Raw genomic sequence first — 461,373 nt, forward strand, 5'->3', positions numbered from 1 at the left:
ACACCCACCCGGTTCGCACTGACCTGTGCCGTGAAATCGCCAACCGATGTCACATCGCTCGCACTATCCTGCGATAAACTGCCAGCCGGCAGCCCCGCCAGCTTTTCCAATAATCCGAGCTGCCACTCACCTTTGCGAATCAGATAATCCGGAGCGATCACCACGCCTTCTTCGTGAAGATTACCGGATACCGGCATGGAACCCGGCGCACTGGCTCCAATATTGGCATGATGCGCACGGTTGGCGACAAAGGCGATGAGTGCACCGGCATCAAACACCGGAGCGATCACAGTGACATCCGGCAGGTGGGTGCCCCCCATAAACGGATCGTTCACCACCACCATATCACCCGCGGCCCATTCAAGTCGGGTCACGATAGACGCCATCGCGTAAGCCATGCTGCCCAGATGCACCGGAATATGGGCAGCCTGTGCAGTGAGATTACCTTTCGCATCAAAGATGGCGCAGGAGAAATCCAGACGGTCCTTGATATTGGGTGAAAAGGCAGCGCGCTTCAGCGCGGCACCCATTTCGTCGCAAATGGATTCAATTCTGCTGGAAAACACACTGAGTTCGATTGGGTTCATAGGTTCGGGTACACCGGATCGGAGAATCAAATGCAATTAGGGAAACACAACTTTGCGCGGCAGTCGATCTATAGTCGGCCATCAGGGTGGAGGATTCAACGGCGAAATGTGCCATGTTGATGCTGGCTGGCCCAGGTTATTCGCGCCGATGCATCGCTCCGTACCCACATTGCACCCGCCATGGAATCGGTCTATGATTAACGGTTTCATCGGCAGCAGCAGCTGCCTTTTTTTGTTTGCAGACCAGCGAAAACACCCTCACTGCAACAACATCTGGAGTTATCAGGAAACGTATTATGTCGGGAAGCGGTTTGATGACCACCTATCGCCCAATGTCGATTACCTTTGAAAGAGGCGATGGGGTTTGGCTATATGACAATGAAGGGAATCAATATTTGGATTGCATCAGTGGTATTGCCGTTTGCGGTCTCGGCCACTGCCATCCAAAAGTCACTCAAACACTGCAGGAGCAAGCTGCACGGCTGGTTCATACCTCCAACCTGTATCGTATATCCCACCAGGAAGAACTGGGTCGACGCTTAGCGGAAATTACTGGAATGGACGCGTGCTTTTTCGGTAATTCCGGGGCAGAGGCCAACGAGTGCGCAATCAAAATTGCCCGACTGTACGGCCATAACAAAGGGATTGAAAAGCCTAACATCGTAGTAACGGACGGATCTTTCCATGGCCGTACTCTGGCGACCTTGAGCGCCACCGGAAATCGCAAGGTGCAGGCGGGCTTTGAACCTCTGGTGCAGGGTTTTATCCGCGCTCCTTACAACGACCTTGAAGCGATCCGCAAGATTGCTGAAAATAACCCACATGTGGTGGCGATGCTGGTGGAGCCCGTGCAGGGCGAAGGCGGCATTCAGATTCCGGACGACCAATACCTGAGCGGATTGCGAAAAATCTGCGATGAAAATGGCTGGCTCTTGATGCTCGACGAGATTCAGACCGGCAATGGCCGCACCGGCAGCTACTTTGCCTATCAGCAGATGGGTTTTATACCCGATGTGGTCACAACCGCGAAAGGACTGGGCAACGGCCTGCCTATCGGTGCGTGCCTTGCAACCGGAGAAGCGGCGCTGACACTACAGCCCGGCAATCACGGGTCCACCTATGGCGGCAATCCGTTGTGTTGTGCCACCGCTTTAACCGTAGTGGACACCATCATGTCCGAACAGCTTCCGGCTAAAGCATTGGCATTGGGACAACGCATTGTTGACGGATTTAAAGATCAGCTAGGTGGCCAGTCGATCGTTCGTGAAATACGCGGCAAAGGGTTACTGATTGGCATAGAACTGACCAAACCCTGCGCAGATCTGGTGGGCTTGGCCCGCGAGCAGGGCTTGCTGATCAACGTGACTGCTGACAAGGTAGTGCGCCTGTTACCGGCCCTGGTGATGAGCGAGGATCAGGCGGACAAAATGGTTGCCAGTGTCAGCCAACTCATAAAGAGCTGGGCCGCCAATTAGTTTTGGGTTAATAGCCCAGTGAATTTAACCCCCGATTACGAGATGTAAAACCATGGCAACGAGCCATTTTCTAACACTTCTGGACATCGAATCCGCCACCCTGGAAAAGCTCATGCATCGCGCTACCGAATTGAAGCAGATGCAGCACCAGGGTGTAATTTACGAACCGTTCAGAAATAAGGTGCTGGGGATGATTTTCGAAAAGTCATCCACGCGCACCCGAGTCTCCTTTGAAAGCGCCATGATTCAATGCGGTGGCGGTGCCATTTTCCTGTCACCAAGGGACACCCAACTGGGTCGGGGAGAGCCGGTGGCGGATACTGCCCGGGTACTTTCTCGGATGGCCGACATCATCATGATCCGCACTTTCGAACACGAAAAAGTGGAAACCTTTGCACGCCACTCGCGGGTGCCGGTGATTAATGCGCTAACCGACACCTACCACCCCTGCCAATTATTGGCGGATATCCAGACCTACATGGAACATCGTGGCTCTATTAAAGGCAAAATCGTAACCTGGATCGGTGACGGCAATAACATGTGTCACTCCTATATTAACGCAGCTCGCCAATTCGGCTTTCAATTACGTGTCGCTTGTCCCAGCGGATTTGAACCCAACGAAACACTGGTGGCTGATAACAGCGACCGGGTGACAGTGACTCACAATCCCAGTGAAGCAGTTGCAGATTCGCATTTGGTGGTGACCGATGTATGGGCCAGTATGGGCCAGGAAGAACAGCAGCTGGAAAGGGTCAACGCCTTTGTTAATTTTCAGGTATCACCGAAATTAATGGATACCGCAGATAAGGATGCCCTGTTCATGCATTGCCTGCCTGCGCACCGGGGTGAGGAAATCAGCGAAGACATGCTGGACGATCCACGCTCTGTAGTATGGGATGAAGCAGAAAACCGACTCCACGCACAAAAAGCGTTGATGGAATATTTGCTCGGCACCTGGAAACCCTAGCGAAGACGTTATGAATCCGACACAGGACACCATGCAAAATCCTTTGTTGCAGCTGGACGCTGTCAGTTGTGCTTATGGTGACAGCAATGTCGTTCAGGAGCTTAGCTTTCACGTTAACAAAGGCGACATTGCCTGTTTGCTGGGCCCCAGCGGTTGCGGTAAAACCACCACCCTGCGCGCAATCGCCGGGTTTGAACCCATTCACCTCGGCCACATTTATTTGGATGGCGTCGAGGTATCGACACCGGCCCACCGCCTGCCCCCGGAAAAGCGAAAATTGGGCATGGTATTCCAGGATTACGCCCTGTTTCCACATTTGACCATCTGGGAAAACGTCTGCTTCGGGCTACGCAAATCCAGCACCCAGCAACGCAAATACACCGCTGATAAAGTGCTGGAGTTAGTGGGTCTTGAACAATACCGCCAGCGCTACCCTCATGAGCTTTCCGGCGGTCAACAGCAACGGGTAGCGTTGGCACGAGCACTGGCGCCTGAACCCAATCTGATATTACTGGACGAACCGTTCTCTAATCTCGATGTGGATCTGAGACGACGCTTGAGCCTGGAGGTCCGGGATATCATTAAGGCTCAGGGCACTACCGCATTACTGGTGACCCACGACCAGGAGGAAGCCTTCGCCATGTCGGACAAAGTGGGCGTCATGTCAGACGGCTATCTGCAACAATGGGACACGCCATACACTATCTATCATGAACCTTTGAACCGTTTCGTGGCGAACTTTATCGGACTGGGCCATTTCATTCGCGGCAAAGCATTGTCGCCGGAATTAGTGGATACGGAGATCGGTGTTATACGCGGCGACCGGGCCTATCCCTGGTTAAAGGATTCCCCGGTCGATATCCTGCTCAGACCGGACGATATCCTACCGGACATAGACAGCGAATTGCAGGCCGAAGTGTTGCAGAAAACCTTCACCGGCGCGTCTATGCTGTTCAAACTGAAACTACCCACCGGCAGCATTATCGAAGCGCTTTTTCCCAGTCACAATGACTTTGAAGTGGGTGAGCACGTTGGCATACGCCTGGAAGCGGATCACCTGGTGGCGTTCCCCGCTCCCACCCAATAGCAGCGATGCAACGGCGCAGACGCACTAATCCATAGTCCGCACGCGCTGCACTGCATTAATCCAACCGTCATACAGCTTGGCACGCTGCGATGCAGACATCTGCGGTGTGAAATGGCGCTGGCAATGCCAGAGCCCGGCTATTTCCTCCAACGAGTTATAAATACCGACCTGCAACCCGGCAAGATAGGCTGCGCCCAACGCCGTGGTTTCAATCACCTCGGGCCGGTCCACCTCCACATCCAGAATGTCACTCAAAAACTGCACGACCCAATTATTTGCCGCCATGCCGCCATCCACCCGCAAGGTTGTGGTCTGTTCGGCGCCATCCGCCTGCATAGCGACAATCAGGTCTTTGGTTTGATACGCCACTGACTGCAAACCCGCTGCCACGATCGCTTTAATACCCGTATCACGGGTCAGACCGAATAACGCGCCCCTGGCCTCCGGATCCCAATAGGGGGCACCCAACCCGGTAAACGCCGGCACCATATAGACGCCATGATCCACCCCGACTTCCTGCGCCATGGCCTCCGTGTCTTTTGCATTTTCGATCAACTCAATGCCATCACGTAACCATTGAATAGCGGCCCCGGCAATAAAAATACTGCCCTCCAAACCGTAGGTCACCTCTCCTTTCAAGCGATAGGCTACCGTCGATAACAGGCGGTGCTCCGAAGTCAGCGCGCGGGTACCTGTATTCAGGATCATGAAACAGCCGGTACCATACGTACTTTTTATCATACCGGGCTTGAAACCGGCCTGCCCGATCAAGGCCGCTTGCTGATCCCCTGCGATCCCCGCAATCGGAATCGCACTACCGAGCAATTCCGGTAAAGTTTCGCCAAAATCCGCCGCGCTATCTTCCACTTCCGGCAGCATCGCCCGAGGCACTTTGAATAAGTCCAACAGGCGGTCATCCCAATCCTGCAGGTGTATATTGAACAAATTGGTTCGCGATGCATTGGTTGCATCCGTCTTGTGACTTTTTCCACCGGTCAGACGCCACAGAAGAAAACTATCGACCGTGCCAAACGCCAGCTCACCTTGCTCTGCCCGTTGTCGTGCGCCATCCACTTCGTCCAGTATCCAGGCCACTTTGGTGGCTGAGAAATAAGGGTCCACCAGCAATCCGGAAATGGACTGGACCAGTTGCTCCGCATGACTGTTTTCTTTTTTTAATTGCAGGCAGGTTGCTGCGGTACGCCGGTCTTGCCAGACGATCGCCCGGTGGATAGGCTTGCCGGTGGCGCGATCCCAAACAATCGCGGTTTCGCGCTGGTTAGTGATGCCGATGGCGGCAATACTCCCTGCGCTAGTGTCGGATTTCTTCATCACTTCTCGACACACAGTCAATGTACTATCCCAGATTTCCTCTGCATCATGCTCCACCCATCCGTCAGCCGGGAAGAACTGTGTGAACTCCTGTTGTGCCGAATCGACGATGTTGCCTTGAGTGTCAAATAAAATAGCCCGAGTACTCGTAGTCCCCTGGTCGATAGACAATATGTACTGACTCATAGTAAAACATTCCCTAATTCGCGTAAAAAACCTTAACCAGAGCAAGGTGTAATGGATTCCATTGGGTATCGTGTATCATAGACTCCCCTATACTAATGAATTCAGAGAAGAGTGAGAAACAATCGTGGCAAATTTGTCGCAAACTGCCCGACATGAACAAATTGTTGAGATCGTCACTGCAAAAGGTTTTGTCTCGGTTGAGGATCTGGCGCTCCATTTCGATGTTACCCCGCAAACCATGCGCCGGGATATTAACGCCCTGGCCGGAGAGAATCGTGTACGTCGTTTCCATGGTGGGGCCAGCGCGGCGCCGAGCACGGAAAATACGGAATATGCGCAACGGAAATTATTACAATCACCGGAAAAAGCCAGAATCGCCCGCCTGGTAGCCGAGCACATTCCGGATCACGCCTCGCTGTTTATCAATATCGGCACCACCAATGAAGCCATCGCCAAGGAATTGCTTAATCACACCGGCCTGAAAATCATTACCAACAATCTGCATGTGGCTGCCATCGTCAATGGCAAGGCGGATTTCGAAGTTATCATCGCAGGGGGAAAAGTGCGCAGCCGGGACGGCGGAATTATCGGTGAAGCTACCCTGGATTTTGTTTCCCAGTTTCGTACTGACTTCGGCATCATCGGCATATCCGGAATCGATGAAGACGGGACCTTACTGGAATTCGACTACCAGGAAGTGCGGGTGGCCCAGGCGTTAATCCGCAATTCACGTCAGGTTTTATTAGCCTGCGATCATACCAAATTCGGACGCCACGCGATGATCAATCTGGGTGACGTACGGGATGTGAATATTCTGGTTACAGACCGCCAGCCAGAGCAGCAGTTTACCGATTTACTAAAGGATCGGGGCGTTAAGTTGCTGATCGCCAATGAAGAAAATAATGAAAAAAGCCTGCAATAAACCGCTCAACCGGGCGAACAATTCATTCAAAACCAGCCAAAACGATCTTGCCGCGGGATTTTCCGGACTCCAGAAGTGCGTGTGCTTTAATTAAATTGGCTGCATTGATGGTGCCAAACTGGTGTGCCACTGTGGTGCGGATTTCTCCGCTGTCCACCATAAATGCGACGTTCGAAAGCAATCGATTCTGCTCAATCATATCGTCCGTGGAAAACAGCGAGCGGGTGAACATAAACTCCCAATGCACTGACACACTCTTTTGCTTGAATGGCATAACATCCAGGGTGACCGGATCATCAATCACCCCTAACTTGCCCTGTGGTGCAACCAATTCGATTATATCCGGCAAATGATTGGCGGTATTCGTCAGGCTTGCTACGTAGTTTACATGCTTGACACCTAATGCTTTGAACTCATCCACCAGACTGTGATGATGATTCACTACATGGTGTGCACCCAGCTCTTTTACCCAGGCTTGGGTTTCCGAGCGCGATGCAGACGCCACGATAGTCAGGTTTGTTAATCGCTTCGCAAGTTGAATCATTACGGACCCAACGCCGCCGGCTCCGCCAATTATCAGGAGCACCCCGCGACTTTCCGCATTCAGGCCAAACCGGTCGAACAACATTTCCCATGCCGTGATAGAGGTAAGAGGCAATGCCGCAGCCTGTTCAAAATCCAGGGAATCCGGAGCCTGTGAGACTAGGCGCTCGTCCACCAGATGGAATTCCGCGTTGGTGCCGGATCGGTCAATCGCTCCAGCATACCAAACTCGGTCACCCGGCCGGAACATGCGTACCCCCTCGCCTACCGCCTCCACTGTACCCGCGGCATCCCAACCCAAAACTTTGTATTCGCCCTGTGCCGGCGACGCACTGGCCCGCACCTTGGTATCAACCGGGTTAACTGACACCGCGCCCACCCGCACCAGCAAATCACGCCCCTGGGCAACCGGAACAGGCAACTCGATATCGATCAAAGCATTGGAGTCCGTGACGGGAAGGGCTTTTTGTAAACCTATGGCTTTCATTATTCTTTCCTTGTGAGGGTAGAGTTGCAGGCTGGGCTCACCTTATCGGTTAAGTATAGGCGACCCAATGGATTCAATTCGACATTCCCGCGATGGCAAGGTGGAAGCAAGATCAACCCCTACGGCTTGCCGGCCGGTTCAATCCACGACTCAATGTTCGAAAACGAACAACCACAAAGTACTCAAGGGTAAAGCGCTTGCAATCGCGACGTCACAGTGGCACGACTTTAAGTGAAAAATAAAAAAGGCGTGGAGGCCCGAGCGTTCAGACAGACATATAATATTCATAATTATTCGTTTGTGAAACATAACGAAAACAAATACACTATTTTTAGTTTCGTTTCAGCTTTGGACTACTGCTCTATGACCCCTTCAGCAATTGCGCATCATCACACCGACCAAGCCCCTTCCAGTGCCGTGGACCTGTTTATTGTGGGCGGTGGCATCAACGGCACCGGCATCGCGGCGGAGGCCAGTGCACGGGGACTGAAGGTCACTCTGTGTGAACAATCCGACCTTGCCGCCGCCACTTCATCGGCCAGCAGCAAGCTGATTCACGGGGGCCTCAGATACCTTGAGCATTACGAATTCAGACTGGTACGCGAAGCCCTGGCAGAGCGGGAAATATTGCTACAACAAGCACCTCACCTGATCAAACCCTTGCGCTTTGTTCTCCCCCACCGCCCCCACTTGCGGCCGGGCTGGATGATCCGCATCGGATTGTTTCTTTATGATCACCTATCCACCCGCAATCATTTGCCACCTTCCAGAGCATTAAGCCTGGCTGGAGATGACAACAACAATCCCTTGCACCCAGACATCAGCAAAGCCTTTGAATATTCAGACTGCCGGGTAGACGATGCGCGACTGGTGGTCACAAACGCCCTTGCAGCGCGCCAGCAGGGGGCAGAAATTCTGACGCGAACCCGTTGTATTTCAGCAAAACGGGAACAGGGAATCTGGAAAATCAACGTAATGGATTTAACGAGCGGTCAACGGCGTTGCTTTGAAGCACGCGCGCTGGTGAATGCCACGGGTCCCTGGGCACAACAATTTATTGAACACCATATCCAGGAAAAATCACCCCGCCGGATACGTTTGATCAAAGGAAGCCATTTCGTTACCCGAAAGCTGTACGAGGGCGACCATGCCTATATTCTGCAAAACGAAGATCAGAGAATTGTGTTTGTAATTCCCTATAACGACGACTTCACATTGGTCGGCACCACCGACAAGGAATACTCCGGCAATCCCCAAAATGTGGCCATGGATACTGAAGAAGAAAACTATCTGCTTGATGTCGTAAACCGGCATTTCAAACAATCCATCTGTTGCGGGGACATTCTCTGGCGTTATTCCGGCGTGCGTCCATTGTGTGATGATGAGTCCGCTTCTCCGTCCGCCATCACCCGCGATTATACTTTGGAAATACAGGCTGACGAACAGGATCGCGCGGCGCTGATGAGCGTGTTCGGTGGCAAGATTACCACCTATCGCAAACTGTCTCGGTCAGCACTGTCGTTGCTGCAACCGTTTCTTCCCCGCATGCAGCCTCCGGCACCAGAAACCACCCAATTACCCGGCGGAGACATGGACGCCGCGCACTATCCCATGTGGGTTGCCCTCACCCAGGATCACTTCCAGTGGCTGGACCCCGACCTCTGCAAACGCCTATGCGATGCGTACGGCACCCGCATACATCGTTTACTGCAAGGTTGCACCCGAAGGTCCGATCTCGGAGTGCATTTCGGGGCGGGACTGTATCAGAGAGAAGTGGAGTATCTGATGGCAGAAGAATGGGCTCAAACGGCAGAGGATATCCTCTGGCGCCGAACCAAATTGGGATTGCGACTAACAGCGGCGCAAAGAGCGGAGCTGGAGAAACAGATCGCACCGGCGGAGAATAATTCCGTTTCGGGCCAAAAGTTTGCTGATACACTAATCCGGTCAATGGCAGTATAAAACCTAAACCCCGACGGATTATTCATGGCACGAATCGAAATTAAGCATTTACGGACTCTGGTTGCACTCAGAGACTGCGGCAGTTTGGTGGACGCTGCACAACAGGTGCACTTGACCCAATCCGCCTTGTCTCATCAACTGAAAGAGTTGGAGGATCGACTGAATCAACCGGTGGTGATACGAAAATCCAAACCCTTGAAGTTTACTGAAACCGGTAGCCGGTTATTGCAGCTGGCCGATACGGTACTGCCTGCAGTTGAACAGACCGAACAGGACATCTCAATGCTGGCTTTGGGAAAGCAGGGCCGGTTGCATATCGCCATCGAGTGCCACAGCTGCTTCGACTGGCTGATGCCGACACTGGATGAATATCGGGAGCACTGGCCGGACGTGGAAATAGATTTGATTAGCGGCTTCAATTTTGACCCGTTACCGGCGCTGGCCCGGGCTGAACTCGATTTGGTAATCACGTCTGACCCGCAAAGTCTGTCCGGGGTGCGCTATATCCCGCTATTTCAATACGAATGCTTACTCTGCGTTGCCAAAGACCACCCGCTAGCAAAAAAAGAACTCATTACACCCCAAGATTTAAGCAATGAAACCCTGATTATCTACCCGGTTGAACAGGCACGACTGGATATCTTCAAGTACTTCCTATTACCGGCCAACGTCCTTCCGAAGGTGACTCGCAGCGCCGAGCTCACCATCATGATCATTCAACTGGTGGCTTCCGGACGCGGCGTTTGTGCGTTACCTAACTGGGGTATTGTGGACTACCTGGAGAAGGGTTACGTGTTAGCACGATCACTGGGAGAAAGCGGCGTCTGGAGTACGCTGTATGCGGCGGTTCGTGAAGAGCAGGCTGATGCACCGTATATAGAAGAGTTTATTAATACTGCGCGCAGCTGCAGTCAGCAAACACTCAAAGGCATCCAGCCGCCGGAATGAATAATTGTGAGTGGGTCCAGCACCAAACCCTACCGGCGGCAAGCCACTAATTAGATTCGCGTAAGCTCTGCAATCGCGGCCACAAAAAACTAAATTGCGCCCCGCCCAACTCACTCTCGCCTACGCGAACCCGACCGCCATGCCAATATGCGATGCGATTAACAATGGAGAGACCCAAGCCATAACCGCCCGATGCCCGGGTGCGGCTGTCATCCAATCGAGTAAAGGGTTGAAAGACCCGTTTGCGGTCGGCATCGGGAATGCCGGGGCCGTCGTCACTGACATCAATACGGAAAACATCGCCCATGGCGGTAAAACTGATTTCGACGCGCCCCTGGGCATAACGCAATGCATTCCCCACCAGGTTCTGGATAACGCGATGAATATAGCGCTCTTCCCCCTCGGCAAAGCAACGTTCTTCCGCCAGTTCCGGTGCTATATAGACAACCTGCTTTTCTCCGGATAATGCTTTGCTCTCCTGCTCAATCCTGCGCATCAACGCATCCAGATCAATCATCACGAAGTCAAGCACCGGGGTGCCCTCTTCCAGCTTGGAGTAAGTTAGAATCTCATCAATCAATTTATCCAACTGCTCGATGTCCTGATCGATCAGCTCAACATTGCGTAAGCGTTGCTCGTCGTTCTCTGCATCCATCAACATTTCCAGACCAAAGCGGATGCGTGCAACCGGCGTGCGCAACTCATGGGACACTGCCCGAGTCAGCTCCTTTTGAGAACTCAGCAATCGTTTAATATGCTCGGTCATTCCGTTGAGCGTGCCGGCAAGCTGACCAATCGCGTCCGATCCTTCCACCGGCGCCTTCGCATTCAGATCACCGCCACGTATACGTAAAACGGCTTTTTCCAAACTGGATAAACGACTTTCAAGCGGCTTCACCAACAAAAACACGGCAAAGCCCACCATTCCCAGCGAAATCACGACCATCACGGCCATCAGTTCGAACGGATACCAATTGAACATGTTCTGCGGGCCTAGCTGCAGCACTTCACCGGTTTCGTTCAACAGTTTATAGGCAGTAATCTGGGTGTTATTGCCGCGATTTCCACCAAAATTAACCACCGCCTGCTCTTCATTAAACAGCCGGTGCTTTTTATCGTCATCAAGATTTATTTCAAACGGCGGTACGCGACGCACGGGAAAGCCAAATGTTTTGTTCAGCTCTTCTAACCGATAATTCCAGTCGGTGATAGGAAATTTAGATAGGTATTGAGACACCAGCTCAGCCATGCCCCGGCCTTGCTGCTCTGTCAGATATTCGCCGGAGGCAACCAGATAGCGGGTATCATCCTGCTCATTAATCGCGATGATGGCTTCCCCTTCACGATTAAATTGGTCGGTCAGCCGCAACAGAATTTTATTCTTGTTCAACTCCCGTAATTCGGACTGACTTAAACTGATTGCGTCCGCGCTGACCAGTTCCATATTTGCATCGAGCAAGCGTCCGACATCGCTAACCCAGCGGGCCCGGTAATCAGCGGGCTGATCTACCGTTAGTTCTGCAATCAGCTTGACCGGCCCTTCAACCAGCGTGGTTCGATAATACTGAAGCCGGAAAAAATTGATGGCTTCGAGCGAAATATAAAAGATAATCCCGATAACAATACAGACCAGGACCATGCCACCATAAATCCGGAGAAAAATACTGTTCAAGCGCCCTCAACCCACGTTGTTGTAGCCCGGTAAAGCCGAAAGCTGGCTTAACTCAGGTCCCGCACGAACAAATAGCCTTTACTCCGCACAGTCTTGATTCGGCGCGGATTCATCGGATCATCACCCACTTTGGGACGAATGCGTGACACCCTGACATCAATCGATCGATCCTGGCCGTCATACTGAATCCCGCGTAAGCGTTCGAAAATTTCTTCACGCGATAGGATGGTGCCTGCATTCGACGCCAACAACCAAAGTAAATCGTATTCCGCGCTGGTCAGATCCACGGAGTCACCCCCTAACCAGACTTCACGAGCGCTGTTATCAATGACCAGATCCCCAAACTCCAGACGATTCTGGGTTCCGTCGGCACCGGATTTATCATTTTGGTTATCGATGCTGTCTGCCCGCCTTAACAAGGCACGAATGCGGGCCAGCAGAACGCGGGGTTTGGCGGGCTTCGCCACATAATCGTCAGCGCCCATTTCCAGACCAAGCACCTGATCCACATCGTCAGTACGGGCGGTCAGCATCAAAATGGGTTTTTTGTACTTTTCACGAACGCTTTTGCAGACTTCAAGGCCATCGGCCCCCGGCAGCATAAGGTCGAGCACCACCATATCCGGCTGTTTCTCGATAATAGCGTCAATGGCAGTGTTACCATCGCCGATGATATCCACTTTCAAGCCATTGCTGCGAAGGTATTCTGCGGTTAAATCCGCCAATCGTTCATCGTCTTCGACAATGATGACATAGGGCTGCATATTTTCTGTTGCATCTGTTCGCATTAGTGCGACCTCTTCACCTGCAAGTGCTGTAAATCTATTGTTTTTTTAACGACTTAGAATAAAAGATAGGTTGTATACGACAACTGCGCCAGTTTTATCAAGCTTTAACAAAAATAATCCGGGGCAAAGCAAAGCGACCTGAGCACTAGGGTATAACAGCCCGATCTAATTGGGCTAGGCAAATATTTGTTATCTCACAACTTTTTCACATTTTATCCACAGGTTATCCCCGAAAAACCCGCTTGCGGGAAGTTAATCCCGTCACTACTTTTAATGAGCAACCTTAACAGAGCCTTCCCAATTTACACCCGACAATAACTATAACGTGAAAAACCGCGCTACTATGACCCCGACTCGTCCCCGCGAATGTCGGGGTTTTTTTTGAAAAATTAAAGGAGGCTGTATGCCGCTCAAACGATGTGGCTGGTGCGGAGAAGACGAGCTTTACCAGCATTATCACGATGTAGAATGGGGCGTACCCTGCTTTGACGACGCCATTTTATTTGAATTTTTATTATTGGAAGGCGCGCAAGCGGGCCTTAGCTGGATAACCGTATTACGTAAACGTGAAAACTACCGCAAAGCCCTGAGCGGGTTCAACGCAGCCAAAATAGCCCGCTTCACGCCGGCCAAAGTGGAGAAATTACTAGAGGATCCGGGCATCATCAGAAATCGGCTAAAAGTACAAAGCGCGATACGAAACGCCAAAGCCTATTTGAAAATCCAACAACAACATGGCACTTTTAGTGACTACATCTGGCAATTTGTAGACGGAGCGCCTATCCAGAATCGCTGGAAAACAATGTCACAAGTCCCCGCCAGCACACCGGAGTCGGATGCCATGAGCAAACAATTAAAAAAAGACGGCTTTAATTTCGTCGGCACGACCATCTGCTATGCCTACATGCAGTCCATGGGCATGGTGAATGATCACCTTGTGGATTGCTTTCGCTATAAGGAGTGCAAAACGCATCAGGAGAACCCGCCCCTTGGCAGACATTAAAAAGCCCGTTTCCAAACGCAAAATCCTGCCCGCCCTACTGCTTTGCCTGATATTCGGCTATTTCGGTACGCACCGGTTTTACGTGGGCAAAGTCGGCACCGGCATGCTGCAGATGCTGACCCTGGGCGGGCTGGGGTTATGGATGCTGTACGATGCGATCGTCCTGGTATTGGGTAAATTCTGCGACTGCGACAATGCGGCCCTGTCCGACTGGACCTGATGCGGGAGTCAGTTTACCAGGTCATAAAAACGCTCAATAAGGGTATTGTGAAACGGCCCTCTTCGACCGTCCACATGCTCTGCGGCCCGGATAATGGCGCTATTTATAAAAGCTAAACGGGTATCACCGAACGGTGAAGTGGCAGCACCGCTGCTGTTCACAGTGAACCCCATACTCAGGCCTCGCGAGGGATCAGCCCAAGCACCGGAGCCGCCCCAACCGAAATGTCCGAAGGCATGAGGAGTGCGGGGCCCGTGGGTAAAGACCCGGTGGTAGCCCAGCCGCCAATGCATCGGTATCGGCACCACCTTGTCTATTTTCCGGCTATGGATCCGGCTCAATTCCCGCACCCGGAAGGGTGTCATAAGACGCACCCCTTGCAGCTCCCCGCCCTCCGCAATCGCGGCATACATTTTAGCCAGCGAACGTGCCGTAAACATGCCGTTGGCAGCCGGAATGCAACTCTTGACCACCCGTTCATCGTTAAAGCTGAACCGGCTCATCCCTCTGGGTGCCAGCCCATTCGCCAGATCCCGCGCATCCAGTCCTAGCACTTGCAGCCCGGTCGTAATCATCTGTCCCCGTATCCGCTTCTGCATGCTGGGCTTACGACGCACTCTTCCCGACTCTGAGGCTTCAACCGATCGTTTAGGATAAGCGGTCAATATCGCCCGGCGATGCATCTCCTGTTCCGGTAAACCCACGTACATACCGTCCAGACCCAGGGGATCCACTAATTCCGACTGCAGTAGCTGAGCAAAATTCTTACCGCTGGCTCTGCTCATGGTTTCTCCCAGCAGCCAGCCGTAGGTCAATCCATGGTAGCCATGCTCCACGCCCGCTTTGTGGGAAGGCGTCGCCTGGGCCAGGCGGCTGGTCATATACTCCCAGTCGGTCATTTGCATGGCATCGCCTATCAGGTCGCGTATGTTGTATAAACCCGCTTGATGAGTCAGCAGATGCCGGATGCTGATGCCACCTTTACCGTTTGCACCAAACTCTGGCCAGTAATGGCAAACTGGCTGGTCGTATTCCAATACACCACGATCGACCAGAATATGCATTAATGTCGACACCACGCCTTTAGTGGTGGAAAACGATAATGCCAAGGTATCTTCTGTCCAGGGCGCAGCGGACGCGTCACGTTTGCCTGCCCAAATATCAATAACGCTATGCCCATGATGATAAACGGAAAGAGCAGAACCACTTTTTCCGTCGTCACGGATATGCCGCATAAATTCCGCAGCGACCGATGTAAAGCCGGGATGTACATAGCCTTCGTATTGCATTTGCCTTCTCCATACAGCATCCGGACGGCGTCCGGTCTACGGGTTAACCTGACAGAAAAAACCTTCTAACTGCTTGCACATCCCTTCATTCAGGTAGCACTTAACAAATTTGCCGCTACGTTCCACCCGGATCAAATCTGCGTTGACCAATTCCTTGATATGATGGGAAACGGTGGGTGCGCCTATGTTCAACGCATTGATAAAGTCGGTTAGTGCGCAGCCCCGTAAATCTTTCGAATCCAACGATTGCTGGCGCAAGATTTCGGTATACATTTGCAGTCGGTTAGGGTGAGACAAGGCTTTGAATGCCTTCGCCAATATACGGTCGTCCATCAACCGGCCTCTTCATCTGAGTATCATAATGTGACAAGTATAGAATTGTAGCAGATTACCGAACAGGCTATCCCCCGCATTAGCCCTATCTTATAATGCGGCCCTATTTCGCGAGCAAGAAGGTTGCAGTATCTATGCCGTCACAGGAATATCTAAATCGGTTTGCAGGCATCGAACGCCTATACGGTGCGGGCACTCTGGAGATACTGCAACACACCCATATTTGTGTTGTGGGTATTGGCGGCGTCGGCTCCTGGGCTGCTGAAGCGCTGGCCCGCTCCGGGATAGGTGAGATCACCCTGATGGATCTGGATGATATCTGCATCTCAAACACCAACCGGCAGATCCACGCCACCGCAGATAATTATGGGCAGTTGAAAGTGGATGCTATGGTGCGCCGTCTGCTCAGTATTAATCCTGAATTAAAGTGCCACGGGGATGCCGACTTTGTCACTGCAGGAAACGTATCAGAGAAGCTAACCCCTCGATTCCATTACGTTTTAGATGCGACTGACGCAGTGAAACATAAGGTAGCGATGATAGTGCATTGTAAACGCAATAAAATCCCTGTTTACGTAGTTGGCGGGGCCGGTGGCCAGATCGACCCGACCCGGATTCGCTATGCCGATCTGACCCGGGCCGAGCAAGACCCCCTGCTGGCACTAGTGCGCAAAAAATTGCGCCAAGACCACGGTTATAGTAGTAACCTTAAACGTCGCTTCAGTATTGAGTGTGTCTATTCTGATGAGCCCCTGATGTTTCCTCAGGCCGATGGCAGCGTCTGCAGCAGCCGACCGCAGCGCCAGGAAACAAATAGTCTGCGGCTGGATTGCAGCGGCGGAATCGGCGCCTCAACCTGTGTCACTGCCAGTTTTGGATTTGTCGCTTGTTCGCGTATTATTACCCGACACCTGTCTAAAGCTCGTACAACCGGTTCCGTCAAAGGGACATTAATAAATCAGTAAGCCGGACATTGAGCCGCGCAGAGAATAATGATAATGAAATTGAAGTTTTCCGCATCGCCCCTTAGCAATGCATCGAGCAAACGTTTTCTTTTCCGTGCGACATTAGGTTTTCTTTTTGCGGTGATATGCAGCCCGCTCCTGGCCGCCGATTCAGAACCGATGAGCAAGTTTATGCTCATCGGCTCCGACGCCTACGAAGTCGTGCTGGAACCCCGGTCGCTGGATCAATACGGCGTGAACCCAGCAGATTATTCCCACCCGCATTACCATATCCATCTACAGAAGTACCCGCTCAGTGTTGGCCGGGTTACTGAAATCGACGGGCAATGGCAAGGTATGCTACTGCACCGGGATCAGGTTTTACTCATTAACGATCTGACCGACGATAAACCGCAGGCATTGCTGCAACAACGTTATGCAGCCACACCGGTTCCAGCAGAGTTGCCCCTCGGGGAATGTGGCAGTAGCCCTGCGCTGCCGGAGCAACTTCAGCAAAAGTCACAGCAATACCAATCGCAACCCGCGAGCGCGTCGCTGGCCACCATGCTGGCCAGCCAGGTAAACTACGATTCCATTTGCAGCACCCAGGTCGATGGTATCTGCCTGGTCGCCGAGCTGACCGTCATTTTTGATACCAAATTCAGAACCGAACATTTTGGCACCAGTTTTAAAACTCAGGCCATTGCAATTCTGGAAAACGTGGACCTGCTGTTTAAGCAAAACTTTCATATCATCTTCAATCGCATCAATATCGATTACACTGCGGGCGATACGCTGGGGAATAGCCTTGAAATTGATGAAGTGCTCAGCAACCTGGGTATTGCCCGTATCAATGACCCGAGACCTCAATACGATGTTAATACGAATTCGGTCATGCATTTTATTACCGGCCGTGATTTCACATCCAGCGGTGATTCAGCCATCGGTCTTGCTTATACGTCGGATTACTCGGACAGTGGCAGACTTGATGAGCCCAGATTATGTACGCCCATCGCCTCCGGTGTATCACAGGTATCCGGCTCATCCCAAAACGAAAAAATCACCTTCACCGCACTGACTGTCGCTCACGAAATCGGGCACAATTTCGGTTTTCTGCACGACGGTGACGACAACCCGATTGCGAAAAACTGCAGCGACGATGAGTTCATCATGGGGCCCTTTCTAACATCCGGCCTGGATGAGTTTTCGATCTGCTCCCGCAACGCACTAAAAGCCAACATCAATGCCATCAGCCGAATTGAAGACTGTTTCGATCTGCCTTTTGACTTAACCCTCAGCGAACGAACGGATACGGTGAAAAACGTCGGCTCACTGCAACCCTTTAGCACCGCATACGACGTCAATTTCGAAAGCAACAGCAGTCTCGCGACGGTTGCAGTCACCGGCACCCTGAGCGGCAGTGGCGCTACGTTCGCCGCGGTGACGACCGGCGGTACAGCCTGCACCTTGAGTAATGCGGATCAAACCTATAGTTGTACGTTATCTAACCCGGAAGCAACAACACCGGTAAACCTGACGATCAATCCAACAGGCCCGGAAATCTCTCTGCAACAACGGGTTAATATCGTTAACGGGCAAAATCTGTTCGAGACCGACTCCACCAACAACCAACTTGACTCGACTATTGAAGGCCCCCAGCCAGGCTTGGCTCCGATTAATTTGACCGTCAGTGGCAATGAGACTGCCGCCACCATTTCCTGGCAGGACCGATCCTACGATGAGACCGGGTTTAACCTTGAGAAAAGAATCAATCAGGGCAACTGGGAAATTATCGCCAACCTGGCTCCGGACACCCAGACCTACACCGACACCACGCTAACCGACGGCAACCGCTTCTATTACCGGGTCACTGCCACCTTCAGCGATGGCAATACTGGCACCAGCAATGAAGCCGACATACTGATCGACACGCCCCCAATTCCGATCGTCGCACCCGCGGCGTCCGGTGGTGGCGGTGGCGGGCTCGGCTGGCTCAGCCTCGCCCTACTCATGATATTCTCGCCGCTACGCAGAGCAATCGACAAACGGGTTTGATCACACATCGATGCTTTTGTGACCAAATCCACAAAAGCATCTCGCTTATAGGCGCTTTTAAACCCAGGTGTGATCCAAATAGCGGTTCCGACCCACGGGATTTCCCCGGACGTACTACACTGTTCAAAACAGATTCTTGAAGAGTTCTAGTCATGTCCATATTTCATCAGGATGCTTTCTTCTGGCGACTGATTCATTTGACCCGTTCCTTATCCAATGAAACCGACAAATGGAAGTTGTTCGGCAGCATTCTGGACGAATGCCAAAACGTCACATTTTGCGATGGCGCCACCTTATACCTTTTGGAAGAAGACGAAGAAGGTATGCGCCTGGACTTCGCTATGGCGCAAAACAAATCGTTGGGATTAAATCAGAAATTTTGTGAGCCGGGCCAATCCGCCTTGACCCCCATTAACATACATCCCAGCGATTCGGATACCAGCCAAACACAGAGCATTGCTGCCTATTGTGCCCTGCAAAATAAATCGGTCTGTGTTGAAGATGCCTATTGCACAAACCAATTCAATGTCAGTGGCATCAAAAATTTTGATGACCTGTTCGATTATAAAACCCGTTCGGTGCTGTCGGTTCCGGTCGCCAAGCCCAACCAAAAAGTGTTGGGCGTCATTCAGCTTATTAATCCGCAAAACCCACTTTCCGGCACCGTCGCGCGTTACAGTGAGAGCCAGATCACCATCGTGGAAGCACTAGCGTCCTTGTTGGCGACGATTCTGGAAAGCGCCAAATTAGAACAGTCGGAAGGCGAACTGTTGATACGGTTATCACAGCCCAAAGCGGCAGATGCCATTTTTGAACGGGTACTGGATGAAGCCATGCGGGTGAGTCGGGCCGACGGGGCCACTATCTATTGGCTGTGCAAGCACCCCCCCCAGCGGCTGGAATTTGTCGCATTAAAAAACACCAGCCTAAACCTGAGCCTATCCCCGGCAGAAAGCGAAGCAAACACCATCGCTCCATTACTATTGGAAATCAACGGCGAAGCCAACCTGCATAACGTTGCTACTTTCACCGCCATCAGCAAGCAAGTGGTGAATATTGACGATGCCTACAACAACACCACGTTCGATTTTTCCGGTATGAAAAGCTTCGATCAACAGCACGGCTACACCTCCCGATCTTTTCTAAGTGTCCCGCTAATGAACCACGAACAGGAAGTGATTGGGGTCATGCAATTAATCAATGCCCGCAATGCGTTCACCCAGGAGGTCGTGCCTTTCGCGCCAAGGCTGGAACCGATCGTCAAAGCACTGGCGTCTTACGCGGCAATGACTCTGGAAAATGATCTGTTACTGCACCCCGTAAGCGAGGAAAAGAACCCGGGCTTCAGGGCTCAGCGCTAGCCTTTAGGCTGCGCCATCGATGTGCAGTGTTACGCACTGCCCCCAATCAAAAATAATACGATCCCGTCATTCTGGTAATTTGTCACAAAATAGGGTGGCATTTTGCCCATAATAATTATCCAGAATTACAACTACTATGTAGCCAGATGCTCTGGAAGCGGGCGAATTCCCTCTGCTCCCGAGCATCCGACCCGGAGTGCTAATCCGGGGATCAAAACTATGAGAGCACCACGCTGGCCATGAGTACGGACGCTCTGGCAAGGTCAGTATGTGCTGGTAAGGGATGCGAGCCCCTTGCCAGCACTTTTTTACCCACTTTGAGGCACACACTTTGGTCTCATTGAGCAATATCAGGGGATATTTGTACTGTTCCTAGTCAGCCTGCGAGACACACGTTTATGTTAGCACCCTCATTCGATTCCGATATTCAAAGTGCCGTTGCCGCAGCTCAAGCCTGGTTAGCGTATGAAGGTGTCGCTCATGTTTCCTCATCCAGAACCAGCACTGGCGATACCATTGTGGTATTAACAACCTGTAATCCGGCTGCAATCACAGCTCCAATACCGTCCACCTTCCAGGGCTTTTCCGTCATTTTCTGTCAAACTTCTGCAAACTAGGCTACATTGGCAAGCTATATTGGGCAGTTTATACTAGCTCCCTTACGTCATCGCCCCGCTCGCATCTAATGGGGCACGAGGTGCTTTCAAGCAGCACGAGTCTATAACGGACGGGATTCGAGAGCTTTATGCATTGCCTATCATGCGGATCTGACAATCCGGCTTTTCACACCTTTTGTTACCACTGTGGTGCTGTCCTGAATCCCTCACAAGAAGCGGGCGAACAGGCTACGCCCGCCCCTAACACCCGGGACCTAATGCCCGAACTTAAAAAAGTCTCCATTCTTTTTGTTGATATTACCAACTCTGTTCACTTGATACATAAGCTCAAACCGGAAGAAAGTACCGACTACCTCGACCCCACCATAACCAGTCTTAAGCAATGCGCTCACCGATACGGAGGCATGATCAACCGAGTGGATGGCGACGGCATGATGGTGATCTTTGGTGCCCCTGTATCCTATGAAGACCACGCCACCCGCGCCTGCTACGCCGGGCTGGATATGCTGTATGCGGTTCAGGCCGAGTTCGAACAGACGCAAATCGCCGTGCGCATCGGAATCCATTCTGGCGAAGTATTGATGAAACCGTTCTATAACGATTTCTCGGTCGACTACGAAGCCCTGGGGCCCACCGTTTATCTCGCGCATCGAATGGAAGTGCTGGCGCCCCCGAACAGCGCCATCATTTCGCGGGAAACCTTTAATCTGGCCAAAAAGTCCATCAAAGTACTGGATCAGGGACTGACCAATATAAAAGGCCTGGAACAACCGGTTGAGGTTTATCAGCTACAGGGCAAAATCTATCAAACCGACGGCGAAAAACGCCTTTTGGATGACTCCCCGTTTATTGGTCGCGAGCAAGAACTGACCCAACTTTACAAATATTTGCGGGATGCACCGCTGCCACAAGGACACTGTGTCGCTATCTGTGCAGAACCCGGTGTTGGCAAGTCCCGTCTGCTATCGCAATTTGAACAAATTATCGATCTACAACAGTTTCAGGTGCTGCGCTCGGGATGTGATTCCCATAACCGCCATGCATCCTATCTGCCCTTCTCCAATTTATTACGCAACTGGCTGAATGTTCTGGAAACCGATACGCAGCTGCAGATCGCACAAAAACTCAGAGACCGGATCCGCGTTTACGGAGACGTTCTCAGCGCCTCTTTGTCAGCCTTCCACTTCTTGCTGGATTTGCCGATCCAAAACAAAAGCTGGAATAGTCTCGAACCGGTGCAAAAAAGACAGCAGGCGCGTGATGCTTTCCGAACCCTGCTTGGCATCATTGCCGATGCCTGCCCCTTGGTGATCGTACTGGAAGATCTGCACTGGATTGACGCCGAAAGCCAAACCTTACTGGAACAGATTGCTGAAGTTGTAAATGACCACCCGTTATTTCTGATTGTCACCTTCCGGCCGGAATACCAATCCCCCTGGCTGGAGAACAACGCGGTAATAATCGAGCTGAATCCCTTCACTGCGCACGAATCTAACGACTACTTGCAGGGTGTACTGGGAACGGATCCCGGCATCGTGCCCTTGTGTGACGAAATCAGCGTACGCTGTGAAGGCAACCCGCTGTACATAGAAGAAATGATCCATCACCTGATGGACAGCAACCTAATTTGGGGCGGACCCGGTAAATATTCCTCCACCCTGGCAACGTTGCCCAAATCTTTGCCTCTCACCATTCACTCGGTCATCGCAACCCGTATCGACCGACGCTCCAAATTAGCCAAGAATATCCTGCAAGCGGCTTCTGCTGTTGGGCAGCGTTTTTCTTCCGTTTTACTGGACTACATTACCGATATCCCAAGAGATTACGCCAAACGAGCCATCGATGAATTAATTGAATCCGGTTTAATCGTTAGCCTGGGGGACTCGCCAACGGATGACTTTGAATTCAAACACGCCCTGGTTCACCAGGTTACCTACGACACCATTCCCCGGGAACGCAAACGTCTGACCCACGCCAGTTTGGTCAATGCTATGGAGTCCCTGTATAAGGAACGGCTGGAAGAGCATATCTATCGTTTGGCAGAACATGCGTATCTGGGCCAATACTGGCACAAAGCGGTAGAGTACTATCTTAAATCCTGTTATCACGCAATAGGGCGATCCTCGCATCAGCAAGCGGTGTTGCTCCTGGATCGCGGGCTGGAAGCTCTGCGTCATTTACCCTTAAACAACGACACCCTTGGCCAGCGCATTGATTTTCTGGCCGTGGGTATGAATGCACTCATTCCGTTGGGGGAACAAGATCGCTTGGTGCGGGATTTGCGGGAAGCTGAAAAACTGTGTGATGCAGTTGGGGAACCTCGCCGCACTTGTTCAATACTCTGCCAATTAAGCAACGCGCTATGGATGGTTGGCGAGCACCCGGAAGCCCTCGATGCATCATTGCGCGCAGTGGCACTGACCCACGAAATTGATCACACCCCCTTGCGAATCGCAGCGAATTACAACCTTGCCATGGTTCATCATGCCATGGGCAACTTTGATGACTGCATTGCTCTGGAAAAAACCATCGTCAGCGCCTTGTCCGGCGATATGGAAGTAAGTCGTCTGGGCTGGACCGGCTATCCATCGGTTTTCTGCCGCACCTTTTATGGGAATAGCCTGGTGGAACTGGGCCGGCTCGCGGAGGCTAAACAGGTCATTGGGCGCGGTATCGAGATTGCCGAAGGTGCGCAGCACCCCTATTCCCAAGCCATGATTTACGACACCCATGGCTACTATTTATTGGCCATCGGCGAGTTTGAGAAGGCGCGGGAAATCCTGCAGCTCGCTCTGCGTATATGTGAAGAATATGCCATTCTTACCATGGTTCCTGCTGTCTCGGCTAAACTCGCGGAAGCCCTGGTCGGGTGCAATAAGATGACTCAATCCGCGCAGTTGCTTGAGCAGGCACTGCAACCCGCCTGCTACCGAAAAGGGGGGCGCTACACCTGGTTTTATTTATACAAAGCCATGACAGATCTTCAATTGAACCTGAATGAGCCGGACAAAGCACTTGGCTACGCCAAAAAAGCCTTTACATTAACCAGAGAAACCAACGAAAAGGCGCATCACGGTTGGTCCAGCCTGCAGTTGGCAAAAGTGCAGGCCACACTTAACCAGAGTGTGCACAGTATTCAGCTCGTTGATATTGCACTGGACATTGCGAACCAGAAACGCATGGCATTATTGGGATATCGAGCGTCTGCATTTGCCTGTGAGATGCAATTCCGCAACAATCAACCCGACACCAGCCTGACCTACCTGGATATGGCGCACTCATACGCCCAGAGAATCGACCACCCCTATTATTTTGAGCATTTTAATTTACTCAAGCGGTTGACCGGCTCACTCACAACGTAAACTCATACTGGCCGGCATTTTGTATTTTTCCTGCATCAGGCCTGCTTTGCCGGCGGCAGGCCGAACGTTTTTGAACTCCAGCAATAACTTCAACGCTTGCCTGATTTCCAGCAACGCAATGTGAGCCCCCATGCAGGCATGAGGTGTCCCGTCCAAAAATATAAGGGGTTCATTATCCGGTGCTGGCACGCCATTAACGGCGGCCTCCCTCAGCGTCGCCGCCATGCTTACCTGAGGCAGCAAACAGATGACCGCTCCCGGCTCAATATTCAGAACATCGCCCAATGTGGTGGTATAAGTTGCTCCACTGGTACAATATCTTGGCACCAACGGAGCCACCGGATTCAAGCGCAAACAATCCGTAATAACCGGATTCAGCAAAGTATCGATGGCAGCTTCGGTTTTGTCATCCCGGGCACCTTGTTGCCAAGACGTCAGCAGACGGGTGCACTCGTCCGAGCCCCGCGCCATAGCACAGATACCTGCGGCAAGATCCTGCCCCATCCCCAAAAGCGTGGACACTACCAATGCAATCCCCTTACTCGTTGTGTCGGTGCTGCCGACCATAAACTCCAGCATTGATTGCCGAACGGTTGCCACCAAATCTGCATCATTAATATTGTCATCGGATTGATACAGTTCGATTAATCCGTGCAACACCGTGGGCTGTTTGGTCCCCTCTATCGCCTGACGTATTTGGTGATCAATAACGGGTACAAATTCTTTGGCGGCGTTAATTGCCAGATGCGCAATGTGTGGAACATTGTATTGATTCAGGAAAACCTCCAGAAACAACATACGGACCCAGAACAAAAACGTGTCATCCTCGGTTGTTTTGAAACCGAGTTGCGCGTAGTTTTCCTGCCACGCCGCGGGCAACATTGAAAAATCCGAGCGATCAAAATAATGTGCAATCTGAGTACGGGAAACTGGCGCCCCCTGTTCTGCTGTTACCGGCCGGATTCCGTAAAACGCCTTAATCACCGCCAGTGGAAGTCTGCGTGACAAGCCTTCGACCAAGTCAATAGACTGTGTCTTCCGAAGTATATTACGGGCACGCTGCAGTTCCGGTTCCAATATACGATCCAACATCGAAAGCGCCGGTCTGAGCAAGGTCTGCAATCGTTCCTTACGCTCCGCCCGCTGTTGAGAGACGGGCGAAGATAACAACATATCCGACCCCGTAAGAGCGCTGATTCGCTTTCGATAAAGATCATTGGTGAACAGATTGGGCAGCGACAGGATACGGTTCAACTCCTGACGATGCGCAAAATAGTAATAAGGGGTACGCGCTCCGTTCTCTTTATCCACCCACAGCTTGACAAAACGCTTACCCTGGATCAGTTCTGTTGAATCCACATAGCGAGCAACCTCCAATGGGTCAGACTCATTTGGATCAAACGGGTCAATTCTCTGCTTGAACACCCTGAACGGGTTAGTGGTTTCTGCTAGTGACGCAATCCGGGCTAATCCGCGTTTGCCGGGCGTTAGAAAATACTCCCCTCCCCGAACGAAAACAAACTGCTGCAAACCGCTAACAGGCATCGACTCCTGATCAACAGGAAACGAAGAGGCGCCCCCCTGCTGCCGATTTCCGACTATGGGGTCCACGACCGGAGAAGGGAAATACATAAAGTCGCAATTATTGATCCAGTTTTTCTGGATAAATTCGAATTGGGAATCCAGTCGGGCGTTATAGCAAAAAAAATGCAGCCCACGAACCGCATCCGGCGCCTGCTGGGGCCGGGTGCCTGGCTCGATAAAAGGCCCGTAAGCCATGCCCCGGCGGATAATCCGGTGCTGATCCACACGAAAGGTGCCCTCATTGACGCCACGGGTCAGTGTCAATCGCGGGTTTACGCGGCGCATGTGGGACGCGAATGGGCAGACCTTTCCGTCAGGATCATCACCAAAATCAAATTGGTTGTCGCGGATTCCGGTTGCCTTTTTCGTTAGCGGCTCCCCATTTAATTTTCTACCGACCATTTGCTCCGCAACGACATTGCCGCCTTTATTTGCACAGAATGCGCGAAATCCTTTCACATCCTGTTCAAGCTTCCTATATACAAGAAACGAACCATTCATGGTTAAGGCGTGATAAGCACGTTCAATCGCATCTGCCGGTACCGGCAATGTCGGATCGGCCTCCGGGCTATTCTGGCGTCCAAGATTCGCCGTCGCCAGTTCATCATAGTAACCCATCACGAATTCGCCCAGCGCCAAAGGATACCACTCACCATCGTTGCTTCGCTTTTTTCCGACACTGCCATAATATGCCTGGGCTCCGGCAACCTGGGGTTGCGATATGCCGTCATCAAACCCGAAGTGCTCTTTCAACCGGGTGCCGTAACGAATCACGTGAGCCTGTTCCCGTTGCAGGATTTCTGCCCCTGGAATCGTTGCAGCGCCATCTAACAGGGCATTCCAGCACCGATCGATTTTCTCGAAATGCAGCTCCTGCTCTCGCGCGGACCATTGATCCGGTGCTTTGAATTTTCCGGGCGTGGCACATTTCGCTTTCAACCAGGGCATATAATTAACTGCAATCAAACCATGCAAATGTGCATTCCCGTAGTAACCCTCCCAAACGGAAGGCGAATCAACACCGCTGTCACCTATAAATCGCGCCCGCTCCGCCATACCCTCCCGGAAAGCCACAGGAAACTTGTCCAACAGCGTTTGAGGCAGCCCCAGCCGAGCCAAGCCATTGAAGCTGAAAGCAATATTCGTGAAGCACTGATAATCCCCAGCCAGCCTAATAGCTTGCGGATGCTGGATATCGAACTCACTTAACGTCAAACCATTCAGCAACTCGCTTGCAAGAAAAGCTGAGAAAGCAGAAGGGTCACGGATATGGAAGAAGAAATATTTTGCTGCGGCAGGTCTGGCACTGCTGATTACGTGAGCCTGAATATCGTCTAGCTGAATGGCCGATTCGGTGGTGTTCACAACGTTGCCCCGTTGTTTCTATTCACTAAGATACGATTGGTTGCTCAGAACAAACTGCTGAAATTGCTTATAAAAACCTTCTGGATCAGATTGGCCGGACTCACCGTAACGCACCACAAACTGGTCGAAGTTGGTTTTAAACCGCCGCAAAGAATCCCGCCGGCGCAAAGTTTGCTGAGGCAGCGCAGCATAGAACGCGCTGGTTGCAACCTGATGCTCCACCACATAGGCCCAGAAACTATCGAAATCGCGACATCCGCCAGGCGGATAGCCCTCGCAGTTGCTCCAGACACGATCAATATCGGTAGCAATCGTGTTCGAGAAGTCCCGTAGGTATTGCCACATACTGCCATCGTAATTGGAAGTGAAAATCAGCTTACTGGATTCACCGTGTTGCCAGATAACCCAACGTGCAAAATGGATTGTTTCGATAAGCCTGATGGGGGTCGGGATACCTCTTTCCTCTCGGTTCTGAACCGAATCCAGCACGCGTTGCAACATTTGCTTATAGGTCAGTACGCCATCGGGGGTCCTGCCTTTTTTAATATCGGTGATGATGGTGAGCTCGTTGACTCCACCCAGATAACGAGAATCCTGAACGCTTCCCACGGATGATCCCCTTACGTAATGTGTCGATACAAGCAGACATGATGTATAAATTGCTGAAATAATTCGCTAAACCGAGCGATGCACATTGGAGCAGGAGCGTATCCTTACTAACCATCAGCGCCACCAAAGCGGTGGCTAATAAATGGATTCTACTCGCTATCGAAACAATCGCAACAGAGTGACCGCTACGGCAGTTGAGACATTTTAGCCGGTTAACTCATTTTTTACCTAAATGACCTACATTTCATTACCTTATTTAAAATTGCGAACTACACTTAAGACGCTGAGTTTATTGTATCTTTGTATAGGTATTCCGATTTTCCGAGAGTAGTAGGTGTGGGTGAATGTCAAAGACCGTAGTAGCCTTTAGCCTGGGCATTTTGCTCGAGCTCCTGTTGCTGATGCCAATCAGCGCGGCTGCTGCACCGACCTATTCGCCTCTTGAAGCTGATGAAGTCGGTGATCTGGTGTTAGGGCGCCATTTGTATATGCTGGAGGACAGTTCAGGCACCCTGACCCTGGATGATGTGCGCTCTCGTGACACCCAACAACAATTTGAACCGGTTTTTTCTGATTCTCCCTATCTGTCTAGAACCCATTCCACCTTCTGGTTTCGCTTTCAGACCCGGTTTGATGTAAACGCTTTACCCCTGATATTGGAAATAGGCTACCCCCACCTTAGTCATATCACCCTGTATCAAATGAACGGAGATCAGCTGGTTTCCAAGATCCGCTCCGGCTACACCCAAAAAGATACCCGCATCAACTGCACACGGTTCTGTTTTCCGGTTAAACCCGCAGAAGGTATTAACACTCTCTATATTGAAGTGAACAGCGATTCCCCGGTTTTTGTTCCAATTAACCTGAGAACCGCACCGGAACAACTGGTCCACGAACGTTTAATCATGGGAATAACCACCCTATTCTATGGTGCGTTCATCGTCATGGCGCTGTTCAATCTCTTTCTCTACTGGTCCACCAGGGAAAAGAGCTACGTCTATTATGTTTTCTATATCGTCACGTTATTCTTATGGACGCTATCCCACGATGGCTTGCTCCGCGATCTGCTTTTTTATCGTAATGATTGGCTGTCGTCGTATAAAACCCATTTCATAATCACGTTACTCAGTGTCAGTGGAGGGGCCATATTCAGTCAGGAGTTTCTTAAAACAAAAGTACTGATGCCCATGTTGCACAAAGCATTCGGCTTCCTGGTGCTGGTAAGTTTGGCTGATATTGCCCTTATCATCGTATCCGGCAAGGTGATGCTGCCCAATTCTGCCAATATGCTGACCTTTTTTCTTAGCCTGCTGGGGATCAGCGCTGGCTTCGTGGGCATACAAAGAGGCATTAAAACAGCCCGCTTTTATCTGATCGCCTGGATCAGCGTCATCATCGGCGCAATGTGCTGGATACTCACCATATCCGGTATATTCCCCCTCAATCTGCTAACCGCATTCAGTGTACAAATCGGTGCGCTGCTGGAAACCATATTGCTAGCACTGGCATTGGGGGACCGTATCAATGTGCTACAGGCGGAACGCATCCAATTTGAACGAGACGCCAACAAAGCTCTGGAAGAAAGCAACCGCAGGCTGGCCGCCAGCAACCGCTTCAAAGATGAATTCCTATCGACGGTAAGCCATGAGTTACGCACCCCCATGAACGGTATTTTCGGGGCGTCCGAGCTACTGGAGCACACCCAACTGGATACCGTGCAAAATAAATACCTGACCACGATTGTACGCTCCAGCCGTGACATGATGGGCATGATTGAAAACATCCTGACCTATACACAACTTGAATCCGGTATCGCAGCCGCAGATAACCACCCCTTCCCTATCCGCAATTTCCTTGAGGACACGGCATCGCACTACCGCTCACGAGCGGTTATACAAAACCTGGGCTTTGAATTCGCACTGGATGAAACCGTACCCACAATCGTCAACGCTGATGAAGATAAGCTGAAGTTGTTACTCGATCACCTGCTGGACAACGCCTGCAAGTTCACCGACCAAGGGGAGATCAAGCTGGGAATAACCCTGAGTGAGACCGAACCGGCCAGTGACCAGGTTAAACTAATTTTCACCATCAAGGATACCGGTTGCGGAGTTCCAGATTCGCTTCAGTCTGAGATTTTCGATTCCTTCAAGCAAGCGGATGGCTCCCTTACCCGCCGCAAAGGGGGCCTGGGGATTGGCCTGGCGCTGTCCCAAAAAATCATCAGTATATTGGATGGATCCATGGAGTTTCATTCCGTTGTGGGTAAAGGGACAGAAGTAACACTGAGCTTACCCATGCAGCGCTCTGAAGCCGCGGCCGACAACCAACTGGGCTTTATCGCCGACGACATCGACCCCGAAGACATTGAAATCCTGGTGGTGGAGGACAACTACGTAAACAAGCTCGTGATGGAAGGTCAACTGCGGGTATTGGGTTTCCAGGTGGATTCGGCTAATAATGGTAAAGAAGCCGTGACCATGATGGAACGAAGAGTGTATGACCTGGTATTTATGGACTGCCAAATGCCCATCATGGATGGATTCGAAGCGACCAAGCTGATCAGAAAACTGGGCAACCAAAATGCGGACATCCCCATCGTTGCCGTTACTGCCAATACCAATATGGGCGATCGTGAAAGTTGTCTGGCGGTCGGCATGAACGACTACATTAAAAAGCCTTTTAACCAGTCGGCATTAATCAATGCCATCAACCGTTGGCTGAGCAAGGGCGACAATTCACCACCCCAAATCTAAGCGAATCAGAAACCGTGCGCCACCTGCTTCGGACGCTTCAATACTAAGGTCACCTTCTGAGTTTTCAACAATATCCGTCACAATAGCCAGTCCGATACCCTGCCCAGCGACCTGCTCATCTTTACGCGCCCCCCGTCGCAACACCAGGTTACGGTCTGCTTTTGCAATGCCCGGCCCATCATCATCAACGGTAATCCAAAGCGCACCATTGGCTATCCAGCCTCTCACTTTTACGCGGCTGGCGCCGAATTTACAGGCGTTATCCATCAGATTACCCAACACCTCCAGGCTATCTGCCTCATCCCAGGGCAACCTCAGCCCTGGACGAATATCCTGCTCAAATTCGATTGCCTTTTCCGCATAGACTTTACCGAGCACGGTGGCCATTTTGTGGTACACCGATAGCAACACCGCCCCCTGTGCGCTGCGGTTCGGTACCGCTGAAATGGCCCGACGCAATTGATAATTGACAATTTCGTCCATGCGTTCAATTTGCTGCAGAAAAACCTTATCGCTTTCTTCATCCTGATTAATTGACTGGCGAACCCCTTTCAGTACGGCCAAAGGGGTTTTCAAACTATGCGCCAGATCACCCAGGCTATGCTTGTAGCGCTCCCTGACCTGACGCTCATGCTCAATCAATCGGTTAAGGTTACGCACTACCGGCATCACTTCTACCGGATAGATTTTAACGAGCTGCTGCCGGGCTCCGTTTTCCACTTCACTCAATTCCCGGGCGAGCTTTCTGAAAGGTCTGAACCCAATATTCAGCAAGAAAAAAACCAGAGCGATAGAGACTATTTCGAGCCCGCCCAGCCAAGCCCAAAGAGTCGCTTCAAAGCTCTGGATCTGGGCAACGTAGGGTTGGTCTGACTCCCAAACAACAAATGTAAAGGGCAAATCCTTGCCCTGGTGCTCCCATAAAACCGTAAAACTGAGCTGGTAGAACTGCGCCTTATCCGGGGTTTCGTACTGAACCATATTCCATCGTCCAGGCTGGCCGAATTCAATGGGAGGTACATTATTTAACAGGTATGACTGGGAGTACCAAACAGGATCTTCCCCCTTAAACACCAGTGCAAAAAGCCCTGATTGCAAACGGTTAAAGCGTGGCTCTGAAAGCAGCTGCGGCAATTGGAGTTGGCCATCTTTGAATTCTGCTGCCGCCAGCATCCCATAAATCTGCAGTTTCAACTGTTCCTGGGCACGATCCTGGATACTGGCTTCAAAGGATTGCCGCAGAATCCAGCCCGCACTCATGGAGAACACCGCAAGAATCAAGGCCGCAACAAACAGAAACCGAATCCTTAGCGACGGCAAACCCTAACGCTCCAGCGCAAACCGGTATCCCCGGCCTCTTAACGTTTCAATCGGTTTGATGAGATTGTCCGGATCCAGTTTTTTCCGCAACCGGCCAACAAAAACCTCGATCGTATTGCTGTCACGGTCAAAATCCTGGGCGTAGATATGTTCGGTTAACACGGTTTTCGACACCACGTCCCCGGGATGAAGCATCAGGTATTCCAGCACTTTGTATTCAAAGCTGGTGAGTTCAACCGGTTGATTATTCAATCGGACTTGCTGGCTCGACGTATCCAAGGCAATCGGACCCACCGATATAACAGGAGACGCATGTCCAGCGGACCGCCGTATTAGTGCGTTCAATCGCGCCAGCACTTCTTCGATTTCAAACGGCTTAACCACATAATCATCGGCCCCGGCTTCCAGGCCGTTAACTTTGTCCTGCCAGTGTCCCCGGGCGGTTAGGATTAATATAGGAAACCGAATACCCTGCTCTCGAATACCACGCACAAGTTCAATGCCGTTCAGTTTGGGTAAACCGATATCAACAATAGCAACATCGTATTGATATTCCGTAGCCAGGTAGCGACCTTCTTCACCATCTTCCCCGCAATCCACACTGTAATTTTTTTGCTGCAATGCAGATTTTAATTGCTGCCTTAAATTTTGTTCATCTTCGACCACCAGAACACGCATATCACATCACCCTTCCCGCACGGCACCGGTCTGTTTATCGATAAACAGGGTTCTGATGCGCCCTTCGGGTAACAAAACTTTCACCCGATAAACCCGACTACCACCACGCTCTTCTTCGCTCACCGCCAAGACCCTGCCGCCGGTCCGGCTTTCGATCAAACGCGCCGCACCGGCATTATCCAGCTCCGCCAACCGGAGTATGGCTTGCGTATGGGTTACGAAAGAAAATGGATTGCTTACCGCAGACACAGCCGGAGCGCTAACCCCCAACACGCCAACCAACAGTAACGTGCATTTGTTAGCGCTTTCGCAACTGCCACGACTTAAAAGACCAAGCTTAAACATCTATTTTTTTACCTCGTCCCTAGATTAGCGCACCGATTATGAACTACAACTGAACCCACTGCGCGGTTTCGATTCATGGAGTCATAGGATTTACCGTGCAATATATAGACTAGTTAGAAAAATATTGCGGTAATTCATTACCTTAGCGTTTATATCAATTATGGCATAGGTGTTGCTAATTCTCCTGTAGGGAAGCAAATACGGCTTGACCTGATGACTAGATAAATACTGGAGGTACGACATGGGTATTAAAGATTCCGCATCATTCTTATTCGAGCTCACTCATCCGGAACAAACGGCAACGTTTAACGCGTTGAAAGATTATCTGGACAACATGTATTTCGCCTGACGCGACGTTTATTTCGCATCAGAGACGCTGCTCTAGACACAAGGCTGTGTGCATTCAGAGCAGAAAGCAGTATAAGCAACGTTAAGCAGTACCCCGCACCTATTCCCTCCCGCGAGTAAAGAGCCGGTAGCCCTGCCGGCTCTTTCCAAATTGCCAGGCTCCATTGACCCATGGTTCAAGTGCGCTTAGGATGTCCGGATCATTCTAACCCAGCGCCGAGGACCCCTAACATTATGCCGATGGACGCCCGTCCTCCCTTACATGCAATGTGGTTTCGCAACGATCTCAGAATCCTCGACAATCCCGCACTTCAGGCCGCCTGCTCTTCAGGCAGCAAAGTCTTAGCCATTTATCTCTATACGCCGGATCAGCACAAGCTTCACCATGCGGGCGATACCAAGCTGCGGTTTGTACTTGAAAATGCCGTGAGCTTGCGTAGGGATCTGGAACAGGCGGGCATCACCTTTGCTGCATTGCGTTGCACCACTTATTCAGACAGCGTGAACACGCTGGTCAAACTCTGCAAACACCACAATGTAACGCGGGTGTTTGCCAACCGTGAGATGGAACTAAACGAAATCCGTCGGGATCGCTCTGCGCAGCAAGCATTAGCCGCGGCCGGTACCGAACTTCAGTTCAGTCATGATCAAACACTTTTAAAACCGGGTTCCGTACTAACCGGTGCAGGTACTCCGTTCAAGGTTTTTTCGGCGTTTAAACGCGCCTGGCTGAAGGATATTTCAAACTGTGAACTCACGCCGTTCTCTGCGCCCAAAAAACAGACACCCGTCGAGATGGACTCCACCGCAGAAGAAGAAATCCTTTCCTGGGCACCAAAACAACCAGCAAATCAGTGGTGGCCCGCCGGCAGCCAGGTGGCGCAACAACAATTGGATTCATTTGTTCAGCGTTCCATTGAACAGTATAAAGAAACCCGCGATACCCCTTCAATTGACGGTACCAGTCGTTTATCACCGTACCTTGCTGTGGGTGCTTTGTCCCTCCGGCGCTGTTTTTACGAGGCTCTGCTTGCGAATAATATGGAGTGGGATTCCGGCAGTGTAGGCATACGAACCTGGATCAACGAGCTTATCTGGCGGGAGTTTTATAAACACCTAACCTGCTTAAACCCGGATCTCAGCAAAGGTTGCGCCTTTCAGCCCAAAACCGAGGCCATACCCTGGCTGCACGACCGCCAGCGACTGCAATGTTGGCAACAAGGTAAAACCGGTTATCCCCTGGTCGATGCCGGAATGCGGCAACTTAACGAAACAGGCTGGATGCACAACCGTTTGCGCATGGTTACGGCCATGTTTCTAACGAAGCATCTTTTCGTAAACTGGCGCCTGGGTGAAGCGTATTTTATGCAGAAGCTGGTGGATGCTGATTTCTCTGCCAATAACGGGGGCTGGCAATGGTCTGCCTCCACTGGAGCAGACGCAGTTCCGTACTTCCGCGTGTTCAGCCCGCAGCGCCAATCTGAACGTTTTGACCGCGACGGTGACTTCATTCGACAGTGGGTACCGGAATTGTCGACGCTGAATAGCAAGCAGATTCACAACCCGTCTGCGGCGCAAAGAGAAGCCTGCGGATACCCCGCTCCGATCGTCGATCACAAAACAGCGGTGGATCAGGTAAAGGCCGCGTTCAAAGATCAATTAAACTGACCTTGTTCAACGGTTGAAATCCCGACTAACGCACTCATATAGAAGTAAATTTCTAACCAATAACAGGTGGTTGTCCCCAGTGAGTAAAACAGACCCAGATACCCCTGACATTATTGAAGTGGACGAACTCCACTCTGACACTCGTTTGGCGCTCACCGATTCTTCGCTTCCCGATCGTCTTTATGTCATCCCCATTTCCAACAAACCGTTTTTTCCAGCCCAGGTACAGCCTATTGTGGTAGATGAAGAACCCTGGGCATCCACCATTGAACGTGTATCCAAAACCTCCCACCGCTGCCTGGCTTTGAGCTACGCACCGGAACCCGATGACGAAATGCTGCTAACCGATCGCTTTGAGCGTATGGGGTGCGTGGTACGGATTCACAACGTAGTGCGGGACGAAGGTAAAATTCAGTTTATTGCACAGGGTATCCGCCGCACCTGGGTGCATCAGTGGCTCCATAAAACACCTCCCCTGCTGGCCAGCGTCACTTATCCGCAGCCGCGGGAAGAAGACGCCCAGGAGGTCAAGGCCTATGCGATCGCGATTATCGATTCCATTAAAGAACTGGTATCGATTAACCCGCTTTACACCGAGGAGCTACGGGACTACCTGGATCGTTTCAGTCCCAACGACGCGTCTCCGCTGACCGATTTTGCTGCCGGCCTGACGACGGCTGACGCCGACGACCTGCAAGATGTTCTGGATGCCGTTGCCTTATTGAAACGCATGGAAAAAGTGCTCCTGTTGCTGAAAAAAGAACTGGAAGTAGCGCGGCTTCATTTGCAGATCAATCGTCAGGTCAACGCCAAACTGGAAGAACACCAGCGCCAGTTTTTTCTTCGTGAGCAGCTCAAAATCATCCAGAAAGAATTGGGCATCATTAAAGACGACAAGGAAAGCGACGTCGACGAGTTCCGTAAGCGTATGGAAAATTACGTGATCCCGGAAGCCGCGATGAAAAAAATCGATGACGAACTTAGCAAACTCGCGATGCTGGAGCTGGGCTCACCGGAATACGCTGTCACCCGCAACTACCTGGATTGGGCAACCTCCGTTCCCTGGGGTGTAACTTCAGAGGACAAACTGGACATAGATAACGCCCGCGTCACTCTGGACAAGCATCACGACGGCCTGGATGACGTCAAAGATCGCATTGTGGAATTCCTCGCGGTCGGTGCCTACAGAGGCCAGATCAGCGGCTCTATTTTACTGCTGGTAGGCCCACCCGGTGTCGGTAAAACCTCCATAGGGCGCTCCATTGCCGATGCCCTGGGTCGGAAATTCTATCGTTTCAGTTTGGGCGGAATGCGCGACGAAGCTGAAATCAAAGGCCATCGTCGAACCTACATAGGAGCCATGCCAGGTAAGCTGGTACAGGCTTTCAAGGATGTTGAAGTGAGCAACCCGGTCGTGATGCTGGACGAAATCGATAAGATCGGCAGCTCATTCCAGGGCGATCCCGCATCAGCGCTACTGGAAGTGCTGGACCCGGAACAGAATAAAGAATTCCTGGACCATTACCTCGATATTCGACTGGATCTGTCGAATGTTCTGTTCGTTTGTACCGCAAACCAGATGGACACTATTCCAGCCGCTCTGCTCGACCGGATGGATGTGATTCGCTTGTCCGGGTATATCACAGAAGAAAAAGTGGCCATCGCCCGCAATCATTTATGGCCCAAATGCCTATCCAGGGCCGGCGTCAAAAAATCCCAGCTAAAGGTGTCCAACCCCGCGTTACGAACCATTATTGAAGGCTATGCCCGAGAAGCCGGCGTACGCAACCTCGAAAAGACGCTGAATAAAATCGTCCGTAAATCGGTTGTGAAACTACTGAAAAAAACCGAATCGAAAATCAGTATTACGCCAGCGAATCTGGAAACGTATCTGGGGCCACCTATTTTCCGCGACGAGAAGCCACTGAAAGGAGTCGGAGTCATAACCGGCCTAGCCTGGACCTCCCTTGGCGGTGTCACCCTGCCGGTCGAAGCTACCGAGATTCACCGTCGCGATGCCGGGTTTAAAATTACAGGCCAGTTAGGCGATGTCATGAAAGAATCCGCCCACTTGGCTTATAGCTACGCCTCCTCGCGCATTACGGATTATGGTGGTAGCGGTGAGTTTTTTGAAAAAGCACATATTCACTTGCATGTTCCGGAAGGTGCTACTCCGAAAGACGGCCCCAGTGCCGGTGTCACTATGACCACAGCGTTAATCTCGCTGGCCTGTAATATGGCTCCAAAACGGCCTTTAGCCATGACCGGAGAGATTACCCTGACCGGCCAGGTGTTGGCGGTGGGCGGTATCCGAGAGAAGGTCATCGCCGCCAAACGGCAAAAGATCAAGGAACTGGTTTTACCGGAAGCCAACCGCAGAGACTACGACGAACTGCCGGACTTTATCCGCAAAGGCATGGTCGTCCACTTTGCCGAGCACTATCGGGACGTTTATAACGTAGTTTTCGGTAAGTAAATGTAAAAGCCCCGCAAAATAAAGCGCCCCCCGATGTACCAAATTCGACATCCGGGGGACAGGTCATTAAAATCTTGGGAATAAAATTTTATTCAGTGGCAGACAGATCCCATGCATAGACTACATAAGCTCCTTGAAAACAATCAAAAATGGTCAGAGAACATCACACGGGAAGACCCTCAGTTCTTTCAGCGACTATCCGAGGCACAAACCCCGGAATACCTCTGGATCGGCTGCTCCGATAGTCGGGTACCCGCAAACGAAATCGTAGGTTTATTGCCAGGCGAAATTTTTGTGCATCGCAATATCGCAAACCTGGTGGTCCACACCGATTTCAACTGCATGTCAGTTATTGAGTTTTCCGTGGCGGTACTCAAAGTAAAACACATAATTGTCTGCGGGCATTATGGTTGTGGCGGTGTCAAAGCTGCACTGGAAAACACCAGCCACGGACTTATCGACAACTGGTTGTATAGCATTAAAAACTTGTATTACCGCAACAAACACCGGTTTGAGTCACTGGCCTCGGAAGAGGATCGCCACAACTATCTGTGCGAGTTGAATGTTAAGCAACAGGTAAAAAATGTAGCGCACTCCCACGTCGTACAAAAAGCCTGGGAAAATGGGCAGGATCTTACGGTACATGGCTGGATCTATAGCCTGAAAGACGGCATGGTGAATGACCTGAAATACAGCATTCACTCTCAAGCCGACCTGGCTGATGAATACAGAGTTGCCAGTCCCAATAAGGAAGATGAATAATCCACTGGAGAACTCGGGGTAAAGTAAGAAAACCAAAAAAGGGAAGGCTTTCGCCTTCCCTAACTTTGTCTGGATAATGCATGTGAAACACTGCCCAGCTTTTAGATGGCGTAGGTCGCAGTAATCCAAACCTTTTCAACATCGTTTGGCGTCAGGCCATCGTCTTCCCCACTGAAATCGGCGTACTTTAATTGCAGGGTTGCGCCATTCTCGAATTTCTTCGTCAAAGCCGCATCGATCTCGGTGCCATAATCGGAACTTCCGACAGCAATGTCTTCGGCACTTTCAAACGAATGAAAAACCGCAACGAAGTTCATTCCCCACGGCAAACCAGCTTTAAACGTTACGTAACTGTCTTCCACCCCAGCGCCCGGTGTCACCAGAAACTGATCAGCCCACCCTTGAAACATGTGCAGGGTTGCCAGTGAGGTGGTGAATCCGACACCAGCGTCGGCATCAGCACCCAAGGTTTCCATAGCAAATCCCAGAGTGAAGTTGCTGATGGTACCGCTCACACCGATAAGCGAATAATCCGCTGAATAGCTATTCGGATTATTCGCAGAATCCTCCTGATCAGCGTATTCCAGCTCATAACCGAGACTGAACGAATCAAACTTCGTATCACCGGCAAAACGGACACCATAGGTTACGGAGGAAAGCGCGGCGGCTGATTCGTTCTCAATATCATAATAATACGCCGACAAAGCACCAATGCCTTCAAACTTATAATTCAGGTTCAGCAGATTGGTATCTTCCCGGTGGTCACCACGTCGTGCCGCTGGATAGCTGTCGTCGTTTCCTTCGCCGAAAATCCGGTTGACATCAGTAACGTGCGCATAAAACATCGACAAGCCACCGAAGCTGGTATTCGTCACTGAGAGCGCATCATAGGTTTGTTCGTTTTGACGCCAGGCCACGCCTCCGACAAAACGCTGATTGTCGAGCACAATACGTTGTCGTCCCCAACGAAAATCTGTGCTATCCAATCCGGAATAAGACAAGTAGGCCTGGTTAACCTCCGTGCCTTCGGGATCAATAATCGCAGGACCAGGCCCGGCAAAAGAGCCATCATCATAGTCGACCGACTTCATCGATGTCACATCATCAAATTCCAAGACCGCCGAAACATCGTAGAAATTTCCGGTGGTGAACGTAAGTCGAGATAATATCGTCGCAGCTTCCGAAATACCGGCACCCTCTTGTTCCACCTTTTCGTATCGTGGGCGCAAGCTTAGCTTGGTGGTACTCGCCTTCAACGCATCCTGCAGAGAATCTGCTGCCATTAGTGATTGCGGGACAACCACACCCATCGTACTGACTACGACACCTGCCAACGAGATTGGAACCGTTCTGCGCGAAACTTTTCTATTAGCCATGGTGATACTACTCCTTAAACAAAAAGATAAATGAGTTAAAAAAGAAACGTATTGGTCTTTCGTGCCCCCCGACACTCACCACGCTAAAACGTTGACTGGAATCAACGTTCTATTGGCCTAACGCTTGATGCGACTGTCATCGCCCTGAAACAATACAGTCATCGAATAGCAAAAACGGGGCCAGACCTCTCTTTAAAAGCAGCTACCCAAAACGGTGCAGGCGTGTAAAGTTGCCCGTATTTACAGTTTATTCACCCTGGCGGGCAGACGGTTTTTAGGCTGCGGAAAGTGGACTATAGTGAGCCACCTATACACTGCTAAAACGAGGACAGCGGACTATGTCAACTCTTAAAAACAAGACTCTATTTATCACCGGTGCGAGCCGGGGAATCGGCAAAGAAATCGCCCTTAAAGCCGCGAAAGACGGGGCTAACATCGTTGTTGCCGCAAAGACTACTGAAGCCCACCCCAAGCTGCCGGGCACCATCTATAGTGCAGCGGAAGAAATAGAGGCAGCGGGTGGTAAGGCACTACCTCTGGTTGTGGATGTGCGAGAGGAGGAAACGGTTGCGGCGGCCATGCGTAAAGCCGTAGAAACGTTCGGCGGAATCGATATTCTTGTGAACAATGCTAGTGCAATAAATTTGACTGGCACCCTGGATGTTGAGATGAAACGCTTCGATTTGATGCATCAAATTAATTTTCGAGGCACTTTTTTGTGCTCTAAACTCGCAGTACCGCACCTTAAAAATGCAGAAAATCCTCACGTACTTAACCTTGCGCCTCCTATTAGCACTAATTCGCGCTGGTATGCCCCTCACCTTGCCTACAGCATGGCTAAATTCGGAATGAGTTTTTGTGTTCTCGGGATGGCGGAAGAATTTAGCCGGGATAACATTGCGTTCAACGCACTCTGGCCCAGAACGGCTATCGCAACGGCTGCGGTGCAAAACCATCTGGGGGGCGACGCCACGATTAAATTGTCACGCACACCCGCCATCATGGCCGACGCAGCATATGAGATATTTAAACGACCCAGTGCAGAGTGCAGCGGCAACTTCTTTATCGACGATGAAGTACTGGGTGAAGCAGGTGTAACCGATCTCAGACAATATCAGGTTGATCCCAGCCTGGATGTCAATCAACTGATTCCCGATTTTTTCATCGATGTATAGTCGTCAATAGCCGGACATCCATTTCACAAGTTTGTGGGCAGCGCGATCCGGTAAACATTTTCTAGCCGCCCGCAACACCTTGTATTCCCTGCTCACCGCATTATGGAGTCGCTCACCCTGAGCCGCTTGAAACACCTGAACCGCAATATCCTCGGCAACCAATTTCACGCCAAGGCGGCGGATAATTTGTGCCTGTTTATTCGCGAGCATTGGGGTGTTCACAAAAGGGGGCTCTATATCCATCACCTGAATCCCATATCGTGCCCACTCCAGGTTCAACGCTTCAGTAAATCCTTTAACCCAGAATTTTGACGCCGAATAGCTGGCAAACCCGGGAATACCATAGAGCGAAGACGCCGATGACATGTTAATAACCCGACTACCGGGATTTTGTTTCAGATAAGGAAAGGCAAAATAACAACAATTCAGAACCCCCTTGTTATTAATATCCAGAATCCGATGATGGCGGTCCAATGTGATCGCCTCAAAATCGCCGACTTCCAAAACACCGGCGCAATTGAATAGGACATCCGGTAACCTGATCGATTGCATAATCTGTTGCAGTGCCGTTTCAACCTGATCAGGATCAGTGACATTCGCAGCAACAATACAATAGCGTGACTTATCCCAATCTTTCACCGTGTCCTGTAAGGGGGTCGGATTCAGATCCAACAATCCTAACTGCCAGCCCTCTGAATAAAATAGCTCCGCAACCGCTTTACCGATTCCGGACGCGGCCCCGGTAATTATGATCGTTTTCATTTTCATGCCTTCTGCAATCAATTTAATTATTCGTAAAATAACCCACCAGTCGTTATCCTTAACCACGAACGGCAACAGGAGACCCGAATTATGCCAGATTTAAAACGTGTACATGCCATTGTCCACGGCCGGGTTCAGGGTGTCTATTACCGGGCATCTACCAAAGATAAAGCACTCTCTTTGCATCTGACCGGGTGGGTTCGGAATATGGCCGACGGCAATGTGGAATTTGAAGCCCAGGGCAGCGCGGGAAATGTCGATGCCCTGGTCGCTTGGGCGCTACTGGGGCCGCCGGACGCTATTGTCAACAAAGTGGATACCGGGCCATTGAGCCCAATCCCCACGGAAAGTCACTTTGAGATTACCTACTAATACGAACCGGCATCGCTTTCCGCGTGCCATGGTCAGGCTGCAATCCAAACCGGCCCGGGATCAACGTATCACAATGAGAACATCGCCCTCCTGGTGCCAGTGACCAGCTGTTGAGCTGATACCAATCCCGCTGAATTAACTCAGAATGACAATTCGGACAGTAGGTACAATCACCCGCCTGATCGTGTACATTTCCCGTGTACACGTAATTTAATCCCTGCTCCATTGCAATTTTCCGCGCCCGGTTCAAGGTCGCTCTCGGGGTCGCCGGTATATCTTTCATTTTATAATCCGGATGAAACGCGGAGAAGTGCAACGGCACATCGGCACCTAAATTGTCCATAATCCAGCGGCTCATCGCTTCAATTTCCCCAGGCTCATCGTTCTGGCCGGGAATAAGTAACGTTGTGATTTCAAACCAGACGGCTGTTTCATGTTTCAAATAGCTCAGCGTGTCCAGAACGGGAGAAAGATGTGCCCCGGTAACGTTCCAATAGAACCGCTCACTAAACGCTTTTAGATCGATATTTGCTGCTGATATAGACTGATAGAACTCACTACGCGCTTGCGCGCTATGATAACCTGCGGAGACGGCGACGGATTCCAGCCCCGCCGCCCTGCAAGCCTGAGCCACATCAACCGCATACTCCTGAAATACAACCGGATCGTTATAGGTAAATGCGACACTTCTACAGCCGGTGTCCAGCGCTGCCTGGACAATTGCTTCCGGTTGTGCCCGGCTTGCCAGCGTGTCCATTTGCCTCGATTTCGAAATGTCCCAATTCTGGCAAAATTTGCAGGATAAGTTGCATCCGGCAGTACCGAAAGACAATACCGACGATCCCGGATAAAAATGGTTGAGCGGCTTTTTTTCGATAGGATCGACACAGAAACCACTGGAGCGGCCATAGGTGGTTAAGACAATTTGATTACCGACGTTCGCGCGTACAAAACACAAGCCTCTTTGCTGATCCCGCAATTTACATTGCCGTGGGCATATATCGCATTGCACACGACCATCTTCAAGGCTGTGCCAATATTTGGTTTGGCGTACGAACGGGTTATGAATGTCGAGTTCAGGATTGGATTCATGCATAGATTCAGAGCAATCTGATTCAACCATTAGGCTTCGCCTCAGTCATACGGCACCCCCGCACTCAAGCAACAAAGCCTCAACCTCTCCGAGCTGGCTAAACGTTGGGTACTTGGCCTTGACGAATTTAAGGTATTGCGAGGCTTTGCTCTCGTTGTTAAAGCCATCCAGTAAAGAACGTGCCATAAGTAAATACGCATCCGGAAGCAGATCAAAATCAGGCGCGGACTTATGCATATTAGCCAGTAACTGGCAAACCTGTTGATACTTGCCTCGCAGAAACAACTGTTCCGCCAAACATAAACAAACTCCAGGTTGCTCCGGTTTAAACCCCTGGTCCAATTCCAGATAGCGGGAGAACAAAAAATACAACCTGGCATCGTCTCCCCTCTCACTCAGCAGATTGAGAAAGAACTGCCCATGGGCCAGCGCCTCGTTTCTGTCTCGCAATGCCAGCAGCAGCTTGGCAAGATTTTCGTGATGCCTGATACTATCCGGGTTTTGTTTCAGGTACTTGGTAAGCACCTGAACAGCCCGCTCATACTGACCTTCTTTTATCATTAATTCTGAAACCGCATTGACTGGCTCTACTTTAAGCCTGCGTTTTTCCTTCGCGAGCTGATCCTCTGCGACAAAACCTATATCAGACTGATACTGAAATACGACATACCCCATCAGATGGAAGCTCACTATCAGGAAATAAAACATCAAGCCGACGAATCCAGGCAGCAATAAACGCGGCGGAATCTCCTGAACAAAAACCTGAAACAGGGTTGCTTGTGCACCTAAAAGCAAGAACAGGAATGCATATAGCAATAAATAAGCCCAGCCGATACTGCGAATCAAATGCCAGATAGCGCTGGGATTAACAGCAAGAGTAATCGAACGCTCCATGGCCAACAACATCATGCTGGCGGGCCAGATTAGCACCACCAACGCACTGGCAATCGCATTCAGAAAACCACTTTCCAGAAAGCTAACCACCACCGTAAATCCCACAAAAATAATTTGCACCGCAATTTGCTGAAACAGGATATTGAAACCCGACCCGGAAAACGCCTCCCCTAATGTGGGTGGATGAAAGCGCCCTTCTGCACTTTGCTCCAGCACCAGAAAGCCGTAACGGGCGATAAACGCAAGCACGAAAATTCCTCCGACGACAGCAACGAAAATCGAAGGAGCACCGACGACGCTGATAAGCACCATCAGTAGTATCAACAGCCCCATGATTATTAAACTCGCCCGTTTGAAGGGGAATCGAAAGAACGCTCCAAGCCTTTCCCAAAATGGCTGAGCCGTATTTGCACTGCCCAGATAGGTCAGCTCGTTTCCGTATAGATAACACTTGGCCTGCCCGACCCCACCCAGAGTTTCACCGCTATCGACACAGCGTTCACAATAAGCAGCGTGGCTGCGCGGGTCATACCACAACGCAGGCTCCAAAGGATGGTATTTACAATATTGGCGGGGCATCGTGTTTCCTGGTTAAACACACTCAGGGAAAGTATAGTTCGCACCTACAAAGAGTCCAAAAGTGCAGGAAAACGCAATAAAAAAGCCCGCCGCGAACCAGGAGTCCGGACGGGCTTAGTGCTTAGACTAAATTAATCGTAGGTTTCGTTCTTTTCCGCTTTCTCAACCAGCGAGGACGGTGGAGTAAACCGATCACCGTATTTATTCGTCAAATCCTGAGCCCGCTCAACAAATTGACGCAGGCCATACTGGTTAATAAATTGAATCACTCCCCCGGTCCATGGGGGAAATCCAATGCCCATAATGGAGCCGATATTAGCATCTGCGATGGACTCGATAACCCCCTCATCCATACAACGTACAGCCTCAAGGGCCTGGACAAAGAGAAATCGTTCCTCCATATCCTTGAACGGAATTTCCTTGCTGCCAGCACCAAAATGCTCAATCAGTCCGGGCCACAGCGACTTTTTACCCGACTGCGGGTAGTCGTAAAACCCTTTTCCGGCCAGCTTTCCGCCGCGATCATATTGGTCCAACATCCTATCGATAATATCGTCGGATGCCGATTTCGGTAATGCTTTACCTTCTTCTTTCAAAGCCGCGGCTGTAGCCAACCGTATATTGCGCATGGTTTGCAGATTCAGCTCATCGCTGATCGCCAACGTACCTATAGGAAAACCGGCTTTAGCCGCAGCCATCTCGATCGATGCTGCACTAAGTCCTTCCCCCAACATACCCAGACCTTCATTGACGAAGGTACCGATAACGCGAGTAGTAAAGAAGCCGCGGGAATCGTTTACTACAATGGGGGTCTTGCGGATTTGTAGCACATAATCCAGTGCTTTCGCCAAGGTTTCATCGGATGTCTCTTTGCCACAGATGATTTCGACTAAAGGCATTTTGTCAACGGGCGAGAAAAAATGCAGACCAATAAAGTTAGCCGGGCGGCAAGACGCGTGCGCGAGGCCGGTAATCGGCAGGCTGGACGTGTTGGAAGCCATAATGCCACTGGCCAGCATTTGCACTTCAGCTTCTTGTGTAACCGCCGCTTTCAATTCCTGTTTCTCAAATACGGCCTCGATCACCAGATCACAGCCCTGCAAATCTTCTGCGTTGGCAGTGGGCTTGATCAACGCCAACACGGCATCCGCCTTCTCCTGACTCATCTGCCCGCGGGAAACCCGCTTTGCCAGCAATTTTTCACTGTAGGCCTTACCTTTAGCCGCAGCCTCTTCCGAAATGTCTTTCAATACTACCGAAATACCGCTCGTTGCACTGGAATACGCAATACCGGCTCCCATCATACCCGCACCCAGGATTCCTACCTGCTTCGTGGTGTATTGATCAATTCCTTTGGGACGGCTGCTGCCTTTGCTGATTTGTTGCAGCTGGAAAAAAAAGGCTTTGATCATGTTGGTAGAAATCGGACCCGTCGCCAAGCTGGTAAAATAACGACCTTCGATCTTAAAAGCGGTATCGACGTCCACCTGCAAAGACTCGACTGCCGTGCTCAAAATAGCCTCAGGTGCCGGATAGCACCCTTTGGTTTTATTTTTCAGCATGGCCGGAATCATCGGCAACTTCATTGCCAACGCGGGATTGGAAGGGGTGCCGCCAGGAACTTTATAGCCGCGGGTATCCCAAGGTTGCATAACACCCGCATTCGATTTACACCAGGCTTTGGCTTTCGCCAGCATTTCCTCAGCGCTCTCCGCCAACTCATGAATCAAACCGGCTTGCAATGCTTTCTCCGGGTTAACCTGTTTACCTTCCAGTAAGAAAGGCGCAGCCGCTTCCAAACCCAGCAATCGGGTTAGCCGCACCACACCGCCACCACCGGGCAACAAACCCAAGGTGACCTCAGGCAGGCCGATCTTGGTTTTCGGATTATTAATGGCGACCCGGTGATTACAGGCCAGACATATTTCGTATCCCCCGCCTAATGCTGCCCCATTTATCGCAGCAACTACCGGCGCTTTTAGTAATTCCAAGCGACGCAATTGCGCTTTAATGGCAGTCACACTATCCATAAACTCTTGAGCTACTTCCGGAGTTGCTTTGACCAGGTCGTTGAGGTCTCCACCCGCGAAAAAAGTGCTTTTAGCGGACGTGATTACAACGCCTGCCAGCGCTTCTTCCTGCTCCAGGCGATCGATACACTCATCCATCGACACCTTGTATTTTTCGTTCATTGTATTTGCGGACTGACCTGGCATATCCATGGTCAAAACGACGATGTTATCGCTGTCTTTTTCGTAACGTATTGCTTCACTCATTGCTTTTCTCCCAGTCCTTAAACGCGCTCAATGATGGTGGCGATACCCATACCGGCACCCACGCACAAGGTACACAGGCCTCGCTTCAGGTTACGGCGCTCCAGCTCATCCAGCACCGTGCCCAGGATCATGGCGCCAGTTGCACCCAGCGGGTGGCCTAGCGCAATGGAGCCGCCATTTACATTTATTTTCTCAAGCGGCACACCGGTCTCGCGCATAAACCGCATAACAACAGACGCAAACGCCTCGTTCACCTCAAACAGGTCAATGTCTTCATAGGTCAGACCCGCTTTTTTCAGTGCTTTATCAGAGGCGGGTGCCGGACCCGTCAACATGATAGTTGGATCCGTGCTCGTGATCGCAGTGGCGAGAATCCGGCCGCGGGGTTTCAGGCCCAGCTCGTCACCTTTGGCTTTCGAGCCGATCAAGACCAAAGCAGACCCATCAACAATGCCAGACGAATTGCCGGGCGTGTGAACGTGATTGATACGCTCCACGCTGTGGTATTTTTGCAGTGCAATACCGTCAAAGCCCATTTCACCCATCATTAAAAATGACGGGTTCAATTGAGCCAGACCTTGCAGAGTCGTCTCCGGACGAAGAAATTCATCCTTAGCCAGGACCGTCAAACCATTGATGTCTAAAACCGGGATCACCGACTTGTCGAAATATCCGCTTTTTTGCGCGGTCCCGGCTTTCATCTGTGACTGGTAAGCAAATTCATCCACCTGATCGCGAGTGAAACCTTCAACAGTAGCGATCAGGTCAGCCGAGATACCCTGGGTCACAAAGTCAGTCATCATGTTCGTTTGCGGGTCCATCGCCCAGGCACCGCCATCGGATCCCATCGGCACACGGGACATTGACTCGACACCACCTGCAATAACCAGATCTTCCCACCCGGACGCCACCTTCTGAGCTGCCAGATTGACCGCCTCCAATCCGGAAGCGCAAAAACGGTTGATTTGTTGCCCTGCAACCTGTGTATCCCAGCCCGCTTTCAGTAAAGCGGTTTTAGGCAGAACTGCGCCCTGATCACCCACCGGACTCACAATGCCCATCACGAGGTCGTCAACCTGGGCGGTATCGAGCCCTGGATTCCTTTGCTTCAGTGCGTTCAATAGATTTACCACTAGGTCTATTGGCTTCACTTCGTGAAGTGAGCCATCCTTTTTGCCTTTTGCACGCGGCGTTCTCACCGCATCAAAGACATAGGCTTCTGTTGTCATGCAACCATTCCTCTTTTTTATGTTTGGGGATCGTGTTTTTCCGAACTTCGGCGTCAGGGGCCACACAGCAACCTCGACTCGCCGGACACTCTGGCAAACTACATTGCTCTTTTTAACTAATGATCGCAATGACCGTACAGCTCAGGGCTTATGACAAAAACAACCATAACTTTCCACCATATCAGGTTGATATTTCATCAAACCTAATCTAATTTTTAATCGGGCCTGACAAAGTGTTACTTGTTACCATTAGAAACACATAAATGTGATTCAGTTACTAGACTTCCCATAATTCTAGTGTACACTTGTAAACAATGAAGCAGAGAGAAGAGTATTTTCTAGCCTCATTAGAAGATAGACACCTTGATTTAGAAGGCTTTAGGCGGATTATTCTAATTTAAATCAATAGACTTAATCCTGATTCTCACTAGAGGGTCTCTATAAGCCAGAACTAAGCAATAAAGCTTACAAAATGGTTTTTAGGTCTGACTTTTAGATTGGCAGTGTCAGATTGTTATGGAGGAGTTCATTATGAAACTGGCAACACCCACTGTTAGACAATTAGCGATAGACAGCTTGTCTTTTATGGCAGTTACCGCTCTTACCGTAGGCGGATTCTGGGGATTGTTCCTTGTGAATGCATCACTGTTCACAATGGTTGTGTTCGGATTGCTAATGGTACCTGCCCTGCTGAGCAGCACTTACTACCTCGGCAAGGACATCAACGAAGCCACGCATAAGCTGATTGCGTGAGACAATTGTCGCGGCCAGCGCCCTATTAACAGCGCGGCTGCGACTTTTGCATTTCTCTTTCTAATTCAGGCACTCCCTGCCTAAATCTTTTGCCCCGACCCCACATTTGTGCATTCAAACGGCCTATTGCTGCGGCGCTTTCAGGGTGATCACAATATCTTGCGGCTGTTCCTGCCAATTATTGTAATTGAAACGGACTCGAGCCAAATAGCTGATGTCGGCGGCGGTGTCTACGCTTGGCAGTGGCAGTATATTTTCCGACTGACAGAATACTTTTTCATACAATGCCGGGTTGGTCGAACTCACCACCTCACCCCAATTACATAGGTCATCGGTCGCGTTGGCGGGATTTACCGGCGCCATGGTCAGTTTGAAGTTATTCGGATCGAACATTTCAAAACCCGGCTCAAACAGGCGTTCGCCTCTGAATTCCAACCTATTCGGACCACTCACATTTTGACTGGGAAAGGCTTCCCCCGGATTCAGCACCACATTTCCGCTGAGGTTAGGATCAAAATTATCGAGTTCATAGCCGATATCATTAAAACGTTCTATTTGCAGTTGCGCATAATAATCTGAGTTCCACACTTCATCACCGATAATACCGGACGCTTTGTCGTACTCATATAAATGAATGGTAAACCCCTGACCGGTATATGCCAGTTCCAACGGTTCGTACCCGGCATTAAAATACTGAACGGAAAAAACCACGCTGGCTAAGGTGATTTCAGTGCTGCAGAATGCGGCGTCTTTGGACTGTACATCGGCCGCGTTTTCGAACAGCGCCGGGTCACAGGGGTTATAATTATCCGCACCCACAGTATGAATCCGATTTACGGTCACTTCTGTGGGATACAAAATATCGTTCACCCTGAATTCCACAAAGGGGTCGGGCGAGGGTTCCACAGTGGGGTCACCCCCTCCGCACGATGCTAATACAGCGACTGCAACAAAACCCGACGCCAAACGACTAAATAACATTCAAAAAACTCCGAAACCAATTAGGGGGCCAGCTCTACGGCAAGCCGGAGGATTTAAGCAGCCCCACTGGCAAAACTCAACCCGTATTACGCATTCCTGCCGCAATTCCGGCAACCGTAATCATCAGGGCACGGGTCTCGTCCGGTGTTTCCTGTTGCTTAAGCCTTGCGGATCGCATGAGCTCCACCTGCAACATATGCAGTGGGTCCAGGTAGGGATTGCGAACCTCAATAGACCGCCGAATTACCGAATTGTTCTGCAGCAACACGCTGTGGTCCGTTATATTTTTAACCAAATCAATCATCTCTGCTAAGCGTGACTGCAGTTCCTGGCCTAGCGACCTGTCCTCCGGTTGTGCCAGCCTGCGTTCGTAATAAGCGGCAATCTGGGCATCGGATTTGGCTAACACCATTTCCAACATACCCATTACCATTCGGAAAAACGGCCAACGCTCATACATTTCATGAAGCAGATCGCCCTTTCCTTGCTGAAGTGCTTTCTGGAAGGCGACATCAGCACCCAACCATCCCGGTAACATCAATCGCATCTGTGTCCAGGCAAATACCCAGGGAATCGCACGCAAAGTTTCGATGCCTCCACTTTGGCGCCGTTTGGCGGGCCGGCTTCCAAGAGGCAAGCGCTGCAATTCCTGTTCAGGCGTAGCGTGATGAAAATAACTGAGGAAGCGCGGGTCTCCCCGCAACATATCACGATACGATTGAGTGCCGTTTTCCGACAACGAGGTCATCATATTCCGCCATTGTTCGTCCGGCTGCGGTCGGTCAATCAGAGTGGCTTCCAGCGTGGCCGCAACGTAGCGCTGCAAAGTCCGGATCGCCACACCGAACGGCGTGAACTTGGCCCTTATCACCTCGCCTTGCTCAGTAATACGGATTCGCCCGTTAACAGCCCCAGGCGGTTGCGATAATATCGCTTCATGGGAGGGGGCTCCGCCACGACTGGTTGAGCCACCACGACCGTGAAACAAGGTGAGCTGGACGCCATATTGTTTGCACAACCGGGTTAATTGTTCCTGCGCTTGGTATTGAACCCATGCCGCCGCCAAGAAGCCCGCATCCTTGGCCGAGTCGGAATAACCGATCATGATCTCTTGCTGGCCCTGGATATGCTCCCGATACCAATCAATATCCAATAAACACTTCAGAGTGGCTTCGGCATTCTGCAAGTCTTCAAGGGTTTCAAATAACGGCACTACCCGCATCAGGCTTTTCATGCCAGCTTCTTTTTGCAGTAAAATGACAGCCAGTACATCCGAGGGCAAGTGAGCCATAGAGATTACATAGGCCCCCAATGCATCTATGGATTGCCGGGTCAACATATTGAATGTATCCAGCACTTCCTGAACTTCATCTGAGCACTTCAGAAATTTCGGAATTAACGGCCGGTCACTGGTGAGTTCACTGATCAAAAAGCGTTGTTTTTGTTCTTCATCCCACTGGCTGTAGTCACCCATGCCGATCGCTTGGGTAATCGTCGCAATTGCATCCATATGGCGGCTTGACTCCTGCCGCACATCCAGACGCAACAACGTGACACCGAACGAATTTAGCCGCCGGATTGTGTCCAGTAAATCACCGTTGGCGACCTCTTTCATTCCGCACTCGGTCAGCGATTGGTGGCACAGTTTTAACGGCTTCATCAATTCGTCAATGGTCAGAATCGGCGTATCTCCGTACCATTCCATTTTATTCAGCTGAGCATTAAGATAACTCTTGGTGTTGAATAGCCGATCACGAAGCGGTTTCAGATACGCCCGATAGGGTTCCGGATGATCACCCACCCATTGCCGTAATTCATCACTACAATGAGTTACCGACAATTTTGTGTATAGATTTTCAAAGTCACGATTCAGTAAATCGGCTGCCATCCAGCGCGCCAGCAACAGCACCTCTTCGGTAACCACCGCGGTAACATTGGGATTGCCGTCTCTGTCTCCCCCCATCCACGAAGAAAACGTAAACGGAGCGAAATCCATAGGCAAACTGCGTTGCAGATTTTCTTCACACCAATGGTTTAATTCCCGCATGTATTCCGGAACAGCGCTCCACAACGTCTGCTCAATGGTGACAAAACCCCAACGGGCCTCATCCACCGGCGTCGGGCGCTGTTGACGGATTTCATCGGTATTCCACGCCGATACGATATTACGCTTGAGGTTCTCGATCACCCGGTTACGTTCGATATCGGTCAGATTCACCGTATCCAGCGTTTCCAGACTCTGGGTAATGTCATCGTATTTTTGTATTAGAGTGCGGCGGGTAACTTCGGTTGGATGCGCAGTCAACACCAGATCAATCGACAGGGTATTCAATGTTTCGAAAATAGTATCTGTATCTATGTTGTCTCTTTGCAGGCGGGGATACAGTTCGGACATCGTCGCACGTTGGTTTTTGCGCTGTGTTTGTTGGTATTCTCTGCGCCGCCGAACCCGGTGATACTGCTCAGCCAGGTTCGCCAGATTAAGGAAATGGCTGAATGCCCGAGCCACCGGTACCAATAACTCCGGCTCCAGCTTGGATAATTTTTCGAATAATTTGGGGTATTGATCCTCGTGCCCTGCCCTGGCATCTTTCGCTAATTTGCGAATATCCTCCACCAGTTCCAGCAGTACGGGGCTTTCTTGTTCCTGAAGTGTTTGACCTAATAACTGTCCGAGCAGGCGGACATCTTGTCGCAGTGGGGCATGAGCATCAAGTTCAGACATCGTCGAGATCCTATTTTCACCCTGTTTGACAACATCATGAAGAGATAGCGGGCGTTAATCAAGCCTTAAGCGGATCTAAACCATGGCGATACACCTCAACCCGATTGCGACCTTTACGTTTCGCCGTATACAGGGCTTCGTCGGCCTTCAACAACAATGATTCCGCATCGTCGGTAGCATCAGGAACGCTCACATGCACCCCCACACTGACTGTGAGCCTGATCTCCTTTCCCTGAATGGACAAACTATCCGATTCGATCGATTGCCGGATTTCCTCGGCAATGGTCAGCACACCATTAGAATCGGTCGCTGGCAGTACAAGTATAAATTCCTCCCCTCCGTAGCGAACCAGTAAGTCCAGGTTACGCCGAGCAGAACGCTGTAGAATCGATGCGATGTGCTGCAGACAGCGATCACCCACCAAATGCCCGTGCATATCGTTTACACGCTTGAAATAGTCAGCATCAATCACTAACACCCCCAGTGACGTACGATGCAGCTGGCATTGGTCAATCACACCCTGAAAGCTGGCATCCAGAAACCGGCGATTACCAATACCGGTCAGGGAATCCGTAATCGTGGCATGCTCCAGTTTTTTGTTACTGCTTTGCAATTGCCGTAGCATCAGATTCAGGGTCTCGGTTTTTTGCTCCACCCGCCGCTCCAGTTCCTCGCGGGCAGAAGCTTCCATCTGTTCTTTTTCAAGAGTCAGCTGGGTCACTTCCTGAGCCAGATGGAGTGCCTTTTCCAGCGCCAGGTGCTTACCAATGCGCTCCTTTTGTATTCTGGCGGCCAGGGCCGACGTTACCAGCAGATTACCAAAAGAAAAGCCCGCCGCATGCAGGTACTCAATGGCCGGCGTATATTCGATCCAGGCTATTCGGGAGGCCACAAAGGACAGCGCGCCCAAGATGAGAATGGACCAGCCTGCGAGCAAGTATCTAGCCCAGTAATTGCCGGTAAGGCATTGGTGAACCAATACGGCAATTGCGTAAAAACACACTGAAGTTTCCAGAAAATAAATGATACCCACCACCCGGTGTTCGGGCAACAGCAGCGCGGGCACCAGCATGAATAGAAATATCTGCAAAAAGTAGAACGTGAATCTTTCCAGTCGCGGTAGCCGGCTCCGCAGATCCAGAAAGCGAATAGCAAAACGGCCGGCAAAATACATGGTTAGCAAGGTTCCAACCATATACGCTTTCTGATTTATTGCCGCATTATTTTGCCATAAATAGAACGAGCCAAAGCCGTTGATCGTGCTTTGGTACAGCATCGCGAAGACGATAAACGCCATGTTATACAGATAGGCACGCTCACGCAGGAATGCCCAAACCATGCCGTTATAAAAGGCCAATACGAACATCATTCCAAAAAACAAACCGTAAAAAACCTGAATCTTCGCTTCTTCAGGAAAGAAGGCCTCGGGCCTTTTAAAGTCCACCGGAAAAATAATCGAGCTGGTAGTGCTTACCCGTACAAATACCTGGTAATCACCCGGCTGCCTAAGGTTGGTCGCGAACAAGGGAAAGCGATGTTTGAGCAAGGCATTGCTGTTACCGAGCTGATCACCGGTAACGCGCGAACTCAGGACGCTTACCGCACCATCCTGGATTTGGGTGAGATAGAATTCCACCTGATCGAGATGGGATGAACCCAGTTCCATCAGCAATTGGATGTTTTGGGGATGGAATGCTTTCACATCGAAGCGCAGCCATACCGGTTGCTGCTGATAACCCAGGTTGACTGAGGCTTGGGGCCGATGAACCCAGCTTCGTGATTGCAGTGCCACCCGTGAAATAGCATCCGCATTTTGTCGCGTATCAATCCAGTAAGAATAACCATCAGCCACCCGGAATAGAGGCGCACTCCTGCTGCTGTCCCCATAGGACAGGCACGGGAAGATAATAAATATCCCAACAAGACTGAAGACCAAACCCCAAAAACTGCGACTGCTCATTATGTGAATACTTAGCGGTTAAATAACCAAAATAGTAATATGCCTAAACAACTCATATTATTCTTTAAAAACCATAGCCTGATACACTGCATCACGGTATACATATAATGTTTATTTTGTTAACCGTGTGTAATTTTTGATCAGAAAGGACGCTGGCACGGCAATTGCGTTAATTTTGCTCTAACAGGGCTAACACGTCAGCAGCCTGCTTTTAAATGGAGCCGGGAATGGGTCAGGTGGAACACTGTCTGAATACTGAAAAAAACAAGGAAAAAGGCACTGAAGGGGGCACGTTGGCGCAAAAGCTGTTCGATATGCACACACGGCGCATTGCCCAACAGGATTTGTTAGTCACCAATTTAAGCCTGGGTCGGTTTATTCAGCGCCATCGTGGTGCAACTTTGGCACTATTGGGGGGCGACGCCAGTTTCCGTTCTCAGGTGGATGCACTGCAAAAACAAACCAATATCCAGATTGAATATCTGAACTGCCTGAACTCATCTTCAGGTAACCCGCTTCCGGACACGGATTATCAACAGTTAACACTGAGCTGGCTGACCATCATTAAGGACTGGGAAAACGACGATATACACCACAGCTTCGAATTCCATTCTCACCTTATTGAGCTGATATTGCGCATAAGCCGCCAACTGGCCGAATCAGTGCTCCGCTCACCTGAACTACTTATCAGAAACGAGGCCCTTAAAAACCGGTTTGATATCAGCTACTTGCAGCCGTTAACGAGCCTGAGCCAAACCTGCGTTATAGAATTGTACGAACTAGTAGAATATCTGGCGCGCATCCGAGGTTTGGGCACCCACATGGCCGTTATAGGCGCCAGCAACCCAGACATGGGAAAACGGGTTTCTTTCTGGCTACAGGAATTTCGATATCGCAAAGAACGCTTCGATCAAAACATCCAGTTGATTGCCAGTAACTATCTGCCCTGCATTCCCGGTTTAAAACATCTGCCCAATCTGAATATGAAACTGAATTATTTTACCAGTTTGCTCGGCCATGAAATGACCTCTGAAAGAACGTTTCAGGTACCAAGCCATAAACTGTTTCTGATGGGTACAGAGATCATTGATGGCTACCTCGCCGTCATGGATCAGGCCAATGCGGTCATCCGCGACCAGCTCTATCATATGAACCAGGTGTGTATTGAACGCTTATCCACTGACCCGGAGGGCATTTCGGATCGGGATTAAGCAGGCACCAGCTCAAATCACGTACAGAATCAACACGGGTATGGTCACAAACGAGAGCAAAGTGGATATCATCACCATGCCCGCGACCACCTGGGGTTCACGCTCATAACGCAGGGCGAATAGATAATTGAATACCGCGACCGGCATGGCACTCTGCAAGATTAATACGCCGCGAGCAACCCCCTGAAGGTTGAATAGTTCAGCCATGCCCCATCCGGCCGCCACACCGATACCCAACCGCGTTAATGCGAAATACAGGCTCTTTCCTAAATTCTGAATTTTAAGCGTCGCCAAACTGACACCCAACGTTAGAAGCATTAACGGAATCGTCATATCCCCGAGCAGATTAACGGTATTCTGCGCCCAAAGTGGTAACCGGTAATCCGTATAAAGCATAAAAATCGCAACGGCAATGGAATAGATTATCGGATTACTGACGAGTTCACGCAGCACACTGCGCCCACTGACTAACGCGATTCCCAACGTGAAGTGCAATAGCGACAGCACCATAAACACCGCCAATGCCAAAACCAGGCCACGCTCGCCGAAGGCAAACAAACACACCGGCAACCCCATATTTCCGGCATTAGGAAAGACCAGAGGCCCAAGAAAGGTTCGCAGGGGTTGCCCTGCAAGTCGGATTAAGAGAGCTGCAGCGAGAAGACTGGACGCAATCACCGACAAGGTTACCCAGAACATTTCCTGAAGAATGCTATGTGAAATATCAGACTGCGTCAGGGCAGACACAATCAGACAAGGTGCTCCGATACACATAACCAACCGGGTGATCATGTCCGTGTCATAAGGCCAGTTGAACTTGATCCATAAAAAACCGATCAGTACGCACACCATAACGGGGCCGGTGACCGGCAACAGAGTGTTTAACATAGACTGCTCTCTCAGGTTATTGGTGCACTATGATATGATGCGACGCCGCAATATACGAAACTTTATAACCATCCTCATGAACCACGACGACATCCACAATCACCCCATCCAGGTAGCAGACATTGATTGGCAGGACGCGGCACCCTTGTCCCCTCGTTTTGGTGACGTCTACTATTCCCGTGACAACGGTATTGAAGAAACCAATCATGTCTTTCTGTTGCAGAACCGGTTACACGAACGCTGGCAGCAAAACACGACCGATCGCTTCACCATCGCCGAAACCGGCTTTGGCACCGGGCTAAATTTTTTTTGCGCTGCTACGCTTTGGTATTGCAGTCCAATGCAGAACAAACACCTGCATTTCATTAGCGTCGAGAAGTTTCCTTTGTCATTAACAGATATGACATTTTCTTGCGCCAAACACCCGCAGTTCGATTGGATTTCAGCTTCACTAGTAGAACAATACCCAGCGCCGGTAGCCGGTAGCCACCGGCTTTTTTTTGCTGAGCACAACATTACGCTCACTTTATTATATGGTGACGCCGTCGACTGCATGAGGGAGCTGGATGGTTGTGTAGACGCTTGGTTTTTGGATGGATTCGCACCGTCAAAGAACCCCGAGATGTGGAACCAGGCGCTCTATGACAGCATGGCCAAGTTAAGCCACAGCGACACCACCTTATCCACTTTTACTGCCGCAGGCGAGGTTAAGCGAGGTCTGCGCCGGGCCGGTTTTCAGGTTGAGCGTTGCCCCGGTTACGGCAGAAAACGCCACATACTGCGCGGGCGGTTCGGACAGTCCCCGGGCAAACCGACGACCGCGCCTGCGGAGCAAAAACCCTGGTTCCAATTCCGTTACACGCCGCAGACAGCCAGGCGAATAGCGGTTATCGGAGCCGGATTGGCTGGCAGCAGCGTGGCAAGAAAAATGGCTGAACGCGGCTGGGACGTTACCATTCTGGAAGCGGAAAGCGAGATTGCAAGCCAGGGCTCAGGAAATCCCACCGGCATCACGTTTACCAAACTCAGCATTCATAACACACCCCAGAACCGGTACTACCAGTCCGCCTACCTCTATGCTTGCCGATATATTCGAAGTCTGTTTATGCATCACCAGGTTGCCGAGGGTGATGACTGGTCTTTGCAAGGGGTTTTGCGCCTGGCCTACGACGATAAAGAGAGGGATATCCAACAACAACTCATTGCCGCCCGGTTCTGGCCGCAAGAATTGATGGTAGGGTTGAGTCCCGAGGACATCTACCATCAATTCGGTATTGTTTCACCCGTATCGGGAATACTGCTTAAAGGTGGCGGCTGGCTAAACCCTAGACAGTTGTGTGACACATTGCTATCACACAAAAACATTAGTCTGGTCACCGATTCCCGCGTTACCGGACTGCAACAATCGGACACCGGTTGGAGCATTGAAACGGAAGGCCAGTCAACCCAAAACCGTACTCCTTCACCGGCTTCGTATGAGGCTGTAGTACTGGCAAATGCCTTTGGTTGCCAGCAGTTTCAACTCAACGGGTATTTTGATTTACGCGCAGTACGCGGGCAGATCAGCTATTTGCCTGCGACTGAAGAGAGCCGTGTCCTGCCGGTACCGCTCAATTACGAAGGCTATGTGAATCCGGCACGCAATGGCTTCCACAGCGTTGGAGCCACTTTCAATCCGAAATTGGACGATCCGCAGGAACGGGTTCAAGACCACAAATGGAACTGCGACCAGCTACAAAATACCGTTCCGGATCTGGCACGGCAACTGAACCTGCAACCTGCAGACACGCTGCGGGGGCGCGTGGGCTTTCGCTGCCAAACTCCGGACTACCTGCCTTTGGTGGGCCCGGTTGCAGACGCCCAAGCGTTTCAGCAGCAATACCGGCAGCTGGGAAAAGGGTTTTTAAAGCGAGAGTTCCCGGTCGCACCGAACTTACCGGGATTATACATTTCCACCGGGCACGGCTCGCGCGGTATCACGTCAACCTGCTTCGCTGCAGAAATACTGGCAGGTTACCTGTGTGGCGAACCGCAAATTATTGATCGATCAGTACTGCACGCTATTCATCCAGCGCGCTTCCTGATACGTAAAATCATCCGCCGACAACTATGAAACAAAGTGATTAAATAGGTTACTAAGCACCATCGAAACGTCACCAAAAAGCGGTTGCCGGATAGAAAATAGCTTGGCAAGATGATCCGACATGTCCAATAAAGTTAAAGGGAATTTGCATTGAATCGGTTACAACCTGGTGGGGTTCACGGCCGAAAAGTTAACTTTAGCCAGTCTGAGCAGCATGTGAAAAAAAAAGATAACCAGAAATTCACTGTTCTCGTGGTGGATGGAGATCGCCATTCCCGTATTACTACCAGCGAAATCCTCAGCCAGGCTGGGTTTAATACCGTTGAGGCCAGAAGCGGAAGACTAGGCTACCTTTATTTTCATCAATTGCAGCCCGATATGGTGTTGATGAATCTGATGTTGCCGAGAACCTCTGACGGTCTCGATTTGTGCCGCCAGATTCGCAAACACGCCAAGGGTGGCTCGGTACCCATTCTCATCATGTCTTCCTATGTCGAAGCGGATTCCATAAGCAGTGCTTTTGATGCCGGAGCCACGGATTTCATCACCAAGCCAATCAATCATTTGCTATTGATCCAGCGCACTCAGTATTTAATTCGCGCCTATCAAACACTGCGTTCGCTGGAGAATCGTGAGCGGGTACTTGAACAGGCTGAACGGATCGCTAACCTGGGCAGCTGGGAGTGGAGCAGCAAGAGCAACACGCTTTATGTGTCCAAAGAATTTAATCGAATTCTGGGGCTGGCGGCAGATGCACATCCGACCATAGAAGATATTCTGAATCTGGTTCCAGAGACAGAACGCATCAAATTAATTAAGTCCTTTCGCCGCAAGGACAGCAAACACCAGGGCACAATCACGATCAATCACAAACTGCATACTGAAGCCGGTGTTATGCGCATCTTACGCCATGAAGCTCAGTTCAAGTTACTCAATGAGGTGGATTATTCGATTTTCGGTACCATTCACGATGTTACCGCTGAAGTCCTGCACAAAGAGCAAATACTACAACTTGCTTACTACGATTCACTTACTCGATTGCCCAACCGGACTTTCTTTAAAGCGCACCTGGAATTTGCAATCCGGGCTGCCAGAAAATCAGGTAACTTGTTAGCCATTCTGGTGTTCGATCTGGATTTATTTGCCCGTATTAACAATTCATTGGGGCACGAGGCAGGCGACGAGCTATTAAAGAAAATTACTGATCGCTTGCAGCACACCTATCCTGACAAACATTGCACTAAGCTCAATATGAGCGCCATTGATCCCATGGCACCCCATGAGCATATGAGCGATAAAATTGCTCGCCTCGAGGGCGATCAGTTTGCTGTTCTGATTCACAATTTCACCCGATTAGATGCCGTTATATTGGCAACTCAGGCCATACTGCGGCAGGTTTCAACACCGTTTTCCCTGCGCGAAAATAATATTGTGCTTACCGCAAGTGCGGGAATCGCGCTGTACCCCGTGAATGGGCAAAGTGCAGAAACTTTGTTGCGCAATGCGGACGCTGCAATGCACTTCGCCAAATCCCAGGGGCGCAATAATTTTCATTTTTATTCCAGCGAAATTGATTTTAAATCCAAAGAGCAATTGTCGATTGAAAGCGATCTGCGCCAGGCTATCCGCCACAATGATCTGGAATTGTTTTTCCAGCCAAAAGTGCATCTGAAGACCGGAACGATTCGCTCAGTGGAAGCGCTGGTCCGCTGGAATCACCCCAGCAGGGGGGAGATTACCCCGTCTGACTTTGTACCCATGGCGGAACAAATTGGTCTGATCAGTGAACTGGGCAATTGGTTAATAAACAAAGCCTGCCAGCAAGCCCGTAGCTGGAATGATGAGGGGTTGCCTCCGATAAGGGTCGCGATTAATCTGTCTCCCATTCAGTTTCGCAGCGGAACGTTAACGGGCAACATCAAAAATGCCCTTGCCAAACACAAAATTGCTCCGTCCCAACTGGAAGTGGAAATTACAGAAACCGTATTGCTGGAAGATACCAGCCGGGTAATGAAAACGCTGGAAGGTATTCGCAAGCTGGGCGTGAGAGTCGCCCTGGATGATTTTGGAACCGGTTATTCATCCCTGAGTTATCTGACCCGGTTTCCTTTTAACACATTGAAAATCGACCGTAGTTTCGTGTCACGCTGCATTAAACACAGCCAGTCTGCTGCAGTCATTCACACCATCATCCAGCTGTGCAAAAACCTGAATCTTGAAGTAGTCGCTGAAGGCGTGGAGAACGAAGAGGAACTGCGCTTTCTGATGGACCACCGATGCGACTACATCCAGGGGTTCTACTTTAGTCAGGCTCTCAGTGCCACAGAGCTAAGCCGGTATATTAAACGACAATCGTGGGAACAGTTGCTGGGGCAGTTCAACTAACAAGTACAATGTCTGACAGCGAAATCAGCCCCGGAACGGCCCCGGACAAATGTGCGCGCTGCCCTCTTCCTGATTAAATACAATAACGTATTCCTTACATTTAATGCCCTGAATAACCTGATTAACCTTGGTTTCAGACGACACTTCATGCTCGCCATAGTCAGTGCCGTCACGGGTAACGAATTCTTCTACCAGACGGTAAAAAGTGTCTTCAGGTAAGTCTTGCCAGGGAATTTCAAGTAGATTTTGCAACCGCGCTCTCTCCTAACAAATCAAGTATGGTGTCTTCGCCGAACGCTTCGATCAACTTGGTGCGCACCTTCGCATCCAGAATACGGATGTTTTTAAGGTTAACCATGCGGCTCAGCTCTTTATCGATCTGGGTAAGGATCTGAGTGCGCGCATAATCTTTGTTGTCTGCCGGAATGGCATACCAGGGTGCAAAATCTGCGGCTGTTTTATTGAGCATGTCTTCATAGGCTTCCTGGTATTGATCCCAGTACTGCCGGCTTTCCAGATCGGACGTGGTAAGTTTCCAGCGTTTAGTGGGTTCTTTCACCCGGTCCATAAAGCGCTTTAACTGCTCCTTTTTTGAAAGGTGCAAATAAAATTTCAAAATAATAACACCGTCGTCCGCTAACTGGCGCTCGAATTCAAGGAGTTCACGATAAGCCCGCTTCCATTCCGGCTTTTCTGCAAATCCTTCAACACGCTCCACCAAAACACGACCATACCAGGAGCGATCCATAATGGTAATTTCACCTGGTTGCGGTATTTTTTGCCAGAACCGATACAGATAATGGCGTGCCTGTTCACTTTTATCCGGTGCGCCAATGGGCCACACCCGCACTCCCCGCGGATCAAGGTGCCGGGTTAAACGACGGATTACCCCACCTTTACCTGCAGTATCAGTGCCCTCAATCAGAATGATGACACGCCGTTTTTCCCGGAAAATAGCCTGCTGAACACGCAATAAACTGAACTGTAAACGGTGTATTGTTTCTTTGGTGTCTTTCGGCTTTTTAGCCGGCTTGGTAACCAGATCTTTTAGCCTGATTGAGTCACCCGTCAATTTAATTACGCTCATTTTCGCTTCCTTTTTGCGTTTGCTCGTTGGAGAAAGGTTTAAATAACAAGGGATATAAATAACTTTGAAAGTCTTCAAGCATCCGGTTCATCGTTGCCTTATCTTCCAGCACCAAACCATCATGCTCTACTTTATCCGAAAGCAGTTGTTGAGCCAGATTATGATAAATGGCAATACGCTTCTGCAGGTAATGCCGGCCACCCTCTTCCAGAAACGGCTCTAATGCATAATAGGACTTGGCCAGTTTTTGCAGCGAATCCTCCAGCAGTTGCTTGTCTTTCCGATTGACGCTAAGCCAGGTATCCGACAACGCCGCCATGAACTCCGCATAGTGTTGTTGCCGTGCCATAAAACTTTTTTCGAAGCGGGTCACTCGGGCTTGTTTATCCAAGAATCCCGCGTATTGTGCCTGGGCTCTTGCCAATGCTTGTTCCTGCACTTGCTGCGCCTGAATAAGTTGTTCCCCGGATACCCGACCGGTTTTATAGTTCAGATAAGAAACAAAGCCGGTCATAACGATGGCAGCTAAAACCAAAACAAAGCCGAACAAAATAACACGGTTCTCTTTATTAGCGAAGGTCGGTGACGTTGATGAGCTCTGCTTCGGCTCGGAGTATCCTGACATTACTGCCTCCGTTAGGTTTGAACAATGCCGTGGTGCTTGAGTAAATTGATAAAGTCGGATTCCGTTAACACCGGAACGTCCAGACTTTCCGCTTTGGTTAATTTGGAACCGGCTTTTTCGCCGGCCACCACAGCGCTGCTTTTTTTAGACACACTGCCGCTTACTTTTGCTCCTAATTTCTGCAAATACGCTTTGGCTTCATCCCGGGTCATTTCAGCAAGCGTTCCGGTTAGCACGAAGGTTTGCCCTGCCAACGGCTGCTCACCCTGTTCCGCAACCTCAATGTCTTCCCACTGCACGCCCGCCTGCTGCAGTTTTTCAATTACATCCAGGTTGTGTGCTTGCTGGAAAAAGGTCTCAATATAATCTGCAACGACCGGCCCGACATCCTGTACCTGTAACAGGGTCTCGTGATCGGCCGACTGCAACTTTTGCAGGCATCCGAAGTGCGTTGCCAGATTCAATGCTGTCGCCTCCCCCACTTCGCGAATGCCCAGGGCAAACAGGAATCGAGGTAACGTCGTGTGTTTACTGGCTTCCAGCGCATTAATCAGGTTCTGTGCGGATTTTTCACCCATGCGCTCCATAGCAGCCACCTGCTCTGCGGTCAGCAGATACAGATCGGAGACCTGGCTAATCAATTCCAGATCCACCATTTGCTCCACCAATTTGTCGCCCAATCCATCTACATCAAGCGCCTTGCGCGAAGCGAAATGTTTGATGGCTTCCTTAACCTGTGCCCGGCAGAATAAGCCACCGGAACACCGTGCCACCGCCTCACCATCGGCTTTCACGATATCCGACTGGCACACCGGGCATTGTTGCGGTAACTGCACCGGCTCTGTTTTTTCAGGTCGGCGTTCCAGCACTACTTTTACGACCTTCGGAATAACGTCGCCGGCGCGGTGCACAATCACCGTATCACCCACCCGAACGTCCATTCTGGCGACTTCATCCATATTGTGCAGTGTGGCGTTGCTAACCGTAACTCCGCCGACAAACACCGGCTCTAACCTGGCAACCGGAGTGATGGCGCCCGTGCGTCCAACCTGAAACTCAATGCCCAATAGCTGGGTCAACTCTTCTTGCGCCGGGAATTTATGTGCGGTAGCCCAGCGTGGCGCCCGTGATACAAATCCCAGCTCAGCCTGCAATTTCAGGCTATTGACCTTATACACTATGCCGTCGATTTCATAGCCGAGCGCGTCTCGTTTATGCAATATCCGGTCATGATAGGATTGCAACGCGGCAGCGCCGGTGACCCGCTCAACCTCGGAGTTAATCCGAAAGCCCCACTGTTTTAATTGTATTAAATTGTCATAATGGGTTTTGGTGAGCGCACCACCTTCTACGAAGCCGACGCTGTAACAATAGATATCCAGCGGGCGCAAAGCCGTGATTCTGGAGTCCAATTGACGCAGACTGCCAGCCGCTGCATTACGCGGGTTAGCAAACGTTTTTTCACCTCGCGCCGCTGCCTGGCGATTAAATTCGTTGAATCCATCCAGGGGCATAAACACTTCTCCACGCACCTCCAGCAGATCAGGATACCCCTGCCCGCGCAATCGTAAAGGCACGCTATCGATGGTCCGTATGTTCTGGGTTATATCTTCACCTGTTTGACCATCGCCGCGGGTCGCAGCCTGCACCAATACACCCTGCTCATACAGCAGGCTTACGGCCAATCCGTCCAGTTTCGGCTCACACACAAATTCTATTTCGTCTTCTGTGCCGAGACGTTCACGAATACGCCGGTCAAACGCCACCAGCTCGTCGGCATTGAACACATTATCCAGAGATAACATAGGGAGGCGGTGCCGGATCTGATTGAAAGCCGTGAGCGGAGTATCCCCTACCCGCTGCGTTGGTGAATCCGGCGTAATTAAATCCGGATTCTCTTGCTCCAATGCTTTCAGCTGCTGAAACAGGCGGTCGTATTCCACATCTGGAACCGAGGGATCATCCAGAACATAATAACGATAGTTATGCTCGCGTAATTGCTCGCGCAGTGCGTCAATCTGCTGGGAAATTGATAGCATAGAAGAATCCAATCCAGTCGCTAAACCAAAAATCGCCGGTCAGGATACCGGCTGTTGCAAGTGAGTTACCAGGATCGGGATTATACACCCAGGGCGTTGTATCGACGACGCCCTGGGTAAGGGGAATACTAATATTGCCGCTTTCCACCGCGATAAGAAAGCAGCTTGCGCTCAAAATCGAGCACACGCTGGCGATAATGTTCTGCCGTTTGCTGGCGCAGTACATTATGGTTCTCGTCTTTGATATCTGCATCCAGCAACTTGGAAATTTTGCGCGCTGAATCCATCATGATCTCAAATGCGTGAATAGGACGTTTGGGGCCGGGCAATTTCATGAAGATACAAATACCCGGTGTGCTGAATTCTGACATGGTATCCAGATCAAATACGCCGGGCTCCACTACATTGGCGGCACTGAATAACAATCCGCCTTTTCCACTATGCTGTTCATAGCGATGGAATATATTCATTTCACCGAACCGGAAACCACAAGACAACATCACCCGTAGTAACTCGGCACCGTTCAATTCGCCCTGCTTCGCCATCACGTTAATAACGAACACTTCCTGCAACGACGGGTCAAGTTCAACTTCCGCCGGGGCTGGTTCACGCTGCCGCGCGGGGGCTGTCTTACGATTCAATTGCGCTTGCTGCTCGGCACGGGATGCCACTAGCAAATCATCATCGGTAAACAAATCGGATTGGTCTTGCTCGACTGGTTCCGGCTCCGGCTCATAGCCGTCGGTGTCATAATCGTCCGCTTCATACGCTTCATGGTGTTCAGCATAGGCCTGCTGATATTCTTTATCGTCTGCGAGCTTACGCCCCGGTATCGTATAACTGCGTTTCTGAGGGCGCTCATCGGGCATCCCCGGATCTCCGAACGCCAGTTCAGCGTCGTCGATCGCAGAGCCGAAACCATCGTCGTCCTCAGCCCGGTTAGAATGATCTTCACCAATCGATTGGCGCACACTCAAAGGAATTTTACGGGCACCCCCATTGGGCAACTCTCCGCGGAAATATTCCCACTCATCTTCGCAGCTGCCACCCAGCTCTGAAGGCAGCTTGAGTTCACCAATTCTGGATTTCCGCATTCGCCGGTATCCGTCAAGGGCAATCCCTGCAATAACTACTAACCCTACTAATATAAGTACCAGTTGTAGGTCAAATTCCATCAGTCGAATCCTCGCGTATTCTCTGTGGCTTCTGATAGATCAAGCCCTGATCGCAATTTTGTCACTTCTATCAAAAACATAGAGCATATCCATTAAAAATAAAGCCAATTCGTCAATATTTTGCTAATTAGGCAACCGCCATCGCTGCGGCTTGCTCAACATCCACCGTTACCAATCTGGAAACACCTGGCTCGTGCATGGTGACCCCCATCAATTGATGTGCCATTTCCATCGCAATTTTGTTGTGGGTGATATAGATAAACTGCACTTTCGCTGACATTTCTTCCACCATGCGGGAGTAACGCCCCACGTTGGCGTCATCCAGTGGTGCATCCACTTCGTCCAAAATGCAGAACGGGGCCGGATTAAGCTGGAAGATGGAGAACACCAACGCGATTGCAGTGAGCGCCTTTTCACCCCCACTGAGCAAATAAATGGTGCTGTTTTTCTTGCCTGGCGGGCGAGCCATAATGGCAACACCGGTATCCAGCAGATCATCACCGGTCAACTCCAGATAGGCATGGCCACCACCAAACACTTTGGGGAACAATTCCGACAACCCTGCTGAAACTTTATCGAACGTTTCCTTGAAACGGGTGCGGGTTTCACGGTCGATTTTGCGAATTGCATTCTCCAGGGTTTCCAGAGCCTGCATTAAATCCTCGTGCTGTGAATCCAGATAATTCTTGCGCTCGGACTGGGATTTATATTCGTCAATTGCCGCCAGGTTAATCGCGCCCAAACGGGAAATTTTACCACCCAGCCGGTCCAGCTCGGCAGACCATTCCGCTTCGTTTGCTGCTTCGGGTAATTCATTCACAACGACCTCAATATCAAATTGAGATTCGGTCAATTGGTTTTGCAGGTTTTCACGCTGCACCCGCATCCCCTGCCACTCCATACGGTTCCGCTCCAGTTGCGAGCGCACCCCTTGCGCGGACTGTTCGGCTTCCGCACGCTTTTTCTCGGCAGCCCGTAATTGATGGTCACAATCTTCCTGGGTACGACGCGCGGTAGCCAATTCTTCTTCCACCAGCAATCTTGATTCCAGCTTTTCTTCCAGCTCCGCCTGTAGTTCCACAAACGGATCATCGCCCAGCGACAGCTGTTCTTCGATTGCCGAGCGCCGTTCCTGTAAGGTGGTGAGCTGTTGTGTTAACCGTGCCAACCCCTGTTTTACGGAATCGCGCCGGGACTGCAATTGCTGAACCTGCAGCGCCAGCTGGTGGGCTTTATCTTTGCCGCCCCGCGCAGCTTGCTTTACCTGATCCAAGCGCGCTCTGTTTTCATCACGCTGCTTTAATAATTGCTCGCGCTGATCGGTGTCCGTGGCCATCAAATCCATAGCGTCCTGCAACACCAGGCGCGCTTCTCCCAATGCTTCCTGCTCAAGGGTTTGTTGCTCTTTGCACTCTTCCAACTCCTTGCTGATACGCTCACGGCGCATGTTAAATTGTTCCAGGCGTACTTGCTTGGCACTCAATTGGGCTTTCAGGTCTGACAACGAACGATTGAATTCGCTCAATTCCCGTTGTGATTCTTCCCGACGTTCTTCCATCGCACGCAATGCTTCACGACCTTCGGTCAGCGTTTCGGTGAGCTGTTCGACCCGAGCTTCCACTTCCTCCAAGCGCAGATTAGTGTCTTCCAATACTTTCTGGCGCTTCAGAACGCTGTCTTCTTGAGAGGAATCTCTTGCTACCCGCATCCAGTTGGGTCCGATCCAAATCGAATCCGGAGTTATCAGGGACTCACCGGCATTCAGTTGTGAACGCAGTTGCAGGGCTTGTGCCAGATCCTCTGCTATATAGACTCCCGCCGTAAGCGCTTTAGCTGCCGCTTCACCTTGAAGTTTGCCGGACAGAGGAACCAGTGTCTGATTACAGATCTGATTCGGCTCCGTGCCGGTTTCCAAAAACGATACCACCCCTTTTTCCAAGCCGCTGACCACCGCAGTTACCGCGTCCAGCCCATTAATGCACACAGCCTGCAGATAGTCACCCAACACCGTTTCTACGGCTTTTTCCCAGCCACTTTCCGCCTGAACTTTTTGCGCCAGACGAGGTTGCTCGTTCAGTTGATGCCGAGTTAACCATTCCACCAGATCAGACTCACCCATCGCCGCTTGCTGCAACGCTTCCAATGAGGCATGACGGCCTTTCAAAGTTTGTAATTCGCTTTTGGCATTATCCAGTTCCAGATTGATCTGGTTGTTGGATTCACGGCGGCTTTTCATCGTTTCCTGGATCGTCAGCGCACTGCCTTGCATGTCTTCGATTTTCATATCCGCTTCTGCCATACGCTCTTCCAGCATCGCCACTTCTTCTTCCAGCGGTCCGGCGGACAAGGTCTCACGCTCACCTTTCAGGCGCTCGATGCGATCCCGTAACCGCTCAACAGACTGCTCCAGATGCTGGATCCGGGATTGCTCCACCTGGGCTCTTTGCCGCGGCTCATTTGCCTTCTGGTTGAACTCGTCCCATTTATGTTGCCAGTCCTGCATCTTCTCTTCGGCATTATGCAGGTTATCATTTGCGGCATCGGCTTCTGCTTTAACCAGTTCGTATTCCGGCTCAATTTCCGCTAATTGGATATTGGCCTCTTCCAGCTGCTCCTGGTCTATACGCTGCTGATCCTCACCCTGACGACAGGCTTCGATGGTTTGCTGCAAGTCCTGGCGCAACTGGTTGCCGCGTTCTTTGGTGTGTTGGATGGTTTGTTCCACCCGGGCAATATCGGCTCCCAAACCATAAAAGCGACCCTGGACTTCATTGAGTTTATCGCTGAGTTCATGGTGCTGTTCCCTCTGCTGCTCGATCGTGGCGTCCATTGAGCGCTGATCCGCCATAAAGGCTTCCAGTTTGACCTCCAGATCACGAATGGTGGATTCGCTGTTTTCCACCTGATCATTGAGGCTTTTCCATTTCAGTGCCTGCAGTTGCGCTTTTACCAGACGCTCTTCTTCCTTAAATTGTTTGTATTTTTCGGCGGCGGCGGCCTGGCGTTCCAGATGTTGCAATTGGCGGCCTAATTCATCGCGCAGATCTTCCAGGCGATCCAGATTCTCGCGCGTGCGACGCATACGGTGCTCGGTTTCTTTACGGCGCTCTTTGTATTTCGAAATGCCTGCCGCTTCTTCAATAAACACCCGCAATTCTTCCGGTTTGGCTTCTATCAAGCGGGAAATCATGCCTTGTTCGATGATGGCATAACTGCGTGCCCCGAGACCGGTTCCCAGGAAGATATCGGTGATGTCCTTGCGTCGGCATTTGGTGCCGTTAAGATAATAGTTTGATTGCCCGTCACGGGTGACCAATCGCTTGATGCCAATTTCGTTGAAGCTGACGTACTCGCCACCCAAGCTGTTGTCACTGTTATCAAACACCAACTCCACAGAGGCCTGGGTCGTGGGTTTGCGGGAACTGGAGCCATTAAAAATCACATCCGCCATGGATTCACCACGCAGATGTTTGGCGGAGCTTTCCCCCATCACCCAACGTACAGCATCAATTACATTGGATTTTCCGCAACCATTTGGGCCGACAATGGAAGTCAGATTATCGGGGAAAGACACCGTGGTGGGATCCACAAAAGATTTGAAACCCGCAAGCTTGATCGATTTAAGACGCATGAATGGATGCTTATCCTTATTAGAATCGGGGGCCTGTTAAGTCACTGTACAGTTTTGAACAGTTTGGGCCGGTTTGAGGGCCATTCACGGCATCACCCTCGCAATTAAACCCCCTATTGTAGCGAGTTTTATCATGAGCACCAGTCCGCGAGCCCTGTAAAAATACCGAATGTTTATAGGACGTTAAAAGCACGACGACCTGGAATTTCAGTTAACAGCAGCCGATCGGGTGTGTTAGGGTTCGGCCTTTACGGTAGTCGGAGTAAGCGCGATGATCAAAGAGCTACGGGATGGTTTGAGCTATGTGGGTGAAGGCTTTGCGCTGGCACGCCAACCCGGTTTGCGGCCGTATCTGGTGGTACCTCTGATCATGAATTTCCTGCTGTTCGGGGTCAGCGGCTATCTGGTGATGTCTTACGCCTACGAATGGATTGCCGGCTGGGGTGCCGCTGTCGACCTGTGGAGCTGGCTGGATTGGCTGGAACCGGTTATCGACCAGCTGTTGGGGGCGCTGAAATGGGTGATCTTCGCGGTAATTATCCTGGGGTTGCTGTTTATTATGGGCTCAACCTTTACTATGTTTACCCATCTGCTGGTCAGCCCCTTTATCGGGATTCTGGGCGAAAAAGCCGAACTCGCATTACATGAGCCAAGCTATCCCCAGCATACCCTGGGCCAGATCGCCTTGCGCACCATTACCCGCGAATGTCGCAAAATGTTGTACTGGATCGTACGCGCCGCGGGCCTGGCACTTATCTCGGTGATTCTTTACTTTATCCCGGTAGTCAATGCCGCTGTACCGGTCTTGTGGTTCCTCTTCGGTTCCTGGATCCTGGCGATGCAATATATTGATGTGGCGGCAGATAATAACGGTATTCCGTTTAAGGATTTGCTGATGCTGATGCAAAAGCACCGAACATCTGTGATGGCGTTTGGTGCGGTCATTATGGCGCTTACCTCTATTCCCATCGTGAATCTGTTTATTATTCCGGTCGCCGTGTGCGGAGGCATCGTATTTTGGGTGAAGAAAATTCAGCCTGCATTAGGAACCGTTGCGCTGCGGACAAAATAACCCATCAGGCGCGTTCTGATGCCGCTTTAGGGGACTGAGTTGAGGTCCGGACCGGAGCGGGGTCCAGACGCGCCAGCACCGTTTGACACTGATGTTTGGCAAACTGTTCCAGCTTAGCCACTGCCCCTTCTGCATCCCGTTGCATGATGCTCGCCATCAATTCACGGAAAAAAACCATTGAACGTTCCCGCTCCTCTTGGCTCAGGTTAATCGCAAAATAATAGGTCCGGCGTACCGCCGGTTGCAGATCTTCCAGCATATCTTCCAAATAGGGGTTATCGACAAAGCGGTAGGCCATTCGGGCGAATTCGAAAGTCGCCTCGTAGAAATCCATCACCCTGTTTTCGGCTGCATAGCTTTCCATCAGTTTCAGTAACTCAAGAAACGGCTGTAGTTCGCCTTCCTTCCACACCAATGTCGCCCGGCGGCACAATTGACCGATCAGAAGAATATTCATTTCGTAGACGTCACGCACGTGCTTCGGGGTCATGGCCGATACCACGGCCCCTTTTCGCGGGACGATATTGATAAGGTAACGACGCTCAAGAATAAGATAGGCTTCGCGTACAGAGCCCCGGCTGACATTAAGCTCACTAGCCACCCTCAGTTCCTGAATCCGGTCTCCCGAGTTAAGTTCACCGTTTACGATTAATTGTCCTAAATGTTGCGCAATTTGCTCAGCTAAGCTTTCCGGGGCTTTAAAACTCATGTTGATGTAACTACTTTTTATGCTTTTAAGGGGGGTCCTGTCGGAATGTCGAGAGGAATGTCAGCGTGGAGTTTCCCCATTGATCCCTGTCCAGTCAAGTAATTCACACGGATTACAACGAACTAATTTTTGACATGCCCTGGCTGGGCGTGCGCTGCCCTAAAACCGAACCTGTATCTCGCAAGTTCACACCCATTTTTTAAATCACTAGGAAAAACAACCGAATATGATCCTGTTCCCGCCAATTCCCCAGTTCGGACATTGTGCTATATCTGCTGCTACCGTTTTAGCGCCAATTGATAACTGAATTTCATAGGGGTTTAGGGTGCTTAACCAAACAAACTGATGAACGAAGTCCGTATTGGGGCGGTGAAAGCGGGCTGCCGGGACGGATGATCAAACTACAACGACGTATCCGTTGCAAATTTGATCCTTCACGCGCTGAATGCGCAAAGCCCCGCGATGCGCTTTAATATGCCGGTTTAGTAACACCCTGGGCATCTGCGCCTTTGGGATGGCCGGCCTTTTCGATCGCCTCCTGCACTTCAGGGGGCACATACTTTTCATCGTGCTTGGCCAGCACTTCGTCGGCCATTACCGTGTTGGCCGAAATAAGCTTCCCATTGGCAATAATGCCCTGCCCTTCGCGAAACAGATCCGGCAGAATGCCTGCGTACTTCACCGTAATGGTTTCGGCGTTATCGGTAATATCGAATGACACATGCAGATCTTCACCTCGAATCACTGAACCGGTTACCACCAAGCCACCAACCCGGATACGGCGCTCCATGGGCGCGTTTCCCGCCACCACTTCAGTGGGGCTATAAAATAAATTAATATTCTCTTTCATTGCAAACATGATCAGTGCGACCGACAGCGCCACCGCAATCAATACGCCCACTATAATGATCAATCGTTGCTTCCGGATGGGGTTCATAAACCTGCCTGCTCCCGTTTTATTTTTCGCTGAATGGTTTCAATTACATTCTTTTTGCGGCGCCGAATGGCGATTAGGTTACCCAAGATCACGACCAGAGTGATGCCATAGGCAGACCATACGAAAGCGCCGTGCTTGCCCATCTGCATAAACGCCTGAAAAGAGTCAAACTCCACCGTTATACCGCTCCAACTGTTTTTTTAACCCAATTGCTACGCTGCTCCCGTTGCAGAACTTCGCAACGGGTTGAATTGATTAACAACACTGCGAACAAGCAATAGAAACCGCCAATGCAACTTAACAACGTGAACAACATTTCCGGGTCGATCGCGGAGCTGGTCATTTTTATCGAGGCCGGTTGGTGCAGCGTGTTCCACCAATTGACTGAATATTTGATAATGGGTAGGTTCACCGCGCCGACAATACTCAACACCGCGGTCGCCCGCGCGGCAGACTGTGCATTGTTAATGGCTGAATTCAACGCCATGACGCCAATATAGAGAAAAAGTAACACCAGCATGGAGGTCAATCTTGCATCCCAGACCCACCATGTGCCCCAAGTGGGTTTGCCCCAGATGGAACCGGTGACCAGACAAATGAAGGTAAACGATGCACCAATCGGCGCCAGGCAACGGGCCACCATTTCCGCCATTTTCATACGCCACACCAACACCACCACACCGGCTACGGCCATCATGATATAGCCACCCATAGCAATACTGGCAGCCGGAACATGGATGTAGATAATGCGGTAGCTGTCTCCCTGATAGCGCTCCGGTGGCGCAAACGCCAATCCGTAGATTAAACCCGGCACCAGCAACAACACGGTAGCAGCAATCAGCCAGGGCAACATTTTCCCGGTCATCTCATAAAAGTATTTTGGCGAACCCAATTTATGGTAAAGCCGTTTCAAAGCCTGGAACACAATCACCTCTATCCGTTAACGCTGATCCGCAGCCCGGTTGCAATGGCAAAGGGAGCGAATGTGAATGCGAGTATTAAGAACGCCGCCAGATAAGCCAACTGCCCTGCGAATGGGTGCCCCATGGCAGCCGCCTCGACCGCGCTGGTGCCGAAAATCAGCACGGGAATATAAAGCGGCAACGCAATCACCGCGACCAATACACCGCCTTTGTGCAGACCGACCGTTAACGCCGCGCCGATGGCGCTAATCATACTCAGAACCGGTGTTCCCAAAAGCAGGCTATAAAGCGTAACCTTGATCGTATTGACGTCCATAAACATCATCACACCCAGCACCGGCGCCACGCAGATTAGCGGCAACGCGGTCACCAGCCAGTGTGCCAGCACCTTCCCGAATGCCAGAACAAAAAGCGGCTGCGGGCTCATCAAGGTTAATTCCAGAGCACCGTCATCGAAATCCTGACGGAACAAACTATCCACCGATAATAAGGTAGACAGCAAAGCGGCGATCCAGATCACTCCCGGGGCAATTTTTTGTAGCGTACCGGGTTCCGGCCCCATGCCCAGCGGAAACAGCGCAATGACCATAATAAAGAAGAACAGCGGGTTCACCATGTCGCCGCGCTGACGAAAAGCAATCACAATGTCCCGCTTGATAATGGCCAGCATCCCGGACCACATCGCAGGTTCTAATTGATTTGCCATGCACCTCTTCCCAGGCCTAATTGCAGTGATCGCAGGCCATTCAACTCCAGCGCATGGTGACTGGTGATTAGTACCGATCCACCCTTGGCAGCGTGCCCCTGAATCAGGCCTTCCAACTCAGCCACACCGTGGCGATCGATTGCAGTAAAGGGCTCATCAAGCACCCATAAGCGAGCAGGCTCTACCAATAGACGAGCCAGTGCGACCCGTCGTTTCTGTCCCGCCGACAGGGTGTATACCGGCACATCCTCGAAACCACCCAGACCGACGTCATGTAATGCCTGATCTAAACTTGGTTGGGCCGGGGCGTCAGCAGCGGATACTCCTTTTACCTGAAGAATCCAGCGTAGGTTTTCTCTGGGGGACAACGCCATCTTGATGCCGGTAAGATGCCCGCAATAAAGCGTCTGCCGGCGAAAATCCGCCTCCACCCGACGCCGCGGCCGGCCACACCAGGTCAACTCCCCTTGGAACTCGTCAGACAGCCCGCACAGCACCCGCAGCAACGTGGTCTTACCACTGCCATTGGCTCCTTCCACCTGCAGGATTTCGCCGTTATATAGCTCAAAGGAGAGGTTTTTGATCAGCACCCGGTCGTCCCGCTCACACTCTAACTGTTCGACTTGTAGTAAAGGTGCTGTCACAAAACCGCCTAAGTATTTCATTCTTCGGATGTTATTCTTGAAAAGCGGCACATTATAACCAATCTTTATTCGCAGTGCCGATTTGCTTTGCCTTAAAATACCCAGGCACCGGGGCCTCACCATTGATGATGGATACACTGTATATTGTTCTGTTAATCGTTTCCGGCATTGTCGCGGGTTTTGTCAACACGGTGGCCGGCGGCGGTTCGATTTTTACCCTTCCGGCGCTGATGTTACTGGGTATGCCCGCCGATATCGCCAATGGCACCAACCGCGTCGGCGTATTCCTTCAATCGCTGGCCGGTGTGCGAGGATTCCGCCAGCACGGCAAACTGGATCAGAAGGCCATTATGCCGATTCTGCTGCCCACCGTGGCAGGGTCACTGATCGGATCATGGGTTGCATCCGTCATCCCGGTGGAGGTCCTGAAGCCGGTTTTGCTCGGTACCATGATCGCCATGACACTGCTGATCGTTTTGAAACCCGGCACACTACCGGCTGTTGACGAACAAATTCTGACACTAAAAGAGAAACCCATCGTCAACCTTTGGCTGTTTTTGGCGGGCTTGTATGGGGGCTTTGTCCAGGCCGGAGTGGGATTTATTCTGCTAACCGCACTCGCGGGGGTCCTGCGCTATGATTTGGTGCGGGCCAATGCGCTTAAAATGCTCTGTACCCTGGTGTTTGGAGGCGTTGCCCTGCTGGTCTTTATTGTTCAGGGCCAGGTTCTGTGGGTGCCGGGGTTGATTTTGGGGGCCAGCACCATTATCGGTGTGCAACTCAGTGTCCGCTTCGCTATCAGTGCCAAACAACAAACCCTGAAATGGATTCTATTGGGGATGGCTTTGCTGGTGTGTGTCGCGGCCCTGATCAAATAAGGCGTCGGGATCAACGTCTATACTGTAAGCCATACTTCGCATTGCTCCCAGGTAGTCATGATCGAATTTCCATCCAACCCCGGAAAAACCACCCGTAACCTGGAGACCGGACTCTCTAACGCCGCAGCGAAAGCGTCAGCGGGTGCAGACGTGAATGCAGCGAAGCTGGCGCAGCAACAGGTAAAACAAACGGTTGAAGCCGTTGTATTGCAGGCCAAGTTGATTGAACAGTCCGGCACCACACAAAAAGCAGTGTATGAAATGCTGGTGCGCGTTTCCGCGCAGCCGGGCACCACTCAACCCCCGCCCGCGCAATTGCCTCAGCCTGCACCCACGACGCAGCCACCGATTCCGTCAAGCACCTCCACACCCGTTACCCGAATCACCGCCGACGTACTCCGGGCTTTGCAAACAGGGCAGACGCTGATCGTGAAGGTGTTGTCGGACTTTTCACTGTCCCCATCCACTCGCCTATTGGCCACGGCCTCCATTGACCGGGGATTGCAAATACACAAGACCGATGCACCGGGACTGATCTCGACCCATGGCTCCGCCTTCAAACAGCTGATTCCACTTCAGCGTAGTCTTGCTCATCTTATGGGGACCCTGGAAATGGTCTCGCAGCCACAAAGCGGATCCGGCAACACCCAATCTTTACCGTTACCTGTTCGTTCCGCACTTCAGGAATTGGCGGCGCTGTTGCCGCGAATTAACCAGATTAGGGAGCCCGGCTACCTGCAAAATAGTATTCGCAATAATGGTACGTTCTTAGAGAGCAATCTGAACGCAGTGATTAGCCCGCACCTTGCCAAGTCGCCAGACAACCGCAGTCTCACCGATTCCCTGCGCAATCTGACTCAACGGCTACTGGATTCGGCTGGCGGCACCAAACCCGTCGCGACGAGCCCCAACGCCGCTTCCCCGGATAGCCCGAAATCGGTAGAAAACACGTTAAAATCGGCCCTTGCCCAGGTAAACGATGCGGATTTTAAATTGGCGTTACAGCGGGTGCATCAGGCGTTGCAGCAAGCTTCAAGCACAGGAACCGGCGCCCCTTCAGGCGCTGCGGGTATTACCGCAGAGGCAGCAAAGGGAGCCACCGAGGCCGGTGAAAAAATCAAACACACAGCCTCCCAGGGTCTCGATGTTAATAAACCCAATGCAGGCCAGAAAGCGGAAACATCCCCCCCAAGCCGGACACAATTAATGCAGGGGCGCCTGGATACCCAAATCAGATTGGGCGCATCCAGCATCGCAGATGAGAGTATTAAACCTCACCCGTCGCTGCGCCACTACAGTCAGTCCGCCAGTGCCAGCCCGTCGGTAGCAAGCTCAACGGCATCCGCATCGGCCCAGGAACCCTATTTACTGCCACCGTTACCCGGCCAGGTAATGATTCAGCCGCAATCCCGACAACTCTCGAATTCAAAAAAAGACGATATGGCACAGGCATTGGTCGCGGTTTTATTGAAGCAGGTAAAAGGGGCTTTAGCCCGTACCACTTTGCATCAATTGGCGTCCCACACGCGACAAACCGACAGTTCACCAACACCCACCCTGCTCAGTTTCGAATTGCCTTTTTTGCATAACCAGCAAATTCAGGTTTTTCAATTCCGTATCGAAGAAGAAGCCACTGGTGAGACCAGCGAAGAGAAAAATCAACAGAAGCGCTGGGTGGTGCAGATGGGATTTGATATTGAGGGCATGGGCCCCATGTTGTGCCAGATAAATCTGGTTGGCGTCAGCGCCTCTGTTTCGTTCTGGGCGGAATGGGAGCATACCCTGGAACACACAAAATCCCATTTTGAATTTCTGCAGAAAACGCTGACCGATATGGGACTCAGGGTGGATAAATTGCAGGGGCATTTGGGTATTCCTGTGAATGAACGCACCCTATTGAGTAACCAATTGGTGGACATTCGTTTATGACCCATAAGCCCTCATCCGAATCCAATTCCGCTCATAACCCAACCCAGGCAGTGGCGCTGAGTTACGATGGTCAAAGCGCGCCATTTATCAGCGCTTCCGGCGGCGCGGACCTGGCAGAAGAAATCCTGCGTATCGCGCGGGAACATGAAGTGCCGATATACGAAAATCCGGAGCTGGTGGATATTCTGGCGCGATTGGAAGTAGGTGATGAAATTCCTGAGCTGCTGTATCGCACTATCGCCGAAATCATTGCATTTGTTTATATGCTGAAAGGCAAGGTGCCGGAAGGTTTCGGCAACCCGCGCGCTGGTGATACACACAAATCTATAGAATATCGAACAGAGCCGGCGCAAAGCCATGATCCGGAAAGGCCTACTCCGGAGAGCCCTGCCCCGCAAAGCAATTCGGGCCAGAACCCGGATTAGTTCAGCTTGAGTTTTGCCCGATTCGCCACAACACACCACACGGGTCTTGCAGTGTAAAATCCCGCATTTGCCAGGGTTGATCCGGTACCTTCGACAGCCTTACCGCGTACTTTTCGGCAACACCGGCCTGCGCTATTCTCTGGTGCCAGTGATCCACATCTTCCACCAGAAGATGCATCATCAGATTATTCGCCAACTCTGCTTGATAGAAATTTTGTAATAGAAAGCCGGTCTATCCCAGACGCAAATGCGCAGCCTATTAGCGTACAACGGTGTCCGAGGATACCGTGCGTCCTGCCATTTTCAGGTTCACCGGCATATCAGCCGCCATCCAGGAATAAAAGCCTTCGCGAAAATAATACACATTGCTGTATCCCCAGGTTGAAGCAAAGTAGCTGGCCATTGCGCTGCTGGGGTTGAGAGGACTGCTGGTGTAAAACACGATCGGGGTACTGCGATCCAGCTCTTCCGAAATATACAATACTGCGAACTCAGAAGCATTGAAATCCAGATTTACAGAACCTTCGATATGACCCAAACTCCAAGACTGCTGATCACGCACATCAATGAAAACAGCACCTTCATCAAATAACGATTTGGCTTTATTAAGGGTAACGGTTTCGACTCCATTCACTTCTGCAGGCGCTTCTGCCAACGCCTATGCGGAACACCATGTCAAAGCCAAAACACTAACTATCTTCGCAACTGCCTTCATACGATCTACCCGAACCGGCTACTGATTTATTATTTAAGTATAGTTGTGCGTACAGTGAAGGGATGGAACGATTCGCTCTAAAAACAAAACGCCCTATTCACAAGATATTGATTTTTATGATGTTATAGAGAAACAAACGCCAATGGTATGGCTGTTCTAAAAACCTTAGTTATTGTCCTGATGCTTTTTTCCAACCAGTGCCATTAATTTGGCTTCCGAGCGGGTTACCGCGTCGCTTTCCTGAACGTTGATAGAGCTGTTTTTTAGTAGCCGGTCTGCCTGCCTACGATACAGCTGTTCGCTATTGTTGTGCACCAGCTCGTCTTGTTTTTCCAAACTATGGGTTAGCCGTTTTTCCGTACTCATCAATCGCTGACCCAAGCCGAGCGAGCCGGCGTTGAGAAATTCGATTTTACTTTGCAGTTTCTTGAGGGACGTTTCCAGCATCAAATTCTGCTGCTGCAATTCGAGTTGGATTTTGCTGACCTTTTTGGTCTGCAAAAATGTATAAATGGACAACGCCAAAATGACCACGGCGACAAGCAGACTGACACCAATAATCAGATACGTAGACTCAGTCATAATTGCCTCGTTTAGCCATTCGCCTAAAAACCGATTGCAACATTCGTCATGCTGGACTTGGAATCGATCATCCGTTCCAAATCAATCAGTATCAGTAACTCATCGTTTTTGTTGCACACGCCGGTAATAAATTTGGCGGTTTCTTCATTGCCCACATTAGGGGCCTTTTCAATTTCCGCGGCTCGCAGATACGTGACTTCTGCAACGCTATCCACCAGCATACCCACGACTTGTTTATCCACTTCAACGATCACAATACGTGAGTTATTATCGACGTCCACCCGCTGCAAAGCGAAACGGGTGCGGGTATCGATGACCGTGACGACGTTACCCCGCAGATTAATGATGCCTAGAACATAATAGGGCGCACCGGGAACTGGAGTTATCTCGGTATAACGCAACACTTCACGAATACGCATCACATCAATGCCATAGATTTCCTCACCCAGGCGAAAGGTACCCCATTGGGTAACCTGATCATCCGCTTTTGATTCGTCTCTTGCCATCGCCGGAAAGCTCTCCTAATGTATTGCGCCAATATAACGTCAGTTGAACCGCGTTCGTTATATATATGCAGCTAATGTGCCAAACATTCCACGGCACCACCTGAACCGATTTACAGCGAATCCAGTTCCGACCATTCTTCATCGGTTAACAATTTTTCCAATTCGATTAAAATAAGCAGTTCGTCGTCTTTGTGGCAAACCCCCTGAATGTAACGGGCGCTTTCATCGTTGCCCACATTCGGCGACGTTTCAATTTCTGATTGCCGCAAATAGACGACTTCTGCAACGCTATCAACCAGTATGCCGACAACATGGGAACTTGCTTCGATTATCACAATACGGGTGTTGTCGTTGGTCTCTTCTTGCGGTAAACCAAACCGCAGACGGGTATCAATGACCGTGACTACCCTGCCCCGCAAATTGATGATTCCCAGTACGTGGTGAGACGATCCGGGTACTGGCGCGATTTCCGTAAAACGTAATACTTCCTGCACCTGCATTACGTTAATACCGTATGTTTCACCCGCCAGACGAAAGGTAACCCATTGAATTACCGGATCATCGCCGGTGCGGGTTTGCACTGAATTAGCCATAATAATACGCCACGAAAATAGAAAGATTGGAGCTGCGATTGACCTGCCGATTGGGTACTTAATGTAACTATAGTGCAGAGGGGTTTAGATGTCAGATGATGAACTGTTGAAAGCCATCTGTATCCACCAGCGAACACATATATTCCACAACGGTACCGGCCAACCAGGGGCGCTTGCTTCGCTGGGTACGCCACTTCACCTGCTCTGGCTGCAAGGTAATGGATTTTTCAACCGTATCGCAGGCCAGCCCCCAGGCAAAGCCATGAATGCTGATGACGTACTGCAATGCACTGCGACTGTCTGCCTGGTAACGTTCCGGCATCACGCAGAGCGCAGTATTCAGCACCTTTAAATTACCCTGGGCTGTGTCCGGTAAAATTCCCATAAACCAATCTGGCTGTCCCGGCAGCCCGGTTAGTTTTTTATTCAGTGGCTGAATAGAACCAAGGCTGATTAGCGGCACCGCCAGTTTAAGCCCGTTCACTTTGAATATCAGACATTCGAAGGCTTTCTGGGCCCACACCGGTCGACCGTTTTCACACCAGGGTTGCGATTGCGGAATCGCTTCTGCTTGCGGCTCCGGTTGAGGAGTGTGTTGAGCAAGATCGGTCGTAGCGTCCGTTTGCCTAGCTTCGACAGAAGGGGTTTTGGGGGGTTCCGGCTTTTTCGATTCCGAAGACGAAGGCTGATGAGCCGCCGTTAGTAACGACGGTGACAACCAGGACGCACGTTGCAGCCCTGACCCGGATAAGTCGATTGTCGCCACTTTAATATCGCGGTTTGATTTAGACCCGGCCCGCGCGCCGATGGGCATTTTGTTCCCGGCGTTACCAGCCTCCGACTCGGAACCCGCCACCGCAGGTGCACTGCGCAGCGCTTTACGGCCTGCGTCGAACACATGAACGTTATCGGTTAATTTGTTTTTATCAGAAGCAGAAACCGGCTTTTCCGCCGGCGCAGACGAACCTGCCGCCGGATCATGGAGCAAGTCATCCAGATATTCAATCAGCGCCCCTTCACCGTCAGGGTGCGGGGCGGTCTCGTGCTTTTCGTCTTTCATTCTTTTGGTACAACCCGGTTCGCTGGCTGATGCCCTCGCCTAAGCGGTTTTGCAATTCAGGCGATTGGTTCGCGAACCACCTCCAAAGGTGCATGTGCTAATAGATATTTTAGCAGAGAGCTGTAAGCTGCGACGCCTCGTGCTCCAGGTTCATAAAAATTAGGCGCAACCCCGGCTTTGCTGGCATCCCGGAACCGGGTATCCACCGGAATGGCTGCAGGCCAGATATTGCCTTCATAAGTTTGCCGGAGCACACGCAAGCTGTTTACCGATGCCTGGGTTCGCCGATCAAACATCGTCGGAACTACCCAATAGGGCAATCTGCGTTTTTGCGACCGCATCACCATTTGTAATGTTCGCATCATGCGTTCCAGACCTTTAATCGCCAGGTGCTCGGTTTGAACCGGTAATAACAAAGACTGGCAGGCAGCCAACGCGTTAATCAGCAATACACCCAGAATCGGCGGCGTATCCATGAGCACAAAATCGTAATCGTCCCATAGCCAGGCCAGGGTTTTGGATATAACCAGGCCTGCTCCGCCCTGACTGATCGCCTGCCGCTCCAGCATGGCTAATGATGTGGAAGCCGGCATTAGATCCAGGTGCTCGACCCCGGTGCTGTAAATCATTTGCGCCGGTAATCCTTGCGGTACTTCACCCCGGTGCTGAAATAACTGGTAAACAGATCGATCCAGCTCATCGGGGTTAAGTTGGAAATAGCTGGTGAGGGAACCATGGGGGTCAAGATCGATCATCAGCACACGCTGTCCTCCAGCGGCCAGTATGCCGCCAAGTGACACCACGCTGGTGGTTTTCCCGACCCCGCCCTTTTGATTTGCTGCTGCCCAGATCTTCACCGCGCCAACCTATTCCGCTGTCGGATTTTGAGATGAAAACAACAGGCCACCGTCCTTGAGCCTGATGATACGCAAAGGTACTTCTGCTTCTTTTCGCTGCCGATTCTGAAGGCCGCTGGCGGCCGGCTTTTCTTCGCTAGCACCCATTTTATAATCCGCTGGGGCAGCACCCTTGTCTGGCGTTGCTTTTACGGATTCATTTTTTGAAATCACCAACGCAATACGCCGGTTTTTACTGCGCCCGTCTGCAGTATCATTACTGGCAATCGGGTGAAATTCGCCATAGCCTACGGCGGCCATACGGCCAGGATCAACGTCCATATACGAAAACAGGCGCACCACACTGGCCGCCCGTGCCGCTGACAACTCCCAATTCGATGGGTATTGCGCGGTTTCAATGGGAACGTTGTCGGTATAGCCTTCGACGTGAATGGGGTTTTTCTGCCCTTTCAGGATGTCTGCAATTTTCTCCAGCACGGTTTCTGCTTCGGCGGACAACGATGCGCTGCCGCTGGGATACAGCACGCTGGCCCGGATGTTGACTTCAATCCACTCATCGTTACTGCGGATTTCTACATCGTTGTTTGCGATTTGCTGTTGCAACGAAGTCGCCAGCTGATCAGATATTTTCGACAATCGGGCCACTTCGTTATCACGCAGTTTTCCCTGCCTGAACGATTTGGATTCGACGTCATCAAAAATACCTTCGATTCCATATTTAAAGTCATCATTACTCGGGTATTCGCCAGGGATCGGTAATTTAATCAAACTGTCGTTACTTTGTTGAAGATCCTTATCGCCCACCGACGTTGGATCGTAGGTTTTTGGTTGGGCATTAAATACAGCAACCAAGGAATCCGATAGAACTTTGTATTTACCTTCATTAACTGACGAGATCGAATACATGACAACGAAGAAAGCGAACAACAACGTAATAAAATCCGCGTAGGAAATCACCCAGCGTTCATGGTTTTCAGGTTCTTCCGGCTCTCGTTTTCGTATCATGATCTGCCCCTCACTTGTTGAGGTAGCCTTCGAGTTTCATTTCAATGGTACGCGGATTTTCACCATCGGCAATGGCGATCAAGCCTTCGATAATCATTTCCCGCAGATTACTTTGCGACTTGACCGTCGATTTTAATTTGGCAGCAACAGGCAGGAATAGCATATTTGCAAGCCCCACACCATAAATAGTAGCGACGAATGCAGTGGCGATTCCGGCCCCCAATTTACTGGGGTCGGCCAGATTACCCATCACATGTATCAGCCCCATAACCGCCCCAATAATGCCAATCGTGGGTGAGTAACCACCCATCGCTTCAAATACCTTGGCCGCATGCAGGTGCCTGTCTTCCTGGGTAATCAATTCCACTTCCAGAATACTGCGGATGGATTCAGGTTCACCGCCGTCCACCAGCAATTGCAATCCCTTTCGGGAGAACTCATCGCTCTCGGTTTCTGCCAGCGCCTCCAGACCGAGCAATCCTTCTTTGCGCGCAGTAGTACTCCAGCTTATAACGCGGTCGATACTGCCCCGCATATCCAGTGCTGGAGGGAAAACAATCCATCGCGATACTACGAACGCGTGACGAAAGGTTGCCATCGGGGTTTGCAGCATAGCGGCGCCCAACGTGCCCCCTAAAACAATCACCGCAGCAGGACCGTTAGCCAAGCCGGACAGATGGCCGCCCTCCATCGCATTACCACCAACTATGGCGATAATTCCGACTAACAACCCGACAACACTCAATACATCCATAGTAATTAATGTAACTCGCTGATAAGCGTTCCCATATTCTTAATATCGATAACCGCATCGGATAAACCGGCAGATTCCACGGCCATCGGCATTCCGTACACCACGCAACTTTGTTCGTTCTGGGTCCAGATTGTTGCCTTTCCCCGTTTTAATAATTTACACCCTTCCCGGCCATCACTGCCCATTCCGGTAAGCACCACCGCAAGAATTTTTCCACGTACGCTGCGCGCAGCCGAGCCAAAGGTGACATCCACACTGGGCTTATATTGAAACTGGTTATTACCTTCGATGATCGATACGCTTTGGCCGTTATCGCTAACCAGCATCTGCTTGCCACCGGGGGCCAGCAGAGCAAGACCGGGGCGAATTTGGTCGTTTTCTTCCGCTTCTTTTACCCGTATTTTACATAAGCGATCGAGCCGCTCAGCAAACGCTGAGGTGAACGTGCCGGGCATATGCTGAACCAGTAAAATCGGTAATGGAAAATTCGCCGGTAGCGCGGTTAGAATGTTCTGCAGAGCCACCGGGCCGCCGGTTGAAGCACCAATCAGCAGCATCCTTAAACGTTCACTGCCCAGCGAATCCAACGGCGATCGCGAGCGACGCCCTGCTTGCGCAGAGCTAACGTCTGTGGTGACCGGGTTTACCTGCCTGGGCGACGGGCTGGCGGTTGACGTGGACGTTATCGTGGACGGTGCAGAACTCGCCACTGGAGCGGATGTTGTAGCAGTATTATGACGCAGATAAGAACGCCGCCCTGCAATAGCAATGACCCGGTCTTGCAACAGTTTGACGCTGTCACAAGCATCGCCGGACATAGACTCGAAACTTTTCGGCAAATAATCCAGCGCGCCCGCCTCCAACGCATCCAGTGTCACCCGGGCACCTTCATAACTCAGCGAAGAAAACATTAATATAGGCGTTGGCATTTCTGCCATGATGACCCGCACAGCACTGATGCCATCCATCATCGGCATCTCGTAATCCATGGTAATCACATCGGGTTTTAACTGCTTGACCTGGTCGACTGCTTCTTTACCGTTTTCAGCAAACCCCACCACTTTTAAATTGGGGTTTTTTTCAAGAATTTCCTTTATACGGCGACGAAAAAATGCAGAATCGTCAACAACTAAAACACTAATGGGCATTCATCATCTCCGGCCTACACCCGTTGGGCATAAGCTTTAAGCATACTCGGGATGTCCAGAATCAGTGCGATACGACCATCTCCGGTTATAGTGGCACCAGCCATTCCCGGCGTACCATTGAGCATTTTACCGAGGGGCTTTATAACAACCTCTTCCTGACCGATAAGCTGATCCACCACGAAACCCACTTTTTGGGTGCCCACGCTGACAATGACCACGTGGGCTTGCTGATTCTCACTTTCGACACCGTGTATGAGCCAGCGCTTTAGATGAAACAACGGCAATGCTTTCTGCCGCACCACCACCACTTCCTGCCCATCCACCACGTTGGTGCGTGATAAATCCAAATTAAAAATTTCGTTCACATTCACCAACGGCAACGCAAACGCCTGCTTACCGAGCATCACCATTAACGTTGGCATAATCGCAAGCGTCAGAGGTACTTTTATGGCAATACGTGACCCCACCCCTTTTTCGGAATGAACTTCAATAGTACCGTTTAACTGGCTGATTTTGGTTTTCACCACGTCCATGCCGACGCCGCGGCCGGATACATCGGAAATCTGGTCTTTGGTGGAAAAGCCCGGATGAAAGATTAGATTGAAGGCCTCGGTATCATCCAGGCGGGCAGCGGCCTCTTCGTCCATCAAACCTTTATCAATGGCTTTTTTGCGCAACATATCCGGGTCCATACCACCGCCATCGTCGGTGATTGAGAGCACGATATGATCCCCTTCCTGCTCCGCAGACAACACCACTTTGCCCATCCGGGGTTTGCCCATCATCTCCCGCACGTCCGGTGCTTCGATGCCGTGATCAACACTGTTTCTCACCAAATGCACCAACGGATCGGCCAAAGCCTCCACTAGATTCTTATCCAGATCGGTTTCTTCGCCTTCCAGCTCCAGGCTGATTTCTTTTTTCAGGTTGCGGGCCAGATCGCGAACCACTCGCGGAAAGCGTCCGAATACTTTCTTGATCGGCTGCATTCGGGTCTTCATCACTGCGGTTTGCAAATCGCCGGTGACCACGTCCAGATTCGCGACGGCTTTCGACAAATCTTCATCCGCGGTCCTTAAGCCCAGACGCACTAATCGGTTACGCACCAACACCAGTTCGCCCACCATATTCATGATTTCATCCAGGCGCTTGGTATCGACCCTCACGGTATTTTCTGCCGCCGGAGCGGATTCTTTGCCCGCAGGCGGGCGCGCGACCGGCTTTTTCTCGCCGCTTGCAACGGCTGCTTTGGCTACCGGCTCTGACTTGGCTTCCGGCGTCGCATCAGGTGCAACTTTGGCCGGTTTGGGAGAATGCGCGGCCGTTGGGCCTTTGCCTTTTCCATGCATTTGGTCGAGGATCGACTCGAATTCGTCATCGGTGATTTCATCAGACGATGTCGCACCGGTTTTCGGTGCGGCGGCGGCTGTTGAAGCGGATTTTTTCGCTGCTGTTTTGGGACTCGCCTTAGCGGCCGTTTTCGATTTTGCTTTTGCTTTTGGCTTGCCGCTTTCCGCTGCGGGTACCCCGCCGTGTTTTCCTTTGCCGTGCAAGTCATCTAGTAATTTTTCGAATTCGTCATCGCTGATCGAATCCGACGCCGCTACCGCTGTATCGGCTTCTGATTTTTCCTTACTGGCTACAGCAGGACCACCAAATTTTCCCTTACCATGCAACTGATCAAGTAGCGCTTCGAATTCATCATCCGTGATCTCGTCACCGGCGCCGGTACCCGCAGCCGACGGAGTTTCCACAGGTTTACTCTTTTCTTCATCCAAGGCGTCCAGAAATTGCTCGAACTCTTCGTCTGTAATATCGCCTTCAGAAACAACGCTCTCCGCTGTGTCTGCATCCGGGATCGCAGCAACAGCAGGTGACCCGCCCTCCAGAATAGCGTGTAACGCATCCATTAAAGCCGGATCCGCTGCATCGGGGTATTGGCGTGCATGCACTTGAGCGAACATGGAATTGACGGAATCCAACGCTTGCAAGAAGGTGTCCATCAACTCAGCATTGAGTGATAGCTTATGATTACGAAGTAAATCAAAAATGTTCTCAGCGGCGTGACAAAGATCTACCAGGGTATCGAGCTGCAAAAAACCCGCTCCCCCTTTTACCGTGTGAAAACCGCGAAAAATCGCGTTCAGAAGATCGGCGTCGTCAGGGCGATTTTCCAGATCCACCAATTGCTCGGATAGCAGTTCGAGTATCTCACCGGCCTCGACCAAAAAGTCCTGTAAGATTTCCTCGTCGGCGTCGAAACTCATACCTTACTCCTTAAAATCCGAGGCTGGACAACAAGGCATCGACATCATCCTGGCCGGAAACCACGTCGTTGCGTTTTTCCGGTTCCATGATCGGACCTTCCGGCCCGATATCAGGTGCGTTTGCTTTTTCCGTGTTCGGGGTCAGGTCATCGTGCTTGACACCGGTGATCTCATCAATGGAACCGGCCATAGCGACCAGGTTGACCAGTTCCACTTCAACTTCCTGAACCAGCTCAATAACCCGTTTGATTACCTGACCGGTTAAATCCTGAAAATCCTGAGCCAGCATAATGCCGGACAGATTGGCATTGATCGTCGCGCTTTCTTCCGTGGCTGTTGTCAGGAAAACGCCGACTTTTTTTGACAGCTCGCGGAATTCTTCCGGCCGCATTTCACGGCGTATTAAACGATCCCACTCTAACTTCAACGCTTTTGCTTCATTCGCCAATTGCGCAGAGATCGGCATGGTTGACTCAACCATGTCCATGGTTTTATTGGCTGCACTCTCTGTTTTTTCGATTACATAGTTGAGGCGCTGGGAAGCATCTTGCATTCGCGACATCTCTTCGCGCATTTGTGAATTGGTGGTATCTATGGCAAAGTTTTTTATCGATTCATGCAGACTTCGGGTTAACCGTCCCACCTCATGAAACAGCACTTGATCACGCTTCTGATGCAGTTGAGCAATGGTCTGCATCGCTTCGTTGGCTTCACCACTTTCGAGCTGTTCTAACAGAGTTTTGGCATACTCGACTAACTGTTCCTGTTGCCCTTGTTCCGTCATGCTGTTCTCACATCTGATGTTCACGGTGACTGTAATCAGGCGTCCACTCGTTCAAATATCTTTTCGATCTTTTCTTGTAGCGCCTGCGCCGTAAATGGCTTCACCACATATCCGTTTACCCCGGCCTGAGCAGCTTCAATAATCTGTTCACGCTTGGCTTCTGCCGTCACCATCAATACCGGCAAACTTTGCAGCTTGGCATCGGCTCGAACCTCTTTCAGTAAATCGATCCCGGTCATACCCGGCATATTCCAATCGGTAATAAGGAAATCAAAATCCGAAGATTTGAGTAACGGAAGCGCAGAAGTGCCGTCATCCGCTTCCTGGGTGTTGGTAAACCCCAGATCCCTAAGAAGATTCTTTATAATTCGTCTCATTGTAGAAAAGTCATCAACAATAAGAATTTTCATGTTCTTGTTCAAAGTTGCCTCCACTGAACCCAGTTCACTACGTCTAATGTGCAAACTACGGTGGTTAACATGCTGTTGGAATCCGTCGAGCAGGCAGCACCCGCTGTTCTATCTCTCAACAGACTTTTTACTAAGTCTAGTTGTAGATCTAGCCGTATCCAGTTTTTGTATAAATATCAAAGCCACTCTTGTAGGCGGGTTCGCAATCGTTGAGCAGCCTGACTGTGAATTTGACTCACCCTCGATTCACTAACGCCCAGTACTTCACCGATTTCCTTCAGGTTCAGCTCTTCGTCGTAGTAAAGCGAGATAACCAATTGTTCACGCTCAGAAAGTTGCTCGATTGCCTTAGCCAGGTGATTGCGGAAATCCCCATGCTGCAGTTCTTCAAAAGGGTTCAGGGATTGCTCTTGTTGGCGCTCACTGTCAATAAAATCGTCCGGCGATTCCATTTCATCCAGGCTGAACAAACGTGTCGCCATGCTGTCCTGAAGCATGGCATGGTATTCGTTCAGGGAAATACCCAATTCGTTGGCGATATCCCGGTCATGGGCATCGGCACCGGTGCGATTCTCGACACTGCGGATGGCTTCCTGGATACGGCGCGCATTACGGTGTACCGAGCGCGGCGCCCACTCGCCCTTCCGCACATCATCCACCATCGCCCCGCGAATGCGGATACCGGCGTAGGTTTCGAAGCTGGCGCCCTTGCTATTATCAAAACGCTTGATCGCGTCCAGCAGGCCAATCAAACCAGCTTGATATAAATCTTCAACCGCAACCGAGGACGGCATTCGACCCATCAGGTGATGAGCAATGCGCCTGACCAAGGGCGTGTACTGCTCCACCATCGCATCCAGTTGAGGTGCCGATTTATCGTTATACATATGCTGCTGTCTTTGACCCAACATTGCTTTTGCCTGTCTAACGGGCGGCTACGCCCTGCACCAGACGATCCACGAAAAACTCCAGATGGCCGCGCGGCGTAGTAGGAAGCGGCCATCCGTCAACTTTATTTGCCAGGGTTCGGAATGCCAATGCCGCTTTACTGCGGGGATAGGCTTCCACCACCGGTTTTTGACGCATCACGGCTTTGCGAAGGTATTCATCAAACGGAATGCAACCGCTAAATTGCAACGCGACATCCAGAAAGCGGTCGGTTACTTTGGTGAGCTTGGCGTAGATTTCCCGGCCTTCCTGTTGCGTGCGAACCATATTGGCCAACACATTGAAACGGTACATGCCGTGCTGTTGATTGAGCAGTTTCATCAACGCATACGCGTCGGTAATAGAGGTGGGCTCGTTGGTTACAACAAAAAGGCTCTCCTGGGCTGCCGTAAGAAAACTGACCACCATTTCGGAGATACCTGCAGCGGTATCGATCAGCAATACGTCCACCTGATCGCTCAGCTCACTGAAAGCGTGAATCAGACCGGCGTGCTCCCGCGTGCCCATGCTCACCAATTCCCGGGTGCCTGATGATGCCGGTACGATTTTAATTCCGCCGGGGCCGTCCACCAGGATTTCGGACAAGCTGCATTCGCCATTCAAAACATGGGATAAGTTTTTACGCGCCGTAATACCCAAAAGGATGTCCAGGTTTGCCAGCCCCAGATCGGCGTCCATCAACACCACCCTGCGCCCCATCTCCGCCAGACACACGCCCAGGTTGATTGAGACGTTGCTCTTGCCGACACCACCTTTACCGCCCGTTACTGCGATAACCTGTACAGAATGATTGCTCATAAAATTTTTGTATGCACCTTGGTTCAGTTTGCTAGGCGTAGGCCAGCTCCGCTTCCGCATCCGAAATGGCATCGCTGTAATAATCTGCCACCTCCGCTTCGTCCATTCTGTACCCCTTCGCGAGTGCAATGGCATGATTCAGAAGACGCGTCGCATTCGGTCGCTGTAAGTCATCAGGGATATTCTGACCATCCGTGGTATAGGCTATGGGCAGCTGAGATTCAATGACCATGCTTAAAGCCTCGCCCAAACTTGCGGATTCGTCCAGTTTTGTGAGAATACAACCGTCTAGATTCAGATGTTTATAATCCGCAACCGCTTTATCCAAAATTCTGCGTTGCGTGGTGGAAGACAACACCAACCAGCGCTGCACGTGATCACCCAGGGTTTCCAGCATATCCATCTGTTCCCGGTGAACCTGGTCTTTGTGGCTTAAACCCGCAGTATCGATCAGAACCAGTTTTTTGCGGGACAATCCCCGTAAAATTTGCTCCAGGGACTGTTGCTCAGTGACCACCCGTACCGGTACGTTCAGAATGCGGCCCAACGTGCTGAGCTGCTCATGACCCGCAAGGCGATAACTGTCCGTTGTGACCAGTGCCAAATTCTCGGCGCCGTGTTCCAATACATAGCGTGTGGCTATTTTAGAAATGGTGGTGGTCTTACCCACACCCGCCGGTCCGACGAAGGCAAAAACACCACCGTGGGCCACAATGTCCGCCTGCATTAACGGCAGATCGTCACTCAGCTCCACCAGGCAGGTTTTCCAGGCCTGTTTGATATCGGTATCGGCACGCACATTACGAACCAGCTTCCGGCACAGCGCCGGGGACAAACCCAGGCGCGCCAATTTTTTGAATACGGAGGCGGATAATGGGTTCTGGTGGTTAAAGCTGCCCCAGGCCACATTCGCCATCTGGATATTGAGCATCTGACGCAACTGGCTCAGTTCGCCGCGCATAGCCGCCAGCTCGCTACCGGATTGCGGTGCTTGCTGCTGCGCAACAGGCGCAGGTTCTGCAACCCGGGGAGCCGCCGATTGGGCCTGCATTCGCTGCCGCGCGCGGGCACTGATTTGCACTTGAGGCTCTTGAGTCGATACACCCGACTCCTGCTGCTGACGTTGCTTTAACAACGCGTCAAATTGCTCGTTAGCCTGACCGCGCCGTTGTAGCGCTGCCATTAATTCTGACTTTTCTTCTTCCGTCGGAGCATACCCGTTATGGGCCTCTTTCAGCACCCGGGCAGGATCACCCATTTTGGGTGGTTGCGCGCTGTTATCCATATAATCCGGCATGTGGTTCGCCTTGCGTTCGCGCTCTTTATGCTGTTCCAGCACCTGGTTGTAATCGACGGCGGCAATGATTTCGATGCCGCTCTCGACCTTGCGATTAGACAGAATCACGGCATCAGCACCCAGTTCATCACGCACCAGGTTCAACGCTTGGCGCATATCTGCTGCTATGAATTTTCGTGTGTTCATGGTTTGTTTCCTCATTTGACCGATCCCGTTTATTGACCAACAGAAGCGGTAATCGTGATCTGTTTATTGTCAGGTACTTCGTTGTAAGACAGGACATTCAAACCGGTGACGCTGAAGCGGAGGAAGCGTGACAACATTGGTCTGATGCCCGCGGATACCAGCAATACGGCCGGGTTACCCTGTAATTCCTGCTTCTGTGCCGCATCTGAAACCGATCGCTGTAATTTTTCTGCCAGCCCCGGCTCTATCACTGCGTCACTTGCGTTACCGCCAGAATTTAGTGCCTGTTGTACTGCTTGTAGCAACAACTGTTCCAACTCTGGCTGGAGCGTGATAACAGGCAGCTCATGGCCCACGCCGTATATGGTCTGGACGATCATGCGGGATAATGAAACCCTCGCTGCCGACGTCAGCGCGTCAGCATCTTGACTCTTCGGCGCGACTTCCGCCAACGCCTCTGCAATGGTTCGTATATCGCGGATAGGTACACTTTCCTGCAACAGGTTTTGCAGCACTTTATGTAGCTTGCTCAGGGGCAATGGATTCGGAACCAGGTTTTCGACCAGCTTGGGTGACGCTTTCTGCAGGTTTTCCAATAGTTTCTGTACTTCTTCAAAACCCAAAAGTTCGTGGGAATGCTTTAACATCACCTGATTAATATGAGTTGCAACCACGGTGCTGGCATCCACCACGGTATAACCCATGGTTTGCGCCTGATCCCGTTGATTCGCTTCGATCCAGGCAGCATCCAGTCCAAACGCCGGGTCCTTACATTCAATACCATTAATTTTTCCGAATACCTGACCCGGGTTAATTGCCAATTCACGATCTGCGTGAATTTCGGCTTCGTCAATGGCCACCCCCATCAGGGTAATGCGGTAGGCGTTCGGCAACAGATCCAGGTTATCGCGTATATGCACCGAGGGCATAAGAAACCCCAGTTCCTGAGACAGCTTTTTGCGCACACCCTTGATACGCCCCAGTAACTGCCCTCCTTGCTGCTTGTCTACTAATGGAATCAAGCGGTATCCCACTTCCAGACCGATGGCATCCACCGGCTGAACATCTTCCCAGCCCAGCTCTTTAAATTCACTTTCACGCTGCTGGGCCAATTCTTCCATTTGCTTTTCTTTCACTTGATCATCTTTGTTCGAGATGCCTTTACTCTCACGCTTCTTATGAATCCAATAGGCACCGCCCCCGCAAATAGACGCCAGACCCAGAAAAGCAAAATGCGGCATACCGGGTATCGCCCCCATGATTCCAAGAATCAATGCCGATATACCCAGCGCCTGGGGCGACCCGAACATCTGTGACATCACCTGATTACCCAAATCCTGCGAACTGTTGACCCGGGTAACAATAATCGCCGCCGCAGTAGACAATAACAGTGAGGGAATCTGAGCTACCAGACCGTCGCCGATGGTGAGTAACGCATACACCTTTAAGGCCTCTGAAAAGCCCAGATTGTATTGCGCCATACCGATGCCCAGCCCACCGACTATATTGATAATCAGAATCAGGATACCCGCCACCGCGTCCCCACGGACAAACTTGCTGGCACCGTCCATGGATCCGTAAAAGTCCGCTTCCTGGGTCACTTCTTCGCGGCGTATTTTGGCTTCGTCCTGATTAATTACACCGGCGTTCAGATCCGCATCGATGGACATTTGCTTACCGGGCATCGCATCCAGCGTGAATCGCGCACTGACTTCGGAAATGCGACCGGCGCCTTTGGTGACGACCACGAAATTGATGATCATCAGGATCGCAAAGACCACCAGCCCCACGGTGTAATTACCGCCGATAACCACTTCACCAAAGGATTGAATTACCTTTCCTGCCGCATCCCCCCCTTCGTGACCGCGTAACAAAACAACCCGCGTTGAAGCGACATTGAGCGCCAGACGTAACAACGTCGCTACCAGCAAAATAGTGGGGAAGATAGCGAATTCCAGCGGCCGCATGGTGTAAACCGAAACCAGCAACACCACCAGCGCCAGCGCAATATTAAATGTAAACAGAACATCGAGTAATACTGACGGCATCGGCAATGTCATCATTGCCATAACCACCAAGAGGAAGATTGGTGCGCCCCAACTGCCCCGTTTTAAGATGCCGCCTGCCTGTGTTAATGCTCCGCTTGCCATAGTACCTACGCTTGGTTAACAACAATATTTTGACGCTATTGAAGGAATTTATCTCCGGTTTTGTTAACGCTCGCAAAGATTGTGCCCAAACAACAAAAATCGTTCGAAATCGCTGTGGTTTCGCTTTTGATCGAGATTTTATCCGGGATTATGAAAACGGCGTGGGGCATGACATAACAACGGCACTGCTTATAAACTATAGCGCTATTACTCGTCTTTGCGCATGTCCTCCGGTACCACAAAGTCAGGCGTAGTACCGGGGTTGGGGCCCTTACCTTGCTGGAATTGCTCCAGCTGAAAAACATACGCCAAAACCTGAGCGACCGAAACATATAAACCCTGCGGAATTTCCCGATCCAGCTCAGAATGGTAATATATGGATCGCGCAAGCGGCGGCGAATTGAGGATTATCACGTCGTTGGCCAGCGCTACTTTTTTGATTTGTAACGCCACAAAATCGGCGCCCTTTGCCACCAGTATCGGCGCTAACATTTTTTTGGAATCGTATTTCAAGGCAACTGCATAATGGGTGGGGTTGGTAATCACCACGTCGGCTTCGGGAATGGCTGACATCATACGACTCTGTGCCATTTCCCGTTGTTTCTGTCGAATTTTTCCTTTAACTTCCGGCTTACCTTCGGTGTCCTTGTATTCGTCTTTGACCTCCTGCTTGGTCATTTTCAATTGCTTTTTGTGTTGATAAATTTGGAACGGCACATCAATCGCCGCGATCAACAGCAGGGAACAACACAAATAAAAAAACGCCCAGGCAACCAATATCACACCGCTGGTCATGGCTTCGTCCACGGGTTGGAACCCCAGGGCCAGGTAGCGATCCCAATCGTACTGCATAATCAGAATCGCAAAAGTGCCGACCAATAAAAACTTAGCGATGGCTTTTGTCATTTCCATCAGGGCCTGTACCGAAAACATACGCTTAAGGCCGCTGAACGGATTCAGCTTATTAAATTTAGGCGCCAGCGCCTTAGTGGAAAAATTAAAGCCGCCAACCAGCGGTGGCACGAATAAAGCCGCAGCAAACACCAGGATATAGAACGGAACAAGTGCCGAGAACGCCAGCTTTGCAGACGCGATTAAATTGCCCGACATCACATCGGGGCTCATTAGCTCATCCCGGGGAATCTGATAATTCAGTTCAAATACCTCCCGACCGATGTCGTACAGCATACTGCCGGACATAATTATGCCTGCGGCACCGCACATAGTAACCGCCACACTGCCCAGTTCCTTGGAGCGGGCGACCTGGCCTTTCTCTTTGGCCTCCTGCTCCTTTTTGGCGGTGGCGTCTTCTGTCTTTTCCTGCCCGTCTTCGTTTTCGGCCATGCTATCTCACCATTTCCTGAAGATAGTCAAAAGCATCACCGCTGAGCTTTTCGTATTGCGGCAACACATTACCCAAACCCAACCAGATGATCACCAGGCCCAGAACCATAGTAAACGGAAAGCCGATGGCAATAATATTCATTTGCGGCGCAGCACGACTGATCACACCGAACGATAAATTCACCACCAACAACGCAATAATGGACGGTAACGCCACCAAAACAGCGCCGGTGAACATCCAGCTGGCAAGACGCACTAGCTCCAGTAGATTCTGGGCCGGTAGCCCCACCGTCGACACCGGCATGTGCTCGAAGCTGCTGCCCAATAAATACATCACCGCAAGATGACCATTCAGGGCGAAAAACAACAGGTTCACCGTCATCAGATAAATCTGACTGATGGATGCCACATTAACACCGTTCACAGGATCCACCAGCGTGGCAAATCCCAACCCGTTTTGCATCGCCACCATTTGTCCACCTACGACAAAGATCTGGAACAACAACTGCAGAACAAACCCCATCGCTAGCCCCACCATAATTTGTTGGGCAATTATTAAAAAGGAATGCAGTGAAAGCAGCTCCACCATCGGCACCGGATCAACCAGAGGCGCTACCACCAAAGTCACCGCCAAGGCCAGACCCAGACGTATGCGCATGGGTACCAGCTGCGTGCTTAGAATGGGCATAATGGTAAAAAAAGCGCTGATGCGGCAAAACGGCCAGAAATACTGGCCGATCCATTGATAGATCTGAGGTACGGTTACGTCAAACATGGATCAGCCGATCAAGGTCGGCATGTCCATCAATAACTTGTTGGTAAAATCGTGCACCAGGCTCCCCAGCCAGGGCCCCAATACCACCAGCGTCATCAAGGTAATTAACAGGCGGGGTAAAAAACTTAAGGTTTGTTCATTGATCTGGGTTGCGGCCTGAAACACCGAAACCACCAAACCAACACACAGGCTGGGAACAATAATAACGGAGACAATAAGCATCGCAATATAAAGGGCTTCGCGCATAATGTCAGATATCACTTCCGGAGACATGGACTTTTCCTCTTGTTCGCAATGAGCTAAATTCCAAAACTCGCGGCCACCGTGCCCACGACCATGGCCCAGCCATCCACAAAAACAAACAACATAATCTTAAAGGGCAAGGATACGATCATTGGAGAAAGCATCATCATACCCATGGCCATCAATACGCTGGCCACCACCAGATCAATAATCAGAAAAGGGATAAACAGAAGAAAGCCGATCTGAAACGCCGTTTTCAATTCACTGGTAACAAATGCAGGGATCACGATGGTAATGGGTACTTCTTCCAAAGAGCGGTAGGTTTGATCTTTTCCGGACAACTCCACAAACAAATTCAAATCCGCCTCACGGGTCTGGGCCAACATAAATTGGCGCATGGGAATACTGCCTCGCTTGACTGCTTCCATTGCACCGAGTTGCTCATTCATATACGGCTGAATAGCGGCTTTATCCACTTCCTGGTATACCGGAGTCATAATAAATACGGTCAGGAACAATGCGAGCCCGATGAGGATTTGATTGGAAGGCGTTTGTTGCAAACCTATTGCTTGCCGTAATATTCCGAACACCACGATAATCCGGGTGAAAGCGGTCATCATCATCACGATAGCCGGCAGGAACGACAGCATCGTCATGAGAATCAGCACTTGCAGGGTGACCGAATAACTTTGCGTACCGTCGTCGTTGGTCACCAGGTTAACCGCCGGCATGGTCAGCGGATCTGCGGCAAATGCACCCGCTGTCATTAACAACATCGGCGCCAGGATAATTAAACGAATCAGCCCCCTTCGATCAACTGTCATGGGTGGTCCCCGCTTTCAACAGCAACTGCATTTTGTCCGAGAATTCACTTTGCTTAGGCTTCTGGTCACCGCCTTCGAAATTTTTAATCAGCGTCACCTGTTGCGGTGTAACACCCAGCAGCAGCTTGCTGCCCTCCACTTCTACCAAAAGCAGCTTTTCCTTCGACCCTATACTCATTGCACCAAGCAGCTTCATATCGGATGTCGCTCCGGGCAAATTCAGATTAAAACGTTTACTGAGCCAGGCCAGACCGGCAATGACCGCTAGCACGGCAAACAGTCCCAGCACCATGTTCAACACACTCTGGCCGCCGTCGGTGCCGGAACGGCTCTGCGGATCATCTTTAAGACGGAATTTTGGATTCAGCTCCGAACCCGGTTGCGATGTGCGATCCGCCTCGGCCTGCTCGTCATGAGTATTTTGCGCAACCGGTGCAGACTGTTGTCGGACTGCCCCTGTCGGTTCTGCCACGGCGACAAGACTGAACAAGCCCCACAAAATCGCAGCGAAACCAGCTCGGGAAAGCATGCAAAGGGTGACAGATTTCACCGCTTAACCCAGCTTCTTAATACGTTCGGCGGGACTGATGACGTCCGTTAATCGGATACCGAATTTTTCATTAACCACCACCACCTCACCATGGGCAATCAGCGTTCCGTTCACCAACACGTCCAAAGGCTCGCCCGCCAAGCGATCCAACTCTATGACCGAGCCCTGATTGAGCTGCAATAGGTTACGGATACTGATGTCGGTGCTACCCACTTCCATAGACAGGGTCACCGGAATATCAAGTATCACATCCATATTGGGACTGTTGGCGCTGGAACCGCGAACACCGGTATCCTGCAGGTTTTCCAGCTCCACCGGTTGTGCCTGCGCCGGTGCATCCACCTCATCATCATCCTGTTCCGCTAACGCAGCGGCCCACTCGTCTGCCAATGCTTCATCATCAACGGGTTTTTCGTCTTCGCTCATCATCTACACCGCTATTTCGTGAATTTATTCGTCATCGAGCTTAACCTGTTCTTTTAACCAGGAAAGCCTCGATTCTTTACCCACTTCCGAAGAGGGGCGTTCAACTCGTCCCACCACTTTCAATGCCAGGTTGCCATTGGCTTCACCCAATTTGCCACGAAATGCCGGAATGCCATTGGCCAGCATTAACAAACTCTCGGGCATTTCTATCGGAATGATGTCGCCTTTTTTCATCTTGGCTAAATCCGTTAAGCGAATTTTTTTGTCGAGTAATTTACCTTTCAGGGTGACCTTCGCTCCCATTACTTCATCCCGAAGCGAATTCATCCACCGCTCATCCTGATCACCGACATCACTCTGCACACCGGCATCCAGCACTTCACGTAAGGGCTCAATCATCGAATACGGTAGGGTCAAATGCATTTCTCCACCACCACCATCCAGCTCGACGTGAAATGAGTTCACCACCACCACTTCACTGGGGCTCACGATATTAGCGAGCGAGGGATTTACTTCTGAACTCAGAAAATCGAATTTCACCGGCAACACGGCTTTCCACGCTTCCTGCATATCAATAAAGGCCTGCTGCAGAACCATTTGCACCACGCGGTTTTCAGTCGGTGTGAATTCACGCCCTTCAATCTTGACGTGTCGTCCATCGCCACCAAAAAAGTTGTCCACCAGTTTAAATACCAGCTTGGCATCCAGAATAAATAACGCAGTGCCCTTGAGCGGTTTGATTCGAATCATATTCAGTGAAGTCGGCACGTAGAGACTGTGTACGTACTCGCCAAATTTCAACACCTGAACGCCACCCACTGCCACGTCCGCTGTCCGGCGTAACAAATTAAACATGCTTATGCGGGTATAGCGGGCGAATCGTTCGTTGACCATTTCCAGGGTGGGCATGCGCCCGCGCACTATCCGGTCTTGCGTACTCAAATCATAGGACTGAATACCACCATCCGGTTCGTCACCGCCGGTTTCTATGTCGCCGTCATCAACCCCGTGTAACAGAGCATCAATTTCGTCTTGTGATAATAAATCCTGAACTGCCATGGCGCGCTGTCGTTACCCTATTGCATCACAAAATTAGTAAACAGAACCTTTTCAATTCCCGGTTCACCCATTTCTTCTGTCAGTATTCGCTGCACTTCTTCCAGCACACTTTCTCGTACTGCTTCTTTTCCTTCCGGTGTCCGTAATACTTCAAAATCCTGTGCCCCCAAAATCATCACCAGATTGTTGCGAACTAACGGCATATGGGCTTGTAATGTTTCGACGACGTTCTCGTCTCGAGTCATTACCGAAATACTGATCTGCACGTAACGTTGACGACCTTTCCATTGATAATTCACAACGAAGGCGGGTTTCAAATCAAAATAAATGGCAGGCTTCTGAACCGGCTCTTCGGTTTCCACCGATGCGTCGCCGCCCTCATCAGAACCGGAAAGCAGGAAATAGGCAGCACCACCACCGCCTGCCAAAATAACAACCACTGCAATAATGATGATCAACATCAACTTTGACTTGGGTTTAGCTGCCTCTTCATTATTATTTTCTTCTTCGTTGTCTGCCATAAACCACCCTGCCGATTGCGCGCCCGATACTTGCCACCAACGGGACACTATTCACTTTATTCACTCTCGTAAAACCTGTATAGCAAGCCGCATACCAAAAAATATTTATCATAACTTTCAGCTGGTTAACTCACCTGCACTGGATCACATCGCAATCCCGCCAAAAAAATGGCCTGCAATAAGCAGTTTAGTCAAGAATTCCGGACACGCCTGTCAAATTCCTGCCAAGTGTCAGAAATAGCTAATAAAAATTTTTACCACGGATTTGAAAGAGAGTTTCGCGGAACCCATATCGAGGGGAAGATTAAAAACAGAAAAAATAGGTGAGGCAGATTTCATCCTTCTTGCGAAGGGCGAACTCCGCCCACTTACCAGGGCCGGACTGAACTGATGTTGCGCGGGCTATTCCGGGCTTGGCTGGCCGGGCCTGACCAAAGGTCTGTCAGCAAAGGATTCAGGTCAGTTTGTTAAGCGTAATAATCCACAATTCCCACCTGCTGAACAGACACCCGCTCAACGCCGGTATCGGCGGCGGCGACTGACTCGTGGTGCTCACTGCGACCCTGCTGTTGCCGATCCTGACGCTGCCCGGATTGATGGGTACCCTGGTCGCGCACATCGGCGTTGCCCATCTCGATTCCGTTTTGGTCCAGCATTTCCCGTAACTTAGGCAACGCTTGTTCAAGCACATCCCGGGTTTGAGCAACCTGGCTGGTGAACACCACGTGAGCCTGATCTTTTTGCATCGATACTTTGACATCAATCGGCCCCATGTCGCCGGGGCTTACTTGTATCTGCGCAGATTGAATCTTACTGCTTACCATCATCATTAATTTCTGGCCCATTTCCCCAGCCCATTCTTTCTGGTTCATGGGCATTGGAATTGACGTAGCCAGCGGCTTAACCGCATTAGTCTGTAATCGGCTTAGCTGATCAACGCTACGCTGGAAGGTACTGCCTTTTGTTGCATCTACAGCTTCACTGGCTTTGCGTTGGAAAGGGGAAGCGCCTTCTTTGGCGGGCTTTTCAAGGGATTTCGCCAGCGCTGCAAGCCGCTCCTGCACCGGGCTTAACAACGTACCTTCATTGTTGGTAGCGGCTTTTTTGACAGTATCTGATTTCGATGCCTCTAGTGCATCGGTAATTTTCTCGCTGGCTTCGGAGAACAAGTCCGCGCCAGCAATATCCGGGTTATTCTGCGCGATGGTATTTGCAGTATCCGTTTTCTGGGGGCTGGCATTGCCATTCATCGTCAGGTTTACTGTCGCGGCCTGACTGGCCTTTTCCGTGGACGCGGCCTGAGTTGCGGGTTGAGATTCCTGTGCCGGATTAGCCAGTACTTCTTCAATCAACGCTGCAGCATCCGCCGTTTTGGAATCGGCACCCCCCTCTACACCGGTATCACTATCCTTAGAAGCCAGATCCTGCTGCACCAAAAGTTCCGTATCCACCCATCTATCGCCATCAGCATCAACATGCGAGTCATGGCCCGACTCCGACAGCTCGTTAGCAACCTCCATCTCGGTCGACTCATTGGCTTCTTCAACAGCGCTGATACCGGCTTTTTCAGATTCAGTGTTGGCTGTTGCTTGCGCGTCTGCGTTGGCTTCTACACCTACTTTAGTGTCGGTGTCGGTTTCGGAACTGGAATCAGAACCGGTCCCTTCTGTATTGCCTGCCAAGGAGGAGGCCTCACCCGGTGCGGCAGGTTGTTCCGCTTCTGACTCAGCCGTGACCGCTTCTGTGGCCACCTCTGTATCGTCCTTGTGCCCGGCTGTGCGGGCCGTCTGATCCGCCGTCTGCTCGGCTTTTTCTGCCGCGCGCGCGTCTTTCCTGGACTCACTATCCAGCTTTTTCTGCTGCCTGTCCTGCAATGCGGCCTGTTGCTGACGTTCTGCCTGGGCTTGCTTCGTAGCCTGGTGCTTTTCTAAACGTTGTTGATGACGGTCCGCCGGCAATGAATTGCCGCTTTCCGCCGGCGTGCTTGCCTTTTTTGACGCAGATGAAGACTCATTATGGCGTTGTGAACCCGCTGAAGGTGTTCGCCCAGCGCTTTGTTGGGTGAAGATCTGATCAAACGATTGATCACCCCGGCCAACGTTAAACAGTTGATTATCCAGGTTAATATTCTGAAATGACGATTTTGCCGTCGTCGCCTTCAGAGTTTCGTTTGAACCATTTTCCGTGCGCATGAACGCCCTCCTTCAAATACTTCGCGAATTGCCGCATTTTTATGTATTTAAAAGGAGAGCAAGGGCTATGCCATTTTTAAACTGGTTGTCGATTTGTTGGGAATGCATCGGTAGCGAACGAAAAGTCTAGAGACCAATTCCGTTTAGGGTGGTAATGATCTGGGATATCACCCGGGCCATCACGGGATGTTCTTCTTCGTACTGGATAACCCGTTTTTCCAGTTCGTCCATAACCCCTTCTTCCCAATGCTCTCGGGATTCGTTCATCATCAGCTCAACCCGGACCGCGAGCGCATGAAGTGCTTCCTTATCTTCCGCTTGAAACTGTCCGTCTTTATCCAATCGAGATCTGAGCTCGGCAACCGCATCTTTAAGGCTGTCTTGTGGCATAAATCACCTCGGTCAATGTGCATTTCAGCCTGCAGTATACGACATAAGCGATGGCTAAACAGAGCCGGACGCCATTTCCCGCCACTTTATAAAAAATAGAATATTTTTACGGTGCGGGTGTCTTTATAGAATATGTCTTAAAACCATGTACCTCAGGAGAACACTATGCCCCTCGCTGCCCGCTTTGGAGACCTGCACATTTGTGGAGTACCACCCCACGTGGGTGGCCCAGTCATGCTTGGAGATTTGACCGTGCTGATTGAAGGGCTTCCGGCTGCCCGTATGGGCGATGTGCTGCTGTGTGTCGGGCCACCGGATATTATTTCCCTGGGGAGCACCACCGTTATGATCGGTAACCTGCCTGCTGCTCGTTTCGGCGATACCACGGCGCATAACGGTACTATGGATCTGTGTTCACTCACCGTCACCATCGGCGGCTAAATACCAGCCCGGCACCCCATTGCGAGATCAGAGCGCATGGCTTGGCGCGCTTAATTCTCGCAGTAGGTAATCACCCCTACCTCGACAGGGCTACCGCCGCAATAGGCCGGTGCAGAAACAAAGTCAACCGGGCTATTCGTTTCCTGGCTCTCAGCGACCTTCATAGAGATAATCCAGGGGTTTGCGTTTGAATCTACCACTTCAAAATAAAAGCCCCCCAATCCATGCAGACTGCCCCGATTGCACACCGCCTGGGGTAATAACATGTACCGCTGGCTATTCGCTTTAAAACACTCCGGCTGTTCCACCTCAAAAGGCGCACTGCCACCCACTCCGTCGTCTGTCAGGGTAACAGTGGTGAATTCGTAACTTTGGGCGGCTCGCCGCGGCTGGGAAACATAGTGTACCAGTACCGGATTGCCCTCCGCGGTGTCGTCAAGGCGGGTTGATGTGGGCAAATAAGACAACAACATATCCGCATTTTCGCCAGCCCCGACCGGGAACAGAACCGTCACTTTGAGCACTCTGCCAATGTCGTCGTCTTCCACACAGCTGAAACTGAGGGTGACATCGGCCATCGCAATATAATTTGCTGGAAATGCATCGGCATCGACTAACGTCTGCATCAAAAACTCGCAGTCGTTCTCTTCCTGGTTCGGCCAGACATTATGGGCGGTACTGACATAATAGGAAACCGATGCATTGGTTATCGACAGGATATCCTGCGCCAGTGCCTCAACGGTATCCCGCTGCACTTTCTCGAGTTGATGCTGAATAAAATAAAGCACCACGACTGAAATCAAAGCCACTGACACCAGTACTTCGACCAGGGTAAACCCGGTGTGTGTTTGCTTCTTCAGTGACATTAAACGCTACTTCTCTTCTTTTTCATTCATGAACTGGTGAAGGCTGTGTGCCGCCAACAAACCCCGTGCTGCATCCGGGATCACGGTATAACGCACTGACTGAAAATTATCATCCGCGTCGTTGGCAATGGAACGGGCGGCAGCCGGAAACTGAATGGATTGGAATCGCGCATCGTCCATTGAGAACGAAACAAAAACAGTATGCGGCCTTACCCTAATATCGAAAAAAGTGCTCTGGGGCCTGTCCAATATTTCGCGGGTCGTGTCCAGATCCCCCAGGATATCCCAAACGTCGCTGCCCTTATTGGCGTTCAGAAACCTGCCGAGATTCCCTTCGTAAATTCCCACATCCTCACTCGAACGACGGGCAAACTGGATAGTGGTGGCAATCACTTTGGCCCTTTCTACCGCCTCACGCGTTCGCTGAATTTCAAAGCTTTCCGCTAAGGAATACGACAATAAGACACCAATCACCGACACCATCAGGATAACGGCGACCAATTCAACCAGGGTCAAGCCCGCTTGTGACGCCCGCTTTAGAGACGGCATTTAGCCCCCGACATTGGAGGCAGCTCCGGCCAACGGCAAATAGAAACCCAGAACAGCCATAACCGCTGCGGACACCATCAAGGTAAAGCCAATACGGGACAAAAACTTTGAGATCTGACGGCTGGTGTGTACATTCTTCAGATGCAACGTTTCTTTTACCGCGGTCAGCAAAAAGTCCTGCTGCTCATCATCCACTTCGTTAAACACTTGCATGGCTTCGATTAAGGAATCGTCCCACTCTTCTTCCGTTAATGCAGAACCTAAATCTTCCGATTTTGCCAGATGGGCATAGACACGCTGATACACACTGCGTAATTCCCCACGGCTGGCGTGCATTAATTCCGCGATAATTTCTGAATCCACATAACCAGCCACCTGCAGCATTTCATAAACGGAAATAAATTCGATGGAGCGTTCTTCTATCCGCTTGCGTTCCATTAAATTGAACAACGGCAAGCGCTTTAGCAGTGCCCACACATAACGGCGATAAAACAAACCCAACACGAAAGCAATGGGGAAAATCCAGCCATAGGATTTAGTAAATTGCCCCAGGCCCATCAGAATATTGGTAAAGCGGTTCGGTTTGATAAAGCCGGATGAGCCGGTGCCCATCAGGGTTTGAAGTGAATGATCCAGAAAGGCCGGCACCAGAAAGAAAAACGCCAGCCCGACACAGATATAGACAATGCCGGTACGTAGCTCGGCACTGACTTCGGATTTGATTTTTTCACGAGCTAACAGGTATTGACCGGAGCGTCTTAGTGCCGATGAATAGTCCCCTGCTTTCTCCGCCGCCCGCGCCATCAATACCGCGAAATGGTCGAAGCGAAACAAATCCAGATAGTCCGCCAGACTTTCACAGCCCTCAAGTTTTTCTTTATCAATTTTGATCCAGCGATTTTTCGTTACCAACTGCTCAACGCTTTGCTTGGCGGTTTTGCCGCTGGATAAGGAGCTGCTCAACGACTGTAAAAACAGCGCCTGGTTTTTGCGGTCCGGACCCGGGGGTTCCAAGGCGAAGGCGATCTGCCCCAGCACATCTTCGCGCACGGTGATAATTCGCCGCTCGGGAATACGGGAATGCCAGCGCGCTTCCTCGCGGGTGCCGGCCTCAATTTTTATTGAGGCCTGTTCGCCTTTGGAGTCGAGATATTGGACGACGTAGTGCATGGGTCAGGAGCAGCTGTAGGTGACAGTTAATCCAGTAGCTTCGTCACTGGTCACACTGATTACTTTACCTACATCGGTCAAATTGAACTCCATGTCTTCAATTATTTCTTTTGAATTTTGCCCACTAACCGGGTATTCAATGATGACTAATTTATCTTCGTATTTTACAGACCAAAAATCATCCCAAGGTGTGGTCGGTGCCAATCCTCGTAGAACCAACCTTTTCTTCATTGCAGTTGCATCGGTATCACCCGTCAATTCAGGTAAGTCTTCGTTTGAGCCTACATTTACGTCATCGAACCCCCGACAACTGCCATTATGCCGGGAACGATAAGAAGAAATAGCCCCGGGCACATTCGAAGCCAGGAACGCCGTCGCCAAACCGACCTTGGCATCATCCGTAGATTGGTTTATCTCGATAGTCACATAGATTGCGATCATGGCAATAATCGCAACAACTGCAATCAATTCCACCAGGGTAAACCCCTGCTCCCTTTTCTTCAGTGTGTTTAAAGTCCTGTTCAATCGCATGCTGCCCATGGTGGATCCTCAAAAAATAATTGGCGGATAAAAGAGTGAAATAATGCTGATTACTAAGCTCGTTCAATCATCGAATCTTCAAACGTTTTTTCAAAGTTGTCTTCTGCCGGTTTGCTGTGACTATCCCGCTTGACGGTTTCCGGCTTCATGCCCCAGCTCACCGCTTTCTGGTCAGTGGATTTGCGGTAAGCCCGGGCAACCCGCAGCGGATTGATCCTGGATTCCAATGCTTCCAGGGTGGTGACGCCTTCACGGACCAACCGGATACCATCATGCCAAAGATCATCAAACTCATTCCGCCGGGCCTGATCACGCCGGATTTCATTGGACGGAACACCTTCTATGATCTGCAACTCAGCGTCCGGCTCGTTCATAAATAATTCGCACACTAAATGCCGACCGGTGTAGCCATAATTACAGTATTCACAACCTTCTTTATTAGACACCACCGGCACTAAAATTCCGGGGGTTTTCAACTCGTTAACGTGTTTATATTTGGCCCAGAGTTCTTGTGACTGAGTGATCGGCACCATGGTTGAGCAATGCTTGCAAACCCGGTTTACTAAGCGCTGGGCAGTGACCGCCATCAGATTCTCTGCCAGCAACGCATTATCTAATCCCAGATTGCGCAGGCGGTTAATAGCACCGTGGGAATCGTTGGTGTGCAGCGTGGTCAGCACCAGATGACCGGTCATACTGGCGCGCAACGCCAGCTCTGCGGTTTCTGCGTCCCGGATTTCCCCCACCATGATCACGTCCGGATCATGGCGCAGCAGCGAGCGCAGTGCTTTGGCAAACCCCATGTGCTTGGTGACCTCCAGGGAGGTAATACCGTCCAGCTGGTCTTCCACTGGATCTTCGATACTGAAAATGGCTTTTTCAGGAAAGTTATCCCGTATATCCCGCAGGATTGCTTTGAGTGTGGTGGACTTTCCGCTGCCGGTGGGGCCGGTCACGATGAGCATGCCGTTGGCGCGGTGCCCCAGGCTCCGCAACTGCTCCACATGAGCTGTACTTAAGCCCAGACTTTCCAGTTTATTAATGCCACGCTGATTATTCAGCAAACGGATGGTGATCTTGGGCTGAATTTCGGAATAGATTTTTACCGGCGCCATCTCCAAGCGCATGCTCACCTGCTTATGCGCAGCCTGAAATACCAAATACCCGCTGGTGGGCTCCAGATAGTTATTCTGCTTGCCGACCCGCTCCATCAGGTTGTTTGCCACCAGCCGAAAACGCTCACGTTCAATGGTCTGCAATCCCGGCACCCGGCACACCTGACAACGGCCATCCATTCGCAGTTTGATCACGCCACCGTGGGATTCCGGATTAATGTGAACATCACTGGCCTTTAAAGCCACAGCCTCATTCAGCAGCTCGTCTACAAAACCTTTAGCCCAGGCGCCGGATACTTCGCTGGTGCTCACGCCCTGATCCAAATTAGCCTGCACAATCAGGTCAGAATCAAAATCCGACATGGCCAGAATACCCAGGCGCTCAAAACGCAACGGATCTTTGGGATCATTCTTGCGGCGCATCAACGGTTCAATTTGACTGCGATCAAAGGGGTTGGACACATACAATACCCGATCCACGATCAACCACGGACAACGGTCGTCGCTGCTGCGCACCAGGCTGTCCCGATCGTGGATCACGCCATTGAATAAATCACGCTTAAATAAATCCGATAAACACTGGGCCAATTTAACATCATCAATGCCCGCTTCCCACAGCCGTGGCACGATGTCCCCGTGTTCCGTGGGCAACGGCAAATTACGCGCCGACTGCTCGGTGATGGCGTTGCGCCGAGTCAGGTGCGTAAGTAATTGTTCAAACTGCTGATGCAGCCTGCTTACCTGTTGTTCTGCCATTTATTTACCAGGCCACATCTATGTCGTATTTCATGCCGTTTTTCTGAAGTCGAACCCCATCGCGTATGCTCATTGACACAATACGGTATCCACCAGGCAGGGTTTGCCCCACACGACCAAAAACCTTACCGCGATCTGTATTAAAGGCTGCCCGATCGGCTTCAATCTGCAGTAACACCGGCAAGCCTTCGCTACTGCTGACCCGGGCCGAGCTAACGGAAGCGGGCTCCGCGGGGCTGGCGGGTTTGCGGGAAGAAGCGATAAACGAGCCCAGGTCACTGGCATCACCGCCGTTCTCACGGATCTGGTTGGCGTACTTTGCTATTTCTGCCCGCTGTTTTAGCAATTCCGCCTGATGCTGCAAACGCTGAACTTCTTTTGCTCGCTCAGCCTCTTCCATCAGAATTTTGGAACCTTCCATATCGGCATGAACAGAGCCCACCGCTACCAGACCGATGCTGGCAGTCGCTGCCATTACCCAACTACGTCGCTTCATATTTGTCACCTACTCACTGCCGATAATGGAAAAGCCCAGTTGCGCTTTGCCATCTTTTATTTGAATTTGATAGAGAAACGCGGGAACCGTTTTCTGAATTTCCAATGCGGCGACCAGCACCGACCCCACTTTACCCGTGATCTCGCCGTTCCATGCGGCTAAGGGACCGTCGTACATACGGTTACCTTCACCATCGTTCTTTAACACCTTTAGTTCCACGCCGTAACGCGTGGCGATCGCAGGAATGTATTGCCATTGGTTTTTGACCGGTGGTAACACTTCCAGCTGGTTCAGGCGCTCGGCCATGGTGTTGAATTCCTGGATGTTTTCCTCGATCACTTCCACCTGATCGGTTTCCAGACCCCGCACCCGCTGCACCTGATTGTCATACACTTTTTTGACTGACAGCACCGTAACCAGAACCAGCAATAACCAGTGCATCCAGGTCCAGTGAGCCCAGAACCCTTTCCGTAAAACACCGCCGTTCATAAGGTGCTTCCTTCTGATGCCGATGTGAACCGCAGAGTCCAAACCCCGCTGGGCTCGTAGCTGGTTTGCAGCCATTTGAGCTTTTCCGCCGGGTCTTCATCCGGCGTTCTGGCAAAAAAAGTAAAATCAGGCTGGGCAAACGATTGGTTATTATCCGTAGACAAGTCCGGATACAGATTCCACAACACGGCCAAACGCTCCAATTCCGCCTTGTTGTTCGGCACTTCCGTTAACCGGGTGGTCCGAAGCTCATCAACGCCGGTCTGCAGGTCTTCCAGCATTTCCGTTTTACTTTGAATTTGTTGATGGGCTGCATCGTAAATGCGCGCCAGGGCCAGGTTGCTGCCAAACGCCACGCCCACCACGGTCACTAATGCAATGGCAAGGTAAGACCAGCCCTTGCGCATCACCAGCTGGCGTTCAAAGCGTAATTCCGCTGCCAACTTGGCTTCTATTTCCGGTAACACAAGCTGGTCTGGCTCTGCTGAGATCTCCTGCGCTTCGTCCAGGGTAAAGCCCGCATCCGCAGCAAAGAACCCCGATTCATAAATACCGGAATAGGCCGCCCGCCCCAAATCGCAATGTATGTAATAGCCATCCTCGGCCGTGACCGGGACCACTTGCAAAGTGCGCTTGACGGACACCAATCCGCTTTCAATTAACACACTCCACAGACCAAATACCGGGTGTTCAGGAAAACGTTCACGGATGTCTTCTATGTCCGACTCGCGCACATGTATGGTCGGGCAGGTATTTGTAGCCACCACGGATTCCACATACTGGTGTTGCTCACTGATGGGCACCGGGCCTACCAGGTCCGCCACCAATACCACTTCACGCCCCTGAATCGTGATCGGACGCTTCATATAATCCGCTAACGACCCCACCGTTTACACTCCCTCGACGATGGTGGGTGTCACTGTCAGAACTAACTCCCGTCGCGACAGTTCGTTGTCTTCCGATTTAAAGATGGGGTTCACGAATGATTGAGTCATCTTATCTTTCCAGGGCAGATCCTGTAGATTCTTTTCAATAGATCGACGGATAAAGCCCCCCAGTTGAATCGGCTTACCGCTTTCTGTGATCACCTCAGTCGACAATTCGTTCAGGGCAATACTCGGCACCGAAAATTTCAAGCCTTCAAAGGTGTATTCTTCTTCCCCGGAAATGGAACTGATAACGGGCCATATTTCCAGCATGATGCGACCGTCATTCAAAATTCGCGGGGTGACCGCCAGGGTGACACCCACCCGCACCGAATTCAGTTTGGCGGTAGTCCGATCGTTGTTATTGTTGCCTTCCTCGGTTTCAATCTCACCGATAAACGTCAATTCTTCGCCGGTAGAAATATAAGCGTAACTGCCGTTGCGCACGGTTACGTTGGGTTGATTGAGCAACTCAACCTCGCCGTAGGTACTCAGGAACCGCAACATCATATCGGCTTTTATGCTGGAGCTTTCATAGTTAACGTTATTCTGGAAAATGCCGTTTGCATTGTTCACTACATTGCGGCTTCCGCCATCGATGCTGCTGAAATCAAAATTAAACGGATTGCCATTCAGTGACCCGTTAACGGTGGCTAACTGCTGCCAATCAATGCCGGCACCACGATCATCGTTAAGGGAGACTTCGTACGCCTGTACGTTAATATTGACCTGACGTTGACCGTTGATAATCAAATTACTGATGAACTGATCCAGAGCGTCCACCCGTTTTGCGTTGCCGCCGACATTAATCGTGCCCACAGAGCGCACGGCCTGCACATAGGATTTCATGGTCTCGGCCGAACCGGCGGTTTTTGCAGCGGATTTACTCACATTCAGAATATCTTTGGCGCCATCGACCAGGATACTCCATTCGTCATCGCTGTAATTGCTTTCAATTTTATTGTCGTTGCCGCCGCTGGTGGTGGTTTCACCCCCTTCTGAAACCGTCGTGTTTTGTGTATTAAAAGTAGAGCCCACTTTTAATTTAACCGAACGGTTAGACGCAAAAGCGGCAACGTTCCATTCACGTTGCACAAACGAGCGAACGGTCACGACGTTGTTTCGATATTCGATATCGTAACCGGTGACCGACTCCAGGTACTGCAGGTAATCTTTCATCAACATATCCTGCGCGAACACCAGAACTTCCTGATTTAGCTGAACGTTCGCGTCACCGGGAACAATATTCACGTCCACCAGGTGCTTTCGGATTGCATCAATCAGAGCGACTCGGCCGGAAAAACTTACCTTACGATTAAAGACCGCTTCTTCCGGAGTCACCTCGCGCAAATAGGTATCACTGCGCTCCACCACCAACTTAGTGGGCTTCGTTTGCAGCGGTTTGTACTTTTCATCGTCATCAAATGGGGTGACCGCACAGGAAGAAACCAATGCAGAACTTAACAAGATCGCGGTAAGCGAGTTCAACTGTATTTTCATTAGATTATCCCGGAGACTAACGCTTGCTGATGACGAGCAATGGACTTTTCACGCCCTGCGCATCTTTTAAGTCGAAGAAGTATTGGTGACGTAACCCTACCGGACCCAACAGATCCCGCAGTGCCTGATCCCGGCTCTTGGTGGATACATACTGGAACCGGCGCTGCAACACGGCCTGATCCTTAACGTCCACCATCACGCGCCAATCACCCGGCATGATTGCTGTTGCAATTTCCTCAACCGTACCGGACGCGATTTCCACTGCAACCCGATGGGTCTGGACTTCAACCGGACCCAGGTCCGTAGGCGCATCATTGACCACCGCATCCTGCCTGATCAGATTGGCTTGTTGTTGTGCATCGGCAACGATCTGCTCGGCCACTTGCCGGGCCTCTTCCACTGCGTGCCGGGCTTTTTCCAACTCCTGGCGGATTTCCTTGGCGCTAAGAGCCGGGCTACCTTGTAGAGTGTCCGTATGGTCCCGATTGGAGGCAACCTGAGGAGCAGGCGTTTCCGGCTCCAGTGGCTCCGGCTGCGCCCGCCTGAATTCATACGCCTCCGCCTCTTCTTCGTATTCATATTCTGCTGCCGCTGCCTCATCATCGTATAATTCCGCGGCGTGCGACATGTCCCCGGGATCGGCATCCGCGGAATGGACGTTATCTTCTTCCGGCGGCACGGGTGGCGCCTCCTCTTCGTATTGAGCAGAATCCTGCGCATATACAGCCACGCTGGTGAAACTCAAGCTGCCCAGCCCCCCGGCTATCGCCCCGATCAGCGTTAATTTCAACGCAAAATGTCCCTTCATTGCCTGTTTACTCCCGGCCAAAATTTTTAACTTTCAAGCAGCCCGCTCGCAGTCCGCTAGGATTACTTAAATAGACTTCACCCGCGCAAATATCGGGCAAATTTCTGCACAATTTATTGAGTATTTTTTAACTATTTTGCCGCCAAAGAAGTGGCTTGTCCGTTAACGCGGATCTCCGGCACTTCACCCATTGCCAGATTCAACGCATTTTGACGATCCACCGCGTCGTCTTCATAGAGGTAGGCGCCAACGTATATGAAATAGCTGGATTTGGCTGGTTTGGAACCACGCCACTTGTCCTGTTCGTTCGCTTCTTCAAGGCGCACCCACATCTCATCCCAGGGCTGCGGCTCGGGGAACACATAAACCAGTGAATAGTTGTAAACCGGCTGCCGGGACTGGGTGTAATTGGTTTGCTGAACAACCTGACCGTCGTAATCCCGCTGCAGGGAACCCGCTACCGCCACCTGTTCGGAGGACTGCACTGTGGCATAGGTCGCTTCGGGGTGCTCATCAATACCGGCAAGCGCAGAATCGATCACCGCCAGCGCGTCATTGGCCTGTTTACGAACTTTCTCAAGGAACGTGTCGGCTACACTGACCTGGTTCTGTGGGGAATGGCGGTCACTGCTTTCAGCTTGGCCTGCTGCGGTGGCGCTGTCGACCGCCTCCGATTCCGAACGGCGCGAATCCAACTGAGCACGCAGTTGAGCGATCTCTGACTCCAACTCATAGAAACGCTTCCAATAAGGGTCCTGATCTGCCAGTGACTTGGGCTCAAAGTACCCGGTCTGCGCATGAGACTCTTCTGCGGAATCCGAAAAGAGCGAACAGGCTGACAGTGAAACCGCTGCCCCCGTAACAACCAGAATCTGCTTCAACATGGGACTTACCTCAATCAATACATTAATCTCCTACATTCAAGACAGAGCGAGGTTAAAAAAAAGCGCATTTTATTGCGCTGTTTTTGTCTATTAAGCAAAGAAAATTACTTGGGAATCCCTTATGTCCAGTGAGTTGATTAGACGATCAGCGCTACCGGCGCTGCTGACTGCCGTTTTTGCCTTCGGTTGTATACTGGCCTTATCCTTTCAGCTGCGCAGCATTCAGCACAGTGCCAGTTACGATTCTTTACTGCAGCGGTTAAAAAGTGGCACCGACAGCGTCATCGCAGAGACCCATAGCCTGCTTTCTGCGGACGGCAATCTGGCTCGTATTCAGGCGCAACACGATCAGAATATCGCGCAATTCCAGACACTGTTGCACGGCAACCTGAAGCAGGGCTTACCCGGTCTGGTGGAGGACTTCGAACCCGTTGGCGAACAATTGAATGGCGTATTTGAAGACTACTCCCAGCTGGCGTCGTCACTCATCCAGCAACGTGGCAACCTGGACCGTTTTCACCGCAACCGAGAGCAGACATTGCAAAATGCGCAACAATTGGCCGAGCGTGGCCGCGCCCTGCTGACCGGTTTAAAACAGATAAAAGCCAATGCCACGCACCTGCAGGCGGCTTACGACAGTGCCTTAATACTGGAAAACAACCGCACCGAAATCCTCGCTGCCTTGCTCGATCGACGCGACGTTCAACCATTGCCCCTGGGCCAACTGGAACAAAATCTGGATTCCATTTCCACTGATAAAGGCGCTCCGGCCTCTGTGGCCATTCGCCGCAGCGCCGCCAATCTGCTGAAAGAAATTGAGTCCTACAGCGGAATCGAGGAAACCTTGCAGCAGTATCATGCAGCAGGCAACGCCATTAGCGATCTGCGAGGTCAACTGATCGACCTGAATACGTCCCTTAACAGCCAGTTTGATAGCGCACTCACCCAAATTTCGCCAGCACGCTGGAGTCTGTACCTGGCGTTGCTGCTGGCATTAGCTGCCCTAACTTCGAGCGCCTACCTTGGGTTTAACTGGGCACCCGAAGCCATGGCCGCCGCCAGCAAACCGGCACAGGAGCCCGACGTCAATGTCAGTGACGACACCAGCTCCCCTCACTTTGCCAAACTGGTGACCGATAAAAACAAATTAATGAACGATATCCGCCCGCTGGGTGAAGGCATTCTTTATCTGAAGGCGGACGAACACCTGGAATCCACTTCGGATCTTGCCCGCTGCCTGAATCAAAGCCGCGAAGCACTGGCACATAAAATCGAAGGATTAAAAAATAAAGTTCGTCAGTTGGAACAGGAAGCGGCACGCAAAGAGGCGCAACCGGATCCCAAAGTTGAAATCACGATTGATACCGCTCCGGTGTCCAACCTGACCTACCGGGCGCTGGCAGAGCTGGAAGGCTTGCAGCGTAAAATCAAAGCGCTGAACCAGCCGGACAATGACGTGGTCAGGTACCTGGTTCAACGCTGTAACAACATCGAGGGTTATCTGGATGAAATCCGTGTGCGGGTGAAAAAAGGTTGGCAGGAACAGATTCAGGAAGCATTGGACACGATCAGCCAACGACCGACGGTAACGGAATCAGCTCAGGTGGATACGCTGGTGGCAGAGTTGGTCAGGCACATGGATGAGTTTCAGACGCAAGCGCCCCAGACAACCCGCCGCAAGCGTTAGGCATTCCTGCGTTTTCTCTCCGGGGTACGGATATTATAACGACTCATTTTATCGATCAGTGTTCGGCGCGGAATCTGCAGTGTCTCTGCAGTACGGGTCTGATTCCAGTTATTAGCCTGTAAGTGTTGCTCAATTACCGAAACTTCATAGGCATTTACTGCACATTTCAACGAAGAGAAACGCTTCTCAACGCCCTGCGGCGTTACCCTGACGCCGCCGGATTTGCCACCCATCATTACCCGGCTGGTGATCTGACGATTAATTTCTTCCGACAAATGCTCACACAGAATGGAGCCGGAATCCTCACACAACAGGACCGCCCTTTCTATGGTGTTTTGCAGTTCACGCACATTCCCGGGAAAAGCATGCTTCATTAATAAATCCAGCGCAGCCGGTGAAACCGATGCTACGGTTTTCTGATAAAGCTTACTGTAACGGTCAATAAAGTGATCGAGCAGTATTTTCAGATCCGCCTCCCGCTCGCGCAACGGGGGCAACGTAATAGGAAACACATTAAGCCGGAAAAAAAGATCTTCCCGGAACAACCCCTGTTGAATTTTCTGTTCCAGGTTGCAATGAGTCGCGGCAACAATCCGCACATCCACTTTGACCGAGGCCAGACCGCCCAATGGACGGATTTCACCTTCCTGCAATACACGTAGCAATTTGCTCTGCAGGGTCAGCGGCATATCCCCGATTTCATCCAAAAACAAGGTGCCCTTATCGGCGATCTCGAACAATCCCTTCTTCTCTGCCACAGCCCCAGTAAAGGCCCCTTTTTTAAACCCGAACAACTCACTTTCCAGTAACTGTTCTGGTAATGCGGCGCAGTTCTGGGTCACAAAGTTGCGATGCTTACGTACACTGTTATCGTGTATCGCACGAGCAAACACTTCCTTTCCTGTTCCGGTTTCACCTTGCAGTAAAATACTGACACTGGTGTCTACGGCTTTATCCAGCAAATTGAACACCCGCTTCATCGGATCGCTCTTACCGATTATCTGATAATCATTACGACGACTATTACGTTCTTTTAGTTGCTTGTTTTCCAGTTCCAGACGACGATTGGTGTCGTCCAGCAGGTCGATCAAATGCTGGTTGGTTTCGATCAACAACGCATTGTTTATACAAACTGCAGTTTGAGACGCAAATGCAGTGATGATGGCTTCCAAAGGGCGGAAGGAAACATAGCGTCGGTTGTAGGCGTCTTTGGCATTGATCAATTCCATTACACCGATGGTCTGATTTTCGTGATCCTTGAGCGGCACCAGCACCATAGACTGAGTGCGGGCGCCGGTATACAGATCATGTTGATACAGGTATTCCAATTCAAAGCCGCTGTAACTGTATATGTTGTCAATAAAAACCACGGCCCCGGTCATCCCGCAATACATCAGTGGATCACTGACATGATCCCCGCCCAGAGTGCTAAAATCACGCTGTCGGTACCAGCTTCCGTCGCTATCCGTCGCCTCATCCTGATAGCCGGCCCATTGACTGACGCGCAACTCCAAGAAGCGCTTTGTGACATCCAGAACATAAATCCTGCCCGCTTCGCAATTTGAGAAATTACGCGCCGACAACAACACCTTGTTCAACAGGTCTGCTACATTCCGTTCTGTGGAAAGTGCGGTTGTTGTCTCTACAAACTCCTCAATAAAGCTTAAGGATTTTACCAGCTGTCCAATATCATTCATGGTCTCAATCTCTTATGAGAAGGCCTGTGGCAGGCGTTGTGAAAGTCGCTCATCTGGTTTCGCTCAGCCTGTCTAGCGGATACTGTAATCAGCGACGCAAATACAGGTCGGGACCGGCACAGCACGACCTTCAGCAACGCCCAACTGAAATGTCCACCCCAACCGTTGCTGAGCTTTCTGCATTTGGCTATCTTCACTGCCCTGCTGCGGCTCCAAAGTGAGATACAAGTCAAAATCCAAAGGATCCTGTAGTGTAAACCGGATCAACTCAACCAACTCGTGGAACAGCGTTCCGTCCGGAAGAAAGTTCTCGTGCTGCTGTGGCGACAGGCGTTCCAGGTGAAGATTGAACTTGCCGGAGCAATCCCGGATTTCGTCCCCCAGAATCAAATCGTCGCCCATTGCGCTGTTCATCAACCCCATGCGATTGCATTGATGATCCGGTACCACAAAATTACGCTCGACCCAGGGTTCTATCCGCGCCATTTTGATACCGAAATAGTATTTCACAACGGCGATAAGGCGATCGGCGCTGGACCCCAGATTCGAAATCACACCGGCGAACGGCAGCAAGCGATGCCAGCGTAATCGGCTGTTGACCTGCAACGTAGCAAGATCCAACCCCATCAACGAAAGCAACCAACGACTGTATTGATCGCGTCCGCCATCTTCATACTGGACAAAGTAGCGGTATTTATTCCAGCATCGCTGTAACAAACTTATCAGCCGGTGATTGAATAAATCCATTAAATCCCGACTGGGATGATCCGCTTCGCCATTCTGGATCACTCGCTCAGTATAATAAGCGGGTAACGGCGACGCCGGTCCGTACAATCCCATAAAGGTGACAGTGAGTTCCAGAAAATCCTGCGCCCCCCCTTCAAGCCACTCGTAGCTATCCACATCGGATGCCGGAAATGCCAGGCTCGGCATCGCACGGTAACGTATATCCAGGCGCTTTTCGTTGATCGTGTTGTGCAGCCGGGTGAAGCGGTTTAATAAATCATTGAGCTGATAGAACGAGAACCCTCTGACAGAATCCAGCTCCGATATCAGACCAGTGGGTGTGAGCCGGTTCGTGGTTTCCATTGATAAATCTCTCCGTGTTCAACACCATAAACAACCAGGTGATGAAAGCTGTTTATACTGCAGCTCAACGCAAATAGCTCATTGAGTACCGAAGCAAACAGGAACATATCCCCTTCATTTGCGAAGTGGCTCTCCTTTAACCGAATCACGGTTTTACGACCCCGTACCGGCATGCCCTGATGCAGACGGTCCTCATATTCGGAAACAACCCCATCAAACGCGTCCAAACGATGCTGGCTAGCCAATGCCTGCTGGCGATCGTAATAACTTTTGTAGTCATAGGTAGACAGTATTGCTTTCAGAGATTTTACGTCGGTCAGCGATAGATAATTAAGCGACATGTTCGAAATCAGACGCCAGTGAAAACCTTGGTCCAGCGGCGGTGCGTAGGATGGCGTCACGTGGGTGATATTTGAAAACGAAGCGTATTCCGGACTGCTGCTGGTGGCCACGCAAATATCCCCCACGCCCAGCAACGTAGGCAAGTGGCGATTAGTACAGGTCAGTTCAACAGAGACGGTTTCGGTTTGCGGGAAGACGCTATGCTCGTACTGATCCACAAACGTAATATAGCTATCCAGGCCGTAGCCATTGACCGATGGTTTTATACGTTCCCGATAAAAACGCATGTGTTTATCGACCGGTGCAGTTTCAAAATGTTCAAAGGATTCGAATTGCCGGAAGCTGTGATTGTGGTGGTCCTGGTGCCCCCATCCCTGCACGCGGTCGATGCTGAACACTTCGTATTGCGTCGGGTTGTTACCCCCCGGCAGCACCCGATACTCGGTTTTCTTATGGTCAGCGCGAATTGGAATGGCTTCGTGTTTAAATAAGTTGGTTACGGGTGTACAGAAAAGCTGAATATTATCCCGGCTGATATTAACGTGTGCATCAAAAGGCCGATCGAAGTGAAAACGCAGTTCTATCTCAGTGGCTGTAGCAACAGCCTCTTCGTGCTGCGCGCGCTTTTTAATCCCGCTCAACTTAATCAGATCGAAAAAATTAAACTTTTCCGGCAGGCTAAAATACTCCTGTACTTGTCGGTATCCATTCATCAATTGCGGGGATTCCGGCAACAAACCATGCTGATTACCAAACCCCACCGGCAACACCGCATCCGGAGACAGCGTCGATATCAGAATATCCTCCGCAGCTCTGCCTTTCGCTACGATCTCAACCCGGTTCAAGTACCGGAATAACCAAAGATAAATTAGCTGCGCCACGTGCACTTCACCGTGCAGGAAGAACTGTAACCGGTCCAGCTTAAAGTCCGCCCAACTCACATTGGCCGTGGTTTTCAGACCGACAGCTAACAAAGCGGAGGTGGGTGTTTGTTTTTGTTGTACTCGAGAAATAGCCAGCGGGTGGATTTCAACATCATAGCAAGTACGGAACACACAGGCTGTGCCGTCTACTTCCCGGGAATCGATCTCGATACCCCGCTTTATGAGTTGTCGCTCCGACAACGAAGGATAAGGATCAAAGCGAACAATTGAGGTTGCTGGAATCGGTCGAAGAAATTGCGGCCACAACAAGGCCATCAGAGAATGGGTGAGTTCCGGCAGTTCATCATCCAGTTTTTGCCGCAAACGCCCGGTCAGGAAGGCGAATCCCTCCAACAGGCGCTCGACATCCGGATCTTGTGCTTCCACTGACAAAAAAGGCGCTAAGCGTGGATTGCGTTCCGCAAATTCCTTGCCCAGTTCACGCAGGGAGGTCAGCTCATCATGGAAATACTTATTGAAAGACACGAATTACAACCTTACCGTAGCCTGACCCGTTCCGGTCAGTACGGTGTCAAAAGCGACCCGCGAACGTAACTCGCCGTAGCGCAGCGTTCCCTCTATGCCGTATTTCATGGTGAGCGGGTTGTCGGCATCAGGAATATAATACACCGACACCCCTTCCAGGCGAGGTTCGTATTGTTCCAAAAACTGCTGGATCGCAAAACGTATATGGGTCACCGCATCAGGAAACTGGGCGACGATATCATTAAAGTCCGGCATACCGAATTCCGGCAATGCTTTCACACTACCCTGGCGTACATTCAGCATATTCTGCACATTGGTGGTCACACTTTCTAAATACGCGTTCCAGTTAAAAGTGGTGCTGTATCCTGCCCGGGTTACGTTATTATCCAGACGGTCCAGAAGACTGAACTCATTGCGCATGTGGTTTGCCTATAAAAAATGGCATCCGAAAAGCCGGTCATCTTGATATGAACGGGCTCCGACTGTTCGCTGCGGACTACATGCACCGGACAGCCGGGCGACTGCTCACCCCGTTACTTAGGATTTTTCGAGTTTGCCTACCAGCGACAGCTCGAAGTCGGCTCCCATGTATTTAAAATGGGGGCGGACATTCAGATTGACACGATAAATACCGGGTTGACCTGGAACATCATCCACCGTGATCTTTGCAGCACGCAGTGGACGCCGGCTACGGGCAGCAGCCGACGGGTTTTCCTGATCAGCAATATAGGAGCTGATCCAGTTATTCAGTTCCTGCTGCAGTTCGACACGTTCTTTCCAACTGCCAATATTCTCACGCTGCAGCACCTTCAGATAATGAGCCAATCGGTTAACGATGAACATATACGGCAGCTGAGTGCTCAGACGGAAATTCAATTCTTTGGCTTTGCCGGCTTCATCGTTACCGAAGTATTTAGGCTTCTGTACTGAGTTTGCCGAGAAAAAGGCCGCGTTATCACTGCCTTTACGCATGGTTAAGGGGATGAAGCCTTCTTCGGATAATTCGTATTCACGACGATCAGAAATCAACACTTCGGTTGGCACTTTCGCTTCCAGGTCACCCATAGATTCGTACAGGTGTACCGGCAGGTCTTCTACTGCACCACCGCTCTTCGGACCGATGACATTCGGGCACCAGCGGTATTTCGCAAATGAATCCGTAAGACGGGTTCCGAAAGCAAACGCGGTATTACCCCACAGATAATCTTCGTGGCTGGCGCTAACGTTTTCACGATAGTTGAAACCCTTGGAGGGGTTTTCTTCCGGATCGTATGGCGCTCGCAACAGAAAGCGCGGCAAGGTAAGCCCAACGTACTTGGCATCTTCAGACTCGCGAAAGCTGCGCCACTTTGCAAACTGCGGGCCTTCGAATATGGAGCTCAGTTCTTTCAGGTTGGGCAAGCCATCAAACTGGTCCAGCCCGAAAAACTTCGGCCCTGCCGCGGCAATGAAGGGAGCATGGGATACCGCGGATACCGCAGCGGCGCTCTGCATGGTTTTCATGTCAACCGAGTTGGGACCGAAATCGTAATTGGCTATGATCGCGCCGACCGGTTCTCCACCGAACTGACCGTACTCTGCGGTATAGGCCAGCTTGTACAGTCCGGACTTGGTGATATCCGGAGCATCCTCAAAGTCATCATACAGATCCTGTTTGGACGCATTGATCATTTCAATTTTGATATTCTGGGTAAAGTCAGTGCGATCCACCAACATTTTCAGTCCGCGCCAGGCGGATTCCAGGTTCTTGAATTCTTTTGTGTGCAGAATGTCATCCATTTGCGCACTCAACTGAACATCCAATTCATCAATCATGCGGTCAATGACATTTTTATTGACCCGCTCTTCCTTATTTTCCGGCCTCAATAATTCTGCTATGAACGCACCCACGCCACGCTTAGCCACTTCATAGCCTTCGTCACCAGGCATCATCTTGGTTTGTGATACAATCTGGTCCAGCAACGAACCCTCGGTGACTTCCAGCGCGTTATCGCCGTTTTTCACCATGCGATCTGGATTTCTCATGACACTCTCCTACCTTAATTTTGATTAACCTTCGATTTTCAGTTCGCCCAATACCAGGTCGCGCTGCTGTTCGTCTTTCAGAATACTTTCGATCGCCTTACGGAAAGCAGGTACGTTGCCCAACGGGCCTTTCAGAGCCACCAGTGCCTCGCGCAGCTCGAGCATTTTTTTCAGCTCCGGAACTTGCTTGGCGACGTTTTCTGGAGAAAAGTCTTTCATGGATTCAAATTGCAGACTCACGCCCAATTCCGAGTCTTCTTCGTTGGAAAGGCGGTTGGGTACCGCAACATCTACACCCACCTTCTGACTTCTCAGCACGTCATCAAAGTTGTGTTTGTCTACACTGATGGGCTTGCGGTCTTCAATGACGCGCTCATCTTCGCGTTGGGTGAAATCACCTAACACCATCATTTTCAAGGGCAACTCTACGGTTTCCTGGACGCCGCCACTTTCGGAACGGTATTTAATATTGATACGCTCTTTGGGTGCTACTGTGCCTTCTTTAGACATAACGTTTCCTTTCTCTCAGAGATTCCAGATTTAATTAACTGCGGTTTAGGTAATAAGTTCAAAGGCCAATGCCAGGTCAAGACGGCACAACCGAGTGTGTAAGTGTTCCATTTTCGCCTGGGTTTGCTCATTAGCGTCGAGCGACCGGTAACAACGCAGCAGCAATTCAATGACCCGTTTGGTCATCTGCGGCTCCCACTGCTCTACTCCGCTTTCAACTAATTGGTGGTCCAGTGCTTCCAGCAACGGTAGCGCTAATTGTTTGAGACCGGCGTCGAAACACAATCGAGCCTGATTCAATCGCCACAAACTCTGCTCTCGCAACGAGGTGGATTGCGCGACGCCGTCCTGAAACAGATTGAGCGCATCCGGTATGCGTTTTTCGACCACCATTTGCTGCGCAAGCTCATAGCTTTCCAGCCAGCGTGGTGACAGATCAGCGGTGTCCACTGTCAAACTGTTACTGCCGCCAGAGTGGCTCTCAGCACGGCTTATTTGCTGTATCCACTGTCGGGTTGCACTGTCCGCATAAGGCGTATCATCAAAAAACGTTAATCCGTCGACACCGGGCAGACGATTTACAAAACCGCTGACGCCCGCCTTCACCGCATCGGCAGCCTCGTTCGCGGCTAACGCCTCCAGCGCTTCACAGGCGTAACGCTGTCCATCCAGCCAGAACGGCGCTCGCGCCAGGCTGGGTTCAATTTCAAGCACCAGTTGTTGCCAGTTCTGCTCTTGCCTGAGTGCCAGCAAACGATCCAGTTTGTCCTTGGCAACCGGGCGGATTTGAGTCTTGTTATTCACTGCTGGCGGCAATTGGCTGACCCCAAGCCAGGTTATAAACCGGTTTATTCGATAAATTTCCGGATCAAGTGCGTTTTTCGCTGAGAGGTATTGGCTAGCCAAACGCAACGGATCCTGCGCTGCCCGGTAAGCCGCCATAAGCTCGCGGTCATTGCCTACGGAACTGGCTGGAGTGGGTGCCGGCGTTTGTACAGCCTGCGGCCGCGCTGGGGGCTTAACTGCGGCGCCCTGGTCCCTGGGTTGCACATCAGGTTGCGCTTTGGACTGAGCGGACTGTTGCGCCTCCAGTGATTCGCGCATGCGACGGAAGGTCTGCCGGAATTCCGCTAGATTGGGAGCAGCGTCGTGCATCTTTTCCAATAGCAATTCATCCAGCACAACCACCGTGTCTTCCAGTTCCTTAATCGCATCCAGATCACGGGGCCGGGGGCGGTATTCCTGCAACAGAGGATGACACTTTTCTGCCAGCCACTCAAAAGCCTGAGCCCGGCCACGCACTCGCTTTTTGGGAGGAAAGGCATGATCCCAATAGGTATCGGCTACCCCATAGGCCAAGCGCAACCCCTGATTCAAGCCAGACACCAGATCGGTCTCGCATAGCGCCCGGGTAAGGTAGCAAACCACCAGGAAATCTTTCGATTGCTGCGCCAAAATGGTTTGCGCATTTTCGGAAATAAGTGTCCAACGGACCGGATGATCAATACTCAGTGCATCCAGTTTCGCGATTTCCTGCTCAATGTCCTCGAACTGACTTTCAAGGCGCACGTTTTCCCCGGCTGGGTGATCACCCGGTACCGGTTGCAACGCCAATAGTTCAATTTGTTCTGCCGACAGCAGGCTCATTACGTCTCCAGGCGGAAATAATTGTGCAGATTTATGTAAAGAGACGGAGCGCTGTTAAATAAAGCAGCCATTCTTGAGAAAAAAACTTCATTAAGTTGCTATACAGTACAAATAACGAACAGGACTATCACCAACAAGACCCTCATTGTTAGTGGACACACACCTGCAGGTAACTGAAAACATTAGCCACCGCCTTCGCGCAGCATCGAATGAAGCGAACCCTGCCGTTTTCACATCTTGAGCTACACTTAGCCTGTTAGGCAGGAGTGGGGTCTATGAGCAAACAAGAAAAATCCATCCGGTATCAGATTTTTTTCAAAAAGTCAGGTTACACCTACGATCAAACGATCACATTAGACGATCAGGAATACGAACACCCCGCACCGGAAGGCGAGTTTCCCAGTTGGTGTGAACTGGAATTCAAAAAATGCCCGAATTGCACGCTAAACAGTATCTGGCATAAATACTGTCCGCTTGCTGTCAGACTGATCCCCTTTGTTAACCTGCCCGCCATACGCTCCTATGATGAAGTCAACGCGCAAGTGGACATGGACAATAAAACCGTCAATTGCGATACCTCCGCACAGGAAGCTTTCAGCTCTCTGCTGGGGTTGGTGATGGCCACCAGCGGCTGCCCACACACGCGTTTTTTTAAACCCATGGCCTGGTACCATCAGCCTTTCTCTACGCCGGAAGAAACCCTGTATCGGGCCTGCACAACCTATTTGTTTTCCTATGCCATGCACAAACAGAACCCCGATAGGGCATTGCGCTTTGATGACCTAAAATTGATCTACAAGCATATTCATACAATTAACGTGCACGTTGCGGCGCGGATAAAAAACTACTCCGAAACAGATTCCGCCATTAACGCCATCGTGCTTCTGGACCTGATCACCAAGGACTTGCCAATTGCTGTGGATGAAGACTTCTCGGAACTGAAACAATTATTCAACACCCACAAAAGCCTATTCGAATAGTTGCCGATCTTTACCTCCTGACTGTCTAAATAAAGATATTACAAACCTTTGGAGTCCCCCCATGAAGTATCTGGCAGGCATCGGCCTGATAGCCCTTACAGGCCTGCAAGCCTGCAGCACCAATACCAAAGTAGACGACGGCTCATACCGCGCCATCGGCCACCAGGAACCACGCCAACGTCAGAATCATGCGGCAGCCTACGCCGGAGAAGCGGCCGCAGATAAGGCCGACGCCGCCTATGACCACTATGCACCGGAATCGGAATACTCGGACGACGCCTATCAGAATTCAGGAATATCTGATATGCCCGGCAAATTAAACAGCCGGTCCGAGCCTGGCAACGCTAAAACCGATGCTCGTAACCAGCATCTGTATCGTTACGGGCATCCACGCTCGGTCGAGAAAATCGTACAGACCGCGGAGATACATTGTCGTCAGTTGTCCTATCAAATTAGCACCAAAGCAGATAGTTTCTGGGGCAAGGGTAAGGGTGCATTGACCCAATGCAGTTATCAGTTTCCGCAATTTTGCGGCGCCCATCGCTTTTCTGTGGTGAGCTACGAAGAAAAGCGCATTCTGATTTTTCAACCCGAAAAACAAACCCACTACGTCATTGACACTCTTGAGGGGACTCCCAAGTCGCAACCGGGACTGTGGGACCAGGACGACCACCTGGGTTCCGCACGCAACAATGCTAATTACTTATTCAATAGTGATTACAATCAGAATTACGACGATGGCAGCATGACGTCTTTAATCAATCCGGTATCACTGGGTTGGATCATTAAAGCGTCATTAAAAGATGAGCAGGAGTACGGCAAGCTTTACCATAAAGCGGTTAAAGAAAGCACCGCTTGTTTTTGAACGCTCGATCATTACTGTGTCCGCAACGGGGCTACTGCCAGACAAAAGGGTCTTAATAGAAAGGGGACTCTTTGCGAGAGAGCCCCCTGTTCACTAGCGTATCGGTGCCCCTATTGAGCGCCAATAATTACGACTTCAATACACGCCAGTCATCTTCACCCGTTGTACCGGAGACCTCATGGGTCCAGGTGATTTTACGATAGGTCAACGAGACGTCTTCCAGATGCGTGAAGTGTGATTGACCGGGATCCTGACAGTTAGGCATGTAGGCTTTTATATCTACGATGATGGCGTCTTCCAGCTGAATAGTGAAGTAATGCTCCTGGGTGCCGGTTGAGGATGTTCTCCACCATTCGATAGTGCATTCGGTCATGCGCTCACCGGATGTCAGGGCTGCATACAGCAGCGGGGAGCTCTTATCGAATACTTTCGTTATGGTGACCGGTTGATGCACCCGTTGCCCAGTAGGCTGACCACTCTGGGGGTCACGCGGCAAAATAATGTTGTGCTTGAATGCTTCAACCAGACACTGGTCTTCATGGCCTTCCTGATAAATATTCCCCACACTCGGCTCGGTGAAGTTACCTGCAGTGATTAATCCCTGACGCTCACCGGTGATGCTCATATACGCTGGAGTTGGCATTGTCGCTTCCCTATTAAGTAAATCATGTACGTGAATGGTTGGTGTTGCTGTTGTGATTAAACCAACGCTATGTTGGCTTTAACCAATACATATCAAACAACGTGCCATATCACCTATCCTATTGTTTTATATGTTTTTTTTGGATTTTTTTCCCATCCCGATCCAGCGATCACACCGCCTGCCCTGGAATTGTGAGCAATTTGCTGCACAACCTTTTTTAAATTGTGCAGCGCACCGCCAGTCCATCGCGGATGGTTTTACCGCATTTAATTTTTCAATTCCCGCACCAGCCGAAACCCCGTCATAGGATCACCTTTGTTTTCGCCATTCCAAACCCGCTGCGGATGACATAGGCTCATATCCGTTGCCGCACTTCCACCGACGGCAGCTACACCGACCTCCATCTGCACCCACTCCTGCGCATTGCCGATCACATTCACTACGCCCAGGGAATTCTGGTATCCGATGGCAGCTGACCTGAGTGTACCGCCGCGCACCAAACGCCCTCCCGCACGCACGCGGCAATTATGATCCTGCACTCCGGAATCGTCCCTCGCGTAACGCTGCCATTCCCTCCAACGCGGCAGGCGGTATTGATAGCCGGTCATTTCCGTCAACCAGCGCGCGTAACGGTCTGCCTGTTCGACACTGATATCGACTACCGGTAGCGTACGCTGAGAGGCCTCGGCGCAGGCGTTATATAATCGGCAATACAGGTTAAAATCCGCGACGGTAATTTCGTGGCGGGTCACCGCAAATGCAGGCAACGGCGGCGCGGAGGAAATGACCACCAGCGCGGGGGCATACTCTTGAGCAGTCAATTTATCCTGACAGCGATAGCCCGGGTTGTGACCCTGATTAGCGTAAGCGGAGCGACAGGGATCAGCCGGCTTTCTCGCAACAGAAACCCTGGGTTTAGCAAACAACGCTTTTTCAAGACCCAAAACAGCAGGTGACGGGGGTTTTGAGTGAGCTTTTTGTTGCTGAATAAAAGCCTGCAGGCTTGCAGACAACAGACTGTGCATTTCCGGCTCGTCTTCACTTAGTTTTTGCAAAAACTGCTTTAGACCCGCTGTCGTATTGACGTCGTATTCTTTAATAATGTCTGCCGAGCGGGCAAGACGATCTGCTACTATCTGAAGGCCGGTAACGCGCGTCGCTGATTCGGTTTGGTTGCTGCCCTGCTCTCCTGTTACAGCCTGAGATTGCTGTTCAGTCCGGCTTAAAATCTGCCTGAAACGTTCCGCCTCGGACGGATACAGCACCAGTGCCTGCTCAATAATGGCTTGTGCACGCTTCTCTTCCCCCAGGTAATGGGCAACACCGGCATCTCTTGCCAACAGTGCTTTGATGTTATGCTGTTGAAAAAGCACGTGTTGCGGGTCTATCACCTGCAATGACTGCACCTGATCGCTGAACGCTGCTTCCCCGCTTATATAATCTGAAGCAACTATTCGCTTTTCGATAACTTCCGCCAGATTCGTTAAATAATATTGACGCTTGCTCTGATAGCGTTGATGCAAATCTTGTAAGGTTGACGAGTCCGCATAAAATGGCAACAGCAATGCAAACAGCCTATCCAGATCACGGTAGTTTTCGGCATTCTTGGATTGGTCCAGCTGTTGGATCTGAGCGCCACAAAACTGCAGCAGACTCTCTCTGGACTTATTCAGCACTACCAATTGATCTTCGGCAGTTAACTCGGGCAGCTCAGCGAATGCCGTAACAATTCTGGCAGATTGCTGCGAGCTGAGTTGATCCACCATTTGACGTATATTTTTGCTGGACAACCAGTTGAAAAACAAAACGCAGACCAATACCAATGCAAACAACCCGGCAATACCAAGCCCCAACGCCGGAGTGGAGCGTTCATCGCCGCCAAAATACAGATGTTCGAACCCGGCTGCCGAACTGTCCTCCGGTGGCTGAAACGCTAACAACCCCGTTAAGGCGCTCCATTGTTTACGGTTCAGACTTTTGATTCGAGCTGGTTTTACATTTTCTGCATCCGCTTCGGTTGCCTTTTTACGGCGGAACGGATGCCGTCCGGACAGCAACCCATACGCAATACAACCGAGCCCGTAAAGATCATCCACTGCCCGCAGATCCCCACCCTGCAACATATTTGCGCTGGCATAGGTCGGCGTCAGCGCACCCAGACTGCGGGTATCAAAATGATCGCGCCCTTCCTGTAAAGCATGGGCGATGCCAAAATCCAGCACCTTGACCTGCCCCTGTGAAGTTACAAAAATATTGGCGGGTTTCAGATCCGCGTGCACGATGCCCTGATCGTGTGCATAGACAATGGCGCGTGTCAGTTGCCGCAAAATGGCATCGGCTTTTTCCGGGGCTAACCCGTAATTATTTTTTTCGATTAGCTTATCCAGGGAAATACCCTGCAATAACTCCATCGTCATGAAAGCAATCTTGCCATCACGATCAAAATCGTAGGCGCTGATAATATTGGGGTGGGTTAGCCTTTGGGTTTTTTTCGTCTCCTGCTGCAACACAGTGAGCGCACGCTCGTGGCGGGAAAAGCTTTCGTTGATGACTTTAACGGCAATCCAGGGGTCAGAATCTCCCGCCTCCACCTGGCGCAGGTCCCGCGCCCGATACACCGTCCCCATGCCGCCCCGCCCAAGCAGTTCAACCAATTCAAAACGGTCTTTAAGGACAGTGCCCACCGTCACCCTGGCACCATCGGCAACACTGGAACCCGGCGCCGCATGAAGCACCTGGGTGGGCAATTCGGCAACCGTATTCACTTCGGTGTCTGGGTTAACAACCGAAGCGGCATTAAACGACGTGGTTTCTTCGCGATCCGACATCAGGCGAACGCCTTACTGGTTAACTTCGATAACACTGACGGTCACATTATCACTGGCCCGCTGCTGCAGGGTCTTTTCAATTAGCTCAGAAACCTTGTAGGCACTATCACCGGGTAAGGATAAAACGTGCATAATGTCATCGGGTGTCAGTTCCGAATACAAACCGTCGCTGCAGAGCAACAGAACGTCACCAGCCTGTAATTCAAAATAAATCACTTCTAAATCCAGGTGTTTGTCGGCACCCACCGCGCGGGTAATCACATGGCTTTGCGGATGTTGGCACGCCTCTTCTGTCGGAATCACTCCTTTATCGATAAGTTCCTGCACGACACTGTGGTCTTTGCTCATCTGGAACAGACTGGCGTCCCGATATAAATAAAGCCGGCTATCACCGGCCCAGATACAAGCGCATTCAGCTTCTGATGCCAGCAATACCAGGACCGTGCTGCCCATCATCGAATCACAACCGAGCCGCTGGTGGGTCATTTCCCGGTTGGCCTGCATAAGCGCATCGCACACCAACACTGCGGAGTCTTTCAGATCAGCCACCGGCGTCACGGCAGCCACGGCGTCAACCACCATCGACGACGCAACTTCACCGGCATCGTAACCCCCCATACCGTCCGCCAAACACCAGATTTTCTTTTCTTCGCAGGAAAAAAAAGCGTCTTCATTCAGTTCGCGAACGTTGCCCGCGTGAGATTTAACGGAAGAACGATAGGTTAAATTCATGCTACAACGCATTCGGTAAACGATAATTGCCCAGATAATCTTGGATAAACGGATTCTGCGCGCTACTGGCGTGAAGCTCGTAGACCGCTTTCCGCTCTTTATCCTGTACGGTTAGTTTGAAGCGATCCGAATAACCTGTTTTCAGCAGCGGGAACTGATCCAGAAAACGAAACAACGCCCAGGTGCCCTGAACCTGATCACTGAACTGCACACCATAGTGATCTTCAAACAAATATTTAATGCCACCAGACCCACCTTGTAACGGCCAAGTCAGAGTATCAACCCGGGCAGGCCCGTGCCGGTACTGCAGACGCTCTCCCAGCAAACTTAATTCAAAACGATTTATATTGGCGTCCAGATAGATCGCGCGCAAGTTGAAACGTATCTGAGGCGCGTCGCCATTGGCGAAAAACGCTTTACGGATATGGTTCGCTTGCTCAAAGCGCATCAAATTCGTTTTACTGACCGCCAGCCCCTGGCCATCGACTATGCGTGCACGCCAGGGCGACGAGCGGGTATCAACGAACGGGGCAAGATACTGTTTAAAAAATTGGTGTTCTATGCCATCGGGCTTAAAAAATTCAGCAAAGTCGGCCAGGGTAATATCAACTTCCGACGATTTCGCAATGGGATAACGGCCGTCAATGCTGCGCTCATAGAACGGCTTTACCATAATATTGTACTCTGAGGTCACGTGAGCCCGCGCCGCGCCCAACGTGTGCGACCAGGCCCGGTTAGCCAACGACTCTACCCATTGTTTAACCGGCTCCGGTAAATGGCGTGCCTCCAGTTTAAGCTTGCCGATGGGATCTGTGCGGCCATTACTCATGCGCTTAATGGCCGCATCAAACGCGGCCTGATTGCTCGAGCCACCACTGGATATGCCTTCCAGATACACCTGCAATTCCGTTAACGAGGCGTAGACCCGTTCAAACGGCGCTGAGCTTTTATTGTCTGCACCCATTAAATCGTGCAACGGCTCAAAACGTTTATCCACCAGCGTGGCGGGAATTTCAGGCAGTTTCACCAGACGGTTCTTGCCCGCCAAACTGGCGATACGCGCAATTTTGCCCGCCTTCGGGTGTATCTTTTGCGCCAGTTGTTTTGCTTCAGTTGCGTTTTCGGTTAGCATCGCAGGGTCGATCAACGGCTTCGACAACTGCGTATGAGCAACGGTTTCGTCCAGCACCCGCCGCAATGGTGAACTGCCGGATAGCATTTCGTTCAACAAGCGCACGTGCTCCTCCAGGCTATTGCTGGATTGCAACCGCAGTTGCGAAATCGCAGAACGCCAGTAACCGATGTAGTCATCCAGATATCGCTTTTCAATGGTGGCTTTTATATCCGCCAGATCCATATCGTCCATATCCTGATTGCGGGCTCCCACCACCCAGCTGTCTTCGGCCAGTTCTTCAATCAGATTATCCTGCTGGGGCTTGAAGAAATCGTGATAACCCTCCGCTGTGAAAAGCCAGGGTATAGCGACAAACTCCCCATTAAACACGTGATGAATATCGTTGCCGATGTTGCTATCGAAACGATATTCCTGTGGCATTTTCTGCTGGGCTTTGTCTTTAATCGATGCATAAATCTGATCCGCTAGCGGCAGCTTACGTAAAATAAAACGGGTATTCTCCACTAACTGATCATCCGCCTGCAGCGCCGACCACTCCAACTGCATCAAATCGTCCATACGCGCATTCAGGGCATTTAATGTTTCCGGTTGATCTGCGTAACGATTCATCCAGTCCGCCCTTACCCAGGTGCTGACGTATTCCTTCTCCAGACGTTGCGGCAAGCTCAGCATCAGGTACGCCTTTAACGCCATATGCAAATATTCAGGTACACCCTGGTTGTCGACTAATTGCTGGCTTATATTTTTTTGAATGGAGCGATAAAACTGATCCTGCAGAACCAGTTCATATTCGTTTTCAGCGGCTATATCAATAGCATCCCCCTGGTATAGGCCCACCCCCATTTTCCAGCCATCCTGCGACGGCTGATAGACCTTTCGCAAAGCCAATAGCGGTTGCATCGGCTCCATCATTTGTGCCGGGTATTCATCGCCGTGCAATTTGGCTTGCTGTCCGACATATAAATTCAGTTGTTCCTGCGTTCGATTCAGGGACGATTCATTGAGGCCGTAACTGGTGGACCAGACCGCGGCCATGCCCACCGCCGAGGTCAATGAAGCGCCGTAACCCAGATTTCGAGCCCAGCGCAATTTCGATTCGTAGCCGCGATTGGCGCTCACCAATTCCGCTTCCGGAAACACGACCTGTTGAAACAGGTTGCGCAGAAAGTAGCTTTTACCCTGAGCTGTCTGCCCTAACAACGCTTGCTGTGAAAACCCCATCTGACCGGCGACGTTTTGCATCATGCGTTGCATTCCCGCCGCTTCCTGAGTTCCACTGGTATAGTATACCCCGCGCAGCAAGTACTGATCGTGGAAGCGGGATTCACTAAAAGTACGCCCGACAAAATCCGCCACCATCGGTTTTAAACGTTCAAATTGACCCGGAAATGACAGAATCGCTGAACGCCGGGTAACTTCCCGCTCAAAATGGAACTTAGTCATTACACCATCGTGCAGTCGTTTCGACAGCAGATCGTGCTCGTCTTCAAACATCTGTTGGTGGGTAAGATTGGATTCCGGCTTTTCGCTGAAAGTCGTACCCCATACCTGCGCCCGCTCTTCTTTACCCATCATGTCAAAGTATTGAGTAAAGCCGGGTATCAGGTCGCATTTTGTCAGCAATAAATACACTGGGAACTTCACCCCCAAATGGCGGGTAAGTTCCTGCAATCTGGCCCGCACTGAGTTCACATTTGCGCTCAGTTCCTGCTCGGTTTGACGTGTCAGTTCATCTACACCAATGGCAATGACCACGCCGTTGATCGGCCTGCGTTTGCGATATCGTTTCAACAGCATAATGAAATCAATCCAGGCTTTACTGTCCTGAGTCGCATGGCTGTCTTGTGTGGTATACCGACCGGCGGTATCAATCATCACTGCCTGGTCCGTAAACCACCAATCACAATGACGGGTTCCGCCCACCCCTTGCACCGCACCGCGCCCGAATTTTTCCTCCAATGGAAAATTGAGGCCGGAATTAACCAGCGCGGTGGTTTTACCGGAACCCGGCGGGCCGATCAGTATGTACCAGGGTAATTCGTATAGATAATTTTTGCTGTAGCGATTGGATGTGCCACTGCTGCGACGCAGGGTTTCAATTGCTTCCTTAAAACGATCATTCAGAACATGGGATTCTGCCCCCGACTCATTGCCTAACCCGTCAGCGGCAACGGCTTTTTCGGTCTCGCCCTGTAAGTCCTTAGCCAGTTTCTCGTTACCGGAGCGGGCCTGCATACTCAGGCGTAAATTATTCAGCCCCCACAGCAGCACCAGCGCCATAATCACCAGCAGACGCACCACTTCGCCTTCCAGAATTTTCTTTTCCGCCACGGCGATATAGGGTCCGGCAAACCAGACCAGAATGGAAAGTGCAATCACCCCGATTAAGGTGACAAGCCATTTGTATTTGGACATGAGTTATTCCTTCGAACTGTTCCCGTTAACAGGGACCGGGTCAACGCGGCTACTTAGCGGCTGACCTCTGTTTTCCAACTGACTGAGAATGGCTGAGCTGCGCTCGTTTAACAGATAGGAGAAGCCGGAAAAAGTGGCCAGCATAATAACGCCCACTACCGCCACCACAACCCATAAAGGCAGGTAACGGGTTAACGGATTGCGTCGCGTGGTCACTCGCTGCCAATGGGGTGACAAATCGCGCTCGGGCTCGCCACGCTGCATGCGGATCAGATGGAACAGATTGTCACGCAGCTCTTCCAGGTGGGCGTAACCTCGCGCGTCGAGGCTGAACTTACCCTCGAAGCCCAGACCCAGACAAACGAACATCAGCTCCAGTAAAGGCAGATTCTTGGCCGGGGTTTGCTGCAAATATTCCAGTAACTGAAAAAAGCGCTCGCCACCGCCGGTCTCTCCGTGAAATTGACTGAGCAGGGATTGCTTACTCCAGACCCCAATGCCCCACGGCGTTTTATTCACTAATTCATCCATCACCGTACACAATACATAACGTGCATAGTGACGCGCCTCCTCCGCTACATCCTGCTGCAGACAGCGTTGCTCGAAGCCTTGAATTTGCCGGGTACACCAATCCCGAAACGCCAAGGCATCCTGGGTCTCATGGCGGGCGGCTAATTGCGCCATCTTCGACAGCAGTTCTTCTGCCGCGGCCAACAACGGATTATCCAGTCCGTAACCTGCCGCCACCGGCAGAGGCAGAGCGACAGACGCCGGCCCCGGTAACGGCTGATTGTTGTTAAAACCCGCTGGCGGGCTATTTTGTGCCGTCGCTGCCGCCGTTGCACCAAACCCGTTATTAACCGGTGGCGGCGCACTGCGTCCACCCGGATTCGGCCGAGCGAAACCGCCGGCAACCGGTCGTGATGTTTGCGTTATGCCTTCAGCGTTTTTGAACTGGACTACGGTTTTTTCATCGTTGTTCATGCCATTACTACCCTTTCACCGCCCACAGTTCCAATTCCAGGCCGGGCACTTCTCCGGAAAAGTGGAACGCAATGCCGCCGGACGTTTTCAGGTGCGCCCAATTTTGCGGTGATTTTTCCAACTGAAAATAGGTGAAATTCGATCCGTAAGGAATTTGTCGCGGCGCCACCGGCAACGCTACCAAACCGATACCTGGTAACTGCAGGTTCACCAGCTCCCTTAGTTGCTCGACACCGCCTGCTTTTATCACAGTGGGCATGCGGCTGCTTACCTGCTCTTTGCTCCAGTCACACCGAATAGCCAGATAGAACTGGGCCTGATCCAGCAGCGAACGATCGTGGATAGGGGCCACGCGCACACCAAAATCGCGTTCCTGTAGCGGCAACGCCAGCGCTGTTTGTTCAAACACCAGGCTCAGTGCCTGACGAATATCGCCCATCAGATGATTGAAACACAGGGTCAGGTTACGGTGATCATAGGGGCGCTGCGGCTTTGGCTGTTTGCTTTCTTCGGTGAACGTTGCTGTTTCACCATTGAGCATTATCAACACCTGATACAGAGTTTCCGGATGCACATACTCCACTTCTGCATGGTGTTTTAGGAGAGCACTGTAGCGATTCACCATTTGTAACAGCAAAAAATCCGCCAGATCCGTCGAACCACGCTGCCCACTGCTGCCGTTCAGGCGTGTGGAAATGGCCTGAGCCCGGTGCGTCAGTAAGCTCAGCGTTTCCTGCATAAAATACGTTAACCGGCCGGACACGCTGATCGACAAACAGGGGGGGATGAAATACTGATCCAGCTCAAGCCGGCCATCGGCAAAGCTTTCTTTGATCCGCGCAATCGGAATACGGGTAAAATCGGCGCTTAGCTCGTCTTCCAGCAGCAAACTGAATCGCGGATTCGCCAAGGTAATATTGACCCGCTTACTGCTACCCTGATTGCTGTCCAACACATCTTCATCGGATCGCACCCAGCGGGTAAGACTGTTCTCATCGTTCTCATCCGCGGCTTCATCGGCGCCTTGCAGTGCTACCGGTAATGCCAGATAGATCAGCACATCCTGCTTGCCCGGAGGAATTTCCCGCAGCAGACGGTGTTCCTTCGAGTGGCAATGGAACAAGGTGCCGTCCGGCATAATGCCGTCGCAATGGACAATGGCAAACGCCCCTTGCTGCAGAACCTGGTCGTCCACCTGGAATTTCCGTATGCCCCAGTCAAACGGGCTGGATAATCGGTTGCGGTCGCGAAACTGGGCGTCAACATAACGATCTTGCTGCTGCAGATGCTGAGGCCGGAGGAACATGCCTTCGCTCCACACCACTTTTTTCTGATACGACATATCATGCAAGGACATGAAGCGGCGTCTCCCTAAACGTCAGTGCTTGTTGCCTAGAGAGACAGCGGGCGGATAAAAATTCAGCCCGTCAGTGTGCAAAAAATTACACTATTTCGGAACGCCCCTAACCGGATTCTTCATCGGGGCGTTGCTAATTCGATACCGCGCCGGTTCAATAACACGGTTAATTCGTTCTTTTCCTTGGTTTTCAACGGCAACACCATGCGCCAATTGACCTTATCCAGGTGCCGGTATGCCGCCAGTATCGCGACGTAGTTGGAATCCGGGTTTAATGCAAACTTGAGATCCTGTACATCGCCTGGCTTAAATTCAAACTCTTCACTGGCCACCATATCGGAACCCAGGGTCTGGGCTTCACTCTGATACAAGGCAAAAAAATCAGAACTTTCGAAACCGGAGGGTGATTTCAATTCAATCACCCGCACGACCACCGGCGACGGTCTGCCCGTGTCATCCGGGTTCACATCTCCACCGGTGACAATGCGCATATCGACCTTGGTCAGATCCGACATAAAGTAACTGCAGCCACTGGCCAGCCACAGTAACCCGGACACCAACAGCAGCCGAAGTAAACCGCCCCTGAATAACCTTACCTTGCTATCTGTGCTCGTTGAATTAATCATCCTGCTTCCCTCTGCTGTTGCGGGCGTTTTTTAGTTTTCCCACCTGCTCGTCATAAGCCCGGGCAAAGGGCTCTGCAAACAAGCTGGCGAAAATATCGTCTTCAGCCAATAAATCCTGATGCAGCTCCCGATAGGCCTCCCAGTATCGGGCGCTCCTGGACGCCAGACTAAGTCCGCCGGTTTTACTGCGGTCAAAGCGCTTTTCCAGCGCCACCGGGGACAACGTCTCCATCAATTCAATAAAGGCATTCTGCATGCCTGCCATCATGGCCAGCTGATGCTCCTGAACATCGGCAAAGCATTCCCCCATCGCCTGCTCCATCGGCATAAAGGAACCCGGCTCTTCCGACAGCATATGGCGCACCACCTGCTCATCATTGGCCGACAATTTTATCGGGTTATTATCTTTGGTATTAACCAGCGTCATATCCAACCGGAATTCATTTTTCAGGCTGGCGCGGGATTGGGTCGCGCTGACCATGCCCTTCAGGCACGTGCGCAATAGCATACCTGCTTTTTGTAGAAAAGCCGCACCGCCAGCTTGCTCAATATCCCCTACGCTGACCCCGAGTCCGGCAGCAAAAGCGGCTGTCTCGACGGAATCGGCACCGCCCGGGGCCGGTACCCTGAGCGGCGGTAGAGGGCTTGGCGAATCCGCAACCGGCGGGGCAGCGGCCTCCAAGGGCCGGGGCTCGGCCAAGGAAGCATCAGGCCCAGGGACCTCACGCTTCCACCAATCCTCCGGCAAAATATCGTGGCTGGCCGCTACCGGAGGTTGCGCCGCCTTCGGCACCGGCTTCGGAGGGTCAAAAGGCTCCCGGCCCGGCTGCACACTATCGGGCATGGATTGCGAACGCTGATGCCATTGGTTTTCTGCCGCTTGCGCCTGCTCACGGGCAACCTGGGCAGCCCACTCATCGACTCGTGACATGGGATTCTGAACATCGTTAATCGGATTGTTCATACTAAACCCGGGGGCACTGTTGCCACCGGGCCTGGGAATCTGATGGGCAGAAATGGCAGGAGAAGACTGTGCGCCCTGCATGTGAAGACGGGCCTGAAAATGGATCTTGCCCATCACCAGGCGGTCACCGTCGGAAACTACGGTGGCCTTATTTTTTTCCAGCGCCATGGCGCCATTCAGGTGGGTACCGTTGGTACTGATATCCGTGACATAAAATTGACCGGCTTCAAAGGAGATGATGACATGACGCCCTGATAAATGCCGGGTCTGATCCGGTATGACCCAGTCACATCCGGCAGAACGTCCGATCACCCCGCCCGCCGGCAGAAACGCATGTTGATAGTTATCACCCAGTAAATGCTTCTCTGAGCTTGTTATTTCCAGCACCAATTCCATTTTAAACCGTCCAAACCACTTCTTATAAATCTATTAAAAACATCCTGGATTTTACGTTAGCCGATGAAAAACAGGGGGATATTTTGTGTTTCGTCTGTCTTTAAAGCAAACCACTAGCCGATTGCAGGAAGTCTATGCCAACACCCACGGCGAATACCAGCCGATTCAGTATTGCCATTGACAGCGTCAACATTCCACTCCGACTTGTCCGCCTGGAAGGCCGCACCCAAATCAGTGGCCTCTTCTACTATGACATTCGCTTCGCAAATAAAAGCATAAATTTCGAGCTGGAAAGTTTGATCGATAAGGCCGTTTTGGTGACGGTGCACGATCCCCAGTTCCGGTTTATACGGGGTTACATCAACGAAGCCGGCTTTGTCAGTCACGGAACGCAATACAGCGAATACCGCATTCAGTTGGTGCCGCGACTATGGCATCTGACCCAGCGGCTTAACCAGCGTATCTTTCAGGACCAGAACAGCAACGACATCATTGCCCTGATACTGCAAGAGCACGGGATTTCCGGCGACCAATTCCTGGATCTGACTATACCAGGCCCCAAGCGGCCCTATTGTGTGCAATACCACGAAACGGATTTCGATTTCGTACAGCGCCTGATGCGTGAAGAAGGGCGCCATTTCCATTTCCAGAATAACGCCGATCTGCAGATTTTAGTGATGGCGGAAGACAACAATGCCTTTGCCCCGAAGACCGCCAGCCCCACTCTGCGCTACGAACAGGAAACCAGCCGCCCCCAGGATGAGGAATGTGTGCACCTTCTACATGCCTGCCAACAAGTGACCGCTGGTGCGGTGCGCTTGAATGATTATTTTTTTGAGGCTCCTGAGCGGGAACTGAACCAGATCAAAGAAGGGCTCACACCCCCCCTTGAACTCTACCACTATCCCGGTGGCTATGCTGAAGAAGAACAGGGTGCCGCGCTTGCGCAATATGAACTGGAACAGATACAAGGTCAGCAGGCTTTGGTGGAGATGAGCACCCACACCCCCCACTGCGATGCCGGTCAGTTTCTGGCTCTGGAGAAGCATCCGGACCCGGCGATGAACCGGGAGTATCTGGTGGTCGAATCCGAGCTGCTGATCGAACAGCCGCAAGCGTTGGATGAAGGATCGGATGGCGGCAGCGGCCGCTGTATATCGCAATTACGCTGCATGCCTTTCGAAACCCTGTTCCGCACCGCTCCAGGCACGCAGGGTCGATTCAAAAAGCCGGTCATCAGCGGCCTGCAAAACGCAGTGGTAACCGGCCCGCCCAATGAAGAAATATACACTGACCAATTCGGCCGTGTGAAAGTACAGTTCTTTTGGGATCGTGAGGCAATGGCGGATGAAGCGACCAGTTGCTGGCTGCGGGTGAATCAGCCAGTCGCCGGGCTGGAATGGGGGGGCATAGCCCTGCCCCGTATTGGTCAGGAAGTGCTGGTGGAATTTGAATTTGGTGATCCAGACCGCCCCATAATGACCGGGCGCGTTTACAACGGGCAGAATCAAGTGCCCTACGCACTACCACAGCATAAGAGCCGCGCCGCTCTGAAAACCCTGTCCACTCCAGGTGGGGGTGGATACAACGAAATCCGGATTGACGACAGCAAAGGTGCTGAACAGGTTCTGCTGCGGGCTGAAAGAGATCTGGATATCCGGGTGCAAGCAATGCACCGACAACAAACTGTGCACGACCAGCACCTCAGCGTGACCGGCTTGGCTTGCCAGGAAACCGGCAAGGATTGGCACCAGACATCAGGGGCCAATGAAACCGAACAAACGACTCAAAACCTGTCGCTGAATGTGGCAGAAGATCTGCAACTGCAAGTGAATGGAGCACACGTTGTAGACGCCGGACAATCTGTCCATATCAAAGCCGGCAGCAAAGCGGTGATCGAAGGTGGCCTGAGCCTGTCTGTTAAGGGTGGCGCAGGGATGATTACCCTCGACACGTTGGGCGTGGCTCTAGTGGGTCCATTAATCAACATCAACGATGGGGGCAGCACTGGCGAATCGGTCGAACAGGCAAACCCCTCGCGCCCAGGCACACCGGCGGAAGCCGATAACGACCGCCCCGGCGCCCAACTGCGTGCTGCGACAGCATCGGTGACGCCACTGCCCGCCGCAATTGACTTTGAACAAATCGCTGCACAGCGCGCGGTGATGGAAGAGGCTAAGTTAAGTAACGCCCTGGCTGCCGAGGATTGCCCCGCTTGCGCACTGACTGCAGCCACGGCACCCGAAGAGTAGCATGAGAAAATGGAGTTTAAGTCTGGGCTTCGAAAGCGCAGAATGCATCGGCGGACCGGATCAGGGAATGCTTTAAATCAATTCCCTGCGACGGTATTCGCCGCCTTTACCAGGCCACGATATTGATCTAACGCCAAATTCACTTTAACCACGTATTCCATGGTTTCTTTATACGGGGGTACGCCGTTGTATTTTCTTACGGCCCCTTCGCCTGCATTGTAAGCCGCCAGAGCCAAGTCCAGATTCTGTTCGTATTTTTTCAATAAACGGCCCAGCAGTTTACTGCCTGCCATTATATTGTGTTCCGGCGAGAACGGATTGCTCAGTTCCAGCCCCTTCGCGGTGACCGGCATTATCTGCATTAAACCCTGCGCACCAACGTGAGAAACCGCTAACGGATCGAAACGGGACTCCGTTTGAATAACGGCTTTAATCAACGGCGCTTCAACCCCGTAAGTCTCACTGGCTTTGCGAATAAAGTGGTCATACTTGCTGGATACATTACCCCGGAAATGCAACGGACGCTGGGCTAATTTTAAGTCCGTTGCAACCACCTGCTCCTGATCTTTCAACACTTTCAGGTGTTCGGTGGAATAGCGATAAAGGCCACTTTCGTTCTCGACGGTGTAGTAGCGCTTATCGATGCCCACCAGCCGTCCGCCGTCCGGCAGCCGCGTATTGACAAAATAGACCGCACCTTTCTTATCGGTAAGGTAGGATTTTTCACCCATCTTAAACGCCACTATGGGATGAATCAGTTTACCACTTTGGATTGCGTTCGCAGTTTCACGGTGCTCAGCCGAATCCGCCTGAACCTCTCCCAACCGCGTGAAGACCATCAAACTTGCTTCACCCACGCGGTTCCCCGGTACCCTCAGGCCCGATTGTTCAAATGCCTGTTGCAAGGTTAACCGCGGGGCCGATTGGATCTGCGCTGCGTCTGTGTTGGATGCAAAGCGTTCAGGAATATAGGACAAGACCTCATCCGAAAGGGAAGACGGCCAGCTTGCCGACACCATGCCGGTTAATTGTTGCGGAACGGACTGGCCATCCGAAAACCCGCTATTGCCCACCAGTGCATAGCAGCTCGCCCCTACCAATATTAATCCTGCACCGAAAACGGGCAACCTAATGGGCAAACGGCGCCTTTTGCTCGGACTATTGGCCTGAAGTGAATGTCGTCGTTTGCTTTTTATCGGCTGATCAAGGTTATCGAAACCCTTTCCGGGAAGGATGCCCGGCACGTTGTTTGCCGGGTGCCCCTGCACCTTGACCTGAATTTTCACCTGGGTTGAATTATCAGTAGCCACGCTCAGTGCCAATCGCACTTTGCTTTCGCCCAATTTAATGTGGTCTCCCGGTTTCAGCGACACCGGATTGTGATGATCAATCGCTTCATCGTTAACCGCAATTTGGCCCAAAAGCGCGACGACGGTGATGGCGTCGCAGGTGGTTTCCACCAAGCAATGCAAGGGTTGAACGCCGACTTCATTTAATACCCAATCGCACTGGGTGCCCTGCCCTATTAACCATCTGGCTGGCTCGTCCACAGACATCTTTTTACGTAGCCCGGTTTGGCCACCTGATAAAAGCGTTAGGTAATACACAACCATTCCCTGTTACAACTTCACACTAAATCGACTGTTTTGAATCCCGTTATCCGCGAATTCACCCCGTAACCGACAGCCTACCGATAGATCGAAGCGGCATGCTATCGCTTTTTCTCTATTAAATAAACCTGAGTCCCGCTCTGACGATTTGTAGCCGAAACCGGACTCGATTTGCTCGCCACAAAAGATCACATTTTAATCTAAATGCCTAAATACAATACAAATAACAATAGGATGCTATATTTATTCAATAACTATTCAATACCGGATTGCCCGAATTCAGCCCATGGAAATCAATCACCCATCTATATTACATAACTCGCAGAATTTAGATCAGTCTTTGATAAACGCACTACCAGTTTGTGTTTTCCGCACCGATAGGGACGGAACCATCACCTTCGTGAACCCACCATTGCAATCCAAACTGCAATTACCCCTGAGTGATATATTAGGCAAAACTGTTTCCGAACTATTTCCGGATTATCTGTGCAGACAACATCACGACGACGATCGTTTTGTTATCCGTAGTGGAGAGATGATTCGCAAGATTGAAGAAAATGTCAATCCGGTGACAGGTGAAAAGTCCTATATAGAAATCATTAAAGCCCCCATCTACGGGAATGAAGACCCTTTGACTGGAGCGTGGACCGAAACGTCCGGCACAAAGCGTGACGAATCTGATCAAGCGAAGGGTGAACAGGTGATCGGCGTGCAGGGTGCCTTCTGGGACATCAGCGCAAAAGTTCGCGTAGAACAGGCCACGGCCGAGCGGGAATCCCTGCTCAAGGTTATCGCGAGAGACTCGCCGGACCAGATTATATTACTGGATCAATCACTAGAGGTGCTGTACGCGAACCGGGGAATACCGGGCGAAGAAAAACACGACCTGCAGAATAAACCGCTCTCGGAAGTGTTTAAAAGCGATTGGCCAAGGATTCGTGCAACATTGACAACCACTCTCCGGGAGGGAACCCCAGGCAACTTCGAAACCCGGATGACCGATGCCGATAATGTTGTGCATTATCTTGAAACACGCGTGCTCCGATTACCCCCCGGCATGTCCGGCAGCCCGGCCCGGCTCCACCTCACCACCACCGACACCACGCAACAGAACCACCACCAACAAGAGCGGCAACAAGCATCCGCGGTGTTCAACTTTGCCCGGGAAGCCATCGTATTTATCGACCGTCGCGGCAATATCGTAAACATCAACCGCGCCTTTACCGATATTACCGGCTATCGGTTGGGAGAAATTGCAGGCAGGTCACCGCGTTTTCTCTTGTCGAAATCCATATCCCGAGAAAAATTCAGGGAAATTCTGACCCAGGTATCCAGCAACCGCTACTGGCAAAATGAGCTAAAAATAAAAACCAGTGATGGCCCGGACATTGATACGGTAGTGGCGGTGAGCGCAACCAGTGATAACAGTGGGGCAATTGGTAGCTTCGTTGTTCTCTTAACCGACATTTCCCGCCAGAAAAAACATCAACAGCATTTGGAGCACATTGCCCATTACGACCCCCTCACTCATTTACCGAATCGTTTCTTATTGGGGAAACGCCTGAATCGGGCCATGTCACATGCACAGGAAAGCGGCTCACGTCTGGCTGTATTGTATATTGATCTGGATGGTTTTAAAGCCGTGAACGACCGTCATGGGCACCTGATTGGTGACAAACTGCTGGTTGATATCGCCAAGCGGATGCTGGTCAACTTAGACCAGCGTGACACCATCGCCCGCCTTGGCGGTGATGAATTCATGGTGGTAGTGCCGGACATTGATTCCCGCCCGCGCAAGGAAAAATATTTCGAGAAGTTACTGAAATCCATTTCTCAACCCGTACACAGTGAAGTCGGCGTGATTGAAGTTTCGGCCAGCCTGGGCGTGAGCTACTATCCACAACAGGATGCACTGGAAGCCGATCAACTGATCCGCCAAGCGGACGTCGCCATGTTCAAGGCTAAAGTGCATGGTAAAAACCGTTTCGAAATATTCGACACCATGAAAGAGCGCAGTCAGCGTGACACCCGGCAACTGCATGCGGAACTGGAACAGGCACTGGTGCATAACCAATTGCGGCTTTTTTTCCAGCCTAAAGTCAACATGAAGACTGGCACCATCATCGGTGCTGAAGTATTGCTGCGTTGGCAGCACCCTATCCGCGGGTTACTGGTACCGAAAGATTTTTTGAGAGCGGACCTCAACGAACAGTTGGCAATAGACCTGGATAAATGGGTGATCGACCATACACTGGAACAAATCAGTCGTTGGAAAATAACCAATCAGGATTTCGATATTAGTATCAACGTTTCCATTCCCATGCTGGAACAGGAGGATTTCTCCACCCGGCTGGCCCGTCAGCTACTTCAACACCCCGAGATCAACCCTTCCAGTATCACACTGGAAGTACTGGAAAGCAGCGCAGTGCAGGATGTGGATCAGATTTCGCTGGTAATGCGAGCTACCAGTGCATTGGGTATCCGCTTTTCCCTGGATGATTTTGGCACCGGTTACTCCACACTAAACCTGTTGAAAAAACTGCCGGCAAAGGAATTGAAAATCGACAGGACCTTCGTCAAGGACATGTTAATGGACGAAGATGACCTCACCATCATACGCGGTGTAATGGGATTGGCATCCGCTTTTGATAAAACCGTAATCGCCGAAGGCGTGGAATCCGAACAGCACGGTCTGGCTCTGATCAAAATGGGATGCCATTATGCGCAAGGCTATGGTATTGCCATCCCGATGAATGCCGATGACTTTTCCGCCTGGGCAAGGCAATGGAAAGCCTACCCCAGCTGGCTGAAAATAACCGCGCCGGCCTAATACTCATACGGTTTACGGGCCATGCAAACGGGCCTATCCGTACACGTGGCAACCACCCTGCAATACCGCCCTGGCCAGGATCTATGCTACGATGCCCTCCTTTCTTCCCATTCTGTGAACATCACTCAGGAAGGCTTATATGCTGGACTATGTTGCCCTCTTTTTACTGGTTTTTTCTGCCACTGTCGTGTTCTACGGCATCATTGCGATTCACGATATCCCCTATGACATTGCCCACAAACGGAATCACCCTCACCAGGATGCGATTCATGTCGCCGGATGGGTCAGCTTGCTTACCCTGCATGTGATCTGGCCTTTTCTCTGGATCTGGGCCACGCTCTATCGCGCAGACCGGGGCTGGGGATTTAAAAACGAGGACGGTGAAACCGACCATCACCAGTTGGGCAATCTGGAACAACAGGTGCGTGAACTCAGCCACCGGATTCAGCAATTGGAACAACAAGGCGATCCGGCCCTTGCGACCGCGATTCATCCAACCACGCGGGAAGGTGAATAAATATGGATCTGCTATTAATACTGACCTATAGCGCCCTCTGTATTGTTATTTTCAAAGTCTTCAAAGTTCCCCTGAATAAATGGACCGTGCCCACCGCCATCCTGGGTGGAATCGTATTGATTGGTGGCTTGTTTATTCTGATGAATTACAACCACCCTTATGCAGGAAAAGCGCGCAAATATTCGCTTTCGACACCGATCATCCCGACGGTGCGGGGCCGCGTGCTCGAAGTGAATGCGGTGCCCAATCAGATGATGCAGGCAGGCGACATCCTATTCAAATTGGATCCGATTCCATTCCAGGGCAAAGTGGATTCACTCACCGCTCAGGAGGTCGCTGCCAAAGCGGATCTGGAACGGGCCGAAACCCTGGTAAAATCCGGTTCCATCAGCCAGCGGGACCGTGATATTGCCCGTGCCCGCTACGACGACGTGCAAGCTCAACTGGATATCGCCAATTTCAACCTAAGTGAAACAGTGGTCAGGGCTCCGACCTCAGGCTACGTTACTCAGGTGTTCTTACGTCCCGGCATGATGGCGGTCAACCTTCCGATACGTCCGGTGATGGTGTTTGTGCATGAGCAGGAAGATGCCTTTGTCGGATGGTTTATGCAGAACAGCCTGCTGCGTTTGCAAGTCGGCGATAGCGCAGAAATTGCATTCGATGGCATCCCCGGAGACGTATTTTCGGGCGAGGTGGAAAGCATATATCCTCTTCTGGCCGAAGGACAGCTGCAACCAAACGGCAATCTGGTAACCGAATCACTGCCTCCCGGACTGGTTCCGGTCCGTATCCGGATTACTGACCCGGCATTCGAACCCTATCGAGACAAATTGCCCGGCGGCGCGTTCGGCCAGGCCGCTTTGTACAGTGAACACCTGCATCACATTGCGTTAATTCGGAAGGTATTATTGCGAATGGCATCCTGGATGAATTACCTTTTCCCTATTCACTAACAAGAAAATCCGGAGTGAACTATGACGACGATTGATTTTTATTTCGATTTCGCCAGCCCGCCAACCTATGTCTCCTACGAACGGCTGAAGTGGTTACAGACCCAATATAAAATGCAGTTGAACTACAAACCTATGCTGTTAGGCGGTGTGTTTAAGGCGACCGGCAATCGCGCCCCTATCTCGGTCCCCGCGAAAGGCAAGTATCTACTAAAGTATGAAATGCCCCGCTTCACTAAACGCTACGGAGTCGAATTCAGACTGAACCCGCATTTTCCGGTGAATACACTGACCTTAATGCGGGCCACCTATGTGGCCATTGACGAAGATTGTTTCGATCAATATTGCCAGGTTGTATTTGATGCCATGTGGAAACACGGTGAGAACATGGCGGACCCGGCCGTTGCAAAAGCGGTGTTGGATAAGGCGGGCCTGGACGGTGAAAAATTACTGTCCCTGGCAGGTGAGCAACAATATAAAGATAAATTGATCGCTACCACACAGGAAGCGGTTGATCGCGGTGCGTTCGGCGCACCCACTTTTTATGTCGGCGATGAAATGTTTTGGGGCCAGGATCGTCTGGACTTTATAGAAGAAATCCTGCAACAAGCGGGTTAAGCTCAGCTCAATGTCGGGCGCAATAAAGCCGCGTACTTGCGAGTAACGCGGCTTTATTGAATAGGACTGATCAGGGTCCAGTCGGCGTACAGTCACCGGTCAGGGAGTTAATCCAATCTTCCACTACTGCAACCCCTTGCCCATGCACCACACTGCGTCCCAGTTCCGGCATTCTTACCGCTGGGTCCGTTGCATGCATCCGATAGACCAGAATTGAGTTATCTGCATCGCCAGGAACGATATCCCACTTAAGCCCACCAGAGCCGGTTCCTGCAGCAACCGGCGGTTTGCATAACCCGTAATTCGCATCCAGCGCTTGATCCGCCATCAGTTTCAAACCTGTAGCACGGGCACGACCGCCTTCGCTATGACAGTGAGCGCAGTTTATTTCCAGATAGGCTCGCGCGCGTTGCTCCATGGTACCGTCAGTCGCGTCGTTCCATATCGGTAAACGGGGCGCTTCGGCGGGCAATGGCGCGCCGGTTAACAGTCCTATTTGTGTCCAATGCAGTAACTGATTCTTGAGCTCACCATGGAAAAGGGAATCCCGATTTAACCATCGCGCTTTGGGCCCGATGGGTTGATTGAGAAAACGATCGTCGCCTTCCTCCTTAACCCCATGGCAATTGGTACATTGATTCGCATCCGGTATCCGATAATCCACCGTCACCAGGTTGCCGTCGCTGTCCAACACATTCATTGCAACCGCTCCACCACCCAACGCCAGAGTCGCATCCGTCATCCCCTCATCCCAAATATAGGCCACCCCCTGCCAACCGGAAGTTCGATGAATCAACAAGCGGGTTTCAATAACTTCCTCTTCGCCGTACTCGTTGTTCAGGGCGAACGTTTTCGCAATGATTGTGCCCACCGGAAAGGTAAACACATCTTGCTCCTGATATTCAATGGTTTGTCCGGGCGGCAAAAAAACCACTCGATATTTTGCAGCATAATCACTGAATAACGGCGACGTTAAATCATAAGGCAAACCGTGATCCGTATTCGGCTCAGCGGCTGGATCATTGCCAACAAATAACCGATATTCCGACAATTGCGGACAGTTCACTTGATAAGCCGCCCAGTTCACTGTATTGCTGTCACCCCCTCCACAGAGCAGCGCAATTTCCTGTTCGGTAAATTCTTCGTCGGGCTCGGGCACCGAATCAAACACCGACATATCCAATGCAACGGGACCAAAATCCGGCTGCGTACAGTTAGTTTCTTCAGGGTAACGGGTAATTGGCGGTGTACCAGGGGCACCGAGCAGACTCACCAGCCAATGGGTTTTATTCAGTTGCAAATTACCGAAAGACGCCGCTCTGCCCCCGGGCCGCATATTGTCGTGGAAACACCAGTCTGCCGCAGTCAGATCAGAAGCAACCTGCCCGTCCACAATGATATCCGCGGTCGGGCGCAGTTTCAGAATAAACAATAAATTGGTCAGAAAATTGAATTCACCGCCATCAAAATACCAGTTACTTTGCTTCTTCATTATATTGTTATGAACATAGATATGTTCCGGATACGGATCGTAGCCATCGGGCAGCGGCGTACCATCCAGAATAGAAACGGACTTAAAACTAAAAGAAGTGAAGTTTACGGTTTTGTTACCGGTAATCTCATTATCAAACACATGTACCCAATCAGTAGATAACACCATCACCCCGGTTCCGGTGGGAACCTTGCCAACAATATTGCCCTCGGGAGCGAAGTTTTTGGTGTTGTTATCAATTACCTGATTATTGAATACGCGAGTATGATGGCCCGCCTGAGTCAGGTTTGGCATATCGAACACCAGGATACCGCCGGTATTGTGCGTTGCCAGATTCTCGTACACATCGGCATTGATGGAGTTTTCGATTTCGATTCCTGCGACATTGTGTTCTGCCCGATTGCGCCGCACCACGATGTCTCGCGATTGACCCACGTAAATCCCGGCATCGGACGCGCCGATTACCACGCTATCTTCAATCAGTACATTGTCGCAATTGATAGGGTACAGTCCGTAGGCGCCGTTTTCCTCCGCTGGGCCCGCAGTCCACTCCACCCGCACCCGCTGCACCACAACGCCATTGGCATTTTCCATTTTAATGCCATCCCCCGCAGTGTCCTCCACCGCTAGATCCATCACCGTAAAGGCATTGGCCTGAACCAGGATGCCCTGAGCGCCCTGCGGTTGGCCGGCAAAAGAGAGAATGGTTTTATCCATACCCTGTCCGCGCAGAGTGATATGGGACGTATTCAGGCTGATCTCGTCGTCAAAGTGGAAAGTGCCCTCGGGCAACTCAATCACGGTCCCGGGCTTTGCAGACAAAAAAGCCGCTTTCAACTCAAATGGAAGTTCCGCTCCCGGCTCTAGCCTGACAACCCGATCATACTCGGTGGCGTAACCGGCTGACGAATAAAAAATAGCGCTGAAGACCACAACATAAACGAAAATAAACGGTCGACAAACCGAAACAAGCTGCCCCATAGCCTTTCCCCCCCTGCACAGTAGTCTTATTAGTATTCTCAATTCTGCACGTATCCCTGGAACATTAGTACCAGATAAGATCAGAACTAACAACCCGCTGCCATTCGCTCCAGTACCGACGCGAAGTCAAATTCTCCCGCACCGTTATAGCCTTCCACCACCAGTGGCAACTCATGTGAAGTAAAACCCTGTTGTTGTTCCAGTTGCTGGTCCAGCACCGCCACCGTTGCCTCTGACGGATCGTCTCGCCGGGCCTGACGGGCGCGAATCCGTTCTACCAACGTTTGGTAGGGTACCTGGAAATGGACAATCGTGTTTTGTTGGGCGAATTGTTCACCCAGCTCAAGAAATCGTTGGCGATGGCGTGGCGACAAAAAGGTAGCGTCGACAATCACGGGGAAACCGTTCCGCAGGCAAAGCTCAACCAACTGTGCCAGATAGGAAAAGGTTTTTTCGCTGAATTGCGGCGTGTAAATACCCTGGTGTAATTGTGACGGTTCTGAGTCGCTGAGTTGCAATGGTTTCAGCCCCGCCAACTGTTTGCGCACTACATCGGACCGCAAGTGAATAGCGCCTACAATTTCCGCAAGTTGTTTTGCGAAGGTGCTTTTCCCGGTGCCGGACACGCCGCAGGTCAACACCAGCGGCGCTCGTTTTGCCTGGGACTGCTGGCAGGCGAAGTCAAGGTACGCATCAAATTGTTGCTGCAATGCACGCTTTTGCCGAAGATCCAGGTCGGTCTGGCTTTGCCGCAAAATACTCACCTTAGCCCGAACCATCGCCCGGTATGCCATATAAAAACGCAACACCGGCAATAAATAATAATCGCATGAAGTGACCAGATACTGGTTTAACACCGCATTAGCCTGAGCCGGATAGTCGTGAAACTGCATATCCATTATTAGGAAGGCCAGATCACTGGCAACATCGATCCAGCGAAGCTGTTGGTTAAACTCAATGCAATCAAACAACAGGGCATTGGTATCGATCACTGCAATATTACCCATGTGCAGATCACCATGGCATTCCCGCACTTTACCTTCTGCCATGCGTTGTTTGAAACAGGAGGTGAGTTGCTCGAACACACTCTCCGCCCAGGCTGCTTGATGTTGCAACTGTTCACGCTGTTGTTCATTCTGCAACAACGGTTCGATCTGACGAACATTCTCCTGCACCGGATTCCATATGCGCTCCAACCCGCCATGCAAAGTGCCATGTTCGTCCACGTCCACCTGCTGATGGAAAACAGCCAAGTCAGCGCCGAGGTGATAGAAAAATTCGGGTGGCAGCGTCCGGCGCTTCATTTCATCGAGTAACACGGCGTCCGGGTCGAACTGCGTCATTTTAACGGCATAATCCACCACCGTCCCGCGGCCGCAAAAATTCAGCCCCCCCTTTGTGCACCCCCCTTCCCCGCCTGAGTCAGCGGACGCCGAGCCGGAATGGGTTTCAACACAAAAGAGCGGTTCAACAGACAGATACCATTGCGGCGCCGTACGCTGGTTCAAGCGCAATTCTTCTTCGCAAAAGTGCTTTCTTTTTTCCAGGGACGAAAAATCAAGGAAACCAAAATCCACCGGTTTCTTGATTTTATAAACGAATTTACCCGTCAGCAAAATCCACGAAATATGGGTCTCACGCCAGTGCAATGTGTCCACAGGGTGAGGAAAACTTTCGCTAATATCGAAGTCATCTACCATCATGTGCGTACCGACCACCTGCAATGCCTCTCAATCAAACTTTGGGATTACAACTTCAATTTTCAGATATCGGTTCCGGTAGTCTATCCGGGTCTGCCCGGAACGGATCCTGGTGAATTAAAACGTCCGCCCCAGGGTAAGCGGTTTTAATGCATTGATCCACATCATCGCATACCTTATGGGCGCGCCAAAGCGGCATATAGCCATCCAGCTCCAGATGCAATTGAATTATTTTAGTCGCGCCGGATTGCCTTGTGCGCAGTGCATGCACACCCAGCACATCAGCGTGTTCCAGTGCAATATTTTCAATTTTTCTCTGCTCTTCCAGCGGCAGCTCACGATCCAGCAACAATTGAATGGATTCACTCCAGATCCGGATAGCGGTATAACCGATATACAGGGCGATTACGATCGCGAGCAACGCATCTAACTTGGTCCAACCGAAAACACTCAGAACCAGTGCCACAATGATACCTGCGTTCGTCAATAAATCAGAAAGGTAATGCAATGAATCGGCTTTGATCGCGACGGAACGTGTTCGTGCCACGACATAGCGCTGATACGCGACCAGACAGAGTGTCAGCAGCATGGAAATAATCATAACGGTAATGGCTGAATCCAAATGTTGTAGCGGTGGCGGATCTAAAAGGTGGTCGACCCCCTGAGCTAACAAAAACAAAGCCGACAACATTATAAAAACCGATTGTGCCAATCCCGCCAGGGATTCGGCTTTCCCGTGGCCGAATCGATGCTCTTCATCGGCAGGCTGCAGAGCGTAACGCACCGCCATAAAATTGATTAACGATACCAGTGTGTCAATAGCGGAATCCACCAACGACGCCAACAAACTAACCGAACCGGATATCCACCACGCATAGGCTTTTATCAACAGTAACAGCAGCGCCACGCTGACAGAAGCCGTCGTCGCCCGCCGCAATAATTGGTTGCGCCTTTGAGTTACACCAACGACCTCGTTCATAACGTTTTCGAATAACCCGATTGAATTTCCCGACTGTTCCCCCATCTTATGCAATATGTGATTAAATGACGAATTAATCACCTGTAATGGGAGGATTGAAAACAATGAGAGTCATTCGCGAGCCTGCCGTGGCCGGACTTTTTTATTCCGACAATCCGCAGACACTGCGCCATTCGGTCGCCCGCTATCTGCAGCTAGTCGAACCACAACCGGCACCCACAACCGGTCATGAAAACCACGACTACCTGGAGGCAGTGCCCAAAGCCCTTATCGTACCCCACGCAGGTTACGTCTATTCGGGTAATACCGCCGCCAGCGCCTATCGCGCACTGGCCCCGGCGTCGAAATTAATTAAGCGCGTTGTATTACTGGGGCCCAGCCACCGGATCGGATTTAAAGGTGTCGCCTTTTGCAGTTCGGACGCATTCCGTACACCGATGGGTGATGTGCCGGTGGACCAATCTTCCTTCGTTGCAATTTCCAATATTCCTGAAGTTAAACTCTTGGATAGCGCGCACCAACAGGAACATAGCCTGGAGGTTCAACTGCCCTTTCTGCAATTTTTATTTTCGGATTTTACGCTGGTTCCACTGGTCGTGGGTGAAGCCTCGCAGGAAACCGTCGCCCGGATTCTGGGCGCGCTTTGGGGCGCAGATGAAACCCTGATCGTTATCAGCTCCGACCTCAGTCATTTCCACGATTACCAAACAGCCCAGGCCATCGACAAAAAGACCTGTCAGGCGATTGAGCAACTGGCGCCGGAGCAAATCGGATACGAGCAGGCATGCGGCCGCAACCCGGTAAAAGGTTTGTTGTGTGTCGCCCGTCAGCGTGGCCTGGATGTAAAAACGCTGTCCCGTTGCAATTCCGGCGATACCGCCGGTGATCTCCAGCGGGTAGTGGGATACGGGGCATGGGCTTTTTATGACAATGGATAAATCCGCGCAGCAGGAACTATTGGACACCGCCTGGGCATCCATCCACTTTGGCTTGCACCAGCACAAATCACTGCCCGTCACCAGCGCCAAAGCAGGCGCCCTCAACCAATCCGGAGCCAGCTTTATTACTCTGCAAAAGCACCACCAGTTGCGAGGCTGCATGGGCAGCCTGGAGGCGTACCGCAGTTTGCTTGAAGACGTTGCAGACAACGCCTATAGTGCCGCATTCCGCGACCCGCGTTTTGCACCCCTCACTGCCGCTGAATTGGATCAGCTGGATCTGCAGATTTCCGTACTGAGTAAACCCGTGCCAATGCAGTTTGTTGATGAAGTAGACCTGCTCAATCAACTACAGCCTGGATTGGATGGCATCGTGTTCGAATCCGGCGAGCACCGCAGCACATTTCTGCCCCAGGTGTGGGAGCAACTTACTACACCCCGGCAATTCATGGCGCAGCTTAAACAAAAAGCCGGTTTGAGTGCCGATTATTGGGCGCCGCAAGTCCGCATAAAACGCTACCATGTCGAAAAGTTCCGCTAACAATACTGCCCGCGACTCCTTATACTCCCAGCATGAAAAACAATCTATTGCAGGGCGCAGTATACCTGCTGGCTGGAGAGCTGATGCTCGCCATTATGGCCGCGCTCATTAAAGCCCTTTCTCAGGAAATCGCTCCGGAAGTGCTGGTGTTTGCCCGCAACCTGTTCGGTTTGATGTTTATATTACCCGTCGTTGCGCATCAGGGTTGGCGCAACCTGAAAACCGGTTGCATCCATTTGCACCTGGTACGTTCCCTGGTTGGGCTGGTCGCTATGTATTGTTACTTCTATGTGATAACCCACCTGCCGTTGGCAGAAGCCGCCCTGGTAAAACTATCGTCTCCTTTCTTCTTACCCTTGATCGCCATGGTGTGGCTTAACGAACGCATCGACCGCAGAACAATGTGGGCTATCGCTGTCGGCTTTCTTGGTGTGATGGTGGTACTACGACCCGGTACCGACACTTTTCAGCCAGTGGCGTTAATCGGCATCCTGGGCGCAGCTCTGGCCAGTCTGGCCAAGGTGTCAATCCGTCGTATGGCCACCCGCGAACCGGGCTACCGAATCGTGTTCTACTTCGGTGTGTTAGCAACATTGGCTTCAGCAATACCGCTGATCTGGAGCTGGCAAATGCCGCAATCCCACCACTGGCCCTGGTTACTGGCGATTGGCCTGGCGGGAACTTGCGGCCAGTTACTCATGACTAAAGCCTATCAGGCAGCGAACCCGGGGAAAATCGGGCCTTATACCTACACCGCCGTGATTTATGCCGCCCTCTTTGGTTGGGTATTCTGGAATGAGGCTATTATCCTCACCACCTTGATCGGTAGTCTGCTGATCATCGGTGCCGGGGTATTCAATCTGAAGAGCGGATCGAAATCCATTTAACTGTCATCCACTGCAAATGATGATAAATCGGCATCGTGAAACGGCTACCCGCAGCAGGCCTATAATTGACCTGAGGGCCGCAACCGCACTACTCAGATGTCATTGTTTTCAGTGCCCCGAATACGCATGATCATCGTTCAGGATCCCAGTTTAAAGGCATATACTGGACTTACAGGAATCTAAAGGAGACGCCAATGAGTCGCGATCCAATCGGATTAGCCATGGCAACCATGAGCCGTATCGCCAGCTCACCGCTGGTGGAAAAAATGGGGCTTAGAGAAACCATCGAGAAACTGACCTACCAAAGCACAAAAAATGGCTTCAAAGCCATGGGGGCTGCCTCCCGTCAGTTCAAAAGCGTAACTCAACTGCTCAAACCAGAGCGCCTGGAAGCGCCGGCACAACCGAAACGGCAATTCGATCTGTCGCTCACTGAAGAACAAAATATGATGCGCGACAGTGTCAGGGGGTTTGCAACTGACGTATTACGTCCCGCCGCTCCCAAAAGCAACGACGACTGTGCTTTAAGCCAGGATTTATTAACTCAAGCCAACGACTTGGGTTTAACTTACTTCGCCGTTCCGGAAAACCTGGGCGGCGCTGCCACGGAACGGTCTCCCGTCACCAGCATGTTAATAGCAGAAGATCTGGCTTATGGTGATATGGGACTGGCGGTCTCCATACTATCGACCATCGGCGTTGCGAACGCACTGACTCAATGGGGAAGCGCATCGCAGCAATCCAAATATTTACCTGCCTTTCTGGAAGAGAATACATTGCAGGCGGCAATCGCTGTCAATGAGAAGCGACCGTTATTTGATCCCAATCATTTAACGACAACGGCAACCGAAAACAGCAGTGGATACCTGTTAAATGGCGACAAAACCATGGTACCGCTGGTTGAGACAGCAGAGTTGTTTTTAATAGCTGCCATGCTCAACGGCAAGCCGAGGCTATTTATCGTTGAAAGTGGCAGCGAGGGTTTAAGCATTGAGAAAAAACCCAACATGGGTGTGCGCGCCGCCGCCATGGGCGACATACAGCTATCCCAGGTAGCGGTGAGCAAAGACGCGCTACTCGGCAGTGACGATTTTTGCTACACGAGTTTTATCAATCTGGCACGTCTGGCGTGGTGCGCAGTTGCGGTGGGAACAGCACAAGCCGTGTTGGACTACGTTATTCCCTACTGTAATGAACGCATTGCCTTCGGCGAACCCATTAGCCACCGCCAGTCAGTGGCGTTTATGATCGCGAATATCGGGATCGAGCTGAACGCCATGCGTTTAATGGTTAGCCGCGCTGTCGCACTGGCAGAACACGGCAAGCCATTTGCCCGCGAAGCCTATCTGGCGCGGGTACTCTGTGCGGAGAAATCCATGGAAATCGGCACCAACGGCGTGCAGCTACTCGGTGGACACGGCTTCACTAAAGAACACCCGGTGGAGCTGTGGTATCGGGATCTGCGAGCCATCGCGGTCATGGATGGCGGTTTGCATCTTTAGAGGGATAATACGATGAATCTTGAACTACCAAAAAAGTTAAAAGTTCTGGGCGATATGGCCCAAAATCTATCGGTTGAAATGTTACGCCCCATATCGCGCAAATACGATTTAGCAGAGCACGAGTACCCTAAAGAACTGGACCTGGTGTCATCAATGCTCGACGGCATGAATGATGGTGAAGGGGGTGCCGGGGTCGGAGCAGACCAGTCCAAACAAAAAGCCGATAAGAACGCGGGAATACGCAACGGCGCCAATATGGCGGCCGTGGTCGGCATTCAAGGATTTTGTTGGGGCGATGTGGGTTTACTGCTCACATTACCCCGCCAAGGTTTGGGTAACGCCGCTATTGGTGCGGTAGCAAATGAAGAACAATCCAAGCGCTTCCAGGGCAAGTGGGCAGCCATGGCGATCACCGAACCGGGAACGGGGTCGGATTCAGCCAACATCAACACCACTGCACGCCTGGACGGCGATCACTACATATTGAATGGCGAGAAGATTTTTGTGACCGCCGGAGAACGTGCCGATATTGTTGTGGTCTGGGCATCGCTGGATAAACAGGCCGGACGCGCCGCCATCAAATCGTTTGCAGTGGAGCGCGGAACTCCGGGAATGGAAGTCACCCGCCTGGAACACAAACTTGGTATCAAAGCCTCAGATACGGCCTCCATTAGCTTTTCAGATTGTCGAGTACATAAAAGCAATTTGCTGGGTAACCCGGAGATCGACACCAAGCAAGGTTTTGGTGGCGTCATGCAAACCTTTGATAACACCCGTCCATTAGTCGCGGCAATGGCAGTCGGGGTTGCGAAAGCTGCACTGGATCGCACCAAGGCGTTATTGAAAGACAGTACACCATTGGATTACAGCAAACCAATCTATAACAGCAGCGCTGCCGAAGCGGAATTCTACCGCATGGAAGCTGACTGGGAAGCGGCTCGCCTGCTAACCTTGCAAGCAGCATGGATGGCGGATAATGGTCTGCCCAATTCCATGGAAGCGTCTATGGCTAAAGCCAAAGCAGGACGCACTTGTAACGGGATCACCCTGAAATGCGTGGAGCTGTGTTCCGGTTTGGGTTATAGCGAAGATGAGCTGTTAGAAAAATGGTCCAGGGATTCTAAAATTCTGGACATCTTTGAAGGCACACAACAGATTCAGCAATTGATCGTTGCGCGCCGCCTACTCAACCTGTCTTCATCTGAATTAAAATAAGATAACGTTCAACCTTTTTTCAGGGGTCACCTCCGCTTTTCCAAGTGGCCCCTGCCGGAAAATTAAAGCTAAAATCAAAGTTAAATCTTGAACAACCCGTTTTTCGAAAAACCGATTGAGTTAAACCATCACGACTACGAACCAAAACCACCACTCCGCGCTGCACCCGCCTCTCATAACAACGCCGAACATACAACGGATCCCCGCGGCCTCTTTACCCCTAAAAGCGCCTCAAGTTTCGACAATGCCAACCTGTTTCAAGTTTCAGAAAAGACTTGCACATCAGGGCCATTGCTAGATCTGCTTCACACCTTCTGCGGGAACAACTGTTTACCCTAACTTCACTAAACCCGGTAGCGGCAAGTTAAATTTTTATACAAAGGAGGCAGTTTAAATGGATCGAACAAATCCGCCAGGAAAAGGTTGGCGCAATGCGCTGAAATACGCAGGCGGCGTCACCAGCGTCGGTGTTGCCTTGGCAACGTTTTCGAACAGTGCAGCAGCAAGCTGTGAATACAAAATTATTACCGAATGGAACTCCGGATTTTTAGCCAACATCCGCGTAACGAACGACACATCTTCGACAGTGGACGGCTGGGACGTAAACTGGCTCTTTAACGGCGACAACCGCGTAAGAAATTCCTGGTCAGCGATGATCGAGGGTGATAATCCGCAAACCGCGCGCAACCGATTCTGGAACGGTACCCTATCACCGGGCGAATCAGTAACATTTGGTTTTGTGGGAAAATCCGCAGGAGCCACAGAGATTCCTGAACTGAGCGGCAGCTTATGTAACGGCGATCCGGTTGTAGATGATCCTGTTGTAGATGATCCCGTTGTAGACGATCCTGTTGTAGATGATCCCGTTGTAGACGATCCTGTTGTAGATGATCCCGTTGTAGATGATCCTGTCTCCGGCGGAGAAGGTATGTTTCGGGTCAACTCGTCCGGGCAGATCACTAAAAATGGTCAGGCTTTCCCGCTCCAGTGCGGTAACTGGTTCGGCCTGGAAGGCCAGCATGAACCCAATAATGCCGAAAAGAATGCAGGTGGGGCACCGTTAGAACTCTATGTCGGCAATATGTGGTGGGCTAATGGAGGTCAGGGTACCGGTCGTACTATTGAACAAACCATGAAAGAAATTTCAGCGCAGGGTATCAACACCGTGCGGCTACCAATTGCACCTCAAACATTGAACGCGGATGACCCCCAGGGCCAGGACAGTGTTATGAAGAACCATCAATCAGTGCGTTCCGGCAACGCACGGCAATCGATGGAAAACTTTATCACCCTTGCGGATCAAAATAATATTGAAGTCATTATCGATATCCACTCCTGCTCGAACTACGTTGGCTGGCGCGCAGGCCGCCTGGATGCAACCCCGCCCTACGCAGATGCGAATCGCGAAGGCTATGACCTAACCCGTGAAGAATACGCCTGTGGACCCGCCGGCCCAGGGGTGACCGTTCAGAATTACAACGAAAGCATTTGGCTGGATAACTTGCGTGAAATCGCGGGATTACAGGAAAAGCTCGGTGTCGACAATATCATCGGCATCGATATATTCAACGAGCCCTGGGATTACACCTGGGAAGAGTGGAAAACGCTGGCAGAGCATGCGTATCAAGCCATCAATGAGGTTAACTCCGACGTACTGGTTTTTGTAGAAGGAGTGGGTGCTTCCACATCCGACGGCACCAAAGTGCCCCACGGTGACGAGTCCTCAAATCCCAATTGGGGTGAAAACCTTTACATGGCGGGCACACAGCCGCTGAATATTCCCAAAGATCGATTAGTGTTATCACCCCATACCTATGGACCATCCGTATTCGTGCAAAACCAGTTTATGGATCCGGGCCAACCAGAATGTGCGAATTTAGAGGGCGACGAAGCGGGTCGGGCTGACTGCAATATCGTGATAGACCCCGCCAAATCCGAAGCAGGCTGGCAGGAGCACTTTGGTTATCTTAAGGATCAGGGCTATGCACTGGTGGTCGGAGAATTCGGTGGCAACATGGATTGGCCTAACAACACCAGAGCAGCAGAACAGGCCATGTGGAGCCATGTTCAACCCGGTGTGGATCAGCAGTGGCAGAAAACCTTTGTAAACTATCTGGTGGAAAAAGAAATTCCTGCCTGCTATTGGTCCATCAATCCGGAGTCCGGTGACACCGGTGGATGGTACAACCACGCGTATGTACCTGACGTTAATGAATCTGGCTGGGGCACCTGGGAAGGCATGGACCCGCGCAAAACCAGCTTACTTAAAACCTTGTGGGGCACTCAGTAAAGCGCCCTTTGGAATACATAAACCGGGCGAATCCCTGATGCGTCCGGTTTATGCTTTTAAATTAATATCATGATCACCTGGAAACGACCAACCGCACTTGGCACTCTAACCCAATCCCAATTTGCCGAAGTAATCGGCAAGAAAGAAAGCCATTACCAAAACACCGGAAAAGTAGCCGAGATAAACTGTTTTATTACGCTGGTTTAGGTTACCAAAATAGACAAACAGGATAGCGATAATAAAATTGATTGCAGCCCAAAGGACATTCAACACCGGAGAGGATAACCCCACACCCGGCGGATCGGAAAACGGCGAAGGAAAAGGTCTTCCGCTGACACCGTTAACAAAATGCGGTACTACATTCACAAAAAACACCCCGGCTAAAAAAGCTAAAATAAAGTCCTTGCCACGTGTTGCCATCGCCATCTGATACCCCCGCCGAATGATCCGTTATTTTTAATTATTAAAGACCGGCTTCTCGCCCACAGTCCGATCCAGCCAGTTAATCATCTCCCAGGATGCATGTAAAACAGTCTCTTCCCCACGATAAACATGCTCCTCAAACGGTAATTCAACATAGCGAACGGTCACCCCCTCTCCTACCAACGCATGAAAAAATCGCCGGGCCTGAATGGTGGGCGTGCCCGGATTGGGATCAGCACCGCCATGTACCAATAGAATGGGCTTTTTATATTGGTTGGCGCTGAAAAACGGAGAAATTTTCGCATAATAATCTTCTGCATCCCAAAAGGAGCGCGTCTCATGCTGAAACCCGAACGGTGTCAAGGTACGGTTATACGCACCGGACATCGCGATCGCTGTCGCAAAGCGATCAGAATGAATCAGCAAATTAGCCGCTGAAAAAGCACCAAAACTGTGCCCTCCGATGACGATCCGTTTGGGATCACTGATACCTTCCTCTACTAAATAGTCCACCAACGATTCCGCACCGGTGACGAGTTGCGGAAGATAAACATCGTCATTGTCCTGGGTGTGAACGATCGGTAGTTTAGGGTAATTTATTACGACATAACCGGCCAGCGCTGCTGCGACCGGTGACACCCCTTTGATCCGATGATATTGAAATTGCCTGGCGTCCGCCCTTGCAGCCTTTTCGGGACCATCAAATTCGCGGGGGTAAATCCAAATCAACGTTGCTAACGGTTTCTTGCCGGCATTGGGGGGCAGATACATTAATGCCGATAATTTCAGACCATCTTGGCGTTTATAGGTGATTCGCTTGCGAACGATCTTATCCAACTGCGGATAGGGATTCGGGGTTTTGTAAATGGTCGTCGCTTTATTACCTGCTACACGAACCAGCTGCGGAGCATCAGTGGCGCTTTCCCGGGAGGTCAACAAAACCTCACCCTCCTTATCTAGTATGGCTATCACCGGCTCATAAACCCCGGCCTCAGCCGTGAACAGGCGACGTTGCTCACCGCTATGCAGATTGACTTCGGTCAGAGAAGGCCGAGGGGCATCGTGGTTGAGGCCATCCGTTACTAAAAAGATCCGCTGCGTGGTTTCCAGGGCAGGCCCCTGTCGCCCATTCACACGTATCGCATTGCTGCCGTCACCCTGATCCCGTGTGCCCTGCCAAACCCGCCGAACGCCCGCCTTCAGCACTGCGTACACCGCGACCTCGTCCGGTTTGTTTGTGGCGGCAATAAACCAAGGTGTTCCCGCACTACTCCAACCGAATTCCTTTATCGGATAATCACTAATGGCGACGGTTTCCGCCCCATCCACACCCACCTCAAACGGGGCCCGTAATCGCTTCCAAATATAAGTTGCGGCGCCGCTGGCATCCACTCTGCGCTGGATGAAACCCGCGGTAACCGGTAAATTCGGTGCCCACTCAATGGATTTCGGATCTGCTCCTTCCCCACCCTCTTCGTCCGGCTGTAAGCCGAAACCGAATGCCGCGGACTGATACAACCGTTTCGAGGATTGCAAATCCCAGACTTCAACCTGACTCGGAAACTGTTTGGCCGGAACCAGATGGGAATACGAGGATTGTAGCCGGGTGATGATAACGAATCGCCCCTGCGGAGCTGCTTCAAATTCGGTAATCATGCCACCCGCAATCCGCGTCGGCACGACTTTTTTATCTGTATAAAGGTGCGCCAGATCGCTGGCAAAATAATAATCGAATTGTGCCGACGAGGATTGATCCTTTAATAAGTTTGAATAGGTGCGCGTAGGCAGCGCCTGGCCTGTATGTTCAACTACAATCGGCGACACTCCGGTATGCGGCGCTCTCCCCTGCTTCAACGGCCTCATACGGCACAGCAGCGATTCCTCTGTCGTCCACTGGCATGGATTACCCCAAGCAGCGTTCACCCTGGTGGACAGCATCGTCTGCTGACGGGACTCGATATTATAAATCAAAAATTGCGATGGCTTGCCCGGCTCGACTTGCAATGCAGAAAGGTATTTACCCGATAGTGAAAACTGAACAAAGGCGAACCGGGCAGCACTACGTGAATCGCTTCCGGCTCGCCATTGCTGGGGGGATGTGGCTTTCTGAGGGTTGGAGCTGATGATCTCTACCCGCTCCACCAACGCATCCAGACCGGTAATCCCAGTCACCGGATCATAACGATAGCCGGCCAAACTCAGCCTGGGTGTCTGCATGCGCTGTTGGTCGATCACCCCCTCGTAATGTAGCAACGCAATTTTTTCTGCCGCCACATGAATAACCGGTGTGGGCGGTTCAGCCGTTAGCAGTAAACGGCTGATCTCTTGCGCCGGCCGCTTAAATCCTTCCGACGCTGTTCCCGGTGCTGCATCGCTCACCGCCATGAATGTCACTAAAAAAAGTGCTATAGCGGGTTTAAGCACGTTCTTTTTCATCTACCCATCCCTGGATTTGAAACGATTTTTAGCACATCTATTGGCTTATATAGGCATCACAGTCCAGCCGCCAATCTGGTGCCCTGGTTAATAGCACGCTTCGCGTCCAGTTCGGCCGCCACATCGGCACCGCCTATAACGTGCACGGTAACGCCTTGCGCCTGCAACTGATCCGCCAGCTCCCGCAGTGGTTCCTGGCCGGCACAGATCACCACATTATCCACCGCCAGTATTCGTTTGGAGCCGTTCATCGTGATATGCAAACCCTGATCGTCTACCCGATCGTATTGCACCCCTGCCAGCATCTCGACGTTTTTCTTGCGCAATTGAGTGCGATGAACCCAGCCACTGGTTTTTCCCAGATCTTTACCCAACGAGGTCAGTTTGCGTTGCAACAAATATACCTGCCTTGGGCTCTGCGCCACTCGTTCCGGCACCATACCGGAACGATGTTGCAACTGGGTATCGATTCCCCATTCCTGATACCAATGCTGTTGTTCGTCTTCTACAGGCGTGTGCGTCAAAAATTCACTTACATCGAAACCGATACCACCGGCACCAATCACCGCAACTGAACTTCCAACCGGCTTCCGATCTCGGATCACATCGATATAGCTCAATACTTTGTCATGATCAATGCCGGGTATGGGCGGTGTACGCGGAATAATACCGGTAGCCACAATCACTTCATCGTAGGTCGTGAGATCCTGAAGCGTGGCTTTCTTATTAAGCTGCAAATCAATATCCCATTTTTCTATCATGGCAGAAAAATATCGCAGGGTTTCCGCGAAGTCTTCCTTACCCGGAATCTGCTTGGCTATATTAAACTGCCCGCCAATTTTATTATCCGCTTCAAACAACGTCACCTGATGTCCGCGTTCCGCTGCGGCCGTTGCTGCCGCCAAACCGGCTGGACCTGCACCCACTACGGCAATTTTCTTTTTCGATTGGGTCGGCAATAGCCGCAATTCAGTTTCGTGGCAGGCCCGTGGGTTCACCAGACAACTTGCCCGTTTGTTTTTAAATGTATGGTCCAAACAGGCTTGGTTACAGGCGATACAGGTATTTATCTCATGACTTTTTCCCGCTTCGGCTTTGGCGACAAAATAAGGATCAGCCAAAAAGGGACGCGCCATGGACACCATATCTGCCTGCCCTGAAGCTATAACCTCTTCTGCCAATTCCGGTGTATTAATCCGGTTACTGGCACACACGGGCACAGTCACTGCCTGTTTTAATTTTTCGGTGGCAAAGGTGAATGCACCGCGCGGCACCGAGGTCACGATGGTTGGTATCCTGGCTTCGTGCCAGCCGATACCGGTGTTAAAAATATTCACACCCTCTGCCTGCAGGGCGATTGCCAACGCTTCCACTTCTTCCCAGGTTTGACCGCCTTCCACCAGGTCCATCAGCGAAATCCGGTAAACAATTATAAATTCCGGCCCCACTTCCCGGCGAATCGCCCTCACCACCTGCAACGGAAAGCGCATTCTGTTTTCGACGTTACCGCCCCATTTATCCGTCCGGTTATTAGTCCGCTGGGCCAGAAACTGATTGATCAGGTAGCCTTCGGAACCCATCACCTCGATGCCGTCATAGCCGGCAAACTGCGCCAATCCCGCCGCCTTGGCGTAATCGTCTATCGTTCCCTGAATTCGCTTGGCACTCATTTTTGACGGACGGAATGGTGTGATTGGGGATTTGATTCCGGAAGGCGACACACTATAAGGGGTATATCCATAACGACCGGCGTGTAATAACTGCAACGCAATTCTGCCACCTTCATTGTGAACCTTAGCGGTGACATGGCGATGCATCAAAGCCGTCGCAGCGTTGTCCATGCGCGACCCCAACGGCAACAACTCACCCCGTCTATTCGGGGAATAACCGCCGGTAACGATCAAACCCACTCCGCCTCGGGCCCGTTCCGCAAAATAGTGCGCCAGCTTATCAATGTGATAAAAGCGATCTTCGAGGCCTGTGTGCATGGATCCCATCAAAACTCGGTTACGTAAGGTGGTGAAGCCTAAATCAAGCGGTTGAAGCAAATTAGGGTAATGTGGGTTCATGAACTCTCCTCATTCATTGTGGTGCGATTCCCGTTATAGCTATCCTAGCTCAGTAGAGGTCAGCTGTATGCCCTAGCGATTGGCCCGACTGCACAGTCTGATACCTGGACTCAAAGGCAAGCATAACCAGGATCATGATTAATCTGCGGACACAAAAAAAGGCGACCCGGGTGGATCGCCTTTGCCAGCACAGGGCATTATTTACTTCTCGAGAATTGCGGTAACGCCTTGCCCGCCCGCCGCACAGATGGATATCAATCCGCGACCGGAGCCTTTTTCGTTCAATAATTTTGCCAGTGTATGCACAATGCGGGCACCGGTTGCAGCAAAGGGATGACCTGCTGCCAATGATGAACCCTTAATGTTCAGCTTGCTACGATCAATGCTGCCGAGCACGCCATCACGGCCCAGACGTTCCTTGCAGAATTTCTCATCTTCCCAAGCTTTCAGTGTATACAACACCTGGGCAGCAAAGGCTTCATGAACCTCGTAGAAATCGAAATCCTGCAAGGTAATGCCGGCACGATCCAGCATGCGCGGTACTGCGTATGCCGGGGCAATCAGCAAACCTTCTTTCTTGCCTACGAAATCCACCGCTGCAGTTTCACAGTATGTGATATACGCCAGTATCGGTAAGCCACGTTCTTTGGCCCACTCTTCCGTCGCTAGCAGTACAGAGGATGCGCCGTCTGTTAATGGCGTTGAATTAGCTGCCGTCATAGTACCGTTTTCTCGGTCAAAAACGGGTTTTAGCGACGCTAGTTTTTCCAGGGTGGTATTCCCACGCAGGTTATTGTCACGATCCAGCCCCATATAGGGGGTGATCATATCGTCAAAAAAACCTTCATCGTACGCTTTTGCCATATTCACATGACTGTTATACGCGAGCAGGTCCTGCTCATCCCGGGGAATGTTCCATTCCTTTGCCGTAATCTGACAATGCTCTCCCATCGCCAAACCGGTGCGCGGCTCTGAGTTGGCAGGAATCAGCGGCATCAAATCCTTGGGTCGAAGCTTCGCTAATAACTTCAATCTGTCCGGCGTAGTCTTTGCCCGGTTTAGATCCAATAAGATCTTTCGTAAGCCTTCACTTACACCGATCGGGGCGTCAGAAGTGGTATCCACACCGCAAGCAATAGCACAATCAATTTGACCCAGGGCAATTTTATTTGCCACCAGAATAGCCGCTTCAAGTCCCGTGCCACACGCCTGTTGCACGTCATAACACGGGGTTTCCGGTGCTAACTGTGTGCTTAATACCGATTCACGAACCAAGTTGAAATCACGGGAGTGTTTCATAACTGCACCGCCGGCAACTTCACCCATCAACTCCCCGGCCAGCTTATACCGTTCAACCAACCCATTCAGCGCAGCCGTCAGCATGTCCTGATTGCTGGCATGGGAATAGACTGAGTTGGAACGGGCGAAAGGAATACGATTTCCACCAATAATGGCTACTTTACGGACTTTATCTACTTTCATGGAACGGCTTCCTGTTGAAATTCGCCCGATAATACGGGCGTAACTGATTGAGTTGCGTACTAAAAAAAGGTACGGAAAAAAGTCTAATCTAAGTCAGCATCGGCAAGCAAACCACAACCTGGTGATCGATACCTGCTTTGATGGAGGCTAGTGTACATAGGTACAGTCAACTAACATTGGCACAACTGACCCGATCCCTCCTAACACTGGTCAATTCAAATTTCCACACAACTACTTTAATATACCTGCCACTTGTCACACAACGTACTTTACACAGGATCCGACCCATGGCCGACGTTTATGAATCCATGCTCAGCAGCAATGTTGGACGCTCCATTCTCAGTTCTCTGAATCTACCTGTTCCCACTGAATTAGAACGTCACTCACAAGCTCAGACTTCGTTCGTGACGGGCAACGTATTAATTGGCGCAGCCCCCGGCGGACGTATGGCAGAGTCCATCGCCAGCACGTTGAAGAACAGCGCAGCCAGCGTCCAGGTTGCCAACAATGCTTCCGCTCTGCCTGAAATCAAAGCCGCCGCAGAAAAAGCGGAATTGAAGCTGACCGAAATTGATGTCAGCGCCGAATCAGCTAAATTCAAGGCACTGGTATTTGATGCCACCGGTATTGAAAACAGTGAGCAAACCAAAGAACTGTATGACTTCTTCCATCCGGTCATCCGCAAGCTACACAGTAGCGCCCGTGTGGTGATCGTGGGTCTGCCACCGGAATCCTGCAAAGCCAACCCTCGCCAACAAATCGCCCAACGCGCCCTCGAAGGCCTGGTGCGGTCCATCGGCAAAGAGATCGGCAAAAAAGGCGCTACCGCGAATTTGGTTTACGTTGCCAAACAAGCGGAAAAAGCAGCCGAATCGGCATTACGCTTTTTCCTTTCACCCAAGTCAGCCTTCGTTGATGCGCAGGTACTACGCGTAAGTAAAGCGAAAGCAGTGGAAAACGATTTCAACTGGAACCTGCCATTGACAGATAAGGTAGTGCTGGTGACCGGCGCATCACGGGGTATCGGCGAAGCGATCGCAGGCGTGATGGCACGGGACGGTGCCAAAGTGGTGTGTCTTGACGTACCCCAGGCAAAAGACAATCTGCAAAAAGTAGCGGACCGTCTAAACGGCGGCATTATCGCCATTGATATAACCGACCCCGAAGCACCTGCAAAGATCGCAAACACCCTGAAAACCGAATACGGCGGCGTCGATGTTGTGGTTCACAATGCCGGAGTAACCCGGGATAAAACGCTGGGCGGCATGCCGCCTCACATGTGGGAGATGGTCATTAACATCAACCTGTCCGCTGAAGAACGTATTAACGACGCACTACTGGAATCAGAAACCATCAACCCCGGTGGCCGGATCGTTTGCGTTTCTTCCATGAGCGGCATTGCAGGGAATTTCGGTCAGTCTAACTACGCCGTTTCCAAAGCCGGTGTGATCGGCATGGTGGATGCTTTCGCCCCTATACTGGCAAAGAAAGATATTACGATTAATGCGGTGGCGCCGGGCTTCATTGAAACACAAATGACCGCCGCCATTCCGTTCGCAACCCGGGAAGCCGGCCGTCGGCTCAACTCATTAAAACAAGGCGGCTTACCTGTTGATGTGGCTGAGGCCATCGCATTCTATTCCAGCCCTGCTTCCGCAGGTGTGAATGGCAATACCATCCGGGTGTGCGGGCAGAATTTGCTGGGTGCATAAGGTCACGCAGACCGCCTATGTCCAAGTAGCTTGCATTAAATAGTAAACCGTATGCTCTATTACATTTAAGAGGCCATTAATGGCTTCTTAAATGTATCTGTAGACCTCATGACCAGACCCACTAGCGCTAACACTGCCCTCTAACAATCACCTGCTATAAAACAGAAAACAGAACATCACATCATTAAGGCATTTGCGCTGTAGATTATCCAGATAGACAAGCCCACCACCATCACGATAATCAGGGCAGTGAATAGGAAAGCGAATGTATTCACTTTACCTTCTGCGGAAAAATCCAAATGCAGAAAATATTTAAGGTGCACAACAATCTGTAAAACCGCCATAGCGACCACGCTTGCCAGAGTAGCACTTCGCGGCAGTATCCCGGTCATAACTATCCCGAATGGAACGCCGGTCAAAACAACGGATAATAGGAAGCCGATCAAATAGGACTTAATGGCACCATACGATCCGGGCTGCGCCAGCTGATGAGGATGGTGAATCCCTGCGACATCCGTGTTCAGGGGGTTACTGATAACACTGCTGATTGAATCACTCATTGGACGGCTCCCATTAAATAGACGACGGTAAAAACACAAATCCATACAACATCAAGAAAATGCCAGAACAAGCTCAGACAGCTCAGGCGAGTTACAGTTTGATTACCCAATCCTCGCGTCATTACTTCGAGCATCATAATGAACATCCAGATTAAACCCGCAGCGACATGCAAGCCGTGCATTCCCACCAAGGTGAAGAATGAAGACAGAAACGCACTACGCTGAGGTCCGTGCCCCTCGCTGATAAGATGGTGAAATTCATTCACCTCCATAGCAATAAAGACGCAACCCAATACAAAGGTGACCAGCAACCAGAACAATGTGACAGCGCGGTTCTGGTTGTGGGCGCCCAGCAAAGCAAAACCATAAGTGATGCTACTGAATAACAAAGCTGCGGTTTCAATTAGCACATAATCCAGTTCAAAAATGTCCTTACCTGAAACACCACCGGCCGTATTCATATAGAGCACGGCGTAGGTGGCGAATACCGCTGCAAACAAAATACAGTCCGTCATTAGATAGAGCCAGAATCCGAACAGTGTATTACCGCCAGTATCCTGGTGTGTCACTGGTTGGTTGCCAGCGTTAACAGAGCCATAGACGGAGGAAATACGCTGACCCCCTGCATCTCCTGTGGCTACATTCATCGATACCGTGCTCATGATGCCTCTCCCGGTACCTGCGCCAAATGGGCGGATTCGATGTGCTTTATCTCATCGGGTAAAACGTAGTAGTCCACATCGTTGCTATAAGCCCGCAACAAGAAGAAGATGAAAGAGCCGATCAGTCCTGCAATGGCCAACCACCAAATATGCCAGATGGTGGCAAAGCCCGCTGCTGTTATCGCCCCTGCCATTAAAATACCTGCGGAAGTATTTTTCGGCATATGGATCGGTGCGTAATGATCCTGTTTCTGATAGGCGGTACCGGCTTCTTTCATATCCGTAAACGCGTCGATATCCTGAACTACCGGTAACTGCGCAAAGTTATAATATTGTGGCGGTGACGCTGTAGACCATTCCAGGGTATGACCATTCCAGGGGTCACCCGTTGTATCCGGATTCAGTTCACGATCACGAAACGCTACCCAGAGCTGTACAAACTGCAAAATAATGCCTGCAAAGATAATCAGGGCGCCCACTGCGGCGATGTATAACCAGATATTCCAATCCGGATTATTGGTCTGGTTTAAACGCCTTGTCATGCCCAGAAATCCAAGTACATATAGCGGCATAAAAGCGACATAGAACCCAACCTGCCAACACCAGAATGAGGCTTTACCCAACCGTTCATTCAAATGGAATCCGGTGGCCTTGGGGAACCAATAGCTGAAACCCGCGAGGTAACCGAATACCGCGCCACCGATAATAGTGTTATGGAAATGCGCAATCAGGAACAGGCTGTTATGCAATACGTAATCCGCACCCGGTACCGCCAGCAACACGCCGGTCATTCCACCGATGGTAAACGTCACCATAAAACCCAGTGTCCACAACACCGGAACCGTGATGCGTAATCGCCCGCGAAACATGGTGAATATCCAGCTGAATAATTTTACTCCGGTAGGCACTGCTATGATCATGGTCATAACACCAAAAAACGCATTTACGTTGGCGCTCGACCCCATGGTAAAAAAATGGTGCAACCAGACAACAAAACCCAACACAGAAATGGCACCGCTGGCCCAGACCATGGAGGTATAGCCGAACAATCGCTTTGAACTAAAAGTGGAAATGACTTCTGAGAAAATTCCGAACGCCGGTAAAATCAGGATATACACTTCAGGATGCCCCCAAGCCCAGAACAGATTGATGTACATCATGGCGTTGCCACCACCGGAATTCGTGAAAAAGTGAAAATCCAGGTACCGGTCAAGGGTTAGCAGACCTAACACGGCAGTGAGAATCGGAAACGAAGCGACGATCAAGATATTGGCCCAGGTGCAGGCCCAAGTGAAAATCGGCATCTGCATCAGCTTCATACCGGGCGTACGCATTTTGAATACTGTTACCAGAAAGTTGACTCCGGTCAACAGCGTACCGACACCGGAAATCTGCAACGCCCAGATATAATAATCCACTCCGACTCCCGGACTAAACGAGAGCTCAGAAAGGGGCGGATAGGCCAGCCAGCCGGTCTTGGCAAATTCACCCAAACCCAGTGAAATATTGATTAACACGGCGCCAGCGGCTGCCAACCAAAAGCTCAGATTATTCAGAAACGGGAAGGCGACGTCCCTCGCACCGATCTGCAGTGGCAACACGATGTTCATCAAACCGATCATAAACGGCATCGCCATGAAAATGATCATGATGATGCCATGCGCAGTAAAGATTTGGTCGTAATGTTCCGGTGGCAGATAGCCAGGCGAGCCATTGGTCGCCAGCGCCAATTGTGCACGCATCATCAATGCATCCGAAAACCCACGAATCAGCATAACTAAAGCCAACGCAATATACATTACGCCCAGGCGTTTATGATCCACGGAAGTAAGCCAGTCAAACCAGAGAACACCCCACTTTTTATAGCGGGTAATCAAGATAGTTACGCCCAGTCCGACTGCCGCGACAATCGCCAAAGTAACCATAATAATCGGCTCGTGGTAGGGAATGGCATCTAAAGTGAGCTTTCCGAATAACGTCATAATGATTCCTCCACCCTGGGTTGGGCTTGAGCAAGATGATCCATTGAGTGCGGGTGTGCTGTATCTGGGTTGTCGTGCATATATTTCATAACAACCTGTTGAAACAGGCCTTCACTCACCTGGCTGTAATATTGCACAACATTGTTTTTGCTCGGCTCGGCTAATGCCTGATAACTGGCGGGTGTTAAGACTTGATCGCAAGCCTTTCGTTGTTTAACCCATTGATCAAAACCGGATTGAGCGGGTGTCGCTATCGCCTTGAATTTCATGCCGGTAAAGCCCGCGCCACTGTAATTGGCCGATATGCCTTCGAAGCTGCCCGGCTCATCGGCAATCAAATGCAGCTTGGTTGTCATACCGGCCATCGAATAAATCTGACTACCCAACTGCGGAATAAAGAATGAGTTCATGGTGGTATCAGAGGTAATTTTGAACTCCACCGGTACGCCGGTGGGAAAGACCACTTCATTCACCGACGCAATGCCCTGATCAGGATAGATAAATAACCACTTCCAATTCAGCGACACAACTTCGATAGTCAGGTGGTCTTTTTCATGAGTGAGCTTTTTGTAAGGATCCAGCGCCTGGGTCGATTGCCAGGTAATGGTAGCCAGAATGGCGATGATCAGAATGGGTATAAACCAAACCACAATTTCGATTTTTTTCGAATGGGACCACTTCGGCATATACACTTCATGCTCACGACCGTCACGGTATTTCCAAGCGAAATACAAGGTCAGAAGAATCACCGGGATAACAACCAGCAGCATTAATACTGTCGAGAGTATAATTAAGTATTTTTCGTCGGCGCCCACCTGACCTTTGGGGTCAAGCACGCCCCCGCTACATCCAGATAGCACGCCAAACACTGTCGCTACAGCAACATTTTTAAAGTTACGGGTCAACAAAGGGAATTTCCTCTACCCAAGAGGTTTACAACATCTGCAGCCCGCCAGCGAGCAACAGCACAAAAACCGAATTTCAGTCGAGGGGATTCTGGCTAGTCCGCAAAGGGGTTCCGGTTTTTACCTGAACCGATGGGGAAATACAGAATCAGAGAGAAACCGCAGGGGGCGCGCGACACCCGTGTGCGGATTGCGGAACAGAACGAAGATGAGTCGTATGAAGCGACAAACGAGAGGAATAGGTTCGCATTCCGGCACGAAGGGCAGGAACGGGATTGAACAGCTGCAAGCAACCTTCAATCAAATGGGGTTGGAATAATAAAGCCCAGGTAAAACTGAGGGCAATAATAAGATCCGCAGCGAAGAGCGCGTTATCTGTTGAGGCTAAAAGAAATTCGACGATACCAAATAAGCCACCGCAATAACTGAACACCAGATTGACGCCGACAACCAGGATAGTCAAAGCGCCCAAACGCTCTGCAAATGTCCTCCAGTCATGGGAAAACATAGCGTTCCGTAACGTTTCTTTGGCGTGGTTACTGCGTTCAGTCAACATCAAATGAGACGCCCTGCTAATTTATTCACCTGAATAAATAAGGTATTTGTGGTGTGTCAGGTTACTCTCGCATGCAGAATATCCGCGAAATGGATGTTGGTATCAGGATAATTCCGACAAGACTCCTGCGGCGGGAAGCCTATCAAAAATCCCATAACCTTACAAAGCAATTTGTGGGGCTGTTACCACAACGGATCGCTGTAACTCAACAAGACTTCGACAAAAGTAGTCCCATCGGGCTTAACTATCAATTGTTTGATGGTGAAACTATGTAACCGGATTGCCACAGGCACCCAGCGAAAACCGGGTTGACCACGGCTTCAATCCCGGGCTTTGGTTTTGCGGTACTCCACAGGCGTCTGCCCCACCCAACGCTTGAACGCACGGTAAAACGTGCTTGGTTCAGAAAAGCCGGTTAGGTAAACAATTTCGTCGATCGACTCATCCGTTCTGGCCAACAGTTTTTTTGCAAGATTGCAGCGGTAATCAGCCAGTAATTGATTGAAATTGGTATCCACTTCCGCCAGCCTGGTACGCAAGCTTCTGGGCTTGATGCCCAGCCGGTCTGCCACCGTTTCCAGATTCGCATTACCTGACTCCAGCAACTCACCGATCAGCCGATACACTTTAGAAATAAAGTCCTGCTTTTCCAGTTTTGCGACATGCTCATTTGCCAGCTGTTCGTGTAATCTCAGCAATTCCGGCTGAGCATGAGCTGAAGGCACCTGCATACTTTCGGCGGTGAAATAGATCCGATTGGCCTCACACTGAAACTTTACCGGACAGGTGAATACCCGTTCGTACTCAGCCAGATTATGGCCGGCTGCATGTTCGAAATGAATCTCAAGTGGCTTGAACGCGCCCTCGGTGACATAGTCAAAAAACTTCAACACGGCGATCACCACACACTCGGTCAGGTGCCGATAACCGGCGCCGCTGGCAAAACCCACGTTTCCAACAAACAAACCTACTTCGTCTTGATCCAGATTTGCGTTGACGGCATCGCTCAGTAGACGCTGATAATTCAGAGCCCGCTTCAGGCCTTCTCCAAAGGTTTCGCTACTTAGGAACAAATACTCCAGCACCTGGCCCTTGAACACCGGAATTTTCTCACCCAAGTGCAAACCGATATCCGGGTCGTTTGCGACCTCCTCGATCACCGACCAAAAAAGCGTCTGAGCCGAATGAGGTGTGCGCAAATCTTTTTCTTCCAGTTGTTCGTGCTTCAGCCCTATGCGCTGCAGCACAACGGAAGTATCAATGCCCAGATCCTGCATAGCCGAGTAAGCGAGCCGAACCAGCACACCAGAGTCGGTAAGTCCGCTCATTCAATACCTTCTATTAGGAAATTAACTGTATGAATTTCGAGAAAAAAATACGACAAATATTGGGTAATGATAGTCACCACCTAAGCGATTGACAATAGAGACGCAGCCTGTGATTGACTGCAATGACTGCGTTCGATGCCCAGCTGGGCAATTACGGCGTACAATCTGCCCCATATAATCCTAAAAATCTATACCTAAATATTCAACGATCCTATTATATGGGCTTATATACGGGCTTATTTTACTAAACTATTAATCACTCTCAGGAACCCATGATGATGGCCACCATTGAACTGGAAAAAGCACCCTCCACCATGAGCTTGTATTACCGGGCAGTCACCGGCAAAAAAGCCGGAAAAATGCAGGGCGACACCCTTCCAACCATCAAAGCCAATCTGAAAGGCGTCTGCGCCGACCTGAAAAAACTCAACCAATACCGCAAAGTATGTGGCTTTCCGGTTTCCGGCAGCCTGCCGGTCACCTACCCCCATATTCTCGCTTTCCCGTTGCACATGGAAATATTAGTGAATCCGCTGTTTCCGTTCCCATTGTTGGGTTTGGTGCATGTTAAGAACGAAATCACGCAATATCGTGCTATCGGCAATCAGGAAGTGCTGGATATCGAATGCGAATTAACGGGGCCGGAAGCCGTTTCCAAGGGTTTGGAGTTCAGTATTCTGACGCGGGTCAGCGTGGGAGGGAAGTTGGTATGGGAGAGCACCAGCACCAATCTGTACCGCACAAAGCAAGGCGCTTCTGGCGCTAAAGAGGAAAAGAAAAAGAGTGACACGTTTTCGGCAGACAACATGGTTTATTGGGATGTACCGGAAAACACCGGCCGTCGCTACGCAAAAGTGTCCGGGGATTCCAATCTGATTCACCTCTACGCCGTCACTGCCAAGCTCTTCGGGTTTCCCCGCGCAATCGCCCACGGTATGTGGAACAAAGCCCATGTAATAGGCGCTCTCGATGAGCAACTACCAAACGGGCCCTTCCGGGTCAGCGTGGCCTTCAAGTTACCGGTTTTCTTACCGTCAGAAGTGCAGTTTCTTTATGCCAATACAGGCGACACCATTGAATTCCGGGTGAAAGACAAAAAAGGGGAAAAGCCGCACCTCTCCGGCACCATCCAGGCGCTTTAAGCAGACTTAGGCATCAGGCCGTACCCACCTTCACAAGGTTGCGGCCTGCACCTTTGGCTTGATAAAGTCCGTTGTCTGCGCAGGCAATCATTTGTTCAACCGTATTGATATTATTTTGCTGCAGGTTCGCATCAAAGCACGCCACTCCGATGCTCACCCTCAAGGCGCGCTTTGTACAATCAATCAGCTCGATGGCGATACGGATTCGCTCTGCCAGTAAACTTCCGCCTTCCACATTAGTGCACGGCAAGATTACCGCAAATTCTTCCCCGCCGAAGCGAGCAACCAAGTCACCCGCTCTTAATTCGGTCACCAATGTCCGAGCGACCAGCTTGAGCGCCTGATCCCCTTCCGGGTGACCATAGTTGTCGTTGTATTCCTTAAAATGATCAATATCGATTAACAGCAAACACAATGGCTGCAGGGAGCGATAACACTGGGTAAACTCATGCTGAAGTCGCTCATCGAAAGAACGCCGATTATGGACTTTGGTCAAGCCATCCCGGATAGCCAGCTCCTTTAACTTCCGATTGGCTATCTCAAGCTCATTACGCTTTCGAAACAGTTCTTCCATTGCTTTTTTCTGCGAACTGATGTCGTTTATCTGAGATATGAAATAACGCGGACTGCCGTTTTCGTGCGTTACCATGGATACACTCAGCTGAACCCATACAATGGCGCCATTAGCATGAAAGTAACGTTTCTCCATCTGATAACTACTGCGCTTTCCATCCAGCATATCCTGCAAAAGATTCAGATCTTTATTCAGATCTTCCGGATGAGTAATCGCCTGAAAGTCCAAGGCCAGCAATTCGTCTTCTGTATACCCTACTATATCCAGCAAAGCCTGGTTAACCCGCAGCCAGTGCCCGTCTGTTGCCACCAAAGCCATTCCATTGGAGGCATATTTAAACGCACTTTCGAATAGCTCGATATTTTCATTCATTTTCTGGGTTGCGATTTGCCGACGCTGGTCCAATAGATCCCGCTCAATCACCTGACCGATCCCCAGCGCCATCAACTCCACCAGTTCAACATCTTCCTCGCAGAATGTTCTGGTATGGATTTCGGTATCTGTAAAATTCAGCGTTCCGTAAATTTGCTGCTCGACCCAAATCGGCGCTGCCAGATAGGTTTCCAGTTTTGCATTCTGATAAACAGGGTGCTGGCAACGATCCGGATCATTCCCCACCGCGTCGATTGCAATTGCCCGCTCTTCTTCCACAACCCAGGAACAATAGGTGTCCCCCAATGCAAATTGATCCCCTTCAGAGAATCCGCTATTGTCAGGAGCGACAGAGCGGATGGTATAGACATTGTTTTCGATGCGACTGGCTATACCAATTTTCATTCCCAGCAACTTCAACCCGGTTTCCAGGTAATCTTTATAAAGCGCGTTATAGTCTTTGTGTACTGAGAGACTCAGCCGGTACAGCTCGCGAAAGCGTAAAATTAGCTGCGCCGCAGAAATGGAATGATCGGGATCTGATGTTATCTCAGGTCTTAAGGTTTGCATTGCATTTGATGGCATAACTACCCGTCCGGCGCACCTTTCGTGACTCTTTATGAACTTGAAAATAATTTTAGCTGTATATTCAGCGTATTACCAAATAGCAGAAACAATTTCGCTATGATCGAAGTTAGTGTGGGGTTACACCCAATCTACGCACCATGGTACCAATAGCAAACCGTGAAAATATTCAGATATACTAGCGCTTCCTTCCAGAATCGTGCCAAATAGCTGTGAAAGTAAACGTATTACCCGCCGGATACCACATTGAGAACTTTTCTACGCTGCTCACTGCAGTGGCCCGTCAATACAGTGATTTGCTTTCAGAATCAGAGATTACGCTACACCGGCGCTTCGCCGAATGCAGCTATGAGGCAAAAAGCCTTTACGTGCGTTTACTTACCCGAAAAGGCCCTCTTTTTCGCATCGACAAAATACAGTATCAAGATATAAAAACCCCAAGAGATGCCCTTGCCGAGCTTCGATTGTTGAATTTGGTCCGAGAAAATCCCCCTGCTGAGACGGAGGAATTGTGCCATTTGTTCACTAAAGCAGAGCTGCTTCGACTTGTTACCGTTACCGGCGCATCCGATTCCAAGTTACAGCCGCATAAGCAGCTGCAACAATTGCGAAAGCCGGATTTAATCGCGACCATTGATGAACACTTCTGCCGCGACCAGCTAAGCGCGATCATCACCTCCGCTTACCCCTATGTAGCGCCGGCCTATACCGAGGAATTTGAAACCTACCGTATCTGCTTCTTCGGCAATGACCGCCAGGATTTAACCGAGTTTGTGATTACCGATCTGGGGCACCTAAAATACGAGTCCTATCCCCTCAATAAATCAGTACGCTACTTCACTGATCGAAAGCAGATTGAAAACCAGCTCGCCTATTCCCGGCTACGCCAGCAATTGCTGGACAAATCCATATCAGAAGATGCAAACACATTATTCATTCTGGCCAATCAACTACCTGAACCAAACCAACATCCGGCGCTTGAACGGCGATATCAAAATTTGATGAATACCGTTGCCCGGCAACTGGAAAGATTAGACGCATACGAACAGGCACTCACGCTTTACCGACGCTGTCAGCAACATCCCAGCCAAGAGCGCCAAGCCCGGATATTAAAAAAGCATGCGGAATTTGAAGCCAGTCTAGCGCTTTGCACTGAACTCAAGAACAGCACGCACCCGGAAGAAAAGGAGTTTGCACTGCGTTTTATACCACCGCTGGAGAAAGCTCTCGGAATCGCTTCGACATCAGCAACCGGCCATTCGCAACCGCTCGCCGCAAACCACCCCATCATTCAGACTGACCTGACGCTACCAAAATCCGAACTCAGCGTGGAGCTTAGCACTGCGATCGCCCTCAGTAGCCCTACGCAAGATTGTTACTACGTAGAAAACACCCTGTTTTGCAGCCTGTTCGGATTACTGTTCTGGGACATTATTTTCACTCCGATCCGGGGTGCTTTCATCAACGCTTTCCAGCGCGGCCCCCTTGACCTGTTCAGCGAACATTTTTATCGCGACAGAAAAATCCAAATCGATCAGCGGCTCGACCAATTGCAAAGTGATCAATGGCAATCGACCGTAATCCATCATTTTGAAACCAGACAAGGCATTGCCAATTACTTTGTCAACTGGGCGGTGATCAACGCCACACTATTGGAGCACTGCTTTACTTCCATACCACGGACTCATTTACAAAAAATTTTCCAACAGATCTTGCAACACCCCGGATTCTTTAGCAGTGGATTTCCGGACTTAATCCGCTTTCATCGAACATCCAGTCCGGACACCCGCTATGATCTCATCGAAGTCAAAGCACCCGGCGATAAATTGCAGGCGAATCAGAAGCGCTGGTTTCAATTTTTCGCACAACATCAAATGCCTGCACAGGTGCTCTGGATAAAATGGCAAGATCATGACTAAGCCTCAATACAGCGTTTCGATAACCGATCTGGCACACTTTTGCTGTCGGTCCGGCGATCTCAATCCGGTTTCGGAACAACGCACCCCCACAGCCCAGGAAGGCCAGGCAGGGCAGAAAATGCTCCAGTCGCGACGGCCGGCACACTACCAAGCAGAAGTATCGGTGCAGGCAAAATTCGAAACAGCTTGCACAACCTGGACGCTGAAAGGCCGTGCGGATGGCGTTATCGCTGCGCCGAAGTACCTTGTCGAGGAAATCAAAACTACCTATTTCAGCCAAGCCCGCCTCCCCGCAACCCAACAACAGCTGCACTTGGCACAGACCAGGCTCTACGCGGCGCTGTTACTACAACAAAACGCACTGACTTCTATAGAGGTGGTTTTAACCTACCTCTATCTGGAGGATGAAACCGAATACAGCTTCCAAACCACCGAAGTGGCTGAGTCCCTGAATCAGTTTCTGCACCTCTGCGTAGAGCAATTCGGCAACTGGCTGGACGCCTACTCACAATATCTGGATACCCGCAATCAATCGCTTGAACTGCTCACTTTTCCCTATCAGGATTACCGCCCCGGTCAACGACAACTATCCGTCACGCTCTATCGTGACATTCGAGATAAAAGAAACGGCCTATATCATGCGCCCACCGGATTGGGAAAAACTACAGCAATGCTATTTCCCGCGCTAAAACAGCTCCGCGCACAGGCGATCAAGCAGGTCTGGTATTTAACGGCTAAGAACAGTGGTCAAAAGAGTGTGAAACAAACCATGAACGCTCTGCAGACGCAACAGCCGTCCTTGAGGGTTTTGTTTTTGCAAGCGAAAGTGAGCCAGTGCCCGTGCCTGGTGGGCCCGGAAACCGAGCCGGAATTCAAGCTTGGAAACACCCCCCAACAGTGCCGATTTCAAACAGGCTACTATGACCGGCTGGAACAAGCCCGCAACCAATTCCGCGAGCGATCGAATTTCAGCGACGCTGATTTACTCAGGCTGTCCCAGGAATTTGATCTTTGCCCCCATCAACTCAGCCGCGATCTATTGCCCTGGGTCGATCTTGTGGTGGCGGATTACAATTACGTTTTTGATCCTCAGGCCCGGTTGCAGGAATACCTGACCAAGCAGAGTAAATACATAAGCCTGCTCGTGGATGAAGCCCACAATTTGCCGGACCGGGCTCGTGATATGTTCAGTGCCAGCCTATCTAGTACTCAGCTGATGCGGATCGAACAATCCGTTTCGTCGTCCGCAATGAAAAAGGCAATCAAGCAACTGCAAAAACAGTTAAAAAAGGTCATCAATCAAACAGAGGATGGGCACCAACTGGGCACAACGTTCAGTAATCTGCTGAAATCGACCACCGATCGGCTACTGGAATGGTTTGCCGAATCGAACGCGTCAACTGCAGCACCGGAATTGTTTGAACCGCTAATGCAGCTATGGCAGTTTGCTACCCGGGCGCAAACATTCGATGACAAGGATGCACTGATCCGCACGCCGGAGCCGGGCAGTGTGCGGATATTTTGTACTGACCCTGCACCACGGCTGAACCGGATTGCGGACGGCTTTCATTCTGTGCACTATTTTTCCGGCAGCCTGCTTCCACAGGCGTATTTCAGCCGTTCCTTCTCACAAACGCCCTTCGCCTCACAACTGATTCTGGAAAGCCCGTTTCCGCCACAACACCAGCGCACCCTGATTAGACCGGTAAATACCCGCTACCCGCAAAGACAACAGAGCGCCCCCCTGATCGCACAAACCATTGCAACCCTCTGGTCAGCCCATCCCGGACGTTACTTGCTGGCGTTTCCATCATTTGAATACTTAGACCTGGTGGCCCGTCATCTCGACTCCAGTCTGCCGATTCTCATTCAGCCCGGCGTCGGTAAATTAAAGCAACGCCGTGAGTTTTTACGCGCACTGGAGCAGACCGAATATTTAGCAATGGTGATCGCGGGCGGTATTTTCGCCGAAGGAATAGACCTGCAACACAACAAGCTCAGTGGTGTGCTTATCGTCGGCACCTGTCTGCCGCCTCCCTCGGCGGAGCAAGACCTGATCAAACAACGCTTTGACCAAGAAGGGCTTCCGGGCTTTGATTTTGCCTATCGGTATCCCGGTCTGAACAAAGTCATTCAAACCGCGGGCCGACTGATCCGCAGTGATGAGGACCAAGGGGTCGTTGTGCTGATCGACGACCGTTACACCCAAAATCAATACCGACGACTTCTCCCGATCCAATGGCGGCCATCGGTGGTGGCGACCGAACAGAAATTACGAGCGTTGGTGGAAGATTTTTTTTTACCAATTGACGTATAATTCCGCCATGCTAAATCCCAACTTTCTCATTATTGATTCCGGCATTGGCGGTCTGTCCATCTTGCAGGAAATTCAGCACCAGATTCCCGGGGCTAGCGCATGCTATGTGGCAGACAACGCGGCCTTCCCATACGGCACCCAGGAAGAATCCAATCTGGTCGCCCGCTTACTTACTCTAATGCCGCTATTACAACGCATTACTCAACCGGACATCATCATCATTGCCTGCAACACTGCCAGCACCATTGTGCTGGATCCGCTGCGCGCACAAACCCGGACTCCCATCATCGGCGTGGTTCCTGCAATCAAACCCGCGGCTCAGCTTAGCCGTAATCAGCATATTGCTCTTCTTGCGACACCGGGCACCATTCAACGCCAATACACCCAGCGCCTGATACAGGACTTCGCCTCGGATTGCACCGTTATCAAAGTCGGCAGTAGTGAGCTGGTGGAGGAAGCGGAGCGCAAATTTCGCGGGCTGCCGGTACGCCCCGAGTATATAAGGAACGCATTGGCCCCGCTCGCTGCGCACCTGACGCAAATCGATGTACTGGTGCTGGGTTGCACCCACTTTCCTTTCCTGAAAGAGGACATCTCAGCGCAACTGCCCAGCACGGTGAAGATGATAGACAGCGGTAACGCCATCGCGCGACGCGCTGCACAATTACTAGAAGAAATGCCCCTTTCCAGCCAAAAAACCGCTCAAAATTTGTTCTTCTTCACAGAAGACACCCCGGGTTCCCATATACTGGTGCCAGGAATATCGCATTTTGGGTTCGATAAAGTGCAGTTTATCGGCCAAAACACGATAGAATTTCCACAAAATCCTGGTGCATCATAAAGTGCTTTGATATAACTTTGTTTCAATAAAATCATAACAACGGATTCAGCTGTACTTCATGTCCAATAAACTGGCACTGGTAGTTGACGATTCTCGCATGGCCCGCTACGTTCTCAGCAAAATGCTAACAGAACAGGGTATTGATGTGGACTTAGTAGAGTCCGGAGAAGAAGCACTCGGTTACCTTTGCGGCAAAAAACCCAGCATGATCTTTATGGATCACACCATGCCCGGCATGGATGGTTTTCAGTGCTTACGCGCCATAAAAAACGATCCGCAAACGGCGAACATTCCCATCATCATGTACACCTCCAAAGAAGGTGAGGTCTACGAGAGTCAGGCCCGCGCCCTGGGGGCAGTGGATATTATTCCCAAAACCCTGAAACCACTGATGCTGACCAAAGTACTTGAACGGCAAAATTTGTTGCCTAATCAGGCCGGTGTCGAATATTACCAGAATGCCGTCGGTCAGGCCGCCAATGACGTGGTTATTGTGGATGCCTATTCCGACCAGGCTTACGAACCGGAGCCGCCAGCGGCACTGTCAGAAGCAAAGAAACACGCTTCTGCTACTGAGGAAGAACATCCGGAGCTGGAAGTTCTGGAGCAACGTATTGAGCAGCTCACCTCACAACTCAGCGGCATTAACAAATCCGGCAATAGCTTCGAAGGGCGTTTCAGTCGGTTACAGTACCTGGGTTTGGCATTGTGCGTCGTCTTTATCGCTTGGTTGTTACTCAACAATAACCAGCTTTCGCAAAAGATGACGACGCTTGAAACAGACCGTCGTAGTCTGCAGGAATCGCTGGACCAACAATCGCAGCAAAATGTCTCCGTCAAAAGCCAACTGGAAAAAGAAATCCAGGGGCAAGCCTCACTCACCAATGTTTATAACAAACGGTTCTATGAAAGCATTGAATGGGCTCTCAATGAAGCAGGCCATTTCGAGTGGAACGAAAAACCCTTCAACGACAAATTAGCGACCACGTTAACCCAGCTGGCAGAAAACCTGGACAGCGTCGGTTTTGTTGGCAAGGTGGATGTCAGAAGCCATCTGGGTCGCTTCTGTTTGCAAACCAAGGGTAACGGGGAACCCGCCCTGCCTGAACCTGGCCAGACGCTGAATAATTGCGAAATAACACAACTTTCACCGTCTATGATTGATTCAGTAGGCACCGAACAGACCCCCACCTTTGAGCGTTTCCTGGCTGCCTTTGAATCCGAATACGGCGAGGGGATCGATTTGGAGTTATCCACGGAAGGCGATCGTCAGCCTATAGTGCGCTACCCCAGCGAGGATTCATCAATGGATGCGGAACGCTGGAACAAATTCGCTTCCCGCAACCAGCGTATCGAGGTTTCAATCACGCCGTATTGATGCGGCGTGGCTTAATCTGGTCACAGTTGGGGCTAACAGGCCCTGGCCTGAAATGACCGTAACTTGTCACCAAACCACCTTTCGGTTAACCATTAACCCGTGCATATTCTAAACTTCACAGAAAGTCGAAGTGAGGTCATGTTATGGGTAGTTATCAATCTCAAGTAAAAAAATCACCTATACCGGTAAAACCGAGGCACCTGGATTTCGGCTTTCCCGACGAACTGCCCCGTTACTGGTTTGATGACAACCCCTACATGACGCATTTTCTTAACGCCCTTTCCTCCGTCTTTCCTGAAGGTGAGCGTTTTTTCATAGAAACAGTGCGCTTTTACATGGACCAGATTGAAGACCCTGAATTGCTTCAGGATATTCGAGGCTTTATCGGCCAGGAAGCGCATCACGGTAAACAACACGAAGCCTTTAATAACCTGATCGAAAAACAAGGCTATCCAATCAACCGCTTCGGGCGATTCATTAAGAAGCGGCTTGCCATGACCAGGGACTTTATGAAACCGGATGAACGGCTGGGCATAACCATTGCTCTGGAACATTTTACTGCTATTCTGGCGCATCAGGCACTTGCAGATCCCGCTTTCACTGAAAAAGCTCCGAAAGAATTCCGGGATTTAATTCTGTGGCATGCCATCGAAGAAACCGAGCACAAAGCGGTCGCATTTGATGTGTTCCAGAAAGTCAGCGGCAACACCTCGTTGCGCCGGAAAGTGATGCTGCGCACCTCGTTTTTCTTCTGGCTCCACATTTTTGCTTTGCAAATGGTGCTGCTCTGGAAAGACGGCATGCCCATTCGCCCACTTAAAATGGCGGAAACCATCAACTTTATGATCGGCAAGCCCGGCTTATTAAGAAAAATTGGTCGCGACTATCTGGATTACTACAAAGCGGACTTCCATCCCTGGCAGCATGATAACCGCAACTTAATTAGTAACTGGAAACAACGATTTTCCGGCATCGCAAGTTATATCGTGACCTAGAAACTGTTTAGGTATTGGCGGCATCTTCCAGTCATGCCGCCCCGCCCAACCAAAACTAATCAATAAAGTCACGGGAAATCACCATTTAAACGACCAAATTGTCATATTTGTTCATTAAACTCTGCAACTGTCTGGAAAAACTAGTAATTTTGGTTCACTATTACTTGGTATAACAAGCGACCAGGCTGATCCGACGGTTGCCAAAAGCAAGAGTATCGGCCTCACTGCTATAGGCAAAAACATACCAAAAAGGTGTGACGCATGCTAACGCATACACGGATACTCCGACTCAACAAAGCCGGCGTACCCCTGCAGTGGCTTAACAGGGAGGAAGCCGCGACGCTAATCGTAAAAGGGCTGGTAATCTGGTCCTTAGGTGACACTACCATCGTCATACGAGGCGGCATCAACAATCAGGGTTTACGTTCTCTGCTTTCTATACCCACCATCATCGCAACCAATGGCGATGTTCATTATAACGACCACCATGTCCCCGCGGTCTGTAACCGCTTGCTGTTTCGGCGTGACCGTAACATCTGCATGTATTGCGGCGATCAATTTGGCGTAGAAAAGCTAACCAGGGACCACATCATTCCCCGCTCTCGTGGCGGTCAGGAGTCTTGGACCAATCTGGTGGCGGCCTGTCGTCGCTGTAATCAGCGCAAGGGCAATCACACTCCTGAAGAAGCCAACATGCCGCTGTTAGCCGTCCCCTTTAAACCCAATAAAATGGAATATCTGGCGTTGGCGAACAGAAACATTCTGGCCGATCAAATGAGCTTTTTGAGTTCCGGTTTTTCCAAACATATGAGGATGAATGCGTAACGCAGTTTGTACCATCCGAAGTTAGCCGATGATACGTTCAAAACGCTGAGTTTTGCCGGTGGATAAAGCTCAGCGTTTCATCAATGGAATAGGATATGGATTTTTTCTGCATAGCTTCTTCCAGGTAGTGAAAGGATTCTTCAATGTAATCCACATCGTACTTTTCAGTCAGGTGAGAGATGGCATACCCAAAGTGCAAATCGTATTGATCACCTAATGAATAATGCCATTTCTCCACACGCTCAATAATGCCTTCGGCTTCAAATTTATTATGTAACGGAAACACCAGCACGGTCACCTCGCCGGGCACTCCGGGTGTGGATGTTTTAAATGGAAAGACGGAAACACTGCTATTAAATAAAATACGCAGGCAATCACCCAACGCAATATAGTCCGGTCGCAGCGTTGTACGGTCCATTACGATGACGGACACGACCAATACACGCCCCATTTCGCTGTGCACCCGCCGGTCCAGGTCACGTATATCGTTGACGTGCTTGTCCAACGCCGGTATTTCGAGGAAACCACTTTGACTGTTAACAATATTAACGCGGCTTTGCAGGCGCTGCTTCATCATATCCAGGGCGCTGTTGATGCGGCTGCGTTCTTCTTTCTCATGCCGGTATATCGCCGACATCGCCAACGAAAATATAATGATTTCAAATACCGATCCGATTTCCTTGCTGTGATAGATCAGCGCATTCGTGGGCATTATGCCGAGCATATTGAGCGCAAATATTCCGATCGACATGAGTAAAACAGACCACCCCACCATGAAATACCAACCCAGATAGTATCGCTCCAAAACGGATTTAATGCCGAACGCCATCATAACCGTAGCAAACAGCAACGCCACGATGGTCGCGTAGAATGCAAGATCCTGCATCGTAACCAGTGCTATCACCGCTAGAAAAAGCGAGATGGCTATGGTGCTTTTTCCCAGCCAGGTATACACAATATGATAACGACGCACCTCCAGCAGTGTCATCGCAAACGCGGTACCGAAAGCGGTGGTCAAACAGGAAAAAAGCGTTATCGACGCGTTATTGAATGCCGGATACTCAGGCCAGAGATACGCAAAGCCATGCCCATTTAACGAAGAAACCAATAAGGCAGTGGAAAGAACATAGATAACATAATAATAGAACAGACTCTCTCGGATTATCATTCCATTAAGCAGACTGTAAATCGACATGACCAGCAATGTTCCGTAATAGGCCCCCCACAAAATCAGGTTCCACTCTTCCTTCTGATAATATTCCTTTTCACCGTATAGCCGAATCGGCATTTGCAAGGAATTTGAGGTCTGCGCTTTGATATAGATACGTTTTCCATCCAATTCAGGACGCACTTTAAAAGTAAAGTCATCATCCCAGATTGGTCTGCTGGCAAAAGGAAAATCTGTGCCTGTGACGTAATGCTGGGTGATTTCGTCAAGACTATTGGCCACAAAAAACTCGAGATAATCAACGGTGGGATAATGGACTTCGATCATGACATTTTCTTCACGATCGAAATAAGAGTCCGGAATCTCGAAATGAAACCAGTGAGCCTTACCGGAAGAGCCGAAATTGACTTTCGACACCGGATCCTGATTCCAGTCTCTGAGCAACACCTGCTCAATGGTCAGCGGCGTCTTATCGTCCAGTACGTGCCTGACTTCGATATGATAGACCGAGCTGGAATTGCTACCGATCAGCAGGCATGGCAACAACAGTGCAGTAGACACTAGAATAATTAGCCAGCGCACGGTGTGTTTTGCCTATAACATGCAATCCGCCCGCAAATGCTGCTTAAATCCGACCCCATGAATTCCCCAAAATGGTACGCAGTCGACAGAAAAATCGAAAAGTATGTAAAACTGGTTATTATTTATATACCTATATTGCCTATTTCACAACAATAACAAGGGTATAAGGCGCAGAGCTAATAGCCGAATTAAGTTAGGCAAAGAATGCGTAAAGACATGACAAGAAGGGTGGACCGCCCGCTGGTTGCGGACGGTAGAATTCCGTTAACGTAAGTCACTTAAGCCTTAGAAGGAGTAGTTCAAACCCACCAGGGTCTTACGGTCGGAATTCTTTTTGTCTGGTGGCACTTCAGAAGTGCGTTCGATTTCATAAGCAAGCGTAGCGTAAAGGCTTCCGTTTATTTTTAACTTTAAACGGGTAAACGATTTAGTCACCGTTTTCTCTTCGCCAATCTCGCTACTGAATTCTTCATCGAACGTAGCTGTTTCACTTATTTTCCAGGTGTAAAGTGCACCTACGCGAATAATCGCTTCGTCCTCAATTTCACCGGTATCTTCGAATTCCGTCTTTCTGTAACCAAGACCGAGATCGCCGGATAATTCATGCCTATCGTTCTTTATGAAATTTCGGCCATAACCGAAAACAGCAGAGGCCTCGTATTCAAATCCGCTGAAATTGTCGTTCTCATAGGACAACAACCCGAACAGATAGGAATCCTCATTGAGAATGTATTCCGCTTTACCGGATGCAAAGTAATTTTCTGCAGTACGTTCATCCTCGGAAAATTCATTGGCTGCTTGGAGTTTGTATATATTGCGCCAGTCTTCACCATTACGCGTGACATCACTGCGGAAATTGAGATTGGTGCTACTGGTATTACCGGACCGTTGAATATAGGCCAGGTCAGCATCCCCTTCCCACAGCTTGGGCGGCTCATCGTCCGCAAACGCCGTAAGTGGCACCACGACCAAAGAAAGCAGGCCTAAACATTTTTTCATTTGCTGTTACCCCTTTTAATGAAAATGCCGGTGGGTCAGCACCGGCATGGGTTGTTGCGTCAGTATCTTACGTTACTTCATGACTTCTTTCTGTATAACCGCTACCACTCGTCGGTTTTGAATACGACCGGCTTCGGTGTCATTATCGGCAATCGGGCTTTCTTCACCGCGTCCGATTGAAGTCACTCGGTCAGCATCGATACCGTGACGTTTTACCAAGGAATTTCTGACCGCGTCTGCACGTTTTTGAGACAACGTTTTATTGTATGCCGCACTACCCGAGCTATCAGTATGACCTTCAATTTCAACGCTGACATCAGGGTACTTACGCATAAACTCTGCCACTTTCGCGATTTCGTCCTGATACTCTTCCGGCACTTCCTGCACGTTTAACGGGAACTGGACTCTCAGATCGATGCTCTCGACCGTCATAGTATGCATTACCCCGACGCAACCTTTGTCATCCACAGTTGCACCCACTTCCGTTCCGGCACACTGGTCAAGATCGTCCGTCACGCCATCACCATCGCTGTCCAGCGCACAACCCAACGCATCAACTGTCGCGCCAGCGGTGGATCCCGGACATTGATCATTATCATCGATAACGCCGTCGCCATCGCTATCCATCGGCGCTGCTGCAACCACTTCAACCGGTGGTTCTTGTTTGGGGCTGGATTTGCCTCCGAAAGCGTAACTAATACCCAATGTCGTCATGGTGTCGGTTAACGCCTCGTCAACGCTGTAGACCGCACGTACATCCAACCGGGCAGACCAGGCTTCATTGAAATTCAAACGCACACCACCGCCGGCGTTTAATTGCGTTTCACCGTATTCAAAAGCGTCAATATCACTATCAAACTCGCCGTGTCCGACTCCAAATCCCAAATAGGGCTGTAACACGCCGTCTTTCAGAAAATAATAAAGGCCATCCAAACGAACTTGAGTCAAATCCACATCAGTACCGTTATCGGATACCTCGGCTTCGGTTTGAAAAACCGCTATTTCTGTCGCCCAGTGCGGACCGAAGCGATATTCCAGACCGATACCGAATCCTTCGCTGTCGTCAACGTAGCGATCATCATCAAAGTGCTCATATACATAAGCAGGATTTATGACATATTGTCCTTCTTTATTCTCAGCTGCAGCGGTTGCAGCCAGCATGCACATTGATACAGATAAAGCTAGACGTTTCATGGTGTTTCCCCTTCGTTCCTGTTGTGAAGGGAATACTAACCAGCTTTCTTTTTATTCTCCACCATGTAAAACGAAAAAAGGCTGTGAAACAGTTCACAGCCCTATAGCCCCCCCGTTAATTAGCTAAAACTTAATCAACTTGCTTGATACCCGCTAATTTTCTGGCGTGCCATTTCTTTTTCTCTACATCCATACCACGCAGAATTTGTATACGCTGAGCTTGTGGTGAACCTGCTCCATGCATGGATTCTGTTAAGTAACCCACTGCGTTTCGGCCCAGGGTCATATTTTCAATCAGACGCAAAATTTTCACTCGATCCTGAGTCGGAATGTCTTCACGCCCTTTGAAGTATTTCTCGAGGATCGAACCGGTTTCCGAGGATTCAAAATCCTGCTGAGAGGGCAAAGTCACCATCAATCCACCCGCGAGATCCTGTGCCAAGCGCGAAATCTCGTATGGAAAGCGAGTCACGTTGTGTTTACAGACGTTGGCCAGCATCGAGTCATTAATCCAAGCGCCGGATGACAGTGGTTTCGATTCATGAGCTGACGCAATACTGGACGAATAGATTGTTTCGTTTAGGTGAGTCATCTCCACCAGCTTGTCACGGATATGGGACACATGCTCCAGGCCGTTATACTCCGCTATGGTCGCTGCGGCCCCCACCATCACATCCCCCAAGCCGGTTTTGCAGACGTAGCTTGCACGGTGATAAGCGGTAAACCTTTCCACCATCGGAGCTGCGAATTCATATTCCCCATCCATGAAAACATGTTCCCAGGGAATGAACACATCGTCAAAAATAACCAAAACTTCCTGACCCGCGTATTGCGCATTACCTTTATCAACATCGCCCGCTTCCATAGCCCGCGTATCACAGGATTGGCGCCCGTAAATATAGGTCAACCCCTCGGCCTGTAAAGGAACGACACCAATCACCGCAAAATCCTTGTCTCCTTCACTTAAACGCATAGTAGGTAACACCATCATCCAATGAGAGTTCAGTCCGCCTGTCATATGCGCTTTTGCACCACTCACAAACAAACCGGCCTGGTTACGGCGGGTCACACGCATAAACAGATCCTGATCTGCCTGTTCGTGGGGCGATTTACTGCGATCGCCTTTTGGATCGGTCATACCGGCTGCGATAATTTGGTTGTGCTTTTGTAATTTTGTCAGAAACGTCAAAAAACGCGGATGGTAATCCGTGCCATGCGCTCGATCAATATCGTAGGTAATCGAATGCATCACGCTGATGGAATCAAGTCCGGCACAACGTTGAAAGCAGGTTCCGGTGATCTGGCCAAGCTTTCTCTGCATTCTGTTTTTCATCACCAGGTCTTGACTGCTGTGGGGGATATGCAGGAACCGGTTCACCGGATCGCCACTCAAATGGCTCCTCGCAGTCGCTAGTTCGGGCTCCTCCGACGCCAGATCGTAGGTCGCTTTCAATGCATTAATGGACGGCCACACCATGGGGTGATCAACCGGCTCCTCCACTAGCTCGCCAAACAAATACACTTTTAGATGACGGTCACGCAAACTGTCTACGTAATCATCACCGCTTACAATGGGTTGGAAAGTTGCCCAGATTTCATCGCTGGTGGGTTGTGCTCGAAGCGTCTTATGCGCCATATCATTCATTTGTGTTGCCCTCTTTAACTAAGACCTGCCCTCAGATAATCAATACCAGCCACTCATCCGGATATGCGAGGTATATACGCATGACCAGAAGTGACTAGCCAGTCACAAATAATACCACCCACAGATAAAAATGTCCCACAACGGGCTGTGCGGCAGGGTTACGCGAAATCCAAGTCAAACTGCAGAGCAGTGGGCGGTCCAATTTCGGACACATGCGGGCAGGAGGGTTCGGGTTAGGAGGGTTCGGGTTAAACTGAAATTAGGTCGCTGCGAGCGCACGCGGCAACATCAGCGACATGGGGTGTGCGTGCCCCCGCAGCATGCAGCGACGGGGGGGGGCAGCTTGAATCAGGTTCTAACCGGGCGTTTAACTGGCTTCCTGAGCAGTGGAACGGGTTGATTCCAGCGTGCTGCGATATTTCTCTGCTAAACGAATAAATTTTGGTGTTAGTCCCGCATCTTCATAGATCGGGTCGCCGTATTCATCCTGCGCAACCTGACGCCCCGCTTCGTAAGGGAACGCCTGGCTTAACTCAGCCAGTGCGTAACACAGCAAATCCGTCAGGATCTGATCTTCTGTGCAGTCGGGGTACATTTCTTTTAACGCGAGAATTTGAGCGGCTTCTCGCAACGGTAGGTGGATTGAGTATGTCTGGGGTGTACGCTCACCTTTGCTGTTCGTTTCCCAATGTGCAACCAATTCTTGAATTCGCATTTCGCTCTCCCGAATCGCTATATGGATTCTTCTACTGCGGTGACATGTACCGATTTACGACCATGAATTCAGATTTTCACTCAAATTAGTTTAGCCTCAATCCCGCAACACTTTTAGGTATTTTTCACATTTAATGGTAAACAATTCTTATATGCCATAAATTTGTGCACTCCGGAATATACCTCACCAAAATGGGCTGGCTATGTTAATTACTTGTGAAAAGAAAGGTCCAGTTACGATCATTACACTAAACCGCAACGACGTACGCAACGCGGTGAACGGACCGACTGCCGCCGAACTCAGCGCCGCCTTTCGTGCCTTCGATGCAGATAATTCCGCACAGGTGGCGGTTCTCTACGGCGGTGATAATTTTTGCGCCGGAGCCGACCTCAAGGCATTTGCAGACGCCAAAAATGCCAATCAATTGTCTGCTCAAGGCGATGCGCCGATGGGGCCCAGCCGTATGCTGTTATCCAAACCGGTGATTGCCGCGATCGAAGGCTATGCAGTTGCAGGCGGACTGGAGCTGGCATTGTGGTGCGATTTAAGAGTGGCTGCCAAAGACGCGACATTCGGGGTATTCTGTCGGCGTTTCGGTGTTCCCCTGATTGACGGAGGCACGATACGTCTGCCCCGCCTTATCGGTATGAGTCGAGCGATGGACCTGATTCTGACCGGCAGAGCAGTGCAAGCGCCGGAAGCCTTCGATATCGGCCTGATAAACCGAATATGTGATCCTGGAAACAGCTTGGAGATCGCGGAACAGTTAGCACGCGAAATCAGCTTGTTTCCGGCGTTGTGCATGCGCAGCGACCGCATGAGCGCCTATGAACAGTGGGACTTAGATCGGGAAGCTGCATTCGCAAATGAATTCAAACGCGGGCTGTCGGTCATAGAAAGCGGTGAAACCCTGGCTGGAGCCAACCGATTTAAGAGCGGACTTGGACACCACGGGCAATTTGAAAAAGAGTAGTACACAATATGTATCAATTAAAAATAGCCACCGACCCAGCGTGGGTGGATGTGGTATTGAACGATTTTGACCGATTTTTGCTGGACCATGCCTCTTGTGAGAAAAAAGCCTCGAGCATGGCGATGACTCTGGTATCTCACTATCCGGATCGTACGGAACTGGTCACTGCCATGACCGAACTGGCGATCGAAGAACTGAATCACTTCAAAGAAGTAGTGCGCTACATTTTATCCCGTAATCTGCGCTTGGCTGCGGATCAGAAAGACCCCTATGTGGCCGAATTTTTCCGGCATACCCGAAAAGGAAGGGAGCCTTATTTCCTGGATCGCTTGATTGTCGCCAGCATAGTAGAGGCACGCGGCCACGAACGCTTCGGATTAATCGCCGAAGCGCTTGCGGAAGGCCCGCTAAAACAGTTTTATAAAGCCATCACCACCTCCGAAGGACGGCACCTGGATCTATTCCATAAGCTGGCGTATACCTATTTCCCACAAGCCGAAGTAACAACTCGGACAGAGGAACTACTCACTATAGAAGCGGATATTATTTCGAGGTTACCCCATCGCGCAGCTTTACATTAGGTATCGGTTACGTGTCCCAGAGTAACAAGGTGATTGAAAAATACCTACGCCACTACGCCGAACCTAATACCGATCTAAGTCAAATTTTGCCTTTGCAGAAAAGCAGGGTTTACCGGCAAGCCGTGGTAATACCGGCCTTCAATGAGTCCGGTGCATTCATCACCCGGTTGCAGGGGTTGCGCTCGAATCAGCTTACGCTATTTATTATTGTATTGAACGGATCGGAGGACCGAACCGAAGAGGATCTCCGGAACACCCTAATGCCGTTACGGCACCTGCAATCCACACAAAAGTCCACGCTGCCACTGCAAGCCAACAACAAGGCCGGCCTGCCGCTGTATTTTTTTCAGCAACCGACGCATGATTTTTTAGTGCTTGATCTGATAAGCCGGCAACCCGGTAGCCAGTCTCATTACGGCGTGGGGTACGCGCGCAAATTCGGAATGGATTGCTGTTTGTGGCTATACCACCAACGACGGCTGTTCAGCCCCTTTGTACGCAACACCGATGCAGATGTAAGCTGGCCTGCTGACTACCTGACGTCTATTCCGGAGCCGATTCTGAGCAGCGATAAAGCGAGTGCACTGCTGTATCCGTTCCAGCATACAGCAGTGCAAGCGGATGACACTGATGCATGCGAAGCTGCCGCCTTGTATGACTGCTGGTTACGATATTACGTTGCCGGTTTACGATGGGCACAATCTCCCTGGGCCTTTCACACCGTGGGCAGTACCCTTGTAATTCATCTGCAACACTACGCAATACAACGGGGATTCCCAAAACGACAAGCAGGTGAAGATTTTTATCTACTGAACAAGTTAGCTAAAAGTGGCGACATCATACAATTAACAAAGCCGGTGCTCGGATTGAGCAACCGCAGCTCGGCCAGGACTCCATTCGGAACCGGTAAATCCATTAGCATTATTAAATCGGATTCCCAAGCGTCCTGGCGATTTTATCATCCGGATATTTTTAAACAATTGCGCTATTGGCAGCAGCGACTTGCCACGCTATACAGCCCTACCACCGCAAACAACAAGGTGGGCGAAACACTACCAGAGCTGCCGCCCTTCCCACAGGAATTCACACCCATCCATAGCGCGTTAACAGCACTGAAGATCGACAAGCTGCTGTTGCACGGCCGCACCCACAGCGGGAATCAGGCGGCTTTTCTGCGCCACATGAATATTGGCTTCGATGCTTCAACCACCCGAAAATGTGTGCATTGGTTACGGGATCACTACTTCCCCTCTTTAACGTTTTCCTACCTGTGTGAACAAATCAATGCAGGAACAATCCCGTTCATTCCCGCCCCACCCTCCCGGATAAGCTCGGCCACTGAACTGAGCATCTACATGCGCCAACTGGAGTCCAACACTGCTGTGCCCTGAACCAGCTCGAAGCAGCGCTACGCGAACGAGCGACAGGCTGATAACATACGACTTCTATTTGCAGAAGAGGTTTACATCAGATGGCGTTAACCACCGCGTTAATCACCGGCGCCTCCAGCGGAATCGGCTACGAAATCAGTAAATTGCTGGCAGAACAAGGCCACGACCTTGTGTTGGTAGCCCGTCGTGAAGAGCACCTGAACCAGTTCGCTGCCTCATTGAGAAAAGATTTTGCAATTGAGGTGCGGGTAATCGCAATTGATATTACTCAACTGGAGAAAATCGACAGGTTATATGACACGCTGCGGAAGGAAAATATTCCGGTGGACATTCTGGTTAATAATGCCGGCCTGGGTGTGTGGGGTGCATTTACTGCGAACGACACCGACGCTGAAATCAATCAGATTCAACTTAACATTACCGCACTGACCTACCTCACTAAGCTGTTTGCCACCGACATGGTCAAACGCGGGCTGGGTAAAATCCTCAATATCGCGTCCGTTGCGGGATTCATGCCGTCGCCCTATATGGCGGTCTACAATGCTTCGAAAGCGTATGTGGTATCGTTCAGTGAAGCACTCAGGGTGGAGCTAAAGGGCACCGGCGTCAGCGTCACCGTGAGTTGTCCCGGCCCTACTGCTTCGGAATTCCATCAGACTGCCGGAACCGACAACCTCAAACTCCTTAAATTGTTACCGGCCATGAGTTGCGAACAAGTGGCAAGAGTTTCTGTGGCCGGCATGCATAAGCGTAAAGCACTGGTTGTACCAGGCGTCATCAACCGGGTTATGACACTACTACCACGCATCGCTCCACGCTGGTTGGTGGCATTTACTTTGAAATTGATTTTTAAACCACCCAAGCGTTAAAGCTAAAACAACTGGATCACATAACGGTTGCGGCCGCCTTTTTTCGCTAGATACAGAGCCTGATCGGCTCGCTCAATCGCTGCATCTACGGTTTCTGACGAATTCACCGTGGAAATGCCCAAAGAGACTGTTACCGACGGGAGCGATTGTGCGTGATCGGGAGCAATCTGGCAGCGTTCGACGGCGCTCCGTAAACGCTCCGCAACAACTTCTGCCTGCTTCACCGGTGTGAACGGCAAAAACACAATAAACTCTTCGCCACCAAACCGAGCCACGCTATCGCTCGGACGTAAACTTTGCCGAATCGTACGTGCAACCATCTGCAACACCAGGTCACCGGATTGATGCCCGTAATGATCGTTGTACAACTTGAAACGGTCCACATCGACCATCAGCACAGCCAGCGGCATAATATCTGACAAGCTACGGTCATCCAGAGATGCGATGTATTCCTGCAACCAGCGCCGATTATTTAGTCCGGTTAGTGCATCGCTATTCGCAGCATGCTGCTGCTCTTTTTCTTTACAACGGGTAATCGTCATGAGGTCGTTGCCGGAGCGTAACCGGTCGGACAGAAAGCGCAGTAGATTTCGGCACAGGCTATGGGAAGAGTCGATCATTTGCCAGAGGATGTGGCTATCTAAAACGAGAATTTCGCTGGGTTCGATCACCGAGACATAAGCCGAAGGTTTACGTCCATCGAATACCGACATTTCACCAAGACATTCTCCGGGCCCCAGCTCAAGTAAAGGTGCCGAATCCAGACTCTCGAGGCTGATCGAAACCCGTCCCGATAGCAATAAATACATACTGTCGTTACCCAGTTCGGGCCTTAGCAAAACAGCTCCGGAATCCAGGCATTCCTTTCGGCAGCGATTCAGTAACGGACGGATGCAATTGAAATCCACTGCGTTAAATATCTTAAATTGCCGTAACTGCGCATCATCAACCGATTCGCCAGTCCGGATGTCGGAAGTAAGCACCATATTGACTACTTTCATAATAGAGTGCCTTTTACAGCACTTTCACTCAATGAGCCCTACAGCCCTATTGCGACGAGCGCTCATTTTTCGGTTGCCTGTCCGTTTATAGTTGCCGCCAAACGCCTCGAACGCAACCTGCAATGATTAAAAATAGAACAAGCCTCTCAGTATAAATGGAATTGTGTCCCGACTTTGAATAGAAGTTTATTTTAACAACAAACGATCCAGCTCCTGCGTTAACTGTATTAGTTTCACCGGTTTGCCTACCACACCGCTCATACCGGCATCGTAAATACGCTTGCGGTCTCCATCCAGCACACTTGCGGTCATTGCCAGTATTGGCGTCGCCCGGTTCAGGCCTTTGCCGCACAAAATCTTTTTGCTTGCCGCCAGGCCGTCCAGCACCGGCATTTCTATGTCCATAATAATCAGGTCATAGATCTGATTATTGGCGGCTTCAATAGCAGCCGCACCGTCGTTAACGATATCGGTCTCGATACCCAATTTACTCAGTATTTTGCACGCGACACGTTGATTAATCACGTTATCCTCCGCCAGCAATACTTTCTTTTGGTAGTTCTTGCTTGCCAGTAACTCTTCATTACGAGGTTCGTCGACAGGATCAGTCGCCTTGAGCGGTAGCGTAATAATAAAAGAAGCGCCTTTGTCCTGCTCACTTTCCACTTCCAGGTAGCCATCCATCAAATCCACCAGGTCTTTACAAATGGTCAATCCCAGACCGGTGCCACCATAATTCCGGCTCGTCGTAATATCCGCCTGCTCGAAAGACTCGAAAATTTTGTCAATACGGTCTTTCGGAATACCGATCCCGGTGTCGTGTACTTCGATTACGATGTTATAACGTTGCTCATCTATCTGATCGTATCCGACTTCAATGTCCACATGCCCTTCGCCGGTGAATTTGATCGCGTTGGTGAGTAAATTCATGATGATTTGACGGATACGCCCGGCATCACCCAATAAAAATTCCGGTGTACCGTCTTCAATTTTGATGTTGACTTCAACGTGCTTTTCGAGGGCATAAACCCGATTAATTTCGCTGGTTTCTTTTAACAGCCGATGCAAACTAAACGGCGCTTTCAATAGCTGCAAATAGCCGGCTTCTATTTTGGAAAGATCCAAAATATCATTAATGATATTCAACAGGGAATTGGATGAACTTCCGATTAACCCCACCAGCTCCTCTTGCTCAGTATCCAGTGCAGTATCATGAAGCAGCTGGGCGCTGGCGATGATCCCGTTCATAGGGGTGCGTATCTCATGGCTCATGCTGGCCAGAAAAACCGATTTGGCTCTGGACGCCACCTCTGCGGATTCTTTCGCGTGTAACAGGTCGCGATTTAGATTTTCCAGCTTTTTCGCCAGCTTGGCCTGTTCCTGCAGCTTGGCCCGGAAGCCCGCATCCAATTCGGCAGAATCCTCTTGCTCTGACCATCGCTGCTCAATAATTTCACTGAAAGTTTGTTCCGCACGATCCCGGTACAGCACGCCTAAATAGTTTTCCAGTGTATCAAGATAACGGTTCAGATCGGCGAACGAATCCACCAGCACCTGACCATCGTCAAGTCGCTGCAGACCGGATTCCACCAGCATGAAATCAATAACTTCATCACTGCAGGACTCTGCCAGTATTACTACGTGGCTACTCACCAATTTCGACCAAATAGACATATAATCTCGTTTAACTTACCCGCTTTAACGCTACAGGCCAGTTAAAAACCTAACCACAAGCGTAACAACAATATCCCGAGTACAATCAGACAATATCGCCTGTCTTCTCTGTTAAAGTGTAGACACTAATTTTGACTTTGAACTTAGATAAGGAAACCGGATTGACTACACCCGAAATACCCATCGAACCTGCCGCTACCATCATTCTGGTCAAAGATGACATTGGTGGGCCTAAGGTATTGATGCAGCAACGAAATCCGGAGGCAGTCTTTGTCGGCGGTGCCTGGGTGTTCCCGGGTGGCAAACTCGATAAGGAAGACTACGATCGACACTGGGAAACCCTGTGCCCGGTCAATACCGCAAAAGCGGATCGCCTGCTCCAGGTCGAACGCCAAGCCTATGCATTCTGGGTAGGTGCGATTCGGGAGCTGGTGGAAGAAGCGGGTATTCTGTTGGCAACGGATAGCGAAAAGTTCACAGGGCCGGAGCAGGCACTTGCTGCCCAAACCTTTCTGGCGGCACGCCCCGATCAGTTCCTGCAGTATTGTCAGGCTAATGAACTCACTCTCGACTCCCGCAAACTAAAGTATTTAAGTCGCTGGATTACTCCGGTAGGCAATCCTAAGCGCTATGACACCCGTTTTTTTCTCGCGCCCTGGCCCGAAGGACAAGAACCAAAGCAAGATGGTATCGAAGCAATCAATACCTGCTGGGTTTCCCCGGAAGACGCTTTGGCGCATCATAAGAAAGGAGAGTGGGTATTGGTGTTGCCCACGGTGATGACTTTACAGCAATTATGCGGATTTACGGATCGTGCGACACTGCTGAAAAACAATGGCCAATCGCTTTAAACCAAGCATTACAATCCCGGGAAGCAAAGGGGTAAGGAAAATAGATGTCGAGTATTATTCACGGTGAAGCCACGGTTCTGTCCCAGAGAGTTCGTAGAATTACAGCGCCCAATCCCGGCATGATGACCGGACCGGGCACGAACACGTATCTGGTGGGTAACCAGGAACTTGCTGTAATAGACCCCGGCCCCGCCATTGAGTCCCATGTCGACGCCATTATTGCGGCGGCGTCAGCGCTGCAAGCACCGGTACGCTGGATCCTATGCACTCATACTCACATGGATCACTCCCCGGCCGCCAATCAGCTGCGGGAGGCCACAGGTGGACGGGTCATCGGCATGCGTGCCGCTAACCTCAACGCACAGGATCCGGCCTTCGCACCTGATCAGATCTGGGGTGACGGGGATTTCATCGAGACCGAAGAATATCGACTGCAAGCGATTCATACTCCGGGACACGCTTCTAACCATTTATGCTTCTATCTTGAGCAGGAATCCCTGCTGTTCACCGGTGATCATATTATGCAAGGGTCAACGGTGGTGATCATGCCACCGGATGGTGATATGCAAGCCTATCTGCGTTCGTTACGCAAGCTGAAGAAGATAACGCTAGCTCAATTGGCTCCCGCTCACGGTTCATTGATAGAGCACCCCGAAGCGATTATTGAAGGTTTAATCCAACACAGACTCATGCGCGAGAAAAAGGTAATCAGCAGTCTTCAAGCGAATCCGGACCTCGATCTTGAGCACCTGACACCACTGGTATACGACGATGTACCCCCCTATTTACACGGAATAGCCCGATTTTCATTACTGGCTCACCTGCAAAAGCTTGAGAAAGAATCGCTCGCCAGTGAACATCAAGGCGTGTGGGTATGGAACTGATAGAGCCCTTTTGCCTCGCGACCGCTAACGCTTCCTGCCTTTCTTAGGGCCTGGTCCCTTGCTACCTCCCTTACCTTTTTTGGTTTTTGGCCAACTGTTCCAACCCATCGCGGTTTGAAATTGCTTGCGCACCTCTTTGGCGGCTTTTTCCTTACGCTCAGGGGCGAGCCTTTCCCGCGCGGAGTCAAAATCCACTACATTTTCATCGGACACAATCGGAACCTCACACTCATATCAATCAACGCAATATTAACCTGGATTATAGACAACCAGTCCACCGATTCGCTCCCGCGAAGCCACTACCAATCTCATTTGTACAACCTTCATGAACAGAATGGCAACTGAAATTGAAAACAATATAAGGTAACATCCAGCCCTATTCGTTAGTGAAGCAGTTCGTCAGCCGAGGGCAACGACGATCATTACGGGTTTCGGGAAAAGGATGCCTAGTGCGTCCATTAAGTAAGGTGTTCAATGTCAGATAAACCAAAATCAACGCTTAAACGGGTCAAAACCGGTGCTTTTGAACGGCGTTTTAGCATGGCCAGGGCCGGGTTTGTTGCTGGCACTCGATTGGCAGCGCAATCAGCCGGCAATATGTTTAGCGCTAAAGATCAACGAGCCGGAAAGCAAAAGCAAATCCTGTCTAAACAAGCCCATTATCTGGCAGATGAAATCGGTAAGCTCAAAGGCAGCATTGTAAAGATCGGTCAGATGATGGCACTGTACGGAGAGCATTTCCTGCCGGTAGAAGTGACTGAGGCATTGCACACACTGGAAGATGACACTGCTGCGCTGGAGTGGGCAACGATCCATAAGGAATTAGTACAAGAGCTGGGCGACGACAGGCTGGCCTTGCTGAATATTGAAGAAACGCCTTTAGGTGCAGCATCAATAGGACAGGTACACAAAGCCACCATCATAAGTAGTGGCGAACAAATCTGCCTGAAAGTGCAATATCCCGGCGTTGCAGAAGCGGTGGACAGCGATCTGAGTGCCGTAGAAACGTTGCTGAGGGTGATGAAATTAGTCCCCATTACCGAGGAATTCAAAGCCTGGTTTCAGGAAATCCGTGAAATGATGCACCGCGAGGTGGACTATGATCATGAGCGCGAAAAAACCAAGCTGTTCCGGGAGCGCCTGAAAGGTGACAACCGCTTTGTCGTTCCAAAAGTGTATGACCAGTTCTGTAGTAAACGGGTCGTCGCTACCGCCTATGAGCCCGGTCTCAACATTGACGCGGCCGACACCAAAGCACTATCGCAACAGCGTCGCAATCAAATTTGCAGCGCCGCGCTGGATCTATGCTGGAAGGAAGTCTTCGAATGGGGCGAAATGCAAACCGACCCTAACTTTGGTAACTACTTCGTTCAACTCGGAAACGGGATCGATGAAATCGATAAAATCGTTCTGTTGGATTTCGGTGCCGTGCGCGAGTTCTCTGACCATACCTTGATCCCCGGCAGAAAAATCGTCGCCGCTGCCTATCTGCACGACGACAAGATGCTGCTCGAAGCCATGGATCAATTAAACCTGTTTCGCCCCAATACACCAGACGACGCCCGCCGAGGGCTATTAAAACTCTGCTATATGGCGATCGAGCCGTTTGCCGATGCGGAGCGCTTTCCACCCCCCTCCTATTTACTCAATGATAAAAACGAATACATTTGGGGAGACAGCAACCTGCCGGCACGCCTCAGTATGCAGGCAGGATTATCGGCAGCCGGTTCCAACCGCCATTTTACAATGCCACCGCGGGAACTCATGTTCCTGGTTCGGAAAATCATGGGCGCTTACACTTTTATGTCTGTATTGAAAGCGGAAATTCGCGGATCGGATATACTGGCACCCTATGTAGCGGAACCCGCCCTTAGCGAATAAGCTTCTGGCATAAACCGCAACACGCCAGGCTGCCAGCCACCCCTTATCGTGGTGGCAACCTGGCCAGCCCCAATCACGCTCAACTTCACAATCTATTATATTCAAGGTCACGTTTTCCCCATCACTTCCTATACTTAAAGCAACACTCCGCTCCCATTACAGTGAAGCAATCCGCTATGAATACCGAACAACTCAAAGAGTTTGAATTGCTGCGTTACCTGAACGAGCAGCAACTCATCATGCTGGCAAATAATAGCAAGTTGATAAAGCTCATTCCGGATCAGATTCTGTTTAGCGCCGGGGACACCGACCACTTTCACTACTTTCTGCTTGCCGGGGAACTGCAGATAGACACTGGCGGCTCAGCCCCCATCAGCCTGGTGGCCCACAGTGCGGATGCCATGGCCCCAATTCAACATCAGCGACCTCGTCAATACGATGTCTATGCACGATCAGGGGCGGCTGTTTTACAGATAGAGACATCCACCTTGCAAGCGTTATTACGGGAAGCACCGGGTGATCACTATGAGGTAAAGAAAGCCCTGCGCGAAGACCAGCCCGAGGACAAACAATTACTGCTGGATATCTATTCTGACCTGCGTAACAACAAATTGGTTTTACCCAGCCTACCCGAAGTTGCAGTGCGCATTCGGCGCATGATTGATGACGGTACCAACAACGCAAAAAAAATATCCCAGGCCGTTAATACCGATCCCGTCGTCGCAGCTAAACTGATCAAAGCAGCCAATAGCCCTCTATTCCGGGGCACCAAAGAATTCGAAACCAGCTCCCAGGCCATTGTGCGACTGGGTATGCAGACCACCAAACAACTGGTCACCAGTTTCACGGTGAAAGAATTGTTTAAAACCTCGACCCCGGTACTGAAACAAAGAATGGACGTCCTGTGGCAACACAGTATAGAGATAGCCGCACTGAGCTACGTGTTGGCGCAGAACGTGAAGGGACTGGATCCAGAACAAGGCTTGTTGGCCGGTTTGCTTCACGACATAGGTGTGGTGCCTTTGCTGATGTATGCCCACCACTACCCGAACCTGATGAATAATCCGCAAACACTGGAAAAGACAATTAAGGATCTTAAAACTGAATTAGGACCGTTGATTTTAAAACGCTGGGGTTTCAATGAAGAAATGGTGGCCACTGCGACCCATTCAGAAAACTGGAATTATCAGCATGAAGGGGAGCCGGACTTTGCCGATCTGGTGATCGTGGCGCACCTCAATCAATATATGGTCAGTGAAGAAAAACTCGCGCGAATAAATAAGATTCCGGCGTTTCGCAGATTATTCCCTGGTGAAAACACCGCGCACCAGATGACCGAGATCCTGGATCAGGCCAAAAGCCAATTGGAGGATACCCGCCAATTACTGGTGGCCTGAAACAGGTGACTCGATCGAATACTATTTTAACGGAATGGCAAACTCGCCTTCCGTTACCTGTCGTTTATCACTACCCACATTACCGTAAGGGTAGCCGGTAAACGAGAACGTACCGATCAACTTACCATTACTCTCCTCCAGGACTGTCAATGTGCCCGGCTCCGAGGCAGAGGTTCGATAAACCGTGCTTTCGCCCGCCTTTTGGATCGATGCCTTGAAATAAGCCAATTTATAAGTAGCGGGTCCTATGTATTCGTCCACCGTAAAGACTATATCAAAACCGCCCCCGGACGCTTTAATCTGCATCGCACCGAACTCGTTGATATCCTTTTCAACAGAAAGCTCAGTGGAGCCTTCACTGACACCCCCCCAGCTGTGCTTGAAGAAAAACTGACTGCCATCAGCACGTTCGCCCCGATGAGTCCGGGGATCTTTCGGTTTCGGTGCTTCCGCGACCACCGGTGCCGCCGCGGCACCGCCATCAAATGGCTTGGCGTCCGCTTTTGGTTCTGCAGGCGCTTTAACTACCGGCGCCGGTTTGGGTGCAGGCTTTGGTGCCGGTTTGGGTACGGCGGCAACCACTGCCACTTTTTTACCCGCTTTATATTCGCAAGTGGACGGCTTACCGGCCTTGGTGCAGGTGCCTTTTCCGTTCGGTAAAAAGCCGCCACTGACCGGGCCGCTGTACAGCTCACCACCCGCCAGCACGACGGTGGCATTACTGGGCGCAACTCCGGATTTCCAGGTACCGCGGGAAACGGTGCCGTCCTTTAAAGTGACGGTAAATTCACCGTTACGCTTACCATTGGTCCAATTGCCTTCGTACTTTGTCCCGTTCGCCTGCGTGAACACACCTTTTCCATGGGGCTGATCAGCGATGAATGCACCGGTATAAACATCTCCGTTTGCCCAATTAAAGGACCCATTTCCGCTCATTTTACCCTGCAGCCACTCACCGGAATAACGATCGCCGTTAGGCCACTGTTTTGTGCCCTCACCATGTTCGCGATTATTACTCCAACTACCACTGTATTTCTCACCACTGGGCCAAGTTTGGGTGCCTTCTCCGCTTTTGCGGCCGTCTACCCATTCGCCTTCATAGACATTGCCATTGGTATATTTATAAGTACCCTTGCCATGAAAGCGGTTAAAGGCATTCCGTTCCCCCACATACTCGCCAGCGGCAAACACGGTTGAACTCATCAACAGTGTAATGCAGCCCAGAACTAGAAATCGTCGAAATATCATTGTGTCAGTTTCCGGTCTACGTGAAATAAATTGATTTTGATAGAAAAAACCTGGCTCTGAAAAACGCCAATACTCTTTAGTTTATAGCAGAGACCTGGTTTTTTTGAAATTTTGACCGTGCATTGAGGCCGTTTCACCCAATAAAAACACGGCAACGACACCTAATTCTACCTAATAAGTTTAACGACGAATACTAATAGAGTGTGTCCATGCTGTTACGATCGAAATCTTCGATCTCATCAAAACGGCCACTGCCAACTTTTTCAGCCCAAGCCGGATCCTGTAACAGAGCGCGCCCCACCCCGACCAGATCGAATTCCTGGCTCTCCAGGCGTTCTTCCAGGTCAGTAATACTGCGCTTCCCTACCACCTCCGGCCCTTCGCGTTTAAAAACGGCGTCAATGAAATCGGAATTCAGCCCGACGCTACCGACGCTGATAGTGGGCAAACCGGTTAGTTTTTTCGTCCAACCCGCAAGATTCAGATCAGAGCCGGTGAATTCAGGCTCCCAAAAACGGCGCGTACTGGCGTGAAAAACATCGACCCCGGCGTCAACCAAGACCTTCAAAAATTGATCCAGCTGCTCTGCAGACGTCACCAAACGAGCATCATAGTCCTGTTGCTTCCATTGAGAAAAACGGAATATTACCGGAAACTGCTCGCTCACCTTTTCTCGCACTGCCTTCACTACATCCACGGCAAATTGCGAGCGCTTTTCAAATGAACCGCCCCAACGATCGCTGCGTTCATTCGTCACCTTCCAGAAAAACTGATCAATAAGGTAACCGTGTGCACCGTGCAGCTCAATGCCGTCAAAGCCCAAGGCCTCTGCATCCGCAGCCGCCTGGGCAAATGCATCAATACAATCCTGTATTTCCTGTTCGCTCATGGTATGCGCCTTACGCTTACCCGCAGAGGAAATACCAGATGGCCCCATACCGGGCACATCCCCATCAGGGCCCACGCCGGGACGGCGAACGGTTCCTACATGCCAAAGCTGGGGCATAATTTTGCCACCTGCCGAGTGCACAGCATCGACTACCTTTTGCCAGCCCAACAATGCCTCGCCGTGAAAAGCAGGAACACCTTCATAACCGTTCGATGCGCATTGATTTATAGTCGTGCCTTCGGTAATGATTAAGCCAACGTTGTTTTCAGCACGACGACGATAGTATGCTACTACATCATCACCCGGGATAAACCCCGGCGAAAAGTGGCGTGTCATGGGCGCCATCACGATCCGGTTTTTTAAGTTAAGCGATTTACACTGAAAAGGTTGAAATAAAGGCGACCCGGTTTTCATGGATACAGGTTGGTTCATGACTGCTCTCTTGCCACACGGCTATTGCTACTTGAATGTGCGCGCCATATTAAAGGTTATAAACAGGCCAGTAAAAAGGGATATATGCCAAATTTAAGGAAATAATTGTCGCCAAAAGGCGAAGCCGGCTGTCTCCTTGCCGGGCTCCACAAACCAAAGTCAAAAACCACATAGATAGGATGATTCATGTCGGTAAGCGTCTCTACTCCCTGCGGGGAAATTATTGGAATTCAATGTGACGGCTATCAGGAGTTTCGCGGAATACCCTATGCGGAGCAGCCCATTGGAGTAGCTCGTTTCAAAGCGCCTGAGCCACTATTGCCCTTCGAGGAGCCTTTCAAAGCCGAACGCTTCGGCGATGCCGCACCACAGGAAAACATCCCATTCTTTGGCATAGAACAAACCAGCGAAGACTGCCTGTATTTGAATATCTGGAGCCCCGCTTGCGACAACAAAAAACGCCCGGTGATGGTTTGGATTCATGGTGGCGGCTTTGTCACCGGCGCCAGCTCCCAGGTCATCTACAAGGGACGTGAACTGGCGGTTAACGGCGATGTCGTGGTGGTCACGTTGAACTATCGCCTGGGTGCCCTGGGCTTTCTATACCTCAATGATCTGCTGCCGGATGAATATGAAGTCAGCGCCAACAACGGCCTGCTAGACCAAATCGAAGCGCTGAAATGGATCAAAAAAAATATAGAAAGTTTCGGAGGCAATCCCAATCAAATCACGCTGTTCGGTGAGTCAGCAGGGGCCTGGTCCATTGCCACCCTGCTGGCATCTCCGCTCGCTACCGGCCTGTTTCAACGCGCCATTCTGCAAAGCGGCGGCGCTGATCAGGTGTTGACGCATTCCGAAGCCACTGAAATCACCAGGCGCTTCCTGAAAGCGGCCGATATCGACGCCACCAAACCGGAAAAGCTGTGGCAGCTTTCCACATCACAAATTATAAAAGCACAGCAAGCGTGTTTTAAGCACGAGATCAACCGGGGTGCTTTCGGCCAACCGGTGATGCAAACAGGGATCACGCTCTTGCCCGTGATCGACGGAGTAAGCGTCTCACAACAACCTTTATCTGCAATTCGCAACGGGGACGTAGGCCATATTCCATTGATGGTCGGCTGTACCCGGGATGAGTGGAATTTGTTTCTGAATATGCCCGGTGTCAATCGGGTTGCTAACACGGATAATGCTGAGGACATGGGTAAACTGGATTTGATAAATCGCTGTGAAACAAGCTTGCCGGGTATGGGCGAACGGGCGGCCAACCTCTATCAAAAGCGGTTCCAACAAAACAACACCGACGTCTCTTACAGTGACATTTTCAGTGCCTTCGAAAGTGACCGCATGTTCCGCATTCCCTCGCTCCGCATTGCCGAACAACAAAGCAAACACAGTGAGCAGGTCTTTATGTTCCAATTCAACTGGGACAAAGGCCCATTGAAGGCATGTCACGCCAGCGATATCCCCTTCGTGTTTGGCCATACCGGGACCACTGCGGGGCAGTTTCTGACCGGTGGCGGCGACGACTCTGCGAAACTGAGCGCCACGGTTCAAAGCTGCTGGATTGCCTTCGCCCGTTCCGGAGATCCATCAACCGACCGGGTGGGAAAGTGGACTGCTTTCAACCAAGACAGCCGTCAGGTAATGTGCTTCGATACCAAAACCGGCTTACAGGAAGATCCGTTCCAGGGCACAGCCCCGCTTTGGGAGAACGTGCTCTAAACCGAATTCCAACCGAACATCGTCACCACAAAAAAAGCAGGGGATGCACAATCGCCCTGCTTTTTTATGGTCTATCCCAAGATTATCGTTGTCAACGGGCAAATATCAGATACAAAACACTGCAAATAACCACCACCTTTCCACCAACATAAAGCGGCTTGTTTTTCTTCTTGATACGTTTCAGAAAATTCTTATACGCGGTCAGACCTTTACCCAGTTTGTTTCCTACGCCGGTGTGGGTTGGATCAACGTTATCAATCATAAACAGGCGATTGAAAAATCGACCGAAGTACCAATAGAGCTTCTGCAGTAACTTACTGCTTAAGGGGCGGTCAACGTCGGTCATCAAAATGATGCGCGGTGTATCGCTGTCGTTATAGGCCGAGTGCAGATAGGTCTCGTCAAAGACAATGCTTTCACCGTCTTTCCACTTGTAATCGAAATCATTAATAATCAGACCGCAGCTATCGGCATTGGGTGTGCTCAGCCCCAGGGAATACCGCACCGTGTAGGCGAAAGGATCATGATGCTTGTTGAGCTTTTTGCCCGGCATCAACACCGCAAACAACGCAATATTCAGTGAGGGCACTTGCTCCAACAACGCCATTGTTTTGGGTGCCAGATCGTACGCCGACGGAATCCGGTTGTCGTAAAGTTTCAGATAAAAGCTGGTCCAGCGATTATCCTTATAAAAGCTGCTGGCGGGCAAATCGTCTTTTGCCGTGATTTGCCCGTGCTCATAAAGGTGTAACGCCTCATCCCGTATTGTCTCCCAGTTGCTTTCAATAACGTCCAGCTCCGGGAACCATTTGCGCTCAATGCGGGCGGTGGTAGGGATCCTGGAGAGCAAATAGGCCGGGATATTAAACGGCACCATAAAAGTTGAAAAGTCTGTCAACTGACGCTTCAGATCAAATGTCGACCGGTTTCGCATCCGTACAAACACAATGCAAAACACGTAGATTACGACGCAGAGCAAAAATAATTTCATTGTCAAACGATCCTCAGCCACAGATGAAGCAAGAATATACACAACAAAAGGCAATTTCCAATGCGATTGACCTGAATCAGTCGCCTGAAACAGTTATTTGTTCACGGCCAATTTGTTAGAATCCAGCGCTGAATTTGAGCGGAGTAGTGAGTCCCATGGTCGAACAGGTTTTTCATATAGGTCAACGCTGGTCAAACACGGCCGAAACCGATTTAGGTATCGGCATTGTCACCCAGGTCAATGAACGCACCGTAACCCTCTTTTTTCCTGCCACTGAAGAACTCCGAAACTACGCTCAGGCGAATGCCCCGCTTACCCGTCTGGAATTCCACCCCCGCGACATGATTGAAACCGACGACGGTACGCATTTCCGGGTACTGACCCGCCACGAAGAAGAAGGTCTCTATTTTTATGAAGCGGAAAGCGAGACTGAGCGGGAAGTAAAAATTCTCTGCGAAAGCCAGGTTCAGGGCAGCAGCCGCATGCCGGAACCCCTGAAGCGCCTGCTACAGGGTCACTTTGAGCATTACAAAAACTTCAGTATGCGACTGAAAACCTGGCAACTGAATTCGGCCTACGACCAACATCCGGCTAAGGGCTTCATGGGTGCCAGAGTCGACCCGATCCCTCATCAATTCCATATCGCCAAAACGGTAGCCGACCGCTCGCACCCCAGAATCATGCTGGCCGACGAAGTAGGCCTTGGTAAGACCATCGAGGCAGGCCTGATTGCCCATCAGCAGCTCATCAGCGGTAAAATCCAGCGCGTGTTGATACTGGTACCTGACTCACTGGTACATCAATGGCTGGTGGAAATGCGAAGGCGCTTTAACCTGCCTGTGCGGGTGCTGGATCAGGACCAATGCGAAGCACTCTGTGAACAGCAGGATACTGACAATCCGTTTATGTTCGAACAGCTGGTGCTTTGCTCCATCCAATTTCTGCTGCAACACCAACGCTGGGCCAACGCGGCGCTGGATTCCCCCTGGGACCTACTGATCGTGGATGAAGCCCACCACCTGGCCTGGCAGCCGGAAAATCCCAGCCCGGCTTATCAGCTGGTAGAGCAATTCAGCCTGCAGGCAAAAAGCCTGCTGCTGCTAACGGCAACACCCGAGAAGGAAGGTCCTGAAAGTCACTTCGCCCAATTGCATTTATTAGACCCGTTGCGATATCAGGACTTACCCGAATTTATTGAGCAACAATCGCGCTTCAATGAAATTGCTCTGGTCGCGGAGCGCCTGATCGACCATAAAGCCCTAACCGCGGAACAACTGCAATGGCTGCGACAACTACTGAGTGACGAATCCAGCCTCAAGCTCATCGCAAAGCTGGAAGCAGACAACGGCACCAAAGAAGATTTCATCACTCTGGCTACCCGCCTACTGGATCAACATGGCACCGGTCGGGCTCTGTTCCGCAATACCCGGGATAGCATCAGCGGGTTTCCGGAACGATCTTTAACACGGGTTGAACTTACGCAACCAGAAGTGTATCGGGACCTGGAATTGCCTACCCTGGACCAGCAGCTGTATCCGGAAACCGAACTATCCGAGGTCCAGTGGATCAGTCAGGACCCCCGGGTTGCCTGGTTGACGGAGACTCTGAAAAAAAATCGCACATTGAAATTTCTGGTGATCTGTCACAACAAAGACACCGCCTGCGCCCTGCAAGCCCACCTGCATTTTAAGGGCGGCATCCAGTGCAGTGCGTTTCATGAAGACCTGAGCCTGATTGAACGCGACCGCAGTGCTGCTTGGTTTGCAGCGGAAGAAGACGGCGCCCAGGCATTAATCTGTTCGGAAATCGGAAGTGAAGGCCGCAATTTCCAATTCTGCCACCAACTGGTGATGTTCGATCTTCCCGCCTCCATTGATTTACTGGAGCAGCGCATCGGCCGGCTGGACCGCATCGGACAACAGCATGATATACAGATATATACTCCGTTCATGGCGGGCACCCATCAGCAACGGCTGCTCAACTGGTTCGATCAGGGGTTCAACGCTTTCGTCAAGACCGAAGCCTCTCACAGCGTAATTTTCGAGAATCTCAACGCTGAGTTCCTGCAGGCCATTGCACTGGCCGATGATAACGTACTGGACGAACTCAACACCAAAACACAACAGCGGGTTGCCGATTTACATGAGCGCTTTATTCATGGCCGCAACCGGCTGCTTGAGCTTCATTCCCGCGGTGACGGTACAGTGCAGAGTTTAATTGATGCAGTGGCAGACAGTGACGATGATCCGGAGCTGCGTGATTTTATGGAACAGGTCTTCAATGCTTATGGTGTGGATGAGGAAGAACTGTCTGAATCGATAACGCTGATTCGGCCTGGTACCTCACTTGAACAAACCAACTTCCCAAATTTACCGGAAGACGGGTTCAGCGCTACATACCAGCGCAAAATCGCCTTAGGTCGGGAAGACATAGAATTGCTGACCTGGGATCACCCGATGGTCCGCAATGCGATAGACATGATTATTACCAGTGGCAAAGGCAGCTCCGTAATGAGTTTGCTGAAGAACAAGCAAATAAAAGAAGGCACAATTCTGCTGGAAACCCTCTATATCGTGGAATGCCCGGCACCCGGCGAACTGGAGCTGGGTCAACTGTTGCCAGCCACACCGGTGCGTTTGCTATTGGATCAGCGCGGACGGGACATCAGCTCCGCAGTCGAAACTGACGCGCTGGACAAACAGCTTAAACGCGTCAAACCGGATTTAATCAGTCCAATGTTGAAAGAGATCCAGGAGCCGATACTGGACATGCTGAGCAAAGGTAATGACCTCATGGAAGTGCGCAAGCAGGCCTTAGTAGAGCAGGCAACGGAGTCTTATATTCAGTTCTGGTCAAAAGAAAAGCAGCGTCTACAAGCACTGGCTAAAGAGCAGGACATTACCCTGCAGCTTCAGCGCGTTGAACGCATGCTGGAACAGGGGCCAGCGACGTTACAAAAAAACGGACAGTACCGCCTGGATGGCTTGCGCATTATGATTACCGTTTCTTGAAAAGGATCACGCTAACCTTGTCTGGTCATTAGCATGATTGAAATCCTGTTCGAAGACGACCAGCTTCTGGTCGTCAATAAACCGCCTGGAGTGCTGTCCGTACCCGGTAGAGGACCGGACAAGCAGGATTCTGTGCAAACCCGTTGCGCCTCCCTTTATCCCCAGGCACTGGTCATACATCGCCTCGATTGCGCCACTTCCGGTGTTATGCTTTTCGCCAAAACAAAAGCCGCCCAAAGCGAACTCAGCCGTCAGTTCCGCGACCGCGAAACCGAAAAAGAATACCACGCAGTCACCTATGGCGATTGCCCGGCAGCCGAAGGGGAAATTGATTTCCCACTGATCACTGACTGGCCCAACCGCCCCCGACAAAAGATTTGCTACCAAACAGGCAAGCCGTCACTGACCCGGTATCAGCTCTTGAAACACTCGACTTCCGGCAATTGTCTGCGGCTAACGCCGGTAACCGGACGGTCGCACCAGCTACGGGTACATATGATGGCCATCGGCATGCCCATTGTTGGCGACACACTCTATGCGCCAGCGCACATCGCCCAAATGAGCCCGCGCCTGATGTTGCATGCTTATCGACTGAGCTTCACCCACCCGCGGCAGGGACAGCGCATTCGCATGGAAGCCCCCCTACCCTTTTAAGCGCAACCCTTTTATGTCCCCAATCCGTTTCATTTGCCCGCCAGGGTTCATAAGGTTAGGATAAATCGTATACCTAGAGAGGGCATTTCTATGGCACAGAAAGACTTCTTTGTATTTGATGACTTATTTGGTAATTCCGGCGTGCAGCGGGTCGAACTTATTGAGCTCGAAGACGGAGAGATCCTGTGGGTGAAACACTATTACACTCCGGACCAGGCAGGAGCGCTGTTTTCTCAATTATATCAGCAGGTTCCCTGGCGACAGGACCAAATACGCATCGCCGGAAAAATGACGTCACTACCCCGTCTGCAGGCTTGGTTCGCAGACCCGGGTATACACTATGGTTATTCCGGTATCGCCATGGAACCCCTTCCCTGGATCGATTGTCTGAGGACCATCAAGCAGGATCTCGAAGCGTACAGTGACAACCATTTTAATAGTGTGCTGGCGAATCTTTATCGAAATCAACATGATAGCGTAAGCTGGCATGCTGATAACGAGACGGAATTGGGAACTAATCCCACTATTGCTTCGCTGTCACTGGGCGGCACCCGGGAATTCCAGCTAAAACACCGCCTGCATCCCAGCAAGAAACTGAAAATTCCGATGCAGAGCGGAGACTTAATGATCATGAAAGGGGGACTTCAACATCATTGGTTACATCAGATTCCAAAAAGCAAAACACCTTCTGAACCGCGCATCAATCTCACATTCCGGCGAATTCTGGATACCGGTTCTAGCAAATAGAGGTGCGTTTCAATCCCAGTCGAATTACAATTCGCGTCCTAACAAACCTGAAAGTAAACAAATTCCCAGTATGAAGTTTTTCATCAGAACCATTGTCGGATGTATCCTTTTGAGCATAATCGCAACGCACAGCCCCGCCTATGCAGATGGCAAGTCGCATGACAACCACGAAATCAAGGAAAAGGTCATTCTTGGCTGGCTTGAGTTTATGTGGCTAAAACCGTGGCAGATAAAAACCAAAGCCAAACTGGACACAGGTGCCAAGACCAGCTCCATACATGCCAAAAACATTGAGCATTTTGATAAGGACGGCCAGCCTTGGGTGCGCTTTCAGTTTGGCAGCAGCACCAAACTCAGCAATAACAAATACAAACCCGGTAAAAGCAAAAAAGTGGTGACCATCGAAGCCCCGCTCTACCGCAAAGTGATTATCAAGCAACACAAGCGGTCCAACGTCGAACGCCCCGTGGTGATGTTGCCGTTCATCATGGGCGGTGTTGAATATACAGCTCAATTCACCCTGACCGATCGCAGTAAGTTTCTCTATCCGGTACTATTGGGCAGGCGTTTTCTGAAGGACATCGCTATTATTGACCCCGACAACACGTATTTGCGAACTTCAAACGAGGCGTATACCCGTCTGGATATCGATGGAAAAGAATTGACTACGACGGCGGCTGATAACGAAACTGATAATCAGAATACGCCCGCGAAAGAAGACAAAGATAGCCAAACCGATCAAAGCGAACATAGAAAAACTTAAATGACAAAACACAAAATCAGCATCATAGCTCTCGTATTGACGGCTATCGCCCTTAGCTTGGCCTATTACAAGCACAAATCTCTTGGCTTGCCGCTGCTCCCGTCACAGCAATCCGATGTGTGGACAGTAGAAGCCAAATTACAGTTTAAAGCCAACGGAGGCCCGGCAAAAGCCAGTTTCTATGTGCCCCGGGATCCGCCTGGATTTGTGAAACTGAACGAAGACTTCATTTCCAGTAATTACGGTCTGGCAACGGAACGAGACGACGTTAACCAGCAAGCGTTGTGGGCTGTACGCCGCGCCAAAGGCAAACAAGTGCTGTATTACAGGATGGAGTTCACCCGGGATTCCTCGCCCTATGAAAGGAATACCTCGCCCCGCCCTCCGTATCCTTCGGTTCCCATCTATGAAGAGCCCCTGGGCTCAGCGGTTCGGGCAGTACTAAAAGATGTGCGCTCACATTCTGCAGACATAGTGACCTTCACCCGCGAACTGCTGTTGCGACTGAACAACCCCAAGCCCGACCAAAACATCTCGCTGATTAATAAAACCGGGCGTGGCTCGGTGGAATGGGTGCGCCAGCTGATCGATATATTGGCCGGAGCGCGTATACCTGCCCGAATTGTCTATGTATTGCCGCTACAGGATCTGGTTAAACACGGCACCCTGGTGCCCTGGATTGAAGTACACAACGATTTTGAATGGGTACCCTTCGACCCGGTGAGTGGTCAACAAGGGTTTCGTGACGATATTCTTGTCTGGCGCACCGGCGATGATCCTCTCGTGACCATAGCCGGCGGACAGCCTGCAGAAGTGGACTTTTCGATCTCACGACACGCGCTGTCACAAGTGTCAATCGCAGAACAGTGGGCCCGTCAAACCAACTCCCGCCTCATGGATTTTTCGTTGTTCGCATTGCCGGTACAAACCCAGAATGTGTACCGGATTATCCTGATGGTGCCGCTCGGTGCGCTGGTCATCGTGATACTCAGAAACTTGGTGGGGCTGGCTACATTCGGAACCTTTATGCCGGTCCTGATTGCCCTGGCTTTTCGGGAAACGTCCCTTATGTGGGGAGTGATTCTGTTCACCGCGCTGGTGATCGTCGGACTTACGTTGCGGCTTTACCTGGAAAAACTCAAACTATTATTAGTACCCAGGCTGGCCGCCGTACTCACCATTGTCATTATGTTGATAGCCTTTTTCAGCATTATCAGCGTACAGCTCGAACTGGAACGCGGACTTTCCGTCGCCCTCTTCCCGGTGGTGATCCTGGCAATGACTATTGAACGCATGTCCATAGTACTGGAAGAAAACGGCACACAGGAGGCTATTAAGCTCGGCATGGGCAGTATGTTCTCAGCCATAATCGGATACCTGGTCATGACCAACCCGCAACTGGGGCACATTATATTCGTGTTCCCTGAATGCCTGTTAATCGTATTGGCGATCACACTGGTGTTGGGCCGATACACGGGCTATCGCTTACTGGAACTATGGCGTTTTCGTAGCCTCATCAAAGAGGCTGATAAAATATGATGCCCTGGACCCGCTTACGCAAGCTGGGCATCATCGGTATGAACCGGCGCAATGCAGAATTCATTATGCCTTATAACCAGCGAAGCTTTTATCCGCTGGTGGACAACAAGATCATTACCAAGCAACGGGCCGTTGCAAGTCATATTCCGGTGCCGGAACTTTACGGACATATCGAACTGGAACACCAAAGCCAACACCTGGATGCCCTGCTCTCGCATCATAAAGAGTTTGTGATCAAACCGGCCTGCGGCAGTGGCGGAAACGGCATTCTGGTAATCGCAGGCAAAAACTCGAACGGTCACTTCCGCAAGGCCAATGACAGCCTGGTTACCCTTGAGCAGATCAAGCACCATATATCCAATATACTCAGTGGAATGTACAGCCTGGGCGGCGACACGGACTCGGCAATTATCGAATACCGGGTACAATTCGATCCGTGTTTTGCCGACGTTTGCTTCAAAGGTGTACCGGATATTCGCCTTATTGTATTTCGTGGTGTACCGGTGTTTGCAATGATCCGTTTGCCGACCCGCCAATCCGATGGCCGCGCCAATCTGCACCAAGGTGCTGTCGGAGTGGGAATCGATATCGGCTCCGGCATCACCAGCCACGGTGTCATGCAATCCAAGCCGATTCAATACCATCCGGATACGGATATGCCCATCGCCGGGCTGGAAATCCCCCACTGGCAGCGCATAATGGAAATGGCTGCCAGCTGCTACGACCTGGCCCCCCTGGGTTATCTGGGCGTCGACATAGTCCTGGACCGCAACATGGGGCCCATGATGCTTGAACTGAACGCCCGGCCCGGACTCGCCATTCAGATAGCCAACCAACAGGGTTTGGGTCCGGTACTCGAATACATGAAAATCATCGGCACCATTCCCGCCTCGCCCAAAAAACGAGTGAAGCTGGGAATCGATATACGCGATAAGTTTGCTGCTCAAGCTTATGGATGAAAACCCCGAGCGAAGAGCCCGCATTCTGAATGCAGCCCGAGACGTTTTTGCCCGTCAGGGATTCCGCAACTCCGAAGTGAAATCAATCGCCACTCTGGCGGGGGTAGGCAAGGCCACAATATATAAACATTTCGATAGTAAAGAAGCACTGCTGCTTTCGGTGGTACGTTCAGATCTGCAAGCCATCAGGGACATTGCGCTGACTCATCTTGTCGGCCCGGGACACCCGTTAAAACGATTTGAAACCACGTGTTTTGCCATTGCCGATTACCTTGACCAGAACCGTAATTTTTCATTGGTGCTGATCCGGGAAGCCGGCGAATTTATGGAGGACATACAGCGGCTTCGCCAACAGGTAGTGGGTGAGAACCAGGCCTTTGCGGACGCTTTCTTTAATGCCATGAAAAGTGAAGGCTTTCTACCGGACATTCCGAACCACATTGTGCTGAATCTGTTGATGAATCTGACCCTGGGCACCGTCTACTCCTGGACCCTCGACAAAGATCAGGATATGCGCAGCGAAGTGGAAACGCTTTTCCAATTATGGCGCGAAGGCACAGAATAGCCCCTCCACCACCGTTTGTTGCATCTTGTTACTTCTCTAAATTTGCCTGACAAATCAAAATGGGTAATATTTGACGGGTAGCAGCACCTAATACTCGACATTGAATACGCAACCATGCAAATCGTCCGGCATGTCATCAGAGGGGTCGTTGAGAGCGACTTTGGTATGACCGGGGTGAAGGAGAAGGCAGTATGAAACTGACCAACAAAGCTGATAGCAAAACCAGCCACGCAGCAAAGCCCGCACACAATCCAGTGAAAAAATCAGAACGACTCTATGGTTACGGTCTGGGTCATTTCATCAAATTCAAGCAACGTTATTGCCGCCCCACGGACAAAGAAATCAATCATTCTTTCGAGCGTGGCTATAACTGATTCGCTAAACCAATATTAGCAGCCTCTCCTGCGTCAGACCCGGGTCAGTTGAGCCGGGACGCGGGTGCAGTTACGTCCGGCAGATTTAGCGGCATATAACGATTGATCCGCAATGGCGATCAAGGCCTGTGGTGCCTGATCCTTTTGCGGGATCAACGCAGCAGCACCAATACTGACGGTGACGTTGAGCACACCCTCTTCGGTCACAACCCCATTCCCTGCCACTGCCAATCGTATATTTTCAGCGACATGAACTGCCCCTTCCACATTGGTTTCAGGCAGAATAACCACAAACTCCTCGCCGCCGAAACGCGCAGCAGAATCCGAAGGACGCGTCAGAGCCGAATCAATCACTTGAGCAACCGCCTTCAGACATTCATCTCCGGTCAAATGCCCGTGCTCATCGTTAAACACTTTAAAATAATCAATATCAATTAACAGTAACGCCAATGGCTCGCCACTGCGATAACTGCGTTGCCATTCATGTTCGAGTTTCTCATCAAAAAAACGCCGGTTGCGGATTCCCGTTAAGCCATCCTGCCTGGTCAACGATTGCAATCTCTGATTAGCCTCTTCCAGCTCTTGCATCGCAGCTTGTAACTCAACAGTGCGGTCAGCAACGCTCATCTCCAGGCGTTCGTTAGCCGCCTTCTGCAGGTCCAGCGCTTTCGCCTGGGCTTGCTCAAATGCTTTTCTCTGCATATTCATCCTATCCGCCAGGGCAAACGCAAACAACACCGCTTCAGCCACAGCGCCTACCTGAACCGCATATTCACTAAAAGCACTGCGCGAGAACAAGCCGAACTTGGATAACGCATAAAACGAAATGGCCCCCAGAAACGCGGTCCAGGCGATCACAAAATAGCGCGCCGGTTGATAGCCCTGCAACCAACGCATCACCCCCACCACAATGCCACCAAGACTAACCGGTAGCACCAGCGCTGCACAGGCTCGTATCAACGTTGAATACGGTGTCAGGGGGGCCATCACCAGCATCGCAAGGCACACCATTGCCAGCATCACCACGGCTTTATTCAGTCGCGGTAAGGCTCGGTCGAGCTGCAGAAAAGTGGAGGAAAACATCAGCGAGAAAAACAACGTAAACGGAATCACCAGAATCAATGCGTTCTCTCTCAGCCAACTTATGTCGGGCCAGAAATATTGAGCAGAGAAACCATGGATAGTCGCCAAAAACAACATCAGCCCGATTGAGAAGCCGGAATAAAAGATCATGCTGCGGTCCCTGAACAAGGCGTAGATAAAAAAGTTATACAACCCCATCACCAGAATGACGCCAAACAGAGCACCATATAACAGCAAATAGATTTGATCCCGTTTCTGGAAAGCGCCGGGCTCCCATAAAATCACAGGAAACTCCAACGAGCCGGCGGTGGTCACACGAAAATAAAGGTAGTGCGTTTCTGTCGGCGGTACTGTGAATGGAAGTATCAGGTTATGGTGGAAGAACGGGCGCGCAGAAGCTGGATTGCCGTCGCCGGTCTGGGATACGTTTTCAATAACCCCGCGACTGTTGACCTGATAGAACAAGACCTCGTCCAGCACCGGATTTTTAATCTCCAGCAGACGGCTAACCACATTCGGGGCGTTGTTGCTAACCACCACACGAAACCAAAACGTGTTAGTGTCAAAGCCGAAGCCAGGGCTGTCGGAATGGTTTTCTACCCATGGCATATCTTTCAACGTCTGATCCGCGACCAGATCTTCTATCGCGAATTGCCGCTGACGCTGTTCAATATAATCCAGAAAGCGGGAGATGTTCTCATGTTGAGAAATATTCTGTGTGTCGACCACCCGCAAGGGCGTAGAGTTGGCAGAAACGCTCTGGACAGCCGCCATGATCAAGAGAACAATAGCGGTAATCGTTTGTGCGGTTGATTGCAAACCCTTTTCCAATATCAACTCCTGGCGGAAATCACTCTATCCGTCGTATGCTTTTTGTTCTTTGCCTAAAGCTGCTCTTAGGTAAGGCTACAGAGAAAAAGGAAAAGAATGAAATGTAGTTAGACTTCACGGGGCTGGCAAGCGATTACTGGCTTAAAATTGACCATTCCACCCCGTAGAGCTATGTTGAATTCATCCCAGCGTAAAATTTTTGACTCAACAAACCTGGTTAGGAGCACTGAACATGGAAGATCAACGCAAGGAACCCCGCACCCATCTGATTTACTACTTACGGGTGTACGACCCTGCCGATAACGGTTTATTTGGCCACGTTGTGGACATTTCCAAAAGCGGACTTCTGATTACCAGTGAGAAACCCATAGAAAAAAACAGACAATACGTACTTAAAATTGAAGATGCGTCTACCTTTGATGATTTCTTTACTATCGGGGTCCAGGCCGAATGCCGCTGGTGCCAGAGCGACGAAAGCAATACCCAATATGACGCAGGGTTCCGGCTGGTGGACCCCTCAGATCGAATGAATACCATGCTTGCAAGCTACCACTAACGCTCATTATCCCGTCAGCCCCGGCCACCCCGGGGCTTTGCATCAGCCTGAATAGCAGAGGCACACCCCTTTTGCGCTCTGTAACGCAATTGAAACAATCAACGAGTTACAGCTCACTACTAACAAACCACTTCCGCAACCGCAGCTAATTATCAACAAGCCTGATTTTATCTCTGAAACCGGCAACATAAACACAGCCAAAAATTTGGCAATTTTTTTTCTCTCCTATTTACATTCAATAACTTATTGATAAACAAGAATATTTCAAATAGGAGTGCATTTTTCGACCATTTTGAATCAAGGCTGCAATTTATGCTGCCTTAGTGTGGTTTTAAAGAGTTTATTCACATAGTTATCCACAGGATCTGTGGACAATTGAAAAACTTGCGTTCTGAAAATTGTGTGCTAAAACCACCATTAAGGGACCAACCACACCACATTCACAATATTGAATGTATAGGCGCCATCATCACCCCCTCACTAAAGGGAAAGGCGGCATGCTTTGCAACAATAGCTTACCGTAACGCTTATCTATGATACGTCGGTCAAAAATGATTATCTCGCCTTTATCGGACTCCGAACGTAGCAGTCTGCCCACTGCCTGCTTCAACCTGATTGCCGCATCCGGCACGGTGATTTGCATAAACGGATTTCCACCACGGCTTTGAATCCACTCAGCTAACGTCGCATCAACAGGATCTTCGGGCACGGCAAACGGCAACCGCACTATCACAACACGGGTGCAATAGTCCCCCGGTAAATCCACGCCCTCGGCAAAACTGGCTAAACCGAAGATGACACTGGGCTGGCCACTGTCCACCGCCTCTTTGTGGCGTCGCACAATTTCGTTCTTACCCCATTGGCCTTGCGCCAGAATATGCTGCTGAACTGACTCCGGCAATTGCTTTAGAACCTCTTCCATCTGACGCCGGGAACTGAATAGAAATAAGGTGCCACTGGACTGATCCCAGCTTAGGTTCACATATTCGACCAGGTTTGCAGTGTGCCGCACGCTGTCTCCGGGATCACACGCCAAAGCCGGCACCCGGATCGCTCCGCTGCTTTCGTAATTAAACGGGCTCGGTACGACACTCATATGGCTCTCGGCGGGAACGCCTGACCGAAACCGAAATCGATCGAATGTCCCAAGCGCAGTCAGCGTCGCACTGGTCACCACTACACCGAATGCCCGATTCCACAAATAACGGGATAACACCTCACTGGCCAACACCGGGCAAGCTGAAAGCTCGACGTCCAACCCATTCTGACTCTGGCCAAAACTAAGCCAGCGAGCAAAGGGAGGGCCCTTTTCCTGATCGGTTTGTTGGTAGCGTTGCCATACCGACAATAAAATTTCGGCACGAGCCAATTGGGTGGACGCCACCGGCATCCAGGCTTCGGCATCGGGCTTGGTAATATCGGAACGCTTGCCCTCCATTCCTTCCTGCAGCCAGTCATTAAGCATCTGCAAATGTTTAATCAATTCCAGGGTGGGCTGAATCAATTGCTCCATCTGGCGCTGTAATTCGGCCGGCACTACTCCGTTATTGAAACGGTAAATCCATCGACCCTGATCCGCATCCATTTGGTCGGCATTGTCAGACAGAGGGGATAAACTACTGAACAACAGCCCTAATTGCTCCTCAAGGAAGGTATTAACCGGTTGCAGGTTTTGCAGCACGCTGGCCGCCATGCTATCGGCTCCGGCACTTTGAATAAGCGATTCCAGCAGTTTAGCCACATCATGAAGCCAACTGATAGTACTGCGAATCTGGGAGGAGCAGGCAAAGTGATTTAACGCCTTGTCCGGCAAATGATGTCCTTCATCAAAAACATAAATTGTATCTTCCGGGTCTGGCAGCACCATGCCTCCCCCCATCGCCAAATCAGCTAACACCAGATCGTGGTTAGCAACAATCAAATCCGACCGGTAGATGTCATTACGCGAAAGGAAAAACGGGCAGTCTTCGTAAAAACCGCAATTACGTCCGGTACAACCACGATGATCATTGGTGATTCGACGCCAGGTCATATCCGGAATTGCGGCAGACCAACTGTCGCGGTCACCATCCCAGCGCCCGGCTTCGACCGCCTGGTCCAACTCCCGATACAACTCGGCCTCGTGTTTATCCACGGCAAACTGCTGGTGATCTTCCCATAATGCCATTGTGGTGCCAGCATCCTGACCCGGCGTCATCATCCGATCCAGTTTACTCAGACACAGGTAGCGACCGCGCCCTTTCGCCAGCGAATAGCTGAAGTTCAATCCGCTTTGTTTCAGCACATCGGGAATATCTTTTTTAATTACCTGGTCCTGCAGCGCCACCGTTGCCGTTGCTAATACGACTTTTTTTTCCAAATACGCGGCAACCGGCATCACGCCTAATAGATACGCAAGGGTTTTTCCGGTGCCTGTACCGGCTTCAACAACGCAAACATGGTTACTTCCGGTACGCTTGCCCTCCCCATCCATGGCAATACCGGTAAGCGCCTTCGCGATCTCTGCGATCATAAGACGCTGACCATAGCGAGGCTTTATATTCTTACGATTCAGAAACTCCCGGTATGCGGTTTGTATTTGCAGCTTAAGGTCGTCTGTTAGCATTGGGCTCGCTGATAACTAGTGGGGAGTGAAATTCGGTGAACTGCTATTCTACACGAAGACGCGGTTGAAACGGCTGCACGTCTTAACAGGGGGCGGCAGCAAGGGAAAAACAATTCGGTTAGTGTGCCTCCGAACACCTCACCTGTATACATATTGCGGGCTAAATTCTCCTGAATATACAGTCCCGTAAACGTTTGTTTTTTTGTGTAAATTTAGAACCTTAATTATTGATAGTATCTTGCCTCAGGAGTATGACCAATGTATCGTATGGCCGAGTAATGCAATAATAAAAAGTACATCGATTTATAAGTATTAACAGAATAATAATATCTGAGGAAACCATTCATGCGTTTAAGCATCAGAGGTGCATCTGCCAGGCTTTTGGCAAGGGCAGCTATTTTCACAGGGATTGTAGCACTGAGCGGTTGTTCCGCCGCGATCTATAAAGTAACCGGCGACACCATGACCAACATCGGCGAAGATGTAATGGTGCCCTATCTTCTCACTACCGACGACTCCAAAATTGCTTGTGCTTCGGGTGAAGCATTAACACCCCTTCTGCTTTCATTTTCAACTGTCACTACGCCACCGGATCAACTGGAAACGCTGATGGGATTGGTTGGCGGCACTTGTGCATCGCAACGCGCATTTGAGCATGAAATGGCGTATATCCGTTTCGCCAGTGAGCAACGTATTTCCCAGGCAACCAATGCCCGCATAGAATCGAAGCGCTGGCATGCCATCGCTGCTGCCCGTTACTTCCGCAGCTACCAGGCCTTGGGCCGAGCGTTAGGTGAGCCCGGCGGCGAATGCCCGATGTTCGACAATGATTTTGAACAATTAATTTGGTTACTGGGCTCGATCTCCGGCTTGCAGGCTGCACTCGCGGATATACAGTCCGACATGGCTGTCGGCGTTCCTTTTAATGTCGCCCCCAAGGCAGAACGTGCTGTAGCCTGCCTCGACGACGAAAAACACAATGTAAAATGGTGGGGGCTGCCGAAAGCCATTCGTGCCTCGCTGTGGACTATCGTTCCCGGCGTGACGCCAGCGGGTCTTGACCCCTGGCAAGAACTGGAAAACGCGCGAGCAATCGGAATGCAGGAAGGGGTTCGTATCGCCAGTGCTCTGGATGGCTTGGTCTCCTACAACGACAGTAACAACGATCGCGTCAGAGCCATTATCAAACAACACGCGCACTCTATCAGCTCCACGGCACCGAATCGTGAATACCGCATGGTCGATGTCATGGGCAGCGACCTGCTACTGGAACTATCCGACCGCCTGTGGACGCAGGCAACCGGCTCAAGAACCCCCATTGGAGCTTACGGCACTTTCTGGGATGAGAAAGAAGCAGAACCAGAACTCGATCAGAATTTACTGGACGAGCTGCTCTAGATAACCATCGATTGCGTTCGCATCCGGCCGGTAAAGGAACCCGGCCATGAATGCCAACTCAACCCCAATAACAATTAAGTAACTTCTGGACGAGGCTATGAATAAACGACTCAAATCACTAATCACCCCTGTTGCCGCAGGTCTAATGGCATTAAGCAGCTCCGCATTCTCAGCCGATTTGCCCAAGCGCACACTGTGTGTCTGGGACATCGTGGGTAAATCCGGCCCGGTTGCGTCCCAAATGGAAGACTACCGTCTTAGCGCAATCAAATGGGGTGTGGACTTTGAAATGAAAGTCTATACAGACGAGAAAATTGCCGCAGAAGACCTGAAATCCGGTTCCTGTGATGCCACCGCCATGACAGGGCTTCGTGCACGGGAATTTAACTCCTTTACCGGCACACTGGACTCCCTTGGCGCCATTCCCACCCACGAACACATGAAGGTGGTACTGCAATATCTGTCCGATCCGAAGTTAGCAAAACTCATGACCTCAGGCAGTTATGAAATCGGCGGCATCTTGCCTGCTGGCGCGGCCTACCTGTTCACCAATGACCGCACAATTGACACCGTTGCTGAAATGGCCGGTAAAAAAGTGGCTGCTTTGGATTTTGATAAAGCGCAGGCAATCATGATTGAATCCGTGGGTGCCTCACCCGTGTCGGCTTCCATCACTAATTTCGGCTCACTCTTCAACAATGGCAGCGTCGACATTATTGGTGCCCCGGCCATCGCCTATAACGCACTGGAGCTTTATAAAGGCTTAGGCGAAAATGGCGCAGTGGTGAAGTTTTCGATTTTGCAACTGACTGCACAACTGGTTATGCGCAAAGACCGTTTTCCGGAAGGTTTTGGACAAAGCTCGCGAGCTTATACCTTCACCCAATACGGGAAAGCAATGGAAGTAATTGCCGCTGCGGATAAAAGTATCAAGCCCAGTTACTGGTTGGAGTTACCCGAAGAGGATAAGGCTGGCTATCGCGAAATGTTCCGTCAATCACGGCTGAAAATGCGGGACGAAAAACTCTATGACGGTAAAATGCTGTCTTTCCTGAGCAAAGTACGCTGTCAAAAAGATCCAAGCTTGGCGGAGTGCACAGCCAAGGATCGAGAATAATCCAGATATGTACAATTAAAAAAAGCAGGCCATGCCTGCTTTTTTTACGTATGCCAATAAAAATTCCTGTATTCGATTAAAACTATACCTAGTAAGAATTAATTTTTAGTTTATTGTCTGTGATGGCTAGCACAGAATCACTGACAAACTTATAATTCCGAGCTTATTTTTGGCTCTTGTTTATATGTAGTGTTGGGTATTGCCAATTCTCTGAGGGTTCGGGAAGCACAAACTTTCCGATTGGCCGTGCCGATTACAATTACTACCATTTTTAATCACAATAAAAGATGTGGTGGGCAATGAATGCAACTCTGTTCGGGCGTAATCTGCGGGAGTGGGCGTCCTCGTTACCGGTTTTTCTGGTACTTATAGCCGTACTCTTGCTGAGTGTCGGCGAGAATCTGAATTCCCAGCTCAATAAGCTTGGCAATCAGATATGGCCGGATTATTCAATTCTTCGGCTCGATGTACCCATGCCCTCCTGCGATCCGGATATGGATATCGATCTTCGTTTGCAGGAAATCATAGTCAGCAAACAGAAAGAAGCCGAAGACGATCCTTTCGGTGGCATGTTCGGCGATGCGGATATTAACGAAGAAGCCATTCGCACATCACTCAACAAGCAAGTGGAACTCTGCAAGCTCAAACACGATGCAGCCAAGAAAGTGGTTGAGCAAAAAACCCCGAATGTGGAGCGTTTTGTTGCTCTGGATATGACACTGTCGGTGCTGTCTCAATTCCGGCGTGACAACTCCCAAACGTTCCTCGCCATTGTCTTTTTCGTTTGCATCCTGACCACTACGTTAACGCACCACCATATCGGATTGCGGCCGATGCAAACGGTAATGGATTTCCGGTTCGGCATTGTCGCTCAGTTGTTTGCCCATGTATCCCTGACCTACTCTGCCTACTGCTATCTTACCAACGGCTGGGCATCCGGCACCCTGATTCAAAATGAATTTATCCGTTGGTTTTACTTAGCCGGTTTCGGTACGCTCAGCCTGGTTTCCCTGGTACAGCTATTTAAAATACCTCAAAGAGCATTACCCGGCGGCAACATCGGTAAGGCCCTGTTGTCCGTACCCCTCTATTGTTATATGGCCGTCAGCGCTTCGCGCTTTTTTATTTTCCAAACCGATAACCCTCAGGGTATGGTCCTGTTCGTAGATAAAATTATGGATCAGGCGTCGCTGTTTCTGAATGTCGCGTTGTATATCTGGGTCGGTATGCTATTGAAGCAAACCTTCCTGGGGGAATATATATTCCGCATATTCAAGCCCTGGAAGCTGCCCCCCGAATTACTGGCCTTCGTGGCAGTCGTCATCATGGCTGTACCCACAGCCTACACCGGAGCCTCGGGCATTATCATCATTGCGATGGGTGCAGTGGTCTATGCCGAGTTGCGACGTGTCGGTGCCCGGCGCAATCTGGCACTGGCGGCAACCGCCATGAGTGGTAGCCTTGGCGTCGTACTGCGCCCCTGCCTGTTGGTGCTACTGATTGCGATCTTCAACAAAGAAGTTACCACCGATATGATGTACGGCTGGGGTGTCAAGGTCTTCATATTAACCTCTACACTTTTCTTTCTGGTATCCCTGGTGGCAAAACAAGGCCCGATGCGAGTAGCCCCTGTATCCGAGGCACTGGCCCCCAGCCTTGCAGCGTTCAAGCCGCTGATACCCTATATCCTGATTTTCATCGTAACCGCCGCCGCCTACGCCTTCCTGCTCGACGCGCACCTGGATGAACATACTGCTCCAATTATACTGCCGATGATTATTCTGATGCTGCTGGTGTACGAGCACTGTTTCAGTAAGTCCTCGAAACAAGAACACCAAAGCTACGAAGGTGAGGTCCGACCCACCTCGCTGGAAACAGCAGTTCGTGGTGCCACCTCCGAAACCACCGTGCACATCGGGGCTTTGCTTTCCATTATGGCGCTCAGTCTCACCGTCGGTGGTGTAATCGAAGATTCAGGTATATTCGATCAGCTTGCCGACCAGACTGATCTGTTCAGCAACCAATGGACCACCATGTTGGCACTGGTGCTCGCGCTGGTAATCGTCGGCATGATTATGGATCCGTTCGGAGCCATCATTCTGGTTTCAGGAACCGTTGCACAAGCGGCCTACAAACAAGGCATCGACCCGCTGCACTTCTGGATGATTACACTGGTCGCTTTTGAATTGGGGTATCTGAGCCCGCCGGTTGCAGTGAATCACCTGCTTACACGACAAGTTGTCGGTGAAGAGGAGATAGAAAGAGCGAAGGAAGAAACCCGCGGTAAAAGCTTCTGGATACGCCACGAACGTTACATGCTTCCACTCACCGTGATGAGCATCGCCCTGGTGCTGGTCGCGTTTGGTCCGTTGGTGTATCAGCAGCTATTCTGATCTAAATCTTCAAATAATGTGAATCTATTCACTATACTGAAAGGCGACGTGAGGTCGCCTTTTTATTTGAGCGATATTAATTCAGCAAAAATACGACCCGAAGAAGTAGGTGTTACTATGAGCAATTTGGTAGACGAGCTAGTTAACCTGTTGGATCTGGAAAGTATCGAACTCAACCTGTTCCGCGGTAAAAGCCGGGATATCGGTGGCCATAGCGTATTTGGCGGGCAAGTAATCAGCCAATCCCTGGTGGCAGCCACCCGGACACTGGAAGAAGAACGCTTCTGTCACTCATTACACGCCTACTTTCTGCGCCCGGGAGACATGCAAGCCCCTATCGTGTACGAAGTTGATCGTATCCGCGACGGCGGCAGCTTTACCACCCGCCGTGTTGTCGCCATCCAGCATGGTGAGGCGATTTTTAATATGTCGGCTTCTTATCAGATTGTCGAACGGGGGCTGGAACACCTGACCGCTGAAGCACCGTCTGTACCGCAGCCGGAAGAGTTGGAATGCGATTATGTACTGCGGCAACGCATCGCAGATCGCGTGGACGAAAAAATTCGTGCTGCTTTCGTGCAAAAGCGCCCCATCGAAATTCGTCCAGTGGACCCGGTTAACTTTATCGACCCGGAACCTAAAGCACCACGCAAACAGGTGTGGTTCAAGGCCGTAGGCAAAGTAAAAGACGATCTGAACTTACATCAATCACTACTGGCTTATGCGTCTGATTTCGGGTTGCTCGGCGCAGGCCTGATGCCCCACGGACTTTCTTTTATCGACCCTGGTTTACAGGCCGCCAGTCTTGATCACACGCTCTGGTTTCACCATCCGTTCAGGCTCGATGAATGGTTGCTCTACGATATGGAAAGCCCCTGTGCCATGAACGCCCGCAGTTTTAACCGGGGCCAGATATTTCAGCACGGCAAACTGGTCGCTTCCGTGTGCCAGGAAGGGCTGATGCGCGTACGTAAATAAATTAGCGCTCCTAATCTCAGAACAGGCTAAGCTGGGACCGCATCAAATTCTCGACGGAGGTACCCAGGCACTGCAGTAGTCCATCCACCGCTGGCGCAAGCTGACGATCCAGGTAATGTTCATAATCCAATGCAGAGGGGTGATGCTCCATCGGCTCCGGCCCGTTTAACGTCATTAAATAGCTAATCCAACCACCCCGCTGATAACGGGCCTGCCGGTGATTCGAACGTAACCATGCATCCGCTTTCCTGGCCGCCTGTACGTGCGGCGGAACATTTTTTTTATAGTCCACCAATTTACGCCGAATACGTTTTCGATATATCAGCTCCTGATCAAGTTCTCCTGCCGTCAAACCGGCAATGACCTGGCGCAAATAAGGTAGCGGATCCTGTTGATGGAATACCTGCCAGCAAACGTCGTATTGAACACGTCGTGCCAACGGTGTCCAGTCAGTACGCACGTATTCCAAACCTTTGAAGACCAGTTTTTCAGTTGGATTTTGCTGTTCATCAATGCTTTCGATCAAACCTGCGTAACGCTTTTTACTGCCTGCGTCTGACCCTCGCATCGTCGGCATAAAAAAATGCCGGTAATGGGTTTCAAACTCAATCTCCAGACAACTTTCAAGACCGAATAACTTATTTAATTGCTGCGTCCACCATTGATTCAGGTACTCAGACAATGCCACACCGCTGCGTTTTGCTTCTGCACCGGAACGCGCCTGTGATAACCAAACAAAAACCGAATCCGTATCGCCATAAATTACTTTGTTACCACGTTCCTCTATCAGCAAACGGGTTTGCAGCATAATGTCGTGACCACGCAACGTAATTGAACTGGACAGCAGTGGATCGAAGAATCGACACAGCGGCGTTCCAAGCACGCCATAAAACGAATTCATTATGATTTTTATCGCCTGCGATAGTGGTGCGTTTTGCTGCCGTTTTGCCAGATCCCTTGCGTCCCAAAGGGTTTTTATTATGTCTGGTAGCAAATGGTTGGTTTTACTGAACACGGCACCATGAAAACCGGGCACCCAATCGCTATCCCGAACATCCGGCTCCGCACTGGAGTCGCGTTGAAACACATTTGCGCACAAGTCGCTCCGGTCCGCTTCAAAACGACCGCTTATCAAGGCCAGGGGATCAATACAGAACGTCCGGATAATGCTGGGATACAGACTTTTAAAATCCAACACCAACACATGCTCATACAGTCCCGGTTGTGATTGCATCACATAACCGCCGGGCGCATCGATGTCACTCTGGACCTCGCCGATGTTCGGTGCCACGTACCCTGCACGATGCAAACGCGGCAAATACAGATTTTCAAATGCCGCGACTGATCCCCCTACTTTATCCATAGGCAAACCGGTCAGGCGGGTACGCTCGATTGCAAAGTTCAGCAAATCCGCTTTTTCGAAAATATCCGAGACCAGACAACAATCTTCCACGTTATAACGGGCCAGCGCGAGTTTATCCTTAAGAAACAAATCGGTTATGGCGGTACCGCGGTTGTCCACATCGTGGATCAATTTGCCACGATCCAGAAGCTGCCTGGCAACAGTTTCCAAAGAAAACGATTCGAAGCTCCAGGTGGCCGCTTTCAAGGTGTCAATACCATCCAAAACTACCCGCCCCGGTATCAGCACAAAGTAATGCTGGTTTTCATCCCTTGCCTGACGCCATTCCGCAAGTTCTTCGCCCCGCCCCAAAGTGAATGCTACTTTTAATTCATCACAGCGTTTCTGCAAAAACCGCAAATCAAAGTTAATGACGTTCCAACCAATGACAATATCGGGATCCAAGTGCTGGAACCAATTAAGAAAGCGTCGTATTAAATCCGCTTCCGAATCGAACCAGCGGACTGCAAAGTCTTCGTCAGCAAATACCTGGGGAGAACCCAGCATGAAAACCTGTTTAATCCGAGTCTGCTCGGAATCAAATGCATGCACCGCGATCGAATACAACTGCGACCCATCCATAGCCGTTTCGATATCCACCGACGCACACAGCAGATTCAACGGCCCGGGATCGGAACGCATCAATTTCGGATTTGGATTGTCATCACTGTCAGTAGCGGCCACCATCGCGCGCAGATCGCCGGTAATGAATCGCTCGCTAAGATAACGGTCAACGGTTCGGATATCAGCTTCCCACAAGGTAATACCCCGTTGCTCACAAAGATCCCGAACCTGGTGCAACAATCGCTGACTGCGGAAATAAACTGCGTGTACCGGCACATTGGTGAAGGACTTCAACGCCAATTGGCGCAGTCGGAAACCGGTTTGCCCCGGCAGCAAATCCGCTAATTGAGCCGCTTGTTCAGAGCCGACAAAGCACACCGCTTCCTGCTGGCCAATGACCAACTTACGGGCACCACGATCCGTATATATCCAATAAATCAGACATAACCCGTCCGCCTGTTCACGCCACTGCCGGGTTAATACCAGCCCGCTAATCGTCTCCACTGATGCCGCTTACACCTTCAGGCAATTTCACTTGCCTTTAAAATCAAACTCAGCCCAGACCGGACAATGATCGCTCGGCCTTTCGAGGGCGCGGATATCATAATCAATACCCGTATCGCGCAATCTGGATAGCATCGCTTCGGTCGCCAAAATCAAATCTATGCGTAATCCGCGTTTCGGCTCACGCTCAAAACCTTTACTGCGATAATCAAACCACGAAAACACATCATCCACGTCCGGATTTTGTACCCGATAGGTATCAGTTAAACCCCAGTCCGCAATAAGTTGCAACCATTCACGCTCTTCCGGAAGAAAGCAACATTTGCCGGTTCGCAACCAACGCTTAACATTATCTGCGCCAATACCCAAATCCGCATCCAGCGGTGCCACGTTCATATCGCCCATCACAATCAGATTTTGCTGCGGCGTAAACTCCGCCTTCAGTTGCTCCAGCAACTGGCTATAAAACCATTTTTTATTGGGAAATTTTTCCGGATGATCCCGACTTTCACCTTGAGGAAAATAACCATTGATAACCGTAACCGGTTCCCCTTGATCCACTTCATAACGCGCCATAATCAGACGCTTTTGCCGCTCTGGATCATCCCCGGTAAACCCTTTCTGAACCAACACCGGCGCTTGGCGGGATAACAATGCCACACCGTAATGTCCTTTTTGTCCAAACCACTCTGCATGGAGCCCCATTGCCTTTAATTCGGCTTCAGGAAACAAGCTGTCATCGACTTTGGTTTCCTGAATGCCGATCACATCGGGATTATGTTTGGAAAGCAGTGCTTCAAGTTGATGCATGCGGGCACGAATACCATTGGTATTAAACGAAACAAACTTCATTTATTCCTCGCTAAAGCTAAACTGATTGAAAAAGTGATAATTTGCACATTGATTCAGTGAACAATTCTAACAGGATGCGCCCAGCCTTTCTTTAACCATACTTAGGCACTACAATGGCTGACGTCGATAGAGTTGGTTGCAATTCAACTTCTGCAAACAATAAAAATTGATTAAAAAATCACCGACAGGGTGCTCTGAATGACTGATCTTAGCCACATCTCTATTTTTGAAGGCCTTCCTGAAGCGGAAATGTCCGCCCTGCAAGAGCTCTGCATAACGCGAACCTATCCAAAGAACACCGTCATCATAAACGAAGGCGATCAAGCCAATGCCATGTTTATTTGCAGCACGGGAAAAGTAAAAGTTTACGTCAGCGACGAAAATGGTCGCGAGTTTGTACTCAACTCTATGGGCCCCGGTGAGTATTTCGGTGAGTTATCATTACTCGATGACGAGACCCGTTCAGCCTCTGTCATCACAACCGACAAATCGACCTTTTCCATTTTATATAAAGAAGACTTCAGCAAAGTTGTGTTAAATCATCCCGGTATTGCATTAGTGCTATTGCGCAATCTTGCCAATCGCATCCGCAAGCTCACCGATAATGTAAAAACGCTCGCATTGCAGGACGTATATGGTCGCATCCGCAAAACATTACTCGATCTGTGCATTGAAAAGAACGGCGAGACCATCATTGAAGAGAAACTGACTCAACAGGATATCGCAAACCGCATCGGCTCTTCGCGAGAAATGGTTGCCCGTATTCTGAAAGACCTGGCGACCGGCGGCTATATTGAAATCGAACGCAAACAATTCCGTATTCTGAAAAAACTGCCTGACAGCTACTAACAACATTACCGCCGCTGAATCGAATCAGTCTTTCTGGAATTCCGCCCTGATCGAGTCCGAGTGTTCTCCAATTTCCGGTACCGGATTAAATGGTGCCTGTGCTTCCTCGTTATCCGAGCCGGCACTACGCCGGATTGCAGACGCCACAAGATCAACTGTTCCGGCGGGAGTTTGTACTGAGCAGGTACGTAACTGCGGGTGCTCCGATAAATCTTTCACTGTATTTAGCATGCCAAAAGCAACCTGTGCCTGTTGCAAACGGTCAACCACGTCTTTTTGCTGTAGAACACCCAATAGCCCATTAATAATTTGATCTAGAGCCATGCGGTTGCGCACCCTGGCATCGTTGTTCGCGAAGTCTTGCTGTGTCGCCAGCGCTGCTTGTAGCAACACGGTGTCACAAAAGTTTTTCCATTCCCTCTGATTCTGAATTGAAATTACGATGCGCGAGCCATCTCCTAATGTGTAAGCTCCATAGGGTGCAATCGACGGATGGTTCAACCCCACCCTTTTAGGCGCTGCACCGCCATAACGGTGATGCAACAACGGTACCGTCATCCAATCCGCCATGCCATCGAACAGCGACACTTTAACGCCCTGCCCACGGCCTGTTATCTCACGTTCGTATAACGCTTGTAATATGCCACCCCAAGCATGCATACCCGCAGCAATATCACACACCGACACGCCGACTCTGCCAGGGGCATGTTCCGAACCGGTGATCATGGAGAGGCCGGTTTCAGCCTGCACTAACAAGTCATACGCCTTGCGCTTAGCGTATGCCCCTTCCTCACCGTATCCGCTGATATCACAGGTAATCAGGCGCGGGTAACACGCTCGTAGCTCGGCACTATCGAAGCCCGCCCGGCTCGCAGCTCCGGGCGCAAGGTTTTGAATAAACACATCGGCAGACGCGATTATCTCCCGCAGCAAACCGGCATCTTCGCCGTGTTTGATATCCAGTACCAAAGACTCCTTGCCCCGGTTCAACCAAACGAAATAGGCACTTTGCCCTTTCACCACCGTGTCATAATCGCGCGCAAAATCCCCCTGCTGACGTTCGATCTTGATAACACGGGCGCCGGCGTCCGCCAGCCGCGAAGAAACATAGGGTGCGGCAACGGCTTGTTCCAACGACACCACCAGCAATCCCGACAAAGGGTTACCCATAAGCGAACCTAACCTTAGATTACAATGTAAATTTATGTTATTTTGAGCGCGCAAACCATCAAATACACCCAGGATCGAGGACCACCCGACGGCACTTTTCCACCGTTGCGTGGGATTAGATAAGCGGCCTGCGCCTAACGGGCTGCCATTATAACGGGGATCGTGTAATGGAATCAGCAATGAAGGAATTTCGATATTCTGGTGCTGCAGGCATACTGATCATTCTTCTCAGCATTGTGATCGCCCTGTTCTACCGCTTCGACGTCGCCAACCCCTCCACCGAATTTCGCATTCCTGTGCTTGCCCTGGAGTTTGCAGGCTCCCTTTCACAAGCCTCCACTTTACTGGGCACCGATCCGGCCATGATCCGTAACTACGATATCGGGCATCACCTGGACCTGGTATTCGCATTGGTTTATAGCGCATTTTTATTGTTCGCTAATATGGGTGCCTGGAGTAGCGAGCGAAACGCTCTGAATCTGGTTGGCATTATTTGCGCCGCCGTTGCCTGTAGTGCAGATTGGGCGGAAAACTGGCAATTGTTGCAGCTCACCGACGCGCTTTTGGGGGTAGGAGCGGCACCGGACTTTTGGCTGCTCCGGCTCTTTGCCAGCACCAAGTTTCTGTTTATATCCATTTCCATGCTCTGCCTTTGCCCCTATTTATGGAGCAAGGGGGCACTAGCAAAAGCCTACTGCGTCGCCAGCTGCGTGCTGCCGGCTGTCACGCTTTGTACGCTGCTCGGCTTATTCCGCCTGAGCGGCATAATGATTTTACTGACAAGTATTGCCTGGCTGGCGCTATTCATCTTGGTGATCCGGATCTCCTCCAAGGGCTATGCCCCACGTCTAGTTCAAACGGATAATCGCGCCACCGGAGTCCAGCGCTGACCACTCGCCGGACTCAACCCATATTGCGGCCCCCATCGGTATCCCGACCACCGGAAACCCAGGCTGTTGACGCATTGAAACCTGCGCCGAAGGCCAGCCAATCAACTCTTCATGCACGACAACATTAAAGGGAAACCAGCCAAGATAGCGCTGCACCGGCGGCTCCCTTAGCCCCAGCTCCGGATCGCACCCCCCGGCCAAATGCAACGCACCGGCAGACACACCCACAAACAGATTGTTCTGCTGCTGGCGGCAGCGCTGCAACCAAGCTCTAATTTTTTTGTTGCCAATAAAATCCCAGCCTCGACTGACACTGCCTCCGGCCAGGATCACTATCTGGCAAAGCTCAAGCGGAAGGTCCTGTTCGTCACCTATCAACACAAAATCCATTGCAGCAGGAACCAGTGTCTCAAATGCGGCCTGCGCCAATTCAGAATACGTCGGTTCGTTGTGGTTGGCTGCACCGATATAAGCAACCCGCACCGGTGATTGACCCGGTTTCGCGGTTTGAGAAAACCCCAAGCTGCTGTGAATCCGCTGTTTCAATTCTGCCTTGGCCGACGTTCGGAATAACAACTGACTATCGGCGAGCAACAACATTGTGGCAGCCATCTACAAACAAAACCCGGTATCATCGCGCCAAACACAGGCAGGCTTGGTAGCGTCGGCGCTGACATGTCCACGCTCCCGCTCTTTGGGATACCCCATACAATGTGAAAAATAAGTCACTCCATCCACGTTGCGCAGGCGATTACGATGCTGGTGGCCATAGATATGCAGCGCACTGCCCAAACGCCTTAGCTGCTCTTCGATACGGGTTGAGCCCGCCACCCGGCTAAAATTGAATTCCGGTAAGGGATCGAAATGCCGGGCCATGCGAAGGGATTCCTCCACCGCCTTGTGAAAAATCAAATCCTGTCGCGGCAGAAAATGGCTAAAGCTGATAACCGGGTCCGGGTATTGACGGGATAGCGACGATTCGTTCATGTCGGCAAACAATTCAGCCAGCGGCTGATCCAGGCCTTGCGGCCAACGGGCATGGACAAAATCACCCCAGATGTCATCGGTGCGGTCTGCCGCGTAATCCTTTTCAACGTACAAACTGTGCTTAGGCTGATCTTTGTCGTCATACCAGGAGAACAAGGGCACCAGCCACACCTTGTGAAATGCCCCGAACTGCAGAGGCCCACTCTTGACCCCGCAGCGCTCGCATAACGCCCGAATCGCGTGGAATTTTTCCAGGGAATCACTGAATTGGCTACGTTTTACCCACAACTCATGGTTACCAGGAATAAAAAGTACGTGACGGAATCTGGGAACTAAAGCCTCAAATAACGCCTGCAGTTTCTCCATACGGTCGCTGGCATCTCCCGCAATAATCAGCGCATCGCCGGGATGGCCTTGCTCGGCGAATGCCACCAGTTGGTCAAAATTGTCTTGGTAATCAATGTGGATGTCCGAAGTCACCCAAACGCGGGATGGAATCATGCAACGACCTAAAGCGGTTTTCTATATCGGTTAACTGAATGGCTACTGTCTCACAGTCCGGACGAATTTCATAACTGCAGCAGCCACTTAGGCGGTCCAGTCCGGGGCCGACGTTTGCAATTAGGGGGCCGGGTGAAATATTATGAAAAGATAAATTCTACAGAATTTGGTGGTCGATTCCATGAAGGCGCTCGCTGGAATCCAGCCTGTTCTGCATCCGCTGAACGGAAGGTGAAATGAGCAGTTACAACGACCCGCAAAAGCAACAGCTAAGCCACTCCAGTTTCGAATGGCTACGCACCGAATCGATTGATTCATTACATGTTTTGGTTTCTGAATATCAACACCGGGTTACCGGGGCCATGCACTACCATATCGCCTCCGACAATGACGAAAATGTGTTTCTGGTAGCACTGCGAACGGTGCCCACGGATTCCACCGGCGTGGCCCATATTCTGGAGCATACCGCATTGTGCGGCAGCGAAAAGTATCCGGTACGTGACCCCTTCTTCATGATGATACGGCGATCGTTAAACACCTTTATGAACGCCTTCACCGCCAGCGACTGGACGGCCTATCCATTCGCCAGCAAAAACCCCAAAGACTTTGATAATCTGCTCTCCGTCTATCTGGACGCCGTATTCTTCTCGCGTCTGGATCCACTGGATTTCGCCCAGGAAGGACACCGACTGGAATTTGCGGAAGCCGGAAACCCGGATTCCGAACTGGTTTTCAAAGGCGTGGTATACAACGAAATGAAAGGCGCCATGAGCGCTCCCACCAGCGTACTATACGACCGGCTGAGTCATTTTCTCTTTCCCACAAACACCTATCATCACAACAGCGGTGGCGACCCGGAAACCATTCCGGACCTGAGTTACGAACAGCTGAAACGCTTCTATCAGACCCACTACCACCCCAGTAATGCCGTGTTTATGACCTTCGGCGATATGCCAGCGGCGGAGTTGCAAGAGGCCTTCCATGAACGGGCACTGCATCGTTTTCAGGCGCTGGACCGGACTATCTCGGTAAGCGATGAAAAACGTTACGCAGCGCCCTTGAAAGTGGAAACCGCATACGGTACCGATCTGGACGAGAACGACAGTGTCGACAATAAAACCCATATCGTAATGGCATGGCTGCTGGGTGAAAGCATTGACTTGGAAAGCCAGCTCAAAGCTCAGCTAGTGAGCGATGTATTGCTGGACAACAGTGCAGCGCCACTACGCAAATTGCTGGAAACCTGTGGTTTGGGCACATCACCCTCGCCCCTTTGCGGCCTGGAAGATTCCAACCGGGAAATGGCTTTCATGTGTGGCCTTGAAGGCAGCTCTCCCGCCCATGCAGACGAACTGGAGACCAGGATACTGGCGGTATTAAAGGAAGTCGCTGACAACGGTGTCAGTCAATCCCGGCTCGAAGCGGCACTCCATCAATTGGAATTAAGCCAACGGGAAATCGGTGGCGACAGCTACCCTTACGGCTTACAAATTATGATGGGCGCAATATCCACCGCCATGCATCGCGGCGACCCGATTGCGTTACTGAATCTGGATCCCGTGCTGGACAAGCTGCGTGAAGAAATCAAACAACCTGACTTTGTACAGCAACTGGTTAAGACCTGGCTCTTGGATAATCCACACCAGGTTCGTCTTGTTATGAAACCCGATACCGACATGGAATCGGTCAAAGAAAACCAGATCAAAGCCAAGCTACACAAGTTAAAAGCCAGCCTGGATGCCACGCAGAAACAATCTATCATCGATCTGGCCAGGAAACTGGAAGAGCGCCAACAACTGGAGGAAGACGAATCCGTACTGCCCAAAGTGGGACTCGATGACGTACCAGCGGCCATTCCAATGCCCACATGTACTACACAGGATCAAGCCTCCGGAAAACATTCTCTCTACTCCCGCGGCACCAACGGTCTGGTCTATCAGCAGGTTCTTTATGAACTGCCGCAACTGAGCACAGATGAACTGCAGCTGATGCCACTCCTGACCCGTTTTACCGGAGAGCTCGGAGCCGGTGCCGATGACTATCTCACTATTCAGGACCGCATAAACGAAGTCAGTGGCGGGGTTTACAGTTATTCGGTACTACGCGGCGCTATCGACGATGAACAAAGTGTGAAAGGCTTGCTGACCTTTTCCGGTAAGGCATTAAAACGCAACAGCAATGCATTGGCTGACCTGATGCACCAGATCATTGAGCAACCACGCTTTGATGAACTGGAACACCTGCGCGAACTGGTAGCCCAACAACGCTCCCGACTCGACCAGAGCATCACCGGACAAGGGCACGCTCTGGCAATGATGGCGGCCAGCAGCGGTATGAATCCAACCTCCCAATTATCTCATCAGATCGGTGGTCTAGCGGGAATCAGGGCGATCAAAGACCTTGATCATAGCCTGAATGAATCCGCCTCAGTGGAACAACTAAGTGAGCGTCTGGACGCGCTGTCGCAAACCCTGCGAAGCAGCTCACGACAGTTTGTTGTGGTCGCTGAACAAGATGCGACTGAAAGTACCGGAGCGTACATCAATAGCCTATGGACCAGTGCCGCAGGCAACGCGGAGCCTATTGCGTTCCATTCTGTCCGCGAACAGATTAAACAGGCTTGGCTCACCAGCACCCAGGTGAACTTCTGCGCCAAAGCCTATCCCACGGTGCCCTCGGACCACCCCGATTCAGCGACGCTCTCAGTGCTGGGCGGATTCTTAAGGAACGGCTATCTACACCGGACGATCCGGGAACAAGGGGGAGCTTATGGTGGTGGGGCTTCCCAGGAACCCAATATTGCAGCGTTTCGCTTTTACTCCTATCGCGATCCCCGACTCCAGGGCACCCTGGAGGATTTCGATAAATCAATCGAATGGTTGCTAAGCAAAGAGCATGGCTATCAACCACTGGAAGAAGCTATTCTGGGAGTCATCGGCGCGTTGGATAAACCCGGGTCTCCGGCGGGTGAAGCCAAACAGGCTTTTCAGAGCCATTGGTTCGGACGCGATGATGCGTTTCAAAACCGCTTTCGCGAACGGGTGTTGTCGACTCGGGTCGAGGACTTAAAACGAGTTGCTGAAACGTATCTGAAACCGGACCTGGCCAGCGTCGCCGTGATCACCCACAAGCCAGCTTGGCAAAGCGCGCATTTATCTGGTTACCAGATACATACCATTTAATCCGAACCGCCGGGATTTCCGCTTCAGCCGGAAGCCCCGGATCTTTTGACCACACTTAAACCGGGGCAGGCCCGTTCAAAAGGTCGATTTCAGAATCGATCGTGTAAAGATAGGTTTTTTGAATAATGAGCGCGTCGGTGCCGGCACGATGGGGAATAAAACCGGTGATAGCCAATACTTTCTCCCGATTGGTACCCCACTGCTCCAGCTCATCTTCGTCCAGCAACCCGTAAATGGCGTCCAGTTTGAAGCCCTGTAGCACACCGGCATCATGAAATAACAACGCTAACCAGCCACGATCAACACCCCAGCCGTCACTGAACACCGTCTTACCCGCCAGCAACTCATTGAGCTCGTCTGCCACTTCGCGTAATGGTTGACCATCACGTTGTAACTGCTCACGGCTGATGCCATGAATCTGTTCCGCACTGTCTTGCCAATGGGTCCAATCCTCATGGGGCTTTACGAGCCATACATAAAGTTGTCCATCCGGCATTGCGACACCGATTTCGATCGGGTAGCTACCGGAGCCGAAGCCGGACGCTTCAATGTCTAGAATAATCGGAGTTTCCACCAACGCTCTTGCCTTTACCCATTTCATCCATTTACTGTTGGATGATTTTGTTCCATTCCCTTTCCTATCCGCCGAATCAAAAGCAGCAGATCCAAAAGCGCTCGCTTTGCCATTAATAAACGACATCTTTAATTCCATATCTAATCGAGTAATTGAGGGACTCAGGCTTGGCACTGAATTGCCCCCAATTGGACCACATAGAGATGACATGATTGCACATGATCCCTACTATTTTAGAACATTAAACTGACTATTAAGTAATCATAGCAGTATAGCCCCGATTCTCCCCCAAATCAGTCCTGTTTTTTCCACAATTTCTGTGGATAACTCTGGGGATTGATTTGGGTTAACTCCCTGTGAACCGCGGTTAATATAGTAGGACAGGTTTTTGTTTGTAAATTAACCAAGCCGATACAGGTGAATTTTCAGCACGTTACCACACTACATCCTTATCCGGCTTTATTTTGACGGTTTTATGACGGCTCGTTACGCCGCTGATCAAGCCTGTTGATGACTTGATAAAGTCCGCCCCTGAGTTCTTCGTCCAAGGGCGTAAAATAAATCACTGGTCCGCCCAATTTACGTATCAGAATGGGACAACAGCCGTTGCCCAACCCACTGACGGGCAAACTGGTAGGCCGTGCGACCGCTGCGGGTACCACGGTTATCGGCCCAGCGTACGCATAATACCTGTAACTCGTCGCTCCACTCTGGTGCAAGATCATGAGGTGCTCCCAGTCTTTGCATCCAGTGGCGGGCAATAGCCAGATACATACTTTGGTTAATGGGATAGAAAGACACCCATAGCCCGAAACGATCCGACAGCGATACTTTCTCCTCCACCACTTCGGTGTGATGAATCTCGGTATCCACCACCTTTGCCCCATCGTTATCCGACTTGTACTCCGGTATAAGGTGGCGGCGGTTCGAGGTGGCATAAATCAGAATATTGTCCGGAGAAGCGTACAAGCCGCCATCAAGCGCGCTTTTCATGGCTTTATAGCCTTCATCCTGAGCCTCGAAAGACAAATCATCACAGAATAGAATAAAGCGGTAAGGCTCGCCGTCCAAAGCAGACACAATTGTCATCAGGTCGGCCAGATCAGACTTGTCTACCTGCACGATGCGCAAACCAAGGCCGGCAAATTCATTCAAAAGCGCCTGCACCAATGACGATTTGCCGGTTCCCCTCGATCCTGTCAGCAGCACGTTATTTGCCGGCAGGCCTTGCACAAACTGCCGGGTATTTTTTTCGATCTGTTCTTTCTGCCGGTCGACACCCAATACATCTTTCAATGCCGTATCCGGGGTTTCGCCAATCGCCTGCAAATGACCGCCAAAGCGCTGCTGCCGCCACAATGCAGCATGGGTGCTCCCCCAATCCACCGGACTCACCGGCCTCGGTAGCAGTAGCTCAACCCTATCCGCAAGACGATCTAACTTTTCTACCAGTCGTGGCAAAAACAACAATGGTTTCATGAATTCAATTTAACCTTTCAGAATAGTGTCAACAATTTCAACTTACTGCAGCATATTAACAGCAGCGGAAGTAAATGGTTACAGCGTTTCCCCTGACCGTTCACATACAGTATCCTGTGGTGAAAAAAATAATCACTTAAGATAACCGGCCACAAGCGACTGTCTATGCCTAGTACGCCATCAAACAGGGTTCCTTTGTTTATCCGCATTTCCAGCGGTACGATGCTCACCGTAAGCCTATTAATAGTATCCCTGTGGAGCGCCTGGCAATTAGCAGCCTGGGCCGATTTTGGATACACCTCCGGTTACCGCCTACTGAACATTGAACAACATATTCAGACCTACGGCCCGCAAAACCGCTACAAGCCCGATTTTCAACTTACCGCTCCAAGCCAGCACAAACGCCTTTTCTCGGACATCGCCGATGCCGTTCAGCATGGAGGCCGCGGACTGGAGTCGATTTCCTATCAGACCGTCAAAGACGAAACCCATACACTATTACGCAAACCGGAAGTGGTCCACCTGCAGGACGTGGCCAACCTGATCAGTTTGTGTAATCGCATAGCCATCTTTAGCATTATGGTGCTGATAATTATGTTGTTGTATTACCGTAAACAAGGGCTCTCACCACCAAAACCAACACAAATTGCACTGGGCTCCATTATCGTACTCTGCCTAATGGGGCTGGCATTGTTCATCATTGGGCCGACCCAAACATTTTATTGGCTCCATACGAAAATTTTTCCGGACAATCATCAATGGTTTTTTTATTACCAGGATTCACTGATGACCACATTGATGAAAGCGCCGGATCTATTTGGTTTTATTGCCGGTGTTTGGGCAGTAATAGCTATCCTGGTTTTTGCGTTGTTTCAGTATGCTGCTTACAAAATAATTCGATGATACGGATTCTGATCTGCTTTTTCGGTATTCTGATGGCACCGGCGTTATCAGCGGAAAGCCGCTCTATGTCGGATAAACTGATGCAGGTGAAATCCTTTACCGCGGACAATGGCCTGCACGTCATTTTTCATCACCGCGACGACAGCGACACCTTCACTGCACAACTGGTAGTAAATCTGGGACTACAGGACTTTTCCTGCAAAGACCGGCAAGCACCCCATTTGCTGGAACATATGTTACTGGAAGGCACTACCCGTTTCGATCGCAAAACATTACGCCAGCGAATACGCAACCTGGGCGGAAAAACCAAAGCCTACACGCGGGAAGAAAGCACCTACTACACGATCTCCCTGCATTCCGATTATCCGGACATCGCACTGGATACACTGCACTCCGTCATCTCCGAACCTCGTTTCAATAAACAGGATTTCATTACTTCAAAACAGATCATTCATGCCGAACAGGGCTCCAACAGCAACTCAACCAGCCCGTTTGGTAAACCCATTCCTGTATTGACGGAAATGGCCAAGGCCCAGTTATTCAAAGGCACCGAATTATATTGCGATAACCTAAGTTCCCCCGATCATCTGCGACTGGATTACATTAAAGCCTTGTATCGGGACCACTACGTAGCCAGTAACATGACACTCATCGTAATCGGCCACTTCGACGAACAAGCAATTTTGGAGCTGATTGGGTCGCGTTTTATGGCCTTGCCGATGTTGCCAGAACCGAAACACAATCCTATCCCGCGCTGGCAACCGGATTACGCAACCATTAATGCCCGAAACGCATTATTTAACCCGGAAGCCAATCTGCACCTCTATTTACCCGGCGTCGGCAGCACCGACCCGCTGGCTGACTACTACGAGATCATTGCCGAGTACTTCAGTGAACAACTCTACTATGAAGTGCGTGGCGCAAAAGGGTTGGGATACACACCTCGAGCCCACCTGGACAATACAACCCGATATGGCTATATCGAAGCGACCACCAAAACCACATCGCGCTGGCTACCTGAGGCGCAGCAATCATTTGTGGATCTATATCAGCAATTACAAAAAAAAGGTATTCCGGAAAAGGATGTGGAAAGAATCAAAGCCAAACTTGTTCTGGAGTTTGAAAGCAAGCAGCGGGATCACGATGAGCTAGCCAGCATCTATCGACGTAATCGGTTTCAAATTCGGGAAACAGGCAAGATGCCGGATTTTGTGGCGAACATAAAGCAGGTGAACGCCGGGAAGCTGAATCAGGTAATTGCAACCCGATTCCCACCAAACCCGCTGATCGCGACTCATGTCAGGCCATCACTCTATCTGACCGTGCTACAGTTCGTACTGATATCCATGGTGGTGACAGCCATGATCTGGCCGCTATTACGGCGCCTGCGCAAACGAAATCAATCGTGAAGCAAAACAGGAATGCACTCGACCCGTAGTGCACTCCGCCGCGCTAGACTATTTCTTTCTTTTCAGGTTCTTTTGCATTGACTGCAAAGCCGGGATGCAGCATTTCAAATAACGTCACAAACTCTTCTGTCAGCTTGTGTTTTGGCGCCAGATGAATCAGCGGTATACCCGAGTCGTGGGATTCCCGCATTTTTACCGAAGAAGAAATGTAAGCACCCAAAATAGGCAAGCCTTCGGCTTTCAGCTCATCCACCATACGGGTAGGTAGACTGGCCCGCGGTTGAAACTGATTGACAATAATGCCTTCGACTTCCAGGTCATCGTTATGGTCCTGGCGGGTTTCTTCCACATTCTCGATCAGATTGTACAAGGCCTGACGTGAAAACTCATCGCAGTCAAACGGGATTAAACAACTGTCCGCAGCGATAAGCGCCGACAATGTGTAAAAATTAAAGGCCGGAGGCGTATCAATATAAACAGCATCATAGCCACGTAACTTGCTCAGGGAATCCCTCAGTTTGAATATTTTATGTTTCGCTTCCAGTTGCGACATAATCTCACCCAACTCCGGATTGGCCGCAATCACATCCAGGTTTTCATATTTGGAATGGGTAATAAATTCCTCAAGGCTTCTTTTATGACGATGGCGAAACGAAAGAGTCTGGGCAAAGAACACACCGATATCCGATTCCCCAGTTTCAAAATCCCGGCCCAGCAAATACTGGGTGGAATTACATTGGGAATCCAAATCGATTAAAAGGGTTTTTAATCCGCGTTGAGCACTGATCGCAGCTAAATTTGAAGCAATACTGGATTTACCTACACCACCTTTCTGATTAAATACGACTCGGCGCATTTTGTATTCCCCGTGCTAGTGCTAGTCCGATTCCGGCCTAACGCTCTGCTGGCCAAAAAGATACGTCATTTTATAGAAGGCAAGGGCTTATGTCTTGCTATCCGACCATTTTTCGGGACTCTCCGGATCAATAAGCGTCATTTCATCCTGCACCGAGTCGCCAAACCAACCCCGCAGTCGCTGCGAAACTTTGAGGCGTATTTCCGGAGTAATATACACCGACAGGCTACTGAGCACGGTGGTTAGAACCGCCAGGTCATCTGTAAAACCCAACACCGGCGTAATATCCGGAATCGCATCCGGCGTCACGAGAAAGTAACCTAATGCGGCAAAAATGGCAGTTTTGGTCCACACAGGGACGTTAGGGGATTTTGCCAGATAATAAAGCTGTAATACCCGGGATACAACGCCGACTCCGGCGCTGGCGAATACCCGGTTCAATTTCGGCATTACCCGTGACGGGTTAAAAGCACTTTTGTAATCGGATAACTTCACCGGCATAGAGGGCAGCTCCCTGATTAATAGGTGGCGTGAAAATAAATCGGTGCCAACATTGAAACAAGCTTGCGGCCACCTTGCAAACATTCGCGGCACTTGACCTAAATGGATTTTGCCAATAGCTTATTCTCAACTATAACAAGAAAAGCGCCTAACCACCTTAATGGCCACTTAGCGCCAATTCCAATCCGGTGTTAACATTAACGGAATGGATGCATTTCAATATATTCGCTTTTCCTGATCGAAAAGGACCACTCAATGAGCAAAACCGACGACATCAAACGCCAATCAAATAAGATTTGGTTAGCCGGCCTGGGTGCCTATTCAATGATGGAAGATTGTGGCAATGAACACTTCGATGAGCTGGTCTACAAAGGGCAGCTATTTGAAAAAGAAAACCAAACCAAAGAAATCGAAGCGGTGCCCGACTCCCGGCTGGATGAACTGAAAGTCAGGGCAAACCAAACCATGGATCGAATTGAACGCGCATTTGATCTGCGGGTATCCTCAACCCTGGGCCGATTGGGTATAAGCCGCAAATCGGATCTGGATATGCTGAACCACAAGATCGATAAACTCGCCGCTGCACTAGAGAAAATCAGTGTAGAACTAGAAAAACAATAATGAATCTCTTATGACCGAATTAGCCGTCAGTATCATTGCCACCGCCTTGCTCAGCAGTTTTTTTACTCTGGGCCTGGCCCAATACATCTTTAACAAACGCCTTAAACACCGGCTCGAAAATGAACTGTCTGAAGCAATCGCGCGGATTAAAGCAGAGGTCGGTCCAGAAGTAGAAGCGCGGGTTAAAAAGGGGGTTATGGAAGGATTCAAATCACTGCCATCAAGAGAAGTTTTGCGTGACACGACCCGAAGTATCGCCAAGACCGGGCTCGATATCATGGGCGATGGGTTGAAGATGGCAACGCGGCCTCGCACAACCACCAAAGGCCAACCCAAACCGGGCAGAAGACCGGGAGCTACACCGCTGGATGAAGATAACTAAGTGTGGGGGCTATCTACCGGCCGCTGATCATGCGCGGTATCAGGATCACCATCGATAAAATAAGCAGAATCATCGTATCCAGCGACGTGCCATCAAACTGAAATACCTGTAAGTAGCCATTGTGAGCCAGAAATGCCACGACTATCAGACAGAAGCCAATGATGGTACTGATACGATTGGTGCGCTTGTCTGCTGCCAATTGCAACTTGATTGACTCAATTTCTTTCATCTGCTGATGAATCAGCTGCCCCTGTGCCTTCACGGCCATTAAGGTCTCGTTGGCCAACTGAGGCAGGTGCTCGAGCCGGTCTATCCAGGCCGGATCGTGATGTTTCAGCGCGTCCATTAAACCGGTAAGACCTTCAAACTCTGGCAACCAGCTGCCTAACACGCGCCTAACTAGGCTCCAGATGCTGAAATCTAAAGCAATTTGCAGGACCTCATTAAGAAACGCCTGGTCTCCGCTGACCCGTACCCCCTCCGCATCGGTGATACTCTCCGCACTGCTGCCTAAGACATATTGAGTGAGCAAGGTGGACGGCAGGGTAATACGCGCGTCGACAACCTCTTCGTATTCAAAGAAAATCTGTATGCCATCTTCACAAATTGCCAGAAAAAACATCCAGTCTGGCGTTGTCGTTTTAACCCGCAAGACGCGCCCTATATGGTCGTTGAGCCGCTCTTGCGCCATGGGTTCGTAGGATAGCGCCAGATTCACAGCCCCCTCCAGAACTTCCAATACCAAGTAACGGATCATAGATTCGTGGTTGTCAGACTCTGTAGCCAATGCGAGATACCCAGTAGATTAGTTATTGTTCTTTCGGCGCCGAAGCTCAATGTAACACCATCGGCCGCCCCTGTGAATAAGAGCAAATATCGCAAGCAATCTGCAAGCTCCAAGGTATAATAAGCCGATTTTTTTGGCCAGTATGACGTTGATTTAGAATATTTTTGTGAGATTTTGGTTAGCGGTATCGGTATATCCGGCTAGCTGCTATTACAGTTAGGAAAATGGGCTAGACCGAGTTCCGGCAAATCCAACAGTGCCGGCACCTTACGACGTTAGGTGAGTTCGCCAAAGGGAGAGGTCGATAACGCGCCCGCAGCCTTTCTGAATTCATATGACAAGCACACTTTGTTAGGGAACATCACTCGATGCTTGAGCTTTACAACGAGTTTGTAAACCACCCGGATTTCTGGAAGTACATCAGTATCCCCTTCGTGGCAGCGATTGTAGGCTGGACAACTAACTGGCTGGCAATTCAGTTAACCTTCTATCCGATTAAATTCATCGGTATACCGCCGTGGCTGGGTTGGCAGGGCATCATTCCCAAGAAAGGGAAAAAGATGGCGGGCATTGTTGTGGAAAATACCCTCGACAAGATCAGCACGATGCAAGAGATCTTTGACGAGTTCGAACCGGAAAAAATCGCCCATCACGTTATCAAGGTCGCTGATTCCCGCATAGAAGAGCTCACCGACGACATCATGAATGAACGCAACACGGTGCTGTGGGAGAATCTGCCTAACATTGTAAAAAACCGGGCGTATAACCGGGCCCGCCGCCAGCTACCGGAGATGGTGGACAATCTGATCGAAGATATGCACGCCAATATCGAAGACCTGATTGACCCTAAAGAGCTCATCATTAAACGGTTGTCCGAAGACAAGAACATGCTGAACCGTGTTTTTTGGGAGTGCGGCGAAACGGAATTTAAGTTCGTCATTAACTACGGCGCCGTATTTGGATTTATCTTCGGTTTGATTCAGATGGTCGTCTGGTGGTACCACAAAGATTGGGTCATACTGCCCGCATTCGGTTTGTTGGTCGGACTGGCCACCAATTGGCTTGCCCTAAATTTAATTTTCCGCCCGCTCAATCCCACCAAACTTACCCCCTTCGGCCCCACCGTTCAGGGCTTATTCCTAAGCAGACAACGTGCCGTTTCTGAAGTGTTTTGCCGCATTGTCACAGCCGAAATCCTCACTATCGGTCATATCATGGTGGAAATTTTTAAAGGACCGAAAGCCGATCGCGCCAAAGCCATGCTGAAAAAACACATGCGCCCAGTAATTGATGGTGGGGTAGTAAAAACAGTAGCGCAGCTCACCGTTGGTCCCGAAGGGTTTGTGGACTTGAAACGCACCATTGAAGAGAAAACAATTGAAATGTCGCTGGCTTCATTCGACGACCCGATCTTTTCTAAAGAACGTGGCAAAGTTGTTGAGCGCATGTTCCGGGAGCGGATGCAGGCGATGTCGTCAGAAGAATTCCAGGCATTATTACGGCCGGCATTTGAAGAAGACGAATGGATCCTGATAACCATGGGCGGAGTGCTGGGGCTAATGGCCGGTTTGCTGCAACTAACATTGATGTTCACCGGTGCCGGATAGCCCGCTTTCATTCACTACCTGCATCCACGGCAACTGTACATTCCGACGCAGCCGCCCTCCTTTTCAGCCAAGGCAGCAGAGTGTTAATTTATCCTACAATGACCGCTATTTTTAGCTAATATACCTAATTAGCTACCGTCACGAACGCGGTAGCGATGGACCCGGAACGGCCTTGACTGAAAATAACTATAATAATTCGGAACCGTGTCAGACCAACCTGTTTAACCCTTTTTCGGGAGCAACTTTACTGCTCTCGGATATTAATGCAATCTGGCAATCTGACATGCTATTTATAGCAAACACTGGAGAGAGCCCCATGTTACGAGGAGATATAGCGCAAGCATGCTAAATGCGCCGTCCTCGGAAAGCCTCATCGCTTTACTACCAATTCTGCTGCCTGTGCTGCTGGGTACTGCCGGCTGGGGCACGATCAAGCTGGTTCGCTTTCTCGCCATACACCCTCAGCGATTTATTGGTATCAAACCCTATTTGGGATGGCAGGGCTATTTTTTCACGAACAAAAACCGGTATATCGACTTATGGTCCCGGGGCGTTCTGGAAAAACTGGGCGGACTACAACAAATTTTCGAATTGATCGGCCCGGAAAAGGTCGTGACCCACCAACTGAACTACCTGCGTCCACAAATAGACGGCATCCTTGACCAAATCATGTCGGAAAAGAACGCCGTGCTGTGGGAAAACCTGCCGATACTGATTAAAAACCGCTTCTATGCCCGTGCGCACCGCTTGCTTCCGCGCATCATTGACGACATCGTCGAAGAATTAGGGGACGGCCTGCCCCGTATTTTGACCTATGAACACCTACTGAACTTTGCTGAGAAACAACAGCCAGGCACACTATTAAAACTTTACAATATTCTGAGCAGAAAAACGTTTAACAGCATGGGCCGGTTCTGTGCCTGGATGGGTTTTATTCTGGGCTGTATACAACTGGTTATCGTTACGCTGACCGGCGCCGACAGCCTTTGGTTTTATGTTTTATGGAGCGCCTTCAGCGTCTTCTTTTTCTTCTGGGTATGTCAGCACTGGATCGAATACCCTTACAAACCCATCACCCTGGGGCGCTGGAAAATCCGCAGCCCCTATGCCAAATTCCGCCTCGCACAGGATCAGGAACTGGCCAGCCTGCTAGCCGGTACTGTACTGTCACCGCGCAATCTCTTCGGTACGTTATTGTATGAAGGCAATACCCGACACACACACACCATCATCAAGAAACAACTATCCGTGCTGGTCGAAGACGTTAATATCAGAACCTTTGTGCAGCTCACCCTGGGTCCGATCGGCTATGTAGAATTGAAAAGCGCTCTAACCGATAAGCTTACCAACGCCATTATCACACCTCTGCTGGACGAGCAATTTAACAATCAACGCAGCCAAATTATTGCCGTGTTCATACGGGATCGCCTTAACACCATATCTGATTCGACTTTTTACACTGCATTAAAGAATATATTAACTCCCCTAGCCATCGTCGCCGGTATTGGCGGCTTCTGGATAGGGGCTGCGGCCGGATTTTTACAATGGCTGCTGTTGTATTTCTAAATCAGCGTTTCAGACAATCGTAAGCCGCAGCAATCAAACTACGCGGGCGGGGATCAATCAACACATAAGGTCCCAATTGATTCATCACGTAGGAAAACCCCAGCTCTTGTTCCGGATCAGAAAACGACAACGCACCACCGGCTCCGGGATGCCCAAACGCGTGCAGCCCCGGACCGAACTCGGCTTCCAGGTCCCCTGGCTGTTGCAACATAAAGCCCGGACCAAAGCGGCTATTAGTGAGCAATACCCGATCCGGTCCGGCCGTTTCTTCCGTTTGACAGCGCTGCAATGCAGCATCAGAAAGAATCCCCTCTCGGCAGGCAACCCGACCAAATAACGTCGCCAGCGATGCACTGGTGGAATGCAGGTTTGCAGACGGGATTTCGGCTTTGCGCCAAGGTAGTGTATTGGCACCATTCATTATCGAAAGCGGGTTCATTAAAGCTCGCGCGGTGACACTCGCCGGTTCGGTCATCACATGGTTGAACAAGCTCACCCTACCCGGCTCCGGCAGCCCCTTTGCCGCACTCAGATTCACGATTCTGGACAGTTCGCTGTCCGGTACACCAAAATACATTTCCAGGTTGTTCGGTTTTACGATTTCGTCCTGCAGGAACTGATTCACACTAAGCCCCACGGCACGGCGAAATGCTTCACCCACCAGCCAACCATAAGTAATCATGTGATAGCCATGGTCCGTACCCGGCTGCCACCATGGCTCCTCCGACGCCAGCACGGACGTCATTTGCTCCCAATCATAGATTGCGTCGTCAGCAAGCTGGGTTTTTAGCGCTGGCTGACCCGCCTGATGGTTTAACAGCTGGCTAACCGTAGTGCGTTTTTTTCCATTGCAGCCATATTCTGGCCAGTAATCCGCGACTGGCCGTGCAACATCCATTGCGCCGGCATCAATCGCCCTCTGAACACAGATGGCGGTGACCGCTTTGCTCACCGAAAACACATTCACCAGACTATTCTGTTGCCATTCCGGCTGTACCTCGTTGGCCGTTTCCCCTGCCCACAGATTCACCACTAAAGCCCCCTGGTAATACAGGCTAAAAGAAGCGCCCACTTGCGTTTGGTCCTCAAATAATTTGCCGAAAGCCTGTTGCACAGCTTCAAAACGGGGGTCACACTGGCCTTTTATATTCACGATCGACATCGAATTCCTCATTGCTTTTGCATTTATAAGTAATGGTAAACTGTATTTCATCAGAAAACCTAAGGCTCTTTACCCATGCCTGATCAAATCATGCCGGATCAACCTGCACTGAAACAGCCGAAAGGCTTATATTCCCTGGCGAACCTCAAACGCCTGGCCTACCTGTTGGACGACCGCTTCAAAATTCCTTTCACCCGGTATCGGCTGGGCTGGGACTTTATTATCGGCTTAATTCCGGTGGCCGGGGATATCCTGACTGCTATTTTGTCACTCCACATTCTCATCGCCGCCAGAAAATATGGCGTGTCCGGGGGGGCTATGTGGCGCATGCTTTCCAATATTCTGATTGATATGGTAGTGGGTGCCGTGCCGATTGTTGGAGATCTGCTGGACGCTAGCTGGAAAGCGAACGCCATGAACGTCAAGTTACTGGTCAAATCCATCGAGAAGCAACAGGATATGTTCATCACCGGGGCGGAACAAGCGGAAGGATCATAAGCAATTTCACTGATTGCTAAATGAACTGCAGGGCGTGGTATTGCCTGCAGAGAAACCCCGCCTGCATAATTTCAGAAATGGCACTGGCAAAGTTTGCCATAGTTAACAATAATTTATAAATAGGCTATGACGGGCAGAAACCACATTTCTGTATATACTGAACGGTATGCCCTTTACGTTAATGCATCTTAAGAAGAAGTGCCCATGTCGATAAAACATGCCCTGGTAGTAGACGATTCCAAGTCTGCGCGATTTTCATTAAAAAAACTGCTGCAGCAGCAGGACATCAAAACCGAATTCGCTGAATCTGCAGGCGATGCCCTGAACTACCTTACCAGTAATACGCCGGATATCATTTTTATGGATCACCTGATGCCGGGGATGGACGGATTCGAGGCGACGAAAGCCATTAAATCGAACCCGGACCTTAAAGATATCCCCATCATTATGTGTACCTCCAAGGAAGGCAACGACTACGCCCAGCAAGCCATTGCGATCGGCGCCTACGCCATTTTACCGAAGCCTGCTCCTGCGGCGACTCTGGCAGCGATCCTGAACCGGCTTGATCCTTCTTCAGCAGGCAAAATGGACTCGTTGGGCGCAACGGAAAACAAGCCCTCTCAAAGCGTGGGCGTCAGCACCCGCGTTGTTGAAAATATGGTACGTAAAATACTGGAGGAGCGCTTCGAAGCCTCTCAGAAGCAACTGCTGGAGGCTATCCGCGAAAATCTGTTGGCTGAAGTGAAGCAGGATATAGCGCACGCAAAATCCGATTTACGTGTTGAGCTCAATTCGCGCATGGATAACCAGATCCGTGAGCAAAGCACCAGTATCTGTCAACGGGTTGCCGGCGATCTGATTGATAACCGTTATGACGAAATCAGCAAGAAAGTCGAGAGCCACCTGAACAGCAGCCTGGGATCGATCAGCGATGCGATGGAAACTAATCGCAAGGCCTCCCCTGAACTGATTGAAGAAGTGAAAAAGATTGCCCAATTCACCTCAGCCGCCACCGCCGGTGAAGCCGCAAAAGAGGCAGCTACTGAAATCAGCCAGAGCATCGCCCAGGACGTAGCGCAGGAAGAACTCAGCAATCTGAAATCGTCGGTATCGGAACAGCTGTCAGCAGATCTGGGTGACCGCATCAAGAGCAGCAAAATGTTTGGCGTGGCGGGATTCTTATGTGGCGTCGTGGCACTGCTGGTGGTTATTTTCAGCTAACGCTTTCCAGTAACCTTGGCATAAAAAAAGGCTGCAGCGGGACTGCAGCCTAAAGAGGCAGTAAAAATTGATGGGTGTCGATTTTTTACTGCGCGAGAAAATCGATGATTCATTTGATACTAAGACGCCTGCGGCGTTTTAATTCTTTTTGCTAATGTAACTGCCTGGACTCTCGGATAACGCCGACGAACACACCCTCTACTACCAATTCGTCCGGAGCCACCATGATTGGTTCATAGCTGGTATTTTCCGGCATCAATGCAACCTGATCTCCAGCCAGCTTTAACCGTTTCACGGTGACTTCGTTATCCACCCGGGCTACGATAATTTTACCCTCGCTAACATCCTGGGTTTTACGCACCGCAATCAAGTCGCCGTTCAAAATGCCGACGTCCTTCATGCTATCGCCCCGCACCCTCAGTAAATAAGTGGGGCGTTCCCTGAATAACCTCAGCGGTAGTGATAGCTGCCCCTGCTGGTTTTCGATGGCTTCAATTGGAATTCCCGCCGCCACCGCGCCAACAACCGGCAAACTGATCCATTGTTCCTTTGCCACCAGGTTCTGCTCTTTATCCTGTGCAACCAGATTCCAGCGCTCTAAATCTTCCAATAATTCAATGTGGTAACCGGGACTGGATATCAGCTGTTCCTTAGCCGGCCAGGTACCTTTGATCTCTCGGTATTCTGCGATCCAATGCATTAACTGAGCATGAGATAGTGATATGTCTGACAATTGTACAGCCGTGCTTACAAACGCCTTATCCTGTGAGCTCATGGCAACGCCTCCGCGATCATTTTGACTAGTTGATTTTTACTGTATACTTGTACAGTATATCACTACGCCGAATTTGGCAAAGATTTTTTTAACTGGAACCGAGCGCCATGATGCGGAAGATCATCCATGTCGATTGCGACTGTTTTTACGCCGCCGTGGAAATGCGGGATGACCCTTCGCTACGTCATCGCCCCATAGCCGTCGGGGGCGATCCCGGTCGTCGCGGAGTCATATCCACGTGCAATTATCCGGCACGGGAATATGGCGTGCATTCCGCAATGGCGTCGGCCTATGCCAAGCGCCTGTGCCCGGAACTGATTATCCTTCCTCATAGGATCCACTACTACAAGCAAGTCTCTCAACAGATCCGGCGTATCTTTCTGCAATATACGGATCAAATTGAACCTTTATCTTTGGATGAAGCTTTCCTGGATGTCAGCACACAGCCGCATTTTCAGGGTAGTGCAACGCGCATGGCTGAAGCGATTCGCAAGCAGGTCAAATCACAGGTGGGTATTACCGTATCAGCGGGGGTAGCGCCGAACAAATTTGTGGCCAAAATAGCCAGCGACTGGAATAAGCCGGACGGACTCTGTGTAATCCCGCCACCGCAACTGGATGATTTTGTTAAAGCCCTGCCAGTGGAAAAATTACATGGGGTGGGAAAGGTGACCTGCGCACGCCTTCATAATCTGGGCATTCGTACTTGCAACGACATCCGACAATATAACCGCTTTGAATTTGTCGAACGGGTAGGCAGTTTCGGCGAACACTTATATCGTTTGGCGCACGGAATTGACGAACGCCCGGTACAACCCCGTACCGATCGCAAATCACTGAGTGTAGAACATACCTACGCGGAGGATTTACCGGATTTGAATAGTTGTCAGGCGAAATTTCCAGAATTGTGCCAACAGCTACAGGGTCGCTTACAAAACTTGAAGCAACACAACCAGATCAAAAAAGCCTTCGTAAAGCTAAAATTTTCTGACTTCACCAGCACAACAATGGAGTGCGGGGTGCGCGAGCCGTCTTTAAGCATTTACAAAACATTATGCAATGACGCCTTCAAACGTAAAAATATGCCAGTGCGCCTACTGGGCGTTGGCGTCCGCTTCATAGAAGCCGACTCTGCCCCGCCATCACAGATCTCGTTTAAATTTAGCTAACGCGGAATCTGGAGTGGCAGATGGCGTTCCTGAATTCGATCAGCGGATAACCAAAACTAAAAGCCTTTGGCCCATTCGGGTAGCGGGCAAACGTGCTCACGACGTTGGCCCTGTTTAATGGTAATCACGGGTAAAAACGGATGTTGCAGGCTGGAATTATCCAATATCCAGACCTCGTCACAGAGGGGAATGGCCGTAGCCACATGTTCAAGAGTGCGGGGAATTCTGGCGACTACTTTATCGTCGGGCACATTGTGTCCACCCTCTTCAACCCGCTGCGCAATCCGGGCTTTGTTCAGATCACTACAAAACACGTGAATCACCACCAATATAACCTGATAACCACGGGCTTTAGCGCGGGCGATAAAATCGATTTTAGACGGGTGTGAAAACACGGTTTCGAAACAAAAACTTTTACCCAGGTCCAACTGTTCGAACCGCAATGTTTGCGCCAAGCGGGAGGCGTGATAGCTGTTGATTTCAGGTTCATCCGGGAAGACATCTTTGGCTATCAAGTCGGCATTGATGAATGGCATACCGAGCGGTTTTAATGCCTGATTGTAAAACGTACTTTTGCCTGCGCCATTGCCCCCGACCAACATCCATAATTGTCTCATCCGTGATAGTGCACCTGAAACTCACCATCACAGAATTGACCAATGAGCACTTCGCCATCCGGGTGTACCTGTTCCAGCATACCGGGATGGGCGGCTGAAGCCTGATAACGAATGGAGCCGGAAGCTATCGCATCCGATAACGCACCGGACTCACGGGCACTGCCCAATGTGGCAAACACATCATCCGGGCTCGCGGTGACGGGTGTCGTTTCCTCCAGCTTGATTCTGATCAGACCCGCGTTGATTGCCAGCAACGTATCAGGATCAATTATCTTAGCAACCTTGCGCCCGATATCAGCCCAATATTCAATTTGTTCTGCAGCGCTACGGTGCTGCGCCGAACTCGCCTCGGTCGCCGCGTTCATTAAATTACTTTCCAAACGGACGGGTGATGCTGCCTTAGCCATAGTTGCTGACCTCAATAACCAGGGGATACAGTTAATCTCATTGTAGCAGATCGCTACATACTGGCAACACACCTTTCCCTAACACAGTTAACCTGGTCAAACCGAATGTCCAAACCATTAGAGACACCTTCCCTGCTGGCACACAATCTGCATTTGCCACCTTTATAGCCAACTCATTACAACCCCAATTTGCGCCACATAAAGGATTTTTGAATGCAGCCTATTTCTGCATCCGTACGCCAGCCCATGACAGCATTGGTACTTACTGCTGGAGGAGCACGGGGCGCCTATCAAGCGGGAGTCATGAGACGGGTTAGTGAAATACCCGCATTCGCTAATGGCTCTGCACCATTTTCTATCATCACTGGTGCATCCGCGGGCGCCATCAACGGCGCGGCTATTGCCTCGCAACATCAGAATTTCAGCGCGTCTGCGCAGCTGCTTGTCAAGCTTTGGTCAAATCTTAAAGCCAGTGATGTTTACCGGACGGATCCGCTCTCCATGCTTAAAAACGCCGGGCGAATGGCAATGGATTTTGGTCTGGGGGGATTAATCGGAGCCGGCCGCGTCACCTCACTAGTAGACTCCACACCACTATACGGATTTCTAACCCAATACCTGGATTTAACCGGTATCCGGCGCGCCGTAAAAGACGGCGGCCTCTACGCCCTGGCCATCACCGCCACCGGTTATCATTCAGGGCGAGCGTTTACATTCATTGAAGGTAAAGAAGGACATCCACTGTGGAATAAAAGTCGCCGCATCGCACTCAATGCCGAAATTACGGTTCCTCATATTCTCGCATCCGCTGCAATTCCCATCGTATTTCCGCCAGTAGAACTGCCTGCAGGAAACTCTACAGCCTATTTCGGTGACGGCGCTATGCGTCTGGTCACACCCTTGAGCCCCGCAATTCGCTTGGGTGCTGACCGCATATTGGCAGTGGGGGTTCGCTGTAAGGAATCCGCCGACAGCTTGCTGCGTTCGGAATGGTCCTCTGATGCTGATTTTTCCAGCGACCTGAAACGGCCACCGCTTTCTCAGATTTGCGGCACCCTGATGAATGCTATATTTCTTGATCACCTGGACGCCGACCTGGATCACCTGAACCGCATGAATTCATTTGTTACGGAACATGAAAAACTGGAATCCCTCGTATGCGCCACCGGCGATAACACCGTTTTGGATCATGAGCCAATGAGGATCGTGAACCCGCTGGTTATATCGCCTTCCGCAGACATCGCTTTCATCGCGAAAACACTGGAACACCGGATGCCGAAAAGCGTTCGCTACATGATGGAAGGCATGGGCACACCGGACGCTCAAAGCGCCGATCTTACCAGCTTCTTACTCTTCGATTCTGCGTTTACCCGGGAGCTGATCCAGCTTGGTTATCGCGACGCCGCGGATCGAATTGATGAGATAGAAGCGTTTTTATGTGAACCGGAATTGGACAGCGCCAGCCTGAATAAAAACAACCAGACATCCGGCACACCGATTTCCATGGAATAACGCATTCAGGCCGAAGTAGTTATTGCTTCTGCAGTGTGAAGGGGCTTACCTGAAAAATCCCGCTTTGCCCTCGCCCTCTTGGTCCTCTAAAACACCGCGCTTGATCAGCCATCGCTGTAGGTATACATACATGCGATGGTCTTGCAGCAGTGCTAAATGCCCGACCTGATCCAACATCACGCGTTCAACGTTTGGATGTTGCTGTGGAAAGTAAGGGCCTCCCATAGCGCTGTCTTCCGGCACTAAACCGTCACCCAACCAGCGATTGCCCGATTCATAGAACCGCCTGGCACCGACCAGCAAATGATGGCTTTTATCACTCATCGGCAACCAGGGTTGTGGCGCGTTCTCATGCTCCGGTTCGGTTACATTGGCGTGTCGCAGGCTCCGGATCCCCCTGCTACGGATGTTACCTAGCGCCATTAGCGGCTTTGAATAGGGGGTCGCACCCAACATGGAATTACTGAAGTTGCCGATTTTTTCCAACGGCGCACCGGCGTGGGGGCTCGCCAGATAGGCGGCGTTATGGGAGGCCGCTAGCCAAGCATGACGTTGTTTTTCTGCATAATGATTAGCACTGCGGATAACCAGGCCACCCATACTGTGACCAATCATGGTAATCGAACTTTTTCTGGGTTTCGTTTGTGTCCAATACTGGTCAAGCAACTCTGCAAGCTGCCTTCCGTTTTCCCAAATCGGCAGGCCTGTGTTATAACGAATCCAAGCCACCTGATGACCTTGCTCACGTAATTTGGCCACCAACTCACTGTGACCCGGGCCTTGCCAATCGTGTTCACTCAAGCACAGACCGTGCACGAACAAAACCAGGCTCTTGCGTTTTTGAAGATTTAGCTGACTCAACTGAATATCATTGCCCAGCTCATCAACCGTCTCCATGCCCATCGCCAGGAGGTGATCCCATTCGACCAATTTATCCCCCACCACACCATTCAACGCGCTGCGCATCCTAACCAATGCCCCGGATGCAGGCGTCTGACCAGGCAAGCGGTTGACCCACTGGTGAATGCTGTCTGATCCATATTCGAAGACCAGTTTTACCAACTTGTAAACCTTCGGCGCCTTACTGAAATCAGCCTGGTGCTTGGCGTCCCAGGGCATTGGAGCTGCCGTCACAGTGTGATGCATCTCACCGGCCACGCGAGTGAGTTCACCGCCGCTGCGCATCGCCAGCGTAAATAACCCAAACAGCCAATGGAAGGAAGTATGACGCTTGGCCGGTGATGGAGAAGCAACCGGGCGAGCAGAAGAAGATAGCGGCATGACGAGCTCCTATTTACAGTGCACATGCGTACACTGTAAATAGGTTAATATAGTCAAGCAAGTGTTTTTATAAGTCTATTTTTGTCACAAGATGTTCACTTTTATAAAAGCCTTGATGCGACATGGACTTAGGCGTGCTCTTCGCGGGTACGGTCCAGAAAAGCGATCTTTGTCTTCCTGGTTGATGCGCCTTTTACCTGTTTCGAATCGGCGATACCCACCACCGCTTCCAATTCAGAAATAGCATCATCCAGAAAGCCTAACAAGCGCTGCATACTGGGTAGTGTCCGCCTACAACCAACAATGCCAAACTCCAACCTGTCCTCATAGTGAACCAAAGTAATATTCAGGGCCATTTGGTTCACTATGGCTGACACCGGGTAATAACGTTCCATTTTGGCACCGTTCCAGTACAGCGTATCCGTGGTGCCTGGCACACTGGAGATGACCACGTTAAAAGCCAGCCATTTCGGTAATAGCCCAGTTAGCACGGTCAATCCGGTGGGAGCCAGCGACAAGGCGGTGTAGTTAACGATTTCTTCCTTGCTCATTTGACCAAACTTAGCTTTTGCTTGCTGGACTGAATCTTTTACGATATTCAGACGATCAAGCGGATCTTCTTTGTGAGTGCCCAGGTTAGCCAGTATGGCGGCTACCTGATTCCCGCCAACACTGTCATCTGTGCGCAATGAAACCGGCACCATTGCAATCAGAGGGTCATCCGGCAAGCTATCCATGGAGGCCAAATAATTCCGTAATGCCGTCGCACTCAACGCCAAAACAATATCGTTAGTGGTGGACCCGGTTTGAGTTGCAATCGCTTTCAATCGTGCCCGTTCATAGGATTGAGCAACAAAACGACGGGAACCAGTGATTGGTTGGTTAAGCTTACTGGGTGGTGCTTTAAACACATTGCTATATTCGGGATCCTTAGACGCAGCTTGCACTGTCTGATAAAGAGCCTTAACAACAGTGGGCACACTGGAAACCTGGCGGCTTGCCATGCCGGACAATTTCTTTAACGCAGCAAACCGTCCTGGTGATTCCGCTTCCTGCGGGAATACCGGATCCAAGGCAGGCATTTGCCAGAAAGGAGGCATGTCTCGCTGCTCTGGATCGGTAGAGAGTGACTGTATTGTGGCGCGAACCCCGGACACTCCGTCCAACACCGAATGATGGACTTTGTTGTACATTGCAAAATGTCGGCCGTGCATCTGCTCAATCAAATAGCTTTCCCACAGCGGCCTGCTGCGATCCAGTAAATTACTGTGCTCAATAGAAACAAACGTCAGTAACTCTTTCACACCACCGGGTTTGGGCAGTGCCACGTGTCGAAAATGATGGTCCAGATCGAAGCTACTGTCGTGCTTCCAGAAATGGCCCCGCTTTCGTGAAACCAGTCGTTGATTGAACGGCGCTGAGGGTTGATCGTATTGACGGATAAACTCTGCCATATCGCTAATAAAATTAGCAGGAGCGCCCTTTGGCTTTTCGAAAATAAGTAGTCCGGCAACGTGCAGGGGCTGGCTTCTTCTTTCCAACCACAAAAACAAATCATCGAGTAACGATATCCGTTCCATTACATTTCCTTATGCAGTCATAAAACTAGGTGGGTTCAGGTCAGTATCTCAGCTGGATGCGAACGATCTAATTACCAAAACGGTGATTAGCTACTTCTTAACAAAAAAAGTCGATTTTCAGACCAACTATAATGCGTAGGGTTATACCCCCAATAGGCCAACTGCATGCCATCTACGTGCCAACTGCATGCCATATCGTTCTCATAAGCGAAATTTACCTGCAAACTGGTCAGACAACGGCCACTTATTGATTCATTAGCACAATTGTCCATCGCTTTTCAAGGGACGAGCAGTATACCCCTTAGCTCTCAATCAGTCGAAATTAAATATTTCGAACAAATCTGTCCTAAATTGACCGATAGCCATTCCTATTTGCCGCATTTACACGCCCACATTTACTTTATGCAACACAAACTGACTAAGTATGTACACTTTAACAATAATAAATCACGACTCAGGTCTTCTAGAATTAAAGCTGAATCCCACCCAATCATAAAAAAAATAATAATGACCATGGATCAAGATACCGCAATTATATTGCCCGAATATGTGTCAGCCTATCTTGAGTTGCCGGAACAACTGGGGCTCCCGAAACCGGAACTATCCCGATTAACCGGGGTTGACCTGAATGCACTATCAGACCGCTCTACACCATTCTCGCTCAACGAAATCCTATCAATGATTAAAGTAATCATGGATGCCCTTAATATGCCCTATGCAGGGTTAGCCGTGGGACAACAAATGCGATTGACCTGTCACGGCATGGCCGGAGTGTCTGCAATGGCGCAACGGACCTACGCGGAGTGCCTGCAGGCGGCCGCCAGCCTGTGCGAAAAAGCCTTCCCGCCGTTCAGTATGGAATATTTTGAAACGAAGAATACTGTGGGCCTGCGCATCATCGAAGTATTGTCACTGCATCCGTTCTCTCATTTCTTTGCCGAATCAATAACGGTGAACTTCAAAAATATTCTTCAGTTTTTATTGGGCAAAGAATACCAGCCGGAATACGTCGGCTTCCCTTACCCTCCGCCCGCTTACGAGAATATCTACGAGCGCTATTTCAATTGCAAAATTAAATTCAACACAGATCATACCGAGTTTGTAGTATCCAAAAAACTGGCACAAAAAGAACTATTATTAGCTAACCAGGGGATTGCTCGCATGGCAGAAGAAGACTTCCTTAAATCTATCCCGCCGATCAACCTGAACTATCTACCAAAGAAACTGCGGTTAGTATTGATTCAGAGTGTCGGCGCTTTTCCATCGTTGGAATGTGCAGCCCGCAAGTTAGGCATGAGCGGCCGTACTTTACGAAGACAGCTCAACAGCATGGGCACCAATTTTCAAAACGAATTGGACTTGTTGCGACGAGAATTTGCCATCAGCTATCTGACTAAAAGCGATAAATGCATAACCGAAATTGCATTAATGCTGGGCTTTTGCGATTCATCTGCGTTCAGCAAAGCCTTTAAAAAGTGGACCGGTGAATCTCCTAGAGAATTTAAAAAACAATACGGTCAACAGTACAAAGCGCAATACGATGCAATTATACCCTCTGAATTAAAGTTCCTTGAATCTTTCTGACATTATTAAATCCTGACAATAAAAAAGGCCTGAGTAATATCAGGCCTTTTTTATTACGGGCAAACTTTCAGCCGAGTGAGTTCATCGCCAATTGCGCATAGCCAGCTCAGTGAACTCCGACGTTCGCAACCCGGTGTTCATTTTCAATTCCAGCGATACCATTTTGGTGCTGTTGCCACTTTGATGATTTGCCATTGTTACGGTTTCCGGATTCCAGAACTTTTCATTAAACAATCGATAATTGTCTGTTTCCATGGTCTTTAGCAACTTACCATCCTGATCGAAAAAGTCTGCCTTTATGGGGCGATAATAAACGGTATCGATCCACATCTGGGTTTTGCTATAACCGGATTCACCGGACTTCGGAAAACGATCGACTACAAAGCAGGTCTGATCACCACAGGGTGCTTCTTTAACTAATTCGAAACGATAGTCCGCCACGTTCTGATCGGATAAATCTTCAAAGGTGAATTCGCTGCCCCGGAACGAAGAACCCTTGTTGGAACTGGTAATCCGCTTCACCCGACGTGTTGACGGAAGATAAAGGTACTGTTTATCGTCCCCGCCTTTCTCTGCGACGGTGAGTAACGAGATGCCGTTCTCTCGACGTGGCGCAGTAAAAATAGACATGCTATAGGCGTCCCCATTTGTGTCGGTCATGGCTTTCACCAACATTTCCCGCTCTGTGGTTTCGCCTTTATCGTCAATGAGGATCATTTTGACTTTATGGGTCATGTCCTCAAACCCCTTCCCATTTTGTTTGGCCTTTTCAACGATTTGTAATCCTGTCTGGGGTTCCGCGACAACCCAACTGGCGGTCATCGCGAATAAAACGGTTGCTAGTAATCGAAACATCTCGCACACACCTCTAGAAATGATAAAAAACATCGACCTGAATATAGGCGTCCCTTTCGATCAGGTTCATTTTTTGGGAGTTGTCTGAAATCCTTATCAGATCGAATAGCGTTTGGGGTACATTATCAAAATCGACATCCTCGGAATAACCGGTGGGATCAATCTGAATTCTATCGAACTCTTCCACCACACGATCAAATTGCTTTTTACCGATCGTAGTCCCTTCATACAGCGCCAACATGTCGTCTATGACCTGTTGCGGTATGGGTGTCGTGCCTGCTTCAATCTCATCGGTGAACGCTTGTATTTCTGAAGCGTACTCAGCCGGGTCCAGGCGCGGCTCGTTGGCCAGAAAATACTGGCCGGTAATGTTCAGTGTCCAGGAAGAACCAAAGGTATTAGTCCAGAAAAAATAACCGAAAGCTTCATCGTATTCGTAGTCAGCTACCACTCCCAACACCAGGTTACTGTCGCGTGCATCGTTTAATGCCAGGCGTCCGGCTATGCCGATATCATGATCAAATAAAGTGCCATCAATCTGATCCCGGCTGTCCCAAATGGCCTCCACATACCAGGTTAGATCCAGATTGGAATCAAATAAACCACCCTGGGTATACTCGAACCCGCCAACCACCGATTCAAATTGCTCAATCGACCCTGTTTGGTAAGTCGCTTCTGCTTTCAGCAGAACATCACCCCAGGGATACACCAGATCAATCGACGTTTGATTGACTTTTTCATAAACCGGAATCAGAAGAGGGTCAGCAAAGTCGTAATTGAAAATAAAATACGGGTCTCGAGTGACACCGTAAAAGTGTGAAAGGCTGATATCCATATCACCCCACCGGGTTTTCCACTTGGCAGCAAAATCGGTCTTACCGGTTTTTCCCCGGTCGTATTTCTGATTATCCGCGTCGATCAACAAAGGGTAACGTAAACGGCCATCTTCACCCGGATACCACGCTGGCCTGACATCGTACATTGCATATAGCTCGATGAGCTGCTCACCCCAGTAAAAGGAAAGCGAGGCCATCGGTTGACCCAATTTCTTCTGAAAAGGCAGTTCTGCCCTGTCCTTCTGATTAATCAGATCCGTGATTTTGAATATTTCATTAACGCCCCAGGAGACCTGGCCTACGCCAACACGGGTTTGAAAGTTCTCGCCGTGATGCAGCCATAAAAATTCCCGTGCATCCAGATAATTCCGTTCATCATCAACACTATCGCCACGAGCGAACAAAGTCGCGATGAACTGATCACTATCTCCCAGATCCTGGGAATAAGTCAGCTCAAAAGCGGCGGCAGGATAGGTTTGCTCTTCCACATATTCGCTGGTATCCGGATAAAAACGGGTTTGAGCATTCACCCAACCGGATACCGAGCCCCACTCTGCGAAAGCAGAAGATGTTATCGGCAACAAAGCTGAATACAGCAATGTACGCCCGATTTTACGTTGCCACTTCTTGGTTATCATAGTTTGTTTTTATTTTACTGAGTCCGATAATGTAGCTACTGCAAAAAAGTAAGACAACGATATAAACCGGCAACACTGTGAGCAGAAGATTGGGAGTAGCGGCGTACAGATGCGCTGTCAACATCAGGCTAAGGGAACAACTACTGACAATGAACACACAACTGATACGCCCGAAGATCGTGTCACCCATTTTGTTGAATAACCATTCCAATGCCGAACTGCCCACGGCCGTGGTGAAAAGGTTTACGCCGCCCTGATAAAAAGCTGAAACAATAGCCTGTTGAGGATCGTGCCGGTTCGCCCAATAAGCCCAGGCGAACCAAGTGATGGCAGAGCTGATTGCTGCAACAATAATCCTGAAACGAGGTATCGACAGATACTGCTTTGCCGATTTGATCAACGTGATCTCCGGCTAACCGCATTCGCGCGAACAACGGGCGTCGCCGCAGATTGATACCAGATAAGGATTAAGCCAAGTACGACCAGATTGACCCAGCTGAATGAGCCACCACTGCCCTCCGTGACCTGAATGTTACTGAGCCCGGTGTCGATGACATCAGTGATTTGGTCCACTGTATCATCAACAACATCACCACCGCCGCCCAGATCCGGCAAACCGTTAGTGACGCCATTTTTTACATCGTCTGATGCCAGTTGCTTGGCATTCGCACAAAGATCGGCGCTCAGTGAAAAAAGCTGACAGCGCCAGTCAATGGCATGGTGCAACGCGGCTTCGCTACCACGATTAAAGTGGGTCAGAAAATCGTCCAGCTCACCCGAATAAACCTGATCCAATAGATCATCAATAGACTGGGCATCGCCCACACCGATCAGGTTTGCCAGGTAGCCGGTGGTATCGCTACCACCGGGGATAGAAGAAAGATCGACACCAATTAAACCGGTCAGAATCGTATCGTCCAACTGACCGAACTTATTGTCCAAGTCCAGTTCTTTCAAAGACTCTAAAGATTGGTTTGCCAGCTCCAAGCCAAAGCCACTCTGCACTATTCCGTATCCGTTTTCGAAATCGTCAGCTCCGGTTTCCCCGAAACGGAGATCCGGGACCGGCTCGATAACCTCTTTCAGCAATGGCAAGTCGACCAATTTCGCCGTGGCCAGGGAAGAATTGTTTGGGAAACTGCCGTCACCCAGCGAATAATGCATACCCAAGGGACGCTCAGACCGGCCATCGGGTGGATTGCGATAATACTGAGCGAAATTATTGCCATCCGCTATATCCAGATAATGTTGCATCATTCCAACCACGAACATCATCTCGGCACCATTCATGTTCAACGGAACGACATGACTGGTGAAACTGGGCCAGAATGTTGACTCGGTGAATGCCTGCATAAGACTGCCGGTTCCATTCACAAGATAAACCCCTTGCAGATCCGGTGCAGTTGCTCCTATCCCCATTCCTAACATGCCACCTAATGACATACCGTCAAACATCACTCTGTCGGAGTCTAATCTGGGCACGTTCGGATACTCAGGGTTGGACCAGCTCGCCAACAATTCCGGTAACCCGTGCTTGGTCGTATGAATCACCACATTTTGGTCCACTGTCGCTTGTACAAACATACCCAGCAACTGCATGATCGTGAGGGGTGTCGAAACCGCCATAGAAATATGTGGCTCTTTTAACACATCAAAAGTGGTAACCCGGGAGCCGTGATTAGGATGATCGATGGCAATCGTTGCCATTCCAAGGCGATCACCCATTATAAACCCGTCGTGGGTAAATTCTTTAAAGTTTCCCAGGCCGTGTCCAAACACGGCGACAGGCACAGGGCTATCCTGCTCCCACTTAGGCAGGCTCATAATAAATTCAACCCGGCGGCGGGATAGATCCTGAATGGGCGCATAGGGTGGGTATACGCCACCGTCTTCATCCCGAAAATTCACCATGGATAGCTGACCTTTCAGCGCGACCAACTCGTAATCCGGGTCGCCCATGGTCTTAGCCACTTCCAATTCGGTTGCGTAATTCGGGTATTCCAATGCAGTTGCAACCATGTCCTGCATCGGCTGGGTCACCTCATCTTCATCCTTCACTGTGAACCAGGTGAAGGAAAGAATATTGTCAAAGGGGATACCCAGTTCCCGCAAGCTATTAACCGGTGCGGTATAGGTGTAATTCAGGATCCAGCCGGCCTCACCGTTGAGTGCTTTGGTGACGCCCTCTGTTGGTTGAAACAAATCATTGCCGTTTAGTCCCACCACGTCGTTGAATCCCGACTGAAACAAGACTGCAATATAGCGTTCTCCGAATTCAAAGCGGGTGCGCGGCCAGGCACTCACAACCGGCCTGCCCCGGCCGGGGCTAAGCTTCGCCTGCGCGGCTTTATTCAGCGACACAATCATCGGCACCCTTTCACCGGTTTTCATATTGTAAACGTGTAAAACGCCTTCACCGTCCTCGGGAATGTCAGTGAACGGCCACTCATTGAGTTCAAATAACACCGGCCCTAACGCGGAAAAGCCAGTGCTTCGATTTAAAATTTCTGAAGGCATGAAACTGGAAGGAAACTGCAATCTTGCCGGCGCCAGTTGTCGCACTGAGCCCGTGGTACGGCGATCGAGAATGGTATTGCTATAGTTGTAACGTCCTACTGTGTTACGGAAAACATCACTGGGAAAAGGCAAAGCGCAAGTGTCCACAGCGATCGGGTTACACCTGCTGGCGGCGGAAAAACCCGCGGCTTCCAGCCCCCCTGGTGTGAAACACAGTAGCACCAACAACGTTAATACCGGAGGCAGAGAAAAACTGGATTTCCTTGCGGTAATGCGTCCCATTGGTCATCTCTCTTATTTATTGTAATTGCGTCTTTATCCAATCAATCACCGCGGCACTCTTAACGATGCCTTGGTGGTCTTCCTGGACTGACGTCCATTTTATAATATTATTTTCGTCATCCCACCCGAGGTCTGGCCGACCGTGGGTGTGCAACGATGCTTTTAGTAAACTGATATCGGCGTTTTGTATCAGCGTTTTTTCGGTCTTATAAGTAAGCAAACTGTGTAATCGACTTTCGTATGCGCTCCACCACTCTAGCAATATAAGCTCGTCAACTTCAATGCTAATTGTTTCTAGATATTGTTTCAGCCAGTGTATCTTTGTATCGGGATCCGGTTGCCGGTTAAATTCGGCAAAGTGTTCCATACCCAGTCCTAATTCAACTGCAAACATCAACAGTTGAAAATCATTATCGAATGTAATCTCGTGCAGGCCATCGGCAAAACCGCTATCCAGCATAACCAGCTTCGGTAACGTCTCTTCCGGAGCAGCCGCGCTGGAAAGCTGGCGCAACATTTCATAGCCCAACACGCCGGCCAGGGACCAGCCCACCAATGTGGTTTTGTTGTTATCGAGGCCGGCCTGCTTTAACAACGTTATAAACTCTGCCGCAGCCTGTTGCAGGCCTGCCCGATCTGCCCCGTTAAACGGCATACTGGCAACCACAGACTTACAACCCGATAAGGCACCGATCATCTGCCCATAGACACCGGGTACCCCGAGTGCGGTAGGCAAGAACACCAAAGTCTGGCCGGAGTTTACCTCGTTGTTCACCTCATCCAAGCGATAACGGTCTGCCCGTTGCAGGCATTCATTAAGGGTCAGAGACAACATATCTTTCATCGCACCCTGTGATACCACCGTCGCCAGTTCACGTATCGTCGGGTATTGAAATAGATGCGCAACGGTTACAGGCAAAGCCAATTTATTGTTGATCGACGCAATCACCTGGGTAGCGTTAATGGAGTGACCACCATATTCGAAAAAGGACCGCGTGACGTCGTTCACCGGTTGCCCCAAGATATCACTCCAGATAGCCGCAATGGCTCGTTCCGTTTCAGTCTCTGGTTGCTCCCCCTGGTCAGCTTGTTGTTGCCGCAACTGGCCCAACTGTCGAAGCCGCTCATAGGACAACGCCCCATCACTCTCTCTTGGGAACGCTTCGTTAATTGTGTGAAATTCGAGATCAAGACTCTGCACCTGCGGATAAGGCTGCACTATATGTTGCTGGATTAACTGGCGAATCGCATCCATATCTGAATGCCCGGCTGCATCTTCTGCGGACTCCAAATAAAAATCCCACTGCTGTTTGCTACGGCAGAATGGACTACTTTGCTGACGAATTTCCGCATGCTGTGAATCAAGACCGACAAAATAGTTTTGCGGTGGCATTTGCAATAGCTTTTCCAGCCAGACAGAGTCTCGGCTTTCAGAAAGGGGGATAAACCCCTTATTACGAGCCATCTGCAGTTCGACCTGACTAAAACCGGTGGCCATCCCCGTACCCTGCCAGACGCTCCAGTTCAAGCACCAGCTGCGAATCCGGGTACGACTGTTCAAGATATTAGTAAGCCGGCTTTGAACAGCATTGGCAAAACTATACGCAGCTGCATTCTGGCCACCGAAAAACCCGTTTATCGAACCATATTGAATAAAGATGCTGCGCGGCCAATGGGTGTTGAGGTAACTTGCCAGATTATAGGCTCCTTCCATTTTCGCCTGCACGGCTTGCTGCCAATGATTTTCCGTTAAGTCCTCAAGACTTTGCATAGAAAGCTGACCAGCCAGATGGAAGATACCATTCAGTTGTTTGGCCTCACATTTCTGCAAAGCGGAGGCGATTTGGTGTTGTAGCGTGCTCGGCTGCCAATCCGGCAACATCACATATTGCAATTTGCTCTCACCAAAGCGTGCCCTGAGTTGGTTGAGGCGAGCTTGCTTTTGTGGGTGAGCGGACAGCTCAGAACGCCCCGCCAGGATCACTTTCGCCTTACGCTGTTGTATCAGGTATTCGCACAACGGTTCGGCAAGACCGCCCAATCCGCCGCTAATCAGATAAACGCCATAGCGATCCACGGGCTCACCCGGGATGGCGGCAGGCGCAATACTCTTGAGCAACAACTGACGTTGTAAGTTGTCGTTTTGCCATACCACACTGCCTTTCCGCACAACACCACTGGATACCGGGTTACGTCGGATTGCGGGCACAGTTTGGGTGGGGGTAACGATCCAGGCTACTGCAGAGTTGCCGCTCTCCTGCTGCACAGTTTCCAACAACGGCTTCAATAACCAAAGCACATCCGCCGACCCGGTTTGAGACCAGAGGGTGAGGTTTTTTTGGTATCCGCTTTCTTTCAGCGCGCGCGTTATCCAGGATAGCTGTTTAGCCAACATAAACCCGTTATCGTTACGCGAGCCTACCGGGTTACTACTGGGGCCTTTCGTGTCAGCCTCGGACGAAGACGGAAAATCAATATCGTCAAAACGACCCAGGTCGACCACAAGGGCGCTAGAGTCCGATCCTTTCAGAACCGCTGCGAGCCGTTCTTGATCAGTCTGCTGCAACAGCGTTACCACCTCAGTATCGCCGTCACCTTCAACTGGCATTACCGACCAATCAACGGTATAGGCGGTATCGGCCACCGCCACTGGTGCGCTGTGGCGAGCCTCAAACGCTTCCTTGGCTGGCTGATAAAACCCAGACTCAAATTGCTTTTTAAACTGGCTGCGTTGAATTTTACCGCTGGTGGTCTTGTAGAATTCGTCTGCCTGAACTTCGATGGCATACCCGGCTACCACACCGAAGCTCTCACTCACTCGCGCAATTATTTTGCGCTCTAATTGCGCCGCATCCTGGGACCCGTCACTGACATAAAACAGCACTAACGCTTCGCTGCCGCCCTCATTTGCCGACGACACCCCTGTAGCAGCAACAAAAGTAGGCACCACACCCGGCAAATCAGTGACTGCCTGCTCCAGTTCGAAACAGTAATAGTTTGCCCCATTAACCACGATCATTTCTTTTTCGCGGCCGGTGAGAATTAAGCGCTTATTCCAGATCAGACCCAGGTCACCGGAGTTAAACCAACCCTCTCCGACAAAAGATTCGCTATTCGCATCGGGATTATTGAGGTAGCCGGGGGTAATGACCGGCCCCCGGATTTGCATTCGACCGATGACGCCTTCTTTCACCAGCTGATTGTGGGCGTCGGTAATACGCACTTCCACACCGGGTATCACGCCACCAAGATCAACGAAACCGTGAGTTGAGGCTTGTTGCGATACCACGTCCACTACGGTGGGGTCGTCTGTGGTACGGAAATACACGGCAATTTGCTGCGACGAGTTGTTGTTATAGGTCATACAGGTACAGGCTTCCGCCATGCCGAATGCCGGTTGCACTGCATCCGCGTGTAACCCGTAGGGTGATAATGCAGCGGTAAAGTTTTTAACCACCGGAGCAAGCACCTGCTCTCCAGCATTCATAATAATTTTTACTGCAGACAAATCCAGATCAGGTAAATCCGATGCCGACTTTAATGCATCAATGATGCGCTGAAACGCAAAATTAGGTGCCCAACTGAAGACCACTTTAAAACGCGACACTGTTTCTAACCAGAGCAACGGGTCTGCCAACACCCGCGCAGTCGGCAATTGTATTTGCTGAATACCCATCACCACATCTTTTAAATGGGTCGTAAGTATAGGCACCACGTGATCGAAAGGAAGCCAATTCAAACTGATGTCATCGGTGTGATAACCGTTGAATTTTGCCGATCCCGCCACATGATGGAGGACGCCTTTATGGGTTATCTGAATGGCTTTTGGCGTACCCGTGCTACCCGAGGTTAACTGTAAAAAGGCAACCGGATCCGGATGGTAACCGTTAAATTCGTAACCAGCGGAATCGGCGACCGGCTTCAGTAATTGGCCGGCATCAATCACTTTTTTGTTATCGCCCAACCACTCCGCCGTCTGCTCTACGCGATCGCTATCAGCAGCCACCACCAACTCCGCAAAATTGTGGGCTACGTTATAAAGCTTTTGCGCAACGCCGTTGCGCTTGCTGTACTGCTCCGGCGTCGCAACGACCAAAGGCCGGATTCCCGATAAGACAGCACCCCACCACACCGCAAAGAAGGGTTGATCGAAACGCATCTGCAACAACACGATTTCACCAGCCTGAATGCCCGCTCGCTTGAAACCGGAGGCTGCGATGTACGCATCTTCCAGCAGCTGTGAATAGCGATACAGAATCTGTTCTGAATCGTTCGGTAAAAACAGAAGACCTTTCTCGGGATAACGGGTTGCCGTATTGCGTAATGCTTCGAATAAATGCGAGGGTTGATCCCCTGCCAAGGGTTCACCAACCATCCATGCATCGTCACGATCTGCCAACAGGTTTGCTGCTATCGCCGCGGTTTCAGTTTTTGCTTGCTTCGCGGCGGCTTCAGATCGCAGCGTCTGCTGCACTTCATCGGCGGTAAAGGTAGGTAGCAGTACGCTGTCCCGCATCAACACCAGCTGTTTGTGACTCAAGCCTTGTGCTTGCAGTTTATCGGCCAACGCAGCCCGGTCAAAAATAGGTAATCTGAGCAACTGAAATTGATCCACTTCACCCAGGCTGTTTCGCGGTAGGCGTGGTAAGGGGTAGACATCATCGAAGGCAGAAAAATCAATGTCGTTGAGTTGCGCCTGGTCTGCCGCGATGAATAAGCGATTCACCACCTGCCCCGTTTCCAGGGTTTGCCGAACGATATAGTGATCCAGCTTTTCGAGCCCGCTTTCCGGCTCGCGATCCAGATCGTACCGGATCAAGGCAGCGTCACTGATCTGAGAAGGCGTGTGCTTTGAATCAGAGTCCGCAGCATCCGAACTGAACACCCGCTGCACAATACAGTTCAGGGTATCACCGGTCTCAGTGGTATCGGCGGCCACCATCCGAGTGAACAATAACTGTAATTGCCGGTTATAGTTCTCGATAGTAGCCGGAGTGTACATGCTGGTCTGATAGGTCCAGTTAAGTTCAAACTGATCACCCAGATCACTGATCGCCAGCATTACGTCGTAAGGTGCACCTCGGGGGCCCGACATTGGTAAAACATCGGCGATAAACCCGTCTTTGGGCAGCATCTCCGCATTCCCTTGGTGCCAGACCAGCATCAATTGGAATAAAGGTGTGCGGCTACTGTCCCGGGGTGGATTGCAATCCTGAACCACAATGGGGAACGGGCACTCCTGATATTCCATCGCCGCCAGCAAGGTTTGCTTCACTTTCCTGAAATGCGATTTTAAGGACCCGCTCAAATCCGGTTGTGCCCGCAATACGACCGGATTGGCAAAATCCCCCACCACCTGATCCATGCCTTTTCCGGAGCGTCCCATAGTGGGTGTACCCAGCAGAAAGTCATTGGCACGAGTATGGTGCTGTACCATTATTTGAAAGGCTGTCTGCACAAATACAAACGCCGTGATGCTGTTATTTTTACAAAACGCTTTGATGGAATGATACGTTTCAGGCCCGACTACCTGCTTAAAAACTTGAGTTTGCAATTGCAAAACGGGGGGGCGTTGAAAATCGGACGGCAAACTCACGGTGATGGGTGCGCCCTGCAACTGGCGCTGCCAAAAACGCCGTTGGCGTTTGCCCTCTTCACTGTCCATAAAGGATTGTTGCCATTCGACATGCTGGCGATAGGTTGCCGCCACCGGTTGCACTGAAACCGCATCACCCCGAGCGGCAGTTTCGTAGAAGGTCTTAATATCCTGAGCAACGATCAATAAAGCCCATAGATCGGCACCAACATGCTGAATGGTGGCAATCAGAATATCTCCCTTCACGGAATTACGGACAATTTTGACCCTTAAGCAGGGCTCATGGCTAAGATCGAACGGCGCATCCGCTTCTTTATCCAGGTAATCCTGTAAAGCCGGCTCATCCCATCCGCTGCCATCAACGATTTGCAAAGGCATCGGCATGTGACTCCACACTTGCTGACGCGGTCCCAACTCAGTATCAGTAAAGGTGGTGCGCAATACCGGATGGCGAATCAACAAAGCATGAAACGCCTGCCTTACGGCATCTTCGTTTACCTGCGAAGCCAGTACGCAAGCAAAAGTGGTGTTATAAGCCGGGCTGTTGGGTGCGAACCTGTAGAGCATCCAGATCGCGCCCTGGGTGTAGGCCAGAGGATATTCGTCTATCAGTTCCGCTGAGCTTTGAACTTCGCTTTCTGTCTCTGTTTGCAACCAGGCAAGAATATCTGCTTTATTGGCTTTCAGCAGACTCATAAGGGGTTTGGTCAACAGTTCTTTGGGCGCTTTGAAGCGCAGCGCACCACTTTCAAGCCACAGCTCCAGCCCCTGTTCGAAATAGGGCTCCAGCTGCGCTTTCAGCGTGTCATTCTTCATACCTGCTGCTTTGACGCCTTCTGCAGCACTCATAAAACACCTTCAATCAGAGCGTCGTCTTCATCTTCCTCGGAAAGCGGCTGCCCACAAGCGGTTTTATTTTCCAACTGTTCCTGATAGCCGTCCGCCATCCATTGCGCTACATCACGCAAATTAGCACCACCCAGCATTCGCACGACCGGCAGTTCGACTTCGGTTACTTTGGTGACGCGGTTTTTGAATTCCACCGCCATTAACGAATCAATACCCATGTCGATAAGCGGCTGGGTTACATCCACTTCGTCCGGCATCAATTGCAGCGCATTCGCTAGCTGCTGTTTCAGATAACCGAGCAAACGTTCGGCCCGCTCCTCCTGCGCACACTCCGCCAACTCTTGCTTAAACAGTAAATCTTCCTGGTTCAGCTCTACCTCAACATTCAGCAAATCCTCAACCGAATCCACATCCTGGACTGAGCGGAACAAGCTGCCCATCGCCGTAATATCCATGATCGGTTTAAAACGATGCCAGAGCATATCCGCGACGATTAACTGGTTTTGATCGCTCGCTAATAACCTGCCGAAAGTTTGCGTTCCGGTGGCCTGACTGATTTGCAACAGGCCGCGTTTTTCAGCCTGATCTGCCGATTCATGGGAAACCATTCCGGACTCTGCCCAGGGCCCCCAGTTGAGTGCAACGGCGGTCTTGCCCTGTTGGTGGCGACGCTGAATCACGGCATCCACCACTTGGTTAGCGGCACAATAATGGAAATTCCCAGCGGAGCCCCATACTGAGGCGATAGAAGAATAGCCAGCGAAAAACTGTAGATCGTCGTGACTGGTGAGTTCGTCCAACCATTGCATTCCCAGCACTTTATTCGCCATCAAGCGACTACAGCGCTGCGTATCCAACTCCTGAATCGGGCTCAACTCAAATTGCCCGGCGGCGTGCACGACTCCGGCCAGAACACGGTCCTGTCGTAAGGAGTCAAGTATACTCTCTAACGCGGCACGATCTGCCAGATCCACCGTAGGGACGACAATTTGGGCACCGAGCTTACGCAGCGCATCGACCCGTTCGGCCGCCTCGTCACCCACGCCACTACGACTTAACAAGGCAATGTGTTGAGCGCCCTGCCGCACCATCCATTCAGCAATTGCCAAGCCCAGGGAACCAGTACCCCCGGCGATGACATAGAACCCGGTTTCGCTCAATTTCAGATTGCGCTTGGCCAAACTTTCGGGCTGCACGCGGGTAATCGCCGGAGCCAGCAATCGTTGCTCCCGAAGCGCTATCCATGGTTCGCTGACACCATTGCTCATAATCTGCGAACATTGTTTGGCGACTACCGCATTCCATTGATCCACGTCCAGAACCGCACGTACTTTGCCTGCCAATTCCAGCACCAGGTTTTTCGCAAAGCCCAGTATCATCGCCTGCTCGGGTTGCACTTCCTGCTGCTGATCCGCAATGGCATAAGCGGATTCAGTAATAAACCACAACTCCACATTAGCCGCTTGCTGCACGGTTTTGGCAATGCTCAACATCAAGCCGGTGAGCGCATCGTATTGCGCAGCGTTGTTCAGCTGCCCAAGTTGAGCGGTCGAGATCACAATCTTCAGCGGTAAGCGTTCGCCCTCTGTTTGCGGGTCGACAGGCAAATTGGCTGTTGCTTTTTCAATAACGCGAGCCAGTAACGGACTGGCCTGCCCTTGAGCCGGAACGGCTTCCCGCTCCTGACTGACTTCCAGCACCGCACCCTCATCACTGAGTTCATAGCACCCGGTAGTAACCCCGGATGCATTTGCCCCCACTTGTGAGGCAAACGCGTCGGCAATGGAATACGTTGGGAACAACAGCAACCAGGCTCCCTGACCGATGGGCAGATCGTTCAGGGTCTGAGTTACATCCCAACGTAACTGATACAGCCAGTTTTTGGCTTTCTCTGGCAATTCCTGACGCTCAAGATGGGCGCGCAAGGTGTCGTTCCAATAACTTTTTCGCTGAAAGGCATAGGTCGGCAAGATCACCGGAGAGACTTCTTTTGCCGGCATGATATTGGCCCAGTTCAGGTCGATTCCGGCCACATAAATTTGAGCCAGACTGTGGGTCAACGTATCCAGCCCGCATCGGTTTTTTTGCTGGCTCGCGACCGTAACCAGTTCATCTGCTGCAGTCACTGCTGCATGGGTATCCTGCAGCATAGAAAGCAGGGCCGCGCCGGGTCCGATTTCCAGCGCCAGGTCTACGCCGGCCTCAATGATACTGTTGGCGCAAGCCAGAAAGTTCACCGGCTGACGGATTTGCTGTACCCAATAATCCGCACAAGCCATTTGCTTGCCCAGGTGCTGACCGTTCAAATTGGACAGCACTCGTATGCGCGGTGTCGTGTATTGCAGTTGCTCGATACGACTGTGGAACTGGTCCAGAATCGGCTCCATTGCCTGGGTATGGAACGCATGCTGAACCGGCAACAGCCGGCAATCTACCTGTTGTTGCTTTAGCTCGGTTTGCAGCGCTTCGATGTGCTCAGGCTTACCACCGACCACTGTATTGAGCGGCCCGTTTACAGCACAAACCGATACATCATCGTGATTCCGGATTAAACTCTCCGTATCCGACTCGTTGGCAAAAACCACGAGCATACTGCCCCGCTCTGTTTCACCCATCAAGCGGGCACGGTCAGCTATCAGTTTGCAGGCATCCTCAAGTGTGAATACACCAGCAATGGTGGCAGCGGTTATTTCGCCGACGCTGTGACCGGACACGCAATCCGGCTTCACTCCCCAATGCATCCAGGTTTTTGCCAAGGCGTATTCCAGCGCAAATAGCGCCGGCTGTGTATAACGGGTTTGGTTTAACCGGCTCTGGTGCTCGCCCCACATAATGGACTGAAGACTGAGGGTGTCGCCTTCCGTATTCCCCTCTGCCAAAAATGGATTAAGCTCTTCTGCTACCTGGTCAAAGTGGGTTTTGAATACGGGAGTTGAGTCGTAGAGCGCTTGCCCCATGCCTTCAAACTGAGCGCCTTGCCCTGAAAAAACAAACGCCACTTTATACGTGGGCTTCTTTTTCTGACCGCGCAGAATGCCGTTTTGCTGACCCCGTTTATGGGCCAACTGTGATTTCAATTCGCGGCTGTCCTGCGCTAAAAACGCGGCACGAAATTTATAATGGTCCCGCCCGCTGGCGCAGGTCTTGGCGATCTGCTGCAAATCCAGATGCGGACGTTCACTCAATTGCTGCAACATGGCATCCTGCCATTCCGAAACAGCCTGTAATTGTTTACCGGAGGTAAGTACCAGTCCTGGTACCCAGGGGGCAGGCGCCGTAGCTTCCTCTGCCTTGGCTTTTGCCGCTTTCGGTACATACTCCTCCAGAATCACATGCACATTTGTGCCGGTAAACGCAAATGCGCTTAAGCCTGCACGCAGCTTGCCGTCCGTCGCCGCATACTGATCCCAGGGAATGAGTTTATCGGTGACCTGAATGGCCATTTTATTCCAGGGAATATAGGGGTTGGGAGTGGAGTAGTTGATGTGCGGAGGAATGGTCCGATGTTGCAATGACTGGATGAGTTTGATCAGCCCAGCGGCCCCGGCGGCGGCTTCACTGTGACCAATATTGGTTTTGGCGGAACCCACCAACAGCGGGTGCCTGCGCGGCTGTCCTGCACAATATACCGTGTTCAGTGCCCCCAATTCGATGGGATCACCCAACGGCGTGCCGGTGCCGTGCGCTTCGACATAGCTGACGTCTTCAGCCTGCAGTTGTGCCTGCTGAAGAGCGGCACGGATACAATCTTCCTGAGCAGACTCATTAGGTGCGGTAAAGCCCTGGGATTTGCCGTCCTGATTAATACCGGTACCTTTTACCAGCGCCAGAATATTATCGCCATCGGCGACAGCGTCCGATAGCCGCTTCAGCATGACGATGCCACAGCCTTCAGAACGCACGTATCCGTCGGCGGCGGCATCGAATGTTTTACAACGTCCGTCTTCCGCCAGCATCCGGGCTTTGGCAAACACAATCGAGATCGCCGGATTAAGTACCAGGTGTACCCCGCCGGTCAGAGCAGAATCACATTCTCCTTTGCGCAAGGATTCACACGCATAGTGCAGCGCAGTCAACGATGAGGAACACGCGGTATCCAGAGCCAACGCTGGCCCCTTAAAATTGTACAAGTAGGAAATCCGGCAAGGCGCTGCGCTCATGGCATTACCGATGCCCTGCCAGGGCGTCAGGTCTTCGGCTTTTCCGAACATGCTGCCCAGATGGGCATAATCGTTTGAGGCGATTCCCACAAATACGCCAACCCGGCTGCCGCTCAAACGGCCCGGCGCATAGCCGGCAGTTTCCATGGTTTCATGGCACACTTCCAGCAACAAACGATGTTGTGGATCGATGTCATCAGCCTCGCGCGGTGAAACGCCAAAAAACTCAGCATCAAACTGGTCCGGCTCGTCAATAATACCCAGCCCTTTGCTGTAAATTTTACCCGGAGTATCGGGATTGGGATCATAAAGATCGTCCATATTCCAGCGTTCATGGTTATCCTGCTGAGTAATACAGTCGACCCCGTTATATAGATTCTGCCAGAACGCATCGGGGCTTTTGGAGCCACCGGGATAGCGACAACCCATACCGATAATGGCGATCGGTTCGTGGGCTGTCTTTTCAAATTTGGCCAGCTGGCGCTTTAGCGTTTTTATTTCTTTTAACGCGTTTAGCATCAATTCTTGTGTTGATTTGCTCATCTTTGCCCTCGGGCGAGTTTTGGGGTTTAGGTTCCTGCTGGCCCGAAAAGAATCAACGCCCCGGTGCTACTCGCTGTCAAAGCAACACCGGGGTGATGACCGTCTTCCAGGCTAGCAGGACTATTGCCCCTATTTGTTAACAATCAGTCTTCGTCATCTTCGCCTAACTCTGCCGCCAGCATGGCTGCCAGTTCATCGTCAGACAGATCATCCAATTGATCGTTTTCATCCTCGTCTTGCTGTGCCTGAGCGTCGGCGGCAGCCTGTTCTTCCTGCTGTGCCTCCTCTGCCGCTTCCTCAGGGAACATATCCTGAATCAGGAAGGTACTCAGGCTCGACACCGTCGGGTATTTGAACATCAGTGTGGCCGGTAGTTGCTTGCCGATAAGTGCGCACAGAATATTACGCAGCTCTACCGCCATCAACGAATCCAGACCCAATTCCTGCAATGGCTGATTCGGGTTAATGGTATCGGATTCATCCAGCCCCATAACACGTTTGATCTGTTCGCAGATCATGTCGACCAACATGGGCGTACGTTCGTCTATCGGTGCATCCAGCAAGGAGCTGCGGAATTCATCTGCCATTTTCTGCAGGTCCGCATCCACACCGACACTGGCTTTAACATCCAGCTCGGACAGGAAGGCAGGAATAGAGCCCGTCATATTAGCCAACGCTGCCCAGTCAATCACCATCAAGCCACGTTGCACCGGATTACTTTCCAGTACCTGTGCAAACCAGTTCAGACCATCCTGCGGTTCGATAAGGTGTACACCAGAGGCTTTCGCATTGGCTTCCACTTGGCTGTTCGCGGCCATTCCCACTTCACCCCATGGGCCCCAGTTTATTGCTATACCAGGCATTCCCAGTGCACGACGATGCTGTGCCAATCCATCCAGGAAGGCGTTAGCCGCCGCGTAGTTAGCCTGCCCGGGCGCACCCAGCAAGGAGGAAAGGGACGAGAACAATACGAACATATCCAGATTTAGATGCTTGGTCGCATTGTGCAGATACCAGGCGCCTGCCAGTTTCGGAGCCATTACTTTTTCGAAGCTGGCCATATCCTGGTTAACTACAAAGGCATCCGCCAGCACACCGGCAGCATGGATCACACCGGCCAGAGGCAAGCTGTTCTCCTGCACTGCACTGATCATGGCTTGCACTGACTCGGCATCACCGGAGTCCGCTTTCACCGTGGTCACTTTGGTGCCTTTCGCCTCAATTTCTTTGACTCCCTCCGCATCCACATCCCGCACATCACGGCGAGCTGCCAGTATCACTTCTCCGGCCCCCTGGTCAGCAAACCAGTTAGCGAACAACATACCCAAGCCGCCACTGGCACCGGTAATCAGATAACTGCGATCGGACTGCACTGTAATCTCAGGATCGTCACGGTTAATCAGGATCTTACCAACATGCTTGCCCTGCGCCATGTAGCGGAATGCTTCCATCGCTTCTTTATGCCGGAACACAGTGAACGGCAACGGTTTATAGTGCCCCGCCTCAATGTTCTCGACAATTTCATCCATCAGTTTGCGTAAAGCCATCGGATCCTGCAGTGTCACAACCACCAGGTCGAATGCTTCGTAATAGATATCATCACGGAACGCAGTGACCCGGTCCTGAGTCCAGATATCCGCCTTACCAATCTCAATAAAGCGTCCATTTGGATTCAACAATTGCATGCTGGTGGTAATGAATTCACCGGCCAGGGAATTAAGCACCACGTCTACGCCCTCACCACCGGTGGCTGCTCGAATCTGTTGAGCAAAGTCCAGTGAGCGCGAATCAAAGACATGCTCGACGCCGATTTTGCGTAGATAATCGCGCTTTTTCTCACTGGCAGTGGCGAACACTTCCGCACCCAGATGCCTGGCTATATAGATCGCCGCCAGACCGACACCCCCGGCACCGGCATGAATCAATACCCGCTCACCTTTCTTCAGCTTCGCGAGATTTTTCAAACCATGTAACGCCGTGCAGTACACAACCGGAATGGTTGACGCTTCATTAATAGAGAGATTATTCGGCACACGACAGGTCAGTAGTTCTTCTGACAACGTCTGTGTACTCATACAGGACTCGGTGAGAGGCAGCATTACCCGGTCGCCAACCTTAAAGTCCTTAACCTCTGCGCCTAACTCGATGACTTCACCGATACACTCACCGCCTAAGGGTCCGGCTTCACCGGGATAGACATCAAGCACACCCATAACGTCCCGGAAGTTCAAACCGGCGCTAAGCACTCTCACACCCACTTGGGTAGATCCCAGAGTACGAGGCTCGAAGGGGACAAACTTGAGGTCTTCAAAGGTGCCTTTCTTCTCGATGATTAGCCGATAAGGTGCTTCTGGTATCGACATCCCGGCCGACTCGATTCCGGTGCGCGCCAAACGCGCAACCAACCGGGCGCCGCGACGGTAGGCAACCTGTTTTTCGTTACCGGCTTGCTGCATTTCTGTAATAACAGAGCGTGCTGCGCGACTATTGCCTTCTGAATCCACGTCAACCAATACCGAGGCGTATTCAGAGTGTTCCATATCCAACACTTTACCAAAGCCCAGTAACGCGGTTTGCGCTGGATTGATATAAGAATCGCTGCGCTGTACCGCCACCGCCGATTCAGTGACGCACCACAAACGTGGTGACCCTGCTGCGGACATCAGCTGCAGTGCTTTTAACATGTTGAGGATGGGTGAGAAGATGCGCTTTTGCAGACCCAGCACATCGGATGCTGGCATTTCCTGCGGCGCAACATACAACAGACCCGACACGTTGGCGAGGCCACCGACGGCTCCAATCATCTGCATCCACTGACCACCGTCTTCGGGATTCAGGCGGATAGTGTTGTCTTCTTGGTTAAACCCATCTGCGCTATCACACGCGATACGCCACGTGGTGATATCCGTATTAGCACTCAATTCGTCGTAGATCGCTGCGGCCAACGGAGACGTTTCCCCGATAACCAGATAGGATCCCTTCAGAGCCGCCAATTCCTGATCTGCCGGAATCGACTGGGTTTTCCAGTGCACATCGTAATGACCGTCAAACGGATCTTTACTAATGGCCCGCAACAACGCTTCCTTCGGTGCCCGCTTGCTGTGCAGGGTATCGACATCAATCAGGATATTACCCTGATCATCGTAGACCTGAATGGTGTGAGAATAGCTTTCCACAACCGCTTCCGGATCTTCAGGCGGATTTTTAATTTTTACATGACACCACAACTCGGTGCTTGGCTTACGGAAGAAACGTAAGTTTTCCAATGCAAACGGAATGTAAATCGCATCCACTTTCGAGGTGTCAAAATCCGTGTGCATGGTGGCCAAAGCTGAGCTTTGGAAACAGGAATCCATCAGTCCGGGATGGATTATATATTTACCCTGCTCCAGTGCCGATTCGGGTAAACGCAGCTTGGTCAACGTTTCACCGGGGCGACGCCAGAAGCCTTCGATCCAACGGAACTGTGAGCCCAGCTGATAACCGACTTTCCACATTTCGTTATAAAAAGTCTGACCATCGAAGGTATGCAGTGCGCGCGATTGGATTTGCTCGACGTCTTCGGCTGTTAACACCTGAGTTGAGTCCGGCTGTTCACAAGCAGACACATTCATACTGGCGTGCATGGTCCAGTCTGCATCGGCATTCGCCTTTTCATCGCGGCTAAAGCCTTTGACTTCAAAGTCCGGACCGCCGTCTTTTGCAGCCAGTTTCTTGAAGCCATAATGCAAACGACGCTTTTGCCCTTCCTCTAAAATAAACGGTTCCGGGAAGACAACATCATCCAACACCACTGGCTTGTCGCCATACACATCGCGTGCGCACAGAATCGTATTGGCAACATGGAATGCTCCGGGCGCTACCACCACTTCATAGAGCCGGTGGTCGTCCAAATTAAACGGATGATTTACACCGAAATTATTCTCGAAGAAATAATCGTCACTCATGGGGGAGTGCATCACGCTGAGCAGGTTTTCTGTTACCTGACCCATGGAGCCACCACCGCCCACCATGCCGTTGTCGTTGTCACCTAACCAATATCGCTTACGGTCAAAGGCATAACTCGGTGCTGCAACACGCTGGCGGGAATAAGGAGAATCGAATGCGGCCCATTTAATATCAACACCCAAAGAATAAAGCTGTGCCGCGGCCAAGTTAAACTGACGCCCGGAGTCCTGCTTCATGCGAAGCGTGTGCACAAAGCGACACTTGTCTGTTCCCAGTATCTGCGTTGCCAAGCCGGTAAGCGTAGAGCCCGGCCCGATTTCAAGACACAGATCCACTTTCATTTCCGGGAGCTTTTGTACTGCATTGACAAACAACACCGGACGTTTAACGTGTTCAACCCAATAGGCCGCGGTAGAGAGTTCGCCCTGATTCAGGGAACCACTCACCGTGGAGACAATATCGAGTTTCGCCGGATGGAATTCAATGCTTTCAGCAACGGCTTTGAACTCCGCCAGCATGGGTTGCATCAGGTTGGAATGGAACGCGTGAGAGACCGTTAACAATCGAGCGTCGATATCCTCAGCGCCGGCTTTTTCGATAATGGCAGCAATGCCAGCCGCGGTGCCAGACACCACGGTATTACCCGGCGCATTGCACGCGGCAATCTGTACATCATCGACTCCCTGCAACAATGCTTCCACCTTGTCGTAGGTGGTCAATATAGCCGCCATATCACCGGTTTCGCACTGCTCCACCATCAAGCGTCCCCGTGCCACGATCAGACGCATGGCGCTTTCGAGTGACATAACTCCCGCCAACACCGCAGCGGCGTATTCACCCACACTGTGTCCCACCATCACATTGGGTTTCAGCCCCAGGCTCTGCCAATGGCAGGCCAGTGCATATTCCAGTGCGAAGATTGCGGGTTGGGTGTACTGGGTGTTGTCGATCTCAGCACTGCGATCACCCCACAATAGCTGCAGCAGAGAATCACCGGTTTCCTGTTCGAATAATACCTCGCATTCATCCAGTCGCGCCTTGAAGGCCGGGTTGGTGTCATAGAGTTCTTTGGCCATGCCTGCGTATTGCGAGCCTTGGCCGGTGAACAACCAAGCCTGGGCTGTCACAGCTGCCACTCCGTCGCTGCTGAAACTACCGGCAACGGAAACGCCCTCCGCTACTTGTTTTAGCTTGTCAATCGCGGCTGCAGAATCCGGAGCAACAACGGCAATGCGGTGTTCGAAGTGTTGACGAGCGGTGTTTGCGGTAAAGGCAATATCAGCGAACGCAACTTCTTTTGGATTCATATAATCCTGTTGCAGGAATTCAGCATAGCGTTTCGCCAATCCCAGCACCGCCCCTTCGGTTTTACCCGACAGGGTCAACACATGGCTGTTGCGCTCAACCGCATTGATAACGTCACTGCGTACCGGCGCTTCTTCCAGAATCATGTGCACATTGGTGCCACTAAAACCGAACGAGCTAATGCCCACGCGGCGTTTACGCTCACCGCTTTTCCACTCTCGACTCTCGGTAGGAATGGTGAACTTAGACGCATCCACGGCAATGTGCGGATTGAATTTATTGAAATGCAGATGCGGCGGAATTTCACCGTGTTGCAATGAAAGCGCTGCCTTCATCACACTGGAAACACCCGCTGCGGATTCCAGGTGACCGATATTGGTTTTTACCGAACTGATGATCAACGGATTGTCGCTGTTGCGATTGGCGCAATACACCGACTCCAGTGATTGTACTTCGATGGGATCGCCCAATGGCGTTGCCGTACCATGGGTCTCTACCCAGTCGATATCGTCTACGGTCAAACCGGCATTGGCCACCGCAGCGCGAATCACCGTTTCTTGAGAAGGTCCGTTCGGTGCTGTGAGGCTACTGGAGCGTCCGTCCTGGTTGACCGCTGAGCCCTTGATTACGGCAACGATATTGTCGCCATCACGTTCTGCATCCGATAACCGTTTTAACGCCAGTACGCCAACACCTTCACCTCGCACGTAACCATCGGCGCTTTCGTCAAACGTCTTACAACGACCTTCTTTCGACAACATATGCGCTTTCGATAACGCGACAAAGGTCTCCGGCATGACCATGGCATTCACGCCACCGGCCAACGCCATATCACATTCGCCGTTACGCAGGCTTTGTGATGCCAAGTGAATGGCAACAGCCGAAGAAGAACAGGCCGTATCGATGGTCATCGCCGGGCCTTGCAGCCCCATATTAAAGGACACCCGTCCGGCAATGACATTGAGCGCGTTACCGGTAGGGATAAACATAATGTCATCCTCGCGGGCGCCAGTGGCGCAAGCGCGAATGTATTCGTTGGCACCCACGCCGACAAACACACCCGTCTTACTGCCATTCATTGCGTTCGGCGCGTAGCCCGCATTTTCCAGAGAACTCCAGGCGGCTTCAAGCACCAAGCGTTGCTGCGGCTCCATGCTCTCCAGTTCGCGCGGTGCGATTCCAAACAGCTTGCCATCGAACGATTCGATGTTATCGACCAAGCCGGCAGACAAGGTGTAGGTTTTACCCGGTGCGTCTTCGTTTTTGTCTAAATATTTTGTCAGGTCCCAGCGATCACTCGGCTCATCGTTGATACCGCATTCCCCGTTTTTCAGTAATTTCCAGAAATCACCGGGGCCGTTGGGGGCCATCGGCATCTTACAGCCGATACCGACAATGGCGATGGCTTCACCATGATAGCTGCCAACCGAAACGGACTGGGCTTCGCTTTCCGCCCCATACAATGCAACGGAAAAGTACTCAGCAATTTTATTGATGGTCGGGTAATCGAAAATCAACGTCGCTTTCATGGCTTGGCCGGTGTCGGCTTCCAATTGCTTTTTGATTTCCAGCGCCATAATGGAATCAATACCCAGATCCATCAACGGCATTTCAGGATCAACAATCTCACCCTCAGCTTTGCCGGTCACTTTACCCAGCAGGCCCTGTAGGTAACCGACGATCTGTTCAACCCGCGCTTCTACTTCCAGCGGATATAGGGATTTAAAGAACGCGGATTTCTCGCCGGTGACACCAGAAGTAGCCGCCAGGCTGCGACCCAATGTTCCGAACATAGGATGCGGACGCCGCATCTCAACGATTTCACGAAAACGTGTCCAGTCGATATCCGCAACAGTCTGATGCGCAGCGCCACCATGCCAGGCTTTACTCAACAACTCGATCGCGGATTCTGGATCGAACGGTGTTAATCCACGTCGCTCCGCTTCATCTGAGGCTTCGCCCGCTGCCATACCGGCTCCGCCCCATGGGCCCCAGTTGAAGGCCGTAGCAGGCAAACCATTGGCAATACGGTAGTCCACCAGACCATCCAGGAAGTGGTTAGCCGCCGCGTAATGCGCCATGCCACCGGAACCCCAAACAGAGGCGATGGAAGAAAACACGACAAACAGATCCAACTCAACGGATTGAGTGGCATTATGTAAATTCAGCGCCCCTTCCAGTTTCGATTGGGTCACCTTTTGCCACTGTTCAATCTGCATTTCGTGAGCCAGTGCTATTTCACTGATGCCCGCGGCATGCACCACACCTTTCAACGGATTGGCTGACTGCGCCAACTCGCCAACCAGATCGGCCAGAGCCGCTTCGTCACACACATCTACGTTGGCGACTTTGATCTCAACGCCTTGTTGCTGCAAGCGGCCAATCAGCTCAGCTCGCTCTCCCTCTAATGAATCCAGGCTGCCACGACGGCTCATTAACACAATGTGTTTGGCACCACTACGGGCCAGCGCATCGGCTACGTATAATCCAAGGCCACCCAGTCCCCCGGTCACCAGGTAACTGGCATCCGCATCCAGAGTCACTACTTTGGCATCGTTAAGACGATCCTGACCTAAGCGTAAAACACTTCTGGTCGCGCCCTGGTACTTAACCACATCTTCCTGGGCGTTGGCATTCAATTCAGCCCACAGTGCCGAGGCTTGCTCTTCTGCACTGCCGCTAAGATCGACGATACCGCCCCACAATTCACCGGCCTCAAGGGCAAACCCTTTGGCAAAGCCGATGAGGGGATAGGCTGCCAGGTTGATCTGGTCCAGGTTGTACGCGTTTTCACTGACACACCAGAGGCGGGCCGGATTTGTCGAATCGCTACCCGCCACAATGGCTTTGGCCGCTGCCATCACCACCGGAATCTGGGAATGAACGACAGAAGGAACTTCCTGGAGCTGAGATGGCATGTTCGGAGCCGTGATCAACACCGGAAGAATTTTCCCGTTCTGTTGTGCTTTTTCCTGTAGCGGCGCTACCGCGGCTTTAATCGCATCGGCATTGGATTGTCCGTCCAGGTGCAATATTGTTGCACTGCTGTTTAATGCCGACACCCAGGCAGGCTGGTTGCCGATAATCACCATATCGTCGAACAGAGTGGATTGCCCATCACCCTCTCCCGAGCTGTCTCCAGCCAGAGCGGTTTCAAACCAGTCAGTGGCGTACAGTAAACGGCCAAAGGACATACCGGAGGCTTTGCTGTAATTACCATGGCGGATTTTATCCACCCAGTAGCTCTGACGCTGATAGGGGTAAGTCGGCAAATCGACACGGGCAAGAGCACCACCGATAAACAGCGTATTCCAGTTAATAACGGCACCACTGCAATGCAGTCCTGCAATCACAGAGGTCAGGTGCTCGCTTTCTATCGCTTCGCGATCCACACTGTGCAGATAATTAATCGGCTGCGTCGATTCAATGCATTGCGGAGCCAGTTTCACCAGATTAGCGCCAGGACCAATTTCAACACAGGCCTGTATTTTCTGATTGCCTAATTCTTTTGCGGCATCCAGGAACAATACGGCATCACGCACATGCTCCACCCAATATTCAGGCTTTTTCACGTCCTGTGTAGCGGTCTTGCCGGTTTTACTGGAAATAAATCGGATGCGTGGCGCTTTAAGAGTAACTTTCGCTACCTCTTTGGCAAACGCTTCCAGCATCGGCTGCATCATCGGGGAATGAAAAGCGTGGGATACCGTCAACAGTTTTGCTTTTATTTTCTCATCCGTGAGCAACGCAACGGCTTGTTCTACCGCCGGCTTTTCACCGGAAATAACACAATTACGCGGCCCGTTGACCGCAGCAATATCAATCACACTATCCAGTGTTTCAATGACGTTGCGGGTTTCTTCCGCACTGGCAAACACCGCAGCCATCGAACCTTTTTCACATTCGCTGGCCATTAAGCGGCCCCGCGCGCAAATAAGACGAACCGCATCCGCCAATGACATTACACCGGAATACACGGCAGCGGCATACTCACCAATACTGTGCCCTGTAACACAGGCAGCCTGCACACCGGTAGCCGTCCAAAGCTGTGTCAATGCATATTGCAACGCAAATATAGCGGGCTGTGTGTATTGGGTTTCGTTCAACAGACTACTGTTATCACCCCACATGACCGACAATAACGGCTGGTCCAATTCCTCTTTCATTAACTCCGCGACAGAATCCAGCGCTTGCTGAAACACGGGAAAGCGCTGATAAAGCTCCTGCCCCATACCGGCAAACTGTGCACCTTGCCCCGTGAACATAAAGGCCAATTTGGCAGGGTTGGTGCCGACATCAGCAATATTGATCCCCTCGGAGGTACCGTTTTTCAGCAACGCGTTAAGACGATCGGCTGCTTGCTGTGCAGAACCGGCCGCGATGGTGGCACGATGGCGGAAATGGGTACGTCCGGTCGATGCGGTAAAACAGACATCACTCCAATCACGATCCTGAACCGTGGGCAGGGTAAGTGCATCGGCATACGCTGCGAGGTACGCCTGCAATGCCTCTTTGGATTTCGCAGAAATCGTGAGCAAATCGGGAGCAAACTGCTGCGCCGGTTTTTCATCTGCAATATCGGAGGGAATCGGCGCCTGCTCAACAATAATATGACAGTTGGTCCCACTGAAACCGAACGAGCTTAAGCCACCAATCCGGGTTGGGCTATTCCAGGCCCGCTGTTCAGTCGGCACATCAATCGCGATAGTGCTCCAATCGATATAGGGATTGGGTGTATCAAAATGCAGGTGCTTGGGAATAGCCTGGTTATGGATAGATAAAACCAGTTTAATAAAACCGGCAACACCGGCCGCCGCTTCCAGATGACCCATGTTGGTCTTGATGGAACCCACCACCAGTTTCTCAGTGCGTTCTTTTCCGTAAACGGTATTCAACGCGGCCAGCTCAATCGGATCACCCAGCGGGGTTCCGGTACCGTGCGCCTCAATATAAGACACTTCGTTGGGTTTAACCCGCGCGTCTTCCAGCGCTGCCCGCAGTACCTTTTCCTGCGCCAGCTCGTTGGGCGCTGTTATACCCTGACTTTTACCATCCTGGTTTACGGCTGAACCCCGCACAACAGCTAACACATTGTCACCGTCTCGCATCGCATCAGAAAGACGCTTCAACACAACGGTACCGCAACCTTCGCCGCGCACATAGCCGTTCGCGCCACCGTCGAAAGTCTTACAACGACCATCAGGGGACAACATCCCTGCACGAGCAAAAATCATGGACGTGGTGGGTTCAAGAATTAAATTTACACCGGCCGCCAGGGCCATGTCTGATTCACCTTTACGCAAACTTTGCACCGCAAGGTGAATGGCAACCAGAGAAGAAGAACAAGCCGTATCAACAGACAGACTCGGCCCTTGTAAGCCCAGCAAATAACTCAAACGCCCAGACGCAACGGAATGTGCATTACCGGTACCGTTATACGGGGAAATATCTTCCAGGCTGCCGGACTGGGCTTGCATATGGGAATAGCCCATGTGACAGATGCCCACAAACACACCGGTTTTAGAGCCCATCAAACTATCCGGTGCAATGCCAGCATGCTCCAAAGAATCCCACGTGGTTTCCAGCAACAAGCGCTGTTGCGGTTCCATCAACGTGGCTTCTACCGGTGCCACGCCAAAAAAATCCGCGTCAAACATATCCACGTCGTCCACTAGGCCGTTGGCTTTGGTGTAAAGCTTGCCTACCGCTTCCGGATCAGAGTCATAATAATCGTCTGCGATCCAGCGCTGATCCACCATTTCAGTGATCGCATCGCCGCCTTTATCTAATAAGTCCCATAATTGCTCAGGGCTGTTCGCCCCACCGGGCAAACGACAACCCAAACCGATCACGGCAATGGGCTCGTACTTTTCTTTTTCCAGACGGGACACGGAATCTTTGGATTTTTTTAATTCTTTGAGAGCTTGTTTTAATAATTTCGCTGTATCAGTAGCGTTGCTGGTGGACATGTTAACCCCTGGGCTTGTTAATTCTTATCAGTTATTGGTCTGATGATTCGTATTTATTATCGTATTGTTTGTTTAGGTTAAGCAGTAGTTTTCGATTGCGATCCATGCTCATCTATATTATTTATTTTCAAATCTTTTTCAGTTAACTCATTTGCAAAATGTTCTATTAATGCTTTAACAGTTGGATAACGCATCAATTCAGTAGCCGGAATGGTCCGTTCTATACGGTCTTGTAATCGATCGACCAAATCAATTGCCTCGATCGAATCAACACCCAGCTCAGAAAACGTCACATCCAAATCGATATGGTGCGATTCGACATTAAGTTTGTCCGCCACCCACTGTTGCATTTCCCCATATAATTCCGATTGCCAATCATTGAACTCCGGATTGCTGATCTGGGTTTTTTTCGGCTTTGCCACTTTCTGGAAAGCCGCTGATTCCCAGGAATGTAATGGCGCAAAAGTACCAAGCTCATAGAGCTTCTTCGCTTCGGTGCGCTGTATTTTTCCACTGGAGGTTTTGGGTAATGTGCCGGGCGCAATAAAAACAATGGCTTTGGGTGTAATACCGTGGCGAACCGCAATGGCTTTGGCGCCTTCCAGCGCAAGCCGTGAATAATCCGTTTGATCGCCAGCGGCTGAGGCCACCTCTTGCATCACCACCAGATTTTCTTTCCCCTGCTCAGTCATTCCAAATGCAGCGCCACAGCCTTTGCGGAAAGTCGGGTTAGACGATTGCAACGAGAATTCAATATCTTGTGGATAATGGTTACGACCAGAAACAATAATCAGCTCTTTAATTCGTCCGGTCACATAAAGCTCATCTTCCCACATCATGCCCAAATCGCCGGTACGCATGAATTGTTTGCTGTCTTCCTCTCCTTTAATTTCCGCACGAAAAATACTGTCTGAAAAACTCGGCTTGTTCCAGTACCCCTGAGCGACCGAAGGGCTGTTGACCCAGATTTCACCGATTTCGCCCGTTCCGCAAGCCTGACCACTTTGCGGATCCACAATGCGCACGTCGGTCTCGATCGCTAACACGCCCGAACTGACCAACGAAGCAATTTTCGCATCCTCAGCAACCGGCGCATCCGGGTTCACCTTACCCTTCGCAACCTGATCCAGATCTACCTGCAGCGATTTGGCGCCCCGTGATGCAGGTGAGCCGGCAACAAACAACGTTGCCTCAGCCAAACCATAGCAAGGTAAAAATGCGCTTTTATCAAATCCGCATTTCGCGAATTTATCCGCAAACGTATTCAGGCTATCTAGCTGAATGGGCTCGGCACCATTAAAGGCAACTTGCCAAGTGGACAGATCTAACTCCTGCAACTTTTCATCAGGGATTTTGCGCGCACAATATTGATAGGAGAAATTTGGTCCGCCGCTCACTTTGGCGCCCATATCGGAAATTGTTTTCAACCAGACAAAGGGGTTTTTAAGGAAGGTCAGTGGCGACATTAGCGTCACTTTCGCGCCAGCGTAAACCGGCGTCAACACGCCACCGATTAATCCCATATCATGAAACGGAGGCAACCATATTACCGTTTTATAATTCGGTGCGACGTAATCCAGATCACTGGAATGGGCGAAGGTCCAAACGATCTGCTGAAAATTGGCGATCAGATTCTGATGACTGATCATCACCCCTTTTGGATGACCGGTTGAACCGGAAGTGTATTGCAGGAAAGCAACATCGGAAGGATTAGCGTCAAAGGCGGTGAAGCCGCTGATGTCCGTATTGGACTCCAGCGCATCCGTTGCAAGACAAGTTAGGCTCAGCCCGTTACCGGGGTTGGCAACCCAGGCTTCTATCATTGGCATCAACATACTGGACGACAATATCGCGCCCGCATCGCAGTCCATCACCACCCGCTTGAGGCGATCTATATCACGGGCCCCCATAGGGGGATAGGCGGGGACCGGAACACAGCCGGCATACATACACCCGAAGAAAGCTTTGATGTAATCCAGGCCAGGTGCATAAAGCAACATCAGATTGCGACCGGACAACCCCTTATCGACCAAACCTGCTGCGATTCGTTTTGCCGCCTGATCGAGCCCGGCAAAGGTAAGAGCACCCTCTCGGCTGCCGTCTTCGGCCAGAAACGCAATTACTTCTGCGTCACCCTTGTCTGCTGCTCGTGCTGCAGACATCTGAACCAGGTTCTTAAAATCGGGGAACCCTTTCATGTTTACCTCCACCTACTGTCTGTATCCAGTGTTTCAATACGAAGAAGGCGTGCTCATCGGTAACAATGCTATAGGTACAATGGTGTAAACACGTATTGTTTTGTTGATCTGCCTATTATCATTATTATTAGCACAACCCATTGGCAGTTTCAGTTTACGGTCGTGCTCTTCGCAAAAACTTGTAAGATACGGCCAAAACAGTGACAGTCTGTAATCGTTTAGGACGGACTTATATACAAAACTCATACGATAATTTTGTTTTTAGTATTTCCGACACGATCACGACTTTTTCTATGCCTTTTCTTGAAACATCTGCATCATTTTGCCTCATTAAAAAATCCGTCAATAGACTAGATTATTAATTTGGCAACGTCTTCTTCTTGTTGTTCTTCGCTTTGCTGTTTCACTCTCTGCTGCTGCTCCAATTCATCTGCAAAATGCAGAATCAGTGCTTTTACCGTGGGATATCGCAACATTTCAATGGCGGGAATAGTACGCTCAATGCGGTCCTGTAGACGATCCACCAAATCAACCGCCTCTACTGAATCCACCCCCAATTCAGAAAACGTGACATCGAGATCAATGTGGTGCGGCTCTACATCCAGCTTGTCGGCAACCCAGGACTGCATTTCTGCATACAGATCGGAGCGCCAGTCGGTAAATTCTGCGGAATCGGTTGCGTCACGGCCGCCCTGGGGTGAAACCTCCTGAGTCGACTCTCGAGCTACCGAAGCGTTCGAACGCGCTGTACCCGGCTCATACAGAAAGACCGGCGCGAAGTTACCCGCAACAAACATCTGTTTCGCTTCAGCCCGCTGAATCTTTCCGCTTGATGTTTTTGGCAGTGAACTTTGCGGAATCAAAACCAAGGCTTTTGGCGTCAGGCCGTGACGGGCAGCCACCGCCTGTACACCGACCAAAGCCAGCTTTTGATAATCAGCCTGATTACCGGCGGCTCGTGAAACCTCCTGCATAATAACCAGCTGCTCTTTACCATCTTCTACAACGGAAAACGCAGCGCCACAGCCTTGCCGAAAGGTCGGGTTGGCTTCCTGCAGGCTTTGCTCGATGTCCTGCGGATAATGGTTACGCCCGGAGGCAATGATCATTTCCTTTATGCGCCCTGTGACATAAAGCTCATCCTGCCAGAGAAAACCAAGATCCCCACTGCGCATGAACGTCATACCGCTATCATCGCCACGGATAGTGACCCCGAAAACACTCTTGGAAAAATTCGGCTTATCCCAGTAGCCTTGCGCTACGGACGGGCTGTTTATCCAGATTTCCCCGATCTCGCCATCGGCGCACGCCTGCGCGGTCTGGTGGTTAACAATACGCACACAAGTGTCTTTTGCCAGCACACCGGAACTCACCAGACCGGTTTCATTGCGGGGGTTCGGATCGTTGGCAGGCGCCTGACTAAACTTGCCCTGCTCCAGTTTATCCAGTCTGGCTTTGAGCACCCGAGCCCCCCGCATGGGCGGAGAGCCGGCAACAAACAGCGTTGCTTCGGCCAAGCCATAGCAAGGCAAAAATGCTTTTTTGTCAAAACCATTCTCGCTGAAGCGATCTGCAAACCCGCGCAAGGCCTCTACCTGAATAGGTTCTGCGCCGTTAAACGCCACCTCTAAACTCGATAAATCCAAAGATTCAGACTGCTCTTGCGAAATTTTGCGAACACAATACTGATACGCAAAATTGGGCCCGCCGGTGACTTGTGCTTTGGTATCTGATATCGCTTTCAACCACAAATAAGGCCGCTTAAGGAAAGTTAAGGGCGACATCAGCGTGACGTGTGCGCCCGCATAAATGGGTGTCAGGACACCGCCAATCAAACCCATGTCATGGAACGGAGGTAACCAGATAACGATATTAAAATCTTTAAATGACGTTTCAAAATCATCCCCACACACAAATCCACGTACAATTTGTTCAAAGTTAGCCAGTAAATTCCCGTGCGAAACCATGACTCCTTTGGGATGCCCGGTTGAACCGGAAGTGTATTGCAGGAACGCCACTTCGTCAGGCTCCGGATCGTAAGGAACGAAGCCGCTGCTATCGAATGCGTCAAAGGTATCTGTTGCGATACAGGTCAGATCCAGCCCGTTGCTGACATTGGAAACCCAGCTTTCGATGACCGGACCCAGTATTGAGCTGGAAAGAATAGCGCCAGCCTGACAGTCCACGGCAATTTTCTGCAGACGGACAAGATCTTTTGATCCCACGGGAGGGTATGCTGGCACCGGAACACAGCCGGCATAAAGGCAACCAAAAAAAGCGCGGATGTAATCCAGGCCTGGGGTGTATAGCAGCAGGAGATTGCGGCCCTTGAGCCCCTTCTGTTGGAGACCCATGGCAATTTTTTTTGCCGCTTGGTCCAGGCCGGAGAAGGAGATCTCGCCATCCACTTGTCCATTATCCGTCAGAAAAGTGCTCACCACCTGCTGAGACTTTTGCTGAGCTCTTTGTGCCGCCATATCGACAAGGTTTTTGAACCTAGGAAAAGAATCCATAACCATTAGTACTCTTTCGTATTATTATTGTGGTCGAGTACCTAGACTACCCTGACCATTCATTCACTTCATGGGTTAAATGGCCATTTAAGTAATTTCTTGTAACAAACGTGGGGCAATTCACAAAAATGACAACGCGCGTTGTCAGAAAGCGATTAAATCCTCGTCGCTCTCTTGGCCATAAGAAAGTAATACCGGCTTTAAACTGGCGAGAAACAGCTCGACCTGATCCTGAATAAAAAAGTGCCCGCCTTCAAACGTTTTATGCTGAAAGTGCGCCGTCGTAACATCACGCCATGCTTCCAGCTCTGTTCGATCAGCCACTTTGTCTTTGGTCGCTGAATAAAGGCATATCGGGCAATCCACTTTTGCAGTGGCAGGCACCAGACAATGATCATTCAGATATAAATCCGCTTTGATGATAGGCAGATAAAAATCCATCATCTCCTGACTGTTTCGTATCGCGTCAGGTAACCCGCCCAATCGGTCCAACTCATCAACAAAGCTTTTTTCCGGCATATCGGTTATCAGAAATTGCGCCGCTAATTGCGGCGCTCTACGCGCGCTCACTACCAGACCTTTGGGAGTAACCCCCAGTTGTTGGAGTTTATAAGCACAGTCGAATGCCACGAATGCGCCGAAGCTATGGCCATATAAAACCATCGGCTTAGCTTTGAACACATCGAGATTTTCTAGAATCAACTCCACCAACGCATCCGTGGAATCGGCAAAAGGCTGATCGTGCAGAGATTCACGGCCCGGATAGTTGACCGCCCACACTTCCACATCAGAAGATATCTCTGCCCAACGGCGATACATGGAGGCACCACCACCGGCACAGGGAAAACAGATCAAACGCAACGCTGCAGCCGGATTCGGTTTGAAACAGGCCAGTGACTTATTTTTACCAAAAATCATTGCACACCCCGAAGCAAAAATGATTAGATGCTAAAACATAAGCGCACCATGTTACCGCGGTCTTAACAAGAATAAAAACAATGATTCCTTTTCGCTTTCTGCACTTAAAAGTTCTTTCTTTTTTGCTTCTGGTCCTGGCGCTGGCTTTGACACCCTCGATCCCGGATATCGTATACCGTAGCGAAATCACCGATTATTTCCGTGATGATAATCCCAATGTTCAAGCCTTTCATAAACTTGAAACTGATTTAGGATTCCAACAAAGCCTTTTAGTTTTGCTGGAATTCAGCCACAACAAGGCTCTGGAATCCGAAAACGTCCACAGGCTGTTCAGCATCTCCCAAGATATCCGGACATTATCCGGCGTAACGAAAGTCAACTCTCTGCTTTCTACCGCGATCAGCGATAAGCAACAAAACACATTATCAATGTATCGTTATCTGAAACTGCAACAACCCTCTTCCACTGCGTCCGCCACTCACAACGTCGACACCACTCTGCTGGGTCAGCTTGCTGACAATGCCCGTAGTAACGGCAGCTTGCTATCGGAAGATGGCAGGGTCGCCAGCCTGCAAATCCATTTTTCTGATCAAGACTCTATCGACCGACTTTACCCGCGAATCAAATCCATTCTTAGTGAACAAATGGATCAACAGAACGCAGGCACAACCTATATGTTAGGGCCGGTTGAAATCAAACAAGCACTTCATCATGCCCTGCTTCACGACGGCTTTTATTTAATGCCGTTAGTGCTGTTAATTGGCATGGGGGTGCTGTGGTATTTCTTACGCTCTTACTGGCTTGTGTTATCCGGCTCAATTTCCATTATCGCCGCGCTCTGGATTACGGCCGGTGTGGTCGGGGCACTCAAACTCACCCTTAACCAAACCTCCGCTCTTGCGTTTTGCATCGCGTTTATCATCGCTCTGGCCGATATCATTCACCTGCTGATGAGCTACACCCATCAACCGTCCCGATTATCCGCTCCTTCAGCGATGTTGAATGCTTTACGCAGCAACGGTACATCGTTATTCCTGACCAGTGTCACCACCGCGATCGGATTCCTGAGCCTGAATGGCAGCAGCTCGCCGGTGTTTGCCACCTTCGGAAATATAGCCGCCATCGGAGTGGCCTGCGCCTTTATCAGTGCGATTAGTATTACACCCGTTGCAGCTGTGTTTAAACAAACCAACGCCCGCGAAGGTCAGGCTGACTTGTTCCAACGCTGGATCCCCCACCTCAATGCCTGGCGGAACAAACTCAATACACAACACTACATAGCGTTTTATATACTGAGCATTCTGATTTGCTGCGGCACCCTGCTTAATATTTTTCATAACGATCCGTTGGACTACTTTCAGGATGACTCAGATATCATTACTGCCACCAATGTGTCCGAACAACGCTTTCACATTCATCATCCGTTAAGCGTATTGATCGATACCCAAGCAAATGATGGCATCTATTCAGAAGCATTTTTAACGTCGCTCAACGCGTTTGAAAATTGGTTATCTGCGCACCCCGACATTGCGAACCACAATAGTTTTTCATCTACCTTTTCGCAGTTAAAACGCCATATACACAACAATAACCTGAAGTGGGCGTCAGCCCCCGCCAACGCCCAGGAAACGGCGGATTTATGGAATCTCTATGAAATGGCCTCGCCGGACAATCAGCCCCAAGACCTGGGGTTGGATAAATCATTCCGCTCCGCCGTCGTTTCACTGGGTATTCCCAGATTACAAAGCCAGCAATTAATACAACTGGAGCAGGATATCGAACACTGGTTCCGTATAAACGCACCTCAATTTGACGTATCGGTAACCGGCCACGCATTGCTGTTTGCCAGTATCGGCAAGGATCTGACATACAACATGTTTGTCGGGGGGTTACTGTCCGCAATCGTAATTTCGGTACTGATTGGTGTATTCCTGGGCAATATGAAAGTCGGCATTCTCTGCCTGATTCCTAACTTATTTCCAGCCGGTATCGTCTATGGTCTGTGGGGCGCCAGCGTGGGAATCATCGATATCGCTGCTGCAGGCACGCTTAGCATCAGCCTGGGCATTGTGGTTGATGATACCATCCACATTCTTAAGCGTTATATTGACTATCGGAAATCCGGTTTCTCCGCAGAGGCCAGCATGAACAAAACACTGCAACAGGTGGGCTCAGCATTGATGCTGACAACACTGATATTATCTTTGGGAATGCTGGTATTAACCCTGTCGGTATTCGGACCAAATCAGACAACGGCCATATTGATGGCCAGCATCATTCTGGTTGCACTGGTTTACGATTTAATTATGCTGCCGCACTTGCTGAAAGTGTTCGATCGCTGGCTATTTCCCGGCTACCAACCATCGCAGCCAGACGCGGAATTAGTGCAGTTGCAATAAACGGTTTTATTACCTCTGCACTCAATATCAATGGCCACCCTCGACCTATCAATTGCCCCCATAGTTACGACTGGTTTTATTGTCATCCGAAACCAGCCCCGTATTGTTTCCGCTCACTTCTATGGAAAATTTCATTTTCTTCTGTTTACCGGTCAATACCAATACCGTTAATTTCACCCGCTCACCCGCGCCGAGACGGTCGATAACACAGGTACTATTACCCAAGGTACAGGTGCCCGCTGTATCGCTGGTTAACGACTTGAGCCGAACATCGGCAGGCAGAATATTTTTGATGGTAAGATTCTTGACGCTTTCCAGGCCATTGTTAATGACTCGCACCCGGTACTGTATACCGGTTTCTCCCTGGAATTCCTGTAATGTGCCATCCAGCCCCCACATTCCCAAGGTCAGATCCAAGGCAGAGTGTGGCGGCGCAGAAGTGACACCGATCATCTGTTTCACAGCAGCCCCAGCATTCAACAAGCCACGCCCACAACCACCGCAATTTGACGGAAAGTCTGAGGTGGTATTTTTCAGGATCCGCTCAATTTTGTCCGGGCTGGCACTGCGCTCCAGGCTTTTCATTAACGCAACCGTACCCGCCACATGCGGGGTCGCCATACTGGTCCCCTGCAATGGTGCGTAACTATCAGTTGCCGCCCGGAAATTACCGGTATTCACGGTCGATAATATCCCATTGGGATCGGTGGCATAATTCATATTGCCGCCTGGAGCAGCCAGGCTCACCTCTGAACCATAATTCGAATAGTAAGCGCGTCCACCAAACTTACCGGTTGCGGCTACCGTGATAACTCCCGGGCAGTTACCGGGTGAATAGTCTCCGGCTGCTGAGGCGGAGTTCCCCGCTGCCGCCACCACCACCACATTGGCTGCACGAGCAGCGCTGATCGCATCGATATAGGCTTGCCCACATGCAGCCGGATTATTGCTGCTCAGGCTCAGGTTAATGACCTGCGCAGGCCTGGGATTGTCCTTTACTCCGGGGACCGAATAACCCGCCGCCCAATAAATGGCATCCGCAATGTCGGAGCTGTATCCACCACAACGGCCCAGAACCCGAACCGGTAAGATTTTCGCATTATAGGCAACACCTTTTATTCCCAATCCATTGTCGGATTCTGCTGCGATGATGCCTGCCACATGGGAACCATGCCAAGAACTGTGGATCGCATCACTGGGGATTCCGTTACCGCATTCTCCCGCCTTCATGCCATCGCCCGGATCCGTTGCATCCGCATCCCGGGCGCTACCGTCATTGGCGATGAAGGTATCGGATATAAAGTCATACCCTGGCAGGGTGTTGGTCCTCAAATCATCATGCGGCAGAATACCCGAATCCAAGACCGCTACCACGGTATTCATACCCGTGCTGTAATCCCAGGCTTGCTGAACGTGGATACCGGTGTTGCTATTGCGCAAGCTCCACTGTTGTGGAAAAAATTCATCCCCAGCGGCCACCATTCGTACGTCCGGCTCAACGTAGGCGATTTCGCTGTCGTTTCTCAATTGCTTGATTGCGCTGAGCAGCTTACTGCGCTTACCTGCCTGCCCCATCGACACAACATAAGAGCCATTACCCATACGGCGAAGAATCTTACTGCGCACCCCTTGGCGGTCTCGCAACCGTTGCAGTGCAGAGGGCGTCACCCGGCCCCCCGCAGCGATCGTCGCATCGGCCTGTTTGAACTTGACGATAAGCCGATCAGACGGCAAATCCCGAAGCGCTTTATGCGCACTCTGCGCATTAGCCGGGACTCCGGTCAAGGACGCCACGCCCAATCCCACGCAACATAACGCCGAAAGCAACCGGCTTCGCTTCAAATCCATCGTTCTTTCTCCCTCTTGTTTGGGTGCTTTACAGCCATATTGTTGTCGCCGGGTCTAAGGTCCCGAGGCGGCACAGTGTAAAGGAGATTGCGCTTTATGACAAAAGTAATTAACTGCTTTATTTTTATTCGATTTGGATATGACGAAACCCAACGGCGACAGTACCCGTTGCACCCTTAACCTGTCATCTGCTGTCAACGGGACGGTTTCAGAGTCAAAACATATTTTCATTGCTGTGCTCTAATACAAAAGCTGAATCAACCACAATAATAAGAGGCCACGAATGGGAACCCTAGCCGACGAAGCCACCAATTTGCCGAAAAAGCCGAGCCGCCAGGTAGACCACATCCCGGGCGAAAGCGGATTGCCTGTAATCGGTTTCACATTACACTTTCTTAGTGACTTTCATGGCTTGGTGAATCGCATGGTCGCCAAACACGGCCCGGTATTCCGTTATCGCGCCGTTATGCAGGATGTCATTACCCTTACCGGTCCCGATGCGAACGAATTTATTCTGCGGGACGCGGAGCGCAATTTTTCCAGCAAAAAAGCCTGGGATATCATTCTGGAAAAACTCTTTCCCAACGGATTGATGCTACGCGATTTTGAAAATCACAAAGTCCATCGCAAGATACTGCAAGGCGCCTTCAAAAAACCGGTGCTGGAGGCCTATGTTGAAAAAATGAATATCAGCTTTAATCGAGGTTTATCGAGCTGGCCGGTGCAAAAAGAAATGCTGTTTTTCAACCATATCAAAACACTGCTGCTGAACACCGGTGCCGAGCTATTTATTGGAATTAAACTGGGCGCAGAAGCCGACAAAGTAAACCAGTCCTTTATCGCTGCGGTTGACGCATCACTTGCCATTCTGCGTATGCCCATTCCAGGTACGACCTGGTGGAAAGGCATGCGTGGCCGACGTTATCTGGAACACTTTCTCGGCAGCCTGGTAGCACAAAAGCGGTTAACAGAAGACAATGACTTTTTTTCACAAATTTGTCATTCCAAAGGTGAAAACGGCGAACAGTTAAGCGATGAAGAGGTGCGGGATCATATGATCTTCTTACTCTTTGCCGCACACGACACGACCACCAGCACCATTACTTCTTTAATCTACCGGTTGGCAAAGCACCCGCAATGGCAGCATATTTTACGGGAGGAAATGCTGAGCTTCGGTAAAGATACGCTGACCTACGAAGATCTGGATGACATGGAAAAAACCAGTTTGGTATTTCGGGAAACCTTGCGTATGCACCCGGCCTTGCCGACCATCCCCCGACGGGCAGTAAATGCATGCGAATTTAAAGGGTTCAAAATCCCGAAAAATGCCGCAGTGGGTGTAGTGCCATTACACACTCATTATATGGAAGAGTATTGGACCAATCCCTACAAGTTTGACCCGGAACGGTTTTCCGCAGCACGGGCTGAACACAAAAAGCATTTCTATCAATGGGTCCCGTTTGGTGGCGGCCAACACAAATGTCTTGGGTTGAACTTCGCTGAAATCCAAACCAAAATGTTTCTGTTCCACTTCTTGCGAAAGTACAGAATCGAAGTGCGTCACGGCTATGAGATGCCGGTGCAGGTGGTACCTTTAGCCGTGCCGAAAGATGGCTTCCCATGTACATTGCATAGCGTCAACCGGTAAGTAATTTTATAGGGTTACAGCCCATCATGCCCTCTGGGCGTCGCACGCCTACGCTGCCTCACTCACCCTCTGGGTGACTGCGGCGGTATTTCGATGGCGGCAAACCCGTCCAACGCTTAAATGCCCGGTGAAACGCGCTCTGTTCTGAATAGCCCAGCATCATGGCGATATCCAAAAAGCTGAAATCATTGTGGATATACTCCAGCGCCATTCGGTGGCGCAAATCGTCCACCATATCCTGATAATGCATCCCCTGTTTGGCCAGATTACGCTGAAAAGTCCGCTCATTCAGCGCGAATCGATCGCTGATTTGCTTTAATGACGGCACTCCATAAGGCAGCGAATCAAGAATGTAACTCTGCACCTTTACCACCAATTCATCCGCGCTGGCCAGTGTTTGCAACACTTGCTGCGCGTGACTCTCCAATATCTTTTTCAAGCGCGAATCGCGGGTTGCCGATTCCAGTTTAAGGCTGGCCAGATCCGCTAGAATTTTATTGGCTGGCTGCCTGAAATAACACGGGGCTTTTAACAGGCGTTCGTAAATCTCCGGATCAGAACCGCCTTGGTGGGTAAAATGTATGGCCTTATATCGAGTGTCCAGGCCGGTGCTGGCTTGCGACAATGAAAAACTACTGGAAACCAGATAATCAATGACCTGCCGATTGTTGTAGTTAACAGGCGAAAGCCCGCTCCCAGTACCGACTTCGAATTCGCATTCCAAAATAGCGTCGTGTGTGGCCCAGCGAAACTGAATCGCGTTGGTTACAATTTTCGCAAAACGCTGTATGAACTGAACCCCTTCCAAGCCATTTTCGCCGGATAAAATCAGGTAGCCCAGCCGCCCCCAATGTCGCGCCACAAAATTACGTCCAACCTTCAGGCCAATGTATTCATCTTCAGCAAAAGTGGCAGCGGCCTCAAACAACGAAGAAAACAACTCAAAATCCATGTACCCATTGTCATAATCGCTCTCCAAATTCACGCCCTGCTGCTGAAAAAAAGCATCACCCGACCAGCCTTCACTATTCAGATAATCACCGATTGCCTCTGCCAGCTCTACTGCTATATGAAATCGCTCTATAGTCATTTTGTTCTAATGTTCTATATACTTGCGTGCCCGCGGATTAAAAAGAGTCTATACAGGTTATGAAGGACGGTATTATTGCAGAAATTCACTGCGAAACCATCAAAGGTCAACCGGCTGAACTTTTACAATTCCATAACGGTCTGGTCATCGCTATCACCGCAGACACGCTCTGTTGCTATAAAAGCCTGCAATCCATCGGCGATCCACTGGGTAATGGCCTGCTTTCCTTTTGCGCTATACCGGCTGAGCAATCCATTTTGTTTAACGACAATCGGTGTGTGTCTGAACACCGTTCCGGCTACGTCGGATTAACTGACGGCAAAGCCCTGCTAATTGCGCCGTTTCAGGTCCGGCTTTATCCAAATAACCATGACGCGCTGCGTGGCTTGAATTGCCTGGCTGAACTGGAACTGCCGGAGATCGACGTTTACTAATCTGATCACAAGCGACTTAACTCCAATTTTTGAAGGGGTTGCTCACCAGATTCACGTTGTAATAGCGGTCATCGCCGGTGACTTCCTGCCCCACCCACGCGGGTAGATCAATAAGCTGGCTTTCTGATTCCAACTCCACTTCCGCTACCACCAACCCGGCATTATCTCCGGCGAAAACGTCTATTTCCCAAATCAACCCCCCTTCCTCCCGACGGTAGCGGATTTTTTCAATCTGAGGTTTCCTGCACAAAGTATCCAGCATTTCATTGGCATCGTGCAATGGAATAGGGTATTCGTATTCCGCCCTGGAGATGCCCTGGGTCTTACCCTTGATTGTGAGGCGCGCCTGATCTCCTTGTCGCCTTACCCGCACCGTCGCGTCGGTATCGGTGCTCAAATAGCCCTGCCGGTAAGCAATGCCGGCGATTTCGACTCCGCTGAAATCAGTTTTCCAACGATCGTCCTTGATCAAAAACTTGCGCTCGATTTCCGTAGCCATTGGCGTACCCCTTTAAATAAAATGACCGTGCTGCAAAAAGTGCAGGATATGTTGACGTACTTTCTTATCATTCATGATGAAGGTGTGCCCGACATCCAACACCCTGAAATCACGCATTCCAGGAAGGCGGGAACGGGCCACCGACACCTTGCCATCGTTCTCACCACCAAACAACGGGGCAAACCAGGGTTCATAAGATTTTCTGCCTGCAATAACCCCGACTTCCAGCGCTAACTCAGCTTTCTCCAATTGCATAAGCTGTATCGGCACACTGTTTTGGTCTGTACCCAACTGCAGAAAAGACGGACCCATCAGTTTCGGCAGAAAGGGAATCCAGCGCAACACATCCACCACTTCGCTACCCTGGGTGGGCGGTGCTAGCATCACTGCCCGGCCCAATCGGGCCACCGGCAAATCCCAACTCTGCAATCCGTAGCGTAACAAAATCCCCCCTAACGAATGCGTAACAAAATGGATCTTACCGAGGCCCGAAAAATGCGGCTTCAAGTCATTCAAGATTTGCTGGCACAATCCGGCGATGGATCCCTGCCGGGAGGCATACCCCTGATTCAAAACAGTAAACTCCTGCCTGCGCAAATAGCCGGCAAGCCCATTCATGGCCCAAGGGCTGCGGCCCAACCCGTGCAACAACACGACCGTATCGGCTGTCATCTAACCTCCACTTGAAAATTAAACAATGTTCAATTATGCTTTTTCCACTCGGAAAAAATCTCATAATCAGCTCATTAACATATCACAGGTTAGGTTATGGCGCGTCGCAACGACCACTCAAAAGAAGAAGTGCAAAGCATGGCCATCGAAGCCACCCGCACCCTGATCAGTCGGGAAGGTATCGACGGCGTCAGCGCCCGCAAAGTGGCTCAGGAAATCGGTTACACTGTGGGCACCCTATACCAGAATTTCGATAATATTCACGACCTGATACTCCACGCCAATGCCTTCAGCCTATCGGAACTGCTGGCCGAGCTGGAAAATGCCAGCATCCTCACCCGTAACAAACTCAATCTGGTCACCGCGATTGCGGATGCTTACCTGGAATACGCTCAAACACACGAACGCCAATGGTCGGCCATTTTTAAACATGCCCTGCCCCAAGACCAATTGATGCCGGATTGGTACCAAACCCGAATTGACGCCTTATTTTCGGTCATTGAAGTCGCATTGCATACACTTGCGCCCCAGCGGGATAGGAAATCCATTCAAATTGCGGCGCGCACGTTGTGGAGTGGTGTCCACGGTATTTGCATTTTACATGTCGGGGACAAACTCTATTCCCACTCCATTGCCACCCCCTCGTTGCTCATCAAGTCTTTGGTGACGCATTTTCTGAATTCCTGGTTGAAAGAGAACAAATAACAATGAATGAGCCGGAGCGTCAAGAACACTCACAGTTTTCACTACTAAAAAGCAAACGCTTTGCGCCCTTTTTCTGGACCCAGTTTTTCGGAGCGTTTAACGACAACGTGTTTAAAAACGCACTGATGGCGCTGATTACATTCGGCATTTTAAGTTCCGGCATGGAACTAAACCAGATGAACAATCTCGGCGCCATGCTATTTATTCTTCCGTTCTTTCTGTTTTCTGCGCTAGCCGGGCAACTGGCCGACAAATACGAAAAGGCCAAACTGATCCGATATGTAAAACTGTTTGAAATTTTCATCATGGTGGTGGGAGGACTGTGCTTCTGGTTCCAACAAACCTGGGGGCTCATGCTGTTGCTGTTCCTAATGGGTACTCAATCGGCGTTTTTTGGGCCGGTTAAATACAGCATCATCCCACAACACTTGAAGCCCGATGAATTGGTCGGAGGCAACGCACTGGTGGAGACCGGCACTTTTCTGGCTATTCTTTTGGGGACTATTTCCGCGGGCGTTATCAGCGACCTTGAAAACGCCACCCGGATCTTACCCTTTGTGGTTGTCATATTGTCCGTCATCGGTTATCTAGTCTGTCTGAAAATTCCGCTTGCCCCTGCCCCCAGTCCCGACATCCGGGTGCGTTTCAACCCCTTCACTGAAACCTGGAAAACCGTTCAATTCAGCCGTCAGAACAAACCGGTGTTCCTCGCTATTATGGCCATCTCCTGGTTTTGGTTTCTGGGCGCCGCTTATTTAACCCAGATCTACGGCTTTGCCAAAATTGATTTGCAAGGCGACCAGTCAGTCGTCATGTCCTTACTGGCGATCTTTTCCATTGGCATCGCGGTCGGCTCGTTATTATGTGAACGGCTGTCCGGCCATAAGGTGGAACTGGGACTGGTGCCGCTGGGGTCGATCGGTCTGAGCCTGGCAGGGTTGGATTTGTATTTTCAGACACCGCCCGCACAAGCAGCGGAATTAATCGGGCTGGCCACATTTCTGAGTCAGTCAAACAGTTATCGCGTACTGCTGGATTTTATGTTGATCGGAATTTTTGGTGGGCTCTATATCGTGCCGTTGTACGCGATGGTGCAACAGCGATCCGAAGAAGCCAGCCGCTCCCGCATTATTGCCTCGATCAATATTATGAACGCGCTGTTTATGGTTGTATCGGCCATAACCGGAATCCTCGTGCTCGGCGTAATGGACCTGTCGATTCCCCAGTTCTTCCTGATACTGGCCATCATGAACGCGGTAGTCGCCTGCTATATCTACTCCGTAATTCCGGAATTCTTTATGCGTTTTCTGATCTGGGTGATCACGCACACCATGTATCGGGTTACCCATACCAATCTGGATAAAATTCCGGAAAGCGGTCCGGTATTACTGGTGTGCAACCATGTTTCTTATATGGATGCCCTGATCATCGGAGGTGCATGCCGTCGCCCGGTTCGCTTTGTGATGTTTAAGCCCATCTATGATCTTCCGGTGTTGAACTTTATTTTTCGCACGGGAAAAACCATCCCCATCCACTCCAGAAAATCGGACCCTGAAACTTATGAGTCTGCATTCAAGCGCATATCGGAAGAGTTGCGTGACGATGAAGTCGTCTGCATTTTTCCGGAAGGCAAGCTCACTCAAACCGGTGGCATCGACGAATTCAAAAACGGCGTTGAAAAAATACTGCAGCAAGACCCTGTCCCGATTGTCCCTATGGCACTGAAGGGGTTATGGGGTAGTTTTTTCAGTCACAAAGACAGTAAAGCATTAACCCGGTTACCAAGACGATTCTGGTCGAAGGTTGAGTTGGTAGCAGGTGATCCCATAGCCCCGGAGAATACCGATGCAAGGCAACTGCAATCTGCGGTGGAGCAATTACGAGGTAACGTACCTTAAACCGGCTTCCGGAGCGGCGCTGCCTATTCCAGCCAAGCGCCGTTGTCGTTTTGGTCTAAACTGAACAAATGCCCCTTTTGCCTATGCGGCTGCTGACGACACAGCTTGTTAAAAGAGACGTTTGTGCGACTAATCACCCTATTGCTCTGCGCGTTCGCGCTTATCTGGACCCGTGCTCAGCCTGTGGCTGCGGATGGGCTCACCATCGAGGGTGATACCTTTCCATTAAGCCCTCACCTCGAGTTTTTGGTTGACGATAGCGCCAAACTGACCATCGAAACGATACAGCAACAGCCGTCGTCAAACTGGTTTAAGGTGAAAGATGAAACCCCGTCCTTCGGTTTTATGGAACAGGTGTTGTGGGCCAGAGCCACGCTGATTAACTCAACACCGGAGCAAAAACGTTTTCTGTTGGAGATTGCATTCCCCCCGCTGGACAATGTGCAGCTGTTTCAACTCAATCGCAACGATCTGCTTTACCAGGCAACGGTGGGAGATACGCTGGCATTTTCAGCACGTCCTTTCGATCACCGCAATTTTTTGCTCCCCATCACGTTGCAGCCTGAGGCCCAAGACACGATTTATATCAGGATACAAACAGGCGGAGCGCTACAACTACCGGTGACACTGTGGGAACCGATCCATTTCTTTCTGCATGATCAATATGCCTTAATCATTAACAGTCTTTTTTTCGGCATCATATTTGTGATGGCGTTTTATAACCTGCTGCTGTTTATACGGGTGAGAGATACCGTGTACTTATACTACATAGGGTATGTGTCTACGTTTTATATCTACCAACTGATTGGTACCGGATTGGGGTTTCAATTATTGTGGCCAAACGCACTACTGTGGAACAACTACTGTTCGGCCATTATTTTGCCGCTAAACATTGTGTTTGTTGCTCTGTTTTTCGTCCGGGTATACGCAGTTCAAAACACGCACCCGAAGACGCACCGGTTAATTCTGGTCATTGCCCTGCTCGCACTGACTTGCATGTTGCTACCGTTCTTTATTTCCTATCATGTCGCCATCATCAGCAGTGTTGCGCTGGTCGCCTGCGGTGGAGCCTTGGCATTGTGGGTTTGCTACTACCTTTGGTATCAAAACCCCAGCCGGACCAACATGTACCTGGCGCTGGCATTTTCTGTGTTTCTGGCGGGCGCGGTTGTTCTAGCGCTAAGCAAACTCGGTTTCCTGCCGAGGTCACCACTAACCGAATACGCTGCAAGAATTGGCGCCTGCATTGAAGCGATATTGCTGTCTTACGCTCTGGCGGAACGTTTACATGAAGCGCGCATTGCTGCAGAAAACAGGACACAGAAAGCCAACGAGAAAATGCTCAACCTGGCCCATCAACACGCAGCGACACTGGAAGAAAAAGTCGCGCTGCGGACCCGGGAATTAGAACAGGCATTACAACAGGTACACAGCCTGAATAACAGCCTGAAAGACCTGAGCCTGACCGACCAACTCACGGGATCCAGAAACCGACGTTTCATGGACGAATACCTGGCTAGAGAAATAAAATCCGCACGACGCAACAAGCAATGTTTAAGCATTATGCTGATAGACCTGGATCATTTTAAGCAAGTCAATGACACCTATGGTCACGCTGTGGGTGATCTGTGTTTAAAAGTCGTCAGTGACACTATTGCCAATAATCTCCGTCAACCACCGGATGAAGTTTGTCGTTATGGTGGTGAGGAATTGGTGGTGATCCTTCCGAATACAGCCAGAAGCGATGCCAAGCAGGTCGCAGAGAAGCTGAGGGTTTGCATAGAATCGCTCAATATTCAAAGTGAAGAGCAGCTCGTACACGTTACCGCCAGCTTTGGCGTTTCCTGTTTCGAGCCATCTACCGAACTCAGCCCGACTCAATTACTGCAGGAAGCAGACCGAGCACTGTATCAAGCCAAACACTCAGGACGAAACCGGGTCGTTTTTGCCGAAAGAGAAAACTAGATGTGCAGCGCCCATTGAATAATATACTTTGCCACAAAGCCCACCATACCCAAAGTCAGCACCAGAAAAAGCACAAACGTGCCAAACTTACCCGCCTTGGAATCAATTGCCAGCCTGGCAACAATAAACACCATATACAAAATAAACGCCGCAAGGCCGATGGTGAGACCAAAGGTAGCCACTTGCTGCTCGCTGAGCCCCATAACGCTATTCAAGATTGACTCCGGACTCTTGGCGGTAAATGTTCAGCACCGACCGCATCCCGATAGGCGTGCCAGCTAGCATGCCCCAATACCGGCACGATGATTACACTGCCGGCCAATGCCAGTAAACCAAGTCCGGAAATAGACGCTATCAGAAACGCCCATAACGCCATTGGAAATGGATTTTGGACGACGACTTTCCAGCTGACGAGCACCGCATCCATAATTGAGACCTGACGATCGAGTAACAATGGTAACGTGACAACGGAGGATGCAAACACAGGCGCAGCCAGTACCACACCTAAAAACCACCAAAGCTCGAATACATTATTGTCCCGCGCCAAAACCACATACCGCAAAAAATCCATTGGCTGGTTGATCGGCTCAGGCGAAAGCAATGTTATGAAGGCCGCTGAAGTCAGCACCCAGCCGGTGCCGGACAAACACAACAGCAGGCCGAAACAGACCAGCCGCCAGTCATGGTGGGGCTTACCTCGCCAGCTCCACCAGGTGCGAAATACTAAATGAAACGTAGCCGGTTGACCGCGCTCCAGCGCCTGGCTTACTGCATACAAGCCCACCGCCACCACCGGCGCTACCGCTAGAAAACCGGTGAAAGCACCAGCCAAAAGCCAGAATTCGTTATAACCAACTGTGAGCAACAGAAATCCGAAAGCCGTCACCGCAAGACCGTGTGCCAATCCGATCATGGGAGTCCGTATAAAATCATTCCAGCCCGCCTGCAGCCAGCGCCAGGGATCGCTAAGCGTAAGTGGCTTTATATGAACCTGCGGCAACTCAGGGGTGTTCATCGTTGCCGGGTCCCAGCGCTCAATTGCGCGCTCAGTTGCGGCAATTCATCAAAAATAAAACGTTTACTGTCACTGTAGTCGATCGGGCAATCAATGAGATGGACACCACCGCTGTTCAGCGCTTCTGCCAATAGCCGCTCCAGTGAACTGACACTGTCGGCTGCATGCCCTTTTGCGCCATAGCTTTCGGCATAGCGAACGAAATCCGGGTTACCGAATTCCAATCCAAAATCCGGCAGGTCCATCTCTGCCTGCTTCCAGCGAATCATCCCGTAAGCGTTGTCACGTAGAACCAAAACCACCAAATCCAGCCGCAGCCGCACCGCGGTTTCCAATTCCTGGGAGTTCATCATAAAGCCGCCGTCGCCGCACACGGCCAGTACCTTTCTCTCGGGGGAATCCAACTTGGCATTTATTGCCACCGGCAGGCCTGCGCCCATGGTGGCCAACGCGTTATCCAGTAACAAAGTATTGGGTCTAACAGCCCGGTAATTACGGGCAAACCACACTTTGTACAAGCCGTTATCCAATGACACAATGCCATCATCAGGCATGGCATCGCGTACCGCATGCACCAGTCGTCGTGGATGGATGGGAAAGTCATTCAACACACGGCCGGAATTGATATCGTCGAACAGCGCCTTGCGCACTTTGGTGGCGAAAGAAAAATCCCAATGGGGTTGCGGCTCGATAAGTTCACTGAAATGCCAGATCGCGTTGGCGATATCACCCGTTACTTCCAGTTGCGGGAAATAAACCGGGTCCACATCAGCGGTAAAGAAATTCACATGAATGACGGTCCGCTCGTCTCGGTGCATAAAGAAAGGGGGCTTCTCCACCACATCGTGCCCGACATTGATAATACAATCGGAATGATCAATTAACCTGTGTACATAATCGCCGTCCGACAACGCTGCGGTGCCCATCCAGCATTCACTCGCTCCCCCAACCACGCCTTTGCCCATCTGCGTGGTGAAGAATGGAATGCCGGTTTTACCGATGAATTTCTGCAGCATTTTTGATGTCAGTTTGCGATTAGCTCCGGCACCACACATGAGCAACGGGCGCTTGGCGGCACAAATGGCTTCCACCGCCCGTGCAATGGCTTTGTTTTCCGCCACCGGCCGCCGCGTCTGACTGGCAATAATGGGAAACAAGCCTTCCGCCGGCTCGCGCGCAATGTCTTCCGGCAATTCCAGATGTACTGCGCCCGGACGCTCTTCTTCAGCCTGCCGGAAGGCTTCCCGCACGCGGGAGGCCACGGTTTCAGCTGACACAATTTGCTTGGCGTAATGGGTCACCGGCTGCATTAGATTTACCACATCCAATATCTGAAAATGGCCCTGTTTTGACGTCTTAATCGGTTTCTGACCGGTAATCATCACCATGGGCATCGCTCCCAGCTGGGCATAGGCGGCAGCGGTCACTAAGTTGGTCGCACCGGGCCCCAGCGTTGACAAACAAACACCCGACTTGCCAGTCAGCCTGCCGTGACAAGCGGCCATAAAACCGGCAGCCTGTTCGTGCCGGGTGATCACCAAATCGATACTGGATTGGCGTAAGGCTTCCACCAGGTCAAGATTTTCTTCACCCGGTACCGCAAACACACGTGTCACCCCTTCGTTGAGTAGGCACTCTACTAGCAATTGCGCTGCGTTTCGCTTCATGGTCACAGATCCTCAGAAACAAGCGGGACCGAATCCGGAGGAGTACGACCCTGCAATAAATTGATTCGGCTCAAAATACCACGTCTGATACGTACGCCACAATTTTCTCCCTTGAATCGATGCAATCCGGAGTTGCTATCTGACAACTGTGAACAAGCGCGTGTTTTATCGAGTTCGATTCAATTACCTTAACCGATTCCGGTACGGTGCATACCCCTACGAAAAAATAACAAAAACAAGGACGCCCCTCGATCGCGTTTACAACTATGCCCGACAACACAACATCCCCGTCAAAGGCCATACCCTGGTGTGGGGCAGCCAATGCCCTGCCTGGATTGGTGGCTCCAGATGCGAAGGCACCAACCTGTCCGCTTCGGACTTGGCCGATGAGATTGAAAGCTGGATTCGAGATTACTGTACCCGTTACCCCGACACGCGCTACCTGGACGTAGTGAACGAAGCCACTCCCGGTCATGCACCCGCAGGCTATGCACAAAAAGCTTTCGGCAATAATTGGATTATGAAATCCTTTCAGTTAGCGAAGCAGTATTGCCCCAATAGCACGTTAATACTGAACGATTACAACGTGCTTAGCTGGAATACGCAGGAATTCATCGCTATGGCCAAGCCGGTGATCGCTGCCGGTGTGGTGGATGCGATCGGGTTGCAGGCACACGGCCTGGCTGATTAATTATCTGCATCAAAATCCAAAATAAGTAACGCCACTCCGTCGGGAGGTCACTCGCACTCACCAAAGGGAGAAATGACCGTAGAGTGCTAAGTGACCGCGCCAAAGATCAGGCCATCAATGCTATGCTGGGTAAATTTGAATCATCTGTCTGCCAAATTTTTGTCTAGGGGTTTGCTCTAGACAAACCAAAACGATACAACCCGGCGCGTCGTTATAACCAGACCGATTAAACATCCTCCTCCGCCGCGCGAACGCTTGTCTATACTTTACGTAACCAAATCCACACCCCCCCATTTCAAAATCTCAACCCGTAGACAGGTTCAAAATGGAATTTATTGATTACCTTAGATACTTCTCTGAACGCGATGGCTCTGATCTTTACCTGAGCACCGGAGCGCCACCCAGCGCTAAATTCTATGGCAAGCTCGTGCCCATTGAAAAAGATCCCCTACCACCCAATCGCGTGAAAGAAATTGCATACTCGATTATGAACGAGGATCAAAAAGCGGAGTTCGAACATAAGCCGGAAATGAATCTCGCTATATCGGAAGCGGGAGTTGGCCGGTTTCGGGTCAATATATTCAAGCAACGCAGTCAAATCTCCATGGTCATCCGGGCCATTAAAACTGAAATCCCGCACTATAAGGATTTGGGATTACCGGACACCCTGCCCAAGTTGGTCATGCAAAAGCGCGGCCTGGTTCTGTTTGTAGGAGGAACGGGATCTGGTAAATCCACCTCACTGGCGGCTTTAATCGACTATCGTAATTCCAATAGTGCAGGTCACATCATTACCATCGAAGACCCCGTTGAGTTCGTCCACCACCATAAAATGTCCATCGTCAATCAGCGCGAAGTCGGCATGGATACCAACAGTTATGATGATGCGTTGGAAAACACCTTGCGTCAGGCGCCGGACGTCATTCTGATCGGAGAAATACGAACCGCGGAACAAATGGAACAAGCCATCGCCTTCGCTGAAACCGGCCATCTTTGTATCTCCACCCTTCACGCCAATAACGCCAACCAGGCTTTGGATCGGATCATTAATTTTTTCCCCGAAGAGCGCCATAAACAACTGTTTCTGGATCTGTCGCTTAATATGCGCGGCATTATTTCGCAACGCTTGATTCCGACTATAGACGGAAAACGCGCAGCGGCAATCGAGATTTTGCTGGGCACGCCACGAGTTTGCGACCTTATCAAACAAGGCAAGGTGGATGAAATCAAAGAGGTCATGCTGAAATCCGAAGCACAAGGCATGCAAACGTTTGATACTGCACTGTACCAATTATACAAATCGAAAAAGATTTCCATGGACGAGGCGTTGAAAAACGCCGACTCGAAAAACAATCTTCGATTGCGCATAACGCTAGAAGAAAATGGTACCGCCGCTCCGACTCCAGCAGCTCAGCAAAAACCGGTACAAGCAGCGCCGCAACAAACAGCGCAAACCGGTACAAGGCCTGCTGCCCGTCCTGCTACCGACGCATCCGCAACCGCTCAAAGGCCCGCACCGCCACCACCAAAACAAAAACTGTCCGGCTTGGATGGTCTCTCCCTTGAACCCATTGATGATATTGAAGAGGTGAAAGAATCCGATCCCGGTCGCGTCACATTCCAGGTCAACAAAAAGTGAAATGAGCACTGGTTAGAAAAAACCGCACTTATAAAGATAAAAATTTCACACCTGATCTTGCCCGATTTTTTTTAGTCTACTCTTAACTTGTGGCAGCTTTTACGGAAGCTGTCCCTTATAGATATTTTGCTGTTATCTTTACGGGGTCAAACATGAGTTCACTGAGTACGTCCGTTTCAAAATTTATTTTAATTGCCTCTGCCGCATCGGTCTCGACCATAAATGCGCAACCCATTAGCAACGATCTTTTTCAGGCAGAGCAGTGGGGCTTACAAGCAAAAAACACATCCACCTGCGCTGAACGCCCTGAAGTGGATAGCAGCAATTCAACCGTCACCTACACTTGCGATAGTATTACTGACCCCAGTGTCAGTGATGTAGATATCAACGCACCCGAAGGCTGGGCTGCCTATAGTCCGGCCCTCAATCTGAGCCAGCAGGAAGTGGTTATTGCATTAATTGATACGGGTATTGATTACACCCATCCGGACCTGGCTGCAAAAATCTGGATGAACCCTGGCGAAGCCACGGGCGTGGATGTAAATAACAACGGCGTGGATGATGGCTGTGAAGATAATATCGATGGCGACAATAACGGATATTTGAACGATTGCCATGGAGTGAACACGCTGGTTAACCGTGTCCATTCCAATGGCGCACTCAATCCTGCTGCCGGTGATCCGATAGATGATACCGTCGGACATGGCACTAATATGGCCGGCGTGATGATCGCGCAAGCCAATAATCTATCCTCTCAATATCACGGTGGCATTGTGGGTGTCGCTGGATGGGAACCCAATATAAAAATTGCCACCTGCAAAGCCGGTCAAATGGAAACCGATGTTTTTCCCTACATACCCAACGTCGCTATTCCTGCAGCAAAAGAAAAAGCCATTACCGAGTGCACCAGGTATTTTTATAACCTGAAACAGGCCGGTATCAACGTGGTAGTCATTAATTCGTCCGGCGGCATGTCGCAGCATATCAATGTTCACAATCTGATGTACCCGCTGGTGGCGACACCCTATTTATTGAACACCCCGGAAATGTATATGCTGATCGACCTGCTGGAATCAGCCGGTATCATGGTGGTGGCATCAGCCGGCAACAATAGCTGGAGCATCGATCAGGTCACTCACGAACGGGCGTACTTTCCAGCTTCGTTTACCAATAAAAATGTAATCTCGGTGGCTGGCATCAACAACCAGGGCGAGCTTTGGAGTGGTTCCAGTTATGGGCGCTGGTCTGTGGATCTGGCTGCGCCAGGGCAGGATATCCTGAGCACGGTACCGACTGTTCCTTATTTCGATGCCTCCAATTCAGACTTTATTGTCACCCACGGTACTTCCCAATCGGCAGCCTACGTATCAGGTGCCGTTGCGCTGATACGAGCCAATGCGTCAACGTCCAATCTGGATGCGGCCGCTGTTCGACGCTTGTTACTTTCCAGTGGCAAGCCATTACCGGCGCTGGCCGATAAAACGGTATCCGGTTCCATGCTACGGCTGGCTGACAACAATGGTTCGGGTGCGCTCACCTGTAATGATCAAATTTTCCGTCGCCGTCAATCGCCTGCTGCCAACAGCATGATTGCCCTACCCGGTGAAGTAATTAAGCTCGAAGTGGAAAGCTACAATTGCGCAGAGATCAGCACCGAGTCCCAGATCAATGTTACTGTGTCGCCGGGCAATAGCCTGATTTCGTTGTACGACAATGGGCAAGGTGACGATGAAACTGCAGCAGATGGCGTATATTCAGGCTCTTGGACAGTCCCTTACGGCGAATTCGAATATCTGCTTTCGGGTAATTTTGACACGGTTAAAGGCAGTATCGATGAACTGTTAATTCAGGCCAGCCTCATTGAAGACAACACGGACAATACTGATTGGATCGGCAAATGGTGGCCTTCAATTTATCGCTCCGGTTTTTACGGCAACAACTATCGCTATGCCACCAATAAAGATCCGGAAAAAATATTTACCTGGTCACCGACGGTACAACAGGCAGGCTATTACCGTGTATACGCGCGCTGGCCCGACAGCAACAACTTTGCCACCAACGCACTGTTCCGGATTCATGCTCAATCCGACGTTGACGGCAGTACCGTAATTACAGAAAGCGCACAAGATCAAACCAGTGCAGGGGATCAATGGAATAACCTTGGGCTCTACTGGTTCAGTGCGGGTACCAAAACCATCCAGCTAAGCAACTTGCATGCAGATGGCACTGTGGTTGCCGATGCAATACAACTTGTGCCGGAACAAACCCCCTAACCGCAGCGACAAGCGAACCACTCCGGTTTGGTTTCTGATACCATAGACGCTACCCGATTCACTAGGAGCGGCTATGTTGTCAGACACCATACTGGTTATCAACTCCGGCAGTTCTTCTGTCAAATCCGCCTTGTACAGCGCCAGCGGGAACAGCCCCATTCTGCAAGCACAAGCCAACGGACTGGGCGGTTCCGCCGCCGCCACATTAAAAATCACACAGAAAAAAACCAGCCACCGTATTGACCTCCCCGCTGCAGATCATGAAAGTGCACTCAGTGCACTGCTCAACGCTCTGCAAAAGTCGGATCTTACTTCTGCCATCAAAGCGGTCGGGCACCGCGTTGTGCACGGCGGAGAATTTTTCAGTCAGGCTCACATTATTGACAATAAAGTGAAACAAAAAATTCATCAATGTGAAGACCTTGCTCCACTCCATAACCCGGCTAATTTATCCGGCATTGAGATTGTGGAATCCTTACTGCCGGGTATTCCCCAAGTTGCCGTCTTCGATACGGCGTTTCATCGCTCCCTGCCGCCCCGCTCCTTCCATTACGCCATTCCGGCACGATGGTATCGTCAATACAAAGTGCGGCGTTTTGGTTTTCACGGTATTAATCATCAATACATTGCTGAAACCAGCTTGCCTTTATTGGACAGGCTGCAACGACCGCAGCGAATAGTTTCCGCTCATCTGGGCAATGGTTGTAGCATTTGCGCAATAAAAGACGGCCACAGTATTGATACATCAATGGGATTCACGCCACTGGAAGGGTTAATGATGGGCACTCGCAGCGGTGATATTGATGCCGGCTTACTGGAATATTTGTGTGAAAAAGAGAACATGAATATGGAAACCGCCACCCACATTCTGAATAAAGAAAGTGGTTTGAAAGGCGTTTCAGAACTGAGTAATGATATGCGCGAGTTACTGCAGGCTTCTGACAACGGTCATGCCGGAGCGGAACTGGCCATTAATCTGTTCTGCTATCGACTAGCAAAAGCCATCGCTTCCTATCTTGTACCACTGGGTACGATCGAGGCCATTGTATTCACTGGCGGTATCGGAGAACACGCTGCACCGATCCGGCAACGGGTCACTGAATTTCTATCTGGGCTGAATTTTCATTTGGACGCCGATTTGAATAACCGGAATGAAAGTCACATTCGTAATATTGCTGGGGCTGACAGCCGACCGGTGTTTATCATCCCCGCCAACGAAGAATGGATGATTGCTCATCAAAGCTGGAAACTCATACAAGAATAAGGAGCCGCTGTTGAAAACCTTACTGCTATCCCCTACGGAGTCCGGGGTCGGGCTAACTTCTGTCTGCTTAGGTACGCTTCACGCACTGGACCAGATGGGCTTGCGTATCGTGTTTTTTAAACCGATAGCCCACCAATCCGGTGGCGAGGATCGCTCCATATCACTGGTGCAGCAACATACCGGTCTCAACCCTCCAGCCCCCATCCCCTATGCTGATGCCGAAAGTCTTATCGGCAACGGTCAACAGGAACGGTTACTGGAAGACATCATATCCCTGCGTCAACGAGCCCTGGACGACGCCAAACAAACCCAAGGCAATATTGATGTGCTGATTGTGGAGGGCATTCACAGCAACAATGATGACCCGGTTTTTTCCCGCTTCAATTCACTGCTGGCACGAGCATTGGATGCCATGGTAATTTTGATTGCAACCCCTCAGACCAACACCCTGGAAGAATTGCACCGCCACCTGGAAGCCACTGCCAATCAGTTTGGCGGTATCAACGATAACCGGGTTCTGGGGTGCATCATCAACATGTTAAACGCTCCCCTGGATAGACACGGTCGAATTCGCCCCGATATCATGCAACCGACCTACAATGTCACCTTCGGTCTCGACACCATTGCAGAACAACTGGCTCCCCTGCGACGCAATGATTTTGATCTGGTGGGTGCCATCCCCTGGAACAAACACCTGACCGCCCCACGCACCAAAGACGTAGCCGATTTTCTTAATGCCAAGATCTTACATGAAGGCGAGTTATCACAACGTCGGGTTATGCGGGTCATTGTAGCCGCGCAGCGGATAGGCAATTTAGTACAGCAATTGCAGCCGGGCACCCTGGTCATTACACCAGCCGACCGCGACGACGTTATAATTGCCACCGCACTGGCTCAAACCAACGGCGTTGCCCTTGCCGGGCTCCTGTTGACCCAACCTCTGCAAACCAATAACGACATCAAACACTTTTGTCGGCACGCCTTGTCGCAAGGACTGCCGGTGATGGAGATTGATCAGGATTGTTATCAGATGATCAATCTATTGCCGGAATTTAATAACAAAGTGCCCATCGACGATGTCACCCGTGTACGACACCTTCAGGAAACCGTCGCCCAAAATCTGGATAAGGCCTGGCTGGCCAATCTGCTGGCCAGCGAGCGCGCACCCAGAATTTCCCCGGCGGCGTTTCGCTACAGCCTGGTGCAGCACGCACGCCGGCGCCTGATGAAGATAATTTTGCCGGAAGGTAATGAACCTCGCACCATCAGAGCAGCGATCAGTTGTCATCATCGTAAAATCGCGCAGTGCTTGCTGATGGGAGACCCTGCAGAAATAAAGCAAGTGGCGACAGCCCATGGGGAAGAGCTGCCTGACGGCCTTGAAATCATAGATCCGGCCCCGCTGCGGGAACAATACGTCGACTATCTGCTGGAGCTGCGTCAGCACAAAGGGTTAACCCCTGAACGAGCAGCTCAGGAGTTGGAGGACAACGTCGTGCTCGGCACGATCATGCTGAAAAAAGCGGTGGTAGACGGATTGGTGTCGGGCGCGGTTCACACCACGGCCAATACAATACGACCGGCTTTACAACTGATAAAAACCAAACCGGGCGTCAACATCGTTTCTTCCATTTTTTTCATGTGCCTGCCTGACCAGGTCGTCGTTTACGGTGACTGCGCTATTAATCCGGACCCGGATGCAGAGCAACTGGCCGACATTGCTATTGAAAGTGCAGACTCGGCCAGGAATTTTGGAATCGAAGCCAGGATGGCCCTGATCAGTTATAGCACCGGCCAGTCCGGTAGCGGTACCGATGTCGATAAGGTGCGCCAGGCCACTGAGATTGTCGCCCGCAAACGTCCGGACTTGGTTGTCGATGGGCCATTGCAATTCGATGCCGCAGTAAGCCGTAGCGTAGCCGCAAAAAAAGCACCGGACAGCCCGGTTGCCGGTGATGCTACCGTGCTGATTTTTCCGGACCTGAACACCGGTAACACCACCTATAAAGCGGTGCAGAGAAGCGCTAATGTGATCAGTATTGGTCCGATGTTGCAGGGGCTCAATAAACCGGTAAACGATTTATCCCGGGGGGCGAAAGTCGATGATATCATTTATACCATCGCACTCACCGCCATCCAGGCGCAAAAGAGCGAATCGGAATAGCCTGGAAACTAACAGCTCACCTCGACTTCATAGCCGGTAAATTTGCGCACATTAATAACGCCGGTATCGAATATCAGATACTGGCCTTTAATGCCCATCAGCGTGCCGCTGACCTCCGGCTTTTTGTCAAAATTAAAGCTGCTTACTTTAGTTGGATACTCCAGCACCGGATAGTGAATATCAACCGCTTCAGCGTCCGCCAGGAGTTCAATCGAATCCTCACCCAGTTGGTGTTTCAACGCATCTAATTCAAGGCGGCATTGTTCCAGAATGGTATCTCGCTCGGCTACCATATCCAGTGCTTCCACCTGATTTTTCAACATTGCCTGCCATTTCGTTTTATCGGAAACGTATTTGCCGATAGCGATTTCGACCAACCCGGAATGAAACCGGTTTTTAACATTGAACACAGGGATAGCCTGAATGGCACCCTGATCGATCCACCGCGTCGGAATCTGGGTATTACGGGTAATGCCCACTTTAATCCCGGAAGAATTAGAGAAATACACCGTATGCCCCTGAAAACAAAACTGCTCTCCCCACTCCGGTTCGCGACAGGTGCCTTCTGCGTAATGACACAACTCAGGCTTCATGATGCAGGTATCGCATTGGGCCAACGCACGAAAACAAGGGTAACAATACCCCTGACTAAAACTTTTTTTGGTTTTGCGGTTGCAATGGGTGCAGAAAATCTGCCCGGTATAATTCAGTGTCAGGCGTTTGCCTAACAATGGGTTCAAAGGCAGTCCTTCTTCACCCAACCGCAACTGATATTCCACCGGGCTCTGCAATGCAGTTTTCATTTTGGATAGCGTGCCTTTTCCGGACACCGCGCTACCGGATACGTCTAACGTTGAGCTGTGCATAACCCTATGTCCCTCTCCGGACTAAAACAGGGCGCTACGCTACCAATCATCCTGGATCGGGTCAAACGGAAAGACCACGGCCAACCGGACTAATTAGCCCTGAGGCGCTGTGTTTTAAACCCCCGAAAGATAGACACCGCCGTCTGCCTTACAAACACTTTAATCGGGCTTTCGTTCGGTTTTGTTTTCCTGCCATGGGCGATACGCTCCATCTGGCGTGAATACCAGATGGTTTCCATCATCGCCATATTATCCACCATTTTGATACCGGTGATACGCGGTTTAACAGGGTACTTTATGGCTTCACCACGCAATAATTTCTGACTAAAAGCCGGATCAACCGCCAGAGGCCGAGCCAATCCAACCAGATCCGTAGCACCACTATCGATCGCGTCGGCCATGCCCGGCGCAGTGCGGAATCCACCGGTAACCATGAGCGGTGTATCAATACGGCTTCTGATGCGCTCTGCGTATTCCAGAAAGTAGGCTTCACGCTTCTGAGTAGACGCCTTCATATCCCGCCCTGTCATTTGCGGAGACTCATAGGTGCCACCGGAAATCTCAATCAGGTCAATACCGACCTCAGCCAACATCTCTGCTACCTGCATTGACTCTTCCTGAGTGAACCCCCCACGCTGAAAATCCGCCGAGTTCATCTTAATAGAAATAGGAAAATCAACACCGACCGCACTACGGATAGCGCTATAGATTTCGAGTACAAAACGCGCCCGGTTCTGCAGGGAGCCGCCCCACTGATCTTGCCTTTGGTTGTGGTGAGGAGAAAGAAACTGGCTGACCAGATAACCGTGCGCGCCGTGAATCTGGACCCCGCTAAATCCAGCCTTCTTACAAATCGCAGCGGCAGTGGCAAAACGTTGGATAATGTCTTCTATTTGTCCCTGAGTCAGTGCTTTAGGTTGATGGAAATAGGCATCAAATTGCTTGCCTAACGGGATCGCGGACGGAGCCACCGGCTGCCTGCTGACAAGCTTGGGGGACTGTTTTCCGGGATGGTTGAGCTGAACCCATGCCTGGGTGTTGTTGGCAGTCGCTGCTTGTGCCCACCGGGTTAACCGTGGTAAATCACGTTCATCCTCTATCGCCAGATTATTCGGCTCACCTAGCGCAGACCGGTCTACCATCACGTTGCCGGTAATCAATAATCCGGTGCCACCCGTTGCCCAAGCGCGGTACAGATTCACCAACGCGTCCGTTGCGCGGTTATCGGTGGTGGCCAACGCTTCGCTCATCGCGGATTTGGCAAGACGGTTTTTTATGATTACGCCATTTTTCAGTTGCAGCGGCTTGGTCAGCACAGCAATTCCAGTCACAAGTCAGATCCTTATTATCATTTCGATAGGTATGAAACTATCGAATCATGATCTGGCTGTCAAACAATCTATTCCTAATCGACTTCCGAAAACGAAAGACGACCCGAAACTAACCATTCGCTAGCTGACTGCAACCCTTTTATTTATAAAGCTTTGTAACTGATGTATTTGCGGCTCTTCTGCGGTGAACTTAACCCGCGCCAAATGACTTTTAACGGCAATAATTTTCCCTGGAATATCGGCAAAACTAAATTTTAATGCCACACTCTCCCCCTCCGACACAGACACATTCGCAGCAACCCGCAACAAGGCACCCTGTTCCGACAAGTCTTTCACAAACACTTCAGTGGTATTGCCGCCGATGTCACCATCAATCTTTTTGCGGAACGGAATACGGGGAAACTTGCGCCGCGCATCATAGGATCCCAGGCGCTCATACTCCATAAAAATATAAGCAACAACGAAAGCAACCATGCCCCCGCGCACCATTCCGAATAGAAAAAAAGCGATCATATTAGTCAGTGTGGTATTCTCCAGCCCGCGAAACTCCACATGTACCATAAGCTGCAAAATGGCAGAAGCCAATCCATACCAGAGGCTCAACTGGAGCGCCTTTTTAATAACGGATTGTCGCTCAAGATAATCCCGATCCCGGCTCTTGATAGCCACGACCGATACCAGGCCGAATGAAATCGCTAACCAAACGTGGGGTGGGCTAAAACTTTCACGGGTTAATATAAAGAAAATACAGGAACCCAGTGTCGCAAACACAAACGCCAGAAAATACAACGCCAAACTTTTTTGCCCCAGTTTCCTTCTCATGGACTCATTGAAAAATAAACCAAACGCAACTGCGATAGAGTAAGAAATCCAGCCACCAAACGCCCAATTAAAAATGCGTTGCAACTCAAACCAATGGCCCGATCTCCGGCTCACACCCAGTGTATCGAACAACAACAAAGCAACCATGATGGTAAGCGTACAACTCGCCAACAAACTGCCCGCCGAAATCAATACCGGCATCACCAGCCCCACTTTCTTTTCATCAACGTAATCCAGATAAAATCCATATTGTTGCAACACCGTGTACCGTTTATCCCTTTCCGGATAGGCTTTCACCGTATTTTTTGCAAGCTGCTCAAGCAAAGCGCTAAAACGTTCGTCAATATCTTTCTTGTATTCATGAACCGGAATAGAGTCGGGATGTGTATCCAGCTTTGGTAGTACCGCAGCGATTTCCAGCAAGCGTGATTGGTGAGCATCCAAATCTTTTAAATCCTGGTACCCCATATCCAAGGTCCTGTTAAGAGACGCCACGTACAGCGCTTTCAATAGCAACCGGCACAGTAACTTTTCCCCGTGAACGTCCTCACTGGCAACGATTTGCTGCCAAAAGCGTCCCTGCCCAAGCTGAGACACGTTTTCAACTACCGTATCCATTCGACCGTTGTTAAAGTCAGAAAGGCGGCAACTTTCCTGCAATTGCCGTTTCAGATTAACGGCGTCCTTCGGAACCCGAGCCAACAACAACAATGTGCCACGCCAACGCTGATCGATTGCCGATACTTGGGGAATAGTCAAACAACCCAAAACAATCAGCAGGAAAAAGCTATAGCTCTGTTCGCCCAAAATCCGATGGATAGCACCAATGGACGCCTCTAAAGACTGCCCTACTGAAAACTCTGATATCAGTACATTGATATTTTCTACCCGGCTCAAGGAAAAGGTGAACGCGGCGAAGGTGGTCAGGTAGATTGCGCAGTACAGACAGTAAAGCCGATGGTGTATGTAATCTTTCGGGGTACCTTGAAAGCGGCCGACTTCCGTTTCCGGCCATTTATTGAATCGTGGCAACAACACGAAGACAAAAACGAATGCGCACAGTAGCAGGTCCAGGGTGATTTTGGTGTCCATTGCCGTTCTCCATGGCGGGAAACTCTGTGTGTCTACAAACTGTATGCCTATAAGCCGCAATCTCAAGGGATTGTGGCCTGGCTGGTACTATTTACGCTTTCACTGTGGGAAAATGCTCAAACACGGCACCTGTTATTCGAATCGGGCCTGTCAGCCTTCGTTTTAATTCGTCATTTTGAACATCAAATCGCAATATACATTCGTACATGACTGGCTATACAATCAACCTTCACTGAATTAGGGAGCAACAATATGAGTATTGAAATCGGCGATAGCATTCCAAACATGACCTTGATGACCCCGACGGAAAAGGGCCCCGGCCCGCTCTCGACGGATGACATCTTTAACAATAAAAAAGTGGTTCTATTTGCCGTTCCCGGTGCCTTCACACCCACCTGCAGCGCCGCACATTTGCCAGGCTTTGTAGTAAAGGCTGATGAAATCAAAGCCAAAGGCGTCGACTCAATTGTCTGCACCTCGGTCAACGATGCCTTTGTTATGGGCGCTTGGGGTCAGGCTCAAAACGCCGAAGAAATCCTGATGCTGGCCGACGGTAACGGGGAATTTGCTTCTGCCATTGGCCTTACTATGGACGGCAGTGGATTCGGTATGGGCACACGCAGCAAGCGCTACGCCATGATCGTTGATAACGGCATTGTCCAGTATCTGGGAATAGACGAAAAAGCACTGGAGAATTCCACAGCAGAAGCCGTTCTGGCGGCACTGTAAATTCAGGATTAACGGCTTCCACAGTGGTTAATGCGCGTCACAACCACTGTGAAGTCGGTACCCTCCGCTATTCCGGCAAGGGAATAAAGTCCGCCTCATCCCCTGGCACCTTTGGGAAATTCCCCGCTTTCCAATCCTGTTTTGCCTGCTCAATACGCGCTTTGCTGCTGGATACAAAATTCCAATCGATAAAACGCCTGGCCAACTTTTCTCCACCGATAATAGCGATACGGGATTCTTCCACTGCCGTCAGGGTGACTTGCGCCGGGCTGAATATCGCCATGGAATAGGTGTTCAACATCGTATTCTGTGCACGCAGTTTTCCTTGCGCGATGTATACCGCGCGCTCTTCGGTATCAGGCAGGATCAAAGTCTGGCCCGCCTGCAAGTGGGCTTCCACATACAAGGTTTCAGCGAAGACTTTCACCGGCGAAGTAAGTCCATAAGCCGAGCCCATCATGACCCGCAACGATACTCCGCCTACCGTGGTGTGCGGTATCTGTTGAGAGGGGTAGTGAAAAAAACCCGGTTCTGCTTCTTCGTGAATTTCAGGCAAAGCCAGCCACAATTGAAGGCCATGAAGAGTATGATCCACGCAACTGACTTCTGCTCGCTCGCGCTCGGAGTGCACTATACCCCGCCCTGCCAGCATCAGGTTGATGTCACCCGGGCGAATAGCCTGATGACTGCCCAATGAATCACGATGCAGAATTTCCCCCTCGAAAAGGTAGGTTACGGTGGCCAGATTGATATGGGGATGAGGACGAACATTAATGCCTTGTCCCGCTTTGAACTGCGCGGGCCCCATATGATCGAAGAAAATCCAGGGGCCAACCATTTTGCGTGCTTGGGTGGGCAAAACCCGGCGCACGGAAAAACCACCTAAATCCTTTTTCTTTGGTTGCAAGATCAGCTCGATCGCACCGCAGGCTGCGCCAACGTCACACGGCTGTTCCGTCTCTTTGCTTAAATTGCTCATACGATCTCTCCTCGTCGTGTCATACCTATTATCACCATTTAATGTAGCGAGACGAGTATTGACACCGACAGAAGAAGTGCGTATTGTCTCGCCCAACTTTTAATCATGACACCGATTAATCACACATCTAACTAAGGGAGGCCATACATGATATTAACCAGATTGAGCCTCGCGCCCCTTTCCTTCCGCTGAACACCTTTGTTTTTGCCGGTCGATCGGGCCGGGCTCCTGCAAAAAACACCATTTTATACACTACGTTTGCCTTCGTTTTGGATCACGCCGTTTTGCCTGCGTTTTCCCTACGCATATTATCGCCTGGCCAAAAGAACCTAGAAACCAAAGAGGATAAATCATGAAACATTTTAAAACGCAATTTCCCACACATTTTCAAATAAACCCATTCATGTCCGCAGGACGAAAACATTATGAAGAAAGAGACTCTCGATGAGCTCATTGCGTGCCTTCCGGATGACCGTACGCTGTTTCATTATTTCAAAGGCCAGTACGCGTTCTTGTTGTTAGCCTGTGCTATCCGCGAAGAACAAAGCATCAACCAACTAAAGAAGTCACCTTATCAAAGCTTATTGAAACAACCGGATATAAAAAAAATACTTGCCAGGCAAGGTGATGGCAAAGTATCGGCCGGCCTGTTTAAACACCCCTGGCGGAACGATAGCCAACCTTTCGTATTAACGGTAGATACGTGGGGGAAGCACAATCAGTGGCAATACCAGACGACGCGAAAAGGTTGCAATCTGGTGTTACAGCTTAATTTTTCTGAACACCACAACCGGGCATACCAACGGCTGGTGAAGCCCAAAGAAGATTACCTGTTTAATTACTCGGGCCACCCGGTAATGGATCGAGAGAAGCGCCGCCTGTATCGGGAAACCCTGGCCTGGGCACGGATAGATCTGGATCTTGAAAGCAACGAAGCCTTAATTGAAGAAATCCAGAGTGATTGGGTGCGGCGAGCGCGCTATTGCCTGCAAGGTATTCGAAAGGGTGATACCCCCTGGTATCTCGATTGGTGTCACTGCGAACCTGAGGCATTCGTGCGATATGCAGAAAACGTGCTGGCACCATACAACAACATATGGCCCGAAGCGATGCTATCGGCGGCAATTGAAAAAAATCAACTGGTACAAACTGGAGTTGTAATTGGATCTAAACTGAACCTAAAAGGAGTTCGACTATGCCAAAAAGAAATTCCGGATTTCGTAATCCGGTGGCCCGCTCGCCGCTGCTAGGCAAAGGGGGTGTACATACCAAATCGAAAACCGGGCAAAGGGTACGCGCACGGTTAAACACACAGTCAGCGATCGACGATTGGCACCATGAATTCGCAGACAGCAGACCAGAGGACAACCACGGGGAGCAAGCGCTCCCCGATTTACCTCTACTGCCTGTGATCCTGATAGCGTGCTAATCAAAGTCGCATGAATTCCAGGAAAGTAAAGAACGACCAACCTGACTAATAAATTAGTAAAAGTCGGCACTTTGTTACAACAAAGTTTGTCAGATGAGAAGTATGTACGGATTTTAACGTCAAGCCCCTATAGATTTTCCCGCTGTTAAGCACGTTCCACCACGATGACAAAAAACACAATGGAATTTACTATGTTAGCGCCACGATTCAGAAGTGCTCTTCTGATGCCTCTAATGCTCGCGGGAAGCCTAATGACCTCTCCTCTCTATGGAGCTGATGCCGATGGCTCGGATGCCATATACGGAGACGCCATCCAATGGTTTATGGAACAAACCCTGGCCATACCTGCGGTAGCCAGAGACTTCGATGCAGCAATCAACGAACGTCCGTTCCTGATTCCACAAGCCACCTCCCATGCCCTCACCACCGTGCGGGACAAACCCCTAACCTTCACGTTAAAAGCAAGACACTACAGCGACCCCGATTTGCCGGAAGTACCGCTGCAATACGGCATTATCGAGGGGCCTTATCACGGCACCCTGAAAGGCACGCCACCGGAGCTTGAGTATATTCCTGATGCCGGCTTTACCGGCCTTGACCTGATCCGGTTTGAAGTGGATGACGGTGAAGACGGCGCCAGTGAAGGACGCATCGATTTTAAAGTGGCCGGCTCCTATACCCTGTTTGAAAGCGGGCAGGTACGGCCATTGGCGTTGAACAGTGACGGCACACGCTTGTATGCGTTGAATACGCCGGATGGTCGGCTGGAAATTTTTGATGTCAGCAAACAACGACCGGTGCACCTTAAGAGTGTCGCCGTCGGCCTTGAACCCGTCGCGATTGCGTTGCGCAATGACAACGAAGCCTGGGTGGTCAATACCTTATCGGACAGTGTGAGCGTTGTCGATGTCAGCAGCGCTGTGCCTTACGTGAAACACACGTTACAAGTGGGTGATGAACCCCAGGATATTGTGTTCGCGGGCAAGGACGGTCAGCGTGCATTTATTGCAACCGCTCATCGCGGACAGAATTCACCCTCCGACTTTGCTGCCATGACACCGGGGATCGGCAGAGCGGATATCTGGAGTTTCGACGCAGACAGTGTCAATCAGGGCAACAGCGATCCCCTTACCATTGTCACCCTGTTTGGTATGCCGCCCAGAGGGTTGGCCGTTAGCCCGGATGGCAGCACCGTATACGCCGGCATATACAAATCCGGCAATCAAACTGCGTCTGTCACTCATAACTTCCGCGCCGAAGGCAAATACAGCACCAAATTCGGAAAGCCCGGCGTTAAAACCGATGCGGCTGGAGTACGCGCACCCAATACCGGTCTAATTGTAAAGTACGACGGTGAACACTGGGTGGACCTGTACGGCAAGGCCTGGGACCAGTTTGTTCATTTTAACCTACCGGATTACGATGTATTTGAAATCGACGCGGACGCAGCGCTACCGGAAGTCAAGGCACAACACGCTCACGTGGGTACCTCGCTATTTAATCTGGAGGTCAATCCCAAAACCGGGGCAGTTTATGTTTCAAATATGGAAGCCCGCAATGAATTGATGTTTGAAGGCAAAGGTGAGCGTTCCGGTATTCAGACTTTGCGCGGACGCTTCATCGAAAACCGCATTACCGTGATCAAAAACGGCGAGGTGCTACCCCGCGACCTGAATACCCACCTGAATGACGCCAGGCCGGAAGGCTCAGAGGATGACAATGCCCGCAGTCTCGCCTACCCCCTGCAAATGCAGATAGACGACGCGGGTGAAACGCTCTATCTCGCGGCGTATGGTTCCTCTAAAGTGGGGATCTTCGACGTGGATGAGTTAGAAAGTCATTCGTTTACGCCCTCTGCATCTGAGCATATTGAAGTGACCGGTGGCGGCCCCAGTGGTCTGGCACTGGATCAGGCCCGCAACCGTTTGTTCGTTTTGACCCGGTTCGACAACAGCATTTCTGTTATCGACACAGTAACCAAAGCCGAAACCAGTCACACCGCCATGTATAACCCGGAGCCGGACTTCATTGTAAAAGGAAGACCGTTCCTATATGACGCCCGCTTTAGCTCCGGGCGTGGTGACTCGTCCTGCGCCAGCTGTCATCTGTTCGGCGACAACGACGGTCTGGCTTGGGATCTGGGCGATCCCGATAACGCGTGGACAGTCAACCCACGCCCCTACTTTAGCAAAGCCTTTTCACGCTTTGCATTGCGTGTGCACCACCCGATGAAAGGCCCCATGGCAACCCAATCCTTTCGCGGACTGGAATTCCAGGGCCCCATGCATTGGCGGGGCGACCGCACCGGTGCCGTCCGCCTGCACGGGGAATCACTGGAAAAAACCGCGTTCAAGGAGTTTCGCGTTGCTTATGTCGGATTGTTGGGACGGAATACCGAGCCAAGCGAGGAGGAGCTGAATCTGTTCGCCGATTTCGTATTGCAACTGCGTTATCCACCCAATCCCAACCGACAGCTTGACGACACCTTACGTCCCAGCGAAGCAGAAGGCAGTGATACATTCTTTAACGTCAAAACAACGGGGTTCAAATCGCCTTCCACAGGCAATGTCGGTTTGCTGCTGTGTAATGATTGTCACGAACTGAACCCGGACCTGGAACGCTTTGGTTCCAGCACGCTTATGAGCTTCGAAGGGGTTGAATCCTCCCAGGATCTGAAAATTTCGCACCTGCGGTCGTTGTACACCAAAGTGGGGATGTTTGGACAGCAGTTGCGTAAGCCGACCAGCACCTCCAGATTTATGGGTGATCAGCTGTCCGGCTTCGGTTTCGCTCATGCGGGTGCAGATGACACCATAGAAACCTTTCTGACACTGAAAGTGTTTCATATTCCGGAAGAATTGTTGCAGGGTCTGATTGATTTTATGATGGTATTTCCCACCGGACTGGCGCCCATAACCGGACAGCAAGTAACGCTGAACGCCGCACACCAAGATCAGGGGGATCGCCTGGATTTAATGGTTGCACAGGCTTTGGCCCATACTCTGGCAGAGGGGCCGCTAAAGCCGCAATGCGAATTAGTCGCCCAAGGCACCATTGCAGGGGCATCACGCAACTGGTTATTAAAAGAGGATGGCCGTTTCCATGGGGACAAGGCATCCGATCCCGCCTTAGCGGATGCAGGACTACGCCGGTTAGCACTGCAAGCCGGAAACTCGGTTACCTTTAGCTGTGTGCCCTTCGGCAACGGCAAGCGCATTGCACTGGATCGCGATGAGGATGGTGTGTTAAACCGGGATGATGGCGCACTGTATGGTAAACCTGAAACCAACGTTGCTGCGGCCAATCCGCTGGCACCCAAAGAAGTAGACGAACTGGTGGATGCCGTGGAGGGCGGCTTCGAACGGGAGTTCATGCAAAAACTCATGGGCGACTTTCCGAGTTTCCGCCGTTTTTAAGACAAACGAACCAGGGGGTGCCTGCCCCCTGGTTTGTTACTAGCCTAACAGTAAACGATTATTCTTACGCACGACCCGCTGTGTAACCGGATGGCGCAATAACTCCAGCGCTCCCGGTAACACTGCCAGCCTGCGCTCTACTGTTGTTCGGTTTTCTTCGTTCATACCCTGGTAGCAATCATAGGGGCGCTGCCACATCCACTGGCAATAGGGAAACACTAAGCGCTCTGCTTCGGCACCTTCCACAGTAAAAGTATGCGAACCGATTGCGCGTGAAATTTCCTGTTCCGCTTTGCCGTCGGCGTTCACGCTGGCCCACTCTGCAACCCTGTCCAGTGTTGAACGGATCACCGGCCCCTGCTCCCTGAACATGCGTTGCAACACCGGCATCAAGGTTTCCGGCACCTGATCATCCGGTAAAAAATCACCGGTTAACGGGTCTGGGTTAATCATCCGGTTCACCCAGGCTACGACGTTTGGAGCCTGTTCTTGCATTAGACGACCGGAATAAGGATCGCGATAAAGGTGAGCGTAGAGTGGACCTATGAGGCCGAAGTCGCCGATGCAAGGGCGCGTACCCAACAGAAACGGCGTCGCCTTAAAATGCCGGTCCAACTCTTTCAGCAACCCCAGATAACTGGTTTCGATTGCCTTTGTATTGGTGTCGGAAACACCCAGAACCGGCAACGACCCGGCAAACGGGCCTGACATTTTTTTTCCGACAATTAATTGCTCTTCAGCACTGGCGTCCGGCACCGAGGTACGCCCGAATTCGGCAACGGCAAAATCCTTGTTTTCCTCGATATTCCAGCGGTAATGCATGGCAGGAATGACCAGCCACTCATCGCCATAGACTTCCAACAACAACGCAATCAGTTTCTGAAAGGGAGTGGATGGATAAACCGGGGCCTCCACATAGCGCCGCTCCAGATAATCGATTATTTCCGTGGTGTCCTGCAATGCCTGATCATCATCGGTAATTAATACCGGGATATATCGCACACCGGTGCGGGCGATAATGGTGTCGCGGTAAACCTCACCGGAAGCGACAACCTCATCGAACGGGATCTTTTTATATTGCAGATAACATCGAAGTTTGCCGGTATACAGGGAAACTTCGGCACCAATAAGTTGATGTTTTGTCATATCAAATGAACCCTTTTCTGACTGTGTGATCGCGAGTCTGAAACTCTACCATACCCACAACAGGTTATCCGACCGCCGAAATACGTACTGGCACCCCATTGAGCGCGGCATTACCGGTAAAACGATCGTACAGTTGGTCATCCGTGAGATCATTCACGCTGACCCCCGGATTGCTTTGCGCCACCTGCAATGCAATTCCTTCGCGATTATGCCCCCAACCATGGGGCAAACTGACAACACCGGGCATCAAATCTTCACTCAGACGAACATCCACTTCCAGCTCACCGACCCGACTGCTCACAGTCACTCGACCCCGATCTTTAATCCCCCGTCCTGCCGCATCCTGCGGATGCATGAGTAGCGCGCAACGATCTTTGCCTTTTACCAAACGCTTGCTGTTGTGCATCCAGGAATTGTTGGTGCGCAGATCACGGCGACCAATCAGAATCAGTGGCTGTGCGTCGGCTTCTGATTCAGACACGGCACTGTCAAAAAACGTATCCAATCGTTGCAGGTCTTCGAGCACCGGCGGCGGAATCAGATTGATTTTTTTATCGCGGGTGAACAGGTACTCCGGCAGGCACGATTGCATCGGCCCCAGATCCAAACCATGAGGAAATTGCTTCAATACCTTCAGACTTAAACCTTGCTCTTGTTCAACCGGCTCGCCATTGATGTATGCACTGAACTTCTCGCCATACGGCCCGCTTCTTAAGCCGAAGTCCACCATGCCTACCGGGTCGATCTCGGGTTTTCCCGGAACCGGGTCGCCGCCCTGCTTAAGCCGGGTGATTCGTTTGGTGATACCTTGCATAATATCCCAATCGGATCGGCTGTCTTCCGGCGACTCAAACAAAGGCTCGGCAAATTTTGCCACGTTGCGTACAGCTAGCAAGTTAAACACCAGATCGTATTGCTCGTGCTCCAGCGGCCCTGTGGGTGGCAGAATAAGATCCGCATGACGCGAAGTTTCGTTCAGATAGAAATCCACGGACACCACAAACTCCAGCTGTTCCAGTGCTGCGTCCAATTGACGTCCGTTGGGCGCCGACAGCACAGGGTTACCCGCCATACAAATAAAGGCTTTGATCTGACCTTCACCCGGTACCAGCATTTCCTCAGCCATCACGGTGGTCGGAAATTCACGATTGAATTCCGGTAGGCCACTGACCCGGCTTTGGTATTGATTAAAGCTACCGGCAGTAGAAGGCTTGATCGCCATGTTGACTGCGGGTTGGGTAAACATGCTGCCACCGGGGCTATCCAGGTTACCAGTGAGTATATTCAACACGTTCATTAGCCAGTGGTTGAGGGTACCGAAAGATTGCGCCGAAACGCCCATACGCCCGTAACAGACCGCTTTCTCTGCCGCCGCAAATTCTTCGGCAATACGCTTAATTTCGCTCGCCGGTATGCCACACAACGCGCTGATGTTGTCCAGCTCGTATGCTTCGAACATCGCCGTCAGCTGATCCCATTGGTCTGATAACGGTAACAGATGACCAGGGTCGAAAAGTCGCTCACGAACAATGTGCTGAATCAGCCCGATAAGAAAAAGCGCATCGGTGGTTGGACGGATATAATGGTGTTCGGACGCATAAATAGCGGATTCGGTTTTCCGTGGATCCAGTAACACCAATTTCCCGCCACGCTCTTTGATCGCCTGCAAGCGGCGCAACACGTCACCGGAGGACATCAAGCTGCCGTTGGAGGCCGCCGGGTTCGCACCCAGCATCAGCATGTAGTCGGTTCGGTCAATATCGGGAATGGTAAAGATCTGTCCATGGCCGAACATCAGATAGGACATCACCTGATGTGGCATCTGGTCCAGCGAAGCCGCGGTATACAAATTTCTGGAGCCCAGCGCCTTACGGAATTTGCCGGTCGCCAATAACAAGCCCAGGTTATGTGATGTCGGATTGCCCCAATACCCGGCTATTGCGTCATTACCGTGGCGTGCCTGAATATCCACAAACCGCTCCGCTACCAGATCAAACGCATCGTCCCATTCAATCGGCTGCCATTCGTCATTGACTTTGTGCAAGGGTTTTTTCAAACGATCAGGGTCATTGTGTAAATCCTGCAGGGAATAACCTTTCGGACATATATGCCCCTGACTATGCTGATCGTCGGCATCACCCGCTACCGAAAGAATTTTATCGCCCTGATATTCAATCTTCACTCCACACATCGCTTCGCATAAGGTGCACGTGCGGAAATGGGTTTTAACCGGTAATTGTGCCCGAGCATTTTCATCCGCTTCACGCTGAGCACGCGCATCACGGATGATTTTTAACATGGCGTTGACGTCGGTTATTTTGCGACGGGCACGGCCTTCTATACGCCCCTGTTCGAGTTCATGTTGGTCCAGTAAACGCCAGTCTGCAAAATCAATGTAGTTCACCTGCCGTTCTTTCAGCAGCAATTCAATGTCCTGCAGATCCGTGCCAGCGTTTTTGCCGGCCAAATCCAGCAGCATCTGACCCACGGTATCGCTGGCGCAGTGTTTATTGCTTCCGATCACACCACTGGCGCCCCGCTTAATCCAACCCGCCGCGTATTCTCCCGAACCGGTATCCACAACACCATTGGATATGCGGCCGTTAACATGGCTAATCACACCCCGTTGCGCATCAAAGGGCACACCTGCGACTGCATCTCCCTGATATCCGATGGCATGTACAATCAAGCCTGCATGCAGATTGAAGGTTTGCCCGGTTGCCACAGCAGAGATGCGTCCCCGCTCATCACGCTGCATTTCGTTACGCACCAGAATCATTTCTTTGACACCATCATGGGTGGCATCGATTTGCAACGGACTGGCATTAAAAATAAATCGGATCGCTTTACTGCCCGCTTCAAGCGATGGCGTGCGTTGAGCGATTTGCCGCAGCAACTCCATGTTTTGGCGCACTTCGCTGAACTCAGGTAATTGCAATTGAGCCTGGGTTTCACTGTCCAGCTCCAGATCCAGCGGATCGACTATCAGCTGGAGTCCCGCAATGGTCATCAACTGTTCCAGTTCTTTCGGCGTGAACGCCGCTTGTGCTGGGCCACGCCGTGCTACCAGGCACACCTCCTCTACTTTGCTGGTATTGAACAGCGCCAGTGCTTCGTCAGCAACGTCGGTTTTCGCCAGCACATCGGGATCAAGCACCAGCATCCGTGCGATATCCAGTGCCACATTTCCGATTCCGATCACCACCGCGCTTGGCTCCGTCAGATCAACCTGCAGCCTGCGGTGATCCGGGTGACCGTTGTACCATCCAACAAAGACCGAAGAACCAAAAATATTGGGCAATGTTGCCCCCGGTATCGTCAACTCACGGCTTTTCGCACCGCCGGTGGCGTAAATCACACCATCGTAGCGTTGCACTAAATCGTCCCGCGTAACCTCCTGACCAATTTGCACGTTGCCGAAAAAACGGAAGCGGGCGTGTTCGGCGATACGTTCAAAGCTCGCACTAACGGATTTTATACGCGGATGGTCTGGGGCCACGCCGTAGCGAACCAAACCGAACGGAGTCGGCAAGCGCTCAAACATATCCACCTGCGCCGCCGGCATCTGCTTCAATAATTCTTCTGCTGCATAGAAACCGGAAGGGCCTGATCCAACGACGGCGAAACGCCCTGCGAACGCGGCCACAGGAGACGCCGCCACATCGTGCCCGATACTTTCCCGAATCACCGGGTAGATTTGCGCTTTCTCTTCATTCAACTGAATAAAATCACGCATTTCGTCAGGCACAGCAGTTTGAGGAAAAATGGCCCGCTCCGGACATTCCGTCAGGCAGGCATTACAATCAATGCAAACCGCCGGATCGATATACAGCATTTCCGGCCCTTCGCGGAACGCTTCCACAGGACAGACGTCCACGCAACTGGTGTGTTTGTTGCCGATACACGCCTGGGTGACCACATACGCCATGGGAAGCTCCTATTCCGGTTGCTCAATAATTTTTTAAGGGGGCATTCCATGCTAGGGCTATACCCTGTATAAGTATCGACACTTTTACACACCATTGATATTTTGTGCCAAATAAACAACACTGTTGCTATGAATTCAAATGACCCCCATCTGCCCAGCAGTTTTCTTGACCCCCTGATCTGCTATCTGGATATTCGCGGTCTGGATGCGCCTGCCCTTCGTGCCGACATCGCAGCTCTGAGCCAGGATCCGCGGATTAACACCACCGCCTTTACCGATCTGTTAAACCGGATCTATCAACTGGAACCGGTGCCGGCTCTGGGCATGCGTATTGCTGCGGTCACCAAACCCGAGCATTTCGGCGTGGTTGGCTACCTGCTGACTTCCTGCAGCACTCTGGGACAGGCACTGATTCGCTACGGCCGCTTTCAGGCGCTGGTGTTTACCGGTTTAAATGCCGTTGTACGGAAAAGCCGTAACGCAGTAAGCCACCGCTGGAATTTGAGTGACCAGGGAACGCATCTTTCCTGTGAATACAGCGTTGCTATCTTCGTCAATTTATATCAATCGCTAATCGGTAAAAAAATCCCGCCAGTAAGCGTCGGGGTTCCCATTAGTAAAAATAAGGACTATAAAATATACGAAGCCTTGCTTGGTTGTCCGGTGGAATTTGATTGCTCTTGCTTGCGGGTGGATATTCCAGCCCAAGCAATGTTGATGACCATTTCCAGCAGCGACGCTTACCTGTTGAAATTATTTGATGAGCAGGCCCAATCCATGTTGGGTCAAACCAAAGCAACGTCCGATAGCTTTGATCAATTCCTAAAGCAATTACAGCAACAACTACTGATAGCGATGAAAGACGGCGACACCAGTGCCAACACTGTGGCAAGCCAAATGGGGTTTGCCCTGCGTACGTTTTACCGTAATTTGAGCAATCATGGTTACAGTTACCGCTCGGTATTGGCGAATTCAAGAAGACAATTGGCCAAACGCTATCTGGCCGATCCCGCATTGTCTCCGTCGGAAGTGGCACTGCTGCTCGGCTATTCCGAGCAGAGTGCATTTATCAGAGCATTTAAAGGCTGGATGGGTATGACCCCGGGGGAATATCGCCGAACCCTTACCCGCAATACTTAACTCTCAGCAAATCCGTACCAGAATTCACAATGGTGCTTTTGATGGAAATTCAAAGTGGGGTAAGCCAGCCACGGCTTGAGACTTTGCATTACCGGTAGCGACGTTTTAAAACGGAACCAATAAGGAGCCAGATTCACATTCGGATTTCCGTGACGGGCAAAACTCGCCCAATAGCTGAGCATTTGATGCTCCAGCGCTTGTTGCGGTTTGGTTTTTTCTGTTACCAGGCTATTCGGCGTTTGCATAATATATTGCACATCCGAGCCATGATACGCGCCGTATGGGAAGCTGATGGGCGGTAACAAAGGCGCAGGTTCAGGGTCTGCAAATTCATAGGCATAAGTAGGTACAAATGCCGCCAGCCAAAACGACATAGCCTGCGCGTTGCAGGCAAACGCCGCATCGGTGCCCAACGCTATTAACGCCAATCCGGGAGAAGCATAATCGGACAGCGGATACTCGGCCTGAGCCAAAGGCGCAATGACCTCGGGTATGCCGGCCCCTATTATGGACTGCAAATAGTTTTCCTCTGTCACCGGGTTTCCTACCAGTTCGTTTAACGCGGCCACATACAAACTAAACTCATCACTGGTTGAACCGTTCATCACCGGCATATGATGAAATTCGCCGGTGGAAATCGCATTGGTGATTTGCTGTGGAATGGTCGCGCCGTCCACCACGATCGGATACTGGGTAGCGATAGAACCCTGGTTCTCCAGAATGGTGGCCACCTCCAGATTGCGCAAACATTCCGCTGATTGATCTTCACACCCCATGGCCACGGCCAGTGCCGAACCGGCCACTTCCCATTGCTGCTGGGTGGGCTCTTCTAACGTATAAACGCCGCTCTGCACGATGGCTTTATGAAACAAGCCAGCAGAAGCCGGTGATACCAGGTTCGCCAGGACACTATACCCGCCCGCTGATTGACCGCTGAGGGTAACGTTATCCGGGTCGCCGCCGAAGGCTGCGATGTTATCCCGCACCCAACGTAAAGCCGCCTGCTGATCCATCAAACCGTAATTTCCAGAGTTGCCCGCTTCGGTTTCAGCAGCGAGCGCCGGATGACTGAGGTAACCCAGAGCACCCAAGCGGTAGTTGATAGTCACCACAACCAGATTACGCTTCACCAGCTTGACCGGGTCATAGAGGCTGCTCACGCCGCTGGTCAGCGATCCACCATGCATCCACACGACCACCGGCAACTTCTGTTGCGCATTTTTTCCTTGCCGGGGTTTGGGCTTGTATACATTTAATGACAAACAGTCTTCATTTTCACTGCCCACTCCGTAGGGGGACGCAATTTGCGGGCAGGCCGCTCCGGCTACAGTGGCATCAAACTCCGAGCCGATCACGGCCGGTTGTGGGGGCTGCCAACGCAACGCATCAACGGGTGCGGCGGCATAAGGGATGCCAACAAAGCTGGCTCCGTAATCGGTGGATATGCCGTTATAAAGCGTTGTGCCGGTATTTACAGAGGCTTGGGTCGCGGGTGTATCAACCCCGTTCGCGAAACCGGGAGAAGCGTGCAGTAATCCGATACTAAGTAGCGTTGCAGTAAGCAAGCGCAATTTAACGTTAAACAGATCTTTCATAAGGAATCCCTGTCCTGTTTTTTATTGTTTAGATTGAGTGAAAGTAAGGCAGCACAAGAATAAACATTCATTCTACAGAAGCGCAACCGATTCTTTGTGAAGAACGTACCCGGGAGCGGCAATTTCGGCGGCCTTATTTACAAAAACCCTCAGGATTCCGCTACCGCCATTAACAGTTTTATAAACGATTCGCAGGAGGAAGCCGCCGCCGATTCATCCATGGTGTGATACCCGGAAGTGGGAATCTGAATGGTGGTGCCGTCCACCAAGCCACCCGATGTGGATGTAATACGCCCCAATTCGGTACTGCCCAACGACATCACCGAAGTAATGCCTTCCAGCGCATTTTGTTTGTTTTTTGCTTCTATGTAGGCGTCTTTATAGGAAAACGGAATATTCATCTTGTGACAAAGCGATTCTACTTTATTGGTCAGGTCCACATTGAACACCGCGTTGGCGTCCTTTCTGCGTAACACGACGTGTTGCTGGTCAACGGCTTGGTCATCCGGAAAGGGACTGGTATCCACGACGATTAAATGGTTGGTGGAACGTCCGAAGCGACGGAACCACTCCAACAGATAGCGCCAACTTTTTCCGGACTCTTCCTGGGCCGTGAAGAACGCGGTGCCCTCAAAACCAAGCTCGAACAGATACACTAATGCAGCCGCCGTTAACACGTTATCCAGTTGCCCCAAATAACGCCCGTTCTCAATACGCAAACGATCGTTAAACGCAACCGGGGTGCCCGCAACCAAATACTCCAGACCGTCGACACAAAAGATCAGGTTATTACGGAATTCGCAGATATAAGCGTCTTTAATGGTGCCCGCGCCACGGTAGGCACCAGACCAGGGATCATAGGCCATCACCGGAACGGATTTAAAGCGATGAGCGACGGTATTCATCATTTGTTCTGACACGGAGTTTCCCAACAGATCCGAACGACTGCCGGACACAAAGGCAGCGTATTGAAACTCATTGGGGCCGGTACAAATTAAGCCATGGCGATCAATATGAGCAGAATACATCGCACTGAATGGTTGGGAACCATGCGCCACCAGCACACCTTCGTACCAGGTTACGGACGCACCCCGCTCCACCAGTACCCGTTCCAGAACTCGAAAAAAACTGTGCTCACACCCAACCACGGTGGGGTAGCGGATCAACTCTTTCAGGATATCGGTATAAGCGGATATATTCATCGAAAATACTCAGAGGATAGTGGGCGGCATTTGGCTGATTTTGCGCGGTAGAAAGTTCAAATTCTATATCAATTTCACGACAACGCTGTTTTATTTACAAAATTGTCATTATTTCAAAGTCGCTATCCCGAATTTACCATAGGCGCACGATTCGATCGGGACCAAAGCTACGAGCAATTTATATATTCCTTGAAATATCAGCACGTTAAATCGCCGAACCAACGATGGCAACAATCTTGCTCAATCCGATCTAGAAATAGTAAACCGACGAGACCGTGAAGCATGACCAGCCACATACAAGCGTCACCCTACCTTAAACCTGCTCCTAGCCTGGATATCTGCGATCATCAATTCGTGGTAGTGATCAATAGTGGCTCCGGCACCGGCACCCCTGAAGCCATCATGGAACGATTGGCGGAACACGCGGACACTATAAAGGTAAAACAAAAAGCGATTTTGCGATCCGGTGACAACATCGAAAAACGCATCAGCAAGATTTTCACCTATGCGTCCAGGAAAAAAATGGGCGTTTTGGCCGCCGGGGGTGACGGTACTATTAACTTATGCGTGAAGTACGCTCTGAAATACGATGTACCCATGGCTATGCTGGCCCAGGGTACTTTCAACCTGTTTGCACGTCATCATGGTCTATCGGTGGATCCTGCAACCCAAGTTGCACAGCTGGCGGATAGTCGTATCAAGAAAGTACCGATCTGCTGGATCAACGGCCTGCCATTCACCACCAGCGCAGCCTTTGGCATTTATCCGGACGTCATTGACGACCGGGAACATTACCAGAAGCGTGCCGGCTTTCGCAGCCGCACTACGGCGATGCTGGCGGGGGTGCTGACTTTTTTCCGCCATGAGAAACGACTTAGAGTCGCTGTCGAAACCCCAGAAGGAATAAGAAAAGTAAAAGCCATATTACTGATGGCAACACAGAATCGGCCACAGCTACAAAATTTTGGTTGCGAAAAGGAAATGGACCAGGTCGACGGGCGCTTTGCGTTGATTACGGTGAAACCCCTGGACTGGAAAGGAAAATTGCGTCTGCTTATGAAAGGATCCGTTAAACAACTTCCGCAACAGGAAGAGTTCGAAACGTCACTGCATCAATCCCTGACGCTGCACTCTTCCCACAGCTCACTCAAATGCGCTTTGGATGGTGAAGTGATCGAACTGGCAACACCGGTGCACATGCACGCACAACCGAGAGCACTGTCTTTATTTGTGCCCAATCATATTGACGGGAACCCCTGAATCTATGCCTGATCGTTTTAATCTGGTTCAGATTTCAGACACGCATTTCGGGACAGAACAAACGCAGGTGGTGGAAGCGCTGGTGGAGCGAATCAACGCGATCTATCCGGATGTTTTGATCTGGAGCGGCGATATTACGCAAAGAGCCAGAGCCAACCAATTTCGAAGTGCCCGCACGTTCCTGTCGAGACTCAAATACAAAAAGCTGCTGTGTGTGCCGGGCAATCATGATGTCCCCCTGTACAACTTCTTTTTGCGAATTGCTTCTCCGTTTTATAGCTACCAACGACACATGCAGGTACCCCTGCAATCCGATCTGGTTCTGGACAGTGCGGTGATTATTGGCTTGAACTCCTGTAATCCCTGGCATTATAAAAACGGCCGCATCACCGAACAGAAAATTGAAGCGGTTCATCGCAAACTGCAGGCTCATCCTGACAACGTTCTGAAAATGTTGGTATGCCACCACCCGTTCGACGTCATTCACGATCACGATGAAGAGAACATAGTCAAACAGGCGCAACCGGCTCTGCAACGCTGGAGTCAGGCCGGGCTCGATCTGGTGCTGGGTGGGCACATACACCATCAATTCAGCCGCAGTTTAAAAGGGCGTTACCCCGGCCTGAGCAAAGACGTTCACACTTGCCAGGCCGGCACGGCACTGTCTTATCGTGTCCGAGGCGGCCTGCCAAATTCGTTTATGCAACTAACGTCGTTTCCGGAAAAAGCGGCGACACATATACGTCAATGGGACTTTATCGAGAGTCAGTCTTCCTTTCATTGTACCGGTGAGTTTTTTCCCTGCCTGCGACCTTCCGATTAACGCTTTACTGGAATATAGGTTGTTCCGTTGACACCAGCTTTTGCGTGTCAATGCCTTTTTCCTGCAACTGCTGCAGAATCAGGTCGTAGGTAGATTCATCCAGTTGCGGCGTTCGGCTCAACACAAACAAAGTGTATTTAAGCGGGTCAGTGACTACTGCATACTGATAATTTTCCGAATCCAGCACCACGATCAAATAGTTAGCCCAGGGGAAATTAGGCACATCCGGAAAAGTCACTTTCAAGCGCGCGTTGCTTTCCTTATCAACCACTTTCGCAGAGCCCGTAATGTCATCAACAGGCCCTTGCAATGACCCCTGATAACCACGGTTATAAACCCGGACTGTGCCGTCCTCCAACAATGTATAGTCAGCGGTAACGCCCACCAACCCTTCGTTAAACGAAGTTTCGTAAGCCGATATCTGATACCACTGCCCCATATACCGCTCTACATCGACATAAGACACCGTTTCCGGCCCTTTACAGGCGGCGGTCAGCATCAGCCCTGCGACGGCAAAAAGCCCTATGAATTTACGCGCACAAAACGTTACCAGATGCATAGCGTTGTTCCTTGTTTATCAATGAGGTTGAAGGTTGAGCCGAAATTGTGATGCTGATGTCGTGAACGCAACGTGAAGCCGCAAAAATTACAACCCTTGCACCTTCAGGCTGTAACTCTTTCAAATTTCGGCTCAAGCTAATGTGCCACGACTAGCAGAACATGGGGATGCTCCCGTGGCATGCTCCTTGCTGCTGTAAGGGTTGAATAGAAGGAAACATCGAATTCCAGGAGGAACTCATGCAATCTGCTACGCAAAAAACCATCTCCACCATCAACCCAAGTAATGGCAATGAAATAAAATCGTATCCCCTGATGAGCGAAGATCAGGTTTCCCAGACCATAGAAAGCTGTCACAAGGCCTTTTTGTCCTGGCGTTTACAGCCCTTGACCGAGCGGGCCGAGATCATCAAAAAAATCGGCCTGGAGCTTGATAAAAACAAGCACCAACTCGCCGAGCTAATGACGCTGGAGATGGGAAAGCCCCTATCGCAGGCTATTGAAGAGGTCGAACTGTGCGTGGCAATCTGCGAGTTTACTGCAAAACAAGGTCCCGAGTTGCTGCAGGATGAAAAGCGCCGTTTTGGTGACGGCCAAACAGGCTACGTTAGCTATTGCCCTATCGGTGTCGTTTACGGCATACAGCCTTGGAACTTCCCTGCCTACCAGGTTATACGCTACTCCATTGCCAATCTGATGGCCGGCAACGGGGTGCTACTCAAGCACGCGAGCAATGTAACGGGATCCGCGATGCTGCTGGAAGACATCTATGCCAGGGCTGATTTACCCGCCGGGCTGTTCGCAGCCCTGTATATTGACCACGATCAATCAGATCGGGTGATCGAGCATGAACTGATTCGAGGCGTTACCCTCACCGGCAGCCCTGATGCCGGACGTCTTATCGCTGAAAAAGCCGGAAAAAACCTGAAGAAAACCGTGATGGAACTGGGTTCAAATGACGCCTATATCGTGTTGGACGATGCCGATATCAAGAACGCCGTTGAACAGTGTGTTGCAGGGCGGGTTTACAATAACGGGCAGACCTGTGTTGCGGCGAAGCGCTTTATCGTGGTGGACAGCGTATATGAACAATTCAAGGAGCACTACGTCAAAGCGATGCAAGCCCTGACAGTGGGCGATCCCACATCCGACGACACGGATCTCGGCCCGATGGCGCGAGAAGATCTTCGTGACAAACTACACGACCAGGTCATGAACAGTGTTAATAAGGGTGCCGCGCTGTTGTGTGGAGGCGAAATTCCTCAAACCGATGGTTACTACTATCCAGCGACGGTTCTGGAAAATGTGGAACCAGGGCAGCCGGCCTATGATGACGAGCTGTTCGGTCCGGCCGCTTCTTTAATCCGGGCCAAAGATCAGGACGATGCTCTACGCATTGCCAATGACAGTGATTTTGGTTTGGGTGGCGCAATATTTACGAAAAATACCGAATTAGCCCGCGAACTGGCCACCCGGTATTTCGATACCGGAATGGTGTTCATAAACGGCTTTGGGGTTGCTACCCCGGAAATGCCGTTCGGTGGCGTCAAGAACTCCGGCTATGGCCGCGAACACGGGGGCTTTGGTATGAAAGAATTTGTCAACATTAAATCCGTTATGGTGATGGGATAATCCATGAAACTATTTAATTGTCAGAACTGCGGCCACACCGTTTTTTTTGAAAACACCCACTGCGAACAGTGCCGTGCTGCTCTTGGCTTCATACCTGAGCTCATTAATATCAGCTCACTCAAGCCCGCCGGCAACGGCGGCTGGATCGCTGCGGCGGACTGCGAAAAAACAGTGCGATTTTACTGCTCAAATCATCAACATCAGGTCTGCAACTGGTTAGTGGACAGCGAAGACGAAAACACCTTGTGCATTGCTTGTCAGATGAACCGCTATATTCCCAATGTGGCGGATGCAGAGCAAAAGCTTTCCTGGCAGGAAATGGAATTCGCGAAGCACCGGCTTATGTACAGCCTGTTGCGCCTACAACTGCCTTTGCAAAGCAAGGATGAAGCACCGGAAGAAGGACTGTCGTTTGATTTCATAAATACGGAACAACCGCTGCCGGATGACGCCCAGTCCACCACCGGCCACGCCGAGGGACAAGTGACGATTAATCTGGCGGAAGCGGATCCCGCCGAGCGCGAGCAGATGCGCAAGGACATGAACGAAAGCTACCGTACCCTGATCGGCCATTTCCGGCACGAAGTGGGACATTATTACTGGGACCAGATCATCGCTCCGTACCAACAACGGCTAAAAGCCTACCGGCGTTTATTTGGCGATGAGCGGGAAGACTATGGTGAAGCGCTGAAGAGCCATTACGAACAAGGTGCACCGGCTGATTGGAACACCCGCTTCGTCACAACCTATGCGTCGTCTCACCCCTGGGAAGATTGGGCTGAAACCTGGGCGCACTATTTCCATATAATAGATACCTTGGAAACAGCCTATGCTTTCGGGATGACGCTGGGTGCACCACAGCAGACGCAGCAGACCCACAACATGGTTGCGATGACAGCCGATATTGACCCCTATAATCACGCCGACTTCGAAGAGATACTCAACCGCTGCATACCGCTCACCTTTGCCGTAAATAGCCTTAACCGCAGCATGGGGCAACCGGATTTATACCCCTTTGTTTTGAATGAACCGGTCAAAACAAAGCTGGGTTTTATTCACCAACTGATGCTGAGTTATCGGCCCGTGACCACTGCGGAAACCAACGAAAGCACTAGCGAGCCAGTCGCGAAACCGGCGTAAAAGTAGTGTCTGCTTGTGTCCGTTTCACTTGGTTGGGAAATTGTTCACGAGCGGCTTTTTCAGCAAAGCGGATCATCACGTTATTTAAGCCCGGAATGGTAATGCGAACCAACTCGGCGCCGAAACGCAACGGCTCCCAGATAGCCACCCGTTAACGCGAGATTACGCAAAACCCGCGAGTTCTGCCGAGCTTAACAGGGAAGCCGCCATGATACAATCATCCCATCATCGTCTCAGAGATTCATTCCCCTATATCTTCATTCCATAATTCAGGCGCATCCCGGATAAAGTCTTCCATAAGCTGTATGCACTGATGATCCTGAACCACAGACACATCCACACCACGACCTTTCAATAAATCTTCTTCCCCCATAAACGTCTGATTTTCACCAACGATCACCCGGGGAATCCCATAAAGCAAAATCGCACCGCTGCACATCGGGCAAGGTGACAGGGTGGTGTAAAGCGTGCATTCCCGATAAACACCCGCTTTTTGACGACCGGCATTTTCCAAAGCGTCCATTTCACCGTGCAGTACCACGCTGCCGTTTTGTACTCTCCGGTTATGTCCGCGCCCGATTATTTTGCCTTTATGAACAATCACACTGCCGATCGGAATACCGCCTTCCTGCAGTCCGAGTCGAGCTTCATCAATAGCTGCCTGAATAAATGGGTCCATGTTTTTACTCCTCAATCAATGGGAACACCGGATAGGGTTAATCTATATTGCTACAATACGATGCCTGCTTCACGCTAAAATTTTTCCGTCATTGTTTTGCAATAGAGTGGTCTGAGGTTTACCACTATTTTGCCGAAACCAGAACAATGTTATGTTGGGCTCCTCGTAATGTTCATTGAATACATCCAATGCATGACCATGGATTTAGAATCAACTACACAGACTAAACCAAACAAGTGAGAAGGAACTACTTATGAAAAAACTACAACGTCGGGCCTTGCTGGTTGCACTGATGGCCCTGCCAGTAGCAGCTATCAGCGCAGAAGACCGGGATACCCGCGGCTACGCAACCGATTTTCAGGGTAATATTCTGATGGATAGCTATGGCAATTGTGTTCACTCCGGTAGCTGGAGCCCGGAACTCGCAATAATCGATGGTTGCGACGGCTATACCGCAAGTCGCCAAGCGGTACTGCTCAAAGGCGAGCCGATTGAAGGGGGCGTTGTTAGCTTTGATGTTCCGTTCAATAATATATTTGAAGTGGACAAAACCGAGATCAGCGACGACGGTAAAACGGTACTGGCAAAAACCGCTGAGAAATTGGAAAACGTGCTGGCAGAAGCCTACTCCGTTACGATAATAGGACACACTGACAATACAGGCGGGAAGAAACATAACGAACAGCTTTCGACGAAACGAGCCGAATCGGTGGCCGATTATCTCGCCAGCCTGGGACTACCCAGGGACAAGTTAAGAACACTGGGTGCCGGTGCGGAAGACCCCATCGCAGCAAACGATACCAAGCAAGGCCGCGCCATGAACCGGCGTGCCGAAATCGTTGTTGTAGGCCAGCCGAGAGCACTGGACCGTATGGTTATGCCGAGTGTAGCCCTGTTCCCCCGCCGCAGCGCCGAATTATCTGCGGAGGGTAAAGCCATGCTGCTTAAGAGCGCACAGGAAGCCAGAGAAACCTTTAAAAAGGCGGTGATGATTGAAGTGGTGGGTCATACCGACGATGTCGGCTCAGCAGAATACAATATGGAGTTGTCCGAAGCCCGCGCGTTAGCCGTCGGCACTTATTTAGCGGAAGAAGGTGTGTTACCTGCCAACCGGATTTATATGGTCGGTGCGGGCAAGGACCAACCAGTAGCAAACAATTCAACTGACGAAGGTCGCCAGGAAAATCGCCGAGTCGAAATACTGGTGCTGGGCCGCGCAAAGCGGTAATAAAAAGTCTGGTGCGAACTCCCCCTGCTGGAGACGGCGAGGGGGAGTTCTTTAGTGGCAACGGAAGAAAATACCGCTTATTTATTGAAGTATCCCTTTAGATTACAATATTATCCCCTGGGCTGCTGCATAGGCCGAAGCCCAAGCCCACTGAAAATTATGGCCCCCAAGGTGCCCGGTCACGTCCACCACCTCACCCACAAAAAACAAACCACTCTGCTTTTTACTTTCCATATTTTTTGAAGACACTTCTTGCGTATCCACCCCCCCTAATGTGACCTCAGCGGTACGATAGCCCTCAGTGCCAGACGGCCTGAGTCGCCACGCTTTCAGGTTCTGCATCACCGTCTGCAAAAGTGTGTTGGGTATTTCCGCCATCGGGGTTTGACTTTGTTGCGGCCACCACAGCGTTTCCAACTCCGCCACCAATGCTTTCGGTAAGCGTTCGGCAAGCAGCGTTCTCAATAAGGTTTTGGGTTGCTTCTTCTTTTTGATATATAACCATTCAAGATCGTGTTCCTCCGGCAACAGATCGATATCTATCGATTCCGACGCCTGCCAATAGGACGAGATCTGCAAAATAGCAGGCCCACTCAAACCTCGATGCGTAAAGAGTATGTTCTCACGAAACTGCGATTTGTGATTACTGACTATCGTATCCACAGACAAGCCACTTAAATGGTTGCTAACGGTTTTTATGTTGTCGGTGAAAGTAAAGGGTACTAAACCCGCGCGGGAAGGAATTACCTCCATACCGAATTGTTGCGCCAGTTCATAGCCAAAACCGGTCACGCCCATGGATGGGATGGAGAGTCCACCGCTGGCCACTACAACCACCTCCGATTCAAAAACACCCTTATTAGTGTGAATTTTATAATGGCCGTTATTAACCACCTGCTGTATATCGCAGTGCATATAAATATTGACCTTTGACTTGTCACACTCCGACAACAACATGGACAAGATATCTTTCGCGCTATTGTCACAGAAAAGCTGTCCCAGCTTTTTTTCGTGGTAGGGAATATTGTAAGAATCCACCAGGGCAATAAAATCCCACGGGGTATAACGACTCAGTGCAGATATACAGAAATGGGGGTTCGCGGAAAGGAAATTTTCCGGTTCAGAGTACATGTTTGTAAAATTGCAACGCCCTCCACCAGACATAAGGATTTTCTTACCCACTTTGGCGGTACGCTCTAACACTGCGACCTTTTTCCCAGATTGCGCAATCCAGGCGGCGCAGCTTAACCCGGCCGCGCCACCGCCGATTATTATTGCGTCGTATGCCAGCCTGCCCTCCACTGTACTGCCCTCCCCTGGTAACAACCGAATTGCATTTATCTATTCGAAAGCCACACAGTTTGATATGGTGCCAACGTTAAGCTGCCCGCCAAATCGTCTACTTTCAATCCCGACAATAAATCGACCCAGTCGTCGGTTCCAATCAAATTAATATCACTCAGTGCAATATCCTGAACTTCGTTACTGATATTGTTGATACAAAATATAGACTGATCCCGTCGCATGCTTTGACGCCAGAACCCGAAAATCTGCAATCCCAAATGCAAGGTAAACTGGGTTGCATTCGGATGAAACGCCGACTGCTTTTTGCGTATCGCGATCAATTCGTTCATGCGGCTGAAGACTTTACTGTGATGACTGAATTTATTTTCAATCTGATCTTCCAGTTCGCTGATGTCCCATTGACTGCGGTTGATACTGCGCGCCCTGCCGGTATTTTCCATTCGCGCATAATCGTTTTCAGTGCCGAATAGACTGTGAATATAAAACGCAGGAATACCTTCCAGCGCCATCATAATGGCGTGAGCGCACAAATATCGCTGCAACTGCCATTTATCTTCACCCTGGGCAATAGTACCTTTCATTGCATCATACAAACTGATATTCATTTCATAGGGCTTATCAGTGCCTTCGCGGGAACGCCGGTAGGTCATTTGCCCACCGAATTGCAGCATGGTACTGACCATTTGATTTTTTTCTTCTTCTGCCAACAAGCCGTCCGTAGGCCTAAGGCCCACCCCATCATGAGAGGCAATAAAATTGAGATAAGTGGTTCCCATCTGCGCCGGCGGCATACTCATCAACCAGGTTTTAAGATGGCGACAGTCGCCGGAGATGAGGCTATAGATTAATAGAGGCGGCAACGAAAAGTTGTAAATAACATGCGCTTCGTTGGCATTGCCGAAATAAGTCAGATTTTCCCTGTTCGGCACATTGGTTTCAGTAATAATCACCGCATCAGGGCTATGATGCTCTATCAAAACCCGGAACAACTTAATAATTTCGTGAGTTTCCTGCAAATGAATACTGGGAGTCCCGGCTTTTTTCCAGAGAAACGCAACCGCATCCAAACGAAATATTTTCACTCCGTGATCCAGATAATGCTTCACAATATTCACGAACTCCAGAAGCACCTTGGGGTTTTCAAAATTCAAATCGACCTGGTCTTCGCTGAAGGTACACCACACAAAGCGCTCACCGTCCTCCGTGGTCACGGGGTTGAGCAAAGGTGAAGTCCGAGGCCGCACTACGGCACTCAAATCGTCCTGAGGATTTCCTTCATAGAAGTAATCCTTACCCGGGTCAATCCGCTTTTTGAAGTTATCGAACCAGCGGCTACGGGCCGACATATGGTTGATCACCAGGTCGGACATGAATGTGAATTCGTTTGCAATGCGCTCGATGTCCTCCCAATCACCATGCGATTCGTTCACCGCCAGATAATCCATAACGGAAAACCCGTCATCTGAACTATAGGGAAAATACGGTAAGATATGAACGCTACTGATGGTCTCTTTCAGATGCCCCTGCAAAAAATTATACAAGGTGACCAAAGGCTTTTCCGTCGTAGCCGCTGCTGTATTATGAATACTGTCAGCGTAGGTAATCAAAAGCGTCTCTGACTCATCCCAGTTATTTTGATGATCTTTCGGGTTCTGACATTGCTGGTCCAACCCCATTGTCTGTATTAATTCATTGGCCAAAAAGGACGAATCCAGGTCCGGGTAAATAAATTCCAATGAACTGACTAACTTTTTCTTAAGATCTTCAAGCATGATGTCGGGCCTTTAACAAGCTAACTTCGAAAGAAATCCCGGGTGTCCTGTTCTACGGCATCCTTTAGACGTTCCATTACATCTGGAATCGCGCTTATAACGCGGTTCCAACTTGGAATGAAGGGCGTATCCATCGGATTATCGAGGAAATAGGCACCGGCTACCATAAGATTTTGTGCGAATAATTCCACTGCCTGCTCTTCAGAGTGACGATCAAACTTAAGGCCGTTGACGATCGCGTCGTTTTGATAGCTTTCAATGAAATCCAGGGCAATCCGATAATAGGTGGCCTTAATGGTTCTGAATTTTTCGGTAGAAAATACCTCGCCGTTAGTGGCGAGTTTTCGAAATAGGGCTTTGCAGATATCCGTGCTCATTTTTGATAAGCCCTGCGCCGCATCTTCCGGCGATAAATCCTGATGTTTATGATCATAGGTGTCCGCAATATCCACCTGACACAGGCGGTTGGTTGCGTAGTTACGCTTCATTTCTGAAAGAACCCCCATTTCCAGCCCCCAGTCACTGGGAATGCGCAAGTCACTGATCACATCGGTCCGGAAAGAAAATTCCCCGGCGAGCGGATAACGATAACTATCAAGATAATCGAGAAAGTCAGACGGCCCACAGACTTTTTTCAACGCACGGATTAAAGGCGTTACCAGCAACCGACTGACACGTCCGTTCAACTTCGATTTAGCAACTCGGGCATAGTAGCCTTTGCAAAACATATAGTTAAAATTGGGGTTCGCGACAGGATAGATTAATCGGCCCACCAAATCCCGCTGATAGGTCAGGATGTCGCAATCGTGCAACGCCACCGATTCACTTTTGCCAGAAGCCAGCACATAACCGAAGCAGTACCACACATTGCGTCCCTTACCCATTTCTCTCGGGGCCAGACCATGTTCTTTCAATTCGTCATCCAGCGCCATCAAGCGCGGTCCGTCGTTCCATAGCACTCGATGGTGCTGCGGCAGTTCATCGAAGTATTTCAACGCGGTTGCATATTGATCCTGATCGGCGCGGTCCAGCCCGATCACAATCTCCGCCAGATAAGGTACTTGTTTTAACTCCTCGACTATGTGTTTGAGCGCTGGTGCTTCCAGTTCAGAGTACAATGAAGGCAGCACCAGGCTCATAGGCCTGACCTTGCTGAATTCAATCAGTTCGCGCTCAAGATCTTCCAGGGTTCGGCTTCGTAAATTATGTAATGTTGTGATTATGCCGTTTTGATAAAAGTCGCCCATGCTGTTTTCTTCTCTTCCCAGATAAATTGCCAGTTAATCAATGGTCGGGGCGCGCCCGGTCAGCTGATCCAGCAACGGTTGCATCGCACCGTTCCAGCCAACAGGCCCCATTCCCTGTGAAAAAATCACCATTTTACCTACCGTAAACTTCAGTTGTCGGGAGTTTACTCCCCGTATCACGACCGCATAATCTGCAGCCTCAAGCATGTTCAAGTCATTCGGGCTATCACCTAAAGCGATCGACAAAACCTCCTTCTCTGAGTACCGAATCTGATATTGCTTTAACAAATAATGCATGGCATCGGCTTTATCGTATTGGCCCATGGCATGATAAAAGCGCCCGCCTTTGACCAGCTGCAAACCGCCCTGCTGCAAGCGCTGCTCGAATTCCACAAGGGCCTCATTGGAGCCAAGCCACAATAACGGCTCGGTCGCTGTTCGTTGCCTGGAAAGCGCCGCCTGCTGCTCGGTAAGCCCCGTCAAACCAGCCAATTCAGCTACCGTCATATCCTGAAATCCGCGAAAGGCAAACCCCTCTTCACGGAGGGATTCCAGTTGCATCAAAACATCGCTGACCGGTGCGGCAAAATACACCACTTTCTCCTCTTTATTTCCCAGGCAGCCAACAGGCACAACCAGAGCCGCGCCGTTCTCCACAATAAAAGGAGCAACGTTGTTAAGCTGCTGCTGTATCGCTTCCATCTCGGGGCGGGTTTTGCTGGAATTCAGGATCAACGGAATACCTAACTGGTTCAACCGTTTTACGGCGGGCAAAGCCGCCTCGAATGAATAGGTATCGTGATCCAGCAAAGTTCCGTCCAGATCGCTGAACACAACAATGGGCTTATTGGTCATGTTTGAGCACCTCCGCGATGCGGTGGGCTTCATCAATGACCAAAACCACGTCAGCATGGGAGGGCATCGTGTCCAACATGGCCCGGGTCAGTCGCTCATAGTGCATAACGAATCGTTTGATCTGTGACGGGGACATAATTCCGGACACATTTGCGCCATTATGGTGCGATCCGATTTTTTCAGCCAGTTTCTGCTCCTGCAATGTCCTCCACTCCACAATGCATTCCATTGAAGGTGCTTTCAGCATTATCAAAAAGTCGAGCTGACTGAAAAAATCGTTATAAGCGCCTGCAAGCTGCTGATTGACATAGCTTCGCCAAAGACCCTCAGCGTCTTCGGAACGTTCAAGTTCATTCATTGGCTGAAGCAGCTGCGCTCCGTCTGTGACCGGCCTTGCGGCCATGCACCACCCCTCCAGCAAGATGACCTTGGCCACACCCTCGTGGTGCTTCCAAGCAGACGGGGCGGAGCGGTCGTCCTGGGACTTATCGAATCCGGGGATCGGTACCGTAGTGCCGGAAACAGCACGACATAAAGCATCCACCGTAGCCTGACCCAATCCAAGGTCGTGGGTACCGGGTACGCCGCGGGTGACAAAGAGGGGGTGCACAGTAGCGCCCAGGTGCTGTCGCTCCGCCCGAGTCAAATAGATATCGTCCAGGGAAAAGCCGGCACAAGGGCAGTTAAGATGGTGGGTTAGGATCTTTTGAAGAAACAGCGCCAGTGTAGACTTTCCGGTGCCTTGGGCACCGTTGATGCCGACAATCATGGGCCGGCCCAATGCGCGCTGCCTTTCCATGATTTGTTGCGCCAAAGGCAGGTAGTAGGCGAAAACGGTGTCCAGAAACTCCGCTGGCAACCCTTCTTCCGCAATCAGGGATTCAATCCCGGGCTTTAGTTGTTCCCATTGTATTTGCGACACATCAATCTCTTTCTGAATATCCTGCTTTGATAGAACCGCCTGACTTGGTCCTATCGCTCGCTAAGGTCTATTCACAAACCATACCAGGTTTGGATTTGTCTGTGTTCAGCTGAGTGAATACTTGTGCTTATTTAGCAAAGGGTTAGCGTACATTTCAAGGATATATTGTTGCACCTGAACCGGATAATGGGCTAAACGGGCGGAAAACTCAGCGGCCTGCCTGGCCAGGTCCTGAGGTTCGATTCTGGCCAGCGACTCCCGGCTTTGCAGGGTGATTTCGTTGATTCTGGACCGGTATTCTTCTTTAAAAGAATGCATAGCCTTACCCAGGTTAGCCAAATGTTCAATGGCCAGCAGGCTGGGGGGGAATAATTTGTAGTTCTGTACAATCTGCTCGTCTAATGCCTGAGCCACTGCATCGGGGTCAGCATAGGTGCCTTCCAGCGGTTTCCCGATCTGGATATGGACGCGCCCTTTGGGTAAGGCGATACCACGCATAATGCTCTCGACATCCTCACCTTCACTCTTCACATAGTCGGCGTTTTCGCGCGCCTGCATTTCAGTGGCTTTCAGACCATCGCAGGGATCGTATTCGTAGGAGATGGACACCGGAACCAGATTCAGTTGCGCGATCGCCGAGGCAAAATCCATTCCGGATTCCTTTTTAGGCCAGATATGCAGCATCTTCATAATGGCAGGATCGGTGATATCGAAACCGTCTTTCGCACGCCCCTCCCGTTGAGCGATCCATATTGAGCGGCCATTGTCTTTTGCGTCATGAATGTAGTGGGATAAATCGGTAAGCGCCTGGTATTTGGCCTTGAGCCCACTGACCGATCGTTTCACAACAAAACTTTTGTTCAGTCGCAACAGATCGGAGACTAACGGATTACTCAGCAGATTATCGCCGATCGCGATCTCTGCGGTATCGTGCCCTGCCTGCACCAGCACGTAATTGAGCAGCGCAGAGTCCATCGTAATATCGCGATGATTGCTGATGAAAATATAAGGTGTGTCCGGTTGCAGGTTTTCATGACCACCGTAGGTAAACTCGGTGATACTTTTATTAATCGTGCTTTCCAGGAAACTGTGCATGCGGCGCTGAAAATCGTCTACGGTTTTTACGTCCTTCATATTATTATGAATACGATAACGCATAAAACGCACCAAACCTTTTTCAAGGTAGCGCGAAGCAAACGGAAACTGGACGTGGATTATCGCCTGAATTAGAGCATCCGATTGGAGAAGCCGCTCTATAACGTCGGGAACTTCGTAATCATGATAAGGCCGGATGGCATCAAACTTCTGCATGGGTTTTTAGTCAACTCTTTCGCGTTGCACTTTTAAAGAATAAGGCAACAATAACATCGTTTATCTTTTAATTTTAGTCATTCAGCAGCTAATTAACACCATTGGATTTCGCTACAATTTGTGTCAACTTCGATATAATAGCGGCTTATAAAAAGGAAACACGTTATATTCCGAATTACAACAATGAAAACACCCGACCAAAAACAATCACAAAACCGGTGTAAGCGGCTGATTTTTTAAACATTATTTAACAACTTTCATTTGGCATCTCATCCAGCATCGCAATATGCAAACGTATTGCATAGGAACTATGTCGCCAGGATAAAGCCGAATCTGATATCTGAAAAGTGATCCGTATTTGACAAAGGAAAATGGAATGACTCCTCTTAGCCCAGCTGATCAGCTGTTTCTCTGGCTCGAGAAACGGCAACAACCTATGCATGTTGCCGGTTTAATGCTGTTCTCCTTCCCGGAGGGCGCAGGTCCGAAATACGTAACGGAACTAGCAGAGTCGTTGCGCGCCTACCAATTACCCGAGGGTCGCTATGGAAAGCGCCTGGTTAATAGAATGGGACGGTATTACTGGCAAAACGACGATTACTTTGACCTTGAACACCATTTCCGCCACGAAGCGCTGCCCAAGCCTGGGCGCATAAGGGAATTACTCTCACGAGTGTCTTCAGAACACAGCAATTTAATGGATCGGGAGCGTCCGCTGTGGGAGTTCCATCTAATAGAAGGTGTAAGGGGCCGACGCTTCGCCGTGTATTCCAAAGTGCACCACAGCATGATGGATGGAGTGGCGGCAATGAAGACCTGCATGAAGTTTTTGTCCTATGACCCGACCGAAATGAATCGCCCGCCTATCTGGGCTATGCCCAGACCAAAACGCGAGCAAAAGCTGATTACCCCGAAAGAACTGGTTAGTGGCTTTGCCGGGCTCGTGGACGGGGCAGGCAAACAGCTGGGCACCGTACCTAAAATCGCAAAGGAATTTGCCAAAACGTTCCGCCGTGCCCGAAAAGAATCGGCCCATGTGTCTATCTTCCAGGCACCGGATTGTCTGCTAAACGAACCAATTACCGGCTCTCGTCGTTTTGCGGCACAGTCTTATCCAATGGTGCGTATCCGGGCCATTGCAAAAGCCTTCAACTGCACAGTCAACGATGCGGTATTAGCGATATGTGGCAGCGCATTACGGGACTATTTGATCATGCAGCACGCTCTGCCGGACAAACCGCTGGTGGCTATGGTCCCTATGTCACTGCGTCGGGATGATAGTGACGACGGCAATCAGATTGCCATGATCCTGGTCAATCTGGGCACCCATATCGCTGATCCGGCTTTACGCATGCAGGAAATCAAAGCCTCGGTGAAAGACTCAAAAGATCGCTACAAAACCATGACACCGGAAGAAGTGCTCAATTACACAGCACTGACTATGGCGCCGGCGGGGTTTAAAATGATCACGGGGTTGATGTCCGGTTGGCAACCTTTTAACGTCATTATCTCCAACGTTCCCGGACCGCGTAAACCCATGTATTGGAACGGAGCGCGTCTGGATGGCATGTATCCGGTATCCTTACCTATGGACCGCATCGCGCTGAATATCACGCTACTTAGCTATGATCAGAACCTGGAATTCGGGCTGACCGCGTGCCGCCGAACCCTCCCCTCAATGCAGCGTTTACTGGATTTTATTGAAAATGGAATTCACGAATTAGAAGTCGCTGCTGATATCCGCTAACGAATTCCGGCCTGTTGTGCAGGCCGGATTTTAAATCTTTAAAAGTGCTGTTAAGCTTCCTGCTCAGAATAATGCAATGGATCTTATATGGCGCTCAAATCCACCATCTTTAAAGCGGACGTTCAGATTTCGGACATGGATCGCAATTATTACCATCTCCATGGCCTGACATTGGCGCTGCACCCCTCGGAAACAGAACAACGGATGATGATCAGGCTGTTGGCCTACGTACTGAACGCCAGCGAATCACTGCAGTTCGGGAAAGGCCTGAGCAACGAAGAAGATGCAGCTCTGTGGGACAAGGATCTGACCGGTGAGATCAAACTTTGGATTGATGTTGGCTTACCGGACGAGAAACGAATTCGAAAAGCCAGTCACCGCGCACAACAGGTAATAATCTATTGTTATGGTGAAAACACCGCCTCTATTTGGTGGCAACAGAATAAAGCAAAAATCAAAGCCATGCATAATGTCACCGTGTACCGGGTAGGCGAATCCACCTGCGACGAACTAGGCAGCCTTTGTCAACGCACCATGCGCCTGTACTGTTCGATCATGGATACCCAGATTACACTTGGCAGCGACAACAACAGTGTCGAAGTTAAACTGGAACCTTTAAGCTGACCCCGCTTCCCTATTCTTCTTCAGGTTTATCCATATTTTCAGTGACTTCCAGCCAAAGCACGTTCACGATACCGAACGCGCAAGCCAGTAAAACGCCCAAGATCCAGGTGAAATACCACATAGTCTTTACTCCTGTTAATACAATGAATGGCTGTTGTCATTAATATGCGCTTCATCCAGGCGCCCCCACATTTTGTAATAACTCCACAGGGTGTAACTCAGCACCAATGGGACAAAGACGCACGCCACCATCAGCATTATATTGAGCGTCAGCGCGCTGGACGTTGCATCCCAGAGTGTCAAACTATGATTGGGGTTCAGGCTGGACGGCAACACAAAAGGAAACAACGCCACTGCCGCCGTTAAAATAATACTGGTTATCGCAACACAACTGGTAGCAAAGGCCAAACCGTCCAGCTTGGCTTTTGCCAGAAAAGCCGTCATCAATGGCATAAGCATTCCCGCCAACGGGAACAACCAAAGCAACGGCCATTTATTAAAGTTGTTCAACCACGCTCCCTCCTGCACTGCAACCAGTTTACCAAGAGGATCGTTATAGGCATTGGGATCGGGCAAGGTTTCGATAACAAAGCCCTTCATACCGGAAAAAATCCAGATCCCGCAAATGCCGAACAGCAACGTGGTACTGACAGCGGCAAACAACGTCGACCGTACTGCTTTTGCCCGCAATTCATCGCTGGTTTTCAATCCCAGCCAGACCCCACCATGCATGACTAACATACTCAGGCTCAAAAACCCGGCCAATAACGGAAACCAGGTCAGCAAACCCAATAAGCCCGCTTTGAAGTCGGGACGCAAAAACTCATCGAATTCGAATGGTAGCCCTATAAATAAATTTCCGAAGGCCACTCCAAAAATAACCGGAGGAATAACCGACCCGGCGAACAAGGCACGATCCCAATTGCGACGCCAACGTTCGGAATCCTTTTTAGCGCGGTAATCAAACCCGACCGGTCGCATGAATAACGCCAACAGAACAATGATCAAAGCAGCGTACATTCCGGAAAAAGCACTGGCGTAAACCATAGGCCAGGCAGCAAACAAGGCCCCGCCAGCAGTCACAAACCACACCTGATTCCCTTCCCAATGGGGACCGATGGTGTTGATCATAATACGTCGCTCAGTGTTGGTGGAGCCGATCACGGGCAACAATGCACCGACGCCCATATCAAAACCATCAGTGAGCGCAAAACCGATTAATAGCAGCCCCACCAGACCCCACCAGATTAATTTCAGCGTTTCATAATCAGCAATCATGACGCGGTCTCCCGAGGATTAGAGCGGCCGGATTTGGATGCACTGTCGTTATTTTCGAAAAAATATTTTCCGGTACCCAAGCTGCTGGGCCCTTTACGGATGAAATGCAACATCAAATACATTTCAATAATGAACAGAGCAGTATAAAACAGCACGATGACTATCAAGCTAGTCCAGACATCCGATGCAGCCAGATTGGAAGCGGAAAGATTTGTCGGCAAAACTTCGCCTATGGTCCACGGTTGTCGGCCGTATTCAGAAACTATCCAGCCGCATTCGGCGGCTATCCAGGGTAATGGTATCGACCATACTGCCAACTTCAGCAGCCACCGGCTTTTCGCGACCTGATGCCGTGTGGATTGATAGAATGAAACGACAAAGACAAACAGCATCACTATGGCCGACCCAACCATAATACGGAAGCTGAAAAACAGCGGCCACACCTTGGGGATGCTCCGATCAACCGCCGACTGGACCTGGTCATCGGTAGCGTCGATCACATTGGGGGCAAATTCTTTTAACAGCAACCCATAACCCAAGTCGTCTTTAACCAGATTGAATGCTTCGCGGGAAACATCGTCTACTCCATTTTCACGCATATCCTGCAGTAAGCCATAAGCCACCATACCCTGCCGGATGCGTCGCTCATGAAGCTGTTTAAGATCCGCTATACCCAAAACCGGGGTGTCCAGGCTACGGGTCGCAACAATGCCCAACATATAAGGAATGCGGATAGCAAAGTGAGTTTTCTGCGCGATATCGTCGGGCCAGCCAATCAGCGTAAAGGACGCCGGCGGCGGATGCGTTTCCCACTCCGCTTCTATTGCGGCCAATTTCACTTTTTGCACATCGCCTATTTCATACCCGGATTCGTCACCCAACACGATTGCCGATAAAATCGAAGCGGTCCCAAAGCTTGCCGCGATCGCAAAAGATCGCCTGGCAAACGGCAGGTCCCGTCCTTTCAGCAAATACCAGCTGGACACACTTAACACAAACATAGCTCCGGTTACGTAGCCGGCCGCAACCGTATGCACAAACTTGACCTGAGCCACCGGGTTGAAAAACACTTCGGCAAATGAAGTCATTTCCATACGCATCGTGTGAAAATTAAATTCAGAGCCTACCGGATTCTGCATCCAGGCATTGGCGATTAGAATCCAAAGAGCCGACAAATTAGAACCCAGCGCCACCAACCAGGTTACCGCCAAATGCTGGCGTTGCGACAACCGATCCCAACCAAAGAAAAACAACCCGACCAGCGTGCTTTCCAGAAAGAAAGCCATTAACCCTTCGATCGCCAAGGGCACTCCGAAAATATCGCCTACATAATGAGAATAGTAGGCCCAGTTAGTGCCAAATTGAAACTCCAGAGTCAGTCCAGTGGTAACACCCAAGGCAAAGTTAATGCCAAACAGCTTTCCCCAGAAGCGTGTCATATCTTTGTACACCGACTTTTGCGTCAAGACATAAGCCGACTCCATAATTGCCAGAATAAAGGACAAACCCAACGTGAGCGGAACAAATATGAAATGAAACAAAGCCGTTAATGCGAATTGCAACCGGGCAACTTCAACGGCAGACAGATCAATCATGTGACCTCCTTAAGGGTTGTGTTTGTGGCTCAGAGGTATCGAAGTAAATATCAGCCGGCAAATGCTGTTGCTCTAGGGAAGGAAAAAAAATCAGCCGGATGGCAATGATGACTAGCACCTTAATCAGAACGATCAAGACGATATGTTTGCGCAGCGATAGATCCGTTAGTTTCATGGCAGCGACTGTTCCTGTGTAACCGGTTTAGCGCGTTCTGGCAAACTGACTATGCCACACCCTACTAACCATTATAAAGCCTGAATGTGTATACCACTCCAGATACCCGCTCTGAGCCAATCCAGTGGCGATTACGGCAATAGTATTCACCGTTCGATCAAAGTACCATCTTTCGTTGATCGAAATATATCGTCCCATTCTTAAGCGAGCTTATGAGAGGAGCTATCCGTGCAATTCACCGAACTTCTGAACAACTGCCAGCCTAAAGACGGAGCTGTGTCGTTAACCGTACCCCCTACCTGGATGCAGGGCCGAAGCGTTTTCGGGGGGCTTCAGACCGTTATTGCGTTAAGCGCCATGCGGGGCTTGGTGCCTGAGGTTCCCTTACGCTCACTACAGACGACATTTATTCAGCCGGGAGACGACAATACGCTTACCGCCAAAGCAACAATACTGCGCTCGGGCAAAAGTGCTATTCATGTCGAATCACGATTAATGAATGGCAATAAGATTGTGGCGATCGTCATCGGGGTATTCGGCAGTGCAAGGGACTCTGTAGTCAGGCTGGCTCCGGAAAAACCGCCTGTCCCATCTGATAACTCCAAACAGGTGCCCTACGTTGAAGGTCTGACACCTTCTTTTCTTCAGCACTTCGAAGGCCGTTGGGTTAAGGGAGGCTTTCCTTTCAGCGGTGCAGCGGAACCTGAAAACGTAATTGAACTAAGCATGCCGACAGAACCAAGCTCCACTGAATTCCATATCATCGCGTTAGCGGATTATGTACCTCCGATCGCCCTTTCGTATATGAAAAGGTTTGCTGCCGGAAGTTCCATGACCTGGATGCTGGAATTTCTTACCGATAAAGTAGACGGATTGCCCATGCAGGGATGGCGTGTGGACAGCACCATGTTAGCGGCAGCGGACGGCTACACCAGCCAGTCAGTGACGCTGTGGGGCCCCGACGATCAACCGGTTGCGTTCAGCAAACAAAGCATGGTGGTTTTCGGTTAGGCAGATCGACAATAAAAAAAGCCCCGATAAATCGGGGCTTTTTTTATCTCAGGTTTTACAGTGAGACCTACAGATCTTTCATCGCAGCAATCATTTCCTGAAGTACCAGTTTCGCATCACCATGCACCATCAGGCTGTTTTCATTGATGAACAAGGCGTTGGGAATACCGGCAAATCCGGGAGACAATCCACGCTTGACCACTATCACCGTTTTTGCATTCTGCACTTCCAGAATCGGCATACCGAAGATAGGCGATTCCGGATCTTTTGACGCCGCCGGGTTGGTAACGTCATTCGCTCCCAGCACAATGGCCACATCCGTCTGCGTGAACTCGGGATTGATAACATCCATTTCCACCAACTGGTCGTAGGGCACTTCAGCCTCGGCCAACAGTACGTTCATATGTCCAGGCATACGACCCGCAACCGGGTGAATAGCATATTTAACATCAATACCACGATCCTGCAGCATCGAAGCCAACTCACGGGTTGCATGCTGAGCCTGTGCAACCGCCAAACCATAACCGGGAACGAATACAACACGGCTGGCAGAGTCGAGCAGCATCGCGACTTCATCCGCGCTGGTGGTTTTCACTTTACCATCATAGAACGCGTCGTTTTCATCACGGCTGATACCGGCTTTAGCCGCCATAGAGCCGCCGAACAGGACGTTGGTCAGCGAGCGATTCATCGCTTTACACATGATGGTTGTCAGGATCAGCCCGGACGCACCCACCAATGACCCAGTTATGATGAGCCCGTTGTTTCCCAGAACAAATCCAGTGGCTGAACCTGCCAAACCGGAATAGGAGTTCAGCAACGCGATTACCACCGGCATGTCCGCGCCGCCAATGGGAATAACCAGCGCAACACCCAGCAACAGACAGATCAGAATCATAACGATCAGCAGATCGCCCTGCTCAAGAGGGTTAGAAGCCACAAAATAGGCGGAACCCGCGATCAGCAGCACAAAACACACTTTGACAATGGCCTTGAACATACCGATTGAGGCGGGGTCACCCAGCTTGCCCATCAGCTTGCCCACGGCCACGAAGCTACCGGTCAGTGTCACTGCGCCGATCAGGATGCTCAGAATGAGCGCGATGCCCCACATCATAGTTGGCTCAGGAAAAGCGCTTTCAGCAGCCGCTGCAAGCTCATAGCCCCGGCTCATTTCCAGATAGTTTGCAGAAGCGACCAGTAATGACGCGGCGCCGCCAAATCCGTTTAATGCCGCCACCATTTCCGGCATGGACGTCATCTGAATACGCTTAGCCAGGAAAATACCGATACCGGCACCCACCACGATACCCAGGATAATATAACCGTAACTGACTACCTGAAATTCCAGCAAGGCTGCAACCACAGCCACCAACATTCCCGCAGCAGACAATTGGTTCCCGCGAACCGCTGTCTTGGGGGTGGTCATACCTTTAATACCAAAAATAAACAGTACCGCTGCAACGAGGTACCCGAAATTAATTAAAACGTGCATGAGTCTTCCTTCTACTTACTTTTCTTTTTGAACATATTGAGCATGCGATCGGTAACCATAAAGCCACCAAAAATGTTGATACAAGCCAACACTATCGCGAGCACACCAAGAAAGGTTGAAAGACCCGTGGCTTGTTCGCCACCCCCGGAACTAATAATGGCACCAACCACAACGATACCCGAGATGGCGTTGGTTCCGCTCATCAATGGCGTATGCAATGTAGGCGGAACCTTGTTGATGATTTCCACACCGACAAATATGGCCAACACAAATATTGTGAAGGTCAGGATTAACATTTCCATCAGCTTGACTCCTTCTCAATGAGTTCACGCAAGCCCGCATGCTTGATTTCGCCACCTTCGGTAATCAGTGTGGCGGACACAATTTCATCTTCCATATTCAGGGTCAACTCGCCTTCTTTGGCCATGTTGAGCAGGAATGTGGTGATGTTTTTTGTATAGAGCTGGGAGGCATGAACAGGAACGCGGGAGGGATGATCGATATAACCGATGATAGTGACGCCATCGACAAACGTTTTTTCGTTTTTGACAGTGCCTTCAACGTTTCCGCCACGTTCGGCTGCCAGATCGACAATGACCGAGCCGTGTTTCATTTTTTTAACCATATCAGCGGTGATCAGCACCGGTGAAGCTTTGCCGGGTATCGCTGCGGTGGTAATCACCAGGTCAGATTGAGCGACCTTCTCGGCCATTTGCTCACGCTGGGCGCGATAAAATTCCTCTGACTGCTGCTTGGCATAGCCGCCTGCAGTAGTACCTTCTTCCTGGGGCAGATCAAACTCCACGAATTTTGCACCCAGACTTTCTACCTGTTCACGGACTTCCACGCGGGTATCATAGGCTTCCACCACCGCACCCAGGCGTCGCGCCGTTGAAACCGCCATTAAGCCGGCAACGCCCGCACCCACAATAAAAACTTTAGCAGGGTGAATGGTTCCGGCAGCGGTCATTAACATAGGAAAGTATTGCGGTAACGCCATAGCGCCCGCCAGTACAGAGCGGTAGCCCGAAATAGCCGCCATTGAACTCAACACATCCATACTTTGGGCCCGCGTAATGCGGGGTATGAATTCCAGTGCAAAGCACCTTACCTTGCGCTCAGCAAGCTGCTTGATCAACGCTTGGTTGAACCAGCCGTCAAGCATACAAACCAATGTGGTACCTTCCTTAATCAAAGTCGTTTCATCATCAATCAGATGGCGTACTTTCAATATAAGATCGGCTTGTTCGTACAAGGATTTGGCGTCTGGAGCGATAGTCGCACCGGCTGCACTATATGCCTCATCGTCATAGTGTGAAGCTTCACCAGCTCCACTTTGAACCACCACTTTAAACCCGGCACCGGTCAGAACCTGAATTCCGGGCGGAATAACCGCAACACGATTTTCCCCAGGAACTATTTCCTTAGGTATACCAACTAACATACCTGAACTCCAAAACCTTATGAAATTTATAGCGTTTTTTATAAATCAATAATATTGCGGGCGCCCCAAATCTTGCCATTCCGGGGCCGCAATTTTGAGAGGTGTTAACCTATCGTGAGTTAAGAGATATGACAAGCCCTATTTTGTGTCCAATAGGTAGCATATTCCAACAGCGGAACCTGCGGTATCGCCGACCTGCATCCGAACATCGGTCGCTTTGTCCAAAAATCCCTGGAGTTGGCCATTTAATACCGCTACCACTGGGGGACAGCGGGTATGTCAGGCAACAAGACTAACCCCCATTACCTGCCATTTCTTTTTAGCCGGCTGCGAACTGAAACATATAGGAAAGATGCGCCACCACACTGATTGATTCGCTGATCCGCTTCTTGCTACGATGCCCCACATAACCAGCCAATGTGATCGGTATAATATGAATGATAGAAAGTGGACCTCACAGGATATCCCTTCACAAACGGGGAAACGAATACTGATTACCGGCGCAAATAGCGGAATCGGATTTGAATCAGCTCGCGTCATGGCCGGGCTGGGTGCGCAAGTCATTCTTGCCTGTCGAAACGAGGCAAAAGCCGTTAGCGCCATGGCGAAGATACGCAATCAGTTTCCCAAAGCGCAATTGCATTTTCTGCCACTGGATCTGGGGTCGCTGGATTCGGTGCATGTGATGGCCAACATGTTCTCGGAGCAATACGACAGCTTGGATGTTCTGCTCAATAATGCGGGAGTGATGTGGCTACCACAGGGAATGACGGAAGACGGCTTTGAGAGTCAAATAGGTATCAACCATTTGGGGCATTTCGCATTAACCGGCCTGCTAATGCCTGCATTGCTGAACCGGGCAGGCTCAAGAGTCGTTACGGTCAGCAGCATCGCCCACCGCTCCGGCAATCTGGATTTTGAAGATCTATTTTTTGAACGCCGGCGTTACGGTAAGCAGGATGCTTACGGGCAAAGCAAGCTAGCTAACCTAGTGTTTGCCCGGGAGCTGGAACGGAAGCTGAATGCATCCGGCGCACAAACCATGTCGGTCGCCGTGCATCCCGGCGTAACCAGCACTAATCTGGCCACGCCAGGGCTGCAACAAAGTGGATCGGTGTTGCTTGCGAAACTGGTTAAAATGGTCACGCCCCTGGTAACACAATCTGCAACCAAAGGCGCTTTACCATCACTGTATGCAGCTACTTCAAATGAGATAGAGGGCGGTGAATATATCGGGCCGGATCGGTTCTATGGTACGTTTGGTTATCCGACAGCAGCGACGTCAACCCGGCGCTCCAACAACCCGGATATCGCCCGTAAACTTTGGCAGGTATCTGAAAAGCTTACGGGGGTTCAGTATCCGCTTTCCGCTACGACTTAATACAACGCGCGGTTTTTTTCATCCACCTGTCCGTTCAAAGTCCAATAATCGTAAAGATACCCCAGCAGAAACAAACCACCGGTGAGTAACCAAATCAACCCGGTGAACCACTTACCCAAATAAAATCGGTGGATACCAAACATACCGAGAAAGGTCAGGAGAATCCAGGCCACCGTGTAATCCAGTCGACCTTCCTGGTATTTTCTGCCCGCTTCCCTATCCATTGATGGAATCAAGAATAAATCAATAATCCAGCCCACAAACAACAGCCCGGCAGTGAAAAACCATATTGTTCCGGTAATCGGCTTTCCATAATAGAAACGATGCGCCCCCAGGAAACCAAAAATCCACAAAATATAGCCAACCAGCTTTGAATGCGTATCGTTTCCCATAATGATCCTCTGAAGTGGGTCAGGTCTAAGTTTGGACACACAGTACGAGACTTTAAGCACAGTGTCTATGCTCAGTGGTGCAGAGGATGTAGTTCACAAATCAACCTAAGCCTCATTGCCAATGATCCCGCGCTTATAGTAGATTGTCATTAGACTTTATAAGTGACTGAACTTCTTTCTGCCGTAAATCAAGGAATAGTAATCAACATGATATGCAAAGAATTCAAATGCATTTTTGTTCATGTACCCAAAGCCGCCGGAATGAGCGTGGAGCACTATTTTCTTAATCTGTTGGGAATGACCTGGGAGACCCGCGCGCCACTTCTGCTACGGCCAAACGATGACCCGAGCAAAGGTCCCGCCCGGTTAGCTCACCTCTATGCAGAAGAGTATGTGAAATTCGGGTATATCAGTCAGGAGCAGTTTAACGAATATTACAAATTTTCTTTTGTTAGAAACCCCTGGGCCCGTATCGTCTCAGAATACAAGTTCAGACATCATAATATTAGATTTACCTTCAGCGATTTTATTAAGCATCACTTACCCGAACCCGGAATGGACGATGCTTATCGTCATATCGTGCCGCAATACAACTTTACGCACTCACCGGACGGCCAGTGCCTGGTTGACTACATCGGCAAGTTTGAGAGCCTGCAAAACGATTTTGACGTGGTCGCCAAACAACTGGGTTTCGCGGATTCAACCTTACCTCACATCAACGACACAAAGAAAAACGCTCAATACGGCCTTAATTGGAAACTGCGTAAATGGCTTATGTCTTTTCAGCAAAAAGAGCATAAAAACTATCGTGATTATTATAACGATGAGCTAAAAAAAATCGTTTCAAAGCTTTATGAGCAGGATATCGACACCTACAAATATCAATTTGATTGAATTCTTTAGTGCCTGTGAATCAGATGAAGTGCATCCAGCCGCATCGACATTAAACTACTGATTGTTTTCAGGAGGATTCAGTTCGGCCGATCTGCGCCGCATCGGTAACAGCACACGAAACACGCTGCCTACACCATGCTCGCTTTCCACTTCGATCCTGCCGCCGAGTACAGACACCAATCTAGAGGTAATGGCTAAACCCAACCCGGTGCCTTCGATATTTTTTTCCCGAGCTTCATTGGTGCGCACAAATTCATTAAACAGCTTTTCCTGGTCCTTCGCCGTGATACCTATTCCCGTATCCGTCACCTGTAAAGTCAAGGTCTGCCCCCAGGACACCTCGAAGGTCACATTAACACTGACAGAAATGCTGCCTTTGCGCGTGTATTTCACAGCATTGGACACCAGATTATTTAAAATCCTGAGCAATACATTCTTGTCAGTCACCATCGGTATTGGGGTTACAGGCAAGCTCACTTTGAATTTTAAATTCTTGGCTTTGGCCCAGGGTGCTAAAGCCTGCAACTGTAAATCCAATAGTTGCCTTACATCCAACGGCTCAAGATTCACATTCATGTGGCCGGACTCGACCTTGGACAAATCCAGGATGTCATTAATTAAAGACAGTAAATGGTGTGCATTGCGGAGCACGGTTTCCAATCCATCCTGCTCGCGCTCACCTAAAGTCACATTGCTGCTTTTCAATACCCGTTCTGAAAAACCAATAATAGAATTGAGCGGGGTCCGCAGTTCGTGGGACATACTAGCCAAGAATTCGGACTTGTACCGATTCGCTTTTTCCAACTGTTGGATCAACCTGTGCCGTTCTGTTATATCAGTGACCGAGACCAGAACTTCGCCCTGCTCTTCGTAACGCAGGGGTTGTAATGCCACATCCAATACCAGTATAGACCCGTCTCGGGTTAGCCCTTTGATATCGGACCGGCTTCCCAGACGTTTGGGTCCTGCGTTCAACAAATATTTCTGTACATGATCGCGATGCCGACCATGGGCTTCCGGTGGAATCAAAATGTTAACCGGTTTCCCCATGAGTTCTTCCGCGGCATAACCAAACATGTCGGACAGGCTGCGATTCACCAGGCTTATCTTCTGACTGCGATCCACCAGCATCAGGCCACTGGGTGCAGAATCAAATAGCAGAGTAAAACGACGCTCCGAATCCAGACGGTCAGTTATGTCATTACAAATCACCACCATGAACTCGGTTATACCGTTGACATTTTTAATAGGAACCTGATGGATATTGAAGTAACGTAGCCCCTCCAGCGTTTCCACTTCCAGCTTGCTGATAAAACTTGCGCTGAATTCGCTGCCGGTCAATCTCACCTGGCTATTAAATTGTTGTTGGAAGCGATCAAACAATGCCATTGTTGAGTGATCGTTCGTCTCGAACAAACGTCGGGCGTGGTGATTTAATCTCACCACTTCACCGCCTAGTACGTTCTTCACGAAAAGTACATTAGGCAAGCTATCGATAATGGCGTCCGCAAAGTTTTTCTGTGTTTCCAATTCGTACTTAGCCGATATCAATTCCTTGTTTCTTTGTTCAGCAATGGCTTCCACCCGATGCTTCATATGGCGCATGGACAACAGAACATAAAACAGCAACACATCAATAATGATTCCACCGAGCACAACAAATTTGGGTATTTCACGACCATCAATTGACTGGGTGAACTCGGACCCGGGCGTAAAATATAAGGTCCAGGGTTGGCCATTGAACATAAAGGTGTTTCTCCACCTCAGAGCCCCTGACTCTTCAACGCGGCGGACATCATGTACACGGTTGCTGTCGAAAAGCAGGTTCTCGCGATCGCTGTTCTCACCATCGTAGATCTCAAAATCGATAGAATAAGCTTCCCCTTTGGTTATCCCCAGCATCAGGTCTCCGGTCCGGAAAGGCGAATAGACCCACCCCGAGAAGCTGGCTTCCCGCTCGGATTTGGTTGATGGTGGTGGGCTGGTGGAATAAACAGGTAAATAGATGAGGAATCCACTTTGCGTGTCTTCCTCTGTCTCCTGTACCAGGGTGATTTTTCCGGTGGTTGCCAACTCGCCGCTGCTGCGCGCACGCGCCATGGCCTTACGCCGCAATAGATTGGTGTACATGTCATACCCGAACGCACGCCGGTTACGCCAATCAAATGGCTCAAGATAAACAATGCTGGTGTAAAAATCCCGCTCACCTAACGGCCGAATATCGTATTCAGGAAACCCCTGGGCGCGCACACTTTCAATGTGAGCTTGTTTCTGCTGCGGGCTAATCGGCACGCTCAAACCCACTCCCTGGATACCGGGCCAGAAACGGTTTAATTCCAGGTTGCGCACATAGGTTGAAAATTGTTCACGGGTGGGAGGGTCGGTGGCGTAATAGAAAGCCGCAGCATTACGCAACACTTGATTATAGACTTCAAGATGGCTCTCGATTTCTCGTTGCAGCTGCTGGGCGCCGTAGTTGAAGCGATCGCGTATGCGCTGTTCGATAAGGTGGGTGGATATCACAAAAGCACCCACAGTCAGCGACAGCGATATGAATAAAATTACCCAAACCGCATAGCCGCTGTGAACCACATCAGCGACAAGATACCAGCGAAACTGCCTGTCCTTGCTCATCCTTTAGCACATTATCCCTTTTGTAGTCGTCCGACAAAGCCAGCATACTCAGGTGCGGACCTGAAATCAGCTTAGTCAATATTACCCATTAAGGATAGCAGCCGGACGCTAAAAACGGACATCCCCACCCATAATTACGCGGATCGAGCGAATTTCGCAATTCCTACAAGGCGCCAACTAGTGGTGATGACCACCAACACCATGAGCATGCCCATGGGCTTTTTCTTCTTCGGTCGCATCACGTAGCTCTACGATTTCAATATCAAAGGTCAACACCTTGCCCGCCAAAGGATGATTGAGATCGCAATCCACATTGAATTTACCGACCTTCACCACGGTCACCTGCCGTTGGCCTTTCTCGGTTTCCACCCACGCTACCATTCCGGGCTTCCATTTTTTGGCTCCACGCAGATGCTTGACCGGGATGCGCTGCATTGAGTCCGCTTTACGCAAACCATAACCGTCTACCGGTTCTACTGTCACACTAAAGATATCCCCTGCTTCGTGTGCCTCCATCGCTTTTTCCAGCCCGGGAATAATATTGTTGTGACCGTGCAGATACGCCATCGGATCACTACCGATGGTGGTTTCGATCTGTTCGCCTCGTTCATCTTTTAATGTGTAATGGAATTGAACCACCGAGTTCTTACTGATGGGCATAGGGTTACCTTTTCGTTAAAATATCGAGCTACTGGTTATGCTGGATAGCCCACTCAGCCGTTTCGCCATCACCCAGTTTTTCGGTGAGGTACGGCAGACCCTGCTCCAGATCCGCTTTTAGCGTCCAGGGTGGGTTAATCACAAACATGCCACTTCCATACATTCCGTGCCCTTGAGGCGGAGAATTTACCCGAAGCTGAACATCAAGCCAATTGTCACAGGGCAACTTTTTCAATTGATCAGAATAGCGCTGAGCCGGCAGTGAGTTTATCAGCGGGTACCAAACCAAATAGGTTCCGCTGGCAAAACGATTCAGGCTTTCCTTCAGACAACCCGGAACCCGCTGGTAATCCGTCTTCATTTCGTATGACGGATCAACGAGCACAATGCCGCGGCGAGTGACCGGGGGCAACAAACCTTTTAGCAATTGAAAACCGTCCCCATCCATCACCTTCACCCGCCGATCACGACAAAAATGCTGCTCCAGCTTTGCCCTGTCCGAAGAATGCAATTCAATTAAGCGCAACCGGTCATCCGACCGCATCAGCGCCGCAGCCACCACCGGAGAGCCCGGATAGCTGTGGAGTTTGGGGGGTTTGACTTTATTGAAGGAAGACACCAAGGTCAGATAATCAGACAACACCGCCGGGGCTTTGGCGTCATTCCAGATACGGGCAATACCGGAATCGGATTCGGCAGTTTTACGGGCGTACGCATCCATCAATGAATATTGCCCGGCCCCCGCATGGGTATCCATGTAAAAAAACGGCTTATCTTTACGCTTCAGGTATTCCAGGCACAACACCAGAACCCAATGCTTTAATACATCGCCCTGATTTCCTGCGTGATAGGCATGACGGTAGCTTAGCATTGAGTCTTCGCATCCAGCTTTAGTAATGACAGGTCTATTTGGTTTTGCAGCATTGGGGGGCACCAAAAGTGAGTACCGGAGATGGGCTGGGAGAAACGAAACAGGCCATCGGTAATACCGTCGTCCATCCCGACCATCCGCTTCATAACACGATCGAATGCTTGCAAACTATGTCCAAAGCCAAGAAACACCAGACCTTCCTGGGCATCTTTACTCCAGGGCATGGAGCGACGCAGCATAAAGGCCTCGGGAGAAAAGTTTTCCGGGGCGGAACGCTTAACGTGGGCAGACTCAGGAGCTTCATCAAACTCTTCATTATCTGACATTCTACGCCCCATAATATTGTCCTGTTCAGACTGTGGCAAAGCCTTGAAATGCGTCAGGTTATGGAGCCACTGCTGCACTGAGGCGAAGCTGGACCCCTTGAGGCCCGCTGTATCATTGTCGACAAAAGCCGCACGATGGGCGTTTTCACCTTCCGGGTTTTCAGACCCGTCAATGTACCCCGATAAATCCCGGCAATCACGATAACGAAAGCAGTCCATAACCGTGCCAAGTTCAAAACCGCACTCTAGACCCTGCTTATATTGCCGGGTCTTCTCCACTACCTCACCCCGTTCTTCTGCCCGTAACCACACCCACAGCGAACCCGGAGTAGCAGGAACTTCGATAGCCGCTCCCGAGTAGGTCGACGCCATTTGCATGCCTTTTATACTGCAACCAACACTCTCTAGCAGGGGGTAGCCAAGACCCACTACAGCCGAGCGGCCGTCTGCCGCCTGCTGCAGATAGGCCAACGCACGTGCAAGATCTCCAGCGGGAAGCTGATCGAATATCAAATGCCGGGCATGAGCGGGTATAGGCTCCAGAATACCGGGTTGCGCTGGTGTCATAGCAATTCAATCCTGCCGCAAATTCACGTCCGGCTTTATATCACATCTTGGACACGAATTAACAATCCCGGCCCGCCAGCGGATTTTATTGGTCCAATTGGGATAAATCCCGAACACCACCACGATCAGCACTGGTTGCAAGAGCCGCATAGGCCTTCAGGGCAGTACTGACTTTACGTTGCCGCGGATGCTCGGGCTTCCAACCAGCTTTGCCCTTATCGTTCATATTGTGGCGACGGTGAGACAATTCTTCCGTACTGAGCACTACATCAATGGCGCGATTGGGGATATCAATGCGGATGAGGTCACCGGATTCCACCAAAGCAATGGCCCCACCGGCAGCCGCTTCCGGTGACACGTGACCAATCGATAGACCGGAAGTGCCGCCTGAAAAACGGCCATCGGTCAGTAATGCACACTCTTTGCCCAAGCCTTTCGATTTCAAATAGCTGGTGGGATACAACATCTCCTGCATACCCGGGCCCCCTTTCGGCCCTTCGTAGCGGATAATAACCACTTCCCCGGACTGGACTTCATCTGACAGTATGCCTTTTACAGCAGCGTCCTGGCTCTCGTAAATTCGGGCCGGCCCTTCAAATACCAATATACTTTCATCGACGCCTGCGGTTTTTACCACGCAACCATCCTCCGCGATATTACCGTACAGCACGGCTAAGCCGCCTTCTTTGGAATACGCGTGTTCCAGTGAACGGATGCAGCCATTTTCACGATCCATGTCCAGACTATCCCAACGGCAGTCCTGGCTAAACGCCTCTTGAGTCGGAATACCGGCGGGCCCCGCTTTGAAAAAGCGCTGTACCGCCTCATCGTCGGTCTGCATCAGATCCCACTGAGCCAACGCTTCTTCCATGGTGGCACTGTGCACAGTGGACACGTCTGTATTCAGCAGCCCGGCTCGATTCAGCTCACCCAGGATGCTCATGATGCCACCCGCACGGTGCACATCCTCAATGTGGTATTGCGGCGTATTCGGCGCCACTTTGCATAGCTGTGGAACATGGCGAGATAAACGATCGATATCGCTCATGCCGAAGTCCACATTGCCTTCCTGTGCAGCCGCCATCAGGTGCAGAATGGTGTTAGTGGAACCGCCCATGGCGATGTCCAGTGTCACGGCATTTTCGAATGCTTTTACATTGGCAATGGAGCGCGGCAACACGCTGTCATCATCTTGTTCATAGTAACGACGGGTAATATCGACGATACGACGACCAGCTTCCAGAAACAGGCGCTCACGGTCCTTGTGAGTCGCCAACGTGGTACCGTTACCTGGCAGTGACAACCCCAACGCTTCCGTAAGACAATTCATCGAGTTCGCGGTGAACATGCCGGAGCAGGAACCACAGGTAGGGCAAGCACTGCGCTCGTACATATCCGCTTGCTCGTCGGTAATATTAGGGTCCGCAGCGGCAACCATGGCATCCACCAGGTCGAGTTTTATTACCTTGTCTGCCAGCTTGGTTTTACCTGCTTCCATCGGGCCACCGGAGACAAAGATAACCGGAATATTCAGGCGTAGGGCCGCCATCAGCATTCCCGGGGTAATTTTGTCGCAATTGGATATACAGACCAGCGCATCTGCACAATGGGCATTCGCCATATACTCAACTGAGTCGGCTATGATTTCACGGGAGGGCAGACTGTAAAGCATGCCATCATGCCCCATCGCAATACCATCATCCACCGCTATGGTATTGAATTCCTTGGCAACGCCGCCGGCCTTTTCGATTTCCCGGCACACCAGCTGGCCCAGATCCTTAAGATGTACATGCCCCGGGACAAACTGGGTAAAAGAATTGGATACCGCGATAATCGGTTTGCTGAAGTCACCGTCCTTCATTCCTGTTGCCCGCCACAAAGCGCGAGCCCCGGCCATGTTACGGCCTTCAGTGGAAGTTTTTGAACGATACGCAGGCATGTAAGACTCCTCGAATGCGATTAGGGAACTGAATGAATATAAGCCGTTAGAATACCAGGAATAGAACCCACGAGACAGCACAGTAAGCGCTGCCTGGTTACTCGTGGAGTAGTCGTCTCAGAGATTGATGCACGATCGGGGCAAATCCGGTCGATCGGGGGATTTACGGTTTAAGGTCTGCCTTCATTAGGCGCGACAAGGTTTGCAACTGGCTGTCCGGGCTGGCTGAAAACTTCTGGATAACCCCAACCCGGTCCATTTTGGAACGGTTTTGGCTCAATTTGGCCTTGCCTTCCATAGACGTGATCTTAATTCTGAAAAACACAATCTGCTTCATCAGCGTTCTGACCCTGAACTCATCCAGCTGGTCCAGCGACCAGCTGCCGGCATAACGGGCTTCATTAGCCTGACTGAGTCTCTCCAGCAAGGCGAAGGATTCCGATTCCGTTTTTATGAGCTCTGCTTTTCCTGAAACCTGCAAGGTAATGTAATTCCAGGTGGGCACTCCATCCGGCTGGCTGTACCATGTTGGTGATACATAGCCGTGCGGACCATCAAAAATCACCAACAAATCCTCAACCATTAACAAGGTTTGCCATTGCCCGTTAGCCCGGGCCATATGACCAAGCAACTCCCCTTTCTCCCGGTCCAGGTAAAATGGCATGTCGTTAATCTCCAATTTCCCGCGACGGCTGGTCACCAGCTTGCCGAAGCTCCAATCCTCAATCCATTGATAGAGTACTTCCGGGTCAGTTACGAGAAAAGGTTCGGGTATATGCATTATTAATATGCCTTATTGTTCACGCGATTGACTGGTTACTATCCAGCCCTTTTATCAATACTAGGTGCAACCAACCGATCAAACAAATCAATAACAAAGCCAGTGCAACCAGATTGAGTCCGTTCCAGCCAAGCGTCGCCATCAAAAGGCCTGCCGACAAGGAGGCAGCCCCCTGAAACCCGAAAATAATAAAATCATTCCCTGCCTGGGCCTGATAGCGCTCCGCTCCGGGATAGGCCGTTGCCACCAGCTGTGTTCCCGCCAGAAATAGTCCGTTCCAGCCTAACCCCAGCAATACCAGCGCCACCATGTAGTGCAGATAGGTCACCCCCTGCAAAGCCAGAACGACGGCCATCAGGTTACAGATCAGACCGAACAATGCGACCTTTGGGGCACCCCACTTTTGCATCAGTACTCCCACGAACAGTGAGGGCAGAAACATAGCCGCTATATGCCACTGAATCACATTGGCCGTATCACCCATCGCGATACCCTGGTGGTGATGCATACTGATCGGGGTGGCCGTCATCACCAGGCTCATCACCGTGTAAGCTGTGGTGCCACATAGTACGCCGAGGGCATAGCGAGAAGTCCACAGCGAGCTGAACTTGACGCGGTTTTTAAATGTTTGTTCTTGCGGTTTGATCTGAGGCCGATAGAGCATCAAACCACCTGCGGCGAGTAAAGCCAGGCCAGCCAATGCCAAATAGGAACCCGCATAAAGGATGTCAGGAACCAGGTGCTGAGTGAACACCCCCAATCGGGGCCCTACCATTGCGGCACCAATGCCGGCAAACAAAATCAATCCGACTGCAAGACTGGTTTTTGCCGCTGGCACATTTTCCGTTGCTGCGAAACGGAATTGTTGCACAAACGCCAAAGTACAACCTAGTAGAGTCATCCCCGCACAATACAAAACAAAAGAACGCACATAGAGAGAAGCAACACAACTCAGGCAACCGAACACGCTGATCAGAACCGCTGCCAAAAATCCAACACGGCGACCATACCGATTCGCGATTTTAGCAGCCGGGATTGTGGATACCGCGGTACCCGCAACCAACATCCCCATTCCGAAGGTGGCAAGACTCTCGGAAGGGGCCAGCGTACTGCCGACAAATCCATTTAACAGCACCATCATGGGAGCAATACTACCCAGTGTTATATGAGCCCAGATCAGGATCAGGAGATTGCGGATATTCATGACTGTGTGCGCCGAAAAAGAATTCGACTTTACACGCGCTGATAGGTGGGGGGCAAGAACAAGTAGCGATAGACAAAGTACTTCGAAAACGTTTCAAATCGACCAAAAAAGCCGGAGCAACCATGCGCTGGTTTTAACTCCGGCTTTGCAAACGCATTCCAGGATGGAATGTTGGACTGATTTCAATCGGTGCTTGCCACGCATTTTTACTGTCGATACGACCGAGCTTACGTTATCTGGGCGACATCCGGATAGAGCCATCCAGGCGAACGACTTCACCATTAAAGAAACCGTTTTCGACCATCTGACATGCCATCTGACCGTATTCGGAAGGGTTACCCAGGCGTTTCGGAAACTGGGTCATTTCGATTAATGGCAACTTAACGGTATCCGGCGCGGCATTCATCAAAGGGGTATTAAAAATACCCGGAGCAATAACGTTCACACGAATCCCGTAGGTAGAAAGATCCCGTGCGATGGGCAACGTCATACCGACAACCCCGCCTTTTGATGCGGAATACGCAACCTGTCCCACCTGACCATCGAAGGCGGCGACAGAAGCGGTATTAATAATAACGCCGCGCTCTCCGTCTTCGGTAACCGGCTCATTTTTAGCCATGGCTTCAGCCGCCAAGCGGGTTACGTTAAACGTACCAACCAGATTAACCGCAATCACTTTCTGAAAAATATCCAGGGAATGGGGCCCCTTACTGCCATAAGTCTTCATGGCGGAACCAATACCTGCACAATTCACGGTTACATGCAGGCCACCCTGATTTTCCATAATGCGCTGAATAGCACCTTGTACCGACGCTTCATCAGCCACATTCACTTTCTCGAAAAAACACTTATCTCCCAGCTCAGCAGCCACATTATCGCCCAGCTCTTCGTTCAAATCGAAAATGACTACCGTCGCGCCTTTCGCCAAAAACGCTTCTGTTGTGGCGCGACCCAAACCGGACGCTCCGCCCGTGACAATGGCCACTTTATCTTGCAAGTCCATGAAATATCCTCTTCGGTGTATAGAGCAGATTAACCAACTCTAAGTATCAATATGACTATAGGGTCAGCAGTATATCAGGGCAGCCAATGCAGATTACTGGCTAAATCTGCCACATTGTTAGCGTTTTAAGTCAGACTTCGTTACAAGCGGAAGCAGTCGGGTAAAAGTGAGGTAATATCGCCTAAATTCAATAAGATTCGGCAATTCCGGAACTTTTTTGTCCGGTTATTGAGCTGATATACTGGACCGTCAACGGGCGGGCCGATAACACCACGCCAACAAACAAGGAAAAGCCAATGAAAGCTGTGCATTGTAAAGAGTTTGGGCCACCAGAGAAGCTGGTTGTTGAAGATGTCCCCGCCCCGACACCGGGCGCAAACGATGTGCTAATCGACGTAAAAGCCGCCGGCATCAATTTCCCTGACACCCTGATCATTGAAAATAAATATCAATTCAAGCCGCCTCTCCCTTTCATACCGGGTACCGAGGTGTCCGGCACGGTGGCGGCCGTGGGCGACCAGGTTAAACACGTTAAACCCGGAGACCAGGTGATGGGCTTTGCCTTTGTCGGTGGTTATGCAGAACAACTCAGTGTTCCCGCCGCCAGCTGCTTTCCAATGCCGGAAACATTCAGCTACGAGCAAGCCGCCGCATTCACCATGATTTACGGCACCTCTTATTACGCCCTGAAACAACGCGGCAACCTGCAATCCGGAGAAACACTACTGGTGCTCGGAGCTTCCGGCGGTGTGGGCATGGCTGCAGTGGAGCTTGGTAAATTAATGGGAGCAACCGTGATCGCAGCGGGTGGCAACCTGGAGAAGCTCGCTGTCTGCAAAGAGCGTGGTGCAGATCACGTGGTCAATTACAACGACGCTGACTGGAAAGATCAGGTAAAAGCTTTAACTTCGGGCAACGGCGCAGACGTCATTTACGATGCGGTGGGGGGCGACTACACCAAAACCGCATTGCGCTGCATTAACTGGGGTGGCCGCTTATTGGTGGTCGGCTTCGCCAGCGGTGACATTCCCCAACTTGCGGCCAATCTGACATTATTAAAGAGCAGCTCAATTGTCGGCGTATTCTGGGGCGCTTCATTGACCAAAGAAGCACAGGCGAATCAAGACAATTTCAAACAACTTTATCAATGGTCCATGGAAGGTAAAATTCAGCCCTACGTTTGCGCCAGCTATCCTCTGGACCAAGTAGCAGACGCAATGAACCTGCTGTTGCAACGGAAAGCGATCGGAAAAGTCGTCCTCACTACCGGTGAGACCCAATAATCTCAACCCATCGCGAGAAGTATCATGTGGTTTATTATTCGATTTATCCTGGCGCTTTATATTCAGAAAACCAAGCCGACTAAATCTTTGCTGGATTGGGTACACTCACACCATCGGGTTATGCCCTGGGATCTGGATGCCAACATCCACATGAACAACGTTAAATACCTCAAGTATCTGGAACGGGGGCGCGTGGAACAAATGATCCATACGCCCTGGCTGCAGACTATGCATGCACGACGAGTCAAAGCGCTGATCGCGAATACTGAAATCAGCTATATAAAAGAGATGCGACCCATGCAGCATTTTACGGTTGAAACCCGTATCAATGGCTGGGATGACCGCTACGTTTATATCGAGCAACTCTTCACACACGACGGCACTATTTTCACCGCAGCTCTGGTTCGTATGGCGTTGGTGAGTATGCGTACGGGTAAACGGGTGACGCCCACCACTGAATTAGGCGATGCGTTTCCGGATTTGGCGCCGCCTGATTTGCCCGCCAGTGTGACGCTTCTTAATCAACTGATAAAGGCCCAGCGCCAGGAAACGCAAACTCGACTTGAAACCAGGCAAACGCACACTTTCATCGTCCAAACACAACCTCAAAAAGAACCATCACAGGATATAATTTCATGACAGACTTAGTCACTACTCAGATTGAGGATGGCGTTATCACCATCCAGTTGAACCGGGGTGATAAAAAAAATGCACTGACCGGAGAGATGTATCACGCGATCTGCGATGGCCTGGATCAATTGGAAAATGATCCGGCATTGCGTGTTGCGTTGATCAAAGGAACCGAAGATTGCTTCACTGCCGGCAATGACCTGGTGGATTTCCTGAACAGCTCGAGCATCGGCGGCGATTCTCCGGTGGCGAGATTTTTGCGCACGCTGCCAAACCTCACTAAACCGTTGGTAGCTGCCGTCAATGGCCCCGCGGTTGGCGTCGGAACCACCATGCTTATGCACTGCGATCTGGTGTATGCCGCACCGGGATCCAAATTCCAGATGCCCTTCGCAAACCTGGGTCTATGCCCGGAAGCCGGATCGAGCTTGCTGATTCCTCAATTGGTCGGCTATCGCCGTGCGGCAGAGTTGCTGATGCTATGTGAATTATTCGATGCCCACACCGCGAAAGAAATGGGTTTCGTGAGCGAGGTAATTGAGGAAGATTATCAAGCCTATGCCCTGGAAAAAGCGAAAAAGCTGGCTCGACAACCACCCGCCTCAATGCGCATTACCAAACAGCTACTGCGTCAGGGCAATCAGGAACAATTGAAGGCGGTAATGGCTGCGGAAGAAAAATATTTCAGTGAAATGCTGGAAGCGCCGGAAGCAAAAGAAGCGTTCAATGCGTTTCTGGAAAAGCGTAAACCGGATTTCACACAATTCAGTTAACGCTGAAAATGACGGGTCCGGCTGATTAATTTAGCCGGACCCGTCATTTTTCCATTATTACTGACGTACACCTTCGATTGAAATATAAATTTCTGCATACTCGGCCGCAGGCCCGAGGTTGTAATCAATACCGAAGTCTTTCAGTTTAATGCGAGTGGTGGCTTCAAACCCCTGACGATGACCACCCCATGGATCATCCCCTCCTCCAATATAAGTGGTATCTAAAGTGACAGGCTTAGTCACACCTTTCAGAGTGAAATCGCCTGTTATCTTTGCAGTTTTGTCACCGGTTTTCTCAACTTTAGTACTTTTAAAACTGGCGTTCGGAAACTTGGAAACATTGAAAAAATCTTTGCCACGCAGGTGTTTATCGCGTTCTGCGTGGTTGGAGTCCAGGCTCGCCACGTCAATCGCCACATTCACCTTGGAGTTCTCAATATTTTTCTCATCGAGAGTAAAAGTGCCATCGAATTTATTAAAGCGGCCCAATAGCCAACTGAAGCCAAGATGCTTGATTTTAAATTGGATGAAGGCATGGGTGCCTTTGATATCCATTTTATAAGTATCAGCGGCTTGCGCCGCACCGGTCGCAAATAACAGAACAAAGCTCATTATTACCAGAAAAGCGGATTTCTTTTGTACTCGCATTCTAATCTCCATTTTCTATCGATTGGGGAAACAACATTCTTTTGAGGGTGTTATCGTGGTGAAAAAAGTGATGATACAGGGCTGCGGTGGCATGTAGAACCACTAATGCCGCAAACCCGTATGCAATCCAGCGATGTGCTCTGCCTGCCCACTCGGCCTGGTCGGAAGAGAGTTCAAACAGAGCGCCGAGCCAGGCTTGACCGAACAGTTGCAGATCACTTCCATCCGCCGTGACAATAATATATCCACTAAAGGTTAAAACAATTATGAAGCAATACAGCAGGAGATGCGCGAGCCTGGCCAGCACAGCCTGAAGACCGGACTCTCCCTCGAAGGCCGGGGTAACACTGAAAGCAACCCACAGAAGCCTTATTAGCGTCAACACTCCCAGCATTAAACCGACGGCTTTATGCCACTCAGGTAACACGTTATAAAGGGTGTCGTAGTAGGTCAGTTCGACCATATACAGGCCGATTCCAAAGATAAACGCCGCCATCAGGAAGGACAACCAATGGATCGCAATACTCACCCAACCGTATGATTGTATTGAATTAAATAAATTACTCTCCGTCATGGGCGATTATTTCCCTACCGTTTATCCCTAAAAATCAACCAGTTATAAATAACAAAAACCACCTCAAAGTCAATATGGTATTATTTCGCATTCTATATCCTGTTTAGTTTATAGAAGTTGTTTGGTTATTCGGGAGAATGGTGGTTATCAAGTCTCCTTATTTAAAGGGAAATTCACTCTTCGCTTTTGTCGTTTGCGCTACGCATAAAACAAGGGGTCGGGCATCAGCATTTAGGGTAAAGGGAACGGACCATGAATTTGAAATCCATAATGGCCAGCTGGGTCATTGCAATGTGCCTGCTGGGGTTGGTTAGCCTGTTGAGCCAACCGGTGAAAAACGACGAAACCCATCAACAACAGCACTTATTCATGTTACCAGAAGAACAAGCCCCGCAGACCGAAGCCCAGGTGACCGAGCTTGAAGCTAAAGTCTGGTGTGCGCTGGAAAGCAACCAGGCAGTTCAATTTCAGTTTCGGGGCAAAGAACGTCAGATCCGTGGCAGCATGGGTATCGCGCCAGATTGGACACCTTCTGATAAAAACATCAACCCGGATCATCTTGCAGCCTCATGCGAAGACATACGCTATCAACAGTTAGCCGGTCTGAATCACATTGAGAACGATTTTACCGGCTACGATCCGGCTCTGGAATTCATGTTCACCACACTATAAGAAAGCAGGATGTTAATTGCCGGATAACTTTACTACGACCGAATCACAAGGGTAGGAAACACAACTCAATATATAGCCTTGCCTAGCATCCTCAATGGACAGCGAATTAGGCTCATCCATTAATACCGAGCCGGATTTCACCCTCACCTTACAGGTCTGACAGTTACCCACAGTGCACTTTTGAGGAATTGCCACTCCAGCCCTGTGCGCACTTTCCAGAATGGTATCCACCTTTCGTTGGCGCACTTGCACCATCTTGCGTAGCAGCCTTGAAGGAAGAAACGTCAACGCCCGCGGTCTTAACTGTTGTGACAACAGTGAATCCGGAGCTGAATTAAAGTTTTCAATTTTTATTCTGGATGCCGGGATACCGGCTCGAGCGAAGGCTTCTGAACACTTTTTTACCAGGCCATAAGGACCGCATAAATAAAATAACGCACTGGCGGAATCCGATACTCTGGACAGAATTTTTTCGCCGTCCAGGCGCCTGAACGGATCATGGCCATCCCCCTCCTTACGAGTATACTGAAACAGCACTGTCAGTCCCACGTGCTCTGCCTCAAGACGTGCAAGTTGCCGCGCGAATATCGCTTGCTCACGGGAACGGATTGCGTATAGCAACTGAATCTCGGCATCCGGATTTTTCCCTAGCAATTCTTTTATCAGGGAATAAACAGGGACTATGCCGGCTCCCGCAGCGATAAACACGTAGCGCTGATTCTCCGGATGGACAGCGGGCAAAACGAAATCACCAGCGGGATCATCAATATAAAATTGGTCTCCCACCCCCAATGACGATTTGAGATAAGAGGAAACACGCCCCTGGAAAATTCTCTGCACGGTGATGGTATAGTTATTTTCGTGAGTGGCGCTGGAAAACGAATAACAGCGCTGAAAGAAAGTCGCCCCCATCGGCAACGTCAATGTTACAAACTGCCCTGCTTTAAAGTTAAGCCGGTATCCTTCCAACAACTCAAATTCAATGGTGATAGCACGGGGGGTTTCGTGATGAATACGAACAACTTCTGCTTTATAGCAATTATCCAGGATAGTCGATTGGCGATCCGGACGGACGGACGGCACGGCCACCCCCATCGGTTGCAAAGCGCGATTCAAGCGCTGCAATACCCAGGGTGGTAAAGTTTGATTGAGAGTTTTAGAAATTCTGCCCACAGCTTGAATCCGTCATTCAACCTGCCACATTAAATCATATATCAAAAAAAATTATCCGGTAATTGGCGCTAGTCGTCCCAAAAACGTCGCAACTGAAACGCACAATAACCTACAGCGAACAATACGTTCACTACGATACTGGTCTGGGTGCTGGTACTGAGCTGACGGGGAGTCATGACGTCCTTGGCCAATTGCGATTCCGGTAACCCCCATAGCGCAATCACTACCATAATGACGGCGATAACCAACACACCGACAATCATGCTGATAAAGGCTTTGCTGCGATCGAGCCACTGTTGAATCGCCGCGTATTCGATAAAGCCGTTCAGGGCGCTGCACAGCACCCAGGTCATCAACAAGGATCCAACAATGTAGCCCGCCATCAGTGCTCGCGGGTTTCCTGAAAACGAATGTCGGGCCAGCGTTCCTGGGTCAGCTCCAGATTAACTCGCGTCGGCGCCAGGTAGGTAAGGTATCCTCCGCCGTCAATCGCCAGATTATCGTGACATTTCTTCTTAAAGTCCTCCAACATTCGCGCATCGTCGCAGTATACCCAACGGGCAGTGCTGACGCTGACATTGTCGTAGGAGCACTCTACCTTATATTCATCCTTGAGACGGTAGGCCACCACATCGAATTGCAACACTCCAACCGCGCCCACAACAATGTCATTATTACGCAGTGGCATAAATACCTGAGTTGCGCCTTCTTCTGACAATTGCTTGATCCCCTTTTGCAGCTGCTTACTTTTCAATGGATCCCGCAATTGCACCCGCCGGAACAGCTCCGGTGCAAAGTGCGGTATACCCTGAAAATTCATATCTTCGCCACTACTAAATGTGTCGCCGATTTGTATTGTGCCGTGATTATGCAAACCAATGATATCGCCAGGCCAAGCCGTATCGAGGTGCTCCCGCTCTCCGGCCCTGAACGTCATAGCATCCGAGATTCTGACCTCTTTTCCAAGTCGTACATGGCGCATTTTCATGCCTTTTTCGTAATGCCCGGAGCAAATCCGCATAAAGGCGATACGATCCCGGTGTTTCGGATCCATGTTAGCCTGAATCTTAAACACGAAGCCACTAAAACGATCGTCATCTACCTCCACCTGGCGAATATCGGTTTCCCTACCCTGAGGTTTCGGTGCCCACTGTACCAACCCGTCCAATAGATGATCGACACCAAAGTTGCCCAATGCGGTCCCGAAAAATACCGGGGTTAGTTTGCCCTGCAGAAAGGCGTCAAGTTCGAATTCGTGGCTGGCCCCTTTCACCAGTTCAAGCTCTTCTCGCAGATCGTCTGCCAAGTTGCCCACGGCTTCATCCAGCTCAGGATTGTTCAGTCCTTTTATCGGCCGCACACTCTGAATCGTATGTCCCTGCCCGCTGTGGTAGAGATAGGTGGTATCTTGATATATGTTGTACACACCTTTGAACAGTTTGCCCATCCCAATCGGCCAGGTCACCGGGGCACAGTTGATATTCAAAATGCTTTCCACTTCGTCCAGCAGATCAATCGGATCCCGTATATCCCGATCCATTTTGTTCACAAAGGACAAAATCGGGGTGTCTCTCAAACGACAAACTTCCATCAGTTTAATCGTCCGTGGTTCAACCCCCTTGGCTCCATCTATAACCATCAACGCGGAATCGACTGCAGTCAGGGTCCGGTAGGTATCTTCCGAGAAATCTTCGTGGCCTGGAGTATCCAGCAGGTTCACCGTGCAATCTTTATAAGGGAACTGCATTACCGAGGTGGTCACCGAAATGCCCCTTTCCTTTTCCATTTCCATCCAATCGGAGGTAGCATGACGGTCTGAACCACGTCCTTTAACCGTTCCCGCCACCTGAATTTGGTTTCCGTACAGCAGCAACTTCTCAGTTATTGTGGTTTTACCAGCATCCGGGTGCGAGATGATAGCGAATGTTCTTCGCTTATTGATTTCATTAAGAAAATCGGCGTTTGCCATGTATCCAAATTCCCATTTTGTACAAAAGTTTGTACAAAAAAATAAAGTTAACTCTAAGCCCTGATTTTCAAGTCGTCTGCCAAGGCCTACAGCCAGCAAAACCTCCCATCAAAGCATTGATAAAATTGAGCGCTATTCTAGCAAAATGACTAAACGTTATAAATCATACGCCCAGTACTTCTTTCAGCTTTTCTAGCGCCTGTTTATGTTTTTCATCTGGCATTTTAGCCAGATTAATTTGTTTCCACTTAATGGCCGGAAGCTCACTAACTCCGCTCAACTCGAGCAGCGGCCAGTCTGGCTCACGGTTTTTAAACGACAGTAAAAACGCTTTTTCATTTTCGGTTAGCCCTTGATGAATAAGCGCTACCAATCGCTCCCTAACTGCTTCCAGCTCTTCCAAGGGAACATCTGTCTCGGCCATGTTGGCAAATTCACCTGCGTAGATGGCCGAAATATCCTTAAATTGGGGCTTTAGCAGTTCGGCCATAGGCCTATTGTGGCTTGAGAGATACACCAGCAAAGCTTTGCGAATCTCGTCAGTCAGCCCTTCATTTTCCAAAAGCCACTTAACATCAAATAAGTCTCGTGGATGCTGCCTATCCAATGCTGCACATATTTTACCAGCATATAGATCCGCCAAAGCGACGACAGGAACTTCAACATAACCGAATTCATCTTCTACAGCAGCGCGCACCTCCATGAGCTTCGGCTCATAAACCGTGCCGCGTAATACAGGTGATAATTCCACCTTGATCTGCACACCGTTGCGGGCAACGATCAGCCTCAGTGCATCGCGCTTCGACTTATAGGCTTCGGTCAGCTCTATGTCTTTAAACGCTGCTTTTAATTCAGCACTGATAACATCGAGTGCATCACAAATTTCCTGCAAGGCTTCATCACGGCCTTTCATTGGCAGATACACCAGATCAATATCAACCGACAAGCGCGGAAATTCTCTGACAAAGAGATTAATTGCCGTACCACCTCTAAGCGCAAAACATTCCTGTTTAGCGACAAAAGGCAAAACCTGCATCAAAAGCTGCACTTGCTTGTAGTAAATGCTGTTTCTATCCATCCCCTATTTTTCCCTAAACAAGAGCTTACACTTCACTCACCGATGCCATATGCGACGGCACGGTTATTAGATACTCAGCATCCAACTTCCCGCCTTTAGCAACAACACGCTTTCCTGAGCCCAAATCGTAATCCTTTACCTGCAACTTGCTAAACCAAGAGTAAGATTGGCGCTTCGCAAGCCAGAAGAACAAGCGTTTGGCCTTTACGCTTTTGCATGTGGTTAAAAGCGTATCAAGCTTTCTGGGTGACAAATTCACCAGACCTTGCATAAGTTCATCAGCGTGCTCAAATGACACGCTTTCCGGCAAGTCCATCAACACTTCCAGTATGGCTTTCTCTGGGCATGAAAAATACACAGGTGGCAATTCCGCTTCCCACTCATACTCTTTAACAAAAGCTTTATCCTTAGATAAGCTTTCAGGCCATAGTTTACTTGTACTATGCCCTTTAAACTCAACGGGCAACGATAGTCGTGCCAGCCATGTCGGCAACTTTCCCGCCGCATATAAGTGGATATGTGGCGTATTACCCAATGATAAATACTGTGACAAACCCGATAAGGAGAGAGCAGACAGCCCACCGACCACCACAGGCGGTAGTTGTTCGCCGTCCCGTCTTTCCATACGCTGCATAGAAGCTACTACACCCTCCCAACTCACCGAGCGTGAATACTGGCTATAAACACCTGTAGCTAATAGCAATAGCGTGTCAGTTTTGACCGCATTATCCAGTGCATGGGCACTTAAGCCCTGCTCTGCCAACCACTTTTTGGTAGCCAGCATGCCATAGGGCAAAAGCGTCTTAAGTGACTGTTTATAAGCACCTTTCGCTACGTCTTCCTGTAAAGTAGTGCCCTTATCCAAGCGCAAAAACCTTTCTGTAGTTTATAATTTGCCAATTTTGCGGCGAATAGCGCCGTGAAATCTAATTCATATAAACTAACACATTAAGAGCTAGTTTACCACCTTTAAGTTTTACGGCGCTCACCGCCGTAAACAACAACACTCTTAAACCGCATGATTGAAAAGAAAGGCGCTATCGGTATTAACAATACCGATATCCATCATTATTTAAACTTTTGGGCTCAGCTTGACGACAGCGGAGACAAGACAAGCGAAGCATGAGCGATATAGGCCGCAAGGCCGCTGAGCCCCAAAAGCGCGCCGGAATTTAAGCCCTCACCTTACGGCAAGGGCTCAAGCATTAGCTTAATGATTCCAGAAAATATGCACTTCCTGATAGCCTGTTTCGATGGTGAATACATCACCGCCAAGCTCCATATCACGCCCCATTTTTTCATAGTCAATATATAAGGCTAAATGCTCAGGGATCTGTGTAGTTTCCTCAGTTAGCTCTTCGGCATAATCTGCAAGTGAGGCGTAACAGCCACAATAATTTTCTTCGATGGCTTTTTGTGCATCTTCGATGCAATCTCCAAAGTGTGATAATAAATCGCCTGCAATCTCACCGTGCTCCTCAAGAAAACATGCAACTTCATGCGCACGTTGAATGCTTTCGTATTCAGATATTGAATAACCTGCAAAGCCTTCATAGTCATGAATGGCGTATTCTTCGGCGTCCTGTTCTGGGCTACTGGCTAGCATGTCGTTAATTTGCTCTTGAATGTCGTCGATGTCTTGCGTGGCATCAATCCAGACACCATGCAATATGCCGTTGTTGTATGCGGCTAAATCTGCAACATAAATTCTAATTTCTTCGCTCATTGTCTTGCTCCTGTAAGGCTAAAAATTCATCCCCTTTTGGGGTTAAAAACCCCAAGGAAAGAAGCGAGCTTGCGAGCGAAGATCACATGTTTTGACGCAATCCAGACAGGGGGAACCACCCGTCCTGCACAAGCCTGAACCTGAGAAGGCGCGGAAGGTCGGGGGATGTCTTGATGAAGGCAAGTTATGTGATGGTTTGACGTATACCCAAAAGGGGAAATAAATCCAGACAATGCGAATACGAACGTATTCTGCCTTTTTCAGCGCAGCGATAATTCTGTTCCGGCAAAAGCATTAACACTTTGCCGCTGATCCAATATTGTTTCCTCATCAAACCACCAGCATTGTCCAGATACCTGCTTTAAAATCGAAATGCTGTTTTTCTGCCTGCCGCAGCTCGCCATTACGGCAGCCGTATATCAGGCAAAGTTTTACGAACAGCTTATTCTTTGGCGTGATGCGGGAGTTATTGACCGCCAGCCAAAGCATTTTGATTTCTTCATCATCCAGAACGCGGTCTGTTGAACGCTTCTGGATCTGTAGGTCTTCTTTGGCGTAGATATCCGCTAGCGGATTAGCAGGCACAAGCTTACGCTTCATGGCGAATTTATAGAGCTGCTTGGCGTTTTCCAGTATGCGCTCGCCGATAGCAGGTTTGGTTTTTGCCAGTCCTTCGAGAATGTCCAGCCATGCATGCAAGGTGACTTTCTCAGCGGGAAGCTTACCTAGCTTTGAAAACACATGAATTTCAAAGCTACGTTTGATTTCCACATGGCCTTTCTTGTTTTGGATGCAGTAAGCCTCATACCACAACTCAAAAAGCCCTGAGAGCGATTCAGCGGCGATAATAGCCTGCTTCTCAAGCAAACGTACCACTTTAGGGTTGTGTCCCTGCTCTAGTTGCTTTTTGAGGCGTTGCGTTTCTGTTCTCGCTTCCTTTAGGCTCATTAAAGGGTATGAACCTAAATCTACCCGTCCAGCTTTGCCTGCATGCTGGTAACGCAACGTGTAGGTAATTTTTCCCTTCGGAGAAAGCCTAACGCTTAGACCGTCACGGTCAGTTTTCTCTAAGGCTTTATCTCTCAGCTTCTTGTAGTTGGCTTTTAGCCATGTTTCAGTCAGTGCCACCTTTCAGTCCTTAGCCCGCTTCGCGGTGCTACTTGTACAAATTTTTCAAAGGGGGTTTGTACAAGAAAATTTGTACGAGAATTTATACAAATTTCTTCTGACTGAGGGTGAAACAGACTGTCTTGAGATGGTGATAGGACAATCAAAGACGCGTTATAACATTTTGTTTTTAATGAAAAACCTGTCTTTTCTTGTCTTAACTTGGCTTAGGTAACTTTATTCGGGTGCGAGATGATAGCGAAAGTGCGTCTCTTATTGATTTCATTGAGAAAATTACTATCACCCATACCACTCATACCCTAGTTTGTACTTAAATTCGTACTTGTTCGTTACTTTACCCTTTCGGGGCGAGAAAACGCCTATGTTATCAATAGGAAGCGTTACCAATAAATAACCGCGCTATAAATTACTGCTCCAGAACGCTTTCCAGCCCCTGCAATTGCTGCTGATAAGCCTCTGGATTGTCGTTCTTGAATTTCTCCAAGTTTCGAAGCTTCCAATTCACCGATGGAAAGCGCTGATAGTCGTAATTCGACCAGCCTGGCGCAAGGCGATTTAAGCTCAACAAGAACGCCTTATCCTCTTCGCTCCAACTGGCTTTTGCGGTTTCGATGAGCTGAAGCCTTGGCATATCCCGTACAAAGAGATTGATCGCCGTACCGCCATGCATGGCAAAGCATTCTTCTTTGGCGACTTCGGGCAGCACATCCAAAAGAAGCCCAACCTGCTTTTTATAGGCTTCATCCATAAACAGCCTCCAGCTCTTTGGGTACAGTTATCTGGTACTTCGAAACATAAACACCGTCGTTCACGATAGCGCGTTTTCCTGAGCCCAAATCTACCTTTTCGAGGTTGATATAGCTAAGCCATTCATGGCCTGCCTTATCTGCCAAATACAAAAACAGGCGTTTTACCTTCACGGAAGTACAGCCTTCCAGCAATGTTTGAACACTGGCTGGCCTCAAATTATTCAGCCCTTCCATTAACTCAAATACTTCCAAAAGTGGTTGAGACTTTGGCGCCAAATAAAGGCACTCCATGACCGCTCGTGCGGGGCTGGATACTTTTACCTTAAAGCCCTTATGCTCTATTTCTACCAATCCAAGTTCAGGCGCTAAAAACGAAGTCAGTTTACAGTTCACACTGACACCCCAATCCCGCTTCTTAAACCAAAGGGGCAAACTGTCATTCTTACCACCAAAGAGCTGGACTGATTTAGTCGCCAACGCCAAATAATGCGATTTGCCCTGCATGGATAGCGCGGTTTTAGCAGCTGGATGCACAGATAGTCCTAACTGGTATTGCAAAGCATACATGCCTCCCAGATAGTCCACTTGATCGCTATGACGTATCAGCGCTCCTGTACCGATAGAATCAAACCACTGGCTACGCTTATAGCGTTTCTGCAAATCAAGGCTGTAACCTTGATCAGCAAGCCAAGCCGAAGAAAGCACGACACCCAAAGGCTGAGTGCTGAGCAAATGGTTTAATTTTGACTCATTTTCGGTACTCATAGTACCAATCTAACCATTTTTTTAAACCAGATCAATCATAAGGTTTATATTTTTACTTTTTTGGGTACTTTAAGTACCTAAATAGAGGATATTTTAAACCACTAAACACGCCCCAAAGGCAGCGTGAAAACCAAAGCATCCTCGCGCTCAGAGCCCGCTGGATAATAGTCTTTGCGCACCCCCACCTGTTCAAAGCCCGCACGCTGATAAAGTGCCACCGCCGCGACATTGCTAGGGCGCACTTCAAGCAATGCCTTCTCGGCCCCGTGATCAACGCTCGCCGCCAATACATACTCCAGCAATTTTTGCCCGAGCCCTTGGTTTTGTCGTCGGGGACTAACGCATATATTGAGGATATGGCACTCTCCTACCGCGACGTAAAGAATCGCGTAACCTACCAGCACCCCTTCTTCCAAGGCGACATAACACAGATGCCCGTTGCGCAAGCTGTCCACAAACATTCCTTCCGTCCAGGGCCAGGGATACGCCTGCTGTTCTATTTCCATAACAAGCGGCAGATGACTAAAACTCATCAATTGAAATTGCATCGGGCACCCAGACTCACTACAGAAGAAATTCGCGCAGCCGGGCCCATGCTTCGGCTTTCAGCTTCCAATCGGACTGCATCTCGGCAAAACCCGCTACAAGCCCGAATTGACCGGGCATACGATCCAGGGTTTGTGGGTTAACGCTCTGTACAAGGCCAAGCGCCACACCTGCCTTTGATCCCATCACCAAAGTCTTGGGCACTGCCTCGGTGGTAGCCAAAAACGCAGACAGCGCGTCGAAAGCCGCCACCGGATCGGCAGCCATGCGTGGGTTATTGATTACCGGCCAACGGTACAGTTTTGCAGGAAACTGGTCGAGCGCATTAAGGGCTCCCAGAGCCCCTAATAAGTCGGACAGCATCCGGTGTTCCAGTGCGGATAATCCGGGCGCATCAGCACCTGCAAGCTCCAGTAGCACCCGGAACTGACCCGGCAAGGTAACCGAGACACAACTGAACGGCCGCACACTGCTGACAACTTTCGATGCCTGAGACGACTTTTGTTGAACCGCGCCCAACCCTAACCTGGCTAAATCCAGCTCCGGGATACCGGTATCAACCGCCGGCAGGTGCTCGGCAGAGCCCTCTGTTTCCAAGTGCGACTTCGAAGGCGCGATCGCCACCGAGGTTTTTTCTGCTGCGCTCTCAGCTGGTATTTCACTAAGACCTTCAAATGCCTCGCCTTGCGTGTCGTGATTATCTGCATTATTTGCAAGCCCACTCCACTCTTCCGCATGGGGCACTACTTCATCCCACTCCAATACCGGTAATTGCAGCACGCCGCTTATCGCGGTGTGCGCGACATATTGGGTGATGCCGAGGGCTTCCAGATAAGCGATGCGATTTGCTTCGGGGATCATTTACACGCCTCCCTTCTGGGGGTGCGCTTTCTTCGAATCCGCGCTAAGGTGATTCAATGCATTCAGATACGCTTTTGCGGATGCCGCTACAATATCGATATCCGCTCCATGACCGTTGACAATGCGCCCGCCTTTTTCCAGCCTGACCGTCACCTCACCCTGAGAATCCGTGCCGCTGGTGATCGCACTAACATTGTAAAGTTCTAACTGGGCGCCGCTCGATGCAATCTGCTCAATCGCTCTGAAGGTGGCATCCACCGGCCCGGCTCCTTCGCTTTCCCCGTGCTGCTCTTTGCCGGCGACACTCAATACAATTTGAGAGGTCGGCACTTCGCCGGTTTGAGAACAGACACTGAGCGATACCAGTGCATATTGCTCGTTTTCACTGGCTGTGAGGATATCACTGATAAGCGCCTGAATATCCTCATCAAAAATTTCATGCTTTTTATCTGCCAGGTCTTTGAAACGCTGAAACGTTTCATTCAGTTCCATTTCCGATTTCAGCACAATACCCAATTCATCGAGCCGCGCCCGGAACGCATTCCTGCCTGAATGTTTACCCAACACCATCCGGTTTGCATTCCAGCCGACATCTTCAGCTTTCATAATTTCGTAAGTTTCACGGAACTTTATAACACCGTCTTGGTGAATTCCCGATTCATGCGCAAACGCATTGGCGCCGACAATGGCTTTATTGGGCTGAACCGGAAAGCCGGTGATTGATGAAACCAAACGTGAAGCCGGTGCTATTTCCCGAGTATTAATATTGGTGACGACATCGAAAAAATCCGGACGGGTTTGAACCGCCATTACAATTTCCTCTAGCGACGCATTTCCCGCCCGCTCACCCAAGCCGTTAATCGTACATTCCACTTGGCGAGCGCCCTGCGCAACCGCTGACAGTGAATTCGCAACGGCCAGACCCAAATCATTGTGACAATGAACTGAGAACACCGCCTTATCTGCATTCGGCACTCTCTCCAGCAACTGCCGAATCATTTCACCGAACTGCAGTGGCACGGCATAACCCACTGTGTCAGGGATATTGATCGTGTTGGCCCCCGCATCAATCGCAGCCTCAATAACCCGACACAAAAAATCCACATCCGAGCGCCCAGCATCTTCACAGGAAAACTCAACGTCTTCACACAGATTGCGCGCCTTTTTTACGGCTTTGATGGTTTGCTCGATGACCTGCTCCGGAGTCATCCGTAATTTATATTCCATATGGATCGGAGACGTGGCGATAAAGGTATGTATACGGCCCGCATTGGCATTTTTCAATGCTTCCGCAGCGCGCTCGATATCCGCATCAACCGCTCTGGCCAAAGAGCAAACCCGGCTTTCTTGTATGGTATCTGCTACTGCTTTTACAGACTCAAAGTCGCCCTGGCTGGCGATAGCGAAACCCGCTTCAATGACATCCACCTGCATCCGTTCCAGTACTTTGCCGATACGGACCTTTTCTTCCAGTGTCATGGACGCGCCGGGGCTTTGTTCTCCATCCCGCAAGGTGGTATCAAATACGACTAGCCTGTCTTTACTCATGGTTCACTCCGCTAGAGTCGGTGCAAAATAGACGCTAATGATGATCGCTCCGGCCAATGATCTCAACCGTCGGCAGGGCTTAATGCAGTATATAAAAAAACCCCGTCAAATGACGGGGTTTTATAAGCACTTGCTTTCAGTACTAAATAGGGGTCAGGGCTGACTACATCATGCCGCCCATGCCACCCATTCCACCCATGCCGCCCATATCAGGCATTGCAGGAGCGCCTTTCTCTTCAGGGATATCAGCAACCATCGCTTCTGTCGTAATCATCAGACCCGCAATAGAAGCAGCAGCCTGCAGAGCAGCACGAGTTACTTTGGCAGGATCCAGAATACCCAACTCGATCATATCGCCATATTCACCGGTCGCAGCATCGTAACCGTAATTGCCGGTACCTGATTTTACTTTATCAACAACAACAGAGGCTTCTGCACCCGCGTTAGCCGCGATTTGACGGATTGGCGCTTCCATCGCACGCAATGCCAATTGAATACCGGCAGTCTGGTCTTCGTTCGCTCCTTCCAGAGAGCCGATTGTTGCCAAGGCACGAACCAGAGCAACACCACCGCCAGGAACAACACCTTCTTCAACTGCCGCACGTGTTGCATGCAGAGCATCTTCTACACGGGCTTTCTTCTCTTTCATTTCCACTTCGGAACCGGCACCGACTTTGATTACCGCAACACCGCCGGCCAATTTGGCTACGCGCTCTTGCAGTTTTTCTTTGTCATAGTCAGAAGTCGCTTCTTCGATTTGCTGACGGATTTGCTTAACGCGAGCCTGAATCTCAGATTCTTCACCGGCACCGTCGACCACGATGGTGTTTTCTTTGGTAATGGTTATCTTTTTAGCCGTACCCAGATCATCCAGAGTCGCGCCTTCCAGAGACATACCCACTTCTTCGGAAATCACGGTGCCGCCGGTCAAAATGGCCAGATCCTGCAACATCGCTTTACGACGATCGCCAAAACCGGGAGCCTTAACAGCAGCCACTTTAACGATGCCACGCATGTTATTCACAACCAGGGTTGCTAATGCTTCGCCTTCAACATCTTCTGCGATGATCAGCAGAGGCTTACCCGCTTTTGCAACCGATTCCAGAATCGGCAACATGTCACGAATGTTGGAGATTTTCTTGTCGACCAAAAGCATGAACGGGCTTTCCAGTTCAACGCTCATTTTTTCTTGGTTGTTAATGAAGTAAGGAGACAGGTAACCACGATCAAATTGCATGCCTTCAACAACTTCCAGTTCGTTCTCCAGGCCGCTTCCTTCCTCAACCGTGATAACGCCTTCTTTGCCTACTTTTTCCATGGCTTCTGCAATGATGCTTCCTACAGAAGAATCGCTATTAGCAGAGATGGTGCCTACTTGCGCGATCGCTTTAGAATCTTCACAAGGAGTAGACATTCTGCTCAGTTCTTCAACCACAGCTACAGTGGCTTTATCAATACCACGCTTAAGATCCATCGGGTTCATACCGGCCGCCACCGCACGCAGGCCTTCGGATACGATCGATTGAGCCAGCACGGTTGCGGTAGTTGTACCGTCACCCGCTGCATCGTTTGCCTGGGACGCAACTTCTTTTACCATTTGCGCACCCATATTTTCGAACTTATCTTCCAGTTCAATTTCTTTCGCAACCGATACACCATCTTTAGTGATGGTTGGTGAACCGAACGACTTTTCCAATACTACATTGCGGCCTTTTGGGCCCAGAGTGACTTTAACTGCATCTGCTAATACGTTAACGCCGCGAACCATTCTGGAACGGGCGCTGTCGCCGAATTTAACTTCTTTAGCTGCCATTTTTCTTTCCTTTTGAATTCTTAGAGTTCTTCAATCGCTTGTTGATTGAAACCTGTAAAGTTCGGGTCGCTTAGCCTTCCAATACACCGAAGATTTCGCTTTCAGCCATGATCAGCAGTTCTTCACCGTCAATTTTGACGCTGCTGCCTGCATACTGGCCAAAGATTACTTTGTCGCCGGCTTTTACATCCAGAGGACGGACTTCACCGTTCTCGGTCGTTCGGCCCGGGCCAACCGCCAGAATTTCGCCTTGAGAAGGTTTCTCAGCTGCGGAACCAGGCAATACGATGCCACCAGCACTTTTTGTTTCCTCTTCAACACGGCGAATGACGACGCGATCATGTAAAGGACGGATATTCATGAGTTTTCAGTCTCCCAATTAATCTTGTTGTTTAGACAAGTAGATTTGCTACGTTTAATTTTGGTCAATTGCGCGGCAATCCACTTATTAGCACTCTCAACCGCAGAGTGCTAATAATAATGCTGCCGATGAATCCGTCAAGAGCCTCTTACACATACCTGGACTCTTTCTTCGGGATGCCTGCTAATTTGGGATGCAAAGCGAATTTTCAAGGCCTGGAGTAGTATTTATTTGATAAAATCGGCTAATTGTAGTGAATTCGTCACCCCGGATAACCAATTACCCTGCTGTGGGATCCGGTATCGGTGAACTACCTGCCGCATGGGGGTCATTACCAGCGTCAGGTCTTGTCTTTCTTTTCCGCCTCACCTTCAATAATCAGGTGACCTTTTCCGTCTTCATAGACCTGCGGATTGTCTGAATCGGCACTAGCCTCAGGCCGAGCTCGACGATATTGCTGACCATAAGCGGATGCTGAAAATGGACCAGTTGCCCCCCCGCGATGTATCCAGACGCCGGATGCACCGGCCGCACTGCCCATTGTGCCCACGGAATTCAGCATGCCCTTCTTAATCACATAAGACGCCATACCCCGGCGGGTGTGGGGCAGCAGCAGCAGAAACCCGATGCCGTCCGTTATAAAACCGGGAGTTATCAGCAATGCCCCACCCAATAGCAGCATCACACCTTCAACCATCTCATTACCCGGCATTTCACCTCGCTGGATTCGCTTATTCAGCCTCACCCAGGTTTGCAGGCCCTGCCAGCGAAACAGCGCCGACCCTAACATCGCCGTCAACACGGTAAGCAGGATTGTCACGCCCCATCCGACGGCCTGTGCCACTTGACCGAGCACCATGGCTTCCAGCAAGGCAAATATGAAAATAAACAGAAAGACGCGCCCGAATCCCATTATGGTTCCTAAATTTGTATGTATGGCTTTTAGCAGCCGTCAACTTGGGCTGCAATATCTTTATATGGAGACAAAACCTGGGTTTCCAAGTTCCCTTTTTGATCCGGTTCAGCCAGGCCCTCACCAGAAAAGGCGGTTTTAGGGCAGCCTTAAACGGCGAATAATATCCGGAAATATAATAGATCAGCCATGTTCTTGAGCATGTCTGGTGGTAATATTGGCTGGCTTTCCGAATATACCAACTGAATTACCTCATGAATAAACGCTGTATCAATACCGTCACAACCCTGTTCACCCGACCACTCGCCTTTCTTTTGGTTGTGCTGTTGATGGCCTGTACTACCTGTGTTCATGCAATAGAGGATGAGCCTGCTAACTACGTGTTCGCATCTTATTTAGGTAACGGACTTTATAACGGTACTGACAATTCGGTGTTTGTGCTCAACATCCCCTTGAGCTATGAAATCCCGGGACACTCGGATTACCGCCTGAGAATAACCACCTCGCTCGGATTTTATGAATATGGGCGGGATCAGATCGACGACTTACAGCTACCGGATGATGTCGGCACCATCGCGGTGATTCCGGGTATAGAAAAGGTGTTTAACATCACCGACCAATGGGAACTGACCCCCTACCTGGACATTGGCTGGGCCAAAAACCTGTCTACCCACGAATCTGCCCGAGTGTTTTCGACAGGCGTTCAAAGCCGCTATTCAATGGCGAGCAAATACGCAGATCACGTGTGGGTCAACAAACTGATTTACGTGGGCTATGAAACCGAAGATAGCCACGTGAAAGACAGCTATGTCAAACTGCTTACCGGGTATGATTTCAAAGTCGGTGCCTACATCCCGTTTATGGGGAGAAAGCTCGTACCCACCGTCTATGGTTCTCTTTTCTGGAGCTACAACGGCCTGGACTATTATCAGCGGTGGAAAAATAATTTTGAGAATGACCTGGTGTTCGAGATCGGCGCCTCACTCTTTACCAAAGAACCCATAGATCTCTGGGTTAGCGACTTTCAACGTATCGGCATTGGTTATCAGCATAACCCGATCGGCGGCGTGATCCGTCTTTTTCTCGGCACCCCCTTCTGATACAGACGTCCTGACCACACGCGCAGCTGTCCCTTTCGCCCCTGGAAATCCGGCGTTAAAACAGGAATAATCGCGACTCACAAGTCGAGCCTACATGAATAGAGGAACATGCTGTTATGGAATTGAAAGATAAAGTCGTGGTAATCACAGGGGCCGGCCGCGGGCTAGGTCGCGGAATGGCGATGACATTCGCCGGCAAAGGGGCCAATGTCGCCATAGTCGACTTGAATGAAGACGATATCGCTCAAACCGTTGCGCTCTGTGAAGAGCTTGGCGTGAAAGCCAAAGGCTTCAAAGTCAATGTCGCTCAAGAAGCGGAAGTTGAAAAACTGTTTAATGATGTGGTGACGGAGTTCGGTACCCTGAGCGGTGTCGTGAACAACGCAGGTATCACCCGTGACGGCCTGCTAATCAAAGCCAAAGACGGCACCATTACTAAAATGTCTGCCCAGCAATGGCAGATGGTAATCGACGTGAACCTGACCGGCGTGTTCCTGTGCGCAAGAGAAGCAGCCGCCAAAATGATAGAGCTGGGCGTGGATGAAGGCGTTATCGTCAACATCTCCAGCTTGGCTCGTCACGGCAGTTTTGGACAGACCAACTATTCTGCTGCCAAAGCAGGCGTCGTGGCCATGACCGAAGTCTGGGCAAAAGAATTATCCCGCTACAATATCCGCACCGGCGCCATTGCACCCGGTACCATCAATACCGACATGATCGCATCCATGAAACCGGAAGCCCGTGACCGCCTGATCGGTGCCGTACCGTTGAAGCGCCTGGGTGAAGCTGAAAACATCGCTAAAGCAGCTACCTTTATCTTCGAAAACGATTATTTTACAGGCCGGGTTGTCGAGGTGGATGGCGGGCTTCGATAGCAGCCACTTCACAATACGACACCCTGTTCTGCTCAAGGAGGGTAGCTTTGCCCCCTTGAGCCTGACTGTTATTCCTTTCAAGGTTATCCGCTCCGGACAGCCTGCTCCATAGCTTCTTGGAAATCGTGCCTAACTGATCTGGCTAGATCTTATTTGATCATATTTTAGTCGAAATTCTTTACACAAACCGATTCAGTAAAAACGCAGAATTGGCTCAACCTCCTGATCTTTAGGCCGTTTTCAATATTGGCATCCTGATTGCTTTTTAACCAGTCAACTGGGTCACATTCTCCCGATACGCTTACTGACAATGACACTGCGATCGGCATCACCGTTACCCAATAAATACAGCACCAAGCTAACACTAAGATCATCAGGAGATTACACATGAAAAAAATAACTACTGCTGGCGCTTTCGCCCTTTCGATGATGGTTATGGCATCACCTTCGTATGCTACCTGGGGTCATGCCGGCGGCTATGACAAGCCCGACCTGAAGCAAATTTTTCAGAAGATAGAGCAAGCCAAAGAGAAAAAGCACAAGAAGATTGCGAAGATCATTAAAAGTAAAAAAAATCACCATAGCAAGAAAAAAGAGCGCTGCAACACGGTTCCGGAAATGGATGCTGCGGGCGCAGGCTTAGCCCTCGCTTTAGCTGGTGGTATCGTATCAATCGCCCGTGAGCGTCGCCGTAAACAGAAATAACGGCCAAAAAGGTGACAAAAAAGGCCTCTGAGTCCACACTCAGAGGCCTTTTTCATTTATTTCACACTGACTAGAGAAGCATCTTTAACCATGTGGCACCGATCTAAACTGGATGGTATTTTAGTTCTCTCTGCCATTGGAATCTTGGCGCTGGAACTGCTCTTCGTCTCTTTGCGATTTGACGCTGGGCTGCTACTAAGAAACAGTAACCTCTCCATTTGGCAATCGTATTTTGGTTATTTCGGAAGCCTGGCGAAGATACTGGTAGTCGCGGTTTTCATACTTTTGTACATCTGTAAGTCCCGCCTCAATCTGATTTGGCATCAACTACTGGCACAGTTTTCCAGACCCCGGTTTTTTATCGCCCTGACTCTGCAGTTACTTTGTTATCTTGGCTTACTGTATTGTTCAACCCGCATCTTCAGCAAACCCGAACTTGCCGACGATACTCCTGCTTTTCTTTATTTAGCCTGGTTGGCCTTCGTTGTTGCAACCGCTGCCTGCTGGGTGAGCTGCGTGACCAACTGGAATCATCTGCGTACCGTACTCGCGGCAGAACAAAAAGCCCTCGCCCTGACGGCTGTTACCACCGGCATTGTTTGGGCATTAGCGCTTTTAAGCCAGGAAATGTGGCGCTTCCTTTCCGTTATCAATCTTGTTGAAGGCACATTTATTATTTCGCATTTTTTGCTGGGGTTCTTCGACAATTCCCTGATATACATGGACAGCACGAATAAACTGCTGGGCCTGGGCGATTTTACCGTGCAGATTGCGCCGGAGTGCTCTGGCTACGAAGGGATCGGGTTGATTTTGGCTTTTACGTTGCTGTACCTGTATCTCAACCGCAACGACTTACGCTTCCCCAGGGCATTATTGTTACTCCCAGTCGGCGCTATTGCGATCTGGCTACTCAACAGCGTACGCATTACGGCTTTAGTCATTATCGGCCACACGTGGTCACCGGAAGTGGCCGTCGGCGGCTTCCACTCCCAGGCTGGCTGGATCACGTTCATCATCACCTCCCTGGGGGTCCTCTGGTTAGCGGATCACAGCGGACTGCTCAGAAAGCCTGTCGAGCTGGGCATCCGGGTAGAACCTGTGCCCGCTTCCCTTAATTTACCTATTGCAACCCTGCTTCCCCTGGTCGCTCTTCTGGCTACCACGCTGCTCAGCACCGCGTTCATTAGTGGCTTCGATGTCCTGTACCCGATACGGGTGGTAGTGGTCGCGATAGCCATTAGCAAAGTATGGCCGCTTCTGCACCTGCGCCCTTACCGGCTAAGCTGGGAGGCGCCGTTCGCCGGCGTGCTTGTTTGCGTGTTATGGATTCTCTTACTGGGAACTAACCCGGAAGCTAACACGGCGTTCATGTCCGGTTTGGTCGACCTGCCCGGGTATTGGGCACTAGCCTGGCTAGCATTCCGTTTTATCGGATCTGCAGTGACCGTACCCATTGCCGAGGAACTGGCTTTCAGAGCCTACCTGCTGTGCAAACTCGCACGAGCTGATGTGACCACGCGGGGTGACGTTTCGGCGCACGGCAACCGACTCATCGTGGTCAGCTCAGTTGTCATCTCTTCACTCGCGTTTGGAGCATTACATGGCGCGTGGATAGCAGGAACAGTGGCTGGCGTCGTTTATGCCTTGGTCAGAATCCGGACTCGCCATGTCGGAGATGCCATTTTAGCCCACGCAATCACCAATGGTTTGTTATGTGCCTATGCTGCTATGACCGGCGAATGGTCCGTTCTGTAACCAGGCATATAAGCATGGACTAAACGGCACCACTGCCTTTCAGAACCGCAGGCACCGTCAACACGAGTATCTTAATATCCAACCAGAGTGACCAATTATCAATATACTCCAGATCCAGTTCCAGCCACTTCTCGAACGGCAGATCACTACGACCGGAAATCTGCCAGATACAGGTTAGACCCGGCTTCACACTAAACCTTTTACGCTGGATACCCCGATCAAATAAATCCACATCCCGCATCGACATCGGCCGCGGACCTATCAAACTCATGTGGCCCCGCAGGACGTTCAACAGCTGAGGAATTTCATCCAGACTTGTTTTACGGAGAAAGGCGCCCACCCGGGTCACCCTGGGATCGCGCTTCATTTTAAAAATCGGCCCGTCCGCTTCGTTCAAATGCTCCAGTTCTTTCAATTTCTGCTCCGCATCGATACACATTGTGCGAAACTTCACCATCGGGAAGCGACGTTTATGGAAACCCACCCGCTCCTGGATAAAAAAGACCGGCCCGCCATCGTCCAACTTGATAGCGATAGCAATAAAGGCCATCACGGGTGCAATTATCGGCATGGCCAACACGGTAAGCACAATATCAAAAAGGCGTTTAGTTACCAATTTTCCGGTGTCGTGCGCCACCGGTTCAAACCGAAGCACCGGGATTGAGCCCAAAGAGGTGAGTGAGATTCTGGATGCGTTGAGATCATACAGATCCCCCATCACCAGAAACTGTACCCCCTCTTCTTCACAGGCGGTCGCAATCATCGCAACATCATTCATCATGCTACGCGGCAAGGCGAGTATGACTTCTTCAACGATATGCGTTCTCAGGATGGCCGAAATCTTATCTACCGTGCCCAACACCTCAACCTCGCCAACGTGCTTGCCTACCATAGCCTCGTCTGTATCGAGGTAACCGACTATGGAAACGCCCCATTCCAAATTAGATTTCAGCTCTTTGGTCAACCGGTGCGCACGCTCACCCGTCCCGATAATTAAAACCTTTAGATAATTGGCTTCTTTCTCAACCTTTTTATTGAAATACCACCAAACTAAAAACCATCGGTTGACGATAAGCACCAAAAACAGCACCACGAAATAGCTACTGATTAATTCTCGGCTCAAATAATCAATTTTCAGCACAAACGAAAAAAGCAATGTAACAAACAAAGCAATCATCAATGCCTTGAAGGTGGAAAAGGCAAAGCGGGAGAGCTTTTCAGGCCTGAAGCGATCATATAAACCGCAGGCATTCATGGATAACGCCAATGCCGGAAGTATTACAGCGAGCAACGGCATGTTGGCGTACATACCGGACTCATCACCGAACAAACGAATATGTATCCGCGTCAGCGAAACAAAAATGAGCGCCATAAGGCAAATATCTAAGATGATTAATAATCGCCTTAACAAATGTGTCTTTGCGTCAGTCATGGAGGTTCTAACAGCCCTTAGCGAGTGAATAGACTATATTGGAATACAAATAAATAATCGGTACTAAAAAGTGTATTTTAAGTTTTAACAACTGAGTAGGCCTTACAATGGCTGACCTTTAGGACAGGAGCTTCTTCCACCCGATATCGAGAATCTTGTTGCAGCTGATTCTATTGAACGTCTATGACACCAGATACACCAGGGATTCAGCACTATAAGCTTGAAACATTGCTGCATCACACTGCAGAACATCCATGTTAAGGGGCGCTAAGTCGCATATTATTGGTTATAGCGATTTATTCCAACTTTTTGGAAGCATCTTCCAGCGACAATGTCCCGTTTCCATTGCTAATTGGCGTCAGCCCCTGTTTCTTGTCGTTGATAACAAGCATCACAATTTCAGCATTGATCTTGGCAGACAAGAACGCATATCCGTAAATCAGAGCTGTATCACACAAAACATTAATAATACGGGGTAAGCCACCGCTGTGTTTCCAAATCAAATACTTTGATTCATCATCGAACAGCGTAGGATCACCACCTGCCTTGGAAATACGGTGCATTATATAAAGATAAGTATCCTGCTGGCTAAGGTTACTGAGGTGGTAATCAACTGCAATACGCTGAGCGAACTGGCGCAGCTCAGGTTTGCGCAACAAATCCCGCAACTCCGGTTGCCCCACCAGAATAAACTGGATTAACTGGTGCTTGCCAAAATTGATATTCGAGATCATGCGAACTTGTTCAAGAAACTCAAAGTCCAGCTTTTGCGCTTCATCTATAATCATGATGCACTGCCGGCCTTCTTTATATTCGCTAATTAAGAACTTAGTCAGTTCACCATAAAGCTGAACCTGCCCCTCAACTCCCTCAGGAATAATTCCGAAGCTAAACAAAATCCACTTCAGTAATTCAGATCGTTCGTAAACCACAGTATGGTTTAGCAGCCCCACGGTGTACTTGGAATCATCCCGATCCAGCAGCTTCCGAACAAGCGTCGTTTTACCTGTTCCAACATCGCCGGTGATGATAGCGAAGCCGTCTTTAGTCAGGCCGTACTCAAGTACACTCAACGCCTGCTGGTACTGACTACTCATAAAAAGATAGTCAGGGTCAGGCACTAGATTGAAGGGCATCTCTTCGAGCCCATAAAACTCACAATACATAAGTTTTCCAATTCACTGTTATGTCACACAAAGGCTGTTGAACTAATGAAGTCATTACCAGCAACTACTTGAACCAAGCGAGCTATGAATACTAATACCCCCACTCCTGCTGAGCTTTCCGATCGCTATCTGGAGCATTATTAAGCACATAGCCGGCAATATTTACATCTTTCAACAAGTCCATACAGGATTCCAGCTGTTCGCGGGTAGTATGACCGGAATCCACAACCACCAATACCGCATCCAGGTTTGCGGACAGAGCGACCGCATCATCTCCCACGAATACGGGGGGCAAATCAAAAATGGCTACCAGGTTATCGTCATTCTGCCTAACCTGGTCAATGAGAATCCGCAATGCATCCCCCATTAACAAATCGGAGGAGCCCTGCAGGGGGTGCGTGTTAACAATCACACCTAAATCGTCAATCCCGGGACAGACAACTACCTCTTCCAGAGAAGCCTTCCAGGATAAAAACTCACCCAGACCGTAATCCGGGTCGATTCCGAACATTCGGCTGAGTGCAACTTTCCGCATATCCGCATCAATCAATAGCGCAGAATGGTTCGGCGTCATCGCAATAGCAACAGCCAAATTAGTGGCTGTCAACGTTTTACCGGAGGAGGATGACGGTCCTGTTACGCCAATCACCCGCCATTTATTCTGGGACATCACACGAAGAATTTTAGTGCGCAGTAAGCGGTACGACTCCGACACCGGGTTGGTCAGCATACCCGCAATAATCTTGTTCGACTCCAGCAGCGGCTTCGGAACTTCAATTCTGTTGTCAAAAGCAGAACCCAGACCAGATACAATTCGCTTGTCTTCCTGAACAACTTCGCGGGTTTTGTTCGCCTGTTTAATTGCCCTCGTAATACGATCCATATTATTCAAACCTTCCAAAGGAAGATAACTTCCTGAAAATGCAACACTTCATTATCGGTATTAGCCCCCATGCTCAAATGTTCCGGAATAAATATACGCCTTGGTTAACATACTATCTACCAAGGGTCACCACTTTACGGCAGACAACTAACTCAGTTCATTATAACGTAAGGTGCTTATATTTGGCCTGCTACCTACAACTATATAGTGTAGCTTTGATCACTATTTATGAAATAATTTCAAGCCCCCTCAGCGCAGGCGAACCCCACCATGTGCAATCAGGGCATTGATCGGGCAAAACTTCAAGCCAGCCTCAGCGAGAAAGGCAAAATTTATACCAAGATAACAATACTGGTAAGGAACACAACAACATCGGGGCACTGTTTGTACCTTCACCCGTTATGCCATCGGCATATTCACTAATTCGCTCCTAAACCACTAAGTCTCGACGCTTATACGGTGACCTATAATAAGCCGAGGCGACAATATTAGACAGCTTTATCCACCTAACAGCATCGAAGTCTATACAGAAGTTAACACTGTTATATACAGGCCCGCGAACCAAGCAAATTCTGAATTAAAACTTACAAGCCATTATCAATGAAACAGTTTTTGATTCAGGTAGAGTCGACTACAATGACCCCGCAAATTATACCAACCGATAGCGCGCACTGCATTATCGGTATCAATTTGAAATTCCGGGCTTCCACCACGACCATGCGATCGACTGGTCCCAAGTATGCCCTGATTCCAAGCCATATTCACAAGGCCACGTATGCGCAGCAGCCCCTTTATTAAAAACATTATGCTCATGATAAGCGGAGGCGCAGCGGGCTCACTGTTTTCTTTGGCCATAGCACCGATTATCAGCCGCTTATACGACCCTGCCGACTTCGGTGTAGCAGCACTGTTCCTGTCCATTGCCGCACTCATAGGCAACCTTGCCCCGCTCACCTATGAGCGAGCGATTGTGATAAGCAAAACCCAGGATGAAGCAAATTCGCTGTTGAACGCCGCGTTATTTTGCATGTTAACCGTACTTATATGCACCACGTTGATCTTGGTCACAAACTCAATGCATAGCTTCCTTCCTTATCAGGATAAGCTCGGAGCCTGGCTGTATCTAGTACCCGTAATGGCGCTAATAGTCGGATCCGGAGTGATTCTCGAGATGTGGACCGTACGCTACAAACACTTCAAAAATCTGGCTATGGCCAATATGGTAGACCCAATATCACTCGGTTCAACCAGGCTGGCACTGGGTTATTTTCTAGGGTCGGCCGTTTGGCCGCTAATTAGCGGCCTATTTATTGGTGCACTTTTCAAGATCGGAATTCTGGCTTCTTTAAGTTTAAGCACACTGAAAACTGCATTTAGGAGCTTTAACGCACGATCCCTCAAAAAGACCCTGCGGGAGTATAAGGATTTTCCCATATTTAATGCGCCTGCAAGCTTTATCAACCGACTTGCGTCCGAGCTGCCCATGTTGATATTCGGAGCACTGTACGCGCCTGAAATCGTGGGTTTCTATGCGATCGCTATCCGCCTGCTGCAAGCCCCCGTTACGGTCTGTTCCAATACTGCCAGGAAGGTATACCATCAACGCTTGGCCGAGCAAAAAAACAACGGTAAAAGACTTACGAAGTCGTACATTCAATTTCTGGCGTTCTGTTTTGTAGTCGGCCTGGTACCTTTTGGCGCACTTTATTTGTTCGGTGAGGAGTTTATAACCCTGTTGCTCGGGGAAAAGTGGAGAACAGCGGGCGTCTACAGCGAAATACTAATTCCCTGGCTTTTCTCTCTTTGGCTTACCATACCCAGCTCGGTCGTCGTTGAGGTGCTTAGAAAACAAAATATTTGGCTATATGTGCAAGTATTTCACCTGAGTTCAAGGTCGTTAGTCTTCTTTCTGGGCTCCCTATACGCTCTCAGCATCGAGGAGATGTTGCACTATTTTGTTCTGGTTTGCTTGGCTGGAAGCTTACTGGTCATGACAGTTTGCTTTGTGACCTCGTACCGTTATGACAAGGGTTTGAGCGACGCCAACTCTCCTTCCCCTTAATCAGTAAACATAGAAGCCCATCGGGTATCTTTATAAGCGGCCTTGAGTTCCGAATAGTTCTCTACTAAATCTGGTAACTTTTCCGGGTTTTGGCGCTTTAACACGGTGCGGGGAGGTAATCTATCCATACCTAGAAAATCCAGGATCTGCTGGTAAACTTCCGGATCACGCACAAAATCCTCATAAAACACAGTCATGGTCTTATGGTTCTTAAATGTCGTGTTCGCTGTCTCAACCCTTGATTCCGTCTTTTCGAAAACATCTCTAAGCTCTTCGACTGATATATAAACTTTCTTTTTTTCCGTCGCCCCCCTGCCCTGATGGGTGGACATCCACTGGTCATTAGCGACCGCAATTTTGTGGGATACATGGCTTTTCAACACATTACGGCGTTGTAAGTGGATCACGCGAATGTCCTCCATGCGGGCAAGATCGCCCCACACATCACATGTTTCCTGATCCAACGGATGATAATAAAAAATTTTGAAGCCTTTGGCCTTGATATAAGCTGGCTGCTTACGGTAAGCGGACTGCAGGATAGTCTTGTAGTTTCTGCCACTCAATTTCCAGAATTTCTCGCCTTCACAATATACGTTCGGATGAGAATTCAGATAAGAGAGCAATAGGTTCGACCCGGTCCGAGACTTCGTCAAAACCATGAATTTCTGGTAATCACGCCCCCCAAACAAACCGAGCACATTCAGTTTAACGACTTTATATGCTTTAGCTGGGTCTTTTTTCGCTGCTTCAAACATTTCGATGTATTTGTTCATTGGACCTTAATACCTTCAACCACATCCCACCAAATGTCCGTCGATTCAGAACCTGGACTGAATTGGCTGCAGACCCCAAGGCCAGCCCCCCAAACTGTCCGGGAACCAGATCGCCCTATGGACTCGCGGCACAAACTATAACTCTAGCCCAAATCCTGCCCACCACGACAGTGGCCCAATGGAAATGGCCCAGTAATAAGACAGTAGAAGCAGAATCGACAAAGAGCCGCAAGATTACAACCGAAAACTAGCCAGATCAAGACGAAACAGCCCGTACGGGCCGTTTGAGAAAAGCCCAATCAAAATGACATAGAAGATCACACCAAAGCTCGCAAAAATGAGACATACCTCACACTAGTACCCCCTCACCCCCCTATAATAAGACCATCAAATAACTGCACAAGTTTTCGTATGTGTCAGTTTCCATGGAATATGTGCAACCCACATCTCAGAATTCGATATTGCGTGAGGTCTGTATCACATATCAGCGGATCAATGCCCTGCCTTGATTATTTCTGGCTATGGCTTGGACTATAATGAATTCGTTAACCCAGCGAGCACTTGGCTCAGCAAAAAGCGATTTAGTAAGGAGATTTTTCAATGAGCAGATTTACTTTAGGAGTGCGCAGAAGCACATTAAAAAATGTGTGTAAAGCACTTACAGCGAGCCTGGTACTAGCTTCGCCCCTAGCCTATTCCGATATTTTATATCGCGGGGATTTTGAGACTGGATATATAAAGACAGGTGGAAAAGACCGCAACAATAGTTTTTATTATGGTGCTTTCGGGCCTAACTGCTCAAACAGCGTTAATGCCTACAATAAAGACAACGACAACCGTTTGGTAACTAACGACGTACGATACGGCAAATACGCTAATGCCCAAACAATCAGGTATAACTGCAACTATAGCTCCCTCAATAACGGCATTCACCAAAAGCCGCGTCAGGCTATAAGTATTTACGAAAGCATGAAGATCGAAGAAGGCAAAGAATATTGGGTCGCTTTCTCTTTCAAAGTGGATAGCAGCTGGGTAAGTGACCATGCTCACAACAGAGACAGCATATTCCAGCTATACAAAGAAAAGAACTCGAACGGGTCATCGGGCCGTAGAAACAGCGCCAACGCTATCAATATCGAAGAATTCGAGGGCAAGTTCAGGGCTGAATTCAGAAACAGTTATAGCAGCCCAGGCAAATCTAAAGCCTACTTTTGGCCTACGGTAAAAAATAAATGGCAGGATGTTGTCTTCAATTTCCGTATGTGTAAAAAAGGCACAAATAACTGCAACGGCTTTATCAAAATGTACCTTAACGGCAGCTCCAAACCTGTTTTCACTCATAACGGTACAAATACGGAAACAGATCAGCATAAAGTGGCACTGAATATTTACAAGTACTCATGGCATTGTATGGATGCATCTGGAAAGACTTACAAGCAATGTATGTCTAACAAAACATCGACCCGCTCAACTAAGCCCAGAACAGTTTACTTTGATGAGCTTATGGTGGGCGACCACAATAGTAGTATCGGTGAAATTGCACCATATTACTTTGGTTCAGCGCCTAACCCACCAAGCTCATTAGCTGCAAAAGTTAACTAACCGTGAAAACTGAAAAGTCAAAAACCGCCAATGGCGCAATGCTGTTTACTTAAGAATGTCAGTTGACAGCAGGGTTTGAGAAAATCCGATATCATATGTGGTATCGGATTTTTTTATGTCTTGTCAGAATGATTTACTTGATCTAACCGAACTATTCAATTTTTCCAATCTCAGCTCTTTTACTCAAAATATCCCTATCGGGTAGGCGGAATCAGCCTTACGACTTTCCAGTTCAGCAACCATTCGGTGACGTCGATTGCCCACAGACCAGGTACGTTGGTTAGTGTTAGGTATGGACCTGTTTCGCGATGAGCCCGTTCATGAGGCGGCGCGGCGGCTCAACATCTGCGCCCAAGGGTCGGCATCGGACAGCTTGCTTGCTCGCAGCGGCGTTGCCAGCGCCCGAACCCGTTGCGCATTAGTTTTGCCAAACCGGCAGCCAATGGGAGCATGAGCGTTATCCAGATGATATATGGAGTGGCTTAAGGGTCATGGCCGTTAATGGCGCATTATTTCGGACACAAGATACGGATGAGCTTCGAGCCCATTTAGGACTCCACAAAAGCGGTGTCACGCCTCTACCAGCAACGGTGCGGAATTTAGCCCGGCTTTCGCGATATTAAAAATTCCATGCAGAAAAATGCCATCACGCTACGAAGCAAGCAGGTTGAGTCAGTTTATCAGGCGTTGTGGGGGCTACTCTTGTGCTACGATTCGCCGAGAAGCGTCGATGACAGAGGTAAGCTTTGATCGGTCTCCAGCGGATATCCGCTTTAAGCCGGTTTGCGATTATATCGGCGCAGCTCATTGTGATGGCGGCATCAACGCCCCTATCCGGTGAATCGCAATGCTGCTCCTCTTAGGTGAACAGCATTGCGCCAATGGCGGGGGCATTAATATATTGCAGAAGCGACATAACCAGACGAGTTAATCAATAACAGGGATGATGCCAATTGGCTTCGCCCCGGTAATAGCCAGCATATCTCTTGCACTACGTACCGTATTATCCATCGCCTCAGACATGAAAACACGACCACCGGCGACGACAGCTGCAAAAATAAACGAGAGCATAAACAACGCTATTCGATTTGGTCTAACGGGTTCCCGCGGCAAATTTGCTCCAGCAAGCAAAGTAAATCTCTCGCCTTTTTGCTCCTGCTCCATACTTTGCGCTAATTGCGCTTCGTACAATCTACTTTTAATGTTTGAATACTCTTTCTGCGCTCTCTCCAGATCACGCATCAACTGATTATATCTTAATTCCACTGCGGGATTGGCGCTGAACTTTTTGCCCAACTCATCTATCGTACTTTGGAATTGTGCTTTTCTTGCTTTCGTGCTTTCCAGCTGAGAAATCACCTGATTCAACTCCTCAGAAATCGAAATGTATTCGGGGTTGGTTGCCACCACCAAATCACTTTGTCCCGCATAAGTACCAGCTTCTATCTCATTCTCCAAATCCTGAATTAACTTTTGCTGCTGAATCACATCCGGATGATTTTTAGTGTATGACTGCAATGCAATCTGTAAATCCAGCTTGGCCTGCTGGAGACGAACCACTGGATCCTGCATAGCTGCGGAATCGGTGTTATCAGAAATAACGTGCTTCCGGGTGCCTTTCAATCGCGCCTTCAATTGGCCTTCTCTTGATTCCAAAAAGCTAATTTCGCCGTTGATATTGATCAACTCTTCACGCTTACTACCCACTTCTTTCCTGGCATCATCCAACTGCTCAGGCAGGAACTCAAAATCTTGCTCACGAAGTTGTGCAATTTCGTTTTCCACTCCCTGAATTTCGTCTTTCAGCCGCGCCTGCACTTGGTTAAGGAAAGTAGTTACCTGCACCGTTTTCTCGGACCGGGCACTTTTATTTTCAAGCAACAATAACTGAGTTAATTCGCTGGACATCGTTGCGGCCAATTTCGGGTCAGTCGACTCGTAAGCCACGACAAATGAAACCACCACGTTGCTACTACGCCCACTCTTACTCTCAGTGACCGAAACGTCCATCAAATCAACATACAAATTTTCAAAAATAGTATCGAGAACCTCCAACTCATCTTCAGTCAGTTCAGCTTCGACGACATCAGGGCTTGTGGTGGTCAGATCTCCGAGCCCTGAACTCTCAATATCTTCAACAGTCAAATCACTGTTACTCAATTCTTCTGCCAAGGTCGAATCCACAGACTCCGGGTCCGCTTTAGGCGCTGGCTCTGGCTGGGATTTCAGCATGCCGACCTTACGGGCCAGTTTGATCAAATTTTGCTGGGAGTAGGCTTTTTGCTGTAAAACCTGGATCCGCTCCTGGATATTTCCGGTAATGGTTGTCGACACCAAGTCAGCGGATATTTGCCGCTCGATCAACACCGTGGACTCCGATCGGTATATGTAAGGCATAGACAGTACTATGGCGACACCCACCACCAGTGTGATGGCAAAAGTAACGATGAAGGCTATTTTTCTCCGCTTAATCGCATCCCACAGGTTTCCAATATCCTTCAAACTACTTGCTTCATTCATCGATCTAAAATCCTTCAGGGTTGGACACGTGAATTCACTTAGGCTGGGTGACCTGACTAAGGATGTCGTATTATTCTCTTCAGTCCATTTTAGCGCAATAGAAAGAGTGTGACACTAAGACCACAAACTATCCCAATCAAGTAACAATGCGTAAGCAGCCTTTACAACTTTTTGGGCCAAATAGCTGAATCGCTCAGATCAACCAACATACTTTCCCTAAATATCGGGGCAATTCAGGTCTATAGTAACAATTGCATAAACAAGTTCACCTTCGTTACCTTGACTTTAAAGGAGCCGTAAATGCAAAATGAGCCTAGCATTTTCCCTGGATCTATTGGCACCACTTTCCCTGAATATTACTACGTTCAGTAGCAATATTCAGGGAAAGTGGTGCCGTATATCAATCAGACTAGGCAATTGAGCAGCCTGATTGAACAGCTTTTCGGGTCTGTCCCCACCGCCGGCTAACCAATCAATTGAAACCAAAAAGATAGAAACAAAAAATAATGGCTAGCTATATGAATTATATGAAAGTCATCTTGCAACTTATGGATCGAATTCCGAATTGGAAACGGTTTTCCTTTACCTTTTTCTCCGTACTTTGCATTGGCTTGGTGACGGTAAACATTATTCCGCCAACTTACAGATCCTTGGTCAAAATAATGTTCACGCAAGACGAAATCCCTGAACCATTGCTCAACACCACGGTAGAGGGATCAATAGAGGAAAGGGTTAAGATACTTTTCACCAAACTAACGGCACCCGAGCAAATCAAATACTATGTCGTGGAACATGAGCTAAAGTCTCATTCTCCAGATTCACTTACAGAAGAAAAAATTGACCGCTTAACGGACAACCTCCTAGATAAGCTATCCTTTAAATTCTACGAAGAAATCGTAGGTTATCAGGCCTGGGGAACGGCCATTTACAAAACCACGGGGTTCGTCATTGGAGTGGATGGCCCTGATCCAGAACTCACTGTAGCCATAATTAATGCCCTGGGCGTTGACATGATCCTTGAAAACCAGAATTCAAGAGTTAGCGAAGCTCAAAGCGCGCTGAATTTTGTATTGTCACAAGAGACGTTCTATAAATCGAAGATAAAAGAGCTGGAAACACAGATTTCCACCTTAGAACAGACTAACTTTGATATCCTGCCAAAGCAAAATCTGGCAAACCGCAACAAACTGCTGAAGTTAAGATCTCGTGCCAATTATTTAAGCAATACGATTGAGCTAGAAGAAAGCATTCTCAGCCAAACCAATCAGCAACTCGACTTGTTCCCATCAGACGCCAATGCGGATCAGGTAACCGCGTATTTACAAAAATTATTAAGTGATTACAAAACCCAATTAACCATGCTTAATGAAAACTTTAAAACCGATCATCCCGATATTGTGAATCTGAAGGAAAACATACGAGAACTTGATCATCAATTGGCATCCGGAAATACCATACAAAACGCATCTATTCTGAAGCAGTCAATTTACTATAAACGAATAACCAATAAAAAAGACAAGCTTGTCTCTGAAATAACCAGAAGAAAGCTGCTTTTAAACGAAGCCAAGAAAGACATTGCCGAAATAAGCAGCATCCTCCGCAATGCTGACAATTCAATAGAGAAACAATATAACGGGCTTGCGTTAGACCAACATATTGCACGCACGGAATTGGACGAACTAAGAAGGAAAATATACCACGCACGAGTAGCACTCGCCCTGGAAAAATCAGGCAAGGCAGGGAGGTTAGACCTCGTGTCCCAAGCAACTCCACCCAAACGCTCAATTTACCCGAATAAAACAGCTTATTACATCTTCATTGTTTATGTTGCTCTTTTAGCTTCCTGGATGAGCACCAAAATGCAGGCTCGAAAAAATGTCACTATAAAGAGCAGAAAAGATCTCGAATCAATTGTCGGCTCTAGGCTGGTTTATACTATACCGACTATTCCTTAGACCGAATTCACAAAAACATTAGGTTTCGAACACTTCCACAAGCCGTTCGATATTAGTTTCTTTTGAAAACTCATCAAAGACGTGAGATTTAGCACGAACAACCATCTGAGACCTCAATTGGACGTTTGATATCATCATCAGCATTGATTGCGCCAAATCGGCTGGATTCTCAGGTGCGGCCAACAACCCGGTAATTTGATCTATCACCAGCTCAGGCACTCCGGAAACTTCCGTGCTAATCGAAGGGATGCCATAGGACATTGACTCCATCAAAACGACAGGAATTCCGTCAATGTCCCCACTCTTAGCATCCTGTTCACACGCCAAGACAAAACAGTCCAGATTACGCATCCAACCCGACACTTTGGATTGATGCAAAGCGCCAACCAATTTAACTTGATTCTGGATACCGAGCTCTTTAATCAGGCTTTCGATTTCCCTGAGCTGAGGCCCACTACCTGCGATTTGCAATTCGAGTGGTTGCTCATCACTTAATTCCAAAAGTATTTTATATGCCCGCAACAATGTAAGAAATCCCTTTTTCCGGACCAACCTGCCTAAACTACCAAAAACGAATCGCCCTCGCGTCGAATCGGGTCGACAAATGTCCTGATCTAACTCGGGCAAATCCAGGATGCATCGGATAACAGAAATTTTAGACGATTCTACTCCAATGGATTCCAAATACTTTTTATTAAACTCCGAAATGGTTACGACGGACTTGGCTCGCCGGGATTTCTCCACCAACAACTGTCCATGGGTGTAGATGTCCGTCGCGTGCGCTGTGACGGTGAAAGGAATACCAGACAATGACGATGCGTACATTGCTACCTGGGCTGGACTATGAATGAAATGCACGTGAAGATGATCCACATTTTTCTTGCAGAGACTTCTAGCTAAGTAACTGGAAGCAAACAACTGCACCAACAACTTCCCTTTTACCTGCCAACCTTTTAGCTCAATAGCATCATGGATAAAGAGCTGAAGCGTTTTAAATGTGGCCTTGGGGGACGCGCATAGACAAACCAAAAATGCGCATATATGCGACACTATTGATTTCGAGTAAATTGAGTGGGCCGGTGGCAATCCGTCCTTGTACACATCGAAACTGTCCGGGTTCTCTCTAAGCGCATAGGTGGATATTGGGTAACCCAGGGAGATCAGCACTCGAATTTCACGATAAACAAACGTCTCGGATACCACCGGATATTCCGGAACTAGATAAGCAACATGTTTTTTCGGTTTCAAGTGATCCCGCCCTCTCAAATTAACGAATGCACTAGTTAATGCTTTTTACTTTATATAGTTCAATATACGGACCAGCACCACCCGATGACTCACCGATGAAAGTTTTTACAAGTTCCAGCGTAGAGTTGTTGCGTATGCTTTCCACAAACTGCGGACCGGTTTCCATATATTTAGGGGACTTGGTTAAATAATCGGGACGAAGCACTATGTACTCGACACCTTTAGAAAGATACCCTGCCAAATCAGTCAAATTAGTGTTGTTATATAATTCCAGATCATAACGTTTTCCAGTATTGGCTTCTAATTCGAGCCGGAAATACTTAGCCTTCCCGGGTTGATTTGTTTCTTCAAAATGCTGGATCGCCAATTGAATATTTTCTCTTGAATTCAAAATTGGTGTACTACCGCGAAAACTTTGAGCGGTGAACCCCTCCACTAAAATTGTGGCATTTTCCGGAACATTTTCCTCGATCCAATTCCGGGACACCGTACGTGAGTCCTGGATTGAAAAGCGCATATTTTCCTCGATTACCCCTCTTACACCACCAATCGCCAGCAGCGCAACAAAAACTATTGATAAAACCGAATAATCCAAATGCACATGCTTACTCAGCAATTCGGAAACAATCACAATAAACTGTGCAGCGAATAAAACGATGACAGGAATAATAGGAAGTACGTACCTGGGGAACATCAAAACAGGATCTGCAGATAGTGCTAATGCCAAAAAGAACACACCACCAAACAGCAGAAGTAATATGGCTTCTATCTTAGGTTTTAGAAGCGCAACCAGCATTCCCACCAGAGCAATAACAAAAACGACTAGACCCATACTAGAAAAAATAGCATCGATGTAGAAAGTTAAAGGACTAAGCGCTTCCCCGCTTTCATTTAAGCCACCAATGTCGGAGGAATCCGAGCTAGCTATTTGGCTTTTATAAATCTGGAAAACACCAAGAACTACACTTTTAAAATAAATCAAAATTCCCGGATTACCCAGGATATAAACAAGAGCGAGAAGAATACAGGCTAGAATCCACTTTTTATCAAAAGCAGCTATCAGAATGTTTCGGCTTTCAGATTTCTGGCGGACTATGTGTGCTACAAAGAACGGAAACACCAGAATAAAACCAGGCATCTTAGTCATGGACGCTAATGCAATAAAGCACGCTGCCCACAAGTAATTGCTGATCTTATTATCTTCCAGAACCCGCAATATAAAAATAAAAGAAGCCAAACAAAGACAGGTCAGCGGAATGTCCACTGTAATATAATGGGAAAGCTGAGCGTGCAGCAAATTGACGCAGAGAAGCACCGCGGCTATGACCCCGGCCAGTCTAGAAAACACTTTACTTCCGACTTTATACATCAGAAATAAACTCAATGTTCCAATAACAGCTGTAGTAAAGCGCCCCATCAAATAGAAATAACTGGGGTCACGAATAAACAACAAAGCAAAATCTTTTGCTGATTCAACCATTCCAACCAACTTCAGGAATACAAACAAAAGCCCAAAGTCTGCGAATAGCACATAGAAATATCCACCTTTTCCTATGCGGGTAAAATCAAAACTACCGCTAGCCAGCTGCAATGCACGATTGACTTCGAAGCCTTCGTCCTCGTGATAAAGATTAGGTAGTCCGAAAGAAATACCCCACACTCTAAGCACTAAGCCAATAAATAAAACACCAAGCAACACCCACAACAAAGGAGACTGTCGCACTTCCGATATACTGCTTTTTATATGAACCCAGATTAGCTTCATCGACACTCCCTCAATCCCTTCTGAGAAATTACTTATGTTCAAAGTTACTTCAGCCGCAACGTTTTACGCCAATTTGTTTGCACCTGAATCCAATAATATCTATACAACTCTCCGAGCTCTCGAAGCACGAGCCCGCCGACAATGAAAGCTCTGCGACCAACCGGCCCATTTGCTTACGATCCAAACCGATTCTTGAAGTATTCTGCACTCTCTTCAACACCCCGGGAATAAGGCACCCATCTAAAGCCGAAAACGTCTTCAATACTTCGGCTATCCAATTTAATATGCTGTCCCCAGAGTCTACACAATGAAGGCGGAATACTTTCAGGAAGCCAATCGCTCCGCATCCGGAATTTTCCTGAAATGCGCTCTAGAACTTTAATTGGTGGAGCTATTATTTTAGTCTCGACCGCTAATGTCCTGGAATGTAAAAATTGCAGAGGAGTAGCGTCTAATGCCAGTGCAAAATCCTGAAAATACCGATTCCAGCGCGGACTGTCAGGTGCGGCCAGATTAAATATAAACTCTCCCGAATTTTCTGAATCCCTAATGCAGGATAATGTGGCAGCTGCGACATCGTCAACATGAACCAGGTTTGACCAGCCATCTCCTGCCTCAGCTAAATCCCCGAGGCGCGCGGAACTTAACAGCTTGCCAATTCGGTCTGTCCAGAGCTGACTACCAGGCCCGTAGATACATCCCGGCCTCAGTATATATACTGTGCCACCCTGTGAAACATAAGAGCTAAAAGCCCTTTCAGCAGCAATTTTAGCTTCGCCATACCAGCCAATATCAGCCTGCGTTGCAGCGGATTCTGCGACCAGCCCTTCCTGCCCTCCGTACACCGACATTGTACTCATATGGACACACTTAGGTTTATGCTTGCTGTTCTGAAGTACATCAACAAGCGATACCGAAGTTTCAATTATGGTTTGTTTAGACCCTGTTACGCAATTCACCACACAGTCAACATCGGAAACGACCCGAGCCAGATGCTCCCTGTCTAGTGCATTAAGTGAGATCGCTTCTGCACCCTGCGAAGGCCCCGGCCCTCTTGACGCGATAATTGGACTACACCCTTCTTGTTCAAGTAATCTTTTTACGATTACCTGCCCCAAAAATCCCGCGCCCCCCAGAACTAATACTTTCATGACTATGCAGAGTGCCTCTGTTTCTGATGCGTACTTTTTGAATTCAAGGTAATGTGATTAACCAATCGTAAACCGAGGGCTAAAAGCGTAAGCGTTGGATTTGCCTGGCTGGAAGTTGGAAACACCGCGCTACTTGCAATATACAGGTTGTTCAGCCCATGGACCTGACAATTTTCATTGACCACACTCGTTTCCGGGTCGGCCCCCATTCTCGCCGTTCCGATATGATGCCCGCCATAAGCCCCAAATCGCATCAACTCTGCTTCGAAGCTCTCGTCATCAATTTCAAGTTTACCTACTCCTGCCCGTTCTAGCTCATCGGCAAATACCTGCATTGTCTTACGTACCGAACTAATATCTTGCTGGGTATACCGCCAATCAATATTAATTTTTGGCATATCCAGAGCATCCGTCTCGTCAATTAAGGTTATCCGGCTTTCAGGATTTGGTTCCTGCTCACCATGCACTTCGAGGCTAAATAAATTACTTTTATTCGTAAGAATAACGGAAGGAAACTTTCTTGATGCCAAATTCCTTTTTCGCACCCAGTTAAACGCAAATGTCAGAGTATCAAACGGCGTGGATAGTATATTTATTATATGCTTCAGATAATGGAGTATACCTTGCTCGTTACCATCTTTTAACCGAACCGCATATTCGTAGCGGATAAACCATCTCATGATATAGAGGGAAGAAAGCACGCCGTTCTTATGGGAAGGATCAATTATTTTCGGGAAGTGCAGCCGAAGCGCAACGTTATTCACCTTTAAACGCCGCTGCTCTTCTTCATTCAACATAATTCTACGTCGACAATAAATACCTTCGGGTGATATATCATAGCCATGATGAATTGACTCTATCGGCCCGGAGAAAGTCAGCTTGCCTACGTTACCTGCAATATGACATTGATAGTAGCGTCCTACAACATCGTGTTTGTTTCCGACGCCTTCGGGGTGGATATCGTTAGACGCCAGCAACAATCGAGCAGTTTCGATCCCACCTACAGATAGAATATAGGTTCCCCCCTTAACTGAAAACCGCTTGCCTGTCATGGTTTGGAAGTCAAGCCGATCAACTGTCTCACCTTGTTCAGTGAGTCGAATCCCAGTGCAGTTCGCGCCACTGACTACGCGTAAACCTACCTGTAATTCCAGTCGCCTTTTATACCTTATGAAAAGATTCGTTGGCCTCGAGAATCGCTCAAGACTGTTGGTATGTATCCGTTCTGATTCCAACCCCAAAATCTGCTCGGGTGTTCCTGGCGCCAATGCGGTCCTGGCGTCATAATCTGAGATGCCGGCTTCAAGCCAGTCATTAGCTCGCTGGTAATAGGGTGTCAACTGATCAGAGGTAATTGGCCAGCCACTAAAATTAACATAAGGTCTTTGCTCAAAGTCTATCGGGTCAAATGGTACACAGCGCCCTCCCCATATCGCGGTCGTTCCACCTAAGCGTCGTTGCCGATAAGTTTCAGGGGGATTGTGCAGTGCTCTGTCAGTTACGGTTCCTGAGTAAAGTGCCTGCATGTCGTCGCTCTGGTCTGACTCACCCGACTCAAGAAGCAATACACTAAAACCAGCTTCAGCGAAATCCAGCGCCATTGGAATGCCCGCCGCACCAGCTCCGACTATCACAATTTCTGACTCCAGCACATCTCCTTCACGAACATCTGCAGTGTTTGTAATCATTAACGTTCCAAATACAAATTAAAAGTAGTCATACAAATCTGAATAAGTCACAGATATTAAGCCAATGCAGCAGAGCCGAACCTACTATCAATAGAATTCTGACGATTCCCCAACATGAGTTTTTTCTTATCTGAGAGTGCGAGAAGAAAGCCGAACAGCATATAGGCATATTGCCAATAGTCTGTTGCTGTATATCGAAGATACTCAATTTTTATCTGATCGAACAGAAAATACAAAATTAATAGCGTCGCAAGCTTGGGGAAATTGTCCAGGTAAACATCCCCGGTTTCCCCTTTTATTGCCGACCCAACCCTGCTTAGCATAGCCAGGAAAAAAATCACATATGCGCTAAGCCCAACCAACCCCACTGTACAAAGTATGAACAAATACAAATTGTGCGGTGGTGGATCCATCACAGTATGATCAGGTATATCCATTTCTTTTTCCATGAACAAATTCAGTCTTGGCCCGTGTCCCAGCAACGGTTTCTCTTCAAAGAGTTTTATCGCTGCAGGCCAGGTTTTGGAGCGCGTATCCGGGACACCACCCTCAATCTCTGTTCCTTCAAGTCGATCGAACAAACGATTGTAGCTGGTATAGTTAACGACTATTACGGCCGCAACCACAAATAGAACCAAGCTGGAAGCGAGCAATTTTATCACCCGAACCACGCCGAGCACATTGCTCATAGACATCAGGAACACTGCAAAAAACAATATTAAACCAATGAGCCCTCCCCTATTCCCCGTGGCGATCAAACAACCCAGGTTGGCCAAGGTTAATAGAATTAGATAGGGTTTCTTTTTCTTGTTTTGAGAACAGATAAGGTCATAACAAATCAGTAAGATCGAGATCACGAGGTACTCTGCAATTAAGCCAGGCATAGTCGACCCAAACGGCCCAGCCAATCGTAAGTCATCACCAGTCCGAGCAGGCACAATAGAAAAGGAGATCCCGCCCCCCAGGTTGATTGAATACTGATCTCCCGCCCACATTTGCAAAACATTGTAAAGTAACACCAGAACGTTTAAAACGTGCACCAAATTAAAAAAATACTCGTATGACTTGAGTTTCAGTACGAAATTGTAAACAAGGGCCATACTCAAGAAACTCGATACTAATGCTATCAAATAGTAAATATGATCGAGATTCTGCACTGGATGCACCTGAGTCAGGCTTAAAAAGTAACAAAACAATATTGCAGCCAGCGCAGGTAATAGCGGTATCGAGGTAAGTGATTTTCTTAGGTAAAGAAAGAAGGAAAACAAAAATGCCAATACAACATTGAGCGTTGCGTACCGTGTATCTACGATCTGAAACGGAATTAATAGTACAAAAAAGCTAACGAGGAATTTTTCTGAGGCGCGGTAACTCAAAATCAAGGCGACAAAACACAACACCAAAGCCCCGCCAATCTGGTAGATTTGAGATAGCGTCAGTTCCATATCAAGCGCGTTCCAATTTGAATTTAAAAATATTCATATACACATATTGCAATCACTAAAAGACGCCGGGCTTGGGGTTAGGGTCATCCATTGAATACCGTCGGACGCCCAGCATGCGCAGCATAATATCAGCTTCGTCCCTGTCCTTATCAGATATACGAGACATCCATTTAGCAGACTTGGAATAATCTTTTTTCTCACTTTCCCAGTTCGACGATGCCTGCTGGGATGGTTTAACCAGATCAGACAGTTGGGGGACATTTTTTAAGTCCAGGACTTTCGTCAATTTGGGCCACTCTTCTAGCGGGCTATTAACCAAAGATTCATAGCAAAACACTCGGTAGGTTTCACTTTCAGCCTGCTCCAACGGATATTGATTTTCTATCGCCCATATGAGGGTATTCATCTGGGCAGGACTTAAATCCTTTTTCAGATAACGACCATATCGCTCCCCCAACCCGGCTTCAAACTGTGAATCATGACGATAATAACTCAAACGAGCAACCGGGTCCCAGGACTCACCCCCCAACCGTAATTGAGACTCTATCACTGCGCCCGGGTGCCTAAGAATCAGTGCAATTCTTGTATCAAAATTTGCCTGCAGCCAGCTTAACATTAGATTCGCGCGAATAAACTTTACCAAAATTGATTTATGGTTAAGCGCAGTAGAAAGCATACGGTAATTCTCAAGGAGCTGGGTGAGATGACGCCTGTATGCTTTGATGCTTTCCCAGGATTCCACCTTACTCAAAGAGGGTATTACTCTATCTGGAATCATACGGTAGTCTGACCAGATCGAACGAAACTGCCCATTAAAGACATCGCTCAAAAAGGATTTTAACTCGGGAGACTGATGCTGTTTATCAAGGAAGGCATATTCGAATTGAGGTACTTTACTGGAGACCGATTTTAAAGGCTCAAATACTGGCCTCAAATCATTGGCATTCGCCAGTGAATCCTGAATCCACGTTGTTCCACTGCGCCCTGACCCCAGTATCAACCTGACCGGCTCGCCACCCATTACTTCTTCTTTCATGATTTCAGTCTTAACTATCCCATTTCAACACAAGCCACCCCATTAATCTGTACTGCCCTTGCGCTAAATAGATGTACACAATAACTTAAATTATGGATTCGAAGGGAGAAATGCAGACTTAACCATCACCAATCGGACGCGACATTTTAATACGCAGTTTCAACACTTTAAACAAAAACACGACATTGCCCACAGCATACCGCCTGAACAACCGTCTGGGCTCTTGTGCCAGGCGAAACAACCATTCGAAGCCAGCCTTTTGAATCCAGACCGGAGCCCTTGCTACCGTACCGGTAAGAAAGTCAAAAATAGCGCCACCGGAAACAATCAATCGGACACCGGGCAGTGCATGACGGTTATTCTCGACCCATAACTCCTGCATCGGAACGCCCATTGCAACAATCAGGACCTGGGCGCCGCTATCATTAATCTTCTTAAGAATTTCGTCCGTATCCTTAAAATAGCCATCAGAATACCCTACCACTGGTGCTTGAGGGCATCGTGCCTGGATTTCCCGGCTAGCCTTGGCAACGACTTCAGGCTTGGCACCCAACAAATATACACCCTTTTCGCACAATTTAGGGGTGCTCAAAATCTTCGGTATCAGATCTGTGCCATTCATGTTTTCCTGGAATCGAAATCCAAGTAGGCTGGCTCCGATTTGAATTCCGACGCCGTCATTCAGAACAAAAGTACTTGAATTCAATGCTTTGCGGTATTCCATGTCAACCTGAGCAATGTTGAAACAATGCGCATTCACGAAATTCACCACGACCTGGCCACCGGTTGCCATTTCAGCACGCAGTTGGTCAAAAAATTCAGAAGTGTTTAGCCTATTCATTGATAGGTTGTAATAGGCTTCTTTCATACTTCTGACATACGTGGAATCACTAATTATGTTTGCTTCAAATAGACTCTTCGATGGAGAACCAGTCATACAAGTTCCGTTTAAGTTCAATACATGTCGAAAAGTAAGCATTAGGCTAACCTTTCCCGGACGGGAAATCATTTCGAGATTTGTTACCACTTAACACTGTTAGGCAACGAATTCAGCCGCTATTCACATAATTTGACGCTATTTCAACGATAATCATGCATATCTACTTTAGTAGTCCCGTTAACTACAGTTTGAAACTCAGCATCCTTAAGAAAATGCTTGTAGTAGACTTTAAATAATAGACGATGTGCGTACAAAGTAACCCTTAAAATATTCACCAGAATTGGTAATTTTCGACTATCGTCACCTTTTGAGAGATTACGTTTGACTGACTGAATCAAAGTGAACTCCGATTGTAGCTTTGACGCATTACCAATGACATTGTGCCCATAGGCTAAGCGCTTGCTTTTGGCAAATAGCCCCTTAAGGTCACGTGGAGGGTGGCGCACAACCACTTCGTCTGCATAGGTTTGCTGTAACGAGCCTTCGTCATACACACGCCGCCCCATCTCCATATCACCACCTGAAAACAGGCTTTCTTCAAAACCTCCGAGCTTCTCCAGCAGACTTCGCCGAACCCAGACATTTGCAGTAGGCGCATAATGAATGGAGCTCATATGCCACCGGGTATTAAAATCTATCAACTGTTGATAATCGGCAACCGTCTCACTAACACCCTCACGAATGACCTGGATACTGCCACCGACGTAGTCATGAGTATCCAGTTTCTGCACCGCATTGACGATCCATTGCCGGTCGACAAATATATCAGCATCGACAAAGCCGATCAGTGAGCCGTGACTGCATTCTATACCCCTGTTCCGGGCAAAATATGAACCCCGGTTGGGATTTATGCTAACTTCAACCAGCTTTTCTGTCCTGCAGAACTGTGAAATATCAGGATCTGCGCCATCATTTACCACGATTATCTCAAGCTCGAAACCCGGCACGCCGTGGCACGCTTTAATTGAACCTATGGTGTCACTCAGGCCTGCCAAGTCTTTATACACCGGAATTATAATGCTTAAAAGACTGGCGTTAGCTGGGTTACTAAAGTTCAATTTATTCATATACCACTACCTGAGGATTTTAATTTCCACTTGCCTGTATATTGCATTGTTGTGGAGCGTCATTCTAAGATTGAATCTGGATGGCAAAACCATGCTAAACGCCTGTAGCACGGGTGATAAACGTCAGCTCATGAGCACCTCTGATTCTCAGCACCAGTAGTCAATTGATTTTGTGGGATTGTTTGGCGTGTGATTAGACAATGGATTGCCATCTAAGTCCAGCCAATCCAATAACACACGGGTGTATTTGGTTATCTTTGCGCTTATGTAGATCCATCGCAGAAAGCATCCTTGAAACGTCAGGTTTGGTCTATCTCTGTACCCAGTTCACAAACAACCCTATTTCCTCTCACTGCAGGATAGTAAAGCAGTGCAAAAAGGTCCGGTATGAACTACCCCACAGATCGAAAAGAAAGCAAAAACATCCTATTACAGGTGATAGCCTCCATTCCGAAGGGCAAGGTTTCCACCTATGGTGGTGTTGCCGCTTTAGCCGGTATGCCCCGCCACGCCCGCTACGTCGGTACCGTCTTAAAGAATCTACCCGCCGGTAGCAAGATTCCCTGGCACCGGGTCGTTAACAGTAAAGGCGAATCTTCATTTCCGCCAGGAAGTGACCACTGGCAGCAGCAGCAACAACGACTGCAAGATGAAGGCATCGTCATGAGCGGTCGTAAAATTGATCTCAAACAGTATCTATGGACACCTTAGCCATTCCTATTTTCTCTCGATACATCAGATAGATAGCGAGCATAACGGCCGGCGTCCCGAGTAGCGCAGCGTAAACAAAAAACCACTCATAACCGTGTGCATCCACCATTACCCCGGAAAATCCGCCAATGAACTTGCCAGGCAAGGTCATTAGGGAGCTGAACAACGCATATTGAGTTGCGGTGTAGTGCCTGTTAGTAAGACTAGACAAGTAGGCAATAAATACCACGTTTGATATCCCTCCTGACAGGTTATCGGCGCTGATCACCGTTGCCAGAAAAGCCAAATCTTTGGGCTGTCCCGCCATCCAGGAAAAAAGCAGGTTAGTCAGCGCTACCAGTACGGCGCCCAGAATCAAGGGGCGAAACAGCCCGAAATGGGCCACCAAGACGCCACCCAGAATCGAGCCGGCAATCGTCATAAAGAAACCAAAAAACTTGGCCACAGAGGCGATTTCTGACTTGCTGTAACCTATGTCCAGGTAGAACGGGTTTGCCATCACCCCCATGGTTATGTCACTGATTCTGAACACCGATATAAACAGCAAAATGACTAAGGCATAGGCTCCATTTCGCCTAAAGAATTCCACGAAAGGTGTCACGACCGCCCCAAGAAACCACTCCACGCGGTATCGGGGCAAGAGATAGGGAATCGCCGGAACCCGTTTGGCCACCTGCATGACTTCGTTTTCCAGCTCCATCGTGCCGCGGTCAATATTCACCAGTGGCTCACTCACTAGCAAGGTGCAGATGACACCCACCGACATCAACGCTGCCATCACCAAATAGGCGAAGCGCCAGTCGACCCAATCCGCCAAATAAAACGTGCCCGCACCGGCCACCAACATGGCAATCCGGTAGCCGAATATGTACGTGGCCGCCATGTTGGCCTGCATCTCGTTACCCGCTGATTCGATCCGGTAAGCGTCAATACAGATATCCTGGGTAGCGGATAGGAAAGCCACACACACAGCCAATTGGGCCAGCAAGGTAAGCTCTTTGGTTACATCGGTCATAGCCATCGCAGCCAACGCCAGCATAATGCCCATTTGCGCCAACAGCATCCAGCTACGGCGCTGACCAAGCTTTTTGCTGAGCCACGGTATACTGCGTCTGTCCACCACTGGCGACCAGAATACCTTGATGGAAAACATGATACCGACCCAACTAAAAAAGCCGATAGTGGAACGATCTACGTTCTCGTCCCGTAGCCACGCAGACAAAGTAGAAAACACCAACAGAAAGGGCAACCCGGCGGAGAACCCGAAAAACAACATAGAAACGACTTTAGGCTGACCGTAAGCCTTGAGTGCTTCAAACCAGCTTAATCTGGCATCGCGCTTCATTCGATTTCCTTCCTGAAGACTTGGCGGCCCGATCGCCGCCTATGCATCCTAACCAATAAATGCCTAAAGGCCAAAAAATCAAGGTCAATCAGTGATATAGTCTTCGCCCCTTGGACATTTGTAGCCATATAAAGTAGACAGATCCTGTGCCCTGAACCAAACTGAAATGCTACGTGCTTCAATAACTATCAGAACAACAAACCGAGCTGAAAAACGCCGTATGCCAAATGCAGACTTACCCATAATGGTTGTGGACGATGCCCGATTTTCCGGTGCCGTCATAGGCCGCACACTTAAAGCGGCCGGCTTTAAAGATATCCGCACTGCGAGCAGTGCACAGCAAGCCCTTACAATGCTGGATTCCCGTCCGGTGAGCGTCCTGATCGCGGATTGGTTAATGCCGGAAATGGACGGACTGGAGCTTGCCAGCAAAGTAAGGCAAATGGACGAAGCATCAAACCACTTTACTTACATTATGCTGCTAACGGCCAAGGAAGGGGACAAAGCGCTGGAGCAGGCATTTGACCAAGGCGTCGATGACTTCATAAATAAGTCTGCTATGAATCAGCAATTGTTACCCCGCATCTACGCTGCTGACCGCCTATCCGCTTTACAAAATCGCCTGCTGAAAGAGAACCAACTGCTGGTGGAATCCAATCAGCGCTTTAAAAAGCACTCCCTGGTTGACCCGTTGACCGGGCTCGGAAATGCCCAGTTTGCCATTGAGCGCCTGAAAGACACTATCCTGCATGCCCGCTCCCGTAATGGTGCAGCGTGCCTGATGATTATCAATATCGATAATTACAAGCCGCTGATGCAAGAGCACGGCAAACAAATATTACGTGAAATTATCGTTGGTGCATCCCGCCGCTTGCGTCAACTTGTCCGGCCCTTGGATGCGGTCGCTCGCCTCTCCAACGAGCAATTCGCTATCGTGACGTACCAGGCTGATATCATGCAAGCAAATGCAGTCACCTATCGCCGCATCTATGACGCATTGAATATCAAAGCACTGAAAAGCAGTAAGGGCTTTATCAGTTTGAAAGCAGCCATGTGCATGTCTGCAGCCGATGAAGAGACCGGCTTCCCTGCTGCGGATAAAATGCTGGCAATAACCCAACGGCAAATTCCCTCCGCACGTGAAACCGGCAGGCTAATGGTGGTACGCTGGCGCCATGCAAAAAGTAACTAAACAACGCCTTTCATGAATGGCCCAACGTGGCATGTGCTGGGAGTCGGCGCCATCGGCTCTCTGTTTGCATGGCGTTTGGCAGAGGCCGGGATGAGGCCACGACTGATACCCCGCCACCAGGGGGCTGCGCAGGTCAATCTACGTTTCCAACCGTTTGCGTCACATGAATTCCTCAACTCGACCTTCGCTACAGACGATGGACACACACCCATAAGCCATCTGCTGGTAACGGTTAAAGCCCATCAAACACAAGCAGCACTCGCCTCCGTTCAACAGCGGCTTGGCTCTGGAAGCACACTGCTCTTACTACAAAACGGGATGGGTACCCTTGATATCGCGCAACGCTTATGCCCCATCTCCGCCTGCCTGGTGGGTAGCACTACCGAGGGCGCTCATCGCACGCAAGCGAAGAGCATCATTCATGCGGGCGTGGGCAACACCTGGATAGGAGCGCTGCAACCGGAACTGCAGCCGCAAGCCAGGAGCTTGAGCCAATCATGGCAGGCACGTGGGCTGGAGGTGCAATACGACCCCAACATTCTTCAGCGACTGTGGGATAAGCTGGCGATCAACTGCGCCATTAACCCGCTCACAGTGATCTATAACTGTAACAACGGACAGCTGCTTGAAATTCCTCGAGCGTTAAGCGATATGAGGGCGATTTGCTGTGAAGTGGAGGCGGTTATGGCTGGCGTAGGCGTACGTAAACCCATTCCAGGACAGTTATTTGAACTGGTAAAGTCCGTAGCAAAAAGAACCTCAGGCAACGTATCGTCGATGCTGCAGGACGCTCGTGCCGGGCGCGCAACCGAAATCCATTTTATCACCGGCTATTTGGTTGAGCGGGCTGACACCTTAGGCATTCCCGCAGAACAAAACAAAGCAATCCTTGCTCAACTGGGCTAGTCGCTTAGCTCGCTTTCACCGCCTGATAGGGAATGTAGTTAGTCGCTTCAGCAATTTCGTTGGTTCGTTTCGAACCAGAGCGCTGACTTAATTCGGTAAAGCGATTAAGCGCATCCAGAGCCAGTTGTTGACACAAAATCTCCAACTCATCATCGCCAGCATTGGCACAGGCGACATAGGCCATGTTAGCCGTTGCTTCCAATTGACCCAGCACAAAAAGTTCATGCTCTGTACCGCGGTGCATCAGGGCGGTTCCGGCTGCCGCACTCAAGAGCTCTTTCAATAGCGCTGTATCTACTTTCAACGAACCCATTATCGCCTCCACAAGCTATCCTGCTTATGTTTAAATTAGTTTTTAAGGGCAGGCCAAACTGAGTCTCCGTCGACTTGACCCACCTTCATCTTAGACGTAAATTGCGCCTCTATTCTGTGACTTTTGATACAAAATAAGCTCGCAAAACCACCTACTCACAAGGAGCTACACCAATGGGTAATCGCTTATCCAAGATCTACACTCGCACAGGCGACCAGGGCACCACCGGCCTGGGTGACGGATCACGGGTAGATAAAGATAGCCTGAGAGTGGAAGCGTACGGCACGACCGATGAGCTGAACTCCGTGTTGGGTATGGTTTTGGCAGAAGAAGGCGTTGCCGAATCCATGGCGCTCTGGCTGCAGGAAATTCAGCATGATCTGTTCGACCTGGGCGCCGAGCTTTGTGTACCGGGCCATAGTGTACTGACCGAACGCTTTATTACCCGTCTTGAACAGCATATTGATGCCATGAACGCGGATCTCCCTCCCCTGAAAGAGTTTATTCTGCCTGCCGGAAACCGTGCCGCAGCCAGTTGCCATCTGGCCCGCACTGTGTGCCGACGAGCTGAGCGCCGGGTGATGACGCTTTCAAAACAGGAAAGCATCAATAGCTGGGGTATAAAGTATCTGAACCGGCTTTCGGATTTTCTCTTTGTGGCAGCACGGGTGTTGGCACGTGCAAATGGTGGTAAGGAAGTCATGTGGAACCGAAAGCGGTTCGAGACATGATTGATTTTATATTAGGCGGGGCCCGTTCCGGCAAAAGCGCCATGGCAGAGCGCATCGCCACTACACGGGCGAAGCAAGTGGTGTATATTGCCACGGCCCAGAACCGGGATGCTGAAATGAGCGCACGCATTCATCATCATCAGACACGCCGGCCGGACAACTGGATCACCGTGGAAGAGCCGGTGGATCTGGATCAGGTGCTGAAAGAATATGACCGGCAGAACCATTTAATATTGGTGGATTGCCTGACGCTTTGGGTATCCAACCTATTGTGCCTGAGCGACTCATCTGTTTTTGCCCTAAAGAAAGCGGCTCTACTGGAACAATTACGCCAACAACAATGCGATTTAATTTTGGTTAGTAACGAAACCGGACTCGGGATCGTACCAATCGGTGATCTCACCCGCCGCTTTGTCGACGAAAGTGGCTGGCTCCATCAGGACATTGCTCAGATCGCCGATCGCGTTACCCTGGTAGTCGCTGGCCTTCCTCAACTATTAAAAGACACTCAATGAATTCAGATAACAGTACCCCCCCCTGGTGGCGCGCACCGGTGCAGCCTCCTTGCGCGACGATGAAGCAAACGGCAACCGAGCGCCAATTGCAATTGACCAAGCCTCCCGGAGCCCTCGGAAAAATGGAGCAGATTGCAGTTCAGTTGGCTGCTATTCAGAACAACCCACAGCCGTCGGTGGAGGCAGTTTACATTACCGTATTCGCCGGCGATCATGGCATCGTTGAAGAAGGGGTTTCCGCTTTTCCTCAAACTGTTACCGTGGAGATGCAGCGTAATTTTATCGCAGGTGGCGCCGCCATCAGTGTGATAGCCCGGCATTTGGATGCACAGCTCGAAGTGGTCAACACCGGCACCCACGCCATAACGGAACAATTGCCTGGTGTATTACATGAGCCTGTTGCACTACAAACCAACAGCTTTCTGCGCCAAGAGGCGATGACTGAAGCACAGTGGCAACAAGCTATGTCAATCGGCAAATCCGCGGTGGCGAGAGCCTGTGCAGCGCAAGCCGATTTGTTCATCGGCGGTGAAATGGGCATCGGTAACACCACTTCCGCAACCGCCATTCTTTGCTCGCTTTGCGATAAGCCGGTCACCGATATTGCCGGGCCAGGCACCGGACTAGACCAGCAAGGGGTGGCGCGAAAAATTGATATTATTCGGCAGGCTATCGAGTTCCACCAAGCTAACCTCACCAATGCAGAATCCATTGCCCGAATTCTGGGTGGATTTGAAATTACGTCGCTGACTGGTGCCTATATTGCGGCAGCGCAAAACAAACTGCCGGTAGTAGTGGATGGCTTTATCTGCACCGCCGCCGCCGCGATAGCGTTGCAACTGAATCCGGGCATCGCTCCTTATTTATTTTTCAGCCACAGCTCGGCTGAACCCGGCCACAGGGCAATACTAGAACACCTGGGCATAGACTTTATTATGGATCTGAATCTACGTCTGGGCGAAGGCAGCGGTGCTGCTACGGTGGTGCCGTTGCTGCGCTTAGCCTGCGCCTTACATAATGAAATGGCCACTTTCGCGGAAGCGGCGGTTTCAGCCAAACTGGGAGGCTAAGCGATGTTTGGTCAACCGCAAACCTTTGATACAACCACGCTCGATCTGATCCGTCACGGTGAGCCGGAGGGCGGTGTACGTTACCGTGGTTCGGTGGACGACCCTCTTTGCCACCGCGGTTGGGAACAACTTCGCAACTCCACCAGTCAGTCCGGTTGCCGGTGGAACGCGGTTTTCAGTTCACCGATGCTGCGTTGTCACGCCTTCGCCAGTGCGCTTTCTCAACAACAGCAAATTCCCTTAACGGTAATCGATGGCTTACGTGAACTCTGTTTCGGTACCTTGGAGGGTCTGACACCGGAGCAAGCCTGGCAGCAATACCCGGAACTTCTGACCAAGTTATGGCAAGACCCGGCTGGGCATACACCACCGGAGGGAGAGCCCTACTCTGATTTCCTGGCGCGGGTCAGCGAGAGCCTGGATCAGGTTATCACCGCCGCAAAAAATCAACATGTTCTGCTGGTTGTTCATGGTGGTGTCATCCGCGCCGCCCTGACCTACTTGTTGAATATACAGCCCAGCGATACGTTCTGCTTTGAAGTGCCCTATGCGGGAATGACCCGGTTAAAAATTTACACCGATCAGGCAGGCCGTCGCAATACAGCTCTCACTTTCGCGAACCGATTCCAAGGCTGAGCTATGAATGCGTTCATGATCGCTTTGCAGTTTCTGACTCGTTTCCCGGTGAGGTTAAAGCAATACCCGGAAGAGGAAGTGGCCGGCTCACTCTATTGGTACGGCCTGGTTGGTGCATTATTGGGCGCTTTTTTGTATTGTGCCAGCCTCTTCCTGAATTGGGTCGCACCGGGCTTGAGTCTTGCTGTAATGGCAGCGCTCCTTGTTTTCGCGTGGGTGTTCATCACCGGTGCATTGCATTTGGACGGGTTAGCCGATAGCGCTGATGCTTGGCTGGGGGGCAATGATAAGGAGAAAGTGCTCGCCATCATGAAGGACCCTCGCTGCGGTCCTGCAGGGGTGGTGAGCATCGCTTGCGTTCTATTGCTGAAGTTTGCCTGCCTACAAACCCTGCTTGAACATCACGCGCTGTATTTGATAGTGGTTCCTGCACTGGCCCGCTCAGCCATGCCCTTGCTTTTTCTGACTACTACTTACGTAAGACAGCATGGATTGGGCTCCCCATTTCAAGGCAATGTCAGTCCCGGTAAAACCCTCTGGCAGTTGGGAGCCATATTGTTTCTTGGTTTTTTGATAACGGGCCCCGTGCTGGTCCTTGTCATCACCCTGGCAGCGATTACCTTGATCTATCTACGCGCGTCGATGCGCACCAAAATCGGCGGTGTGACGGGAGATACCGCAGGCGCCGCCATAGAAATTCTGGAGGCGGTTCTATTGCTTGGCCTTGTCGCCTGGGGGTAACACAGAAAGCAGCGATCACTTTGCCCTGACGGCATACCAGCTTTGCATCATTTGCTGCAAACGTTCCATATCCAGATGCTCGTTCACGCAGCGCGCTAGCCGCTCAATCTGCTGCTCTCGTAGCCGCGGGTAGTCCATCGTTTCAACCTGCTCCAAGCCAGCCCACTCCAAAATGGCACTGAGAGCGTTTGACTGATCAAACAGTCCGTGCAGGTAGGTTCCCATTATTTTTCCATCGTCAGAAACCACACCATCCAGGTCACTCTGCGCTTCATTGCTTTCCCCAGCACCAATACCATCAAAACGGATCATCGCATTTTGTAATCCGGGCCCGCTGCTGATGCCAGCGTGAATTTCATACCCCGCCACCGGAACATTGAGGGGAAGAATCACGCCGGTTCTACGGTGCAGCTGTTTATCCGGCATCAACTCTGTGCGCATAGCGACGAGCCCAAACCCCGCAACGCTGCCCGCTGGACCCTCGACGCCCTGCTCATCCACCAACAAATCGCCCAACATCTGAAAACCACCGCAAATACCAATCAATTTGCCGCCATAGCGCAGATGCTTTTGCAAATAGCTGGCCCAACCCTGCTCCATCAACCAGCGCAGGTCGGCAATGGTATTTTTACTGCCCGGTAACACCACCAGGTCGGCCGGCGGAATGGTTTGCCCTGCCCCCACGTAATGACAATCCACCTGCGGATGTAAACGCAACGGATCAAAATCCGTATGATTGCTGATACGAGGCAAAACCGGTACCACAACCTGCAATCGTCTGCCCTCGTTTTTATCTGCCTGCAATGGGTTGATGCCGTCCTCTCCGTCGATATGTAACCCGTGCAGATAGGGAAGGACCCCCAAAACCGGCGTACCTGTGCGCTCCTCCAGCCAGTCCAGCCCGGGCTGCAATAGTGCGATATCCCCTCTGAACCGGTTGATTACGAACCCTTGCACCCTGGCTTTCTCGCTCTCACTCAATAATTCCAACGTACCCACCAGGTGTGCGAACACGCCTCCGCGATCTATATCCGCGACCAGAATTACCGGGCAATCCACTGCTTCAGCAAATCCCATGTTGGCGATATCCCGGTCCCGCAGGTTGATCTCGGCCGGACTACCAGCTCCCTCCACCACCACCAGATCATATTGCTCATTCAAGCGCCTGAAGCTATCCAACACCGCTTCCATGGCAATGGTTTTATAGCCATGGTATTGAGTTGCGCTCATCTGGTGTAACGCCTTCCCCTGGATGATGATCTGCGCTCCCATATCGGTAGTGGGTTTCAGCAAGACCGGATTCATATCCACCATCGGCTCCAAACCCGCAGCGTAAGCCTGAAAAGCCTGGGCGCGACCTATTTCGCCACCGTCTATAGTGACCGCGCTGTTCAAAGCCATGTTCTGCGGTTTAAAGGGCACCACTGACTTGTTCTGTTGAAGGAATGCCCTGCACAGGGCGGCTACCAGAGTGGATTTACCGGCATCGGAGGTGGTGCCTTGAACCATTATTGTTTGGCCAATCATGCTACAATCGCGTCTTTTTCAGGGTTTCAGAATCGTGCCTATTGTAGTGGTTAAAATATTAATTGCACTGAGTCTTGATCAGTGGCTGGGGGAAACCCGCCGCTGGCATCCACTGGTAGGCTTCGGCCACTTGGCTGCCAACCTGGAATCCCGTTTCAACCGTCACCCTGCTTCACGTACCAGTATCGGCCCCGGGCTCATTGCCTGGCTGATTGCGGTTGTGCCATGGGTTGGACTCAGCGTCTGGCTTAGCGCCACCCCGGCCGGCTTCGTTTTTGAGATCGCCGTGTTGTACTTAGCCGTAGGCCGCAAAAGCCTGTTCCAGCATAGCCAGCGAGTCTACCAAGCGCTGTCCTCGAACAACCTGGAACAGGGCCGGTACCACGCCTCCCGAATGGTTAGCCGCGATTGCAGCAGCCTGGATCAATCCGGATGCGCCCGTGCCACAACCGAGTCGGTATTGGAAAACGGCAGCGACAGCATTTTTGGCGCGTTGTTCTGGTTTGCTTTGCTCGGCGCTCCCGGCGCAGTTTTATATCGCTTAGCCAATACCCTGGATGCCATGTGGGGGTATCGCAACCACCGCTTTCTGTGGTTTGGTGCGCCTGCGGCACACCTGGATGACTTGCTCAACCTGGTTCCTGCACGCTTATGTGCACTGTGCTATGCCTTCGCCGGCAGAACCAGTAACGCCATCGCCAGCTGGCGACGATTTGCAAGACAACTCTCCAGCCCCAATGGTGGCCCGGTAATGGCGGCAGGGGCCGGCGCAATTAATGTCAGGTTGGGCGGCCCCGCTGTGTATCACGGCGTAGAACAGGACAAACCCTATTTCGGCGGTGAAGAAGAATGCCGTCCGGAACATATTGTGCAGGCTAACCGCTTGGTTGACCGGAGCTTGCTGATTTTTATTTTGCTGTTTTCCGTTCTCGCTTACACCGGCCATTGGTTTGTTACAGGCGAGGCTTTATGATGCAACCGCAGCACGGCGGTCAACTGCAAAAGGCCGCCCGGCAATTCAACATACCACCGGAACAGTGGCTGGATTTATCCACCGGCATCAACCCTTTTGCCTGGACACCGCCCCCGATTCCGCAATCAGTATGGCAACGGTTGCCGGACTCCTATGACGCGCTGCACTGGGCGGCGCAACAATACTACGGACGCCACTGTATCGCTACACCCGGTTCACAATGGTTGATACAAGGCTTACCGGAAAACCGTTCGCGCTGCCGGGCGTGGATCCCGCAAGTCGGCTACGAAGAATATCGCTACCAATGGCAACGCCGTCAGCACACCGTGATGCTTTACCCGGAATTACCCCGCCCATCAGAGCTGCAACGCGATGACGTAGTGATCGTTATCAACCCGAACAACCCCACCGGAAAACGATTTGAAGCCTCACAACTGATTGAGTTAGCCAGCGTGCTCGAACCTTTAAGCGGCTGCCTGATTGTGGACGAAGCGTTTATGGATCCCACTCCGGAAGAATCTCTGCTGCAATTCTCATTACCCGGCAATATTGTTGTTTTGCGATCAATCGGAAAGTTTTTCGGCCTGGCCGGTATCCGTTTGGGATTTGCCCATTGCACCGGCCCTTTGTTGAACTTTGTCGAGCAAAGCCTGGGCCCCTGGGGCATCAGCCACCCCGCCGCCTACCTGGGCGAAAAAGCCTTACTCGATCAGACTTGGCAGCGTCAGAACCGGCAGCAAATTCACACTGCCTCGGAACAACTTGCTGCGCTATTGCGAGATCATTTTAGCCCATTGGCAATAGACAACAGCGGCCTGTTTTGCAGTTTGCAAAAAGACGCAGATTGGGCCTCCCGATTATTCCGACATTGCGCAAAAAATGGTGTGCTCATTCGTCTTTTCGAAGATTGGAATCGGGTTCGGTTCGGGTTATGCAACACTCAGGGCTTACAAAAGCTGGACCGTACTTTGGGTCAATTCCCATCGCGCTGAACCCGCATTAATGGCAAAAGTGTCGGAAAATTTTTCATATTGGGAAACTACCGCTTTATCCTCTCGGCGTTGCGTCGCGTTCTCTAACACTATTTAGTTATTAAAGCGCTTATCCAATGCCGGTTTATACACTAAAAAAATCGCGGCCTTGTGTGTCAGGTCGCCATGAATGATTTGCGCGTTACCAAAAACACGCTCCCACTCTAACCGCAACTCGGGCAGCGTTTTCAGCGAGAAACAGCGATATAGCGGCATAATGTGACATTTTTTACCACCGGATCTAAATTTCGATTTACTCACTTTAACAATAGATACCGTTCAACAACGAATCTCTGTTGAAATACTCCCGCTTAAGACCCATCTTGATAGTATACGGAACGCATTCGGCCTCGCCCCCGTCCTGGCAGACTCCTTGCTTACTGTAGTAATAGAGATTGGTTGTTTTGACTGGAGTATTAAAATGGGCATTAACAGTCGTGAATTTATGGACTACATTATTCGACCCACATTAAAACTGCTGGGGGTGGAATCCGAATCTGCCAATAAGCTGATGCTGGCCACAGCCTGCTATCAATCCGATATGGGGCAGCATCTATTACAGAATGAAGCGGTCGGTGTATTCGGTATTAGTGAAGACCTGCACCAGGAAGTGTGGGATAAGCATATCGCCTACGACTGCGATCTCGCTAGTACGGTTCGAGGTATGGCTTCACAGCATGAATTCACTAAGGCGCCTCACATTGAGCTGGTCGCCAATTTACGTTACGCCACTGCGATCGCTTGGCTAGTCTATCAATACCGAAATTTAGCCTTGCCTCTGGACGACGATATTGAAAGCATTACCGACTGCTGGCAGCGATACTTCCTTAGCCAGCCCATAGGCATTAAAGAGCGGAATGAGTTTGTGAAACATTTTCGCAAACTGCATTCCGCTGAAAGCTGCATTGCAGCCTGAGCGACCACCGTCAACCCGGCCAAAAATCTTTGACCAACGCTAAAATAGCAAACGTCTTATGTCGCTCAGTTGTCGTGACAAGAAGGTAGTGAAACGAGCGGCATCCGCACCATCCACTACCCGGTGGTCATAGGAAAGGGATAACGGCACCATCAAACGTGGCTCGAACTCCTCACCGTTGTACACCGGCTTCATCTGCGAACGTGAAACGCCCAGAATCGACACCTCCGGCCAGTTCACTATTGGCGTAAACGCCGTCCCGCCAATGCCTCCTAACGACGAGATTGAAAAAGTACCACCCTGCATATCCCCGGGTGATAGTTTTTTGGAACGGGCTTTTTCACTCAAAGTCTGCATATCCAGAGCAATCTCTTTCACTGATTTCTTATCCGCGTCTTTGATCACCGGCACGACCAGACCATTGGGCGTGTCGACAGCTATACCCACGTTAATGTATTTCTTAAAAATCAAGTGGGTTCCGTCCGGGCTTAACGAACTGTTGAAGCGGGGAAATTCCTGGAGACTTTTAGCGCAGGCTTTTACCATGAACGCAAGCAAGGTGAGCTTAACGCCTTCCTCTTTAAGTCGCGCAGACTCTGCCTTTCTGAACGTTTCCAGCTCGGTAATGTCCGCTTCATCAAACTGGGTGACGTGCGGAATGTGCACCCATGCGCGATGCAGGTTGGTTGCCGTCAGTTTGTTAATTTTGTTCAGTTCGACTGCTTCTACTTCGCCCCATTTAGCAAAGTCGATCTCCGGTAGTTTCGGTAATCCCGACCCTTCTGCAATTGCCTCGGCTTTGCCGGATAAGCGCTTATTAACATAAGCGTGAACATCTTCTTTCAATATCCGAGCACGCGGGCCAGAGGCTTTCACCATCGCCAGGTCCACTCCCAGCTCACGAGCTAGTCGGCGTACTGCCGGACCGGCATGCACTTTCTTGCTTGCTGTGAGGGTCTGTTCACCCACACCGGACACCCGGGCAGCTTGCTCTGCGGGCTGCGCTTTTTCGTTTGACGATATCGCCGTACTGCCTGAAGAAGCTGGCTCCGTTGCGGGTTTACTGTCTGCTTCAGCCGGTTGCCCGGTGGAAGCCACCAGCAACTCCAGTGCAGGCGTACCCTGCGAAACCTTGTCCCCCACTTTCAGCAGCACTTTACGAACCGTGCCGGCTTTTGGACACGGAATCTCCATGGTGGCTTTATCGGATTCCAGCACCACGAGCGTTTGTTCAGGCTCTAATTGATCGCCTTCCTGCACGTTGACTTCAATGACATCCACATCTTCGCCACCACCAATATCCGGAATGGCGATCACTTCCATTTGATGACTGCTGGCTGCGGCTGCTTCGGACTTTTTATCCGACGATGAAGACGGCTTTTTCTCAGCAGTCGTCGCCTCTGAACTCTTGAGTTTGCTGTTCTGGTCCTCAGCGTTGCCTGTTTTGGCCGGTGCCGACGGCTTCTCTGATTCAGCTTTCTTCGTTGCTGAAGATGCTTCCGACTCATCGCCGTCCAACTCCATCTCTACTAATTTATCGCCTTCTTTAACAGACTGGCCAATAGAGACCACAACGGTTTTCACCACTCCGGTATAAGGTGACGGTACTTCTACCGTTGCTTTGTCTGACTCCACAACTAGCAAGGTATCTTCTTTTTCGATTCGGTCACCCGGTTGTACCGAAAGTTCAATAACATCGACCCCATCTGATCCACCGAGATCGGGCACTAACACATCTTTAATCGCCACGGTCATTCTCCTGATTTAAACATGGGGTGGGTAGGGTTTGTCGGAACTGATACTAAAGCGCTGTAATGCATCGGCTACCTTACTGCGGCCAATCAGACCTTTGTCCGCCAACGCGCTAAGCGCGGCAACCGTAACAAAATATCGGTCTACCTCGAAGAAATGACGCAACTGTTCCCGTGAATCACTTCGGCCATAGCCATCAGTGCCGAGCGCAGTGTAGTGGTTGCGGATGAAAGGACGGATTTGGTCGGCGTGAGTTTTAATGTAATCCGACGCGGCTATCACCGGATGTTTCCGGCCCCGCAGCAACTTCGTGACGTAGGGGAGCTTCGGTTCTTCTTCCGGATTTAACATGTTCCAACGTTGTTTTTGCAACCCGTCGCTACGCAGCTCGTTAAAGCTGGTGACACTCCAGATGTCCGACGCAACACCGTACACATCGTGCAGTATTTCTGCGGCGGCTTCCACTTCCCTGAGAATGGAACCACTGCCCAGCAATTGGACCTTCAACTTGTTGTGCTCGTCGCCTTCCCGCAACAGGTACATACCCTTCAGAATGCCCTCTTCCGCGCCTTTCGGCATAGCAGGATGCACGTAGTTTTCGTTCTCTACGGTAATGTAATAGAAAACATTTTCTTTCTCTTTGTACATACGCCGTAAACCGTCATGCAATACCACCGCTAACTCGTACGCATAGGCAACGTCGTAAGCAACACAGTTGGGAATGGTAGAGGCCAGCACATGACTATGGCCATCCTGATGCTGCAACCCCTCCCCGTTCAAAGTGGTTCTACCGGCGGTAGCACCGATCAAAAAACCTCGCGCCTGAGAATCACCCGCCGCCCATGCAAGATCTCCGATCCGTTGAAAACCAAACATCGAATAGAAAATATAAAAAGGGATCATCGGGAAGTTATTAACGGAATATGAAGTAGCCGCTGCAATCCATGCCGACATTGCGCCCGCTTCGTTGATACCCTCCTCCAGTATCCGGCCTTTGATATCCTCCCGGTAATACATAACCTGTTCGCTGTCCGTGGGGTTATAGAGCTGCCCCACGGAAGAGTAGATACCCAATTGCCTGAACATGCCTTCCATTCCGAAGGTACGCGCTTCATCCGGTACGATCGGCACCACCCGTTCACCTATCGACTTTTGCTTCACCAACGAATTCAGCATTCGCACAAACGCCATGGTAGTCGACATTTCACGGTCTTTGGTGCCTTCCAGCAAAGGACCAAACACGCCCAACTCCGGCACTTCCAAGGTTTCACACTCCGTGCGCCGTACCGGTAGATACCCTCCCAAGGAATTACGCCGCTCCCGCATATAACGCATCTCATTGCTGTCTTCACTGGGACGATAAAACGGGATTTTCTTCAACTCTTCATCATTGAAGGGCATGTCAAAACGGTCGCGGAACGCTTTTAGGCTTTCCATGTTGAGGGTTTTCATGGAATGGGTTTTGTTGGCTGCTTCGCCGGAACCGGTGCCATACCCCTTCACTGTTTTTGCCAGGATCACGGTTGGCTGACCTTTGTGATTCACAGCAGCATGATAGGCAGCGTAGAGCTTGAACGGGTCATGGCCACCCCGGTTAAGCTGAAAAATTTCCTCATCGGTCATATGCTCAACCATCTGACCTAATTCAGGGTACTTATTGAAAAAGTGTTCTCGGGTAAAGGCGCCTCCGTGGTTTTTAAAACTCTGGTATTCACCGTCCACAGTTTCTTCCATGCGCTTACGCAACACACCTTCCTTGTCCCGCGCCAACAGCGGGTCCCAACGCCGCCCCCAAATGACTTTGATAACGTTCCAGCCGGCTCCGCGGAAAACACCCTCCAATTCCTGAATGATTTTTCCGTTACCGCGAACCGGACCGTCGAGCCGTTGCAGGTTGCAGTTGATAACAAACACCAGATTATCCAGCTTTTCCCGCCCGGCCAGGGAGATGCAGCCTAAGGATTCCGGCTCATCGGTCTCGCCGTCGCCCAAATAGGCCCACACTTTACGATCGTCTTGCTTAATCAGCTCGCGATTCTGAAGAAACTTCATAAAGCGGGCTTGATAAATGGCCTGTATCGGACCTAGCCCCATCGACACGGTAGGAAACTGCCAAAAGTTCGGCATAAGCCAAGGATGCGGATAGGAAGACAAACCCTCTTTTTTCACTTCGCGACGGAAGTTCTCCATTTGCTTCTCGGTGATCCGGTCTTCCAGATAAGCCCGCGCATAGATACCGGGAGAAGAATGGCCTTGATAAAAAATCAGATCTCCGCCGGAGGTCTCAGTCGGAGCCCGAAAGAAATGGTTGAAACCCACATCGTACAACGTAGCCGAAGACGCGAAGCTGGAGATATGCCCCCCCAGATCGTCATCCGATAAGTTGGCACGCTGCACCATCGCTAACGCGTTCCAGCGAATCAAAGAGCGGATGCGCCGCTCGATGAACGGATCACCGGGCATCAGTGCTTCTTTTTCCGGGTTGATGGTGTTGACATACGGCGTCGTCAATTCAGTTACTTGTACGCCAGCATGCCGGGCAGTTTCACCCATTTTATCAAGAAGGTATTTAGCACGCTCCGGCCCTTCATGTTCGAGCACGGACGCCAGCGCGTCTAACCATTCCTGAGTTTCGACAGGATCACTGTCACCATAAAAACGTTCACGAGCCATCGATACAAAACTCCTGGTCCTGTTGGACTTTTGGTCCACGGTTAGTTTATGGGCGAGTTGCCCTTACGTCTTCCGCAATCGTATAAGATCGGGATGACGCTTATGGATGTCTGAGCCGTCATTAGCCGGTTAGGCCACAACTGACTCAGGCAACAATGGTGATCACAGCAATAACGACCAACCAAAATATAAATACGTTGCTGCGCAAATCCTGCACAGCGTGAATCCGCCGCGCGCCCTCCGACGCCAAGGCTTCATCTTCCAGAGGCAAATCCTGAAACTCCAGCCCCATTTTCACCGCCAGTTTCAACACCACTTCTGCCTCTCGGTCAGTAGCGCGAAAACGACGAAACGCGACCGCCACGGCATTACCTTTGAAACACAGTACCGCAATGGTCAGCGCAATCGCCCGGGCGGGCACACCATCCAGGGAATACAAAAACTCGCTGCCGATCTTTTTCCAGGCCGGAGGATCTTTCTGATCCTCCCCGGTAACGGTTCTGGTCAACAAACTGGTAAACACGTACAGCACCAACCCGGCCAAACCAAAAAAAGCGAACCAGAACAAAGGGGCAAATAAAGCCTGGTTAATTCGCACCCAATACTGAGTGATTGTCTGGTTTATTAGCTCATTAGGACTCACCATACGTCCGTAATCAAAATATTGCGAGCCATGTTCATATGACGCTTGCCATTCACGGTTACGCCAGCGTTTTAAAAACGGCGTTAAACTGGCTTCAATTTTCCGGTAGTCCAGGCACGCGCAGAACAAAATAACCGCCAGCAAAGCTTCTATAAAGGAGACAAACCAGCGCGCCTGGTCGTGCCCGAGAAACCAAGCCAGCAGCACCGGGGGAATAATATAAAACCCGTAACCGAGTGCCGGATGGAGCGCACCAAGAAAAGGTAAGCGTTGTACAGCCCTAAGATAGGACACTCCCCATTGGCAGTTGGCGAAATAGTCCGGCACGTAAGACTCTTTTACGGCCCACAACGCCACAAGCAATGCCAACAGTGTCATCTATCCCTCCTCCGGTGTTTTTAATTAGCGTAACAGATTATTGCAGACTTGCCCGATAAAACTCTTTACAAATCATGACAGTCGGGCGGGTTAACTCAGTTGGGACCAATCGAAGCAAGGGCCGGGATCGGTCTTGCGGCCGGGCGCTATATCGGAATGACCGACTACTGGCAACTTCTGTTTTGATGGGTTATTGCCTGGGACGGTAACCCCATAGGCGTTTTGCAGACATTCAATCACTTGTTTTAATCGCTCGTATTGAATTGGCTCGAAGGCAGAATCTTCCGTTCCCTCTAATTCAATTCCGATGGAATAGTCATTACAGTTTTCTCGATCACCATAGCAGGATTGTCCCGCATGCCATGCCCTTAGATTGAATGGAACAAACTGAAGGACCTCTCCATCGCGGCGAATGAGCAGGTGAGAAGACACCTGCAACTGATGAATCTCCCGGAAATAAGGGTGCTCATCAGCGCATAGTCGATTCTGAAACAATTGCTCAATATAGGGCCCGCCAAATTCACCCGGGGGCAAGCTGATGCAATGGATCACAATCAGCTCGGGATCGATCGGGACCGGTCGCTCATTACAGTTCGGAGAGCTTACCTGGCGTGCGCAGGTAAGTAAGTGCTTTTCAACGTTCACAATACATATTTGCTCATTGCGCTATCTGCATTTATTTAATCCGGAAATCAGGGACAAAGCTACAGAAAATTGAAGACAAAAAAAAGCCATCAACCGAACTGTTCGGTTGATGGCCGTTTATGACCTGTCATGCTCCCAGGGCAATGCTATAGGGAGCACTTATAAATTTGCTTGCTTTACTTTGCGTAGATTGCCTATCACGTTCTGCAGTGCGCGATCGAACAACTGAGAATCCTCCAACACCACGACTTCTGCATTTTTCAATGCGTGAGCCAAACCCAACGTCGATTTCTCGTCAATTTTCACTCCGGTGCGATTCACAAAAATCATCTTATCTGCAGATTTAATGTGGGCCGCAAGCTTACAGCGAGTTTTAACACCCGTGTCGTTGCGAAATTCCAGCCAGGTGCCAACATTGATACGGCCAGCGGATAGCAGGTAAGGATCATCATCGGCCAACGCAGGCAACTGAACCGCTGCTTTCTTCGCTGCCTTGGCAGAATCCAGCTGCGTAATTTTGGATCGGGCAGGAATCACCGGAGACGCCCCCATCCGTTCCATATCTTCCGTCACCGCGGCCACCAGATCTTTTGCCGGATCAACCCGCCGGTCGTCCAGATGTCCCGGCGTTTCGCCACGCAAGATCTGCATCTGGACCTGCTCCAACTCCGTTAGCATCTCTCCCATTTCAAATGGATTGAACGAAACAGAATTCAAGCCCTGACGCAGGTTTTTTAGCAACACCGGTACCACATTAAAGAGCTTTTTCCGGGCTATTTCATCGCGCGGAGGTGTCACGCTAAACAACAGGTGATCGATGGTCTTGACCGCACCCATCCAGTTATTGCTTTCCGGGCCGTATTTCAGGAATACCAGTTTCAATACACCCATCCAACCATCTGTTAAAAGGCGCACCACGACTTCCGGAACAGTGCGGCCATCCAATCGTTTGCGCACCGTTTCCATGGCAATTTTTTCCGCTAACTCGGTCTTTGCTTTACCCTCTTCCGCCGCTTTGGTTCTTTGCTCAATCATTTGAGCTCGGCGGGCTTCTGTTTGCATAAACTGAGAAAAATCCTGCAACAACGCTTCAAACAACTCAGGTTCTTTCTGGAATTCATTCAATATACGCTGCGAAGTCTGCTGAATTTTCTTAAACACCAGATCTTTTTGTAATTGATCCACGTCGTCGCTCAAACCGATGCCGGCCCGGGCTAATTCGTTGAGAAGCTTACGTGCCGGGTGCGCCCCACGATTAAAAAAGCTGTAATCCTGAACGGCCAGTTTTAGATAAGGGATTTGTAGCCGTCCGATAATTGCTTTCACTGGAATCGGTAAGTTCTCATCATCCAAAATAAAATCGAACAACATGGCGACCAGATTAATGACGTCGGAATCCGCCTGACCGACTCTTTCCGGGCCAGCTTTAGACTCCCGCGTTTGCAACACATTGGCGACCGCTTCCCGCACATTAAAACGAACCGGCTGAACGTAGCCGGATAACAATTCCTGGTCTCCCGGCTGTGACTGCTGAATGCGTGTTAACAGCTCGAATAATTCGTCATTGGAAACCTCACGGGCGTTGTGCGCCTCCGAGCCGATGGTGCCCACCACCACATCCGTCACCATTGGTACGCTGCGGGCAGAAGCCAGCAACGTTTGAAGCTGACCGAACAACTCGCTGGCGGCCTGTCTGGCTACTTCTTTGGTTGTTTCGGTCGTGCCTTGCTGAGTATCCGACAGCGCGCTGGCACTGCGTCTCTCGGAGCGGCGCGACGTTGCGGGGCTACCTTTCAAATCCGGTAGAATTCCGGCTTCCGCCAATATTGAATTGGCCGCATCCAACACCAGGTCGTAACGGGAGATCACATATTTATCGAATAGCTTGAAGATGACCAGGCGATTTTTAATGTCGCAATCGATCTCGTCAGCAGCGTGCCGGAAGGCATTACAAATATGGGTGGGGTGAAATGGGTTATTCTTATCATTGACCGTAACGTGAAACAGCATCGCATCGAGGCGTGCGCTCAGTTGATAAATCCGGTCCCCGAATTTGGTTTTCGCTTTGGAAATCATACCTTCCAAAGCCACATCCATTTCCAGGTCGTCGTTTTCGACTAACGAGAGCGAGTCCAGGGAGGATATGGATTCCAGGCCAACGGGTTTTTCTTCAATGGCCTGCTGTTGGGTTAACTCTTTAAACACCCCGTTAATTTGCTGAAAAAACTTACGCTCAACTTCCTTACGGTTCAGGCGTATTTGACGCATGGTTTCAAGATAGTCGTCTTTATCCTGGTCGCTGGCCGCCTTTTCTGCATACTCAAAAAAAGTGTCATCCGCTTTGTCAAACACGTCCGTAAGAGACTGCAGCAATTCTTCCAACGCAGCACGACGCGCTTTCATTAGGACCGCCGGCAATGTACCTGCCTTCATAGAAAGTTCGCTATCCTGATTGGTTCCTGTCGAACCCTGGTTAGATCCCGGCATACCGTTTCCGCCTACACATCTTAGATCGGGTTTCTGGGTCATGATTCATCATCTCGTTTAACGTGCCTAAAGCTCATAAACATTAATTTAGCTCAGTATCCCTAGCTCGCGAACTTCCCCTCCCTTATCTGTTCACGGTTTTTCAACCAATTTCTACCTTGCAGACGCTCAAACTATGCACTTTGGTTTTAGTTCAGCTGGGTGACAAACTTTGTCAAAATTGACCCAATCACAACAGGTCTGTAGGGAGTATAGGAGTGATATCAGTAACTATAGAAGCGAAGTGGACGTATTGAGAGACAGATCACAAAGAATTCTGTCTGTTTTTTATCCAGTTTTCGACGGATTATTGACTCAAATACCGGCTGGTCAGTAACTCTTTGATATTCGTATAAATTGAAACTTTGACGTAGAATCGTCAGACAATTAACTGCTTTAGGCATGGGGATGGGGTTATGGAACAGATCACCACAATGCTCAACTGGCTTAATGGGAATATTCTGTGGGGCATACCGATGTTACTTGCCCTTTCCGCTACCGGCCTTTACCTCACGCTTGGGCTCAGAGTAATCAATCTCCGCAAAATCCCCTACGCATTCTCACTCCTGTTTAAAGGACGCAAATCCACTGAAAGCGGTGACATATCCCCCTTCAACGCCTTGATGACCGCGATGTCTGCCACCGTTGGCACCGGCAATATTGTCGGAGTTGCAACGGCAATTGCATCGGGTGGACCCGGAGCCCTGTTCTGGATGTGGTGTATCGCACTGGTGGGAATGGCCACAAAATACGGTGAGGCCTTACTGGCAGTCAAATTCAGGGAAACCGACGAACGCGGGCTCCACGTCGGTGGCCCCATGTACTACATCAAAAATGGCCTGGGAGCGAACTGGGCCTGGCTCGGCACTTTATTCGCCATATTCGGTATGTTTGCCGGATTCGGCATCGGCAATACCGTACAATCGCACTCGGTCGCAGACGCCCTGGAAGGAACCTACTCCATTGATCCCATGATCACCGGCGTTATCCTGGCCATTATCGCCGGGTTAGTGTTAATCGGTGGTATCAAACGCCTCGGGCAGGTAGCAGGTAAATTAGTGCCTGCTATGGCATTTCTGTACGTCATAACCGGACTGGTATTTTTGCTAATGAACGCCGGCGATATTCCGGCAGCCGTTGGTCTGATTGTCGACAGCGCCTTTAACGGACATGCTGCTGTTGGCGGCTTTGCCGGTGCCACCATCATGGCGGCCATTCGTTTCGGAGTCGCTCGCGGTGTGTTCTCGAACGAGGCAGGCCTGGGCAGCGCGCCCATTGCTCACGCCGCCGCCCAGACCAACGACCCGGTCAAGCAGGGTCTGATTGCCATGCTCGGCACCTTTATCGATACCATCGTCGTCTGTTCCATCACTGGCCTGGTGATCGTTCTGAGCGGTGCCTGGTCACACGGGGCCAAGGGTGCGGAACTCACCACCCTCGCCTTCAATTCACTCAGCAACGGCTGGGGTGAGCACGTGGTGGCGATCGGCTTGGCATTATTTGCCTTCACCACCATCCTGGGCTGGAGTTATTATAGCGAGCGCTGCACCGAATTCCTGTTTGGCACCAAGGCGATCATGCCCTTCCGAATTGTATGGATAGTAGCAATACCTGTCGGGTGCCTGATGAGCCTGGACTTTGTCTGGTTGTTGGCAGATTGCCTGAATGCCCTGATGGCCATTCCCAACCTGATCGCATTGTTGGCGCTAAGCCCCATTATTTTCAAACTCACTAAAACCTATTTCGAAAACAAACCATGACTCAAGATTTCCGATTAGAAGACATACCCCGCACCGTCGCATTCGCCCTTGAAGAAGACGTGCGGGACGGCGACATTACTGCCAACCTGATCCCAGCAAACAACACCGCCAAAGCCCGGATCATCACCCGGGAACAGGCTGTGGTGTGCGGAGTGGACTGGGTGAATGAAGTATTCCGGCAGGTAGACCCGCAGGTACGGGTCGAATGGCAGGTGAAAGATGGCGATACCGTACAACCGGACCAAAACCTGTTTACTCTGGAAGGTAAAGCAAGAAGCTTATTGACTGGGGAACGATGTGCATTGAATTTTCTTCAGACCTTATCAGCCACGGCAACCGTATGCCAGCAATACGCCAACCGCGTTGCAGGCACCGGAGTAAAGTTACTTGATACCCGTAAAACACTGCCGGGCTTGCGCACTGCACAGAAGTACGCGGTAACCTGTGGCGGCTGCTTTAACCACCGAGTCGGCTTGTATGATGCGTTTTTGATAAAAGAAAATCATATCGCAGCTTGCGGCGGCATTGCAGAAGCGGTAAGCACAGCCAAGCGGCAAGCACCGGGCAAACCGGTGGAAGTAGAGGTGGAAACGTTTGGGGAGCTGGAGCAGGCACTGGCGGCCGGGGCTGATGTGATTATGTTGGATGATTTTAGTGTTGCGGATATGGTGAAGGCAGTGGAAATTGCGGGGGGGCGGGCTAAACTTGAAGCATCAGGCGGTATTACTGATGAAACGCTGAGAGATATTGCGGAGACCGGTGTGAATTATATCTCTATAGGGGGGTTAACCAAGCACTGTCGGGCGATTGATTTGTCAATGCGTATAGAAACTTAACCCGTATATCTAAGATACAGCCAGGAGCCTTCTGTGTGGACCTGAGATTTATTGCAGAAACACTTAGTGTAAAAAATCTCACGAAAAAAGCGCGCGGCCTAATGAGATACCCGATACACCCGCAATGGTTCACTAGAAAAGAGGCCTCTCTACTTCGCAGCCTGAGAGAAATCGGGGAAAACAAGACTGTTCTAGATATTGGATGCGCAGATAAGTGGATTATAGAGCACTTGCCTGCAACGACTAACTACATTGGTCTAGACTACCCTAGCACTGCTGACCGACTGTATGGCACAAAACCTACCGTCTATGGTTCGGCTTCTGCTCTCCCTTTTGAAAATGAAAGCTTTGATCGGGTGGTATTGTTAGATGTACTTGAACATCTTAAAGAACCGGCCAAATCGCTTTCCGAAATACACCGAACTCTGGCCTACAATGGCACACTACTATTGAGAGTGCCATTTCTCTACCCTATACACGATTCACCACATGACTACTCCCGCCTGACTGAATATGGTTTAACTTCCTTGACCGAGTCCGCTGGATTTAAATTAGTTAATCTTTACGCGATTGGTGCACCCCTAGAAACCACCGCGTTACTAAGAAATATGGCGATCAGTGTTCTAATTCTACATCTAATTAAGAATAGAAACCCTTTTGCTATATTTGGCATCTTGCTACCTATATATTTTTTACTTAATAACCTCTATTCTTACTTTTTATCTAGGCTAGTTAAAGCCGGTACCGCACTCCCACACACCTATCTAGTAACTGCGATTAAAATAAAGGATGAGTAAAAACTCTCCAGACAGGGTGGCTTTAGTGTCGACCTCTTACCCCCTCACAAACAGCGATATAAGTGGAACATTCGTCCTCAAACTAGCCCAAGCTTTATCAGAGTACACCTCGATCACCGTTATCACCCCAGCGGATGATAAAGACGAATGCATTTCGAACTCAATAATAGATTTTCGGTACGCACCGAGAAAATTACAAGTTCTTGCGCACCAGCCTGGTGGTATCCCTGGAGCACTAAATAGATCTAAATGGAACGCCCTGCTCTTTCCCTTTTTTTTCCTGTCAATGGCGGCCAATGTACTGAGAGTAGCGTTCAGAGTGGACGTAATACATGCAAATTGGTCGATAACAGGTGTAATCTGCGGATTAATTGGCAAGCTCACCAATACCGCATGCATTACGACGCTTAGAGGCGAAGATGTCGCCAGACTAAAACACTCAGCATTATCACGCTGGATCGCGGGTTTGTGCGTCATTTTAAATGATACCACCGTTTGTGTCTCTGTCAGCATGCTTAAAACTGTTGTAGATCTATGGCCAAGGTACAAGCATAAAATACTTCATATACCAAATGGCGTAGATGTTCCTAGAGGTGGAGAACCGATCCACAAAAGCAAAAGGGATAAACAAGAATTTAGAATTTTGGCTGTTGGTAGCCTAATACCCCGAAAAGATTTCGCAACTTTGATACGAGCTGTATCTGAGAGCAATCAGAAAAAAAACATTAGTGTAAAGATTATAGGTGATGGCTTCGAAAAGTTAATGCTCGAAAAGCTTATCCGGGATTCAAACATGGAAGATCGAATAAATTTAGCAGGTGTTCTTCAACACGATGAAGTGCTGGAACAAATGCGGCGCTCAGACCTTTTCATCCTAACGAGCCGAAGTGAGGGTCGACCAAATGTCCTTTTGGAAGCAATGGCTACTGGGCTGCCGGTAATTTGCAGCGATATTGAAGGTGTCAGGGAATTAATAGACAACAACCAAAATGGATTACTATTTGAGAAAGGCAACCATATCGAGCTAACGCAAAAAATTGAATTTCTGCTAAGTGATTCAAAACAGAGAGTCAATTTGGGGATAAATGCTACGAAGAAGATATCTGAATCCGGATTAACATGGCAATCTTCTGCGGAACAATACTTTCAACTGTATAAACGAATAGTGAAGTGATTTTCCATGTGTGGAGTACTTTTTAGCTATCAAACTAGCCCTTCCCAAGAATTCCAAAAAAATGCCAATTTCGCTCTAAGCAAATTGAGCCATCGCGGTCCTGATGCTAGTGAAATTATTTTTAAAAATAACTGGGCTATTGGCCATACACGACTCTCAATAATAGACCTAGAAAGCAGTAAGCAGCCTATGTCCTCACCTGGAGGGCGTCAGTTACTAAGCTTCAATGGCGAGATATATAACTACAAACAACTCAAGTCCGATTTAGCTAAACGGTGGAACTTTAAAACCAATGGTGATACTGAGGTAATTTTAGCGGGAATATGCCTCGAAGGTCCTAAATTTATTGAAAAACTGGACGGAATGTGGGCATTCGTCTTTTGGAATGTTGACGAACAAAAGCTAATTGCTTCACGAGATAGACTTGGAAAAAAACCCTTATACTACGTAAACAATCGTTCATCCATATCATTCTCCTCAGAGTTACCCGCCCTATACTGCATAGAGCCGTATTCATTCTCACACTCCCATACATCTACTGAAGAGTTTCTAAAATATGGATTTTGCTTACCAGGAAAAACAATGTACAAGCAGGTTTTCGAAGTCAAACCAGGAGAATTCTGCACATGGTCCCCAACACAAAAACTAAGGTTCGATCGCTATTGGAAACTGAAAAAAAGAAATAACACCACACTTGAAATAAATGAAGTGAAGTATGAAACAGCCAATCTTCTTGAAAAAGCTGTTGAAAAGAGATTAATTGCTGATGTAGAGGTGGGTTCCTTTTTATCTGGAGGCATTGATTCTTCCATTGTATCTCAACTCGCATGCAAGCTTTCACCTCAGAAAATTAAAACATTCAATATTAAATTTTTAGATTCTGGATTTGACGAAAGCCAATACGCTCGTTTGGTCGCTAATCACTTAGAAACAGAGCACTTCGAGTTCGAAATTCGAAATCTTTCGCCTGAAAACATGAGTGAATTAGTTGAGAAAAACATAGGTCAACCATTCGGCGATCCATCAATACTCGCAGTAGCTGCTTTATGTAAACATACAGCTCTAAATGTAAAGGTAGCACTATCTGGAGATGGAGCCGATGAGCTTTTCTCAGGCTACCAGCGGTATCAGGCAAAAATTCTAATTAAATGGTATTCCAACTTACCAAAGACAATGAAGACATGCGTCCACAATTTCCTAAAATCGCTCCCAGATTCCTACGCCCATCACAGCAAAAGTATAGTAAAAAAATCTAAGCTTTTCTTAGAATTAGCCAACTCAGGCGAATTTAACCGAGGATATATAGCACCTATTACTATAGATGAAAAAATGCTATCTGAACTCTTACCAGACACCTACAGGAGCCCAGATCCAACACTGTTTGAATCAGAGCAAACTCTGAGTGACATGATGTACGAAGATTTGAGCTGCTATCTACCACAAGACATACTTGCGAAAGCTGATCGAGCTTCAATGGCTCATTCCCTAGAAATCAGGACACCGTTTCTGGACCGAGATTTGGTGGAGTATATCACGCAACTCGACTTAGCAAAAATAAGGAGCAACTTCAGCGGAAAGCGTCTTCTCAAAGACACATTCTCAAACAACATCCCGAATAAAATAATACGTCGAAGGAAACAAGGGTTTTCATCACCAATATATAGCTGGTTTCTAGGTGAAGCAGCGGTGGAATTGGAAAGTCTCTGTTCGAACCTTGACACGACAATACGAAAAGAAAAAGTTATGGATATCATCGGAGAACACAAGTCGAAAAAAGCAGATCGAAGCTTGCAGCTATGGAACATTTACTCCTACCTAAAGTGGATTGAGTCTAAACACCCATGAAAAAGACAATCGATATAAGCCACATCGACACACCAAAAACACGATACACGATACACGATCTAATAACTTGCTAGCAGCGAACTCGACCCAGAGAACATGCCTTAGCGGACCCGCCCCAAAATGTACGTATTAACTATGAAATATTTTCTACTCACAATAAAGTTTTTAATTCCCTTAACTGCATTTGCATTTCTAGCATATCAGTCGCAAGGATACATTATCGATCTTCACGGTAAAGCTTCATTTATAAAGCCTCCGTTACTAATAGCGTCAATATTTCTTCTACTTCCGGTATTTATAATGAATGCTTTTGGCTGGCACTTAATTGTCAGAGTATTCAATCACGATATAAGCTTTTCGCGATCTCTCAACATTTGGTTTTACTCATCATTTACTCGCTACATTCCTGGAGTTATTTGGCCTTATACAACTAGAATTAAACTCTGTACTAATTTAGGGATAAACAAATATGACACAACAAGCAGCATGCTACTTGAGAACTGCTTCCTTGCTTCATGCTCACTATGCGTAAGCCTTCCAATTATTGGAGTACACTTGAATAGTACAATTACTCTCATATTTATAGTGCTTGGTTTTAGTGTTTTGCTATATACGAAAAGAATACTTTCACTACTATCTACCTTTAAAATTAACAACGAGCACATCAGAAATATCATCGCGAGCTTTTTAAAGCTAGAATCCGCACATTTCATTAATATTTGGGCATTCTATTGTTTACTCTGGCTTTTCTTTAGTATTGCCTTCGGCTTATTCTGCACATCAATATCAAACTTTGAAACGTATGAATTTCTGACCCTGATTCAAGTAGCAATGTGCTTCCCAATCAGCTTTGCGGTGGGTTTTATTGCCACCATTACTCCGGGAGGCATAGGTATTCGAGAGGGGACGTTATTCTCACTATTAATTCTTTTCATTGACCCACAGGATGCCGCTGTAATTTCAATCGCAAGCAGACTTTGGCTTATATTTACGGAAGTGATCGTTGGTACCATGCTGTATCTAGCAAACGTCTTAAGGAAATAGGTAAGGGAGTAAAAGTTTATTTACTTGACCAGCAAACTATTCATTCATTAATAAAATGCATCAACCTCAAGATGGCATAAAACCAATCACTTTTGCAGGGACTCCCCCTACAATAGTCCCAGACTCTACATCTTTATTTACTACTGAATTAGCAGCAACTACAGAGCACGCCCCAACCCGAACGCCATCTAAAATCTTACAACCAGCGCCAATCCAAACGTTATTGCCAATTGATATTCCGTAAGCACTGTGCCCTTGCTCCTTCATTGGAATGATAGACTGACTGTAATTGTGACTGGATGCAACTATAAAACACTGCCCTGCAATCATAACATTGTCTCCAATATCAACACCTCCATTTCCATAAATTATGGTTGATTGACCCACGCTGGAATTCCGCCCAATACGAATATACCCATCGGGTGGACCGGAATTCAGCATCGCAAATGAGCGTAAGAAAGTATCTCTACCAAGTTCTATAGATATTTTTTGCGAAGAATTCCCTATTAATTGAGCACAGTCGTCAATTATGACGCCAATATCACATTTAAGCTGAGCGGGGCATCGCATAGTTACATCACAACCAATGACTGTGCCTTTGGCTATACCTTTGAAAGCTAGAGGGTATAGCTTTAATCGTAAATAATATCCTAACGCGCCCTTTAATCCCGAAACTAAAGTAAAAAGTGCCTCTTGTGTAATCCAGCCACGAGTGGATGCGTATTCACCAGCAACAAGTTGCCGGTACCTCTTAGCATTAGCTTCCATTTAGTACAGCTCTCTAAATAATTTAAACTTCATGCGGCAAATGAACCTGTGGTCTCGACCTTTTCGCGTTTAGTACTCGGACGTCACTATTATTTTCTTAGGCAAGAATTTAGATATAGTCCAATACAGCTTCGCCAAAAATGCAACAGAATAACACTATTCATCTATATCTACTTGAGAACGGTATTTCATGTATATAATATTTGGAGTATTTTCAACCAACGAAACGGCTATAAGTAAAGTTGACATCCAGTAGCAAGGAATAAAAAACAGCGACTCTAAAATAACGGCTAACGCTACGAGTGGGAGTTGCAATATTTTCTGCGGAACCTCTCGAGAACACGCCAATGAACGTTCAGCAGCGTGAGACCAATACTCGCTTCGACCATACACCAGTAGCAGTAACACGTTATGAGATGACCATATCTTCTACATATCAATGTTACTAATTTTGAACTCGACAATGCAGCAACACAAAGGAGAGATAGAAAAATTCAAATATAATCTGCAAAGGCTGGAAAAAAGCACTGCTTACAAACGGCGAACTCCTTGTCTGCATCTAAGTAACATAATCCCTCGATGCTAATACCCATACCGCCAACTTCTTCAACTAGCCAACAAACTGCCCCCAAGCGAATCCTATCTCCACCGTGAAACTCCTTCGTATTCAACTAAACATATAATTTTCCAGAGCCAACAAGATTTACACTGAACATCCAAAATATCAATCTTTGTTACCAGAGCTCTAGGTCCGAACACCTAAACTTTTAAATTCCCACAACCATCAAAAAGCGTAGTCAACTACAGCAAAACAGCCACAAGAGATACCGAGACGATATATTACACAAAATCTAATGTTAACAGTGAGAAGCACATTCAAGCCCCAAAGCGTATGATTTCAATCTCCCACGAGGGTTTAATGAACGCATCGCAATTCGAGAAAACGTGATCAATGCGTATTCTAACCAACATTTTTAATAGCAATTTTCAGCCCCGTATCCGACGATTCAACCGGAGAATCAATGAACGAAGGCCTGATACCACTCGTCAAACACTCGTAACAAATAATGTCCTCTTTATCTACCTCTAGCCCCTTCCGCTTCTGAACTATTAGTTTCCGCGAAGTTCTAAAGTGATGATTATTCCAGATCGGGCGAAAAGCATCATCAACAAGTGTTCCAAAATCATCTTCTTTTTTGAATTCGTAGCAGCAAGGAGCAACTCCATCATCAGCTCTTACATTTAAATGGGTCCATGGTCTATCACAATTCATTAGACGCTCAGGATTAAAAACTTCTACTTTATATTCATCACCAACCGGCAACCAACTCTCATCTTCGACGTAAGCGGGTAGTGGTGTAAATTTATTTACACCCATTTCGTAGCACATGGCTTCTACCTGTTTAACCTCGTGCTCATTGTGTCTAAACACAATAAACTGCCACTCAACAAACGGGTGAACCTTGCTCAAAGTTCTCCTAGCGTTTACAAGATTCTTAACATTCTCCAAAACTTTTTCGTAGTTTCCACCTACTCTATATTTCTCATATGTTTCATTAGATCCACCATCTACAGCTACCATAACGTAATCGATACCACTGTTAACTAGTTTCTCTGAGTTCACTTTATTGAGCATCGTAGCGTTCGTCGATATCATTACAAATATGTTCTTTGACTTGGCATATTCAATAATTCTGTATATATCTTTATTCAGCAGTGGCTCACCCCAGGTGTACAGTTGCATCATATAAATATACTCACCTACTTGATCAATAATTTTCTTTGCCTCATCAAAACTCATGTGACGAACATCTCTACCTCCAGATATTCCCTTGCCTGTCAAACAAAACGGACATTTTAAATTACATACATTTGTGACCTCGAAAACAAATAAGTAAGGGAAGCTCTTAACCTCAGTTTTTCCTAAATATTTCTCGTAATGCGCATGCAGAAAGTTAATAAATTTTCTAAATGAATTATTAAACAGAAAAGCTTCTACATGCGAGAACGAGAGCCTACTAGCAAAAAATCGACGCGACACCCAGTTTACCAATCTAAATAAAAATAAGCGCACAGAAAGCTTCAATTTTCTAACCATTATTTTTCACACGCAAAACAAATATGTAGGATGGCAGCAATTGATAAAACAGCTTCCAAACCCATATAGGCGTCTTGTCCAATAAACTATTTTTTGGAATCATATCTCGCATATTGAACCTATCGGGGTCTCTAATGACTTTTAAAGTATAGTCCTCAACATGGAATTCGGATATTAACTTTTTCAGCCCCCAGTAAGTAAATAGGTTCTCATAATAATCTCCCCCCTTTCCCATTATTTTCATATACTTATTTGCTATGCGCTTGGGCAGCCACGACAAAAAAAGAAGGTGATGATGAGGCTCTATAATAGTAAGCGATGACGCAGCCCCGAAATAGCAAATACCTTCCGGCTTGAGAACCCTCTTAATCTCCATAAATAATCTAGACGGATCTGGTACATGTTCATAAACGTGATTACATACAACTAAATCAATACTAGAATTCTCGAATGGCAACCGCATCGAGTCAGCGAAGTTAAAAATGACATTATCTATTGGGCTCTCTCGCGCCATATTCAATGCATATTCGTCTATATCTAAGCCATACACGGTATCGAAATAGGGCGCCAAAGATTTAGCGAAGAAACCAATTGAGCAACCAATATCAACAGCTACAGAATCTTTCAAGCCCAAGGCTCCTGCATCAAGCAACACAGAAATCATTTTGTCGACTTTTGCTTTTTTATACTCAGCGTTTAACAAAATAGGAGATTGTAATGACAAATTTTTTTGGTAGCGATAGTTCTTTTCCATCTAATCGGTCTCCAACTTCATCGGCTTATATCTTATCCTTATAATATAATGCTGTGATCTGCTCAGATAATAATCCCATTAGAAATATGACCGTACCTAATGAAATCATTAGCAAACTCATATTCCTAAATTGGTAGAAAGCTAAATATGTATAAAGGTAGTAACCCAATCCAGCGACCAGATGGGCAAGCGCGAACGGGATAAATATTTTAAGAGGTGAATGGAGAGTAGCTATTTTGAAGATAATTAAAAAAAATCGAAATCCATCTTTCACAACTGATAAATGACTTTTTCCTAACCTTTTATAAACCGGAACCTCAACATAACCAACACTATATCCTACTTTGAAGAACGCCATAGTTATTGTGGTAGGGTATGAGAACCCATTCGGTAATAGGTCGATAAAGCTGAGGAACTTCTTCCGGTTAACAACCCGAAAACCAGAGGTCAAGTCTTGTATTTTATGGCCGACAACCCATGAGGCTAGCCTATTATACAGCCCGTTCCCAAAAGCCCTTGCAAAAGAAGCTTGTGATTCACGCCGCCTAGCTCCAACAACCATATGATAGCCCTCGTAGTATTTCCCAATCAACATGTGGATTTTTGACGGGTCATGCTGAGAGTCCGCATCCATGCATAAAACTGTTTCACGGGTTGCATTTCTTGCTCCTGTTTTGATAGCAGCCCCATTTCCTTTAGAATACGGATGGCTTACTACTTTGGTCGCTCCATACTTCATAGATATAGCCGCAGTTGCGTCTGTGGAGCCATCATTCACAACGATGATTTCTGCATGAGGCAATATTTCTTTCAACAAAGGCAATACTTTTCTCAGTCCAGACTCCTCGTTTTTTGCTGGAATTATTACCGATAAGTCTTCCCCAGTATTTTTCATTTATATCCAACCCTTATTTGGTATCGCACGATATCGTGACACCTCTAGCACTCAAGATTCCACACATTTCGTTTGCTATTTTCATTGCTTTTTGATCACTAGCAAAATCAGACTCAAACCCCCTAAGCTCTGCCTTCGCCTGAACTAAATCAGGAGATGTAACATAGTAATATAACAACCCCTTTCTCAGCATAAAGTCCTTCGGGTTTTGACTCAGACCTGAAGTTAAAGATTCGACCACTAATTCTGGGTCATTCTTTATTCGTGCGTAGTAAGATGCCTTCAGCCCTACTAATTGCGATCGATCACCCCTAGTTAAGTTTTTATTATCTAATGTGGCATCAATTAGCTGCGTATAAAAAGGAGAAAGTGCCGAGCACTGCTCTGCAACAATACAGTCCTGCATTACATCGAGGGCAACAATTGTTGAGGTGGGCAATTTATCTCCCCTTAATTTAGCGGCTAACTTGTCTACGTCTTCGGTCACATCGTCACCTGTTAACGCCTTGACTCTTAACATACCGAACCATGGTAGCAAGTCATATTTCGATAAAGAAATTGCTTCTTGAAAGCTCTTAATAGACAATTTCAAATAGTTCTTATTTCCGTGTTTCAAACCCACCAAGAAATATATTCTTCCCATCTGATATCGTGCACGAACCGATCCGGGGTGATGGTCAATTTCTGCTAACGCATGGCTCACTAAATTATTCCACTCCAAAAGCCTAAGAAACAATATAGAGCTACTGAATACAAAGAAAATAGATATAGAAAAAGCGATAAGAAATTTAGATCTAATTTTTTTTTCAATTTGAATAAAAACGCCCAGGATTGAAAGCAATATGCCTATAGTAGCTATATAATTTCGATGTTCGTGCACCATCTCAAGTGAAACTACCGTAGATTCAAGAATGTGCCAACAAAAAAACCAAAATACACCAAACGAGAACAACCTGTTTTGGTGCCTAATTACAAATGCTAAGAAGAGAAGAGCCGAGATCAATATGACTGAAAGAAGAGTAGATATAGGGTTTAGCAGGCTATGTGAAACTAAAAAGTCATCATGATACAACCCAAGTGCAATATTTGACGGGAGAATAATTTGGGATATGTAAAATACAATAACTCTACTTTGCGTAAGCAATCTCTCCACTAAGTCAAAAGGTCTATGTGTATATTCTCCAATAATAACTGACGGATTAAAAAGTAAAATAGCGATAGTTGTTATCACAACCATAACGAAAACACTCGTCATAATGCGCCAATTGACAATCTCATTCTTGCAATTTCTTGAAAACAAAAGTGATTCCATCAGATAGATAGCGAGGCCAATTAGCACGTAAGTTTCTTTGCATAAAACCGCAAACACAAAGCATACAAAAAATAGCATCGCCCAAATCACAATAAATTTTTGATCTTGCTCCAGCCTCCGCCTAAAATTCAACCAACACACCATCGAGGTCAAAGCAAACAGGCCTCCCATACTTACCATCCGCTGAACGACATAGAGAACAGAGGTAAGGTTTATTGGTAAGAGAGACCAATATAAAGCTACGCCTAGAGACAGGTATGTGACATTTTTCTGAAATTCCAACCGTCTCAAAACTAGACTGACCAAGAAGAAAGTAAGCACAGCATTCAAAGAGTGTATAAATATGTTCGCCAGCTTGAAACTTAATACATCCTCACCGAAAAAATAATAGTTCAAAGCAAAAGACAACATCACCACAGGCCTTCTCAAAGGACCCGCCCCAGTAGATAGTGCTGCTTGCTCCAGGCTATGGAAGTCAATACTCGTTAATTTTAAGAAATCATTTCTAACGATGTTAATGCCATCGTCAAATTCAAAGCCACCCGGCAATCCAATGCAATACATTCCAAAAGGGATCAAAAACAATAAAAACAAAAGCACAACGAGAAAGGGAGAGGCAAGCCCCTCCCTTTTTACATTAACCAAACTTAACTTGTACAACCGGGGCGCGCCGAATTAACGACACTCTGAAGGTAAATATTTAGCTTCAATATTAGTTGTTTGGCATACCCACTGAATTCCACCAGCAGTCGTCATAGCACTCAATTGATACTGATCGCCTTGCACATTTGTTGGTAGACCCGTCGCAGCCATCGTAATAGTGATGACGCCACCAGCTTGACCAACACTTCTGACCGCATTGCCACGTATCGAAGTAGCAGATGGTAGACCAATCGATGCATTCGAAGCCATAAATCTGCCTTCAGATGCCCAGGTCTCTGCTACAGCTGTCTTAGCCGCTGCAGCCAAACTCAAGCCTTCGGAAACTTTCGCCCGGACTGTGTAATCTTGGTACGCAGGAATGGCAACTGCTGCCAGGATACCGATGATCGCAACCACAATCATCAATTCAATTAGAGTAAAACCTTGTTGTACTTGCTTCTTCATTGCATTTCTCCCGAAATACGAGTGTGGTATGTTTAAAACAATTGACATCGGCACCGAGCCAACCAACTGTTTTAAGCTAAGCACAGGCTATGCCATTTTCAAGAATCCAAGCAACGTCATAAAGATCAGCACCTTGCCCGATCAGAAAACCACCACCTCGATGCAACCACACACATCTTTCGACATAACCTGACAATATTTGTCACTTTGGATTTCCGACTAAATTCTTTCGAAAGACCATGTTTGATCTACTATTAAAAAAGAATCAATATACAGCACACCATGCCTACACCGTATTGCAATCAACCAATTATGAGTTTTAATTTGTGGCGTATCGCAGATGAATACAGCATTTAATCTAAGTGGCTTAGCTAAAAAGCTTCTAAACGAAGGTTTAGTCCAAGAGGAAACTATTAAAACGGCATCTGAAACTGCCCAAAAGCAAAAAATCCCTCTAGTAACGTATTTAGTTCAGAACAGTATTCTCTCGGCAAGAGCTATAGCAAATGCAGCAGCAGAAGAGTTTGGTACTCCTATTATAGAACTTGATGCCCTATCTCCTGATGCACTACCTAAGGAATTAGTGAACGAGAAGCTTGTACGGAAGCACAGGGCGCTACCCATTTTCAAACGAGGCACGCGCTTATATATCGCTGTTGTTGATCCCACAAACCTCCAAGCATTGGATGAAATCAAGTTCAATACCGGGCTTAACACAGAGGCGGTGATAGTCGATGAGGATAAATTAGATAGGGCAATCGACAAATACCTGGAAAGCCAAGATTCAGGATTTAGTGATCTGGGTGATTCTGATCTAGATGACCTGGATATTGAAGCTGGCACTGAAGAGGACAGTAAGGATGTCGCAGCAGATGCTGCAGATGATGCTCCGATTGTCCGTTTCGTGAACAAGATATTACTAGATGCGATCAAACTTGGAGCCTCTGATATCCACTTCGAGCCATATGAGAAAGCATACAGAATCAGGCTGCGTGCCGATGGCATACTGCAAGAAGTCGCCCGCCCTCCCATCAACTTTGCGACTAAGCTAGCTGCCCGACTAAAGGTTATGTCGCAGCTGGATATATCTGAAAGACGAATCCCTCAAGATGGTCGTATAAAACTGAAAATTTCAAAAACCCGTGCTATTGATTTCCGGGTAAATACACTACCGACTCTATTCGGTGAAAAAATTGTACTGCGGATTCTGGACCCAGATAGCGCTAAGTTAGGTATAGATGCGCTTGGGTACGAAGATGAACAGAAAAAGCTTTTCATGAATGCCCTTGAACAACCTCAAGGGATGATACTGGTGACGGGCCCCACCGGTTCGGGCAAAACTGTTTCGCTATACACTGGTCTCAATATCCTAAACACCCCGGAGCGCAATATATCAACTGCCGAAGATCCTGCTGAAATCAATCTGGAAGGCATTAATCAAGTCAACGTTAACAACAAAGTGGGCCTGAACTTTGGTTCCGCTTTGCGGGCATTTCTACGACAAGACCCCGACATCGTCATGGTGGGGGAGATTCGAGACCTGGAAACAGCAGAAATCGCCATCAAAGCGGCTCAAACCGGGCACCTGGTGTTATCAACCCTCCACACCAATAGCGCCCCCGAAACCTTAACCCGCTTACGCAACATGGGGGTGCCCGCGTTTAACATTGCAACCTCTGTTTCACTGATTATTGCCCAGCGGCTGGCCCGGCGACTGTGCAAATCCTGTAAAAAGCCCGTGGATCTGCCTAAAGAGACGCTTATAGCTGAAGGTTTTAAAGAAGATGAAATAGGATCCTTTACCATCTATGGACCCAATGGTTGTGACAAATGTGTGAACGGGTACAAGGGTCGGGTGGGTATTTATGAGGTCGTTAAGATAACGGATTCTATTTCAAGGATTATAATGGAAGATGGTAATGCAATTGAGATTGCAGACGCTGCTCGCGAAGCAGGTTTCAACGACCTCCGTCTAAGCGGTTTAAAGAAAGTCAAAGATGGTCTTACCAGCCTTGAAGAAGTTAACCGAGTAACAACGGGACATTAAGTATGGCTACGGCAACCCAAGCACAACCAAAGACAGCAAAAAAGGCAGCCCCGCCGAAAGTTCAGGTGTTTCTATGGGATGGAACAGACAAAAAAGGCAATAAGGTGAAAGGCGAGTTATCAGGCACCAATATGACCCTGATAAAAGCCGAACTTCGCAAACAGGGTATTGTCGCCAAGAAAGTAAGAAAGAAACCAGCCTCTTTATTTGGACCGAAGAAAAAGAAGATTACGCCAATGGATGTCGCAGTATTTACTCGGCAATTGGCGACTATGATGAAAGCGGGTGTACCGCTGGTGCAGTCCTTTGAGATTGTAGCCGATGGACATGACAACCCATCAATGCGCGATCTTCTGCTTAAAATAAAAGGCGACATTGAGGGGGGTAACAATCTCGCCAATTCTCTGGCGGCCCATCCGGCTTATTTCGATGATCTTTTTGTAAGCTTGGTGGATTCCGGCGAACAATCCGGTGCACTGGAAACGATGCTCGACCGGATTGCGATATATAAAGAAAAAACCGAGGCACTGAAAGCCAAAATCAAAAAAGCTATTAAATATCCAATCGCTGTCGTGATTGTCGCTTGTATAGTTACCGCTATTCTTCTACTGAAAGTCGTACCTGTATTCCAAGAGCTATTCGCCGGATTCGGCGCAGAACTTCCTGCATTCACACAAATGGTCATCAATATTTCGGAATGGTTGCAGGAATGGTGGATAATTTTAATTGTCATAATGATTGCGATAGGCTTCACTTTCGCAGAAGCAAAAAAGCGCTCACCGGCATTCGTAGACTTCCTAGATCGCCTGGCCCTCAAAGCCCCCGTCGTAGGCGATATTCTTTTTAAAGCCACTATCGCCCGCTTCGGCCGCACGCTCGCCACCACCTTCGCCGCCGGGGTTCCGCTGGTGGATGCACTCGAATCCGTCGCAGGCGCAACCGGTAACGTTGTCTACCGGAATGCCGTTAATAAAATACGCGAAGAAGTCTCAAGCGGCACACAACTAAACTTCTCCATGAGAGCCACAGGCGTATTCCCTGCAATGGCCGTTCAAATGACGGCTATCGGTGAAGAATCCGGCGCCCTCGACACCATGCTGGATAAAGTGGCAACGTATTACGAAGATGAAGTGGACAATGCTGTAGACGGGCTCACAAGCTTACTGGAGCCCATTATCATGGCCGTGCTCGGCGTACTAGTTGGTGGCCTGATCATCGCCATGTACCTCCCCATCTTCCAGCTGGGCTCTGTTGTATAAGGAACAAATTCGCTCCAATGCAAAATCCTGTATTTTCATATCTATCCAGTAACCCCGACTATTTCGCCGGGGTTATTTTTTTATTCGGGCTGATTTTCGGCAGTTTTTTCAATGTCATAATTTACCGATTGCCGATTATTATGCAGCTGGAATGGTTGGATAACTGCCGGGATTTTATCGAAGAAATGTTCGGCAAAGTACCGCAAGACATTCAGCAACACCCGGAGAAACTACCCAAACCTCCATTTAATATTGCCAAGCCGGATTCTACCTGCCCCCAGTGTGGCCATCTGATCCGATGGTACGAGAATATCCCGCTGTTTAGCTATCTGGCGTTGAAGGGTAAGTGCAGCCAATGTAAAACCCGGATTTCGCCCCGTTACCCGATTATTGAATTGCTCACTGGTGTGGCCTCAGGGTTTATCGCTCTTCACTTTGGTTTTACCTGGGAGGCAGCCGCTGCGCTGGTTTTTACGTGGTGCCTGATTTGCCTGACCATGATCGACTTCGACCACAAACTACTTCCGGATCAAATTACGTTGCCACTGATGTGGTTGGGTATTCTGTTGAATTTCTTTGGCATGTTCACCACCCTGGAAAGTTCGATTCTCGGGGCTGTGTTTGGCTACCTCAGTCTGTGGAGCCTTTATTGGCTATTCAAATTGCTGACGAAAAAAGAAGGTATGGGCTATGGGGACTTCAAGCTGCTGGCGGCATTGGGTGCCTGGATGGGATGGCAGGATCTGCTATTAATCGTGGTGCTGTCCTCATTTGTCGGAGCGGCTTGCGGCATTACCCTGATCATTGCACAAGGCCGCGATAAAAACATTCCGATCCCGTTCGGGCCTTACCTGGCAGCAGCCGGTTGGATTGCGTTTATCTGGGGCCCGGAGCTGACTAACACCTATCAACGGGCCATGATGTAATCCGTTGCTATTTACTATCTGCGCCTTAACGGCAACAATAACCACTTTGCATTATTAATGACTGAGTGGAAATGAATAAGTTTGTTGTAGGTGTCACCGGCGGCATCGGCAGCGGAAAAACCGCCGCAACGGATCGCTTTCAAAGTTTGGGAATCACCGTGGTGGATGCAGACCTGGCATCGCGGGTGGTGGTTGAATCCGGTCGCCCCGCATTGAAAGCAATTGAAGAACACTTCGGCTCCGGTGTGATCGCCCCTGATGGTCAATTGGATCGCCGCGCGTTACGCGAGATTGTGTTCGCGGATCCCGACGAGCGCAAATGGCTTGAGCGCCTGACCCACCCGCTGATCGCGCAGGAAATCCTTTCTCAAATCCAAAGCAGCACCTCACCCTACACGATTCTGGTATCCCCCCTTCTATTGGAGGGCAACCAACATCAGATGGTCGATCGCATTCTGGTAATAGACGTTCCGCAAGATATTCAGATCAATCGTACCATTCGCCGGGATACAACAACTGAAGCGGGAGTTAAAGCGATCATTGCCGCTCAGATGCAGCGTCAGCAACGCTGCGAAAAAGCCGACGACATCATTGTGAATGACAAGGATCTCGCCAGTCTCCATGAGGCAATCGACCGCCTTCACACAACCTATCTTGATATGGCCAATGCGCGCCACAAGCAACTATAGAAGTCCGATTATGGAAGTAAAATGCCCTACTTGTGAAAAAATGCTGGAATGGAGCGAGAAAAATCCATTTCGTCCTTTTTGCTCAGATCGCTGCAAGCTGATTGATTTAGGCGAGTGGGCCAGTGGTGAGCGCTACATTGCCGGCTCGCCGGATTGGTCGCTGCAGCAGGATGACAGCGGCGAAGATCCGTCACTGCATTGACTTGGCCCACAATCCGGTAATGGCTGCGACGCCCTGGGCACCAGCCTCTAGGCACCAGTCCAGATGGCCGGCCTTCAGACCGCCCAAAGCATAGACGGGCACCTTCGCATCACAAACCAGCTTAGCGAAGTCATCTTTGCCTAAACACGCTGCCCCGGGGTGGCTGCTAGTGGCAAATACCGGGGACAGAGTGACAAAGTCCACACCCAAACGTTCTGCACAGGCAATTTGTTCTGCGCTATGACAAGAAGCGGACAACCAACGAACGCCTTCCGGCCGCCGCTGCATCGCTTGCAGATCACGGGAGGTAAGATGAATTCCATCGAATTCATTGGCATCCACACCCGCTATATCGCTGTTCACCAGCACCTCAACCCGGTAGCGGCTTTTCAATTCTCGAACACAACACTGTATCGCTTCCCATTGGCTTTGGGTCGCGGTTTTGGCCCGCAACTGGATCAGCTCCGCACCGGATGCCACCGTGGCTTTCAGCTGATCAAGATAGGCGCTTAATGACGTGCCTACTTCCGGTGATATAACATAGCGCCGTGGCAGTTGTGCCGCCGTTACTATGGGCACATTGGCGGCCGGGAACTCATAATCACCCAATTGCGATTTACAAACCCAGCGAATCTCCTGCCCTTCAAGACCTTGAGGGGGGCCGTGAAATTGAGTTACTTTCCAAACTTCCAACAACACTTTTTTGTCCGGATAATCGTGGCTGATCTTGATTAATGGCTCGGCGCGGGTGAACTCGAGATTCAACTCTTCTTTTAGCTCCCGTTGCAATGCAGGGAGAACCGATTCGCCCGGTTCCACTTTTCCTCCAGGAAACTCCCATTTTCCGCCTTGGTGCAAATGATCCGGACGTCTGGCCAACAGTATTTGATGCTGCCGCCGATCAGCGTCTCCCTCAATTACCGCCGCGACGACATGGACTCGTTTCATCAATCAGGACCGGTAATCGGCATTGATTTTTACATAATCGTAGGACAGGTCCGTAGTCCAGATTGTTGCCTGCGCATCACCACGGCTGAGTCCGACCCGGATGGTGATTTCTTCTTTCTGCATTTCGGCAGAGCCCGCCGCTTCGGTATAACTTGCCGCAACCCCGCCCTGCTCAGCAATCAACACATGATTGAGATAAACCGACACGCCCTCCACCGCCAGATCCGGTATCGGAGCTCGCCCGACTGCCGCCAGGATTCGCCCCCAGTTCGGGTCACAAGCAAACAACGCAGTTTTGATCAGTGGAGAATGGGCAATGGTATAGGCGACTTCCCGGGCTTCGTCTGCCGAGCGGGCCTGCTCAACCTGAACCGCAACAAATTTAGTGGCACCTTCACCGTCACGGATGATGGCATGCGCTAACTGCAGAAAGACCGACTGTAATGCCGTGCTGAACGCTTCCAGATCATCTACAGCGGATTCGGATATGGTTACTCCGGATTGGCCAGTCGCGACCAGCAGGCAGCTATCGTTGGTGGAAGTGTCACTGTCGACCGTAATGGAGTTGAATGAAGCCTGCGTTGCCTGGGATGCCAAAAGTTGCAACAAGTCGGGTGCCACGGCCGCATCGGT

At 50.1% G+C, this 461,373-nt stretch carries 368 protein-coding genes and 3 pseudogenes (2 of these 371 running past the window's edge); 145 read left to right on the forward strand and 226 right to left on the reverse strand.

Going from position 1 to position 461,373, the window contains the following annotated elements:
• A protein-coding gene (locus tag FT643_RS01610; RefSeq protein ID WP_156868929.1) for a hydantoinase B/oxoprolinase family protein crosses the window boundary here: on the reverse strand, window positions 1–587 show its start. Its footprint begins 973 nt before the window's first position; the window shows 587 of its 1,560 coding nt (coding positions 1–587); the start codon lies at window positions 585–587; its stop codon lies off the left edge, out of view.
• A gap of 296 nt (window positions 588–883) precedes the next feature.
• Between FT643_RS01610 and FT643_RS01615 the strand changes: the two genes are divergently transcribed.
• From FT643_RS01615 to FT643_RS01625, 3 genes are read left to right on the forward strand one after another with little or no spacing between them, the layout of a single operon-like run.
• Window positions 884–2,062, forward strand: coding sequence for an aspartate aminotransferase family protein (locus tag FT643_RS01615; protein WP_156868930.1), 1,179 nt, complete (start codon window positions 884–886; stop codon window positions 2,060–2,062).
• A 52-nt stretch (window positions 2,063–2,114) separates the two neighbouring features.
• Window positions 2,115–3,029 carry an ornithine carbamoyltransferase gene (gene argF / locus FT643_RS01620; RefSeq protein WP_156868931.1) on the forward strand — a complete coding sequence of 305 codons (915 nt, stop codon included), beginning with the start codon at window positions 2,115–2,117 and terminating at the stop codon, window positions 3,027–3,029.
• A 31-nt stretch (window positions 3,030–3,060) separates the two neighbouring features.
• Window positions 3,061–4,116, forward strand: a complete 1,056-nt coding sequence (locus FT643_RS01625; RefSeq protein ID WP_156869398.1) for an ABC transporter ATP-binding protein — start codon at window positions 3,061–3,063, stop codon at window positions 4,114–4,116.
• Between the two features lie 24 nt (window positions 4,117–4,140).
• Here the strand turns inward: FT643_RS01625 and glpK are convergent, their stop codons facing one another.
• Window positions 4,141–5,634 (reverse strand): glycerol kinase GlpK, encoded by a 1,494-nt coding sequence (gene glpK / locus FT643_RS01630; protein ID WP_156868932.1) that lies wholly within the window; start codon window positions 5,632–5,634, stop codon window positions 4,141–4,143.
• A 133-nt stretch (window positions 5,635–5,767) separates the two neighbouring features.
• Between glpK and FT643_RS01635 the strand changes: the two genes are divergently transcribed.
• Window positions 5,768–6,556, forward strand: a complete 789-nt coding sequence (locus FT643_RS01635; protein WP_156869399.1) for a DeoR/GlpR family transcriptional regulator — start codon at window positions 5,768–5,770, stop codon at window positions 6,554–6,556.
• 22 nt (window positions 6,557–6,578) lie between these two features.
• Here FT643_RS01635 and FT643_RS01640 read toward each other — a convergent pair whose 3' ends face one another.
• The gene (locus FT643_RS01640; RefSeq protein ID WP_156868933.1) at window positions 6,579–7,586 is read right to left on the reverse strand and encodes a zinc-binding alcohol dehydrogenase family protein; all 1,008 of its coding nucleotides are present in this window, start codon (window positions 7,584–7,586) and stop codon (window positions 6,579–6,581) included.
• A 363-nt stretch (window positions 7,587–7,949) separates the two neighbouring features.
• On the opposite strand from FT643_RS01640, the gene glpD reads away from it, so the two are divergent.
• Both glpD and FT643_RS01650 read left to right on the forward strand, forming a co-directional pair.
• Window positions 7,950–9,548, forward strand: a complete 1,599-nt coding sequence (glpD, locus tag FT643_RS01645; protein ID WP_156868934.1) for a glycerol-3-phosphate dehydrogenase — start codon at window positions 7,950–7,952, stop codon at window positions 9,546–9,548.
• Window positions 9,549–9,572: 24 nt separating this feature from the next.
• Window positions 9,573–10,496, forward strand: coding sequence for a LysR family transcriptional regulator (locus FT643_RS01650; protein WP_156868935.1), 924 nt, complete (start codon window positions 9,573–9,575; stop codon window positions 10,494–10,496).
• Between the two features lie 46 nt (window positions 10,497–10,542).
• Here FT643_RS01650 and FT643_RS01655 read toward each other — a convergent pair whose 3' ends face one another.
• Both FT643_RS01655 and FT643_RS01660 read right to left on the reverse strand, forming a co-directional pair.
• Complete coding sequence (locus tag FT643_RS01655) at window positions 10,543–12,168, reverse strand: ATP-binding protein (protein WP_156868936.1); 1,626 nt, start codon at window positions 12,166–12,168, stop codon at window positions 10,543–10,545.
• 47 nt (window positions 12,169–12,215) lie between these two features.
• Window positions 12,216–12,956, reverse strand: a complete 741-nt coding sequence (locus tag FT643_RS01660) for a response regulator (protein WP_255473857.1) — start codon at window positions 12,954–12,956, stop codon at window positions 12,216–12,218.
• A 403-nt stretch (window positions 12,957–13,359) separates the two neighbouring features.
• Between FT643_RS01660 and FT643_RS01665 the strand changes: the two genes are divergently transcribed.
• Both FT643_RS01665 and FT643_RS01670 read left to right on the forward strand, forming a co-directional pair.
• Window positions 13,360–13,959 (forward strand): DNA-3-methyladenine glycosylase I, encoded by a 600-nt coding sequence (locus FT643_RS01665; RefSeq protein WP_156868937.1) that lies wholly within the window; start codon window positions 13,360–13,362, stop codon window positions 13,957–13,959.
• Window positions 13,946–14,179: a TM2 domain-containing protein gene (locus FT643_RS01670; RefSeq protein WP_232339808.1), complete on the forward strand. Its 234-nt coding sequence runs from the start codon at window positions 13,946–13,948 to the stop codon at window positions 14,177–14,179. Before FT643_RS01665 ends, FT643_RS01670 begins: the two co-directional genes overlap by 14 nt.
• Before the next feature lie 8 nt (window positions 14,180–14,187).
• Here the strand turns inward: FT643_RS01670 and FT643_RS01675 are convergent, their stop codons facing one another.
• Together FT643_RS01675 and FT643_RS01680 are read right to left on the reverse strand one after the other, a co-directional pair.
• Window positions 14,188–15,468 (reverse strand): serine hydrolase domain-containing protein, encoded by a 1,281-nt coding sequence (locus tag FT643_RS01675; RefSeq protein ID WP_156868939.1) that lies wholly within the window; start codon window positions 15,466–15,468, stop codon window positions 14,188–14,190.
• 36 nt (window positions 15,469–15,504) lie between these two features.
• Entirely contained in the window at window positions 15,505–15,801 is a 297-nt protein-coding gene (locus FT643_RS01680) for an ArsR/SmtB family transcription factor (RefSeq protein ID WP_156868940.1), read from the reverse strand.
• A gap of 134 nt (window positions 15,802–15,935) precedes the next feature.
• Here FT643_RS01680 and tcdA point away from each other — a divergent pair, with 134 nt between their 5' ends.
• The 4 genes from tcdA to FT643_RS01705 all read left to right on the forward strand — a co-directional run bounded on the left by tcdA (window position 15,936) and on the right by FT643_RS01705 (window position 24,140).
• The gene (tcdA, locus tag FT643_RS01685) at window positions 15,936–16,766 is read left to right on the forward strand and encodes a tRNA cyclic N6-threonylcarbamoyladenosine(37) synthase TcdA (RefSeq protein ID WP_156868941.1); all 831 of its coding nucleotides are present in this window, start codon (window positions 15,936–15,938) and stop codon (window positions 16,764–16,766) included.
• A gap of 33 nt (window positions 16,767–16,799) precedes the next feature.
• Entirely contained in the window at window positions 16,800–18,800 is a 2,001-nt protein-coding gene (locus FT643_RS01690) for a M12 family metallo-peptidase (RefSeq protein WP_198043240.1), read from the forward strand.
• A 152-nt stretch (window positions 18,801–18,952) separates the two neighbouring features.
• The gene (locus FT643_RS01695; protein ID WP_156868943.1) at window positions 18,953–20,161 is read left to right on the forward strand and encodes a GAF domain-containing protein; all 1,209 of its coding nucleotides are present in this window, start codon (window positions 18,953–18,955) and stop codon (window positions 20,159–20,161) included.
• A gap of 874 nt (window positions 20,162–21,035) precedes the next feature.
• Window positions 21,036–24,140, forward strand: a complete 3,105-nt coding sequence (locus FT643_RS01705; RefSeq protein WP_198043241.1) for an AAA family ATPase — start codon at window positions 21,036–21,038, stop codon at window positions 24,138–24,140.
• Here the strand turns inward: FT643_RS01705 and FT643_RS01710 are convergent.
• Both FT643_RS01710 and FT643_RS01715 read right to left on the reverse strand, forming a co-directional pair.
• Complete coding sequence (locus FT643_RS01710) at window positions 24,126–27,089, reverse strand: Dyp-type peroxidase domain-containing protein (RefSeq protein WP_156868946.1); 2,964 nt, start codon at window positions 27,087–27,089, stop codon at window positions 24,126–24,128. The genes FT643_RS01705 and FT643_RS01710 overlap by 15 nt on opposite strands.
• A gap of 18 nt (window positions 27,090–27,107) precedes the next feature.
• Window positions 27,108–27,698 carry a hypothetical protein gene (locus tag FT643_RS01715; RefSeq protein WP_156868947.1) on the reverse strand — a complete coding sequence of 197 codons (591 nt, stop codon included), beginning with the start codon at window positions 27,696–27,698 and terminating at the stop codon, window positions 27,108–27,110.
• A 344-nt stretch (window positions 27,699–28,042) separates the two neighbouring features.
• On the opposite strand from FT643_RS01715, the gene FT643_RS01720 reads away from it, so the two are divergent.
• On the forward strand, window positions 28,043–30,454 hold the full coding sequence (locus FT643_RS01720) for a hybrid sensor histidine kinase/response regulator (RefSeq protein WP_156868948.1): 2,412 nt from the start codon (window positions 28,043–28,045) through the stop codon (window positions 30,452–30,454).
• On the opposite strand, the gene FT643_RS01725 is transcribed toward FT643_RS01720, so the two are convergent.
• From FT643_RS01725 to FT643_RS01735, 3 genes are read right to left on the reverse strand one after another with little or no spacing between them, the layout of a single operon-like run.
• Entirely contained in the window at window positions 30,437–31,774 is a 1,338-nt protein-coding gene (locus FT643_RS01725; RefSeq protein ID WP_156868949.1) for an ATP-binding protein, read from the reverse strand. The two genes, FT643_RS01720 and FT643_RS01725, sit on opposite strands and share 18 nt — an antisense overlap.
• A gap of 3 nt (window positions 31,775–31,777) precedes the next feature.
• Window positions 31,778–32,452 carry a response regulator transcription factor gene (locus FT643_RS01730; protein ID WP_156868950.1) on the reverse strand — a complete coding sequence of 225 codons (675 nt, stop codon included), beginning with the start codon at window positions 32,450–32,452 and terminating at the stop codon, window positions 31,778–31,780.
• 6 nt (window positions 32,453–32,458) lie between these two features.
• Complete coding sequence (locus tag FT643_RS01735; RefSeq protein ID WP_156868951.1) at window positions 32,459–32,797, reverse strand: PepSY domain-containing protein; 339 nt, start codon at window positions 32,795–32,797, stop codon at window positions 32,459–32,461.
• Window positions 32,798–33,379: 582 nt separating this feature from the next.
• On the opposite strand from FT643_RS01735, the gene phrB reads away from it, so the two are divergent.
• The 3 genes from phrB to can all read left to right on the forward strand — a co-directional run bounded on the left by phrB (window position 33,380) and on the right by can (window position 38,051).
• Window positions 33,380–34,813 (forward strand): deoxyribodipyrimidine photo-lyase, encoded by a 1,434-nt coding sequence (gene phrB, locus FT643_RS01740; protein WP_198043242.1) that lies wholly within the window; start codon window positions 33,380–33,382, stop codon window positions 34,811–34,813.
• Between the two features lie 79 nt (window positions 34,814–34,892).
• Window positions 34,893–37,289 carry an endopeptidase La gene (gene lon, locus FT643_RS01745; protein WP_411267789.1) on the forward strand — a complete coding sequence of 799 codons (2,397 nt, stop codon included), beginning with the start codon at window positions 34,893–34,895 and terminating at the stop codon, window positions 37,287–37,289.
• 111 nt (window positions 37,290–37,400) lie between these two features.
• Complete coding sequence (can, locus tag FT643_RS01750; RefSeq protein WP_156868954.1) at window positions 37,401–38,051, forward strand: carbonate dehydratase; 651 nt, start codon at window positions 37,401–37,403, stop codon at window positions 38,049–38,051.
• 101 nt (window positions 38,052–38,152) lie between these two features.
• Here can and FT643_RS01755 read toward each other — a convergent pair whose 3' ends face one another.
• On the reverse strand, window positions 38,153–39,427 hold the full coding sequence (locus FT643_RS01755; protein ID WP_156868955.1) for an alginate export family protein: 1,275 nt from the start codon (window positions 39,425–39,427) through the stop codon (window positions 38,153–38,155).
• A gap of 338 nt (window positions 39,428–39,765) precedes the next feature.
• Between FT643_RS01755 and FT643_RS01760 the strand changes: the two genes are divergently transcribed.
• On the forward strand, window positions 39,766–40,602 hold the full coding sequence (locus FT643_RS01760; protein ID WP_156868956.1) for an SDR family oxidoreductase: 837 nt from the start codon (window positions 39,766–39,768) through the stop codon (window positions 40,600–40,602).
• A 3-nt stretch (window positions 40,603–40,605) separates the two neighbouring features.
• Here the strand turns inward: FT643_RS01760 and FT643_RS01765 are convergent, their stop codons facing one another.
• Entirely contained in the window at window positions 40,606–41,364 is a 759-nt protein-coding gene (locus FT643_RS01765) for an SDR family oxidoreductase (protein WP_198043243.1), read from the reverse strand.
• Window positions 41,365–41,454: 90 nt separating this feature from the next.
• Here FT643_RS01765 and FT643_RS01770 point away from each other — a divergent pair, with 90 nt between their 5' ends.
• Entirely contained in the window at window positions 41,455–41,736 is a 282-nt protein-coding gene (locus tag FT643_RS01770) for an acylphosphatase (RefSeq protein WP_156868958.1), read from the forward strand.
• On the opposite strand, the gene amrS is transcribed toward FT643_RS01770, so the two are convergent.
• The 4 genes from amrS to FT643_RS01790 all read right to left on the reverse strand — a co-directional run bounded on the left by amrS (window position 41,726) and on the right by FT643_RS01790 (window position 47,807).
• A complete protein-coding gene (gene amrS, locus FT643_RS01775; RefSeq protein WP_317621912.1) occupies window positions 41,726–42,859 on the reverse strand; it encodes an AmmeMemoRadiSam system radical SAM enzyme in 1,134 nt (377 codons plus the stop codon). The two genes, FT643_RS01770 and amrS, sit on opposite strands and share 11 nt — an antisense overlap.
• Before the next feature lie 15 nt (window positions 42,860–42,874).
• The gene (locus FT643_RS01780; protein ID WP_156868959.1) at window positions 42,875–44,302 is read right to left on the reverse strand and encodes a tetratricopeptide repeat protein; all 1,428 of its coding nucleotides are present in this window, start codon (window positions 44,300–44,302) and stop codon (window positions 42,875–42,877) included.
• 131 nt (window positions 44,303–44,433) lie between these two features.
• Complete coding sequence (locus tag FT643_RS01785; RefSeq protein WP_156868960.1) at window positions 44,434–46,578, reverse strand: 3-hydroxyacyl-CoA dehydrogenase NAD-binding domain-containing protein; 2,145 nt, start codon at window positions 46,576–46,578, stop codon at window positions 44,434–44,436.
• A gap of 17 nt (window positions 46,579–46,595) precedes the next feature.
• Window positions 46,596–47,807 (reverse strand): acetyl-CoA C-acetyltransferase, encoded by a 1,212-nt coding sequence (locus FT643_RS01790; RefSeq protein ID WP_156868961.1) that lies wholly within the window; start codon window positions 47,805–47,807, stop codon window positions 46,596–46,598.
• Window positions 47,808–48,338: 531 nt separating this feature from the next.
• On the opposite strand from FT643_RS01790, the gene FT643_RS01795 reads away from it, so the two are divergent.
• Window positions 48,339–48,560: a hypothetical protein gene (locus tag FT643_RS01795; protein ID WP_156868962.1), complete on the forward strand. Its 222-nt coding sequence runs from the start codon at window positions 48,339–48,341 to the stop codon at window positions 48,558–48,560.
• A gap of 123 nt (window positions 48,561–48,683) precedes the next feature.
• On the opposite strand, the gene FT643_RS01800 is transcribed toward FT643_RS01795, so the two are convergent.
• The 3 genes from FT643_RS01800 to FT643_RS01810 all read right to left on the reverse strand — a co-directional run bounded on the left by FT643_RS01800 (window position 48,684) and on the right by FT643_RS01810 (window position 54,226).
• A complete protein-coding gene (locus FT643_RS01800; RefSeq protein ID WP_156868963.1) occupies window positions 48,684–49,541 on the reverse strand; it encodes a hypothetical protein in 858 nt (285 codons plus the stop codon).
• A gap of 76 nt (window positions 49,542–49,617) precedes the next feature.
• Window positions 49,618–52,266 carry a phosphoenolpyruvate carboxylase gene (gene ppc, locus FT643_RS01805; RefSeq protein WP_156868964.1) on the reverse strand — a complete coding sequence of 883 codons (2,649 nt, stop codon included), beginning with the start codon at window positions 52,264–52,266 and terminating at the stop codon, window positions 49,618–49,620.
• Window positions 52,267–52,324: 58 nt separating this feature from the next.
• Entirely contained in the window at window positions 52,325–54,226 is a 1,902-nt protein-coding gene (locus FT643_RS01810; RefSeq protein WP_156868965.1) for a sensor domain-containing diguanylate cyclase, read from the reverse strand.
• A 227-nt stretch (window positions 54,227–54,453) separates the two neighbouring features.
• Between FT643_RS01810 and FT643_RS01815 the strand changes: the two genes are divergently transcribed.
• A complete protein-coding gene (locus FT643_RS01815; RefSeq protein WP_156868966.1) occupies window positions 54,454–55,437 on the forward strand; it encodes a hypothetical protein in 984 nt (327 codons plus the stop codon).
• Window positions 55,438–55,449: 12 nt separating this feature from the next.
• On the opposite strand, the gene FT643_RS01820 is transcribed toward FT643_RS01815, so the two are convergent.
• A complete protein-coding gene (locus tag FT643_RS01820) occupies window positions 55,450–56,325 on the reverse strand; it encodes an AEC family transporter (RefSeq protein ID WP_156868967.1) in 876 nt (291 codons plus the stop codon).
• Window positions 56,326–56,359: 34 nt separating this feature from the next.
• On the opposite strand from FT643_RS01820, the gene mnmC reads away from it, so the two are divergent.
• Window positions 56,360–58,438, forward strand: a complete 2,079-nt coding sequence (gene mnmC / locus FT643_RS01825) for a bifunctional tRNA (5-methylaminomethyl-2-thiouridine)(34)-methyltransferase MnmD/FAD-dependent 5-carboxymethylaminomethyl-2-thiouridine(34) oxidoreductase MnmC (protein ID WP_156868968.1) — start codon at window positions 56,360–56,362, stop codon at window positions 58,436–58,438.
• Between the two features lie 120 nt (window positions 58,439–58,558).
• Entirely contained in the window at window positions 58,559–60,793 is a 2,235-nt protein-coding gene (locus FT643_RS01830) for a two-component system response regulator (protein ID WP_156868969.1), read from the forward strand.
• 24 nt (window positions 60,794–60,817) lie between these two features.
• On the opposite strand, the gene FT643_RS01835 is transcribed toward FT643_RS01830, so the two are convergent.
• From FT643_RS01835 to smc, 6 genes are all read right to left on the reverse strand, one after another.
• Window positions 60,818–61,045 (reverse strand): YheU family protein, encoded by a 228-nt coding sequence (locus FT643_RS01835; protein WP_156868970.1) that lies wholly within the window; start codon window positions 61,043–61,045, stop codon window positions 60,818–60,820.
• Window positions 61,029–61,880, reverse strand: a complete 852-nt coding sequence (locus FT643_RS01840; RefSeq protein WP_156868971.1) for a polyphosphate kinase 2 family protein — start codon at window positions 61,878–61,880, stop codon at window positions 61,029–61,031. Before FT643_RS01840 ends, FT643_RS01835 begins: the two co-directional genes overlap by 17 nt.
• Window positions 61,867–62,505 carry a hypothetical protein gene (locus FT643_RS01845; protein WP_156868972.1) on the reverse strand — a complete coding sequence of 213 codons (639 nt, stop codon included), beginning with the start codon at window positions 62,503–62,505 and terminating at the stop codon, window positions 61,867–61,869. Before FT643_RS01845 ends, FT643_RS01840 begins: the two co-directional genes overlap by 14 nt.
• Before the next feature lie 11 nt (window positions 62,506–62,516).
• A complete protein-coding gene (gene ligA / locus FT643_RS01850; protein ID WP_156868973.1) occupies window positions 62,517–64,544 on the reverse strand; it encodes an NAD-dependent DNA ligase LigA in 2,028 nt (675 codons plus the stop codon).
• A gap of 128 nt (window positions 64,545–64,672) precedes the next feature.
• A complete protein-coding gene (gene zipA / locus FT643_RS01855) occupies window positions 64,673–65,719 on the reverse strand; it encodes a cell division protein ZipA (protein WP_156868974.1) in 1,047 nt (348 codons plus the stop codon).
• 127 nt (window positions 65,720–65,846) lie between these two features.
• Window positions 65,847–69,350: a chromosome segregation protein SMC gene (smc, locus tag FT643_RS01860; RefSeq protein WP_156868975.1), complete on the reverse strand. Its 3,504-nt coding sequence runs from the start codon at window positions 69,348–69,350 to the stop codon at window positions 65,847–65,849.
• 271 nt (window positions 69,351–69,621) lie between these two features.
• Here smc and cysZ point away from each other — a divergent pair, with 271 nt between their 5' ends.
• A complete protein-coding gene (gene cysZ, locus FT643_RS01865) occupies window positions 69,622–70,422 on the forward strand; it encodes a sulfate transporter CysZ (protein ID WP_156868976.1) in 801 nt (266 codons plus the stop codon).
• 4 nt (window positions 70,423–70,426) lie between these two features.
• Here cysZ and FT643_RS01870 read toward each other — a convergent pair whose 3' ends face one another.
• From FT643_RS01870 to ccmA, 6 genes are all read right to left on the reverse strand, one after another.
• Window positions 70,427–71,131 (reverse strand): GntR family transcriptional regulator, encoded by a 705-nt coding sequence (locus FT643_RS01870; protein ID WP_156868977.1) that lies wholly within the window; start codon window positions 71,129–71,131, stop codon window positions 70,427–70,429.
• Window positions 71,132–71,600: 469 nt separating this feature from the next.
• On the reverse strand, window positions 71,601–72,068 hold the full coding sequence (gene ccmE, locus FT643_RS01875; protein WP_156868978.1) for a cytochrome c maturation protein CcmE: 468 nt from the start codon (window positions 72,066–72,068) through the stop codon (window positions 71,601–71,603).
• Window positions 72,065–72,244, reverse strand: coding sequence for a heme exporter protein CcmD (gene ccmD, locus FT643_RS01880; RefSeq protein WP_156868979.1), 180 nt, complete (start codon window positions 72,242–72,244; stop codon window positions 72,065–72,067). Before ccmD ends, ccmE begins: the two co-directional genes overlap by 4 nt.
• 2 nt (window positions 72,245–72,246) lie before the next feature.
• Window positions 72,247–72,933: a heme ABC transporter permease gene (locus FT643_RS01885; RefSeq protein ID WP_156869402.1), complete on the reverse strand. Its 687-nt coding sequence runs from the start codon at window positions 72,931–72,933 to the stop codon at window positions 72,247–72,249.
• Window positions 72,934–73,001: 68 nt separating this feature from the next.
• Window positions 73,002–73,673: a heme exporter protein CcmB gene (gene ccmB, locus FT643_RS01890; RefSeq protein WP_156869403.1), complete on the reverse strand. Its 672-nt coding sequence runs from the start codon at window positions 73,671–73,673 to the stop codon at window positions 73,002–73,004.
• A gap of 8 nt (window positions 73,674–73,681) precedes the next feature.
• On the reverse strand, window positions 73,682–74,341 hold the full coding sequence (gene ccmA, locus FT643_RS01895; RefSeq protein WP_317621913.1) for a cytochrome c biogenesis heme-transporting ATPase CcmA: 660 nt from the start codon (window positions 74,339–74,341) through the stop codon (window positions 73,682–73,684).
• Between the two features lie 125 nt (window positions 74,342–74,466).
• Between ccmA and FT643_RS01900 the strand changes: the two genes are divergently transcribed.
• Genes FT643_RS01900 through FT643_RS01910 form a run of 3 tightly spaced genes read left to right on the forward strand, consistent with a single transcriptional unit; the run spans window position 74,467 to window position 77,573 of the window.
• Entirely contained in the window at window positions 74,467–75,219 is a 753-nt protein-coding gene (locus tag FT643_RS01900) for a sulfite exporter TauE/SafE family protein (protein ID WP_232339810.1), read from the forward strand.
• A 57-nt stretch (window positions 75,220–75,276) separates the two neighbouring features.
• A complete protein-coding gene (locus FT643_RS01905; protein ID WP_156868982.1) occupies window positions 75,277–77,148 on the forward strand; it encodes a hypothetical protein in 1,872 nt (623 codons plus the stop codon).
• Window positions 77,145–77,573, forward strand: a complete 429-nt coding sequence (locus FT643_RS01910; protein WP_156868983.1) for an EscU/YscU/HrcU family type III secretion system export apparatus switch protein — start codon at window positions 77,145–77,147, stop codon at window positions 77,571–77,573. Before FT643_RS01905 ends, FT643_RS01910 begins: the two co-directional genes overlap by 4 nt.
• A gap of 1 nt (window position 77,574) precedes the next feature.
• Here FT643_RS01910 and FT643_RS01915 read toward each other — a convergent pair whose 3' ends face one another.
• From FT643_RS01915 to FT643_RS02045, 27 genes and pseudogenes are all read right to left on the reverse strand, one after another.
• Window positions 77,575–77,754, reverse strand: coding sequence for a VOC family protein (locus tag FT643_RS01915; protein ID WP_156868984.1), 180 nt, complete (start codon window positions 77,752–77,754; stop codon window positions 77,575–77,577).
• Window positions 77,755–77,832: 78 nt separating this feature from the next.
• The gene (locus tag FT643_RS01920) at window positions 77,833–78,228 is read right to left on the reverse strand and encodes a rhodanese-like domain-containing protein (RefSeq protein ID WP_156868985.1); all 396 of its coding nucleotides are present in this window, start codon (window positions 78,226–78,228) and stop codon (window positions 77,833–77,835) included.
• 225 nt (window positions 78,229–78,453) lie between these two features.
• Window positions 78,454–78,870 carry a hypothetical protein gene (locus tag FT643_RS01925; RefSeq protein ID WP_156868986.1) on the reverse strand — a complete coding sequence of 139 codons (417 nt, stop codon included), beginning with the start codon at window positions 78,868–78,870 and terminating at the stop codon, window positions 78,454–78,456.
• Window positions 78,871–78,893: 23 nt separating this feature from the next.
• The gene (locus FT643_RS01930) at window positions 78,894–79,376 is read right to left on the reverse strand and encodes a chemotaxis protein CheW (RefSeq protein WP_156868987.1); all 483 of its coding nucleotides are present in this window, start codon (window positions 79,374–79,376) and stop codon (window positions 78,894–78,896) included.
• Window positions 79,377–79,486: 110 nt separating this feature from the next.
• Window positions 79,487–79,969: a chemotaxis protein CheW gene (locus tag FT643_RS01935; RefSeq protein ID WP_156868988.1), complete on the reverse strand. Its 483-nt coding sequence runs from the start codon at window positions 79,967–79,969 to the stop codon at window positions 79,487–79,489.
• Window positions 79,970–80,060: 91 nt separating this feature from the next.
• On the reverse strand, window positions 80,061–81,029 hold the full coding sequence (locus FT643_RS01940) for a chemotaxis protein CheW (protein WP_198043245.1): 969 nt from the start codon (window positions 81,027–81,029) through the stop codon (window positions 80,061–80,063).
• 56 nt (window positions 81,030–81,085) lie between these two features.
• Entirely contained in the window at window positions 81,086–81,886 is an 801-nt protein-coding gene (locus FT643_RS01945; protein WP_317621914.1) for a ParA family protein, read from the reverse strand.
• A 9-nt stretch (window positions 81,887–81,895) separates the two neighbouring features.
• Window positions 81,896–82,891 (reverse strand): flagellar motor protein MotD, encoded by a 996-nt coding sequence (motD, locus tag FT643_RS01950; RefSeq protein WP_156868989.1) that lies wholly within the window; start codon window positions 82,889–82,891, stop codon window positions 81,896–81,898.
• 10 nt (window positions 82,892–82,901) lie between these two features.
• A complete protein-coding gene (locus FT643_RS01955) occupies window positions 82,902–83,645 on the reverse strand; it encodes a flagellar motor protein (RefSeq protein ID WP_156868990.1) in 744 nt (247 codons plus the stop codon).
• Window positions 83,646–83,650: 5 nt separating this feature from the next.
• Window positions 83,651–84,793: a protein-glutamate methylesterase/protein-glutamine glutaminase gene (locus FT643_RS01960; protein WP_156868991.1), complete on the reverse strand. Its 1,143-nt coding sequence runs from the start codon at window positions 84,791–84,793 to the stop codon at window positions 83,651–83,653.
• 14 nt (window positions 84,794–84,807) lie between these two features.
• A complete protein-coding gene (locus FT643_RS01965; protein WP_156868992.1) occupies window positions 84,808–87,060 on the reverse strand; it encodes a chemotaxis protein CheA in 2,253 nt (750 codons plus the stop codon).
• Window positions 87,061–87,070: 10 nt separating this feature from the next.
• Entirely contained in the window at window positions 87,071–87,844 is a 774-nt protein-coding gene (locus tag FT643_RS01970) for a protein phosphatase CheZ (protein ID WP_156868993.1), read from the reverse strand.
• Between the two features lie 35 nt (window positions 87,845–87,879).
• On the reverse strand, window positions 87,880–88,266 hold the full coding sequence (gene cheY / locus FT643_RS01975) for a chemotaxis response regulator CheY (protein WP_156868994.1): 387 nt from the start codon (window positions 88,264–88,266) through the stop codon (window positions 87,880–87,882).
• A gap of 164 nt (window positions 88,267–88,430) precedes the next feature.
• On the reverse strand, window positions 88,431–89,141 hold the full coding sequence (locus FT643_RS01980; RefSeq protein WP_156869405.1) for an RNA polymerase sigma factor FliA: 711 nt from the start codon (window positions 89,139–89,141) through the stop codon (window positions 88,431–88,433).
• 37 nt (window positions 89,142–89,178) lie between these two features.
• Window positions 89,179–90,000, reverse strand: coding sequence for a MinD/ParA family protein (locus FT643_RS01985; protein ID WP_156868995.1), 822 nt, complete (start codon window positions 89,998–90,000; stop codon window positions 89,179–89,181).
• Window positions 90,001–90,031: 31 nt separating this feature from the next.
• Window positions 90,032–91,483 (reverse strand): flagellar biosynthesis protein FlhF, encoded by a 1,452-nt coding sequence (gene flhF, locus FT643_RS01990; protein WP_156868996.1) that lies wholly within the window; start codon window positions 91,481–91,483, stop codon window positions 90,032–90,034.
• A 29-nt stretch (window positions 91,484–91,512) separates the two neighbouring features.
• Window positions 91,513–93,633, reverse strand: a complete 2,121-nt coding sequence (flhA, locus tag FT643_RS01995) for a flagellar biosynthesis protein FlhA (protein ID WP_156868997.1) — start codon at window positions 93,631–93,633, stop codon at window positions 91,513–91,515.
• Window positions 93,634–93,840: 207 nt separating this feature from the next.
• Window positions 93,841–94,977: a flagellar biosynthesis protein FlhB gene (gene flhB, locus FT643_RS02000; RefSeq protein WP_156868998.1), complete on the reverse strand. Its 1,137-nt coding sequence runs from the start codon at window positions 94,975–94,977 to the stop codon at window positions 93,841–93,843.
• Between the two features lies 1 nt (window position 94,978).
• On the reverse strand, window positions 94,979–95,752 hold the full coding sequence (gene fliR / locus FT643_RS02005; RefSeq protein ID WP_156868999.1) for a flagellar biosynthetic protein FliR: 774 nt from the start codon (window positions 95,750–95,752) through the stop codon (window positions 94,979–94,981).
• Window positions 95,753–95,755: 3 nt separating this feature from the next.
• The gene (gene fliQ, locus FT643_RS02010; RefSeq protein WP_156869000.1) at window positions 95,756–96,025 is read right to left on the reverse strand and encodes a flagellar biosynthesis protein FliQ; all 270 of its coding nucleotides are present in this window, start codon (window positions 96,023–96,025) and stop codon (window positions 95,756–95,758) included.
• Between the two features lie 26 nt (window positions 96,026–96,051).
• A complete protein-coding gene (gene fliP / locus FT643_RS02015; RefSeq protein WP_411267794.1) occupies window positions 96,052–96,771 on the reverse strand; it encodes a flagellar type III secretion system pore protein FliP in 720 nt (239 codons plus the stop codon).
• A 37-nt stretch (window positions 96,772–96,808) separates the two neighbouring features.
• Window positions 96,809–97,369 (reverse strand): flagellar biosynthetic protein FliO, encoded by a 561-nt coding sequence (gene fliO, locus FT643_RS23825; RefSeq protein WP_156869002.1) that lies wholly within the window; start codon window positions 97,367–97,369, stop codon window positions 96,809–96,811.
• A gap of 3 nt (window positions 97,370–97,372) precedes the next feature.
• Window positions 97,373–97,795 (reverse strand): flagellar motor switch protein FliN, encoded by a 423-nt coding sequence (gene fliN, locus FT643_RS02025; protein ID WP_156869003.1) that lies wholly within the window; start codon window positions 97,793–97,795, stop codon window positions 97,373–97,375.
• Between the two features lie 96 nt (window positions 97,796–97,891).
• Window positions 97,892–98,854: pseudogene (gene fliM, locus FT643_RS02030) on the reverse strand (flagellar motor switch protein FliM); the annotation flags it as partial.
• Window positions 98,855–98,871: 17 nt separating this feature from the next.
• Window positions 98,872–99,375, reverse strand: a complete 504-nt coding sequence (gene fliL, locus FT643_RS02035) for a flagellar basal body-associated protein FliL (protein ID WP_156869005.1) — start codon at window positions 99,373–99,375, stop codon at window positions 98,872–98,874.
• A 467-nt stretch (window positions 99,376–99,842) separates the two neighbouring features.
• Window positions 99,843–101,567, reverse strand: coding sequence for a flagellar hook-length control protein FliK (locus FT643_RS02040; protein WP_156869006.1), 1,725 nt, complete (start codon window positions 101,565–101,567; stop codon window positions 99,843–99,845).
• Window positions 101,568–101,693: 126 nt separating this feature from the next.
• Window positions 101,694–101,957 (reverse strand): DUF4404 family protein, encoded by a 264-nt coding sequence (locus tag FT643_RS02045; protein WP_156869007.1) that lies wholly within the window; start codon window positions 101,955–101,957, stop codon window positions 101,694–101,696.
• Between the two features lie 165 nt (window positions 101,958–102,122).
• Here FT643_RS02045 and FT643_RS02050 point away from each other — a divergent pair, with 165 nt between their 5' ends.
• Window positions 102,123–102,398 (forward strand): PAAR domain-containing protein, encoded by a 276-nt coding sequence (locus tag FT643_RS02050; RefSeq protein WP_156869008.1) that lies wholly within the window; start codon window positions 102,123–102,125, stop codon window positions 102,396–102,398.
• A gap of 50 nt (window positions 102,399–102,448) precedes the next feature.
• Here the strand turns inward: FT643_RS02050 and FT643_RS02055 are convergent, their stop codons facing one another.
• The 11 genes from FT643_RS02055 to FT643_RS02105 all read right to left on the reverse strand — a co-directional run bounded on the left by FT643_RS02055 (window position 102,449) and on the right by FT643_RS02105 (window position 112,497).
• Complete coding sequence (locus FT643_RS02055; RefSeq protein ID WP_156869009.1) at window positions 102,449–103,264, reverse strand: type II secretion system protein; 816 nt, start codon at window positions 103,262–103,264, stop codon at window positions 102,449–102,451.
• Between the two features lie 6 nt (window positions 103,265–103,270).
• Window positions 103,271–103,813 (reverse strand): pilus assembly FimT family protein, encoded by a 543-nt coding sequence (locus tag FT643_RS02060; protein WP_156869010.1) that lies wholly within the window; start codon window positions 103,811–103,813, stop codon window positions 103,271–103,273.
• Entirely contained in the window at window positions 103,814–104,983 is a 1,170-nt protein-coding gene (locus FT643_RS02065; RefSeq protein ID WP_156869011.1) for a type II secretion system F family protein, read from the reverse strand.
• Window positions 104,984–104,986: 3 nt separating this feature from the next.
• Window positions 104,987–105,523, reverse strand: a complete 537-nt coding sequence (locus tag FT643_RS02070; RefSeq protein WP_156869012.1) for a type II secretion system protein — start codon at window positions 105,521–105,523, stop codon at window positions 104,987–104,989.
• A gap of 53 nt (window positions 105,524–105,576) precedes the next feature.
• The gene (locus FT643_RS02075) at window positions 105,577–107,394 is read right to left on the reverse strand and encodes a GspE/PulE family protein (RefSeq protein WP_156869013.1); all 1,818 of its coding nucleotides are present in this window, start codon (window positions 107,392–107,394) and stop codon (window positions 105,577–105,579) included.
• A gap of 4 nt (window positions 107,395–107,398) precedes the next feature.
• Window positions 107,399–107,890, reverse strand: coding sequence for a hypothetical protein (locus FT643_RS02080; protein WP_156869014.1), 492 nt, complete (start codon window positions 107,888–107,890; stop codon window positions 107,399–107,401).
• A gap of 9 nt (window positions 107,891–107,899) precedes the next feature.
• Window positions 107,900–108,379 (reverse strand): hypothetical protein, encoded by a 480-nt coding sequence (locus FT643_RS02085; protein ID WP_156869015.1) that lies wholly within the window; start codon window positions 108,377–108,379, stop codon window positions 107,900–107,902.
• The gene (locus tag FT643_RS02090; RefSeq protein WP_156869016.1) at window positions 108,376–109,266 is read right to left on the reverse strand and encodes a hypothetical protein; all 891 of its coding nucleotides are present in this window, start codon (window positions 109,264–109,266) and stop codon (window positions 108,376–108,378) included. Before FT643_RS02090 ends, FT643_RS02085 begins: the two co-directional genes overlap by 4 nt.
• Window positions 109,267–109,269: 3 nt before the next feature.
• Window positions 109,270–110,805: a type II secretion system protein GspD gene (locus FT643_RS02095; RefSeq protein WP_156869017.1), complete on the reverse strand. Its 1,536-nt coding sequence runs from the start codon at window positions 110,803–110,805 to the stop codon at window positions 109,270–109,272.
• Window positions 110,806–110,821: 16 nt separating this feature from the next.
• Entirely contained in the window at window positions 110,822–111,613 is a 792-nt protein-coding gene (locus FT643_RS02100; protein WP_156869018.1) for an ATP synthase subunit B family protein, read from the reverse strand.
• A 131-nt stretch (window positions 111,614–111,744) separates the two neighbouring features.
• Window positions 111,745–112,497: a hypothetical protein gene (locus FT643_RS02105; protein ID WP_156869019.1), complete on the reverse strand. Its 753-nt coding sequence runs from the start codon at window positions 112,495–112,497 to the stop codon at window positions 111,745–111,747.
• Window positions 112,498–112,618: 121 nt separating this feature from the next.
• Here FT643_RS02105 and FT643_RS02110 point away from each other — a divergent pair, with 121 nt between their 5' ends.
• A complete protein-coding gene (locus FT643_RS02110) occupies window positions 112,619–114,184 on the forward strand; it encodes a hypothetical protein (RefSeq protein WP_156869020.1) in 1,566 nt (521 codons plus the stop codon).
• Here the strand turns inward: FT643_RS02110 and FT643_RS02115 are convergent.
• From FT643_RS02115 to tssA, 7 genes are all read right to left on the reverse strand, one after another.
• Window positions 114,181–115,881, reverse strand: a complete 1,701-nt coding sequence (locus FT643_RS02115) for a sigma-54-dependent Fis family transcriptional regulator (protein WP_156869021.1) — start codon at window positions 115,879–115,881, stop codon at window positions 114,181–114,183. The two genes, FT643_RS02110 and FT643_RS02115, sit on opposite strands and share 4 nt — an antisense overlap.
• A gap of 72 nt (window positions 115,882–115,953) precedes the next feature.
• Window positions 115,954–116,970: a type VI secretion system baseplate subunit TssG gene (gene tssG / locus FT643_RS02120; RefSeq protein ID WP_156869022.1), complete on the reverse strand. Its 1,017-nt coding sequence runs from the start codon at window positions 116,968–116,970 to the stop codon at window positions 115,954–115,956.
• A complete protein-coding gene (tssF, locus tag FT643_RS02125) occupies window positions 116,934–118,721 on the reverse strand; it encodes a type VI secretion system baseplate subunit TssF (protein WP_156869023.1) in 1,788 nt (595 codons plus the stop codon). Before tssF ends, tssG begins: the two co-directional genes overlap by 37 nt.
• 3 nt (window positions 118,722–118,724) lie before the next feature.
• Window positions 118,725–119,141 (reverse strand): type VI secretion system baseplate subunit TssE, encoded by a 417-nt coding sequence (gene tssE, locus FT643_RS02130; RefSeq protein ID WP_156869024.1) that lies wholly within the window; start codon window positions 119,139–119,141, stop codon window positions 118,725–118,727.
• Window positions 119,142–119,258: 117 nt separating this feature from the next.
• Complete coding sequence (gene tssC, locus FT643_RS02135; protein ID WP_156869407.1) at window positions 119,259–120,728, reverse strand: type VI secretion system contractile sheath large subunit; 1,470 nt, start codon at window positions 120,726–120,728, stop codon at window positions 119,259–119,261.
• A gap of 42 nt (window positions 120,729–120,770) precedes the next feature.
• Entirely contained in the window at window positions 120,771–121,256 is a 486-nt protein-coding gene (tssB, locus tag FT643_RS02140; RefSeq protein WP_156869025.1) for a type VI secretion system contractile sheath small subunit, read from the reverse strand.
• Window positions 121,257–121,301: 45 nt separating this feature from the next.
• Window positions 121,302–122,903, reverse strand: a complete 1,602-nt coding sequence (gene tssA / locus FT643_RS02145) for a type VI secretion system protein TssA (RefSeq protein ID WP_156869026.1) — start codon at window positions 122,901–122,903, stop codon at window positions 121,302–121,304.
• A gap of 275 nt (window positions 122,904–123,178) precedes the next feature.
• Here tssA and FT643_RS02150 point away from each other — a divergent pair, with 275 nt between their 5' ends.
• Together FT643_RS02150 and FT643_RS02155 are read left to right on the forward strand one after the other, a co-directional pair.
• Entirely contained in the window at window positions 123,179–123,883 is a 705-nt protein-coding gene (locus FT643_RS02150; protein WP_156869027.1) for a DUF6901 family protein, read from the forward strand.
• Window positions 123,884–123,944: 61 nt separating this feature from the next.
• Window positions 123,945–124,748 (forward strand): hypothetical protein, encoded by an 804-nt coding sequence (locus tag FT643_RS02155; RefSeq protein ID WP_156869028.1) that lies wholly within the window; start codon window positions 123,945–123,947, stop codon window positions 124,746–124,748.
• A 127-nt stretch (window positions 124,749–124,875) separates the two neighbouring features.
• On the opposite strand, the gene FT643_RS02160 is transcribed toward FT643_RS02155, so the two are convergent.
• The 8 genes from FT643_RS02160 to tagH all read right to left on the reverse strand — a co-directional run bounded on the left by FT643_RS02160 (window position 124,876) and on the right by tagH (window position 136,828).
• Window positions 124,876–125,391, reverse strand: coding sequence for an Hcp family type VI secretion system effector (locus FT643_RS02160; RefSeq protein ID WP_156869029.1), 516 nt, complete (start codon window positions 125,389–125,391; stop codon window positions 124,876–124,878).
• A gap of 266 nt (window positions 125,392–125,657) precedes the next feature.
• Window positions 125,658–128,219 carry a bifunctional serine/threonine-protein kinase/formylglycine-generating enzyme family protein gene (locus FT643_RS02165; RefSeq protein ID WP_156869030.1) on the reverse strand — a complete coding sequence of 854 codons (2,562 nt, stop codon included), beginning with the start codon at window positions 128,217–128,219 and terminating at the stop codon, window positions 125,658–125,660.
• A 12-nt stretch (window positions 128,220–128,231) separates the two neighbouring features.
• On the reverse strand, window positions 128,232–128,951 hold the full coding sequence (locus FT643_RS02170) for a PP2C family protein-serine/threonine phosphatase (RefSeq protein WP_198043246.1): 720 nt from the start codon (window positions 128,949–128,951) through the stop codon (window positions 128,232–128,234).
• 1 nt (window position 128,952) lies between these two features.
• Window positions 128,953–132,501, reverse strand: a complete 3,549-nt coding sequence (tssM, locus tag FT643_RS02175) for a type VI secretion system membrane subunit TssM (RefSeq protein WP_156869032.1) — start codon at window positions 132,499–132,501, stop codon at window positions 128,953–128,955.
• Window positions 132,502–132,504: 3 nt separating this feature from the next.
• Complete coding sequence (gene icmH / locus FT643_RS02180; protein ID WP_156869033.1) at window positions 132,505–133,485, reverse strand: type IVB secretion system protein IcmH/DotU; 981 nt, start codon at window positions 133,483–133,485, stop codon at window positions 132,505–132,507.
• Between the two features lie 7 nt (window positions 133,486–133,492).
• Window positions 133,493–134,842 carry a type VI secretion system baseplate subunit TssK gene (gene tssK, locus FT643_RS02185; protein ID WP_156869034.1) on the reverse strand — a complete coding sequence of 450 codons (1,350 nt, stop codon included), beginning with the start codon at window positions 134,840–134,842 and terminating at the stop codon, window positions 133,493–133,495.
• A gap of 119 nt (window positions 134,843–134,961) precedes the next feature.
• Window positions 134,962–135,468: a type VI secretion system lipoprotein TssJ gene (gene tssJ / locus FT643_RS02190; RefSeq protein WP_156869035.1), complete on the reverse strand. Its 507-nt coding sequence runs from the start codon at window positions 135,466–135,468 to the stop codon at window positions 134,962–134,964.
• Window positions 135,461–136,828 carry a type VI secretion system-associated FHA domain protein TagH gene (gene tagH / locus FT643_RS02195; RefSeq protein ID WP_156869036.1) on the reverse strand — a complete coding sequence of 456 codons (1,368 nt, stop codon included), beginning with the start codon at window positions 136,826–136,828 and terminating at the stop codon, window positions 135,461–135,463. Before tagH ends, tssJ begins: the two co-directional genes overlap by 8 nt.
• A gap of 134 nt (window positions 136,829–136,962) precedes the next feature.
• On the opposite strand from tagH, the gene FT643_RS02200 reads away from it, so the two are divergent.
• The gene (locus tag FT643_RS02200) at window positions 136,963–139,080 is read left to right on the forward strand and encodes a type VI secretion system Vgr family protein (protein WP_156869037.1); all 2,118 of its coding nucleotides are present in this window, start codon (window positions 136,963–136,965) and stop codon (window positions 139,078–139,080) included.
• A gap of 77 nt (window positions 139,081–139,157) precedes the next feature.
• Here the strand turns inward: FT643_RS02200 and FT643_RS02205 are convergent, their stop codons facing one another.
• The gene (locus tag FT643_RS02205; protein WP_198043247.1) at window positions 139,158–140,687 is read right to left on the reverse strand and encodes a transglycosylase SLT domain-containing protein; all 1,530 of its coding nucleotides are present in this window, start codon (window positions 140,685–140,687) and stop codon (window positions 139,158–139,160) included.
• A 289-nt stretch (window positions 140,688–140,976) separates the two neighbouring features.
• Between FT643_RS02205 and FT643_RS02210 the strand changes: the two genes are divergently transcribed.
• From FT643_RS02210 to FT643_RS02225, 4 genes are all read left to right on the forward strand, one after another.
• Window positions 140,977–143,520: a sensor domain-containing protein gene (locus tag FT643_RS02210; protein WP_156869039.1), complete on the forward strand. Its 2,544-nt coding sequence runs from the start codon at window positions 140,977–140,979 to the stop codon at window positions 143,518–143,520.
• A 139-nt stretch (window positions 143,521–143,659) separates the two neighbouring features.
• Complete coding sequence (locus FT643_RS23830) at window positions 143,660–144,037, forward strand: DUF3302 domain-containing protein (RefSeq protein ID WP_156869040.1); 378 nt, start codon at window positions 143,660–143,662, stop codon at window positions 144,035–144,037.
• Between the two features lie 2 nt (window positions 144,038–144,039).
• A complete protein-coding gene (locus FT643_RS02220) occupies window positions 144,040–144,993 on the forward strand; it encodes an HlyD family secretion protein (RefSeq protein ID WP_156869041.1) in 954 nt (317 codons plus the stop codon).
• Window positions 144,994–145,014: 21 nt separating this feature from the next.
• A complete protein-coding gene (locus tag FT643_RS02225; protein ID WP_156869042.1) occupies window positions 145,015–145,608 on the forward strand; it encodes a 2-hydroxychromene-2-carboxylate isomerase in 594 nt (197 codons plus the stop codon).
• A gap of 70 nt (window positions 145,609–145,678) precedes the next feature.
• On the opposite strand, the gene FT643_RS02230 is transcribed toward FT643_RS02225, so the two are convergent.
• The 3 genes from FT643_RS02230 to FT643_RS02240 form a co-directional block, all read right to left on the reverse strand.
• A complete protein-coding gene (locus FT643_RS02230; protein ID WP_156869043.1) occupies window positions 145,679–148,081 on the reverse strand; it encodes an SO2930 family diheme c-type cytochrome in 2,403 nt (800 codons plus the stop codon).
• An 86-nt stretch (window positions 148,082–148,167) separates the two neighbouring features.
• Entirely contained in the window at window positions 148,168–149,784 is a 1,617-nt protein-coding gene (locus FT643_RS02235) for a bifunctional aminoglycoside phosphotransferase/ATP-binding protein (RefSeq protein WP_156869044.1), read from the reverse strand.
• Window positions 149,785–149,836: 52 nt separating this feature from the next.
• Complete coding sequence (locus FT643_RS02240; protein WP_156869045.1) at window positions 149,837–150,760, reverse strand: cation diffusion facilitator family transporter; 924 nt, start codon at window positions 150,758–150,760, stop codon at window positions 149,837–149,839.
• Window positions 150,761–150,864: 104 nt separating this feature from the next.
• On the opposite strand from FT643_RS02240, the gene amrB reads away from it, so the two are divergent.
• The 6 genes from amrB to FT643_RS02270 all read left to right on the forward strand — a co-directional run bounded on the left by amrB (window position 150,865) and on the right by FT643_RS02270 (window position 158,133).
• Window positions 150,865–151,698 carry an AmmeMemoRadiSam system protein B gene (gene amrB, locus FT643_RS02245; protein WP_156869046.1) on the forward strand — a complete coding sequence of 278 codons (834 nt, stop codon included), beginning with the start codon at window positions 150,865–150,867 and terminating at the stop codon, window positions 151,696–151,698.
• Window positions 151,685–152,239: an AmmeMemoRadiSam system protein A gene (amrA, locus tag FT643_RS02250; RefSeq protein ID WP_156869047.1), complete on the forward strand. Its 555-nt coding sequence runs from the start codon at window positions 151,685–151,687 to the stop codon at window positions 152,237–152,239. Before amrB ends, amrA begins: the two co-directional genes overlap by 14 nt.
• A 32-nt stretch (window positions 152,240–152,271) precedes the next feature.
• Window positions 152,272–153,126: a DMT family transporter gene (locus tag FT643_RS02255; protein WP_156869048.1), complete on the forward strand. Its 855-nt coding sequence runs from the start codon at window positions 152,272–152,274 to the stop codon at window positions 153,124–153,126.
• A gap of 194 nt (window positions 153,127–153,320) precedes the next feature.
• Window positions 153,321–154,628, forward strand: a complete 1,308-nt coding sequence (locus FT643_RS02260) for an acyl-CoA dehydrogenase family protein (RefSeq protein ID WP_156869049.1) — start codon at window positions 153,321–153,323, stop codon at window positions 154,626–154,628.
• A gap of 12 nt (window positions 154,629–154,640) precedes the next feature.
• Entirely contained in the window at window positions 154,641–155,843 is a 1,203-nt protein-coding gene (locus tag FT643_RS02265) for an acyl-CoA dehydrogenase family protein (protein ID WP_156869050.1), read from the forward strand.
• A 394-nt stretch (window positions 155,844–156,237) separates the two neighbouring features.
• A complete protein-coding gene (locus FT643_RS02270) occupies window positions 156,238–158,133 on the forward strand; it encodes a cellulase family glycosylhydrolase (RefSeq protein WP_156869051.1) in 1,896 nt (631 codons plus the stop codon).
• A gap of 105 nt (window positions 158,134–158,238) precedes the next feature.
• Here the strand turns inward: FT643_RS02270 and FT643_RS02275 are convergent, their stop codons facing one another.
• From FT643_RS02275 to FT643_RS02290, 4 genes are all read right to left on the reverse strand, one after another.
• Entirely contained in the window at window positions 158,239–158,559 is a 321-nt protein-coding gene (locus FT643_RS02275) for a hypothetical protein (RefSeq protein WP_198043250.1), read from the reverse strand.
• 30 nt (window positions 158,560–158,589) lie between these two features.
• Window positions 158,590–160,992, reverse strand: a complete 2,403-nt coding sequence (locus FT643_RS02280; RefSeq protein WP_156869052.1) for an alpha/beta hydrolase family protein — start codon at window positions 160,990–160,992, stop codon at window positions 158,590–158,592.
• A 56-nt stretch (window positions 160,993–161,048) separates the two neighbouring features.
• Window positions 161,049–163,061, reverse strand: coding sequence for an NADPH-dependent 2,4-dienoyl-CoA reductase (locus FT643_RS02285; RefSeq protein ID WP_156869053.1), 2,013 nt, complete (start codon window positions 163,059–163,061; stop codon window positions 161,049–161,051).
• A gap of 201 nt (window positions 163,062–163,262) precedes the next feature.
• Complete coding sequence (locus FT643_RS02290) at window positions 163,263–164,543, reverse strand: acetyl-CoA C-acetyltransferase (RefSeq protein ID WP_156869054.1); 1,281 nt, start codon at window positions 164,541–164,543, stop codon at window positions 163,263–163,265.
• Between the two features lie 287 nt (window positions 164,544–164,830).
• Here FT643_RS02290 and FT643_RS02295 point away from each other — a divergent pair, with 287 nt between their 5' ends.
• A complete protein-coding gene (locus tag FT643_RS02295; protein ID WP_156869055.1) occupies window positions 164,831–166,255 on the forward strand; it encodes a 3-oxoacyl-ACP reductase in 1,425 nt (474 codons plus the stop codon).
• 176 nt (window positions 166,256–166,431) lie between these two features.
• Here the strand turns inward: FT643_RS02295 and cyoD are convergent, their stop codons facing one another.
• The 5 genes from cyoD to FT643_RS02320 form a co-directional block, all read right to left on the reverse strand.
• Window positions 166,432–166,815 carry a cytochrome o ubiquinol oxidase subunit IV gene (gene cyoD, locus FT643_RS02300; protein ID WP_156869056.1) on the reverse strand — a complete coding sequence of 128 codons (384 nt, stop codon included), beginning with the start codon at window positions 166,813–166,815 and terminating at the stop codon, window positions 166,432–166,434.
• Window positions 166,812–167,477 carry a cytochrome o ubiquinol oxidase subunit III gene (gene cyoC / locus FT643_RS02305; protein WP_198043251.1) on the reverse strand — a complete coding sequence of 222 codons (666 nt, stop codon included), beginning with the start codon at window positions 167,475–167,477 and terminating at the stop codon, window positions 166,812–166,814. The genes cyoD and cyoC overlap by 4 nt, the downstream gene beginning before the upstream one ends.
• A complete protein-coding gene (gene cyoB / locus FT643_RS02310; protein ID WP_156869057.1) occupies window positions 167,474–169,459 on the reverse strand; it encodes a cytochrome o ubiquinol oxidase subunit I in 1,986 nt (661 codons plus the stop codon). The genes cyoC and cyoB overlap by 4 nt, the downstream gene beginning before the upstream one ends.
• A complete protein-coding gene (gene cyoA, locus FT643_RS02315; protein WP_156869058.1) occupies window positions 169,456–170,367 on the reverse strand; it encodes a ubiquinol oxidase subunit II in 912 nt (303 codons plus the stop codon). Before cyoA ends, cyoB begins: the two co-directional genes overlap by 4 nt.
• 145 nt (window positions 170,368–170,512) lie before the next feature.
• Window positions 170,513–170,920, reverse strand: a complete 408-nt coding sequence (locus FT643_RS02320) for a hypothetical protein (RefSeq protein WP_156869059.1) — start codon at window positions 170,918–170,920, stop codon at window positions 170,513–170,515.
• 71 nt (window positions 170,921–170,991) lie between these two features.
• Here FT643_RS02320 and FT643_RS02325 point away from each other — a divergent pair, with 71 nt between their 5' ends.
• Window positions 170,992–171,195, forward strand: coding sequence for a hypothetical protein (locus tag FT643_RS02325; RefSeq protein WP_156869060.1), 204 nt, complete (start codon window positions 170,992–170,994; stop codon window positions 171,193–171,195).
• 45 nt (window positions 171,196–171,240) lie between these two features.
• On the opposite strand, the gene FT643_RS02330 is transcribed toward FT643_RS02325, so the two are convergent.
• A complete protein-coding gene (locus FT643_RS02330; protein ID WP_156869061.1) occupies window positions 171,241–172,248 on the reverse strand; it encodes an AraC family transcriptional regulator in 1,008 nt (335 codons plus the stop codon).
• A 275-nt stretch (window positions 172,249–172,523) separates the two neighbouring features.
• Here FT643_RS02330 and FT643_RS02335 point away from each other — a divergent pair, with 275 nt between their 5' ends.
• Window positions 172,524–173,390 (forward strand): MaoC family dehydratase, encoded by an 867-nt coding sequence (locus FT643_RS02335; RefSeq protein ID WP_198043252.1) that lies wholly within the window; start codon window positions 172,524–172,526, stop codon window positions 173,388–173,390.
• A gap of 13 nt (window positions 173,391–173,403) precedes the next feature.
• Here the strand turns inward: FT643_RS02335 and FT643_RS02340 are convergent, their stop codons facing one another.
• Window positions 173,404–174,921: a sensor domain-containing diguanylate cyclase gene (locus FT643_RS02340; protein WP_156869063.1), complete on the reverse strand. Its 1,518-nt coding sequence runs from the start codon at window positions 174,919–174,921 to the stop codon at window positions 173,404–173,406.
• A 212-nt stretch (window positions 174,922–175,133) separates the two neighbouring features.
• On the opposite strand from FT643_RS02340, the gene FT643_RS23835 reads away from it, so the two are divergent.
• The 6 genes from FT643_RS23835 (at window position 175,134) to FT643_RS02370 (ending at window position 183,196) form a co-directional block, all read left to right on the forward strand.
• On the forward strand, window positions 175,134–176,840 hold the full coding sequence (locus FT643_RS23835) for a VRR-NUC domain-containing protein (RefSeq protein WP_156869064.1): 1,707 nt from the start codon (window positions 175,134–175,136) through the stop codon (window positions 176,838–176,840).
• Window positions 176,833–179,157 (forward strand): ATP-dependent DNA helicase, encoded by a 2,325-nt coding sequence (locus tag FT643_RS02350; RefSeq protein WP_156869065.1) that lies wholly within the window; start codon window positions 176,833–176,835, stop codon window positions 179,155–179,157. The genes FT643_RS23835 and FT643_RS02350 overlap by 8 nt, the downstream gene beginning before the upstream one ends.
• 7 nt (window positions 179,158–179,164) lie before the next feature.
• Window positions 179,165–179,998, forward strand: a complete 834-nt coding sequence (murI, locus tag FT643_RS02355; RefSeq protein WP_156869413.1) for a glutamate racemase — start codon at window positions 179,165–179,167, stop codon at window positions 179,996–179,998.
• 58 nt (window positions 179,999–180,056) lie between these two features.
• Complete coding sequence (locus FT643_RS02360; protein ID WP_156869066.1) at window positions 180,057–181,376, forward strand: response regulator; 1,320 nt, start codon at window positions 180,057–180,059, stop codon at window positions 181,374–181,376.
• A gap of 143 nt (window positions 181,377–181,519) precedes the next feature.
• Entirely contained in the window at window positions 181,520–182,371 is an 852-nt protein-coding gene (locus tag FT643_RS02365; protein WP_156869067.1) for a metal-dependent hydrolase, read from the forward strand.
• A gap of 261 nt (window positions 182,372–182,632) precedes the next feature.
• Window positions 182,633–183,196 carry an HNH endonuclease gene (locus FT643_RS02370; protein WP_156869068.1) on the forward strand — a complete coding sequence of 188 codons (564 nt, stop codon included), beginning with the start codon at window positions 182,633–182,635 and terminating at the stop codon, window positions 183,194–183,196.
• A 37-nt stretch (window positions 183,197–183,233) separates the two neighbouring features.
• Here the strand turns inward: FT643_RS02370 and FT643_RS02375 are convergent, their stop codons facing one another.
• The 5 genes from FT643_RS02375 to FT643_RS02395 all read right to left on the reverse strand — a co-directional run bounded on the left by FT643_RS02375 (window position 183,234) and on the right by FT643_RS02395 (window position 189,499).
• Window positions 183,234–184,925 (reverse strand): 7TMR-DISM family protein, encoded by a 1,692-nt coding sequence (locus tag FT643_RS02375; protein ID WP_198043253.1) that lies wholly within the window; start codon window positions 184,923–184,925, stop codon window positions 183,234–183,236.
• Between the two features lie 306 nt (window positions 184,926–185,231).
• Entirely contained in the window at window positions 185,232–185,945 is a 714-nt protein-coding gene (locus FT643_RS02380) for a DUF481 domain-containing protein (protein ID WP_156869070.1), read from the reverse strand.
• A 72-nt stretch (window positions 185,946–186,017) separates the two neighbouring features.
• Window positions 186,018–187,139, reverse strand: a complete 1,122-nt coding sequence (locus FT643_RS02385; protein WP_156869071.1) for an OmpA family protein — start codon at window positions 187,137–187,139, stop codon at window positions 186,018–186,020.
• 130 nt (window positions 187,140–187,269) lie between these two features.
• Window positions 187,270–188,784, reverse strand: coding sequence for a 4-hydroxyphenylacetate 3-hydroxylase family protein (locus tag FT643_RS02390; protein WP_156869072.1), 1,515 nt, complete (start codon window positions 188,782–188,784; stop codon window positions 187,270–187,272).
• A gap of 367 nt (window positions 188,785–189,151) precedes the next feature.
• Window positions 189,152–189,499 carry a hypothetical protein gene (locus FT643_RS02395; protein WP_156869073.1) on the reverse strand — a complete coding sequence of 116 codons (348 nt, stop codon included), beginning with the start codon at window positions 189,497–189,499 and terminating at the stop codon, window positions 189,152–189,154.
• A gap of 202 nt (window positions 189,500–189,701) precedes the next feature.
• Between FT643_RS02395 and FT643_RS02400 the strand changes: the two genes are divergently transcribed.
• The 4 genes from FT643_RS02400 (at window position 189,702) to FT643_RS02415 (ending at window position 193,313) form a co-directional block, all read left to right on the forward strand.
• On the forward strand, window positions 189,702–190,472 hold the full coding sequence (locus tag FT643_RS02400) for a crotonase/enoyl-CoA hydratase family protein (RefSeq protein ID WP_156869074.1): 771 nt from the start codon (window positions 189,702–189,704) through the stop codon (window positions 190,470–190,472).
• An 8-nt stretch (window positions 190,473–190,480) separates the two neighbouring features.
• Complete coding sequence (gene miaE / locus FT643_RS02405; RefSeq protein ID WP_156869075.1) at window positions 190,481–191,053, forward strand: MiaE family protein; 573 nt, start codon at window positions 190,481–190,483, stop codon at window positions 191,051–191,053.
• 11 nt (window positions 191,054–191,064) lie between these two features.
• Window positions 191,065–192,444, forward strand: coding sequence for a hypothetical protein (locus FT643_RS02410; protein WP_156869076.1), 1,380 nt, complete (start codon window positions 191,065–191,067; stop codon window positions 192,442–192,444).
• 80 nt (window positions 192,445–192,524) lie between these two features.
• Entirely contained in the window at window positions 192,525–193,313 is a 789-nt protein-coding gene (locus FT643_RS02415) for an SDR family NAD(P)-dependent oxidoreductase (protein WP_156869077.1), read from the forward strand.
• Between the two features lie 2 nt (window positions 193,314–193,315).
• Here the strand turns inward: FT643_RS02415 and FT643_RS02420 are convergent, their stop codons facing one another.
• Window positions 193,316–194,314: a GGDEF domain-containing protein gene (locus FT643_RS02420; RefSeq protein ID WP_156869078.1), complete on the reverse strand. Its 999-nt coding sequence runs from the start codon at window positions 194,312–194,314 to the stop codon at window positions 193,316–193,318.
• A gap of 186 nt (window positions 194,315–194,500) precedes the next feature.
• Entirely contained in the window at window positions 194,501–195,988 is a 1,488-nt protein-coding gene (locus FT643_RS02425; RefSeq protein ID WP_156869079.1) for an ATP-binding protein, read from the reverse strand.
• A 161-nt stretch (window positions 195,989–196,149) separates the two neighbouring features.
• Between FT643_RS02425 and FT643_RS02430 the strand changes: the two genes are divergently transcribed.
• Complete coding sequence (locus tag FT643_RS02430; protein WP_198043254.1) at window positions 196,150–196,839, forward strand: NUDIX hydrolase; 690 nt, start codon at window positions 196,150–196,152, stop codon at window positions 196,837–196,839.
• Between the two features lie 44 nt (window positions 196,840–196,883).
• Complete coding sequence (locus FT643_RS02435; RefSeq protein ID WP_156869081.1) at window positions 196,884–197,723, forward strand: MBL fold metallo-hydrolase; 840 nt, start codon at window positions 196,884–196,886, stop codon at window positions 197,721–197,723.
• Between the two features lie 24 nt (window positions 197,724–197,747).
• Here FT643_RS02435 and FT643_RS02440 read toward each other — a convergent pair whose 3' ends face one another.
• The gene (locus FT643_RS02440) at window positions 197,748–197,936 is read right to left on the reverse strand and encodes a hypothetical protein (RefSeq protein WP_156869082.1); all 189 of its coding nucleotides are present in this window, start codon (window positions 197,934–197,936) and stop codon (window positions 197,748–197,750) included.
• A gap of 261 nt (window positions 197,937–198,197) precedes the next feature.
• On the opposite strand from FT643_RS02440, the gene FT643_RS02445 reads away from it, so the two are divergent.
• A complete protein-coding gene (locus FT643_RS02445) occupies window positions 198,198–199,604 on the forward strand; it encodes an ABC1 kinase family protein (RefSeq protein ID WP_156869083.1) in 1,407 nt (468 codons plus the stop codon).
• Between the two features lie 176 nt (window positions 199,605–199,780).
• Window positions 199,781–201,001, forward strand: a complete 1,221-nt coding sequence (locus FT643_RS02450; protein WP_156869084.1) for an HDOD domain-containing protein — start codon at window positions 199,781–199,783, stop codon at window positions 200,999–201,001.
• 21 nt (window positions 201,002–201,022) lie between these two features.
• Here FT643_RS02450 and FT643_RS02455 read toward each other — a convergent pair whose 3' ends face one another.
• Together FT643_RS02455 and FT643_RS02460 are read right to left on the reverse strand one after the other, a co-directional pair.
• Complete coding sequence (locus FT643_RS02455; RefSeq protein WP_156869085.1) at window positions 201,023–202,249, reverse strand: MORN repeat-containing protein; 1,227 nt, start codon at window positions 202,247–202,249, stop codon at window positions 201,023–201,025.
• Window positions 202,250–202,442: 193 nt separating this feature from the next.
• A complete protein-coding gene (locus tag FT643_RS02460; protein WP_198043255.1) occupies window positions 202,443–203,570 on the reverse strand; it encodes an NADH:flavin oxidoreductase in 1,128 nt (375 codons plus the stop codon).
• Window positions 203,571–203,756: 186 nt separating this feature from the next.
• On the opposite strand from FT643_RS02460, the gene FT643_RS02465 reads away from it, so the two are divergent.
• The gene (locus tag FT643_RS02465) at window positions 203,757–205,295 is read left to right on the forward strand and encodes a carboxylesterase/lipase family protein (protein ID WP_156869086.1); all 1,539 of its coding nucleotides are present in this window, start codon (window positions 203,757–203,759) and stop codon (window positions 205,293–205,295) included.
• Between the two features lie 91 nt (window positions 205,296–205,386).
• Here FT643_RS02465 and FT643_RS02470 read toward each other — a convergent pair whose 3' ends face one another.
• Complete coding sequence (locus FT643_RS02470; RefSeq protein ID WP_156869087.1) at window positions 205,387–206,286, reverse strand: aspartyl/asparaginyl beta-hydroxylase domain-containing protein; 900 nt, start codon at window positions 206,284–206,286, stop codon at window positions 205,387–205,389.
• A 155-nt stretch (window positions 206,287–206,441) separates the two neighbouring features.
• On the opposite strand from FT643_RS02470, the gene rapA reads away from it, so the two are divergent.
• The 8 genes from rapA to FT643_RS02510 all read left to right on the forward strand — a co-directional run bounded on the left by rapA (window position 206,442) and on the right by FT643_RS02510 (window position 214,898).
• Complete coding sequence (gene rapA, locus FT643_RS02475; protein WP_156869088.1) at window positions 206,442–209,297, forward strand: RNA polymerase-associated protein RapA; 2,856 nt, start codon at window positions 206,442–206,444, stop codon at window positions 209,295–209,297.
• A 33-nt stretch (window positions 209,298–209,330) separates the two neighbouring features.
• On the forward strand, window positions 209,331–209,951 hold the full coding sequence (locus FT643_RS02480) for an RluA family pseudouridine synthase (RefSeq protein WP_156869089.1): 621 nt from the start codon (window positions 209,331–209,333) through the stop codon (window positions 209,949–209,951).
• 90 nt (window positions 209,952–210,041) lie between these two features.
• Window positions 210,042–210,698, forward strand: a complete 657-nt coding sequence (locus FT643_RS02485) for an alpha-ketoglutarate-dependent dioxygenase AlkB family protein (protein ID WP_156869090.1) — start codon at window positions 210,042–210,044, stop codon at window positions 210,696–210,698.
• A gap of 109 nt (window positions 210,699–210,807) precedes the next feature.
• Complete coding sequence (locus FT643_RS02490) at window positions 210,808–211,461, forward strand: ATP-dependent zinc protease family protein (RefSeq protein ID WP_198043256.1); 654 nt, start codon at window positions 210,808–210,810, stop codon at window positions 211,459–211,461.
• Window positions 211,462–213,000 carry an inactive transglutaminase family protein gene (locus FT643_RS02495; protein ID WP_156869092.1) on the forward strand — a complete coding sequence of 513 codons (1,539 nt, stop codon included), beginning with the start codon at window positions 211,462–211,464 and terminating at the stop codon, window positions 212,998–213,000.
• Entirely contained in the window at window positions 212,997–213,959 is a 963-nt protein-coding gene (locus FT643_RS02500) for an alpha-L-glutamate ligase-like protein (protein ID WP_198043257.1), read from the forward strand. Before FT643_RS02495 ends, FT643_RS02500 begins: the two co-directional genes overlap by 4 nt.
• A complete protein-coding gene (locus FT643_RS02505) occupies window positions 213,952–214,524 on the forward strand; it encodes a TetR/AcrR family transcriptional regulator (RefSeq protein WP_156869093.1) in 573 nt (190 codons plus the stop codon). The genes FT643_RS02500 and FT643_RS02505 overlap by 8 nt, the downstream gene beginning before the upstream one ends.
• Window positions 214,525–214,715: 191 nt before the next feature.
• Window positions 214,716–214,898 carry a hypothetical protein gene (locus FT643_RS02510; protein ID WP_156869094.1) on the forward strand — a complete coding sequence of 61 codons (183 nt, stop codon included), beginning with the start codon at window positions 214,716–214,718 and terminating at the stop codon, window positions 214,896–214,898.
• 33 nt (window positions 214,899–214,931) lie between these two features.
• Here FT643_RS02510 and FT643_RS02515 read toward each other — a convergent pair whose 3' ends face one another.
• Entirely contained in the window at window positions 214,932–216,812 is a 1,881-nt protein-coding gene (locus tag FT643_RS02515) for a sensor domain-containing diguanylate cyclase (RefSeq protein WP_156869095.1), read from the reverse strand.
• A 232-nt stretch (window positions 216,813–217,044) separates the two neighbouring features.
• On the opposite strand from FT643_RS02515, the gene FT643_RS02520 reads away from it, so the two are divergent.
• Complete coding sequence (locus tag FT643_RS02520) at window positions 217,045–217,368, forward strand: PilZ domain-containing protein (RefSeq protein ID WP_156869096.1); 324 nt, start codon at window positions 217,045–217,047, stop codon at window positions 217,366–217,368.
• 469 nt (window positions 217,369–217,837) lie between these two features.
• Here the strand turns inward: FT643_RS02520 and dinG are convergent, their stop codons facing one another.
• Window positions 217,838–219,973 (reverse strand): ATP-dependent DNA helicase DinG, encoded by a 2,136-nt coding sequence (gene dinG, locus FT643_RS02525; RefSeq protein WP_156869097.1) that lies wholly within the window; start codon window positions 219,971–219,973, stop codon window positions 217,838–217,840.
• 345 nt (window positions 219,974–220,318) lie between these two features.
• Between dinG and FT643_RS02530 the strand changes: the two genes are divergently transcribed.
• The 4 genes from FT643_RS02530 (at window position 220,319) to FT643_RS02545 (ending at window position 225,859) form a co-directional block, all read left to right on the forward strand.
• Complete coding sequence (locus FT643_RS02530) at window positions 220,319–221,371, forward strand: hypothetical protein (protein ID WP_156869098.1); 1,053 nt, start codon at window positions 220,319–220,321, stop codon at window positions 221,369–221,371.
• A gap of 97 nt (window positions 221,372–221,468) precedes the next feature.
• Window positions 221,469–222,488: a putative solute-binding protein gene (locus FT643_RS02535; RefSeq protein ID WP_156869099.1), complete on the forward strand. Its 1,020-nt coding sequence runs from the start codon at window positions 221,469–221,471 to the stop codon at window positions 222,486–222,488.
• A 299-nt stretch (window positions 222,489–222,787) separates the two neighbouring features.
• Complete coding sequence (locus tag FT643_RS02540; RefSeq protein WP_198043258.1) at window positions 222,788–224,881, forward strand: TRAP transporter large permease subunit; 2,094 nt, start codon at window positions 222,788–222,790, stop codon at window positions 224,879–224,881.
• Between the two features lie 117 nt (window positions 224,882–224,998).
• Window positions 224,999–225,859, forward strand: a complete 861-nt coding sequence (locus tag FT643_RS02545) for an acyl-CoA thioesterase (protein ID WP_156869101.1) — start codon at window positions 224,999–225,001, stop codon at window positions 225,857–225,859.
• Window positions 225,860–225,875: 16 nt separating this feature from the next.
• Here the strand turns inward: FT643_RS02545 and FT643_RS02550 are convergent, their stop codons facing one another.
• Both FT643_RS02550 and xthA read right to left on the reverse strand, forming a co-directional pair.
• Window positions 225,876–228,329 (reverse strand): DNA polymerase II, encoded by a 2,454-nt coding sequence (locus tag FT643_RS02550; RefSeq protein WP_317621915.1) that lies wholly within the window; start codon window positions 228,327–228,329, stop codon window positions 225,876–225,878.
• A 27-nt stretch (window positions 228,330–228,356) separates the two neighbouring features.
• Window positions 228,357–229,181 carry an exodeoxyribonuclease III gene (gene xthA, locus FT643_RS02555; protein WP_156869102.1) on the reverse strand — a complete coding sequence of 275 codons (825 nt, stop codon included), beginning with the start codon at window positions 229,179–229,181 and terminating at the stop codon, window positions 228,357–228,359.
• A 198-nt stretch (window positions 229,182–229,379) separates the two neighbouring features.
• Between xthA and FT643_RS02560 the strand changes: the two genes are divergently transcribed.
• Window positions 229,380–230,030 (forward strand): Crp/Fnr family transcriptional regulator, encoded by a 651-nt coding sequence (locus FT643_RS02560; RefSeq protein WP_156869103.1) that lies wholly within the window; start codon window positions 229,380–229,382, stop codon window positions 230,028–230,030.
• Between the two features lie 24 nt (window positions 230,031–230,054).
• Here the strand turns inward: FT643_RS02560 and FT643_RS02565 are convergent, their stop codons facing one another.
• Window positions 230,055–231,200, reverse strand: coding sequence for a CaiB/BaiF CoA transferase family protein (locus tag FT643_RS02565; RefSeq protein ID WP_156869104.1), 1,146 nt, complete (start codon window positions 231,198–231,200; stop codon window positions 230,055–230,057).
• A gap of 179 nt (window positions 231,201–231,379) precedes the next feature.
• On the opposite strand from FT643_RS02565, the gene FT643_RS02570 reads away from it, so the two are divergent.
• Complete coding sequence (locus FT643_RS02570; RefSeq protein ID WP_156869105.1) at window positions 231,380–232,090, forward strand: hypothetical protein; 711 nt, start codon at window positions 231,380–231,382, stop codon at window positions 232,088–232,090.
• Here the strand turns inward: FT643_RS02570 and FT643_RS02575 are convergent.
• Both FT643_RS02575 and FT643_RS02580 read right to left on the reverse strand, forming a co-directional pair.
• Complete coding sequence (locus FT643_RS02575) at window positions 232,049–232,702, reverse strand: type 1 glutamine amidotransferase family protein (protein WP_156869106.1); 654 nt, start codon at window positions 232,700–232,702, stop codon at window positions 232,049–232,051. The two genes, FT643_RS02570 and FT643_RS02575, sit on opposite strands and share 42 nt — an antisense overlap.
• Window positions 232,703–233,578, reverse strand: coding sequence for a metallophosphoesterase (locus FT643_RS02580; protein WP_156869107.1), 876 nt, complete (start codon window positions 233,576–233,578; stop codon window positions 232,703–232,705).
• A 236-nt stretch (window positions 233,579–233,814) separates the two neighbouring features.
• Here FT643_RS02580 and FT643_RS02585 point away from each other — a divergent pair, with 236 nt between their 5' ends.
• Window positions 233,815–236,760: an insulinase family protein gene (locus FT643_RS02585; protein ID WP_156869108.1), complete on the forward strand. Its 2,946-nt coding sequence runs from the start codon at window positions 233,815–233,817 to the stop codon at window positions 236,758–236,760.
• A 55-nt stretch (window positions 236,761–236,815) separates the two neighbouring features.
• Here the strand turns inward: FT643_RS02585 and FT643_RS02590 are convergent, their stop codons facing one another.
• Together FT643_RS02590 and FT643_RS02595 are read right to left on the reverse strand one after the other, a co-directional pair.
• Window positions 236,816–237,460, reverse strand: a complete 645-nt coding sequence (locus FT643_RS02590; RefSeq protein WP_317621916.1) for a 3'-5' exonuclease — start codon at window positions 237,458–237,460, stop codon at window positions 236,816–236,818.
• Window positions 237,461–237,913: 453 nt separating this feature from the next.
• Window positions 237,914–238,813: an ATP-binding protein gene (locus tag FT643_RS02595; RefSeq protein WP_156869109.1), complete on the reverse strand. Its 900-nt coding sequence runs from the start codon at window positions 238,811–238,813 to the stop codon at window positions 237,914–237,916.
• A 165-nt stretch (window positions 238,814–238,978) separates the two neighbouring features.
• On the opposite strand from FT643_RS02595, the gene FT643_RS02600 reads away from it, so the two are divergent.
• The gene (locus FT643_RS02600; RefSeq protein WP_156869110.1) at window positions 238,979–239,716 is read left to right on the forward strand and encodes a lipoprotein intramolecular transacylase Lit; all 738 of its coding nucleotides are present in this window, start codon (window positions 238,979–238,981) and stop codon (window positions 239,714–239,716) included.
• Window positions 239,713–241,125 (forward strand): M16 family metallopeptidase, encoded by a 1,413-nt coding sequence (locus tag FT643_RS02605; protein WP_198043259.1) that lies wholly within the window; start codon window positions 239,713–239,715, stop codon window positions 241,123–241,125. The genes FT643_RS02600 and FT643_RS02605 overlap by 4 nt, the downstream gene beginning before the upstream one ends.
• 43 nt (window positions 241,126–241,168) lie before the next feature.
• On the opposite strand, the gene FT643_RS02610 is transcribed toward FT643_RS02605, so the two are convergent.
• Both FT643_RS02610 and FT643_RS02615 read right to left on the reverse strand, forming a co-directional pair.
• Window positions 241,169–241,981: a ParA family protein gene (locus FT643_RS02610; protein WP_156869112.1), complete on the reverse strand. Its 813-nt coding sequence runs from the start codon at window positions 241,979–241,981 to the stop codon at window positions 241,169–241,171.
• 87 nt (window positions 241,982–242,068) lie between these two features.
• Window positions 242,069–242,482 (reverse strand): YkvA family protein, encoded by a 414-nt coding sequence (locus tag FT643_RS02615; protein ID WP_198043260.1) that lies wholly within the window; start codon window positions 242,480–242,482, stop codon window positions 242,069–242,071.
• A 255-nt stretch (window positions 242,483–242,737) separates the two neighbouring features.
• Between FT643_RS02615 and FT643_RS02620 the strand changes: the two genes are divergently transcribed.
• The gene (locus tag FT643_RS02620; RefSeq protein WP_156869114.1) at window positions 242,738–243,103 is read left to right on the forward strand and encodes a phasin family protein; all 366 of its coding nucleotides are present in this window, start codon (window positions 242,738–242,740) and stop codon (window positions 243,101–243,103) included.
• Window positions 243,104–243,113: 10 nt separating this feature from the next.
• Window positions 243,114–243,485, forward strand: a complete 372-nt coding sequence (locus tag FT643_RS02625; protein ID WP_156869115.1) for a hypothetical protein — start codon at window positions 243,114–243,116, stop codon at window positions 243,483–243,485.
• 13 nt (window positions 243,486–243,498) lie between these two features.
• Here the strand turns inward: FT643_RS02625 and FT643_RS02630 are convergent, their stop codons facing one another.
• Entirely contained in the window at window positions 243,499–244,272 is a 774-nt protein-coding gene (locus tag FT643_RS02630) for a hypothetical protein (protein ID WP_156869116.1), read from the reverse strand.
• A gap of 368 nt (window positions 244,273–244,640) precedes the next feature.
• On the opposite strand from FT643_RS02630, the gene FT643_RS02635 reads away from it, so the two are divergent.
• Together FT643_RS02635 and FT643_RS02640 are read left to right on the forward strand one after the other, a co-directional pair.
• Window positions 244,641–245,879 carry a DUF445 domain-containing protein gene (locus tag FT643_RS02635; RefSeq protein WP_156869117.1) on the forward strand — a complete coding sequence of 413 codons (1,239 nt, stop codon included), beginning with the start codon at window positions 244,641–244,643 and terminating at the stop codon, window positions 245,877–245,879.
• Window positions 245,880–246,221: 342 nt separating this feature from the next.
• Complete coding sequence (locus FT643_RS02640; protein ID WP_156869118.1) at window positions 246,222–247,445, forward strand: hypothetical protein; 1,224 nt, start codon at window positions 246,222–246,224, stop codon at window positions 247,443–247,445.
• Between the two features lies 1 nt (window position 247,446).
• On the opposite strand, the gene FT643_RS02645 is transcribed toward FT643_RS02640, so the two are convergent.
• Window positions 247,447–248,607 (reverse strand): serine hydrolase domain-containing protein, encoded by a 1,161-nt coding sequence (locus tag FT643_RS02645; RefSeq protein ID WP_198043261.1) that lies wholly within the window; start codon window positions 248,605–248,607, stop codon window positions 247,447–247,449.
• A 75-nt stretch (window positions 248,608–248,682) separates the two neighbouring features.
• Here FT643_RS02645 and FT643_RS02650 point away from each other — a divergent pair, with 75 nt between their 5' ends.
• Together FT643_RS02650 and FT643_RS02655 are read left to right on the forward strand one after the other, a co-directional pair.
• On the forward strand, window positions 248,683–249,105 hold the full coding sequence (locus FT643_RS02650) for a DUF4112 domain-containing protein (protein WP_156869120.1): 423 nt from the start codon (window positions 248,683–248,685) through the stop codon (window positions 249,103–249,105).
• 204 nt (window positions 249,106–249,309) lie between these two features.
• A complete protein-coding gene (locus FT643_RS02655; RefSeq protein ID WP_156869121.1) occupies window positions 249,310–250,326 on the forward strand; it encodes a response regulator in 1,017 nt (338 codons plus the stop codon).
• 151 nt (window positions 250,327–250,477) lie between these two features.
• On the opposite strand, the gene lexA is transcribed toward FT643_RS02655, so the two are convergent.
• Complete coding sequence (lexA, locus tag FT643_RS02660; RefSeq protein WP_232339813.1) at window positions 250,478–251,101, reverse strand: transcriptional repressor LexA; 624 nt, start codon at window positions 251,099–251,101, stop codon at window positions 250,478–250,480.
• Between the two features lie 110 nt (window positions 251,102–251,211).
• Between lexA and dinB the strand changes: the two genes are divergently transcribed.
• On the forward strand, window positions 251,212–252,270 hold the full coding sequence (gene dinB / locus FT643_RS02665; protein WP_156869425.1) for a DNA polymerase IV: 1,059 nt from the start codon (window positions 251,212–251,214) through the stop codon (window positions 252,268–252,270).
• Window positions 252,271–252,326: 56 nt separating this feature from the next.
• Here dinB and FT643_RS02670 read toward each other — a convergent pair whose 3' ends face one another.
• Both FT643_RS02670 and FT643_RS02675 read right to left on the reverse strand, forming a co-directional pair.
• The gene (locus FT643_RS02670) at window positions 252,327–252,887 is read right to left on the reverse strand and encodes an AAA family ATPase (RefSeq protein WP_156869122.1); all 561 of its coding nucleotides are present in this window, start codon (window positions 252,885–252,887) and stop codon (window positions 252,327–252,329) included.
• Window positions 252,884–253,294, reverse strand: coding sequence for a TA system antitoxin ParD family protein (locus FT643_RS02675; protein WP_156869123.1), 411 nt, complete (start codon window positions 253,292–253,294; stop codon window positions 252,884–252,886). The genes FT643_RS02670 and FT643_RS02675 overlap by 4 nt, the downstream gene beginning before the upstream one ends.
• 213 nt (window positions 253,295–253,507) lie before the next feature.
• Between FT643_RS02675 and FT643_RS02680 the strand changes: the two genes are divergently transcribed.
• On the forward strand, window positions 253,508–254,806 hold the full coding sequence (locus FT643_RS02680) for a patatin-like phospholipase family protein (RefSeq protein ID WP_156869124.1): 1,299 nt from the start codon (window positions 253,508–253,510) through the stop codon (window positions 254,804–254,806).
• Between the two features lie 45 nt (window positions 254,807–254,851).
• Here FT643_RS02680 and FT643_RS02685 read toward each other — a convergent pair whose 3' ends face one another.
• Window positions 254,852–256,087: an esterase/lipase family protein gene (locus tag FT643_RS02685; protein WP_156869125.1), complete on the reverse strand. Its 1,236-nt coding sequence runs from the start codon at window positions 256,085–256,087 to the stop codon at window positions 254,852–254,854.
• 128 nt (window positions 256,088–256,215) lie between these two features.
• Window positions 256,216–257,667 (reverse strand): WS/DGAT/MGAT family O-acyltransferase, encoded by a 1,452-nt coding sequence (locus tag FT643_RS02690; protein WP_156869126.1) that lies wholly within the window; start codon window positions 257,665–257,667, stop codon window positions 256,216–256,218.
• A gap of 507 nt (window positions 257,668–258,174) precedes the next feature.
• Here FT643_RS02690 and FT643_RS02695 point away from each other — a divergent pair.
• Window positions 258,175–259,251, forward strand: a complete 1,077-nt coding sequence (locus FT643_RS02695; RefSeq protein ID WP_198043262.1) for an AraC family transcriptional regulator — start codon at window positions 258,175–258,177, stop codon at window positions 259,249–259,251.
• An 81-nt stretch (window positions 259,252–259,332) separates the two neighbouring features.
• Here FT643_RS02695 and FT643_RS02700 read toward each other — a convergent pair whose 3' ends face one another.
• The 10 genes from FT643_RS02700 to FT643_RS02745 all read right to left on the reverse strand — a co-directional run bounded on the left by FT643_RS02700 (window position 259,333) and on the right by FT643_RS02745 (window position 292,378).
• Complete coding sequence (locus tag FT643_RS02700) at window positions 259,333–260,106, reverse strand: outer membrane lipoprotein-sorting protein (RefSeq protein ID WP_198043263.1); 774 nt, start codon at window positions 260,104–260,106, stop codon at window positions 259,333–259,335.
• A 13-nt stretch (window positions 260,107–260,119) separates the two neighbouring features.
• Complete coding sequence (locus FT643_RS02705) at window positions 260,120–261,580, reverse strand: hypothetical protein (protein ID WP_156869129.1); 1,461 nt, start codon at window positions 261,578–261,580, stop codon at window positions 260,120–260,122.
• Entirely contained in the window at window positions 261,555–261,980 is a 426-nt protein-coding gene (locus tag FT643_RS02710; protein ID WP_156869130.1) for a hypothetical protein, read from the reverse strand. Before FT643_RS02710 ends, FT643_RS02705 begins: the two co-directional genes overlap by 26 nt.
• The gene (locus tag FT643_RS02715; RefSeq protein ID WP_156869131.1) at window positions 261,977–264,379 is read right to left on the reverse strand and encodes a hypothetical protein; all 2,403 of its coding nucleotides are present in this window, start codon (window positions 264,377–264,379) and stop codon (window positions 261,977–261,979) included. Before FT643_RS02715 ends, FT643_RS02710 begins: the two co-directional genes overlap by 4 nt.
• A gap of 16 nt (window positions 264,380–264,395) precedes the next feature.
• Window positions 264,396–270,824 carry a condensation domain-containing protein gene (locus tag FT643_RS02720; RefSeq protein ID WP_156869132.1) on the reverse strand — a complete coding sequence of 2,143 codons (6,429 nt, stop codon included), beginning with the start codon at window positions 270,822–270,824 and terminating at the stop codon, window positions 264,396–264,398.
• Window positions 270,821–275,527, reverse strand: a complete 4,707-nt coding sequence (locus FT643_RS02725; RefSeq protein WP_156869133.1) for a type I polyketide synthase — start codon at window positions 275,525–275,527, stop codon at window positions 270,821–270,823. Before FT643_RS02725 ends, FT643_RS02720 begins: the two co-directional genes overlap by 4 nt.
• Window positions 275,528–275,670: 143 nt before the next feature.
• A complete protein-coding gene (locus tag FT643_RS02730; protein WP_156869134.1) occupies window positions 275,671–286,749 on the reverse strand; it encodes a type I polyketide synthase in 11,079 nt (3,692 codons plus the stop codon).
• Window positions 286,750–286,826: 77 nt separating this feature from the next.
• The gene (locus FT643_RS02735) at window positions 286,827–288,947 is read right to left on the reverse strand and encodes an AMP-binding protein (RefSeq protein ID WP_156869135.1); all 2,121 of its coding nucleotides are present in this window, start codon (window positions 288,945–288,947) and stop codon (window positions 286,827–286,829) included.
• A gap of 350 nt (window positions 288,948–289,297) precedes the next feature.
• Window positions 289,298–291,460, reverse strand: coding sequence for an AMP-binding protein (locus FT643_RS02740; RefSeq protein ID WP_198043264.1), 2,163 nt, complete (start codon window positions 291,458–291,460; stop codon window positions 289,298–289,300).
• A 144-nt stretch (window positions 291,461–291,604) separates the two neighbouring features.
• The gene (locus FT643_RS02745) at window positions 291,605–292,378 is read right to left on the reverse strand and encodes a thioesterase II family protein (RefSeq protein WP_156869137.1); all 774 of its coding nucleotides are present in this window, start codon (window positions 292,376–292,378) and stop codon (window positions 291,605–291,607) included.
• A gap of 80 nt (window positions 292,379–292,458) precedes the next feature.
• On the opposite strand from FT643_RS02745, the gene FT643_RS02750 reads away from it, so the two are divergent.
• Window positions 292,459–294,777: an efflux RND transporter permease subunit gene (locus FT643_RS02750; RefSeq protein WP_156869138.1), complete on the forward strand. Its 2,319-nt coding sequence runs from the start codon at window positions 292,459–292,461 to the stop codon at window positions 294,775–294,777.
• A gap of 48 nt (window positions 294,778–294,825) precedes the next feature.
• Here the strand turns inward: FT643_RS02750 and FT643_RS02755 are convergent, their stop codons facing one another.
• Window positions 294,826–296,625 (reverse strand): S8 family serine peptidase, encoded by a 1,800-nt coding sequence (locus FT643_RS02755; protein ID WP_156869139.1) that lies wholly within the window; start codon window positions 296,623–296,625, stop codon window positions 294,826–294,828.
• A 283-nt stretch (window positions 296,626–296,908) separates the two neighbouring features.
• On the opposite strand from FT643_RS02755, the gene FT643_RS02760 reads away from it, so the two are divergent.
• Entirely contained in the window at window positions 296,909–298,273 is a 1,365-nt protein-coding gene (locus FT643_RS02760; protein ID WP_156869140.1) for a cytochrome P450, read from the forward strand.
• A 58-nt stretch (window positions 298,274–298,331) separates the two neighbouring features.
• Here the strand turns inward: FT643_RS02760 and FT643_RS02765 are convergent, their stop codons facing one another.
• Complete coding sequence (locus FT643_RS02765; RefSeq protein WP_156869141.1) at window positions 298,332–299,363, reverse strand: AraC family transcriptional regulator; 1,032 nt, start codon at window positions 299,361–299,363, stop codon at window positions 298,332–298,334.
• A gap of 59 nt (window positions 299,364–299,422) precedes the next feature.
• On the opposite strand from FT643_RS02765, the gene FT643_RS02770 reads away from it, so the two are divergent.
• The gene (locus FT643_RS02770; protein ID WP_156869142.1) at window positions 299,423–299,797 is read left to right on the forward strand and encodes a hypothetical protein; all 375 of its coding nucleotides are present in this window, start codon (window positions 299,423–299,425) and stop codon (window positions 299,795–299,797) included.
• A gap of 16 nt (window positions 299,798–299,813) precedes the next feature.
• On the opposite strand, the gene FT643_RS02775 is transcribed toward FT643_RS02770, so the two are convergent.
• Window positions 299,814–300,296: a CYTH domain-containing protein gene (locus FT643_RS02775; RefSeq protein WP_156869143.1), complete on the reverse strand. Its 483-nt coding sequence runs from the start codon at window positions 300,294–300,296 to the stop codon at window positions 299,814–299,816.
• Window positions 300,297–300,308: 12 nt separating this feature from the next.
• Window positions 300,309–300,968, reverse strand: a complete 660-nt coding sequence (locus FT643_RS02780) for an alpha/beta fold hydrolase (RefSeq protein WP_156869144.1) — start codon at window positions 300,966–300,968, stop codon at window positions 300,309–300,311.
• Between the two features lie 96 nt (window positions 300,969–301,064).
• On the opposite strand from FT643_RS02780, the gene FT643_RS02785 reads away from it, so the two are divergent.
• The 3 genes from FT643_RS02785 (at window position 301,065) to FT643_RS02795 (ending at window position 305,536) form a co-directional block, all read left to right on the forward strand.
• Window positions 301,065–301,673 (forward strand): TetR/AcrR family transcriptional regulator, encoded by a 609-nt coding sequence (locus FT643_RS02785; protein ID WP_156869145.1) that lies wholly within the window; start codon window positions 301,065–301,067, stop codon window positions 301,671–301,673.
• Between the two features lie 2 nt (window positions 301,674–301,675).
• Entirely contained in the window at window positions 301,676–303,571 is a 1,896-nt protein-coding gene (locus tag FT643_RS02790) for an MFS transporter (protein ID WP_156869146.1), read from the forward strand.
• A gap of 123 nt (window positions 303,572–303,694) precedes the next feature.
• Window positions 303,695–305,536, forward strand: coding sequence for a sensor domain-containing diguanylate cyclase (locus FT643_RS02795; protein WP_198043265.1), 1,842 nt, complete (start codon window positions 303,695–303,697; stop codon window positions 305,534–305,536).
• On the opposite strand, the gene FT643_RS02800 is transcribed toward FT643_RS02795, so the two are convergent.
• From FT643_RS02800 to FT643_RS02810, 3 genes are read right to left on the reverse strand one after another with little or no spacing between them, the layout of a single operon-like run.
• Entirely contained in the window at window positions 305,533–305,751 is a 219-nt protein-coding gene (locus FT643_RS02800; RefSeq protein WP_232339815.1) for a DUF2788 domain-containing protein, read from the reverse strand. The genes FT643_RS02795 and FT643_RS02800 overlap by 4 nt on opposite strands.
• Entirely contained in the window at window positions 305,748–306,551 is an 804-nt protein-coding gene (locus FT643_RS02805; protein WP_156869148.1) for a DUF2189 domain-containing protein, read from the reverse strand. The genes FT643_RS02800 and FT643_RS02805 overlap by 4 nt, the downstream gene beginning before the upstream one ends.
• Entirely contained in the window at window positions 306,548–308,218 is a 1,671-nt protein-coding gene (locus tag FT643_RS02810) for an acetolactate synthase large subunit (protein WP_156869149.1), read from the reverse strand. Before FT643_RS02810 ends, FT643_RS02805 begins: the two co-directional genes overlap by 4 nt.
• Window positions 308,219–308,366: 148 nt before the next feature.
• On the opposite strand from FT643_RS02810, the gene FT643_RS02815 reads away from it, so the two are divergent.
• The 5 genes from FT643_RS02815 (at window position 308,367) to pta (ending at window position 316,249) form a co-directional block, all read left to right on the forward strand.
• Window positions 308,367–308,909 (forward strand): endo-1,4-beta-xylanase, encoded by a 543-nt coding sequence (locus FT643_RS02815; RefSeq protein WP_198043266.1) that lies wholly within the window; start codon window positions 308,367–308,369, stop codon window positions 308,907–308,909.
• Between the two features lie 325 nt (window positions 308,910–309,234).
• Complete coding sequence (locus FT643_RS02820; protein WP_156869151.1) at window positions 309,235–310,548, forward strand: PilT/PilU family type 4a pilus ATPase; 1,314 nt, start codon at window positions 309,235–309,237, stop codon at window positions 310,546–310,548.
• A gap of 152 nt (window positions 310,549–310,700) precedes the next feature.
• Window positions 310,701–312,821 (forward strand): S8 family serine peptidase, encoded by a 2,121-nt coding sequence (locus tag FT643_RS02825; RefSeq protein ID WP_156869152.1) that lies wholly within the window; start codon window positions 310,701–310,703, stop codon window positions 312,819–312,821.
• 73 nt (window positions 312,822–312,894) lie between these two features.
• Window positions 312,895–314,085 carry an acetate/propionate family kinase gene (locus FT643_RS02830; protein WP_198043267.1) on the forward strand — a complete coding sequence of 397 codons (1,191 nt, stop codon included), beginning with the start codon at window positions 312,895–312,897 and terminating at the stop codon, window positions 314,083–314,085.
• A gap of 10 nt (window positions 314,086–314,095) precedes the next feature.
• Window positions 314,096–316,249: a phosphate acetyltransferase gene (pta, locus tag FT643_RS02835; protein ID WP_156869153.1), complete on the forward strand. Its 2,154-nt coding sequence runs from the start codon at window positions 314,096–314,098 to the stop codon at window positions 316,247–316,249.
• An 8-nt stretch (window positions 316,250–316,257) separates the two neighbouring features.
• Here the strand turns inward: pta and FT643_RS02840 are convergent, their stop codons facing one another.
• From FT643_RS02840 to FT643_RS02850, 3 genes are all read right to left on the reverse strand, one after another.
• Entirely contained in the window at window positions 316,258–317,115 is an 858-nt protein-coding gene (locus FT643_RS02840) for a DUF2797 domain-containing protein (RefSeq protein ID WP_198043268.1), read from the reverse strand.
• 89 nt (window positions 317,116–317,204) lie between these two features.
• Window positions 317,205–318,446 (reverse strand): NADH:flavin oxidoreductase/NADH oxidase family protein, encoded by a 1,242-nt coding sequence (locus FT643_RS02845; RefSeq protein WP_317621917.1) that lies wholly within the window; start codon window positions 318,444–318,446, stop codon window positions 317,205–317,207.
• Between the two features lie 120 nt (window positions 318,447–318,566).
• The gene (locus FT643_RS02850; protein WP_156869154.1) at window positions 318,567–320,360 is read right to left on the reverse strand and encodes a PilZ domain-containing protein; all 1,794 of its coding nucleotides are present in this window, start codon (window positions 320,358–320,360) and stop codon (window positions 318,567–318,569) included.
• A gap of 252 nt (window positions 320,361–320,612) precedes the next feature.
• Between FT643_RS02850 and FT643_RS02855 the strand changes: the two genes are divergently transcribed.
• Window positions 320,613–321,089, forward strand: a complete 477-nt coding sequence (locus tag FT643_RS02855) for a peroxiredoxin (RefSeq protein ID WP_156869155.1) — start codon at window positions 320,613–320,615, stop codon at window positions 321,087–321,089.
• Between the two features lie 67 nt (window positions 321,090–321,156).
• Here the strand turns inward: FT643_RS02855 and FT643_RS02860 are convergent, their stop codons facing one another.
• Window positions 321,157–322,068 (reverse strand): pirin family protein, encoded by a 912-nt coding sequence (locus tag FT643_RS02860; RefSeq protein WP_156869156.1) that lies wholly within the window; start codon window positions 322,066–322,068, stop codon window positions 321,157–321,159.
• 425 nt (window positions 322,069–322,493) lie between these two features.
• On the opposite strand from FT643_RS02860, the gene FT643_RS02865 reads away from it, so the two are divergent.
• Together FT643_RS02865 and FT643_RS02870 are read left to right on the forward strand one after the other, a co-directional pair.
• Complete coding sequence (locus FT643_RS02865) at window positions 322,494–323,318, forward strand: hypothetical protein (RefSeq protein ID WP_156869157.1); 825 nt, start codon at window positions 322,494–322,496, stop codon at window positions 323,316–323,318.
• A gap of 430 nt (window positions 323,319–323,748) precedes the next feature.
• Window positions 323,749–326,913 (forward strand): Ig-like domain-containing protein, encoded by a 3,165-nt coding sequence (locus tag FT643_RS02870; protein ID WP_198043269.1) that lies wholly within the window; start codon window positions 323,749–323,751, stop codon window positions 326,911–326,913.
• Between the two features lie 39 nt (window positions 326,914–326,952).
• Here FT643_RS02870 and FT643_RS02875 read toward each other — a convergent pair whose 3' ends face one another.
• From FT643_RS02875 to FT643_RS23845, 3 genes and pseudogenes are all read right to left on the reverse strand, one after another.
• Entirely contained in the window at window positions 326,953–328,059 is a 1,107-nt protein-coding gene (locus FT643_RS02875) for a glutathione S-transferase family protein (RefSeq protein ID WP_156869158.1), read from the reverse strand.
• A 64-nt stretch (window positions 328,060–328,123) separates the two neighbouring features.
• Window positions 328,124–330,346 (reverse strand): molybdopterin oxidoreductase family protein, encoded by a 2,223-nt coding sequence (locus FT643_RS23840; protein WP_411267795.1) that lies wholly within the window; start codon window positions 330,344–330,346, stop codon window positions 328,124–328,126.
• Between the two features lie 882 nt (window positions 330,347–331,228).
• A pseudogene (locus FT643_RS23845) lies at window positions 331,229–331,987 on the reverse strand (indolepyruvate ferredoxin oxidoreductase subunit alpha); the annotation flags it as partial.
• Window positions 331,988–332,116: 129 nt separating this feature from the next.
• Here FT643_RS23845 and FT643_RS02885 point away from each other — a divergent pair.
• Entirely contained in the window at window positions 332,117–333,127 is a 1,011-nt protein-coding gene (locus FT643_RS02885; protein ID WP_156869159.1) for a helix-turn-helix domain-containing protein, read from the forward strand.
• On the opposite strand, the gene FT643_RS02890 is transcribed toward FT643_RS02885, so the two are convergent.
• Entirely contained in the window at window positions 333,124–334,722 is a 1,599-nt protein-coding gene (locus FT643_RS02890) for a carboxylesterase/lipase family protein (protein ID WP_156869160.1), read from the reverse strand. The two genes, FT643_RS02885 and FT643_RS02890, sit on opposite strands and share 4 nt — an antisense overlap.
• A gap of 149 nt (window positions 334,723–334,871) precedes the next feature.
• Window positions 334,872–335,924 carry a zinc-binding metallopeptidase family protein gene (locus tag FT643_RS02895; RefSeq protein WP_156869161.1) on the reverse strand — a complete coding sequence of 351 codons (1,053 nt, stop codon included), beginning with the start codon at window positions 335,922–335,924 and terminating at the stop codon, window positions 334,872–334,874.
• A 282-nt stretch (window positions 335,925–336,206) separates the two neighbouring features.
• Here FT643_RS02895 and FT643_RS02900 point away from each other — a divergent pair, with 282 nt between their 5' ends.
• Together FT643_RS02900 and FT643_RS02905 are read left to right on the forward strand one after the other, a co-directional pair.
• Window positions 336,207–337,184, forward strand: a complete 978-nt coding sequence (locus tag FT643_RS02900) for a diacylglycerol/lipid kinase family protein (RefSeq protein WP_156869162.1) — start codon at window positions 336,207–336,209, stop codon at window positions 337,182–337,184.
• A gap of 4 nt (window positions 337,185–337,188) precedes the next feature.
• A complete protein-coding gene (locus FT643_RS02905; protein WP_156869163.1) occupies window positions 337,189–338,007 on the forward strand; it encodes a metallophosphoesterase family protein in 819 nt (272 codons plus the stop codon).
• Between the two features lie 4 nt (window positions 338,008–338,011).
• Here the strand turns inward: FT643_RS02905 and FT643_RS02910 are convergent, their stop codons facing one another.
• Window positions 338,012–338,566, reverse strand: coding sequence for a lipocalin family protein (locus FT643_RS02910; RefSeq protein WP_156869164.1), 555 nt, complete (start codon window positions 338,564–338,566; stop codon window positions 338,012–338,014).
• 239 nt (window positions 338,567–338,805) lie between these two features.
• On the opposite strand from FT643_RS02910, the gene FT643_RS02915 reads away from it, so the two are divergent.
• On the forward strand, window positions 338,806–340,197 hold the full coding sequence (locus tag FT643_RS02915) for an NAD-dependent succinate-semialdehyde dehydrogenase (RefSeq protein WP_156869165.1): 1,392 nt from the start codon (window positions 338,806–338,808) through the stop codon (window positions 340,195–340,197).
• 3 nt (window positions 340,198–340,200) lie between these two features.
• Window positions 340,201–341,337, forward strand: coding sequence for a zinc-binding metallopeptidase family protein (locus tag FT643_RS02920; protein WP_156869166.1), 1,137 nt, complete (start codon window positions 340,201–340,203; stop codon window positions 341,335–341,337).
• A 241-nt stretch (window positions 341,338–341,578) separates the two neighbouring features.
• Here FT643_RS02920 and FT643_RS02925 read toward each other — a convergent pair whose 3' ends face one another.
• The gene (locus FT643_RS02925) at window positions 341,579–342,016 is read right to left on the reverse strand and encodes a nucleoside deaminase (protein ID WP_156869167.1); all 438 of its coding nucleotides are present in this window, start codon (window positions 342,014–342,016) and stop codon (window positions 341,579–341,581) included.
• 253 nt (window positions 342,017–342,269) lie between these two features.
• Here FT643_RS02925 and FT643_RS02930 point away from each other — a divergent pair, with 253 nt between their 5' ends.
• The gene (locus tag FT643_RS02930; RefSeq protein WP_156869168.1) at window positions 342,270–343,244 is read left to right on the forward strand and encodes an OmpA family protein; all 975 of its coding nucleotides are present in this window, start codon (window positions 342,270–342,272) and stop codon (window positions 343,242–343,244) included.
• Window positions 343,245–343,346: 102 nt separating this feature from the next.
• Here FT643_RS02930 and FT643_RS02935 read toward each other — a convergent pair whose 3' ends face one another.
• From FT643_RS02935 to FT643_RS02960, 6 genes are all read right to left on the reverse strand, one after another.
• On the reverse strand, window positions 343,347–344,534 hold the full coding sequence (locus tag FT643_RS02935) for a BaiN/RdsA family NAD(P)/FAD-dependent oxidoreductase (RefSeq protein ID WP_156869437.1): 1,188 nt from the start codon (window positions 344,532–344,534) through the stop codon (window positions 343,347–343,349).
• Between the two features lie 47 nt (window positions 344,535–344,581).
• A complete protein-coding gene (locus tag FT643_RS02940; protein WP_156869169.1) occupies window positions 344,582–346,321 on the reverse strand; it encodes a sugar phosphorylase in 1,740 nt (579 codons plus the stop codon).
• Window positions 346,322–346,341: 20 nt separating this feature from the next.
• On the reverse strand, window positions 346,342–347,568 hold the full coding sequence (locus FT643_RS02945) for a glycosyltransferase family protein (protein ID WP_156869170.1): 1,227 nt from the start codon (window positions 347,566–347,568) through the stop codon (window positions 346,342–346,344).
• 33 nt (window positions 347,569–347,601) lie between these two features.
• Window positions 347,602–348,423, reverse strand: a complete 822-nt coding sequence (locus tag FT643_RS02950) for an HAD-IIB family hydrolase (RefSeq protein WP_198043271.1) — start codon at window positions 348,421–348,423, stop codon at window positions 347,602–347,604.
• On the reverse strand, window positions 348,413–349,345 hold the full coding sequence (locus FT643_RS02955; protein WP_198043272.1) for a hypothetical protein: 933 nt from the start codon (window positions 349,343–349,345) through the stop codon (window positions 348,413–348,415). Before FT643_RS02955 ends, FT643_RS02950 begins: the two co-directional genes overlap by 11 nt.
• A gap of 105 nt (window positions 349,346–349,450) precedes the next feature.
• Complete coding sequence (locus tag FT643_RS02960) at window positions 349,451–350,656, reverse strand: 1-acyl-sn-glycerol-3-phosphate acyltransferase (protein ID WP_156869172.1); 1,206 nt, start codon at window positions 350,654–350,656, stop codon at window positions 349,451–349,453.
• Window positions 350,657–351,032: 376 nt separating this feature from the next.
• Here FT643_RS02960 and FT643_RS02965 point away from each other — a divergent pair, with 376 nt between their 5' ends.
• Window positions 351,033–352,403, forward strand: a complete 1,371-nt coding sequence (locus FT643_RS02965; protein ID WP_156869173.1) for a WS/DGAT/MGAT family O-acyltransferase — start codon at window positions 351,033–351,035, stop codon at window positions 352,401–352,403.
• 87 nt (window positions 352,404–352,490) lie between these two features.
• Window positions 352,491–353,027: a YaeQ family protein gene (locus FT643_RS02970; protein ID WP_156869174.1), complete on the forward strand. Its 537-nt coding sequence runs from the start codon at window positions 352,491–352,493 to the stop codon at window positions 353,025–353,027.
• Window positions 353,028–353,037: 10 nt separating this feature from the next.
• On the opposite strand, the gene cydX is transcribed toward FT643_RS02970, so the two are convergent.
• From cydX to FT643_RS02985, 3 genes are read right to left on the reverse strand one after another with little or no spacing between them, the layout of a single operon-like run.
• Complete coding sequence (cydX, locus tag FT643_RS02975) at window positions 353,038–353,148, reverse strand: cytochrome bd-I oxidase subunit CydX (protein ID WP_156869175.1); 111 nt, start codon at window positions 353,146–353,148, stop codon at window positions 353,038–353,040.
• A gap of 14 nt (window positions 353,149–353,162) precedes the next feature.
• Window positions 353,163–354,302, reverse strand: coding sequence for a cytochrome d ubiquinol oxidase subunit II (cydB, locus tag FT643_RS02980; RefSeq protein ID WP_317621935.1), 1,140 nt, complete (start codon window positions 354,300–354,302; stop codon window positions 353,163–353,165).
• A complete protein-coding gene (locus FT643_RS02985; RefSeq protein WP_156869177.1) occupies window positions 354,302–355,900 on the reverse strand; it encodes a cytochrome ubiquinol oxidase subunit I in 1,599 nt (532 codons plus the stop codon). The genes cydB and FT643_RS02985 overlap by 1 nt, the downstream gene beginning before the upstream one ends.
• A gap of 403 nt (window positions 355,901–356,303) precedes the next feature.
• Here FT643_RS02985 and FT643_RS02990 point away from each other — a divergent pair, with 403 nt between their 5' ends.
• A complete protein-coding gene (locus FT643_RS02990) occupies window positions 356,304–357,086 on the forward strand; it encodes a thioesterase family protein (protein ID WP_198043273.1) in 783 nt (260 codons plus the stop codon).
• A gap of 67 nt (window positions 357,087–357,153) precedes the next feature.
• On the opposite strand, the gene FT643_RS02995 is transcribed toward FT643_RS02990, so the two are convergent.
• From FT643_RS02995 to FT643_RS03005, 3 genes are read right to left on the reverse strand one after another with little or no spacing between them, the layout of a single operon-like run.
• Window positions 357,154–358,581 (reverse strand): NAD(P)(+) transhydrogenase (Re/Si-specific) subunit beta, encoded by a 1,428-nt coding sequence (locus FT643_RS02995; RefSeq protein ID WP_156869178.1) that lies wholly within the window; start codon window positions 358,579–358,581, stop codon window positions 357,154–357,156.
• An 11-nt stretch (window positions 358,582–358,592) separates the two neighbouring features.
• Window positions 358,593–358,883 carry an NAD(P) transhydrogenase subunit alpha part 2 gene (locus FT643_RS03000; RefSeq protein WP_156869179.1) on the reverse strand — a complete coding sequence of 97 codons (291 nt, stop codon included), beginning with the start codon at window positions 358,881–358,883 and terminating at the stop codon, window positions 358,593–358,595.
• On the reverse strand, window positions 358,883–360,025 hold the full coding sequence (locus FT643_RS03005; protein WP_156869180.1) for a Re/Si-specific NAD(P)(+) transhydrogenase subunit alpha: 1,143 nt from the start codon (window positions 360,023–360,025) through the stop codon (window positions 358,883–358,885). The genes FT643_RS03000 and FT643_RS03005 overlap by 1 nt, the downstream gene beginning before the upstream one ends.
• Before the next feature lie 433 nt (window positions 360,026–360,458).
• Here FT643_RS03005 and FT643_RS03010 point away from each other — a divergent pair, with 433 nt between their 5' ends.
• Window positions 360,459–361,406 carry an oxidoreductase gene (locus tag FT643_RS03010; protein ID WP_156869181.1) on the forward strand — a complete coding sequence of 316 codons (948 nt, stop codon included), beginning with the start codon at window positions 360,459–360,461 and terminating at the stop codon, window positions 361,404–361,406.
• Here the strand turns inward: FT643_RS03010 and FT643_RS03015 are convergent.
• Window positions 361,403–361,798: a TM2 domain-containing protein gene (locus FT643_RS03015; RefSeq protein ID WP_156869182.1), complete on the reverse strand. Its 396-nt coding sequence runs from the start codon at window positions 361,796–361,798 to the stop codon at window positions 361,403–361,405. The two genes, FT643_RS03010 and FT643_RS03015, sit on opposite strands and share 4 nt — an antisense overlap.
• A 207-nt stretch (window positions 361,799–362,005) precedes the next feature.
• On the opposite strand from FT643_RS03015, the gene FT643_RS03020 reads away from it, so the two are divergent.
• A complete protein-coding gene (locus tag FT643_RS03020) occupies window positions 362,006–362,692 on the forward strand; it encodes a sulfotransferase family 2 domain-containing protein (RefSeq protein WP_156869183.1) in 687 nt (228 codons plus the stop codon).
• A 54-nt stretch (window positions 362,693–362,746) separates the two neighbouring features.
• On the opposite strand, the gene FT643_RS03025 is transcribed toward FT643_RS03020, so the two are convergent.
• The 8 genes from FT643_RS03025 to FT643_RS03060 all read right to left on the reverse strand — a co-directional run bounded on the left by FT643_RS03025 (window position 362,747) and on the right by FT643_RS03060 (window position 372,677).
• Complete coding sequence (locus FT643_RS03025; RefSeq protein WP_156869184.1) at window positions 362,747–365,326, reverse strand: sensor histidine kinase; 2,580 nt, start codon at window positions 365,324–365,326, stop codon at window positions 362,747–362,749.
• 177 nt (window positions 365,327–365,503) lie between these two features.
• Entirely contained in the window at window positions 365,504–365,986 is a 483-nt protein-coding gene (locus FT643_RS03030; RefSeq protein WP_156869185.1) for an FKBP-type peptidyl-prolyl cis-trans isomerase, read from the reverse strand.
• Window positions 365,987–366,014: 28 nt separating this feature from the next.
• Window positions 366,015–366,857, reverse strand: coding sequence for a 23S rRNA (adenine(2030)-N(6))-methyltransferase RlmJ (locus FT643_RS03035; RefSeq protein WP_156869186.1), 843 nt, complete (start codon window positions 366,855–366,857; stop codon window positions 366,015–366,017).
• On the reverse strand, window positions 366,851–367,750 hold the full coding sequence (locus FT643_RS03040; RefSeq protein ID WP_156869187.1) for a Dyp-type peroxidase: 900 nt from the start codon (window positions 367,748–367,750) through the stop codon (window positions 366,851–366,853). The genes FT643_RS03035 and FT643_RS03040 overlap by 7 nt, the downstream gene beginning before the upstream one ends.
• Window positions 367,751–367,835: 85 nt before the next feature.
• Window positions 367,836–369,689, reverse strand: a complete 1,854-nt coding sequence (gene ilvD, locus FT643_RS03045) for a dihydroxy-acid dehydratase (protein WP_156869188.1) — start codon at window positions 369,687–369,689, stop codon at window positions 367,836–367,838.
• 163 nt (window positions 369,690–369,852) lie between these two features.
• Window positions 369,853–370,470 carry an FMN-binding negative transcriptional regulator gene (locus tag FT643_RS03050; RefSeq protein ID WP_156869189.1) on the reverse strand — a complete coding sequence of 206 codons (618 nt, stop codon included), beginning with the start codon at window positions 370,468–370,470 and terminating at the stop codon, window positions 369,853–369,855.
• Between the two features lie 19 nt (window positions 370,471–370,489).
• A complete protein-coding gene (locus FT643_RS03055) occupies window positions 370,490–371,674 on the reverse strand; it encodes an MFS transporter (protein ID WP_156869190.1) in 1,185 nt (394 codons plus the stop codon).
• 232 nt (window positions 371,675–371,906) lie between these two features.
• A complete protein-coding gene (locus FT643_RS03060) occupies window positions 371,907–372,677 on the reverse strand; it encodes a 3-hydroxyacyl-CoA dehydrogenase (protein ID WP_156869191.1) in 771 nt (256 codons plus the stop codon).
• A gap of 296 nt (window positions 372,678–372,973) precedes the next feature.
• Here FT643_RS03060 and FT643_RS03065 point away from each other — a divergent pair, with 296 nt between their 5' ends.
• Genes FT643_RS03065 through FT643_RS03075 form a run of 3 tightly spaced genes read left to right on the forward strand, consistent with a single transcriptional unit; the run spans window position 372,974 to window position 375,363 of the window.
• Window positions 372,974–373,960 carry an NADPH:quinone oxidoreductase family protein gene (locus tag FT643_RS03065; RefSeq protein WP_156869192.1) on the forward strand — a complete coding sequence of 329 codons (987 nt, stop codon included), beginning with the start codon at window positions 372,974–372,976 and terminating at the stop codon, window positions 373,958–373,960.
• Between the two features lie 24 nt (window positions 373,961–373,984).
• The gene (locus FT643_RS03070) at window positions 373,985–374,599 is read left to right on the forward strand and encodes an acyl-CoA thioesterase (RefSeq protein ID WP_156869193.1); all 615 of its coding nucleotides are present in this window, start codon (window positions 373,985–373,987) and stop codon (window positions 374,597–374,599) included.
• Window positions 374,596–375,363 carry an enoyl-CoA hydratase gene (locus tag FT643_RS03075; protein ID WP_156869194.1) on the forward strand — a complete coding sequence of 256 codons (768 nt, stop codon included), beginning with the start codon at window positions 374,596–374,598 and terminating at the stop codon, window positions 375,361–375,363. The genes FT643_RS03070 and FT643_RS03075 overlap by 4 nt, the downstream gene beginning before the upstream one ends.
• Before the next feature lie 57 nt (window positions 375,364–375,420).
• On the opposite strand, the gene FT643_RS03080 is transcribed toward FT643_RS03075, so the two are convergent.
• On the reverse strand, window positions 375,421–376,011 hold the full coding sequence (locus FT643_RS03080; RefSeq protein WP_411267790.1) for a YceI family protein: 591 nt from the start codon (window positions 376,009–376,011) through the stop codon (window positions 375,421–375,423).
• 1 nt (window position 376,012) lies between these two features.
• Window positions 376,013–376,585: a cytochrome b gene (locus FT643_RS03085; protein ID WP_156869195.1), complete on the reverse strand. Its 573-nt coding sequence runs from the start codon at window positions 376,583–376,585 to the stop codon at window positions 376,013–376,015.
• A 252-nt stretch (window positions 376,586–376,837) separates the two neighbouring features.
• Between FT643_RS03085 and FT643_RS03090 the strand changes: the two genes are divergently transcribed.
• Window positions 376,838–377,257, forward strand: a complete 420-nt coding sequence (locus tag FT643_RS03090; protein ID WP_156869196.1) for a hypothetical protein — start codon at window positions 376,838–376,840, stop codon at window positions 377,255–377,257.
• A 12-nt stretch (window positions 377,258–377,269) separates the two neighbouring features.
• Here FT643_RS03090 and FT643_RS03095 read toward each other — a convergent pair whose 3' ends face one another.
• The 15 genes from FT643_RS03095 to FT643_RS03165 form a co-directional block, all read right to left on the reverse strand.
• Window positions 377,270–378,430 (reverse strand): 2Fe-2S iron-sulfur cluster-binding protein, encoded by a 1,161-nt coding sequence (locus FT643_RS03095; protein ID WP_156869197.1) that lies wholly within the window; start codon window positions 378,428–378,430, stop codon window positions 377,270–377,272.
• Between the two features lie 68 nt (window positions 378,431–378,498).
• A complete protein-coding gene (locus tag FT643_RS03100; protein WP_156869198.1) occupies window positions 378,499–378,813 on the reverse strand; it encodes a hypothetical protein in 315 nt (104 codons plus the stop codon).
• Complete coding sequence (prfC, locus tag FT643_RS03105; protein ID WP_156869199.1) at window positions 378,813–380,399, reverse strand: peptide chain release factor 3; 1,587 nt, start codon at window positions 380,397–380,399, stop codon at window positions 378,813–378,815. Before prfC ends, FT643_RS03100 begins: the two co-directional genes overlap by 1 nt.
• Window positions 380,400–380,562: 163 nt before the next feature.
• The gene (locus FT643_RS03110; protein ID WP_156869200.1) at window positions 380,563–381,477 is read right to left on the reverse strand and encodes a nucleotidyl transferase AbiEii/AbiGii toxin family protein; all 915 of its coding nucleotides are present in this window, start codon (window positions 381,475–381,477) and stop codon (window positions 380,563–380,565) included.
• A gap of 25 nt (window positions 381,478–381,502) precedes the next feature.
• Window positions 381,503–382,342, reverse strand: coding sequence for a type IV toxin-antitoxin system AbiEi family antitoxin (locus FT643_RS03115; protein WP_232339816.1), 840 nt, complete (start codon window positions 382,340–382,342; stop codon window positions 381,503–381,505).
• A 345-nt stretch (window positions 382,343–382,687) separates the two neighbouring features.
• Complete coding sequence (locus tag FT643_RS03120) at window positions 382,688–383,203, reverse strand: antirestriction protein ArdA (protein ID WP_156869201.1); 516 nt, start codon at window positions 383,201–383,203, stop codon at window positions 382,688–382,690.
• 330 nt (window positions 383,204–383,533) lie between these two features.
• Window positions 383,534–384,331 (reverse strand): tyrosine-type recombinase/integrase, encoded by a 798-nt coding sequence (locus FT643_RS03125; RefSeq protein WP_198043274.1) that lies wholly within the window; start codon window positions 384,329–384,331, stop codon window positions 383,534–383,536.
• Window positions 384,332–384,737: 406 nt separating this feature from the next.
• Window positions 384,738–385,079, reverse strand: coding sequence for a nucleotidyl transferase AbiEii/AbiGii toxin family protein (locus FT643_RS23995; protein ID WP_156869202.1), 342 nt, complete (start codon window positions 385,077–385,079; stop codon window positions 384,738–384,740).
• The gene (locus FT643_RS03135; protein WP_156869203.1) at window positions 385,072–385,845 is read right to left on the reverse strand and encodes a type IV toxin-antitoxin system AbiEi family antitoxin; all 774 of its coding nucleotides are present in this window, start codon (window positions 385,843–385,845) and stop codon (window positions 385,072–385,074) included. The genes FT643_RS23995 and FT643_RS03135 overlap by 8 nt, the downstream gene beginning before the upstream one ends.
• Before the next feature lie 101 nt (window positions 385,846–385,946).
• Window positions 385,947–386,393: a ribosomal protein S18-alanine N-acetyltransferase gene (rimI, locus tag FT643_RS03140; RefSeq protein WP_198043275.1), complete on the reverse strand. Its 447-nt coding sequence runs from the start codon at window positions 386,391–386,393 to the stop codon at window positions 385,947–385,949.
• A gap of 16 nt (window positions 386,394–386,409) precedes the next feature.
• A complete protein-coding gene (locus FT643_RS03145) occupies window positions 386,410–387,252 on the reverse strand; it encodes a hypothetical protein (protein WP_156869204.1) in 843 nt (280 codons plus the stop codon).
• Entirely contained in the window at window positions 387,253–388,800 is a 1,548-nt protein-coding gene (locus FT643_RS03150) for a 2-isopropylmalate synthase (RefSeq protein ID WP_156869205.1), read from the reverse strand.
• A 163-nt stretch (window positions 388,801–388,963) separates the two neighbouring features.
• Entirely contained in the window at window positions 388,964–390,613 is a 1,650-nt protein-coding gene (groL, locus tag FT643_RS03155; protein ID WP_156869206.1) for a chaperonin GroEL, read from the reverse strand.
• Between the two features lie 70 nt (window positions 390,614–390,683).
• Complete coding sequence (locus FT643_RS03160) at window positions 390,684–390,974, reverse strand: co-chaperone GroES (RefSeq protein ID WP_156869207.1); 291 nt, start codon at window positions 390,972–390,974, stop codon at window positions 390,684–390,686.
• 340 nt (window positions 390,975–391,314) lie between these two features.
• A complete protein-coding gene (locus tag FT643_RS03165) occupies window positions 391,315–391,887 on the reverse strand; it encodes an FxsA family protein (protein WP_156869208.1) in 573 nt (190 codons plus the stop codon).
• A 254-nt stretch (window positions 391,888–392,141) separates the two neighbouring features.
• Between FT643_RS03165 and FT643_RS03170 the strand changes: the two genes are divergently transcribed.
• From FT643_RS03170 to xrtE, 4 genes are all read left to right on the forward strand, one after another.
• Entirely contained in the window at window positions 392,142–392,987 is an 846-nt protein-coding gene (locus tag FT643_RS03170; RefSeq protein WP_156869209.1) for a hypothetical protein, read from the forward strand.
• Window positions 392,988–393,103: 116 nt separating this feature from the next.
• Entirely contained in the window at window positions 393,104–393,862 is a 759-nt protein-coding gene (locus tag FT643_RS03175) for an SDR family oxidoreductase (protein ID WP_156869210.1), read from the forward strand.
• A 387-nt stretch (window positions 393,863–394,249) separates the two neighbouring features.
• Window positions 394,250–394,567, forward strand: a complete 318-nt coding sequence (locus FT643_RS03180) for a hypothetical protein (RefSeq protein ID WP_156869211.1) — start codon at window positions 394,250–394,252, stop codon at window positions 394,565–394,567.
• A gap of 90 nt (window positions 394,568–394,657) precedes the next feature.
• Window positions 394,658–396,322: an exosortase E/protease, VPEID-CTERM system gene (xrtE, locus tag FT643_RS03185; RefSeq protein ID WP_156869212.1), complete on the forward strand. Its 1,665-nt coding sequence runs from the start codon at window positions 394,658–394,660 to the stop codon at window positions 396,320–396,322.
• Window positions 396,323–396,341: 19 nt separating this feature from the next.
• Here the strand turns inward: xrtE and FT643_RS03190 are convergent, their stop codons facing one another.
• From FT643_RS03190 to FT643_RS03200, 3 genes are all read right to left on the reverse strand, one after another.
• Complete coding sequence (locus FT643_RS03190) at window positions 396,342–397,754, reverse strand: sugar transferase (protein ID WP_156869213.1); 1,413 nt, start codon at window positions 397,752–397,754, stop codon at window positions 396,342–396,344.
• Window positions 397,755–398,050: 296 nt separating this feature from the next.
• Window positions 398,051–398,920, reverse strand: coding sequence for an ExeA family protein (locus FT643_RS03195; RefSeq protein WP_156869214.1), 870 nt, complete (start codon window positions 398,918–398,920; stop codon window positions 398,051–398,053).
• 91 nt (window positions 398,921–399,011) lie between these two features.
• Entirely contained in the window at window positions 399,012–399,803 is a 792-nt protein-coding gene (locus FT643_RS03200) for a CpsD/CapB family tyrosine-protein kinase (protein WP_156869215.1), read from the reverse strand.
• 775 nt (window positions 399,804–400,578) lie between these two features.
• Here FT643_RS03200 and FT643_RS03205 point away from each other — a divergent pair.
• The gene (locus FT643_RS03205) at window positions 400,579–401,865 is read left to right on the forward strand and encodes an oligosaccharide flippase family protein (protein WP_156869216.1); all 1,287 of its coding nucleotides are present in this window, start codon (window positions 400,579–400,581) and stop codon (window positions 401,863–401,865) included.
• Here FT643_RS03205 and FT643_RS03210 read toward each other — a convergent pair.
• A complete protein-coding gene (locus tag FT643_RS03210) occupies window positions 401,862–402,638 on the reverse strand; it encodes a hypothetical protein (RefSeq protein ID WP_156869217.1) in 777 nt (258 codons plus the stop codon). The genes FT643_RS03205 and FT643_RS03210 overlap by 4 nt on opposite strands.
• A 600-nt stretch (window positions 402,639–403,238) precedes the next feature.
• Between FT643_RS03210 and FT643_RS03215 the strand changes: the two genes are divergently transcribed.
• Together FT643_RS03215 and FT643_RS23280 are read left to right on the forward strand one after the other, a co-directional pair.
• Entirely contained in the window at window positions 403,239–404,240 is a 1,002-nt protein-coding gene (locus tag FT643_RS03215) for a heparin lyase I family protein (protein ID WP_156869218.1), read from the forward strand.
• A 115-nt stretch (window positions 404,241–404,355) separates the two neighbouring features.
• Window positions 404,356–405,076, forward strand: a pseudogene (locus tag FT643_RS23280) (transposase domain-containing protein); the annotation flags it as partial.
• A gap of 91 nt (window positions 405,077–405,167) precedes the next feature.
• Here FT643_RS23280 and FT643_RS03225 read toward each other — a convergent pair.
• Window positions 405,168–406,760 carry a GumC family protein gene (locus tag FT643_RS03225; protein ID WP_156869220.1) on the reverse strand — a complete coding sequence of 531 codons (1,593 nt, stop codon included), beginning with the start codon at window positions 406,758–406,760 and terminating at the stop codon, window positions 405,168–405,170.
• A gap of 518 nt (window positions 406,761–407,278) precedes the next feature.
• Here FT643_RS03225 and FT643_RS03230 point away from each other — a divergent pair.
• Complete coding sequence (locus tag FT643_RS03230; protein WP_156869221.1) at window positions 407,279–408,715, forward strand: GumC domain-containing protein; 1,437 nt, start codon at window positions 407,279–407,281, stop codon at window positions 408,713–408,715.
• An 18-nt stretch (window positions 408,716–408,733) separates the two neighbouring features.
• Here FT643_RS03230 and FT643_RS03235 read toward each other — a convergent pair whose 3' ends face one another.
• The 8 genes from FT643_RS03235 to FT643_RS03270 all read right to left on the reverse strand — a co-directional run bounded on the left by FT643_RS03235 (window position 408,734) and on the right by FT643_RS03270 (window position 419,055).
• The gene (locus tag FT643_RS03235; RefSeq protein WP_198043277.1) at window positions 408,734–409,963 is read right to left on the reverse strand and encodes a glycosyltransferase family 4 protein; all 1,230 of its coding nucleotides are present in this window, start codon (window positions 409,961–409,963) and stop codon (window positions 408,734–408,736) included.
• A gap of 31 nt (window positions 409,964–409,994) precedes the next feature.
• A complete protein-coding gene (locus tag FT643_RS03240) occupies window positions 409,995–411,728 on the reverse strand; it encodes a glycosyltransferase family 39 protein (RefSeq protein WP_156869223.1) in 1,734 nt (577 codons plus the stop codon).
• A gap of 173 nt (window positions 411,729–411,901) precedes the next feature.
• Window positions 411,902–412,879: an NAD-dependent epimerase/dehydratase family protein gene (locus FT643_RS03245; RefSeq protein ID WP_156869224.1), complete on the reverse strand. Its 978-nt coding sequence runs from the start codon at window positions 412,877–412,879 to the stop codon at window positions 411,902–411,904.
• 2 nt (window positions 412,880–412,881) lie between these two features.
• Entirely contained in the window at window positions 412,882–414,567 is a 1,686-nt protein-coding gene (locus tag FT643_RS03250) for an FAD-dependent oxidoreductase (RefSeq protein WP_156869225.1), read from the reverse strand.
• A gap of 56 nt (window positions 414,568–414,623) precedes the next feature.
• Window positions 414,624–415,964 (reverse strand): O-antigen ligase family protein, encoded by a 1,341-nt coding sequence (locus tag FT643_RS03255; protein ID WP_198043278.1) that lies wholly within the window; start codon window positions 415,962–415,964, stop codon window positions 414,624–414,626.
• A 103-nt stretch (window positions 415,965–416,067) separates the two neighbouring features.
• On the reverse strand, window positions 416,068–417,048 hold the full coding sequence (locus FT643_RS03260) for a hypothetical protein (protein ID WP_156869227.1): 981 nt from the start codon (window positions 417,046–417,048) through the stop codon (window positions 416,068–416,070).
• 118 nt (window positions 417,049–417,166) lie between these two features.
• Complete coding sequence (locus tag FT643_RS03265; RefSeq protein ID WP_198043279.1) at window positions 417,167–417,985, reverse strand: WecB/TagA/CpsF family glycosyltransferase; 819 nt, start codon at window positions 417,983–417,985, stop codon at window positions 417,167–417,169.
• 143 nt (window positions 417,986–418,128) lie between these two features.
• Window positions 418,129–419,055: a glycosyltransferase family 2 protein gene (locus tag FT643_RS03270; RefSeq protein ID WP_156869229.1), complete on the reverse strand. Its 927-nt coding sequence runs from the start codon at window positions 419,053–419,055 to the stop codon at window positions 418,129–418,131.
• A gap of 387 nt (window positions 419,056–419,442) precedes the next feature.
• Here FT643_RS03270 and FT643_RS03275 point away from each other — a divergent pair, with 387 nt between their 5' ends.
• Window positions 419,443–419,766, forward strand: coding sequence for an MGMT family protein (locus tag FT643_RS03275; protein ID WP_156869230.1), 324 nt, complete (start codon window positions 419,443–419,445; stop codon window positions 419,764–419,766).
• Here FT643_RS03275 and FT643_RS03280 read toward each other — a convergent pair.
• Complete coding sequence (locus FT643_RS03280) at window positions 419,741–421,111, reverse strand: AmpG family muropeptide MFS transporter (protein WP_198043280.1); 1,371 nt, start codon at window positions 421,109–421,111, stop codon at window positions 419,741–419,743. The two genes, FT643_RS03275 and FT643_RS03280, sit on opposite strands and share 26 nt — an antisense overlap.
• Before the next feature lie 220 nt (window positions 421,112–421,331).
• On the opposite strand from FT643_RS03280, the gene FT643_RS03285 reads away from it, so the two are divergent.
• Both FT643_RS03285 and FT643_RS03290 read left to right on the forward strand, forming a co-directional pair.
• Window positions 421,332–422,303, forward strand: coding sequence for a GGDEF domain-containing response regulator (locus tag FT643_RS03285; RefSeq protein ID WP_156869231.1), 972 nt, complete (start codon window positions 421,332–421,334; stop codon window positions 422,301–422,303).
• Between the two features lie 12 nt (window positions 422,304–422,315).
• On the forward strand, window positions 422,316–423,209 hold the full coding sequence (locus tag FT643_RS03290) for a ketopantoate reductase family protein (RefSeq protein WP_156869232.1): 894 nt from the start codon (window positions 422,316–422,318) through the stop codon (window positions 423,207–423,209).
• A 4-nt stretch (window positions 423,210–423,213) separates the two neighbouring features.
• Here the strand turns inward: FT643_RS03290 and FT643_RS03295 are convergent, their stop codons facing one another.
• A complete protein-coding gene (locus tag FT643_RS03295) occupies window positions 423,214–423,522 on the reverse strand; it encodes a hypothetical protein (protein WP_156869233.1) in 309 nt (102 codons plus the stop codon).
• A gap of 173 nt (window positions 423,523–423,695) precedes the next feature.
• Here FT643_RS03295 and FT643_RS03300 point away from each other — a divergent pair, with 173 nt between their 5' ends.
• Genes FT643_RS03300 through cobS form a run of 5 tightly spaced genes read left to right on the forward strand, consistent with a single transcriptional unit; the run spans window position 423,696 to window position 427,215 of the window.
• Window positions 423,696–424,253, forward strand: a complete 558-nt coding sequence (locus tag FT643_RS03300; RefSeq protein ID WP_156869234.1) for a cob(I)yrinic acid a,c-diamide adenosyltransferase — start codon at window positions 423,696–423,698, stop codon at window positions 424,251–424,253.
• Window positions 424,250–424,768, forward strand: coding sequence for a bifunctional adenosylcobinamide kinase/adenosylcobinamide-phosphate guanylyltransferase (gene cobU, locus FT643_RS03305; RefSeq protein ID WP_156869235.1), 519 nt, complete (start codon window positions 424,250–424,252; stop codon window positions 424,766–424,768). Before FT643_RS03300 ends, cobU begins: the two co-directional genes overlap by 4 nt.
• Window positions 424,765–425,838: a nicotinate-nucleotide--dimethylbenzimidazole phosphoribosyltransferase gene (cobT, locus tag FT643_RS03310; protein WP_156869236.1), complete on the forward strand. Its 1,074-nt coding sequence runs from the start codon at window positions 424,765–424,767 to the stop codon at window positions 425,836–425,838. The genes cobU and cobT overlap by 4 nt, the downstream gene beginning before the upstream one ends.
• Before the next feature lie 3 nt (window positions 425,839–425,841).
• Entirely contained in the window at window positions 425,842–426,474 is a 633-nt protein-coding gene (locus tag FT643_RS03315) for a histidine phosphatase family protein (RefSeq protein ID WP_156869237.1), read from the forward strand.
• A gap of 3 nt (window positions 426,475–426,477) precedes the next feature.
• On the forward strand, window positions 426,478–427,215 hold the full coding sequence (gene cobS, locus FT643_RS03320) for an adenosylcobinamide-GDP ribazoletransferase (protein WP_156869238.1): 738 nt from the start codon (window positions 426,478–426,480) through the stop codon (window positions 427,213–427,215).
• Between the two features lie 15 nt (window positions 427,216–427,230).
• On the opposite strand, the gene FT643_RS03325 is transcribed toward cobS, so the two are convergent.
• Window positions 427,231–428,742 (reverse strand): cobyric acid synthase, encoded by a 1,512-nt coding sequence (locus FT643_RS03325; RefSeq protein WP_156869239.1) that lies wholly within the window; start codon window positions 428,740–428,742, stop codon window positions 427,231–427,233.
• A 34-nt stretch (window positions 428,743–428,776) separates the two neighbouring features.
• Here FT643_RS03325 and cbiB point away from each other — a divergent pair, with 34 nt between their 5' ends.
• The 3 genes from cbiB to FT643_RS03340 all read left to right on the forward strand — a co-directional run bounded on the left by cbiB (window position 428,777) and on the right by FT643_RS03340 (window position 431,662).
• On the forward strand, window positions 428,777–429,715 hold the full coding sequence (gene cbiB, locus FT643_RS03330) for an adenosylcobinamide-phosphate synthase CbiB (protein ID WP_317621918.1): 939 nt from the start codon (window positions 428,777–428,779) through the stop codon (window positions 429,713–429,715).
• Window positions 429,712–430,707: a threonine-phosphate decarboxylase gene (locus FT643_RS03335; protein ID WP_156869241.1), complete on the forward strand. Its 996-nt coding sequence runs from the start codon at window positions 429,712–429,714 to the stop codon at window positions 430,705–430,707. The genes cbiB and FT643_RS03335 overlap by 4 nt, the downstream gene beginning before the upstream one ends.
• A gap of 460 nt (window positions 430,708–431,167) precedes the next feature.
• Window positions 431,168–431,662, forward strand: a complete 495-nt coding sequence (locus FT643_RS03340) for a hypothetical protein (RefSeq protein ID WP_156869242.1) — start codon at window positions 431,168–431,170, stop codon at window positions 431,660–431,662.
• Between the two features lie 39 nt (window positions 431,663–431,701).
• On the opposite strand, the gene aceF is transcribed toward FT643_RS03340, so the two are convergent.
• The 5 genes from aceF to FT643_RS03365 form a co-directional block, all read right to left on the reverse strand.
• Entirely contained in the window at window positions 431,702–433,411 is a 1,710-nt protein-coding gene (aceF, locus tag FT643_RS03345) for a dihydrolipoyllysine-residue acetyltransferase (RefSeq protein ID WP_411267791.1), read from the reverse strand.
• Window positions 433,412–433,426: 15 nt separating this feature from the next.
• On the reverse strand, window positions 433,427–436,087 hold the full coding sequence (aceE, locus tag FT643_RS03350) for a pyruvate dehydrogenase (acetyl-transferring), homodimeric type (protein ID WP_156869244.1): 2,661 nt from the start codon (window positions 436,085–436,087) through the stop codon (window positions 433,427–433,429).
• A gap of 145 nt (window positions 436,088–436,232) precedes the next feature.
• On the reverse strand, window positions 436,233–437,108 hold the full coding sequence (locus FT643_RS03355; protein ID WP_156869245.1) for a hypothetical protein: 876 nt from the start codon (window positions 437,106–437,108) through the stop codon (window positions 436,233–436,235).
• 90 nt (window positions 437,109–437,198) lie between these two features.
• Entirely contained in the window at window positions 437,199–437,753 is a 555-nt protein-coding gene (gene ampD / locus FT643_RS03360; RefSeq protein WP_317621919.1) for a 1,6-anhydro-N-acetylmuramyl-L-alanine amidase AmpD, read from the reverse strand.
• Window positions 437,754–437,912: 159 nt separating this feature from the next.
• A complete protein-coding gene (locus tag FT643_RS03365; RefSeq protein WP_198043281.1) occupies window positions 437,913–440,240 on the reverse strand; it encodes a DUF1631 domain-containing protein in 2,328 nt (775 codons plus the stop codon).
• Window positions 440,241–440,695: 455 nt separating this feature from the next.
• Here FT643_RS03365 and FT643_RS03370 point away from each other — a divergent pair, with 455 nt between their 5' ends.
• The 6 genes from FT643_RS03370 to FT643_RS03395 all read left to right on the forward strand — a co-directional run bounded on the left by FT643_RS03370 (window position 440,696) and on the right by FT643_RS03395 (window position 447,735).
• Window positions 440,696–442,039 (forward strand): alanine/glycine:cation symporter family protein, encoded by a 1,344-nt coding sequence (locus tag FT643_RS03370; RefSeq protein ID WP_156869247.1) that lies wholly within the window; start codon window positions 440,696–440,698, stop codon window positions 442,037–442,039.
• Window positions 442,036–442,875: a carboxylating nicotinate-nucleotide diphosphorylase gene (nadC, locus tag FT643_RS03375; RefSeq protein ID WP_156869248.1), complete on the forward strand. Its 840-nt coding sequence runs from the start codon at window positions 442,036–442,038 to the stop codon at window positions 442,873–442,875. The genes FT643_RS03370 and nadC overlap by 4 nt, the downstream gene beginning before the upstream one ends.
• A gap of 35 nt (window positions 442,876–442,910) precedes the next feature.
• Entirely contained in the window at window positions 442,911–443,672 is a 762-nt protein-coding gene (locus tag FT643_RS03380; protein ID WP_156869249.1) for a class I SAM-dependent methyltransferase, read from the forward strand.
• Between the two features lie 25 nt (window positions 443,673–443,697).
• Window positions 443,698–444,846 (forward strand): glycosyltransferase family 4 protein, encoded by a 1,149-nt coding sequence (locus FT643_RS03385; protein ID WP_198043282.1) that lies wholly within the window; start codon window positions 443,698–443,700, stop codon window positions 444,844–444,846.
• A 6-nt stretch (window positions 444,847–444,852) separates the two neighbouring features.
• Window positions 444,853–446,691 (forward strand): asparagine synthase (glutamine-hydrolyzing), encoded by a 1,839-nt coding sequence (asnB, locus tag FT643_RS03390; RefSeq protein ID WP_156869251.1) that lies wholly within the window; start codon window positions 444,853–444,855, stop codon window positions 446,689–446,691.
• Between the two features lie 135 nt (window positions 446,692–446,826).
• Window positions 446,827–447,735 (forward strand): lysylphosphatidylglycerol synthase domain-containing protein, encoded by a 909-nt coding sequence (locus tag FT643_RS03395; RefSeq protein WP_198043283.1) that lies wholly within the window; start codon window positions 446,827–446,829, stop codon window positions 447,733–447,735.
• A 66-nt stretch (window positions 447,736–447,801) separates the two neighbouring features.
• Here the strand turns inward: FT643_RS03395 and FT643_RS03400 are convergent, their stop codons facing one another.
• From FT643_RS03400 to FT643_RS03425, 6 genes are all read right to left on the reverse strand, one after another.
• Window positions 447,802–448,503 (reverse strand): acyltransferase, encoded by a 702-nt coding sequence (locus FT643_RS03400; protein ID WP_156869253.1) that lies wholly within the window; start codon window positions 448,501–448,503, stop codon window positions 447,802–447,804.
• Between the two features lie 961 nt (window positions 448,504–449,464).
• Window positions 449,465–450,601: a radical SAM/SPASM domain-containing protein gene (locus FT643_RS03405; RefSeq protein WP_156869254.1), complete on the reverse strand. Its 1,137-nt coding sequence runs from the start codon at window positions 450,599–450,601 to the stop codon at window positions 449,465–449,467.
• Window positions 450,594–451,355, reverse strand: coding sequence for a class I SAM-dependent methyltransferase (locus FT643_RS03410; RefSeq protein WP_156869255.1), 762 nt, complete (start codon window positions 451,353–451,355; stop codon window positions 450,594–450,596). Before FT643_RS03410 ends, FT643_RS03405 begins: the two co-directional genes overlap by 8 nt.
• 25 nt (window positions 451,356–451,380) lie before the next feature.
• A complete protein-coding gene (locus tag FT643_RS03415) occupies window positions 451,381–452,250 on the reverse strand; it encodes a glycosyltransferase family 2 protein (protein WP_156869256.1) in 870 nt (289 codons plus the stop codon).
• A 13-nt stretch (window positions 452,251–452,263) separates the two neighbouring features.
• A complete protein-coding gene (locus tag FT643_RS03420; protein WP_156869257.1) occupies window positions 452,264–454,207 on the reverse strand; it encodes a hypothetical protein in 1,944 nt (647 codons plus the stop codon).
• Between the two features lie 30 nt (window positions 454,208–454,237).
• Entirely contained in the window at window positions 454,238–454,669 is a 432-nt protein-coding gene (locus FT643_RS03425) for a pilin (protein WP_156869258.1), read from the reverse strand.
• Window positions 454,670–455,009: 340 nt separating this feature from the next.
• Here FT643_RS03425 and pilB point away from each other — a divergent pair, with 340 nt between their 5' ends.
• From pilB to yacG, 5 genes are all read left to right on the forward strand, one after another.
• Window positions 455,010–456,716, forward strand: a complete 1,707-nt coding sequence (gene pilB / locus FT643_RS03430) for a type IV-A pilus assembly ATPase PilB (protein ID WP_156869259.1) — start codon at window positions 455,010–455,012, stop codon at window positions 456,714–456,716.
• A 2-nt stretch (window positions 456,717–456,718) separates the two neighbouring features.
• Window positions 456,719–457,975 (forward strand): type II secretion system F family protein, encoded by a 1,257-nt coding sequence (locus tag FT643_RS03435; RefSeq protein ID WP_156869260.1) that lies wholly within the window; start codon window positions 456,719–456,721, stop codon window positions 457,973–457,975.
• A 17-nt stretch (window positions 457,976–457,992) separates the two neighbouring features.
• Window positions 457,993–458,901, forward strand: coding sequence for a prepilin peptidase (locus tag FT643_RS03440; protein WP_156869261.1), 909 nt, complete (start codon window positions 457,993–457,995; stop codon window positions 458,899–458,901).
• Between the two features lie 71 nt (window positions 458,902–458,972).
• A complete protein-coding gene (coaE, locus tag FT643_RS03445) occupies window positions 458,973–459,590 on the forward strand; it encodes a dephospho-CoA kinase (protein ID WP_156869262.1) in 618 nt (205 codons plus the stop codon).
• Window positions 459,591–459,600: 10 nt separating this feature from the next.
• A complete protein-coding gene (gene yacG / locus FT643_RS03450) occupies window positions 459,601–459,792 on the forward strand; it encodes a DNA gyrase inhibitor YacG (protein ID WP_156869263.1) in 192 nt (63 codons plus the stop codon).
• On the opposite strand, the gene FT643_RS03455 is transcribed toward yacG, so the two are convergent.
• On the reverse strand, window positions 459,781–460,740 hold the full coding sequence (locus FT643_RS03455) for a Nudix family hydrolase (RefSeq protein WP_156869264.1): 960 nt from the start codon (window positions 460,738–460,740) through the stop codon (window positions 459,781–459,783). The genes yacG and FT643_RS03455 overlap by 12 nt on opposite strands.
• A 3-nt stretch (window positions 460,741–460,743) precedes the next feature.
• Window positions 460,744–461,373, reverse strand: the 3' portion of a protein-coding gene (argJ, locus tag FT643_RS03460; protein WP_156869265.1) for a bifunctional glutamate N-acetyltransferase/amino-acid acetyltransferase ArgJ. It continues 603 nt past the right edge of the window; only the last 630 of its 1,233 coding nucleotides appear in the window; its start codon lies off the right edge, out of view; it ends in the stop codon at window positions 460,744–460,746.

Origin of the sequence: Ketobacter sp. MCCC 1A13808 (assembly GCF_009746715.1) — a bacterium.
Classification (GTDB): Bacteria; Pseudomonadota; Gammaproteobacteria; order Pseudomonadales; family Ketobacteraceae; genus Ketobacter.

Excerpts from the sequence above, each read along its gene's own strand:
- FT643_RS02725 (WP_156869133.1), bottom strand. The coding sequence starts at position 275,527 with ATGAGCAAATCAACACAAGAATTGATGCTAAACGCGTTAAAAGAAATA.
- FT643_RS01625 (WP_156869398.1), top strand. The coding sequence starts at position 3,061 with ATGCAAAATCCTTTGTTGCAGCTGGACGCTGTCAGTTGTGCTTATGGT.
- FT643_RS02260 (WP_156869049.1), top strand. The coding sequence starts at position 153,321 with ATGAGTCGCGATCCAATCGGATTAGCCATGGCAACCATGAGCCGTATC.
- rapA (WP_156869088.1), top strand. The coding sequence starts at position 206,442 with ATGGTCGAACAGGTTTTTCATATAGGTCAACGCTGGTCAAACACGGCC.
- FT643_RS03190 (WP_156869213.1), bottom strand. The coding sequence starts at position 397,754 with ATGACTGACGCAAAGACACATTTGTTAAGGCGATTATTAATCATCTTA.
- FT643_RS02085 (WP_156869015.1), bottom strand. The coding sequence starts at position 108,379 with ATGAACGGCGGTGTTTTACGGAAAGGGTTCTGGGCTCACTGGACCTGG.
- FT643_RS02785 (WP_156869145.1), top strand. The coding sequence starts at position 301,065 with ATGGCGCGTCGCAACGACCACTCAAAAGAAGAAGTGCAAAGCATGGCC.
- FT643_RS01735 (WP_156868951.1), bottom strand. The coding sequence starts at position 32,797 with ATGTTTAAGCTTGGTCTTTTAAGTCGTGGCAGTTGCGAAAGCGCTAAC.
- FT643_RS23830 (WP_156869040.1), top strand. The coding sequence starts at position 143,660 with ATGCTGGACTATGTTGCCCTCTTTTTACTGGTTTTTTCTGCCACTGTC.
- FT643_RS03040 (WP_156869187.1), bottom strand. The coding sequence starts at position 367,750 with ATGACACCAGCGCAACCCGGTATTCTGGAGCCTATACCCGCTCATGCC.
- FT643_RS02585 (WP_156869108.1), top strand. The coding sequence starts at position 233,815 with ATGAGCAGTTACAACGACCCGCAAAAGCAACAGCTAAGCCACTCCAGT.
- FT643_RS02610 (WP_156869112.1), bottom strand. The coding sequence starts at position 241,981 with ATGCGCCGAGTCGTATTTAATCAGAAAGGTGGTGTAGGTAAATCCAGT.
- FT643_RS01800 (WP_156868963.1), bottom strand. The coding sequence starts at position 49,541 with ATGTTATTTAGTCGTTTGGCGTCGGGTTTTGTTGCAGTCGCTGTATTA.
- FT643_RS02895 (WP_156869161.1), bottom strand. The coding sequence starts at position 335,924 with ATGAATATATCCGCTTATACCGATATCCTGAAAGAGTTGATCCGCTAC.
- FT643_RS03065 (WP_156869192.1), top strand. The coding sequence starts at position 372,974 with ATGAAAGCTGTGCATTGTAAAGAGTTTGGGCCACCAGAGAAGCTGGTT.
- FT643_RS02910 (WP_156869164.1), bottom strand. The coding sequence starts at position 338,566 with ATGCATCTGGTAACGTTTTGTGCGCGTAAATTCATAGGGCTTTTTGCC.
- FT643_RS01925 (WP_156868986.1), bottom strand. The coding sequence starts at position 78,870 with ATGACTGAGTCTACGTATCTGATTATTGGTGTCAGTCTGCTTGTCGCC.
- FT643_RS03405 (WP_156869254.1), bottom strand. The coding sequence starts at position 450,601 with ATGGTTAGAAAATTGAAGCTTTCTGTGCGCTTATTTTTATTTAGATTG.
- FT643_RS02220 (WP_156869041.1), top strand. The coding sequence starts at position 144,040 with ATGGATCTGCTATTAATACTGACCTATAGCGCCCTCTGTATTGTTATT.
- FT643_RS03010 (WP_156869181.1), top strand. The coding sequence starts at position 360,459 with ATGAATGATAGAAAGTGGACCTCACAGGATATCCCTTCACAAACGGGG.
- FT643_RS02780 (WP_156869144.1), bottom strand. The coding sequence starts at position 300,968 with ATGACAGCCGATACGGTCGTGTTGTTGCACGGGTTGGGCCGCAGCCCT.
- FT643_RS03340 (WP_156869242.1), top strand. The coding sequence starts at position 431,168 with ATGGGCATTAACAGTCGTGAATTTATGGACTACATTATTCGACCCACA.
- cobS (WP_156869238.1), top strand. The coding sequence starts at position 426,478 with ATGAATGCGTTCATGATCGCTTTGCAGTTTCTGACTCGTTTCCCGGTG.
- FT643_RS01650 (WP_156868935.1), top strand. The coding sequence starts at position 9,573 with ATGGCACGAATCGAAATTAAGCATTTACGGACTCTGGTTGCACTCAGA.
- FT643_RS02505 (WP_156869093.1), top strand. The coding sequence starts at position 213,952 with ATGGATGAAAACCCCGAGCGAAGAGCCCGCATTCTGAATGCAGCCCGA.
- FT643_RS02820 (WP_156869151.1), top strand. The coding sequence starts at position 309,235 with ATGGAATTTATTGATTACCTTAGATACTTCTCTGAACGCGATGGCTCT.
- FT643_RS02685 (WP_156869125.1), bottom strand. The coding sequence starts at position 256,087 with ATGCCGCTATCTTCTTCTGCTCGCCCGGTTGCTTCTCCATCACCGGCC.
- FT643_RS02900 (WP_156869162.1), top strand. The coding sequence starts at position 336,207 with ATGACCAGCCACATACAAGCGTCACCCTACCTTAAACCTGCTCCTAGC.
- FT643_RS02510 (WP_156869094.1), top strand. The coding sequence starts at position 214,716 with ATGAAACTGACCAACAAAGCTGATAGCAAAACCAGCCACGCAGCAAAG.
- FT643_RS01840 (WP_156868971.1), bottom strand. The coding sequence starts at position 61,880 with ATGAGCGTAATTAAATTGACGGGTGACTCAATCAGGCTAAAAGATCTG.
- tssG (WP_156869022.1), bottom strand. The coding sequence starts at position 116,970 with ATGGAAACCACGAACCGGCTCACACCCACTGGTCTGATATCGGAGCTG.
- FT643_RS01675 (WP_156868939.1), bottom strand. The coding sequence starts at position 15,468 with ATGCAATACGAAGGCTATGTACATCCCGGCTTTACATCGGTCGCTGCG.
- FT643_RS03250 (WP_156869225.1), bottom strand. The coding sequence starts at position 414,567 with ATGATTACAAACACTGCAGATGTTCGTGAAGGAGATGTGCTGGAGTCA.
- FT643_RS02865 (WP_156869157.1), top strand. The coding sequence starts at position 322,494 with ATGAAGAAAGAGACTCTCGATGAGCTCATTGCGTGCCTTCCGGATGAC.
- FT643_RS02390 (WP_156869072.1), bottom strand. The coding sequence starts at position 188,784 with ATGAATGATATGGCGCATAAGACGCTTCGAGCACAACCCACCAGCGAT.
- FT643_RS03240 (WP_156869223.1), bottom strand. The coding sequence starts at position 411,728 with ATGAAGCTAATCTGGGTTCATATAAAAAGCAGTATATCGGAAGTGCGA.
- FT643_RS03435 (WP_156869260.1), top strand. The coding sequence starts at position 456,719 with ATGGCTACGGCAACCCAAGCACAACCAAAGACAGCAAAAAAGGCAGCC.
- FT643_RS02960 (WP_156869172.1), bottom strand. The coding sequence starts at position 350,656 with ATGCAGAAGTTTGATGCCATCCGGCCTTATCATGATTACGAAGTTCCC.
- FT643_RS02075 (WP_156869013.1), bottom strand. The coding sequence starts at position 107,394 with ATGGCAGAACAACAGGTAAGCAGGCTGCATCAGCAGTTTGAACAATTA.
- FT643_RS02580 (WP_156869107.1), bottom strand. The coding sequence starts at position 233,578 with ATGATTCCATCCCGCGTTTGGGTGACTTCGGACATCCACATTGATTAC.
- FT643_RS02225 (WP_156869042.1), top strand. The coding sequence starts at position 145,015 with ATGACGACGATTGATTTTTATTTCGATTTCGCCAGCCCGCCAACCTAT.
- cobT (WP_156869236.1), top strand. The coding sequence starts at position 424,765 with ATGAATTCAGATAACAGTACCCCCCCCTGGTGGCGCGCACCGGTGCAG.
- FT643_RS02925 (WP_156869167.1), bottom strand. The coding sequence starts at position 342,016 with ATGGACCCATTTATTCAGGCAGCTATTGATGAAGCTCGACTCGGACTG.
- FT643_RS02105 (WP_156869019.1), bottom strand. The coding sequence starts at position 112,497 with ATGTTGAAGCAGATTCTGGTTGTTACGGGGGCAGCGGTTTCACTGTCA.
- FT643_RS02750 (WP_156869138.1), top strand. The coding sequence starts at position 292,459 with ATGATTCCTTTTCGCTTTCTGCACTTAAAAGTTCTTTCTTTTTTGCTT.
- fliQ (WP_156869000.1), bottom strand. The coding sequence starts at position 96,025 with ATGTCTCCGGAAGTGATATCTGACATTATGCGCGAAGCCCTTTATATT.
- ccmE (WP_156868978.1), bottom strand. The coding sequence starts at position 72,068 with ATGAACCCCATCCGGAAGCAACGATTGATCATTATAGTGGGCGTATTG.
- FT643_RS02855 (WP_156869155.1), top strand. The coding sequence starts at position 320,613 with ATGAGTATTGAAATCGGCGATAGCATTCCAAACATGACCTTGATGACC.
- dinG (WP_156869097.1), bottom strand. The coding sequence starts at position 219,973 with ATGCTAACAGACGACCTTAAGCTGCAAATACAAACCGCATACCGGGAG.
- FT643_RS02495 (WP_156869092.1), top strand. The coding sequence starts at position 211,462 with ATGACAAAACACAAAATCAGCATCATAGCTCTCGTATTGACGGCTATC.
- coaE (WP_156869262.1), top strand. The coding sequence starts at position 458,973 with ATGAATAAGTTTGTTGTAGGTGTCACCGGCGGCATCGGCAGCGGAAAA.
- tssJ (WP_156869035.1), bottom strand. The coding sequence starts at position 135,468 with ATGATTAATTCAACGAGCACAGATAGCAAGGTAAGGTTATTCAGGGGC.
- fliP (WP_411267794.1), bottom strand. The coding sequence starts at position 96,771 with ATGTTGTTAATGACAGCGGGTGCATTTGCCGCAGATCCGCTGACCATG.
- FT643_RS03085 (WP_156869195.1), bottom strand. The coding sequence starts at position 376,585 with ATGACGGAGAGTAATTTATTTAATTCAATACAATCATACGGTTGGGTG.
- FT643_RS02540 (WP_198043258.1), top strand. The coding sequence starts at position 222,788 with ATGAATGCAACTCTGTTCGGGCGTAATCTGCGGGAGTGGGCGTCCTCG.
- FT643_RS03300 (WP_156869234.1), top strand. The coding sequence starts at position 423,696 with ATGGGTAATCGCTTATCCAAGATCTACACTCGCACAGGCGACCAGGGC.
- FT643_RS02680 (WP_156869124.1), top strand. The coding sequence starts at position 253,508 with ATGCAGCCTATTTCTGCATCCGTACGCCAGCCCATGACAGCATTGGTA.
- FT643_RS01770 (WP_156868958.1), top strand. The coding sequence starts at position 41,455 with ATGCCAGATTTAAAACGTGTACATGCCATTGTCCACGGCCGGGTTCAG.
- FT643_RS01820 (WP_156868967.1), bottom strand. The coding sequence starts at position 56,325 with ATGTTAAACACTCTGTTGCCGGTCACCGGCCCCGTTATGGTGTGCGTA.
- FT643_RS02950 (WP_198043271.1), bottom strand. The coding sequence starts at position 348,423 with ATGACCAATAAGCCCATTGTTGTGTTCAGCGATCTGGACGGAACTTTG.
- FT643_RS03030 (WP_156869185.1), bottom strand. The coding sequence starts at position 365,986 with ATGCCCATCAGTAAGAACTCGGTGGTTCAATTCCATTACACATTAAAA.
- FT643_RS03075 (WP_156869194.1), top strand. The coding sequence starts at position 374,596 with ATGACAGACTTAGTCACTACTCAGATTGAGGATGGCGTTATCACCATC.
- prfC (WP_156869199.1), bottom strand. The coding sequence starts at position 380,399 with ATGGCAAACGCCGATTTTCTTAATGAAATCAATAAGCGAAGAACATTC.
- FT643_RS01695 (WP_156868943.1), top strand. The coding sequence starts at position 18,953 with ATGTCCATATTTCATCAGGATGCTTTCTTCTGGCGACTGATTCATTTG.
- icmH (WP_156869033.1), bottom strand. The coding sequence starts at position 133,485 with ATGAACAACGATGAAAAAACCGTAGTCCAGTTCAAAAACGCTGAAGGC.
- FT643_RS02605 (WP_198043259.1), top strand. The coding sequence starts at position 239,713 with ATGATACGGATTCTGATCTGCTTTTTCGGTATTCTGATGGCACCGGCG.
- FT643_RS02170 (WP_198043246.1), bottom strand. The coding sequence starts at position 128,951 with ATGAATTTAACCTATCGTTCTTCCGTTAAATCTCACGCGGGCAACGTT.
- FT643_RS02770 (WP_156869142.1), top strand. The coding sequence starts at position 299,423 with ATGAAGGACGGTATTATTGCAGAAATTCACTGCGAAACCATCAAAGGT.
- FT643_RS03400 (WP_156869253.1), bottom strand. The coding sequence starts at position 448,503 with ATGGAAGCTAATGCTAAGAGGTACCGGCAACTTGTTGCTGGTGAATAC.
- FT643_RS03100 (WP_156869198.1), bottom strand. The coding sequence starts at position 378,813 with ATGGCGGGCTACATTGTTGGATCCTTGTTGATGACCTGGGTGCTGTGC.
- FT643_RS03295 (WP_156869233.1), bottom strand. The coding sequence starts at position 423,522 with ATGGGTTCGTTGAAAGTAGATACAGCGCTATTGAAAGAGCTCTTGAGT.
- FT643_RS03455 (WP_156869264.1), bottom strand. The coding sequence starts at position 460,740 with ATGAAACGAGTCCATGTCGTCGCGGCGGTAATTGAGGGAGACGCTGAT.
- FT643_RS02435 (WP_156869081.1), top strand. The coding sequence starts at position 196,884 with ATGTCGAGTATTATTCACGGTGAAGCCACGGTTCTGTCCCAGAGAGTT.
- FT643_RS02400 (WP_156869074.1), top strand. The coding sequence starts at position 189,702 with ATGTTAATTACTTGTGAAAAGAAAGGTCCAGTTACGATCATTACACTA.
- FT643_RS02165 (WP_156869030.1), bottom strand. The coding sequence starts at position 128,219 with ATGTCGGATCGCGAAGAAACCACGTCGTTTAATGCCGCTTCGGTTGTT.
- FT643_RS03110 (WP_156869200.1), bottom strand. The coding sequence starts at position 381,477 with ATGGATAGAAACAGCATTTACTACAAGCAAGTGCAGCTTTTGATGCAG.
- asnB (WP_156869251.1), top strand. The coding sequence starts at position 444,853 with ATGTGTGGAGTACTTTTTAGCTATCAAACTAGCCCTTCCCAAGAATTC.
- FT643_RS03035 (WP_156869186.1), bottom strand. The coding sequence starts at position 366,857 with ATGCTAAGCTACCGTCATGCCTATCACGCAGGAAATCAGGGCGATGTA.
- FT643_RS02480 (WP_156869089.1), top strand. The coding sequence starts at position 209,331 with ATGATTGAAATCCTGTTCGAAGACGACCAGCTTCTGGTCGTCAATAAA.
- FT643_RS02160 (WP_156869029.1), bottom strand. The coding sequence starts at position 125,391 with ATGCCAACTCCAGCGTATATGAGCATCACCGGTGAGCGTCAGGGATTA.
- FT643_RS02455 (WP_156869085.1), bottom strand. The coding sequence starts at position 202,249 with ATGATATTTCGACGATTTCTAGTTCTGGGCTGCATTACACTGTTGATG.
- FT643_RS03225 (WP_156869220.1), bottom strand. The coding sequence starts at position 406,760 with ATGAATGAAGCAAGTAGTTTGAAGGATATTGGAAACCTGTGGGATGCG.
- FT643_RS03325 (WP_156869239.1), bottom strand. The coding sequence starts at position 428,742 with ATGATTGGCCAAACAATAATGGTTCAAGGCACCACCTCCGATGCCGGT.
- FT643_RS02760 (WP_156869140.1), top strand. The coding sequence starts at position 296,909 with ATGGGAACCCTAGCCGACGAAGCCACCAATTTGCCGAAAAAGCCGAGC.
- FT643_RS02370 (WP_156869068.1), top strand. The coding sequence starts at position 182,633 with ATGCTAACGCATACACGGATACTCCGACTCAACAAAGCCGGCGTACCC.
- FT643_RS02395 (WP_156869073.1), bottom strand. The coding sequence starts at position 189,499 with ATGCGAATTCAAGAATTGGTTGCACATTGGGAAACGAACAGCAAAGGT.
- FT643_RS02575 (WP_156869106.1), bottom strand. The coding sequence starts at position 232,702 with ATGGCTGCCACAATGTTGTTGCTCGCCGATAGTCAGTTGTTATTCCGA.
- FT643_RS02320 (WP_156869059.1), bottom strand. The coding sequence starts at position 170,920 with ATGTTGACTGAACGCAGTAACCACGCCAAAGAAACGTTACGGAACGCT.
- FT643_RS02620 (WP_156869114.1), top strand. The coding sequence starts at position 242,738 with ATGAGCAAAACCGACGACATCAAACGCCAATCAAATAAGATTTGGTTA.
- FT643_RS02650 (WP_156869120.1), top strand. The coding sequence starts at position 248,683 with ATGCCTGATCAAATCATGCCGGATCAACCTGCACTGAAACAGCCGAAA.
- FT643_RS02335 (WP_198043252.1), top strand. The coding sequence starts at position 172,524 with ATGATGGCCACCATTGAACTGGAAAAAGCACCCTCCACCATGAGCTTG.
- FT643_RS02415 (WP_156869077.1), top strand. The coding sequence starts at position 192,525 with ATGGCGTTAACCACCGCGTTAATCACCGGCGCCTCCAGCGGAATCGGC.
- cysZ (WP_156868976.1), top strand. The coding sequence starts at position 69,622 with ATGATCAAAGAGCTACGGGATGGTTTGAGCTATGTGGGTGAAGGCTTT.
- FT643_RS02640 (WP_156869118.1), top strand. The coding sequence starts at position 246,222 with ATGCTAAATGCGCCGTCCTCGGAAAGCCTCATCGCTTTACTACCAATT.
- FT643_RS02095 (WP_156869017.1), bottom strand. The coding sequence starts at position 110,805 with ATGAAAATACAGTTGAACTCGCTTACCGCGATCTTGTTAAGTTCTGCA.
- FT643_RS02720 (WP_156869132.1), bottom strand. The coding sequence starts at position 270,824 with ATGAGTGCTGCAGAAGGCGTCAAAGCAGCAGGTATGAAGAATGACACG.
- tssE (WP_156869024.1), bottom strand. The coding sequence starts at position 119,141 with ATGCGCAATGAGTTCAGTCTTCTGGACCGTCTGGATAATAACGTAACC.
- FT643_RS01810 (WP_156868965.1), bottom strand. The coding sequence starts at position 54,226 with ATGAGCAGTCGCAGTTTTTGGGGTTTGGTCTTCAGTCTTGTTGGGATA.
- FT643_RS02155 (WP_156869028.1), top strand. The coding sequence starts at position 123,945 with ATGAAGTATCTGGCAGGCATCGGCCTGATAGCCCTTACAGGCCTGCAA.
- FT643_RS01845 (WP_156868972.1), bottom strand. The coding sequence starts at position 62,505 with ATGTCAGGATACTCCGAGCCGAAGCAGAGCTCATCAACGTCACCGACC.
- ccmB (WP_156869403.1), bottom strand. The coding sequence starts at position 73,673 with ATGTGGTCCGGGATGCTGGCCATTATCAAGCGGGACATTGTGATTGCT.
- FT643_RS03265 (WP_198043279.1), bottom strand. The coding sequence starts at position 417,985 with ATGACTGGTTCTCCATCGAAGAGTCTATTTGAAGCAAACATAATTAGT.
- FT643_RS02945 (WP_156869170.1), bottom strand. The coding sequence starts at position 347,568 with ATGGGCGACTTTTATCAAAACGGCATAATCACAACATTACATAATTTA.
- cyoB (WP_156869057.1), bottom strand. The coding sequence starts at position 169,459 with ATGACGTTATTCGGAAAGCTCACTTTAGATGCCATTCCCTACCACGAG.
- FT643_RS02360 (WP_156869066.1), top strand. The coding sequence starts at position 180,057 with ATGTCCAATAAACTGGCACTGGTAGTTGACGATTCTCGCATGGCCCGC.
- dinB (WP_156869425.1), top strand. The coding sequence starts at position 251,212 with ATGCGGAAGATCATCCATGTCGATTGCGACTGTTTTTACGCCGCCGTG.
- FT643_RS03425 (WP_156869258.1), bottom strand. The coding sequence starts at position 454,669 with ATGAAGAAGCAAGTACAACAAGGTTTTACTCTAATTGAATTGATGATT.
- FT643_RS02240 (WP_156869045.1), bottom strand. The coding sequence starts at position 150,760 with ATGAACGAGGTCGTTGGTGTAACTCAAAGGCGCAACCAATTATTGCGG.
- FT643_RS02295 (WP_156869055.1), top strand. The coding sequence starts at position 164,831 with ATGGCCGACGTTTATGAATCCATGCTCAGCAGCAATGTTGGACGCTCC.
- FT643_RS02985 (WP_156869177.1), bottom strand. The coding sequence starts at position 355,900 with ATGATTGATCTGTCTGCCGTTGAAGTTGCCCGGTTGCAATTCGCATTA.
- FT643_RS01615 (WP_156868930.1), top strand. The coding sequence starts at position 884 with ATGTCGGGAAGCGGTTTGATGACCACCTATCGCCCAATGTCGATTACC.
- FT643_RS03025 (WP_156869184.1), bottom strand. The coding sequence starts at position 365,326 with ATGAGCAAGGACAGGCAGTTTCGCTGGTATCTTGTCGCTGATGTGGTT.
- FT643_RS01755 (WP_156868955.1), bottom strand. The coding sequence starts at position 39,427 with ATGGCTAATAGAAAAGTTTCGCGCAGAACGGTTCCAATCTCGTTGGCA.
- FT643_RS02530 (WP_156869098.1), top strand. The coding sequence starts at position 220,319 with ATGCGTTTAAGCATCAGAGGTGCATCTGCCAGGCTTTTGGCAAGGGCA.
- FT643_RS02485 (WP_156869090.1), top strand. The coding sequence starts at position 210,042 with ATGGCACAGAAAGACTTCTTTGTATTTGATGACTTATTTGGTAATTCC.
- FT643_RS02560 (WP_156869103.1), top strand. The coding sequence starts at position 229,380 with ATGACTGATCTTAGCCACATCTCTATTTTTGAAGGCCTTCCTGAAGCG.
- FT643_RS03145 (WP_156869204.1), bottom strand. The coding sequence starts at position 387,252 with ATGATCCCCGAAGCAAATCGCATCGCTTATCTGGAAGCCCTCGGCATC.
- FT643_RS02235 (WP_156869044.1), bottom strand. The coding sequence starts at position 149,784 with ATGATGGTAGATGACTTCGATATTAGCGAAAGTTTTCCTCACCCTGTG.
- FT643_RS01660 (WP_255473857.1), bottom strand. The coding sequence starts at position 12,956 with ATGCGAACAGATGCAACAGAAAATATGCAGCCCTATGTCATCATTGTC.
- glpD (WP_156868934.1), top strand. The coding sequence starts at position 7,950 with ATGACCCCTTCAGCAATTGCGCATCATCACACCGACCAAGCCCCTTCC.
- FT643_RS03005 (WP_156869180.1), bottom strand. The coding sequence starts at position 360,025 with ATGTTAGTTGGTATACCTAAGGAAATAGTTCCTGGGGAAAATCGTGTT.
- FT643_RS02890 (WP_156869160.1), bottom strand. The coding sequence starts at position 334,722 with ATGAAAGATCTGTTTAACGTTAAATTGCGCTTGCTTACTGCAACGCTA.
- fliL (WP_156869005.1), bottom strand. The coding sequence starts at position 99,375 with ATGGCAGACAACGAAGAAGAAAATAATAATGAAGAGGCAGCTAAACCC.
- FT643_RS02040 (WP_156869006.1), bottom strand. The coding sequence starts at position 101,567 with ATGCGCACGGAAAATGGTTCAAACGAAACTCTGAAGGCGACGACGGCA.
- FT643_RS03200 (WP_156869215.1), bottom strand. The coding sequence starts at position 399,803 with ATGGATCGTATTACGAGGGCAATTAAACAGGCGAACAAAACCCGCGAA.
- zipA (WP_156868974.1), bottom strand. The coding sequence starts at position 65,719 with ATGGAATTTGACCTACAACTGGTACTTATATTAGTAGGGTTAGTAGTT.
- FT643_RS02970 (WP_156869174.1), top strand. The coding sequence starts at position 352,491 with ATGGCGCTCAAATCCACCATCTTTAAAGCGGACGTTCAGATTTCGGAC.
- FT643_RS01985 (WP_156868995.1), bottom strand. The coding sequence starts at position 90,000 with ATGAGCAATCATTCTGTACAGGTTATCGCAGTAACGGGCGGTAAAGGT.
- FT643_RS03355 (WP_156869245.1), bottom strand. The coding sequence starts at position 437,108 with ATGACACTGTTGGCATTGCTTGTGGCGTTGTGGGCCGTAAAAGAGTCT.
- FT643_RS02290 (WP_156869054.1), bottom strand. The coding sequence starts at position 164,543 with ATGAAAGTAGATAAAGTCCGTAAAGTAGCCATTATTGGTGGAAATCGT.
- FT643_RS02830 (WP_198043267.1), top strand. The coding sequence starts at position 312,895 with ATGTTGTCAGACACCATACTGGTTATCAACTCCGGCAGTTCTTCTGTC.
- amrS (WP_317621912.1), bottom strand. The coding sequence starts at position 42,859 with ATGGTTGAATCAGATTGCTCTGAATCTATGCATGAATCCAATCCTGAA.
- FT643_RS02825 (WP_156869152.1), top strand. The coding sequence starts at position 310,701 with ATGAGTTCACTGAGTACGTCCGTTTCAAAATTTATTTTAATTGCCTCT.
- FT643_RS03180 (WP_156869211.1), top strand. The coding sequence starts at position 394,250 with ATGAAAAAAATAACTACTGCTGGCGCTTTCGCCCTTTCGATGATGGTT.
- FT643_RS02700 (WP_198043263.1), bottom strand. The coding sequence starts at position 260,106 with ATGTTTCGATTACTAGCAACCGTTTTATTCGCGATGACCGCCAGTTGG.
- FT643_RS03230 (WP_156869221.1), top strand. The coding sequence starts at position 407,279 with ATGAATTATATGAAAGTCATCTTGCAACTTATGGATCGAATTCCGAAT.
- FT643_RS03120 (WP_156869201.1), bottom strand. The coding sequence starts at position 383,203 with ATGAGCGAAGAAATTAGAATTTATGTTGCAGATTTAGCCGCATACAAC.
- cyoD (WP_156869056.1), bottom strand. The coding sequence starts at position 166,815 with ATGAGTGATTCAATCAGCAGTGTTATCAGTAACCCCCTGAACACGGAT.
- FT643_RS02730 (WP_156869134.1), bottom strand. The coding sequence starts at position 286,749 with ATGTCCACCAGCAACGCTACTGATACAGCGAAATTATTAAAACAAGCT.
- FT643_RS02920 (WP_156869166.1), top strand. The coding sequence starts at position 340,201 with ATGAAACTATTTAATTGTCAGAACTGCGGCCACACCGTTTTTTTTGAA.
- FT643_RS02460 (WP_198043255.1), bottom strand. The coding sequence starts at position 203,570 with ATGAACCAACCTGTATCCATGAAAACCGGGTCGCCTTTATTTCAACCT.
- FT643_RS01790 (WP_156868961.1), bottom strand. The coding sequence starts at position 47,807 with ATGACAACAGAAGCCTATGTCTTTGATGCGGTGAGAACGCCGCGTGCA.
- FT643_RS03000 (WP_156869179.1), bottom strand. The coding sequence starts at position 358,883 with ATGGAAATGTTAATCCTGACCTTCACAATATTTGTGTTGGCCATATTT.
- miaE (WP_156869075.1), top strand. The coding sequence starts at position 190,481 with ATGTATCAATTAAAAATAGCCACCGACCCAGCGTGGGTGGATGTGGTA.
- cyoC (WP_198043251.1), bottom strand. The coding sequence starts at position 167,477 with ATGAGCACGGTATCGATGAATGTAGCCACAGGAGATGCAGGGGGTCAG.
- FT643_RS02285 (WP_156869053.1), bottom strand. The coding sequence starts at position 163,061 with ATGAACCCACATTACCCTAATTTGCTTCAACCGCTTGATTTAGGCTTC.
- FT643_RS03020 (WP_156869183.1), top strand. The coding sequence starts at position 362,006 with ATGATATGCAAAGAATTCAAATGCATTTTTGTTCATGTACCCAAAGCC.
- FT643_RS02350 (WP_156869065.1), top strand. The coding sequence starts at position 176,833 with ATGACTAAGCCTCAATACAGCGTTTCGATAACCGATCTGGCACACTTT.
- FT643_RS02330 (WP_156869061.1), bottom strand. The coding sequence starts at position 172,248 with ATGAGCGGACTTACCGACTCTGGTGTGCTGGTTCGGCTCGCTTACTCG.
- lexA (WP_232339813.1), bottom strand. The coding sequence starts at position 251,101 with ATGAGCTCACAGGATAAGGCGTTTGTAAGCACGGCTGTACAATTGTCA.
- groL (WP_156869206.1), bottom strand. The coding sequence starts at position 390,613 with ATGGCAGCTAAAGAAGTTAAATTCGGCGACAGCGCCCGTTCCAGAATG.
- FT643_RS03150 (WP_156869205.1), bottom strand. The coding sequence starts at position 388,800 with ATGAGTAAAGACAGGCTAGTCGTATTTGATACCACCTTGCGGGATGGA.
- FT643_RS02050 (WP_156869008.1), top strand. The coding sequence starts at position 102,123 with ATGCCCCTCGCTGCCCGCTTTGGAGACCTGCACATTTGTGGAGTACCA.
- FT643_RS02115 (WP_156869021.1), bottom strand. The coding sequence starts at position 115,881 with ATGAATGATATTGGACAGCTGGTAAAATCCTTAAGCTTTATTGAGGAG.
- can (WP_156868954.1), top strand. The coding sequence starts at position 37,401 with ATGCATAGACTACATAAGCTCCTTGAAAACAATCAAAAATGGTCAGAG.
- FT643_RS03205 (WP_156869216.1), top strand. The coding sequence starts at position 400,579 with ATGCGCAGCAGCCCCTTTATTAAAAACATTATGCTCATGATAAGCGGA.
- FT643_RS03050 (WP_156869189.1), bottom strand. The coding sequence starts at position 370,470 with ATGCATATACCCGAACCTTTTCTCGTAACTGACCCGGAAGTACTCTAT.
- FT643_RS02715 (WP_156869131.1), bottom strand. The coding sequence starts at position 264,379 with ATGGGACGCATTACCGCAAGGAAATCCAGTTTTTCTCTGCCTCCGGTA.
- FT643_RS03055 (WP_156869190.1), bottom strand. The coding sequence starts at position 371,674 with ATGAATATCCGCAATCTCCTGATCCTGATCTGGGCTCATATAACACTG.
- tssB (WP_156869025.1), bottom strand. The coding sequence starts at position 121,256 with ATGTCTAAAGAAGGCACAGTAGCACCCAAAGAGCGTATCAATATTAAA.
- FT643_RS03160 (WP_156869207.1), bottom strand. The coding sequence starts at position 390,974 with ATGAATATCCGTCCTTTACATGATCGCGTCGTCATTCGCCGTGTTGAA.
- FT643_RS01955 (WP_156868990.1), bottom strand. The coding sequence starts at position 83,645 with ATGGATGTATTGAGTGTTGTCGGGTTGTTAGTCGGAATTATCGCCATA.
- FT643_RS02840 (WP_198043268.1), bottom strand. The coding sequence starts at position 317,115 with ATGCACAGCTCAACGTTAGACGTATCCGGTAGCGCGGTGTCCGGAAAA.
- FT643_RS02600 (WP_156869110.1), top strand. The coding sequence starts at position 238,979 with ATGCCTAGTACGCCATCAAACAGGGTTCCTTTGTTTATCCGCATTTCC.
- motD (WP_156868989.1), bottom strand. The coding sequence starts at position 82,891 with ATGATACGAAAACGAGAGCCGGAAGAACCTGAAAACCATGAACGCTGG.
- FT643_RS02465 (WP_156869086.1), top strand. The coding sequence starts at position 203,757 with ATGTCGGTAAGCGTCTCTACTCCCTGCGGGGAAATTATTGGAATTCAA.
- fliR (WP_156868999.1), bottom strand. The coding sequence starts at position 95,752 with ATGTTTGACGTAACCGTACCTCAGATCTATCAATGGATCGGCCAGTAT.
- FT643_RS01640 (WP_156868933.1), bottom strand. The coding sequence starts at position 7,586 with ATGAAAGCCATAGGTTTACAAAAAGCCCTTCCCGTCACGGACTCCAAT.
- FT643_RS02445 (WP_156869083.1), top strand. The coding sequence starts at position 198,198 with ATGTCAGATAAACCAAAATCAACGCTTAAACGGGTCAAAACCGGTGCT.
- FT643_RS02850 (WP_156869154.1), bottom strand. The coding sequence starts at position 320,360 with ATGGACACCAAAATCACCCTGGACCTGCTACTGTGCGCATTCGTTTTT.
- FT643_RS02100 (WP_156869018.1), bottom strand. The coding sequence starts at position 111,613 with ATGAAGGGACATTTTGCGTTGAAATTAACGCTGATCGGGGCGATAGCC.
- tssA (WP_156869026.1), bottom strand. The coding sequence starts at position 122,903 with ATGAGCCTGCTGTCGGCAGAACAAATTGAACTATTGGCGTTGCAACCG.
- FT643_RS23995 (WP_156869202.1), bottom strand. The coding sequence starts at position 385,079 with ATGGATGAAGCCTATAAAAAGCAGGTTGGGCTTCTTTTGGATGTGCTG.
- tssK (WP_156869034.1), bottom strand. The coding sequence starts at position 134,842 with ATGTCCTTGCATGATATGTCGTATCAGAAAAAAGTGGTGTGGAGCGAA.
- FT643_RS02270 (WP_156869051.1), top strand. The coding sequence starts at position 156,238 with ATGGATCGAACAAATCCGCCAGGAAAAGGTTGGCGCAATGCGCTGAAA.
- FT643_RS03080 (WP_411267790.1), bottom strand. The coding sequence starts at position 376,011 with ATGCGAGTACAAAAGAAATCCGCTTTTCTGGTAATAATGAGCTTTGTT.
- FT643_RS02110 (WP_156869020.1), top strand. The coding sequence starts at position 112,619 with ATGTCCAGTGAGTTGATTAGACGATCAGCGCTACCGGCGCTGCTGACT.
- ligA (WP_156868973.1), bottom strand. The coding sequence starts at position 64,544 with ATGCTATCAATTTCCCAGCAGATTGACGCACTGCGCGAGCAATTACGC.
- FT643_RS02545 (WP_156869101.1), top strand. The coding sequence starts at position 224,999 with ATGAGCAATTTGGTAGACGAGCTAGTTAACCTGTTGGATCTGGAAAGT.
- FT643_RS02670 (WP_156869122.1), bottom strand. The coding sequence starts at position 252,887 with ATGAGACAATTATGGATGTTGGTCGGGGGCAATGGCGCAGGCAAAAGT.
- tcdA (WP_156868941.1), top strand. The coding sequence starts at position 15,936 with ATGCCGTCACAGGAATATCTAAATCGGTTTGCAGGCATCGAACGCCTA.
- FT643_RS02860 (WP_156869156.1), bottom strand. The coding sequence starts at position 322,068 with ATGAGCAATTTAAGCAAAGAGACGGAACAGCCGTGTGACGTTGGCGCA.
- FT643_RS03195 (WP_156869214.1), bottom strand. The coding sequence starts at position 398,920 with ATGTATTGTGAGTTTTATGGGCTCGAAGAGATGCCCTTCAATCTAGTG.
- FT643_RS02775 (WP_156869143.1), bottom strand. The coding sequence starts at position 300,296 with ATGGCTACGGAAATCGAGCGCAAGTTTTTGATCAAGGACGATCGTTGG.
- FT643_RS01870 (WP_156868977.1), bottom strand. The coding sequence starts at position 71,131 with ATGAGTTTTAAAGCCCCGGAAAGCTTAGCTGAGCAAATTGCGCAACAT.
- FT643_RS02365 (WP_156869067.1), top strand. The coding sequence starts at position 181,520 with ATGGGTAGTTATCAATCTCAAGTAAAAAAATCACCTATACCGGTAAAA.
- FT643_RS02940 (WP_156869169.1), bottom strand. The coding sequence starts at position 346,321 with ATGCTTGAAGATCTTAAGAAAAAGTTAGTCAGTTCATTGGAATTTATT.
- FT643_RS03315 (WP_156869237.1), top strand. The coding sequence starts at position 425,842 with ATGTTTGGTCAACCGCAAACCTTTGATACAACCACGCTCGATCTGATC.
- FT643_RS03370 (WP_156869247.1), top strand. The coding sequence starts at position 440,696 with ATGGAACAGATCACCACAATGCTCAACTGGCTTAATGGGAATATTCTG.
- FT643_RS03260 (WP_156869227.1), bottom strand. The coding sequence starts at position 417,048 with ATGAAAGAAGAAGTAATGGGTGGCGAGCCGGTCAGGTTGATACTGGGG.
- ilvD (WP_156869188.1), bottom strand. The coding sequence starts at position 369,689 with ATGCCTGCGTATCGTTCAAAAACTTCCACTGAAGGCCGTAACATGGCC.
- FT643_RS01815 (WP_156868966.1), top strand. The coding sequence starts at position 54,454 with ATGGGTCAGGTGGAACACTGTCTGAATACTGAAAAAAACAAGGAAAAA.
- FT643_RS02570 (WP_156869105.1), top strand. The coding sequence starts at position 231,380 with ATGAAGGAATTTCGATATTCTGGTGCTGCAGGCATACTGATCATTCTT.
- murI (WP_156869413.1), top strand. The coding sequence starts at position 179,165 with ATGCTAAATCCCAACTTTCTCATTATTGATTCCGGCATTGGCGGTCTG.
- amrA (WP_156869047.1), top strand. The coding sequence starts at position 151,685 with ATGACAATGGATAAATCCGCGCAGCAGGAACTATTGGACACCGCCTGG.
- FT643_RS03170 (WP_156869209.1), top strand. The coding sequence starts at position 392,142 with ATGAATAAACGCTGTATCAATACCGTCACAACCCTGTTCACCCGACCA.
- flhA (WP_156868997.1), bottom strand. The coding sequence starts at position 93,633 with ATGGCAAGCGGAGCATTAACACAGGCAGGCGGCATCTTAAAACGGGGC.
- FT643_RS01910 (WP_156868983.1), top strand. The coding sequence starts at position 77,145 with ATGACCCATAAGCCCTCATCCGAATCCAATTCCGCTCATAACCCAACC.
- FT643_RS03335 (WP_156869241.1), top strand. The coding sequence starts at position 429,712 with ATGATGCAACCGCAGCACGGCGGTCAACTGCAAAAGGCCGCCCGGCAA.
- FT643_RS03270 (WP_156869229.1), bottom strand. The coding sequence starts at position 419,055 with ATGAATAAATTGAACTTTAGTAACCCAGCTAACGCCAGTCTTTTAAGC.
- FT643_RS01915 (WP_156868984.1), bottom strand. The coding sequence starts at position 77,754 with ATGATGCATCTTCTGGTGGAAGATGTGGATCACTGGCACCAGAGAATA.
- FT643_RS02765 (WP_156869141.1), bottom strand. The coding sequence starts at position 299,363 with ATGACTATAGAGCGATTTCATATAGCAGTAGAGCTGGCAGAGGCAATC.
- FT643_RS02425 (WP_156869079.1), bottom strand. The coding sequence starts at position 195,988 with ATGTCTATTTGGTCGAAATTGGTGAGTAGCCACGTAGTAATACTGGCA.
- FT643_RS01665 (WP_156868937.1), top strand. The coding sequence starts at position 13,360 with ATGCCGCTCAAACGATGTGGCTGGTGCGGAGAAGACGAGCTTTACCAG.
- FT643_RS03060 (WP_156869191.1), bottom strand. The coding sequence starts at position 372,677 with ATGGACTTGCAAGATAAAGTGGCCATTGTCACGGGCGGAGCGTCCGGT.
- FT643_RS01970 (WP_156868993.1), bottom strand. The coding sequence starts at position 87,844 with ATGACGGAACAAGGGCAACAGGAACAGTTAGTCGAGTATGCCAAAACT.
- FT643_RS02265 (WP_156869050.1), top strand. The coding sequence starts at position 154,641 with ATGAATCTTGAACTACCAAAAAAGTTAAAAGTTCTGGGCGATATGGCC.
- ppc (WP_156868964.1), bottom strand. The coding sequence starts at position 52,266 with ATGTCTGAACTTGATGCTCATGCCCCACTGCGACAAGATGTCCGCCTG.
- FT643_RS02045 (WP_156869007.1), bottom strand. The coding sequence starts at position 101,957 with ATGCCACAAGACAGCCTTAAAGATGCGGTTGCCGAGCTCAGATCTCGA.
- xrtE (WP_156869212.1), top strand. The coding sequence starts at position 394,658 with ATGTGGCACCGATCTAAACTGGATGGTATTTTAGTTCTCTCTGCCATT.
- FT643_RS01780 (WP_156868959.1), bottom strand. The coding sequence starts at position 44,302 with ATGCCCCGCCAATATTGTAAATACCATCCTTTGGAGCCTGCGTTGTGG.
- argF (WP_156868931.1), top strand. The coding sequence starts at position 2,115 with ATGGCAACGAGCCATTTTCTAACACTTCTGGACATCGAATCCGCCACC.
- FT643_RS02340 (WP_156869063.1), bottom strand. The coding sequence starts at position 174,921 with ATGCCATCAAATGCAATGCAAACCTTAAGACCTGAGATAACATCAGAT.
- FT643_RS02805 (WP_156869148.1), bottom strand. The coding sequence starts at position 306,551 with ATGAACACCCCTGAGTTGCCGCAGGTTCATATAAAGCCACTTACGCTT.
- FT643_RS01705 (WP_198043241.1), top strand. The coding sequence starts at position 21,036 with ATGCCCGAACTTAAAAAAGTCTCCATTCTTTTTGTTGATATTACCAAC.
- FT643_RS02380 (WP_156869070.1), bottom strand. The coding sequence starts at position 185,945 with ATGAAAAAATGTTTAGGCCTGCTTTCTTTGGTCGTGGTGCCACTTACG.
- FT643_RS03215 (WP_156869218.1), top strand. The coding sequence starts at position 403,239 with ATGAGCAGATTTACTTTAGGAGTGCGCAGAAGCACATTAAAAAATGTG.
- FT643_RS02535 (WP_156869099.1), top strand. The coding sequence starts at position 221,469 with ATGAATAAACGACTCAAATCACTAATCACCCCTGTTGCCGCAGGTCTA.
- amrB (WP_156869046.1), top strand. The coding sequence starts at position 150,865 with ATGAGAGTCATTCGCGAGCCTGCCGTGGCCGGACTTTTTTATTCCGAC.
- phrB (WP_198043242.1), top strand. The coding sequence starts at position 33,380 with ATGCCGATGGACGCCCGTCCTCCCTTACATGCAATGTGGTTTCGCAAC.
- FT643_RS01930 (WP_156868987.1), bottom strand. The coding sequence starts at position 79,376 with ATGGCAAGAGACGAATCAAAAGCGGATGATCAGGTTACCCAATGGGGT.
- FT643_RS02325 (WP_156869060.1), top strand. The coding sequence starts at position 170,992 with ATGCAGAATATCCGCGAAATGGATGTTGGTATCAGGATAATTCCGACA.
- FT643_RS03285 (WP_156869231.1), top strand. The coding sequence starts at position 421,332 with ATGCCAAATGCAGACTTACCCATAATGGTTGTGGACGATGCCCGATTT.
- FT643_RS01980 (WP_156869405.1), bottom strand. The coding sequence starts at position 89,141 with ATGTATAACGATAAATCGGCACCTCAACTGGATGCGATGGTGGAGCAG.
- rimI (WP_198043275.1), bottom strand. The coding sequence starts at position 386,393 with ATGCAATTTCAATTGATGAGTTTTAGTCATCTGCCGCTTGTTATGGAA.
- FT643_RS01765 (WP_198043243.1), bottom strand. The coding sequence starts at position 41,364 with ATGAAAACGATCATAATTACCGGGGCCGCGTCCGGAATCGGTAAAGCG.
- FT643_RS03175 (WP_156869210.1), top strand. The coding sequence starts at position 393,104 with ATGGAATTGAAAGATAAAGTCGTGGTAATCACAGGGGCCGGCCGCGGG.
- FT643_RS01965 (WP_156868992.1), bottom strand. The coding sequence starts at position 87,060 with ATGAGTTTCGACGCCGACGAGGAAATCTTACAGGACTTTTTGGTCGAG.
- FT643_RS02055 (WP_156869009.1), bottom strand. The coding sequence starts at position 103,264 with ATGTCACTGAAGAAGCAAACACACACCGGGTTTACCCTGGTCGAAGTA.
- FT643_RS02635 (WP_156869117.1), top strand. The coding sequence starts at position 244,641 with ATGCTTGAGCTTTACAACGAGTTTGTAAACCACCCGGATTTCTGGAAG.
- FT643_RS03165 (WP_156869208.1), bottom strand. The coding sequence starts at position 391,887 with ATGGGATTCGGGCGCGTCTTTCTGTTTATTTTCATATTTGCCTTGCTG.
- smc (WP_156868975.1), bottom strand. The coding sequence starts at position 69,350 with ATGCGTCTTAAATCGATCAAGCTTGCGGGTTTCAAATCTTTTGTGGAT.
- pilB (WP_156869259.1), top strand. The coding sequence starts at position 455,010 with ATGAATACAGCATTTAATCTAAGTGGCTTAGCTAAAAAGCTTCTAAAC.
- nadC (WP_156869248.1), top strand. The coding sequence starts at position 442,036 with ATGACTCAAGATTTCCGATTAGAAGACATACCCCGCACCGTCGCATTC.
- FT643_RS01680 (WP_156868940.1), bottom strand. The coding sequence starts at position 15,801 with ATGGACGACCGTATATTGGCGAAGGCATTCAAAGCCTTGTCTCACCCT.
- FT643_RS01905 (WP_156868982.1), top strand. The coding sequence starts at position 75,277 with ATGATCGAATTTCCATCCAACCCCGGAAAAACCACCCGTAACCTGGAG.
- tagH (WP_156869036.1), bottom strand. The coding sequence starts at position 136,828 with ATGGAATTGGTGCTGGAAATAACAAGCTCAGAGAAGCATTTACTGGGT.
- FT643_RS02500 (WP_198043257.1), top strand. The coding sequence starts at position 212,997 with ATGATGCCCTGGACCCGCTTACGCAAGCTGGGCATCATCGGTATGAAC.
- FT643_RS03395 (WP_198043283.1), top strand. The coding sequence starts at position 446,827 with ATGAAATATTTTCTACTCACAATAAAGTTTTTAATTCCCTTAACTGCA.
- FT643_RS02070 (WP_156869012.1), bottom strand. The coding sequence starts at position 105,523 with ATGGGCAGCATGCGATTGAACAGGACTTTAAACACACTGAAGAAAAGG.
- FT643_RS02210 (WP_156869039.1), top strand. The coding sequence starts at position 140,977 with ATGGAAATCAATCACCCATCTATATTACATAACTCGCAGAATTTAGAT.
- FT643_RS03365 (WP_198043281.1), bottom strand. The coding sequence starts at position 440,240 with ATGCCGGGATCTAACCAGGGTTCGACAGGAACCAATCAGGATAGCGAA.
- FT643_RS02615 (WP_198043260.1), bottom strand. The coding sequence starts at position 242,482 with ATGCCGGTGAAGTTATCCGATTACAAAAGTGCTTTTAACCCGTCACGG.
- FT643_RS02965 (WP_156869173.1), top strand. The coding sequence starts at position 351,033 with ATGACTCCTCTTAGCCCAGCTGATCAGCTGTTTCTCTGGCTCGAGAAA.
- FT643_RS03070 (WP_156869193.1), top strand. The coding sequence starts at position 373,985 with ATGTGGTTTATTATTCGATTTATCCTGGCGCTTTATATTCAGAAAACC.
- FT643_RS02875 (WP_156869158.1), bottom strand. The coding sequence starts at position 328,059 with ATGACAAAACATCAACTTATTGGTGCCGAAGTTTCCCTGTATACCGGC.
- FT643_RS02065 (WP_156869011.1), bottom strand. The coding sequence starts at position 104,983 with ATGCACTACGTCGTCCAATATCTCGACTCCAAAGGCGAACAGGCCTCA.
- FT643_RS03290 (WP_156869232.1), top strand. The coding sequence starts at position 422,316 with ATGAATGGCCCAACGTGGCATGTGCTGGGAGTCGGCGCCATCGGCTCT.
- FT643_RS02930 (WP_156869168.1), top strand. The coding sequence starts at position 342,270 with ATGAAAAAACTACAACGTCGGGCCTTGCTGGTTGCACTGATGGCCCTG.
- cobU (WP_156869235.1), top strand. The coding sequence starts at position 424,250 with ATGATTGATTTTATATTAGGCGGGGCCCGTTCCGGCAAAAGCGCCATG.
- flhB (WP_156868998.1), bottom strand. The coding sequence starts at position 94,977 with ATGGCCGAAAACGAAGACGGGCAGGAAAAGACAGAAGACGCCACCGCC.
- FT643_RS01690 (WP_198043240.1), top strand. The coding sequence starts at position 16,800 with ATGAAATTGAAGTTTTCCGCATCGCCCCTTAGCAATGCATCGAGCAAA.
- FT643_RS02905 (WP_156869163.1), top strand. The coding sequence starts at position 337,189 with ATGCCTGATCGTTTTAATCTGGTTCAGATTTCAGACACGCATTTCGGG.
- tssC (WP_156869407.1), bottom strand. The coding sequence starts at position 120,728 with ATGGTGAAAAACGGCGATAACGCGCTGGAAGTCACCGAGGGTTCGTTG.
- FT643_RS03090 (WP_156869196.1), top strand. The coding sequence starts at position 376,838 with ATGAATTTGAAATCCATAATGGCCAGCTGGGTCATTGCAATGTGCCTG.
- FT643_RS01760 (WP_156868956.1), top strand. The coding sequence starts at position 39,766 with ATGTCAACTCTTAAAAACAAGACTCTATTTATCACCGGTGCGAGCCGG.
- FT643_RS02645 (WP_198043261.1), bottom strand. The coding sequence starts at position 248,607 with ATGTCGATCGTGAATATAAAAGGCCAGTGTGACCCCCGTTTTGAAGCT.
- FT643_RS02060 (WP_156869010.1), bottom strand. The coding sequence starts at position 103,813 with ATGCCGTCTCTAAAGCGGGCGTCACAAGCGGGCTTGACCCTGGTTGAA.
- FT643_RS02150 (WP_156869027.1), top strand. The coding sequence starts at position 123,179 with ATGAGCAAACAAGAAAAATCCATCCGGTATCAGATTTTTTTCAAAAAG.
- FT643_RS02755 (WP_156869139.1), bottom strand. The coding sequence starts at position 296,625 with ATGGATTTGAAGCGAAGCCGGTTGCTTTCGGCGTTATGTTGCGTGGGA.
- FT643_RS01785 (WP_156868960.1), bottom strand. The coding sequence starts at position 46,578 with ATGAGTGAAGCAATACGTTACGAAAAAGACAGCGATAACATCGTCGTT.
- FT643_RS02275 (WP_198043250.1), bottom strand. The coding sequence starts at position 158,559 with ATGGCGATGGCAACACGTGGCAAGGACTTTATTTTAGCTTTTTTAGCC.
- aceE (WP_156869244.1), bottom strand. The coding sequence starts at position 436,087 with ATGGCTCGTGAACGTTTTTATGGTGACAGTGATCCTGTCGAAACTCAG.
- flhF (WP_156868996.1), bottom strand. The coding sequence starts at position 91,483 with ATGAACACACGAAAATTCATAGCAGCAGATATGCGCCAAGCGTTGAAC.
- FT643_RS02595 (WP_156869109.1), bottom strand. The coding sequence starts at position 238,813 with ATGAAACCATTGTTGTTTTTGCCACGACTGGTAGAAAAGTTAGATCGT.
- FT643_RS01730 (WP_156868950.1), bottom strand. The coding sequence starts at position 32,452 with ATGCGTGTTCTGGTGGTCGAAGATGAACAAAATTTAAGGCAGCAATTA.
- FT643_RS02255 (WP_156869048.1), top strand. The coding sequence starts at position 152,272 with ATGAAAAACAATCTATTGCAGGGCGCAGTATACCTGCTGGCTGGAGAG.
- FT643_RS02705 (WP_156869129.1), bottom strand. The coding sequence starts at position 261,580 with ATGATAACCAAGAAGTGGCAACGTAAAATCGGGCGTACATTGCTGTAT.
- FT643_RS02655 (WP_156869121.1), top strand. The coding sequence starts at position 249,310 with ATGTCGATAAAACATGCCCTGGTAGTAGACGATTCCAAGTCTGCGCGA.
- FT643_RS02080 (WP_156869014.1), bottom strand. The coding sequence starts at position 107,890 with ATGAAGCGACGTAGTTGGGTAATGGCAGCGACTGCCAGCATCGGTCTG.
- fliN (WP_156869003.1), bottom strand. The coding sequence starts at position 97,795 with ATGAGCGAAGACGAAAAACCCGTTGATGATGAAGCATTGGCAGACGAG.
- FT643_RS02625 (WP_156869115.1), top strand. The coding sequence starts at position 243,114 with ATGACCGAATTAGCCGTCAGTATCATTGCCACCGCCTTGCTCAGCAGT.
- FT643_RS02470 (WP_156869087.1), bottom strand. The coding sequence starts at position 206,286 with ATGAAATTATTTTTGCTCTGCGTCGTAATCTACGTGTTTTGCATTGTG.
- FT643_RS01935 (WP_156868988.1), bottom strand. The coding sequence starts at position 79,969 with ATGGCTAATTCAGTGCAAACCCGCACCGGCGATGATCCGGTAATTCAA.
- FT643_RS03410 (WP_156869255.1), bottom strand. The coding sequence starts at position 451,355 with ATGGAAAAGAACTATCGCTACCAAAAAAATTTGTCATTACAATCTCCT.
- FT643_RS03275 (WP_156869230.1), top strand. The coding sequence starts at position 419,443 with ATGAACTACCCCACAGATCGAAAAGAAAGCAAAAACATCCTATTACAG.
- FT643_RS02280 (WP_156869052.1), bottom strand. The coding sequence starts at position 160,992 with ATGAAAAAGAACGTGCTTAAACCCGCTATAGCACTTTTTTTAGTGACA.
- FT643_RS02745 (WP_156869137.1), bottom strand. The coding sequence starts at position 292,378 with ATGATTTTTGGTAAAAATAAGTCACTGGCCTGTTTCAAACCGAATCCG.
- FT643_RS01885 (WP_156869402.1), bottom strand. The coding sequence starts at position 72,933 with ATGACCGGGAAAATGTTGCCCTGGCTGATTGCTGCTACCGTGTTGTTG.
- FT643_RS02690 (WP_156869126.1), bottom strand. The coding sequence starts at position 257,667 with ATGGAACGGATATCGTTACTCGATGATTTGTTTTTGTGGTTGGAAAGA.
- FT643_RS03415 (WP_156869256.1), bottom strand. The coding sequence starts at position 452,250 with ATGAAAAATACTGGGGAAGACTTATCGGTAATAATTCCAGCAAAAAAC.
- FT643_RS01795 (WP_156868962.1), top strand. The coding sequence starts at position 48,339 with ATGAAACTGGCAACACCCACTGTTAGACAATTAGCGATAGACAGCTTG.
- glpK (WP_156868932.1), bottom strand. The coding sequence starts at position 5,634 with ATGAGTCAGTACATATTGTCTATCGACCAGGGGACTACGAGTACTCGG.
- FT643_RS02450 (WP_156869084.1), top strand. The coding sequence starts at position 199,781 with ATGAATACCGAACAACTCAAAGAGTTTGAATTGCTGCGTTACCTGAAC.
- yacG (WP_156869263.1), top strand. The coding sequence starts at position 459,601 with ATGGAAGTAAAATGCCCTACTTGTGAAAAAATGCTGGAATGGAGCGAG.
- FT643_RS02995 (WP_156869178.1), bottom strand. The coding sequence starts at position 358,581 with ATGCACGTTTTAATTAATTTCGGGTACCTCGTTGCAGCGGTACTGTTT.
- FT643_RS01960 (WP_156868991.1), bottom strand. The coding sequence starts at position 84,793 with ATGCCCATTAGTGTTTTAGTTGTTGACGATTCTGCATTTTTTCGTCGC.
- FT643_RS02230 (WP_156869043.1), bottom strand. The coding sequence starts at position 148,081 with ATGGGGCAGCTTGTTTCGGTTTGTCGACCGTTTATTTTCGTTTATGTT.
- FT643_RS02675 (WP_156869123.1), bottom strand. The coding sequence starts at position 253,294 with ATGGCTAAGGCAGCATCACCCGTCCGTTTGGAAAGTAATTTAATGAAC.
- FT643_RS03210 (WP_156869217.1), bottom strand. The coding sequence starts at position 402,638 with ATGAACAAATACATCGAAATGTTTGAAGCAGCGAAAAAAGACCCAGCT.
- FT643_RS03440 (WP_156869261.1), top strand. The coding sequence starts at position 457,993 with ATGCAAAATCCTGTATTTTCATATCTATCCAGTAACCCCGACTATTTC.
- FT643_RS02200 (WP_156869037.1), top strand. The coding sequence starts at position 136,963 with ATGCCAACACCCACGGCGAATACCAGCCGATTCAGTATTGCCATTGAC.
- FT643_RS02590 (WP_317621916.1), bottom strand. The coding sequence starts at position 237,460 with ATGTCGTTTATTAATGGCAAAGCGAGCGCTTTTGGATCTGCTGCTTTT.
- tssM (WP_156869032.1), bottom strand. The coding sequence starts at position 132,501 with ATGTCCAAATACAAATGGCTTGTCACCTTAATCGGGGTGATTGCACTT.
- FT643_RS02735 (WP_156869135.1), bottom strand. The coding sequence starts at position 288,947 with ATGAAAGGGTTCCCCGATTTTAAGAACCTGGTTCAGATGTCTGCAGCA.
- FT643_RS02870 (WP_198043269.1), top strand. The coding sequence starts at position 323,749 with ATGACCTCTCCTCTCTATGGAGCTGATGCCGATGGCTCGGATGCCATA.
- FT643_RS02695 (WP_198043262.1), top strand. The coding sequence starts at position 258,175 with ATGACCATGGATCAAGATACCGCAATTATATTGCCCGAATATGTGTCA.
- FT643_RS02420 (WP_156869078.1), bottom strand. The coding sequence starts at position 194,314 with ATGAAAGTAGTCAATATGGTGCTTACTTCCGACATCCGGACTGGCGAA.
- FT643_RS02385 (WP_156869071.1), bottom strand. The coding sequence starts at position 187,139 with ATGAAACGTCTAGCTTTATCTGTATCAATGTGCATGCTGGCTGCAACC.
- FT643_RS02915 (WP_156869165.1), top strand. The coding sequence starts at position 338,806 with ATGCAATCTGCTACGCAAAAAACCATCTCCACCATCAACCCAAGTAAT.
- FT643_RS02810 (WP_156869149.1), bottom strand. The coding sequence starts at position 308,218 with ATGAAGCGAAACGCAGCGCAATTGCTAGTAGAGTGCCTACTCAACGAA.
- mnmC (WP_156868968.1), top strand. The coding sequence starts at position 56,360 with ATGATGCGACGCCGCAATATACGAAACTTTATAACCATCCTCATGAAC.
- FT643_RS01720 (WP_156868948.1), top strand. The coding sequence starts at position 28,043 with ATGTCAAAGACCGTAGTAGCCTTTAGCCTGGGCATTTTGCTCGAGCTC.
- FT643_RS03245 (WP_156869224.1), bottom strand. The coding sequence starts at position 412,879 with ATGAAAGTATTAGTTCTGGGGGGCGCGGGATTTTTGGGGCAGGTAATC.
- xthA (WP_156869102.1), bottom strand. The coding sequence starts at position 229,181 with ATGAAGTTTGTTTCGTTTAATACCAATGGTATTCGTGCCCGCATGCAT.
- FT643_RS02565 (WP_156869104.1), bottom strand. The coding sequence starts at position 231,200 with ATGGGTAACCCTTTGTCGGGATTGCTGGTGGTGTCGTTGGAACAAGCC.
- FT643_RS03135 (WP_156869203.1), bottom strand. The coding sequence starts at position 385,845 with ATGAGTACCGAAAATGAGTCAAAATTAAACCATTTGCTCAGCACTCAG.
- FT643_RS02520 (WP_156869096.1), top strand. The coding sequence starts at position 217,045 with ATGGAAGATCAACGCAAGGAACCCCGCACCCATCTGATTTACTACTTA.
- FT643_RS01940 (WP_198043245.1), bottom strand. The coding sequence starts at position 81,029 with ATGAAAGACGAAAAGCACGAGACCGCCCCGCACCCTGACGGTGAAGGG.
- FT643_RS01900 (WP_232339810.1), top strand. The coding sequence starts at position 74,467 with ATGATGGATACACTGTATATTGTTCTGTTAATCGTTTCCGGCATTGTC.
- cydX (WP_156869175.1), bottom strand. The coding sequence starts at position 353,148 with ATGTGGTATTTCACCTGGATCTTGGGCGTTTTACTGGCTTGCGCGTTC.
- FT643_RS03280 (WP_198043280.1), bottom strand. The coding sequence starts at position 421,111 with ATGAAGCGCGATGCCAGATTAAGCTGGTTTGAAGCACTCAAGGCTTAC.
- FT643_RS02740 (WP_198043264.1), bottom strand. The coding sequence starts at position 291,460 with ATGGATTCTTTTCCTAGGTTCAAAAACCTTGTCGATATGGCGGCACAA.
- FT643_RS03015 (WP_156869182.1), bottom strand. The coding sequence starts at position 361,798 with ATGGGAAACGATACGCATTCAAAGCTGGTTGGCTATATTTTGTGGATT.
- FT643_RS02790 (WP_156869146.1), top strand. The coding sequence starts at position 301,676 with ATGAATGAGCCGGAGCGTCAAGAACACTCACAGTTTTCACTACTAAAA.
- FT643_RS02885 (WP_156869159.1), top strand. The coding sequence starts at position 332,117 with ATGAATTCAAATGACCCCCATCTGCCCAGCAGTTTTCTTGACCCCCTG.